The organism is uncultured Limimaricola sp. (genome assembly GCF_964022235.1).
Taxonomy (GTDB): domain Bacteria; phylum Pseudomonadota; class Alphaproteobacteria; order Rhodobacterales; family Rhodobacteraceae; genus Limimaricola.
The window spans coordinates 1-433989 of sequence record NZ_CAXHZL010000003.1; the positions used below are offsets into that span (position 1 = coordinate 1).

At 66.5% G+C, this 433989-nt stretch carries 398 protein-coding genes, 6 tRNA genes and 10 pseudogenes; 176 read left to right on the forward strand and 238 right to left on the reverse strand.

The window, feature by feature from the left end:
- Positions 1–242 (reverse strand): NADH-quinone oxidoreductase subunit A (gene ndhC / locus AADJ02_RS04665; protein ID WP_341211835.1); only part of this gene is annotated, 242 nt, incomplete at its 3' end.
- A 113-nt stretch (positions 243–355) separates the two neighbouring features.
- Positions 356–769, reverse strand: a complete 414-nt coding sequence (locus tag AADJ02_RS04670; RefSeq protein ID WP_341211836.1) for a DUF1622 domain-containing protein — start codon at positions 767–769, stop codon at positions 356–358.
- A 109-nt stretch (positions 770–878) separates the two neighbouring features.
- Between AADJ02_RS04670 and AADJ02_RS04675 the strand changes: the two genes are divergently transcribed.
- On the forward strand, positions 879–1346 hold the full coding sequence (locus AADJ02_RS04675) for a CreA family protein (RefSeq protein WP_341211837.1): 468 nt from the start codon (positions 879–881) through the stop codon (positions 1344–1346).
- 43 nt (positions 1347–1389) lie between these two features.
- Here the strand turns inward: AADJ02_RS04675 and AADJ02_RS04680 are convergent, their stop codons facing one another.
- Positions 1390–2049 (reverse strand): HAD-IA family hydrolase, encoded by a 660-nt coding sequence (locus AADJ02_RS04680; RefSeq protein WP_341211838.1) that lies wholly within the window; start codon positions 2047–2049, stop codon positions 1390–1392.
- A gap of 114 nt (positions 2050–2163) precedes the next feature.
- On the opposite strand from AADJ02_RS04680, the gene glmU reads away from it, so the two are divergent.
- Both glmU and glmS read left to right on the forward strand, forming a co-directional pair.
- Positions 2164–3516, forward strand: coding sequence for a bifunctional UDP-N-acetylglucosamine diphosphorylase/glucosamine-1-phosphate N-acetyltransferase GlmU (gene glmU, locus AADJ02_RS04685; protein ID WP_341211839.1), 1353 nt, complete (start codon positions 2164–2166; stop codon positions 3514–3516).
- Position 3517: 1 nt separating this feature from the next.
- Complete coding sequence (gene glmS, locus AADJ02_RS04690) at positions 3518–5338, forward strand: glutamine--fructose-6-phosphate transaminase (isomerizing) (RefSeq protein ID WP_341211840.1); 1821 nt, start codon at positions 3518–3520, stop codon at positions 5336–5338.
- 68 nt (positions 5339–5406) lie between these two features.
- Here the strand turns inward: glmS and AADJ02_RS04695 are convergent, their stop codons facing one another.
- Entirely contained in the window at positions 5407–5901 is a 495-nt protein-coding gene (locus AADJ02_RS04695; RefSeq protein ID WP_341211841.1) for a D-galactarate dehydratase, read from the reverse strand.
- Between the two features lie 129 nt (positions 5902–6030).
- On the opposite strand from AADJ02_RS04695, the gene moaA reads away from it, so the two are divergent.
- Genes moaA through AADJ02_RS04715 form a run of 4 tightly spaced genes read left to right on the forward strand, consistent with a single transcriptional unit; the run spans position 6031 to position 9927 of the window.
- Positions 6031–7059 (forward strand): GTP 3',8-cyclase MoaA, encoded by a 1029-nt coding sequence (gene moaA / locus AADJ02_RS04700; protein WP_341211842.1) that lies wholly within the window; start codon positions 6031–6033, stop codon positions 7057–7059.
- Entirely contained in the window at positions 7056–8330 is a 1275-nt protein-coding gene (locus AADJ02_RS04705; RefSeq protein ID WP_341211843.1) for a glycosyltransferase N-terminal domain-containing protein, read from the forward strand. The genes moaA and AADJ02_RS04705 overlap by 4 nt, the downstream gene beginning before the upstream one ends.
- Complete coding sequence (locus AADJ02_RS04710) at positions 8327–9316, forward strand: polysaccharide pyruvyl transferase family protein (RefSeq protein ID WP_341211844.1); 990 nt, start codon at positions 8327–8329, stop codon at positions 9314–9316. The genes AADJ02_RS04705 and AADJ02_RS04710 overlap by 4 nt, the downstream gene beginning before the upstream one ends.
- A complete protein-coding gene (locus AADJ02_RS04715; RefSeq protein WP_341211845.1) occupies positions 9313–9927 on the forward strand; it encodes a glycosyltransferase family 29 protein in 615 nt (204 codons plus the stop codon). The genes AADJ02_RS04710 and AADJ02_RS04715 overlap by 4 nt, the downstream gene beginning before the upstream one ends.
- Before the next feature lie 2 nt (positions 9928–9929).
- Here the strand turns inward: AADJ02_RS04715 and AADJ02_RS04720 are convergent, their stop codons facing one another.
- From AADJ02_RS04720 to AADJ02_RS04730, 3 genes are all read right to left on the reverse strand, one after another.
- Positions 9930–11093 (reverse strand): M20 aminoacylase family protein, encoded by a 1164-nt coding sequence (locus AADJ02_RS04720; protein ID WP_341211846.1) that lies wholly within the window; start codon positions 11091–11093, stop codon positions 9930–9932.
- 89 nt (positions 11094–11182) lie between these two features.
- On the reverse strand, positions 11183–11986 hold the full coding sequence (locus AADJ02_RS04725; RefSeq protein ID WP_341211847.1) for a glycosyl transferase: 804 nt from the start codon (positions 11984–11986) through the stop codon (positions 11183–11185).
- Between the two features lie 88 nt (positions 11987–12074).
- The gene (locus AADJ02_RS04730; RefSeq protein ID WP_341211848.1) at positions 12075–13346 is read right to left on the reverse strand and encodes a DUF3422 domain-containing protein; all 1272 of its coding nucleotides are present in this window, start codon (positions 13344–13346) and stop codon (positions 12075–12077) included.
- Between the two features lie 184 nt (positions 13347–13530).
- Here AADJ02_RS04730 and AADJ02_RS04735 point away from each other — a divergent pair, with 184 nt between their 5' ends.
- On the forward strand, positions 13531–14535 hold the full coding sequence (locus AADJ02_RS04735) for an LLM class flavin-dependent oxidoreductase (protein ID WP_341211849.1): 1005 nt from the start codon (positions 13531–13533) through the stop codon (positions 14533–14535).
- A gap of 81 nt (positions 14536–14616) precedes the next feature.
- Here the strand turns inward: AADJ02_RS04735 and AADJ02_RS04740 are convergent, their stop codons facing one another.
- Positions 14617–15786, reverse strand: a complete 1170-nt coding sequence (locus AADJ02_RS04740) for a type III PLP-dependent enzyme (RefSeq protein ID WP_341211850.1) — start codon at positions 15784–15786, stop codon at positions 14617–14619.
- Positions 15787–16071: 285 nt separating this feature from the next.
- Between AADJ02_RS04740 and AADJ02_RS04745 the strand changes: the two genes are divergently transcribed.
- Positions 16072–16620 carry a pseudouridine synthase gene (locus AADJ02_RS04745; RefSeq protein ID WP_341211851.1) on the forward strand — a complete coding sequence of 183 codons (549 nt, stop codon included), beginning with the start codon at positions 16072–16074 and terminating at the stop codon, positions 16618–16620.
- An 8-nt stretch (positions 16621–16628) separates the two neighbouring features.
- Here AADJ02_RS04745 and AADJ02_RS04750 read toward each other — a convergent pair whose 3' ends face one another.
- The 5 genes from AADJ02_RS04750 to AADJ02_RS04770 form a co-directional block, all read right to left on the reverse strand.
- Positions 16629–16985, reverse strand: a complete 357-nt coding sequence (locus AADJ02_RS04750) for a VOC family protein (protein WP_341211852.1) — start codon at positions 16983–16985, stop codon at positions 16629–16631.
- 39 nt (positions 16986–17024) lie between these two features.
- Entirely contained in the window at positions 17025–17921 is an 897-nt protein-coding gene (locus AADJ02_RS04755; protein WP_341211853.1) for a DMT family transporter, read from the reverse strand.
- An 84-nt stretch (positions 17922–18005) separates the two neighbouring features.
- A complete protein-coding gene (locus tag AADJ02_RS04760; RefSeq protein ID WP_341211854.1) occupies positions 18006–19505 on the reverse strand; it encodes an NAD(P)(+) transhydrogenase (Re/Si-specific) subunit beta in 1500 nt (499 codons plus the stop codon).
- 14 nt (positions 19506–19519) lie between these two features.
- Entirely contained in the window at positions 19520–21091 is a 1572-nt protein-coding gene (locus AADJ02_RS04765) for a Re/Si-specific NAD(P)(+) transhydrogenase subunit alpha (protein WP_341211855.1), read from the reverse strand.
- Positions 21092–21195: 104 nt separating this feature from the next.
- Entirely contained in the window at positions 21196–21642 is a 447-nt protein-coding gene (locus AADJ02_RS04770) for an isoprenylcysteine carboxylmethyltransferase family protein (RefSeq protein WP_341211856.1), read from the reverse strand.
- A gap of 101 nt (positions 21643–21743) precedes the next feature.
- Between AADJ02_RS04770 and kynU the strand changes: the two genes are divergently transcribed.
- On the forward strand, positions 21744–22937 hold the full coding sequence (kynU, locus tag AADJ02_RS04775; protein ID WP_341211857.1) for a kynureninase: 1194 nt from the start codon (positions 21744–21746) through the stop codon (positions 22935–22937).
- Between the two features lie 674 nt (positions 22938–23611).
- Here kynU and AADJ02_RS04780 read toward each other — a convergent pair.
- The gene (locus AADJ02_RS04780) at positions 23612–24934 is read right to left on the reverse strand and encodes a cytochrome c peroxidase (RefSeq protein WP_341211858.1); all 1323 of its coding nucleotides are present in this window, start codon (positions 24932–24934) and stop codon (positions 23612–23614) included.
- 262 nt (positions 24935–25196) lie between these two features.
- On the opposite strand from AADJ02_RS04780, the gene AADJ02_RS04785 reads away from it, so the two are divergent.
- From AADJ02_RS04785 to AADJ02_RS04795, 3 genes are all read left to right on the forward strand, one after another.
- Positions 25197–25799 (forward strand): hypothetical protein, encoded by a 603-nt coding sequence (locus AADJ02_RS04785; RefSeq protein ID WP_341211859.1) that lies wholly within the window; start codon positions 25197–25199, stop codon positions 25797–25799.
- Between the two features lie 312 nt (positions 25800–26111).
- Entirely contained in the window at positions 26112–27794 is a 1683-nt protein-coding gene (locus AADJ02_RS04790) for a DNA polymerase Y family protein (protein ID WP_341211860.1), read from the forward strand.
- 10 nt (positions 27795–27804) lie between these two features.
- Positions 27805–31128 carry an error-prone DNA polymerase gene (locus tag AADJ02_RS04795; protein WP_341211861.1) on the forward strand — a complete coding sequence of 1108 codons (3324 nt, stop codon included), beginning with the start codon at positions 27805–27807 and terminating at the stop codon, positions 31126–31128.
- Positions 31129–31190: 62 nt separating this feature from the next.
- On the opposite strand, the gene AADJ02_RS04800 is transcribed toward AADJ02_RS04795, so the two are convergent.
- From AADJ02_RS04800 to AADJ02_RS04815, 4 genes are all read right to left on the reverse strand, one after another.
- Complete coding sequence (locus AADJ02_RS04800) at positions 31191–31973, reverse strand: gamma-glutamyl-gamma-aminobutyrate hydrolase family protein (RefSeq protein WP_341211862.1); 783 nt, start codon at positions 31971–31973, stop codon at positions 31191–31193.
- Positions 31974–32093: 120 nt separating this feature from the next.
- Entirely contained in the window at positions 32094–32522 is a 429-nt protein-coding gene (locus AADJ02_RS04805; RefSeq protein WP_341211863.1) for a heme-binding protein, read from the reverse strand.
- A complete protein-coding gene (locus tag AADJ02_RS04810; RefSeq protein WP_341211864.1) occupies positions 32522–34684 on the reverse strand; it encodes a malate synthase G in 2163 nt (720 codons plus the stop codon). The genes AADJ02_RS04805 and AADJ02_RS04810 overlap by 1 nt, the downstream gene beginning before the upstream one ends.
- A gap of 132 nt (positions 34685–34816) precedes the next feature.
- The gene (locus AADJ02_RS04815) at positions 34817–35077 is read right to left on the reverse strand and encodes a DUF2273 domain-containing protein (RefSeq protein ID WP_341211865.1); all 261 of its coding nucleotides are present in this window, start codon (positions 35075–35077) and stop codon (positions 34817–34819) included.
- A 125-nt stretch (positions 35078–35202) separates the two neighbouring features.
- Here AADJ02_RS04815 and pepN point away from each other — a divergent pair, with 125 nt between their 5' ends.
- The 3 genes from pepN to AADJ02_RS04830 all read left to right on the forward strand — a co-directional run bounded on the left by pepN (position 35203) and on the right by AADJ02_RS04830 (position 39420).
- A complete protein-coding gene (pepN, locus tag AADJ02_RS04820; RefSeq protein ID WP_341211866.1) occupies positions 35203–37755 on the forward strand; it encodes an aminopeptidase N in 2553 nt (850 codons plus the stop codon).
- An 83-nt stretch (positions 37756–37838) separates the two neighbouring features.
- Positions 37839–38399 carry a type 1 glutamine amidotransferase domain-containing protein gene (locus tag AADJ02_RS04825; protein WP_341211867.1) on the forward strand — a complete coding sequence of 187 codons (561 nt, stop codon included), beginning with the start codon at positions 37839–37841 and terminating at the stop codon, positions 38397–38399.
- A gap of 157 nt (positions 38400–38556) precedes the next feature.
- Positions 38557–39420 carry a lysophospholipid acyltransferase family protein gene (locus AADJ02_RS04830; RefSeq protein WP_341211868.1) on the forward strand — a complete coding sequence of 288 codons (864 nt, stop codon included), beginning with the start codon at positions 38557–38559 and terminating at the stop codon, positions 39418–39420.
- Here the strand turns inward: AADJ02_RS04830 and AADJ02_RS04835 are convergent.
- Together AADJ02_RS04835 and AADJ02_RS04840 are read right to left on the reverse strand one after the other, a co-directional pair.
- A complete protein-coding gene (locus tag AADJ02_RS04835; RefSeq protein WP_341211869.1) occupies positions 39410–40282 on the reverse strand; it encodes a transglycosylase SLT domain-containing protein in 873 nt (290 codons plus the stop codon). The two genes, AADJ02_RS04830 and AADJ02_RS04835, sit on opposite strands and share 11 nt — an antisense overlap.
- A gap of 118 nt (positions 40283–40400) precedes the next feature.
- A complete protein-coding gene (locus AADJ02_RS04840; RefSeq protein ID WP_341211870.1) occupies positions 40401–41021 on the reverse strand; it encodes a transglycosylase SLT domain-containing protein in 621 nt (206 codons plus the stop codon).
- A gap of 253 nt (positions 41022–41274) precedes the next feature.
- Here AADJ02_RS04840 and gatB point away from each other — a divergent pair, with 253 nt between their 5' ends.
- From gatB to AADJ02_RS04855, 3 genes are all read left to right on the forward strand, one after another.
- Positions 41275–42798, forward strand: a complete 1524-nt coding sequence (gatB, locus tag AADJ02_RS04845; protein ID WP_341211871.1) for an Asp-tRNA(Asn)/Glu-tRNA(Gln) amidotransferase subunit GatB — start codon at positions 41275–41277, stop codon at positions 42796–42798.
- A 25-nt stretch (positions 42799–42823) separates the two neighbouring features.
- Complete coding sequence (locus AADJ02_RS04850) at positions 42824–43231, forward strand: DUF4177 domain-containing protein (RefSeq protein ID WP_341211872.1); 408 nt, start codon at positions 42824–42826, stop codon at positions 43229–43231.
- A gap of 104 nt (positions 43232–43335) precedes the next feature.
- Entirely contained in the window at positions 43336–43986 is a 651-nt protein-coding gene (locus tag AADJ02_RS04855) for a DnaJ domain-containing protein (protein ID WP_341211873.1), read from the forward strand.
- An 84-nt stretch (positions 43987–44070) separates the two neighbouring features.
- On the opposite strand, the gene AADJ02_RS04860 is transcribed toward AADJ02_RS04855, so the two are convergent.
- Both AADJ02_RS04860 and AADJ02_RS04865 read right to left on the reverse strand, forming a co-directional pair.
- A complete protein-coding gene (locus AADJ02_RS04860) occupies positions 44071–44763 on the reverse strand; it encodes an anti-sigma factor (RefSeq protein WP_341211874.1) in 693 nt (230 codons plus the stop codon).
- Positions 44760–45314 (reverse strand): sigma-70 family RNA polymerase sigma factor, encoded by a 555-nt coding sequence (locus tag AADJ02_RS04865; RefSeq protein WP_341211875.1) that lies wholly within the window; start codon positions 45312–45314, stop codon positions 44760–44762. Before AADJ02_RS04865 ends, AADJ02_RS04860 begins: the two co-directional genes overlap by 4 nt.
- 165 nt (positions 45315–45479) lie before the next feature.
- Between AADJ02_RS04865 and cobS (AADJ02_RS04870) the strand changes: the two genes are divergently transcribed.
- From cobS (AADJ02_RS04870) to AADJ02_RS04885, 4 genes are all read left to right on the forward strand, one after another.
- Positions 45480–46466, forward strand: coding sequence for a cobaltochelatase subunit CobS (gene cobS / locus AADJ02_RS04870; RefSeq protein WP_341211876.1), 987 nt, complete (start codon positions 45480–45482; stop codon positions 46464–46466).
- A gap of 106 nt (positions 46467–46572) precedes the next feature.
- Positions 46573–48444 (forward strand): cobaltochelatase subunit CobT, encoded by a 1872-nt coding sequence (gene cobT / locus AADJ02_RS04875; protein ID WP_341211877.1) that lies wholly within the window; start codon positions 46573–46575, stop codon positions 48442–48444.
- The gene (locus tag AADJ02_RS04880; protein ID WP_341211878.1) at positions 48444–50261 is read left to right on the forward strand and encodes an aminopeptidase P family protein; all 1818 of its coding nucleotides are present in this window, start codon (positions 48444–48446) and stop codon (positions 50259–50261) included. Before cobT (AADJ02_RS04875) ends, AADJ02_RS04880 begins: the two co-directional genes overlap by 1 nt.
- A 33-nt stretch (positions 50262–50294) precedes the next feature.
- Positions 50295–50636 carry a DUF427 domain-containing protein gene (locus AADJ02_RS04885; RefSeq protein ID WP_341211879.1) on the forward strand — a complete coding sequence of 114 codons (342 nt, stop codon included), beginning with the start codon at positions 50295–50297 and terminating at the stop codon, positions 50634–50636.
- Between the two features lie 19 nt (positions 50637–50655).
- Here the strand turns inward: AADJ02_RS04885 and AADJ02_RS04890 are convergent, their stop codons facing one another.
- The 13 genes from AADJ02_RS04890 to ftsW all read right to left on the reverse strand — a co-directional run bounded on the left by AADJ02_RS04890 (position 50656) and on the right by ftsW (position 66596).
- The gene (locus AADJ02_RS04890; RefSeq protein WP_341211880.1) at positions 50656–52353 is read right to left on the reverse strand and encodes a chloride channel protein; all 1698 of its coding nucleotides are present in this window, start codon (positions 52351–52353) and stop codon (positions 50656–50658) included.
- Positions 52354–52754: 401 nt separating this feature from the next.
- A complete protein-coding gene (recN, locus tag AADJ02_RS04895; RefSeq protein WP_341211881.1) occupies positions 52755–54428 on the reverse strand; it encodes a DNA repair protein RecN in 1674 nt (557 codons plus the stop codon).
- A 38-nt stretch (positions 54429–54466) separates the two neighbouring features.
- The gene (locus tag AADJ02_RS04900; protein ID WP_341212219.1) at positions 54467–55309 is read right to left on the reverse strand and encodes an outer membrane protein assembly factor BamD; all 843 of its coding nucleotides are present in this window, start codon (positions 55307–55309) and stop codon (positions 54467–54469) included.
- A gap of 146 nt (positions 55310–55455) precedes the next feature.
- Complete coding sequence (gene lpxC / locus AADJ02_RS04905) at positions 55456–56391, reverse strand: UDP-3-O-acyl-N-acetylglucosamine deacetylase (protein WP_341211882.1); 936 nt, start codon at positions 56389–56391, stop codon at positions 55456–55458.
- 194 nt (positions 56392–56585) lie between these two features.
- Entirely contained in the window at positions 56586–58298 is a 1713-nt protein-coding gene (gene ftsZ, locus AADJ02_RS04910) for a cell division protein FtsZ (RefSeq protein WP_341211883.1), read from the reverse strand.
- A gap of 177 nt (positions 58299–58475) precedes the next feature.
- The gene (gene ftsA, locus AADJ02_RS04915; protein WP_341211884.1) at positions 58476–59804 is read right to left on the reverse strand and encodes a cell division protein FtsA; all 1329 of its coding nucleotides are present in this window, start codon (positions 59802–59804) and stop codon (positions 58476–58478) included.
- Positions 59805–59827: 23 nt separating this feature from the next.
- Complete coding sequence (locus AADJ02_RS04920) at positions 59828–60715, reverse strand: cell division protein FtsQ/DivIB (RefSeq protein WP_341211885.1); 888 nt, start codon at positions 60713–60715, stop codon at positions 59828–59830.
- On the reverse strand, positions 60703–61617 hold the full coding sequence (locus tag AADJ02_RS04925) for a D-alanine--D-alanine ligase (protein WP_341212220.1): 915 nt from the start codon (positions 61615–61617) through the stop codon (positions 60703–60705). Before AADJ02_RS04925 ends, AADJ02_RS04920 begins: the two co-directional genes overlap by 13 nt.
- Before the next feature lie 96 nt (positions 61618–61713).
- A complete protein-coding gene (gene murB, locus AADJ02_RS04930) occupies positions 61714–62640 on the reverse strand; it encodes a UDP-N-acetylmuramate dehydrogenase (RefSeq protein ID WP_341211886.1) in 927 nt (308 codons plus the stop codon).
- Complete coding sequence (locus AADJ02_RS04935) at positions 62640–62903, reverse strand: DUF2484 family protein (RefSeq protein WP_341211887.1); 264 nt, start codon at positions 62901–62903, stop codon at positions 62640–62642. Before AADJ02_RS04935 ends, murB begins: the two co-directional genes overlap by 1 nt.
- Positions 62900–64303, reverse strand: coding sequence for a UDP-N-acetylmuramate--L-alanine ligase (gene murC, locus AADJ02_RS04940; protein ID WP_341211888.1), 1404 nt, complete (start codon positions 64301–64303; stop codon positions 62900–62902). The genes AADJ02_RS04935 and murC overlap by 4 nt, the downstream gene beginning before the upstream one ends.
- Before the next feature lie 17 nt (positions 64304–64320).
- Positions 64321–65430: a UDP-N-acetylglucosamine--N-acetylmuramyl-(pentapeptide) pyrophosphoryl-undecaprenol N-acetylglucosamine transferase gene (locus AADJ02_RS04945; RefSeq protein WP_341211889.1), complete on the reverse strand. Its 1110-nt coding sequence runs from the start codon at positions 65428–65430 to the stop codon at positions 64321–64323.
- A complete protein-coding gene (gene ftsW, locus AADJ02_RS04950) occupies positions 65430–66596 on the reverse strand; it encodes a putative lipid II flippase FtsW (protein WP_341211890.1) in 1167 nt (388 codons plus the stop codon). Before ftsW ends, AADJ02_RS04945 begins: the two co-directional genes overlap by 1 nt.
- 153 nt (positions 66597–66749) lie before the next feature.
- Between ftsW and AADJ02_RS04955 the strand changes: the two genes are divergently transcribed.
- On the forward strand, positions 66750–67940 hold the full coding sequence (locus tag AADJ02_RS04955) for an NAD(P)/FAD-dependent oxidoreductase (RefSeq protein ID WP_341211891.1): 1191 nt from the start codon (positions 66750–66752) through the stop codon (positions 67938–67940).
- A 13-nt stretch (positions 67941–67953) separates the two neighbouring features.
- Here the strand turns inward: AADJ02_RS04955 and murD are convergent, their stop codons facing one another.
- The 9 genes from murD to AADJ02_RS05000 all read right to left on the reverse strand — a co-directional run bounded on the left by murD (position 67954) and on the right by AADJ02_RS05000 (position 78822).
- Positions 67954–69351: a UDP-N-acetylmuramoyl-L-alanine--D-glutamate ligase gene (murD, locus tag AADJ02_RS04960; RefSeq protein ID WP_341211892.1), complete on the reverse strand. Its 1398-nt coding sequence runs from the start codon at positions 69349–69351 to the stop codon at positions 67954–67956.
- 19 nt (positions 69352–69370) lie between these two features.
- A complete protein-coding gene (gene mraY, locus AADJ02_RS04965) occupies positions 69371–70453 on the reverse strand; it encodes a phospho-N-acetylmuramoyl-pentapeptide-transferase (protein ID WP_341211893.1) in 1083 nt (360 codons plus the stop codon).
- Positions 70454–70458: 5 nt separating this feature from the next.
- Positions 70459–71901, reverse strand: coding sequence for a UDP-N-acetylmuramoyl-tripeptide--D-alanyl-D-alanine ligase (gene murF / locus AADJ02_RS04970; protein ID WP_341211894.1), 1443 nt, complete (start codon positions 71899–71901; stop codon positions 70459–70461).
- Entirely contained in the window at positions 71898–73400 is a 1503-nt protein-coding gene (locus AADJ02_RS04975; protein WP_341211895.1) for a UDP-N-acetylmuramoyl-L-alanyl-D-glutamate--2,6-diaminopimelate ligase, read from the reverse strand. The genes murF and AADJ02_RS04975 overlap by 4 nt, the downstream gene beginning before the upstream one ends.
- A gap of 16 nt (positions 73401–73416) precedes the next feature.
- Positions 73417–75201 (reverse strand): penicillin-binding protein 2, encoded by a 1785-nt coding sequence (locus tag AADJ02_RS04980; protein WP_341211896.1) that lies wholly within the window; start codon positions 75199–75201, stop codon positions 73417–73419.
- Complete coding sequence (locus AADJ02_RS04985) at positions 75198–75557, reverse strand: hypothetical protein (RefSeq protein ID WP_021692786.1); 360 nt, start codon at positions 75555–75557, stop codon at positions 75198–75200. The genes AADJ02_RS04980 and AADJ02_RS04985 overlap by 4 nt, the downstream gene beginning before the upstream one ends.
- A complete protein-coding gene (rsmH, locus tag AADJ02_RS04990; protein ID WP_341211897.1) occupies positions 75554–76528 on the reverse strand; it encodes a 16S rRNA (cytosine(1402)-N(4))-methyltransferase RsmH in 975 nt (324 codons plus the stop codon). Before rsmH ends, AADJ02_RS04985 begins: the two co-directional genes overlap by 4 nt.
- A gap of 3 nt (positions 76529–76531) precedes the next feature.
- Positions 76532–77026, reverse strand: coding sequence for a cell division/cell wall cluster transcriptional repressor MraZ (locus AADJ02_RS04995; RefSeq protein WP_341211898.1), 495 nt, complete (start codon positions 77024–77026; stop codon positions 76532–76534).
- Positions 77027–77718: 692 nt separating this feature from the next.
- Positions 77719–78822 carry an Mrp/NBP35 family ATP-binding protein gene (locus AADJ02_RS05000; protein ID WP_341211899.1) on the reverse strand — a complete coding sequence of 368 codons (1104 nt, stop codon included), beginning with the start codon at positions 78820–78822 and terminating at the stop codon, positions 77719–77721.
- Between the two features lie 317 nt (positions 78823–79139).
- Here AADJ02_RS05000 and AADJ02_RS05005 point away from each other — a divergent pair, with 317 nt between their 5' ends.
- The gene (locus AADJ02_RS05005) at positions 79140–79349 is read left to right on the forward strand and encodes a DUF1127 domain-containing protein (RefSeq protein ID WP_341211900.1); all 210 of its coding nucleotides are present in this window, start codon (positions 79140–79142) and stop codon (positions 79347–79349) included.
- Between the two features lie 634 nt (positions 79350–79983).
- Complete coding sequence (locus AADJ02_RS05010; protein WP_341211901.1) at positions 79984–80589, forward strand: LysE family translocator; 606 nt, start codon at positions 79984–79986, stop codon at positions 80587–80589.
- Positions 80590–80657: 68 nt separating this feature from the next.
- Here the strand turns inward: AADJ02_RS05010 and AADJ02_RS05015 are convergent, their stop codons facing one another.
- From AADJ02_RS05015 to mgtE, 5 genes are all read right to left on the reverse strand, one after another.
- Positions 80658–81407 (reverse strand): YebC/PmpR family DNA-binding transcriptional regulator, encoded by a 750-nt coding sequence (locus AADJ02_RS05015; RefSeq protein ID WP_341211902.1) that lies wholly within the window; start codon positions 81405–81407, stop codon positions 80658–80660.
- Positions 81408–81480: 73 nt separating this feature from the next.
- Complete coding sequence (locus AADJ02_RS05020; protein WP_341211903.1) at positions 81481–83259, reverse strand: SLC13 family permease; 1779 nt, start codon at positions 83257–83259, stop codon at positions 81481–81483.
- Positions 83260–83325: 66 nt separating this feature from the next.
- A complete protein-coding gene (locus tag AADJ02_RS05025) occupies positions 83326–84141 on the reverse strand; it encodes a TIGR00282 family metallophosphoesterase (protein ID WP_341211904.1) in 816 nt (271 codons plus the stop codon).
- A 135-nt stretch (positions 84142–84276) separates the two neighbouring features.
- Complete coding sequence (locus AADJ02_RS05030; protein WP_341211905.1) at positions 84277–84843, reverse strand: 5-formyltetrahydrofolate cyclo-ligase; 567 nt, start codon at positions 84841–84843, stop codon at positions 84277–84279.
- Positions 84840–86228: a magnesium transporter gene (gene mgtE, locus AADJ02_RS05035; protein ID WP_341211906.1), complete on the reverse strand. Its 1389-nt coding sequence runs from the start codon at positions 86226–86228 to the stop codon at positions 84840–84842. Before mgtE ends, AADJ02_RS05030 begins: the two co-directional genes overlap by 4 nt.
- 110 nt (positions 86229–86338) lie before the next feature.
- Here mgtE and guaD point away from each other — a divergent pair, with 110 nt between their 5' ends.
- Positions 86339–87628 carry a guanine deaminase gene (gene guaD, locus AADJ02_RS05040; protein WP_341211907.1) on the forward strand — a complete coding sequence of 430 codons (1290 nt, stop codon included), beginning with the start codon at positions 86339–86341 and terminating at the stop codon, positions 87626–87628.
- 12 nt (positions 87629–87640) lie between these two features.
- On the opposite strand, the gene hisN is transcribed toward guaD, so the two are convergent.
- Together hisN and AADJ02_RS05050 are read right to left on the reverse strand one after the other, a co-directional pair.
- Positions 87641–88447: a histidinol-phosphatase gene (gene hisN / locus AADJ02_RS05045; protein ID WP_341211908.1), complete on the reverse strand. Its 807-nt coding sequence runs from the start codon at positions 88445–88447 to the stop codon at positions 87641–87643.
- A 104-nt stretch (positions 88448–88551) separates the two neighbouring features.
- Positions 88552–88920, reverse strand: coding sequence for a helix-turn-helix domain-containing protein (locus tag AADJ02_RS05050; protein ID WP_085894704.1), 369 nt, complete (start codon positions 88918–88920; stop codon positions 88552–88554).
- A gap of 546 nt (positions 88921–89466) precedes the next feature.
- Here AADJ02_RS05050 and AADJ02_RS05055 point away from each other — a divergent pair.
- Positions 89467–90243, forward strand: a complete 777-nt coding sequence (locus tag AADJ02_RS05055; RefSeq protein WP_341211909.1) for a Bax inhibitor-1/YccA family protein — start codon at positions 89467–89469, stop codon at positions 90241–90243.
- 410 nt (positions 90244–90653) lie between these two features.
- Here AADJ02_RS05055 and phaR read toward each other — a convergent pair whose 3' ends face one another.
- The 3 genes from phaR to phaC form a co-directional block, all read right to left on the reverse strand.
- Entirely contained in the window at positions 90654–91193 is a 540-nt protein-coding gene (phaR, locus tag AADJ02_RS05060) for a polyhydroxyalkanoate synthesis repressor PhaR (RefSeq protein WP_341211910.1), read from the reverse strand.
- Between the two features lie 121 nt (positions 91194–91314).
- Complete coding sequence (locus AADJ02_RS05065) at positions 91315–91779, reverse strand: phasin family protein (protein WP_341211911.1); 465 nt, start codon at positions 91777–91779, stop codon at positions 91315–91317.
- 145 nt (positions 91780–91924) lie between these two features.
- Positions 91925–93760 carry a class I poly(R)-hydroxyalkanoic acid synthase gene (gene phaC, locus AADJ02_RS05070; RefSeq protein WP_341211912.1) on the reverse strand — a complete coding sequence of 612 codons (1836 nt, stop codon included), beginning with the start codon at positions 93758–93760 and terminating at the stop codon, positions 91925–91927.
- Between the two features lie 123 nt (positions 93761–93883).
- Here phaC and phaZ point away from each other — a divergent pair.
- A pseudogene (gene phaZ, locus AADJ02_RS05075) lies at positions 93884–95119 on the forward strand (polyhydroxyalkanoate depolymerase); the annotation flags it as partial.
- Between the two features lie 468 nt (positions 95120–95587).
- Here the strand turns inward: phaZ and AADJ02_RS05080 are convergent.
- Both AADJ02_RS05080 and AADJ02_RS05085 read right to left on the reverse strand, forming a co-directional pair.
- Entirely contained in the window at positions 95588–96769 is a 1182-nt protein-coding gene (locus AADJ02_RS05080) for an aminotransferase class V-fold PLP-dependent enzyme (RefSeq protein WP_341211913.1), read from the reverse strand.
- Positions 96770–96848: 79 nt separating this feature from the next.
- A complete protein-coding gene (locus AADJ02_RS05085) occupies positions 96849–97463 on the reverse strand; it encodes a hypothetical protein (RefSeq protein ID WP_341211914.1) in 615 nt (204 codons plus the stop codon).
- A gap of 136 nt (positions 97464–97599) precedes the next feature.
- Between AADJ02_RS05085 and AADJ02_RS05090 the strand changes: the two genes are divergently transcribed.
- The 3 genes from AADJ02_RS05090 to AADJ02_RS05100 are packed head-to-tail and all read left to right on the forward strand — an operon-like array spanning position 97600 to position 100833.
- Positions 97600–98274, forward strand: a complete 675-nt coding sequence (locus AADJ02_RS05090; protein WP_341211915.1) for a tyrosine-protein phosphatase — start codon at positions 97600–97602, stop codon at positions 98272–98274.
- Positions 98271–100064, forward strand: a complete 1794-nt coding sequence (locus AADJ02_RS05095) for an ABC transporter ATP-binding protein (protein WP_341211916.1) — start codon at positions 98271–98273, stop codon at positions 100062–100064. The genes AADJ02_RS05090 and AADJ02_RS05095 overlap by 4 nt, the downstream gene beginning before the upstream one ends.
- 31 nt (positions 100065–100095) lie before the next feature.
- Complete coding sequence (locus AADJ02_RS05100) at positions 100096–100833, forward strand: folate-binding protein (RefSeq protein WP_341211917.1); 738 nt, start codon at positions 100096–100098, stop codon at positions 100831–100833.
- On the opposite strand, the gene AADJ02_RS05105 is transcribed toward AADJ02_RS05100, so the two are convergent.
- On the reverse strand, positions 100830–101657 hold the full coding sequence (locus AADJ02_RS05105; RefSeq protein WP_341211918.1) for an inositol monophosphatase: 828 nt from the start codon (positions 101655–101657) through the stop codon (positions 100830–100832). The two genes, AADJ02_RS05100 and AADJ02_RS05105, sit on opposite strands and share 4 nt — an antisense overlap.
- Before the next feature lie 120 nt (positions 101658–101777).
- Positions 101778–102341, reverse strand: a complete 564-nt coding sequence (efp, locus tag AADJ02_RS05110) for an elongation factor P (protein WP_341211919.1) — start codon at positions 102339–102341, stop codon at positions 101778–101780.
- Positions 102342–102572: 231 nt separating this feature from the next.
- On the opposite strand from efp, the gene AADJ02_RS05115 reads away from it, so the two are divergent.
- The gene (locus tag AADJ02_RS05115) at positions 102573–102896 is read left to right on the forward strand and encodes a DUF6280 family protein (RefSeq protein ID WP_341211920.1); all 324 of its coding nucleotides are present in this window, start codon (positions 102573–102575) and stop codon (positions 102894–102896) included.
- Positions 102897–102994: 98 nt separating this feature from the next.
- Here the strand turns inward: AADJ02_RS05115 and AADJ02_RS05120 are convergent, their stop codons facing one another.
- Positions 102995–103564, reverse strand: coding sequence for a cobalamin biosynthesis protein CobQ (locus AADJ02_RS05120; RefSeq protein ID WP_341211921.1), 570 nt, complete (start codon positions 103562–103564; stop codon positions 102995–102997).
- A gap of 80 nt (positions 103565–103644) precedes the next feature.
- On the opposite strand from AADJ02_RS05120, the gene AADJ02_RS05125 reads away from it, so the two are divergent.
- The gene (locus tag AADJ02_RS05125; protein ID WP_341211922.1) at positions 103645–105093 is read left to right on the forward strand and encodes a cobyric acid synthase; all 1449 of its coding nucleotides are present in this window, start codon (positions 103645–103647) and stop codon (positions 105091–105093) included.
- 4 nt (positions 105094–105097) lie between these two features.
- On the opposite strand, the gene AADJ02_RS05130 is transcribed toward AADJ02_RS05125, so the two are convergent.
- The 3 genes from AADJ02_RS05130 to AADJ02_RS05140 form a co-directional block, all read right to left on the reverse strand.
- Complete coding sequence (locus AADJ02_RS05130) at positions 105098–106048, reverse strand: hypothetical protein (protein WP_341211923.1); 951 nt, start codon at positions 106046–106048, stop codon at positions 105098–105100.
- A 73-nt stretch (positions 106049–106121) separates the two neighbouring features.
- On the reverse strand, positions 106122–107498 hold the full coding sequence (locus tag AADJ02_RS05135; RefSeq protein ID WP_341211924.1) for a TolC family outer membrane protein: 1377 nt from the start codon (positions 107496–107498) through the stop codon (positions 106122–106124).
- Positions 107499–107534: 36 nt separating this feature from the next.
- Positions 107535–108188 carry a protein-L-isoaspartate O-methyltransferase gene (locus tag AADJ02_RS05140; RefSeq protein WP_341211925.1) on the reverse strand — a complete coding sequence of 218 codons (654 nt, stop codon included), beginning with the start codon at positions 108186–108188 and terminating at the stop codon, positions 107535–107537.
- A gap of 450 nt (positions 108189–108638) precedes the next feature.
- Here AADJ02_RS05140 and AADJ02_RS05145 point away from each other — a divergent pair.
- Positions 108639–108712: transfer RNA gene (locus AADJ02_RS05145), tRNA-Cys, on the forward strand.
- Positions 108713–109368: 656 nt separating this feature from the next.
- On the opposite strand, the gene AADJ02_RS05150 is transcribed toward AADJ02_RS05145, so the two are convergent.
- The 6 genes from AADJ02_RS05150 to AADJ02_RS05175 form a co-directional block, all read right to left on the reverse strand.
- Entirely contained in the window at positions 109369–110040 is a 672-nt protein-coding gene (locus tag AADJ02_RS05150; RefSeq protein WP_341211926.1) for a hypothetical protein, read from the reverse strand.
- 157 nt (positions 110041–110197) lie between these two features.
- A complete protein-coding gene (locus AADJ02_RS05155) occupies positions 110198–111709 on the reverse strand; it encodes a multicopper oxidase family protein (RefSeq protein WP_341211927.1) in 1512 nt (503 codons plus the stop codon).
- 72 nt (positions 111710–111781) lie between these two features.
- Positions 111782–112111 carry a hypothetical protein gene (locus tag AADJ02_RS05160; protein ID WP_341211928.1) on the reverse strand — a complete coding sequence of 110 codons (330 nt, stop codon included), beginning with the start codon at positions 112109–112111 and terminating at the stop codon, positions 111782–111784.
- 101 nt (positions 112112–112212) lie between these two features.
- Entirely contained in the window at positions 112213–112353 is a 141-nt protein-coding gene (locus AADJ02_RS05165; protein WP_341211929.1) for a hypothetical protein, read from the reverse strand.
- Positions 112354–112675: 322 nt separating this feature from the next.
- Entirely contained in the window at positions 112676–114574 is a 1899-nt protein-coding gene (locus AADJ02_RS05170; RefSeq protein WP_341211930.1) for an alpha-amylase family protein, read from the reverse strand.
- 93 nt (positions 114575–114667) lie between these two features.
- On the reverse strand, positions 114668–115930 hold the full coding sequence (locus AADJ02_RS05175) for a cation:proton antiporter (protein ID WP_341211931.1): 1263 nt from the start codon (positions 115928–115930) through the stop codon (positions 114668–114670).
- Positions 115931–116170: 240 nt separating this feature from the next.
- Between AADJ02_RS05175 and AADJ02_RS05180 the strand changes: the two genes are divergently transcribed.
- Entirely contained in the window at positions 116171–117409 is a 1239-nt protein-coding gene (locus AADJ02_RS05180) for a lytic murein transglycosylase (RefSeq protein ID WP_341211932.1), read from the forward strand.
- Positions 117410–117471: 62 nt separating this feature from the next.
- Here AADJ02_RS05180 and yghU read toward each other — a convergent pair whose 3' ends face one another.
- Entirely contained in the window at positions 117472–118338 is an 867-nt protein-coding gene (yghU, locus tag AADJ02_RS05185; protein ID WP_341211933.1) for a glutathione-dependent disulfide-bond oxidoreductase, read from the reverse strand.
- A 254-nt stretch (positions 118339–118592) separates the two neighbouring features.
- Here yghU and nhaC point away from each other — a divergent pair, with 254 nt between their 5' ends.
- Together nhaC and AADJ02_RS05195 are read left to right on the forward strand one after the other, a co-directional pair.
- Positions 118593–120101, forward strand: a complete 1509-nt coding sequence (nhaC, locus tag AADJ02_RS05190) for a Na+/H+ antiporter NhaC (RefSeq protein ID WP_341211934.1) — start codon at positions 118593–118595, stop codon at positions 120099–120101.
- A 123-nt stretch (positions 120102–120224) separates the two neighbouring features.
- A complete protein-coding gene (locus tag AADJ02_RS05195) occupies positions 120225–120494 on the forward strand; it encodes a DksA/TraR family C4-type zinc finger protein (protein WP_341211935.1) in 270 nt (89 codons plus the stop codon).
- Between the two features lie 42 nt (positions 120495–120536).
- Here AADJ02_RS05195 and modC read toward each other — a convergent pair whose 3' ends face one another.
- The 4 genes from modC to AADJ02_RS05215 form a co-directional block, all read right to left on the reverse strand.
- Positions 120537–121601 (reverse strand): molybdenum ABC transporter ATP-binding protein, encoded by a 1065-nt coding sequence (gene modC / locus AADJ02_RS05200; protein ID WP_341211936.1) that lies wholly within the window; start codon positions 121599–121601, stop codon positions 120537–120539.
- The gene (modB, locus tag AADJ02_RS05205; RefSeq protein ID WP_341211937.1) at positions 121598–122290 is read right to left on the reverse strand and encodes a molybdate ABC transporter permease subunit; all 693 of its coding nucleotides are present in this window, start codon (positions 122288–122290) and stop codon (positions 121598–121600) included. The genes modC and modB overlap by 4 nt, the downstream gene beginning before the upstream one ends.
- Positions 122287–123066 carry a molybdate ABC transporter substrate-binding protein gene (gene modA / locus AADJ02_RS05210; RefSeq protein WP_341211938.1) on the reverse strand — a complete coding sequence of 260 codons (780 nt, stop codon included), beginning with the start codon at positions 123064–123066 and terminating at the stop codon, positions 122287–122289. Before modA ends, modB begins: the two co-directional genes overlap by 4 nt.
- A gap of 62 nt (positions 123067–123128) precedes the next feature.
- The gene (locus AADJ02_RS05215; protein ID WP_341212221.1) at positions 123129–124253 is read right to left on the reverse strand and encodes an acetoin utilization protein AcuC; all 1125 of its coding nucleotides are present in this window, start codon (positions 124251–124253) and stop codon (positions 123129–123131) included.
- A gap of 137 nt (positions 124254–124390) precedes the next feature.
- Between AADJ02_RS05215 and AADJ02_RS05220 the strand changes: the two genes are divergently transcribed.
- The 5 genes from AADJ02_RS05220 to arsH all read left to right on the forward strand — a co-directional run bounded on the left by AADJ02_RS05220 (position 124391) and on the right by arsH (position 129747).
- Positions 124391–124882 carry an NUDIX hydrolase gene (locus tag AADJ02_RS05220; protein ID WP_341211939.1) on the forward strand — a complete coding sequence of 164 codons (492 nt, stop codon included), beginning with the start codon at positions 124391–124393 and terminating at the stop codon, positions 124880–124882.
- 69 nt (positions 124883–124951) lie between these two features.
- A complete protein-coding gene (locus tag AADJ02_RS05225) occupies positions 124952–125374 on the forward strand; it encodes a DUF1178 family protein (RefSeq protein WP_341211940.1) in 423 nt (140 codons plus the stop codon).
- A 69-nt stretch (positions 125375–125443) separates the two neighbouring features.
- Positions 125444–126682: an aspartate kinase gene (locus tag AADJ02_RS05230; protein WP_341211941.1), complete on the forward strand. Its 1239-nt coding sequence runs from the start codon at positions 125444–125446 to the stop codon at positions 126680–126682.
- A 42-nt stretch (positions 126683–126724) separates the two neighbouring features.
- Positions 126725–128980, forward strand: coding sequence for a putative PEP-binding protein (locus AADJ02_RS05235; RefSeq protein WP_341211942.1), 2256 nt, complete (start codon positions 126725–126727; stop codon positions 128978–128980).
- A gap of 59 nt (positions 128981–129039) precedes the next feature.
- A complete protein-coding gene (arsH, locus tag AADJ02_RS05240) occupies positions 129040–129747 on the forward strand; it encodes an arsenical resistance protein ArsH (protein WP_341211943.1) in 708 nt (235 codons plus the stop codon).
- Here the strand turns inward: arsH and AADJ02_RS05245 are convergent.
- Positions 129744–130559 carry an EcsC family protein gene (locus tag AADJ02_RS05245; protein WP_341211944.1) on the reverse strand — a complete coding sequence of 272 codons (816 nt, stop codon included), beginning with the start codon at positions 130557–130559 and terminating at the stop codon, positions 129744–129746. The two genes, arsH and AADJ02_RS05245, sit on opposite strands and share 4 nt — an antisense overlap.
- A gap of 42 nt (positions 130560–130601) precedes the next feature.
- Complete coding sequence (locus AADJ02_RS05250) at positions 130602–131090, reverse strand: N-acetyltransferase (RefSeq protein ID WP_341211945.1); 489 nt, start codon at positions 131088–131090, stop codon at positions 130602–130604.
- Between the two features lie 134 nt (positions 131091–131224).
- Between AADJ02_RS05250 and AADJ02_RS05255 the strand changes: the two genes are divergently transcribed.
- The gene (locus AADJ02_RS05255) at positions 131225–131830 is read left to right on the forward strand and encodes a flavin reductase family protein (protein ID WP_341211946.1); all 606 of its coding nucleotides are present in this window, start codon (positions 131225–131227) and stop codon (positions 131828–131830) included.
- Positions 131831–131926: 96 nt separating this feature from the next.
- Here AADJ02_RS05255 and AADJ02_RS05260 read toward each other — a convergent pair whose 3' ends face one another.
- Positions 131927–133519 carry a SulP family inorganic anion transporter gene (locus AADJ02_RS05260; RefSeq protein WP_341211947.1) on the reverse strand — a complete coding sequence of 531 codons (1593 nt, stop codon included), beginning with the start codon at positions 133517–133519 and terminating at the stop codon, positions 131927–131929.
- A gap of 201 nt (positions 133520–133720) precedes the next feature.
- Here AADJ02_RS05260 and AADJ02_RS05265 point away from each other — a divergent pair, with 201 nt between their 5' ends.
- Positions 133721–134251, forward strand: a complete 531-nt coding sequence (locus AADJ02_RS05265; protein ID WP_341211948.1) for an adenine phosphoribosyltransferase — start codon at positions 133721–133723, stop codon at positions 134249–134251.
- A 134-nt stretch (positions 134252–134385) separates the two neighbouring features.
- The gene (locus tag AADJ02_RS05270) at positions 134386–134568 is read left to right on the forward strand and encodes a CsbD family protein (protein ID WP_341211949.1); all 183 of its coding nucleotides are present in this window, start codon (positions 134386–134388) and stop codon (positions 134566–134568) included.
- Between the two features lie 74 nt (positions 134569–134642).
- On the opposite strand, the gene AADJ02_RS05275 is transcribed toward AADJ02_RS05270, so the two are convergent.
- The 10 genes from AADJ02_RS05275 to coxB all read right to left on the reverse strand — a co-directional run bounded on the left by AADJ02_RS05275 (position 134643) and on the right by coxB (position 143734).
- Positions 134643–136052: an FAD-binding oxidoreductase gene (locus AADJ02_RS05275; RefSeq protein ID WP_341211950.1), complete on the reverse strand. Its 1410-nt coding sequence runs from the start codon at positions 136050–136052 to the stop codon at positions 134643–134645.
- 27 nt (positions 136053–136079) lie between these two features.
- Positions 136080–136664, reverse strand: coding sequence for a GNAT family protein (locus tag AADJ02_RS05280; RefSeq protein ID WP_341211951.1), 585 nt, complete (start codon positions 136662–136664; stop codon positions 136080–136082).
- Positions 136664–137929 (reverse strand): pitrilysin family protein, encoded by a 1266-nt coding sequence (locus AADJ02_RS05285; RefSeq protein ID WP_341211952.1) that lies wholly within the window; start codon positions 137927–137929, stop codon positions 136664–136666. Before AADJ02_RS05285 ends, AADJ02_RS05280 begins: the two co-directional genes overlap by 1 nt.
- Positions 137926–139314: a threonine synthase gene (gene thrC, locus AADJ02_RS05290; RefSeq protein ID WP_341211953.1), complete on the reverse strand. Its 1389-nt coding sequence runs from the start codon at positions 139312–139314 to the stop codon at positions 137926–137928. The genes AADJ02_RS05285 and thrC overlap by 4 nt, the downstream gene beginning before the upstream one ends.
- Positions 139315–139331: 17 nt before the next feature.
- Positions 139332–140000, reverse strand: a complete 669-nt coding sequence (locus tag AADJ02_RS05295) for an SURF1 family protein (RefSeq protein WP_341211954.1) — start codon at positions 139998–140000, stop codon at positions 139332–139334.
- A gap of 91 nt (positions 140001–140091) precedes the next feature.
- Entirely contained in the window at positions 140092–140892 is an 801-nt protein-coding gene (locus AADJ02_RS05300) for a cytochrome c oxidase subunit 3 (protein ID WP_341211955.1), read from the reverse strand.
- Between the two features lie 25 nt (positions 140893–140917).
- Positions 140918–141532 (reverse strand): cytochrome c oxidase assembly protein, encoded by a 615-nt coding sequence (locus AADJ02_RS05305; RefSeq protein WP_341211956.1) that lies wholly within the window; start codon positions 141530–141532, stop codon positions 140918–140920.
- Positions 141529–141732, reverse strand: a complete 204-nt coding sequence (locus AADJ02_RS05310) for a hypothetical protein (protein ID WP_341211957.1) — start codon at positions 141730–141732, stop codon at positions 141529–141531. Before AADJ02_RS05310 ends, AADJ02_RS05305 begins: the two co-directional genes overlap by 4 nt.
- Before the next feature lie 6 nt (positions 141733–141738).
- Complete coding sequence (gene cyoE / locus AADJ02_RS05315) at positions 141739–142707, reverse strand: heme o synthase (RefSeq protein WP_341211958.1); 969 nt, start codon at positions 142705–142707, stop codon at positions 141739–141741.
- 169 nt (positions 142708–142876) lie between these two features.
- Complete coding sequence (gene coxB / locus AADJ02_RS05320; protein ID WP_341211959.1) at positions 142877–143734, reverse strand: cytochrome c oxidase subunit II; 858 nt, start codon at positions 143732–143734, stop codon at positions 142877–142879.
- Positions 143735–143898: 164 nt separating this feature from the next.
- Here coxB and tldD point away from each other — a divergent pair, with 164 nt between their 5' ends.
- The 6 genes and pseudogenes from tldD (at position 143899) to AADJ02_RS05350 (ending at position 151068) form a co-directional block, all read left to right on the forward strand.
- Positions 143899–145332, forward strand: a complete 1434-nt coding sequence (gene tldD, locus AADJ02_RS05325; protein WP_341211960.1) for a metalloprotease TldD — start codon at positions 143899–143901, stop codon at positions 145330–145332.
- A gap of 80 nt (positions 145333–145412) precedes the next feature.
- Positions 145413–146555: pseudogene (dprA, locus tag AADJ02_RS05330) on the forward strand (DNA-processing protein DprA).
- 101 nt (positions 146556–146656) lie between these two features.
- Positions 146657–149374 carry a type I DNA topoisomerase gene (topA, locus tag AADJ02_RS05335; RefSeq protein WP_341211961.1) on the forward strand — a complete coding sequence of 906 codons (2718 nt, stop codon included), beginning with the start codon at positions 146657–146659 and terminating at the stop codon, positions 149372–149374.
- Between the two features lie 95 nt (positions 149375–149469).
- Positions 149470–150165: a CoA transferase subunit A gene (locus tag AADJ02_RS05340; RefSeq protein WP_341211962.1), complete on the forward strand. Its 696-nt coding sequence runs from the start codon at positions 149470–149472 to the stop codon at positions 150163–150165.
- Between the two features lie 2 nt (positions 150166–150167).
- Entirely contained in the window at positions 150168–150794 is a 627-nt protein-coding gene (locus tag AADJ02_RS05345; RefSeq protein WP_341211963.1) for a 3-oxoacid CoA-transferase subunit B, read from the forward strand.
- Positions 150787–151068: a GNAT family N-acetyltransferase gene (locus tag AADJ02_RS05350; RefSeq protein WP_341211964.1), complete on the forward strand. Its 282-nt coding sequence runs from the start codon at positions 150787–150789 to the stop codon at positions 151066–151068. Before AADJ02_RS05345 ends, AADJ02_RS05350 begins: the two co-directional genes overlap by 8 nt.
- A gap of 1 nt (position 151069) precedes the next feature.
- Here AADJ02_RS05350 and AADJ02_RS05355 read toward each other — a convergent pair whose 3' ends face one another.
- A complete protein-coding gene (locus AADJ02_RS05355; protein WP_341211965.1) occupies positions 151070–151912 on the reverse strand; it encodes a lytic transglycosylase domain-containing protein in 843 nt (280 codons plus the stop codon).
- Positions 151913–152202: 290 nt separating this feature from the next.
- On the opposite strand from AADJ02_RS05355, the gene AADJ02_RS05360 reads away from it, so the two are divergent.
- The 12 genes from AADJ02_RS05360 to AADJ02_RS05415 all read left to right on the forward strand — a co-directional run bounded on the left by AADJ02_RS05360 (position 152203) and on the right by AADJ02_RS05415 (position 163662).
- Positions 152203–152388: a hypothetical protein gene (locus AADJ02_RS05360; protein WP_341212222.1), complete on the forward strand. Its 186-nt coding sequence runs from the start codon at positions 152203–152205 to the stop codon at positions 152386–152388.
- A 187-nt stretch (positions 152389–152575) separates the two neighbouring features.
- Positions 152576–152773: a hypothetical protein gene (locus AADJ02_RS05365; protein WP_341211966.1), complete on the forward strand. Its 198-nt coding sequence runs from the start codon at positions 152576–152578 to the stop codon at positions 152771–152773.
- Positions 152774–152803: 30 nt separating this feature from the next.
- On the forward strand, positions 152804–153667 hold the full coding sequence (gene cpaB / locus AADJ02_RS05370; RefSeq protein WP_341211967.1) for a Flp pilus assembly protein CpaB: 864 nt from the start codon (positions 152804–152806) through the stop codon (positions 153665–153667).
- Between the two features lie 151 nt (positions 153668–153818).
- Positions 153819–155240, forward strand: a complete 1422-nt coding sequence (locus tag AADJ02_RS05375; RefSeq protein WP_341211968.1) for a type II and III secretion system protein family protein — start codon at positions 153819–153821, stop codon at positions 155238–155240.
- 14 nt (positions 155241–155254) lie between these two features.
- Positions 155255–155902 (forward strand): OmpA family protein, encoded by a 648-nt coding sequence (locus AADJ02_RS05380; protein ID WP_341211969.1) that lies wholly within the window; start codon positions 155255–155257, stop codon positions 155900–155902.
- A gap of 188 nt (positions 155903–156090) precedes the next feature.
- Positions 156091–157338: an AAA family ATPase gene (locus AADJ02_RS05385; protein WP_341211970.1), complete on the forward strand. Its 1248-nt coding sequence runs from the start codon at positions 156091–156093 to the stop codon at positions 157336–157338.
- Between the two features lie 20 nt (positions 157339–157358).
- A complete protein-coding gene (locus AADJ02_RS05390) occupies positions 157359–158861 on the forward strand; it encodes a CpaF family protein (RefSeq protein ID WP_341211971.1) in 1503 nt (500 codons plus the stop codon).
- Positions 158862–158865: 4 nt separating this feature from the next.
- On the forward strand, positions 158866–159834 hold the full coding sequence (locus tag AADJ02_RS05395) for a type II secretion system F family protein (protein WP_341211972.1): 969 nt from the start codon (positions 158866–158868) through the stop codon (positions 159832–159834).
- A gap of 3 nt (positions 159835–159837) precedes the next feature.
- Complete coding sequence (locus tag AADJ02_RS05400) at positions 159838–160827, forward strand: type II secretion system F family protein (protein ID WP_341211973.1); 990 nt, start codon at positions 159838–159840, stop codon at positions 160825–160827.
- A gap of 10 nt (positions 160828–160837) precedes the next feature.
- A complete protein-coding gene (locus AADJ02_RS05405; protein WP_341211974.1) occupies positions 160838–161395 on the forward strand; it encodes a tetratricopeptide repeat protein in 558 nt (185 codons plus the stop codon).
- A 29-nt stretch (positions 161396–161424) separates the two neighbouring features.
- Positions 161425–162276 carry a tetratricopeptide repeat protein gene (locus AADJ02_RS05410; RefSeq protein ID WP_341211975.1) on the forward strand — a complete coding sequence of 284 codons (852 nt, stop codon included), beginning with the start codon at positions 161425–161427 and terminating at the stop codon, positions 162274–162276.
- Positions 162277–162348: 72 nt separating this feature from the next.
- Positions 162349–163662, forward strand: coding sequence for an ATPase (locus AADJ02_RS05415; RefSeq protein WP_341211976.1), 1314 nt, complete (start codon positions 162349–162351; stop codon positions 163660–163662).
- On the opposite strand, the gene AADJ02_RS05420 is transcribed toward AADJ02_RS05415, so the two are convergent.
- Complete coding sequence (locus tag AADJ02_RS05420) at positions 163659–165158, reverse strand: MDR family MFS transporter (protein WP_341211977.1); 1500 nt, start codon at positions 165156–165158, stop codon at positions 163659–163661. The genes AADJ02_RS05415 and AADJ02_RS05420 overlap by 4 nt on opposite strands.
- A gap of 140 nt (positions 165159–165298) precedes the next feature.
- On the opposite strand from AADJ02_RS05420, the gene AADJ02_RS05425 reads away from it, so the two are divergent.
- Genes AADJ02_RS05425 through pdeM form a run of 3 tightly spaced genes read left to right on the forward strand, consistent with a single transcriptional unit; the run spans position 165299 to position 169107 of the window.
- Complete coding sequence (locus tag AADJ02_RS05425) at positions 165299–165904, forward strand: MarR family winged helix-turn-helix transcriptional regulator (protein ID WP_341211978.1); 606 nt, start codon at positions 165299–165301, stop codon at positions 165902–165904.
- Between the two features lie 31 nt (positions 165905–165935).
- Positions 165936–168368 carry a ligase-associated DNA damage response DEXH box helicase gene (locus AADJ02_RS05430; RefSeq protein WP_341211979.1) on the forward strand — a complete coding sequence of 811 codons (2433 nt, stop codon included), beginning with the start codon at positions 165936–165938 and terminating at the stop codon, positions 168366–168368.
- 49 nt (positions 168369–168417) lie between these two features.
- Positions 168418–169107: a ligase-associated DNA damage response endonuclease PdeM gene (gene pdeM / locus AADJ02_RS05435; RefSeq protein ID WP_341211980.1), complete on the forward strand. Its 690-nt coding sequence runs from the start codon at positions 168418–168420 to the stop codon at positions 169105–169107.
- Between the two features lie 48 nt (positions 169108–169155).
- Here the strand turns inward: pdeM and folD are convergent, their stop codons facing one another.
- The 20 genes from folD to AADJ02_RS05535 all read right to left on the reverse strand — a co-directional run bounded on the left by folD (position 169156) and on the right by AADJ02_RS05535 (position 190339).
- On the reverse strand, positions 169156–170049 hold the full coding sequence (folD, locus tag AADJ02_RS05440) for a bifunctional methylenetetrahydrofolate dehydrogenase/methenyltetrahydrofolate cyclohydrolase FolD (protein WP_341211981.1): 894 nt from the start codon (positions 170047–170049) through the stop codon (positions 169156–169158).
- Entirely contained in the window at positions 170046–170351 is a 306-nt protein-coding gene (locus tag AADJ02_RS05445; RefSeq protein ID WP_341211982.1) for a chorismate mutase, read from the reverse strand. The genes folD and AADJ02_RS05445 overlap by 4 nt, the downstream gene beginning before the upstream one ends.
- 51 nt (positions 170352–170402) lie before the next feature.
- Positions 170403–172079: a formate--tetrahydrofolate ligase gene (locus AADJ02_RS05450; protein WP_341211983.1), complete on the reverse strand. Its 1677-nt coding sequence runs from the start codon at positions 172077–172079 to the stop codon at positions 170403–170405.
- 78 nt (positions 172080–172157) lie between these two features.
- A complete protein-coding gene (locus AADJ02_RS05455; protein ID WP_341211984.1) occupies positions 172158–172757 on the reverse strand; it encodes an MOSC domain-containing protein in 600 nt (199 codons plus the stop codon).
- Positions 172758–172877: 120 nt separating this feature from the next.
- Positions 172878–174797, reverse strand: a complete 1920-nt coding sequence (ftsH, locus tag AADJ02_RS05460; protein ID WP_341211985.1) for an ATP-dependent zinc metalloprotease FtsH — start codon at positions 174795–174797, stop codon at positions 172878–172880.
- 83 nt (positions 174798–174880) lie between these two features.
- On the reverse strand, positions 174881–176119 hold the full coding sequence (gene tilS / locus AADJ02_RS05465) for a tRNA lysidine(34) synthetase TilS (protein WP_341211986.1): 1239 nt from the start codon (positions 176117–176119) through the stop codon (positions 174881–174883).
- A 24-nt stretch (positions 176120–176143) separates the two neighbouring features.
- Positions 176144–176977 (reverse strand): tol-pal system protein YbgF, encoded by an 834-nt coding sequence (gene ybgF, locus AADJ02_RS05470; protein ID WP_341211987.1) that lies wholly within the window; start codon positions 176975–176977, stop codon positions 176144–176146.
- On the reverse strand, positions 176977–177534 hold the full coding sequence (gene pal / locus AADJ02_RS05475) for a peptidoglycan-associated lipoprotein Pal (protein WP_341211988.1): 558 nt from the start codon (positions 177532–177534) through the stop codon (positions 176977–176979). The genes ybgF and pal overlap by 1 nt, the downstream gene beginning before the upstream one ends.
- A gap of 73 nt (positions 177535–177607) precedes the next feature.
- A complete protein-coding gene (gene tolB / locus AADJ02_RS05480; protein ID WP_341211989.1) occupies positions 177608–178939 on the reverse strand; it encodes a Tol-Pal system beta propeller repeat protein TolB in 1332 nt (443 codons plus the stop codon).
- 122 nt (positions 178940–179061) lie between these two features.
- The gene (locus AADJ02_RS05485; protein ID WP_341211990.1) at positions 179062–180273 is read right to left on the reverse strand and encodes a hypothetical protein; all 1212 of its coding nucleotides are present in this window, start codon (positions 180271–180273) and stop codon (positions 179062–179064) included.
- A 12-nt stretch (positions 180274–180285) separates the two neighbouring features.
- The gene (locus AADJ02_RS05490) at positions 180286–180780 is read right to left on the reverse strand and encodes an ExbD/TolR family protein (RefSeq protein ID WP_341211991.1); all 495 of its coding nucleotides are present in this window, start codon (positions 180778–180780) and stop codon (positions 180286–180288) included.
- Position 180781: 1 nt separating this feature from the next.
- Positions 180782–181456, reverse strand: coding sequence for a protein TolQ (tolQ, locus tag AADJ02_RS05495; protein WP_341211992.1), 675 nt, complete (start codon positions 181454–181456; stop codon positions 180782–180784).
- A 172-nt stretch (positions 181457–181628) separates the two neighbouring features.
- Positions 181629–182024 (reverse strand): tol-pal system-associated acyl-CoA thioesterase, encoded by a 396-nt coding sequence (gene ybgC / locus AADJ02_RS05500; protein ID WP_341211993.1) that lies wholly within the window; start codon positions 182022–182024, stop codon positions 181629–181631.
- Positions 182021–182644 (reverse strand): hypothetical protein, encoded by a 624-nt coding sequence (locus AADJ02_RS05505; protein ID WP_341211994.1) that lies wholly within the window; start codon positions 182642–182644, stop codon positions 182021–182023. The genes ybgC and AADJ02_RS05505 overlap by 4 nt, the downstream gene beginning before the upstream one ends.
- A gap of 63 nt (positions 182645–182707) precedes the next feature.
- Positions 182708–183742: a Holliday junction branch migration DNA helicase RuvB gene (ruvB, locus tag AADJ02_RS05510; protein ID WP_341211995.1), complete on the reverse strand. Its 1035-nt coding sequence runs from the start codon at positions 183740–183742 to the stop codon at positions 182708–182710.
- A gap of 49 nt (positions 183743–183791) precedes the next feature.
- Positions 183792–184481 (reverse strand): Holliday junction branch migration protein RuvA, encoded by a 690-nt coding sequence (gene ruvA, locus AADJ02_RS05515; protein WP_341211996.1) that lies wholly within the window; start codon positions 184479–184481, stop codon positions 183792–183794.
- Positions 184478–184999: a crossover junction endodeoxyribonuclease RuvC gene (ruvC, locus tag AADJ02_RS05520; protein WP_341211997.1), complete on the reverse strand. Its 522-nt coding sequence runs from the start codon at positions 184997–184999 to the stop codon at positions 184478–184480. The genes ruvA and ruvC overlap by 4 nt, the downstream gene beginning before the upstream one ends.
- 102 nt (positions 185000–185101) lie before the next feature.
- Complete coding sequence (locus tag AADJ02_RS05525; protein ID WP_341211998.1) at positions 185102–187153, reverse strand: ATP-binding protein; 2052 nt, start codon at positions 187151–187153, stop codon at positions 185102–185104.
- Positions 187137–188636 carry an ATPase domain-containing protein gene (locus tag AADJ02_RS05530; protein WP_341211999.1) on the reverse strand — a complete coding sequence of 500 codons (1500 nt, stop codon included), beginning with the start codon at positions 188634–188636 and terminating at the stop codon, positions 187137–187139. Before AADJ02_RS05530 ends, AADJ02_RS05525 begins: the two co-directional genes overlap by 17 nt.
- Before the next feature lie 113 nt (positions 188637–188749).
- The gene (locus AADJ02_RS05535; RefSeq protein WP_341212000.1) at positions 188750–190339 is read right to left on the reverse strand and encodes an alpha-amylase family glycosyl hydrolase; all 1590 of its coding nucleotides are present in this window, start codon (positions 190337–190339) and stop codon (positions 188750–188752) included.
- Positions 190340–190436: 97 nt separating this feature from the next.
- Between AADJ02_RS05535 and AADJ02_RS05540 the strand changes: the two genes are divergently transcribed.
- Together AADJ02_RS05540 and AADJ02_RS05545 are read left to right on the forward strand one after the other, a co-directional pair.
- Positions 190437–191462 carry a substrate-binding domain-containing protein gene (locus AADJ02_RS05540; protein WP_341212001.1) on the forward strand — a complete coding sequence of 342 codons (1026 nt, stop codon included), beginning with the start codon at positions 190437–190439 and terminating at the stop codon, positions 191460–191462.
- A gap of 244 nt (positions 191463–191706) precedes the next feature.
- The gene (locus AADJ02_RS05545; RefSeq protein ID WP_341212002.1) at positions 191707–191916 is read left to right on the forward strand and encodes a DUF1127 domain-containing protein; all 210 of its coding nucleotides are present in this window, start codon (positions 191707–191709) and stop codon (positions 191914–191916) included.
- Positions 191917–192048: 132 nt separating this feature from the next.
- Here the strand turns inward: AADJ02_RS05545 and AADJ02_RS05550 are convergent, their stop codons facing one another.
- From AADJ02_RS05550 to AADJ02_RS05575, 6 genes are all read right to left on the reverse strand, one after another.
- Positions 192049–193209: an ATP-binding protein gene (locus AADJ02_RS05550; RefSeq protein ID WP_341212003.1), complete on the reverse strand. Its 1161-nt coding sequence runs from the start codon at positions 193207–193209 to the stop codon at positions 192049–192051.
- Positions 193206–194204 (reverse strand): SpoIIE family protein phosphatase, encoded by a 999-nt coding sequence (locus tag AADJ02_RS05555; protein ID WP_341212004.1) that lies wholly within the window; start codon positions 194202–194204, stop codon positions 193206–193208. The genes AADJ02_RS05550 and AADJ02_RS05555 overlap by 4 nt, the downstream gene beginning before the upstream one ends.
- Positions 194201–194608: an ATP-binding protein gene (locus AADJ02_RS05560; RefSeq protein ID WP_341212005.1), complete on the reverse strand. Its 408-nt coding sequence runs from the start codon at positions 194606–194608 to the stop codon at positions 194201–194203. Before AADJ02_RS05560 ends, AADJ02_RS05555 begins: the two co-directional genes overlap by 4 nt.
- The gene (locus AADJ02_RS05565) at positions 194605–194976 is read right to left on the reverse strand and encodes an STAS domain-containing protein (RefSeq protein ID WP_341212006.1); all 372 of its coding nucleotides are present in this window, start codon (positions 194974–194976) and stop codon (positions 194605–194607) included. Before AADJ02_RS05565 ends, AADJ02_RS05560 begins: the two co-directional genes overlap by 4 nt.
- Positions 194960–195841, reverse strand: coding sequence for an STAS domain-containing protein (locus tag AADJ02_RS05570; protein ID WP_341212007.1), 882 nt, complete (start codon positions 195839–195841; stop codon positions 194960–194962). The genes AADJ02_RS05565 and AADJ02_RS05570 overlap by 17 nt, the downstream gene beginning before the upstream one ends.
- 98 nt (positions 195842–195939) lie before the next feature.
- Positions 195940–197136, reverse strand: coding sequence for a hypothetical protein (locus tag AADJ02_RS05575; RefSeq protein WP_341212008.1), 1197 nt, complete (start codon positions 197134–197136; stop codon positions 195940–195942).
- 441 nt (positions 197137–197577) lie between these two features.
- Here AADJ02_RS05575 and AADJ02_RS05580 point away from each other — a divergent pair, with 441 nt between their 5' ends.
- The 3 genes from AADJ02_RS05580 to AADJ02_RS05590 all read left to right on the forward strand — a co-directional run bounded on the left by AADJ02_RS05580 (position 197578) and on the right by AADJ02_RS05590 (position 200076).
- A complete protein-coding gene (locus AADJ02_RS05580) occupies positions 197578–198651 on the forward strand; it encodes a hypothetical protein (RefSeq protein ID WP_341212009.1) in 1074 nt (357 codons plus the stop codon).
- Positions 198652–199022: 371 nt separating this feature from the next.
- Positions 199023–199175, forward strand: coding sequence for an Arm DNA-binding domain-containing protein (locus AADJ02_RS05585; protein WP_341212010.1), 153 nt, complete (start codon positions 199023–199025; stop codon positions 199173–199175).
- A 64-nt stretch (positions 199176–199239) separates the two neighbouring features.
- Positions 199240–200076 (forward strand): site-specific integrase, encoded by an 837-nt coding sequence (locus AADJ02_RS05590; protein ID WP_341212011.1) that lies wholly within the window; start codon positions 199240–199242, stop codon positions 200074–200076.
- 87 nt (positions 200077–200163) lie between these two features.
- Here AADJ02_RS05590 and AADJ02_RS05595 read toward each other — a convergent pair.
- Positions 200164–200484, reverse strand: a pseudogene (locus AADJ02_RS05595) (DUF1489 domain-containing protein); the annotation flags it as partial.
- A 439-nt stretch (positions 200485–200923) separates the two neighbouring features.
- On the opposite strand from AADJ02_RS05595, the gene AADJ02_RS05600 reads away from it, so the two are divergent.
- The 5 genes from AADJ02_RS05600 (at position 200924) to AADJ02_RS05620 (ending at position 204921) form a co-directional block, all read left to right on the forward strand.
- Entirely contained in the window at positions 200924–201118 is a 195-nt protein-coding gene (locus AADJ02_RS05600; RefSeq protein WP_341212012.1) for an AlpA family phage regulatory protein, read from the forward strand.
- Positions 201119–201634: 516 nt separating this feature from the next.
- Positions 201635–202150, forward strand: a complete 516-nt coding sequence (locus tag AADJ02_RS05605; RefSeq protein WP_341212013.1) for a helix-turn-helix domain-containing protein — start codon at positions 201635–201637, stop codon at positions 202148–202150.
- 30 nt (positions 202151–202180) lie between these two features.
- On the forward strand, positions 202181–202705 hold the full coding sequence (locus AADJ02_RS05610; RefSeq protein WP_341212014.1) for a hypothetical protein: 525 nt from the start codon (positions 202181–202183) through the stop codon (positions 202703–202705).
- Positions 202706–202980: 275 nt separating this feature from the next.
- Positions 202981–203562, forward strand: a complete 582-nt coding sequence (locus tag AADJ02_RS05615; RefSeq protein WP_341212015.1) for a hypothetical protein — start codon at positions 202981–202983, stop codon at positions 203560–203562.
- Between the two features lie 777 nt (positions 203563–204339).
- Positions 204340–204921: a VPLPA-CTERM sorting domain-containing protein gene (locus AADJ02_RS05620; RefSeq protein ID WP_341212016.1), complete on the forward strand. Its 582-nt coding sequence runs from the start codon at positions 204340–204342 to the stop codon at positions 204919–204921.
- A gap of 650 nt (positions 204922–205571) precedes the next feature.
- Here AADJ02_RS05620 and AADJ02_RS05625 read toward each other — a convergent pair.
- A tRNA-Ser gene (locus AADJ02_RS05625) sits at positions 205572–205661 on the reverse strand.
- A gap of 204 nt (positions 205662–205865) precedes the next feature.
- Here AADJ02_RS05625 and AADJ02_RS05630 point away from each other — a divergent pair.
- From AADJ02_RS05630 to AADJ02_RS05660, 7 genes are all read left to right on the forward strand, one after another.
- Positions 205866–206690: an SPOR domain-containing protein gene (locus AADJ02_RS05630; protein ID WP_341212017.1), complete on the forward strand. Its 825-nt coding sequence runs from the start codon at positions 205866–205868 to the stop codon at positions 206688–206690.
- Between the two features lie 87 nt (positions 206691–206777).
- Positions 206778–208043 carry a D-alanyl-D-alanine carboxypeptidase family protein gene (locus tag AADJ02_RS05635; protein WP_341212018.1) on the forward strand — a complete coding sequence of 422 codons (1266 nt, stop codon included), beginning with the start codon at positions 206778–206780 and terminating at the stop codon, positions 208041–208043.
- Positions 208044–208047: 4 nt separating this feature from the next.
- The gene (gene tmk, locus AADJ02_RS05640) at positions 208048–208680 is read left to right on the forward strand and encodes a dTMP kinase (protein ID WP_341212019.1); all 633 of its coding nucleotides are present in this window, start codon (positions 208048–208050) and stop codon (positions 208678–208680) included.
- Complete coding sequence (locus tag AADJ02_RS05645) at positions 208677–209768, forward strand: DNA polymerase III subunit delta' (protein ID WP_341212020.1); 1092 nt, start codon at positions 208677–208679, stop codon at positions 209766–209768. Before tmk ends, AADJ02_RS05645 begins: the two co-directional genes overlap by 4 nt.
- Before the next feature lie 6 nt (positions 209769–209774).
- Positions 209775–210581: a TatD family hydrolase gene (locus AADJ02_RS05650; protein ID WP_341212021.1), complete on the forward strand. Its 807-nt coding sequence runs from the start codon at positions 209775–209777 to the stop codon at positions 210579–210581.
- Complete coding sequence (locus AADJ02_RS05655; protein WP_341212022.1) at positions 210578–211378, forward strand: MBL fold metallo-hydrolase; 801 nt, start codon at positions 210578–210580, stop codon at positions 211376–211378. Before AADJ02_RS05650 ends, AADJ02_RS05655 begins: the two co-directional genes overlap by 4 nt.
- Positions 211379–211451: 73 nt before the next feature.
- Positions 211452–212381: an AEC family transporter gene (locus AADJ02_RS05660; protein ID WP_341212023.1), complete on the forward strand. Its 930-nt coding sequence runs from the start codon at positions 211452–211454 to the stop codon at positions 212379–212381.
- A gap of 75 nt (positions 212382–212456) precedes the next feature.
- On the opposite strand, the gene AADJ02_RS05665 is transcribed toward AADJ02_RS05660, so the two are convergent.
- The 5 genes from AADJ02_RS05665 to AADJ02_RS05685 form a co-directional block, all read right to left on the reverse strand.
- On the reverse strand, positions 212457–213311 hold the full coding sequence (locus AADJ02_RS05665) for an ABC transporter permease (protein ID WP_341212024.1): 855 nt from the start codon (positions 213309–213311) through the stop codon (positions 212457–212459).
- 4 nt (positions 213312–213315) lie between these two features.
- The gene (locus AADJ02_RS05670) at positions 213316–214869 is read right to left on the reverse strand and encodes an ABC transporter permease (RefSeq protein ID WP_341212223.1); all 1554 of its coding nucleotides are present in this window, start codon (positions 214867–214869) and stop codon (positions 213316–213318) included.
- A 107-nt stretch (positions 214870–214976) separates the two neighbouring features.
- Positions 214977–216098: an extracellular solute-binding protein gene (locus AADJ02_RS05675; RefSeq protein ID WP_341212025.1), complete on the reverse strand. Its 1122-nt coding sequence runs from the start codon at positions 216096–216098 to the stop codon at positions 214977–214979.
- A 116-nt stretch (positions 216099–216214) separates the two neighbouring features.
- Positions 216215–217315 carry an ABC transporter ATP-binding protein gene (locus tag AADJ02_RS05680; protein ID WP_341212026.1) on the reverse strand — a complete coding sequence of 367 codons (1101 nt, stop codon included), beginning with the start codon at positions 217313–217315 and terminating at the stop codon, positions 216215–216217.
- Between the two features lie 456 nt (positions 217316–217771).
- Positions 217772–217858: transfer RNA gene (locus AADJ02_RS05685), tRNA-Leu, on the reverse strand.
- Positions 217859–218031: 173 nt separating this feature from the next.
- Here AADJ02_RS05685 and lipB point away from each other — a divergent pair.
- The 4 genes from lipB to AADJ02_RS05705 all read left to right on the forward strand — a co-directional run bounded on the left by lipB (position 218032) and on the right by AADJ02_RS05705 (position 221378).
- Positions 218032–218706: a lipoyl(octanoyl) transferase LipB gene (gene lipB, locus AADJ02_RS05690; RefSeq protein WP_341212027.1), complete on the forward strand. Its 675-nt coding sequence runs from the start codon at positions 218032–218034 to the stop codon at positions 218704–218706.
- A 143-nt stretch (positions 218707–218849) separates the two neighbouring features.
- Complete coding sequence (ctaD, locus tag AADJ02_RS05695; RefSeq protein ID WP_341212028.1) at positions 218850–220553, forward strand: cytochrome c oxidase subunit I; 1704 nt, start codon at positions 218850–218852, stop codon at positions 220551–220553.
- Between the two features lie 84 nt (positions 220554–220637).
- Positions 220638–221141 carry a DUF2244 domain-containing protein gene (locus AADJ02_RS05700; protein WP_341212029.1) on the forward strand — a complete coding sequence of 168 codons (504 nt, stop codon included), beginning with the start codon at positions 220638–220640 and terminating at the stop codon, positions 221139–221141.
- A gap of 84 nt (positions 221142–221225) precedes the next feature.
- Positions 221226–221378, forward strand: coding sequence for a hypothetical protein (locus AADJ02_RS05705; protein ID WP_341212030.1), 153 nt, complete (start codon positions 221226–221228; stop codon positions 221376–221378).
- 90 nt (positions 221379–221468) lie between these two features.
- On the opposite strand, the gene AADJ02_RS05710 is transcribed toward AADJ02_RS05705, so the two are convergent.
- Both AADJ02_RS05710 and AADJ02_RS05715 read right to left on the reverse strand, forming a co-directional pair.
- Complete coding sequence (locus AADJ02_RS05710; protein ID WP_341212031.1) at positions 221469–221651, reverse strand: DUF3008 family protein; 183 nt, start codon at positions 221649–221651, stop codon at positions 221469–221471.
- Positions 221652–221714: 63 nt separating this feature from the next.
- Entirely contained in the window at positions 221715–222173 is a 459-nt protein-coding gene (locus tag AADJ02_RS05715; protein ID WP_341212032.1) for a GatB/YqeY domain-containing protein, read from the reverse strand.
- A gap of 153 nt (positions 222174–222326) precedes the next feature.
- Here AADJ02_RS05715 and carA point away from each other — a divergent pair, with 153 nt between their 5' ends.
- Both carA and AADJ02_RS05725 read left to right on the forward strand, forming a co-directional pair.
- Entirely contained in the window at positions 222327–223487 is a 1161-nt protein-coding gene (carA, locus tag AADJ02_RS05720; RefSeq protein WP_341212033.1) for a glutamine-hydrolyzing carbamoyl-phosphate synthase small subunit, read from the forward strand.
- Positions 223488–223554: 67 nt separating this feature from the next.
- Positions 223555–225294: a glycosyltransferase family 2 protein gene (locus AADJ02_RS05725; protein ID WP_341212034.1), complete on the forward strand. Its 1740-nt coding sequence runs from the start codon at positions 223555–223557 to the stop codon at positions 225292–225294.
- Here the strand turns inward: AADJ02_RS05725 and AADJ02_RS05730 are convergent.
- Complete coding sequence (locus AADJ02_RS05730) at positions 225248–225901, reverse strand: GntR family transcriptional regulator (RefSeq protein WP_341212035.1); 654 nt, start codon at positions 225899–225901, stop codon at positions 225248–225250. The genes AADJ02_RS05725 and AADJ02_RS05730 overlap by 47 nt on opposite strands.
- Before the next feature lie 102 nt (positions 225902–226003).
- Between AADJ02_RS05730 and AADJ02_RS05735 the strand changes: the two genes are divergently transcribed.
- Positions 226004–226675, forward strand: coding sequence for a pyrimidine 5'-nucleotidase (locus AADJ02_RS05735; protein WP_341212036.1), 672 nt, complete (start codon positions 226004–226006; stop codon positions 226673–226675).
- Positions 226676–226712: 37 nt separating this feature from the next.
- On the forward strand, positions 226713–227909 hold the full coding sequence (locus tag AADJ02_RS05740) for an FAD-dependent monooxygenase (RefSeq protein WP_341212037.1): 1197 nt from the start codon (positions 226713–226715) through the stop codon (positions 227907–227909).
- On the opposite strand, the gene AADJ02_RS05745 is transcribed toward AADJ02_RS05740, so the two are convergent.
- Complete coding sequence (locus AADJ02_RS05745; RefSeq protein ID WP_341212038.1) at positions 227906–228361, reverse strand: Lrp/AsnC family transcriptional regulator; 456 nt, start codon at positions 228359–228361, stop codon at positions 227906–227908. The genes AADJ02_RS05740 and AADJ02_RS05745 overlap by 4 nt on opposite strands.
- Positions 228358–228813 carry an Lrp/AsnC family transcriptional regulator gene (locus tag AADJ02_RS05750; RefSeq protein WP_341212039.1) on the reverse strand — a complete coding sequence of 152 codons (456 nt, stop codon included), beginning with the start codon at positions 228811–228813 and terminating at the stop codon, positions 228358–228360. Before AADJ02_RS05750 ends, AADJ02_RS05745 begins: the two co-directional genes overlap by 4 nt.
- Before the next feature lie 142 nt (positions 228814–228955).
- Here AADJ02_RS05750 and ilvC point away from each other — a divergent pair, with 142 nt between their 5' ends.
- Complete coding sequence (ilvC, locus tag AADJ02_RS05755; protein WP_341212040.1) at positions 228956–229978, forward strand: ketol-acid reductoisomerase; 1023 nt, start codon at positions 228956–228958, stop codon at positions 229976–229978.
- A gap of 256 nt (positions 229979–230234) precedes the next feature.
- Here ilvC and AADJ02_RS05760 read toward each other — a convergent pair whose 3' ends face one another.
- The gene (locus AADJ02_RS05760) at positions 230235–230387 is read right to left on the reverse strand and encodes a hypothetical protein (RefSeq protein WP_341212041.1); all 153 of its coding nucleotides are present in this window, start codon (positions 230385–230387) and stop codon (positions 230235–230237) included.
- A gap of 16 nt (positions 230388–230403) precedes the next feature.
- Between AADJ02_RS05760 and AADJ02_RS05765 the strand changes: the two genes are divergently transcribed.
- Positions 230404–230679, forward strand: coding sequence for a hypothetical protein (locus tag AADJ02_RS05765; RefSeq protein WP_341212042.1), 276 nt, complete (start codon positions 230404–230406; stop codon positions 230677–230679).
- 53 nt (positions 230680–230732) lie between these two features.
- Here AADJ02_RS05765 and AADJ02_RS05770 read toward each other — a convergent pair whose 3' ends face one another.
- On the reverse strand, positions 230733–231074 hold the full coding sequence (locus tag AADJ02_RS05770; protein WP_341212043.1) for a hypothetical protein: 342 nt from the start codon (positions 231072–231074) through the stop codon (positions 230733–230735).
- Between the two features lie 407 nt (positions 231075–231481).
- Between AADJ02_RS05770 and AADJ02_RS05775 the strand changes: the two genes are divergently transcribed.
- Positions 231482–232396, forward strand: coding sequence for a DMT family transporter (locus AADJ02_RS05775; RefSeq protein ID WP_341212044.1), 915 nt, complete (start codon positions 231482–231484; stop codon positions 232394–232396).
- A 2-nt stretch (positions 232397–232398) separates the two neighbouring features.
- Here the strand turns inward: AADJ02_RS05775 and glmM are convergent, their stop codons facing one another.
- The 8 genes from glmM to AADJ02_RS05815 form a co-directional block, all read right to left on the reverse strand.
- Positions 232399–233742, reverse strand: coding sequence for a phosphoglucosamine mutase (gene glmM, locus AADJ02_RS05780; protein ID WP_341212045.1), 1344 nt, complete (start codon positions 233740–233742; stop codon positions 232399–232401).
- Positions 233739–234734, reverse strand: coding sequence for a dihydropteroate synthase (gene folP, locus AADJ02_RS05785; RefSeq protein ID WP_341212046.1), 996 nt, complete (start codon positions 234732–234734; stop codon positions 233739–233741). The genes glmM and folP overlap by 4 nt, the downstream gene beginning before the upstream one ends.
- Positions 234731–235618, reverse strand: a complete 888-nt coding sequence (locus tag AADJ02_RS05790; protein WP_341212047.1) for a dihydroneopterin aldolase — start codon at positions 235616–235618, stop codon at positions 234731–234733. The genes folP and AADJ02_RS05790 overlap by 4 nt, the downstream gene beginning before the upstream one ends.
- A 67-nt stretch (positions 235619–235685) precedes the next feature.
- On the reverse strand, positions 235686–236411 hold the full coding sequence (locus tag AADJ02_RS05795) for a cell wall hydrolase (RefSeq protein WP_341212048.1): 726 nt from the start codon (positions 236409–236411) through the stop codon (positions 235686–235688).
- A gap of 179 nt (positions 236412–236590) precedes the next feature.
- Positions 236591–239086, reverse strand: coding sequence for a putative PEP-binding protein (locus AADJ02_RS05800; protein WP_341212224.1), 2496 nt, complete (start codon positions 239084–239086; stop codon positions 236591–236593).
- Between the two features lie 126 nt (positions 239087–239212).
- Positions 239213–241273 carry a glycine--tRNA ligase subunit beta gene (gene glyS, locus AADJ02_RS05805; RefSeq protein ID WP_341212049.1) on the reverse strand — a complete coding sequence of 687 codons (2061 nt, stop codon included), beginning with the start codon at positions 241271–241273 and terminating at the stop codon, positions 239213–239215.
- The gene (locus AADJ02_RS05810; RefSeq protein WP_341212050.1) at positions 241273–241794 is read right to left on the reverse strand and encodes a DUF6446 family protein; all 522 of its coding nucleotides are present in this window, start codon (positions 241792–241794) and stop codon (positions 241273–241275) included. The genes glyS and AADJ02_RS05810 overlap by 1 nt, the downstream gene beginning before the upstream one ends.
- Positions 241791–242711: a glycine--tRNA ligase subunit alpha gene (locus AADJ02_RS05815; protein WP_341212051.1), complete on the reverse strand. Its 921-nt coding sequence runs from the start codon at positions 242709–242711 to the stop codon at positions 241791–241793. The genes AADJ02_RS05810 and AADJ02_RS05815 overlap by 4 nt, the downstream gene beginning before the upstream one ends.
- Before the next feature lie 178 nt (positions 242712–242889).
- Between AADJ02_RS05815 and AADJ02_RS05820 the strand changes: the two genes are divergently transcribed.
- On the forward strand, positions 242890–244680 hold the full coding sequence (locus AADJ02_RS05820; RefSeq protein WP_341212052.1) for a trypsin-like peptidase domain-containing protein: 1791 nt from the start codon (positions 242890–242892) through the stop codon (positions 244678–244680).
- Positions 244681–244683: 3 nt separating this feature from the next.
- Here the strand turns inward: AADJ02_RS05820 and AADJ02_RS05825 are convergent, their stop codons facing one another.
- The 4 genes from AADJ02_RS05825 to metZ all read right to left on the reverse strand — a co-directional run bounded on the left by AADJ02_RS05825 (position 244684) and on the right by metZ (position 250211).
- On the reverse strand, positions 244684–246279 hold the full coding sequence (locus AADJ02_RS05825; RefSeq protein WP_341212053.1) for a 5-guanidino-2-oxopentanoate decarboxylase: 1596 nt from the start codon (positions 246277–246279) through the stop codon (positions 244684–244686).
- Complete coding sequence (locus tag AADJ02_RS05830; protein ID WP_341212054.1) at positions 246279–247727, reverse strand: TrkH family potassium uptake protein; 1449 nt, start codon at positions 247725–247727, stop codon at positions 246279–246281. Before AADJ02_RS05830 ends, AADJ02_RS05825 begins: the two co-directional genes overlap by 1 nt.
- A 93-nt stretch (positions 247728–247820) precedes the next feature.
- Positions 247821–248939, reverse strand: coding sequence for a GTP cyclohydrolase FolE2 (gene folE2 / locus AADJ02_RS05835; protein WP_341212055.1), 1119 nt, complete (start codon positions 248937–248939; stop codon positions 247821–247823).
- Between the two features lie 96 nt (positions 248940–249035).
- Positions 249036–250211 carry an O-succinylhomoserine sulfhydrylase gene (gene metZ / locus AADJ02_RS05840; protein ID WP_341212056.1) on the reverse strand — a complete coding sequence of 392 codons (1176 nt, stop codon included), beginning with the start codon at positions 250209–250211 and terminating at the stop codon, positions 249036–249038.
- A gap of 200 nt (positions 250212–250411) precedes the next feature.
- On the opposite strand from metZ, the gene AADJ02_RS05845 reads away from it, so the two are divergent.
- On the forward strand, positions 250412–251113 hold the full coding sequence (locus AADJ02_RS05845; protein WP_341212057.1) for a glutathione S-transferase N-terminal domain-containing protein: 702 nt from the start codon (positions 250412–250414) through the stop codon (positions 251111–251113).
- Between the two features lie 73 nt (positions 251114–251186).
- Here the strand turns inward: AADJ02_RS05845 and AADJ02_RS05850 are convergent, their stop codons facing one another.
- Positions 251187–251786, reverse strand: coding sequence for an inner membrane-spanning protein YciB (locus AADJ02_RS05850; RefSeq protein ID WP_341212058.1), 600 nt, complete (start codon positions 251784–251786; stop codon positions 251187–251189).
- 156 nt (positions 251787–251942) lie between these two features.
- Between AADJ02_RS05850 and AADJ02_RS05855 the strand changes: the two genes are divergently transcribed.
- On the forward strand, positions 251943–252428 hold the full coding sequence (locus AADJ02_RS05855) for an MgtC/SapB family protein (protein WP_341212059.1): 486 nt from the start codon (positions 251943–251945) through the stop codon (positions 252426–252428).
- On the opposite strand, the gene ftsY is transcribed toward AADJ02_RS05855, so the two are convergent.
- On the reverse strand, positions 252425–253732 hold the full coding sequence (gene ftsY / locus AADJ02_RS05860) for a signal recognition particle-docking protein FtsY (protein WP_341212060.1): 1308 nt from the start codon (positions 253730–253732) through the stop codon (positions 252425–252427). The genes AADJ02_RS05855 and ftsY overlap by 4 nt on opposite strands.
- A gap of 116 nt (positions 253733–253848) precedes the next feature.
- On the opposite strand from ftsY, the gene AADJ02_RS05865 reads away from it, so the two are divergent.
- Both AADJ02_RS05865 and AADJ02_RS05870 read left to right on the forward strand, forming a co-directional pair.
- The gene (locus AADJ02_RS05865) at positions 253849–254886 is read left to right on the forward strand and encodes an alkane 1-monooxygenase (RefSeq protein WP_341212061.1); all 1038 of its coding nucleotides are present in this window, start codon (positions 253849–253851) and stop codon (positions 254884–254886) included.
- Between the two features lie 12 nt (positions 254887–254898).
- Positions 254899–255309, forward strand: a complete 411-nt coding sequence (locus AADJ02_RS05870; protein WP_341212062.1) for a hypothetical protein — start codon at positions 254899–254901, stop codon at positions 255307–255309.
- Here AADJ02_RS05870 and xseA read toward each other — a convergent pair.
- Together xseA and AADJ02_RS05880 are read right to left on the reverse strand one after the other, a co-directional pair.
- On the reverse strand, positions 255306–256853 hold the full coding sequence (xseA, locus tag AADJ02_RS05875; protein WP_341212063.1) for an exodeoxyribonuclease VII large subunit: 1548 nt from the start codon (positions 256851–256853) through the stop codon (positions 255306–255308). The genes AADJ02_RS05870 and xseA overlap by 4 nt on opposite strands.
- Positions 256854–256893: 40 nt before the next feature.
- Complete coding sequence (locus tag AADJ02_RS05880; protein ID WP_341212064.1) at positions 256894–257259, reverse strand: hypothetical protein; 366 nt, start codon at positions 257257–257259, stop codon at positions 256894–256896.
- A gap of 199 nt (positions 257260–257458) precedes the next feature.
- Here AADJ02_RS05880 and purD point away from each other — a divergent pair, with 199 nt between their 5' ends.
- A complete protein-coding gene (gene purD, locus AADJ02_RS05885; protein ID WP_341212065.1) occupies positions 257459–258733 on the forward strand; it encodes a phosphoribosylamine--glycine ligase in 1275 nt (424 codons plus the stop codon).
- A 210-nt stretch (positions 258734–258943) separates the two neighbouring features.
- Here purD and AADJ02_RS05890 read toward each other — a convergent pair whose 3' ends face one another.
- The 5 genes from AADJ02_RS05890 to AADJ02_RS05910 all read right to left on the reverse strand — a co-directional run bounded on the left by AADJ02_RS05890 (position 258944) and on the right by AADJ02_RS05910 (position 264097).
- Positions 258944–259456: a CarD family transcriptional regulator gene (locus tag AADJ02_RS05890; RefSeq protein ID WP_099274372.1), complete on the reverse strand. Its 513-nt coding sequence runs from the start codon at positions 259454–259456 to the stop codon at positions 258944–258946.
- A gap of 233 nt (positions 259457–259689) precedes the next feature.
- Positions 259690–260025, reverse strand: coding sequence for a ferredoxin FdxA (fdxA, locus tag AADJ02_RS05895; protein ID WP_341212066.1), 336 nt, complete (start codon positions 260023–260025; stop codon positions 259690–259692).
- Between the two features lie 49 nt (positions 260026–260074).
- Positions 260075–260425 carry an RNA-binding S4 domain-containing protein gene (locus AADJ02_RS05900; protein WP_341212067.1) on the reverse strand — a complete coding sequence of 117 codons (351 nt, stop codon included), beginning with the start codon at positions 260423–260425 and terminating at the stop codon, positions 260075–260077.
- Positions 260422–263544, reverse strand: coding sequence for a helicase-related protein (locus tag AADJ02_RS05905; RefSeq protein ID WP_341212068.1), 3123 nt, complete (start codon positions 263542–263544; stop codon positions 260422–260424). Before AADJ02_RS05905 ends, AADJ02_RS05900 begins: the two co-directional genes overlap by 4 nt.
- Positions 263545–263581: 37 nt before the next feature.
- Positions 263582–264097, reverse strand: coding sequence for a tetratricopeptide repeat protein (locus AADJ02_RS05910; RefSeq protein ID WP_341212069.1), 516 nt, complete (start codon positions 264095–264097; stop codon positions 263582–263584).
- Between the two features lie 152 nt (positions 264098–264249).
- Here AADJ02_RS05910 and AADJ02_RS05915 point away from each other — a divergent pair, with 152 nt between their 5' ends.
- On the forward strand, positions 264250–264543 hold the full coding sequence (locus AADJ02_RS05915) for an SCP2 sterol-binding domain-containing protein (RefSeq protein WP_341212070.1): 294 nt from the start codon (positions 264250–264252) through the stop codon (positions 264541–264543).
- On the forward strand, positions 264536–265519 hold the full coding sequence (locus tag AADJ02_RS05920) for an alpha/beta hydrolase (RefSeq protein ID WP_341212071.1): 984 nt from the start codon (positions 264536–264538) through the stop codon (positions 265517–265519). Before AADJ02_RS05915 ends, AADJ02_RS05920 begins: the two co-directional genes overlap by 8 nt.
- Here the strand turns inward: AADJ02_RS05920 and AADJ02_RS05925 are convergent.
- Both AADJ02_RS05925 and AADJ02_RS05930 read right to left on the reverse strand, forming a co-directional pair.
- A complete protein-coding gene (locus AADJ02_RS05925) occupies positions 265483–266580 on the reverse strand; it encodes a DUF2235 domain-containing protein (RefSeq protein WP_341212072.1) in 1098 nt (365 codons plus the stop codon). The two genes, AADJ02_RS05920 and AADJ02_RS05925, sit on opposite strands and share 37 nt — an antisense overlap.
- Before the next feature lie 66 nt (positions 266581–266646).
- Positions 266647–267822, reverse strand: a complete 1176-nt coding sequence (locus tag AADJ02_RS05930; protein WP_341212073.1) for an alanine racemase — start codon at positions 267820–267822, stop codon at positions 266647–266649.
- A gap of 105 nt (positions 267823–267927) precedes the next feature.
- Here AADJ02_RS05930 and AADJ02_RS05935 point away from each other — a divergent pair, with 105 nt between their 5' ends.
- Positions 267928–268362: an Lrp/AsnC family transcriptional regulator gene (locus tag AADJ02_RS05935; RefSeq protein ID WP_341212074.1), complete on the forward strand. Its 435-nt coding sequence runs from the start codon at positions 267928–267930 to the stop codon at positions 268360–268362.
- A 63-nt stretch (positions 268363–268425) separates the two neighbouring features.
- Positions 268426–271521 (forward strand): valine--tRNA ligase, encoded by a 3096-nt coding sequence (locus tag AADJ02_RS05940; RefSeq protein ID WP_341212075.1) that lies wholly within the window; start codon positions 268426–268428, stop codon positions 271519–271521.
- Between the two features lie 72 nt (positions 271522–271593).
- Here the strand turns inward: AADJ02_RS05940 and AADJ02_RS05945 are convergent, their stop codons facing one another.
- A complete protein-coding gene (locus tag AADJ02_RS05945; protein ID WP_341212076.1) occupies positions 271594–271761 on the reverse strand; it encodes a hypothetical protein in 168 nt (55 codons plus the stop codon).
- A 93-nt stretch (positions 271762–271854) separates the two neighbouring features.
- Here AADJ02_RS05945 and AADJ02_RS05950 point away from each other — a divergent pair, with 93 nt between their 5' ends.
- Together AADJ02_RS05950 and AADJ02_RS05955 are read left to right on the forward strand one after the other, a co-directional pair.
- A complete protein-coding gene (locus AADJ02_RS05950) occupies positions 271855–272967 on the forward strand; it encodes a pyridoxal phosphate-dependent aminotransferase (protein ID WP_341212077.1) in 1113 nt (370 codons plus the stop codon).
- A gap of 25 nt (positions 272968–272992) precedes the next feature.
- The gene (locus AADJ02_RS05955; protein ID WP_341212078.1) at positions 272993–273163 is read left to right on the forward strand and encodes a hypothetical protein; all 171 of its coding nucleotides are present in this window, start codon (positions 272993–272995) and stop codon (positions 273161–273163) included.
- On the opposite strand, the gene AADJ02_RS05960 is transcribed toward AADJ02_RS05955, so the two are convergent.
- Positions 273160–273897, reverse strand: a complete 738-nt coding sequence (locus AADJ02_RS05960) for an alpha/beta hydrolase (RefSeq protein WP_341212079.1) — start codon at positions 273895–273897, stop codon at positions 273160–273162. The genes AADJ02_RS05955 and AADJ02_RS05960 overlap by 4 nt on opposite strands.
- 158 nt (positions 273898–274055) lie before the next feature.
- On the opposite strand from AADJ02_RS05960, the gene thrS reads away from it, so the two are divergent.
- Entirely contained in the window at positions 274056–276011 is a 1956-nt protein-coding gene (gene thrS / locus AADJ02_RS05965) for a threonine--tRNA ligase (RefSeq protein ID WP_341212080.1), read from the forward strand.
- A 2-nt stretch (positions 276012–276013) separates the two neighbouring features.
- Here the strand turns inward: thrS and AADJ02_RS05970 are convergent, their stop codons facing one another.
- A complete protein-coding gene (locus tag AADJ02_RS05970) occupies positions 276014–276310 on the reverse strand; it encodes an ArsC/Spx/MgsR family protein (RefSeq protein ID WP_341212081.1) in 297 nt (98 codons plus the stop codon).
- A 99-nt stretch (positions 276311–276409) separates the two neighbouring features.
- Between AADJ02_RS05970 and AADJ02_RS05975 the strand changes: the two genes are divergently transcribed.
- The gene (locus AADJ02_RS05975) at positions 276410–276616 is read left to right on the forward strand and encodes a cold-shock protein (RefSeq protein ID WP_021692131.1); all 207 of its coding nucleotides are present in this window, start codon (positions 276410–276412) and stop codon (positions 276614–276616) included.
- A 1-nt stretch (position 276617) separates the two neighbouring features.
- Here AADJ02_RS05975 and AADJ02_RS05980 read toward each other — a convergent pair whose 3' ends face one another.
- Together AADJ02_RS05980 and thyX are read right to left on the reverse strand one after the other, a co-directional pair.
- Positions 276618–277442 (reverse strand): toll/interleukin-1 receptor domain-containing protein, encoded by an 825-nt coding sequence (locus AADJ02_RS05980; protein WP_341212082.1) that lies wholly within the window; start codon positions 277440–277442, stop codon positions 276618–276620.
- Positions 277412–278317: an FAD-dependent thymidylate synthase gene (thyX, locus tag AADJ02_RS05985; protein WP_341212083.1), complete on the reverse strand. Its 906-nt coding sequence runs from the start codon at positions 278315–278317 to the stop codon at positions 277412–277414. Before thyX ends, AADJ02_RS05980 begins: the two co-directional genes overlap by 31 nt.
- 160 nt (positions 278318–278477) lie before the next feature.
- Here thyX and AADJ02_RS05990 point away from each other — a divergent pair, with 160 nt between their 5' ends.
- The 3 genes from AADJ02_RS05990 (at position 278478) to AADJ02_RS06000 (ending at position 281412) form a co-directional block, all read left to right on the forward strand.
- A complete protein-coding gene (locus AADJ02_RS05990) occupies positions 278478–279560 on the forward strand; it encodes a hypothetical protein (protein ID WP_341212084.1) in 1083 nt (360 codons plus the stop codon).
- Complete coding sequence (locus AADJ02_RS05995) at positions 279560–280912, forward strand: hypothetical protein (protein ID WP_341212085.1); 1353 nt, start codon at positions 279560–279562, stop codon at positions 280910–280912. Before AADJ02_RS05990 ends, AADJ02_RS05995 begins: the two co-directional genes overlap by 1 nt.
- 71 nt (positions 280913–280983) lie before the next feature.
- Positions 280984–281412 (forward strand): VOC family protein, encoded by a 429-nt coding sequence (locus tag AADJ02_RS06000; protein ID WP_341212086.1) that lies wholly within the window; start codon positions 280984–280986, stop codon positions 281410–281412.
- 43 nt (positions 281413–281455) lie between these two features.
- Here the strand turns inward: AADJ02_RS06000 and AADJ02_RS06005 are convergent, their stop codons facing one another.
- From AADJ02_RS06005 to AADJ02_RS06015, 3 genes are all read right to left on the reverse strand, one after another.
- The gene (locus AADJ02_RS06005) at positions 281456–281965 is read right to left on the reverse strand and encodes a winged helix DNA-binding protein (protein ID WP_341212087.1); all 510 of its coding nucleotides are present in this window, start codon (positions 281963–281965) and stop codon (positions 281456–281458) included.
- 80 nt (positions 281966–282045) lie between these two features.
- Entirely contained in the window at positions 282046–282351 is a 306-nt protein-coding gene (locus tag AADJ02_RS06010; protein WP_341212088.1) for a succinate dehydrogenase assembly factor 2, read from the reverse strand.
- On the reverse strand, positions 282348–282734 hold the full coding sequence (locus tag AADJ02_RS06015; RefSeq protein ID WP_341212089.1) for a helix-turn-helix domain-containing protein: 387 nt from the start codon (positions 282732–282734) through the stop codon (positions 282348–282350). The genes AADJ02_RS06010 and AADJ02_RS06015 overlap by 4 nt, the downstream gene beginning before the upstream one ends.
- Before the next feature lie 125 nt (positions 282735–282859).
- Here AADJ02_RS06015 and AADJ02_RS06020 point away from each other — a divergent pair, with 125 nt between their 5' ends.
- The gene (locus AADJ02_RS06020) at positions 282860–284062 is read left to right on the forward strand and encodes a pyridoxal phosphate-dependent aminotransferase (RefSeq protein ID WP_341212090.1); all 1203 of its coding nucleotides are present in this window, start codon (positions 282860–282862) and stop codon (positions 284060–284062) included.
- A gap of 13 nt (positions 284063–284075) precedes the next feature.
- Entirely contained in the window at positions 284076–284486 is a 411-nt protein-coding gene (locus AADJ02_RS06025) for a hypothetical protein (RefSeq protein WP_341212091.1), read from the forward strand.
- 3 nt (positions 284487–284489) lie between these two features.
- Here the strand turns inward: AADJ02_RS06025 and AADJ02_RS06030 are convergent, their stop codons facing one another.
- The 3 genes from AADJ02_RS06030 to AADJ02_RS06040 form a co-directional block, all read right to left on the reverse strand.
- Entirely contained in the window at positions 284490–285113 is a 624-nt protein-coding gene (locus AADJ02_RS06030; protein ID WP_341212092.1) for a DedA family protein, read from the reverse strand.
- Positions 285114–285146: 33 nt separating this feature from the next.
- Positions 285147–286535, reverse strand: coding sequence for an MATE family efflux transporter (locus AADJ02_RS06035; RefSeq protein WP_341212093.1), 1389 nt, complete (start codon positions 286533–286535; stop codon positions 285147–285149).
- Between the two features lie 69 nt (positions 286536–286604).
- The gene (locus tag AADJ02_RS06040; protein ID WP_341212094.1) at positions 286605–287495 is read right to left on the reverse strand and encodes an NAD(P)-dependent oxidoreductase; all 891 of its coding nucleotides are present in this window, start codon (positions 287493–287495) and stop codon (positions 286605–286607) included.
- A 72-nt stretch (positions 287496–287567) separates the two neighbouring features.
- Here AADJ02_RS06040 and AADJ02_RS06045 point away from each other — a divergent pair, with 72 nt between their 5' ends.
- Both AADJ02_RS06045 and parE read left to right on the forward strand, forming a co-directional pair.
- Positions 287568–288851 carry a dienelactone hydrolase gene (locus AADJ02_RS06045; RefSeq protein WP_341212095.1) on the forward strand — a complete coding sequence of 428 codons (1284 nt, stop codon included), beginning with the start codon at positions 287568–287570 and terminating at the stop codon, positions 288849–288851.
- 139 nt (positions 288852–288990) lie between these two features.
- Complete coding sequence (gene parE, locus AADJ02_RS06050; RefSeq protein WP_341212096.1) at positions 288991–290946, forward strand: DNA topoisomerase IV subunit B; 1956 nt, start codon at positions 288991–288993, stop codon at positions 290944–290946.
- 684 nt (positions 290947–291630) lie between these two features.
- Here parE and AADJ02_RS06055 read toward each other — a convergent pair.
- The 3 genes from AADJ02_RS06055 to AADJ02_RS06065 form a co-directional block, all read right to left on the reverse strand.
- Positions 291631–292380, reverse strand: a complete 750-nt coding sequence (locus AADJ02_RS06055; protein ID WP_341212097.1) for a hypothetical protein — start codon at positions 292378–292380, stop codon at positions 291631–291633.
- A 144-nt stretch (positions 292381–292524) separates the two neighbouring features.
- Entirely contained in the window at positions 292525–293202 is a 678-nt protein-coding gene (locus tag AADJ02_RS06060) for an ABC transporter ATP-binding protein (protein ID WP_341212098.1), read from the reverse strand.
- Positions 293195–294481 carry a lipoprotein-releasing ABC transporter permease subunit gene (locus AADJ02_RS06065; RefSeq protein ID WP_341212099.1) on the reverse strand — a complete coding sequence of 429 codons (1287 nt, stop codon included), beginning with the start codon at positions 294479–294481 and terminating at the stop codon, positions 293195–293197. Before AADJ02_RS06065 ends, AADJ02_RS06060 begins: the two co-directional genes overlap by 8 nt.
- 185 nt (positions 294482–294666) lie before the next feature.
- Between AADJ02_RS06065 and AADJ02_RS06070 the strand changes: the two genes are divergently transcribed.
- Entirely contained in the window at positions 294667–295644 is a 978-nt protein-coding gene (locus AADJ02_RS06070) for an NAD(P)-dependent alcohol dehydrogenase (protein ID WP_341212100.1), read from the forward strand.
- A 3-nt stretch (positions 295645–295647) separates the two neighbouring features.
- On the opposite strand, the gene proS is transcribed toward AADJ02_RS06070, so the two are convergent.
- Positions 295648–296985, reverse strand: coding sequence for a proline--tRNA ligase (gene proS / locus AADJ02_RS06075; RefSeq protein ID WP_341212101.1), 1338 nt, complete (start codon positions 296983–296985; stop codon positions 295648–295650).
- A 201-nt stretch (positions 296986–297186) separates the two neighbouring features.
- On the opposite strand from proS, the gene AADJ02_RS06080 reads away from it, so the two are divergent.
- The 4 genes from AADJ02_RS06080 to AADJ02_RS06095 all read left to right on the forward strand — a co-directional run bounded on the left by AADJ02_RS06080 (position 297187) and on the right by AADJ02_RS06095 (position 302929).
- Positions 297187–298332 (forward strand): AI-2E family transporter, encoded by a 1146-nt coding sequence (locus AADJ02_RS06080; protein WP_341212102.1) that lies wholly within the window; start codon positions 297187–297189, stop codon positions 298330–298332.
- Positions 298317–298976, forward strand: a complete 660-nt coding sequence (locus tag AADJ02_RS06085) for a DnaA/Hda family protein (protein WP_341212103.1) — start codon at positions 298317–298319, stop codon at positions 298974–298976. The genes AADJ02_RS06080 and AADJ02_RS06085 overlap by 16 nt, the downstream gene beginning before the upstream one ends.
- Positions 298977–299064: 88 nt before the next feature.
- Entirely contained in the window at positions 299065–301233 is a 2169-nt protein-coding gene (locus AADJ02_RS06090; protein WP_341212104.1) for an RNA degradosome polyphosphate kinase, read from the forward strand.
- A gap of 148 nt (positions 301234–301381) precedes the next feature.
- Positions 301382–302929: a Ppx/GppA family phosphatase gene (locus AADJ02_RS06095; RefSeq protein ID WP_341212105.1), complete on the forward strand. Its 1548-nt coding sequence runs from the start codon at positions 301382–301384 to the stop codon at positions 302927–302929.
- Here AADJ02_RS06095 and AADJ02_RS06100 read toward each other — a convergent pair.
- From AADJ02_RS06100 to AADJ02_RS06125, 6 genes and pseudogenes are all read right to left on the reverse strand, one after another.
- Positions 302926–303576: an HAD-IA family hydrolase gene (locus AADJ02_RS06100; RefSeq protein WP_341212106.1), complete on the reverse strand. Its 651-nt coding sequence runs from the start codon at positions 303574–303576 to the stop codon at positions 302926–302928. The genes AADJ02_RS06095 and AADJ02_RS06100 overlap by 4 nt on opposite strands.
- Before the next feature lie 58 nt (positions 303577–303634).
- Complete coding sequence (locus tag AADJ02_RS06105) at positions 303635–304009, reverse strand: hypothetical protein (RefSeq protein WP_341212107.1); 375 nt, start codon at positions 304007–304009, stop codon at positions 303635–303637.
- Between the two features lie 9 nt (positions 304010–304018).
- Positions 304019–305032, reverse strand: a complete 1014-nt coding sequence (locus AADJ02_RS06110; RefSeq protein ID WP_341212108.1) for an endonuclease/exonuclease/phosphatase family protein — start codon at positions 305030–305032, stop codon at positions 304019–304021.
- Entirely contained in the window at positions 305032–305757 is a 726-nt protein-coding gene (locus AADJ02_RS06115; RefSeq protein ID WP_341212109.1) for a molecular chaperone DjiA, read from the reverse strand. The genes AADJ02_RS06110 and AADJ02_RS06115 overlap by 1 nt, the downstream gene beginning before the upstream one ends.
- A 31-nt stretch (positions 305758–305788) precedes the next feature.
- A complete protein-coding gene (locus AADJ02_RS06120) occupies positions 305789–306259 on the reverse strand; it encodes an N-acetyltransferase family protein (protein ID WP_341212110.1) in 471 nt (156 codons plus the stop codon).
- Positions 306260–306330: 71 nt separating this feature from the next.
- Positions 306331–306717, reverse strand: a pseudogene (locus tag AADJ02_RS06125) (cobalamin-dependent protein); the annotation flags it as partial.
- Positions 306718–306869: 152 nt separating this feature from the next.
- On the opposite strand from AADJ02_RS06125, the gene AADJ02_RS06130 reads away from it, so the two are divergent.
- Together AADJ02_RS06130 and AADJ02_RS06135 are read left to right on the forward strand one after the other, a co-directional pair.
- On the forward strand, positions 306870–307373 hold the full coding sequence (locus AADJ02_RS06130) for a DUF4174 domain-containing protein (protein ID WP_341212111.1): 504 nt from the start codon (positions 306870–306872) through the stop codon (positions 307371–307373).
- Between the two features lie 128 nt (positions 307374–307501).
- A pseudogene (locus AADJ02_RS06135) lies at positions 307502–308454 on the forward strand (IS5 family transposase).
- Positions 308455–308734: 280 nt separating this feature from the next.
- Here AADJ02_RS06135 and AADJ02_RS06140 read toward each other — a convergent pair.
- The 3 genes and pseudogenes from AADJ02_RS06140 to AADJ02_RS06150 form a co-directional block, all read right to left on the reverse strand.
- Entirely contained in the window at positions 308735–308944 is a 210-nt protein-coding gene (locus AADJ02_RS06140) for a hypothetical protein (RefSeq protein ID WP_341212112.1), read from the reverse strand.
- A gap of 190 nt (positions 308945–309134) precedes the next feature.
- Positions 309135–309524 (reverse strand): hypothetical protein, encoded by a 390-nt coding sequence (locus AADJ02_RS06145; protein ID WP_341212113.1) that lies wholly within the window; start codon positions 309522–309524, stop codon positions 309135–309137.
- A gap of 152 nt (positions 309525–309676) precedes the next feature.
- Positions 309677–310740, reverse strand: a pseudogene (locus tag AADJ02_RS06150) (carboxyl transferase domain-containing protein); the annotation flags it as partial.
- A gap of 61 nt (positions 310741–310801) precedes the next feature.
- Here AADJ02_RS06150 and AADJ02_RS06155 point away from each other — a divergent pair.
- On the forward strand, positions 310802–311221 hold the full coding sequence (locus tag AADJ02_RS06155; RefSeq protein ID WP_341212114.1) for an ion channel: 420 nt from the start codon (positions 310802–310804) through the stop codon (positions 311219–311221).
- Positions 311222–311226: 5 nt separating this feature from the next.
- Here AADJ02_RS06155 and AADJ02_RS06160 read toward each other — a convergent pair whose 3' ends face one another.
- The 5 genes from AADJ02_RS06160 to betI all read right to left on the reverse strand — a co-directional run bounded on the left by AADJ02_RS06160 (position 311227) and on the right by betI (position 317292).
- A complete protein-coding gene (locus AADJ02_RS06160; protein WP_341212115.1) occupies positions 311227–311901 on the reverse strand; it encodes a thermonuclease family protein in 675 nt (224 codons plus the stop codon).
- 81 nt (positions 311902–311982) lie between these two features.
- Positions 311983–313638: a choline dehydrogenase gene (gene betA / locus AADJ02_RS06165; RefSeq protein WP_341212116.1), complete on the reverse strand. Its 1656-nt coding sequence runs from the start codon at positions 313636–313638 to the stop codon at positions 311983–311985.
- Positions 313639–313717: 79 nt separating this feature from the next.
- Entirely contained in the window at positions 313718–315181 is a 1464-nt protein-coding gene (gene betB / locus AADJ02_RS06170) for a betaine-aldehyde dehydrogenase (protein WP_341212117.1), read from the reverse strand.
- 27 nt (positions 315182–315208) lie between these two features.
- On the reverse strand, positions 315209–316720 hold the full coding sequence (gene betC / locus AADJ02_RS06175) for a choline-sulfatase (protein WP_341212118.1): 1512 nt from the start codon (positions 316718–316720) through the stop codon (positions 315209–315211).
- Positions 316717–317292 (reverse strand): transcriptional regulator BetI, encoded by a 576-nt coding sequence (gene betI / locus AADJ02_RS06180; RefSeq protein ID WP_341212119.1) that lies wholly within the window; start codon positions 317290–317292, stop codon positions 316717–316719. The genes betC and betI overlap by 4 nt, the downstream gene beginning before the upstream one ends.
- Before the next feature lie 113 nt (positions 317293–317405).
- Between betI and choX the strand changes: the two genes are divergently transcribed.
- The 3 genes from choX (at position 317406) to choV (ending at position 320399) form a co-directional block, all read left to right on the forward strand.
- On the forward strand, positions 317406–318344 hold the full coding sequence (gene choX, locus AADJ02_RS06185; protein WP_341212120.1) for a choline ABC transporter substrate-binding protein: 939 nt from the start codon (positions 317406–317408) through the stop codon (positions 318342–318344).
- 174 nt (positions 318345–318518) lie between these two features.
- Entirely contained in the window at positions 318519–319349 is an 831-nt protein-coding gene (gene choW, locus AADJ02_RS06190) for a choline ABC transporter permease subunit (RefSeq protein ID WP_341212121.1), read from the forward strand.
- 3 nt (positions 319350–319352) lie between these two features.
- Complete coding sequence (choV, locus tag AADJ02_RS06195) at positions 319353–320399, forward strand: choline ABC transporter ATP-binding protein (protein ID WP_341212122.1); 1047 nt, start codon at positions 319353–319355, stop codon at positions 320397–320399.
- Here the strand turns inward: choV and AADJ02_RS06200 are convergent.
- From AADJ02_RS06200 to AADJ02_RS06210, 3 genes are all read right to left on the reverse strand, one after another.
- Complete coding sequence (locus tag AADJ02_RS06200; RefSeq protein ID WP_341212123.1) at positions 320350–321312, reverse strand: DMT family transporter; 963 nt, start codon at positions 321310–321312, stop codon at positions 320350–320352. The two genes, choV and AADJ02_RS06200, sit on opposite strands and share 50 nt — an antisense overlap.
- Before the next feature lie 102 nt (positions 321313–321414).
- The gene (locus tag AADJ02_RS06205; protein WP_341212124.1) at positions 321415–322032 is read right to left on the reverse strand and encodes a LysE/ArgO family amino acid transporter; all 618 of its coding nucleotides are present in this window, start codon (positions 322030–322032) and stop codon (positions 321415–321417) included.
- A 38-nt stretch (positions 322033–322070) separates the two neighbouring features.
- On the reverse strand, positions 322071–324470 hold the full coding sequence (locus AADJ02_RS06210; protein WP_341212125.1) for a UvrD-helicase domain-containing protein: 2400 nt from the start codon (positions 324468–324470) through the stop codon (positions 322071–322073).
- A 191-nt stretch (positions 324471–324661) separates the two neighbouring features.
- On the opposite strand from AADJ02_RS06210, the gene AADJ02_RS06215 reads away from it, so the two are divergent.
- From AADJ02_RS06215 to hisH, 6 genes are all read left to right on the forward strand, one after another.
- Complete coding sequence (locus tag AADJ02_RS06215) at positions 324662–326488, forward strand: diguanylate cyclase (protein ID WP_341212126.1); 1827 nt, start codon at positions 324662–324664, stop codon at positions 326486–326488.
- Between the two features lie 113 nt (positions 326489–326601).
- A complete protein-coding gene (locus AADJ02_RS06220) occupies positions 326602–330045 on the forward strand; it encodes a pyruvate carboxylase (RefSeq protein WP_341212127.1) in 3444 nt (1147 codons plus the stop codon).
- Between the two features lie 178 nt (positions 330046–330223).
- Positions 330224–330298, forward strand: a tRNA-Gly gene (locus tag AADJ02_RS06225).
- A 157-nt stretch (positions 330299–330455) separates the two neighbouring features.
- Positions 330456–330530 (forward strand) — tRNA-Gly (locus tag AADJ02_RS06230).
- An 87-nt stretch (positions 330531–330617) separates the two neighbouring features.
- A complete protein-coding gene (gene hisB / locus AADJ02_RS06235) occupies positions 330618–331205 on the forward strand; it encodes an imidazoleglycerol-phosphate dehydratase HisB (RefSeq protein ID WP_341212128.1) in 588 nt (195 codons plus the stop codon).
- Positions 331202–331843: an imidazole glycerol phosphate synthase subunit HisH gene (gene hisH, locus AADJ02_RS06240; protein WP_341212129.1), complete on the forward strand. Its 642-nt coding sequence runs from the start codon at positions 331202–331204 to the stop codon at positions 331841–331843. The genes hisB and hisH overlap by 4 nt, the downstream gene beginning before the upstream one ends.
- A 51-nt stretch (positions 331844–331894) precedes the next feature.
- Here the strand turns inward: hisH and AADJ02_RS06245 are convergent, their stop codons facing one another.
- A complete protein-coding gene (locus AADJ02_RS06245) occupies positions 331895–332701 on the reverse strand; it encodes an alpha/beta hydrolase (RefSeq protein WP_341212130.1) in 807 nt (268 codons plus the stop codon).
- A gap of 106 nt (positions 332702–332807) precedes the next feature.
- Complete coding sequence (locus AADJ02_RS06250) at positions 332808–333197, reverse strand: DUF2147 domain-containing protein (RefSeq protein WP_341212131.1); 390 nt, start codon at positions 333195–333197, stop codon at positions 332808–332810.
- 131 nt (positions 333198–333328) lie between these two features.
- Here AADJ02_RS06250 and hisA point away from each other — a divergent pair, with 131 nt between their 5' ends.
- Positions 333329–334051 (forward strand): 1-(5-phosphoribosyl)-5-[(5-phosphoribosylamino)methylideneamino]imidazole-4-carboxamide isomerase, encoded by a 723-nt coding sequence (gene hisA, locus AADJ02_RS06255; protein ID WP_341212132.1) that lies wholly within the window; start codon positions 333329–333331, stop codon positions 334049–334051.
- A gap of 98 nt (positions 334052–334149) precedes the next feature.
- Here the strand turns inward: hisA and AADJ02_RS06260 are convergent, their stop codons facing one another.
- Positions 334150–334596 (reverse strand): DUF302 domain-containing protein, encoded by a 447-nt coding sequence (locus AADJ02_RS06260; protein WP_341212133.1) that lies wholly within the window; start codon positions 334594–334596, stop codon positions 334150–334152.
- Between the two features lie 114 nt (positions 334597–334710).
- Between AADJ02_RS06260 and hisF the strand changes: the two genes are divergently transcribed.
- Both hisF and AADJ02_RS06270 read left to right on the forward strand, forming a co-directional pair.
- Entirely contained in the window at positions 334711–335472 is a 762-nt protein-coding gene (gene hisF / locus AADJ02_RS06265) for an imidazole glycerol phosphate synthase subunit HisF (protein ID WP_341212134.1), read from the forward strand.
- On the forward strand, positions 335469–335780 hold the full coding sequence (locus AADJ02_RS06270; RefSeq protein ID WP_341212135.1) for a phosphoribosyl-ATP diphosphatase: 312 nt from the start codon (positions 335469–335471) through the stop codon (positions 335778–335780). Before hisF ends, AADJ02_RS06270 begins: the two co-directional genes overlap by 4 nt.
- Before the next feature lie 170 nt (positions 335781–335950).
- Here the strand turns inward: AADJ02_RS06270 and rlmB are convergent, their stop codons facing one another.
- Positions 335951–336736, reverse strand: a complete 786-nt coding sequence (gene rlmB, locus AADJ02_RS06275) for a 23S rRNA (guanosine(2251)-2'-O)-methyltransferase RlmB (RefSeq protein WP_341212136.1) — start codon at positions 336734–336736, stop codon at positions 335951–335953.
- Between the two features lie 165 nt (positions 336737–336901).
- Here rlmB and AADJ02_RS06280 point away from each other — a divergent pair.
- The 3 genes from AADJ02_RS06280 (at position 336902) to AADJ02_RS06290 (ending at position 338622) form a co-directional block, all read left to right on the forward strand.
- Positions 336902–336985, forward strand: a tRNA-Tyr gene (locus AADJ02_RS06280).
- Positions 336986–337076: 91 nt separating this feature from the next.
- Positions 337077–338054, forward strand: coding sequence for a hypothetical protein (locus tag AADJ02_RS06285; RefSeq protein WP_341212137.1), 978 nt, complete (start codon positions 337077–337079; stop codon positions 338052–338054).
- Between the two features lie 37 nt (positions 338055–338091).
- Entirely contained in the window at positions 338092–338622 is a 531-nt protein-coding gene (locus tag AADJ02_RS06290; protein ID WP_341212138.1) for a YetF domain-containing protein, read from the forward strand.
- Positions 338623–338627: 5 nt separating this feature from the next.
- Here AADJ02_RS06290 and AADJ02_RS06295 read toward each other — a convergent pair whose 3' ends face one another.
- On the reverse strand, positions 338628–339332 hold the full coding sequence (locus tag AADJ02_RS06295; protein ID WP_341212139.1) for an SIMPL domain-containing protein: 705 nt from the start codon (positions 339330–339332) through the stop codon (positions 338628–338630).
- Between the two features lie 170 nt (positions 339333–339502).
- On the opposite strand from AADJ02_RS06295, the gene AADJ02_RS06300 reads away from it, so the two are divergent.
- On the forward strand, positions 339503–342433 hold the full coding sequence (locus AADJ02_RS06300; RefSeq protein WP_341212140.1) for a hypothetical protein: 2931 nt from the start codon (positions 339503–339505) through the stop codon (positions 342431–342433).
- A gap of 76 nt (positions 342434–342509) precedes the next feature.
- Positions 342510–344429, forward strand: a complete 1920-nt coding sequence (locus AADJ02_RS06305; RefSeq protein ID WP_341212141.1) for a monovalent cation:proton antiporter-2 (CPA2) family protein — start codon at positions 342510–342512, stop codon at positions 344427–344429.
- A 4-nt stretch (positions 344430–344433) separates the two neighbouring features.
- On the opposite strand, the gene cobT (AADJ02_RS06310) is transcribed toward AADJ02_RS06305, so the two are convergent.
- Positions 344434–345447, reverse strand: a complete 1014-nt coding sequence (cobT, locus tag AADJ02_RS06310; protein ID WP_341212142.1) for a nicotinate-nucleotide--dimethylbenzimidazole phosphoribosyltransferase — start codon at positions 345445–345447, stop codon at positions 344434–344436.
- 69 nt (positions 345448–345516) lie between these two features.
- Here cobT (AADJ02_RS06310) and cobS (AADJ02_RS06315) point away from each other — a divergent pair, with 69 nt between their 5' ends.
- Positions 345517–346227: an adenosylcobinamide-GDP ribazoletransferase gene (gene cobS, locus AADJ02_RS06315; protein ID WP_341212143.1), complete on the forward strand. Its 711-nt coding sequence runs from the start codon at positions 345517–345519 to the stop codon at positions 346225–346227.
- On the opposite strand, the gene AADJ02_RS06320 is transcribed toward cobS (AADJ02_RS06315), so the two are convergent.
- Together AADJ02_RS06320 and AADJ02_RS06325 are read right to left on the reverse strand one after the other, a co-directional pair.
- On the reverse strand, positions 346224–346913 hold the full coding sequence (locus tag AADJ02_RS06320) for a VCBS repeat-containing protein (RefSeq protein WP_341212144.1): 690 nt from the start codon (positions 346911–346913) through the stop codon (positions 346224–346226). The two genes, cobS (AADJ02_RS06315) and AADJ02_RS06320, sit on opposite strands and share 4 nt — an antisense overlap.
- Complete coding sequence (locus AADJ02_RS06325) at positions 346913–347236, reverse strand: 2Fe-2S iron-sulfur cluster-binding protein (protein ID WP_341212145.1); 324 nt, start codon at positions 347234–347236, stop codon at positions 346913–346915. Before AADJ02_RS06325 ends, AADJ02_RS06320 begins: the two co-directional genes overlap by 1 nt.
- Before the next feature lie 187 nt (positions 347237–347423).
- Here AADJ02_RS06325 and AADJ02_RS06330 point away from each other — a divergent pair, with 187 nt between their 5' ends.
- Positions 347424–347909: a peptidoglycan-binding domain-containing protein gene (locus tag AADJ02_RS06330; protein WP_341212146.1), complete on the forward strand. Its 486-nt coding sequence runs from the start codon at positions 347424–347426 to the stop codon at positions 347907–347909.
- A 68-nt stretch (positions 347910–347977) separates the two neighbouring features.
- Here AADJ02_RS06330 and AADJ02_RS06335 read toward each other — a convergent pair whose 3' ends face one another.
- The 6 genes from AADJ02_RS06335 to rpiA all read right to left on the reverse strand — a co-directional run bounded on the left by AADJ02_RS06335 (position 347978) and on the right by rpiA (position 354522).
- Positions 347978–349501 (reverse strand): Do family serine endopeptidase, encoded by a 1524-nt coding sequence (locus AADJ02_RS06335; RefSeq protein WP_341212147.1) that lies wholly within the window; start codon positions 349499–349501, stop codon positions 347978–347980.
- 169 nt (positions 349502–349670) lie between these two features.
- Positions 349671–349865 carry a DUF2065 family protein gene (locus AADJ02_RS06340; RefSeq protein WP_341212148.1) on the reverse strand — a complete coding sequence of 65 codons (195 nt, stop codon included), beginning with the start codon at positions 349863–349865 and terminating at the stop codon, positions 349671–349673.
- On the reverse strand, positions 349862–351004 hold the full coding sequence (locus tag AADJ02_RS06345) for a protease modulator HflC (RefSeq protein WP_341212149.1): 1143 nt from the start codon (positions 351002–351004) through the stop codon (positions 349862–349864). The genes AADJ02_RS06340 and AADJ02_RS06345 overlap by 4 nt, the downstream gene beginning before the upstream one ends.
- A 1-nt stretch (position 351005) precedes the next feature.
- Positions 351006–352199: an FtsH protease activity modulator HflK gene (gene hflK, locus AADJ02_RS06350; RefSeq protein WP_341212150.1), complete on the reverse strand. Its 1194-nt coding sequence runs from the start codon at positions 352197–352199 to the stop codon at positions 351006–351008.
- Positions 352200–352280: 81 nt separating this feature from the next.
- On the reverse strand, positions 352281–353723 hold the full coding sequence (locus AADJ02_RS06355) for an FAD-dependent oxidoreductase (RefSeq protein WP_341212151.1): 1443 nt from the start codon (positions 353721–353723) through the stop codon (positions 352281–352283).
- Positions 353724–353736: 13 nt separating this feature from the next.
- A complete protein-coding gene (gene rpiA, locus AADJ02_RS06360; RefSeq protein ID WP_341212152.1) occupies positions 353737–354522 on the reverse strand; it encodes a ribose-5-phosphate isomerase RpiA in 786 nt (261 codons plus the stop codon).
- Between the two features lie 173 nt (positions 354523–354695).
- On the opposite strand from rpiA, the gene AADJ02_RS06365 reads away from it, so the two are divergent.
- Positions 354696–355397, forward strand: coding sequence for a glutathione S-transferase family protein (locus AADJ02_RS06365; protein WP_341212153.1), 702 nt, complete (start codon positions 354696–354698; stop codon positions 355395–355397).
- Between the two features lie 290 nt (positions 355398–355687).
- Here AADJ02_RS06365 and AADJ02_RS06370 read toward each other — a convergent pair whose 3' ends face one another.
- Positions 355688–356293 (reverse strand): riboflavin synthase, encoded by a 606-nt coding sequence (locus AADJ02_RS06370; RefSeq protein ID WP_341212154.1) that lies wholly within the window; start codon positions 356291–356293, stop codon positions 355688–355690.
- A gap of 148 nt (positions 356294–356441) precedes the next feature.
- Here AADJ02_RS06370 and AADJ02_RS06375 point away from each other — a divergent pair, with 148 nt between their 5' ends.
- The 3 genes from AADJ02_RS06375 (at position 356442) to AADJ02_RS06385 (ending at position 361073) form a co-directional block, all read left to right on the forward strand.
- On the forward strand, positions 356442–357728 hold the full coding sequence (locus AADJ02_RS06375; protein WP_341212155.1) for a capsule biosynthesis protein CapA: 1287 nt from the start codon (positions 356442–356444) through the stop codon (positions 357726–357728).
- 211 nt (positions 357729–357939) lie between these two features.
- Entirely contained in the window at positions 357940–359073 is a 1134-nt protein-coding gene (locus AADJ02_RS06380) for a polysaccharide biosynthesis/export family protein (RefSeq protein ID WP_341212156.1), read from the forward strand.
- 62 nt (positions 359074–359135) lie between these two features.
- The gene (locus tag AADJ02_RS06385; RefSeq protein ID WP_341212225.1) at positions 359136–361073 is read left to right on the forward strand and encodes a capsular polysaccharide biosynthesis protein; all 1938 of its coding nucleotides are present in this window, start codon (positions 359136–359138) and stop codon (positions 361071–361073) included.
- 16 nt (positions 361074–361089) lie between these two features.
- On the opposite strand, the gene ribD is transcribed toward AADJ02_RS06385, so the two are convergent.
- From ribD to AADJ02_RS06430, 9 genes are all read right to left on the reverse strand, one after another.
- A complete protein-coding gene (ribD, locus tag AADJ02_RS06390; RefSeq protein ID WP_341212157.1) occupies positions 361090–362181 on the reverse strand; it encodes a bifunctional diaminohydroxyphosphoribosylaminopyrimidine deaminase/5-amino-6-(5-phosphoribosylamino)uracil reductase RibD in 1092 nt (363 codons plus the stop codon).
- Entirely contained in the window at positions 362178–362642 is a 465-nt protein-coding gene (gene nrdR / locus AADJ02_RS06395) for a transcriptional regulator NrdR (protein ID WP_341212158.1), read from the reverse strand. The genes ribD and nrdR overlap by 4 nt, the downstream gene beginning before the upstream one ends.
- A 132-nt stretch (positions 362643–362774) precedes the next feature.
- Positions 362775–363191: a secondary thiamine-phosphate synthase enzyme YjbQ gene (locus tag AADJ02_RS06400; RefSeq protein ID WP_341212159.1), complete on the reverse strand. Its 417-nt coding sequence runs from the start codon at positions 363189–363191 to the stop codon at positions 362775–362777.
- Between the two features lie 3 nt (positions 363192–363194).
- Complete coding sequence (locus AADJ02_RS06405) at positions 363195–363440, reverse strand: hypothetical protein (RefSeq protein WP_341212160.1); 246 nt, start codon at positions 363438–363440, stop codon at positions 363195–363197.
- A 129-nt stretch (positions 363441–363569) separates the two neighbouring features.
- A complete protein-coding gene (gene rmuC, locus AADJ02_RS06410; RefSeq protein WP_341212161.1) occupies positions 363570–365117 on the reverse strand; it encodes a DNA recombination protein RmuC in 1548 nt (515 codons plus the stop codon).
- Between the two features lie 133 nt (positions 365118–365250).
- On the reverse strand, positions 365251–365640 hold the full coding sequence (locus AADJ02_RS06415; RefSeq protein WP_341212162.1) for a hypothetical protein: 390 nt from the start codon (positions 365638–365640) through the stop codon (positions 365251–365253).
- Positions 365640–367634 (reverse strand): RNA polymerase sigma factor RpoD, encoded by a 1995-nt coding sequence (rpoD, locus tag AADJ02_RS06420; protein WP_341212163.1) that lies wholly within the window; start codon positions 367632–367634, stop codon positions 365640–365642. Before rpoD ends, AADJ02_RS06415 begins: the two co-directional genes overlap by 1 nt.
- A gap of 157 nt (positions 367635–367791) precedes the next feature.
- Positions 367792–369759, reverse strand: a complete 1968-nt coding sequence (dnaG, locus tag AADJ02_RS06425) for a DNA primase (protein ID WP_341212164.1) — start codon at positions 369757–369759, stop codon at positions 367792–367794.
- A 78-nt stretch (positions 369760–369837) separates the two neighbouring features.
- Positions 369838–370293: a nucleoside deaminase gene (locus AADJ02_RS06430; protein ID WP_341212165.1), complete on the reverse strand. Its 456-nt coding sequence runs from the start codon at positions 370291–370293 to the stop codon at positions 369838–369840.
- A gap of 64 nt (positions 370294–370357) precedes the next feature.
- On the opposite strand from AADJ02_RS06430, the gene AADJ02_RS06435 reads away from it, so the two are divergent.
- The 9 genes from AADJ02_RS06435 (at position 370358) to dtd (ending at position 378764) form a co-directional block, all read left to right on the forward strand.
- A complete protein-coding gene (locus tag AADJ02_RS06435) occupies positions 370358–371656 on the forward strand; it encodes a pseudouridine synthase (protein WP_341212166.1) in 1299 nt (432 codons plus the stop codon).
- 67 nt (positions 371657–371723) lie between these two features.
- Positions 371724–371936 carry a hypothetical protein gene (locus tag AADJ02_RS06440; protein ID WP_341212167.1) on the forward strand — a complete coding sequence of 71 codons (213 nt, stop codon included), beginning with the start codon at positions 371724–371726 and terminating at the stop codon, positions 371934–371936.
- A complete protein-coding gene (locus AADJ02_RS06445) occupies positions 371936–372832 on the forward strand; it encodes a 5-bromo-4-chloroindolyl phosphate hydrolysis family protein (RefSeq protein ID WP_341212168.1) in 897 nt (298 codons plus the stop codon). Before AADJ02_RS06440 ends, AADJ02_RS06445 begins: the two co-directional genes overlap by 1 nt.
- A complete protein-coding gene (locus AADJ02_RS06450) occupies positions 372832–374004 on the forward strand; it encodes a toxic anion resistance protein (protein WP_341212169.1) in 1173 nt (390 codons plus the stop codon). Before AADJ02_RS06445 ends, AADJ02_RS06450 begins: the two co-directional genes overlap by 1 nt.
- 53 nt (positions 374005–374057) lie before the next feature.
- Positions 374058–375014 carry a DUF2927 domain-containing protein gene (locus tag AADJ02_RS06455; protein WP_341212226.1) on the forward strand — a complete coding sequence of 319 codons (957 nt, stop codon included), beginning with the start codon at positions 374058–374060 and terminating at the stop codon, positions 375012–375014.
- 21 nt (positions 375015–375035) lie between these two features.
- On the forward strand, positions 375036–376178 hold the full coding sequence (locus AADJ02_RS06460; RefSeq protein ID WP_341212170.1) for an SPFH domain-containing protein: 1143 nt from the start codon (positions 375036–375038) through the stop codon (positions 376176–376178).
- A gap of 31 nt (positions 376179–376209) precedes the next feature.
- Complete coding sequence (locus AADJ02_RS06465; protein WP_341212171.1) at positions 376210–377334, forward strand: primosomal protein N' (replication factor Y) - superfamily II helicase; 1125 nt, start codon at positions 376210–376212, stop codon at positions 377332–377334.
- Positions 377335–377409: 75 nt separating this feature from the next.
- A complete protein-coding gene (locus AADJ02_RS06470; protein WP_341212172.1) occupies positions 377410–378324 on the forward strand; it encodes a carbohydrate kinase in 915 nt (304 codons plus the stop codon).
- On the forward strand, positions 378321–378764 hold the full coding sequence (gene dtd / locus AADJ02_RS06475) for a D-aminoacyl-tRNA deacylase (RefSeq protein WP_341212173.1): 444 nt from the start codon (positions 378321–378323) through the stop codon (positions 378762–378764). Before AADJ02_RS06470 ends, dtd begins: the two co-directional genes overlap by 4 nt.
- Before the next feature lie 4 nt (positions 378765–378768).
- Here the strand turns inward: dtd and AADJ02_RS06480 are convergent, their stop codons facing one another.
- The 4 genes from AADJ02_RS06480 to AADJ02_RS06495 all read right to left on the reverse strand — a co-directional run bounded on the left by AADJ02_RS06480 (position 378769) and on the right by AADJ02_RS06495 (position 381405).
- Entirely contained in the window at positions 378769–379275 is a 507-nt protein-coding gene (locus AADJ02_RS06480; RefSeq protein ID WP_341212174.1) for a CAP domain-containing protein, read from the reverse strand.
- A gap of 87 nt (positions 379276–379362) precedes the next feature.
- Complete coding sequence (locus tag AADJ02_RS06485) at positions 379363–380160, reverse strand: metal ABC transporter permease (RefSeq protein ID WP_341212175.1); 798 nt, start codon at positions 380158–380160, stop codon at positions 379363–379365.
- 1 nt (position 380161) lies between these two features.
- Positions 380162–380938 (reverse strand): metal ABC transporter ATP-binding protein, encoded by a 777-nt coding sequence (locus tag AADJ02_RS06490; RefSeq protein ID WP_341212176.1) that lies wholly within the window; start codon positions 380936–380938, stop codon positions 380162–380164.
- Positions 380935–381405: a Fur family transcriptional regulator gene (locus AADJ02_RS06495; RefSeq protein WP_341212177.1), complete on the reverse strand. Its 471-nt coding sequence runs from the start codon at positions 381403–381405 to the stop codon at positions 380935–380937. Before AADJ02_RS06495 ends, AADJ02_RS06490 begins: the two co-directional genes overlap by 4 nt.
- A 95-nt stretch (positions 381406–381500) precedes the next feature.
- Here AADJ02_RS06495 and AADJ02_RS06500 point away from each other — a divergent pair, with 95 nt between their 5' ends.
- The gene (locus AADJ02_RS06500; protein ID WP_341212178.1) at positions 381501–382424 is read left to right on the forward strand and encodes a zinc ABC transporter substrate-binding protein; all 924 of its coding nucleotides are present in this window, start codon (positions 381501–381503) and stop codon (positions 382422–382424) included.
- Here AADJ02_RS06500 and AADJ02_RS06505 read toward each other — a convergent pair.
- A complete protein-coding gene (locus tag AADJ02_RS06505; protein ID WP_341212179.1) occupies positions 382421–383809 on the reverse strand; it encodes a diguanylate cyclase in 1389 nt (462 codons plus the stop codon). The genes AADJ02_RS06500 and AADJ02_RS06505 overlap by 4 nt on opposite strands.
- 151 nt (positions 383810–383960) lie before the next feature.
- On the opposite strand from AADJ02_RS06505, the gene AADJ02_RS06510 reads away from it, so the two are divergent.
- From AADJ02_RS06510 to AADJ02_RS06530, 5 genes are all read left to right on the forward strand, one after another.
- Positions 383961–384239 carry a DUF3572 domain-containing protein gene (locus tag AADJ02_RS06510; RefSeq protein WP_341212180.1) on the forward strand — a complete coding sequence of 93 codons (279 nt, stop codon included), beginning with the start codon at positions 383961–383963 and terminating at the stop codon, positions 384237–384239.
- Entirely contained in the window at positions 384236–384943 is a 708-nt protein-coding gene (locus AADJ02_RS06515) for an HAD family hydrolase (protein ID WP_341212181.1), read from the forward strand. The genes AADJ02_RS06510 and AADJ02_RS06515 overlap by 4 nt, the downstream gene beginning before the upstream one ends.
- Positions 384944–385036: 93 nt before the next feature.
- Entirely contained in the window at positions 385037–385609 is a 573-nt protein-coding gene (locus AADJ02_RS06520) for a fasciclin domain-containing protein (protein ID WP_341212182.1), read from the forward strand.
- 197 nt (positions 385610–385806) lie between these two features.
- A complete protein-coding gene (locus AADJ02_RS06525) occupies positions 385807–386208 on the forward strand; it encodes a DUF983 domain-containing protein (protein WP_341212183.1) in 402 nt (133 codons plus the stop codon).
- Positions 386208–386855 (forward strand): NUDIX domain-containing protein, encoded by a 648-nt coding sequence (locus tag AADJ02_RS06530; protein WP_341212184.1) that lies wholly within the window; start codon positions 386208–386210, stop codon positions 386853–386855. Before AADJ02_RS06525 ends, AADJ02_RS06530 begins: the two co-directional genes overlap by 1 nt.
- Before the next feature lie 9 nt (positions 386856–386864).
- On the opposite strand, the gene AADJ02_RS06535 is transcribed toward AADJ02_RS06530, so the two are convergent.
- From AADJ02_RS06535 to AADJ02_RS06550, 4 genes are all read right to left on the reverse strand, one after another.
- Complete coding sequence (locus AADJ02_RS06535; RefSeq protein WP_341212185.1) at positions 386865–388367, reverse strand: carnitine 3-dehydrogenase; 1503 nt, start codon at positions 388365–388367, stop codon at positions 386865–386867.
- Positions 388368–388370: 3 nt separating this feature from the next.
- Positions 388371–388913, reverse strand: a complete 543-nt coding sequence (locus tag AADJ02_RS06540) for a lipocalin family protein (RefSeq protein WP_341212186.1) — start codon at positions 388911–388913, stop codon at positions 388371–388373.
- A 94-nt stretch (positions 388914–389007) separates the two neighbouring features.
- On the reverse strand, positions 389008–390048 hold the full coding sequence (locus AADJ02_RS06545) for an aldo/keto reductase (protein WP_341212187.1): 1041 nt from the start codon (positions 390046–390048) through the stop codon (positions 389008–389010).
- A gap of 90 nt (positions 390049–390138) precedes the next feature.
- Complete coding sequence (locus AADJ02_RS06550) at positions 390139–390570, reverse strand: DsrE family protein (RefSeq protein WP_341212188.1); 432 nt, start codon at positions 390568–390570, stop codon at positions 390139–390141.
- Positions 390571–390721: 151 nt separating this feature from the next.
- On the opposite strand from AADJ02_RS06550, the gene metG reads away from it, so the two are divergent.
- Positions 390722–392437 (forward strand): methionine--tRNA ligase, encoded by a 1716-nt coding sequence (gene metG, locus AADJ02_RS06555; protein ID WP_341212189.1) that lies wholly within the window; start codon positions 390722–390724, stop codon positions 392435–392437.
- Positions 392438–392913: 476 nt separating this feature from the next.
- Here the strand turns inward: metG and AADJ02_RS06560 are convergent, their stop codons facing one another.
- Entirely contained in the window at positions 392914–394035 is a 1122-nt protein-coding gene (locus AADJ02_RS06560) for a trypsin-like peptidase domain-containing protein (RefSeq protein WP_341212190.1), read from the reverse strand.
- Between the two features lie 103 nt (positions 394036–394138).
- Here AADJ02_RS06560 and AADJ02_RS06565 point away from each other — a divergent pair, with 103 nt between their 5' ends.
- A complete protein-coding gene (locus AADJ02_RS06565; RefSeq protein ID WP_341212191.1) occupies positions 394139–394933 on the forward strand; it encodes a lytic murein transglycosylase in 795 nt (264 codons plus the stop codon).
- 31 nt (positions 394934–394964) lie between these two features.
- Here the strand turns inward: AADJ02_RS06565 and AADJ02_RS06570 are convergent, their stop codons facing one another.
- Together AADJ02_RS06570 and AADJ02_RS06575 are read right to left on the reverse strand one after the other, a co-directional pair.
- Positions 394965–397535, reverse strand: a complete 2571-nt coding sequence (locus AADJ02_RS06570) for an ATP-binding protein (protein ID WP_341212192.1) — start codon at positions 397533–397535, stop codon at positions 394965–394967.
- A 52-nt stretch (positions 397536–397587) separates the two neighbouring features.
- Complete coding sequence (locus AADJ02_RS06575; RefSeq protein WP_341212193.1) at positions 397588–398163, reverse strand: oxidoreductase; 576 nt, start codon at positions 398161–398163, stop codon at positions 397588–397590.
- Between the two features lie 245 nt (positions 398164–398408).
- Between AADJ02_RS06575 and AADJ02_RS06580 the strand changes: the two genes are divergently transcribed.
- Positions 398409–399017: a response regulator transcription factor gene (locus AADJ02_RS06580; protein ID WP_341212194.1), complete on the forward strand. Its 609-nt coding sequence runs from the start codon at positions 398409–398411 to the stop codon at positions 399015–399017.
- A gap of 89 nt (positions 399018–399106) precedes the next feature.
- Here AADJ02_RS06580 and AADJ02_RS06585 read toward each other — a convergent pair whose 3' ends face one another.
- The 5 genes from AADJ02_RS06585 to AADJ02_RS06605 are packed head-to-tail and all read right to left on the reverse strand — an operon-like array spanning position 399107 to position 404537.
- Positions 399107–400603: an aldehyde dehydrogenase (NADP(+)) gene (locus AADJ02_RS06585; protein WP_341212195.1), complete on the reverse strand. Its 1497-nt coding sequence runs from the start codon at positions 400601–400603 to the stop codon at positions 399107–399109.
- A complete protein-coding gene (locus AADJ02_RS06590; RefSeq protein ID WP_341212196.1) occupies positions 400600–401544 on the reverse strand; it encodes a Gfo/Idh/MocA family oxidoreductase in 945 nt (314 codons plus the stop codon). Before AADJ02_RS06590 ends, AADJ02_RS06585 begins: the two co-directional genes overlap by 4 nt.
- Positions 401544–403286: an L-arabinonate dehydratase gene (araD, locus tag AADJ02_RS06595; protein ID WP_341212197.1), complete on the reverse strand. Its 1743-nt coding sequence runs from the start codon at positions 403284–403286 to the stop codon at positions 401544–401546. The genes AADJ02_RS06590 and araD overlap by 1 nt, the downstream gene beginning before the upstream one ends.
- A 10-nt stretch (positions 403287–403296) precedes the next feature.
- The gene (gene araD1 / locus AADJ02_RS06600; RefSeq protein ID WP_341212198.1) at positions 403297–404280 is read right to left on the reverse strand and encodes an AraD1 family protein; all 984 of its coding nucleotides are present in this window, start codon (positions 404278–404280) and stop codon (positions 403297–403299) included.
- 8 nt (positions 404281–404288) lie between these two features.
- Positions 404289–404537: a hypothetical protein gene (locus tag AADJ02_RS06605; protein ID WP_341212199.1), complete on the reverse strand. Its 249-nt coding sequence runs from the start codon at positions 404535–404537 to the stop codon at positions 404289–404291.
- A 246-nt stretch (positions 404538–404783) separates the two neighbouring features.
- On the opposite strand from AADJ02_RS06605, the gene AADJ02_RS06610 reads away from it, so the two are divergent.
- Positions 404784–405704, forward strand: a complete 921-nt coding sequence (locus AADJ02_RS06610) for a LysR substrate-binding domain-containing protein (protein ID WP_341212200.1) — start codon at positions 404784–404786, stop codon at positions 405702–405704.
- Between the two features lie 93 nt (positions 405705–405797).
- Positions 405798–406322 (forward strand): MarR family winged helix-turn-helix transcriptional regulator, encoded by a 525-nt coding sequence (locus tag AADJ02_RS06615; RefSeq protein WP_341212201.1) that lies wholly within the window; start codon positions 405798–405800, stop codon positions 406320–406322.
- A 25-nt stretch (positions 406323–406347) separates the two neighbouring features.
- On the opposite strand, the gene AADJ02_RS06620 is transcribed toward AADJ02_RS06615, so the two are convergent.
- From AADJ02_RS06620 to AADJ02_RS06635, 4 genes and pseudogenes are all read right to left on the reverse strand, one after another.
- Positions 406348–407247, reverse strand: a complete 900-nt coding sequence (locus AADJ02_RS06620; RefSeq protein ID WP_341212227.1) for an oxygenase MpaB family protein — start codon at positions 407245–407247, stop codon at positions 406348–406350.
- Positions 407248–407336: 89 nt separating this feature from the next.
- Complete coding sequence (locus tag AADJ02_RS06625) at positions 407337–407408, reverse strand: hypothetical protein (RefSeq protein WP_341212228.1); 72 nt, start codon at positions 407406–407408, stop codon at positions 407337–407339.
- Positions 407409–407517: 109 nt separating this feature from the next.
- A pseudogene (locus tag AADJ02_RS06630) lies at positions 407518–407655 on the reverse strand (glycerate kinase); the annotation flags it as partial.
- A 29-nt stretch (positions 407656–407684) separates the two neighbouring features.
- Entirely contained in the window at positions 407685–408602 is a 918-nt protein-coding gene (locus AADJ02_RS06635) for a LysR family transcriptional regulator (RefSeq protein WP_341212202.1), read from the reverse strand.
- A 147-nt stretch (positions 408603–408749) separates the two neighbouring features.
- On the opposite strand from AADJ02_RS06635, the gene AADJ02_RS06640 reads away from it, so the two are divergent.
- Positions 408750–410435 (forward strand): GMC family oxidoreductase N-terminal domain-containing protein, encoded by a 1686-nt coding sequence (locus AADJ02_RS06640; protein ID WP_341212203.1) that lies wholly within the window; start codon positions 408750–408752, stop codon positions 410433–410435.
- Positions 410436–410469: 34 nt separating this feature from the next.
- Positions 410470–412977, forward strand: coding sequence for a CoA transferase (locus AADJ02_RS06645; protein WP_341212204.1), 2508 nt, complete (start codon positions 410470–410472; stop codon positions 412975–412977).
- Between the two features lie 47 nt (positions 412978–413024).
- Here the strand turns inward: AADJ02_RS06645 and AADJ02_RS06650 are convergent, their stop codons facing one another.
- Complete coding sequence (locus AADJ02_RS06650) at positions 413025–414329, reverse strand: O-acetylhomoserine aminocarboxypropyltransferase/cysteine synthase family protein (RefSeq protein ID WP_341212205.1); 1305 nt, start codon at positions 414327–414329, stop codon at positions 413025–413027.
- Between the two features lie 353 nt (positions 414330–414682).
- On the opposite strand from AADJ02_RS06650, the gene AADJ02_RS06655 reads away from it, so the two are divergent.
- On the forward strand, positions 414683–416284 hold the full coding sequence (locus tag AADJ02_RS06655; RefSeq protein ID WP_341212206.1) for a helicase HerA-like domain-containing protein: 1602 nt from the start codon (positions 414683–414685) through the stop codon (positions 416282–416284).
- Between the two features lie 233 nt (positions 416285–416517).
- Here the strand turns inward: AADJ02_RS06655 and AADJ02_RS06660 are convergent, their stop codons facing one another.
- From AADJ02_RS06660 to AADJ02_RS06675, 4 genes are all read right to left on the reverse strand, one after another.
- Positions 416518–419136 (reverse strand): EAL domain-containing protein, encoded by a 2619-nt coding sequence (locus AADJ02_RS06660; RefSeq protein WP_341212207.1) that lies wholly within the window; start codon positions 419134–419136, stop codon positions 416518–416520.
- 41 nt (positions 419137–419177) lie between these two features.
- Positions 419178–419447 (reverse strand): PepSY domain-containing protein, encoded by a 270-nt coding sequence (locus AADJ02_RS06665; RefSeq protein WP_341212208.1) that lies wholly within the window; start codon positions 419445–419447, stop codon positions 419178–419180.
- A gap of 612 nt (positions 419448–420059) precedes the next feature.
- Positions 420060–421169, reverse strand: a complete 1110-nt coding sequence (locus AADJ02_RS06670) for a flagellin (protein ID WP_341212209.1) — start codon at positions 421167–421169, stop codon at positions 420060–420062.
- Positions 421170–421187: 18 nt separating this feature from the next.
- Positions 421188–422141: a flagellin gene (locus AADJ02_RS06675; protein WP_341212210.1), complete on the reverse strand. Its 954-nt coding sequence runs from the start codon at positions 422139–422141 to the stop codon at positions 421188–421190.
- A 793-nt stretch (positions 422142–422934) separates the two neighbouring features.
- Here AADJ02_RS06675 and AADJ02_RS06680 point away from each other — a divergent pair.
- Entirely contained in the window at positions 422935–425250 is a 2316-nt protein-coding gene (locus tag AADJ02_RS06680; protein ID WP_341212211.1) for a PAS domain S-box protein, read from the forward strand.
- Between the two features lie 30 nt (positions 425251–425280).
- On the opposite strand, the pseudogene AADJ02_RS06685 reads toward AADJ02_RS06680, so the two are convergent.
- Positions 425281–426286, reverse strand: a pseudogene (locus AADJ02_RS06685) (IS5 family transposase).
- Positions 426287–426588: 302 nt separating this feature from the next.
- On the opposite strand from AADJ02_RS06685, the gene AADJ02_RS06690 reads away from it, so the two are divergent.
- The 4 genes and pseudogenes from AADJ02_RS06690 to AADJ02_RS06705 all read left to right on the forward strand — a co-directional run.
- Positions 426589–427209, forward strand: coding sequence for a VPLPA-CTERM sorting domain-containing protein (locus AADJ02_RS06690; RefSeq protein ID WP_341212212.1), 621 nt, complete (start codon positions 426589–426591; stop codon positions 427207–427209).
- 63 nt (positions 427210–427272) lie between these two features.
- A complete protein-coding gene (locus tag AADJ02_RS06695; protein ID WP_341212213.1) occupies positions 427273–428082 on the forward strand; it encodes a hypothetical protein in 810 nt (269 codons plus the stop codon).
- Between the two features lie 14 nt (positions 428083–428096).
- Positions 428097–429155, forward strand: a complete 1059-nt coding sequence (locus tag AADJ02_RS06700; protein WP_341212214.1) for an alkaline phosphatase family protein — start codon at positions 428097–428099, stop codon at positions 429153–429155.
- A gap of 463 nt (positions 429156–429618) precedes the next feature.
- Positions 429619–430485 (forward strand): annotated as a pseudogene (locus AADJ02_RS06705) (IS5 family transposase); the annotation flags it as partial.
- Between the two features lie 495 nt (positions 430486–430980).
- Here the strand turns inward: AADJ02_RS06705 and AADJ02_RS06710 are convergent.
- The 3 genes from AADJ02_RS06710 to AADJ02_RS06720 all read right to left on the reverse strand — a co-directional run bounded on the left by AADJ02_RS06710 (position 430981) and on the right by AADJ02_RS06720 (position 432992).
- Positions 430981–431415, reverse strand: a complete 435-nt coding sequence (locus AADJ02_RS06710; protein WP_341212215.1) for a flagellar biosynthesis repressor FlbT — start codon at positions 431413–431415, stop codon at positions 430981–430983.
- A gap of 1 nt (position 431416) precedes the next feature.
- The gene (locus AADJ02_RS06715) at positions 431417–431821 is read right to left on the reverse strand and encodes a flagellar biosynthesis regulator FlaF (protein WP_341212216.1); all 405 of its coding nucleotides are present in this window, start codon (positions 431819–431821) and stop codon (positions 431417–431419) included.
- Positions 431822–431990: 169 nt separating this feature from the next.
- Positions 431991–432992 carry a flagellin gene (locus tag AADJ02_RS06720; protein ID WP_341212217.1) on the reverse strand — a complete coding sequence of 334 codons (1002 nt, stop codon included), beginning with the start codon at positions 432990–432992 and terminating at the stop codon, positions 431991–431993.
- Positions 432993–433256: 264 nt separating this feature from the next.
- On the opposite strand from AADJ02_RS06720, the pseudogene AADJ02_RS06725 reads away from it, so the two are divergent.
- Positions 433257–433529 (forward strand): annotated as a pseudogene (locus tag AADJ02_RS06725) (transposase); the annotation flags it as partial.
- Between the two features lie 184 nt (positions 433530–433713).
- Here AADJ02_RS06725 and AADJ02_RS06730 read toward each other — a convergent pair.
- A partial coding sequence (locus tag AADJ02_RS06730; RefSeq protein WP_341212218.1) for a hypothetical protein occupies positions 433714–433989 on the reverse strand: 276 nt, incomplete at its 5' end.

The following is a 433989-nucleotide window of genomic DNA, read 5'->3' on the forward strand; positions in this document are numbered from 1 at the left end:
AACAGGAAGGCGACCTCGAGGTCGAAGATGATGAACAGGATCGAGACGAGATAGAACCGTACGTCGAACTTCATCCGCGCGTCGTCAAAGGCGTTGAAGCCGCATTCATAGGCCGACACCTTCTCGGGGTCGGGCCTGCGCACGGCGAGCACGACGGCCGCGAGGATCAGGATCGCGCCCAGTGCAATGGCCAGGCCAAGGAAGATCAGGATCGGAAGGTATTCCGCAAGAAGCAGTTCCACGTCGGGTCCTTTCACGCGGGAGCTGTCGGTCGTTGCGCGATCCATAAACCCCGGTCAGGGAAGGGTCAACCGAGCCCGAGGCTTTGCCGATGCGTCCGAAGCGCACAACAGCCTCAATCTCCGACCGGATCCTCGCGCAGTTCGTGCTTCACCTGCTCGAGTTCGCGGTCGAGGAAAAACGAAATCAGCGACCGGATGACCACCAGCAGCCCCAGGAACATCAGATCGGCAAAGGCGAGGCTGAGAGCGGTGTGGATGATGTCCGACACGATGAACAGCTCGAGCCCCGCGAGGATGTAGCGCCCGAGCTCGATCCGCTCGGTGTTGGTGCCGCGCACGCGCGCCTTGGCGTCGCGTCGCGTCTCGGCATGCACAACGCCGGCGATGAATCGCACCGCGCCCACGAGCAGCAACGCGATGGCAAACAGATCGATGATCGCCGAGACCCATTCGAGCCCGCTCACCAGCCAGCCGAGATGCTCATGCAGGACGCCGCTTTCCGCCCCGAACTCCCAGATCGATCCCATCGCTGTCCCCCGCTTTGTCTGGGGCCATCATCTGGGCCACCCCCGCATCGGGTCAACCAACGCGGATCACCCGAGGGGAACCCCTGCTTCGCGGCTGCGTTGGCCGCGCATGACACACACACTCCGCCTTGCCGCACTTGCCCTCGCCCTCCTCCCCGCAGCCCTGCATGCCGATGTTGTCGGCAAGGTCGGGGTCGACTGGGTCGGCAACGACATTATCGTCGAGGCGATTCCCGATCCCAAGGTCGATGGCGTCACCTGCCACATCGCCTATTTCGAGCGATCCGTGATCGACCGTCTTAGCCAGGGCAACTGGTTCGAGGATCCGTCAAATGCGTCGATCGACTGCCGCCAGACCGGCCCGATCACACTTGGCGAGATTGACCGCTCGCGCGATGGCGAATCCGTGTTTCGCGAAAGCCGTTCGATCATCCTGAAATCGCTGCGGATCACCCGCATCTATGACGAAGCGAACCAAGTCCTGATCTATCTCGCGCACGGCAGCGAGTTGACCCAAGGCTCGGCCAAGATGTCGCTTTCGACAATCCCGCTCTATGACACAGGCGCTGTGGAGTAAGGCGCGGCTTTTCTGCGCGCGCCTTTATGGCCCGACACGGCTATCAGCCGAGAGCCTGCACCGCTGCCACCAGCTCGTCATAATGGCCGATCAGTGCCTCGGGGTGCAGATCGGCCGTGCGGTGCCCGTTCGGGCCGAACCGCACGAGAATCGACGGCACGCCCGCGGCACGCGCGGTGGTACGATCGGTTTCGGTGTCTCCGACCAGCACGCAATAGGCCGGATCGCCGCCTGCCCGACGTACTGTCTCACGCAGGCATTCGGGATCGGGCTTGCGCATCTTGAGCGTGTCGGCCCCGATCAGGCAGGCGAAATGCTCGCGCACGCCCAGCTTTGCCAGCAGTTTTTCAGCCAATGCCTCGGGCTTGTTGGTACAGATCGCCACCGGATGACCCAGCCGCTTGAGTTCCGCGATCGCCTCCATCGCACCTGGGAACAGGGTCGAGTGCCGGTCGATCTCGTCGTCATAATAGGCAAGCAGACGTGGATATTGCCGGTCGACTTCGGCTTCCTCGACCTCGCCCACGCGCGACAAACCCAGCCTGAGCATGGCACGCGCGCCGTGCATGGCCGTGGCGGCATCCTCTCGAGGGTCGAGCAATGCCCCGAGGCCAAGATCTGCAAAGCAGCGGTTGGCAGCAGCGATGAGGTCGCCACTGGTCTCGGCGAGGGTGCCGTCGAGGTCGAAGATCACGGCGCGCATGGGCGACTCTCCTGTAACGAAGCGTTGTGGGAATTGATCCAAACAATGGGCGGTCGGGCTTGTGCCTCAAGATGCGGCTAGTAGAAGTCGCATCAAGCAACAAGAGGGGCAGCAATGGCCACGACACTGATCGTCTTGGCCGCGGGCAAAGGCACGCGGATGAACTCGGACCTACCCAAGGTCCTGCACGAGATCGGCCAATCGCCGCTTTTACACCACGCGATGGCAGCGGGCATGACCCTTGAGCCCGAGCGCATGATCGTCGTTGCAGGACATGACGCCGAAGCGGTCGAACGCGCCGCCACGGCGTATGACGAAGGCATCGTGACCGTTCGCCAACAGACGCAGGAGGGCACTGGCCACGCCGTACAACAGGCGCGCACCGCTCTAGAAGGTTTCTCCGGAAATGCCATCGTGCTCTACGGCGACACGCCCTTCATCCGGCCCGAGACGCTCGAAGCGATGCTTGCAGCCCGTGCCCGCGCCGATGTCGTGGTGTTGGGTTTCGAAGCCACCGATCCGGGCCGCTATGGAAGGTTGGTGACGACAGGCGACAGCCTCGACCGCATCGTCGAGTTCAAGGATGCCGACGCGGAGATCCGCGCCATCACCCTGTGCAATTCCGGCGTGATCGCGGCGGATTGCGAAACGCTGTTCAAGCTGCTCGACCAGGTGACCAACGACAATGCTTCGGGCGAGTATTACCTCACCGACATCGTCGGTCTCGCGCGCGAGGCAGGTCTCAAGGCCGAAGTGGTGCGTTGCGAGGAAGCCGAGACGCTTGGCATCAACACCCGCGCCGAGCTGGCCCGTGCCGAGGCCGCGTTCCAGATCCGTGCCCGCGCCGAGGCGGTCGAAGACGGCGTGACCCTGCTCGCCCCCGACACCGTGACCTTCGCACGCGACACGGTGGTCGGACGTGACACGGTGATCGAACCCAATGTCGTGTTCGGCCCCGGTGTGACGGTAGAGAGCGGTGCCAAGATCCGCGCCTTCAGCCACCTCGAAGGCTGCCACGTATCGCGCGGGGCCACCGTCGGCCCCTTCGCCCGGCTGCGTCCCGGCGCGGAACTGGCTGAAGACGTGCACATCGGCAATTTCGTCGAGATCAAGAACGCGCAGATCGGCACCGGGGCCAAGGTCAACCACCTGACCTATCTCGGCGATGCCGACATCGGCGCGGGCACCAACGTCGGCGCGGGCACCATCACCTGCAACTATGACGGCGTATTCAAGCACCGCACCACCGTGGGCCGCGATGTCTTCATCGGCTCCAACACCATGCTGGTGGCCCCTGTCACGCTCGGCGACGGTGCAATGACCGCGACCAGCACCGTGGTCACGCACAACGTGCCTGCGGGCGACATGGCCGTTGGCCGGACCAAACAGAGCAACAAGCCGGGTTTCGCGACCCGGTTCTTTGACAAGCTGCGCGCCGCCAAGGCCGCCAAGACCAAGGACAACTGAGATGTGCGGAATTGTAGGTGTCTTGGGCAATCACGAGGCTGCCCCTCTACTCGTCGAAGCGCTCGGCCGACTCGAGTATCGCGGCTATGACAGCGCCGGCATCGCCACCGTGCACGAAGGCCATCTCGAGCGCCGTCGCGCGGTGGGCAAGCTGGTGAATCTCTCGGACAAGCTGGTGCGCGAACCGCTGCGCGGCCTCGCCGGCATCGGTCACACCCGCTGGGCCACACACGGCGCACCGACCGAGGCCAATGCGCATCCGCACGCGGGCGCACGCGTCGCCGTGGTACACAACGGCATCATCGAGAACTACCGCGAGCTGCGCGCCGAGCTGGCCGCCGAAGGTATCGGAACCCAAACCGATACCGATACCGAGACCGTGGCGCTGCTGTGCCAGTTGTTCCTCGATCGGCAAATGCCTCCCCGTGAGGCGGCCGCCGCCACCATCGCACGGCTGACCGGCGCCTATGCGCTGTGCTTTCTGTTCGAGGAGGAGCCCGACCTGCTCATCGCCGCGCGTAAGGGCAGCCCGCTGGCCATCGGGCATGGAGAGGGGGAAATGTTCGTCGGCTCCGACGCCATCGCGCTGGGCAATCTGACCGACCGGATCACCTATCTCGACGAGGGCGACCGCGCCGAGGTGACGCGCGCGGGTGCGGTGATCTTCGATGCCGAAGGCCGCGAAGTGACGCGCCCCGAAAAGCGTATCGCGCAGGCGTCGGCACAGGTCGACAAGGCCGGACACAAGCACTTCATGGCCAAGGAAATCGCTGAGCAGCCTCGCGTGTTGGCCGAAGCGCTCAAGCACTACCTGACGCCCGAGGGGCAGATCGCCCTACCTGAGCCGGGCATTGATTTCACCGCCATCGACCGGCTGACGTTGGTGGCTTGTGGCACTGCCTTCTATGCCTGCAACGTCGCCAAATATTGGTTCGAACAGGTCGCACGCCTGCCCGTCGAAATCGACGTCGCCTCGGAGTATCGTTACCGTGAGCCGCCGGTTCCGGCGCGCTCCGCCGCGCTGTTCGTCAGCCAATCGGGCGAGACCGCCGACACGCTGGCGGCGCTGCGTTATGCCAAGGGCAAAGCCGACAGCATCCTGTCGGTGGTGAACGTCACCGAAAGCTCGATTGCACGCGACAGCGACCTCGCGCTGCCGATCCTCGCCGGGGCCGAGATAGGCGTCGCTTCGACCAAGGCCTTCACCTGCCAGCTTCTGGTGCTCGGTGCATTGGCGCTCGAGGCTGCTCGGCAACGCGGCATGCTCGATGAGGCTACCTTTGCGGAGCATGTGAGGGGCCTTCGTGAGTTGCCCGGTTTGCTCCATCAGGGCCTGACTATCGAAGCCGAATGCCAGCGGGTCTCGCGCGGTCTTGCCGAAGCCCGCGACATCCTCTTCCTGGGCCGGGGGCGGATGTTCCCCCTTGCTCTTGAAGGTGCGCTGAAACTCAAGGAAATCAGCTACATCCATGCTGAAGCTTATGCATCTGGCGAGCTCAAGCATGGCCCCATCGCGCTCGTGGACGAGCATGTGCCGGTCATCGTCATGGCGCCGCATGACGAGCTATTCGACAAGACCGTATCGAACATGCAGGAGGTGATGGCGCGAGGTGGCAAGGTGCTGCTGATCACCGACGCCAAGGGGGCGCAGATCGCCGGAGAAGGCGCTTGGGAAGTGATCACCCTGCCCGAGATCGACCCGCTCTGGGCCCCGATCCTCTACGCGGTTCCGGCGCAACTGATCGCCTATCACACGGCAGTGGCCAAGGGCACAGATGTGGATCAGCCACGCAATCTCGCCAAATCCGTCACCGTCGAGTGACATGACAAAGGGGGGGCCAAGCCCCCCCTTCCACGCAGTCTCCGACGTCGCCGATCGCAACCTGTTCGTCAGCCGCGATACACTGTCAGCTCAGGCAGATCGGTCAGCGGCACTTCGAGCAGACGCATCGCGGGCAGGCTGATTTCGCTGCCGGACCCCGATGCTCCGCCCGACGGACGCAGTTCCAACTTCACCGATTTTCCGTTCGCCGCCTCGACGCGGCCTTGCGCCACGCTGCTCACCAGCGGCGTTTCGATCCACAACCCCGGATCGGCAGGCGAGCCCAGCGAGGCTACGGTGGTGCCAAGCCTTTGCTCGCCCGCAGGCTCGGGCGCGGCGGTGGCGGCGGCGCGCTGTTCGGGCGTAGTGGTGTCGAGCGCTTCGGCGCTGGCTCCCCCCGACGGCGCCGGCGGTGGCGGTGCAGACTGCGCCACGGGCTGCGGCGCAGGGGTCTGAGCGGCGGGCGCCGGGGCCTCGACCGGTGCGTTGGCAGGTTGCAGCTCGGCGCAAGCGGCCAGAAGACCAAGCGCAGTGAGGGCGGTGGGGATCATGAGGCGTGTCATGACAGGAAGGATAGCGGGTCGCGCCTCGCGGGCAAGAGCGTGCGCGCATGCGCGATCACCGACACGATCACCGACACGATCACCGGCAGTTTGCTTGCCAACACCCTCCCTCGACCCTACCTTGCCGCCATGACAATCGCACCCGTTCCGCCCCCCGCAGCGCCCCTGATCGACCCCTTTGCGCGGGCGATCCGCTACCTGCGGGTTTCGGTCACCGACCGCTGCGATTTCCGCTGCGTGTACTGCATGTCCGAGAAGATGCAGTTTCTGCCCAAGGCGGAACTCCTGACGCTCGAAGAGCTGGATCGGCTTTGCTCGGCTTTCGTGCGGCTCGGGGTCGAAAAGCTGCGCATCACCGGCGGCGAGCCTCTGGTGCGGCGCAATATCATGGAATTCTTCCGCTCGATGACGCGGCATCTGGAGAGCGGCGCGCTCAAGGAGCTGACGCTGACCACCAACGGCAGCCAGCTCGGGAAATACGCGACCGAGCTTCATGCCGCCGGGGTCCGCCGGATCAACGTCTCGCTCGATACCCTCGACGAGGACAAGTTCGCCCGCGTCACCCGCTGGGGTCGCCTGCCGCAGGTGCTGGATGGGATCGATGCTGCGCTTGCTGCCGGGCTGAAGGTCAAGATCAACACCGTGGCCTTGAAGGGTTTCAACGAGGACGAGCTGTTCACGCTGACCGAGTTCTGCGCCGCGCGCGGGATGGACCTGACCTTCATCGAGGTCATGCCAATGGGCGACATCGGCAATGAGGATCGGATCGGCCAGTATTGGAACCTGCGCGAGCTGCGCGAGACGCTGGCAACGCGGTATTCCCTGCATGATCTGCCCGACCGCACCGGTGGTCCTGCGCGCTACGTCATGCTCGGAGAAACGCGGCAGCGCGTCGGCTTCATCACCCCGATGAGCCATAATTTCTGCGAAAGCTGCAACCGCGTGCGCGTCACCTGCACCGGAGAGATCTACACCTGCCTCGGGCAGGAGGGCCATTCCGATCTGCGCGGGCCACTCCGGGCGAGCGAAGGCGACGCGGGGATCGAGCGCGCGATCCGTGCCGCTATCGCCCTCAAGCCCAAGGGTCACGACTTCGACTATGACCGTCAGGAGGTTTCGGGCCGGGTTAGCCGTCACATGAGCCACACCGGCGGATGAGCAGCGCCCCTTGGGCGCTGCGGCTCTGGCTCGGCGGATCGCGGGCACTGCCGCGCTTGGCCGAGATCGCATTGGCGCGCCGCGTGCATCGCGGCCAAAGCTCCGCCCCTGCCCGTCTTGGCGAACGCTTGGGCCGCGCGACGATAAAGCGGCCCGAAGGCTCTGTCGTCTGGATCAATGCGGCTTCGGTCGGAGAAGTAGCCTCGGTGGCCGATCTCGCGCGCGATCTGATGGCCGAGGGGCATCGCGTTCTCATCACCACGACGACGACAACCGGAGGGTCACGGGCGCGACAAATCGACGGCGTGATGCACCAATACCAACCGCTGGATACCGCCCGCGCGACTGGGCGCTTTCTCGATCATTGGCAGCCCGATCTGGCCTGCTTTGTCGAGGGGGATCTCTGGCCGCGTCTTCTGGCCGAGGCCTCGGCGCGAAACGTCCCCCTCGCCCTGCTCAACGCCCGGCCATCGCGCTCGCGCACCCGCGCGCCCAAGCTCAACGCGGCTTTGCTGTCGCATTTTGACCTCGTGACGGCGCAGACCGATGAGGTGCGCGACGAGATAACCCGCCTTGGAATGCCGCTCGATCGCGTGCTCGCACCGGGTGATCTGAAATCCGCTGCAGCCCCTCTCCCCGCCGACCCTGCGCGACTGACGGCGCTCCGCGCTCGGTTCGACGGCGCGCCGCTCTGGGCCGCCGTGTCGACCCATGCCGGAGACGAGGCCCCGGTGATCGCAGCGCATCTGGAGGCAAGGAAGCGGCATCCGGGCCTCCGGCTCATCCTCGCGCCGCGCCATCCCGACCGGGCCGATGTCTTGGCAACGGCCCTGACCGACGCGGGGCTGTCGGTCGCGCGGGGCGACATGCCGGGCCAGGCCGAGGTCTGGCTCGTCGATCGGCTCGGCGAAACCGGGCTGATCTACCGCCTCGCGCCGCTGGTCTTCCTCGGCGGCTCCTTCGGGCCACAGGGCGGGCACAACCCGTGGGAGGTGGCGGCGCTCGGCGCGGCGCTGCTGCATGGGCCGCGCGTATCCAATGCCGCCCATGCCCATGCTGTCTTGGACAAAGCGGGGGCCGCACGAGAGGTGGCGGACGCGGCGGCGCTCGGCGCGGCGGTGGGCGGGCTGATCGGCTCGGGTCAGCTCTCCGACATGCGCGCGGCGGCGGCCCAGGTCATGACCGATCGCGGGCAAACGCGGCCCCGCACGCTGGCCGCGCTGAGAGGACTGCTTGCACCCGACCCCGTATCCACCGAAGTTGCGCCATGACCCTGCGCGCCGTGATCCTCAACGACACCTCGACCCGCTACCATCACGGCTGTTCGCGGGTGATGCGGCTGCTCGTCGCGGGGTTGGAGCGGCACGGGTTGACCATCACCGCCCGCAGCCCGGCGCGCCACGACTGGGCAGAGAATGCGGGATTTCTCGGCGCGATGCGCGAGACCGATGTCATCGTCATCAACGGCGAAGGCACGCTGCATCACGGCCGTCCCGCAGGCGCACGGCTGCTCGCCGTGGCAAAGCATGCCGCACGCGGAGGCACGCCGCTCGCATTGGTCAATGCACTCTGGCAGGACAATCCTGACGACTGGTCCACGCTTCTGTCCCGGTTCGACCTGATCGCCGCGCGTGACAGTGTCAGCGCCGAGACCATGGCGCAGGCCACGGGGCACGACGTCCGCTGGCTGCCGGACCTGTCGCTTTCCGCCCCGGCGGACATCGCGCCCGCGTCACGCCACGGCGTGATCATCGGCGACAGCGTGAAGCCCGGCCCGCGCCGGGTGCTGGGCCGCGCCGCGCGACAGTATGCCGATGCGACGCTGGTGCCGACCAAGACACTGAGCGGCGGGGTCTGGCGGTTCGCCCCGGCCCGTGCCGCGCTGGCAGCGGCGTGGTTCGGTGGGCTGGGTCTGCCGCCGTTGGAAATGCCCCAAGATGAGCCCGCCTATCTGGAGCGCATCGCCCGCGCCCGGCTGCACCTCACGGGTCGATTTCACGCGGTCTGCCTGTCGATGCTCACCGAGACACCGTTTCTGGCTCTCGGTTCCAACGCTTCCAAGATCGAGCGGCTGCTGGGCGATGCGGGCCTCGGTCCATCGCGGCTTGTCCCCCCCGAGACGCTGTCCAAGCCGCCGCAGGACATGCCCTTCAGCGAGGCCGAGCTGACGGCGATCCGTGCCTTCCGCCAGTTGGCGCAAGGCCGGGCCGAAACGCTCTATGCCGACATCGCGGCGCTGGCCCGGAGGGACAGATGAACAGGATCGTCTTCGAGATTGCAAAGCGGCGCGGCGATGAGGCCCGCCTGTCGCGATTGGGTCTGCCCGAGACGGACCTGCTGTCTCGCCTCGCGGGTCGCCGGGTGGCGCTCGTCGGCAACGCGCGTTCGCTGTCGGACAAGACCCAAGGCGCCGAGATCGACGCCGCCGACATCGTGATCCGCCTCAACGCGGCACCAATGCCGGATCCGGCCTCGCACGGTCGGCGGACCGACTGGCTCGCCATGTCGATCCCGGTGCCCGCCTCCGTCATCGCGGCGCGCGGGCCCGATCTGTTGTTGTGGATGACGCCCAAGCGCAAACGCCTGCCGTGGCGTGTCGCCTGCGCGTCGGGGTTTGCCCTATTGCCCGCCGCCTACGCCGCGACTCTCCGCCAAGATCTTGGCGCACGCCCCACCACGGGAATGCTCACCATCGACCTGCTCGCGCGCTCGGATCTCGCGTCGGCGCGGCTCCATGGCTTTGACTTCTTCGCATCGAAATCGCTCTCGGGTGGTCGCGCGGCCGTCGACGTGCCGCATGACTTCGCCGCCGAGCGTGACCGGGTCGCGGCCTTGATGTCCGCCGACCCGCGCTTCACGCTTGCCTGAGATCAGGCCGCTGGCATCCGGCGTTCGACGATGCCCGCCCACCACGAACAGCCCGCCGGAATTGCCTCGTCGGAAAAGTCGTACTCGGGATGGTGCACCGAGGCCGTGTCGCCATTGCCCACGAGGATGTATGCGCCCGGGCGCTCTTCGAGCATATAGGCGAAATCCTCGCCTCCCATGATCAACGGCGCCTCGGCGCAATCGCCCGAGACGTCCCGCGCGACTTCGGCTGCGAACTCGGTTTCGGCACCGTGGTTGATCATCACCGGGTAGCCCTTGATGTAATTGACCTTGGCCACTGCACCGTAGGCTTGGGCCGTGGCCTCGGCGATGGCGGTCAGCCGCGCTTGGCCCAGCGCCCGAAGTTCGGGCGACATGGTACGCACGGTGCCCTTCATCTGCACCCGCTGGGCGATCACGTTGAAGGCCTTGGACGAGGTCTCGAAGGAGGTCACCGAGACCACCATCTGCTCGGTCGGGTCGGCATTGCGGCTGGCGATGGACTGCAGCGCCAGCACGATGTGCGAGGCCACAAGGGTCGAATCGACGGTCTCGTGCGGCTTGGCCGCGTGGCCGCCCTTGCCTTCGACGGTGATCTCGAACTGGTCGGTCGAAGCGAAGAAGGCGCCGGGCCGGATCGCGAACTGGCCCAGCGGGATGCCCGGCCAGTTGTGCATGCCATAGACCTCCTGAATGCCGAAACGCTCCATCAGCCCGTCTTCGCACATCTCGCGGCCACCGCCGCCGCCTTCTTCGGCGGGCTGGAAGATGACGACGACGGTGCCGTCGAAGTTGCGCGTCTCGGAGAGATACTTGGCCGCGCCCAAGAGCATCGCGGTGTGTCCGTCGTGGCCACAAGCGTGCATCGCGCCCGTTGTCTTCGAGGCATAGGGCTTGCCGGTCTGCTCATGGATCGGCAGCGCGTCCATGTCGGCGCGCAGGCCGATCACGCGGCCCGATCCGGCCTGCTTGCCGCGGATCACCCCGACGACGCCGGTGCGGCCCAACCCCTCGACCACGTCATCGCAGCCGAAGGCCCGCAGCTTTTCGGCCACGAGCGCGGAGGTGCGATGCGTCTCATAGAGGATCTCGGGGTTCTCGTGCAGGTCACGCCGCCACGCGGTGATCTCGGGGAGAAGTTCGGCAAAGCGGTTCTTGATCGGCATGGGGCGTCCTTCGGGGCGGAATCTCGGGTGCGGGATGAGACTGCTCTCAAGCGTGGCGGGGTGCAAGCCAGTGCCCGGCTGCCGCGCCGTCAGGGGCGCCAGTGCTCTTCGACCCAAGGGCTGGGGCGGATGTAGTGTCGCAGATAGCGTAGCGGCCTGTCCTGTCGCACGCCCGAGAACAGACCGCGCAGATGCTCGCTCGCACTGCTTGGCGCATAGGGCGGGTAATGCCCCTCGATCGCATGGGTCGGGTGCAGCCCGCCGGGGAAGATCACGATCCGCGCGTCGGACGGCAGTTTGGGCGGGACCAGATAGTTGAGCGGGAACGGCCTTCGGCAATGCATGCGGAAGTGCCGGACCCACGCGGCGGGAAACAGCTTGGCTCCGCCCGGCGCGTTGCGCGTCACGAAGCGCTGCTCGAAGCGGTACTCGTCGGCGATACCCTGCGGGTCGGCGCGGAATCGCTCCTGCAACGACACCAGCTTGCCCACCGGAAATCGGAACACCGAGGTCTGGCCCAGTTTCTCGAGCGGCGTATTGGGGTTACGCGACAGGATCACGTCGTCTGGATCGCCGTGGGTAAAGAAATCGTCGAGCGATCCGGTGACCACAAGGTCGAGATCCATGAACAAAACCGGCCCACTCAGATCGCCGAGCTTCGGCCCCCAGAGCCGCGCCTTGGGCCAGATGCCCTTGCTGTTCCTGGGCATTTCCACGTCGAGAGGCGGCAGGTCCTGACAATTTACCTCCCCTCGGATACCCTCGCGATTGTCGGTAAAGCAGGTGAAGCTGAAGGGCGGCGTGATGTTGCGCGCGACCATTCCGTAGAGGCGGTTGATGAAGGGCGCGCCGTATTTCGTGCCCCAGTTGATGCAGATCACCTGCTTGATCATCGTCCGCCCCTTTCGCATTTGCCGCCTGTCTAACGCGCGGCAGCGCGCGCGACCAGCCGCCAGAGCTCCGCCGCCGGAGCGCTGGACCTCAGTGCAGCCGCTTGCGAATACGCTGCAGCATCAGCCAGACCAGCGCGACCACCGGCAGCACCAGCGCCGCCGTCAGCGCAGTCTTGTCGACCCCGAGCGGATAGGCCAGCGGGGCGAGCAGATAGGTGGCGAGGCTCACGGCATAGTAGCTGATCGCCACGACGCTGAGCCCCTCGACCGTGTGCTGCAGACGAAGCTGCGCATCGGCGCGGCGATCCATCGAGGACAGCAGGTCCTGATTCTGGGCCGAGCGCTCGACGTCGACCCGCGTGCGAAGCAGATCACCCGCCCGCGCCGCGCGCTCCGACATGGCGGCAAGGCGGCGGTCGGTTGATTCGACCGTGCGCATCGCCGGGTCGAAGCGGCGCATCATGAACTCGGCGAAGGTCTGCCGCCCGCCGAACCGCGCCTCGCGCAACACGCCGATGCGCTGGTTCACCAGCGTCTCGTAGGCCCGCGTCGCGCCCGAGCGAAACCCCGACTGCGCGCGCAGCTTCTCGAGCTCCGCCGAAACCTCGAGCAGCACGGCGAGCGTCGCTGCCGGATCGCCCGGCCCCGCCGCCATCTCGGCGACCAGATCTGACAGGCGCTTCTCAAGCGCGCCGATGCGCGGTCCCATGCCGCGGGCCTGCGCGAGGCCCAGCATCGCCATGGTCTTGTAGGTCTCGATCTCGCACAGGCGCTGCACCACGCGGCCGATGCGTCGCTCGCCGGTGCCGGGGCGGGCAAAGACGGCAAAGCGCATGTGCCCCGCCGGATCGATGCGAAAATCGCCCGCGACGATGAGTTGATCGTCGAGAACCCGGCTGACGGCCATGCTCTCGGCCACGAACCACGCCTCGGCTCGCCGTGCGATCTCGTCCTCTCCCGCCGCAAGCTCCACTCGGATCAGCGCGGATGTGAGCTTTTGGCCCGGCGCGGTGGCGAGCCAGTCGGCGGGAAATCCCGCCAGCCCTTCGCGGAAAGGCGGCTCGGAGGGACCGTCGCTCAGGATCATGTAGGTGGAGAACTCGGTGTGGCTCTCCCACTTGAGCCGGTGCCGCCCAATCTGTCCCGACCAATGCGTGGCGCCGGGCTGCGGATGCGGCGCGCCGAACCAATCGAGCAGCGCCAGCAGATGCGCCCGCTCGGTCTCCATGTCACGCGGCACATCCTCGGCCGGGCCGATGGCCAGAAACGCCGCCTGCCCCGGCGCGCCGAGGCTCGGAAAGGGCCGCGCGTGCAGCTCGTTGGCCAATTCCTGGCGCAGCGGGTGATCGGCAAGGGTCATGGCGGCTCCGGTGGCTAACGTCGGGAGAGGATGACCGGCAGCGCCCCCCCTGTAAACTCCTGAAAAGGTCGCAGGCACAAAGCCTTAGCGCATGCGTTCGCATACCGCGTCCGGGTTGTGCGGGAGGGGTGGTTTTCGCTTGGCCCCGCGCGTCCCATATCCCCTATCGACGCAGGAGCATGACATGCAGAACTTTTCCCTACTCGACCTCGCCCCGGTGACCGAAGACGAAACCCCGGCGCAGGCCCTTGCCCATGCCGCCGACCTTGCGCGGCACGCCGAAACCTTGGGCTATCACCGCTACTGGCTGGCCGAGCACCACAACATGCCGGGCATTGCTTCCGCTGCCACCGCCGTGGTGATCGGTCACGTGGCGCAGGCGACATCGACCATCCGCGTGGGCGCAGGCGGCATCATGCTGCCAAACCACGCGCCGCTGGTCGTGGCCGAACAGTTTGGCACGCTCGACGCGCTGTATCCGGGACGCATCGATCTCGGGCTTGGCCGCGCACCGGGCACGGATGGGGCCACGGCGCAGGCGCTGCGTCGCTACAACCAGTCGGCAGATGCCTTTCCGCAGGATGTGGTGGAGCTGATGGGCTATCTCGATGATGAGCATGGCACCGGTCCGGTGCGCGCGGTGCCGGGCATGGGCTCGCGCCTGCCGGTGTGGATCTTGGGGTCTTCAACCTTCGGGGCCCAGCTCGCAGCCTATCTTGGCCTGCCCTATGCCTTTGCCTCGCACTTTGCGCCGCAGATGCTGGAGCCCGCGATCCAAGCCTACAGAGAGGGCTTCCGCCCCTCCGAGCGGCTCGAGAAGCCATATTTCATGATGGCCGCCGGTCTGCATGCTGCCGATACCGACGAGGAGGCGCGGTATCACCGATCCTCGCAGATCCTGTCGTTCGCGCGGCTGCGCACCGGCACGCCGGGCCGCCTGTCGCGCCCGGTCGAAAGCCTGGCCGACCACGTTCCGGCATCGGCCATCGCGGGCGCCGAGGCCGCGCTTTCGGTCTCGGCCATCGGCAGCCCCGACACGGTGCGCCGCCAGCTGCGCGAGATGATCGACCGCTACCAGCCCGACGAACTTCTGCTCACCGGCATGATGTTCGATGTAGAGGCACGCAAGCGCAGCTTCGAGATCGGCGCGCAGATCCTGTCGGACATGAAAACGCCCGCCATGGCCTGAGGGCCGTGGCGGGCGGCGACCAGTGTGGGAATGCAGCCCCGTGGGTCGTCAGCCGGGCGGTACGAGACCGCCCGGTGTCTCTCAGAGGATCACGACGTCCAGCGGCGGGAAGCCATTGAAGCAAACCGAGGAATAGGTCGAGGTGTAGGCCCCGGTGTTGCGGATCAGCACCCGGTCGCCCGACTTGAGGCTCAGCGGCAGGTTCATTGGGCGCTTCTCGTAGAGCACGTCGGCGCTGTCGCAGGACGGACCCGCGAGGATGCACGGACCGGTGGTCTCGCCGTCATGCGGCGTCACGAACTGGTAGCGGATCGCCTCACCCTCGGTTTCGGCCAGCCCCGAAAAGCGGCCGATCGAGAGATAGACCCAGCGATGCATGTCGCGCTCGGACTTGCGCGAGGTGAGCATCACTTCGCAGGCGATGACACCGGCCTCGGCGACCATGCCGCGGCCCGGCTCGGCCATCACGCGCTCGGCACCCGGGAAGCGGGCCTCGACAAGCGCCATCACGGCGGCGGCGTAGTCGGTCGGGGCCTGGATCTCTTCGCCATAGAAGGCCGGGAAGCCGCCACCAATGTTGAGAAGCTGCAGCCGGTGGCCCGCGTCCTGCGCGGCGGTCCAGATGCGCGACAGCTCGTCGAGCACGGGCACCCACATTTCGGCGTGGCGGGTCTGGGAGCCGACGTGGAACGAGAAGCCCAACGGCTCGAGGCCCAGCTCGGTCGCGCGGTCCAGGAGCTGCAGCGCGGTGTCGCGGTCGCAGCCGAACTTGCGGGTCAGCGGCCAGTCGGCCGAGGAGGTCTCGACGATCAGGCGGACATAGACCTGCGCACCGGGGGCGTGCTCGGCGATCTTTTCGAGCTCTTCCTCGGCATCGACCGCGAACATGCGGATGCCGGCGTTGTAGGCAAAGGCGATGTCCGAGACGCGCTTGATGGTGTTGCCGAAGGAGACATGCTCGGGGCGCGCGCCTTGGCTCAGGCACAGCTCGATCTCGCCGCGCGAGGCCGCATCGAAATGCGAGCCGAGCTGCACGAGGCGCTCGATGATCGCGGGATGCGGGTTGGCCTTCACGGCGTAGTGGATGTCGGCACGGCCCAATCCGGCTTTCAGTGCCTCGAACTGGGTTTCCACACGGTCCACGTCGATGACCAGAGTCGGCCGGTCGAACTCGGCCGAAGCGGCATATGCCTCCAGGCGGTTGGCAACAGCGAAGGAAGGGGCGCTGGCGCCCGCGTAATATGCAGTCATGTGCATCTCCGATAGACAGACGGGGGCCCCGTAAGGCCGGCGGTTCCAAGGGAGACGTTACCGTCGCTGCATAAACGCGTGCTGGTCTGTGCGTAGGCCTCCGGATTGGAGACTTGCGTCCAGGCGTGGCCAGAGGCGCGTGCGTTGGCGTCTTGAGGGGGCATTTGGGGCAAAGCCCGAGTCGGATCAAGGGGTAATCTTCAGATAAGCCGAATTTTTTCCCCAGTGGTTTTGCACCTCCCGCCCCCTTGTTCTATAGGGCTTTGGCACTAGTCGGAGGACCCCATGCCGCGTCTCGTCCTGTTCAACAAGCCGATGAACGTGCTGTCGCAGTTCACGGACGCCAAGAGCCCATCGCCGCGCGCGACGCTGTCCGACTTCATCGACCGTCCCGGCGTCTATGCCGCCGGCCGTCTCGACCGCGACAGCGAAGGGCTGATGCTGCTCACCGATGACGGGCGGCTGCAGGCGCGCATCTCCGATCCCCGGCACAAGATGGAAAAGACCTATCTCGTGCAGGTCGAGGGCGCGCCGACCGAGGCCGAGCTCGAGCCGCTGCGCCGAGGCCTGACGCTCAAGGATGGGCCGACACTGCCCGCGCGCGCGCGTCTGGTCGAGGCGCCGGAGCTATGGGAGCGCGACCCTCCGGTGCGGGTGCGCAAGTCGATCCCCGACGCCTGGATCGAGATCGCGATCCGCGAGGGGCGCAACCGGCAGGTCCGGCGCATGACCGCCGCCGCGGGTTTTCCGACGCTGCGGCTGGTGCGCTGGCGCATCGGTGACTGGGCCCTCGACGGGCTGGCCCCGGGGGCATGGCGCGAGATCGACGCCTGAGCTCCTGATCAGCCCGCAGGCTCCCAAAGCTCGACCGGATTGCCCTCGGGGTCGTGGATTCGGGCAAAGCGACCTATCTCGCTGTCCCATTCGTCGCGCCGCTCCACCGCGATGCCCGCCGATTCGAGCTGTGCCACCATCGCGTCGAGATCGGCGACGCGAAAGTTGATCATCCACAGCTGCTCGGCGCGGCCGAAGTAGTCGGTGCCTTGATCAAACGGCATCAGCACGGTCGGCCCCGCCTCCTGCCGCCAGATCGACGGCCCCGGCCCGGCGATGCCAAGGTGGTCGAGATACCATTTGGCGAGCGCCTTCGGGTCGCGCGCCCGAAAAAACATGCCGCCGATGCCCGTGACCTTTTCCATGCCGCCTCCCCCTCTTGCTGTGAGGAGCCTAGCACATCGTCAGCGCGACGGCCTCCGGTTCCGGCCCGGCTGCCACGCGGCAAAGGTCACCATCAGCGCCGCCCCTGTGATCGCCACCACTCCGACGACGCCCAGCCCGTCTGGCATCACCCCGAACAGCACCGCGTCGAACATCAGCGCCCAGATCAGGCCGGTAAAGTCGAACGGCGCCAGCACGGCGACGGGCGCGCGCGCCACCGCCTCGGTCGCCGCGACATGCGCCAACCCGCCGGTGAGCCCCGCCCCGATCAGCCAAGCGAGCATCTCAGTCGACGGCATCTCCCAGCCGAAGGGCCATGTCGCCAGCCCTGCCAGAGCCGAGACGGCGGCAAACCAGAAGGCGATGGTCGAAGGCCGCTCGCTTGCCGTCATCGACTTGATGTGGACCCGCACGAAGGCCATCGTCACCGCATAACCCAGACCCGCCGCGACGCCGATCAGCGCGCCCTGCCCCGGTGCCTCGAGCGCCGACCCCAGCATCGCCAGAACGCCCGCGAAACCCAGTGCCGCGGCCCCCCACACCATTGACCCGATCCGCTCACCCAGCAGGAGGGCTGCCAGCGGCAACGTCAGCACCGGCGCGAGAAAGCCCAGCGCCTGCGCGTTGGCGACCGGCAGGTAGGCCAGCGAGACGAAGGACAGCGCCATCGACAGCGCACCGAACAGGCTGCGCGTCAGGTGCAGGCCGGGGCGGGTCGTGGCGATGGCGGCGGGAAACTCGCGGCATATGGCCATGTAGGCGCAGATCGGGATCAATGCGACGGCGGAGCGCCAGAACACGATCTGCCCCAGCCCGACCTCGCGCGTCGCCACCGCCACCATCGCCGACATCGCGGTGATGAGAAAAGCCGCCAAGAGCCGCAGGCCGATGCCGTTGAGGGAGGTGTTCGCTGTCATGCCGCGACCCTCGCCCGAAGCGTGCACCTCCTACAACGCAAAAGGCCCCGCGCGGGGCGGGGCCTTTCGACGATGTGGGCTTGATCAGGCGATCTTGGTGAGCAACTCGTCGAGCGACTTCTTGGCATCGCCATAGAACATGCGGGTGTTGTCCTTGAAGAAGAGCGGGTTCTCGATGCCGGAGTAGCCGGTGCCTTGACCGCGCTTGGAGACGAAGACCTGCTTGGCTTTCCAGACTTCCAGCACCGGCATGCCGGCGATGGGCGAGTTCGGGTCGTCCTGCGCCGCCGGATTCACGATATCGTTCGAGCCGATGACGATGGCGACGTCCGTCTCGGGGAAGTCGTCGTTGATCTCGTCCATCTCCATGACGATGTCGTAAGGCACCCGCGCCTCGGCCAAGAGCACGTTCATGTGGCCGGGCAGACGCCCCGCCACCGGGTGGATCGCAAAGCGCACGGTCTTGCCTTGCGCGCGCAGGCGGCGGGTGAGTTCCGACACCGACTGCTGCGCCTGTGCCACGGCCATGCCGTAGCCGGGGATGATCACGACGCTGTCGGCATCGTCGAGCGCCTGTGCCACGCCGTCGGCGTCGATCGCGATCTGTTCGCCCTCGACCTCCATCGCCGGACCGGTGGTGCCGCCGAAGCCGCCCAAGATCACCGAGACGAACTTGCGGTTCATCGCCTTGCACATGATGTAGCTCAGGATCGCGCCCGAGGAGCCGACCAGCGCGCCGGTGACGATCAGCAGATCGTTGCCCAGCGTAAAGCCGATCGCCGCCGCCGCCCAACCCGAGTAGGAGTTGAGCATCGACACCACCACCGGCATGTCGGCGCCACCGATGCCCATGATCAGGTGCCAGCCGATGAAGCCCGCGATCAGCGTCACCAGAACCATGGTCCAGATGCCTGCGCCGGTGAGATACAAGAGGCCCAGCGCCAGACACAGCGCCAGCGAGGCGGCGTTGAGCATGTGACCACCGGGCAGCTTCTTGGGCTTGCCGTCGACGCGGCCGGCGAGCTTGCCGAAGGCCACGACCGAACCGGTGAAGGTCACCGCGCCGATGAAGATGCCGAGGAACACCTCGACTTTGAGGATACCGATCTCGGTCGCGTCCTTCAGAGCCAGCTTCTTGCCGAAGCCCGTGAGCTCACCGAAGAAACCGCCGCCCGCCTCCAGAAGCTCGGTCGGGTCGAGAAGTGCCAGCGCCTCGCGCTCCAGCCCGTTGACCGCCAGCAGCGTGTTGATGTCGTGCAGCATGATGTCGGCGTTGAGGCCGATGAACACCGCCGCCAGACCGACGAAGCTGTGCAATGCGGCAACAAGCTGCGGCATTTCGGTCATCTGCACCCGGCCTGCGACCATCCAGCCCGCGAAGCCGCCTGCCGCGATGGCGATCAGGATCAGAAAGAGGTTGTGAACGCCGGGGCCGAACACGGTGACGAAGACCGCCACCGCCATGCCCGCGATGCCGTACCAGACCGCGCGCTTGGCGCTTTCCTGGTTCGACAGTCCCCCGAGGGAGAGAATGAAAAGAATGGCCGCGACGATATAGGCGGCCGAGACGATGCCGATGCTCATGGCTCAGACCCCCCTTACGACTTGCGGAACATGGCAAGCATCCGGCGCGTGACCAGAAAACCGCCGACGATGTTGATCGAAGCGATCAGCACCGCGATGAACGACAAAAACACCACGAGCCAGTTGCCCGAGCCGATCTGTAGCAGCGCACCCAAGATCACGATGCCCGAGATCGCGTTGGTCACCGCCATCAGCGGCGTGTGCAGCGAATGCGCCACGCCCCAGATCACCTGGAAGCCGACGAAGCAGGCCAGCGCGAAGACGATGAAGTGGCTCATGAAGCTTTCGGGCGCGACGGCACCGATTAGCAGCATGACAAGCGCGCCGCCTGCAAGCAGGCCGATCTGGTCCTTGGTCTGCTTCTTAAAGGCCGCGACCTCTCCCGCGCGCTTCTCCTCGATCGTCAGCTCGCGCGCCTTTTCCTTTTTCGGAGCAGCGGCGATGGCGGCGGTCTTGGGCTTGGGGGGCGGGAAGGTAATCTCGCGTCCATGCGTCGCGGTGGCGCCGCGGATCACGTCGTCTTCCATGTTGTGGTTGACGACGCCGTCCTTGGCCGGCGTGAGGTCCGTCATCATGTGACGGATGTTGGTGGCGTAGAGCGTCGAGGCCTGCGCCGCCATGCGGCTCGGAAAGTCGGTGTAGCCGATGATCGTCACGCCATTGTCGGTGACGAACTTCTCCTCGGGCACCGTCAGCTCGCAGTTGCCGCCGCGCTCGGCGGCGAGATCCACGATAACCGAGCCGGGCTTCATCGCCTCGACCATGTCCTTGGTCCACAACACCGGGGCGTCGCGGCCCGGGATGAGGGCGGTGGAGATGACGATGTCGATCTGCGGTGCCAGCTCGCGGAACTTGGCGAGCTGCTTTTCGCGGAACTCAGGCGACGACGGCGCAGCATAGCCGCCGGTGGCAGAGCTGTCCTGGCTGTCCTCGAAATCGAGATAGACGAACTCGGCGCCCATGCTCTCGATCTGCTCGGCCACCTCGGGGCGCACGTCGAAGGCCAGCGTCACGGCCCCCAGCGAAGTCGCGGTGCCGATCGCGGCAAGGCCTGCGACACCGGCGCCGATCACCAGCACGCGGGCGGGCGGCACCTTGCCGGCGGCGGTCACCTGACCGGTGAAGAAGCGGCCGAAGTTGGAGCCCGCTTCGATCACCGCGCGGTAGCCCGCGATGTTGGCCATCGAGGACAGCGCGTCCATCTTCTGCGCGCGGGAGATCCGCGGCACCATGTCCATCGCGATCACCGTGGCGCCCGCGTCCTTGGCCCGGCCCAGCGCTTCGGCGTTCTGGGCCGGATAGAAGAACGAGATCAGCGTCTGTCCCTCGCGCAGCCGTGCCATCTCCTCGTCCATCGGTGGCCGCACCTTGGTGACGATCTCGGCCTCGCGCCACAGCGCCTCGGCATCAGGCAGAACCGTCACGCCCGCCGCCTCGTAGGCCGCGTCGGTAAAGCCCGCGGCCACACCGGCCCCGGCCTCGATCAGGCAGTCATGCCCCAGCTTCTGCAGATCTTTCGCCGAAGCCGGGGTCATCGCGACCCGTGCCTCGCCGTCATGGATTTCCCTCGGTGCCCCGATCCTCACGCCCCGTCCCCTCCGGTCATTCTGCGGTTGCGAGAGGAGTAGCGGGGGAAAGAATGTTGCACAAGGGTGGCGGCAGACTTTGCTGCCGCCGCGTCACAGCGCGCTCACAGCCAACGCCGCGTGCGCGCGGCCCAGGCCTCGAAGGCCGCACCGAAGCTCTTGCGCAGCATCGCCTCCTCGGGCCGGATGAAGCGTCGTTGCAGGATCGTGGCCAACATCGGCACCATGACAAGGCCCGAGGGCGCGTCGAAAAACAGCGCCCCACCCGTAAGCAACAGCAAATCCCCTAGATAGATGGGGTTGCGCGAGAAGCGAAACGGACCGTCGGTAACCAGCGCCGCCGCATCGCGCCGAGGCATGACCTGCGTGCGATGACGCAGCATCGTGGCGCTCGCCCAGAGCATCAGTCCAAGCCCGGCCGCGACGACAACCGCGCCCAGCGCCACATGATGCGGCCCGAAGCCGAGCCAGCCGGGCTCGATGCGCGACAGGCCCCAAGCGGCGAACACGCCGTAGACGGTCCAGGCAGGGGGAAAATCGATCCAGTACATGCACCCTTTCTGCCTTGCCGTCGGGGCGCTGTCACGCGCAGTTGCGCAAGGGCAGCCGTGCTGCCACAACTTTGCGGGCTGACGCGAGGAGGAGCGCCGAGATGACCGATTTCCAAGCCACCAAGGCGCTGTTCGACCTGCCCGACGGTGTCACCTATCTCGATGGCAACTCGCTGGGCCCCCTGCCCAAGTCCGCCCCCGCCCGCATGGCGCGCGCGATGACGGACGAATGGGGCGAGATGCTGATCACCGGCTGGAACAAGGCGGGGTGGATGGACCAGCCCGCTCGCCTCGGGGACCGGATCGGACGGCTGATCGGCGCGCCCGAAGGGACGACGGTTCTGGGCGACACGCTGTCGATCAAGGTGCATCAGGCGCTTGCCGCGGCGCTGGCGCTGCGGCCCGACCGGCGCGTAATCCTCACCGACAGCGGCAATTTCCCTTCGGACATCTATATGGCCCAAGGGCTGATCGAGCAGCTCGGTCGCGGCCATGAGCTGCGCGTCGTGGCGCCCGAGGAGGTCGAGGCGGCGATCGACGAGGATGTCGCGGTGATGATGATCACCGAGGTCGATTACCGCACCGGACGTCGCCACGACATGCCCGCCCTGATTGCCCGCGCCCATGCGGCGGGCGCGCTGGCGATCTGGGATCTCGCGCATTCGGCCGGGGCGGTGGATGTCGATGTGGCCGGGGCGGACACCGATTTCGCGGTAGGCTGCACCTACAAGTTCCTCAACGGCGGCCCCGGTGCTCCGGCCTTCATTCATGTCGCCCCGCGCCTGATCGATCAGGTGCAGCCCGCGCTCTCGGGTTGGCTCGGCCATGCCGATCCCTTTGCCTTCGAGCCGGGCTACCGCCCCGGTGCCGCGATCACGCGGATGCGCGTCGGCACGCCGCCCGTGCTCGCCATGGCGGCGCTGGAGGCGGCGCTCGATATCTGGGACAGGGTCGAGATGGCCGATCTGCGCGCCGCCTCGCTGGTTCTTGGCGATCGGTTCATCGCGGGCGTCGAGGCCGCATGCCCCGGGCTCCAGCTCGCCACCCCGCGCGAACACGACGCGCGCGGCAGCCAAGTCTCGTTCCGTCATCCGCAAGGCTACGCGGTGATGCAGGCGCTGATCGCCCAAGGCGTCATCGGCGACTTCCGTGCCCCCGACATCCTGCGCTTTGGCATCACGCCGCTCTATCTCGATGAGGCCGATATCGACCGGGCAGTCGAGGTGCTGGCACAGATCCTGCGGGACGGATCGTGGGACCGCCCCGAATTCCACGCCCGCGCCGCCGTGACCTGACGTCGGTCTCCGCGACGCTGCGTCAGAGCGGTCGGCACGGGGCCGTTCGCCGCCGCCCTGCCCGAATTCCCAAGCATCTTTATGGGAATACACCCGATTTTGACGGATTATCGTCATGGTCGGTCGGGTGGCTGAACTCGGGTGAATGACGATATGGACCAGCAACACGGCCCCCCGACCCATCGGTCTCTTGCAGGGCTTCTGAGCGGTACGCGGATCGCCACTCTTGGCGGATACCGGCCCGTTGAGGCGTTGCGCCCGGGCGATCTCGTTCTAACGCGGGATCACGGGTTTCAACCGGTGCTGCGTCTCGACCCCTGCCCGCCCGCTCCTGCGGAGGCTTCCGTGCCGCTCCGCTTCACCGCCCCTGCGCTCGACGGTCTCGTCCGGTCGTTGTGCCTGCTGCCCCGGCAGAGGCTCTTGCTGCGCGGCGACGCGGTGAGACGACTTTTCGGCGTCAGCGAAGTGCTGGCCGAGGCCGCGCATCTCGCACCCGGTCCCGGCATCGCGCCGCTGCGCAGTTCGATGCGGCCGGGCTGGCGTCTCGTGTTGCCGCACTCCGAACTGATCCATGCAGAGGGTGTCGTGGTCGAAAGCTTCACCCCCCGCGGCGCGCGCCCGGCGCGGCGCTGCCTCAACTGGGCCGAAACGGCGCGGCTGCGCGGCACGATGGATCAGGGCATGGCAACTGCCGCGCCGCTTGGCACCGTCTCCGGCACACCCAAGCGCCCAGCGGTCGCCACCGGATCGGTCAGCGCCTCCAGAAACGCCACCAGCGCGTCGATCTCGCCCGGCTCTAACGCCACTGCGGACTGCGCCACCGCCGCTCCGATCGCCTCGCGTTCGGCCTCGTCGTCGAGGATGCGCCAGTCCGCAATCTCCATGCGCGGCAGCACCGCTTGTGTCCGGTCATAGCGCCCCAGCGCCGCCACCGGATCGAGATGATCGACCACGAAGCCGCGCAGCGTCGCGTGGCTTCCCGCGTGACCATAAGGTGCCGTCAGCGTCACGTTGCGCAGGCTCGGCGTGCGAAAGGCATAGAGATCCTCGGCCCGGCCCGTCACCCGGAATCGCCCCTCGTCGCGGGCATGGGTCTCGAACCGCGCCCCCTTGCCGGGGCCGATTTGCGGCGCGCCCATCGCGTGAAAGCCGTGATCGCTCTGAAACGGGCCCGCGTGACAGTCGGCACAGCCCGCCGCGCCGTAGAACAACGCCAGCCCCGCCTCGGCTTCTGGCGGCAGCGGCGTGCCCTCGCGCAGCCGCGCGTCGAAGGGGCTGGTGTCGGAGCGAAACTCGAAGGTGATGAAGTCGGCGATGGCGTTCGAGATGTCGGCAAAGCCGATCTCCTCCGGCGCAAGGCCGTAGACCGCCTTGAACCGTGCGGCATAGGCCGGGAGGTCCGCCACCCGCCGCGCGATCAGATCCCACGCGCCGCCCGGGCCGGTCAACATTCCCAGCCGCACCGCGCGCGAGACCTCGTTCTCGCTATAGTGCCCGGCCATCTCGTCGGCGCTCAGCACCGGGAACATGGTCTGCGCCGACAGCATCGAGGCGAACCCTTCGATCATGTCGGCGTCGAGCGGTGTCCGCATGCCCCCCTTGGCCGAAGGGTCGAGTTCGACCCGACCGTCGTGGAACATCGAGACGTACTCCCGCGCTCCGACGTTCCACAGTGCTTGGCTGTTGCGCGGCACCCGCTGCTCTGGCGGGTTCTCGGGATCGATCGCCCGCGCGGGTCCGAGGCCGTGACCGCCGTCGCCAAGAGGCAGCGACAGCCCGTCCGAGGTGCCGAAGGCCGGATGATGACAGGTTGCGCAAGAGACCTCGCGGTTGCCCGACAGGATCGGGTCGTAGAACAGCAGTTGCCCCAGCGCGGCCGCGTCCCGGTCCACCGCAGGCCAAGCCGCCTCGCCCGGCGGCGCGGGCAGATCTTGGGCAAACGCCGCGCCGGGCCAGCACATGGCCGCCAGCACGGCACACCGGATCGTCTGTCTCATGAAGTCTCCCTCTCCCGCAGACGAGGGTGCCGCAGCGCCGCATCCGGCGCAATGGCATCGCGGCGTGTCATGCGGTGTGATGACACCGGCACGCGATACGCGGCGCAATGACGCAGACAGCATTTGACGCAGCCGGGAACGCGCACTAGAACAAAGAAAGAACATTGATTTGTAGAGAGAACCCGTGACGTGGTCGCCCCCCGCTTCATGCCCCGCCCTCCCAAAGACGCCCGCGGAGATTCTGCCGCGCAAGCCCGTAGCATTGCGCCAACCCACCCTGTCGGAGATCTTTCCCGAAACCGCGGTCGATGCCGCGGCCCCCGCCTTTGCATTGGCGCATCTCGACACGGCCAAGGGTCCGGTGCTCTGGATACAGGACCGGTTGTCGCTGCGCGAGGCGGGGCGGCCCTTTCCGCCGGGATTGGGAGGCTGCGAGGTGCTGCATCTTCAGGTCTCGCGCGCGATCGACGTGCTTTGGGCCATGGAGCAGGGTTTGGGCTGCCCTGCCTTGGGTGGGGTGATCGGCGAGGTCTGGGGCACCGCCCCGGCGCTCGATTTCACCGCGACCAAGCGTCTGGCGTTGCGCTCGGAGGCGCATGGCGTGCCCGCATGGCTCATCCGTCGCGCCGCGCCGCCCGAGCTGAGTGCCGCGCGCGAAAGGTGGCGTCTGGGGGCGCTGCCCGCACGCCCCGAACCGGACGATGCCCGCGCGCCCGGCGCGCCCTTGTGGAGCGCCGAGCTGTTTCGCGCGCGCTGGCGCGCACCGGGGCGCTGGGTGGCCGGGCATGACCCGCAGGGCAAGGATCTGGTCTTTGACCACGCCGTCGGCATGGAGGCGGCAGAGGCCGCGCGCGCCATGGCCTGATCCGGGTACCCGGCGACCTGTGCCGCGCCGCGCCTATGTGCGAAGTGGCGAAACGAAGGGCGCGAATGCGACCTTGGCGGTCTCCTGGGGGGAGCCGCCAGTGGCATCGCATCGCGCCGGATGGGAGATAGCCCCTCTCGAACAGAGCGGACGACGACGATGACCGGCGGGGACAAGCTGCCCGTCCTCGCCTTTTCCACGCCCCGAAGCCTCCGTTCCCGGCCCCGCGCCGCCGATCCCCGCCAGCTTGCGCAGGCGGCCGAGGCCTTGCGGCAGGCCACGCAAGGCGAGCCGGCGGCCGCAGGGGCTGGCATGGCATCGCCTGCGGCTGAACAGCCCGCACGGGAAGAGAGCTTTACTCCCATCGGCATCCCCCGCTGGCGGGCGGGTCCCCGCACGCCGCGCGAGCAGGCGAGCAGCGGAGCGACCGAGGCCTCGCCCGAGGGCGGCATCGACACCACGGAGGATGCCTCCATCCCACGGCGCATCCTGTCGCTGCATCTGCCGCGTTTCGCGATCGAGCGCTGGCAGGTGCAGGCCGCGCGCAATGGTGAGGCGCTGCCCGAGGACACGCCGCTGGCGCTGGCGCTTGAAGGGCCGCATGGACCGGTAATCCACGCGGTGAACGATGCCGCGCAGGCCTTGGGCCTCGCCCCCGGCGCGCGTGTCGTCGACATGCGCGCGCTCTGCCCCGAACTGCGCACCCGCTTCGCCGATCCGCGCGCAGACGCCGCCGCCTTGCAGCGGCTCATGCTCTGGGCCCGGCGCTGGTGTCCGTGGACGGCGGTGGACGGCGCGGATGCGCTGATCTTAGACGTCACCGGCTCGGACCATCTCTGGGGCGGCGAAGCGGCGATGCTCGCCGAGATCGAGACGCGCCTCGCCGGCCTCGGCCTCACCGCCCGCGCCGCCATCGCGCCGACTCGCGGCGCGGCTTGGGCGCTGGCGCGCTTCGCCCCGGCGATCTGCGGCCCGGGCGACATGGAGGCGCGCACCGATCCCTTGCCCGCCGCGGCCCTGCGCCTCGGCGCGGCCACGGTGCAGACGCTCGATCGATTGGGCCTGTCGAGCATCGGCGCGCTGCGCGCCGTGCCGCGCCTGTCGCTCGCACGGCGGTTTCGCGCGGGTCCGCCCGACACCGATCCGCTTTTGCGCCTCGATCAGCTGTCGGGCCGCACGCCCGAGCCGGTCGACAGCCCCGACGACCCGCCGCGCTTTGCCGTGCAGGCCAAGCTCTCCGAGCCGGTGATCGACCCGGTACCGCACCTGCCCGCGCTGGGCGAAGAGCTTTGTGCCGGTCTGATCGCGGCGGGCTTTGGCGCGCGTCGCCTCGCGCTGGCGCTGTATCGCACCGATGGCGAAGTGGCGCAGGCGCAGGCCGCGACCTCGCAGCCCTCGCGCGATCCGGCCCATATGGTGCGGCTGTTCGAGGGGCGGCTCGAGGGGCTTGATCCAGGCTTTGGCTTCGACCTGATCACGTTGACCGCGCTGGTGGCCGAGGCTCTGCCCACCCGTCAGCGCCGTCTCGACGGGTCAGCCGAGAACGCCGACGACCTCGCGCGGCTGATCGACCGGCTCTCGGCCCGCTTTGGTGTGCGCGCCCTGACCCGCCCCCTGCCCGCGCCGAGCCATATCCCCGAGCGTCAGACGCTCTGGCTCCCGGCGCTGCACGTGACGCCACACCGCTTCGTGCCACAGCCCGATCGGCCCCTGCGATTGTTCGAGCCGCCAGAAGAAGTGCGCGTGCTCTACGCCGTGCCCGAAGGCCCGCCCGCGCAGTTCGTCTGGCGCAGGCAAAGACTGCGCGTCGCGCGCTTTGCCGGGCCCGAGCGGATCGCACCCGAGTGGTGGCGCGACAGGCCCGGCACGCGTCTGCGCGACTACTTCCGCATCGAGGATCACACCGGACGACGGTTCTGGCTCTACCGCGAAGGGCTATTGGGTGACGGGCGCGGGGCCGAGCCGCGCTGGTTCGTCCACGGCGCCTTTGCGTGAGGGGGGCCGGATGCCGGAAATCGAGAAACACCCCCGCCGCGACGTGGCCCCCGAGGCGGAGTTCCCGCCGAACCCGATGTCTTCTTACGTCGAGCTGGGTCTCGCCTCGTGCTTTTCCTTCCTGCGCGGGGCCTCCGACGCGGTGGATCTTGCCGTCACCGCGTGGGCGGCGGGTTACGACGCGCTGGGCATCGCCGATCTCAACACGCTGGCGGGCGTGGTGCGGATGCATGTCGCGGCAAAACGCGTGAATGTCAGGCCGGTGATCGGCGCGCGTCTCGCGCTGGTCTCCGGTGAGGTGTTCCTTGCCTATCCAGAGGACCGCGCCGCCTATGGCCGTCTTTCGGGGCTGCTCTCCAAGGGCAAGATGCGTGACGCGGAGGGGCGCTGGCAGAAGAAGGGGGTCTGCGACATCACCCTGAGCGACCTCGCGGATCATGCCGAAGGGCTGCGGCTGATCCTCGTGCCGCCCGAGGATACGGCGGAACTGGAGGCGGCTCTACCCCGCCTTCTGCACCGCCTGCCCACGCTGACCCATATCGCTGCCTCGCATCTTTATCGTGGCGATGACCGCGCCCGGATCAACGCGCTCGACCGCCATGCCCGCGCCGCCGGGCTGTCTCTCATGGCCACGAACGACGTGCTCTACCACGCGCCGGACCGCCGGCCGTTACAGGACGTGATGGCCTGCATCCGCGAGGGCGTGACGCTGGCCGAGGCCGCACCGAAGCTTTTGCCCAACGCCGAGCGGCACCTGAAGTCACCCGAAGCGATGGCGCGGCTCTTTGCCGAATGGCCCCACGCGATCCGCGCCACGCGGCTGATCGCAGACGCCTGCCGCTTCGATCTCGAAGAGCTGGCCTATGAATACCCGCGCGAGGTGGTGCCCGAGGGGCGCAGCCCGCAGGACTATCTGGAACGGCTGACATGGGACGGAGCGGCGCTGCGTTGGCCCGAGGGCATCCCTCCTGCCACCCGCGCGACACTTCGAAAGGAACTGGCGATGATCGCCAAGCTCGACATCGCGCGGTATTTCCTGACCATCCACGACATCATCCGTTTCGCGCGCGAAACAGCCCAGCCGCCGATCCTGTGCCAAGGCCGCGGCTCGGCGGCGAACTCGGCCGTGTGCTTCGTGCTGGGTATCACCGCCGTCGACCCGGCGCAGCACCAGCTTCTGTTCGAGCGCTTCATCTCCGAAGAACGGCGGGAGCCGCCCGACATCGACGTCGATTTCGAGCATGAGCGGCGCGAGGAGGTGATCCAGCACATCTATGCCAAGTATGGCCGCGACCGCGCAGGGCTCTGCGCCACGGTGATCCACTACCGCCCCCGAAGCGCGATCCGCGAAGTCGGCAAGGTGATGGGCCTGTCAGAGGATGTGACCGGCGCGCTGGCCAAGACCGTCTGGGGCCAGTGGGGCAGCGGCATCGCCGAGGAGAACGTGCGCGAGGCCGGTCTGGACCCGCATGATCCGCTCTTGCGAAAGGCGCTGCTGCTCGCAGGGCAGATGGTCGGGATGCCGCGCCATCTGAGCCAGCACGTCGGCGGCTTCATCCTGACCGAGCGGCCCCTGACCGAGACCGTGCCCATCGGCAACGGCGCCATGGCCGACCGCAGCTTCATCGAATGGGACAAGGACGACATCGACGCGTTGGGCATTCTCAAGGTCGATATCCTGGCGCTGGGCATGCTGACCTGCATCCGCAAGGGGTTCGATCTGATCGCGGCGCATTGGGGCCGGCGCGAGGATCTCGCCTCGATCCCGCGCGAGGATCCACGCGTCTTCGACATGCTGTGCCGCGCCGACAGCCTCGGCGTGTTTCAGGTCGAGAGCCGGGCGCAGATGAACATGCTGCCCCGGCTGCGCCCGCGCTCCTTCTACGATCTCGTCATACAGGTCGCCATCGTCCGCCCCGGCCCGATCCAAGGCGACATGGTGCACCCCTACCTGCGCCGGAGGGCGGGCGAAGAGGCCGTCGAATACCCCTCGCCCGGTCACCCGCACGATCCTTCGGAGTTGAAATCTATTCTCGGCCGGACGCTGGGCGTGCCAATCTTTCAAGAGCAGGCGATGAAGATCGCCATCGACGCCGCGCGGTTTTCGCCCGCCGAGGCGAACGAGCTTCGCAAGGCCATGGCCACCTTTCGCTCGCGTGGCACCATCGCGCTTTTGCAGGAGAAGATGGTCGGACGCATGGTGGCGCGCGGTTATGACGAGGAGTTCGCGACGCGCTGCTTCGAACAGATCAAGGGTTTTGGCGAATACGGCTTTCCCGAGAGCCACGCGGCGAGTTTCGCGCATCTGGTCTATGTCTCGTCATGGTTGAAGTGCCATTTTCCCGGGGCCTTCGGCGCGGCATTGCTGAACTCCCAACCCATGGGCTTTTACGCCCCCGCCCAAATCGTACGCGACATGCGCGAGCATGGGGTGGAGGTGCGCGGCGTCGACGTGAACCTGTCGGAGTGGGACTGCACCTTGGAGCCGATCTCGACCGGGGGCTTCGCGGTGCGGCTGGGGCTGCGGATGGTGGGGGGGCTGGCGGCGGAGGCGGCGGCGCGGATCGTGGTGGCGCGCGACGCGCCGTTCGAGACTTTGGAGGACCTCAAGACCCGCACCGGCCTCGGGGTGGCGGTGATCCGCAGGCTGGCCTCGGCGGATGCGATGCGCTCGATGTTCCTCGATCGACGGCAGGCGCTGTGGGAGGCGCGCGGCCTGAAGGACGCACCCGACCTGCCGCTGTTTCGCGAGGCGCGCGACGAAGGCGTGGAGGTGGCCGTGCCACTCCCGGTCATGCCGGTCTGCGAGCAGGTGGTGGCCGATTACCAGACGCTGCGCCTGTCGCTGAAGGCCCATCCCATGGCCTTCTTGCGCAAGAGTCTCCGCGCGCAAGGCTATGCCAGCGCCGCCGATCTGAACCGGGCCGGTCAGGGCCAGCGCCTGAAGCTCGCGGGGCTGGTGCTGATCCGCCAGAAGCCCGGCAGTGCCAAGGGCGTGTGCTTTATCACGCTGGAGGATGAAACCGGCGTCGCCAACCTCGTGGTCTGGCCCAAGGTCATGGCGCAGTTCCGCCGCACGGTGATGCAGGCGCGGCTTCTGGTGGTGGAAGGCTATGTGCAGCGTGACGTGGAGATCGTGCATTTCGTGGCACAGCGGCTGGAAGACCGCTCGGATGCGCTGTTGCGCCTCGCACCGGGGGGATTCACGCCGCCGCTGAGCCACGCCGACGCGGTAAAGAACCCGGTCCAAGGCTCGGCCCGCGGCAGCGGCGCACCCGCGAACGGGCATCCGCGCAATGTGCAGATCATACCGAAAAGCCGGGATTTTCATTAGCGTGGAGAACGCTCTCCACGCTCCCCATTTCTCGAAACCCGGACCCGGTGCCGCCGGACAGTTCAGGCGCTGCGTCGTTCCTGCGCCACCGGCAGCTTCTTGTCGGCCCAAGCTTGCGCTGCCGCCCCGAACGCCTCGAACAACGGGCGCGACACCGGATCGCCGCCTGCGTTCCATTCGGGGTGCCACTGAACCGACAAGGTAAAGCCCGGCGCGCCTTCGACATAAAGCGCCTCGGGCGTGCCGTCGGGGGCGTGGCCATCGATGACGATACGGCGGCCGGGCTGGTTCACACCCTGCCCGTGCAGCGTGTTGGTCATCACCTCGCGCGCGCCGAACAGCCGGTGGAACGGGCCGCCTTCGGTCAATGTCACCACGTGGCGCAGCGCGAACTTCTCCTCGAGCGTGCCGTCGGGGGGCATGCGGTGGTTGGTGCGCCCCGGCAGGTCACGGATCTCGGGATACAAGGACCCACCCATCGCCACGTTGACCTCCTGAAAGCCGCGGCAGATGCCCAAAAATGGCTGACCACGCTCCACGCAGGCGCGCACGAGCGGCAGAGTGACCGCATCGCGCGAGCGATCGAAAGCTCCGTGCGCGGGCGTCTCTTCTTCGCCGTATTCATCCGGGTGGACATTGGGTCGCCCGCCGGTGAGCAGAAAGCCGTCGCAGGCCTCGAGCAAATCCGCCACCGAGACGAGCTTGGGGTCGGCGGGGATCACCAGAGGCAGGCCGCCCGCAACCTGCGACACGGCCGAGGAGTTCATCGCGCCGCCGCCATGGGTGACGTAATGGCCGTCGATGACATGGTTGTTGCCGATAATTCCGATGACGGGACGGGTCATGATCGCTCCGGTTGCTGTCCCCTACAGATATACAGCCAAAGCCCTTCTGAAAAGCATCGCGCGGCCCGGAAGACCCGGACCGCGCGCACATCTGCCGTCAATAAAGGCACATGAGAAGGCTCAGGCGTCGCCCTTCAGCCCCGCCGCTTCGATCCCCGCGAGCGCCGCCGCGGCGTCGTTGTCGGAGGTATCACCGGTGACGCCGACGGCGCCCAGAATCGCACCGTCGGCACCGCGCACGATGACGCCGCCGGGGACCGGCACGACCTTGCCGCCGAAGGCGCCGTTGGCCGCCGTCATAAAGTAGTGCTGCGCCTCGGCGCGGGCCATCTGCGCCGAGCCGGGCATGCCCAGCATCACGGCGCCGTAGGCCTTGCCCTCGGCGATGGCATAACGGCCCGGTGCCGCCCCGTCCTCACGCTCGAAGGCGAGCGGGTGGCCGCCCGCGTCCAGCACGATCACCGACATGGGCTTGAGCCCCATCTCGTGCGACTTGGCGAGGGTTTCGCGGATGATGGTGCGGGCGGCGTCGATGTTGAGAGCGGACATCATGCAGTCTCCAGGTTCTTGAGTTCGAGACGACGGCGGTGCAACACCGGCTCGGTGTAGCCCGAGGGCTGCTCCCGGCCCTCGAAGACGAGGTCGCAGGCCGCCTGAAAGGCAAGGCTGTCGAAATGCGGCGCCATCGGCTTGTAGGCGGCGTCGCCTTCGTTCTGACGGTCCACCACTTCGGCCATCTTCTTCATCGCCGCCATCACCTGATCTCGGGTGACAACGCCGTGGTGCAGCCAGTTGGCCAGCGCCTGCGACGAGATCCGGCAGGTCGCGCGGTCTTCCATCAGGCCCACATCATTGATGTCGGGCACCTTGGAACAGCCGACACCCTGATCGATCCAGCGCACCACGTAGCCCAGGATGCCCTGCGCGTTGTTCTCGATCTCGCGCTGGACCTCGGCTTCGTCGAAGTTGCGGCCCGTGGCCAGCGGGATCGTCAGCAGATCCTCGAGCGTGCCGCGCGCGCCGCCCTTGGCGATCTCGTCCTGCCGCGCCAGCACGTCGACATGGTGGTAATGCGTGGCGTGCAGTGTCGCGGCGGTCGGCGACGGCACCCAGGCGCAGGTGGCGCCGGCCTTGGGGTGGCCGATCTTCTGGTCGAGCATGTCGGCCATCCGGTCGGGCATGGCCCACATGCCCTTGCCGATCTGCGCCTTGCCCTTCAGGCCACAAGCCAAGCCGATGTCGACGTTGCGGTCTTCGTAGGACTGGATCCAGGCCGAGGATTTCATCTCGCCCTTGGGGACCATCGGACCCGCTTCCATCGAGGTGTGGATCTCGTCACCGGTGCGATCGAGGAAGCCGGTGTTGATGAAGGCCACGCGGTTCTTCGCGGCCCGGATGCATTCCTTGAGGTTGGCCGAGGTGCGGCGCTCCTCGTCCATGATGCCGAGCTTGACGGTGTATTGCGGCAGGCCGAGCATCTTCTCGACGGCCGAGAACATCTCGTCCGAAAGCTTCACTTCGTCGGGGCCATGCATCTTGGGCTTCACGATGTAGACCGAGCCCGTGGTCGAGTTGCGCGGGCCGTCCTCTTTCTTGAGGTCATGCATGGCGATGAGCACGGTGATCACCGCATCCATCAGTCCCTCGGAGATCTCGTCGTCGCCGTCGAGGATCGCGGGATTGGTCATCAGGTGGCCGACGTTGCGCACCAGCATCAGCGAGCGGCCCTTGACGGTCTTTTCCGACCCGTCGGGCGCGGTGAAATTGCGGTCGCCTTCCATGCGGCGGGTCATCTCCTCACCGCCCTTCTTGAAGCTGGCCGAGAGCGTGCCCTGCATCAGGCCAAGCCAGTTGCGATAGGCCAGAACCTTGTCCTCGGCATCGACGGCGGCGACGGAATCCTCGCAATCCATGATGGTCGAAACGGCGCTTTCGAGCCGGATATCCGAGATGCCGGCACGGTCGGAGCCGCCGATCTGGCTCGACGGGTCGACGACGATCTCGATCAGCAGGCCGTTCTTTTCCAGAAGAACCCGCAGATCGGCGACGCCATCGGTGGTCGAGCCCGCGAACTGCTCGGGCTCCTTCAGGCCATGCTCGGCGTCGCCCTTGCAGGCCACGAGCGTGCCGCCCTTGATCTCGAGCCGGTCGATCTCGGCCCAAGACGAGCCATCGAGTGGCGCGACCTCGTCGAGGTGGCGGCGGCCCCAAGCGATGACATCGGCGCCGCGCGCCTCGTCATAGCCCTTGCCCTGCGGCAGGCTGCCCAGCGCGTCGGTGCCGTAGAGCGCATCGTAAAGGCTGCCCCAACGCGCATTGGCGGCGTTGAGCGCAAAGCGCGCGTTGGTGATCGGCACCACGAGCTGCGGACCGGGGGTATAGGCGATCTCGGGGTCGGTATCCTTGGTGCCGATCTCGAAGTCGTCGCCCTGGGGCACGAGATAGCCGATGCCCTCCAGCATCTGGCGATATTCGGCCGAGTCGAGTTGCTGGCCCTTGCGCGACGAATGCCAAGCGTCGATTTCGGCCTGCAACTTGGAGCGCGTCGAAAGCGCCTCGCGGATGCGCGGGCCAAAATCCTGCGCCAGCGCGGCAAATCCTTTCCAGAAGTCGTCGGCGTCGATCCCCGTCCCCGGAAGCGCCTCATCCTTGACGAAAGCCACCAGTTCGGGGGCCACCATCAATCCGTGCTTGTCGATCCTCTCGGCCATCTGCCTCTCCTCCTCGCATACGGTTGTGCATTGGCTAATCCATCCCGAGGGGACCGGCAACTAGATGCCACCGTCACGCGAAAAGGCGCGGGCCATGCTGCCCGCGCCTTTCGTCTCCCCTTCGGGGCGTCGTTACTGTGGCGGCGGTGCCGGTGTCTCGTCGGCAAGCTGTTCGGGCGCACCGACGGTTTCGGCGTTGTCGTTGATCTCGACCTCACCGCTGCCGACGGCCTCGACGGTTGCTTCGGCCTCCGGCTCGTTGCCTTGGCCAAAGCCGATGAAGACCAGAAACAGGATCAGCAGCACGCCGAAGATGGCGACGATCGCCATGCCAACGAGCGGACCCTTGTGCTGCTTTTCCTGCTTTTCGACGTCTGTGTTTGGGGCGGACATGTCATTTCTCCTCGAAAGGGTGCCGCGCCGGCAGTCGCGGTCACGGTCGGGGGCGCGCTTGAAGACCCCCTGTTGCGGCCCTAACGTCCCGCAGGCCCCGAAGGTTCAGCGAAAGGTTCCCGGACATGACACAGCACGATCCCCGCACCGTCTATCTGAGGGATTACACGCCCCCCGCCTATCTCGTCGACGAGGTGCGGCTGACCTTCAGGCTGGCACCACATGCGACGCGGGTGCTCTCCGAGATCCGGTTTCGCCCCAATCCCGACGCGACGAGCCGCGAGTTCTTCTTGCACGGCGAGGGGCTCAAACTAATCTCGGCCAAGGTCGACGGCGCGCAGGTCACCCCTGAGTTGGTCGAAGGCGGGCTCCGACTCGACGCCCCGGACGCGGCCTTCACCTTCGAGGCCGAAGTGGAGATCGACCCCGAGAACAACACCGCGCTCGAGGGGCTCTACCGCTCGAACGGCATGTATTGCACCCAATGCGAGGCCGAAGGGTTTCGCAAGATCACCTTCTACCCCGACCGTCCCGACGTGATGGCTCCGTTCCACGTGCGCATCGAAAGCGACCAGCCGGTGCTCTTGTCGAACGGCAACCCCGGCGCATCGGGCAAGGGCTTTGCCGAATGGTACGACCCCTGGCCCAAGCCCGCCTATCTCTTTGCCCTCGTCGCGGGCGATCTCGTCGCCCATTCCGACAGCTTCACCACCATGTCGGGCCGCGAGGTCGCGCTGAACCTCTATGTGCGCGAGGCGGACATCGACAAATGCGCCTTCGGCATGGAGGCGCTGAAGAAGTCGATGCGCTGGGACGAGGAAGTCTATGCGCGCGAATACGACCTCGACGTGTTCAACATCGTCGCGGTCGATGATTTCAACATGGGCGCGATGGAGAACAAGGGGCTGAACATCTTCAACTCCTCCGCCGTTCTGGCCTCTCCCGCGACCGCGACCGATGCCGATTTCGAGCGGATCGAGGCGATCATCGCGCATGAATACTTCCACAACTGGACCGGCAACCGCGTCACCTGCCGCGACTGGTTCCAGCTGTGCCTGAAAGAGGGCCTGACCGTGTTCCGCGATCAGCAGTTCACCGGCGACATGCGTAGCCATGCGGTCAAGCGCATCGACGACGCGATGCTGCTGCGAGCGGCGCAGTTTCGCGAGGACAACGGCCCGCTCGCCCACCCGGTGCGGCCCGAGAGCTTCGTCGAGATCAACAATTTCTACACGGTCACCGTCTACGAAAAAGGCGCCGAAATCGTTGGCATGCTCAAGCGGCTGGTGGGGCAAGAGGGCTACGACAAAGCGCTCGACCTCTACTTCGAACGACATGACGGTCAGGCGGTGACCATCGAAGACTGGCTCCGCGCCTTCGAGGACGCCACGGGCCGTGACCTGTCGCAATTCGCTCGCTGGTATTCACAGGCCGGAACGCCCCGCGTCCACGTGGCCGAGGACTGGGCCGACGGGCGCTACACTTTGACGCTGCGACAGGAGACCCCCGCCACGCCGGGACAGTCCGACAAGCAGCCGGTGGTGATCCCGGTCGCGGTGGGTCTGTTGAACCCCAATGGCGACGAGGTGGTGCCGAGCCGCGTGCTGGAGCTGACCGAGGCCGAGCAGAGCTTTGCCTTCGACGGCCTCTCGGCCCGGCCCGTGCCGTCGATCCTGCGCGGCTTTTCCGCCCCGGTGATCCTCAAGCACCAGCAGTCCGATGAGACCCGCGCCTTCCTGCTCGCGCATGACACCGACCCGTTCAACAAATGGGAGGCGGGGCGCGATCTTGCCCGCGCCGGGCTCCTGTCGATGATCCAGACCGATGACGGGCCACATGCGGGCTATATCGATGCGCTGGGCCGAGGCATCGCCGACGAGGGCCTCGATCCGGCCTTCCGAGCGCAGCTTCTGGCGCTCCCGGGCGAAGACGAGTTGGCGCAGGCGATCTTCGAGGCGGGCGAGGCCCCCGATCCGACGGCGATCCATAAGGCCCGCGAAGCGCTGCGACACGCCATCGCCGATCGGCTGGGCGATGTTCTGGCCCGTCTCTACGATACCCATCAGGTCACAGGCCCCTACAGCCCAGAGGCCGAGGACGCGGGCAGCCGGTCGCTCACCAACGCCGCACTGTCGCTGCTGTCGCTCACCCAAGGCGGAGACCGGGCGCGGGCGCAGTACCGCGCCGCCGACAACATGACCCAGCAGATCGCGGCGCTGGGCGTGCTTCTCAAGATCGGCGAGGGCGAGGCCGAGTTGAAGGCCTTCGAGGCCCAATGGAGCCACGAGCGGCTGGTGATGAACAAGTGGTTCGGCCTGCAGGTCGCGGCCGCCGCCCCGCAGAAGGCCGCCGCCACCGCCGAAGCGCTCACCGCGCATCCGGCGTTCGACTGGAAGAACCCCAATCGTTTCCGCGCCGTTTTCGGCGCGCTCTCGGGCAACGCGGCGGGCTTTCACGACCCCTCCGGCGCGGGCTACCGGTTGCTCGCCGACTGGCTGCTGAAACTCGACCCGCTGAACCCGCAGACCACGGCGCGGATGACGCAGGCATTCTCGACCTGGAAACGCTATGGCGAGGACCGCAAGGCGCTGATCCGGGCCGAGTTGCAGCGGATTGCGGACACCGATGGCCTCAGCCGCGACACTTCGGAGATGGTCTGGCGCATGCTTGCCGATTGACACAGGCGTGAGGGGGCGGCGCGGAACGCCCCCTCGCCCCTTGCGGTTTGGGACCCGACACCCTGAACCGCAAGGAGACGGACATGACAGATATCACGGACGCAAAGATCCTTATCATTGCCACCGACGGCTTCGAGAAGGTCGAGTTGGAAGTGCCGCGCGACAAGCTCCGCGAGGCAGGGGCGACCGTCCATGTGGCCAGCCCCGATGGCACGGCGATCAAGAGCTGGGATGAGACCGACTGGGGTCCGGAGGCCGAGGTCGATCTGAAGATTTCGGACGCAAAGGTGAACGACTACCAAGCCATCGTGCTGCCCGGTGGCCAGATCAACCCCGATGTGCTGCGCACCAAGCCCGAGGCGGTGAGTTTGGTAAAGGAGTTCACCAGCGCCGGCAAGATCGTCGCGGCGATCTGCCACGGGCCATGGCTGCTCATCGAGGCCGACGTGGTGCGGGGTCGCGAGATGACCTCCTATCCCTCGATCCGCACCGATCTTCGGAACGCGGGCGCCAAAGTGGTCGATCGCGAGGTCGTCACCGATCAGGGCATCATTACCAGCCGCAACCCCGACGATCTCGACGCCTTCGTGGCGAAGATCATCGAGGAGGTACGCGAAGGTCGCCATGATCGCGACGCCGCCTGAGATATACCTATGCGGTGCGGCGGCCTCCTGCCGCACTGCTCTCGATTGCGGCGCCGTGTCGCCACCGCGCCCTCTCCACGGGCATGTCCATTGCCAAAAGCATGGCAATCCAGCAAATGTCACGGAACTGCTATGTGCCAATGGTTATTAAAGCTTCATGAAAGACCGCATTGACCCGTTGATTGCCGAACGTGCCCCGTGGATGTTCCGGCAATCACCATTGGTGAAACCGTTGCGCGGTCTTCTGCATCTCGCCTTGTCCTACGATCGGACCGTTTCGATCGGCACGAAACTGCGCGACGAGCCCACGGCGCGGATCATGGGCGACATGGGCGACATGCTGGCCAAGCATCTCACCGTCACCGGTCTCGACAACGTACCGCGCCACGGCCCGGCCCTGATCGTGGCGAACCATCCCACCGGCATCGCCGACGGCATCATGCTCTATCACGCCCTCAAGACGGTGCGCCCCGATCTGTTCATCTATGCCAATGGCGACATCCTGCGGGTGCTGCCGCAGATGCAGGATCTGATCCTTCCGGTCGAATGGCGCAAGGACAAGCGCAGCCATGCCAAGACCAAGGTGACGATGGATCTCACCCGGCAAGCGGTTGCCGAGGGGCGGCTCGGGGTAATCTTTCCGTCCGGCCGTCTTGCCAAGCGGCGCGGGCTGCGGCTTCACGAGCGGCCTTGGATGCCCTCGGCGGCCATGCTGGCGCGCAAGTTCGACCTGCCGGTGATCCCGGTGAACATCCGCGCCCGCAATTCGGCGCTGTTCTACCTTTTCGACATGATCCACCCGACGCTGCGCGACATCACCCTGTTCCACGAAATGCTGAACAAGGATCGGCAGCCCTATGTCATCACCGTGGGCGAGGAAATTTCGCCCGCCTCGTTGCCCGTGAAGGCCGAGGGCGGCATCGAGATGCTGCGCAAAGCCACGCTGGGCTTGGGTGGGCGCGACGCGCCGACGGTGAGCCTCCTGCGCTCGACCCGGCCGATCCTGCGCACTAGGGCCTGATCGCGGGCCGTGCCTTGGGACGCGGCACCTTCAGGAGTGCCTCTCGCTTGCAATAGCTCTGCTCGCGCGTCCATGCCGCCATTTCGGCGCGTATCGAGGGCTTGGTCATCGGTCCCCAATCCGCGGCGATCCCGGCGCGTCGTCCATCCTTGAGAGCCACGGCGCGGTCGCGTGTGACGGTGCGTGCCATGATCCGCGCGGCACAGCTGAGGTTACGGACCGGATCGCGCAACATCTCCCCGTCGCGCGCCACGCAGCCATAGCCGCGCGCCGTGCCGGGCAGGATTTGCAACAGCCCGTGGTACAGACCGCCGCCGCCCACCGCATCGGCGCGGTGACGGCTTTCGAACCGGGCCAGCGCCGACATCACGCCGACCCAAAAGGCGCGGCGCAGCCTGGGCGGGTTGTCGGCGTAGGCCGGGCACCATGTCGCGATGTCATTGGGCACCACCTCGGCGAGGTCGGACGCGGGACCGCGCAGCGCCGCCATCAGCCCGCGAGTCCACAGTCCGGTGCCCGCCTTGCCGTCCCAACGGGCCTCGGGCAGAAACGGATCGCGCGCCTGCGGGCGCAACGCCAGACCGGGCGTGGCTGGTGCCGAAGCCAGTGTCGCGGGGCGCGCCATCGGTCTAAGTGTGGCGGGCGGTGGCGGGTCGATCTGGAAATCCGAGGCGCTTGTCTCAAGCTGGTCGAGCAATGGCGCGGCAGGACCGACAGCGGGCGGCTCTGGCGTCGGGTACGACTGAGCGTCGTCGTGCAGGTCCTTGGCAATAATATGCAATTTCGCCGGGTTCGACGGCTCGGCTTGGACCGTCGAACCCGACGACACGGCCATCGATCCCCCCAGGATCGTCAGTGCCACGAGCATGTGGGGATAACTGCACCGTCGCCACGACACGATGCAACGCCAAAGTGGTCCGGTGCGGCGAGCGGCTCCGCGACGGCACGAGGCCTGTGTCGCGGAGGCGACAGCCATGCCCTCAGCCGGCCGTCTTGGCCTTGGCCACCGAGGCCGCCTGGCGCGGCTGGCAATAGCTCTGGCTGCGGGTCCAGTTGGCCATTTCGCTGCGCTTGCGCGAGGAATGGAACGGCCCCCAGTCGGCGGCCAGACCGCGCATGCCTGCCGAAACGACGCCGTCGCGCCGCACCGTGCGGGCCGCGATACGCACCGCGCAGGAGAGGTTGGACACGCCGTCCTTGAGCGCCGAGCCGCTACCAGCGGCGCAGCCATAGCTGCGCGCGGTGGCCGGAGCGATCTGCACGAGGCCGAACCACTTGCCGCCGCCACCCACGGCACCGGGATTCCAAGTGCTTTCGTGCTTTGCCAGCGCCGAAAGCATGCCCGCCCAGAAGGCAGCGCGCTCGTCTTGGCTGGCCTCGGCATAGCCGGGGCACCAGGTCGCGATATCACCGGGAACCTGACTCAGGAGCGGCGCGCCATGCGCCTTGAGGGCCGCAAGCGTGGCGTCGGTCCACTGCGCGCTTTCGGGGCGGTGATCCCAAGCCATGACCGGCAAGGCGGCGGGGGTGGGAGCGACAGGAGCCTCTGGCTCGGGGATCTGGGCGCAGGCGGCGCCAAGACTGAGAAGCGCGATCGGCATGAGACGGCGCAAACGCGCGGAGACACTCGTCGGGAACATTTTCTGATCTTGTCCGTTGTGGCAGCAACTGAGAGCGATCTGTCCCAGACCGCCGCCTTGTGTCGAGCGCGCAGGCAGTCTCTCTGCATTTTCGGCGAGATACCGCCCAGTCGACGCGCCATTCCGCCGATCCTCGACATCCCCTCCCCACCCTTGAAGCGCGGGGCATTCGCGCCTAATCAGGCCCGCGACAACGGTGCAAGGAGAGGCTCCCATGCTGGACCTGACATACGAGGCCCCCGCCCCCAAGGTGATTGCAGGCGCGACCGGGGATTGGGAGCTGGTGATCGGCCTCGAGGTGCACGCGCAGGTCGCGACCCGTGCCAAGCTCTTCTCCGGTGCCTCCACGGCCTTTGGCGCCGAGCCCAATTCCAACGTCTCGTTCATCGACGCGGGCATGCCCGGCATGCTGCCCGTCATCAACGAGGGCTGCGTGGCCCAAGCGGTGCGCACGGGCCTCGGGCTCAAGGCCGAGATCAACCTGCGTTCGGCCTTCGATCGCAAGAACTACTTCTATCCGGACCTGCCGCAGGGCTACCAGATCAGCCAGCTCTACCATCCAATCGTCGGCGAAGGCGAAGTGCTGGTCGAGATGGGCAATGGTCAGGCACGTCTGGTGCGGATCGAACGTATCCATCTCGAACAGGATGCCGGCAAATCGATCCACGACATGGACCCCAACATGTCCTTCGTCGACCTCAACCGCACCGGCGTGGCGCTGATGGAGATCGTCAGCCGCCCCGACATTCGCGGCCCCGAGGAGGCGGCGGCCTATGTGGGCAAGCTGCGCCAGATCCTGCGTTATCTGGGCACCTGCGACGGCAACATGCAAAACGGCAACCTGCGTGCCGACGTGAACGTCTCGGTCTGTCGCCCGGGCGATTACGAAAAGTATCAGGCCACTCAGGACTTTGGGCATCTGGGCACGCGCTGCGAGATCAAGAACATGAACTCGATGCGCTTCATCCAAGCGGCGATCGATTTCGAGGCACGCCGTCAGATCGCAATCCTAGAGGATGGCGGCAGCGTCGTGCAGGAAACCCGGCTTTACGATCCGGACAAGAACGAGACCCGCTCGATGCGCTCCAAGGAAGAGGCGCACGACTACCGCTACTTCCCCGATCCCGACCTGCTGCCGCTGGAGATCGAGCAGGCCTGGGTCGACGACATCGCGGCGCATCTGCCCGAGCTGCCCGACGCCAAGAAGGCGCGCTTCATGGGCGACATGGGCCTGTCGGATTACGATGCGGGCGTGCTGACGGCGGAGCTCGCCAACGCCGTCTACTTCGAGGCGGTCGTTAACCACATCGACAGCGCCAAGGACGGCAAGTTTGCCGCGAACTGGGTCATCAACGAGCTGTTCGGTCGCCTGAAGAAGGACGATCTGGGCATTGAGGCAAGCCCGGTTTCGCCTGCGCAGCTCGGCGACATCGTGGCGCTGATCGCCAAGGGCGACATCTCGGGCAAGATCGCCAAGGACCTGTTCGAGATCGTCTATACCGAGGGCGGCGACCCGGCGCAGATCGTCGAAGCGCGTGGCATGCGCCAAGTCACCGACACCGGCGCCATCGAGGCGGCAGTCGACGAGATCATCGCCGCCAATCCCGCGCAGGTCGAGAAGGCCAAGCAGAACCCAAAGCTCGCGGGCTGGTTCGTGGGCCAGGTGATGAAATCCACCGGCGGCAAGGCCAACCCCGCCGCCGTCAACCAGATCGTCACCGAGAAGCTCGGGCTCTGAGCCCGCGCCCATCCAGGAGAGCGCCATGACCGCCTATGACTACCGCGTCGTCCCCGCGCCCAAGCGCGGCATCAAGGAACGCGGCCTCAAGACCGCCGAAGACCGCTATGCCAACGCGCTGCAGTCCACGATCAACGAGATGGGGGCCAAGGGCTGGGAGTATCAGCGCGCCGAGACCCTGCCTTGCGAAGAGCGGCAGGGCCTGAGGGGTCGCAGCACCGTCTATCATTCGGTGCTGGTGTTCCGCCGCAGCACCGCGCAGCCCGTCCCCGCCACGCCCACGGTCGCGGAGCCGATGGCCGCCCAGTCGCAGGCTCTGAGCGCCAGCCGCACCGAAGCCCCGGCCCCGGCGCGCAACGCCCCCAGCACCAAAGAGGCGCAGGAGATCCCCGACCGTCCCGCGCCCCAGGTGAGCGCGCGCCGCGACGACTGAACCGGCAGGCCTGCGCCGAAGGGGCGGAAAATGCCCTCCGCCCCTTCAATCTCCAGCTCTTTGGACTAAACTGCCGCGTCCGACTCGAAAGGATGAGGCAGAGCATGGCTAAGAACGACCCCTTCGGTTTCGATATGTCGGTATCGGCATCGAAGAAGAAAAACCCGCGCGGCAGACGTGGGATGTCCGGCGCCTTCGAGACCTCGACCCGGGTCTGCGACCACCCCGGTTGTGAGGAATCAGGCAAGTACCGCGCACCGAAATCACCCGATATTCTCGACGACTACTTCTGGTTCTGCAAAGACCACGTGCGCGAGTACAACCTTAAGTGGAATTTTTTTGACGGCACCACCGAGGCCGAGTTCACCGAGCAGGTCGACAACGACCGGGTCTGGGGCCGCTCGACCAAACCATTCGGCAAGCGCAGCGAAGAGCAGCGCGCATGGGCGCGTCTGGGCGTCGACGACCCGCATCAGGTGCTGGGCGAGAACGCGACCCGCAATCCGGGCAAGAATGCGGCCCAGCAGGGCGGGCAGACCCGCCGCCTGCCCGCGACCGAACGTCGCGCGCTCGAGGTGCTTGACGCCAAGGACAGCTGGTCCAAGGCCGAGATCCGCAAATCATACAAGGCGCTGATCAAGGTGCTGCACCCCGACATGAACGGCGGTGACCGCAGCCAGGAAGAGCAGTTGGGCGAGGTGGTCTGGGCCTGGGACCAGATCAAGGAAAGCAAGTCGTTCCGCGACAAGGACTGACCCGGCATCAGGCCTCGCCGCCGCGCCCGGCGGCGGCCGGGTGATCCGCGATTGCCTGCAGTGGATATGGGGTGGCGGGGCGGCTCAAAGGGTCGTGACCGGCCCCGCGCCCAGCACCGCCCCCGTGGGGGCCCCGGTGGGCGAGCCGCCCGCCGGCTCGTCCGAGATGGCAAGCACGGCCTGCGACAGCAGCGGTCGCAGCGCCTCGGGTACCGTCACACGGCCCTCACGGTCATCCGGCAGTACACCGAGCGACACCGGGGCTGCCTCGCCCGCGATCAGCCAAAGCTCCAGCGACCGGCCCGAAGCTGGCGCACCGCTCGGGCGCGACACCTGCAAGGCCTCGGGGTCGGCGGGATCGTAGGCCACCTGAACCACCAGACCGCCATCTTCGGCCGCGATCTCGGCGCGCAGGCTCGGGCCGGCGGGCTCGGGGCGCAGCAGGTCGAGGTTGGTCACCACCAGATAGGTGCCTGCCGCCAAGGCCGCTGCCGTAAGCGCGGGCCACAGCCCCAACCGCCTGAGCAGCCCCTCGCGCCGCATGCCGAAAAGCCGCTTGTCGATGGCGCTCCGGACCCGCGACGGCGGTGCCACGGGTGCGATCTCATCCGTCAGCGAGGCAAAATCCTCAGCCCAGAGCGCATGGAGCGCACGGTAAGCCGCGTCACTCTGCAGCCGCGCTTCGGCGCGAATGAGGTCGTCGCCCTCCAGCAGTCCCAGCACATGCTCGGCGGCCAGGACGGTGTCGTCCTCGTGGTGTTCCCCGGCCCCGGTCATCGCGTCAGGCACTCCTTCAACCGCATCAGGCTGCGGCGCAGCCAGGTTCGCATGGTATTGAGCGGCACGTCGTAGCGCGCCGCAAGCTCGGTATAGCTGTCGCCCGAGAGATAGGCGCCGCGCACCGCTCCGGCGCGTTCGGGTTCGAGTTCGGTCAGGCAACGCTCGATCTGCGCGTTGTCCGACGCGGCGACGGCAAGCGCCTCGGGCCCAGGCGAAGTGTCGGCCATCGCGGCCACCGCCTCCATGTCGCCGCCCCCCCGGCTCTCGGCCTTGCGGCGCATCCGCAGCCGGTCGATGGCGTGGTTGCGCGCGATGGTGATGAGCCAGGTCATCGGGCTCAGCCCGTTCACCTGATAGCGCCCCGCGTTGTGCCACACCTTCACGTAGATCTCCTGAAGCGCATCTTCGGCCTCGGCCCGATTGGTCAAGACACGCAGGCAGATGCCGAAGAGTTTCGCGCTGGTGGCGTCGTAAAGCGCGCCGAAGGCCACGCGGTCACCCAGCGCGATGCGGGCGATCATCGCTTCGATCTCGATCAGGCGCGACATGGAATGGGGATCCTCGGGGCTGCGTACGACGCCAGACAATGACGCAGCCTGCTCAAAAGGCAAGCGGCGGACGCCCGCTGCCGGGGCCTTGAACCCCGCCGCGCGATGCTCCATCACTTGCGCGACCGCAAATGAGGGCCCCTGCCCGCACGCGAAAGGATCATCATGGCCGACGCCCAGACCGACCCCAATGCCCGCCCGACCGAAGAGATCGACATCCGCGAGACCTTCGGCTTCGACAGCGCGATGAAGGTCAAGGGCTTCGCCGAGCGCTCGGACCGGGTGCCGGACATCGACCCGACCTACAAGTTCGACCCCGATACCACCCGCGCCATTCTGGCCGGTTTCGGTAACAACCGCCGGGTCATGGTGCAGGGCTACCACGGCACCGGCAAATCGACCCATATCGAGCAGGTCGCAGCCCGGCTCAACTGGCCCTGCGTGCGCGTAAACCTCGATAGCCACATCAGCCGCATCGACCTGATCGGCAAGGATGCGATCAAGCTGCGCGACGGCAAGCAGGTCACCGAGTTCGCCGAAGGGATCCTGCCTTGGGCGCTGCGTCACCCCTGCGCCATCGTGTTCGACGAATACGATGCGGGCCGCGCCGACGTGATGTTCGTGATCCAGCGGGTGCTCGAGACCGACGGCAAGCTGACGCTGATGGACCAGAACCAGGTGCTGACGCCGAACCCTTATTTCCGCCTCTTCGCCACGGCCAACACCGTGGGTCTGGGCGACACGACGGGCCTCTACCACGGCACCCAGCAGATCAACCAGGCGCAGATGGACCGCTGGTCTCTCGTGGCGACGTTGAACTATCTCAGCCATGACGCCGAGGCCGCGATCGTGCTGTCGAAGGCACCCCATTACAACACCGCCGAGGGCCGCCAGATCATCTCCCAGATGGTCACCGTGGCCGACCTCACCCGCACCGCCTTCATGAATGGCGACCTGTCGACTGTGATGAGCCCGCGGACGGTGATCAACTGGGCCCAGAACGCCGAGATCTTCCGCGACGTAGGCTATGCGTTCCGGCTCTCGTTCCTCAACAAATGCGACGAGCTCGAGCGTCAGACCGTGGCCGAGTTCTACCAGCGCTGCTTTGACGAAGAATTGCCCGAGAGCGCGGTGAGCACCGCCGGGCGCTGAGCCCTTTCGACGCTGTGCAAAGGCCCGGATCGAAAGAACCGGGCCTTTCGTTATCATGGGAGCGCGCCGCCTTGCCGCCCCCTGCCGCCAGTGGGATACATTTGCCATGAGCCCCCAGTCCGACAACCCCGCCGATCCGTTCAAGAAGGCCCTGACCGAGGCCACCAAGGTCATGGCCGACGACCGCGAGCTGACTGTCAGCTTTTCGGTCGACCCGCCGGGTCTCACGCATGACAGCGTGCGCCTGCCGCAGGTCAGCCGCCGCATGACGAAAGACGAGGTGCTGCTCGCGCGTGGCACTGCCGACGCGCTGGCGCTGCGCCACCGCTACCACGATGCAGGCGTCAACGCGCGCTACCAGCCGCAATCGGGGATCGCGCGCGATCTCTATGACGCGATGGAGGGCGCACGGGTCGAGGCGGTGGGGGCAAAACACATGCCCGGTACCGCCGGCAACATCGACGCCAAGATCGGCGCCGAGGCCCGGCGCAAGGGCTACGACCAGATCCGCGACAAGGCCGATGCACCGCTCGCTGTCGCCGCGGGCTACCTGATCCGCCACCTCGCCACGGGCCGCGACCTGCCGCAGGGCGCGGACAACGTGATGGAGCTGTGGCGCGGCTTCATCGAGGATCAGGGCGGCGAGCGGCTCGAGGATCTGGCCGAGGCACTGCACGATCAAAAGAGCTTTGCCCGCTTCGCGCGCGACCTGATCCGCGATCTCGGCTATGGCGACCAGCTTGGCGACGATCCGGACATGGAAGACCCCGATCAGGAGGACGAGGCCTCCGAGGAAGAGGACGACCAGGAACCGGATTCGACCGGTGAGGACGACGAGCAGGACGAAGAGGAGGAGACCTCTCCCGAGCAGTCCCAGGACCAGCAGCAGGACCAATCCCAGGCGCAGGTCTCGATGGACGAGCAGGCCGAGGCCGAGGACGCCGAAGAGCAGGAGATGCCCGAAGGCGAGGCCCCTCAGGACCCGCCGCCCCCCTCCCATTCCGATGCCGATCCGAACTATGCCGTGTTCGAGACAAAGCACGACGAGGAGATCGGCGCCGAGGATCTGGCCGAGGCCGCGGAATTGGAGCGGCTGCGCGCCTACCTCGACCAGCAGCTCGACCCGCTGAAGGGCGCGGTGTCGCGTCTTGCCAACAAGCTGCAGCGCCGCCTGCAGGCGCAGCAGAACCGCTCTTGGGAGTTCGACCGCGAGGAAGGCATCCTCGATGCGGGCCGCCTTGCCCGTGTCATCGCCAACCCGACGACGCCGCTGTCGTTCAAGGTGGAAAAGGATACCGAGTTCCGCGACACGGTGGTGACGCTGCTGATCGACAACTCGGGCTCGATGCGGGGGCGGCCGATCTCGATCGCCGCTATCTGCGCCGACGTTCTGGCCCGGACGCTGGAGCGCTGTCAGGTCAAGGTCGAGATCCTCGGCTTCACCACCCGCGCGTGGAAGGGCGGACAGGCGCGCGAGGCGTGGCTCGCTGCCGGTCGTCCCGCGGGTCCCGGTCGCCTCAACGATCTGCGCCACATCATCTACAAGCGCGCCGACGCCCCGTGGCGGCGCACCCGCGACAATCTCGGGCTGATGATGAAAGAGGGACTTCTGAAGGAGAACATCGACGGCGAGGCGCTCGAATGGGCGCATCGCCGGCTTCTGGCCCGGCGCGAGGCGCGCAAGGTGCTGATGGTGATCTCCGACGGTGCGCCGGTCGATGACAGCACGCTGTCGGTCAACCCCGCCAATTACCTCGAAAAGCACCTGCGCGACGTCATCGCCATGGTCGAAAAGCGCAAGGCCGTGGAGCTGACCGCCATCGGCATCGGCCACGACGTGACGCGCTACTATGACCGCGCGGTGACGATCACCGACGTGGACCAGCTCGCGGGCGCGATGACCGAACAGCTCGCCTCGCTCTTCGACAGCGACCCGCGCAAGCGGGCGCGCGTCCTCGGAATGAACAGGGTCGCCTGATGTATCAGAACTTTGCCACCACCGCCCGCCCCGAGCAGGGCCCGCCCCGGCTCGCCAAGCTGCGCGAGCGCATGACGACCGAACGTCTGGACGGCTGGCTCGTGCCGCGCGGCGACACTTGGCGCGGCGAGAACGTGCGCGCCCGCGACGAGAGGCTCGCCTGGCTCACCGGCTTCACCGGCTCGGCGGGCTTTGCCGCGATCCTTGCCGACAAGGCGGGCGTGTTCATCGACGGGCGATACAAGATCCAGATCAAGACGCAGGTGGCGCCCGAGTTCACACCCGTGGACTGGCCCGCCACCAAGCTCGCCGACTGGCTCATCGCCGAGCTGCCCGAAGGCGGCACCGTGGGCTATGACGCCTGGCTGCATACGCCCGAGGAAATCCGCGAGTTGCACGACAAGCTGCATGCACGCGGTATCGGCCTCAAGCCCTGCGACAACCTTGTGGACGCGATCTGGGATGATCGCCCTGCCCCGCCGCCCGCGCCCTTCATCGCCTGGCCCGAGGCCTTTGCAGGCCGCAGCCATGTCGAGAAGCGCGCCGAGATCGCCGAAGTGCTCAAGCGCGATGGCCAACGCTGCGCCGTGCTGACGCTGCCTGATTCCATAGCTTGGCTGTTGAACATCCGCGGCGACGACGTGCCCTGCACGCCGGTGCCGCTCAGCTTTGCGATCATCGACGACACCGGGCGATGCGAGCTGTTCTGTCCGAAGGGCAAGGCCGACGGCCTGCGCGAGCATCTTGGCGAGGATGTCGACGTGCTCGACATCGACGCCTTTCTGGGTGCGTTGGGCCAGCTTGCCGGTCCGGTGCGCGTCGATCCAAAATCCGCCCCCGCGATCATCGAGACCACGCTCAAGGGGTGGGAGACCCGGATCGCCGAGGCCGAGGATCCCTGCATCCTGCCGAAAGCCCGCAAGAATGCCGCCGAGATCGAAGGCGCGCGTCAGGCGCATCTGCGCGACGGGGCCGCCGTCTGCCGCTTCTTGCACTGGCTCGACGGCGAGGCCGAGCGTCTTGCGGCCGATCCCGCGCACACGCTCACCGAAATCGGCGTCGTCACCGCGCTTGAAGGCTTCCGCCGCGAGACGAACGAGCTGCGTGGCATCAGCTTCGAGACCATCGCGGGGGCTGGCGAGCACGGTGCCATTACCCATTACCGCGTGACCGAAGACACCGATCGCGCGGTGCGCACGGGTGAGCTGCTTTTGGTGGATTCGGGCGGTCAGTATCTCGACGGCACCACCGACATCACCCGCACCATCGCCGTGGGCCAACCGCCCGAGGATGCCGCCGCGTGCTACACCCGCGTGCTGCAGGGCATGATCGCTCTCAGCCGCGCGCGGTTTCCCAAGGGCCTCGTCGGGCGCGATCTCGATGCGCTGGCCCGCTTTCCGCTCTGGACCGCCGGTCTCGACTATGATCACGGCACGGGGCACGGAGTAGGCGCCTTCCTGTCGGTGCACGAGGGGCCGCAGCGGATCTCCAAGGGGTCCGAGACCCCGCTGGAACCGGGGATGATCCTGTCGAACGAGCCGGGGTACTACCGCGAAGGGTCGTTCGGTATCCGCATCGAGAACCTGATCGTGACCCGCGAGGCCCCGGCGCTCGAGGGGGCCGACGACCGCGAGATGTATGATTTCGAGACCCTGACCTTCGTGCCGCTGGAGCGGCGACTGATCGTAGCAGGGATGCTCTCGCCCACCGAGCGGGGCTGGATCGACGCCTACCACGCGACTACACTCGACAAGATAGCCCCGCGCCTCGATGGTGCGGCGCGGGACTGGCTCGAGGCCGCCTGCGCGCCGCTCTGACGGCAGGGCTCAACCCACAGGGAGCAAGACTACATGAGCGATCACATCACGATCCGCCCCGCCGAGGGCACTTGGGTGGTTCGCGCGGGCGGCGCGGTGCTGGGCGAAAGCAGCCGCGCGCTGGAGCTGGTCGAGGGCGATTATCCTTCGGTGATCTATTTCCCGCGCGAGGACATCGCCATGGCCTTCCTCGAGCCGTCCAAGACCCGCTCGCATTGTCCTTGGAAAGGCGACGCGCATTACTTCAACATCATCGCCAAGAGCGGCGCGATCGAGGATGCGGTCTGGTCCTACGAGAACCCCAAGGATGGCATGGAGCAGATCAAGGACTGCCTCGCCTTCTACAAGAACAAGGTCGCGGTCGAGCAGGTCTGACCCCGCCTCGCAGGGCGGCCTAGGAATGCTCCTCGGCCGCCATCCGCGTCAGCGCCCGGTTCACGGCGCGCAGCGCATCGACCTGGAACAGCGCCCCCCACAGTTCAGGCGCCTCATCCTCGGGGCCAAAGCGGACCACCGGCAAGAAGGGCTGTTGCACTGTCTCGAACAGCGGCATCGCCTGCTCCAGCGTCGCACCTGACTGCACGAAGACCCCTTCGGCGATCATCTCTCGGCAGGTCTCCTCGGAGGCCGCGCGCGGCGCGCCCGTGGCCCGCATCACCGTCTCGACCCGGATCGTGCCCAAGAGCCACGCCTGCGGCCCCGCCGCCAGATGCACGCCGCGCCGCGCGAGTTGCGTCAGAAAGAACGAGCGGTGCACCATCCGCGAGGCCAGCGCCGACGACAGCGATACCGCGACCATCACCGCAAGGCCGGTCTGCCAGTCGCCCGTCAATTCGAACACGATCAGCGTGGTCGAGATCGGCGCGCCGAGCACGGCGGCGGCGACCGCGCCCATGCCTGCCAGCGCATAGAGCGTGCCCTCGCCCGAGAACTCGGGCACGAGGGCGGTGGCGACCGTGCCGAAGGCCAGTCCGGTCAGCGCGCCGATCATCAACGACGGCGAGAAGACCCCGCCGCCCATGCGGCCCGCGACCGTGATCGCCACCGCCGCCACCTTGACCACCACGAAGATCACCGCGAGGTCGAAGGCGAGGCTGCCCTGCAGGGCGGCAGAGGTGGTCTCGTAGCCGACACCGATGATGTGCGGAAAGAAGATCGCGATGATGCCGAGGATCAGCCCTGTCGACGCCGGGCGCAGCCAGCGCGGCAGCGCCAGTCGGGCCTGCAGAGTGTTAGCAAGATCGTCGGCCCAGAAGATCGTCCGCATCAGCGCCACGGCGACGAGACCGCACAACAGCCCCAGCAGCAGGAAGGCCGGCAGTTCCACATAGAAGGCCAGCGCGTTCTTGTCGGGCAGCACGAATTCGGTCACGTCGCCCCAGACGAGACGGCCCAGCACCGTGCCCGCGACGCTGGCAATGGCGATGGGGGCAAAGGCGTGCACCGCGAAATGGCGCAACACGACCTCGAGCGCGAAGAGCGTGCCTGCGATCGGCGCGTTGAAGCTGGCCGAGACGGCGGCGGCGACGGCGCAGCCCAAAAGGTCACGCCCGGTGATGCCGTCGGCGCGAATCCAGCTTGATACATAGGTCGCCAGCACCGAGGCGAGATGCACCACCGGCCCCTCGCGTCCCGTGGAGCCGCCAGTGGAGAGCGTGATCATCGACGCCAGCGCCGAGATGAGTCCGCGTTTGCGCTCGACCCGCCCCTCACGCAGCGCGGCACCCTCGATCACCTCGGCCACCGAGCGCACGCGCGCGTCCTCGGTGAAGCGATCGAGCAGCAGACCGACGATCAGACCGCCCATGACCGGCAGGCCCAAGAGCCAGTACCACGGCAGCGAGGCCGCGAAGCTGTGCAGCATCGCCACGTCGTCGGTTCCGTAGAGCGTGGCCTGCAGGATCTCGATACCGGCGCGAAACCCGATCGCGGCGATGCCCGCGGCGCTGCCGAGCACAAGAGCGATGAACCAGAACTGCACCTGGCTCGGCCCGTGACTGCGGATCAGCGACCAGACCTCGCGCCAGCTTGCGCCGATGCGCCCGATCAAAACCCGCAGGCGTCCTTCGGACCGATTTGAGCTGTCTGTCATCGTCTCCCGCCACCATCCGCCCGCCCTCGTTTCTAGAGCGGAACGGAGAGCGGTTGAAGATGTAGCAGCGGCAACCTGCCAAGCCTCGGAGAGAGCAGCGGAAGTTTAGTTTGGAAACTACTGCTAAGGAGGTATGGCGCGTAAGAGAGATATCGCTAATATTGTTTGTATTGAACCGAGATATTTTTCGTCTTTCGGAGGCGCAAGCCGCGAGACACGAACGTATATGTTGTACCGAGGACGGAGGTGAGTGGCCGTCTGAGGAGTGAATCTATTTTACCCTAGGCAGGGTTAAAGCCGGACTATGCGGTGTAAACGTCGGGGCCATGTTGGCATCGAAGTTTACACCGTTTTTTTTTGCTTCTCTGTTTTGCTGCCGACAGGGGTGACCGCCGCACTGATCAGGCCGCGTCGGCATCCCCGAGCAGGACTCGCGCCGCACCGCGTGCGGCCTCGGTCACCGTATCGCCCGCCAGCATGCGCGCGATCTCATCGATCCGGTCAGCCTCGTCGAGCGGCACCACCCGCGATGTCGTCACCTCGCCCGATGGCCCGGTGCTCACCGCCTTTTCGACCCGCCAGTGATGCGCCCCGAGTGCTGCCACCTGCGGCGAATGGGTGACGACCAGCACCTGCGCACCATCCGCCAGCCGCGCCAGCCTGCGGCCCACCGCGTTGGCGGTCGCGCCACCGAGGCCTCGGTCGATCTCGTCGAAGATCAGCGTCTTGCCGACGTTGTCACCGGTCAGGCAGACCTTGAGCGCCAGCAAGAAGCGCGACAGCTCGCCGCCGGAAGCAATGCGCGAGAGCGGCCCCGACGGCGCGCCCGGGTTTGTGGCGACACGAAAGCTCACCTCGTCGCGCCCCTCGGGGCCGGGGTCGGCGGGGGCCAGATCGACGTCGAACACCGCGCGGTCGAGCTTGAGCGGCGCCAGCTCCGCCGCCATCGCCGTCGACAACCGCGCGCCCGCTTCGCGTCGCAGCGTGCTCAATGCGGAGGCGGCGGTGTCATAGGCGGCATCGGCGGCACGTACGGCGGCTTCGAGATCGGCCATGTCGCCCTCAGAGGCATCGAGCGCCGCCAGACGCCGACGCAGCCCGTCGGTGAAATCGGCCAACTCGTCGACCACCACCTCATGTTTGCGCGCCAAGCCACGCAAAGCGAAGAGCCGCTCTTCGGCGGCCTCGAGCACGCGCGGATCGAACTCGAGCGCATCAAGCGCGTCGCGCACGCCCGACTCGGCTTCGCCCAAGGCATCGAGCGCGCGGGTCAGCGCCTCCATAACCGGGTCGAGCCGACCTTCGGCGGCCTCGATCGCGCCGTCGAGCCAGCGCATCGCATCCGAGACCAGCCCCTCGGCCCCCTCGCCCGAAATCACCTGATGCGCGCGCGCCACGTCGCCGCGCACCCGTTCGGCGCCCTGCATCCGGCGGCGCGTCGCATCGAGTTCGGCCTCCTCGCCCGGCTTGGGGTCGATCGCGTCGAGCTCGGCCACGGCGTGGCGCAGATAATCCTCTTCGGCGCGCAGCGCCTCGACCTGGTCGTGCACCGTGGCCAAGGCCCGTCGGGCTTCGCGCCGTGCAGCCCATGTGCGGCGGGTTTCGGCGATTGCGGGTGCGGCTTGCGCAAACTCATCGAGCATCAGCCTGTGACCGCGCGGATCAAGGAGACCGCGATCATCGTGCTGGCCGTGCAGTTCCAGCAGTTGATCGGAGAGCGCGCGCAGCACTTCACCCGATACGCGGCGGTCGTTGACCCAAGCGGTCTTGCGACCGGCCTCGGTGTTGACGCGGCGCAAGATGAGTTCGCCCTCGGCCTCGATACCGGCCTCCGAGAGCACCTGACGCGCCGGGTGATCCGCAGACAGTTCGAACACAGCCGTGACCTCGCCCTGAGCCGCGCCCGCGCGCACCAATTCGGCCCGGCCACGCCAGCCCAGCACAAAGCCCAGACTGTCGAGCAGGATCGATTTGCCTGCCCCGGTTTCCCCGGTCAGCACGTTGAGCCCGGGCTGGAAATCCAGCTCGAGCCTGTCGATGATCAGCATGTCCCGGATGTCGAGCGCGCGCAGCATATCCAGTACCCCCGGAGTGGAACGTCAGCCCGAAACGATCAGATCCATTCGCCGCGCACCAGCTGGCGATAGATGGTGGCCAACCAGTTGTCTCCGCTGGCCTCCATCGACAGACCACGACCGGTAAGCAGGCGGTAGCTGTCTTCGTACCAGTCGGTGCCGCGATAGTTGTAGCCCAAGATCGCTCCGGCGGTCTGCGCCTCTTGGATCAATCCCAGCGAAAGGTAGCTCTCGACCAGCCGGTGCAGCGCTTCGGCAGTGTGGGTCGTGGTCTGGAACTGCTCCACCACCACGCGGAATCGGCGCGCCGCAGCGGCGTAGTGGCCGCGCTTGAGGTAATAGCGCCCGATCTCCATTTCCTTGCCCGCGAGATGATCGAAGGCGAGATCGAACTTCAGCTTCGCTTCGGCGGCATAGCTGCTGTCGGGATATTGCTCGATCACAGCGCGCAGCGCCTGCAGCGCCTGAAAGGTAAGACCTTGGTCGCGACCGATGTCGTCGATCTGATCGTAATAGCTCAGCGCCAGAAGATACTGCGCATAGGCCGCATCCTCGGACGTCGGATAGAAATCGAGATACCGCTGGGCACTGGCGCGGCTGTCGTCATAGGCGCCGTCCTTGTGCAGCGCAAAGGCCTGCATGATCAGCCCGCGCTTGGCCCATTCCGAATAGGGATAAAGCCGCTCGATCTCGCCGAAGTAGAAGGCCGCGTCATCGGCGGAGCCGCCTTCGAGGCTGGTCTCGCCCTGCTGGTAGATCGCGGCAGCGTCGAGCTGTTCGAGCGCACCGCTGCTCAGGCGATCGGAGGTGCTGCCGCAACCGGTGAGAAGCCCCAGAGCCAATATCAGGCCCAAGCTGGCCCGTGTTCCGCTGCCTGCCATCCGCGCGTCCTGCATCCTGTCGGTCATCTGCCCATCCCGGGGTCGGCGCCCCGTTCACGCCCCGTGTCGGGGCCGCTCGGCCTCGGGTCTAGCATGAAAAAATCGGGGGCAAAATGGCTTTTCCCGAACCGGGCGCGGCGCGGCGATCAGGCAACGGCGGCGAAATCGGCGGGCTTCAGCCGGCTGCCCGGCAGGCGGTCTTCGAGCGAGGCGTCGCAAGTCACGATGCGCCAAGCGTCGGGCTGTGCGAACAGTGCGCGTAACAGCCGGTTCGTCATGGCATGACCCGCGCGCAGCCCCTCGTAGACACCGAGAATCGGCAGGCCAGCCGTACCCAGATCGCCCAAGGCATCGAGCATCTTGTGGCGCACCGCCTCGTCGGAATGGCGCAGCCCACCGGGGCTGAGAACCTTCTCACCGTCGACCACCACCGCATTCTCGAAAGTGCCGCCCAGAGCCAAGCCCTGCGCCTGCATCGCCTCGACGTCGGACAGGCGGCAGAAGGTGCGGCTATCGCACAACTCGCGCAGGAAGGCACCGTTGGCCATGTCGAGCACGCGCGACTGATGACCGATGGCCGCGTCGGCAAAGTCGATCTCGAAATCGATCCTGAGGCCGCGCGGCTCTGGGCCACGACGGGGCCGCAGACGCGCCACGGCACGGTCATGGCGCACCTCGACGGTGTCGAGAATCTCGATCGCCTGAAGCGGTGCGTCCTGACGCCGCAACCCGGCGTCGAGGATCGCCCGCGCAAAGCCCGCGGCGCTGCCGTCGAGAATCGGAACCTCGGGGCCGTCGATCTCGATCAACGCGTTGTGCACGCCGCAGCCCGAGAGCGCCGCCATCAGGTGTTCGATGGTCGAAACCGAGACGCCAGCGGCGTTGACGATGCGGGTGTTGAGCGGCGAGATCTCCACCAGATCCCAACGCGCGGGCACCAGACGATCGATGCCAACCACGTCCATGCGGCGAAACACGATGCCATGCCCGACCGGCGCAGGCCGCAGCACAAGCCGAACGGGCCGCCCGCTATGGAGGCCGATGCCGGTAAAGCCGACGTATCTGAACAAGGTGGTCTGCACGTGTTTCTGCCCGGATCCATTTCGGATTTCGCTACCCGAGTGACCTAAGCGCTCGCTTTGATGGTCACAATTCACTCTTTGCGACAGCGTGAAACATGTGGTCTGGGGCACGCAGTCGGTGCGTCAAAACCCTTGAAAACAACAAGGGCCGCCCGGAGGCGGCCCTTTTTGCACAACGAATGTGCGGTAGTGGATCAGTTGGCCTGACGCCGCAGGAAGGCCGGGATCTCGATGCGCTCCTGTTCGGGATCGGTCTCACCATCGTCTTGCCAGTTGGGGGCCTGACGCGGCTGCGCGGGCTGCTGCGGCTGCGCGCGCTGGGCCGGCGGCTGCTGGCGCGCCGGCTGGGCCGAGGCACCGGGCTGCTCGGCATGGCCGGTCATCCGGTTGATCAGCGAGTTGATGCCAAAGCGCGGCTGCCGGTCGACTTCGGCGCTCCGGGCAGGGGCCGCGGGGCTGCGCGGCTCGGCGCGAGGCATCTCGGCGCGCTCGGGCTGCTGCTGACGCGGCTGGTTCTGCGACGCGGCCCGCAGGCGCGCCATGGTTTCGGGCGAGGCACCGCCGGACGCACGCGGCGCGGGGGCCACGAAGCTTTCGGGGGCGGCCTCCGCCTGATGCGGCGCTTCGCGGCGCGGCTCGTAGGCAGGCGCCGGCAGGTCGTCTTCGTGCTGCGGCTGGAACCGCTGCTGCGGCTCCTCGCGCGGGGCGGACCGCCGGGTGTCGAAGCCTTCGGCGTAGTCCTCTTCGTAGGTGGGCTCGGGCTCGCGGCGGGCCTGCGGCTGCGGCTCGCGACGTGGCGCGGGGGCCTGGGCGCGGGGCTGCTGCGGGGCCTCGCGGCGCGGCGCCACCGGGGCGGCGGGCATCTCTTCCTCGGAGGAGACGCGCTCGCGCAGCGGCTCGCTCATCTTGCGACGCGGCACCGGCACGTCTTCGGGCTTGGCCAGCGCGTCGATGCCGGTGGCGACGACGGAGACGCGCATCCGGCCTTCCATGCCGGTGTCGAGCGTCGAGCCGACGATGATGTTGGCCTCGGGGTCGACCTTCTCACGGATCTTGTTCGCAGCTTCGTCGAGTTCGAACAGAGTGAGGTCGTAGCCACCGGTGATGTTGATGAGCACGCCGCGCGCGCCTTCAAGGCTGATCTCGTCGAGCAGCGGGTTCGCAATCGCCTTCTCGGCGGCCTGCACGGCGCGGTCCTCGCCCTCGGCTTCGCCGGTGCCCATCATCGCCTTGCCCATCTCGTCCATCACCGCGCGCACGTCGGCAAAGTCGAGGTTGATCAGGCCGGGGCGCACCATCAGGTCGGTCACGCCCTTGACGCCCTGATAGAGCACATCATCGGCGAGCGCGAAGGCCTCGGTGAAGGTGGTGTTCTCGTTGGCGAGGCGGAACAGGTTCTGGTTCGGAATGATGATCAGCGTGTCGACCACCTTCTGCAGCGCCTCGACACCGGCCTCGGCCTGCTTCATGCGCTTGCCGCCCTCGAACTGGAACGGCTTGGTGACGACGCCGACGGTCAGAACACCGAGCTCGCGCGCGGCCTGGGCGATGATCGGGGCCGCACCGGTGCCGGTACCGCCGCCCATGCCGGCGGTGATGAAGCACATATGCGCACCGGCGAGATGATCGACGATCTCCTCGATCGATTCCTCGGCCGCGGCGGCGCCGACGGTGGCGCGTGCGCCAGCGCCAAGGCCTTCGGTGACCTTCACGCCCATCTGGATTTTGGCCGTGGCGCGCGACTGCTGAAGCGCCTGCGCGTCGGTGTTGGCGACCACGAACTCGACACCGTCGAGTTCCTTCTCGATCATGTTGTTGACCGCGTTGCCACCAGCGCCGCCCACGCCGAAGACGGTGATCCGGGGCTTGAGATCTTCCTGCCCCGGCAGAGAGAGGTTGAGTGCCATCGCTGTCTGCCTGTCCTGAATCTGGCCCGTCCCGCCGGGCGTGTCTGCCATTATTTGGCCAAACTATCCGCGCGCGCTCGTATCGTCACGGGGAAACTCGGGCATTCTTACTTATTTTCTGAGGTTTCTGCAGCGCCGAATATTGGCCCGGACCTCAGATGAGCGACATCTTGCGTATCACCAGTTGTCCTTGAACCATTTAAAGGCCCGCTTGAAGGACCGCGCAGAGTGACGCTCGGCGGGCACTTCGAAATCCCACCATTCGTCCTGCGGGTGCGCCGCAAAGAGACACAGCCCCACCGAGCCCGCAAAGGCGGGCCCCGTGGCCGCCTGCGGCAGGCCTTGGACACGCAGCGGACGACCCAGACGGACCTGCTGACCAAGGATGCGCGTTGCCAACCCGTCGAGGCCGGGGATCTGGCTGCCACCGCCGGTCAGCACGATCTGCTGGGAGGGCAGATGCTCGAAGCCCGCCGCGTCGAGCCTCTGGCGCACCTCTTCTAGGATCTCCTCGACGCGCGGACGCATGATACCGATGAGTTCGGCGCGGCTGACCGTGCGGCGGTCGTGCTCCCAGTCTCCGGTATCGCCGCCGATCTCAATCATCTCGCGGTCGTCCATACCGGTGGCTACGACACCGCCGTAGAAGGTCTTGATCCGCTCGGCGGTGGCCATCGGCACCTGCAGGCCCATCGAGATGTCGGAGGTGACGTGATCGCCGCCCATCCGCACCGAATCCGCATAGATCATGTGCTTGCGGATGAAGACCGAGATCCCGGTAGAGCCGCCGCCCATGTCGATGCACGCCGCCCCAAGCTCCTGTTCGTCCTCGACCAGCGAGGAGACGCCCGAGACATAGGCTGATGAGGCGATCCCCGCGACTTCGAGGTCGCAGCGCTTGATGCAGTAGAGCAGGTTTTCGATCGCGATGGCGTCGACCGTCAGCAGATGCATGTCGGTGGTGAGCCGCTGGCCGATCTGGCCACGCGGATCGGCCAGACCGGAGCGGTGGTCGAGCGCAAAGTTGACGGGCTGCGCGTGCAGCACCTCGCGGCCATCGCCGTAATCGGGCATCTCGCAGGCGGCGAGCACGCGGCCGATGTCACCATCGGTCACCTGCCCTTCTTCGACCTCGACCTCGCCGTCGAGACCGTAGCTGCGCGGCCGCGCGCCCGACAGCGTTGCGATGACGTGATCGACACGCACGCCGGCCATCTTCTGGGCAGCCTGCACCGCGGTGCGGATCGCGCGCTCGGTCTCGGCCATCGCCGCGACCTCGCCAAAGGAAACCCCGCGCGAGCGGGTGGTGGCGGCGCCGATGATGCGGAAATTCGATTGCCCGGCCATCGAGCCCACGCCCTCGAGCGCGGGCGCGTCGCCGTCAAAGCGCAGCACCAGACAGGCGATCTTGGACGTGCCGACGTCGAGAATGGCGATGACGCCTCTCTGCATCGCCGCCTTGCGCATGTGTCGCATCGCCCGCTGCGTCTGGTAGAGCTGCCCCATCTGTTCGTCCCCGCCCGTTTTTTCTAGTTGTTGTCGCTGACGCGGCGAAGCCGCACCAAAGCCTGCTCGGTCAGCCGTATGGTCGGCCGATCCTCGTTTCTTATGTCCACTGCCGCGATGTCGCGTGCCAGCATGTCTTCGGCCCCGTCGAGCGCCATCACCCGCTCCAGCGCCTTGACCGGCGCTTCGGCCGGCAAAAGAATGCGCTGATCGCGGTCAAGCACCAGATCCCAGCGGCGCTCGCCCATGCGCACCAGACCGCGGATGCGCGGGGCCACGGGGGCGGCGGCGGCAAACAGCGCCAGCGCCTCGTCGATTTTCTCCCGCGCGCCGTCGCCCGCGATCAGCGGCAGGTCGGAGCGGTCGGAGCGCGCCGGGATCATCCCGGTCATCACGCCCTCAGCATCGACGAGCCGCAGCCCGTCGACATAGCGCCATACCGCCACCGGGACCCGCTGCGTCACCGCGACCTCGAGCGTGCCGCCGGGACGGACACGCACGGTGGCATCGGCCACCGCCGTCAGCTCGCGGATTCGGGTGCGGATTTCGGGCAGATCGAGGTCGAAGGAGGAGACCGGCATCTTCTCGGGCAGGAACGCCTTGATCGCGGCGGCGAGCGCGGGCTCGGCGCCCTCGATCTCGACGGCGCCGACCATGAATTCGGGGCGCTGCTGCACGGTCGCCTTCAGCCGGTCAATCTGCGCGGCAAAGCTCGCCCGGTTGTCTTCCTGACCGAACCAGATACCGGCGATCGCTGCCACGAGCAGGACCGGCAGGCCAAAGCGCACGCCGATCCGGAAGGTCGGGGTCAGCATCAGCCGCTGGTAGCGATAGCCCCAGCGGGTGGGGGCCGGATCGCGACGCATGCCGTATTGCGGCTCGCGCCGGAAAAGCGATTTCAGCGATCGCACGAGGCATCCTCCACCAACCAGCCGCAAAGCTCGGGGAAGGTAATGCCGACCTTGGCCGCCTGCTCGGGGGCGAGCGAGGTCGGGGTCATGCCGGGCTGCGTGTTGGTCTCCAGCAGCACCAGCCCCTCGAGGCCCTTGCTCTCGTCCCAACGGAAATCGGTGCGCGACAGGCCGCGACAGCCCAAGGCGCGGTGCGCGCGCAGCGCATAATCGAGACAGGCGTCGAAGATATCGCGGGGGATCTCAGCGGGCACCACGTGCTGCGAGCCGCCGGTCTTGTACTTGGCGTCGTAATCGTACCAGCCGTCCGTCACGATGTCGGTCACGGTCAAGGCCCGATCACCCAGCACCGTGGTGGTCAGCTCGCGCCCCGGGAGATAGGCCTCGACCATCACCGTTTCGGGCATGTCCTCCGACAGCTGCGGCGTCTGGTTCGCCCCCTCTGGCACGATGTAGACGCCGACGCTGGAGCCTTCGTTGTAGGGCTTCACCACATAGGGCGGCGGCATGACATGGGCCGCCATCACCTCGGCCTTGGTGGCAAGACGGCTCTCGGCCACCGGCAGCCCTTCGGCGCGGAAGGCGACCTTGGTGGCTTCCTTGTCCATGGCGAGCGCCGAGGCCAGAACGCCCGAATGGGTGTAGGGAATGCGCAGCCATTCCAGAAGGCCCTGAATGCAGCCATCCTCGCCACGCGGGCCGTGCAGAGCATTGAAGACGGTCATGGGGGCGAGGTCGCGCAGGCGCTCGGGCAGGTCGGGGCCGGCATCGACCTCGATCACGTCATATCCTGCCTGCCGCAAGGCTGCCGCGCATTCGCGCCCCGTGGAAAGAGAGACCTCGCGCTCGGCCGAGGGTCCACCCATCACCACGACAACCTTGGGATGTGTCCCGCTCGACATTCCCGCACTGCCCCATTCGCGCACCGCTGAACGGCGCGTCATTGTTATGGCCCTTGTGGACCTCCCCCGCTTGGCGGGGGCCGCATTATTCGTATGTCACGCGATCGGCTGCCCGACCCGCATGATTTCCCATTCTAGCGTCAGGCCCGAATGCTCGTAAACCCTTTTCCGGACCTTCTCGCCCAGAGCTTCAAGTTCGGCCGCCGTTGCATCTCCGGCATTGGTGAGAAAGTTCGGATGCTTGTCGTTCATCACGGCGCCGCCAAGCCGCGCGCCGCGCATCCCTGCCGCCTCGATCACTTTCCAGGCCTTCAACTCATGGCTGTCGTCGGTGCGGCCGGTGGAGGAGAACCCCGCCGGGTTGCGAAAGGTCGAGCCGGCGGTGCGGTCGCGGGTCGGCTGGCTGGCGTCGCGCTTGGCGATCTGCTCCTCCATCCGGGCGTCGAGCATGGCGGCATCGCCTTGGGGTGCGTCGAACACGGCCTCGACGATTACCGCCCCCTCGGGCAGTCGGCTGGAGCGATAGGCGAGGTCGAGCGCCGCCGCAGGGAGCGTTTCCGTTGAGCCGTCGCGGTGGATCACCGTGACCTCGCGCAGCGCGTCGGCGACGTATGCGCCATAGCAGCCCGCGTTCATCCGCACGGCCCCGCCGATGGCGCCGGGGATGGTGCGCAGGAAGGTCAGGTCGCGCCCCGCCTGAGCCGCCTTGCGCGCGACGTGCGAATCGAGCGCCGCCGCCCCGGCGGTGACGCGGCCTTCCGGACCGATCTCAATGCCGTTGAAGCCACGTCCGAGCCGGATCACCACACCGCGCACACCGCCGTCGCGCACGATCAGGTTCGAGCCCACACCCATCGGAAACACCGGCACCGAAGGGTCGAGATCGCGCAAGAAGGCCGCGAGATCGTCGCGGTCGGCCGGCTGGAACAGCCAGTCGGCGGGACCGCCGACGCGCAGCCATGTCAGATCGCCAAGCGAACGGTCAGGGGTCAGGCGACCCCGCACCTCGGGAAGCTCGGTCATCACGTCCACCCAAATCGCCGCTTGAGCCGCCGACCTGCCGCCATCAGCGGCCAGCGCAGCACCGAGGCCCCCGCCGCCATCATCACCACGCCCGCGATCGGGCCCAGCGCATAGGTGGTCCACCCCAAGAGCGGCACGCCAATAACAACGAGAGCGGTGGCACAATTGCGATGGTTGTCACGCGAGGGCAGCATCGCGGCAAGATTGGCCGCGATCACCCACAGGCAGGCGGCCGCCAGTGGCAGGGCCTGCACCGCGCTCATCCGTCCTGTCCCAGCCTTGCGGGCAGCGCGGCGGCCCAAGCGCTGATCGTGCCCGCGCCGAGACAGACCACGATGTCGCCGGGCCGCGCCTGTTCGCGAACCAGCCGTGCCAGATCCTCCTCGGAGGTGACGGCACGGGCGTGGCGATGGCCGTGACGGATCAGACCGGCGACGAGATCGTCGCGCCCTGCCCCCTCGATCGGCTCTTCACCGGCAGCATAGATGTCGGAAATGCCGACCACGTCGGCGTCGTTGAAACAGGTGCAGAAATCGTCGAACAGCGAGGCCAGTCGCGTGTAGCGGTGCGGCTGATGCACCGCTATCACCCGGCCTTCGCTGGCCTGACGCGCCGCGCGCAGCACGGCGGCAATTTCCACGGGGTGATGGCCATAGTCGTCGATGATCGACACGCCGTTCCATTCGCCGACCTTGGTAAAACGCCGGTTGACGCCCCCGAAGGCCGCCAGCGCGGCGCGGATCTCCTCGCGCTTCATTCCGAGGTGGCGCGCCACCGCGACAGCGGCGAGCGCGTTCGAGACATTGTGGTCGCCCGGCATCGGCAGGGTGCAGCCCTCGATCACCGTGCCTTCGGCGCGCAGCACCACGTCGAAATGCGCGATGCCGCCCTTGTAGGTCAGGTTCGCGGCGCGCACGTCTGCCTGCGCGTTGAAGCCGAAGGTGGTGACGCGGCGGTCGGTGACCCGGCCCACCAGCGCCTGCACCTCGGGATGATCGGTGCAGCAGACCGCGAGGCCGTAGAAGGGGATGTTCGACACGAAGTCGAGAAAGCCTTTGCGCAGCCCCTCGATGGAGCCCCAGTGGTCCATGTGCTCGGGGTCGATATTGGTGACAATGGCGATGGTCGCTGGCAGGCGGTTGAAGGTGCCGTCGCTCTCATCGGCCTCGACCACCATCCATTCGCCCTGCCCCATCCGGGCGTTCGAGCCGTAAGCATGGATGATGCCGCCGTTGACCACGGTCGGATCAAAATGGCCTGCGTCGAGCAGCGTCGCCACCATGGTCGTGGTCGTGGTCTTGCCATGGGTGCCACCCACCGCGACGTTGGAGCGCAGCCGCATCAGCTCGGCCAGCATCTCGGCGCGGCGCACCACGGGAAGACCGCGGCGACGCGCCTCGTCAAGCTCGAGATTGCCCGGCTTGATCGCCGAAGAGATGACGACGACTTCGGCGCCGTCGAGGTTCTCGCCCGACTGACCAACAAAGACGCGCGCGCCCAAGCCTTCGAGCCGCTCGGTAATCTTGGACCCCTTCAGGTCCGAACCCTGCACGGTATAGCCTTGGTTCAGCAGCACTTCGGCGATACCGGACATGCCAATGCCACCGATCCCGACAAAGTGAATCGGGCCGACATCGAGCGGCAGTTTCGTCGCGGCGTTCATGGCTTGCGTCCCGTCCATCAAGAATCAGTCCCCTTCTGTCCATCCGCGAGGCGTTCTACAACCCCCGCGAGCCGCTCCGCGGCGTCGGGTACGCCGGTGTCGCGCGCCGCATGGGCCATCCGCATCGCGCCCTCGCTGTCGCCCAACACCAAGGCCATCTGCTCGGCAAGCGGCGTCACGTGAAACTTCGTCTCGGGGAACATGATCGCTGCGCCGGCTTCGACAAGGCCGCGCGCGTTTGCGGTCTGGTGATCGGCGGCGGCGGCAGCAAAGGGCACGAGGATCGAAGGACGACCGATCACGCTCAGATCCGCGATGGTCGAGGCACCGGAGCGGCAGACAACCAGTTGCGCCTCGCTCATCCGCGTCGGCACATCGGCAAAGAAGGTCTGCACGTCGGCGTCGATCCCTTCGTCGGAATAATAGGTCGACACCCGCTGCACGTCCTCTTCGCGGGCCTGATGGCTGACGCGCACGCGGCGGCGCAGCTCGGCGGGCAACTCCGCGATGGCGGGCGGCACCACGTCCGACAAAATGCGCGCGCCCTGGCTGCCGCCGATGACAAGGATCGACATCGGGTAGTCGCCCGGCGGGATATAGGCGGCACCCGACCGGTCGAGCACGGCGCGGCGCACCGGGTTGCCGGTGTGGATCGCCTCGACGCCCTCGGGCAGCGCCGTGGGCCAGGTACCGCAGGCCACCGCATGGACGCGGCGCGCAAAGAGCGCGTTGACCCGGCCCAGCACGCCGTTCTGCTCGTGGATCATGCGCGGCAGCTTGAGGATCGTCGCTGCCGACAGCGCCGGGATCGACGGGTAGCCGCCAAAGCCCACGACGACGGACGGACGGTCGCGCATCATCCGGCTTACCGCCGCCGCGACGCCGCCGCCGATCCGGAACGGCGCGATCGCCTTGGCCGTGAGACCGCCCCGCGCGAAGGTGGCAGCACCGACCTGCTCGATCTCGACCTCACGCGGGAAGTTCTGGGTATACCGCGCGCCACGGGCATCGGTGGAAAGCTTCACCCGCCAGCCGCGGGTCAGCATGAGCTCGGCCAGCGCCTGAGCGGGGAACATGTGGCCGCCGGTCCCACCGGCGGCAATGACGAGAAGCGGCGCCTGCGCCATCAGCGGCCCCGCCGCAGCAGGATGTCACCGATGCCGCCCTGCGGACGGGTGCGGGTAAAGGCCAGCAGCATGCCAAGCGCGATGCCTGACGCAATCACCGAGGAGCCGCCGTAGCTCACGAAGGGCAACGTCATGCCCTTGGCGGGGAGAAGCCGGACCGCGACGCCCATGTTGATCATCGCCTGCACGCCGAAGGCGCAGGCTAGACCGGTGCCCGCGAGGCGGATGAAGGTGTCGCGTTCTTTCATCAGCCGCATCAGCGAACGCACCACGATGATGCCATAGAGCGCGATGATGGCGATCACGCAGATCAGCCCGTATTCCTCGGCCGCCACCGCGATGATGAAGTCGGTGTGCGCGTCGGGCAGCGACCACTTCACCTGCCCCTCGCCGACCCCGACACCGAAGAACCCGCCTTCGCGGATCGCGTTGGTGGCATAGCCGAGCTGGGTGTTGGGATCGACCTCGGCGGCGAGAAAGCCGTCGATGCGCCGAGCGAAGTGCTCGGAGCTGTTGTAGGCCAGCGTCCCGCCCGCGACGACCGCGCCCGCGAGGGTGAACAACAGCACCATCGGTGCGCCGCCCACGAAGTACATGACCCCCCATGAGAACAGCACCAGTGCCGCCTGCCCGAAGTCGGGCTGCAACGCGAGGAACATCACGATGGTGAAGGCCAGAGCGAAGGACCATAGGCGACCCGGAGGGCCCGACGGCTCCATTCCCGCCGCCATGAACCAGGCCGCGACGACGACGAAGCCCGGCTTGAGGAACTCTGAGGGCTGCACCGAGGCGAAGCCGAAGGAGTACCAGCGTACCGCCCCCTTGCCGAAGTCGGTACCGAAGATCGGCAGCAGGATCAGCGCGACGAAGGCGCCCGCGAAACCCACAACTGCGAGGCGACGGACCACCTGTGGCGTCATCATCGACACGCCGAGCATCACGGCGAGCGAGACGATGCCGAAAAAGGCCTGACGGCTGACGTAGTAGAACGGATCGAGACCATTGCGCGAGGCCAGCGGCGGCGAGGCCGCGAGGCCCAGCAGAATGCCGATCGCAAAGAGCAAGAGGATGCAGGACATGGTCCAGACATCAATAGTCCGCCACCAGCGTGGAAGAATCGGATCGACAGTCCGTACGGGGACCGCCCCATGCACCATTTCGGTCATGAATCTGCTGCCTGATTGCCTCTGCCCTGCCCGCTTTTGCGGGTCTGTCGCACAAGACTAGCGCGAATATGCTGGATTGACCATGAAAATAACGTCCAGCCTTCCTGACGTCGAGGCTTGAGCCCGTGGCAGAAAAGCGGCAGGTCGCGGGTCATGGATAACACACGACAGATCAACACGCTGATCCTCGGCGCTGGCGCCGCCGGTCTCTTTGCGGCGATGCACGCGGGTGGCGACACGCTCGTGATCGACCACGCGCGCAACCCGGGCGAGAAGATTCGCATTTCTGGCGGCGGGCGTTGCAACTTCACCAATCTGCGCACCGGCCCCGAGTGCTTCCTCGGTGCCAACATGCACTTTCACAAGTCCGCCCTCGCGCGCTACACGCCGTGGGATTTCCTTGATCTCGTTTACAAGCACGGCATCGCTTGGCACGAAAAGACGCTGGGCCAATTGTTCTGCGACGGCAAGGCGACCCAGATCGTCGCGATGCTGATGACCGAGGCGCGAGCCGCGGGCGCCGAGGTGTCGCTGCAGACATCGCTCGTGGAGATCTCCCGTGACGAAAGCGGCTTTCGCGCCGTGATCGAGCGGGCGGGGCGACGCGAAACGATCCGTGCTGCCCGCGTCGTGGTGGCCACTGGCGGAAAGTCGATCCCCAAGATGGGGGCCACGGGGCTGGCCTACCGCATCGCGGAGCAGTTCGGCCTGCCTCTGACCGAAACCCGCCCCGGCCTCGTGCCTCTGACCTTCCCCGATCGCTTTGCGGGATTGTCCGGCGTGGCACTGCCGGTGCGCGCGCAGGCTGACGGGCCGGGCTTCGACGAGGCGCTTCTCTTCACGCATCGCGGCCTGTCCGGCCCCGCAATTCTGCAGGCCTCGTCCTATTGGCGCGAGGGTGAGGAGGTCCGGATCGACCTCGCACCCGACGGGCAACTGGCCGCGAGCTTGCGCGCGGCGCGGCGCACTGATGGCAAGAAGGCGGTAAAGACGGTGCTGGCGCAGCATCTGCCGGCGCGTCTGGTCGAGGCTTGGGCGGATGAACATCCGATGCCCGGCAACATGGCCGATCAGTCCGACCGCACCATCGACGCGCTTTGCGAGGGGCTGCGCGACTGGCGGCTCATCCCCACGGGCACCGAAGGTTACCGCACGGCGGAGGTGACGTTGGGTGGCGTGTCGACCGATGCGCTGTCGTCCAAGACGATGGAAGCCAAGGCAGTGCCGGGGCTGCATTTCATCGGCGAATGCGTCGATGTCACCGGCTGGCTCGGCGGCTACAACTTTCAATGGGCCTGGGCCTCGGGCTTTGCCGCCGGAACGGCGATCGCACAGGGCGGCTGACCGCCCTCTGCCGTCAGAGCCGTGCCTTGACCTCGGCGGCGAAATCTTCGCCGCGCCTCTCGAAATTGTCGTATTGGTCAAAGCTCGCTGCCGCAGGGGCCAACAGCACCGTGTCACCCGGCTCGGCCTCGGCCATGGCCCGTTCGACCGCGACGGCCATTGTGCCGCAGACCTCCACTTCGACGCCCGAAAGCTTTACCGCGAAGGCCTCGGCTTCTCGGCCGATCACATAGGCCTTGGCGACGTGTGACAGCCCCTCGCCCAAGCCCGCCAGCCCGCCTTCCTTTTCCAGCCCGCCGCAGATCCACCGGATGCGAGGGAAGGCCGAGAGCGCCTTGGCAGCGGCGTCGACATTGGTGGCCTTGCTGTCGTTGACAAAGGCAACGCCGTCCCGTTCGGCAACCCGCTGCGAACGGTGCGGCAGACCGGGATAGGAGCGCAGGGCCGCCTCGATGGCGCGCGGTCCGAGACCCAAGGCACGCGCCACGGCCCAAGCGGCGCAGGCGTTCTGGTGGTTATGCGCCCCCGGCAGGCCGGGGATATCACGCAGGTCCAGCGAGGCGACCTGACGGCCCTTGCGGTATTCGCTCAGAAAACCCTTGCGCGCGAAGACGTTCCAGCCTGGCCCGGTCAGCTTGCGCCCCGAGGAGATCGCGATGACACGGTCGTCGGATTGCCCGGTGGCGAGCTGGTTGGCGAGATACCGCCCCTCGTTCTCGTCGACGCCGACCACGGCCCGGTCCGGTCCGCCTTCGGCAAAGAGTCGACGCTTGGCCGCGAAATAGCCACCCGGCCCCGCGTGCCGGTCGAGATGATCGGGCGACAGGTTGGTCAGCACCGCGATGTCAGGCGTCAGCGCGCGGGCAAGCTCGGTCTGGTAGCTCGACAACTCGAGCACCACGACCTCGCCGTCATGCGGCGGATCGAGATCGAGCACGCCGCGACCGATGTTGCCCGCGAGCTGCGCGGGGCGGCCGTTCTCGGTCAGAATATGATGAATGAGCGCGGAGGTGGTCGACTTGCCGTTCGATCCGGTGACGGCGACGACGCGCGGCAGCGTGTCGAACTGATCGAAATCCTCGGTGGCATAGCTGCGAAAGAACAGGCCGATGTCGTTGTCGACCGGCACCCCCGCCTCCCATGCGGCGGCGATGGCGGCGTGCGGCGCGGGGTAGAGATGCGGGATGCCCGGCGAGGTCACGAGCAGCGAGATGCCCTCATAGGCCGAGGCGCGCGTCAGGTCGCGCAGCTCGATGCCTTCGGCCTCGGCCGCCTCGCGCCCCGAGGGGCCGTCGTCCCAGGCGACGACCTGCGCGCCGCCCTCTTTCAGCGCCGCCGCCGTGGCCCGGCCGGAACGGCCCAAGCCAAGCACGGCGACGGTTTGGCCTTCGTGTCCGCGAACCGGGATCATGTCGGTGTCTCCGTCAGGGTCAGCGCAGCTTGAGCGTGGCGAGGCCGATCATCGCGAGGATCAGCGAGATGATCCAGAAGCGGATCACGATCTGCGGCTCGGACCAGCCCTTCTTTTCGTAATGATGGTGGATCGGCGCCATCAGGAACACCCGGCGGCCGGTGCGCTTGAAGTAGAGCACCTGAACGATCACTGAGAGCGCCTCGACCACGAAGAGGCCGCCAACGACCGACAGCACGATCTCGTGCTTGGTGGCCACCGCGATCGCACCGAGCCCGCCGCCGAGCGCTAGGCTACCGGTGTCGCCCATGAAGACCGCCGCCGGGGGCGCGTTGTACCAAAGAAAGCCGAGGCCGCCGCCGATCAGCCCCATGGTGAAGATCAGGATCTCCCCGGTGTCGGGCACGTAGTGCACGCCGAGGTACTCGGTAAAGTCGGTGCGGCCCACCGCATAGGCAATGATGCCAAAGGCGCCCGCTGCGATCATCACCGGCATGATGGCCAGACCATCGAGACCGTCGGTCAGGTTCACCGCGTTGGCAGCCCCCACGATCACGATCATCGCAAAGGGCACGAAGAGGATGCCGAGGTTGAGCAGCATCTCGTTGTAGACCGGGAAAGCGAGCTGGTTGGTGAGGTTGTCGGGGTGGTACATCGCCGCCCACCAGCCTGCGAGACCGGCAATGGTGAAGCCGATCAGCAGCCGCAGCTTGCCCGACACGCCATCGGTGTTCTGCTTGCGGACCTTGGCGTAGTCGTCGGCAAAGCCGATCATCGCGAAGCCCAGCGTCACGAAGAGCACCATCAGCACATAGGGGTTGTCGAGCCGCGCCCAGAGCAGGGTCGAGGTCATCACCGCGCCCACGATGAGAAGACCGCCCATGGTTGGGGTGCCCGCCTTGGCAAAATGTCCCTCGGGGCCATCGCTGCGGATCGGCTGGCCCTTGCCTTGGGTGCGGCGCAGCACGTTGATCAGCGGCGGCCCAAAGATGAAGCCGAACAGCAGCGACGTGAGAAAGGCCCCGCCCGCGCGGAAGGTGATGTAGCGGAACAGGTTGAAGAAGTCGCCGCCATCCGAGAGCAGCGTCAGCAGGTAGAGCATGGGCCTCAGGCCTCCTTGTCGCCGGAGGGCCTGCGTTGCCCCAGTTTGCGGATCGCGTCAACAAGGCGGCTGACATGGCTGCCCTTGGAGCCCTTGACCAGCACGACATCGCCGGAATCGACGAGCCGCGCCGTCTCGGGGATCAGATCCTCGACCCGCTCGACCCAGCGGCCACGTTGCGCGTCGGGCAGCGCCTCGTGCAGCGCGCGCATCCTCGGCCCCACGCAATGCACCACCCTGAGGGCGGCCATCGAGGGATCGGCGGCCATCTCGGCATGCATCTCGCGCTCGCGCGGTCCAAGCTCCAGCATGTCGCCCAGTATCGCGATACGGCGACCGCGATGCACGCGCCCCACCCCATCGCGGGTCTTCGCCGCCGCCAGCACCGCAAGCGAGGCCGACAGCGAGGTCGGGTTGGCGTTGAAGCTGTCGTCGATCAGCTCAAGCGTTTCGCCATCGCGGGCGGGGTCGATGATCACCGTCTCGCGGGTGCCGCGCCCGGCGGGCGGCGCCCAGACCGAGAGGTTGCAGATCGCCTGCGCCCGGTCCGCGCCCATGGCCTGCGCCATGGCGAGGACGCCAAGCGCGTTGACCACGAAGTGCCTGCCTTCGGTGGCGACCTTGAGCATCACTTCGGTGCGCCACAGCCGTGCCTTGCCCACCGTGGCGCCTTCGCGCACATGCGCCTCGCGCAGCCGGTGGTGGTTGCTGACGCCGTTGCCAAAGCCGATGATCCGGGCTCCCGCCGCGCGGGCCGCGGCACGCAGGATCGGGCTGACGGCGAGATCGCCGTTGATCACCGCGACGCCGTCCGGCTCCAGCCCCTCGAAGATCGCAGCCTTTTCACGCGCGATGCCTTCGACGTCCTCGAAGGCTTCGAGATGCACGGCAGCGACGGTGGTGATCATTGCCACATGCGGGCGCGCCATGCGGGCCAGCGGGCCGATTTCGCCGGGGTGGTTCATGCCGATCTCGATCACCGCAAAATCGGTGTCGGCGGGCATCCGTGCCAGCGTCAGTGGCACGCCCCAGTGGTTGTTGTAGCTGGCCTCGGCGGCGTGGACACGGCCTTGGCCCTCGAGCGCGGCGCGCAGCATCTCCTTGGTCGAGGTCTTGCCGACCGAGCCGGTGATCGCGGCGACGCGGGCGCGGGTGCGCGCGCGCCCCGCGAGGCCGAGCCGCTCAAGCGCCGGAAGCACCTCGTCGACGATCAGCAGCGGCGCGTCGGAGGCCACGCCTTCGGGCACCCTGCTCACGAGGGCGGCGGCGGCCCCCTTTTCGAGCGCCTGCGCAACGAAGTCATGACCGTCGCGTGCCGCCTCCAACGCCACGAAGAGATCGCCCGGCTGGAGCGTGCGGGTGTCGATCGACACACCGGTTGCAGCCCAATCGGTCGTTGCGCGCCCGCCCGTCGCGGCGGCGGCGTCAGCGGCGGTCCAGAGCGTCATGCGTGCCCCTCCAATGCGGCCACGGCGACCGAAGCCTGTTCGGCGTCGTCGAAGGGTAGGACGTCGTCGCCGACAATCTGGCCGGTCTCGTGGCCCTTGCCGCAGATCAGCAACGCGTCGCCCGGCCCAAGCGCGTCGACACCGCGCAGGATCGCCTCGGCGCGGTCACCGGTTTCGGTGACACTTTCCGCGCCACCGATCACGCCGCGGGCGCCGTCGAGCACAGCCGCGCGAATCGAGCCCGGATCTTCGGAGCGGGGGTTGTCATCGGTGACGATGACGGCGTCGGCATGATGCGCGGCGGCCGCCCCCATCAAGGGGCGCTTGCCCCTGTCACGATCGCCGCCCGCGCCGACGATGGCGATGATGCGGCCCATCACATGCGGACGCAGCGCCTTGAGTGCGGTCTCGACGGCGTCGGGGGTATGGGCGTAATCGACGAAGATCGTGGCGCCGTTGCCGCGCTGGGCGGCAAGCTGCATGCGCCCGCGCACGGTCGACAGCTCGGGGAGCGCACGAAACACCTCGTCGGGGTCCTCGCCCGCACCGATCACGAGGGCGGCGGCCAGAAGCACGTTCTCGGCCTGAAAGCCGCCGACGAGGTCGAGACGGCACATGCGCGCCACGCCCTGCCAAGCGAATCGCAGCTCCTGTCCGGTGGAATCGAACCGCTGCGCCAGAAGCCGCAGCCGTGCGCCATCGGCGCGGCCTACGCCGATCACCTCTTGGCCGCGCGCGGCGCAGCGCCGGGCGATCTCGGCACCCTTGGCATCGTCGAGATTGACCGCGACGACGCCCTCTTCGGGGAGAACCCGATCGAACAGCGCCAGCTTGGCCTCGAAATAGGCTTCAAAGCTGTGATGGTAGTCGAGGTGATCTTGGGTGAAATTGGTAAAGCCCGCCGCCGCCGGAACCACCCCGTCGAGCCGGTGCTGATCGAGGCCGTGGCTCGAGGCCTCCATCGCCACATGCGTCACGCCCTCGCGCGCGGCCATGGCCAGTGCGCGGTGCAGGGTGATTGGCTCGGGCGTGGTGTGCTTGAGTGGATGGGTCCAGGCCCCCTCGACCCCGGTGGTCCCAAGGTTGACGGCGTGACGCCCCAGCGCGGTCCAGATCTGGCGCGCGAAGGTCGAGACCGAGGTCTTGCCGTTGGTCCCGGTCACGGCGACGAGGGTGCCGGGGGCGGGGCCGAACCACAGGGCCGCGGCATGCGCCAGCGCCTGACGCGGCTCTTCGGCCACCACCAGCGCCGCCGGAGAGGCCGACAGCGCGGGCGCCGCGATGCGCGCACCCTCCGCATCGGTGAGAATCGCCGTGGCACCCTTGTCGAGCGCCGCCTCGACAAACCCCGCCCCGTGGGACACGGAGCCGGGCAACGCCGCAAAGAGATGGCCCGGCCGCACGTCCCGACTGTCAACCGACAGCCCTGTGAGACGGGCCTCGCGGCCGCCCTGTGCGGTCAAACCCAGTTCGGCCAGCGTGGCCACTTTGCCGTCCATCTCAGCCCCTCGCAGCTCAGTTCGCGGCCAGCGATATACCCTCAATGGGCGCGCCTTCAACCTGCGGCCTCAGACCCAGGAGCGGTGCTGCCCGACGGATCATCTCGGCGGCCACGGGAACGGCGGTCCAGCCGGCGGTGCGGCGGGGGATCGAGCCGGTGGTTTCGACCGGCTCATCGAGGGTGACGATGATCACGTATTTGGGATCGGACGACGGGAACATGCCTGCGAAGGTCGCGATGACCTTGTCCTTGTAATAGCCACCGCCGTTTTCCTTGGGCTTGTCGGCGGTGCCGGTCTTGCCGCCCACCTCGTAGCCCTCGACATCACCGAGACTCGCGGTGCCACGGCTGACCACGGCGCGTAGCATGGCACGCGTGGCTGCCGCGTTCTGCTCGCTCACGATGCGTTCGCCGGGGGCGCGGGCGGCGTTGTGCAGCAGGGTCGGCGTCACCTTGAGCCCGCCGTTGGCGAGCGTCGCGTAGCCTGCCGCCAGATGAAGCGGCGACACCGACAGGCCGTGGCCATAAGAGATCGTCATGGTCGAGATTTCGGACCATTGGGCCGGGAGCAGCGGACGCCCCGTGGGGGCTTCGATCATCTCGACCTCGGTCGGGACCAGCATGCCAAGCTCGCCCAGAAACTGCTTTTGCCGCTCGGCGCCGATCATCATGGCGATGCGCGAGGTGCCGATGTTCGAGGATTCGACGATCACGTCGGTGACCGACAACTGCGGGCCATAATCGTGAAAGTCCCGGATGCGGAACCGGCCCCAAGTCAGCGGGCCCTTGGTCTCGATCATCGTCGAGGGCTGCACCAGCCCCAGCTCGAGCGCTTGGGCCACGGCGAAGATCTTGAACACCGAACCTAGCTCGTAGACGCCCTGCACCATCCGGTTGAACAGCGGGCTGTCGCCGGGAGACCCCTTGAGCAATGGGCGAGGACGGTTGTTGGGGTCGAAATCCGGCAGGCTGGCCATGGCGACGATCTCGCCTGTCTTGGCCTCCATCAGCACCGCCGCAGCGCCGCGGGCGTTGAGCAGGTTCATGCCGCCCAAGAGCACCTCCTCGACCGCTGATTGCACGGTGAGGTCGAGCGACAACTGCAAGGGAGCGCCTTCGTTGGCCGGATCGCGCAGATAGGCGTCGAATCGGCGCTCCACCCCTGCCACGCCGATTACCTCGGCCGAGGAGACGCCTTCGCGGCCATAGCTCGCGCCGCCGAGGATATGCGCGGCCACTGGGCCATTGGGATAGATGCGCATCTCGCGCGGGCCGAACAACAGGCCCGGATCGCCGATGTCATGCACCGCCTGGCGCTGCTCGGGGCTGATCTGCTTGCGGATCCACAGGAATTTGCGCGGTCCGGCGAAATCCTCGAGCAACTCCTGCTCGTCGAGTTCGGGGAAGATGCGCACCAGTTCGGCGGCGGAGCGCGCGGGGTCGATCATTTGCGGCGGCTGCGCATAGAGCGCGTAGGTGTCGAGATTGGTGGCGAGGATGCGCCCCTTGCGGTCGGTGATGTCGGCGCGCTGGGCGATGATGGGGTTGCCGGAATCGGCGGCGCGCGGCTCTTCGGCGGGGGCGCCCGCCATGCCGCCCATCTTCAGCGCGATGGCACCAAAGGCGAGAAAGAAGAAGCCGCCCAGAACCAGCAGGCGGCCTTCGGCGCGCGAGCGGGCGCGGTCGCGGACTTCTTCGTGGCGCAGGCGCAGGTTCTCGCGCTCGATGGCGTCCGGGTTCTCGCCGCGATCACGTGCCTTGAGGATTCGCGCCAGAGGGCGCAGCGGGCGACGTGTCACAGAGGTTCCTCATCGGTGTTCATGAAGGCCGACGACACCTCGACCGGGTTCATGATCGGCGGCAGCATTTCTGGCGGAAAGCCGACCTGCTCGATCTGGCCAAAGGCTTCGGGGCGCAGCGGTAGCAGGCCGAGGCGGTCGAAATTGAGATCGGCGAGGTCGCGCAGACGATCGGGGCGGTTGAGATAGGCCCACTCGGCGTTGAGCATGCCGAGCCGCGCATGCGCGGCGCCGATGCGGGCATAAAGCTGCCGCACATCGCGCAAGGATTGCTGCGTGCTATAGTTTTCCTGATAGGCCCAGAAGCCCAAGGCGACGACGGCCAGCGCCGACAGCACGTAGATCACGCCCCTCATCGACGTTTCTCCCCTTTGTTCAATATAGGCATTCCCAGCGCGGCGGCATCGGCCCGCCCGGCCGGGGCATCGGTGCGCCGCGCGACCCTGAGCCGCGCCGAGCGGGCGCGCGGGTTGGCGGCGAGTTCCTCGTCATCAGGCCCGGCGGCTTTGCGCCCCACCAGCTCGAAGGCGGGCGGCGGCCCCTCGACCTCGGGGGCGAAGCGGTTGGCATTGCCGGTGGCGCCTGCGCGCAGCTGCATGAAGCGCTTGACCATGCGGTCCTCGACCGAGTGAAAGGTCACGACGCCCAAGAGCCCGCCGGGCTTGAGCGCGCGCTCGGCGGCGGCTAGGCCCTCGTAGAGCTCGTCGTATTCCTCGTTCACCGCGATGCGCAGCGCCTGAAAACTGCGGGTCGCGGGGTTGGACTGGCCGGGCTTTTGGCGCGGCAGGCAGCGCGCGACGATCTCGGCCAGCTGCAGTGTCGTGGTGACGGGGCGGGCCGCGACGATAGCGCGAGCGATGCGGCGGCTCTGACGCTCCTCACCATATAGGAACAGGATCCGCGCGAGATGCGCCTCTTCGGCCTCGTTGACGATGTCGGCGGCCGAGGGGCCGGTGTTGCCCATGCGCATGTCGAGCGGGCCGTCCTTCTGGAACGAAAATCCGCGCTCGGCCTGATCGATCTGCATCGAGGAGACGCCAAGATCGAGCACCACGCCGTCGAGCGGCTCACCTGCCAGCGTGTCGAGCTGCGAGAACCGTCCCTCGCGCATCTGCAGACGATCGCCGTATTGCCCGGCCCACGCCTGCGCCATCTTGAAGGTCGAAGGATCGCGGTCGACGGCGAAGACCTTCTCGGCCCCGGCATCGAGCAGCGCACGGGTGTAGCCCCCTGCCCCGAAGGTGCCGTCGAGCCAGACGCCCTCGATCGGGGCCATCGCCGCGATCAGGGGTCGTAGCAGGACGGGAACATGGGGTGCGTCGGTCATGTGTCAGAGGCCTTCCACGAGGCTCAGGGGGTCGAAGCCCTCGGGCTGTTCTTCGAGCCAGTCGGTGACCTCCTGGCCCACTGTGGTCTCGAAGGTATCGGCCTTCCAGATCTCGAAGTAGTCGCCCAAGCCCATGAACAGCACCTCGCCCTGCTCCAGCCCCAGCTTGCGGCGCTGGCGGATCGGCATGACGATGCGACCGTCGCGGTCGATCTCGAGTTTCATCGATTGTCCGAGGTAGAGACGGCTCACCATCTGTCTTTGCTTGGAGCCCGCAGGCATGGCGCGGATCTGCGCCGAGATACGGTCGAATTCCTCGACCGAGTAAACCCGAAGGTTGTCTTTAAGATGGTCGCCGAACTGCAGGTAAAGCTTGGGAGAAAGGCCGTCGGTCCAGTCCGGGTCGCCCGCTTCGAGCACACGGCGGAAATCTGCCGGGATAGACATGCGCCCTTTCCCGTCGATTTTCTGCGGATACTCTCCGGTGAACCCCAGCACGCGTATCGAGACCCTTGCCCATGCCCGCCCAGGTCAGAGACCTCGTGATACGAAAACGGCGGACCGAGCTGCTGCCACTGCTCGATCCGCCGTATCGTCCCGTTACCGGGATGTCCGATCGCGCGCGCCACCTGGGGGGATGTCTGCTCGCTCGCGCGCCGGATCTCTTGTTAGAAAACAGCGGGTTGCCTGTATGAACCTGCTAATTTTTTGCCGATGGGGTCTTAGTGCCCCGTGATCGTTGTCCACCGTTTCCTTGGCCACAGGGATGCCATGGGAATTCATGGGAGGCAACAAATTTCAGGCCCGAAATGAACCGTGCCACAACCGAGGTCGGCGCATCAGGTTCCAAAAATGTGACGACTTGCCATGAAATACACACAATGTGGAGCACTCCCTGCGGAGACACACCATATATTGCATAGCTGCCTAAGCGGCGGAAAATCCCGGTCTTGCGGCATTGTCGCAACTCGCAAAGGATTCCCCGCGACGGGGCTCCATGCCAAACGCACGAATCTCCAAAAGGATCCCCAAGTTGTGGGTAATTATGGGGATAACTCGTTGCGAGACTGTCGAATCGACAGGTTCGATTCGGGGGGAGCTAGATGTTCCATGAGATCCCACGCCCCCGTCCCATGCGTTCCCAGCGGTTTCGGCGCGGGATCACATGGGCGCGAACACGAGAAATGGGGTCAGGCCATCCCGCCCGCCACCAGACCACGGGCGATCCGCAGATAGGCCTCGGCCATGGCACTGTTGCCGGCGGCCACCGGCACGCCCGAGTCTCCCGCCAGCCGGGTGTCGAGATCGATCGGTAAACTGCCCAATAGCGGCGCGCCAAGGCGCTCAGCCTCCAGAGCGACGCCGCCGTGGCCAAAGATATGGGCCTCGTGCCCGCACTCGGGACATATATAGAGAGACATGTTCTCGATCAGACCCAGCACAGGGGTCTTGAGCGTATTGAACATGTCGATCGCCTTGCGCGCATCGAGAAGCGCCACATCCTGAGGCGTCGATACCACGATGGCCCCCGTCAGATGCGTCCGCTGGCACAGGGTCAGCTGGATATCGCCCGTGCCCGGCGGCAGATCGACGATAAGCACATCCAACTCGCCCCAGGCCACCTGACCCAGAAGCTGCTGTAGCGCCCCCATCAGCATCGGCCCGCGCCAGACCACCGCCTTGTCGGGGTCGAGCATCAGCCCGATCGACATCATGGTGACGCCATGCGCGTGCAGCGGCTCGATGGTCTTGCCGTCTGGCGACCCCGGACGCTTGGACACGCCCATCATGCGCGGCTGCGAAGGTCCGTATATATCGGCGTCGAGCAGGCCGACCCGCCGTCCTTCGCGCGCGAGCGCCACGGCAAGGTTCGAGGCGACGGTGGATTTGCCGACGCCGCCCTTGCCCGAACCCACCGCGAGGATCCGGTCGACACCCGCGATCCGCTGCGGTCCAGTCTGGCCCGGCGGTTGCGGCGTCGGGTGACGGCCGATCTTGAGCGATGGAGCCTCGCCCGCCGGGGCGGGGCGCGGCGCGGAGGCCGCCGGGCCGTGCGCCGTGAGCACCACGCTCACCGACTCGACCCCAGGCAAGCCCCGCACCACCGCCTCGGCGGCCTGGCTTACCGGCTCGAAGCCGCGCGCGGTTGCCGCATCGGGGGCTTCGATGACAAATCGAACCTTTCCGCCCTCGACGGCAAGCGCGCGGATCATGTCGCGCGAGACCAGATCGCCGCCATCGGGCAACCCGATGCGGCGCAGTTCTTCGAGGATTTGGTCGCGCGTCAGGGTCATCTGAGATCCGTTTCCTTGTCTGTCGTCAGGCGCTTGCCCGATCATCGGGCAAGACTCGCGTTTTGCCGCGCAAAGCGCAAGCAGCCACGAAAAAGCCACATTTACCCTAAGGAAGCCCATGAATTCATGAAACTTTTACCATGCGTTTGCTGCATAGCAGCATTGCCCATCCGAGGGATTGTGCATCCGCAGCATGCGACTATTTTGAATATCGAAGACGCAATACGGCGCCTTTGACGACCGGTCCCGCAGTCTGGGACCTTCCAGAGAGCAGAGCCGGCCCCAAGATTGGGCCCCGAATGAAAGAGGTATGCGACATGGCATACACGACCGACACCCGCAGCGCCGGCCTTGGCCAGCGCATCTCCGACTTCCGCGCCAGCTTGGCTGACCGGGTTGCGAAGAACAAGACCTATCGCTCGACCTTCAACGAGCTGCAGGCCCTGTCCGACCGCGATCTCGCCGATCTGGGCATCTCCCGCTCGATGATCAAGCGGATCGCCATCGAGGCAAGCGAGACCAAGTAAGTTTTCCCAGTTCCCGACCGGTTCCTCCTCCTCCCTGAACCGGTCGCGAGCCGCGGCCCCGCCCCTCCTCCTCCCTGGGCGGCCCGCAACGAGGCGACGGCATCCTCCTCCTCCCTGATGCCGTCGCCTTGACAGTTACCCGAGATACGGGCCGCTCCCTCCTCCTCCCTGGGGCGCGCACGTAGATCAGACCGGCCGGGCCCTCCTCCTCCCTGGCCTCGCCGGTCGACCGAGACGCGCGACGCCCTTCCTCCTCCCTTGGGTGGCGCGTGCATCAGAGCGACGGGGCCTCCTCCTCCCTGCCCCGTCGCTCGCTGACATTCGAATACGGGCCGTTCCCTCCTCCTCCTCGGGAACGGCGCGCATCAGACCGGCAGGGTCCTCCTCCTCCCTGATCCTGCCGGTCGCACAGAATACGGATGCTCCTCCTCCCAGACAGGCATCCGTTGCATAGACCGGCCGGGCCCTCCTCCTCCCTGGTCCAAGCCGGTCGACCGAGACGGCCACGGGTTCTCCTCCTCCTCCCTGAGGCCCGCGAACCGGAACAGACGGCGGCGCCCCTCCTCCTCCCTGGGCGTCGCCGTTTCTCGTTTTGGGACTTCCCATTTCCGCCGGACGGTGCAGATTGGCGCGCATGACCGCGCTCTCGCTGCTTCCCGCTCTCATGGGCTTTGCCCTCGTCACCCTGTTCACGCCGGGGCCGAACAATCTGATGCTCATGGCCTCGGGTGCCAATTTCGGCCTGCGTCGCTCGGTGCCACACATGGCAGGTGTGGCGCTCGGGTTTGCAGGAATGGCAGGAATGGTCGGGCTCGGGCTGGCGCGGGTGTTCGAGGTCTGGCCGGTGCTGACCGGCGTGCTGCGCGTGGCCTCGATCGGCTTTCTGCTCTGGCTCGCTTGGAAGATCGCCAGCGCCGCACCGAAATCCTCGGCCGCCCCCGAGACCGAAGGCACACCGCTCACCTTTCTTCAGGCGGTGGCGTTTCAATGGGTGAACCCCAAAGCCTGGGCCATGTCCGTCACGGCGACCAGTGCCTATGTCGGCGATGGCGGGCTGTGGGGCGTGGCGCTCGTGGTGACGGTTTTCGCCGTCATGGGCACGGTCTCGGCCGGGCTCTGGACGGTTCTGGGCCAAAGCCTGCGGCGCCTGCTGTCGGACCCGCGCCGCCTGCGAATCTTCAACATCACAATGGCCCTGCTGCTCGTCGCCACGCTCTGGCCGATCCTCGCGGCCCTTTGACGCGAAACGCCGGAGACCCGTGAAGGCCCCCGGCGCCGGGATCACATCGTCAAGGCCGATCAGCGCGATCAGCTTTCCGAATAGGCCTGCATCACTTCGTCCGAGGCCTCGAAGTTCGTCGTGACGTTCTGCACGTCGTCGTCGTCCTCGAGCGTCTCGACGAGCTTCATCAGCTTTTGCACGCCATCGAGGTCGAGCGGGGTGCGGGTCTGCGGCTTCCAGATGAGCTTGGTGGTCTCGCTCTCGCCGAGTTCAGCCTCAAGAGCCGTCGCCACCTCGTTGAGGTCGGTGTCGGCGCAGTAGATCCAGTGACCGTCCTCGTCGCTTTCGACGTCCTCGGCGCCGGCCTCGATCGCGGCCATCATCACCGTGTCGGCGTCGCCGACGCTGGCGGGATACATGATCTCGCCCTTGCGATCGAACATGAACGACACCGAGCCGGTCTCGCCCAGATTGCCGCCGCTCTTGCCGAAGGTGGAGCGGACGTTCGAGGCGGTGCGGTTGCGGTTGTCGGTCATTGCCTCGACGATGACGGCGACGCCGTTGGGGCCATAGCCCTCATAGCGGATCTCGTCATAGCTCTCCGCGTCGCCGCCCTGCGACTTCTTGATGGCGCGGTCGATCACGTCTTTCGGGACGGAGACGGCCTTGGCCTCCTTCACGGCCATGCGCAGGCGCGGGTTCTTGTCGGGATCGGGGTCGCCCATCTTGGCGGCGACGGTGATCTCCTTGGAGAGCTTCGAGAACAGCTTGGAGCGTGCGGCGTCCTGCCGCCCCTTGCGGTGCTGGATGTTGGCCCATTTGGAATGGCCTGCCATGACGGGGCTCCTGTCGTGATGTGCGAAAGTCCGGGTCTCTATATGCCAGCCCCCCTGAAGGGGGCAAGCGGGCTCAAAGCGGGAAGAACAGCGGGATCACGATGGCGGCCGTCAGCGCCGTCAGCACGTTGAGCGGAACGCCAATCCGGAGGAAGTCCGAAAACTTGTAGCCGCCGGGGCCATAGACCAACGTGTTGGTCTGATAGCCGATCGGGGTGGCAAAGCTCGCGGAGGCCCCGAACATCACCGCCACGATCAGCGGGCGCGGATCGACGCCCAATGCCTGCGCCAGACCGATGGCCACGGGGGTAAGGATCACCGCCACGGCGTTGTTCGACACGATCTCGGTCAGAACCGAGGCCAGAAGATAGACCACCAGCACCAGCGCCCAACTCGGCAGATGCGTGAGCCACGGGGTGAGCCATTTGACCAGCAGCGTCACCGCCCCCGAATGATCGAGCCCCGCGCCCACCGCGAGCATCCCGAAGATCAGCGCCAGAAGCCGCCCGTCGATAAAACCGAAGGCCTCGTCGGCGTCGATGCAGCGCGTGAGCAGCACCACCGCCACGCCAAGAAAGCTCATTACCGCGATATTGGCCACGTTAAGCGCCGACAGGCCGACGATGGCCACCAGCACCGCGAGCACGATCGGTGCGTGGCTGCGGCGATAGGCGCGCTCGGTCGGCTCGGCGATGTTGACGAGGTTCATGTCCGTGGCGAGCCGCTGCACATCGGCCATCGAGCCTTCGAGCAGCAGCGTGTCGCCCACACGCACCACCAGATCGTCGATCTGGCGGCCGATGTTCTTGTCGCGGCGGTGTACCGCCAGCGTATAGACACCGTAGCGGCGACGCAGGCGCAGATCGCCCAGCTTGCGGCCCACCATACGGCAGTCGGGCGAAATCAAGACCTCGACCGTGGTGGTCTCCACCGCCGAGACCTGATCGACCCGGCGCAGGCTCTTGTTGGATTGCAGCGACAAAAGCTCGGTCATCGCGGTGCGCAGCACCACGCGGTCGCCCACCTCGAGCGTGACGCCTGCGAGGTTGCGGCGCAGCGAAGCGTCGCCGCGCACCACGTCGATGAGCCGCACGCCGTCGCGCTTGAACAGCTGCACATCGGTGACCTCGCGGCCGATCAGGTTGCTGTCGGGCGGGATCACCGCCTCGGTGAAGAAGCGCATCTTCGATTTGCCGGACAGCAGCCCGGCCATCGAATCGCGGTTTGGCAGCAGCTTGCGGCCGAACAGCCCAAGATAGGCCACGGCAACCGTCGCCATGACGAGACCCGCACCGGTGATCTCGAAGATGCCGAAGGGCTCCATGCCCGAGGCCTGCACGACGCCGTCCACCAGCAGGTTGGTCGAGGTGCCGATCAACGTCAGCATGCCGCCGAAGATCGCGAAGTAGCTCAGCGGGATCAGCAATTTCGAAGGCTGCTGTCCCATCTGCGCCGAGAGCCGCACGAAGATCGGGATCATCACCACCACGATCGGGGTATTGTTGATGAAGGCCGACATGGCGAGAACGGTGAATGTCAGCGTGATCAGCGTCGTCTTGGGATGCCGTTCCACGTGGCGCGCGGCCTGTGCCGAAATCCAGTCGAGCGCCCCGGTGCGCACCAAGGCGCCCACCACGACAAAAAGCGCCGCAATGGTCCACGGAGCGGGGTTGGCGAAAATGCTGATGGCGGTGGCTTCGGGCAGGATGCCCAGCACCAGCATCGTCACCGCCCCGGTGATCGCCACCACCTCGACGGGGTAGGCCTCGCGCAGGAAAGCGAGGAACATCGCCAGCACGATCACCATGGCGGTGATCGCTTCGACTTCGGGCGACAGGGAAATGCCGAACATCGTCAGAACCTTTTCAGGCGACCGTGGATTACGGTCGGTACACTACAACGGCCGGGGGCCGGCCCCTCATGCGGGGCCACATTGCGACAGACGCCCGCCCTGACGCACCATTTCGACCCGGCTCGCAAGTCCGGTCCGGTCGTCGGTCTCGACATAGAGACCCGACAGGGTGACGTCCTGCATCGCTGGGGTGAAGCGTCCGCCCGGCATGCCGGTGATGAAGCGCCGCAGTGGCTCGTCCTTTTCCATGCCGATGACGCTGTCGTAATCGCCGCACATGCCCGCATCCGACTGGAACGCGGTGCCGCGTGGCAGGATCGTTGCATCCGCCGTCGGCACATGGGTGTGCGTGCCCACCACGATCGAGGCACGGCCGTCGCAGAAGTGCCCCACGCCCATCTTCTCGCTCGTCGCCTCGCAATGAATGTCGATCAACGACGCGGCCACCGTTCCACCCGGCGGATGCGCTTTCAGCACCGGTTCGAGCGCCGAGAACGGATCGTCGTAGGGACGGCTCATGAAAACCTGCCCCAGCGCTTGCGCCACCAGCACCTTGCGGCCACGCGTCGCCTCGAACACCCGCGCGCCGGTGCCGGGAGCGGATTTGGAGTAGTTGAGAGGGCGGATGATACGCGGCTCGCTCTCGCAAAAGCGCATCATGTCCTTCTGGTCGAAGGCATGGTCGCCCAGCGTGATGACGTCGGCCCCCGCTTCAAGGATGCCCTTGGCATGTTCCGCCGAGAGCCCGCGCCCGCCGGTCGCGTTCTCGCCATTGACCACCACGAAATCGAGCCGCCAGTCGCGCCGCAGGCCCGGAAGCCGCTCTGCCACGGCCTGCCGGCCACCGCGACCCATCACGTCGCCAAGGAACAATATTCTCATTCGGTCGGTGTTAGGGCGGTGTTTTGCAAAGGGCAAGCGAAGCGTCGCGGCCCGGCCCCGTCACGTGGCGACGCCGCGCGGACCGCCCGATCCGGCGGTGCCATGCGGCCCGGAACACCCGTTCGCGGAGCTTAATCAGGACGGGACGATGATCCCGGATTCGGTGATGATCAGGTCCAGAGGCTGGTCGGTCTCCTCGACCGGAATTTCCTCGGTCTCCTGGGCGGCGAAGGCGAAACCGACGGCAACAACCGGCCCCGCGGCGCGCAGCAACTCCAAGGTGCGGTCGTAGAATCCACCGCCATAGCCTAGCCGGTGTCCGTGTCGGTCGAAGGCCACCAGCGGCAGGATGACGATGCGCGGCACGATCCAGTCGCCCGCGACGGGGATGTCCGCGCCGAAATGTCCTTTTTCGAGTTCGCAGCCTGGCGTCCATTCGCGAAACCTGAGCGGCCTCCCTGCCCCCTCGATCACGGGCACCCCGACCCGGGCGGTCTCGGAGGCCTTGGCCATCGCGGGAGCCGGGTCGATCTCGCTGCGCATGGCCATGTAGCCCGCCACCGGCAGGCCAGGATGCTCGGCAATCCAGCGTGTCAGATGCTCGGCCTGCGAACCCGCGCTTCGATGCGCCATCTCGCGGCGCAGGAACGCCGCCTCGCGCGCCGCCCTCTTGCGCGCCGCGAGGCCCGTGTGCCCGCTCACAGCAGGATCACCGAAGCGAGGCCGAGGAAGGCGAAGAAGCCCACCACGTCGGTCACGGTCGTCACGAAGGTGCCAGAAGCCAGCGCCGGGTCGACTCCAAACCGGTCGAGCACCACCGGCACCACCACCCCCGACAGCCCCGCAACCACGAGGTTGATCACCATCGACACCGCGATCACCGCCCCCAGAAGCGGCGAGCCGAACCAGACGATCCCGACGATGCCCATCACCACCGCGAAGGCGAGCCCATTGATCAGCCCGACGATCACCTCGCGCCGGATCACGCGCCAGACGTTCGATGTCGTTAGGTCGCGCGTGGCGATCGCCCGCACCGCGACGGTGAGCGACTGGGTACCCGCGTTGCCGCCCATCGAGGCCACGATCGGCATCAGCACCGCGAGGGCCACGAGACCTGCAATGGTTTCCTCGAAAATCGAGATCACGAGCGAGGCAATGATCGCGGTGCCAAGGTTCACGGCGAGCCACGGGAGCCGCTGCCGCGTCGTCTCGCGCACCGAATCCGACAGCTCGCTTTCGCCGCCGACACCAGCGAGGCGCAGGATGTCCTCTTCGTGTTCCTCGTCGAGCACGTTCATCGCATCGTCTATCGTGATCACGCCCACGAGCCGGTCGTCATCGTCGACCACCGGAGCCGAGATCAGGTGATACTGGTTGAAGGCATAGGCCACCGCCCCTTCGTCGTCCTCCACGTGAAACGTGCGAAAGCTTTCCTCGGTGATGTCGCGCAGCGGCGTGGCGCGCGACTTGGAAAGAAGCCGCCCGATCTGCACGTAGCCGACCGGCTTCATGCGCGGATCGACGAGCATCACGTGGTAGAACTGGTCAGGCAGCATCTCGGAGCGGCGCAGGAAGTCGATCGCCTCGCCCACGGTCCAATGCTCAGGCGCGCGCACCACTTCGACCTGCATCAGGCGGCCGGCGGATTCCTCTGGGTAGGCCAGCGCCTTTTCGACCGCGATCCGGTCGTTGGCAGCCAGAGCGTCGAGCACGGCGGCCTGCTGGTCCTCGTCGAGGTATTCGACGAGGTCGACCACATCGTCGGATTCCAGCTCGCGCACCGCCTCGGCCAGCTCGGTCGGCGCAAGACTCTGGATGATTTCTTCGCGCAGGTTGTCGTCGAGTTCCGAGAGGATCTCGCCGTCCATCCCGCCCTTCCAGAGCGCCAGAAGCGCGCGCCGGTCGCGCGCGTCGATCTGTTCGAGAAGGTCGGCGATGTCGGCGGCGTGCAGCGGGTCGAAGATCGCATCGAGCCGCGCCGCGTCGCCGGCCTCGACCGCATCGAGCACCTCGTCGAAAAGCCGCGCCGGCAGGCCGAAATCGCCCTCGTCGTCCTGTGCGTCCTGGGGGTCGAGCTGGTCGGTCATGGCGGCTCCCGATGTTTGCGCGGACCATAGTGAATGTTCGCGCGACGGCAACCGGGGCGCATGGCACAGGTTGGATTTACCTCACGCGCAGCCGCTCCTATCGTCACCGCATGACAAAGACATTGCACCTGGGTCAGACCCTGAGCTTCACCGGCGATCCCTTCGTTGAAGGTCCTGCCGCCGCCACCCATTCGAGCCGCGGCGCGGTGCTGGTCGAGGGCGGCCGCGTCATCGCCACCGGCGAGGCCGACAGCCTGCGCGCGCAGAGCGGCGATGCGAAGGTGATCGACCATGGCGACGGTCTGATCCTGCCCGGCTTCGTCGACGCGCATATGCACTACCCCCAGACCGCGATGATCGCGAGTTGGGGCAAGCGGCTGATCGACTGGCTGAACAGCTACACCTTCCCCGAGGAAATGAAATTCGCCGACCGCGCCTATGCGGACGAGATCGCGGGCCGCACGCTCGATCTCGCGCTCGCGCATGGCACCACGACGCTGACCAGTTTCTGTACGATCCACCCCGGCAGCGTCGACGCCTTCTTCGAGGCCTCCGAGGCCCGCGGCATGGCAGGTTTCGCGGGCAAGACCTGCATGGACCGCAACGCCCCCGAGGGGCTGCGCGATACCGCGCAAAGCGCCTATGACGACAGCAAGGCACTGATTGCCCGTTGGCACGGGACGGGCCGCGCCACCTATGTCATCACCCCGCGTTTTTCGCCCACCTCGACGCCGGAGCAGCTTTCGGCTCTGGGCACGCTCTGGGCCGAACATCCCGATTGCCTGATGCAGACGCACCTGTCCGAGCAGGTCGACGAGATCGAATGGGTCAAGGGGCTCTACCCACAGGCGCGCGACTACCTCGACACCTATGAAGAACACGGGCTTCTGGGTGCACGAGGGCTGTATGGCCACGCGATCCATCTTGAACCACGCGAGGCCGACCGCCTGCGCGAAACGGGGGCGGGCCTCGTGCATTGCCCGACCTCGAACACTTTCATCGGCTCCGGGCTGTTCGACATGGCCGCAAGGGTGGCCGAGGGGCAGCGGATCGGACTTGCCTCCGACACCGGCGGCGGCTCGTCGTTTTCGATGCTGCGGGTGATGGGCGCGGCCTATGAGATCGGCCAGCTCAAGCGCAACCCGGTCCATCCGGCACAGCTCTTGTGGCTCGCCACCGAAGGCTCGGCCAAGGTACTCCATGCGGAAGGTGAGATCGGTCGCCTTGCGCCCGGAGCCATGGCCGACATGATCGTGCTCGACCTCGCCTCGACGCCGGGCATTGCGCAGCGCTCGGCGCTGGCCTCGGACATCTGGGAGGCGCTGTTCCCGACCATCATGATGGGAGATGACCGTGCCATCGCGAAGACCTATGTCGCGGGACAGCAGATGAAGGGCTGAGGCCCTTTGGCCCTACCCGCGCAGCAACTCCAGCGCTTCGGCGTGAATCTGGGGGTTGGCGGCGGCGAGCACGCGGCCGCCCTCATGTGCGGGGCCGCCCTCCCAATCGGTGACGACGCCGCCTGCGGCCTCGATCACCGCGATGGGGGCGCAGATGTCATAGCTGTTGAGCCCCGCCTCGATCACCAGATCGACCTGACCCAAAGCGACGAGCGCATAGGCGTAGCAATCCATGCCGTAGCGGGTGAGCCGCGCCGCTTGGCTCACCGCCTCGAAGCCCGCGCGATCCTCGGGCGTGCCCACTTCCGGAAAAGTTGTCATCACTGTCGCCTCGGCAAGCGGACGCGCGGTGCGGCAGCGCAGCGGGGCTTCGCCGCGCGGACCGGTGAGGCGTGCGACACCAAAGCCACCTTCGAAGCGCTCGTCGACATAGGGCTGGTCGATCAGGCCGAACACCGGGCCGTCCGCATCGCGGACCGAGATCAGCACGCCCCACGTCGGCGCACCGCAGATATAGGCGCGTGTGCCGTCGATCGGATCGAGCACCCATGTCAGGCCGCTGGTGCCGGGCGTCTCGCCATATTCCTCGCCCAAGATCGCGTCGTGGGGGCGGCGACGGGCCAGCACCTCGCGCATCGCGCGTTCGGCGGCGCGGTCGGCCTCGGTCACGGGATCGAATCCGGCGCCGTCACCGGTCTTGTCATCGGTGGCGATGGCCTGTCGAAAGTGGCGCAGGGTCTCGGGCCGCGCGGCATCGGCCAGCGCGTGGGCGGTGGCGATGAGATCGCGCGAGAGATCGGTGGGAAACGTGCCGGTCATGAGATGTCCATCCAGATCGGACGGTCAGCTCCCGCCCCGGCAGGGGCGGTAGCGCGCGGACGGCGCTCCGGTCAAGCCGGAGGGCCGTCCGCGAACCGGGACTTTCAGGCGGCGTCGCTCAGCACGCGGGCCAGATCGAACAGACGGCGGCGCTGCTGTTCGGGGATCGCGTAGTAGGACCGCAAAAGCTCCAGAGCCTCGCGATCGGCCATCACGTCTCCGGGCATGTCGCCGGGGCGGGCTTCGGGTTCGGCGGCGTCCATGCCTTCGAAGAAGAAGGAAACCGGCACGCCGAGCGCATGCGCGATGTCCCACAGACGCGAGGCCGACACACGGTTCATGCCGGTCTCGTACTTCTGGATCTGCTGAAACTTGATGCCGACCTTTTCGGCCAGTTGCTGCTGTGTCGTGCCATTCATCCACCGCCTGTGACGGATGCGCTTGCCGACATGAACGTCAACGGGGTGCTTCATGTCTCGTCCCTTTTGCTTTTGCTTTTGCGAATATTGGCGATCGTTCAAGGAATATCGCTACGCACGTGAAATATGTTGCAGACACATTGTGCCCCTCTATATACCCATATAGACACGCATCGGTTGCATCGGTCATCATGACTTTTTGGTCATGAAACGGGGCATTGGGTCACGGAGACCTGTCCGGAAGGACAGGAGTGTGGTGCAAACCGATGTTTTCAAAGGCAGATCCCTCCCGCTTTGCGGGTATGTGATCAATTTCACTCCCGCTCATCCAAAGCAGAACGTGATCTGTACTTCCTTAACTATTGACCGCAGCAGTCGTTCGGCACCCCATCCGCCCCTGCGCGGCCAAAGCTAGTTCAGCGACGAGTAAGCGTCGGTTTTACCCCACCGCCGTGTCCCATCTGCCGTCATTCCTGCGGCATCGCTGCGACGAATGAGCATCTGGGTCGAAACCCGTCGGCAGCCTGGGCACCTGATCTTGAATATTCGCCCCTGATCGCCAATATCGTCAGCAAGACTTGTATTCCAACGGAGGTCTCGATGGCTGACTACAACACGATCCACGCGACGGCCGGGGCCCGTACCGCTCGGATCGATGCGGGGCTTCGCGCCCACATGAACAAGGTCTACGGCACGATGTCCGTGGGCATGCTGATCACCGCCGCCGCGGCATGGGCCATTTCGGGTCTCGCCGTGACGACAGATCCCGGCATGGCCGCGGCACAGATCGGCACCGGCAAGTACCTCACCAGCTTTGGTGCCGCGATTTATACTTCGCCCCTGCGCTGGCTGATCATGTTCGCGCCGCTCCTGTTCGTCTTCGGCTTCTCCGCCGGCATGAACCGCATGTCCGCAGCGACCGCGCAGGTCGTGTTCTACGCCTTTGCGGCTGTCATGGGCCTGTCGCTCAGCTCGATCTTCCTCGTCTTCACCGGCGTGTCGATCATTCAGGTCTTCCTGATCACCGCGATCGCTTTCGCGGGTCTGTCGCTCTACGGCTACACCACCAAGAAGGACCTGTCGGGCTTCGGCACCTTCCTTATCATGGGCGTGATCGGCCTGATCGTCGCCTCGATCGTGAACATCTTCCTCGCCTCCTCGGCGGTGGCTTTCGCGATCTCGGTGCTGGGCGTCCTGATCTTCGCGGGCCTGACGGCCTACGACACGCAGAACATCAAGACGATCTACCTGAGCCACGCCAGCCATGGCGACAGCGAGTGGCTGGGCAAGGCCGCCATCATGGGTGCGCTGCAGCTCTACCTCGACTTCATCAACATGTTCATGTTCCTGCTGCAAATCTTCGGCAATCGCGAATAAGCGAAGCGAGCGGGATACGCCTTCGGGGGCCGGTGGAAACACCGGCCCTTTGTCGTGGCCGCCCCCGTCCTAGCGTCGCTCGAAAGTCGCTATTTTTGATGGTTACGAAAACGCCCTTCATGGGCGTCTATCGGCTAGTGAGCTGGTCGCCAAAGCTTGCACCGATCGAGGGCTGTTATGCCGCCCGCAGGGACAATCGATTGTGCTCTGCGGGCCCTTCATCCTCGCGAAGCACGGATGGTTCTCCAAGCCGGAGACGGCCCTGAACAAGGTTTCTGCCGACGCTGCCAGAGTGAAGCAAAGAGGAGGGCACTTTGCCCCCCTTTTTTTTGCCCTATGACCACGCCTGGGCCGACGCCGGGGGAATGATCTCGGCCTCCGTCATCCCATTGGCATGGGCCCGTCGCGGTTTACTTACCCATGCGGGCCAGCTTGGACTGAAGCTCGGCAAGCTGCTTCTTGATATCTTCGAGATTGTCGTTGCTGCCATCCTGCCCCGGGCCGGTCGATCCCATGACGCCGCCGGTCATCGCCTTGAAGAAGGCCTGTTGCTGTGCACGCATTGCGTCGAAGCCCGGCATTTGCCCCATGGGCGAAACCTTGGTCATGTTCTCCATCAGCTTGGATTGCCCATCGCGCAGCATCTCGAACGAGGCGGCGAGGAACTGCGGGACCACTGAGCTGGCCTGGCTGGTATAGCTGCGCACCAGATCGGTGAGCACGTCCACCGGCAGAACACTCTCGCCCCGGCTCTCGTGCTCGGCGATGATCTGCAACAAATACTGCCGCGTCAGGTCGTCGCCCGATTTCAGATCGACGATCTGCACCTCGCGGCCCGTGCGGATGAAGCCTGCGATGTCCTCGAGTGTGACGTAGTCGCTGGTCTCGGTGTTGTAGAGCCTGCGGCTGGCATAGCGCTTGATCAAAAGCGGTTTTGTGGTCTCGGCCATCTCGGTCCCCCCAAGGCATGATGCGCTGCAGCAAAGCCTAGGGCGATGTTTCCCAAAAAGAAAGGGCGGGCTGCGCGTGGCAGCCCGCCCATACGGCGAGGGAGGATCGCCGCAGTGCGGCTTACTTGGAGGCCGTCTGAGCGGTCTGTGCCGAAGCTTTGCGGGTCGCGGCCTGCGCGTCGGCGCCGGCCTTCTTGGCGGCGGCGGTCATGTCGTCGCTCATGTCCTTGCCAGCCGAGAGCATCAGCTCGAGGGTCTCGGTCTGCAGCTTCTTGGCGATTTCGGCGAAGGCGGCCATGTGCTCGGAGGCGGCTTCGGCGGAGGCCGAGGCGAAATCGCTCATCGACTTGGCGTAGTCGGCAGGCTCGGACTTGGCACGGGTCACTTCACCGAACTTGGCGAGGGTGTCCTGGGCCCACTTGGCCGACAGCTCGGTCGACTTCTGAGCGGCCTCGAGGTTGGCGGCCGACAGCTTCTCGGCGAGAGCGGTCTGGTTGCGGAAGGTCTCTTCCATGTTCTTGGTGTCGACGGGGAAGGAGCCCATCATGTCTTTGAAGATCGCGGTGAAATCTTGAGTGTTGGCCATTTGAGGTCCCTTTCTGGTCGCTGGTGCGGCAGCTCGGCGGCCCAGCTCTATCGAACTCGTGAGCTGAATATGCATGCTGCACCGCAGCATTTCAAGACTTATTTCTGCGGTGCAGCAAAAAATTTCCCTAGGGGCAAGATGCCCCCTATTCGGCCGCGAGTCGCCCCCCCGTCACATAGCGCCCCGGCGCTGGGCCCAGCGCGGGATGCGCCTTGGAGCCGGGCTGACGCGCGGGCACAAGCTCGCCCGAGCGCGGCTCCAGCCATTCGATCCAAGCCGGCCACCACGAGCCTTCGTGTTTGGTCGCGGCCTCCTTCCAAGCCTCTGCGTCCTTGGCGGGCTTGGCGTTGGTCCAGTAGCCGTATTTTTTCTTGGCGGGTGGGTTCACGATGCCCGCGATGTGGCCCGAGCCCGAGAGCACGAAAGTCTTGTCCTTCGACCCCATCTTCTGAACGCCACGCCAGCTCGAATCCCACGCCGCGATGTGATCGCTCTCGCAGCCCACAGCAAAGACCGGCACCGTCACCTCGGCGATCTTCGCCTCGTGACCCGCGATGGTGAAGCCGGTGGTGGCAAAGCGGTCCTCCTGACACAGGCCGCGCAGGTATTCGACCGCCATGCGGGCCGGCAGGTTTGTACCGTCGCCGTTCCAGTAGAGCAGATCGAAGGCGGGCGGTGCCTCGCCCATCATGTAGCTGCGGATCGCGGGCTGATAGATCAGGTCGCGCGCGCGCAGGAAGGAAAACGTGCGCGACATGTAGAACTTGTCGAGCACCCCTGCCGCGCGGGCCTCGGCTTCGATCCCGTCGACGAAATCATTGTCGAGAAACACGCCGACCTCGCCCTGGTCCGAGAAATCTGTGAGCGTGGTGAAGAAGGTGGCCGAGTTGACCGACTTGTCCTTGCGCGATTTCAGCACCGACAGCGTCATCGCCAGCGTCGTCCCGGCAATGCAATAGCCCACGGCGTTGACCTGTTTGACGCCGCAGATATCCTTGGCCGTCTCGATGGCCTGGATATAGCCGTCTTCGACATAGTCGGTCATGCCAATCTCGGCATAGCTCGGGTCGGGGTTGATCCAGCTCACCACGAAGAGCGTGTAACCCTGATCCACGACATGGCGGATCAGGCTGTTCTGCGGCTTGAGATCCAGAATGTAGTACTTGTTGATCCAGGGCGGGAACAACACGATCGGCGTCTCATGCACGTCCTCGGTCGTGGGCGTATACTGGATCAGCTCGAACAGGTGGTTGCGAAACACCACCTCGCCCGGCGTGGTGGCGAGGTTCTCACCTACGCGGAACGCATCGCCATCGGCCAGCGTGACCACGAGGTTGCCCTCGTTGGCCTCGAGATCGCGCACGAGGTTCTCCATGCCGTCGATCAGGCTCTGCCCATCGGTCTCGAGCGCCTTTTGCAGAGCATCCGGATTGGTGGCGAGAAAGTTGGTCGGGCTGAACATGTCGACGATCTGCGTCGCGAAATAGTCGAGACGCTTCTTCTCGCGCGGCTCCAGACCTTCGATCGAATCAATCGCCGTGCGCACGGCCTCGGCATTGGTGAGGTATTGCTGTTTGATGAAGGCGAACCACGGATGCGTGTTCCACAGCGGGTTGGCAAAGCGTCGGTCGCCCGGCGCGTCGCTCGACCCGGGCGCTGCAGCCCCCTGCACCATCTTCTGCTGCGTCTCGACGTAATGCTGCAGCGTTTTGCCCCAGTAGCCGAGCTGATGCTCCATTAGCTTGGCAGGATCTCGCATCATTTCAGACCAGTAGGTCCCCGCCGCCTTGAGGTAGAGATCGTGGTTCGGCCCCTGCAAGGCGGTAGGCACCTTGCGCCCCTGCCCCATCGCCCCGACGAGCCGCTGGGTCAGCGCCTCGATCCGAGCAAGATTGGCTTCGAGCCGTTCCTTGGCTTTCGTGGCCAAAGCGTCACCGCTCGTGGCCTCATCGGTAGCCTTGTCTTGATGGTCAGTTGTCATACGCCCTCCCACGCCCTAGTTTGCAGGTGCAGCATGCGGCCTGCCGGGACGGGCCTGCGCCCCGCGTGCCGCCGAGGCGGGGATGGCCCCGGCGGACCACTGACCCCTGCCTGGAGCAGTCATATGAAGTATATGCCCACCTACGACCTTATGGAAAGCATGCGCAACACCAACCAGTGGTTGGGGGCAACCGCGCGCGCCATGGGGGACCATCCGGCCATGGCGATGACCGCCAACCCGGCGATGCAGATCCTGCGCGCCTGGGGCGACGTGACCGAGCGCAGCTTTGCACGTATGGTGGCCAAGCCCGACTGGGGCATCCCCTCGATCACCGGCCCAGACGGCAAGGACCATATCGTCCGGGTCGAGACGCAGCTGGAGATGCCTTTCGGCGATCTGATCCGCTTCACGACCCCCGGCAGAAAATCGCCTAAGCGGCGCGTTCTTCTGGTTGCGCCGATGTCCGGCCACTATGCGACGCTTCTGCGCAAGACGGTGATCAGCCTGTTGCCCGATTGCGACGTGCACATCACCGATTGGCACAACGCGCGCGACATCCCCGTGAGCGCGGGCAAATTCGACGTCGAGGACTACACCAAATACGTGGCCGAGTTCATGCGCCACCTCGGGCCCGATCTGCACGTGATCGCCGTCTGCCAGCCGGTGCCGCTGACGCTCGCGGCCACCGCGATGCTGGCCGAGGACGACCCTTCGGCGCAGCCGCGCTCGCTGACGCTGATCGGCGGGCCGGTCGACCCGGATGCCGCCGCCACCGACGTCACCGATTTCGGCAGCCGCGTGACGATGGGCCAACTCGAGCATTCGATGATCCAGCGCGTCGGCTTCAAGTACAAGGGCGTGGGCCGCGAGGTCTATCCTGGCCTGCTGCAGCTCGCTTCCTTCATCGCGATGAACGCCTCGACCCATGCACAGGCCTTCACCGACCAGATCTTCCGCGCCGCGCATGGCAAGTCGTCCGATCACGACAAGCACAACCAGTTCTACGACGAGTATCTCGCCGTGATGGACATGACGGCCGAATTCTACCTCTCGACCGTCGAGCGGGTGTTCAAATCGCGCGACATCGCGCGCAACGCCTTCACCGTCGATGGCCGGAAGCTCGATCTGGGCAAGATCACCTCGGTCGCGGTGAAGATCGTCGAGGGCGAGAAGGACGATATCTCGGCGCCGGGCCAGTGCCTCGCGGCGCTCGACCTGCTGACCGGTCTTCCCGACGACAAGAAGGCCGCGCATCTGGAGCCGGGCGCCGGGCATTACGGCATCTTCGCAGGCTCGAGCTGGCGCAAGAACATCCGTCCGCTGGTCCTGCAGTTCATCGACGCAAATTCCGACGCGCCCGCCAAACAAGCGTCCAAAGTCGAAGCGCCAAAGGCGAGCCCGGCCAAGCCCGTCGCTGCCGCCGCCAAGCCCGCGAAGGCGGCCAAGGCCAAAACTGCGTCGAAGCCCGCCAAGACTGCGTCGAAGCCCGCAGCCTCCGTGAAAGCGGACGCCCCCGCGAAGGTCGAGGCTGCAAAGGCCGAAAGCCCCAAGCCGGCTGCCGAACCCGCTCAGGCCAAGGCCGCCAAGCCCGAAGCCAAAGCAACGGAAGCCAAGCCTGCCGAGGCGCCGAAGCCCGCGCCCTCGAAGCCGACGTTGGTCAGCACGAACGATCCCGCGCCGAAACCGGAGGCCGCGAAGGCCGAAGCACCCAAGGCAGAGACGCCAAAGCCGATGGAAGCCAAGGCCGACGCGCAGAAGGCCGTCGAGGCCAAGACTGATGCACCGGCCCCGTCCGAGACGTCGAACCGCGCCTCCAACAGCTAAGCCTCAGGCGGCTGCCAGCGATCTGGCCGCCGCCGCCACGCCCCCCGCGGCATGCGGGATAGACAGCGCCGACAGCCCGGCCTCGATCACCCCCAGCGCCCCCAGCACCATATGCGCGTTCACGTGTCCCATATGGCCGATGCGGAACCATCCCTCGGGCGGCGTCCGCCCCAGCCCGATCCCCAGTGTCACGCCCATCTGGGTTTCGCACCACGCGCGCAGCCGGTCAGCATCCGGCGCGCCCAGATGGATCGAGGTCACGGCATGGCTTCGGGCCTGCGCCTCGCGCACCCCGAGCCGCATCTCGCCCTCGCGTCCCCAAACCTCCACCGCCGCCCAAATCGCGGCGGCAAGGGCGGCGTGGCGTCGCCAGACGTTCTCGACCCCCTCCTCGACGATCAGATCGAGGGCTGCGCGCAGCGCATAGAGGTGATGGGTCGGCGCGGTGCCCGCGAAATGCTGGTAGTAGAGTTCGGGCGCGGCGCGCGGGGTCCAATCCCAATAGGGTGTGACCATGTCGGCCCGTTCTCGCGCCTCGGCGGCGCGTTCATTGAAGAAGGCAAAGCCCAGCCCCGGGGGCGTCATAAGACCCTTCTGGCTTGCCGTGATGGCGACATCGACGCCCCACGCATCCATCTCGAACCGGTCGCAGCCCATCGAGGCGATGCAGTCGGCCATCAGCAGCGCGGGATGGCCGCAGGCCCCCAGAGCGGTGCGGTACTCGGCCATTTCGGCGCGCACCCCGGTGGCAGTGTCGACGTGGCAGGCAATGACGGCGCGGATCTCGTGGCGCGAGTCCTCGCGCAGACGTGCCTCGAGCCGATCCGGCGTTACCGGCCCGGCCCCGTCGCTCTCGATCACCTCGACCTGCGCCCCTAGCGCACGCGCCGTCGCGGCCCAACCCTGTCCGAAATGGCCCGAGACCGGCGCCAGCACCCTGTCGCCGCGCTTGAGCACGTTCAGCAGCGCCGCCTCCCACATGCCATGACCGTTGGCGATGTAGATCGCGGCGTGATGGTCGGTGCCCGCGATGCGGCGCAAGTCGGGAAGCAGCGTCGCGGTCATCTCGTGCAGCGCACCGGTGTAGATGTTGGGCGCGGGTCGTTGCATCGCCGCGAGCACCCGGTCGGGCATGACCGAAGGGCCGGGAATGGCGAGATAGGGGCGGCCGTGGGAAAGCGTCATGCGGGGGCCTCGGAGGCAATGGGCAGGGGGTTGTTCGGCGCGCAGCCTCGCGCCGCCCGGGCCTGTCGTCAACGCCCCTTCAGCGCCCCAGGGCCCGCGCCAGCGCCGCCTCGACCGATGCCACCTCGGCTTCGCCGTCTTCGGGCATCGCGCCGTGCAGGTTATTGAGATCACTGACATAGCCGCGGATCTGCTCGCGCAGCGAGGCGCGGCTGCGATCGGGCAGGATGCCGGCGTCGCGCAACTGCGCTTCGGTGGTCGAAGCCTTCTCCGGATACTTCGTCAGATCGGCGAGCCGCAGCCCGGCCGTGACGCCGCGCCCGCGCGAAAAGAAGCTGCGATAGTCGCGCACCGCTACGAGCCCCATGGGTTCGGGTCCGATCCCCGCTGCGTGCAACCTTTTGAACATGACCCAGTTCTCGGCCACCCGGCGCAAAACCGGAGTGGAGAAGGCGCGCGCCCAATCAGGGGCATTGCTACGGGTGTCAAAGCCTCCCAGCACTTCCTCGCGCTTTGGGGCCTTGTGGTAGATGCAGTGCTGCAGCCCGGCCACGGCATGCATGATCTTGACCTGCGGCCCCGGCAGGTAGACCGCCCAGGCGCCCCACTTCACCCGGCATATCCGCCCGGCGACCACGGCATGGCTCGGCCAAAGCCGTACCCTGTCGATCACCTCGACCCGTTCCTCTTCCATGCCCGTGCCTCCTGTCTGCACCTCTGCCCTAGGCCGCGAAACGGTCACCGTCAAACCCCGCCCTCGAAGCTCCGCCTGCTTGCGAGGGGGGGCCGGGATGCTTATGCAAGGCCGGATGCACGCGATGGGATGGACGATGAAGTTTCTCGACGATCTGAGAGCCTGGGAACGGCGTACCCGCACGCGGCAGCACGATCTCGACGACGCGGCGGGGCGCCGCCGCGCGCTGGCGAGCTACCTGATCCTCGATCATGCGCTGCTGCGCTACTGGTGGACCAACTTCCACCTCGTGACCCCCGGCGTGTTCCGTTCGAACCAACCGACGCATGGCCGGTTCGAACGGATGGCCAAGATCGGCATCCGCACCGTCATCAACCTGCGCGGTGAGGGCGCGCATCCGCGTTACCTCTTCGAAGCCGAGAGCTGCCGCGCCTTGGGGCTGCGGTTGGTTTCGACCCAGCTTTCGGCCCGGCGCGCCGCCCCGCGAGAACAGATTCTGCGGCTGTTCGCGCTCTTGCGCGAGGCCGAGCGTCCTGTCGTGATGCACTGCAAATCCGGGGCCGACCGCGCGGGGTTCGCTTCGGCGCTGCATCTGCTGGCGGAGGGCCATTCGCTAGACGAGGCGCGCCGACAGTTGCACCCGCGTTTCCTGCACTTCCGCCGATCGCGCACCGGTGTCCTCGATCACATCCTCGACATGTATGCCGAGCGGTTGCAGCGCGGCCCGATAGGCATCGAGGAGTGGGTCGCCACCGAATACGACCCGGATATCGCGCAGCGCGGATTTGACGCCACGCGGACCGCGACATGACTGCGGCCCTGCGCTCCCCCGCCGACGCTTCCCCCGGCACGCCCCGCCCCGATCGGCGGGGTCTGTTCTTGTGGCTATGGCGCAACTACCTGCGCCAGCACTGGCGCTGGCTGGTCGTGGCGATGGTGTTGATGGCGATCGAGGGCGGCTCTCTCGGCCTCTTTGCCTCGATGATGAAGCCGATGTTCGACGAGGTCTTCGTCGCCGGCAAGACCGAGGCCCTCTGGGTCGTCGGCGTCGTCGTGATGGGCATCTTCCTCGTGCGCGCCGTGACCTCGCTTGCCCAGCGGGTGATCATGACGATGATCCGTGAACGCAGCGCTGCCGAGCTGCGCTCCGATCTGCTGTCGCATCTCATGCGGCTCGACGGCGGTTGGCATCAGGCGCATCCGCCAGGCTATCTGATCGAACGCGTGCAGGGTGACGTCGCCTCGATCAACCAGGTCTGGGCTGCCCTCGTGACCGGGGCCGGACGCGACCTGACATCGGTGGTCGCGCTGTTCACGGTGGCGCTCTCGGTCGACTGGCGCTGGACGCTTGTGGCTCTGGTCGGCATCCCGATCCTCGTGCTGCCGTCGCTCATCGCGCAGAAATACGTCCGCCGCCGCTCGCGCAGCTCGCGCGAGATCGCGGCGCGCATGTCGACCCGGCTCGATGAGGTGTTCCACGGCATCGCGCCGATCAAGCTCAACGGGCTAGAGGGCTACCAGTCCGAGCGCTATGGCCGGCTGATCGACGCGCGGGTGCGCGCCGAGGTCCGGGCATCTTCGGGTCAGGCCGCGATCCCCTCGATGATCGACATCATGACCGGCCTCGGGTTTCTGGGTGTGCTGTTCTACGGCGGCGCCGAAATCATAGCCGGTGACAAATCGGTGGGCCAGTTCATGGCCTTCTTCACCGCCATGAGCCTCGCCTTCGAACCATTGCGCCGCTTGGGCAACATCTCGGGCCAATGGCAGACGGCGGCGGCGAGTCTCGAGCGGATGCGCGCGATCTTCGACGCGCAGCCTTCGCTCACTTCGCCCGCGGCACCCCGCCCGGCCCCCACCGGCGCGCCCGAGATCCGTCTCGATGACGTGCGTCTCGCCTACGGCGATCTGCCGGTGTTGCGCGGCGCGAGCTTTACCGCGCGTGCCGGGCGCACCACGGCGCTTGTCGGGGCCTCCGGTGCGGGCAAGAGCACGGTGTTCAACCTGCTCGCACGTCTCGTCGACCCGCAGTCGGGCGAGATCAGCATCGGCGGCGTTCCCACGCGTGCGCTGGCGCTCGAGGATCTGCGCGGGCTGATCTCGGTCGTCACGCAGGACGCGTTACTGTTCGACGAGACGATCCGCGACAACATACTTCTGGGCCGCACCGATGTTTCCGAGACGCGGCTGCGTGAGGTGCTCGACGCGGCACATGTCTCGGACTTCCTGCCGCGCCTGTCCAATGGCCTCGACAGCCCCGCCGGCCCGCGCGGCTCGGCCCTCTCGGGCGGGCAACGCCAACGCGTGGCCATCGCGCGTGCGCTGCTGCGCGACACCCCGGTGCTGCTGCTAGACGAAGCGACGAGCGCACTCGACACCAAATCCGAGTCGGTCGTGCAGCAGGCGCTGGAGCGGCTCAGCGAGGGGCGCACGACGTTGGTGATCGCGCACCGTCTCTCGACCGTGCAGGGGGCCGACAGCATCGTGGTGATGGATCACGGCGAAGTCGTCGATCAGGGCAGCCATGCCGAACTTCTGGCGCGAGGCGGCATCTATGCCGATCTGCACGCCTTGCAGTTTCGCGACGCCGAGACGGGCTGACGCCGGACGCGCGCGGGCCTATGTAGGGCGCATGACACAGGATCGCACCATCATCGCCGTCACCGGCACCGACCGCGAGGAGTTCCTTCAGGGGCTCGTCACCAACGACATCGCGCGGGCACGAGGCGGCCTCGCCTATGCCGCGCTGCTGACGCCGCAGGGCAAGCTCATCGCCGACTTCTTCGTGAAGGGCGAAGCGGACCGCCTCTTGGTCGACGTGGCCTCGGACGTGGCGCCGCAGCTCTTTCAAAGATTGTCGATGTACAAGCTGCGCGCCGACGTCGCGTTGGCCGAGGCCGATCTCAAGGTCTCGCGCGGCACCGGCTCCGCGCCTGCGGGCGCGCTGCCCGACCCGCGCCATACGGCTCTGGGCTGGCGGCTCTATGGCGCGAAGGCGGGCGACGACGGCAGCGATTGGACTGCGATCCGGGTCGAACACCTGATCCCCGAATGGGGCCAAGAGCTCGGTCCCGAGACCTATATCCTCGAGGCGCACTTCGAGCGGATGGGCGGCGTCGACTTCAAGAAGGGGTGCTACGTTGGCCAGGAGGTCACGGCGCGGATGAAGCACAAGACCGAGCTGCGCAAGGGTTTTGCCCGCGTCGCGGTGACCGGCGAGGCCGAGCTGGGCGCGCCGATCATGACGGGCGACAAACCGGTTGGCACGCTGCACAGCCGGGCAGGCGACCGCGCCATCGCCTGGCTCCGGTTCGACCGTGCCGGAGAGGAAATGCGCGCCGGTGACGCCCGCGTGCGCCTGATCGACTAGAGCAAGGCCGGACCGAGACGCGCCGCCGCCGCCTCCCATGCGGTCTCATTCGCGGCGGTAAGCAAGTAGCCCGCGTCGCGCGCCAGCCCGAGGTGATAGTCGCCCCCGTCCAGCATCCGCGCCACGCCGCCCGCGCGCTTCACCGCCAGCGCCCCGGCGGCATGGTCCCAAGGGTTCAGCACGGCGGCGAGGGCGACCTCGGCGTGGCCTTGGGCGATCAGCCGGTATTCGTAGCAGGCACAACGCAGCCCGCCGACCCGCCCGAAGTCGGGAAAGGTCGCAGCCAAACCTGCGCGCTTTTCGGGGGCCACCAGCGCCAGTGGCAGGTAGACGGTCATCAGCGCGGGATCGACGATCGCCGAGGTAGCAAGGCGGCGGCGGGTGCCATCCGCCGCCACCATCTCACAAGGGCCGTCCTCATGCGCCTCCACCCGGTCGTCGAGCAGCGGGTCGTAGAGGATGCCATGCGTGACCCTGCCCCGCGCCCCGAGGGCGAGGATCATGCCGAAGAGGGCGAGACCGCGCGCGAAGTTCCATGTGCCGTCCACGGGGTCGATGATCGCCGACAGCTCCGCCGTGCCCAAGCCATCGAGCAGCGTGACATCGGCGGACACCGCCTCCTCGCCCACGATCAGAGCGCCCGGCAGCCGCGCGCGCAGCGCCTCGGTGATGCGGGCTTCAGCGGCAGTGTCGGCCTCGGTGACGAGGTCGTGGGGATTGGATTTGATGGCGATGTCGGCAGCGCCAAGGGTGCGAAAGCGTGGCAGGATCTCGGCCCGGGCCGCGGCTCTCAGGATTGTCGTCAGCTCGTCGTTGTCGATCATCGCCCCATCTCCCGCCAAACGAAAAGGGCGGCCCCGGAGGAGCCGCCCCGTCATGGCGCAGTCTGGCGATCCTTGCCCCGGCCGCAAGGCCGGTGTGACCCGCGGGGGGCCTCGACCGGATCAGGCGCGCTCGGCATATTCCATGGTCTCGGTGTTGACGATGATTTCCTCGTCCTGACCGACGAAGGGCGGCACCATCACGCGGATGCCGTTGTCGAGCAGCGCCGGCTTGAAGCTGTTGGCCGCCGTCTGGCCCTTCACGACCGGCTCGGTCTCGACGATCTTGCAAGTCACCTTCTGCGGCAGGGTGACGTTGAGCGCCTCCTCACCGTAGTATTCGATGTGCACCGTCATGCCGTCCTGCAGGAACGGGCGACGCTCACCCAAAAGCTCTGCGGGCAGCGCGATCTGGTCATAGGTTTCGCTGTCCATGAAGGTCAGCATGCCGTCGGTTTCGAACAGGAACTGCTGGTCCTTCTGATCGAGACGCACACGCTCGACCTTGTCGGCGGAGCGGAAGCGCTCGTTGAGCTTGGAGCCGTTGCGCAGGTTCTTCATCTCGACCTGTGCGAAGGCACCGCCCTTGCCGGGTTTCACATGATCGACCTTCACGGCAGCCCAGAGGCCACCATTGTGCTCGAGAATGTTGCCGGGGCGGATTTCGTTACCGTTGATCTTGGGCATGTCGGTCCATGTGACGGAATTGAGGCGATGGGTTGATCGAGATTGGCCCCCGCCTATATCTCGCGGGTCGACCCAAGGCAAGCTGACCCAGCCCCGCAAGGTTGTCATGTAACGAGCCATGCACTCACGTCATGGCTGCCATTCCGAAAACGGCGGCCCGAATCATGGCAAAAACGGGCTAGTCACCGGGACGCATTGGCGACAAGAGCAAAAAGAACGTAAGGAAGCATGATGAAGGATTTCGTTGACGGCACCGCCTACAACAACGAGCAGGGCAACCGCGCCCGCAAGCTCTTCGCGGCCGTCGTCCTTGCCGCTCTGGATGACGCGATCGCCGACGACAAGAAATACGGCAATGGCCCCGAGCAGATCGCCCGCTGGGCCCGTTCGCGCGATGGCCGCGAAGTGCTGTCCTGTGCGGGGATCGACCCCAATGAGCGTGTCGTTTCGGGCCTGATGGAATTTGTCGGCAAGGGCGTGCGCACCTCGGTCGCGCTGTCGCGCGAAGAGAGCGAGCGCCGTCACGCCGCGGAACTCGAATCCCGCGCCGCCTGATCCGCCACCCTCTCTACCGGTGGCTACGGCCTTGAAAAAACGCGGTCTTCCCAACAGAAAGACCGCGTTTTTCTTTGTCTGCGATGGCAATAGTGGCGCTACATCCAGAAATGCCAGCCGCCCGCCGACACGGCTTCGGCAAGCATCAACGCGACCAGCACCACGCGCAGCCCGATGCCCCGGTGCAGCCAGAGCATCCATCCCGTGAGCACCGCCGAGGTGGCCAGTTCGGCGGGACCGATGATGCCGCCATAGCGCGACTTGTCCCAGTAGCTCAGTGGTGAGGCGAACCTCCAGTCCGTGAGGGGCCAGAGCTGCGGGCGCGCGTCCTCCCCATGCAGCAGAAGGTCGAAGCCCAGATGCAACACTCCGGCTGCAAGAAAGGCCACGAGCACCGGTCGTCGCAGCCACAGCGCGAGGATCAGCGCCAGCGACCAGAGCGGGATCGAGTTGTCGACGGCGAAGACCGCCATCCATGCGTCCGAGAAATAAAGCTGTCCGAAGATCTCGCGCGTGTCGGCCCCCTGCCCCCAGCGCGCCCAAGCCACCATCAGATAGAGCGACAGGTCCGGCACCAGCCCGCCCACCAGCGCCGCTGTCGTGACGCCAACGCGGCCCGGCCGACCGAAGGCCGCCGCGCCGAAGATGAGATGGGCCGGTGTGTTCATGCACTTTTCCTTCCGCGCTCCCGCGCCTAGACAGCTAACTCAGTCGAGGCGGACCGGGAAGCCGGGCAATCGGAGGGCGCATGACACGGGCGATCATGATCCAAGGCGCGGGTTCGAACGTCGGCAAATCGATGATCGTCGCGGGGCTGGCACGCGCGGCCCGCCTCAGGGGCCTCTCGGTGGCCCCATTCAAGCCGCAGAACATGTCCAACAACGCCGCAGTGACAGTGGATGGCGGCGAAATCGGCCGCGCGCAGGCGCTGCAGGCCCGCGCTGCCGGGATCGCGCCTCTCATCGACATGAACCCGGTGCTGCTCAAGCCCGAAAGCGAGACCGGTGCGCAGGTCGTGGTACAGGGCCAGCGCCTTACCACCGCGCGCGCCCGCGACTATGCCGCGCTCAAGCCGCAACTCATGCCGCGGGTACTCGAGAGCTTTCGCAGGCTCGCGGGGCGGCATGACCTGATCCTCGTCGAGGGGGCGGGCAGCCCGGCAGAGGTGAACCTGCGCGCGGGCGACATCGCCAACATGGGTTTTGCGCAGGCCGCCGGCGTGCCCGTCGTGCTCTTGGGCGACATCGACCGGGGCGGCGTGATCGCACAGCTGGTCGGCAGCCATGTCGTGCTCGCACCCGAGGATGCCGCGCTTATCCAAGGCTTTGCGGTGAACAAGTTTCGCGGCGACGCCAGCCTCTTTGCCGATGGCATGGCCTTCATCGCCGCGCGCACCGGATGGGCCCCTCTGGGCATCGTGCCACACTTTGCCGATGCTTGGCGGCTGCCCGCCGAGGACGCGGCCGAGATCGCCTCGCGCCCCGGTGGGCCGATCAAGATCGCAGTGCCACGCCTGAACCGCATCGCCAATTTCGACGATCTCGATCCCCTCTCGGCCGAGCCGGACGTCAGTGTGGTCATGATCGAGCCGGGTCGCCCCCTGCCCGGCGACGCCGATCTGGTGCTGATCCCCGGCACCAAATCGACCATCGCCGACCTTGCCGCGTTTCGCGCCGAAGGCTGGGACATCGATCTTGCGGCGCATCTGCGGCGCGGCGGACGGATCATGGGGATCTGCGGTGGTTACCAGATGCTCGGCCGCAGCATATCCGACCCGCAAGGTATCGAAGGGCCGCCTACGACCGTCGCGGGGCTGGGGCTGCTGGACGTCGAGACGGTGATGCACGCTGAGAAGCGGCTCGGGCTCATCGAGGCGCGACTGTGCCATGACGGCACACCGCTCAGAGGCTACGAGATTCATATAGGGCAGACAGGCGGGGCCGATCATGCCCATGCCTGGATCGAGATCGACGGTCGCCTCGAAGGCGCGGCGAGCGCAGACGGACGCGTGCGCGGCTGCTATCTGCACGGGCTGTTCGCCGACGACCGGTTTCGCGCGCAAATTCTCGCGGAACTGGGCGGCACCGGGCGCGTGGCCTATGACGACGGCGTGGATACGACGCTCGATACGTTGGCCGCACATCTGGAAGAGCATCTCGACATTGATCGTCTTCTGGCGCTTGCGGCTCCGGTCTGATGCCTCAGTCGACCTCGCCGCTCGCCAAGGCGCGGAAGATTTCGCGACGCACGAGTTTGCGCAGGTTGCTGGTGATCCGGTCGCCAAGCGGACCGCGCAGCTCGTCGCGCAGCACTTCGACGATCAATTCCCGTAGCATAGCCTCGTCGATCTGTGGCGTCTCTACGGAGGTTTGCGCGATCGGCTCGACATCGGCATTCGCGGCCGTCTCGGCTATGGGTGCACCCACCACCGGCTGAGGCTCGAAAGCTTCGGCGCCTTCTTCCACCAACGCGGTGACCTCTGGGGAGGGCTCGAAAGGTCTCGCGACCGACGCCGTGGCCTGATCGGAAGCGGGTGTCGTATCGAATGCCGTCTCGTCGGAGAGCCCGTCGTGGAAACCGGCTTCCGGCACGGGCGCGACCTCTGCCGGGCGCTGATCGGTCGGAACCTGCGGTTGGGAATTAGCATGGCGACGGCTGAGGAACGGAGCATCCTCGGCACGGGCCTGCGCCCAGTCCATCACCGGGGCCGGTTCGCTTCCATCGGGCTCCCACTCGTCGACCTGATGGGTGATCGCGGCCTCGAGCTCGGCAATCGTCGCTTCGAGCCGCGAACGCAAAGCCGAATCCTGCGGCTTGCGCGCGGTTGGGAGCGACGGGGCTTGGAAATCGTCGTCCAATGCGTCCGGTTCGGTGGCCAAGGTACGACCAGGGCCTGCCGGAAACGGTGTGGGCGCCGTGACGCCCTGCGGCTCGGGCCGGCCGGCGACACGCAGCGCCGGGGTCAGCACCAATGGCGCATCGGCGCGACGCTCGGCACGTCCGCGCGTCGGAGGCACGGAGGCTTGCAGCGCCGGATCGACCGGGCGCGGGCCGGACTTGGCAGACGTTCCATGCGGGTCGCCGTCCGCAAGCAGCCTGCGGATGGAGGACAGCACATCCTCGATTTCGACGCTCTTGACGGGATCGGACATGTTCTACCCTGCTTGCCTCGGGTGAAGTCTAGCGAAGGCCGCGGCACCCGGCAAGAAACCTGCCGGGCACCAGTTAACGGCCGATGGCTTCGAGGACACGGTCGAGCGCGCGACCCTGAGCCGATGTGCCCGAGGGTGCGTTGCGCACGAGGTTGTAATAGGCGGCCGGGTCGTAAACCTGCACCGCCAAGCCAAGCTGTTGCGCATCGAGAGTCCCGACCGCGGACAAGATGACATAGGTAGCCAGCGTCTCATCGATTTGGGCCGACACGAGCGAGGCGCGCGCGTCGAGCAGATCCTGCTCGGCATTGAGCACGTCGAGCGTGGTGCGCGCGCCGAGTTTGGCCTCTTCACGCAAACCGTCGAAAGCCACCTGCGCGGCCCGCACCTCTCGGCCCGAGGCCTCGATGCTGGCACGCGCGACGGTCAGCTGCGTATAAGCATTGGCCACAGCCTGCTCAACCACACGGCTGACCCGCAACAGTGCCGACCGCGCGGCATCGCGCCGCGCCTTGGCCTGCCGCACTTGGCTCGCAAGCGATCCACCGGTGTAGAGCTGCTGACCGACCGAAAGGCCGATCTGCTCGCTGTCATCGAATTCGTCGTCGATCGAAACGCTGCCTTGCAGCGTCAGCTCGGGACGACGAGAGGCGTCGGCGCGCTGGATGTTCAACTCGGCCACGGTGATCGCGTGCTGCGCCTCCACCAAGGCCGGGTGGTTGCGCCGGGCGAGAGCCTGCGCTTCGGCAAGGGTGCCGGGTATGCGGGCGTCGGGCGCGGCGGCGAGGCTGCCAGGCTTGCGGCCGACGGCGGCGGTAAATTCAGCCTGGGCATCGGCGAGGCTACCCTCTTCGGAGGCCAGCAGGCTCCGCGCTGAGGCAAGTCGGGCCTCGGCCAGCGACACATCCGTGCGGGTAACTTCGCCCACCTCGAACCGGTCCTGCGCGGCACGCAGCTCTGAAGTGATCAGGCGCAGGTTGTTGCGGCGAAGTTCGACGAAGGCACCAGCCCGCTGGACCTCCATGTAGGCTGTGACGACACGCTTCAGCAGGTCCTGTTCGATCTGACGCAACTGCTCGCGGGTCGAAAGCACTAGGGCCTTCTGGGCATCGATAGCATATCGGCTTTGCCCTCCATCGTAGAGCAGCAAAGAGGCCGACAGCGTCGCGGAACTGCTGATTTCGTAGGGGTCGACGCCGACGGCGTCGCGAAGCGGCCCGCTAGTGGAGAAAGACGACTGTGCCGACCAACTGATGATCGGTCGCAGCGTCGCCAAGGACTGCGCGACGTTCTCGTCGGCCGCGCGCAGCAGAGCCCGGTTCTGCTCCAGCAGCCCGCTGTGCTCGTAGCCGTAGGACAGCGCGTCCGCGAGCGTCTCGGCCCGCGTCGCGCCGGCGAGGGCGGCGGCAAGACCGGCGCCCAGAATCAAGCTTCCCCAAAATCGCCGCATATCGCCCCGCCTTGTTTTTTCTTGTTGCCCGAAAGCTTACAACACGAAGTTCCGTGTCGACTCGAAGCCCTTAAGAAGGGGGGCTCCGGCATTGAAGGCGAACCGCCACGAAATCCGCCCATCGATCTTGTAACCGATTCGAACCACGCCGAGCGCGCCTTCTGCAAAGATCGCCGCAACCCGCCCGCCTTCGCGCAGCTGATCGGCCAGCGCATCAGGAAAACGCTCGATGGCGCCTTGCAGGATGATCACGTCGTAAGGTCCGCTCTTGGGTGCTCCGTCGGGCAGCGCGCCACAGATCACGGCGGCGTTGTCGACGCCATTCTCGGACAGGAGCGCCTGTGCTTCGGCTGCCCGCGCTTCATCGTCCTCGACGGCGGCCACGAAACCGGCCAGCCGCGCCAGCAGAGCCGTCGAATAGCCAAGCCCGCAACCCAGATCGAGCACCGCATCCTGCGGGTCGATCTCTAGACCGTCGAGCATCTTGGCCAGCGTGCGCGGCTCAAGCACCACCCGATCGCCGCCGAGGGCAAGGTTCTCGCCAACATACGCAGCTTCGCGCATCGCGGCAGGGACATATGTCTCTCGCGGAACCCCGAGCATCGCGTCGATGATCGGAAATTTCGTCACGTCCGAGGGCCGCACCTGAGTGTCGACCATGAAGACGCGGCGGGTCGCATAATCAACCACGGACCGGACTCTTTCGTTCAGTTTCGCCATGGCCCTGATGCCACAACCCCGGCGGAGCGGCAACTGCGCAAGGCCGCCGGGGCAACTCTGCGCGCCCAAGGAGACCTGCGGGCCACACCCGCGCCCATGCCGCACCTCCGAGCCGGCGGACCCGAATGCATCAGCAAAACATGGAGACAATTGCCTCTTCGGTTTGTTTCCACGCATGACGCATGCCCCTCCCCTTGCGGCCTGAAGCGGCTGGTGTCCGACGGCCGCCTCTCCCCGCTTTCATCCAGCCTGCGTCTCTTCGTGAGGGAATCGCTATGAGATCGGACGACAAACCGCGCTGACCCTGCCCTTTCCACAACGGAGGCCTCACTCCCCCAAAGTCCCGGAACCGCATAGTCGCATGGAAGCTGTCACCCCCTCTTGCGGCTCAGTTCGAACATTTATATAGGAACGGCGGCTGGCGGGTTGGCGGAGAGGTTACGCAGCGGATTGCAAATCCGTGTAGACCGGTTCGATTCCGGTACCCGCCTCCACTAATTTCCCGAGGTCTTGCGCTTAGGCTTGCCACTCGGATGCGGACGGCTTGCACTTCCGTCGGAGGACGCGAACTCCAATAAATCATCCTTTCTGTTCCCTAATCATTAGCTTGGCACTCAACTCGCTGAACGATGAAGGCATACCGGAACATTCTGCGATCCTCGTCGACCAGATCCGTCACGCCGAGGGGCAAGGCAGAGCACCGAGGCCCAACGCTGTTTCGGTCACACGTGAACCATGAGGCCACCTTGGCCGCAGAACGAGTAGGTTATTCGCCTGATGTGATGCCGTGGATAGCCTTTGCACCACCGTCGTGTGCGATGAATTGGATCGTGTCCCACGATATGGTGTCGCTCTTGGTGGCCTGACGAGTTTCGGCGCTACTGCCGAGCTCGATCTGCGATGCGCGCGACGAGACCGTCAAGACACAGGCAGTAGGAAAACGGCTGCTCGGCGCCTGACGCGCAGTGCCCGAAGGCATTAGCCGGTACCTCGCCTCGGGGCCTCCATCTCCTACAAACATGCCACGTGCAGCGCCCCCGACCGGGCCGCGTCATGCAGGCAAACGGCCCTCCGGGAGGGAGGGCCGTCCGATATGCATTCGCCGGTTCTGCCGAGCCGTAGCATCAGAAGGGGGAAAGCCCCCGCCGTGTCAGTGTGCGACGACGGCACCGGGCGTGGCAGGCTCTGCGCCCTCGATCATCTCGCCACCATGGCCACCGGCTGCGTCATGCCCGGACATGGCCGAGGCGCCGTGATGGTCGTTGCCGGCTTCGTCGGCATGGGTCATCGCAGTTGGCCCGCCGTGATGGCCGAGGCTGGCGGGCAGGCTTTCCGCATAGGCGCGCAGGCCAAGGTGGAACACCGCCGCGAAGACGAGGCCTGCCCCGATCATCAGCAGCCAATTCTTACGGTGCAGGACGTAGCCTTGGCGGATCGCGAAGGCGACCGAGGAGATGAAGACGCCGATCGGCGCGCTGTAGCTGGCGAAAATCGGGGTGTCATTGAAGTGCTGCGCCGCGCCGGAGACCATGCCGATGCCGACCGCCAAAAGCAAAGACACCAGCACGTATTTGACAACGTTGTCGCCGAGGATGCCGGTCTTGAACAGCACCTCGTTGAGATAGGAGCCGAAAGCGAACAGCACGGCGCCGATCGCCATGAGGACCAAGGCGTAGACGCGCATATCCGGCTGGGCGGCATGCACGATGGAGCCTGAGATCAGGCCCATGCCCAGGAACATGGTGAGGTAGGAAAAATAGGGTTTGAAGACCTCCCACGGAGAAGTGAAGGTCACGTCGTTGGGTTGGGCGTTTGCCGACATCTGGTCGAATCTTTCGTTGAGTTTGGTGTTATATCCATCGCCTCGGCCGACCTGGTCGAAGCGAGCGGTACAGGCGGCGCCGTAGGGGACCGCATGAACCCCAATAGCTATCGGATCAAAAATGCCGGCTGCCCGGGCGCGGGCAGCTGGGGCGTCCTCAGCCCGCCGAGACCGCGAACTCGGTCATCATGCCGGTAGCGAGGTGGGGCATCTGGTGACAATGCAGCATCCAGCGTGCCGCCTCTGCGGCGTCGAGCGCCACTGTGACGGCGGCCATCGGCGGCACGTAGACCGTGTCGCGCAAGGCTCCTGCGAAGCGCAGCCCGTTGATCTCCACCACTTGGAACACGTGCCCGTGCAGATGCATCGGGTGGCCCATCGAAGACATATTATGGAAGGTCAGCTCGACCCGCTCGCCGCTGATTGCCGGAACGGGTTGGCGCTCCTCCCAGACCTTGCCGTCGATGGTCCAGACATAGGGCTGCATCTGGCCGCCCAGCATCACCATCCGCCGGGCGTCCACCGGGCGCTCGGCGAGCGGCGAGACGGCGCGCAAGAGGCCCTCCTGCTCGAGCTTGAGATCGAAGGCGGGTGCTGCCTGCTGCGCGGTGGCGGCGAGCCTCTCGACCTGCGCCCCCTTGCTCGCCAGCACGATGCCAGTGCGCTCGAGCGCGCCCTCACGCAAGGCCAGCACCGGGAAAGCGCCGCCGCCCGGCAGGTCGATCTCGATATCGAGGCGCTGCGCCATCGCCGCCCCGAAGCGGCGGCCCGGCAGCGGCTGCACCGGGTGACCATCGACGGCGACCAGCCGGGCCCGGGTGGTGCCGGTGTCGATCCAGAAGGTGGTCGCCGCAGCGGCGTTGATCACCCGCAGCAGCACCCGCCCGCCCGGTTCGACCTGCACCACCTCTGGGTCCGACAGGGTGCGGTCATTGGCAAGGTAGGCGTCGAAATCATAATCGTTGAGGTCCGCGCTCATCGGCGTGTCTTGGGACATAGCGCCGTGGTCCATCCCCGGCGTCGCCGCACCGCCGCCCGCCATTGCGCCGTGATCCATTCCGGGCATGGCACTGTCCATGCGCATCCCGCCCATCGCCGACATGGCGCCGTGATCCATGCCCTGCATGGCCATGCCGGAGGTGATCTCCTCCATCACCGCCTCGGGCGACTTGAAGGAAAAGTCGTGCAGGAACATCACAACCTCCTGCCGGTCCGCGGCGAGATCCTCGGCCCGCCGCACGATCAGCGGCGCGGCGAGCATGCCGAGTTCCTGCGTCGGGATGTGGCTGTGCATCCAGTGGGTGCCGGCGAGCGGCGCGAAGTCATAGTCGCGGCTTTCTCCGGGCGCGAGCGGCGGCATCGGCAGGTTCGGAACGCCGTCCTGTGCGTTGGGCGGGATCTGGCCGTGCCAATGGATCAGCGTTTCGAGATCGAGCTGGTTCTCCAGCCGCACCGCGAAGCGCTGGCCCGGATCGAGAGAGAGACCGGGACGGCCGTCGGGGCCGAGCAGTCCCATGACGGTCGCCGCACGCCCGTCGATGTCGAGGGTCCGGCTTGTGGCGCGCAGTGCGAGCGGGGTGCCCTGCCCCCGCGCAAGGCCGGGCATGGAAAGGGTCGCGGCCATGGCCGCGCTGGCGGCGAGAAAGCCGCGGCGTGAAATCTGGGTCATCTGTCTGTCATCCTTGCGGCGAAGCGCGCCGCGCGTGAAAGGTCCCGGCAAGCCGGGGCGGAAACACGGGGTTCAGACGCGCTTGGGTGGCTGCTGGGGTGGTGCCGGTGCGCACCCGCTGAGCAAGAGGCAGGCGGTAGCCGACGGGCCGTCGGCGACGCGCGCCAGCTTGCGGTAACCCTCGGGGCCAGCAAAGACCGGACGTTGCGCAAGGCACATCAGGGCGCAGGCCGCGTCGGTGGAGATGTCGTGAGGAATTGTCGGTTCGTGGCTCTCGACATGATGTGCCGTGACCCGCGACAAACCTGACACATCACCGCCGAGCCCCCAGCCCGCAAGCAGCAGCAGCACTACCCCGATCAGGGCGGGCAAGGCAGAGAGGGGATGGATTCGGCGGGTCATGTCGCCGCCACAAATGGCATGTCCCGCACCCTGCGCAAGTGGTCGCATGCCGGATCGGCATCACATCGGCGCCATACAGTGCGCGCGCCCCCCTGAGACGGTCAGTCGGTGTCGTTTTCGCGTTGCAGCGCTTGCACATATGCGACGCCATTGCGGATATCGACATTGGTCTGCATCTTGATCGCAGGCATGTTGCCGAAGCCCCAACGGTGCAATTTGACGCCGTTACGCACCGCGGCCAAGAAGGCGCCATCGTCGAGACAGCTCGCCCGCTGCTCAACCGCTGGACAGCGCCCTTGCAGTCCAGCCTCCCTCCACCAGTTTCGTCGTCCGGATAAAGGTGGCGGACATCAGCTCCGATCCTGCCTGCGTTACAGACCCGCACCTGCGAAACGAGAGGGCTTGTACGGCGTTCCTCAGCTGCTGCGCTTCTCAGTGGGATGAACCGAGCCAGTGGACCGCGGCCCGCTCTGTAGATGGCATGCGGGGGCCGGGAACTTCGATCAGGATCCAAGTTTGCTTTGTGCTTCGCAGTTGCGCTCGGATCCTTCCGTCCTCAAGTGCCTAGCGGATCCAGACGCGGGCATGTGGCGGCAAGGCAATTGCGCCATGCGCATCGAGAACCGGGGCGTCGGAAAGCACGTCGTGCAGATCGCGCGCGCCGTGCTGAATCATCCAGCTTGCGGGCATGTGCTGCCAAGTGTTGGTGAAATTGAACAGGCAAACGACGCTGCCCGTGGGGGCGCGGCGCGCAAAGGCAAACAGCGCGGTGTTGCCTGTGCGCAGGATCTCGGTGGGGTAGCCCGCGTGAAACTCGGGCGTTGCCGCGCGCCGCGCGAGGATATGGCGCAGCCCGCCGCGTATGCGCCCCGCCGGACTGTCGGTGGTGTGCTGCGCCGACTGGGCCACGTCCCAATCCATCCGCGGCCGATGCAACCAACGGCTATCATGCCCCTGCGCGGGATCGCTCGCATATCCATAATCGTTCAAGAGTCCGATCTCGTCGCCCATGTAGACCAGCGGTATGCCTCCGAAGCTCGCGATCAACGCATGGCCCATGAGGATGCGATCGATGGCATGGGCCACGCCTTGTGCATCCCCGGCATCAAGCGCGGCCTCGAGCCCCGCCAGCGAAGCACAACTGCCGCTGATCCGCTTGTCGCCGGTCTCGGGATTGAACTGGAACAAGGCGCCGCGTGAGAAGGTGCCGGGATACACGCCCTCGTAGAAATCCGACAGAAAGGCACGGTGTCGCGGCCCCTCAAGCCCCACCGCCGCCGCGTCCTCGTCGGTCACGGCCCAGCCGATGTCGTCATGGCACCTCAGGTAGGTCGCATAGGTGGCATTGGTCAGCACGGGTGGGAAATGCGTCGACATGACATGGGTGAGAAGCTGCGTGTCGCGCGCCGCCAATGATGACCAGAACTGCACCATCAGCGAATTGTGGTAGGCGAGGTTGCCCTCCTTGCCGTCATGTTTTCCCCGCCCAAGATAGGGCAGCATCTCGGCCGGGCTGACGATCGCTTCCTCGAGATGGATGACCGCCGGGGCGGCGATCCGGCAGGCCGCGCGCAACGCCTGCAACAACATGTGGCACTCGGGTTCGGACTGGCAGCGCGTGCCCATCCGCTTCCACAGGAAGGCCACCGCGTCGAGCCGCAGCACCTCGACGCCGCGATTGGCGAGAAACAGCATCACCTCGACCATCTCGACAAAGACTTGCGGGTTGGCCCAGTTGAGATCCCACTGATGCTCGTTGAAGGTGGTCCAGACCCATTTCCCCATGTCGTCGTAGTAGGTGAAGCTGCCCGGCGCGTTGTCCGGGAAGATCTCGACCAGCGTCTCTTCATAAGCCTTGGGCAGCGTGTCGTCCGGGAAGGTCAGGTAGTAGTCGAGATAGGCCGGATCGCCCGCGCGGGCCTTTTGCGCCCAATCGTGTTCCTTGGCGGTGTGGTTGAGCACGAAGTCGATGCACAAGCTCATGCCACGCGCGCGGGCCGCCGCCGTGGCGGCTTCGAAGTCGGCCATGTCACCGTAGGCGGGGTTGATGGCACGGTAGTCCTGCACCGAGTAGCCACCATCGCTGTCGCCCTCGCGCGGCTTCAGGCAAGGCATGAAATGCACATAGGTGATGCCCAGCTCGGCAAGATAGTCGAGCTTGTCGATCACGCCCTTCAGATCACCGGCAAAGCGGTCGATGTAGAACACGTAGCCGTTCATACCGGGGCGCTGGAACCAATCGGGTTCAAGATCGCGTACGAGGTCCAGACGCTTGAGATCGGCGGGACGGGCCGCCCAGCCCGCACGCAGCGTCGCATCGAGCCGCTCGCGGAAGGCGTTGAAGCCCGGATGTTCGCCATAGAGGCTGTCGAGCATGCTCCACAGGTCATCGCGGCTGCGGGCATAGCGCAGATCGAAGACCGTCTCGTCGGACAGGGTGGCGGGGCTGGTTGCTGTCGTCATCTGGGCACTCCGGCAAAAATTGTAACGCTCAACGCCCGCACGGTCGCGAGGCCCTCGGGGCGGCATCGTTTCTGACGCCGAGGTCCGCGCGGATCAACTATCCCGCGCAGGTTGCGCCTCGCTCGATCGCTCCATAGCCCAACCGACGCTGAAGCCATGCAGCAATGTGGACCCAAGGATGACCAGCGCCACGAGTGACCACAGCGAAGCCTCGTCGATGAACTCGATGTGGCTGCCCGCGTAGCACAGGTAGTAGATCGAGCCGATGCCGCGCACGCCGTAGACCGCGACGATGGCCCGGTCGCGCCGGTCCATCCCCGCCCCCGTCAGCGCCAGCCAGCCCGCGACCGGCCGGATGATCAGCAACAACACTGCCGCCACCGCCACTTGGGGCCATGTCAGGTCCGAGATCAGCAACGGCAACACCGTGCCCAGCGCCACCAGTAGCCCCGCTGTCAGCGCGTGTTCGATCGACTCGGAAAAATCATGCAGGCGACGGTGGAAATGATGGTCCTCCTCGATTCGCCGCAGCGTCAGCCCAAGGATCGCGACCGAGATGAAGCCGTAACCCTCGATCAGCTCGGTCGAGCCATAGCACAGCAGGATCCCCGCCAGCGCGATCACCCCCGACCCGGTCTCGGCCAAGGCAGCGTCGCGCGGCAGGCGGAACAGCACATAGCCCAGCGCCTTGCCGCCGATCCAGCCCATCGCGACACCCACCGCGATGCGGTAGACGACATCGAGCAGGAACCAGTCCATCGCCCAAGCGCCGGGGTTCAGCCCTTCGGCGGCGATGATCAACCCCAGATAGACAAAGGGAAAGGCCAGCCCGTCGTTGAGCCCGGCCTCGGTGGTCAGGGTAAAGCGCACGGGGTGTTCGGCCCCCTCCTGTGGCGGACCAACCTGCACATCGGCGGCCAGAACCGGGTCGGTCGGCGCCAGCACGGCCCCCAGTAGGATCGCCCCCGCCGCGGTCATGCCGATGAGCCCCGCGCCCAGCACCGCGACGGCAAAGATGGTCAGTGGCATGGCGATGCCCAACATCCGGAACGTCGGCCCCCAGCGGGTCCAGGGGCGCAGTTCGTCGATGCGCATGCCAGAGCCGAACAACGCCACGATGACCGTAAGCTCGCTCACAAGCTCCCATGGCAGCGGCGTCTCGCGCGGGTCGGGCAACGTGGCGAGGTCGGGCAGCAGCAAGGCGATGCCCGCGCCGAACAGGATCATCAGCGGCGCGGCCGCAGGCTCGCGCCGCGACACCAGCCGCGGCAGCCACCGCGCGAGGATGATGATGATCCCCACCACCGCGAGCGCCACGTGATAGCGGTTGAGCCCGAAAAACGCCTCGTCCTGCATCTGCCCCTGCCTTCTCAACGTCGTTTCGTCACAGCGCAAACTGCGTCGCGCCCCTGCCATGGCAAGTGTGATCGTCGCGGCAGCGGCCTGCCCGGCGGCGACAGGGAGACCAAGCGGGATCGCGCCGCCCCGTGCCCGGCGCGGGTGACAGCCTGCCGCAAGGTCCCTAGTCTTCGGCCCGACCGGCGCGTCCGACCAGCATGGTTGACGCCTTACGCCCCAAACCGAACGGACAACCCCATGCTGCGCCTCGTGCTCCTTTTCCTGGCCCTCGCCCTCCTGCCCGCGACCCTCGCCGCACAGGACCGCGGATCGGTCGAGCGGCAGTTCAGGGGCTGGCTCGAACAGGTGATCTGGCCCCGTGCTCGGGCCGATGGTGTGGCGCGCGGCACCTTCGAGGCGGCCTTCACGGGCGTCTCACTCGATTGGGATCTGCCGGATCTTGCCCCGCCCGGCGCCCCCGCGCAGCCGCTAGGTCGCCAGCGGCAGGCCGAGTTCGGCAGTCCCGGCGCCTATTTCGGACGCGGCGCGGTCGATGGCGCGGCTTCGGTGGGGCGGCAGATGGCGGCGCGCCACGCCGGCGTGCTGGCACGAGTCGAGCGGGCGACCGGCGTGCCCGGTCACATCATCCTCGCGATCTGGGGCCGCGAGAGCGCGTACGGGCGCGCCGCAATCCCGCATGACGCCTTTCGTATCCTTGGCACCAAAGGTTTCATGGGCCGCCGCTCGGAGTATTTCACAAACGAACTCATGGCGGCCTTGCGCATCGCGCAGGCCGGTCATGTTCCGGCACGGTCGATGAAGTCGAGCTGGGCCGGGGCCCTCGGTCAGCCGCAGTTCATGCCGTCGAACTTTCTGAAATACGCCGCCGACGGCGACGGTGACGGACGCGCCGACATCTGGCGCTCGGAGGCCGACACCATCGCTTCGATCGGCACCTATCTTGCCCGCCACGGCTGGGTCGCAGGGCGTGACTGGGGCTTTGAGGTCGTGGTGCCGGGCAGCGTCTCCTGCGCGCTCGAAGGCCCCGATCAGGGCCGTGCGATCCGCGACTGGGCCGCGATGGGCGTCAGTCGGGTGTCCGGCAAGCCGTTTCCCGAGCATGAGGCGCGCACCGAAGGATTCTTGATGATGCCAGCCGGGCGGCATGGCCCGGCCTTCATCGTGACGCCCAACTTCTATGTGCTCAAGGACTACAACATGAGCGATCTCTACGCGCTTTTCGTGGGTCATGTGGGCGACCGCATCGCCTATGGCTCCGGCGATTTCGCGGGCCGCTGGGGGTCTGTCGGCGGGCTGATGCGCTCGGACGTGGCGGCGATGCAGCGCGCGCTCGAAGCCAAGGGTCACGACGTCGGCGGGGCGGACGGGCTTGCTGGCTACAAGACCCGCCGCTCGATCGGACGCTGGCAGCAGGCGACGGGGCAAGCCGCCACCTGCTTTCCCGAAAGCCCGATGAAAGCCGCGCTGGCCCGCTGATCCCAATGGAAAAGGCCGGTGCGTCGAAGCACCGACCTTTAAGATCTAGCGGATCGAACGGTTCAGCCACCAATCTTGTCCTGCGTCCGGGTTTCGAAGTCCTGCGCCGAATGCCGCTCGTGCAATTGCAGCGCCGGGTCGCCGAAGCTGCGATTGACCATGCGGCCTCGTTGCACCGCCGGTCGTGCGTCGATGGCGCGGGCCCAGCGCATCACATGGGTATAGCTCTCCACGTCAAGGAACTCGGCCGCGTCATAGAGGCGTCCCAGCACCAACTGGCCGTACCACGCCCATATCGCCATGTCGGCGATGGAGTATTCGCCCGCCATGAAGTCGCGGTCAGCCAAATGTCGATTAAGCACATCGAGCTGGCGCTTGGTCTCCATGGCGAAGCGGTTGATCGGATATTCGTATTTCTCGGGCGCATAGGCATAGAAATGGCCGAAGCCACCTCCGAGATAGGGCGCGCTGCCCATCTGCCAGAACAACCAGCTCAGCGCTTCGGTGCGCTGGCCCGGATCCTTGGGCAGGAAGGCCCCGAATTTCTCCGCGAGGTGCAGCAGGATCGCGCCCGACTCGAAGACGCGCTGCGGCGTATCGCCAGAGCGGTCGAGCAATGCCGGGATCTTGGAGTTCGGGTTGATCTCCACGAAGCCCGAGCCGAACTGGTCACCGTCGCCGATATTGATCAGATAGGCGTCATACTCGGCGCCCCCGTGCCCTGCCTCGAGCAGCTCCTCGAACAGCATCGTGACCTTCACCCCATTGGGCGTCGCCATAGAGTAGAGCTGAAACGGATGCTCGCCCTCGGGCAGCACATTGTCGTGCGTGGCTCCGGCAATGGGACGGTTGGTCTTGGCGAACTGGCCGCCGTTCTCGGCGTCCCAAGTCCAGACCTTGGGCGGGGTGTAGTCGGGGAGATCCTTCATCGCGGCAATCCTGTGGTTGTGGCGTGTTGTTTCGATAGATGTCCCCGGCACCCCTTCCTGTCGAGGGACTTGCCCCGCACAATCCGGTGCGCTTTCCCGCACGACCGCCCGATCCGGCTGCAATCAGGGCCCCGAGCGGTTCCATTTGCCTTCGAATGAGGCGCGTTTCAGCCCGAATTCCCCTACCCCGGTGGCAATTCCCCGCTAATTCCCCCATAAGCCGCCCTTTGAAACAATCAGGAGAATGCTCCCACGTGACCGATAGAAACCTGCCTTCCCTCGGACTGGCCCTGTTGCCGGTCGTGCTGACGCTCGGTCTTCTGGCCCTGCAGCTCTTTTATTTCGGCGACTTCACGCCGCATATTCCGCTGGTGATCGGATTGGCCATCACCGGCCTTCTGGGCGTGCTGCGCGGCCAGAAATGGACCGACATCCGCGAAGGCGTGTTCCACGTCATCCACGTCTCCCTCCCCTCGCTTTCCGTTCTGATCGTGGTCGGCATGATCATCGGCGTCTGGATCGCTTCGGGCACCGTGCCGACGCTGATCTACTATGGTCTGACACTGCTGAACCCCTCGATCTTCCTTGCCGCTGCGATGATCCTCTGTGCGGTCGTGTCGCTGTCGCTGGGCACCTCCTGGGGCACCGTCGGCACCATTGGCGTGGCACTGATGGGCATCGGCGCGGGCTTTGGCATCCCGGTCTACTGGACCGCCGGTGCGATCGTCTCGGGCGCCTTCTTCGGCGACAAAATCTCGCCGCTGTCGGACACTACCAACCTCGCCCCCGCCGTGACCGGCGTGAACATCTTCGACCACATCCAGAACATGCTGCCGACCACCGTGCCGGCGATGCTGATCGCTCTGGGCGTCTACCTCGTCGCGGGCTACGGGCTGATCGAGCCTGCCGAGACCTCGCTCGAATCGATCACCCAGATCACCGCGCGTCTCGAGCAGGACTTCGCCCTCGGGCTGATCCCGCTGACCCCGGCCCTTCTAGTCATCGGCCTCGCGCTGTTCCGCCAGCCGCCTCTGCCCTCGCTCTTCGCGGGCGTGCTTCTGGGCGGCGTGATCGCGATCTTCCAGCAGGGCGTCGGCCTGCATGACGTGTTCACCTATGCGCAGTCGGGCTATTCGATCGAAACCGGCATCGCCGATATCGACGCGCTGCTGAACAAAGGCGGCATCCAGTCGATGATGTGGACGATCTCGCTCATGCTGATCGCGCTGGGCTTTGGCGGCGCGCTCGAGCGCACCGGTTGCCTCGAGTCGATCATCCTGTCGATCGTCAGCAAGGTGAAGAGCTTTGCCGCGGTGCAGTCCTCGGCCATCTTCACGGCCTTTGCGACCAATGTGGTGGCGGGCGATCCCTACATCTCGATCGCGCTGCCGGGCCGGATGTACGCGCCGCTCTATCGCGGCATGGGCTACTCCACGCTCAACCTCAGCCGCGCCGTCGAGGAAGGTGGCACGCTGATGAGCCCGCTGATCCCCTGGAACGCAGGGGGTGCCTTCGTGATCACCGCGCTGGGCCTCGGCATCATGGACGGCAACCTCGAGAACCTGCTCTACATCCCGCTGGCCTTTGCCTGCTGGACCGCGCCGGTGATCGGCGTGTTCTATGCCGTCACGGGGCTGTTCTCGCCCAAGGCCTCCGACAAGGACCGCGCCAATTGGGCCAACGACAACGAGGACATCATGGATCTCACGGAGCATGACCACCTCGGCGACCCCGGCCCTGCCCGCGAAGCCACGCCGATCTGATCGACGGCACATCGCATCATCGAACGCCCCGCCCTCACCGGCGGGGCGTTTGTCGTCTCGGGGCTTGGTTGATCGCCCATCCTGCCTATCTCGAAGGGGGAACCCGAGTGGAAAGGACATCACATGGCCGGAGGTTGGGCCCGCGACGGCGCCGTGGAAGAGCAGATCGAAGCCTCGATCAACGACGAGCTGAGCCGAATGAAGGCGCGGCGCGGACCTGTCGGAGACAGCCGCACGCATTGTGCCGAATGCGACGAGGAGATCCCCGAGAAGCGCCGCGCGGCGATCCCGGGAGTGAAGCTTTGCATCGATTGCCAGCAGGGGCGTGACGCGCGGCCCCAATCGCGCGGCGGCTTCAACCGGCGCGGCTCCAAGGACAGCCAGCTGCGCTGATCGCCAAACTGCGATTCGAAGAGAGGGGCGGTTAGCCGGCTCTCAGACCGCCCCGCCCACGTCCTGCGGTGCGACCGCGCTCGCCTTGACGATGGCCCAGAGCCGCAGTCCCGGCTCCAGTCCAAGCACCCTTGCCGAGCGGCGGGTGACGCGGGCGAGCAGCCGGTCCGTGCCACATTGCAGCCCCACCGCCACGCCCTCGGGGCCCTCGTCCAGCGCCGTGACCTCTGCGGGCAGGATGTTCAGCGCGCTCAGCCCCACGGGGCGGTCCCGGCTCAGGATCACATCCTGCGCAGAGATACGCAGCCGAAGATGCGTGCCAAGGCTCCCCAGCCGGCCCGGCAACACGATTCGCCCACCCGACAGCGCCAGCTCGGTCAGCCCGTCGATCCGGTCGAGCCCGGCGATGCGCGCATGCACCACTGCCCCCGCCTCCTGCGCACCGATCATGCCAACCGCGGCGGGGTCCGACAGCACCTCTGAGACGGCACCGACGCGCTTCACCGCGCCCGCCTCCATCACCACCACAGTGGTGGCAAGGCGCGCCACTTCGGAGGCGGCATGGCTGACATAGAGGATCGGCAGTCCCGCTTCGTCGCGCAGCCGCTCCAGCCACGGCAGGATCTCGGCCTTGCGCTCGGCATCGAGCGCCGAGAGCGGTTCGTCCATCAACAAAAGGCGCGGGTCCGACATCAGCGCCCGACCAATCGCCACCCGCTGCCTCTCGCCCCCCGACAACGCCGCAGGGCGACGGTCGAGCAGTTCCGCGAGGCCGAGCATCTCGATCACCCGGTCGCGGTCATGGGTGCCACCGTAGGCGAGGTTCTTGGCCACGGACATGTGCGGAAACAGCCGCGCATCCTGAAACACATAGCCAATGCGGCGACGATGAACTGGCACGTCGACCCGCGCGGCCTTGTCGAAAAGCAGCGCACCGTCGATCTCGATCCGGCCCGCGTCGGGGCGGAGCAACCCCGCGACCGCGTTGATGACGCTGGTCTTGCCAGAGCCCGATTTGCCAAACAGCGCGATGACACCGGGTGCGGCCTCGAACACGGCGTCGAGATCAAAGGCCCCGAGCCGTTTTTTCACGTGAATCGCGATCATGCCGCGACCCGCCGCGCGATCCGGCGCGACAGCCATTCGGAGATCAGCAGCGCGCCCATGGCGAGCGTTACCGACACCGCGACGAGCCTGAGAGCGGCACTTTCGCCGCCCGGCATCTGCAAGAAGGCATAGATCGCGGTCGGAATGGTGCGGGTTTCGCCGGGGATGTTCGACACGAAGGTGATCGTCGCCCCGAATTCGCCCATCGCCTTGGCAAAGGCGAGGATCGCGCCCGCCACCACGCCGGGCAACGCGAGGGGCAGCGTCACCGTCACGAAAACCCGCAACCTTGAGGCCCCCAGCGTCGCCGCTGCCGCTTCAAGTTCCGGCGACACCGCCTCGAAGGCGAGCCGCATGGGCCGCACCATCAATGGGAACGCCATGATCGCGGCGGCCAGCGCCGCCCCGGTCCAGCGAAAGGTAAAGGAAATGCCAAGAGGCTCCAGCAGCGCGCCCAGCGGCCCTTGCCGTGAGAACCCGATGAGCAGCAGGTAGCCCGTCACGACGGGAGGCAGGATCAGCGGCAAATGCACGAGCCCGTTCAGGAACTGCCGCCCCGGAAATCGCCCCTTGGCCAGCGCCAGCGCGCACAAAAGCCCCAGCGGCAGGCTCGCGGCGACCGCCGTGGCCGAGACCTTGAGCGACAGCTGCACCGCTTGCCATTCCTCGGGGCCGAGCCATTCGGTCACTCGGTGGGCTCCATGTCGGGCAGGCCGGCGTTGGGAAGCGTGAACCCCGCTGCCGCAAAGATGTCCCCCGCCTCGGACCTCGACAGAAAGTCGAGAAACGCCGCCGCCTCTGGGTCCGCGCCACCGACGAGAGCTGCCGGGTAGAGGATCGGGGGATGGCTGTCTTCGGGGAACGCCCCCACCACCGTGACGCGCGGCTCTTCGGCGGCATCTGTGGCATAGACGATCCCATACGGAGCGGCCCCGCTCGCCACCAGCGCCAGCGCCGCACGCACGTTTTCGGCCTGCGCGACCCGAGGCTCCACGCTGTCCCAAAGCCCGAGGCTTTCCAAGGCCGCGCGACCGTATTGTCCGGCGGGCACGGCATCGACGAGCGCCATGGCGAGGCGACCCGAACCCAGCATTGCGGCGAGGTCCAGATCGGGGTCGATCTCGACTGCCTCCGCTTCGGCACCCGAGGCGATCAACACGAGGCTGTTGCCGAGCATGTCACGGCGGCTTTTGGCCTCGATAAGCCCGGCCCCGGCGACGTCGTCCATCCAGTCTTCGCTGGCCGAGATGAACAGATCGGCGGGCGCGCCCGCCGCGATCTGCCGCGCCAGCGCCGAACTTCCGGCATAGGACACGATGACCTCCGAACCGCCCTGCGCCTCCCAAGCCTCGACCACCCGGTCGAGCGGGCCACCGAGGCTTGCCGCCGCGAAGGTCAGGATCTCGGCCTTGGCTGCGGCTGGAAGCGCCAGCAACAGCGCCGCGAAAAGGGGTTTCACCAGCATCGTCCACCTCGTGTCATGCCGCGTCTCTCGCATCCCGCGCCCCTGCCCTGCAAGTCCGCGCCTCAAGACCAGGCCACCAGTCGTGCCTCGAGCGCCGCGACGCGAACGCGCAGGGCGTCGGAGATGTCGCCCGGACGCGGCGCATCGACCAGCGTCGTGAGCCAAGCCTCCGGCGGCAGCTTCACCCGCTTTTGCCCGTGCCACTCAAGCCCACGCAGCACCGCCTGCGCCTGTGCGTTCAACTGCTTGGGTATCTCGCGCCCCGACAGCACGCCCCAAGCGGCGGTCCAGAGCCGTCCCACGCCCCACGGGTTATAGCCGCCGCCGCCCAGCAACAAAAAGCGCGGCGCGAGCGGAAGCAGCCCCCGTAGCACGTCCAGATGCGCGTGCCCCGACATGGCCAGCCGCGATTGCGGATCCTCGAGCAGCGCGTCGGCCCCGCATTGCAGCACGATCGCATCGGGGCGAAACGCCGCCACGGCGGGCAGGATCACCCGGTCGCGTGCCAGCGCCATCGCGTCGTCGCCGGACCCGGAAGGAAGCGGCAGGTTGAACACCTGCCCCGCCCCTTCGTCCGCCACCGCCCCCGTACGCGGCCAGCGGTTTTCTTCATGAGTTGAGACAAGCAGCGTGTCGGGATCCTGTGCGAACCCAGCCTCTACCCCATCGCAGTGATGTGCATCGATGTCGACATAGGCGACGCGCCGCGCGCCATGTGCCTTCAGCGAGAGGATCGCGAAGACCGGGTCGTTGAGATAGCAAAACCCGTTGGCCCGGTCGGGCAGCCCGTGATGCGTGCCGCCACCGGGCAGGTGCAGCCGCCCGCCATGACGCAACAGCTCCCCCGCCAGCAGCGCGCCGCCCACCCCCGTGGCCGGACGGCGGTACATCTCGGGAAACACCGGGTTCGCGGGCGTACCGAGATGATGGCGATCGCGAGTTTCGGGCGCGACCTGCTGGCTGGCCTCGGCAGCGAGCAGCGCATCGATATAATCGGGCGTGTGAAAGGCATGGAGAGCCGCAGGCTTGGCCCGCGGGCTGCGGATATAGACCTCTGGCGGCAACCAGCCCAAGCCCCGCGCGAGGTCCATGACGGTCGACACGCGCGGCACTCTGAGCGGGTGCCAGTCGCCGTAGGAGGAGCCTCGGTAGATTTCAGAGCCGATGAAACGTGCAGGCGGCGTCATGTCACTCCCTTGGCGCAAACCCTGCGCGATCCGTCGCAGCGTCATGGCCACGTTGCCGCAGATAGCGCCCGCGACTCTCTTGCCAGCCCCTGCCCTGTCATGAAACCTCCAGTCACCCCCGCGACCCGAGAGGCCTCATGATCCAGCTTCCGCTCCGCGTCGCCAAGCGGCACCAGCGTCTCGGCCGCACCCAGTTCGCGGCTCTGCCCTGGCGCATAACCGGCGATTCGGTCGAGTTCTGCCTCGTCACCAGCCGCGGGCGTGGCCGCTGGATCCTGCCCAAGGGATGGCCCATGGATGGTGCCACACCGGCCGAGGCCGCGGCCACCGAGGCGCGTGAGGAGGCCGGATTGGTCGGTTTGACCGAGGATCGCTGCCTTGGCGTGTGGTCTTTTGTGAAGGGCGGGGCCAAGACCGGCGCGCCGCATTTCGCGATGGTGTTCCCGGTGCAGGTCACGCAGGTGCTCGCCGATTGGCCCGAACGCGGCCAGAGGCGGCGCAAGTGGTTCACCCGCGAGCGCGCGGCGGCCAAGCTCGACGCGCCCGAGTTGCGCCAGATCGTGCTGGCCTTCGACCCCGCACCGCAGCGGCCCTTGGTGTCGCAGACGACACCGCACGCGGCCCCGTGATCCGGCGCGCTTTGCACCTGATCGCTCGAGCGCCTATCTGAAGCGTATCTGCCACCGGGATGCCCGCCGATGATCCGCTATGACCTCACTTGCAAGAACGGCCACGCCTTCGATAGCTGGTTCGCCTCGGCGGCCGCCTACGACGCGCTGGACAAGGCCGGGCAGCTGTCCTGCGCGGTCTGCGGCGACGCGCGCGTCAGCAAGGCGCTGATGGCGCCTGCGGTGAGCGAGAGCGCCAAGCCGCCGGCGCGGCGGCTCTCCGAGCCAGGCAACCCGCTGGAAAAGGCGATGGCCGAACTTCGGCGCAAGGTCGAGGCGACCTCCGACTATGTGGGCGACTCCTTTGCCCGCGAAGCGCGCGCCATGCACGAAGGCAAATCGCCCGAGCGCGCGATCCACGGCGAAGCCCGCGTCGAGGAGGCCCGCCGCCTGATCGAGGACGGCATCCCCGTGGCCCCGCTGCCCTTCGCCCCGAGGCGCAAGACCAACTAGGTTTCATCGCGCATTGCCCTCGCGTCGCCCCGCCGCTATGGAGGCGCCGAAATCTGCGCGGGGAGAGCCATGTCGGTCCTGGTGATGAAATTCGGCGGCACCTCGGTCGCCACGCTCGACCGGATCCACCGGGCCGCGAAACGCGTGGCCGTCGAGGTGGCCAAGGGGCACGAGGTGATCGTGATCGTCTCGGCCATGGCGGGCAAGACCAACGAGCTAGTCGGTTGGGTGAACGAAACCTCGCCCATGTTCGACGCGCGCGAGTACGACGCCGTCACCTCCTCGGGCGAAAACGTGACCGCAGGGCTGATGGCGCTGCGGCTTCAGGAAATGGATATCCCGGCGCGCAGCTGGCAGGGCTGGCAGGTGCCGGTGCAGACCACCTCCGCGCATAGCGCCGCGCGCATCCTTGACATTCCGCCCGAGAATATCCGCGCGAAGTTCGCCGAAGGCATGAAGGTCGCAGTCGTCGCAGGCTTTCAAGGTGTGAGCCCCGAGGGTCGGATCACCACGCTGGGGCGCGGTGGTTCGGACACCACGGCCGTGGCCTTTGCCGCCGCCTTCGAGGCCGAGCGTTGCGACATCTACACCGACGTGGACGGGATCTACACCACCGACCCGCGGATCTGCGAAAAGGCGCGCAAGCTCGACCGGATCGCCTTTGAGGAAATGCTCGAGCTGGCCTCTCTGGGGGCCAAGGTCCTGCAGACCCGCTCGGTCGAGCTGGCGATGCGTTACAAGGTGAAGCTGCGCGTGCTGTCGAGCTTCGAGGAACAGTCCGACGAGGCCGGAACGCTCGTTTGCGACGAGGAGGAAATCATGGAAAGCAATGTGGTCGCCGGTGTCGCCTATTCGCGCGACGAGGCCAAGATGACGCTCATCTCTGTGGCCGACCGGCCCGGCATCGCCTCGGCGATCTTCGGCGCTCTGGCCGATGCTGGGGTCAACGTGGACATGATCGTCCAGAACATCTCCGAGGAAGGTCGCACCGACATGACCTTCTCCTGCCCCAACGATCAGGTGATGCGCGCCGAAAAGGCGGTCGAGGCGGCGCGCGAGCGCGGCGACATCCGTTTCAACGACCTCGTCACCGACACCGGCGTGGCCAAGGTTTCGGTCGTGGGCATCGGCATGCGCAGCCACACCGGCGTCGCCGCCGACATGTTCAAGGCGCTCTCAGCCGAGGGCATCAACATCAAGGTCATCACAACCTCGGAGATCAAGATTTCCGTGCTGATCGACCGGAAATACATGGAACTCGCCGTGCAGGCCCTCCATGATGCCTTCGGGTTGGACAAGGCTGCCTGACCGGGATCACCTCCCCCCGGACATGGCAGTGAAAGGGCGGCGATGGTCGATCGACTGGTAGAATCCGAGAGCCGCAAGCTTCTGGGTCGCCTCTCTGCGGTGATGGCCGAGGGCGGCGCCGGACAGGCGCGACTTGACAGCATCGTGAGCCTCATCGCCACCTCGATGAAGACCGAGGTCTGCTCGATCTACCTGTTTCGTGACGCCGAGACGCTCGAGCTTTGCGCCACCGAAGGTCTGATGGCCGAATCCGTGCACCAGACGCGGATGCGGTTGGGCGAGGGTCTCGTCGGGCGCACCGCCCGCACGCGGCAGGTGGTCAACACCGCCGACGCCCCCTCCGAGCCGGGATTCCGCTACATGCCCGAGACCGGCGAGGAGCGGTATTCGAGCTTTTGTGGCGTGCCGATCCAGCGGCTGGGTGAACCGCTCGGCGTGTTGGTCGTGCAGTCGAGGGATGCGCGGCAGTTCACCCCGGACGAAATCTACGCCCTTGAAGTGGTCGCCATGGTGCTGGCCGAGATGACCGAACTGGGTGCCTTCGTCGACACCGGAGCGGCTCTGTCGGCGCGGCATCAGCAGGCGGTGATGTTCCGGGGCACCTCGGGACAGGAGGGCGCGGCCGAGGGCCGGGTCTGGCTGCACGAGCCGCGCGTCGTGGTCACCAACCCTTTCGCGGAAGACCCGGCGCTTGAGCTGGTCCGCCTGCGCGCCGCCATCGACGAGTTGCGCGTGACGGTCGACGAAATGCTGTCCGGGGCGACGACCGCCAACGCCGATCAGGTGCAGGTGCTCGAAACCTACCGCATGTTCGCCAATTCGCGCAGCTGGATGCGGCGCATGGAAGAGGACATCGAGAGCGGTCTTTCGGCCGAGGCCGCCGTCGAGAAGGAACAGTCGCTTGCGCGCTCGCGCATGAACCGCTCGGGCGACAACTACATGCGCGAGCGGCTATCGGATCTCGATGACCTGTCGAACCGGCTGCTGCGCATCCTCACCGGGCAGGGCCGCGACACGGGCGCCGAGATGCCGGACGATCCGGTGCTGGTCGCACGCAACATCGGCCCCGGCGAGCTTTTGGAATACGGCAAGAAGCTCAAGGGTATCGTTCTCGAAGAGGGGTCGGTCGGCAGCCATGCCGCGATCGTCGCCCGCGCTTGGGCGATTCCGCTGGTGATCCACGCCAAGAACATCACCCAAGAGGCGCTGAACGGTGACGTGATCCTTGTCGACGGCGATCAGGGTGCCGCGCATCTGCGCCCCGAGGAAACGGTCAAGACCGCGTTTCGCGACAAGATCGCGATGCAGGCGCGCGCCCTCGAACGCTATGCCTCGATCCGCGATCTCAAGGCGACGGCGCTGTGCGGCACCACCATTTCACTGCACATGAACGCCGGTCTCATGGCCGATCTGCCCTCGCTCAAGGGCTCCGGCGCCGAAGGCGTGGGCCTGTTTCGCACCGAGCTTCAGTTCCTGATCCGCAACAAGATGCCCAAGCGTGCCGAGCTCTCGGCGCTCTATTCGCGCGTCATGGACTCGGCCAATGGCAAGCGGGTGGCCTTCCGCACGCTCGACATCGGTTCGGACAAGGTCCTGAGCTACATGAAGCCCAATGACGAGCCGAACCCGGCGATGGGCTGGCGCGCGATCCGCGTCGGGCTCGACAAGCCGGGCGTGCTCCGGATGCAGTTGCAGGCGCTGATTCGCGCTGCTGCCGGGCGCCCGCTCGCGGTGATGTTCCCCTTCGTGGCGCTTCCGGCCGAGTTCCACGCCGCGCGCGCCGAGTTCGACAAGGCGATGGAGCGCGAGCGCATCCTCGGCCACCCGCTGCCCGAAAGTGTCGAGGTCGGCGCGATGCTAGAGACGCCGAGCCTCGCCTATGCGCCCGACGACTTCTTCAACGCCGTCGATTTCCTCTCGGTGGGCGGCAACGACCTCAAGCAGTTCTTCTTTGCCGCCGACCGCGAGAACGAACGCGTGCGCCGCCGCTACGACACGCTCGACGTAAGCTTTCTTGCCTTCCTCGACCATATTCTCGCACGGGCAAAAACCGGCGACACCGCGGTTTCCTTTTGCGGCGAGGACGCGGGCCGCCCGATGGAGGCGCTCTGCCTCGCGGCGCTGGGGTTCAGGATGCTGTCGATGCGCCCGGCCTCTGTCGGACCGGTCAAGCACCTAATCCGGCATTGCAATCTTCAGGCACTGCGCGGCGTCATCCATGAGGCGCGCGACAGCGGCGCGGCCTCGGTTCGACCCGCCGTCACCAAATGGCTGACCTCGCAGGGCTGGTTGATGTAAAGGTTGAACGGCGGGCCATTATTCCATATATCCAGAAATATGGAAGTTAGGAGCCTGCCATGTCCGATCTGCCCAATCTCGACCTTGCCATGCTGCCGCCGATCGACCCGGCCCTCTACGCGGCCCCCGGCGATCCGGGCCATGCGCCGCGCATTCTGATCCTCTATGGCAGCCTGCGCGAGCGCTCCTTCTCGCGCTTCGTCGCCGAAGAATCGGAGCGGCTGTTAACGCATCTCGGCGCCGAGGTGCGGCTTTTCGATCCCTCCGACCTTCCCCTTCCGGACGCCGCGCCCGACACCCACCCAAAGGTGGCCGAGCTGCGCGAGCTGGCGAACTGGTCCGAGGGCATGGTTTGGTCGAGCCCCGAACGCCACGGCGCAATGACCGGTATCCTCAAGGCACAGATCGACTGGATTCCGCTGTCTCTGGGTGGCGTGCGCCCGACCCAAGGCAAGACGCTCGCCCTCACACAGGTCTGCGGCGGCTCGCAAAGCTTCAATGCGCTCAACCAGATGCGGGTTCTGGGCCGTTGGATGCGGATGGTGACTATCCCGAACCAGTCCTCGGTCGCCAAGGCTTGGGACGAGTTCGACGCTGATGGCCGGATGAAGCCTTCGCCCTATTACGACCGGATCATCGACGTGATGGAGGAACTGGTGAAGTTCACGCTGATGACGCGCGGCAGGCCCACGCTCACCGACCGCTACTCCGAGCGGGTGGAGAGCCACGCGGCGCTGTCGAAGCGGGTCAACGCCGGCAAGATCTAGCCGCGCACCGGCATCCGGTGGCGGGCCAATGCTGCGTGGAAAGCTTCGAGCACGCGATCTTCGCCGTGCAATCGCGCCAGCCTGCGCAGGCCGAAATGCACATGCGCCACCTCGACGTAATAGTCGATGAAGGCATAGTTCGTCCCCGCCCCCGCCGCCGCACCGAGGATCGGCACTGCCTGACCCGCGAGTTTCTGACCCAACACAGCGGCAAAGCGTGGAGCGACACGCGAGATGAGCCGGTTCACCGCGACGCCGGACAAGCCAAGCCGCGCGCCGAGAAAGGCAGTGTCGATGCCATCGTCCTCCGCGCTCGGACCGCCCGCGCCAAAGACGCGTAGGCATTCGGCGCGAGTCTCCTCGCTCAGGGGGTCTTCTCCATTGGCCTCGGCCACCCGTTGCACGGCGCGAAAGATCATGGTGGTGGCCACAGGCAGCTCCGCCATCGCCGTGGTGAGACCGCCAAGCCCGCCAATGGCGCCCGAGAGCGTCGCCATGATACGTGCGGCCCCGTCGGTCCCGAAGGCCGCTTCGAGCACCCCGGCGCCATTGCCCGGCCCGCGGGTGCGGCTGGCCACGTCATAGCTGCGCGACAGCGCGGCGCGCGCGGCGGTCTCGATCCGCGCACGGGCCGGTTTCGGCAGCATCCGCATGCCGCCCTCGACCTTGTCACCCGCGAGATTGACGATCCGCATCAGCCCCCGGCCCGCGCGCGCCTGCCGCTCGGCCAGCGCCGCGATCTCGGACTTGACGGTGTCGTCCAGCGGCTGCGGCGGGGTCTCGGGGTTGATCTCGCGGATGGGTGTGCTCATGAGGCGATACTTGGGATGCGCGGGGCGGTTTTCAATCCGCCCTCAACCTTCGGCACGCGTGACTTCGCCCCGAACGCCATCCCAGGCCCCCTCTTCGAGCGCAATGCCCAGTACCCGCTCTGGATTGGTGGGGGGCGGCATGATCACGCCGTCGAGCCTCTCGAAACCGAAACGCCCGTAATAGGGTGCGTCGCCCACCAACATCATCCGGGGATGCCCGCCCGCACGGGCACGCTCCAGCACTTCGAAGATCAACAGAGCTCCGAGCCCTTCGCCCTGCCGCACAGGGTGCACGGCGACGGGGCCGAGCAACAGCGCCCGATGCGTGCCCACCTGCACGGGCCATGTCCGGATCGCGCCTGCCGCCTCGCCCGCGCGACCGCGCGCGACGAGACACAACTCGGCCTGCGGGGCCACGCCCTCGCGCAGGCGGTAGGAGGACAGCGCCTCGCGGCCCGGCGCGAAGCACAGGTCATAGAGCGCCTCGACCTCGTGGTGATCCCCGGCCTCTTCCCGCGCGATTTCGGCCATTGGTCACTCCCGCCCCTGTCGGCGATTCCGCCGCGCGCGCCCTAGCACGGCGGGGGGGCGGTGCAAACCGCTCGCACCGCTGGACCGGGCGCGATCCGGCCGCTACCTCTGGCGCGACCAAGGAGGGATTTTTGATGTTCTACCGCCCCGAGGACGGCCACGGCCTGCCGCACAATCCGTTCAACGCCATCGTGTCGCCGCGCCCCATCGCCTGGGTCTCGACCCGCGGCCCGGACGGGAGCGAAAACCTCGCCCCCTACTCCTTCTTCAACGCCGTGGCCTATGTGCCGCCGCAGGTGATGTTCGCCTCGACCTCGGCCAAGGAGGACCGCCCCTGGTCCAAGGACACGATGTTCAACATTCGCGAGACCGGGCAGTTTTGCGTCAACATCGTCGAATACGCCGCCCGAGATGCGATGAACGCGACCTCGGGCCCATGGCCCAAAGACGAGGACGAGTTCGCCCGCGCGGGCATCGAGCGCGCGGCCTGCGACACCATCACCTGTTCGCGGGTGGCGAACGCCCCCGCCTCTCTCGAATGCCGTCTGGTGCAGATCGTCGAGCTGGAGGGGGACCATAACTTCATGGCTATCGGCGAGGTGACGGGCATCCACATGCGCGACGACTGCGTGGTCGACGGCCGCTTTGACGTCACCACGTTCCAACCGCTGGCCCGTCTCGGCTACCGCGACTACGCGCGGGTGAGCGAGTTGTTCAGCCTGACCCGCCCCGGCGAATAAGCGCGAAGGGCGGCCCCATGGGACCGCCCTCTTGGCAACTTTACTCTTGAAATACTCATGGCGCATGGTCCGGTCCGGGCCCGCCACCGGGGCTTTTCAGTGCCCGCCGCCCAGAGCGCCCGGCTGAACATCGTAATCCACCGCGACGCCGTAGCTCGGATCATCGTCGCTCTCGACCACGAGCTGACCGGCGCGGCGCAGCAGCGCGTGGCAGTCGGGCGAGAGATGCCGCAGCACCAGCCGCTTGCCTGCCGCGGTGTAGCGGTCCGACATGCCTTCGATCGCGGCCAGCGCCGACTGATCGGCGACCCGGCTGTGCTCGAAGTCGACGATGACGTGGTCGGGGTCGCTCTCGACTTGGAACAACTGGGAAAAGCCTTCGGTCGAGCCAAAGAACAACGGACCCTGAACCTTGTAGACCTTGGCGCCATCCTCGGTACGGAAGGTGCGCGCGCCGATGCGGGTGGCGTTCTGCCACGCATAGGCCAATGCCGAGACGATGACGCCCGCGACGACGGCGGTGGCGAGGTCGGTGAACACGGTGATGACGGTCACCAGAACGATGACGACGGCATCAACGCGCGGCACCCGGCGCATCACGCGGAAGGTGTTCCAGGCGAAGGTGCCGATCACCACCATGAACATCACGCCTACGAGGGCGGCGAGCGGGATCTGCTCGATCACCGGCGCCCCGAACAAGATGAAGCTCAGCAGGAACAGAGCCGCCGCGGCAGCGGCGAGGCGGGTGCGCCCACCCGAGGAGACGTTGATCATCGACTGGCCGATCATGGCGCAACCGCCCATGCCGCCGAAGAAGCCGGTGACGACGTTGGCGATGCCTTGGGCCACGCATTCCTGGCTGGCGCCGCCGCGCTTGCCGGTGATCTCGGAGACGAGGTTGAGCGTCAGCAGGCTCTCGATCAGGCCGATAGCGGCGAGGATGAGGGCGTAGGGCAGGATGATGACGAAGGTGTCGAAGTTGAATGGCACGGTCGGCACCGAGAACTCTGGCAGCCCGCCCGAAATCTGCGCCAGATCGCCGACGCGCGGCACCGGCAAGCCAAAGCCGATGACGATCGCCGCGACGATGCCGATGGCGGCAAGAGGAGCGGGGATCGCGCGGGTGAGACGCGGCATGACCCAGATGATGAACATGGTGAGCGCCACGAGGCCCAGCATCAGGATCAGACGCCCTCCCGAGAGAAAGCCGCCCGTCGCCGGATCGTGGAACTGCTCGAGCTGCGACAGGCCGATGACGATGGCGAGGCCGTTGACGAAGCCGAGCATCACCGGGTGCGGCACGAGGCGCATAAACTTGCCCAGCTTGAAGATGCCAGCAAGCACCTGGAAGATGCCCATGAGCACCACGGTGGCAAAGAGATACTCGACACCGTGTTCGGCCACGAGGCTGACCATCACGACCGCGAGCGCGCCGGTGGCGCCCGAGATCATGCCGGGACGCCCGCCGATCAGCGCGGTGATGATGCCGACGAGAAAGGCCGCATAGAGGCCGACAAGCGGGTTCACCCCCGCCACGAAGGCAAAGGCCACGGCTTCGGGCACGAGGGCCAGCGCCACGGTGAGGCCCGACAGGATCTCGGTCTTGTAGTCGGCGGCCGAACTCGGCAACGCCGGGGCGTTCTCGGAGGAAACGGCATTGGCTACCACGGCCAGGGGAGATCGGCTCATCGGCTCACTTTCGCATGCTGGGTGTTCGGGCTGCGGTGCGGGCATAGCCCACGCCGTCCCTCTACGGAACCCGCAAACGCGCCGTTTCCCCGAATCGGGCTTCGCAACGGGGCGCGCGCGCATTATCAACGCGCCGCCTGCTTCGCGGGCATCAGACCTGACGCCGGGCCGCGCGCCTCGGCCCCCCAGCAAGGAGCCGTCATGGCCCATGTGACCGACTACATCCGCACCATCCCCGATTTCCCGCACGAGGGGATCCTGTTTCGGGACGTGACGACGCTATTTGCCGACCGCGATGGGCTGCGCCTCGCCATCGAGGGGCTGGTCAAGGCCTGCGAAGGGCTGGAGATCGACACGGTCGCCGGGCTGGAGGCGCGCGGCTTCATCTTGGGTGGCGCGCTGGCCGACCGCCTTGGCACCGGCTTTGTGCCGATCCGCAAGAAGGGCAAGCTGCCAGGCCGCACCATCGAGCAGGCCTACACGCTGGAATACGGTGAGGCCGTGGTCGAGATGCACGACGATGCGCTGCACGCGGGCCAGAAGGTGCTTTTGGTCGACGACCTGCTCGCCACCGGTGGTACGGCCGAAGCAGGCATTCGGCTGATTGAACGGTTGGGCGCGGATGTCGTGGCCTGCGCTTTCGTGATCGATCTCAAGGATCTGGGTGGCCGCAAACGGCTTGAGGGTCTGGGTCAGCGGGTCGAGGCGCTTTGTGGCTACGAGGGGGCCTGAGGCTCTGGCAATCGCGCGGAGTTGATCGCCCCCCTGTTCCTGCCAAGGCAACCAAGTTCAGCCCTGCTCGTTTGTCATCTATAGAGCGGGGCCAAGACGATCACCGTCAGCCCGCGTAGCGCAAGGATGTGCCTATGGGTGAGTTCATCGACAAGACGAAGGCTGCCGCCAACAAGGCCGCCGGCTCCGCCAAGGATGCCGTCGGTGAGGCGACAGGTGACGAGCAGCTGCGGTCCGAGGGCAAAGCCCAGAAGGCACGCGGCACGGCCCAGAATGTCTCCGGCTCCATCAAGGGCGCTCTGGGCGACGATATCTGAAACCGTTCAATGAAACCCCGGTCACACGCGTGACCCGAATGGCCGCAGCGATGCGGCCATTCGCTTGTCTGGGGTCAACCGCGCAGCACCGCCCCCGGATTGAGTATGCCGTTCGGATCGAGCGCCGATTTGATCGCCCGCATCATCGATAGCTTGACCGGATCGCCATAGCGTTCCAGATCCCCGACCTTGAGCCGCCCGATGCCGTGCTCGGCGCTGACCGAACCGCCGAAGCCATGGGCGAGGTCGTGGACGATTTCCTTCACGCGCCCGCGGATATCCTCGAAGTCCTTCCGATCCCGACCTTTTGGCGGGAACACGTTATAATGCAGGTTGCCGTCGCCGAGATGGCCAAAGCAATTGATCCGCACATCTCCCAAAGTGCGCAGCGCGGCACCGCCCCGTTCGATGAACTCGGGCAGCGCCGAGAGCGGCACCGAGATGTCATGTGAGGAGATCGAGCCGATGCGACGGTTGGCCTCGGGGATCGTCTCGCGGATCGCCCAGAGCGCCTCGGCCTGCGCCTCGGACGAGGCGATAACACCGTCATCTGAGAGCCCCTGGTCAACCGCCGCCTCAAAAATCGCGGTCAGGTTGTCCTCGGGCCGCAGCCCCTCGGGCAGGCCAAGCTCCACCAACACCATCCATTCGGGCAACGGATCGAGCGGCACCCGCGCATCGAGACCCGCCTCGATCAGAAACTCCGGCCCCTGCCGATGCATCAGCTCGAAGGCGGTGACGTTGTCGCCCACCCGGTCGCGGGCGAGCGCCAGCAGATCGAGCGCCGCACGTGGCGAGGCCACCTGAAACAGCGCCGTGCCGGAGGCTGCGGGCACCGGGGCCATCTTCAGCGCGGCGGCGGTGATGATGCCCAGCGTGCCTTCGGCGCCGATCATCAGGTCGCGCAGATCATAACCGGTGTTGTCCTTGAAGAGCCGCGTCAGCCCGTGCCAGACCTCTCCCTGCGCCGTCACCACCTCGAGCCCAAGGCACTGCGCGCGTGCGTTGCCATAGCGCAGCACATTGAGCCCGCCCGCGTTGGTCGAAAGCAGCCCGCCGATCCGGGCCGAGCCTTCGGAGGCGAGTGAGAGCGGGAACATCCGCCCCGCGTCGCGGGCCGCGGCCTGCACGTCGGCGAGGATCGCGCCCGCCTCAGCCACCATGACGTTCTCCGAAGGATAGACTTCTCGGATCGCAGTCATCCGTGCCAGCGACAGGATCACCGGGGCGACGCCGCCCTGCATCACCTGCCCGCCCACAAGACCGGTGCCACCGCTATGCGGCACCAAGCCGATGCGCGCTGCGTGACAGGCCTTGAGGATCGTCGCGACCTCCTCGGTCGAGCCGGGTGCCAGAAGCAGTCCCTGCCCCCGGTAGCGTCCGCGCGGCTCTTCGAGATGCTCGGGCCCCGCTTCGCGGAACGCCTCCCTTGGCAGGCGGTCTCGCAACATGTCGAGGAAGTCGGGTGTGGCGGGGTTGAGCATGGGGGGCCTCCCTTGGCCGATCCGGGCCTAACCGGTTTCGGTGCGGCCGCGCCGGTCGGCGCGCAGATTGGCGTAAAGCACATGGTTACGCCAGCGCCCGTCGATCTGCAGGTAGCTTTGCGCAACGCCTTCGTATTTGTAGCCGCAGCGTTCCAGAAGCCGACGCGACGGAGTGTTCTCGGGCAGACAACCCGCCTCGATGCGGCTGAGGTCCATGGTGGTGAAAGCGTGGTGTACCACAGCCTGCACCGCTTCGCGCATATAGCCCATGCGCGCGAAGGGCGCGCCGACCCAGTAGCCGGTCGTGCCCGCCTGCGCCGGGCCGCGCCGGATATTGTCGAGGGTGATAGCCCCGAGCAGCATATCGTCGGCGCGGCGGATCAAAAACAGCGGCAGTGCGGTGTTCTGGCTGATCGAGCGCTGCGCCCAGTAGACGCGGTTGGTAAAGGCGCGGCGGGTCAGGTGATCCTTGGCCCAGGTCGGCTCCCACCGGGTCAGGAACTCGGCCGAATCCTCGCGCAGCGCCGCCCAGGCGCGAAAATCGCCATGCACAGGCGGTCGCAGCGTCAGCCGTTCCGTCTCGATCTGGACCCGCCGACGCTGGCCGAGCATCAGGCGGCGAGCCTTTCCTTCAGCTCTTCGAGATGCGGCGCGTTCTCGGCCGGACCGTAGAGCGCCAGCGCGCTGCCAGCGCCGCCCGCCGCGTGGGCGGCAAATTCGCGCACGGCCTCGACGGTGACGGCGTCGATCTTCTCGACCGCCTCCTCGACGCCGGGCACCCGGCCCCAGATCGCCAGCATCCGCGCCAGACGCTCGGCCCGGTTCGACGGGCTCTCAAGCCCCATCAGCATCCCGGCCTTCATCTGGGCGCGGGCGCGAGCCACCTCGGCCTCCGACATGTCATGCGCCGCGCGCTTCATCTCATCCATGGTGATCCGCGCCAGATCGCCGATCTCCTCGGCCGAGGTGCCGGCATAGATCGTGGTCATACCGGTGTCCTCATAGGCTCCGGCCTGCGCGAAGATGGTGTAGCACAGGCCCCGATCTTCGCGGATCTTCTGGAACAAACGAGAGGACATGCCGCCGCCCAGAGCGGTGGCATAGATCTGCGCGGTATAGATCGCGGGATCGCGGTAGTCTGGTCCTTCGAGCGCCATCGCGAAATGCACCTGCTCGAGCGGTTTGATTACGCGCTTTTCGCCACCCAGGAACCGCGCGGGCGGCTGGATCGGTGCCGTGACGCGCGGGGCGAGACCCCCAAATAGCCGCTCGGCGGTGCGCACGATCTCGTCGTGGTCCACATCACCCGCCGCCGACAGGATCAGCTGGCCGGGGCCATAATGCGAGCGGGTGAACTCTGCCAGATCGGCACGGCTGAACTTCGAGACACGCTCGGCCGGACCGAGAATGGTGCGGCCCAACGGCTGGTCGGGATAGGCCTCTTCCTGAAGCCAGTCGAAGATGATGTCGTCGGGCGTGTCGAGCGCCTGACCGATCTCTTGCAGGATCACGCCGCGCTCGACCTCGATTTCCTCAGGCGAGAAGACCGGGTTCAGCAGGATGTCCGAGATCACGTCGAGCGCCAGCGGCACGTCCTGACCCAGCACGCGCGCGTAATAAGCGGTCATCTCGCGCGAGGTATAGGCGTTGATGTAGCCCCCCACATCCTCGATCGCCTCGGCGATCTGAAGCGCGGAACGGGTGCTCGTGCCCTTGAACGCCATATGTTCCAGAAAATGCGCGATGCCGTTCTGGTCGGCGGTCTCGTGGCGACCACCGGCCAGCACCCAGATGCCGATCGAGGCGGACTGGAGACCGGGCATACGCTCGGTGGCGATGCGAAAGCCGTTGGAAAGGGTGTGGAGCTGGACACTCACCGTGCGATCTTCTCCCGAATGATGGATTGCAGGGCGGCGAGGTCGTTCTCGACCCGCGTCACCCGCTCGGGCCGGTCATACAGCCCCGCCATGCGGGTGGGAAGGGGCGGCCGGATCGTGGTCGCGGCCTCAACCGCGTCGGGGAACTTGGCCGGATGCGCAGTGGCAAGCGTCACCATCGGGTTGTGACCCATATGCGCCTCGGCCACATGCACGCCGACGGCCGAATGCGGGCAGAGCAGCTCGCCGGTTTCGGCGTGGATGCGGCGGATCGTCTCGCGGGTCTCCTCCTCGGAGGCGCGGCCCGAAGCGAAGCTGTCGCGCAGCCGCCCGATCGCACCTTGGCTCACGTCGAAACCGCCCTGCTCCTTCAACTCGTCCATGAGCTGGGCCACCGCGGCGCCGTCCCGCCCGTAGGCATCCCAAAGCGCGCGCTCGAAGTTCGAGGAGACCTGGATGTCCATCGAGGGGCTGATGGTGGGGGTGACGCCGGCCTTGCGATGCTCGCCGCTTTCGATCGTGCGGTGCAGGATGTCGTTGCGGTTGGTCGCGATCACCAGCCGCCCGATCGTAAGCCCCATGCGGCGCGCGATATCGCCCGCGTAGATGTCGCCGAAGTTGCCGGTCGGCACGGTGAAATCCACTTCGCGATCCGGCGCGCCAAGCGTGGTCGCGGCGGTGAAGTAATACACCACCTGCGCCAGCACCCGGCCCCAATTGATCGAGTTCACGCCCGCGAGCCGCACCTCGTCGCGGAAGGCGAAGTCGTTGAACATATCCTTGAGAGCGGCCTGACAGTCGTCGAAATCGCCTGTCACCGCGAGGGTGTGCACGTTGCTCTCGGCGGGCGTCGTCATCTGACGGCGCTGCACTTCTGAGACCCGCTCGTGCGGGAACAGGATCACCACGTCCACGTTGGCAAGGCCCCGGAACGCCTCGATCGCCGCCGAGCCGGTGTCGCCGGAGGTGGCGCCGACGATGGTGATGCGTTCGCCCGACCGCTCCAGCGAAGCCTGGAACAGCTGGCCGATCAGCTGCATGGCAAAGTCCTTGAAGGCCAGCGTTGGCCCGTGGAACAGCTCCAGCAGGTGATGGTTCGGGCCAAGCTGCTTGAGCGGCGCGCGCGCCGGGTGGGCAAAGCTCGAATAGGCCTTGGCGATCAGGGCGCGAAACTCGTCCTCGGTGAAGGCGTCGCCGATGAAGGGGCGCATCACGCGAAAGGCCACCTCCTCGTAGCGCTGGCCCGCCAGCGCCGCGATCTCGGCGCGGTTGAACATCGGCACCGTCTCGGGGACGTAGAGGCCGCCGTCGCGGGCAAGCCCGGTGAGCATCGCTTCCTCGAAGGAGAGGCTCGGGGCCTGGCCCCGTGTGGAGACGTAGCGCATGGGTCGGTCCTTCGAAGTCAGGGCGTGGCGCGGCGGCCGCGCCACAGGAAAAAGCCGGTCATCGCGGCCCAGACGGCCGCCAGCGAAAACCAGGTGATCGCATAGCCGAGGTGGTCGTTCGGGACGGCGGCGCTGTCAAGCGGCATGGGGGCCGTACCCCGGTCGGGAGTGACCCGCCGGGCCACGATCATCAAGGGCGCGGTACCCAAGGCGGCGGCCATCGGGACCACGTCGCGAGCGTACCAGATGTTGGCGGCCATGTCGGGCGGCGGGGTCCAGTCGTCGACCTCCTGGGGCCAGTGCAGGTTGCCGGTGACCATCACCTCGAGTGCCCCCCGCCCAAGATCCTTGGCCCCCAGCGGCACGAAGCCCAGATCCACCATCACCCGCCGCTGTTCGGTGTCGAGCACGCCGATGACCCGGTAGCCCGGCCCGTCGGCGGCGCTGAGGACGTGCAGTTCCTCGCCTGTCAGGCGACCTTGGGCCACCACCGGTAGATAGCGTTGCGCTTGTGGATCGGCGGTGTCGAGGCCCGAGAGCGGCACGGGCGCGGCGAGGATGCGCGCGTCGAGATCCGCGAGGATCGCCGATTTCCATGACAGGCGCTGAAGCTGCCAGACGCCCAGACCGATCAGGATGGCGCAGCCGATGAGGCCCATGAGCAGCGGAAAGATCGTTCGGCGCATCGTGTCTCCAGAAACGGATAGGACGCGCGAGAGGGCCCGCGCGTCCATATTCGGTGGGCTATGGTCGGTCGGGCGCAAGCGCCCTGCCGGATCAGCTGCCCCAGACGTAGATCGCCAGGAACAGGAACAGCCAGACCACGTCAACGAAGTGCCAGTACCATGCGGCCGCCTCGAAGCCCACGTGCTTCTCGGGGGTGAAATCGCCGCGCTGCAGACGGATCAGGCAGATGGCGAGGAAGATCGTGCCGATGATCACATGGAAGCCATGAAAGCCCGTCGCCATGAAGAACACGCCGCCATAGACGTTGCCGCCGAAGGTGAAGGGCGCTTCCCAGTACTCCAGCGCCTGGAAGGCGGTGAAGATCAGGCCGAGGCCGATCGCGATGGCCAGACCGTTGCGCATGTCTTTGCGGTTGTTCTCGTGAACCAGCGCGTGGTGCGCCCAAGTCGCCGCCGCACCCGAGCACAGCAGGATCAGCGTGTTGATCAGCGGCAGGTGCCACGGGTCGAAGGTCGCGATGCCTTCGGGCGGCCAGACGCCGTCGACCATCGGGCTTTGCGGCCCCATGGGATAGAGCGCGTTCTTGAAGAAGGCCCAGAACCACGCCACGAAGAACATGACTTCGGACATGATGAAAAAGATGAAGCCATAGCGCAGGCCGATCCGCACCACCGGGGTATGATCGCCGACGCGGCTTTCGCCGACGACGTCGGCCCACCAGCCGTACATGGTGTACAAAACGGCCGCGAGACCGATCAGGAACAGCCACGGCCCGGAGCCGTGCATCCAGGTCACGGCGCCGAACAGCATCGCGAAGGCGCCGATTGCGGCAATGAACGGCCAGATGGACGGGGCCAGGATGTGGTAGTCGTGGTTCTTCTCATGCGCCATTGCGTCGATCCCTCGGGCCTTTCGTTCAGTTCGTGTCTATCGCCTGAGCGGCGGTTCGTGTCAAAGACTCGTTGCCCGGCGCGAGTGCGGCCGTCTCCGTGTCCTGAGGCAGGTCGATCTCGTAAAACGTGTAGCTCAGCGTGATCTCGTGCACATACTTCGCCTCGCGGTCCTCGACGATCGCGGGATCGACGAAGAAGCTCACCGGCATCAGCACCGTTTCACCGGGCTGCAACACCTGTTCGGTGAAGCAGAAGCACTCGATCTTTTCGAAGTAGCCACCGGCGGCATAGGGGGCGACGTTGTAGGCCGCCTGCCCCGCCACCGGGTGGTCGGTCGGGTTGTGCGCCTCATAGAAGGCCAGCCCCGTCTCGCCGATCTTCAGCTCCATCTGGCGCTCGACCGGCTTGAAAGTCCACGGCATGCCCCGGTCGAGAGAGGCGTCGAAGCGCACGGTGATGCTCTGGTCGAGCACGGTGTCCGACCCGGCTTCGGCCACCGAGGTGGCCCCGCCAAAGCCGGTGACGCGGCAGAACCAGCTATAGAAGGGCACCGAGGCCCAGGCCAACGCGCCCATCACGACGACCACGCCCGCCGTCTGCAGCGCGGTGCGGCGCAGCTTGCGGTCCTGATCGGTCATTGCGCGGGGGTCTCCTGTGGCACCAGTTGCGGGCGGGCAACGTGGTCGAAGCTTTCCAGCTCGACGATGGAGCCAAGGCTCAGCGTCTTGACCACGGTGAGACCGAAGATCAGGGCGACGAAGCCGACGAGCAGCAGCCCGACGCCGAAGTTGCGGCCCTTCCGACGGTGATGCAGTTCATGTTCGACACGCATGGACATGTCTCCTCAGGCCCCGATGAGCCCTGACAGGATCTGCCAGGAGCCGCCCCAGGGACGCAGCGCCGCCTCGATCAGAAGCGCGCCGAAATGCAGGAAAAGATAGCCGAGCGAGATCTTGAAGACCTTCTTCTCGGCGGCATAACCATCGGCCTCGGCCGAAGCTTCGTCGCGGCGATAGAGTTGCCACGCGCCTGCCAGGAACTGGAGGTTCAGCGCCGCGGCAATGACGAGGTAGATCGGCCCGCCGATCGAGGTGAAACCAAGGCCCAGCGCCACAGGCACCAGCAGCACCGTATAGGCGAGGATGTGGCGGCGGGTGGAGCGGCGACCGTGGGTTTCGGTCAGCATCGGCACGCCCGCATCGCCGTAGTCGGACTTTACGAACAACGCCAGCGCCCAGAAGTGCGGCGGCGTCCACATGAAGGTCAGCGCGAACATCAGTACGGATTCGATTGCGATGTTGCCGGTCGCGGCGGCCCAGCCGATCATCGGGGGGAAGGCTCCGGCGGCACCGCCGATGACGATGTTCTGCGGCGTCGAACGCTTGAGCCACATCGTGTAGACCACGGCGTAAAAGAAAATCGTGAAGGCCAGGAGACCGGCGGCCAGAGGCCCGGCGGCGAGGAAAAGCACTACCACCGAAAAGCCCGAGAGCGTCAGGCCCAGCGCCAGCGCATCGCCGGGGCTTGTCTTGCCCGACGGGATCGGGCGCGACTTGGTGCGGCGCATGATCGCGTCGATGTCGGCGTCCCACCACATGTTGAGGGCACCCGAGGCGCCGCCACCCACGGCGATGCACAGGATCGCCACGAAGCCGAGGAAGGGGTGCACCGGAACCGGGGCCACGAGAAGGCCCACCAGCGCGGTGAAAACCACGAGCGACATCACGCGCGGCTTCAGCAGCGCGAAATAATCGCCCAAGCCCGCTTCGGGGGCACCGTTGTAGCTCACGTCGGTCATGCTGGCATCGGTCATGCGGGCTCCCGTCCGGCGGTCATCATCCGCCGTCGCTGGTGGCGCGGTCGCGGGGGCTTGGCCCGCGGGCGCGGCCGGGGCGTCCCGGCCGGTCGTCATGTCGGCAAGCGGCAAAGCCGCTCCGTCGGGCGGGCGCTCATGCGCCCGGCCCTGTCATTCCCGTCCCGGCTCAGGCCGGGAACTCTTCCTTGGCGCCCGCGAGCCACTGCTCGTAGGCCTCGGGGCTCACCACCTTGACGGTGATCGGCATATAGGCGTGGTCCTTGCCGCACAGCTCGGAGCACTGGCCGAAGTAGACGCCTTCCTGCTCGGCGGCGAACCACAGCTGGGCGATCCGCCCCGGCACCGCGTCCTGCTTCACGCCGAAGGCCGGAATGGTCCAGGAGTGGATCACGTCGGCGCCGGTCACGTCCATCACCACGGTGGCGCCCACGGGGACCACGACGGCGGTGTCGGTCGCCAGCTTGAATTCGTCGCGCGAATAGCCCGCCTCGACCAGTTCGGCTTCGATCTCCGCGTTGAGGTTGCCCATGCCCGCGCCGATCATGAAGCTTTCGAAGGCGACCTCTTCGTCGACATACTCATAGCCCCAGTACCACTGGTAGCCGGTGACCTTGATGTGGACGTCGCCCTCGGGGATCTCCTGCTGGTCGAACAGAACCGGCAGCGAGAAGGCCCCGATGAAGATCAGGATGACGATCGGCACGATGGTCCATGCGATCTCGAGCGGCGAGTTGTGGGTGAACTCGGCGGGCTTCGGGTTGGACTTGCGGTTGTAGCGCAGGATCACAAAGATCAGCAAGCCCGTGACGAAGAGCGTGATGGCGGTGATGATGACGAGCAGCATGCCGTCGAGCCAGTGGATGTCGCGCGCCAGCTTGGTGGCGGCGGGCTGCCAGCCCACGGCCCCGTCGACCGGACGGCCGATGATCGGCAGTTCGGCGATCTGCTCCTGTGCCGAGACCATGCCCGCCATCAGGGTGGCTGTGGCGGTCCCGAGCACGGCGAGGGGCTTTGTGAGGTGCATGTCTCTACCTTGCGTGTGTGGCGTAAGTCGGCGCCCCGAGGCCCCCGCTTGGGCGGAATCCCCTGTCGTCCGCGGGTCTAATCCCATAAACTGCCGCGCAGAACAAGCTGTCGGGTTGCGGCAAACGGACGCCCACCGGCGGCGCGGCATCCAAGGAACATCGCATGTCCTCATCGCAGGCTGAGCCCGCTTTCGACCCTTTTGCAACCCATCTCGACCGCAACGGCGCGCTGCGCCTGCTGCGCGAGGCCGTGGCAGGGGCCGACGATGGCGAACTTTTCATCGAGCGTCGCCGCTCCGAGGTTCTGGGCTTCGACGATGGCCGGCTGCGCCACGCCAACTTCGACGCGGCCGAGGGGTTCGGCCTGCGCGCGGTCCGTGGCGAAACCTCGGGCTACGCCCACTCCACCACCGTCGACGAACACGCGCTGAAGCGGGCCGTGGCCACCGCGCGGCTTGCCGTGGGCGATGGCGGCGGCACGCTCGCCGAGGCGCCCGCGCGCACCAACCGACACCTCTATACCGATGCCGATCCGATCGCGGGGGCGGCCTTTGGCGTGAAAGTGGACCTGTTGCGCGAGATCGACGCCTTTGCCCGCGCGCTCGACCCCAAGGTGGTCCAAGTCACCGCGAGCCTTGCGGCCTCGCATCAGGAGGTGGCGATCCTGCGGCCCGAGGATGCGCTTTATACCGACATCCGCCCGATGGCGCGCATCTCGATCGGCGTCATCGTCGAAAAGGACGGCCGTCGCGAAAGCGGCAACATGGGCGGCGGCGGCCGCTTCGGCCTCGACGGGCTGATGGCCCGCGACCATTGGGAGCCGGTGGTGCGCGAGGCACTCCGCATCGCTCTGGTCAACCTCGACGCCGAAGCCGCTCCTGCGGGCGTCATGGACGTGGTGCTCGGCCCCGGCTGGCCCGGCATCCTGCTACACGAGGCGATCGGTCATGGGCTCGAGGGGGACTTCAATCGCAAGGGCTCTTCGGCCTTTTCGGGGCTGATGGGCAGCCAGATCGCCGCGCGCGGCGTCACCGTGCTCGACGACGGTACTCTGCCCGACCGGCGCGGCTCGCTTACCTTCGACGACGAAGGTACGCCCTCGAATCGCACCACGCTCATCGAGGACGGCAAGCTGGTAGGCTATATGCAGGACCGGCAAAACGCGCGACTGATGGGCGTGACCCCAACCGGCAACGGGCGGCGCGAAAGCTTTGCCCACACGCCGATGCCGCGCATGACCAACACCTACATGCTGGCGGGCAAGGACGACCCAGCAGGGATGGTGGCGGATCTCAAGGACGGGATCTGGGCCGTGGGATTCGGCGGCGGTCAGGTCGACATCACCTCGGGCAAGTTCGTGTTCTCCTGCACCGAGGCCTACCGCGTGAAGAACGGCCGGATCGGCGCGCCGGTCAAGGGCGCGACCCTGATCGGGGATGGGGCAACCGCGCTCAAGCACATCCGCGCCATCGGCAACGATCTGGCGCTCGATCCGGGCATCGGCAATTGTGGCAAGAACGGCCAATGGGTGCCGGTGGGCGTGGGGCAACCCTCGCTGACCATCGGTGGTCTGACGGTCGGCGGATCGGGGAGCTGACTCCGGTCCGACGCCCTTCGTGGTTTACGCGCTGTTAACCAAAGCGCCCTAGACCTGAGCCTGCAACAGGCGAGGCGCGGATGGCCCAGAACCCGACTTCTTCCGCTCACCCCCCACTCCCACCCACCACGGAAGAGGACACGCTGTCCCGCCTCCGCCTGTTGCGCTCGCGCCGTGTCGGCATCGCCACCTACTGGCGTCTGCTGGCCGAACACGGCTCGGCCCACACGGCCCTCGACGCGCTGCCCGACGTGGCGCGCGCCGCGGGGATCGAGGATTACACCGCCTGCACGCCCGAGGCCGCGCGCGCCGAGATGGCCGCCGCTAAGGCCGCGAGCGCGCGGCTTCTCGTGCATGGTGATCCGCTCTATCCCGCCGACCTCGCCGCTCTCTCCGACGCGCCGCCGCTGCTTTGGCTGCGGGGCCGCGCGGCCCTTCTGCGCCGCCCGATGCTGGCCATGGTGGGCGCACGCAACGCCTCTTCGCTGGGGCTTCGCATGGCCCGCAGGCTGGCCGCCGACCTGTCCGAGGCGGGCTGGGTCGTGGTTTCGGGGCTGGCGCGCGGCATTGACGCGCAGGCGCATGAAGCCGCGCTCCGGCGCGGCACGATCGCGGTAACGGCTGGCGGGGTCGATGTGACCTAACCGCCCGACAATGCCGATCTGACCGCCCATATCGGCCGCGAGGGGTTGATCCTCTCGGAGCAGCCCGTGGGACTCGCACCGCAGGGTCGTCATTTTCCCGCGCGCAACCGCATCGTCGCGGGCCTGTCGCGGGCCGTGGTGGTGGTCGAGGCGGCGACCCGCTCGGGAAGCCTGATCACGGCGCGCGCGGCCCTTGAGGCGGGACGCGAGGTGCTGGCGGTGCCCGGCCATCCTTTCGACGCCCGCGCCGGGGGCTGCAACGTGCTGATCCGCGACGGAGCCACGCTGGTGCGCGGGGCGCAGGACGTGCTCGATCTCGTAGGACGCATCACGTCGGAGGAACCTGCCCCCCCCGCCGCGCCGAAAGAGGCGCCGCAGGGGGTCGATGACGATCTTTCGGCGCGCATCCTCGACCGCCTCTGCACCGCCCCGCTGGCCGAGGATCAACTGCTGCGCGATCTTGGCCTTCCCGCGGCGCGGGTGTCGCAGGCGCTGGTCGATCTGGAACTGTCGGGCCGGGTGGGCCGACAGCCCGGCGGGCTGCTGGTGCGCCACGACCTTGAGCGAACGGCGGGATGAGGGCCCGGCAAGGCAAGCGGAACAGGGCGCATTGACAATGCAGCAAGGGCCGCCACATGTTGCCCGCCCAAAGCGTCCCTCCCCTGACCCGAGGATTCTCCATGCCAGTCGTCGTCGTCGAATCTCCGGCCAAGGCCAAGACGATCAACACTTATCTTGGGTCGGACTATACCGTCCTCGCCTCCTACGGGCATGTTCGCGACCTGCCCCCCAAGGACGGGTCGGTCGACACCGACAACGATTTCGACATGCGCTGGGAGATCGGCGCCGACAGCCGCAAGCACGTCAAGGCCATCGCTGACGCGCTGAAGAACGACCCCAACCTCATTCTCGCGACCGACCCCGATCGCGAAGGAGAAGCGATCTCGTGGCACCTGCAGGAGGCGTTGACCGCCCGTAAGGTGCTCAAGAAGGACACGCCGGTCAGCCGCGTCGTCTTCAACGCGATCACCAAGGCCGCGGTCACCGAGGCCATGAAGAACCCGCGTGAGGTCGACGCGCCGCTGGTGCACGCTTATCTGGCGCGCCGCGCGCTCGACTACCTCGTGGGCTTCAATCTCTCGCCGGTGCTGTGGCGCAAGCTGCCGGGCGCGAAATCGGCAGGCCGCGTGCAGTCGGTCTGCCTGCGCCTCATCGTCGAGCGCGAGATGGAGATCGAGGCGTTCAAGCCCTGCGAATACTGGAGCGTGAAGGCGCAACTCGTCACGCCCCGGGGTCAGGAATACGAGGCACGGCTCACCGTGCTGGCGGGCCAGAAGCTCGACCGTTTCGACATCGCCGATTTCACCCAAGCCGAGATGGCGGTGCAGGCCGTGGCCTCGCGCGATCTCACCGTGGCTTCGGTCGAGGCGAAACCGGCCTCCCGCAACCCTTCGGCTCCCTTCATGACCTCGACGCTGCAGCAGGAAGCCAGCCGCAAGTTCGGCATGGGCGCGCGGGCGACGATGTCGGCGGCCCAGCGCCTCTACGAGGCGGGGTACATTACCTACATGCGGACCGATGGCATCGACATGGCGCCCGAGGCGGTGATGGCCGCGCGCGACGAGATCAAGTCGCGCTACGGCGAGGCTTATGTCCCTAAATCCCCGCGCATGTACAAGAACAAGGCCAAGAACGCGCAAGAGGCGCACGAGTGCATCCGCCCCACCGACATGTCGCGTGACGCGGGCAAGCTGGCCCGGCTCGAGCCCGAGCAGCGCAAGCTCTACGACCTGATCTGGAAGCGCACCCTTGCCTGCCAGATGGAAGCGGCGCGGATGGAGCGTACCACCGTCGACATCGGCAGCCGTGACGAGCAGGTGATGCTGCGCGCCACCGGTCAGGTCGTGCTCTTCGACGGCTTCCTCAAGGTTTATGAGGAGGGCCGCGACGACGTCGAGAGCGACGACGACCGCCGCCTGCCGCAGATCCATCAGGGCGAGGCCGCCAAATTCGCCGCCGGCACGCTCAAGGCGGCCTTCGCGAAGGCGACTGAAGAGAACAAGGACGCCGCTGTGCTTGGTGGACCCGACGCCGTGCTGGCGCTTCAGCATCACACCCAGCCGCCGCCGCGCTACACCGAGGCGACGCTGGTCAAGCGCATGGAAGAGCTCGGCATCGGACGCCCCTCGACCTATGCCAGCGTCATCGGCACGATCCAGGACCGCGAATACGTCACCAAGGACAAGAACCGGCTGATTCCGCAGGACAAGGGCCGGATCGTCACGATCTTCCTGCTGAACTTCTTCAAGCGCTACGTGGAGTACGACTTCACCGCCGAGCTCGAAGAACAGCTCGACGATGTCTCCGCCGGCAAGGCCGATTACAAGGAGCTGCTCGCCCGCTTCTGGCGCGACTTCTCGGCGGCCATCGCCGAAACCTCCGAGCTTCGGATCACCGAGGTGCTCGACGTACTCGACGAGGCCCTCGCACCCCAGCTCTACCCGCCCCGCGAGGATGGCACCGATCCGCGACAGTGCCCGCAGTGCGGCACCGGTCAGCTGCACCTGAAGACCTCGCGCACGGGCGGTTTCGTCGGCTGCGGCAACTATCCCGAGTGCCGCTACACCCGCCCCATCGGCGGCGACGGGGTCGACACCGGGGCCGACCGGGTGTTGGGCGAGGATGGCGGCGACGACATCTGGCTCAAGACCGGGCGCTTTGGCCCCTATGTGCAGCGTGGCGAGCCAACTGAAGAGCAGCCCAAGCCCCAGCGCGCCTCGCTGCCCAAGGGCTGGCAGGCGGATGCGATGGATCTCGACAAGGCGCTGACGCTCCTGTCGCTGCCGCGCTTCGTGGGCAACCACCCCGAGGATGGCGAGCCGGTCGAGGCAGGGCTCGGCCGCTTCGGCCCCTTCGTCAAGCACGGCAAGCTTTATGCCAACCTCAAGGAGGTCGACGAGGTCTTCGAGATCGGCATGAACCGCGCGGTCGAGGTGCTGGCGCAGAAGGCCGCGGGCCGCGCCGGGCGCGGAGCCGCCGCCAAGGCACTCAAGGATCTGGGCGAGCATCCCTCGGGCGGCGCGATCTCGGTGATGCCAGGGCGGTATGGGCCTTACGTGAAATGGGAGAAGGTCAACGCGACCCTGCCCAAGGATCTGGAGCCCGAGGTGGTGACGCTGGAGCAGGCGATCGCGCTGGTGGAGGAAAAGGCCGCCAAGGGCGGCAAGAAGAAGGCACCTGCCAAGAAGGCGGCGGCCAAGAAGCCTGCTGCCAAAAAGCCCGCTGCGAAAAAGGCCACGGCCAGCAAGACCACCGCGGCCAAGAAGGCCCCCGCCAAGAAGACGGCGGCAAAGAAGGCCGAAGCTGCCGACAAGGCCCCTGACGAAGCTGCCGAATAAGCAAAGCGCCGCGCCGCCCGCTGCGGCGCGGCATCCGCATTGACTTCGCGCCCGCCCGGCGCAAGTCTCGCCCCCGTGACAACAGGGGGAGACGCATGAAAAAGATATATCCGGATGCCGCCACGGCGCTCGACGGGCTTTTGTCCGACGGGATGCTCATCGCGGCCGGGGGCTTCGGCCTTTGCGGCATTCCCGAGCTGCTCATCGCAGCGATCCGCGACGCAGGCACCAAGGATCTCACCTTTGCCTCGAACAACGCGGGCGTCGATGATTTCGGCATCGGCCAATTGCTGCAGACGCGGCAGGTGAAGAAGATGATCTCCTCCTATGTGGGAGAGAACGCCGAATTCATGCGCCAGTATCTCAGTGGAGAGCTGGAGCTGGAGTTCACGCCGCAGGGCACGCTGGCCGAGCGGATGCGCGCGGGCGGCTCGGGCATCCCCGGCTTCTACACCAAGACCGGCGTCGGCACGAAGGTGGCCGAGGGCAAGGAAGAGAAGGTCTTCGACGGCGAGACCTATATCCTCGAGCGCGGCATCGTTGCCGATCTGTCGATCGTCAAGGCTTGGAAGGCCGACGAAACCGGCAACCTCGTCTTTCGCAAGACCGCCCGCAACTTCAACCCGCCCGCCGCGATGGCTGGACGGATCTGCGTCGCCGAGGTCGAGGAAATCGTGCCCACGGGTAGCCTCGACCCCGACCACATCCACCTGCCCGGTATCTATGTGCACCGCCTGATCCAGGGGCAGCACGAAAAGCGCATCGAACAGCGCACCGTAAGGGAGGCTTGATCATGGCGTGGGATCGCAAGCAGATGGCGGCGCGCGCCGCGCGGGAGCTCGAGGACGGCACCTATGTGAACCTCGGCATCGGTATTCCGACGCTCGTGCCGAACTACATCCCCGAAGGCATCCATGTGACGCTCCAGTCCGAGAACGGCATGCTCGGCATGGGGCCGTTCCCGACCGAGGAGGAGATCGACCCCGATCTGATCAACGCGGGCAAGCAGACCATCACCGAGCTGCCGCACACCGCCTATTTCGACAGCGCCACGAGCTTTGGCATGATCCGCGGCGGCAAGATCGCGATGGCGATTCTGGGCGCGATGGAGGTGGCCGAGAACGGCGATCTGGCGAACTGGATGATCCCCGGCAAGCTGGTCAAGGGCATGGGCGGGGCCATGGATCTCGTCGCGGGCGTTGGTCGCGTCGTGGTGGTGATGGACCACACCTCCAAGCATGGCGAAAGCAAGCTTTTGAAGGAATGCTCGCTGCCGCTCACCGGCAAGGCGGTGGTGAACCGGATCATCACGGGTCTGGGCGTGCTCGACGTGGTCGAGGGCGGGCTCAAGATCGTCGAATGCGCACCCGGTGTCACCGAGGACGAGATCCGTGCGGCCACGGAGGCGACCATTGTCTGAGGTAACGCGCGAAGGCGGCCCCGATCGGGGCCGCTACCTGCTCGATCTCGGGGATGGCGCTCAGGCCGAGTTGACGTGGGTGGCGCGCGGCGAAACACGTGTGGCCACACATACCGGCGTGCCGCGAGAGCACGAGGGGCAAGGCCATGCCGCGGCACTTGTCACGGCGATGGTCGCGGATGCGAAGGCGCAAGGTTTTCGCATCGTGCCCGCCTGCTCCTATGTTGCGATCTGGGCGCGGCGGCATCCCGACGCGGCGCAGCACTTCGCCTAGATCACAGGCGGCCCACGGAAAACACGCAGCCGTCGCTCACCAGCACCGGCGGCGTCAGGCACAACCCCCGCGCCACGGTCCATGCGGCAAGCACCTTGGGCACGTAGGCGCGGGTTTCGGCATAAGGCGGCACGCCAGCATTGTCGCGCACCGACCCCTCGCCCGCGTTGTATCCCGCGAGCACGAGGATCGGGTCGCGGTCGAAATGCCCCATCAGCCAGTCAAGGTAGGCGATGCCGCCTCGAATGTTCTCGGTGGGAATGCGGCGGTCGGTGACGCCGAATCGCGCCGCCGTGGCGGGCATCAGCTGCATCAGCCCCTGCGCGCCCGCCGAGCTTACCGCGTCGGTACGCCCCGCGCTTTCCACCGCGATCACCGACAGCGCCAGCGCAGGCGATACCTTGGTGCCGACGGTCATGCGCATGATGTCCGCGCCGTGCATCCGGGCGATCTCCTGCATATGCTGCAGCCGCGGCGCAGCGGCGGCCCCGGAGGGAGCCGAGCGTAGCGCCGACAGGGCCTGCTCGAGCCGCCCCGGCCCGCTGTCCGACAGGCGTGGCGACACTGCCGTCCAGAACCACTCCGCCGTGGGCTGTTTCGCGGGGGTGGCAGCAGCGGGGGCCGCCCCCCCCGTGCCGCCCTGCCCGGCTGCGGCAGGCGCGGCGGGTTTGAAGGGGGCCACCGGGGCGATCTGCACGGTGATCCGCCGGGCTCCCGCCTTCGGGACCGCGATGCGGCGATAGGTGAAGTCGGTGCCGATCTTTTCGGCTGCCACAGGCCCTGCGGCCCCAAGCAGCAGTCCCGCTGCGATGGCGATCGGCCCGTACAGTTTCGCAGGCGTCATCGGCCGGCCCCATTCATTCCGCGATTCTCTTTTGCACCTTATCGGCCCGTTTCGCGCAACGATGCCCCCGCAGGTCACGGCGTTGGTGCCTGAGGAGAAACCGACACGCTCCATGGGCCGGGATTGGCTGAAAAGGGCGCGAAAATCGCGCGATCACAGACAAACTCCCGCCCCAATCCGATGCGCATATGGGGACATCCAACGCGGTGATCGCAACCGGAGCAGACCCCGGAATGAGACAGCCCGCACGGGTAGAGAACGTCCAACATTACCCCGAGGAGGGTTATACCATGCTCAACTTCATCAAGACTTTCACCCAAGACGAAGCCGGTGCAGTTACGGTCGACTGGGTCGTGCTCACCGCAGCCATCGTCGGTCTCGGCGTTGCGATCCTGGCGCAGGTCACCGGCGGCGCCAAGGAACTGGCCACCGGCATCAGCACCGATCTGACCGCCCAGATCAACAAGACCTACTAAGGTCCGCTTGGATACGGGCATGGCTGTCACCATGTCCGAAGGGGTCGCGCCGAGGCGCGGCCCCTTTGCGCATGCGGCAGCAGGCGGCCTCGGTTCCGGCCCTGAAACCCCATCGCGGCGCCACATTCCCCGGCCACGATCAAGATCACCTATCCGGGCGCATCGCATCAATATCAGGAATCACGCCATGAAGAGACACATCAAAGCCCTCTGGCACCAAGACGAAGGTGCCATCACGGTCGACTGGGTCGTGCTGACCGCGGCGATCGTCGGTCTCACCGTTTCGGTCATGGCACTATTCGTGTCGGCGTCCGGCACACCGGAAGAAGCCTATGGCACCAACATGGACGCGGCGCAGACCTTCGTCGGTTCCCTGCGGAACTGACGAGCGGCCGGTCCGGGAAGGAGACATGAGATGAGAGCGTTATTCGGACTGGTTCTGGTCATGGGCCTCGGGCTCGCGGGCTTTGCGGTCTACATGGTCAAGGGATATTTTGACCAACAGGAGGCCGTGCTCGCGGCCGAGAGGGCGGCGGCATCCGAACGCCTGCCGACCGTGGAAGTGGTCGGCGTGAGGAACCCGATGCCTTATGGCACCGTCATCACCCGTGAGGATCTCAAGCCGATCCAGTATGCCGAGGCGTTCCTGCCGGAAGGCACTTTCGCCGATCTCGAGGCACTGTTCCCCGAAGGCGAGGACGTGCCACGCATCGTGTTGCGGCCGATGGAGCCCAACGAGCCGGTGCTTGCCGCCAAGATCACCGCGCCGGGCGGCGACGCCGGTATCAGCACGCGCCTGGACAGCGGCATGCGCGCCTTCGCGATCAGCGTAAACGCGTCGAGTGGCGTGTCGGGCTTCTTGCGGCCCGGCGACCGGGTCGATGTCTACTGGACCGGCTCCGTCTCGAAAAGCGGCGACGCCCGCGATGTCACCAAGCTGATCGAAACCGGTCTCGAACTGGTCGGCGTCGACCAGACGGCCGATCAGAGCCGCTCCGAGGCAATCATCGCGCGCACCGTGACGGTGCAGGCCACGCCCGAGCAGGTCGCCAAGCTCGCTCAGGCCCAATCCACCGGCACGCTTGCGCTATCTCTCGTGGGTCTGTTCGACGAGGAAGTCGCGGGCGCCGTGGAGGTGGATCAGCGCAGCCTCCTAGGCATCGCGCCCGAAGAAGCCCCACAGATCGCGGCCGCGCCGCCGCCGCCGCCCGAGGTCTGCTCGGTCCGCACCCGGCGCGGAGCCGAGGTGGTCGAGATCGCGATTCCCTGCACCAATTGACCGTGCAGCCGAGGCGCGCAGCCTGTGGCCGCGCGCCCACAAACCCGTTCCAAGCCCCGCCGCGCGTTGCATTAGGTCGCGCCCTCGGGCAGGCTTCGCCTCGACGGGGCAAGACAAGACCCCGATGCACGACCTGCAGCGAGGCGGCCCGATGAGCATCCGACATACCCTCCGGGCCGGCCTGACCGGCCTCGCCCTTGCGATGGCGCTGCCCGCAGCCGGCCATGCCGAGGCGCTCAGGGTTTTGGGTGGCTCCCCGACGCGAGCTCTTCAGGTACCGATGAACCGCGCCGTGGTCGTTGAGAGCGACGTAGCCTTTACCGAGCTTTCGATCGCCAACCCCGGCATCGCCGACATCTCATCGCTCACCGACCGAACCATCTATGTGCTGGGCAAGGCACCGGGGCGCACCACGCTCACCGTGCTGGGTGAAAACGGACGGCTGATCACCAACGTCGAGGTGCACGTCACCCCCGACATCGCGGAGTTCAAGGAACGTCTCGAGCAGATCCTGCCGGGCGAGCCGATCGAGGTGCGTACCGCCAACGACGGCATCGTGCTTTCCGGCGTGGTCAGCTCCATCGGCAAGCTCGACCGTGCGCTGGAGCTGGCCCAGCGCTATGCGCCCGAGCGGGTGTCGAACCTGATGAGCGTCGGCGGCACCCAGCAGGTGATGCTCAAGGTGCGCTTCTCGGAGATGCAGCGTTCGGTCAGCAAGTCGCTCTCGGCCTCTCTGGGCGCGCGCGGCACTGTTCTGGGCGAGAACCTCGGGCTGGCGATCGGCGGCAACACCCTTGCCAACTCAGGCGCGCTGGGCACCGCCTTGGGCGGCAGCCTGCCCAGCGTCAGCACCGGCAACGCGGCGACGCTGTTCGGCTTCAACGCCGGCGGCGTCGAGGTGGGGCTGCTGCTCGAGGCATTGGAAAATCGCGGTGTGGTGCGCACCTTGGCCGAGCCCAACCTCACCGCCCTGTCCGGCCAGGAGGCGAGCTTTCTCGCGGGGGGCGAATACCCGGTCCCGGTCAGCCAGGATGGCGGCTCGATCGCGATCGAGTACAAGCCCTTCGGCGTCGAGCTCAACTTCATTCCGCGCGTGGTCGAAGGCGACCTGATCAACCTCGAACTCAATGCTTCGGTGAGCTCGATCGATCCGACCAACGGCTTTACCGCCAACGGCTTTACCGTCGACGCCTTCCGGCGACGCGAAACCTCGACCACGGTCGAGATGCGCGACGGCGAAAGCTTTGCCATCGCGGGGCTGCTGTCAGACGATTTCAGAGATCTCAAGGGCCAGGTGCCATGGCTGGGCGATATCCCGGTTCTGGGCGCGCTGTTCCGCTCGGCCGAGTACAGCCGCCAGCAGACCGAGCTTGTGATCATCATCACCCCGCATCTGGTCACGCCCACACGGGGTGAGACGCTGGCCATGCCGACCGACCGGGTCCGCCCGCCGACCGAGCGTGACCTGTTCCTGTTTGGACGAATCGCGGCCGATCGCGCGCCGCAGTCCGGCGGCGCGGGCGAGATCGCGCGGCAGGACTTCTCGGGCTCCTACGGCTACGTGCTCGACTGATGGAAGGTACCGCGATGCGCCATGTCCTGACCGCGCTGGGTTGCGCCCTGTCGCTTGCCGCCTGCTCCGCCCCTCCGGGCTTCGATCAGGAGGCGGGAGGCTCCACCGCCGGGTTCGGCAGCTCCACGCTGACCAATACCGCAGCCCAGGGACGGGCCTCCGAGGGGCTCCGGGTCGATCTGGCCCGGCAGTTTGCCGCAGACGTCGACACGGTGATCAACTTCGCCTTCAACTCCGACCAGCTCGACACCGCCGCGCGCGCCACGCTGCAGCAGCAGGCGGGCTGGATTCGCCGCTTCCCCGAACTACGGTTCCGGGTCTATGGTCATACCGATCTCGTGGGCAGCGATGCCTACAACCAGGCGCTCGGCCTGCGCCGCGCCCGTGCCGCCGTTGCCTATCTCGTGTCGCAGGGCCTTGACGCGCGGCGTCTCGAGGCAGTGGCCTCCTTTGGGGAACAACGACCCCTCGTTGCCACCACCCAGCCCGAGCGCGCCAACCGACGCACCGTTACCGAAGTCTCGGGTTTCGTGCAGGGCCATCCCAACCTGCTCAACGGCAAATACGCCGCCGTGGTGTTCGAGGGTTATGTCGAAAGCGCCGCCTCCCCCAGTTCGCTCGGCGACGCAGGCAGCCTTTCGGAGGCGGTCACGGCGCCCTGACCGGCCGGCGACAAACCTCGGATTGTCCGGGGATCGTTGCCCCGCTTCCAACAATTTCAGCTTTTCAGCCCCAATGCAGCCATCATTTCCCGGCATGACTGGTCTTGTGGAGGACACAGGCCGGGTTCGGCAAGGCTCCGAACCATCGCGCAAAGGCGGAGCCACCGCCTGACAAAGGAAACGAAGGAATGAGCAGCACGGCGCCCTTGCAACCCGACCCGCAGCCGATCATGGCCTGCACCATCAGCCGTGATGTGCAGCTGTTCGATCTGCTGATCGAGGACATGGAAGCCGCGATGGGCGAGAACTGGGGTGATCTCGGGTTCGACGACGCCCTCGCCTTTCTGGAGCAACCCGAGGCCGAAGAGCTTGAATTCGTCGCCGTGGCGCTGAGCAAGGAAGACGAAGGTCAGCTCGCGCTCATTGCCGACATCATTTCCCACGCCAAGCGCCGTGACATCAAGGTGGTGCTCATCGCCGACGAGGTCAGCCCCGCGGTGCTGCACCAGCTCTTGCGCGAGGGTGGCGACGAATTCGTGCCCTACCCGCTGCCCGAAGGCGAGCTGGCTCAGGCAATCGACCGGTTGCGCAAGGGCGTGGGCCCGATTCTGCCCGAGGCCCCCAAACCCGAGCCACGCGCCACCGGCGACCGCAGCGGCGTGGTGATTCCGGTGCAGGGACTTGCCGGCGGAAGCGGTGCCACGACGCTTGCGGTGAACCTCGCGTGGGAGTTGGCCAATGTCGATCGCAAGTCGCCGCCACGGGTCTGCCTGATCGACCTCGACCTGCAGTTCGGCACGGTCGCGACATATCTCGACATGCCGCGCCGCGAGGCGGTGCTGGAGCTTTTGAGCGATCTGCCCTCGGCCGACAGCGAAGCCGTGCTCTCGGCGATGCTGGTCCATCAGGAGCGGCTGCATGTGCTGACTTCGCCGTCTGAACTGGTGCCGCTCGATCTGGTCGGCCCCGACGACGTGGCGCACCTGATCGAAATGGCGCGGGTCAACTTCGATTATGTCGTGATCGACATGCCGCCGACCCTCGTCGATTGGTCCGAGACCGTGCTTCAGGCCGCGCATGTCTATTTCGCGACGCTCGAACTCGACATGCGCTCGGCACAGAACACGATGCGGCTCAAGCGGGCGTTGCAGTCCGAAGACCTGCCTTTCGAAAAGTTGCGCTTCGTGCTCAACCGAGCGCCGGGCTTCACCGATCTTTCGGGCAAGAGCCGGGCCCGCAGGCTGGCCGATTCTCTTGGCATCTCGATCGAGATCCAACTTCCCGACGGCGGCCGGGCAGTGACACAGAGCGCCGACCACGGCACGCCGCTTGCCGAAGGGGCCGCGAAGAATTCGCTGCGCCGCGAGATCGCGAAGCTCGCGCGCTCGGTCCACAAGGTCAACGTCGCCGAGGCCAGCGCCGATACGGCGGGCTGAGCGCAGCACAGGAGGACGCCATGTTCTCGAAATTCAGAAAGACCGAACCCGAGGGCCACGCCGCCCAGCCGAGGGCCGCCGGCGTCGCCAGCGCCGTCCCGCGCGCGCAGCCCGCCGCCGCGCCGCAGCCCGCAGCTCAGCCCGGGCCTGCAACGGCCGCATCGGCCGCCGCCACCCGCCGTGCCGGACCCACCACTGAGCCCCAGCGCCGCACCGCCGAAGCTGCCCCCGCCGACAAGGAACGCCGCCGCAAGGAGCGGTTCGCCGAGATCAAGCTCGAGGTGCACAAGGCGCTGCTCGACACGCTGAACCTCGCCGCGCTCGAAAAGGCCAGCGAGCAGGATCTGCGCGCCGAGATCAACGACATCGCAACCGAGACGCTCGAAACCATGGGCGTGTCGCTCAACCGCGAAGAACGCCAGAGCCTTTCCCAAGATCTGTTCTTCGAGGTCACCGGCCTCGGTCCGCTCGAGACGCTCCTGAAGGACGACACGGTCAACGACATCCTCGTCAACGGCCCGCACCAGATTTTTGTGGAGCGCGACGGCAAGCTGCAGCTCACCGACATCACCTTCAAGGATGAGCGGCACCTGCTCAGGATCATCGACAAGATCGTCTCAGCCGTGGGCCGACGCGTTGACGAATCCAACCCCTATGTCGACGCCCGCCTCGCGGATGGCTCGCGCTTCAACGCCATGGTCGGCCCGATCGCAGTTGACGGCTCGCTCGTGTCAATCCGCAAGTTCAAGAAGGACAAGCTCGGCATCGAGGATCTCGTGCGCTTTGGCGCGATGACCGAGGAAATGGCGACCTATCTGCAGGCAGCGGTGGCGACACGGCTCAACATCATCGTCTCGGGCGGCACCGGCTCGGGCAAGACCACCACGCTCAACGCGCTATCGAGCTTCATCGACGACAACGAGCGCATCCTGACGATCGAGGACACGGCCGAGCTTCAGCTGCAGCAAACCCATGTAGGCCGGATGGAAAGCCGCCCCGCCAACGTCGAGGGCCGCGGCGCGGTGAGCCAGCGCGATTGCCTCAAGAACGCGCTCAGGATGCGTCCCGACCGGATCATCGTCGGCGAGACGCGCGGCGAGGAGGTAATCGACATGCTGCAGGCGATGAACACCGGCCACGACGGCTCAATGACCACGATCCACGCCAACTCGGCGCGCGACGGCGTCAGCCGTCTCGAGAACATGATCGCCATGGCGGGCATCGAGATGCCGATCAAGGCCGTCCGCAGCCAGATCGCAAGCGCCGTGAACCTGATCGTGCAGGCCTCTCGACTGCAGGACGGCTCGCGCCGGATGACCTCGATCACCGAGATCACCGGCATGGAGGGCGACGTGATCTCGATGCAGGAGGTGTTCCGCTACCGCCGCGTCGGGCTGACCCCCGACAACAAGATCATCGGCCATTTTACCGCGACCGGCGTGCGCAGCCATTTCTCCGAGCGTTTCCGGCTCTGGGGTTATGACCTGCCGGCGTCGGTGTTCGAGCCCATGGCGGCGGAGTGAGATCATGAACCTCAGCGCAGAACCGATCATCTACGGCCTCGTCTTCATCGCCGTCCTCGTCCTGGTCGAGGGGGTGTATCTTACCGTTTTCGGCCGCTCCATAAGTCTCAACAACCGGGTCAACCGACGGCTGACACTGCTGGAGAAGGGCAGCCGTCGCGAAGAGGTGCTCGAGCAACTGCGCAAGGAGATGTCGCAGCACATGCGCTCGCGTCGCGTGCCGCTCTATTCGCTTTTGGCCAACAAGGCGCAAAAAGCCAACATCGCCTTCACACCGCGCCAGCTGGTGCTGTTGATGTTCGGCCTCGGCGTCGTGGCCTATGGCGGTCTGACCGTGGGCACGGGCGCCGGCCCGGAGATCCGCATTGCGGTGGCCGCGGCGATGGGGGTCGGCGGCGTCTATGTCTGGGTCAGCAACAAGGCCAAGAAGCGCATCGGCCTGATCGAGGCGCAGCTGCCCGAAGCGATCGAGTTGATGGTGCGGTCGCTCCGGGTCGGACACCCGTTCTCTTCCGCCATCGCCGTCGTCGCCAAAGAGGTGCCCGATCCGCTTGGCTCCGAAATGGGGCTGATCGCCGACGAAGCGGCCTATGGGCGCGACATGAGCGACAGCCTCAAGGCCATGGCCGAGCGTCTCGACCTGCAGGATCTGCGCTTTCTTGCCGTCGCGGTAACGATCCAGCGGCAGGCGGGCGGCAACCTCGCCGAGATCCTCGACGGCCTGTCCAAGGTGGTGCGCGCGCGCTTCCGTCTGTTCCGGCGGGTGAAGGCGATCACCGCCGAGGCCAAGTGGTCGGGCATGTTCCTGTCGGGTTTCCCGCTCGCGGCGCTGGCCGGGATCAATCTGATGGAGCCCAACTACTATGACAAGGTAAGCGATACGGCGGTCTTCATCCCGGCCTGCTTCGTCGTCGCGGCATTCCTGATCGTGAACGTCTTCGTCATGCGCGCCCTCGTCAACATCAAGGTCTGACCCATGAACATGCTCCAGCAGATCGAGGCTTTGCTCGTGGCCAACCTCGGGCCGGCGGGCCCGCTCCTCGCGGTCGGGCTTCTCGGTCTTACAATGGTCCTTCTCACGCTGCCGGCGCTGCTGCGCCGCAAGAGCGATCCGCTGGATCGGCTCAAGGCTCAGAACGCGGGTGGCGGCGACGCACCAACGGCCAAGGAGGGTACGGACCGGCTCCGTGCGCCCTCGGCGGCTGACAAGCTCGAACGCTACGCCACCTTTCTCGAGCCCCAGAACGCCGAAGAATATTCCGCCGTTCGCCTGCGGTTGCTGCAGGCGGGCTACCGCAGCCGCAACGCCGTCCGAATTTACCACTTCAGCCAGTTCGCCCTGGGCATCGGCGCGCTGCTCGGCGGTCTCGTCTATGCGCTCAGCCAGGGCGACGCCGATGCTCAGGCCATGATCGTCTCCACACTGGTCCCCGCGGCCATCGGCTACATGACGCCGAAATACTGGGTGACGCGACGCCGCGAATCGCGTCGCCAGAGCATCACCGATGGCTTTCCCGACAGCCTCGACATGATGCTGGTCTGCGTCGAGGCGGGACAGTCGCTCGACCAATCGATCATCCGGGTGAGCCGCGAGTTGCGGGCGGGCTATCCGGACCTTGCCTTCGAATACAGCCAGGTCGCGCATGAGATGAAGGCCGGCAAGGACAAGACGCTGGTGCTGCGCGACCTGTCCGAGCGCTGCGGCGTTGTCGACATCTCTAGCTTTGTCACCGTGCTGGTACAAAGCCAGCAGTTCGGCACCTCGATCGCCGAGGCGCTTCGGGTGTTCTCGGCGGAGATGCGTGACAAACGCGTGATGCGGGCTGAAGAAAAGGCTAATACCCTGCCGACCAAGATGACGCTGGCCACGATGATGTTGACGGTGCCACCGCTGCTGATCATCCTGATCGGGCCGTCGCTCTTCGACATCTACATGACCCTCGGCGGCGGGGCATCCGGGAACTGACGCCCCTTTCATGAGACCACTCGCCCTCCTCGCCGCCTTCGCCCTGCTGGCCGCCTGCTCCGACGCGGGCGGCCTGTCTGCATCTTCGGGGGGCATCTACGCCCCCGGCCCCTCCGGCGCGCCCGACGTCGACGGGCTGATCGTCGGACACCGGCTCATGGCCGCGAACGAGGCCGAGCTGGCGCTTTCGGCCTATGGGCGCGCGGCGGCGGAGCGCGGGCTCGATGTCGACACGCTGTCGGCCATGGGCTCGGCCAACCTGCGGCTCGGACGGCTCGGTCAGGCCGAACGCCTGCTGCGCCGGGCCGTGGCGCTCGACGGGGATTTCGCTCCGGCCTGGAACAACCTCGGCGTGGTGCTGATGGAAACCGGGCGCATCGCCGAGGCCGCTGAGAGCTTTCGCAGGGCCTTCGGCCTCGTGAATGGCAGTGACGACATGGTGCGCGACAACCTGCGCCGGGCCCTCGCCAAGCGCGATGACGCCCTCTATGCTGGCTCGAACGAAACCGAAGAGTTTCAACTGGTGCGGCGCGGATCGAGCGAATACACGATTCTGACCGCCCTGTGAGGATGACGAGCAGCAAAGGACGCCGCCCCATGCGCCTTCCCGTCCGCAACTGCGCCGCGCTTCTGGCGCTGCTTCTGGCTGGCTGCGGCACGCCGGATGGCGAAGTGGACCGCGCGGTGAGCGATCTGCGCGAGGCGCGCGATGCCGATCTCAACGAGATCATGCTTACAGTCGCCGAGCCCGCCGAAAGCGTTGCCTATTTCCAGCGTCTCGCCACCGAAACGCCCGATGCGATCGAGATCCAGCGCGGTCTGGCCACGTCTCTGGTGCGCGCCAAGCGTGGTCCCGAAGGCGTCGCAGCCTGGCGCCGTGTAACGACGCATCCGCAGGCGGGGCCGGCCGACGGGGTCGAGCTTGCCGATGCGCTGATCCGCACCAACGACTGGGACGGTGCCGAAAAGGTGCTCGATGGGGTGCCGCCGACCTTCGAGACCTTCCAGCGCTACCGGCTCGAGGCAATGGTCGCCGACAGCAACGAGGAATGGACCCGCGCCGACAGCTTCTATGAAACCGCCGTGGGGCTGACCACCACGCCTGCGGGGGCGCTCAACAACTGGGGCTTCTCAAAGCTCACGCGGGGCGATTACCGCGGGGCAGAACGGCTGTTCACGGACGCGCTTCGGCAGGAGCCGGGGCTGTTCACCGCCAAGAACAACCTCGTTCTGGCACGCGGCGCGCAGCGCAACTACCAACTTCCCGTGATCCCGCTGAGCCAGACCGAGCGGGCGCAGCTGCTCTATACGCTCGCTCTTACCGCGATCAAGCAGAACGACGTGACCATCGGCAAGGGGCTGTTGCGCGAGGCGGTCGACACGCATCCGCAGCATTTCGAGGAAGCCGCAAGGGCCCTGCGCGCGCTCGAGGGCGGGGCGGCCAACTAGCGCCCTGCGCGCTCCCTCATCACGCCATATTGCCCCTACAGACTGTCCCGACCGATTGGGTTGGGGGTGACCATGAACATGCAGATCGGCACGACCGCGCCACAGATGCCGCGCAGTCTCGACGATGTCGGGCTGCAGGTGGTGATGATGCGCGACATCGCCCTCAAGACGATCTTTCGAATGAATGCGCGGCTGGTCAGCGAGATCGCCAAGTCGATCCGCCTTCCGATCAATGTGACGCAGGATCTCGTCGATCTGATGCGCGGCCAAAAGCTCATCGAGGCGATGGGCACGCTGAATAGTGGTGGTGGTGGCGGCTCGGAGATGCCCTATCAGCTCACCGATACCGGTCGGGCGCGGGCGCTCGACGCGCTGGCCCAGTCCGAGTATTTCGGACCGATGCCGGTGCCCTTGGCGGAGTACCGCGTGCAGGTGGCGCGCCAGTCGGTGCGCAACATGACCATCACGCGCGACCGGCTTCAGGCGGCGATGGGCCATCTGGTGCTGCCGCCTGCGCTGCTCGACCAACTCGGGCCCGCGATCGGGGCCGGGCGATCGATCCTGATGTACGGCCCCCCCGGCAACGGCAAATCCTCGATCTCGAACGGCATTCGCGAAGCCTTTGGCGATCTGGTCTATGTGCCCTGCGCGATCGAATACGGCGGACAGGTCATCACCCTGTACGACCCGGTCATTCACGCCAGCATCGAAGACGCCCCCGAAGATCCGAACGCGCTGCGCCGCTCGTCCACACGGTTCGACGCGCGGTACGTCCGCTGCGAGCGGCCAACCGTCGTCACCGGCGGTGAGCTGTCGCTCGACATGCTGGATCTTGTCTACAACCCGGTCTCGCGCACTTATCAGGCCCCTTTGCAGCTCAAGGCCACGGGCGGGATCTTCATCGTCGACGACCTCGGGCGTCAGGCCGAGCCGCCGCAGAAGCTGGTGAACCGCTGGATCGTGCCGCTCGAAGAAAACCGCGACATCCTTTCGCTGCAATCGGGCGAAAAGTTCGAAGTTCCCTTCGACACGCTGGTGATCTTTTCGACCAACTTCCACCCGCGCGAGATCTTCGACCAAGCGGCGCTGCGGCGGATCTTCTACAAGATCCGCATCGATGGTCCGCGTCAGGAGGAATTTCTCAAGATCTTCGCTCTGGTCGCTCGCAAAAAGCGAATACCGCTCGATCAGACGGCCTTGGTCCATCTGCTCAAGGTCAAGTATCCGACCATAGGCAACGTCTACGCCAACTACCAGCCGGTGTTCCTGATCGATCAGATCATCTCGATCTGTGAATTCGAGGGCCTGCCCTACCAAATGACGCCGGAACTGATCGATCGGGCTTGGGACAACATGTTCGTGCGCGACGGCGACGTCGTGCACTAGGCGTCCGACAGGGGCACTTCCCGCAGTAGCAGCGTGATGGCGAAAGCCAGCGCCGCGATGCCCGCCGCCAGCAGGAAGATCGGATCGAGGGCCGCGGCAAAACCCGCCAGCACGCCCTCGCGCGCCTGCGGCTCGAGTGCCATCACCGCCTCACGGCTGATTGCGCCCAGACCCGCGCCTTCGATCCGTCCCGCAAGGTTCTGCGCCAGCCCCGCGCCGAACACCGCACCAAAGATCGAGGTGCCGAGCGAGCCGCCGATGAGCCGAAACATGTTCGCGCTCGCGGTGCCCACGCCCAGCATGGACCGCGGCACCGCGTTCTGTATCGCGGCAACGCCCACGCTCATCATCGGGCCGATGCCGAGGCCCGTGGCCGCCATCAGCGCCACGACCTGCCACAACGGCGTGTCCGCCCCGAGGCGCGACAGACCCAGCATCGCGACGCTCAAAAGCGCCGTCGAAAGCACCGGCAACAGCTTGTAGCGTCCTGTCTTGCCCATCACCCGACCGGAGGCGACCGACGCGCCGATCAGCCCGGCCATCATCGGCAGAAGGAACATCCCCGACATCACCGGCGACACGCCTTTGACCACCTGAAGATAGAGCGGCAGGAAAGTGATCGTGCCGAACATCGCCATGCCGACAAGCAGACCGGCCGCGTTGACCACCGCCACCGCGTTTAGGCGAAACAGCGACAGCGGCAGGATCGGCTCCTGAGCCCGCGTCTCGGCCACGAGAAAGCCCGCAATGGCCGCGACCGTCGCCGTCATGAGCACCAGCATCGCCGGATCACCCCAACGCAGCGTCGTGCCGCCGAGGCTCGAGGTCAGCACGAGACCCGAAAGCGCGGCGGTCAGAAGCGCCGCCCCCGCCACGTCGATGCGCGGCCGGGCGCGTGAGGTGCTGCTCTCAAGGGCCGATTGCAGCACGATCCAGGCCAGCGCCACCACCGGAAGGTTGGCAAAGAAGATCCAGTGCCAGCCGAGGCTCTGCACGAGGGCCCCACCGACCAGCGGCCCCACCACGGTCGACAGGCCGAATACGCCGCCCAGCGCACCCTGCACACGGCTGCGCTCGCGCGGAGGCAGAAGATCCGCCACCACCGCCATCGACACGACGATCAGCCCGCCGCCGCCCAACCCCTGCACCGCCCGGCCGACGATCAGCACCTCCATCGAAGGGGCGACACCGCAGATGAGCGCGCCCAGCGTGAAGACCCCAAGCCCCCCCTGCAGCACCGCCTTGCGCCCGAACAGATCGCCCAGCTTGCCAAAGATCGGCGCACCCACGGTCGAGGCCAGTAGATAGGCCGTCACCACCCACGTCATCCGGTTCAGCCCGCCGAGATCGGCGGTAATCACCGGCAGCGCGGTCGAAACGATGGTCTGCCCGGTCGAGGCCACGAAGAGCGTCACTGCCACGGCCCAGATCGCGAGGCGAAGTCGCGTATCATGGCCCGCGCCGGTCGCTTCGGTGGTATCGGGTGTGGCGGTCATGCGAAGCTCCGGGCTATCAGGGCGCAAAGGAAACCGGCCCGCCGGACGGGCGGGTGGGGCTTGTGGTAAGGATGCGGTGACGCCAGATATGTGTCACCGGCACATGCATGTCAACGACATGTAAATCGGAAAGGCGAAGAATGGCCGAACGCGACGAGGATCTGATTGGGGAAATGGCGCGGGCCGGGATCGATCCCGAAGTTACGCGCGCGGCGCTGGCCTTCGACGCGGTGCTGCAACGCTGGCGCAGACGCGTGCGCACGCGAGAGTTGGGGCACCGGGCGCTGTCCGAACTTGGCTTGCCGCTCGATCTGGCTCAGCTCGACGTGATGATCGCCATCCACGCCCCCGCCAATGAGTTCGGTGACGATCCCGAAGGCGAGACCATGGTCTCGACCGTGGCGCAGCGTCTCAACATCGATCCCTCGCGCGCCAGCCGCATCGTGTCGGACCTGATCGCGCGCGGCTTTGCCGAGCGCGCGGCGAGCCAGGCGGACGCACGACGCACCATCGTGGCGCTGACCACCTCTGGGCAGGCCATCGTCGAGGCGGTGCGGCGCTACAAGTTCCTGCTGTTGGGCGGGTTTCTCTCAGGCTGGACCCCGGAAGAGACCGAAACGCTGCTTCCGCTGCTCGAGCGATTCTCGCATTGGTCCGAAACCGGAGCCACGGCGACCGAGGCCGGACTCGACGCGCGCATCGCGGGTCTGCGCGACGAACTGGCGCAGAGGCTTTCCGAACTTTGAAAGCGAGGGGGGCGCGCCCTAGATCAGGGGGATGACCGCCCTGCCCCCCTCTTTCGAGCACTGGTTCGCCACGCGCGGCTGGAGCATTCACCCGCACCAGCGCGAAATGCTGGCGCGCGCCGATGCGCCCTCCCTCATGCTCATCGCGCCCACCGGGGGCGGCAAGACGCTTGCGGGTTTCCTGCCAACGCTGGCGGAACTGGCGGACGGCGCGCACAAGGGGCTGCACACGCTCTACATCTCGCCATTGAAGGCGCTGGCGACTGATATACGCCGCAATCTCACCATCCCGATCGAGGAGATGGACCTGCCGATCCGGGTCGAGGATCGCACCGGCGACACCAAGCAGACCGCCAAGAAACGTCAGCGCGCCGACCCGCCGCAGATCCTGCTGACCACACCCGAGAGCCTCGCTCTGCTTATCTCCTACGAGGACGCGCCGCGTATCTTCGCGGGGCTGCAGCGGGTCATCGTCGATGAGATCCACGCCTTGGCCGAGGGTAAGCGCGGCGACCAGCTGATGCTGACACTGGGGCGGCTGGAGACGCTTTCGCCCGGGCTGCGCCGCGTCGGTCTTTCGGCCACGGTGGACGACCCCGACGCCTTGGCCGCCCAGCTCGCCCGCGCGCCGGACCCTTGCGAGATCATCGTGGCCGATCCCGGCCCCGATCCCGACATCTCGATGCTGCATACCGAAGCCCCACCGCCTTGGGCCGGGGCGGGCGGTGCCTATGCGGTGCGCGAGGTGCTGGCGCAGGTAAAGCAGCACAAGACCACGCTGATCTTTCACAACACCCGCGCGCAGGCCGAGATCTTCTTTCACAAGCTCTGGCTCGCCAACGAAGACGACCTGCCTATCGGTATCCACCACGGGAGCCTGTCGCGGCAGGTCCGCGCCAATGTCGAAGCGGCGATGGTGGCCGGAGAGCTGAAGGCCATCGTCTGCACCGGCAGTCTCGATCTCGGCATCGATTGGGGCGACGTCGACCTCGTGATCCAGATCGGCGCGCCCAAGAACGTCAAACGCCTCGTGCAGCGCATCGGCCGGGCCAACCATCAATACAACGCGCCCTCCAAGGCGCTCCTCGTGCCCGCCAATCGCTTCGAGGTGGTCGAATGCATGGCAGCACTCGAGGCGGTGAAGGCGCGCGAACTCGATGGCAACCCCAAGGGCCCCGGTCCGCTCGACGTGCTGTGCCAGCATATCATGATCACCGCCTGCGCCGGACCCTTCGACGAGGACGCGCTGTTCGCGGAGGTTCGAGGCGTCGGCGCCTATGCCGGGATCAGCCGGGCGCAGTTCGACGACTGTCTCGATTTCGTGGCGACGGGCGGCTACGCGCTGCGCGCCTATGACAAGTGGAAGCGCCTGCTGCAGCGCCCTGACGGGCTGTGGCAGCTGCGGGACCCGCGCTCGGCTTTGCGCATTCGCATGAACATCGGCACCATTCAAGACGCCGACATGCTGAAGGTGCGGATGCGCGGACGCGGCGGGCGGCCCTTGGGCGAGGTCGAAGAGGGCTTTGCCTCCTCACTGACGCCGGGCGACACCTTCCTCATTGGCGGTCAGGTCGTGCGCTACGAGACCCTGCGCGAGATGACCGTGGAGGTCACCCGTCGCGCCGACCGCGAGCCGCGCATCGCCACCTATGCGGGGGCCAAAATGCCCACATCGGCGCAGCTTGCGCACCGCATCCTCGACACGCTGCAGCGCCCCGACTGGCCCGAGCTGCCGCGCCACACGCGCGACTGGCTGCACCTGCAGCGCGAGGTGTCGCAGATGCCCCAGCGCGGGCGCATCCTCGTCGAGACGTTTGAGCATGACGGGCGGCACCACGCCTGTTTCCACACCTTTGCGGGCCGCCATGCGCAGCAGACGCTGGGGCTACTGCTCACGCGGCGGATGGAGACGCTGGGGCTGCACCCGCTCGGGTTCGTCGGCACCGACTATGCGACGCTGGTTTGGGGCCTCGACGAACTAGACGACCCCGCGCCGCTGTTCGAGGCGCATGAATTGCGCGAGGGGCTGGAAGGGTGGCTCACTTCGAACGCGGTGATGAAGCGGACCTTTCGGGGCGTCGCCAGCATCGCGGGGCTGATCGAGAAGAACCTGCCGCAGGTCCGCAAGACCGGGCGTCAGGCGACCTTCAGCTCGGACATCCTTTACGACACGCTGGCTAAATACGACCCCGAGCATTTGATCCTTCGGGTCACGCGCCAAGAGGCGATGCGCGGTCTGGTAGACTTTGCCCGTGTCGAGGAGATGCTTGAGCGCACCAAGGGTCGGGTCGATCTGGTGCGCGCCAAGCGCCCCACCCCGCTCGCCGCCGCGATGCTGCTCGAGCGCGATCGTGTGCCAGTGGCGGGCGCGGGTCGCGAGCGTCTGGCCGAGGAGGAGGCGGCGCGGCTGCTCAAGGAATCCGGCCTCGCGGCTTTTGGAGCGGCGACCATCGCGGGGGTGTGAGGGCGGTCTCGCTTGCATGAGCGGTCCGGCGCGGGCATGGGGACGTTCCATGAACGCCATCGAGATTCCATTTCAAGGCGAGACGCTCTGCGCGCTGGCCTCCGGCGCCCTGTTCTGGCGCGCGCGCGACTTGCTGATCGTGTCGGACCTGCACTTGGGCAAGTCCGAGCGCATTGCCCGCAGGCGCGGCACCATGCTGCCGCCCTATGAAACCCGCGCGACGTTGGAACGGCTGGCGGCGGACCTTGCAGCGACACAGGCGGGCGACGTCCTGTGTCTGGGCGACAGCTTCGACGATCTGGATGCCGCGAAAGGGCTGGACCCGGAGGACCGCACGCATCTCGTCTCGCTGATCCAAGGCCGCGCCTGGCACTGGGTCGAAGGCAACCATGACCCCGGCCCTGCGGGGCTGCCGGGGGAACATCACGCCGAACTGACGCTCGGCCCGCTTACCTTCCGCCATATCGCCGAGCCGGGCGCGCAGGGGGAGCTGTCGGGGCATTACCACCCCAAGCTCGGCCTGCCCGGCTGTGGCGGCACGCGCCCGTGCTTTTTGTTCGACACCGATCGGATGATCCTGCCGGCTTACGGCGCCTATACCGGCGGTATGCCCGCCACCGCGCCCGAGCTGCGCACCCTTATCGGCAGCCCGGCCTTCGCGGTACTGACGGGAACAAAGCCCCTGCTCGTCCCCTACCCCGCGCGCGCAGGCACGGGGCGAGGTCGCAGGCGGTTCTAGTCCGAGCGCCCTTCGGGCAGGTTCAGACCATAAGCCCTTCGGGCAAGTTCAGACGGTGAGCCCTTCGGGCTCGGGCAACCCGTTCGCCCGGCAAGCAGCCGTGAGCGTGTTGGCCAACAGGCAAGCGATGGTCATCGGACCGACGCCACCCGGCACCGGGGTGATCGCGCCCGCCACCTCCTTTGCCTCTTCGAAATCGACGTCGCCTACCAGCCGCGTCTTGCCGCCCTCAACCTCGATCCGGTTGATGCCCACGTCGATCACCGTGGCACCGGGTTTGATCCACGAGCCCTTGACCATGCCGGGCCGCCCGACGGCGGCGACGACGATGTCGGCGCGGCGCACCACTTCCTCAATATCCCTGGTGCGGCTATGCGCGATGCTCACCGTGCAGCTTTCGCCCAAGAGCAGATGCGCCATCGGCTTGCCGACGATGTTGGAGCGACCGATCACCACCGCCTCCTTGCCCGACATGTCGCCCAGATGGTCGCGCAGCATCATCAGGCAGCCCAGTGGCGTGCAGGGCACCATTGCCTTCTGCCCGGTCCCCAACAGGCCGACGTTGGAGATGTGAAACCCGTCCACGTCCTTGGCCGGGTCGATGGTGTTGATGACCACGTCGGAGTTCATGTGCTTGGGCAGCGGCAGCTGGACGAGAATGCCGTGCACCTTGGCGTCAGCGTTGAGCTTTTCGACCAGTGCCACCAGATCGGCCTCGGTCGTCTCCTCCGGCAGGCGATGCGTGAAGCTCTCCATCCCAACCTCGACCGTCATCCGGCCCTTGGACTTCACATAGACTTCAGAGGCCGCATCCGCGCCTACCAGTACCACGGCGAGACCCGGGGTTACGCCATGCGCCGCCTTGAGCGACGAGACCTGTTCGGCCACGCGGCCACGGATGTCGGCGGCAAAAGCCTTGCCGTCGATGATGGTCGCGCTCATCCCGCGTCTCCCTTGCCCAGAACCTCTTCCTCGCGCGCGATGAAATGCTCCATCATCTCGCGCCACAGCCGCTCCGCGAGGCTGGTGTCGAGCCCCTCGGCATGAGCGCGAGCAATGACCTTGTCGAGCACGTCCTGCACCCGCGTCTCGATCCGCGCGGGCAATCCCTCGCCCGGCTTCAGCTCGATCGCCCGCTCGATCATCGTGGAGCGGCGCGCCAGAAGTCGCACCAACTCCGCGTCGATCGTGTCGATCTCGCGCCTGAGCGCCGCCATGTCACCGATCTCGGCCGCTGCCGTCATTCGAAATCCTCCGAAAGCTCGTTTGGCGGCCTTTTCCCACAGGATGGCGGTCTAGAACAGACCCTCGACGTGACCGGTCTTGGACAGGCGGATCCGCTCGGCGGCGGGGCGGCTCGGCAGACCGGGCATGGTCATGATCTCTCCGCAGATCGCCACCACGAAACCCGCCCCTGCCGAGAGCCGCACCTCGCGCACCGGAACGTCATGGCCGGTGGGGGCGCCGCGACGCGTCGGGTCGGTGGTAAAGCTGTACTGCGTCTTGGCCATGCAGACAGGAAGGTGGCCATAGCCTTGCGCCTCCCAAGCGTGGAGCTGCTCGCGGATCCTGGCGTCGGCGATGGCCTGATCGGCGTGGTAGATGCGTCGCGCGATGGTGTCGATCTTGTCGAACAGCCCCATCTCGTCCTCGTAGAGCGGCGAGAAGGCCGCGGCGCCGCTTTCGGCCAGTGCCACGACACGCTGGGCCAACGCCTCCGCGCCACGCCCGCCTTCGGCCCAATGGCGGCACAGCACCGCCTCGGAGCCGTGGTGATGCACATAGTCCGTGACGGCGGCGATCTCGGCCTCGCTGTCGCCGTCGAAATGGTTGATCGCCACCACCACCGGCACGCCAAACCCCTTGAGGTTCGACAGGTGCCGCCCGAGGTTGGCGCAGCCGCGCGCCACGGCTTCGGGGTCATGCCGGGCCAAATCTTCCTTGGCGGTGCCGCCGTTCATCTTGAGCGCGCGGATCGTCGCCACGAGCACGGCGGCATCGGGGTGCAGCCCGGCCTTGCGGCACTTGATGTCAAAGAATTTCTCGGCCCCCAGATCTGCGCCGAACCCGGCCTCCGTCACCACGAAATCCGCGAGCTTCAGCGCCGTCGTGGTGGCGATGACCGAGTTGCAGCCATGCGCGATGTTGGCGAAGGGGCCGCCATGCACGAAGGCGGGATTGTTCTCGAGCGTCTGCACGAGGTTGGGCTGCATCGCGTCGCGCAGGAGCACCGTCATCGCACCATCGGCCTTCAGATCGCGCGCGAACACCGGCGTCTTGTCGCGTCGATAGGCCACGATCATGTCGCCTAGGCGCTTTTCGAGATCTTGCAGATCGGTGGCGAGGCACAGGATCGCCATCACCTCGGAAGCGACGGTGATGTCGAAACCCGCCTCACGCGGAAAGCCGTTCGATACCCCACCCAAGGAGGCCGTGATTTGCCGCAGGGCGCGGTCGTTCATGTCCATGACGCGCCGCCAAACGATGCGGCGGGTGTCGATGTCGAGCTCATTGCCCCAGTAGATATGGTTGTCGATCATCGCCGAAAGCAGGTTGTGCGCGGAGGTGATCGCGTGGAAGTCGCCGGTGAAATGGAGGTTCATCTCCTCCATTGGCACGATTTGCGCATAGCCGCCGCCCGCCGCCCCGCCCTTCATGCCAAAGTTCGGTCCGAGCGAGGCCTCGCGGATGCAGACCGCCGCCTTGCGTCCGATGCGGTTGATGGCGTCGCCCAAACCCACAGTGGTGGTGGTCTTGCCCTCGCCCGCAGGCGTTGGATTGATCGCCGTCACGAGGATCAACTTGCCGTCCGGGCGGCCTTTCAGGCTGTCGATGAAGGGCTGGGAGATCTTGGCCTTGTCGTGGCCATAGGGGAGCAGGTCGGCCTCTCCGATGCCAAGCCGTGCGCCGATCTCGCGGATCGGCAGCTTGTCTGCCGCGCGGGCGATCTCGATGTCGGTTTTCTGCGCCATGTCCGGCCTCCCTTTTCCCTGCCTCAGCGTCGCGGCTTGGGGCAGGTTGTCCTGCGTCCCGGCGACCCTTCGACGCGCTTAAGCGTCGCTCATGGCGTCCGGACGCCACGCTCTTTGATCTGGCAGATGCAGACGCAACGCATCGCCACGCCGCAGCGTGCCGGGCCGCTCAACCCATGCGGTGACGCCGCGCAGGCCCTTGGCGGCGGTCTTAAATGCCTTTCCCTGCCCCGGATGCGCCGCTTCTATGGTCATCGCCGGAAATTGGCAGGGCCGATTCTGCATGTCGATCACGAGCGTGCTGCCATCAGGCCCCTGCAGCCGCGCCGAAGGCGGAAGATGGCTGAAGTCGGGCAGGCCCTCTATGACGACCGAAGCACCGAGCCACGCGGGGTCGATCGTCTCCAGCCCCAGCTTCGCGGCGATCTTTGCCATCTCTTCGGCCCCTACAAGGCTGAGCTGACGCGTGTTGCGGATTTCGGTGCCCCGAACGTGCTGCGAGGTGACGCGCGAACACGAGGGCCGGGTCAGGCCGGCATGGATCTCGCCCGCGAGGCCGTCGAACCCAAGCGTCATCTGGTCCAACGCCTCGGTTTCGATCGTCTTGGCGTCGCGGTGCGGCACGCGGCCCAACCAAGTGATGCGACCGTAGAACTCGGTAGGGGCAAGGGCGGGCATGGCGACTCCTGCAAGCTGTGCGTCCCTCTTGCCAGCCTGAGCAGCCACGCTCAAGCGGCCACGCAAAAGCCCCGGCACCTCTCGGAGCCGGGGCTTGATGCTGTTCACGTGGACCGCGAATCAGGCGCTGGGTTCGGGAACGCCGCCATCCGTGGGTTTCGGCTTGCGCGTCTTGGGGATCGCGGTCACCGAGGCGCCGCCGCCGCCAGCTTCGGGCTTGGTGCCGTCGTCGTCATCGCCCCGGTTCAGAGGCTCCCCAGCGATTACGCGGGTGATCTCGTTGCCGGTCAGGGTCTCGTATTCGAGAAGGCCCTGCGCCAGACGCTCCAGATCCTCGCGACGCTCGGTCAGGATCCGCTTGGCAGTCTCGTAGCCCTCGTCGATGATCCGGCGGACCTCCTCGTCGATGACCTTCTGGGTCTCGGCCGAATGGCTCGCCCCGCCCGAGTAGGAGCCCAGATAGCTCTGCTGCTCGTTGGCATAGTCAATGTGGCCGATCTTGTCGGAAAAGCCAAACTGCGTGACCATCGCGCGGGCGATCTTGGTGACCTGCTGAATGTCCGAGGTGGCCCCCGAGGTGACATTCTCACGCCCGAAGATCAGCTCTTCTGCCACCTTGCCACCCATCGCCATGGCAATCTTGGAGGTGTACTTGGTGTAGGTCACCGACAATTGGTCCCGCTCGGGCAGCGACAGCACCAAGCCCAGCGCGCGACCGCGCGGGATGATCGTCGCCTTGTGAATCGGATCGTGCTGCGGGACGTTCAGGCCGACGACAGCGTGGCCAGCCTCGTGGTAGGCGGTCAGCTTCTTTTCGTCCTCGGACATCACCATGGAGCGGCGCTCGGCCCCCATCATGACCTTGTCCTTGGCACTTTCGAAATCGATCATCGTCACGAAGCGGCGGCCGACACGGGCAGCCATGAGCGCCGCCTCGTTGACCAGGTTGGCAAGGTCCGCACCCGAGAAGCCGGGCGTGCCACGGGCGATGATGCGCAAGTCCACATCGGGACCCAGCGGCACCTTGCGAGCATGCACGCCAAGGATCTTTTCGCGGCCCTTGATGTCGGGGTTCGGGACCTGCACCTGACGGTCGAAACGGCCCGGGCGCAGCAGCGCGGGGTCGAGCACGTCAGGACGGTTGGTCGCGGCGACGATGATGATTCCCTCGTTGGCCTCGAAACCGTCCATCTCGACCAGAAGCTGGTTCAGCGTCTGCTCGCGCTCGTCGTTGCCGCCGCCGTAGCCAACGCCACGCGACCGTCCCACGGCATCGATCTCGTCGATGAAGACGATGCAGGGCGCGTTTTTCTTGGCCTGCTCGAACATGTCGCGCACACGGGACGCGCCAACGCCCACGAACATCTCGACGAAGTCGGAGCCCGAGATGGTGAAGAAGGGCACGCCTGCCTCGCCCGCGATGGCGCGTGCGAGCAGCGTCTTACCGGTGCCCGGAGGGCCCACGAGCAGCGCACCCTTGGGGATCTTGCCACCCAAGCGCGAGAACTTCTGCGGGTTGCGCAGGAACTCGACGATCTCTTCGAGCTCGTCCTTAGCCTCGTCGATGCCAGCGACGTCATCGAAGGTGACGCGGCCATGCTTTTCGGTGAGCAGTTTGGCGCGGCTCTTGCCAAAGCCCATCGCGCCGCCTTTGCCGCCGCCCTGCATCCGGTTCATGAAGTAGATCCAGACGCCGATCAGCAGCAGGAACGGCAACAGCGACAGCAGGAAGGTGGTGAAGCCCGACTGTTCCTGGCTACGCGCGCTCACCGGGATCTCGCGCTCGATCAGAAGCTGCGTGACCTCGGCGTCCTCGGGCTTGATAGTGACATAGTCGCGCCCATCGGTGCCACGATAACGCACCTCTTCGCCGTCCAGCGTGACCTGCGAGACATTGCCGGTTTCGACAGCCTCGACAAAGTCGGAATAGTTGCGGGTATTCGACTGGAGCGTGGACTGCCCGCCGCTGAACAGGTTGAACAGCGCCAGGATCAGCAAGAAAAGCACGACCCAGAAGGCGATGTTGCGCGCGTTGCCCAAGAGATTTCCTCCGAAAATTGGTTTGGCCGCGCGAAAGGGAAGGCACGGGCCACGAACTCAAAATAGAGATTGCCGCGCCATCTTCAATGAGGAAGCGTCCGATAAGGGAAATCCGCGACAATCCGCGCCTGATAGGCCGCGTCGGGCATGACGCAAGGGGCTGCCAACAGCGTTCCATTGCGCCAAAGAGCCGGGCTAGACAGCAACGCGGGCCTCGGTACGCCTAAATCGCGCCACTTCGGGCAAAGCGCGAGCCCGGCCTGACCCAGCGCCCCGATCATCGCACTGTCGTCGGCCCCGTCGATCCGCCACCGACCATCCCACGCAGCCTTCGCCATCACGTGGGCCTCAACGCGGCCCGGCTCGCGGCACAGCCAGAGCCGCCCGGCTTTCTGGGCCAAAAGCACGCCTGACAGGCTGCGCCACTGTCCCTGCCCCGCGAAATCGAGCGTTGCGCGCAGGCTGTTCAACCGAGGCCGGTAGTCGCGCCCCCCCACCCAGCGCAGCGCGGCGGAAACAAGCCGCAGCCGGGTTTCCTCGGGGGCGTCTCGGAGCATCGCGGCGTCGATCTCGACCGCGCCCGCCCGCAGCCGCACCGCACGCGTCGAGAGATCCATCGCAAGATGTTCGAGCGCGGCCCGCGCCATCGCCATGCGATCCGCCGTATCGGCCAACCCTTCGGGCGTGATGCCGACCGGTCCGAGCGCGGCAAGCGCGTCTCTCGCGCGTACCCGTTGATAGCGCGGATCGGCGTTCGAGGGGTCCTCATCCCAAGCGATGCCGCGCGCCGTGAGCCAAAGGCGCAGATCGTCGCGCCGCAGTTCAAGCAGCGGTCTGAGCCACATCACTCCGTCGTCCTGCCGCGCGGCCACCATGCCCGCGAGCCCATCGACGCCCGACCCCCGCGCCAGCCGCATCAGCACCGTCTCGGCCTGATCATCGAGCGTATGCCCCAGCGCCACGGCACCAAGCCCGTGCCGCCGTGCCCAGTCGGCAAGCAGGCTCCGCCGCGCCCGCCGGGCCGCGTCCTGAAGATTGCCGCGCCCCTCCCATCCGGTCCAGTCGAGGATCTCGTGCGGCACCTCAAGACCGGCACAGGCGCGCGCCACCCGCTCGGCTTCGGCGCGGGCTTCGGGCCGCAGGCGGTGATCGACGGTCGCCACGCGCACCGCGATGCCGCGCGCCCGCGCCTCGGGCGCCAGCATGTGCAAGAGCGCCATGGAATCGCCGCCCCCCGACACGGCAAGACCGAGCCCCTCGCAGGGCCCGGTCTCGAAGCATCGGGTGGCGATACGGACGAGATCGTCCGGCGCGTCGGTCATCGGGCTGCCGTCACTGGCCCGCCATCACTGGCACGACAGGTTCTGCATGGCGGTCTGCGCCTCGGTGGCCGCCGGATCGCCGGGGAACCGGGTGCCGACCTCGCCCAGTGTCACGCAGGCGTCGGGCACCTGCCCTAGCGCGGCGAGCGATTGGCCCAGTTTGAACAGCGCCTGCGCCGCGACCTTGCCGTCGGGATCGCCCGAAAAGCTGTCGAGATAGGCGCGCGCTGCGCCCGAGCTGTCGCCGAGACCCGACAGGGCCTCGCCGCGCTTGAACAGGGCCTCGGCGCTCAGCGCACCGCCGGGGTAGGTCTGGACATAGGCCGCAAACTGGTCAGCGGCGCCGCGAAAGTCACCTTGGGCGAGCGCCTCCGACGCCCGCTCGAAGTCCGCCTGCTCGCCGATGGCGAGCGCGGGGCCGGACCCGGTCGGAGCCGGGGCCGCAGGGGTGGGCACGTTCGAGGCGCTGTCGACGCCGCCCAAGCTCGGCGTGTCGCCAAGTTGGGAAATGTCGCAATCGGGCTCGATCTCGCAAATGCGGAATTCGAGGTCGCCGACGCGGTTGGTGCCATCGGTGGTGATCCGGTTGATCCGGAACTCCAGCTCCTCGGTCTTCGAGGTCAGACCCTGAAGCTGTGCCTCGATGGCGTTGAGCCGCTCGAGCGCCGAGTTGCCGCCCACCGCCTGCGGGGCGGCTCCGGTGGTGCCAAGCTCGCCGCGAAGCGACTGAATGTCGCCGTAGAGCACCGACAGTTCCTGACGGATGTCGGCGAGGGTCTTGTCCTGCCCCTGCGCAAACCCCGCGGCCGGAGCCGCGAGGGCGCACAGGAGCGCGAGGCTGCGAAGGGGCCCGGTCATCAGCTCAGCGCCCCGGCGGCGATGACGGTGACGGCGCGGCGGTTCTGCGCATAGCAGCTCGGGTCGGAGCAGGTCGCGACCGGGCGCTCCTTGCCGTAGGAGATGGTGCGCAGACGCGACGACGGCACACCGCGCGAGATCAGGAACTCGCGCGCGGCGTTGGCACGGCGCGCGCCCAGAGCCACGTTGTATTCGCGGGTGCCCTGCTCGTCGGCATGACCCTCGATCACGGCGAGGTAGTCGGTGTTGGTCATCAGCCACTGGGCCTGACCGCTCAGAGTGGCCATCGCCTCGGGGGTCAGGGTCGACTGATCGACCTGGAACAGCACCCGGTCGCCGATGCTCTGGGCAAAGTACTCGGGGCTGTTAGGATTGCCCGCGCCACCGAGACCGCCTTGGCCGATCCCGGCCGACTGGTCAAAGCCCGCGCCGGCACCTGCGCCAAGGCCATCGGCCCCCGCACCTGCGCCCGCGCCCGCGCCAAAGCGGTCAGGCCGCGTGCAGGCCGAGAGCGCCAGCGCGCCGATGAGAATGGAAGCGGTGAGATACTTGTTCATGTGTCAGGTCCTGCCCCTCGAGGAGTGTTTGTCGGCATGCCTAGCACGGGGTCGCCCCCGTGCAAACGGCGCGTCATTGCTGCAGCGGGCCCCACGAGGGATCCGAAGAGAAGCCGCCCGTGGGCACGGGCTTGAGATTGCGGCCCGAGATGTCGACCGAATGGACCTGCGGGCCGCCCGAAGCGCCCTGAGTTTCGCGGGTGAACATCAACACGCGGCCGTTGGGCGCCCAGCTCGGGCTCTCGTCGAGGAAGGACGAGGTGAGCAGACGCTCTTCGGAGCCGTCGGTGCGCATTACACCGATGTGGAAGCGGCCGGCGTTCTGCTTGGTGAAGGCGATGAGATCGCCGCGCGGGCTCCAGACCGGGGAGCCGTAGCGCCCCTCGCCAAAGGAGATGCGCTGCGGCTCGCCACCAGAGCCGGACATCACATAGATCTGCTGGGTGCCAGAGCGGTCGCTCTCGAACACGATGCGGCTGCCGTCGGGCGAGAGCGAGGGCGAGGTCTCGATCGAGGGGGCCGACGTCAGGCGGCTGTGCGAGCCCGAGTTCAGATCGGTGCGATAGATATCGGTGTTGCCGCCCGTGGAGACCGAATAGATCACCGAGCCGCCGTCCTTGGAAAAGCGGGGACTGAAGGCCATCTCGCCCTCGACCGTGCTGATCTGGCGACGCCCGACGCTGGCCACGTCGAGAAGGTTGATGCGGGGAAAGCCGCTTTCATAGCTGGTGTAGAGCACGCGGTCGCCATTGGGCGAGAACCGCGGGGCCAGCACGAGGCTGTTGCTGTCGGTCAGGAACTGCCGGTTCTCGCCGTCGTAATCCATGATCCCGAGGCGCCGCGCGCGGCTGTCCTTGGGGCCGGACTCGGAAACAAAGACGACGCGGCTGTCGAAATAGCCGCTCTCGCCCGTGATGCGCGAATAGACCGCGTCGGCCACCTTGTGACCCATGCGGCGCCAGCCGCCCGTGGTGCCCGCGAACTGCAGCCCCTCGCCCAGTTCGGCGCCGGTGAACACGTCATAGAGCCGGAACTTCACGGTGAGCTGGTTGCCGTTGACCGCGACCGCGCCGGTAATCAGCGCCTGCGCGTTGATCGCGCGCCAGTCGGGATAGGCCACGGGGCTGGCAAAGCTCGCCGGGGTGGAAATGAAGGACGAGGACGGGATCTCGCGGAACAGGCCCGTGCCCGACAGGTCCTGCGCCACAACGCGGGTGATGTCGGCGGCCACCTGCTCGGCCCCTGCCGTTTCGGCTTGAAAGCCCGGCACCGCGAAGGGCAGCGGTTCGATCACACCTTCGGAAATGGTGATCCGCAAGGGGCCGCTCTGCGCAAGAGAGGGTGCGGGAAGGGCAGCCGCCGCGACGAGCGGCGCCAGCAGAAGCGCGATGGTTCTGGTCAGCATCATTGTCCTCGTTCCGTCAGGCCGCGGGGGTTCGGATCCCCTTTTTGCGCAGCGGCGTGTGATTGGGCAACGCCCCAAGGGGCGCAGGTGTTCAACGGTTTCGTGAGCGGCGCGCCGTCGCATCAGCGCATCCGCATGCCGGAGGGGTCGAAGGTCATCTCGACCTCCTTCCACTGCTCGTATTTGTCGGCGGGCAGCACATAGCCTTCGCGCTGGCAGCGCAGGATGGCGCGGCGGGCCGACTGGTAGGCCGCCTCGATCGCGCCCTCGGTGCCGCCATCGCCAGACACGCGGCGCACGTCGCCCTGTACCCGGCCCTGCGGGTCAAGGTCGAAGGCAACGGTGAGCGTCACCCGCGCGGCCTCGGAGCCCACGTCGACGTTCCAGCACTGCTGCACCGCGACGCGGAAGGCATCCTGTTCGCCCCCCGTCATCGGCGGGCCGGGGTTGGCGGCGGCCGCGGGGGCCTGCGGGGCGGGCGTGCTCGCCAGAGCGGCGGCCAGCGCGTCGGCCACGGCATCGCTGGTGTCGGTGCTGGGCGCAGGACTGGTGTCGGGCTCGGCGTCCTGCGACTGCGCGGTCTGGGTCTGCGGCGGCGTCTCTGGGGCCGGCTCTGGTGCGGGTGCGGCGCGGGCGGGCCGCGACGGCGGGCGCGGTGCCGAGGGCGGCGCGAGCGCGGCCACCTGCGGCGCGGGCGGCGTTTCGGGGGCGCTCGCCGGTTCCTCGGCCTCGGTCACGATCTCGGTCGTGGCCTCCTCGGGGGCGGTCGCCTGCTCCTCGATCTCGGCCACCTCGGCGCTCTCGGCCTCGGGAGTCGCGGCTTCGCGTACGACGTCGGCCACCTGCGCGTCGGGCGGCGGCGGGGCGACGGCTTCCGGTGCGACGCGCGGCGCGGGGCGCGGCACTGGGCGCTCGGCGACATTGGGCAGCGGCACCGACGGCGGGGCCGCGGCGGGGGGTGGTGGCGGCGGCGCGACGTCCTGTGCGGCCTCGGCGGGCGGCTCTGGCAGCGGTTCGGGCGCGGGCGGTGGCGGAGACTCCTCGGTGGGAGCCTCGGGCGCAGGCGGCGGCGGGGCGGCCTCGGTCGGCGTCTCCTGGGGCACCTCTGGCGCGGGCGGCGTCTCCTCGACCACGGGTGTCTCGGGGGCGGGCGGCACATCGGTCTGCGGCTGCGGCGATGTGGCGGCGACCAGCGCCGCGTATTCCTCGCCCGAAACGACGGACACGGGTGCGATTTCGAAATCCAGCGGTTCGCTGTCGAGACCCCAGCCCATGACGAGCCAGAGCAGCAGGCCGGCGTGGCCGATACCCGAGATGTAGCCCCCCGTGCTCATGACATCAGGGCCTCAGCCGCCCGAAGGCAGCGCGGTCGGCGCGCCTGCGCCGAAATCCGAGCCGCCCACGTCGGTGACGAGGCCGATGTTCGAGAATCCGCCCGCGTTGAGCGCGCCCATGACCTCGGCCACGCGGTTCCACGCGTTGGCCCCGTCGGCCCGCAGGAAGATGCGGTTGCCCGAGCGCTCGGCGGCGATCGCCTGAAGCCGGGTGATCAGCTCGCCCTGCGGCACCTCGGTGGTCTGGATCATCAGGCCGCCTTCGGCCGTCACGGTGACAGTCAGCGGCTCTTCCTCGTCCGAAGGCAGTGCCGAGGCGGCGGTCTGCGGCAGCTCCACGGGGATGCCCACGGTCATCAGCGGTGCCGCGACCATGAAGATGATGAGCAGCACCAGCATCACGTCCACGAAGGGCGTGATGTTGATCTCGGCCATCGGCTGCGCCCGGCCCCGGCGGCGTCCGCGACGATTGCCGCCCCCGCCCGACTTCATGACACCCGCGCCCATCTCAGCTGTCCAGCTGGCGCGACAGGATGGTCGAGAACTCGTCGGCGAAGGCCTCGTAGCCGCCGACCAGACGGTCGGCATCCGCCGAAAGCTTGTTGTAGAAGATCACGGCCGGAATTGCGGCCATCAGGCCCAAACCCGTGGCGAGCAGCGCCTCGGCGATGCCCGGTGCCACGACGGCGAGGTTGGTGTTTTGCGCCTCGGCGATCTCGATGAAGGCATTCATAATGCCGAAAACGGTGCCGAACAGGCCGACGAAGGGCGCGGTCGAACCGGTGGTGGCGAGCACGGGAAGCCCGCGCTGCAGCCGTCCGGCCTCCTTGGCGATGGCCACGTCCATGCCGCGGTCGATGCGCGCCTGCGCGCCTGCGATCAGCCCGCCGTCCTGTCGGTGCGATCGCCGCCATTCGGTCATGCCGGCGGTAAAGATACGCTGCGACGCGCCATGCGGATCGGCACCGATCTCGTCGAAGAGCTGATCGAGAGGCTCGCCGGACCAGAAGGCGCGGTCGAAGCGCGCAGCCTCGGCACGGGCGGCGCGATATTGCACGATCTTGTCGACGATCACGGCCCAGCACCAGATCGACGCCAGGATCAACGCAATCATGACCAATTTGACGGTGATCGTCGCGCGGGCAAAAAGCGCCCACATCGAGAAGTCGGTTACCTGATCCATCTGCCTGCTCTTTGTGTCGCGCGTACGGCCTCTCGCGGGCCGCCTTGGCCGCGCATAACCGATCCGCCGGGCGAAATCCACTTCGCGCTTTGCACGGCGGCGTGAGCTGTTACAGCCCCCCGCCGTCGCACGGCGCAGCTATCGGCGGAACTTCGCGCAGTCCATGACGTCGCTAACCGGCCCCGATCGCGCGGCGCAGCAGGGGCGGAAGCCGCAGGGGCCGCCCTTCGTTCGACAGCGCCACGAGTTGGACGCGGGCGGCAAAGCAAGTCTCGTCGCCACGCCGTACGGTCTGGGCCAGCGTGATCCGCGCGCCGCCCAACTCCTCAACCCGCGTCTCGACCTCCAGCACATCGTCGAATCGGGCCGGCGTCAGGTAATCGGCCTCAACGCGGCGCACCGCGAAGACGAGCCCCTGTTCGGCCTTGAGCCGCGACTGATCGATGCCCAAGCCTCGCACCCACTCGGTGCGGGCGCGCTCAATGAACTTGAGATAATTGGCGTAGTAGACGATGCCCGCGAGGTCCGTGTCCTCATAATAGACCCGGACCTCGAAGCGGTGGCTCAATGGTCCATCCGCGCAGCAAGGCGCAGCGCGGTCGCCGGATCGTCGGAGGCGGCGGGCAGCACCGGATCGTAAGCCGCGCGAATGAGCGCTGCGATCTCGGGCTTGAGCACCACCGTGCCATCCTCGGAGGCGGCCAGCGGCGAGGCGGTGTCAAAGGCGCTCTCGGACCATGTGAGCATCGACAGAACCGCCTGGCTCAGCGCGAGCACATCGGCGGGCGTTTCGAGCGCCTCGCCCTTCATGCGCAGAAACACGATGCCCGCACGGATCGCGCCGTCGGGCTCGAAGCGAAAGGCGCGGTACTGGCTGGCGTCCCCCTCTTCGAGCTTGACCAAAAGCTCGGGCAGGCCCGGCACCAGCTTGTCGAGATCGGGTACCGCCGTCAGCTCGTCCCATTCGCGGCAAAAGAACATCAGCAGGTTCACCCCGAGTTCGGGGTCGGTCTCGGCCATGTCATGATCGGCGAGGTGGCACAGCGCCTGCAGCGCCGACTTGATCACCGAGAGCGTCTCTTCCTCGACGCCGAAGACCACCGGCGCGATGGGGCGGGCCCAACGGGCGCACATGTAGCTGCCGTCGCCACGGGTGAACATCGCCTCTACGGTTTTCGCATCCAGCATGGCCGGTCCTCCTGTTTCCACTGGCAATACGCGGCACCGGGCCGCGCGTCCAGCGTCCGGGGGTCAGTCGAACAGCACGCCCTGCCCCGCGTCGGGCGCGCGCGGCACGGCCAATCCGAGGTGTCGCCACGCGGCGTGGGCCAGCATCCGGCCACGTGGCGTGCGCTGGATCAGACCTTGTTGCAGCAAGAACGGCTCGATCACCTCTTCCAAGGCGTCGCGGCTCTCCGACAGGGCCGCTGAAAGCGTCTCGATCCCAACCGGGCCGCCGCCATAGGCCTCCGCGATCAGCCGCAGGTAGCGCCGGTCGGCGCCATCCAGCCCCAGATCGTCGACGCCAAGCCGGGTCAGGGCGCTGTCGGCCAGCTCTTGCGTGACCCGCCCATCGCCCTCGACCACCGCAAAATCGACGACCCGGCGCAAAAGCCGACCCGCGATGCGCGGCGTGCCCCGCGCCCGTCGTGCGATCTCGCGCGCGCCCGCGTCATCGGCAGGCGTCCCAAGCAGGCGGGCGTTGCGGGTGACGATCTCGTGCAACTCGTCGACGCTGTAGAACTGCAGCCGGGTCGGGATGCCGAAGCGGTCGCGCAGCGGCGTGGTCAGCAGGCCGAGCCGGGTGGTGGCCCCAACCAGCGTGAAGGGCTGCAATTCGATCCGCACCGTGCGCGCCGCAGGCCCTTCGCCGATCACGAGGTCGAGCGCGTAATCCTCAAGCGCCGGGTAGAGCACCTCCTCCACGGCGGGATTCAAGCGGTGAATCTCGTCGATGAAAAGCACGTCGCGCGGCTCGAGATTGGTCAGGATCGCCGCGAGATCGCCTGCCTTGGCCAGCACCGGCCCGGAGGTCATGCGAAACCCCACGCCGAGTTCGCGCGAGATGATCTGCGCCAACGTCGTCTTGCCCAGTCCCGGCGGCCCGTGGAACAGCGTGTGGTCCATCGCCTCGCCGCGAATGCGCGCGCTTTCGATGAAGACACGCAGGTTGGCGCGGGCCTCGGCCTGGCCGATGAACTCGTTGAGGCCCTGCGGCCGCAAGGCGCGGTCGTGGTCCTCTGGCAGCCGCTCGGGACGGAGCGCGGGATCGGGGGCGTCGGTCATGGTTCGGTCCTATGCATCGCGGGGATGCTGCAAAAGAGGGCGCGGCATCTCACCGCTCCTTCGGGGCCAGCTTGCGCAGCGCCGCACGGATGAGCGCCGGCGTGTCGGCCTCTGGCGCCTCATGCGCGGATTCGGCCACGGCCCCGGCGGCTTCAGAGAGGCCATAGCCGAGGTTGCCCAGCGCCGAGAGCGCTTCGGCCTGTGCCGCGGCGCTGCCTGTGTCCTTCTTCGGCGCGGACTTGCGCTTCGCGGCTGGAGCTTCGGCAGGCGCGTCATCGATCACGGCATCGGCGTCGCCCTCGCGCATCGCGGCGGGCTGAGCGCCCATCGCCATGATTGAGGGTGCCTTGTCCTTGAGTTCGTTCACGACCCGCTGCGCCGTCTTGGGACCGACCCCCTTGGCCCGCGCCACCGCCGACCAGTCGGCCAAGGCGATGGCCCGGCCCAGACCGTCGGCGCCCAGCGCGCCCAAGATCGCCAGCGATGCCTTGGCACCGATGCCCTGCACCGTAAGCAGCAGCCGGTGCCATTCCTTTTCGACCAGCGTCGGAAAGCCGAAGAGCTGCAGGATATCTTCGCGAACCAGAAGCTCGGTGTAGAGCGCCACCGCCTCGCCTGGCCCCGGCAGCTGCGCCAGAACCCGGTCGGAGACGTAGACCACATATCCCACGCCGCGCACGTCGATCAGCACGTGATCGGTGGCGCGGTATTCGAGCCGTCCGGCGATGCGCCCGATCACGCCCGGGCCCTCGCGGCGTCGGCGCGTGCCACGGCGGCGGCCAGATGCCCTGCCGATTGCAGGTGATGCGCGTGGCAGATCGCGACGGCGAGCGCGTCGGCGGCGTCGGCGCTGTCGAGCTTCACGCCCGGAAGCTGGAGCTTCACCATGTGCTGCACCTGCGTCTTGGCGGCAGCCCCGTTGCCGACCACCGCCTTCTTGATGGTCGAGGGCATGTATTCGCCCACCGCCAGACCCGCCTCGGCAGGGATCATCAGCGCGATGCCGCGCGCCTGGCCGAGCTTGAGCGTGCCCGCCCCGTCTGAGTTGACGAAGACATGTTCGACCGCCGCAGCCTCGGGGCCGTGTTCGGCGATCACCGCGCGCAGCTGATAGGCCAGCGACAAGAGCCGCTCGGCAAGGTCGTCACCCTCGGAATGGCAGGTGCCGTTGGCGACATGGCGCAGCCGTGCGCCCGTGGCCTCGATCACGCCCCAGCCGAGATTCCGCAGACCCGGATCTATACCGATGACTCGCATGTGCCCCCATCCGCCGATTGCGGCTGCTCTGCGCCCCGGCCTTGTTCTATGTGGTTTTTCCGATCCCTAGCACAAAGAGCGAACGCAGGCCATGGAGAGATCTCAAAGTCCCATCCGGGCAATCTCTTCTTCGAGCTGGCGTTGCATATAGGGCTTGGCCAGTCGCGGCAGGTCGAGCGTGGCCCCCTCCGGCAGTTCGGCATAGCCGGTGGCCAGCAGGATCGGCAGGCTGGGTCGCAGCTCGCGGGCGTGGCGCGACAGCTCGCCCCCGTTCATGCGTGGCATAGAGTAATCAGTGATCATCAGGTCGATCTCAATGTCGCTTTTCAGTACCGCGAGCGCCTGTTCGCCGGACCCTGCCTGGGTGACCTGATGGCCCAGATCCTCCAGCAGATCGACGCTGCTCATCGCGATCAACGCGTCGTCATCGACGAAGAGAATGCGCAAAGACCCGCGTGGGGTCGTCTTTGCGACAAGCGCGGGTGTCGGCATGTCTATGTCCTTGTCCTCGATTTCGGCCACTGGCAGCCACAGCTCGGCCCGCGTGCCCTCGCCGGGGCGGCTCGACAGGCGCAGTGCGCCGTGCAGCTGCTGGGCGAGGCCATGGATCATCGACAGGCCAAGCCCGGTGCCCTTGCCCAATTCCTTTGTCGAAAAGAACGGTTGCGTCGCCTGCGCGAGCGTCGTCGCATCCATGCCGATCCCGGTATCACTGACCGAGAGCCGCAGATACTGACCTGCGGCGAGATCGTCGTCGCCCGATGCCTCGCTCAGGTCGAGGGCGATGGCGAGGCGACCGCCGCCGGGCATCGCGTCGCGGGCGTTGACCGCGAGGTTGAGAAGCGCGAGGTCGAACTGGTTGCCGTCGACCTGCGCGGGCGGCAGCCCTTCGGGCAGGCTGAAGCTCAGCTCGACACCGTCGCCGACCGAGCGGCGCAACAGTTCTTCGGAGCCGCGCACCAGCCCGGCCAGGCCGCGCGGCTCGATCTTGAGCTCCTGACGGCGCGCGAAGGCCAGAAGCCGCTGGGTCAGCGCCGCGCCGCGCTGCGCGCCCTGAATGGCGCCATCAATCAGCCGCTCGGCACGCGGATCGTCGGCGATATGTCGCGACAGCAGGTCGAGGTTGCCCAGCACCGCCATCAGCAGGTTGTTGAAGTCATGCGCCACGCCGCCGGTGAGCTGACCGATCGCTTCCATCTTCTGGCTTTGCAGAAGCTGCCCCTCGGTGCGCTCGCGCTGGCGGATCTCCTCGAGCACACGGCTATGCGCGCTTTCAAGCTCTGCAGTGCGCTGCGCCACCCGCTGCTCCAGATCTTCGGTCTGCAGACGCTGGCTGGTTTCGGCCTGCTTGCGCGCGGTCACATCCGAGGTGACGCCGATCATTCGCGGCGTGCCGTCGGGATCGTATTGGATACGCGCATGGGCCTCGGCCCAATGCAGGCTGCCATCAGGCCAGACCGTGCGGAACTCGACCGCGTAATCCTGCCCCGCCTGCGTCGCCCGCTCGATCGTCGCCATGACGGTGTCGCGGTCGTCCTCATGAATGCAGGCGACGAAATCGCGAAACTCGAAAGGGGCATCTGCGGGCCGACCGAAGATCGTCAGCAATGTCGGCGAACAGATCAGCTCCTCTGTCGCCGCATGGTATTCCCACGCACCAAGCCGCCCGGCCATGAGCGCCGTGCGCAGCGTCTCGTCGCTGCGGCGCAGCTGTGCCACGGCGGCGCGGGTCTCGTACTGTCTCTCGCGACCACGACGGGCCCCGCGCACGACACTGGCGAAGGTCGTCGCGTGGAAGGGGCGTTCGAGGAAGGTGACATTGCCGAGGACCTCCGAAAGCCGCGCGGCCTCGGGGTTGCGCTCGGGCCCGCCGCCGTGCCGGGTCAGCACGATGAAAGGCAGCGCCGACCAGCTTGGCTGCGCGCTCACCGCCGCGGCGAGGGCCGCGAGATCGGCATGGCGCACCGTCTCTTCGGTCAGGATGCCAAAGGCCGTGTCCTCGCCAAGCCAGGCCACGAAGCTGTCGAGATCGTCGCAGACCTGCGATGTCTGCCCGACTTCGGAAAGCAACGCCGCCGCAAGGGCGGAATCGCGCCCATGCGGTGTCAGGATCAGAGCGCGGGCACCGTGCAGGGTGTCACCGGACGGTGTCATTCGCCTCGGCCTTCATCAGGGGATCGGAGGCACCGACAAAGTCGGGCACGCCGCGTAACACGCCTTGGAAGCCATGCAATGGTTCGCCAAGCTCAAGCCCCTTTCGCGAGATCTTGAACTCGCGGATCGTATCCTCATGCGGACCGGTGCGCTTCTTGATGACCGACACCGCCCGGCGGACACGGCCCAACGCTTCGAAATAGCGCAGCAGGATGACCGTATCTGCGATGTAGGTCACATCGAGAGGCGACTGCATGTCGCCGACGAGACCATGCTGCGCCACCGTCAGATAGGTCGTCGCCCCCTGTCGGTTGAGAAATTGCAACAGCTCGTGAATATGCAGAACCAGCGCGTTTTCCTGTGGCATCGCGGCCTGATAGCCGTTCATGCTGTCGATCACGACCGTGCTCATGCCGCCTTTGGTCACGCAGTCGCGCACCCGTTGCGCGAACTCGCCCGGCGACATCTCGGCCGCGTCGATCTGCTCGATGACCAGTGCGCCACTGTCGCACATGGCCCGGATATCGATGCCGATCTTCTCGAACCGGGTCTCCATCAGGCCCAGTTCCTCGTCGAAGGAAAACACCGCCGCCTTCTCGCCACGCGCGATGGCGGCGACGGCAAACTGCACCGCGAAGAGGCTCTTGCCGGTGCCTGCGGGACCAAGGATCAGCGTGCTCGACCCCCGATCGATGCCACCTCCCAGAAGATTGTCGAGCTCCAAGATCCCGCTGGGCTGGGCCGTACGCTCATAGCCCACCCGATGCTCCAGCGCCACGAGACGTGGAAACACCTCGATGCCGCCGGTCTTGATCGCAAAGTCATGATAGCCACCGCGGTAGCGCTGGCCTCGGTACTTGGTGACCCGCAGCCGTCGCCGCTCGGCCCCGTAGTCCGGCGCCAGTTCCTCAAGCTGGATCACCCCGTGCACGACGCTGTGCACGGTGCGGTCATGCGCCTCGGCCGTCAGGTCATCGAGCATCAGGACGGTGGCGTCCTGCCGGGCAAAGTAATGCTTCATGGCAAGGATCTGACGGCGGTAACGCAAGGACCCCTGCGCCAGCAGGCGGATCTCGGACAGGCTGTCGATCACCACGCGCTGTGGGCGGAGCCGCTCGAAGGCGTCGAAGATCTGCCGCGTCGCTTCGCCAAGTTCGAGATCCGAGGAATACAGCAGGCTTTGCTGCTGATCGGCGTCGAGCAGGCTTTCGGCAGGGACCACTTCGAAGACGGAAATCCGCTCATCCAGCGTCCAGCCGTGCGAGGCGGCGCTGTCGCGCAGCTCTTCCTCGGTCTCCGACAGGGTCACGTAGAGACAGGTCTCGCCCTTCTCCGAGCCCTCGAGAAGAAATCGCATGGCGGTGGTGGTCTTGCCGGTGCCGGGCGACCCTTCGATGAGGAAGACATGGCGTCGCGTCAGCCCTCCCGAGAGTACGTCGTCAAGCCCCGGAACGCCTGTGCGAGCAAAATCCTTGGGAGTCATCGGTCCGATCCTTCAAGCCGGTTACGGCCTCCTACCAGCTTTGTCGGGTGGTCAAAAGGTGGCTTGGTGGAAGGGCGGCGCGGGACAAATGGCCGCGCCGCCAGACGATCGCCTTACCCCAGTCGCGCGATCAGCGCGCCGTTGGGGCCAAGCCAGACCTTGCCATCACCGGCCTCGGCCGAGACCGCGAAGAGCGTCTGGGCAATGCCCTCGATCTCGATCTCGCGCGGCTCGTTCGACAGGTTGAAGGCGCAGACCGTCTTTTCGCCGCGATGGAAGGCCAGAACCGGCTCTTCGGTCTCGGCGAACATGGTGCGGCCCTCGCGCAGATCGGGCGTCTCGCGGCGCAGCTTGAGCAGCGCGCGGTAGGTCTCGAGCACCGAGCCCTCGACGCCCTTTTGCGTGTCGACGGCGCGCGCGGCCTGCGGTGCCTTGACCGGCAGCCAAGGGGCCGGGTTGGTCGAGAAACCCGCCTGCGGGGCCGAGGCCTCCCAGACCATCGGCGTGCGGCAGCCATCGCGACCCTTGTCCTCGGGCCAAAAGTTGATGCCCGCGGGATCGGTCAGCTCGTGGTACTCGAGCTCGGTCTCGGTCTGGCCCAGCTCCTCGCCTTGGTAGACGCAGATCGAGCCCTCCATCGACAGCAACATCGCCGCCGAGAGCTTGGCCACCGCGTCTTGGTCGCCGTGGTTGGCCCAGCGCGTCACGTGGCGCGGCACGTCATGGTTCGACAGTGCCCAGCAGGGCCAGCCCTTGGGGGCGAGCTTGAAGAACTGGTCGATCTGGTGGCGGAAATGCTCGGCCGTGAAGTTCGGCCCGAGCATCTCGAAGCTGTAGGCCATGTGCAGCCGGTTGGCCGAGGTGTACTCGCCCATGATCTCGATCGGGTGATGGCTCTCGCCGACCTCGCCCACCAGCGTGCGGTCGCCGTACTCGTCCATCAGACGGCGCATCTTCTCGAGAAAGGCGATGTTCTCGGGCTGGTTCTTCGAGAAGATGTGGTACTGCATGTCATAGGGCTTGACCGCCGCCGTACCGCTCAGACGGAAATCGGCCGGGTCGTCGCGCAGATGACGATCGTGGAAGTAGAAGTTCACCGTGTCGAGACGGAAGCCATCGACGCCGCGATCGAGCCAGAAGCGCATCGTCGAAAGCAGCCAGTCCTGCACCTCGGGGTTGTGGAAGTTGAAGTCGGGCTGCTCTTTCAGGAAGTTGTGGAAGTAGTACTGCCGACGCCGCGGCTCCCACTCCCAAGCCGGGCCGCCGAAGATCGCCTGCCAGTTGTTGGGCGGCGCGCCGTCGTGCTTGGGGTCGGCCCAGACGTACCAATCGGATTTGGCGTTGTCGCGGCTCTTGCGGCTTTCCTCGAAGAACGGGTGCTGGTTCGAGCTGTGCGACAGCACCTGATCGACCATCACCTTGAGGCCCAGTTCGTGGGCACGCGCGACCATCGCGTCGAAATCGGCCAGCGTGCCGAAGGTCGGGTCGATGTCGGTGTAGTCCGACACGTCATAGCCCATGTCGGCCATGGGCGAGGTGAAGATCGGCGAGAGCCAGACCGCATCGGCGCCAAGCTCGGCGATATGCGGCAGCCGCTCGGTGATCCCCTTGAGATCGCCGATGCCATCGTCGTTGCCGTCCTGATACGAGCGCGGATAGACCTGATAGATCACCGCACCCTTCCACCAATTCGCCTTGCTCATCTCGATTCCTTTCGTCCCATGTGCCATCGGGTCGTGGCGAGGGTTGCCCGAAGCGTTTCGGCTTGGCAAGGTGCCGTCGCGTATCAGGGGGACTTTCATGTCGGCGACGCTCAAGGACATCGCGGCTTATACGGGGCTGTCGGTCACGCAGGTGAGCCGCGCCCTCAATGACCATGACGATGTCAGCGCCGAAACCAAGATACGCGCACGCGAAGCGGCCATAGCCCTGAATTACCACCCGAATCTTTCGGCGCGCAAACTCGCCTCGGGGCGCTCGGGCATCGTCGGTCTGGTGTTGCCGCCGCAGGACCGGACGCCAAGAGACAGCATGTTCGTGCAGATGGTGCGCGGCCTGTCGAGCGCCTTTTCGCGCCAAGGACGGCTGTTCGTGCTGAACGCCGCTGAAGAGGGTGAGGACGTGGTGGAGGTGCACCGCAGGCTTATCGACGGTGGCTCTCTCGACGGCTTCGTGCTGATCGAGCCGGAGGACGCCGACCGGCGTGTTGCCTTTCTGCAGGGGCGCGGTGTGCCGCTGGTTATGCACGGGCGCGGTGCGCTCGACCCCGACTACCCCTTCTACGACATCGACAACATCGCCGTCGGCCGCGAACTGACGGAGATGCTGCTGCGCGCCGGGCACCGCCGGATCGGCTTCATCAACGGGGTGCAAAGCATGTGCTACGTGACGCATCGCCGGGTCGGCTGGGAAATGGCGCTACGCGCCGCCGACCTGCCCGCGGATCCGGCGCTGCACGAGCACGGTCAGATGACCGAAAGCGTCGGCGCCCTTGCCACGCTGAGGATGATGAGTGCGCCGGCGGATCGCCCTTCCGCGCTGATTGCGGGCAACATGCTTATCGCCAAGGGCATTTACAGCGCGCTGTCGATGCTCGGTCTCAAGGTGCCGAGCGACGTGTCGGTGGTGGTGCATGACGACATGCTGCCGGGCGAAGATCTGATGGCGATGCCGCCCACCTCCGGCACGCGCTCGGCGCTGGCGCAAAGCTGGGAGCCTCTGGCCCAAGGGCTGATCGGCGCGATCGAGGGGCGCCCGCTCGCCGGGCTGCAACGGGTCGGCGTCTTCGAGATCGTCGATGCAGGCTCGATCGCGCCACCGGTGTGATCGCCGCCCCATCTGCAGCGCAGCAGACCAATGCGCTCGCCCCGACCCGAAGCGGTTCGGGCGCCCCCTTAACGCCCATTTCTGGGCATTTGCTCGTCATGCAGGGGCTGCAAGGCGCTGCGGCGTGGTTGGTGGTGGTCGGCGACCACCAAGAGGCCCAAATGGGGATCAACGGCGCCGATGATGACGCCAGCCAGACACACCGCCCCACAGGCGGCATCACCAGACCCGAGGATCACAGATCATGACCAGCTTCACCACCAACCAGACCGCCCGCCCCGCTTCCTTCTTTGCACGTCTCGCCGCCAGCTTTGCCGAGCGCCGCGCTCAGTCGCGGGCCTACCGGACCACGCAGCGCGAGCTTTCCGCTCTGAGCGACCGCGAGCTTGTCGATCTTGGCATCCACCGTTCGATGATCGGCGATATCGCCCTACAGGCCGCCAAGCGCGCCTGATATCTCTTTCGGCGGCGTGGATCTTTTTCGCGCCGCCGGGGTTTCATCGACAGGACAGCCCTCCTCCCAGGCCCGTCCGGTTCGAAATGGCGGCGGTTCTCCCTCCCTGGAGCCGTCGCCTTTTTCATATGCTCAGCCTTCGGTCAGCCCGAGCTGCGCCTCTCCAAATCCAAGCTCGACGCTGAGTCCGCCGTCGCCATTCGACGTCCGCACGAAGCCCCCGTGCTTTTGCACCATGGTCCGGATCATCCGCCAGCCGAGGGAATCGGACCGCTCGGGGCGCTCCATTCCCGGCGCGAGGCCACAACCATCGTCCGAGACGGTGAGCTTCAGCACCCCTTCCTCACGCTTGAGCGACACGTGCAGCCGCCCGCGATCGCGCCCTGCGAAGGCATGTTTGCAGGCGTTGGTCATCAACTCGCCCGCCGCCAAAGCGAGATCGGTCGCGGCACTGCCCGACAAGAGCAATGCTTCGCCAGTGACCACCACCTTCACCTCCTGATCGGGGGTCGAGAAGGCCTGCCGCGTCTGCTCGGCCACGTCGCGCAGCAAGGGCAACAGGGCCGCGCTGTCGGCTGCGGCGGCGCGCTGCAACTGGTCGTGAATCGCGGTGATCGCCTTCACCCGCAACTCCAGATCGCGCAGAACGCTCTTGGTTTCTTCGGTCTTGGCGGCCGAACGCGACAGCCGCATCAACCCCGTCACCAGCGCCAGATTGTTCTTGGTGCGGTGGTGTACCTCGGCCATCAGAAGGTCGCGCTCTTCCAATGCGTCGAGCAGGTCGCGGTTCTGCTGGGCCAGCATCGCGGCGGGATCGGCACGGCGCAGCGCGGCCAGTGCCTCGCCGATCCCGGCGGCCGTCGGTGAGGCCTCGGACGCGGCAAGGCGGGTGTCGAACCCGGCGAGGATTCGCGTCCCCTCCGCGCCGCTTTCGACCTCGAAGCGATCCGCGATGCGCTGCACCCCGCGCAATCCGAGTCCCAGACCCTGCGCGCGCACCGTTCCGGGCAGCGGGTCCGCGCCCGCAAGTCGCGCGTCGAGGTCGGGGATACCGGGCCCCTGATCGACGGCCTCGACACCCAGCGCCAGCCCGCCCGCCTGCGGTTCAAGCGACAGCGTCATGCGCCCGCCGCCGCCGTGTTGCACGATGTTGCGCCCCAGCTCCAGAAGCGCCGTGACGATGCGGGTTTCGGCAAATTTGGCAAATCCGCAGCGCCGCGCGATCTCCTGACCGACCATGCGCAGCCGCACGATATCCTCGTCGGCCTCGATCTTCAGGGTGGTCAGTCTCATTCGGTGCCCTCCGGGGCAAGCCGCGCCACCAGTGCGCAGCAATCGTCGCGGCCCTTGTTACGGTCGCGGATCAGATGGGCGGCGATTAACGCGCAGCTCATGCCCGCCGTCGCAGGCAGATCGGCATGGCTCCGCAGCGTCGACAGACCGTCGCTATGCAGGATCAGCACGTCCCCCGGCCCCATCGTCGCCGTTTCCACCGGCGGCAGGCGCACGGCGCCGCCCAAACGGCCCTCGCGGCTGATCAGCCGCTTTACCTGACCGTTCGGCTGCACCAGAAGTGCTGCGATATTGCCGATCCCGGCAAGCCGGAGCCGCCCGTCCGCCGCCTCGATCTGCGCCAGCGCCGCGACCGATCCGCGGCTGCCCGCGAGACGGGCCGAAAGCTCTGACAATATCCGTGCCGGATCGTCACCGCGCAGCGAGGCCAACCCGGTGATCGCTTCGCCCGCCGCCTCTTCGGCACGTGCGCCATGTCCCAGACCGTCGACCGCCAGAAGATCGACCCGACCGGCCACATCGCGGGCGAACACGCCGTCGCCGCAGGCACGGTCTCCGGGGTAGTTCATCAAGAAAGCCCCGACTTCGACCCCAGCGATCACCGGCGGCGCGCCGAAACCGCAGACCGCGACGGTCCCGCGCCCCGGCGTCGAGCGGATTTCGAAGCTGTCGGCCATTCGCCGCATCGCCCCTAGCCCGCCCCCCGCACTCGACCCGGTCGAATACCCGTCGGACAGCGCGAGGTCGATGTCGGGAATGCCGGGGCCCGAATCGATCGCGGCCAACGTCACGCGTCGGCCAGCGCCGGGCTGGGCCTGCAACATGAGCTGGCCGCCATTGGCATGGCGCAGTAGGTTGGTGGCCATCTCGGTGGCGATGATCGCCAAAGCCTCGGTGCGGGTCGCATCGAGCCGCGCAGCATCGGCCAGCCCGCGCGCAAGTCGCCGCGATTCCGCCACGGCGCTGGGGTCGGTGATGTCGACGGCGTGTCTCATGGCTTGGCCTCCATTTCGACGGTGGTGCCCGAACCGGGGCGGCTGTCGATGCGAAACGCCTCGACGAGACGACGCGCGCCGCCAAGCCCTTTGCCCATGCTGCGCGCGGTCGAGAACCCGTCGGTCATCGCCTGATCGAGATCGGCGATGCCGGGGCCTTCGTCGCGGCAGCGGATCATGATCCGCAAGGGCCTCTCAAGGCGGTAGACCTCGATCACCCCGCCACCGCCGTGGTCGAGCGCGTTGCGAGCGATCTCGCTTACGGCTGTGACAAAACGGGTCTTGCGCAGGGCTCTCGCCCCCATTGCGTCCATCGCCCGCGACACGGCGATCCGCGCCGCCGCTACATCGCGCTCCTGACGCAGTTCCACCCGCGCCGCCGGCTCCGGCGGCGGCGCGCTCACGCCAGCCCCTTGGCCTTCAGGGACCGCAAGGCATGGCTGAGCGACAGCGCCGTCTTGGACCCCGGCAGATCCATGCCAAGCTCCACCAGCGTCATCGCCACGGCCGGGCGCATGCCGACGATATAGGTTTCGGCCGCGAGCAGCCGCGAGATCGACGAGAGCTGCGCGAGGATCCGCCCCACGAAGGTGTCGACGATCTCGAGCGCCGCGATGTCGATCACGACGCCGCGCGCCGCCTCGTTCACGATCCGCTCGGAGAGATCCTCTTGCAGGTTGATGATGTCGGTGTCGGTGATGTTGTCACGGATCGCCACCAGCAACACCTTGTCGACGCTGTAGATTGACGCCGCCTCAGACACGGGTGTCATCGATGCGGCTGATCTGGAAGCCGACCCGGCGGAACGCCTCGGCGAGGGCGGCGCGGATCGAGGGACGGGTCGTGACCTCGCCCACATCGACGCCCAGCTCGACCATGGTCTGGGCGATCTTGGGCGAGATGCCCGAGATGATCGCCTCGGCCCCCATCAGCCGCACCGCGGCGGCGGTGCGCAACAGGTGCTGGGCCACTTGGGTGTCCACGACGCGTACGCCGGTGATGTCGACGATCACCACCTCGGCGCTGTGCTCGACGATGGAGTTCAGCAGGTTCTCCATCACCTCCTGGGCGCGCATCGAATCGAGCGTGCCGATCAGCGGAATCGTCAGCACCCGCTCCCACAGCTGCACCACCGGGGTCGACAACTCCATCATCTCGGCACGCTGGCGCTCTATGATCTCGTCACGCTCGGCAATGAAGTATTCGTTGATGTGCATCGCAAAGGCATCAACGACGCGACCGAAATCGGAGGCGACCGCGAGCAGCGTGTCCGGCGTGCCGGACAGGTTCTCGCTCAGCTTTTCGAACACCGGCTGCTTGAGCGCCAGCATGAAGGCCGTCATTTCCCAAGGCGCGACGCCACGCTCGGTGCGCACAAGCGTGATCTCGGAGAGCGCGAGGCGCAGCTCGGACCAGACGTCGGCGTCGATGTCGACCGGCTCGGAAATGTCGATGCGATTCAGCGCTTCGGCAAAGGCACGCAGCAGATCCGACAGCTGGCGACGGCTTTCGCGGTCCGAGAACAGGTCAGGACGACGCACGCCCTCGCGCTTCTGGGTCGCGAACCAGGCATCCAGAACGCCGTCGAAATCCTCGCGCAGGAGGCGGCTCAGTTCAGTCGTGGGCGCAACGGTCATAATCGGTCCTAACTGGTCACGGCGGCCCCTCGATAGGGGCTGTCGGCGCGGAAGGAAAGCCTTTCGCACGCCTCACTTGGCGGGAACCGGCCTGCGCCTCAGCTGCTGCCGCGACGCCCCAAAAGCGCGTCGGCCCGGCCCAGCGCCGCATCCAAGTCCGCAAAGGCGCGCGTCATTGCCTCACGTCCGGCCCGCGGATCGGTATCGGCCTCCGGGAAACCGGAGGCCACGGCCGTCGACGCGGCCCCAGGCCCCGGCTTGCGTGGCCGGACGGCAAGCCGTTCGGCCAGACCCGGCACCGACCAGATCCGGGCCGTGCGCCGCCGCGTGATCTCGCGCAGGAGCCCCTGCTCGACCAGCGCGTCGATCAGGTTGGTGGCGCCGCGCGGGGTGACGCCGATGCGGTCGGCCAAGTGCCCCGATGTAAGGCAGGGCGCCGAGGCGAAGGCCTGCGCCGCATCGCCCAGCCGCGAGCGTCCATGCCGCCCCTCACCACAGGCCCGCGCCCGCCTGAGCCATTCGCGTGCCCGACCGATCCGGCCGATCTCCATGCCCAGCACCGCACCCAACCCTTCGATCAGATCCGTCAGCCCGGCAGCACTCCCCGGCGACCAAGGCCGGTAGCGACCCACCGACAACGCCAGCGCCGGGGTCGCCACCCAATCGGCGTCGACCCGCCCCGACAGGCCACGCATCGGGTCCTCCTCGAAGGCCACGGCGCCACCCGGCCCCGGCGTTGCCCGGCGGCGGGCGCCCTCGACCGCCATGAACAGCGCCCGCTCGACCATCGGGTTCGCGCGGCCGCTCGTCCGCCCGTAGGCCGCGCTCACGCGCAGCGCCGCGAGGATCGGCGGATCGTTCGGGCGCAGTGCCGCAAGAGCGGTACCGAACGCGCCTGAAGCGAGACTGTCATCGCCCGCTGCCACCCCCTGCTCTGCTGTGCTGAGCCCGCCTGCCCTGCGCACCAGCCGCGCGATGGTGTCATCGGGTCGCGCGATCGGATCGCCCGGCGCCTTGAGCGCGCGGATCAGCCCGAGCGCCAATTCGCCCGCCACAGGATCGCCTCGCGTGGCAGCACCGCCCGCACCGCCGCCCGCGACTCGCGGCAGCAGGTCGGCCTCGGACACCCGCCGCCCTTCGAGCGCCACGGAAGCCACCGCCTCGGCCACCGCCATCTCGGACCGCCATAGATTACCCGCATCGGGATCGGCCCGGCCAAAGGCCTCGATCCGCGCGGCGAGCACCTCGACCTTCAGCAGATCGAGCGCCCCGACCGCGCTGTTTCTGCCTGCCATGACCACACCCCCGCCCTTGATCGCCCGCGTATCAGACTGACCCGCTGCCCGACGGCTTGTCCACCGGACATCCGTGCCTGGCACGGTGCGGGCCCGACAATAACCGCCAGCCAGCTCAAATGGCCGCACCCGCAGCCTGAAAACACAGCAAGGGATCAGGCTTGCGGGGCGATTTGACGTGGTTCGGCCACTATCCCCACTGCCACGTCGATCCAATATAGGGATAGGTTCTGTCATGGCGGTCTGGGAACGCCGCACCCTGTTGTTCAAACCCAAGAAAATACACCGGAATATAAGGATTGAAGACAGGCCAATCTGGGTCGCATAGAGGACGCGAAGCCAGACTCTCGCGTACCAGCTTCGAGGGCTTGACTGGACAGGATAGTTGCATGCGAGAAACGACGACCGGTGGCTTCGACCTGTCTCGGCTCAAGCAAGAAAATGAAGATGATGCAAAATATTTCACCAACGGCTGCTGAGGCTCCGTCGTCGCGCCCTTCACTGGTGTTCGGGGACAACGGTGATCGCGGCTGGGGGCCAATCGAACATTTTGCCCACCTTGCGGCACGATTGCTGGCCCTCAATCTGCAACGACCGACCTTACAAGGCACATCGCGACTTTCCAATTTGCGGCAGACATTCACCCGCTCACGGCGGGGGCCTTCACCGGGGGTTATTTACTTGGCCAAGTCACCCGGAGAGGTGAAATCTCTGATGGCGTTGGATGACTTCGATCACCCTCGACGCTTCCGAGCACTTTGGATCGTTGACAGTTTCTGGACCGAATGGGCTCCTTCGGCACGGCTGATGCGCCATTTCGATCTGGTTGTTTACATGCAGAAAGGTGAAGCGGACTTCTATGAGCGCCTCGCGCCCGGACGCACGCTGCATCTTGGTTGGGGAGCAGACGTTCTCGATCTCGGCTCAAGCGCAGCCGAGCGACCAGTTGACGTTCTAAGAGTCGGAAGGCAGCCTCCGGAGTGGGACGACGACCCACGCAGTCTGTCGGTCTGCAACGCAGCGGGACTGCAATTTGCTGGACGCCCGCCATTTCTTCCCGAGGATCCGACCGACCCTTCGTTGGGCCATCGCGACCTATGCCGCTATTACGGACAGGCGAAGTTTGTGATAGCGCACTCAAATCTCGCAGCACCCGCACCTTACACCCATCCGCTAAAAGAATACGTGACCGGCCGATGGACCGACGCGCTTGCCGCAGGAGCGGTAATTGCCGGAGTACAGCCGTTCGGGGACCCCTCCGCTGAAGATTTACTCTGGCCCGGCGCGACGTTGGACTTCGATCGCATCGACCTTTCCCATAACGTCGCAGCTCTTCAGGAAGCGGCTGCAAGCTGGTCTCCATTCATCGCGCAATATAATCACCACCAGGCTTTGAGGAAATTGGATTGGCGCTGGAGGATCAAGACACTCGCAGAGTGCCTCGACCTCGGCGGCCCCAAGTTGACATCGGAGCTCGCCCGCCTCGAGACGGCGGCCTCGACCGCGACGGTGTAAAAGCACCGGACCTCGTATGGCAGGTATCAAAGGGAGGCCCACTTGAGGGCTATAAAAGCCCGGATATGCTGCATGCTACTGGCGAAGGAGGTGTCCGCCCCCATTCATTCCAACCCGTTCCGACAGCGCATAAAATACAGGAGTTTGCATCGCATACGGCGCTTATGGGCTCCAGCTACGTCCCCATATTCTAGACAAGAATAGAGGACGCGATGGCGGACGGTCAGGACGGGCGGACGGGTATAAAATCGGGACAGCATCCGGAGAAGGCGCTGTCTGCCGCATTCGTTCGAACTATAAAGACCCTCGGCAAGTAAACCGACGGTCACGGGCCCTTCCTCAGGGTCTACGCCAACGGCGCACGGCGATGGGTGCAGCGCATCGTCACCCGGGGCAAGCGAACAGAAATCGGCCTTGGCTCGGTGTCGCTCGTCAGCCTCGCCCAAGCGCGTGAGACGGCGCAGGAGAACCGCAGGGAGGCTCGGCAGGGGGGCGACCCCCTCAAGGCCAAGCGCGAGGCATAGGCGACGCTCACATTCGAGGAGGTGGCACGAAAGGTGCATTCCATCCATGCCCCGTCATGGCGTAATGCAAAGCAAGGCCGCACAATTCTTCTCCACCTTGGAGACCTATACATTTCCCAACATCGGCGGGCATCGCGTGCCCGACATCACCACCGCCGACGTTCTGGCGGTCCTGCAACCGATATGGCTCGAAAAGCCCGAGACCGCGCGACGGGTGCGCCAACGGATCGGCACCGCAATGAAACGGGCGGTCGCCCAAGGATGGCGGCAGGACAACCCCGCCGAATCCATTTCAAGCGCCCTGCCCCGTCAGAGCCACGCCCAGCGCTATCGCAGGGTCATGCCATACGGCGAGGTCGCGGATTGCCTCAAGGCCGTCCGCGCATCCAAGGCCAACCCCTTCACCAAGCTGGCGTTCGAACTGCTGGTCCTGACGGCCTGCCGCTCGGGTGAGGTCCGGATGGCGGATTGGTCCGAGATGGACCTGAACCGGGCCATCTGGACGATACCGGGTGAGCGGATGAAAGCGGGCCGCGAACATCGCGTGCCGCTCAGCGCGCAAGCCGTCGCAGTGCTACGTCAGGCGCAGGCGCTGGGCACCGGGTCCGGCCTTGTGTTCCCCGGTGCGAAAGCGGGACGCCCCTTGTCGGACATGACCCTTGCCAAGTTGGTCAAAGAACTCGGCTTTGACGTCGACGTCCATGGCTTCCGCACCTCCTTCAAGACATGGGCACAGGAGCAAACCAATGCGCCTCGTGAGGTTTCGGAGGCGGCGCTGGCGCATGTGATTCGAGACAAAGCCGAAGCTGCTTATGCGCGGTCGGATCTGTTCGAGAAGCGACGCGAGTTGATGGAAACGTGGGCGACTTGGCTAGCAGCAAGCTTTTCGTCGTCAAGGTAAAAGGCAGGTGTTGAGGGGCTACGAATCTCGACACGCTCGACGATCACAATGCGCCACGCTCGACGCGCACGAGGACAAGATGAGGATCTAGAGGATGCCGATCTCGGACAGTGCCGCCTGCAGCATGGGAGTCAGCAGCCGTTCGGCTTCGCGTCCCGGCGCGAGGCTGCGCGGTGCGTCCTCGGGCTTAAGATATCTCCAGCCCTGAAACGCCCGCTTGAAATTGGGGTCGCAGACGTTGGCGCAGCGGCGGATGCCATCGCCGCAATCCACCTCCTCAAAGTGGATCACGCGCTGGCGGCACAGGATCACGCCCTTGATCACCCAGTAGACCGAGCCTTCATCCAGCACCTCCTCCGTGCGCTTGGGCCACATGCGAGTGACGTGGCGCGGCAACCCGTCGGAGGTCTGGCCCCGCTGATCGGCCGACCCGAGGCAGGACTACGGCAATCTTCGACTTCGACCGCAAACTCTGATCTCGTGTTCATCCACACTGGGGGCAATTCATCCACAGGGACCTCTACCTAGGCCGCGCGTGGATCGAAATTGACGATGCAAAATTGGGGCTCAGCCGCGATTTCGTGTTGTGGCAAACCCGCAATTTCTTGTGGATAAGGCTGTGTCAAACACAACCTGTAGTTTGAGACGTGCTATGTTACGCGCCATAGTAGTCCATAGGGCGCTTTCACGATCCAGTGCGATACAAGAAAGCCCGCCCTCCGGTTGATCAGAACCGGAACGACGGGCCTTAGGACGGAATTGACGGTATCAATGTCCTAGGCCTGACCTTAAACCCGCCCGGCCAGCACGCAAGTGATTCCGGGGGTCAAGTCGCAAAGGATAGCGCGTGACCCAACGCCACCTCCGACGTCCCGACGTCGAACACATGACTGGCCTAAGTCGGTCCAGCCTCTATGCGATGATGCAAAAGCGGCAATTCCCGCGACCCGTCCGATTGGGCGAACGCGCGGTCGCATGGCCGGAAAATGCCGTGCAGGATTGGCTTGCCAGCCGTCCAATCGCCAACTCTGAAATCGGGTAAAACAACACCCGCTACTCAAACGAGAGTGCGGGCGCTGGGGTAGTCTGTGACTAGGCATCTCATACCCTAACCCGCCTCTCACTGAAAGAGGCTATCTAAATGATAGTGAACGTTCTTCTGCGGGAGGGCGAATGCCTCCGCACGCTCACACTCAAGGGCCGCTTGGGCTGGACCATGCATCATCTCGCGTTGGCTGGGCCGCGTGGTCTCAGCACGCTAGAGGGCCCCGCACCGCGTTGGTCGGGATACGTCCATGACCTGCGCAAGCTGGGCATTCCCATCGAGACGGAGATGGAACCCCACGAGGGGGCCTATAAGGGGCACCACGCACGCTATCGGCTGGCCTGCGCGGTCAAGGTCACATCAATGGGAAGGGAGGCTCAGCGATGACCCTACCGCTCCCCAAGGCCCCGCCTCGCATTGTGCCGCCCAGTGCCCGGCGCATCATGCGCAAGCACGGCCTGCCCGAACCCACGGCCCGGCTTATCGCCTCCCTCGCCTATGGAGGGCCGCACCATGGCTAGAGGCCGCAAAGGCAAGCGACCGGAGGAGGGGCAATATGCCCCCCTCCCCTACGCGCTACTCAAGTCGCCTGCTTGGCGTGCGCTGTCGGGTCCGGCCATCAAGGCCTTTCTCGAACTGCACACCCGCTACAACGGCTGCAACAACGGCAGGCTGTTCCTGTCGCTCAACGAGGCCGCCGACATCCTGGGCATCGGGAAGGCAACCGCCCAGCGCGCTTTGGTCGAGTTACAGGACAAGGGCTTTCTGGTACTGACCAAGCCGGGCAACTGGTATGGCCGCCAAGCCAATGAATGGCGCATCACGATCAAGCCTGAGGACAGGAAACCGCAAAGCACGGCCTCGAACGACTGGCGGTCGCGGCAGCCAAAAACAGAACACGGTTCCGTAGCGGACCCGTCAGCCTGCCCCATGGGTCCGCTTCGAAACCACCTCCCCCGCCATGGGTCCGCTCCGGAACCCGTCAGGCCGGATTCGCCTGCCGCGTCGGGTTCTGAGGTGGGCCGCTAATATATACCACTCCCCTGTAAGGAACGGGTCATGTCACAGCTACCAACCGAAGCACAACGACGCCGCCGGACACCGGTCTTCAGCACCTCCCCCGATGGTGCCGTTAACATCACGACCAATTGCCCCGACCAACTCCGGGAATTGTTCGGGACGCAAACCAGAGAAGCGGCATTCAGCCTCATGCATTCGGCCATCTCGGCGCTGGGCAAGTCAGGCGAGAACGACCGCGACCTACTTGCCGCGATGGCTGTCGAGATCGAACCCCGTGACGGCATCGAGGCTATGCTGGTCGTGCAGATGACGGCCACCCACACGGCGATGACTGAGATGACGCGACGCATGGTGGACACAAGCGGCGGCTATCAGGTGCGGGAAAGCCTAGAGCGCTCCATAACGCGGCTTTCCCGCACTTACCTCGCTCAAATAAAGGCATTGAAGAAGCATCGAGCAAAGGTACAGCAGACTGTTCGAGTGGAGCGCGTCACGGTCAAGAGCGGCGGACAGGCTGTCGTCGGCAACGTGCAGCATGGGGGGAGGTCACAACATGAAGGTTGACGACAACCCCATGAGCAAGGCCCACGCGGCCCCCAGATGCACCGCTACGTCCAAGCGAACGGGCGTCCGGTGCAAAGGACCGGCGGTCAGAGGATGGGCTGTCTGCCGCTTTCACGGCGCAGGCGGCGGGCATTCTACAGGTAAAAACCATCCCTCCTATAGGCACGGAAAACGCGGCCGAGAATGGACCACGGCAAGACGCGAAATTCACGAGTTGGTTCGCATACTGCGGGCCACCTAGGCCGGATGTAGCCCATCCGAGCAGTCGAAATCCAATGGAGCGACTCGCGCGACAGGAGTATGCTTCAGCCAGCAATTCCGAAGTGATTCTTGGCTTTTCCTGCGGCGCCGCCCCCTTGGCGGTTCCCGAGGAGGTTTTCTTGAAGCGTATTGCACTCCGCAGCGGACTGATCGGCGCCGCCCTGCTTTCAACCATCGGCTACGCGGAGGCGAAGCGACGTATGACGCCGCAGCTCGAACCGCCCATTCAGGAGGCGATTATTGAGAGCGACCGGGCTGACGCGAGGGTCGCCCACATGCGGCCCGGCGAATGGCGTAAGGTCCGCAACTGGATATCGTCTTGCCTGGCCGAAACCCCGCTGTCTGGACATGAAGAGACAGCCGTCCCAATCGTGCTCCACATAACGCCGAACCGGCAACTCTCGATCCTACCGCAGTCCGCCTCCGATAGCCGACCGCCGGGCCGTAGCAAGATGATGGCAGCAGATCTGGAGAAGGCGCTGACACTATGCGGCGTGGCCAGCATGTATGAGCCGCCGACCCGCGAGCCGATAGACCTAGTAATGCTAGTGAACCCTTCCACCGGCGAAAGCAGGCCTGTGCAACGATTGAAATAGAGCGACTGGCAGAAGTGGTTCCGTGGCCTGCAACTAGTGATGCAAGGCTAAGACGGGCTTGCAACCTCACAGTTCTCTTAACTTCTCAGGCCAAGAACGTGCGATGCCGTCGGGCAAGGACGCACTATCCTATTCCTAGATACATCGCCACATCCAAATGAACCGGCATCCGGAGCAAAGGACCGGCTGTCAGAGGATGGACCGTCTGTCGCTTCCACGGTGCGCGTGGTGGACACCCCGCGGGCGAGGGCCACCCATCCTACCGCCTTGGCATACGGTCGCAGGAATGGATTGAGACCCGGCGTGCAATCAATGGTCTGTTACGGGAGGTCCGGGCTATCGACCGGGCTATCTGGCAGCTCAACATTTCCAAACATCGGACAGACATGGCCACTTACTCAATCGCCACTTTCAATCGCACAGTCCTAGCGAGCGCTCCAGATAGACTACCGGAGTCTTGCCGTTCCGATTGCAAAGGCTCTGCCTGTAGACATGGCGATACGAGCGCATATGGAAAGCCAACTGGTCGTGGTCACAGGGGTGACTTTGTTCGAAGATGAGGTTGCCGCCTCCCGGGCTGGTGCGTTTGATCTATGGCACGCACGTCCGGGCGCGTTGCAGGGCCTGACAGACCCGGAAGGGAAGCAAACCACCGTTGCCGCTCGGCTTGGCGGTAAAAAGCCATGGCGTGGACGAATCTAGGTGTATGGCCGCATATTTCCTATAGGATGCAAGGCGCTCGCCACCTGGTTGAGTCGAATGACCTGTTTTGTTTGGATGATCTTTATGAAAAAGAACGGCTTTAGAAATCTCGCCATTGCTGCAGCGATTGTCACTACCGCCACTACTGCGCAGGCTGTACCTGTAAGGTGGACTTTTGAAAATGTTGTTTCCTATGGTAATTATGATGAGGCATGGCGCGGATACTTAGTTTTTGATCAAAAGATTGGCAAAATACTAGAATACGACCTGCGTACTGCATTTTCTCACTTTTCTAAAATTCGCCCCATCAGCGTCGACCACCCACTCTCTGAGCTTAACTTCAATAAGCAGTTCAAACATACTTGGTCTGATCGGGTCACCACATTCTATGACCTAGAAATTGATCTTTCCTTCAGCGCACCATTAACAGATCTCGGCGGTATTGTTGTGGTTGATGGATATGAGATGCTCTCTGAATACACACCATCATACAATGATTATGACGTCGATTTCTACGCTACGTATGGGCTTATCGAAGGGACACCGGAACCCGATTGGGTTAGCCCGGTGCCAGTCCCAGCATCCGGCATTCTATTACTCGGCGCTTTCGGCGCGATGGCCGCTGCCTCTCGAAAAAGAAAAACACCTCAGGCTTGATTGGCCGTTCTCCGACGTTGATTGAAGGACCCCCCCTCCCTCTTCTCATTGGGAGTGGGGGCATCCCTGACGCCTCACCTCAGGCACACGCATGAGCTCTACACGGCATTGATGGCATGACCGCCCCTACCCTCCTTGCAGCATCGGTGACCAAGGTGGGGTTGCGACGGTCCACACTGAAGGGCGGTCATGGGCGTCACGCCATTCGCGGACGACGTCGCCGCCCATCAGGGTAGTGCTCCCACTCTATGGTACGTACTTCCGGGCGCGCTGCGGGGGCTGCAGGCGTGGAAGGTAAGCAAGTCAGGTCGCGGCGCGGCTTGGCTGACGCAAGCCATGGCGGGGCCACTCGGCACTCGCTGGCCAGCGTCAATCCGAAACCGCCGAACTGTAGTATTCGAATGGGAGTACAGACCGCCGGGTCCTGCCGCTAATCCCCTTCCGACTTACGATGTCCCGGGGTTTAGCGGCTAAAAATCTTGCTAGGAACCGCTCGCGGATGCCCCCTTTGGTGGGGGCGGATATAAACTTCACCGTCAGGCTCTAGGAACCGATGCCAGCTAGATAACGCGCGCTTCACAAATTGGGAATTGGGGGGGGCACTATCCACCTTGGAAGCCTTTCAAAACAAGGTATTTTCCCCATGCTTCTGGCGGAGGAGGTGGGATTCGAACCCACGGTACGCTCTCACGCACGGCGGTTTTCAAGACCGCTGCAATCGACCACTCTGCCACTCCTCCGGCGGCCCCGGCCTAAGCACTGCGCCGCGATTCGGAAAGAGGTTCGATCACGCGATTTTCCGCGAGCCGACGCGCTACCGGCTTTCAATGCCGCACGCCCCCCGATATGTTCGCCTCGCGTCGCCGATCGCACGACCGCGGGCAGCGACCGATAGACAAGAGCGGACCGGGCAACGGTCCGAGCGGGCAATCGAGGGACGACACATGCCAGCCACCATTCCTGCGCGGCCGGTCTCCATGCTGCTGGGCACGCTGCTCGCGCTCGGCGCTTGCGGCGAGACCGGCTCTGCCACGGGTCCCGGCGACGCCAGCCGCACCGAGATCGTTTCGCGCGACGTGGAGGCTCCGGGCGTGTTTCAGGTCACAGAATCCGGCTTGTGGGACGGGCGTCCCTCGCTCGGCGGTGTCTGGGTCGCCTACCCTGAGGTCGATGTCGAACAGATCGGACAGGTCGTCATCCGCAATGAGGCCAACGGCCGCTTCGTGATCGGCGCGTTGTTCCGGCGCGAGCGCGAGAGCTCCGGCCCCGCATTGCAGGTTAGCTCGGAAGCCGCCGAGGCGCTCGGCATGCTCGCAGGCGCGCCCGCCAAGCTCAACGTCACAGCGCTGCGCCGTGATGAAACCGCCGCCCCCGAAGCACCGGGGGCCACCACGGATTTTGATGATCCCACGCCGATCGCCGCCGTGCCGCTGCCGCCTTCCGAGGGCTCGACCGCAGCCTCCGCCGCGCCTGCTGCCGCAGCCCCGGAGGCGCGCAGCCCTGCCCCGGCCGAAGTGCCCGCATCGGCCAGCGGCCTCGACCGGCCCTACATCCAACTCGGCATTTTTTCGGTCGAGGCCAACGCTCGCAACACGGCCACGGCGATGGAGGTTGAGGGGCTGGCCGCACGCGTCGTCGCCTCCGAGATCCAGGGCGCGGACTACTGGCGCGTCGTCGTCGGCCCCGCCGCGACCACCGATGCGCGTGATGCGGCGTTGGCTCGCGTCAAGGCATTGGGCTTCACGGACGCCTATTTCGTGCGAAACTGACCCGAGACCGGGCCGCTCGATGGCTCGGCTTCGACCATCCTTCCCGGCCGCCACCGTGTGGCCCGACAACCGACCGGAGCGACCTTGATGATCCGTGCCGTCTTCCTCGCCGCCGCGACCCTCGTCGCCCTCACGCCCCTCGCCCATGCGCAGGGCTTCGAGACACCGGCCCGCGCGGCCTATGTTCTCGATCACACCACGGGAACCGAGCTTCTCGCCAAGAACGCCGACGAGGCCCTGCCGCCTGCGTCGATGTCCAAGCTGATGACGCTCTACATGGCCTTCGAGGCGATCGCCTCGGGGCGGCTCTCGATCGAGCAGCGGCTGCCGGTTTCCGAGCACGCCGCCTCCTACGGCGGATCGTCGATGTTTCTCGACACCACCGACCGGGTGCGGGTCGAGGACCTGCTGCGCGGTGTGATCGTGCTGTCGGGCAACGACGCCTCGGCGGTGCTGGCCGAAGCGCTTTCGCCCGATGGGACGGAGGCCGGCTTTGCACGGTTGATGACCGAGCGCGCGCGCGAAATGGGAATGATGAACTCGACCTTCGCCAACTCCAACGGCTGGCCCGACCCGCGTCAGCGCATGTCGATGCGCGATCTCGGCATTCTCGCCAGCCACCTGATCTCCGACTTCCCGACCTTCTACCCGATCTTCGCCGAGCAGGAGTTCGCGTTCGATGGCCGCGTGCCCTCCAACAGCCAGAACCGCAACCCGATCCTGGGCTTGGGCATCGGGGCCGACGGGCTCAAGACCGGTCACACCTCCGAGGCGGGCTATGGCCTCGTTGGTTCGGCCAAGCAGGGCGAGCGGCGGGTGATCTTCGTGGTCACCGGTCTCGACAGCACGGAATCGCGCCGGGTCGAAGCTGAGCGGCTCGTCAACTGGTCGTTCCGCCAGTTTGCGCAGCGCGACGTCGGCGAAGCCGGCACGCGGATCTCGGAGGCCGAGGTATGGATGGGCGAGCGCAACCGTGTCGGACTGGCTCTGGGCGAAGACCTGTCGCTGCTGCTTCCGGCGACCTCGAAGGACGAGGTCGACGCCGAGGTCGTCTATCAAGGCCCGATCGAGGCCCCGATCGAAAAAGGCCAGCAGCTTGCCGAACTGGTGATCGCGCGTGAGGGGCTGCCCGCGACGCGGGTGCCATTGGTCGCCGAGACCGCCGTGGCGCGAGGCGGCTTCGTGCCGCGCGTCAAGGTCGCCGCCTCGGTGCTGTTCGACCGTTTCGGCCCCGAAGGGCTGACCCTGCCGGGCCTCGACCCTCTGGCGGAGGCTCCGGCGCCGGAGCCCGAAACCGAGGTCGCGCCCGAAGCCGATCCCGAGGCGGAGCCTGCCACCGAAGACGAAACCTGATCCGGTGACCTCCGGCCTTTTCATCAGCTTCGAGGGCATCGACGGCTCCGGCAAATCCACGCAGACGCGGCTCTTGGCCGAAGCGCTGCGCGCCTCGGGACGCGAGACGATACTGACCCGCGAGCCGGGCGGCAGCCCCGGCGCCGAGGAAATCCGGCAGCTCGTGCTGACCGGCGATCCGACGCGCTGGTCAGCAGAAACCGAACTCCTGCTCTTTACCGCCGCACGGCGCGACCATCTGGAGCGCACCATCCGCCCGGCCCTCGATGCAGGCCACACCGTCATCACCGACCGCTTTGCCGACAGCACCCGTGTCTATCAGGGAGCCACGCGCGGCGATCTGCGCGACACGGTGGACCGGCTGCACGCATTGATGATCGGCACCGAGCCGGATCTCACCTTTCTCATCGACATGGATCCCGCGACGGCGCTGGCGCGGGGTCTTGCGCGGCGTTCCGGCGAAGATCGGTTCGAGGACATGGGCCTTGGGTTCCAAGAAACCCTGCGCGCGGGGTTTCTCGACCTCGCCGCGCAATCCCCGGACCGGTTCCGCGTGATCGACGGCAACCGCACGCCCGAAGCCGTGGCCGCAGAGATCTCCGCCATTGCCCTGCCCCGCGCCGGGGCCACTGCATGAGCGAGGATCTTCCCGACCCGACGGGCCTGCCCGGCCTGCCGCATCCGCGCGAGACGTCGCGGCTTATCGGACAGGACGCGGCAGTGACCGAATTTCTGGCCACGCAGGCCGGGGGGCGGATGCATTCGGGCTGGCTCATCACCGGGCCGATGGGCGTGGGCAAGGCGACACTCGCCTACCGCATCGCGGCGCATCTGCTTGCGGGGCGCGACGCCTCCGAGGGGCTGGAGATGGCCGCCGATCACCCCGATCTGCGGCGCATCCGGGCCGGATCGCACCCGCGCCTCTTCGTTCTGAGGCGCGGCCCCAACGACAAGGGCGACCGCATTTCGGCGCAGATCCGGGTCGAGGAGATGCGCAAGCTCAAGAGCTTTTTCCATCTCAGCTCTACCGATGGCGGCCACCGCGCGGTGATCGTCGACGCCGCCGACGAGATGAACGTCTCGGCGGCCAACGCGCTTTTGAAAGAGCTGGAAGAACCACCCGCCAACACGACGCTGATGCTGATCTCGCACCAGCCCTCGGCGCTGCTGCCGACGATCCGCTCGCGCTGCCGGGTGCTGCGGCTGCGCCCCTTGGAGCCTGCCCCCTTGGCCGAGGCGCTGGCTCAGGCCGGTGTCGCCAGCGAGGCGCCGGAGGCGCTTTCAGTGCTGGCTGCGGGATCGGTCGGCGGCGCGGCCCGGATCGCGCAGGCCGACGGGCGCGCGCTCTATGCCGATCTCGTGGCGCTGCTTTCGGGGCTGCCTCATATCGACCGCCCCCGCGCCATCGCCATGGCCGATGCCTGCGCCGGCAAGGGGGCTGAAACGCGGTTTCCGCTGATGCTCGACCTGATCGACCTGCTGCTCACCCGCGCCGCCCGCGCGGGGTTGATGGGCGAGCCGGACCTACAGGGGGCAGCGGGCGAGGCGCGGCTGCTCATGACGCTGGCGCCTGATGCGCGGGCGGCGCGGCGCGTGGCGGAGCTCCAGCAAGAGTTGTCGGCGCGGGCGCGGCACGGGCGGGCGGTCAACCTTGACCCTTCGGCGCTGCTTCTAGATATGCTCTTGAGGATCGAAGCGATGGCGACCGATGTCGCCGCAGCCTGAGGCCAAATGACTTCTCCAGATTTCCAACTCGTCGACGCGCATTGCCACCTCGACTTTCCCGACTTCGCCGATGAGCGCGAGGCGGTGATCGCTCGCGCACTCGATGCGGGCGTGACCCGGATGGTCACGATTTGCACCAAGCTCAAGAATGCGGACTCCGTGTGCGCCATCTCGGAGGCGCATGATCCGGTGTTCTGGGCCGTTGGCACCCACCCGATGAGCGCCGCCGACGAGCCGCTGGCCTCGGTCGAGGACCTCGTGGCACTGGCTGAGCACCCCAAAATGGTCGGCATCGGCGAGACCGGACTCGACTACCACTACACCGCGGAGAGCAAGCCGGTGCAGCAGGAGTCCTTGCGCATCCATATCGAGGCCGCGCGTCGAACCGGCCTGCCGCTGATCATCCATGCGCGCGATGCCGATGACGATATGGCCCGTATCTTGGCCGAGGAGCATGCGGCGGGCGAATATCAGTGCATGATGCACTGCTTCTCCTCCTCTGCTGAATTGGGCCGTGCGGCGCTGGACCTAGGGTTCTACCTCTCGATGTCGGGCATCGCTGCCTTCCCGCGCTCCAAAGAGCTGCGCGAGATCTTCAGCAATGCCCCCCTCGACCGCATCCTCGTCGAGACCGACAGTCCCTATCTTGCGCCGCCGCCCCACCGGGGTCGCCGCAACGAACCAGCCTATACCGCGCATACGGCCAAGGTCGGTGCGGAGCTGTTCGGCCTTTCCCTGCCCGAGTTCGCGGCTCGGACCTCGGCCAACTTCGACCGGCTGTTCTCCAAGGCTGCAGGCTGGAGCCCCGCATGAGCGACCGGCTGGAGGCGCGCATTTTAGGCTGCGGCTCCTCCGGGGGCGTGCCGCGCCTTGGCAATCTTTGGGGCGACTGCGACCCGGACGAGCCGCGCAACGCGCGCACCCGTTGCTCGCTGCTGCTGACCCGTCACGGGCCAGATGGCGCAACCCGCGTTCTCATCGATACCTCGCCCGACCTGCGCGCGCAGATGCTTGGCGCCGAAGTGGGCAAGCTCGATGGCGTGGTCTGGACCCATGCCCATGCAGACCACGTGCATGGCATCGACGATCTGCGGATGATCGCCTACAACATGCGCGCACGCCTGCAGTGCTGGGCCGACGCGCCTACGACCGAGGCGCTGATGGCGCGCTTCGGCTATGCCTTCGAGACGCCCGCAGGCTCAGACTATCCGCCGATCTGCGACCTGCATCAGATCGAAGGCGATGTGGTCATCAATGGTGCGGGCGGCGAGATCCGCCTGACACCCTTCGACCTCGTGCATGGCAACATCACGGCGCTCGGCCTGCGCTGCGGCGGTATGGCTTACCTACCCGACGTCAACGAGATCCCCGACGCGGCATGGCGGCAATTGGATGGGCTCGATTGCCTGATCGTCGACGCGCTGCGCCGCAACCCGCATCCGAGCCACGCGCATCTCGCGCTGACGCTGGAGTGGATCGCCCGCGCCGCCCCTCGGCGCGCGGTACTGACCAACATGCATTACGACCTCGATTACGCCACCGTCGCGGCCGAGACGCCCGAGCATGTGAGCCCTGCGTATGACGGGATGACACTGTCGTTCGACATCTAGGCCGAGGGCCCCCTGCCCCTTCATCTTCGCAAACACGCAAAGTCGCGGCCTCGCCCCGCGCGAGGGATGAGAGATGATCCTGCTGCTCACCGTGACCTTGCCGGTGTTTCTGGTGCTGGGCTTTGGCTATCTCGCCTCTTGGCGCGGCTGGATCGGCGAGCCTGCTATCGACGGTCTCATGCGGTTCAGCCAAGGCTTTGCGATCCCCTGCCTGCTGTTTCTCGCCATCGCCCGGCTTGATCTGGCACAGGAGTTCGACCTCGCCCTTTTGGGCAGCTTCTACGCCGGGGCGCTGACGGGGTTCTTCGCGGGCATGCTCGGTGCGCGACTGATCTTCGCACGCTCTTGGGAGGATGCGGTCGCGATCGGTTTTGTCGGCCTGTTCTCCAACTCGCTGCTGCTCGGCTTGCCGATCACCGAGCGCGCCTATGGCCCGGACGCGCTGCAGGCCAATTTCGCGATCATCGCGCTGCATTCGCCGTTCTGCTATGCGGTCGGCATCACCGCGATGGAAATCGTCCGCGCGCAGGGCGGATCGTTGCGGCATCTGCCGGGCAAGGTGCTGCGTGGCATGGGACGCAATGCGCTGATTCTCGGCATCCTTTTGGGAGCTCTGGTGAACCTGTCGGGCCTGCCGCTGCCAGAGGTGCTGGTCGAGGCGCTGGAGTTGATGGCCCGCGCGGCCCTGCCCGCGGCTCTTTTCGGGCTGGGCGGTGTGCTTTATCGCTACCGCCCCGAGGGCGACATGCGGGTGATCCTCTTCGTGGTAGCGGTGTCGCTGGTGCTGCACCCGGCGGTGGTCTGGGGTCTCGGGTCGGTCGCGGGGCTCAAGGTACCGGCGTTCCGCTCGGGCATCATCACGGCGGCCATGGCCCCGGGGGTGAACGCCTATCTCTTTGCCAGCATGTATGGCCACGCCAAGCGGGTCGCGGCCTCGGCGGTGCTGATCGGCACGGCGGCCTCGATCCTGACCGCGACGGTCTGGCTGGCGCTGCTGCCCTGAGACTGTTCAACGTAAAACGCCCCGCAGATGACCTACGGGGCGCTTTCGCCGTTGCATAGGAAGGGTTGCCGCCCCTCAGCCCGGCGTCATGCCGCGCAGCCGCTCGGACCGGCGCCGCAGGAATTCGAGCGTCACCAGCAGCACCACCGAGATCGAGATCAGCACCGTCGCAGCCGCGAGGATCGTGGGCGAGATTTGCTCGCGCAGACCGGTGAACATCTGCCACGGCAGCGTCTTCTGCCCGGCGGAGCCGACAAAGAGCACCACGACCACCTCGTCGAAAGAGGTGATGAAGGCGAACAGGCCGCCCGAGACCACACCTGGCAGGATCAGCGGCATCTGCACCTTGAAGAAGGTGCGCACCGGATCCGCCCCAAGGTTCGCCGCCGCGCGCGTTAGCGATCGGTCGAAGCCCACCAGCGTCGCGGTAACGGTGATGATCACGAAGGGGATGCCAAGGGCGGCGTGCGCCAGAACCACGCCCCAATAGGTCCCCTGCAGGCCGATCCGGCTGTAGAAGAAGTACATGCCGGCCGCCGAAATGATCAGCGGCACGATCATCGGCGAGATCAGGATCGCCATGATCGCGCGGCGGAACGGCACGTGCGGTTGGCTCAGGCCGATCGCCGCGAGGGTGCCGAGCGCCACCGACAGGAAGGTCGCGACGGGCGCGATCTTCAGCGAGTTCCACAAGGGCACCTGCCAGTCGGGATTGGTGAAGAAGTCGCGGTAGTGCTTGGTCGAATAGCCCTCCGGATCCAGGGCCAGCATCTTCGGAGTGAAGGTGAAGAAGTTCTCGGCGTTGAACGACAGCGGGATGATGATGAGGATCGGCGCGATCAGGAAGAAGAAGATCGCCGTGCAGATCACGAGGTAGGAATAGTGCCAGATTCTCTGGCCGGTCGAGGCATATGGGGGAAGTGCAGCCATTCTCTCAGCCTCCCAGCTTGACGTTGTCGATGCCGACGATGCGGTCGTAGACCCAGTAGAGCGTGAGCACGAGCGCCAGCAGGATGGTGCCCAGCGCGGCCGCGAGGCCCCAGTTCAACGACGACGAGATGTGGTAGGCGATCCGGTTCGAGATGAAGACGCCCGTGGTGCCACCGACGATCTCGGGCGTGATGTAGTAGCCGATCGACAGGATGAAGGCGAGGATCGAGCCCGCGCCGATGCCCGGCACCGAAAGCGGGAACCACACCCGCCAGAAGGCGGTCCAGTCGTTGGCCCCCATGGATTTGGCAGCCCTCATGTAGGAGGGCGGGATGGTCTTCATCACCGAATAGAGCGGCAGGATCATGAAAGGCAGCAGGATATGCGTCATCGCGATGATCGTGCCGGTGGCGTTGTTGATGAGCGTCAGGCGGTTGGCGTCCGACACCAGGCCGATCCAGACCAGCGTGTCGTTGATCACGCCCTGCTGTTGCAGCAGCACCTTCCACGCGGAGGTCCGCACCAAGAGCGAGGTCCAGAACGGCAGCAGCACAAGGATCATCAGCACGTTGGCCGAGCGCATCGGCAGTGTCGAAAGCAGATAGGCGATCGGGTAGCCCAGCAGGATGCAGGAGAAGGTGATCGCCAGCGACATCCACATGGTGCGCCAGAACAGCGTCAGATAGATCGTCTCGCTTTCTGGGCGCCACTGTGCTTCGCCGCCAGGGCCGTTCATCATGTCGACGGCGTTGAGGAAATAGCCGTCGGTGTAGTTCGGGCTGTAGGTCTCGATGACCTGCCAGACCTCGGGGTCGAGCCAGTCGTCATCGCTCTCCTCGAACAAGGCCTTGATCGACACGCTCTCGAAGCCCGAGACGTCGACGCTCGGAAAGCCTTCCGGAGCCGCGCCATTCGCGAGGTCGCGGTAAAGTGCGGTGAAGACGTAGTCGGGCACGTCTTCCTCGAGCGGATCGTCCTCGTTGGCTTTGACGGTCAGCTCGACCCAGGACTCCCAAGCGTCGGCCGCAAAGGGAAGTGCCGCGCGGATCTCGTCTCGGGCCATCCAGTCGACCCAGTTCGCGGGATCGGCCAACGCTGGGTCGGCTTCGGTGAACTGGTCGGTGTAAATATCGGTATCAAAGCGGCCCACGTCGCGGCCGGTGCCACGGAAGAGCGAGCTGAGACCGGTAGATTCGTAGTTCAGTCGGCTGCCGAGACGGGTGTGGCTCTTGTACTCGGCGGCAATGAACAGATCGGTGTAAAGCGCCTCGTAGACAGGCTCGCCGGGGGCTTCTTCGGGGAGGTTCTGATCCTTGCGAAGGGCCGCAACGGTGCGCGGCAGCGTCTCGGAGACGATCTGGTTCTCGACCGAACGGAACAGCATGTCGGCGATGGGGGCCACGAAGGCCACGAGGATGAAGATCAGCAGCGGTGAGACCAACAGGAAGGCGCGCAGCTTTTCGCGCCTGAGCGCGCGATTCAGGCTGTGCTTGAGCGGCCGGCCATCGGCGGCCAGCATCGGCCCTTCGGTCACCTCGCCGCCCGGAAGCGCCGCCATCGGCTGCTTTGGGGGTGTCGTCGCGCTGTCGGTCATCATGCCTCCGGAACTGGGGGTGGGACGGGGCCATGGCGGCCCCGTCCCGTCATCGCGTCAGACGCGCGGTCTTACTGCGCGAGCCAGGCCTGGAACTTGGCGTCCAGATCGTCGCGATAGTCGGCCCACCATTCGTAGTTCTGCACGAAGGCACCCTTGGCGTTGTCGGGGTTGGTCGGCATGTGCGGCGCCATGTCGATCCCGAGCTCGGCGTGCTCACCCACGAGCGGCGCGGAGGATTTGCGGGCCGGGCCGTAGGAGATGTACTTGGCCTGATCCGCGAGACGCTGGGTGTCGGTCGCGAAGTAGAGGAAGTCCTTGACGCGCGCGAGCTTGGCGTCGTCGAGGCCCTCGGGGATGATCCAGCCGTCGAGGTCGTAGGACTGGGTGTCCCACATCATGTTGACGGGTTGGTCCTGCTCGACGATCAGGCTGAACAGGCGACCGTTGTAGGTCGAACCGAAGACGACTTCGCCATCGGCGAGCAGCTGCGGCGTGTCGGCACCGGCCGACCACCAGATCGTCTCGTCCTTGATGGTGTCGAGCTTGGCGAAAGCACGGTCCTGGCCTTCCTCGGTCTCGAGCACGTCGTAGACGTCCTCATAGGCGACGCCATCACAGATCAGCGCCCATTCGAGGTTGTTGTGCGGGCGCTTCTCGAGCGACCGCTGACCCGGGAAGGTCTCGAGGTCGAACACGTCGCAGATGCTCTCGGGCTGCTTGCCGTCCCACTCGGCCACGTCGTTGCGGTAGCCGAAGGTGTAGGAGTAAGCGATCTGCGGGATGAAGCAGTCGGAGACCAGCATGTCGCCGAAATCCTCGGAGGCGGGCGTGCCGTCCGGCGCCGGGGCGAGATCCTCGTCGACGTCGATCTCCATCGCGAGACCTTCGTCGCACAGGCGCATCGCGTCGGCGGCGGTGGCGTCGACCAGATCCCAGGTGACGTTGCCGGCTTCGTTCTGGGCGCGCAGCTTGGCGACCGCTTCGGCCGAGCTTTCGTCCCAGGTAACGGTCACCTCGGGGTGCATCTCAAGGTAGGGCTCGACATAGGCCTTGAGCTGGCTCTGCTGATAGGCGCCACCCCAGCTGATGATGGTCATCTCGTTGGCCATCTCGACGTGGCTCTCGGCCCCGGCGACGGTGGCAGCGGCCACAAGTGCGGTGGTCGCAGTCAAAAGACGAGTGGTTTTCATAGAGTTGGAACTCCCGTTGGTTACCCGGTTCTTGGTTTGAAAGGGGACGCGGTCCGGGTGACGACGCCCCGCATAGGCCGCGCCCCCTTTGCGGGGGTCGCGGTGCGCGGTCGATCTCAGGGATCGAGCGCGCGGCAATCCTCGGCGTGCCAGCCGATGCGGATTTCCTGACCCGGCTTCAGCCGCGGCTGATCGGGCGCGTTTCTGGTCTTCATAATGAAGTCATCCTGTCCGGCCACGCGAAGCCGCGTGCGGAAGGTGTCCCCCATGTAGATGAACTCCTGCACGGTCGCGGGGAGCGTGTGCGCCCCTTCGGTGAGGCGTTCGGGGTTCGATTCCACCCGCTCGGGGCGGATCGACACGCGGGTGCGCTGGCCCACTTCGTGCACGTTGACCGGTAGCGCGTCGATCAGCTCGCCGTCGTCGAGCCGCACGAGGCAGGACGACGCGTCGATCTTCTCGATGACGCCTTCGAGCGTGTTGTTCTCGCCGATGAACTGCGCGACGAAGCTGTTCTGAGGCTTTTCATAAAGTTCGTCGGGCGGGGCCAGCTGCTGGATCCGGCCATCGTCGAACACTGCGACTCGGTCCGACATGGTCAGCGCCTCGGTCTGGTCGTGCGTCACATAGACCACGGTGATGCCCAGACGGTGCGCCAGATCGGTGATCTCGAACTGCAGCGTCTCGCGCAGCTGCTTGTCGAGCGCGCCCAGAGGCTCGTCCATCAGCACCAGCTCGGGTTCGAACACCAGCGCCCGCGCCAAGGCGATCCGCTGCTGCTGACCACCAGATAGCTGGGTCGGACGGCGATTCTTGAACTCGCCCATTTGCACCATGTCGAGCGCGCGCACGATCTTCTGCTCGCGCTCGGACTTGCCCATCTTGCGCACTTCGAGCGGGAAGGAGAGGTTCTCTCCCACTGTCATATGCGGGAACAGTGCATAGTTCTGGAACACCATGCCGATGCCGCGCTTGTGCGGTGGGATGTTGTTGATGGACTTGCCGTCGAGGCGGATCTCGCCATGGGTGGCAGTCTCGAAGCCCGCGAGCATCATCAGGCAGGTGGTCTTGCCCGAGCCCGATGGCCCCAGCATGGTCAGGAACTCGCCCTTCGGCAGTGAGAGGTTGAGATCCTTCACGACGAGCTTCTCGCCGTCATAGCTTTTCTGCACGCGTTCGAATTCCACGAACGCCTCTGAACTCGAGCCCTGGGCCAAGCCTTGCTCCCTGTTGTTATGCCGGCGGATTTTTTCCGCGCTTGTCAGCCGAGACTAAAACAAGGTGCTCTGCGCAATGCAACCGAATAGCCGACACGCAGATATTACGCCGGGTCACACCCCGAAAGGCACGACACAGACTGCTTGCACGAAAGGGCGTAGCGGGCTTCAACGCGGCGCGATGCCGCATGCTCAGATCGCTTTTACAGCACAATCCTGGGGGGATTTTTAGATAGATTATTCGCCATTAGCGATTATTCGATGTCGCGCAGAGACATGTCTATGTCGGATTCAGTCTCCAAGCGACCACGCAGACGGGACGAGATTTCAGCCTCGGCGACACTGGCTTCGACCGCATGACACAGGAAAAGGGCCAGCGTTTCCGCGGCCCTGCACTTCGAAGCTCATCTGCTCTGGGAGATCCGGCGGCCCGCCTTGCCGGCGGGCCTGCCTGAATGGTGCGGTCGAGAAGACTCGAACTTCCACGGGTGTTACCCCACAGCGACCTCAACGCTGCGCGTCTACCAATTCCGCCACGACCGCACGTGATCAGGTAGGATGGCGGCCTCATAGCCTCGGGCTTCGGGGGAGCGCAAGAGCGAATTTTGCCGGACCCGGCGTCAAGCGCGAGAATCTTGGCGACGACTCCGGGCTTTGACTTTTCCGCCCCCCCGCGCCACCCCGTCCGAGACGAGGCTTGATACGGAGTGCCGACAATGGTGGACTGGATCGTGAGCGACGGGCTGACCCCCTATGAGGAGGCGGTCTCTGCCATGGAGGCCCGCGCGACGGCGATCGCCGAAGGTTCGGCCGATGAGGCGATCTGGCTGGTCGAGCATGCGCCGCTCTATACGGCTGGCACCTCCGCCAGGATTTCGGATCTCACCGACCCCGACCGCTTTCCGGTGCATCACAGCAAGCGTGGTGGGCAGTATACCTATCACGGCCCCGGCCAGCGCGTGGTCTACGTGATGCTCGACGTGGGAAGTCGCGGCCGCGACGTGCGCGCCTTCGTCAAATCGCTGGAAGGCTGGATCATCGGCACACTGGCCGAGTTCAACGTCACGGGCGAATTGCGCGAGGGACGCGTCGGCGTCTGGGTACAGCGGCCCGACAAGCCGCTGACTGCCACGGGGGCCATGGCCGAGGACAAGATCGCGGCGCTGGGCATACGGCTGCGCAAATGGGTAAGCTACCACGGGCTGTCGATCAACGTGGAGCCGGAGCTGTCGCATTTTGATGGCATCGTGCCCTGCGGCATCTCCGAACACGGGGTCACCAGCCTCGTTGATCTGGGGCTGCCGGTCACCATGGCCGATCTCGACACCGCGCTCGAGCGCAGCTTTGCCGATTACTTCGCCGGAGAGTTGCGCCGCGCCGCCTCTCTCTGAGGCTTGCGCGCGACAGCATCGCGGAGCGCACTCCTGCGGCACCGTGACCGTTGCCCTGCCCGGCTTCTCCTTCTAGAAGGACGCCAATTGCCTGCGCGAGTCTGCGTGCGGGCCCGTCAGGCAACCAAACTCGGGAGAGCCACATGGCAGACGCCGCCATCCACGGCCACGGACACGAGGACAAGCGGGGGTTCTTCACCCGTTGGTTCATGTCCACCAACCACAAGGACATCGGGATCCTGTATCTCTTCGCGGCGGGCTTCGTGGGCCTGCTGTCGGTGATGCTGACCCTGCACATGCGGCTTGAGCTGATGCAGCCGGGCGTGCAGTTCATGTGCACCGAGAACGTGACCGGCAACCCGCTCACCACGATCCTGCGCTCTTGGGTGCCCACGGCCACCGAGGCCTGCACGCCCAACGGCCACATGTGGAACGTCGCGATCACCTACCACGGCGTGCTGATGATGTTCTTCGTGGTCATCCCGGCGCTGTTCGGTGGCTTCGGCAACTACTTCATGCCGCTGCAGATCGGCGCCCCGGACATGGCCTTCCCGCGGCTGAACAACCTCAGCTTCTGGATGTTCATCGCAGGCGTTGGCCTCGGCGTAGCCTCGCTTCTGGCGCCGGGTGGTAACGGTCAGGCGGGCTCTGGCGTGGGCTGGGTGCTTTACCCGCCGCTCTCGACCTCCGAGCCGGGCATGTCGATGGATCTCGCGATCTTCGCGGTGCACGTCTCCGGCGCCTCGTCGATCCTTGGCGCGATCAACATCATCACCACCTTCCTCAACATGCGCGCGCCCGGCATGACGCTGCACAAGGTGCCGCTCTTTGCCTGGTCGATCTTCGTCACCGCCTGGCTGATCCTTCTGGCCCTGCCGGTTCTGGCCGGCGCGATCACCATGCTGCTGACCGACCGTAACTTCGGGACCTCGTTCTTCCAACCCGCTGGCGGCGGCGACCCGATCCTCTACCAGCACATCCTGTGGTTCTTCGGTCACCCCGAGGTCTACATCATCATCATCCCCGCCTTCGGCATCATCAGCCACGTGATCGCGACTTTCTCGCGCAAGCCGATCTTCGGCTACCTGCCGATGGTATACGCGATGGTGGCGATCGGCGTGCTCGGCTTCGTCGTCTGGGCGCACCACATGTACACCGTGGGCATGTCGCTGACGCAGCAGTCCTACTTCATGATGGCTACCATGGTCATCGCGGTGCCAACCGGGGTTAAGATCTTCTCGTGGATCGCGACGATGTGGGGCGGCTCGGTCGAGTTCAAGACGCCGATGCTTTGGGCCTTCGGCTTCCTGTTCCTGTTCACCGTGGGCGGCGTCACCGGCATCGTGCTGTCTCAGGCCGGCATCGACCGCGCCTATCACGACACCTACTACGTGGTGGCGCACTTCCACTACGTGATGAGCCTGGGCGCCATCTTCGGTATTTTCGCGGGGATCTACTTCTACTTCCCGAAGATGACCGGCAAGATGCTCCCCGAACTCGCGGGCAAGATCCACTTCTGGGCGATGTTCATCGGTGCGAACATCACCTTTTTCCCGCAGCACTTCCTCGGCCGTCAGGGCATGCCGCGTCGCTACATCGACTATCCGGAGGCCTTCGCTACCTGGAACATGGTCTCCTCGATCGGCGCCTTCATCGCCTTCGCCTCCTTCGTGTTCTTCATCGTGGTGCTGTTCTACACGCTGCTGAAGGGCAAGAAGCATGGCCTTGCGAACCCGTGGAACGAATATGCCGACACGCTAGAGTGGACACTGCCCTCGCCGCCGCCGGAGCACACCTTCGAGACGCTCCCCAAGCAGAGCGAGTGGGATCACAGCCGCGCCCACTGACGGCACGGCCCGCAAGACGAGATCAGGGCCCGGCGGAAACGCCGGGCCCTTTTTCATCCCGCCCCCCCCCCCCCGAGACAAACGATGCCCGTTGAATGGACGCAACGCCCCGCTGATGACGCCCCCCCGCGGGCCGCGCTGCAGCTCTGGCCCTACCGCTCGCTGCCCAAGCGCGGCTTTGCGGGATTTATCGGCGGGACCGCGGCGCTGATCGCGTTGCCGCTGATCATGGTGCTGGGCACGCCGGTGCTCTGGGCCTTGCTGCCCTTCCTCGTCGCCGCCGTGGCCGGGGTCTGGTGGGCACTGTCACGCAGCTACCGCGACGGCGAGGTCCTCGAATCGTTGGAGATCACCCCCGAGCGGATGCGCCTTGTCCGCCGCGAGAGGGGCCATCCCGACCGGGTCTGGGAGGCCGACCCCTATTGGGTCGAGTTGCAGCTGCACGAGGGCGAGAGACCGGTGCCCGCCTATCTCACGATGCGCGGCGCGGGACGCGAAGTGGAGCTTGGCGCGTTTTTATCGGAGGACGAACGCCGAGCCTTGGCCGAGGATTTGCAACGCATTCTGGCCCGGATTGCCCGGCGCTGAAACGCTTGTTGTGCCCCGCGTCGTTACGTCGCCATGGAACTCCAACCCCAACATGGGCATTTTCATGGCAACGGAGGATTCGTCATGCCCAAGCACACCGCGCCGAAAGAAACGATCCGCAGGCTGGCCGAGACTGGCCGCGCCATTCTCGAAGGACTGGTGGGCGCCCTGCTGCCGCAGCCCCGCCCGCAGCACCGGCCGATCCCGATTCCCGTCTCTCCCCCGCGTCGTCGCTGACGGCAGCCGCAGGCGGCTACGGCCCCAGAACGACAAAGGCGGCCCCGCAAGGGAGCCGCCTTCTTCATGCAAGAGCGTTAGCGCGCGGCCTTAGCCCTTCTTTTCAGGCAGATTATCACGCTTGGTCTGCGCAAGGTCTTCGAGCTGCGCCTCGCTCATGTCGTCGTACATTTCTTTCGAGGCACCCTTGAGATCCTTGACCTTCGTGTCGCCTCGCTTGGCCGAAAGCGCCGCGCCCGCCGCCTTCTGCTGCGCCTTGGATTGTGCCGGCATGTCGGTCCTCCATGACTTGGACGACCGTAAAACGCGAAGGACAACGCCCGCGTTCCCGCAATCTCAGCTCAGGCGATCGCGCACCAGCGGGCCGACGCGGCCGAAGTCCATGCGCCCCATGTAGCGCCCCTTGAGGGCGGCCATGACCTTGCCCATGTCGCGGATCGAAGTGGCTTCGGTCTCGGTAATGGCCTGGGCCACGGCGGCTTCGGTCTCGGCTTCGGTCAGCTGACGCGGCAGGAATTCCTCGATCACCGTGATCTCGGCGCGTTCTTTTTCAGCCAGCTCCAGCCGTCCGCCTTCATCATAGGCGCGCGCGCTTTCCTGACGCTGCTTGACCATCTTTCCCAGAATGGCGAGCACGAGCTCGTCGGAGACCAGCCCCTCTTCGCCTTCCCCCCGCGCGGCGATATCGCGGTCCTTGATTGCGGCATTGATCAGGCGCAGCGTGGAGAGGCGCTCGGCCTCCTTGGCCTTCATCGCGTCCTTGAGGGAAGCGTTGAGCTTGTCGCGCAGGGTCATCTGGTCCCGTTCCGGATTGTTGCAGACACAAGCGGGCAAGCTACCCGGTTCGGCAGGGCCTGACAACAAGCCCCGCCGGGTGCCGCCGCGTCTTGATTCTTTTGCGCCCTGCCCCTAGGTAGCGGCGGGTTTCACTACAGGAGCAATGACGCCATGCCGATTAATGTTTCCGGCAAGCCGACCGCCTGCCTCGCGCTCGCGGACGGGACCGTGTTTTACGGGCAGGGCTTCGGCGCTCCGGGCCGCACCGTGGCCGAGCTGTGTTTCAACACCGCGATGACCGGCTATCAGGAGATCATGACCGATCCCTCCTACGCCGGTCAGGCCGTCACCTTCACCTTTCCCCATATCGGCAACACCGGCACCACCGACGAGGACGACGAGGCCGCCGATCCGGTCGCCGCGGCAATGATCGTCAAGTGGAGCCCGACCGAGCCCTCGAACTGGCGCGCCACCGAGACGCTGTCGAACTGGCTCGCCAAGCGCGGCCGTATCGGCATGGGCGGTGTCGACACGCGGCGTCTGACCCGCGCAATCCGCCAGCAGGGCGCGCCGCATGTCGCAATCGAGCACGACCCCGATGGCGAATTCGACCTTGAGGCCTTGGTTGCCGCCGCGCGCGGTTTCAAAGGTCTCGTCGGTCTCGACCTGGCGAAAGAGGTCAGCTGCGTGCAGTCCTATCGCTGGGACGAGATGCGCTGGGCCTGGCCCGATGGTTTCAAGACGCAGGACAACCCGCGCCACAAGGTCGTCGCCATCGACTACGGCGCCAAGCGCAACATTCTGCGCAGCCTTGCCTCGACCGGCTGCGAAGTCACGGTGCTGCCCGCCACCGCCACCGCGGACGAAATTCTGGCGCTGAACCCCGACGGTCTGTTCCTGTCGAACGGTCCGGGCGATCCGGCGGCAACCGGCGTCTATGCCGTCCCGGCGATCAAGTCGGTGCTGGAACGCTCCGAGATCCCGGTGTTCGGCATCTGCCTCGGGCACCAGATGCTGGCCCGTGCTCTGGGCGCGCAGACGGTCAAGATGAACCACGGCCACCACGGTGCGAACCACCCCGTGAAGGATCGTGAAACCGGCAAGGTTGAGATCACCTCGATGAACCACGGCTTCACCGTGGACAGCCAGTCGCTCCCCGAAGGCGTGATCGAGACGCATGTGTCGCTGTTCGACGGCTCGAACTGCGGCATCCGCATGACCGATCGCCCGGTGTTCTCGGTGCAGTATCACCCCGAAGCAAGCCCCGGCCCTCAGGACAGCTACTACCTGTTCGAACGTTTTGCCGAAGCCATGGAAGCGCGGCGCGCCTGAGGCGTTAACCGCGTCTTAACCCGCAAGGACCGAGCATCGGGCAGCCTTTCGCAAGGAAACCCGCCCGATGACCGTCCTTTCTCCGCCCAGTGCGGCGGAGGTCGTGACTGGCCCCGAGACTGTCGCGCCCGGCCGCTTCGATCCGACCGATTTACCAACGGACCTGCGCCTGCTGCGCCGCTTGGGCGCAACGCGGGCGCTGCACTTCGGAGTGATGCCTTGGCGGCACATCGGCGGATGCACCGTGGTGCTCTGCGCGGCCCCGCCCTCGGCTGAGGCCCGCGCAGCCTTGGAGCGTGCGGGTCTGGGCCAGCTGCGCTTCGCGATCTGCACGCCCGAAGCCCTGCGTGCGGCGCTTCTGCCGCATGTCGAGCCGGTGCTCTTGATGCGGGCCGAAGCCCGCGTGCCGTTCGATCAAAGCTGCCGGGGTGTCGGGCGTAGGCCGCTGTGCCTGCTCGCTGTCACTGTGATGCTCAGCACCGCCCTTGCGGTGGCATGGGCCCCCGGCGCGGCGCTGGCGCTGCTCTGCGCCCTGTGCGCGCTGACCTTGTGCGTCAACACCGCGCTCAAGCTCGCCGCCGCGATTGCCACGCTGGGCCGCGCCCCCGCCAAACCGCCACCTGCCTCCCCCTCGGCCGATATGCTGCCGGTCGTGACGCTGCTGGTGCCGCTGTTTCGCGAGGGGCCGATGGTGGCGGCGCTGTTGGATCGATTGGCGCGTCTCGACTACCCGCACGACCGGCTCGACCTGTGCCTGATCGTCGAGGCCGACGACACAGAGACCCGTGACGCGCTGACCCGGATTCTACTGCCCAGCTGGGCGCAGGTGGTGGTGGTGCCCGAAGGACGCCTCCGCACCAAGCCGCGCGCATTGAACTACGCGCTGTTCTTCACGCGCGGCAGCATCGTCGGCATCTACGACGCCGAGGATGCCCCTGCCCCGGACCAGCTGTTGCGCGTGGTGGCGCGATTTGCAGCCTGCGGGCCACGAACCGGCTGCTTGCAGGGCGTACTCGATTACTACAACGCCCGGTCCAACTGGATCGCCCGCTGCTTTACCCTCGAATACGCAAGCTGGTTCCGGGTGGTCCTGCCGGGGCTCGACCGGCTCGGCCTCGTGGTGCCATTGGGGGGCACGACGCTGTTCCTGCGCCGCCACGCGATCGAGGCGGTGGGCGGTTGGGACGCCCACAACGTCACCGAGGACGCGGATCTGGGCGTGCGGCTGGCGCGGCGCGGCTTTCGCACCGAACTGATCGACAGCGTCACGCTCGAGGAGGCCAACGCCCGTGTCTGGCCGTGGATCAAGCAGCGTTCGCGCTGGCTCAAGGGCTACGCGTTGAGCTGGGGGGTGGCGATGCACGACCCCGAGCGGCTATGGCGCGAGCTTGGGGCCTGGCGGTTCATCGGCGTGCAGGTGCTGTTTCTCGGCACGCTGGCGCAGTTCGCGCTGGCCCCGGTGCTGTGGTCGTTCTGGCTGGTGATCTTCGGGATGCCGCATCCGATGTCGCCATGGCTGCAGCCTCGGAGCCTCACGGGGCTGGCCATGATCTTTTTGCTGTCTGAAGGCGTGACTTATGCTGTCGCGGCATTGGCGGCACGGCGGGCCGGGCAACCGGGACTGGCGCTTTGGGCGCCCTGGCTTCAGGTCTACTTCCCCCTCGCCACCGTCGCGGTCTGGCGCGCGCTATGGCAGGTACTGCGCAGCCCGTTTCACTGGGAAAAGACCCGGCACGGCATCTTTGCCCCAGCGGCGGCGCTCAGGTCGCCGCCTCCACCTTCGCCGCGTCCAGCTTCAACCGAGTGATGAAGGCATGGCTGATGTGATCGCGCAGCGCCCGGTCGGCGGCGTCGCCATCGCCCGCCTCGATCGCAGCGACGATCGTCGCGTGCTCCTCGAGCGCGCCGCGGCCGCGTCCTTCGGCCGCCAGCGAGGTCGAAGCCAGAAGGGCCATGGAACGGTGCACGAGGTCGAGTTGGCGCACCAGAAAGCGATTGTGGCTGGCGAGGTGGATCTGCTTGTGAAACCGCCGGTTGGCGCGCGACAGCGCAGCGGGATCGTTGACCAATGCCTGATCGGCATCGAGCATGTCGCGCAGCACCCGCACCTCCTCGGGGGCGGCGTGACGTGCGGCCAGCCGCGCCGCCAGCCCCTCGAGTTCGCCACGCACCACGTAAAGCTCGGCCAGCTGCGTGTGATCGAGCGAGGCCACGATCAATGAGCGGCCATCGCGGCTCAACATGCCTTGGGTCTCCAACCGCTGCAGCGCCTCGCGCACCGGGGTACGCGACACGCCGAATCGATCTGCCAACTCGCTTTCGACGAGTCGGTCACCGGGGCGGTAGATGCCGCCGTCGATCGATTCGAGGATCAGCCCGTAGGCGTCCTTCTGCGAGGGTCTGGTGTCCTGCATGCGCGGCCTTCCCATGGGTTGGGAGACGATAGCCCCTGCGCAAGCCTGTGTTCAACCCGCGCCCATCTTGCCGCGCTCCGGTTGCGCCCATAGGGTCGCGTCATGACCGACACGCCCCTCTCCGCCATCGCCGCCGACTTCGCCCATGTCCGGGCTTGGGTCTTTGATCTCGACCACACGCTCTATCCGCCCGAAGCGCGGCTTTTCGACCAGATCGAGGTGCGGATGCGGGCTTGGATGATGCGCGAGCTGGGCATCGAGGCTGCCGAGGCCGACCGGCTGCGCGCCGACTACTGGGCGCGCTATGGCACAACGCTTGCCGGGCTGATGGCCGAGCACGGCCTGCCTGCCGATGATTTCCTGATCGACGTGCACGACATCGACATGGGCCATCTCGACGCCGATCCGGTGCTGGCCCGTGCCATCGCCGCTCTGCCCGGCCGCCGCATCGTCTACACGAACGGATCGAACCCCTACGCGCTGCGAGTGCTGGCGGCTCGCGGGCTAGAGGGGGTGTTCGATGCGGTCTACGGCGTTGAGCACGCGGGCCTCGTCCCCAAGCCCGAGCGCGCCGCCTTCGAAGCGGTCTTCGGGCTCGACGGGCTGGCGCCGGAACAGGGGGCGATGTTCGAGGACGACCCGCGCAACCTCGCGGTGCCGCATGCGATGGGTATGCGCACGGTGCTGGTCGGCCCGCCGGGCGCGCTCGGCGCCGATCACATCCATCATCACACCAGCGATCTCGCGGGCTTTGTGTCGCAGCTGGTGCGATAGGCTTTCCCACGCAGGCGTCGCGGCCTATCTCCATTCCATGACACAGAACATCGACATTCTCGTCTCGGGCGGCGGCATCGCAGGCCTTTCAGCCGCGGCCGCCTTTGGCGCGCGGGGCTTTTCGGTGCTCTGCGTCGATCCCGCGCCCCCCGTGCGCGAAATGGCCGAAGCCGGGGCCGACCTGCGCTCCACCGCCTTCCTGCAGCCCGCGCGCGCACTCCTCGACAGCGCCGGGATATGGGAGCGCCTCGCCCCACACGCGACGCCGCTGCAGGTGATGCGGATCGTCGAGGCCGGTCGCGGCACGCCGGTGAGCCGCGATTTTGACGCCGCCGATCTCGGGCCCCTGCCCTTTGGGTGGAACCTCCCGAATTGGCTCTTGCGCCGCGAGATGGCGGCCCGGATCGAAGAAATGGACCGGGTCGAGTTTCGCGCGGGCTGCGGCTTTGCCGGGCTGGTGATGCGCGACGACCGCGCGCTGGTGCGGCTGAGCGACGGCTCACGTATCGCGGCCAAGCTCGTGATCGCCGCCGATGGGCGCAGTAGCCCCGTGCGGGAGGCCTGCGGCATCGGTGTGCGGGTTCGGCGCTATGGGCAAAACGCGCTGGCCTTCGCGGTCACGCACGAAGCCCCGCATGACAATGTTTCCACTGAAATTCATCGCTCCGGCGGGCCCTTCACCTTGGTGCCGCTTCCGGATCTCGATGGCGCCCCCTCCTCGGCGGTGATCTGGATGGAGCCGGGGCGCGAGGCTGAACGGCTGGCCGCCCTGCCGGTGTCGGATTTCGACATCGAGGCCACCTCACGCTCCGAGCGGGTGTTGGGACGGCTGCACCTTGTCACACGGCGGCAGGCCTGGCCGATCATCCTGCAGACGGCGCGCGCGCTGACGGCACAGCGGGTGGCACTTGTGGCCGAGGCCGCGCATGTGATGCCGCCCATTGGCGCGCAGGGCCTCAACACCTCGCTGGCCGACATTGCATGTCTGGTCGATCTTGCAGCCGCGCGGCCCGAAGTGTTGGGCGACGCGGCGATGCTCTCGACCTATGCGCAACGCCGGTCGGGCGACATCGCGCTGCGCGAACATGGGATCGACGCGCTGAATCGTCTCGCCATGGCCGGCGGTCCACTGGCGCAGGCGGTTCGCGGCGCTGGCCTCAGCGTCATGCACGACGTGCCAGCGCTGCGGCGCGGGTTGATGCGGCTGGGGCTTGGCGCGCGCGGCGGCCGTTAGAGCGGGCCGGGCAGCCGCTCCTCGGACAAGAGTACGTTCGCCTCGACCGGGCCGATGCCCGGCAACGTCATGATCCGGCGGCGCAGCACCCGTTCGAAATCCTCCAGATCGCGCGCGACGACCCGAAGGCGGTAGTCGTAGAGCCCCAAAACATGCTCGACCGTCTGCACTTCGCGGATCGCGCAGACCGCTCGCTCGAAATCCTCGAGGCTGGCGCGGCCCCGGCTGGCAAGCTTGATGCCGAGAAACACCGTGACGCCGAAGCCCAAAGCCGCGGCGTCGAGATCGAGGCGACGGCCTTTGAGCGCACCGATTTCGCGCAGTCGCCGGATACGCCGCCACGTCGCAGGTTGCGACAGGCCCAATTCGCGCCCGAGATCGGCGGCGGGTCGGGTGGCGTCACGACTCAGCGCACGCAGCAACTGGCGATCGATGGCATCGAGATCGGTCACAGCGGCAGCGCCTCGTCGGATTTCACCACACTCAACGTCATCAGGCTCTCGATATCTGCGATATGCGGCAGCACGAGGATCTTCTCGCGATAAAGATCGCGGTAATGCCCGAGATCGCGCGCCACGATCTGCAGCCGCACGTCGACACGACCGAGGAAGGTCTGGATCTCGATCACCTCAGGCACCTGCCGGGCACGGGCGAGAAATTCGTCGAAGGCGCGCGGCTGGGTCTTGTCGAGTGTTACCCGCAGGCTGACCGCAACGGCAAAGCCCAAGGCCTTCCAGTCGATCACCCCCCGCACGCCGCGCAGCACGCCGGTCTCCTCGAGCCGCGCCAGACGCCGTGCGCAGCGCATGGCGGTGAGCCCGACGCGATCGGCCAGCTCGGCGGTGGAGAGGTCGGGGGCCTCCTGCAGAAGGCGCAAAAGGCGGCGGTCGGTGTCGTCCTGCATGAAGATCACGATATATCTACAATTTGAGAATGACCATCACGCAAATGATGCGATTTTCATGCGGTTTCCTCCTCGTATCCCCTGCCCCGATCCTTATGGTGCCCCTCAGAACGAGACAACGGGACCTCGAAAGGACCAGATCATGCGCGTTTACTATGACCGCGATTGCGACGTGAACCTCATCAAGGACAAGAAGGTCGCGATCCTCGGCTACGGCTCGCAAGGCCACGCCCACGCGCTCAACCTGCGCGATTCGGGCGCCAAGAACCTCGTCGTGGCGCTGCGCGACGGCTCGCCCTCGCGTGCCAAGGCCGAAGGCGAAGGCCTGCAGGTCATGGGCATCGAAGAGGCCGCCGCTTGGTGCGACGTGATCATGTTCACCATGCCCGACGAGCTGCAGGCCGAGACCTACCGCAAGCACGTGCATGAGCACCTGAAGGAAGGCTCCGCCATAGCCTTCGCGCACGGCCTGAACGTGCACTTCGGCTTGATCGAGCCCAAGGCCGGCGTCGACGTCATCATGATGGCGCCCAAGGGTCCGGGCCACACCGTGCGCGGCGAATACGTCAAGGGCGGCGGCGTGCCCTGCCTCGTGGCCGTGCACCACGACGCGTCGGGCAAGGCCATGGAAATCGGCCTGTCCTATTGCTCCGCCATCGGTGGCGGCCGCTCGGGCATCATCGAGACCAACTTCCGTCAGGAATGCGAAACCGACCTGTTCGGCGAGCAGGCCGTGCTCTGCGGCGGCTTGGTCGAGCTGATCCGCATGGGCTTCGAGACGCTGGTCGAGGCGGGCTATGAGCCCGAGATGGCCTATTTCGAGTGCCTGCACGAGGTGAAGCTGATCGTGGACCTGATCTACGAAGGCGGCATCGCCAACATGAACTACTCGATTTCGAACACCGCCGAATACGGCGAGTACGTGTCCGGCCCGCGCATCCTCCCCTATGAGGAGACCAAGAAGCGCATGAAGGACGTGCTCACCGACATCCAGAACGGCAAGTTCGTGCGCGACTTCATGCAAGAGAACGCGGTGGGTCAGCCCTCGTTCAAAGCGACCCGTCGCCTGAACGACGAGCATCAGATCGAGCAGGTCGGCGAGAAGCTGCGCGCGATGATGCCTTGGATCTCCAAGGGCAAGATGGTCGACAAGGCGCGCAACTGACCATCTTCGTATTTCGGAGTTGCCGGTCGGCAACAACTAGGGGGCGCCTTTGGGCGCCCCTGTCTTTTTGGACATGTACAAAGCAATCCATTCGTATAGAGTCTGCGTAAGGCCATGTTTTGCATGAATTCTTGCCGCAATTCGGCTCGATGTGACTCCTGTATGATTTTACAGGAGTATCAATCATGATTTCCGGCATCACTTCTAGCCTCACTTCAGGCCTTCAGTCGCTCTACTCGAGCTCCACCTCTTCGACTCAGTCCACGACGAGCACCACTTCGGCCACCGAGGCTGCCGAAGCCACTGCTGCGAGCAGCACGTCGAGCAGCGCATCGGCCCCGGTCTCGACCCAAGATACCGTCGTCTCGGCTTCGAGCAGTGCCAGCAAGTCCGACACGACCAGCAGCACGGCTCGCCGGGAAGACGTGACCGCGCGCAGCTCCGTCACCGTGCGTGCGACCGACATCGAAACGGCCGCCGAAGTCTCCGATCTCGCGCGCTCGCGGGCTGAAGCGCAGGCCACGCAGGACCGGCTGCGCCAGACCACTCTGGTCGCCACGATCTCGAGCGGCGAGTCCGCCGCGCCCAAGATCGCCCTCGTCGAGGACAAGCCCGCGTCGAGCCAGGCCGCGGCGACGCGCTATGCCGCCGCCAACACACCGGCCGCACCGGCCAAGGCGATTGCTGAAATGCGCGCCTGACATGCTTGGGGCCGACCTCAGGGTCGGCCCCGCCAGACGAACTCCATACCGGTTCAGCGCTCGATCACGTCAAAACGATGGGTGGCCATCACCTGACCATCGACCCGCAGAACCGCGACGATATCCTGCCGCACCGGCTGATCGACATGGACGCGCACATTGCTGTTGGCCCCGGCGTGCACCGGTTCGGTTCCAAGCAAGATCATCGTTCCATTCGGTCCCATGGTATAAATTTCGACCGTCCCGCTGCTCTGGGAGCGCACGATGCCCAGCTCAACGACCGAGGTCTGTTCCTGTAGACGACTTAGTGACGGAAACGCATTCTCCCCGGTCATCGCCAGCGTGCCCGTGGCCGAGGTGGTAAAGAGTGCCAGAGCTAAGAGTTTCCCATACATGGCTTCGACCCTTCTGTGTCATGGCGGGTCACGAGACCCGTGACATCAGGCTGCGCCTCGATCGGCGATCTGGCGACCATTGAAACATCACGATGGCGATCCTCAATTGTGATTTCGGCCCCCTCTTGAAACTTGCCGTTGATCGACCGGCGGCTTCACTCGCGCCTTGACGAACAGCAAAGAGGTCCCGCCTGCACCGACTTCAACCCTAGGGCAGCATAGAGCGATCACAGCGCTGTGATGGCTACGTGAACTGAGTGCCGGTGCTCACAGATCGTGATCTGCGCTTCGAGCCAGGTTGTGATGGGAAGGCTTCAGAGCAGCGTCGATGGCACCCTTGACCCTGAGTCGTGCGGATCCATGCTTCGATCATGGACTTTCTCGTAGCGTCATGCTGAAGCACCACCATGACGTCACAACCCACATCAGCCAACTGGCTGTCGATCCTCCTGCTCGGCCTGATCTGGGGCGGAACGTTTGCCGTCGTCCGGCTGGCACTCGACGGCTATGGCCCGGTCACGGTGGCCTGCGCGCGAACTGCGCTGGGGGCCATGGCGATGCTCGGGCTGATGCGGGTGATGCAGCGACGCGTGCCGCCGCTCACCCCACGGCTTACCGGCTACTTGATGGCAATCGGTCTGCTGTCGACCGCCTTGCCGTTCCTGCTGCTCTCATGGGGCCAGCAATACGTGCCATCGGCCTTTGCGGGCATCTCGATGGCGGCACTGCCCTTGTTCGTGCTGCCATTGGCGGCGGTGTTCTCGGATGAGCCCTTCCGCTGGCGCGGTGCCGTCGGGGTGGGCGTGGGTTTCCTTGGTGCGTTGGTGCTGATCGGTCCGGGCGTGCTGGCTCCGGGCGCAGGTCTCTCGGCTTGGGGTCAGATGGCCTGCCTCGCGGCGGCCCTCTCCTATGCGGTGGCGTCGATCCTGACCCGCCGCTGCCCGCCGATCGACGGCATCGTGCTCACGGCGCTCAGCCTCACGCTCGGGGCGGTGGTGCTGGTCCCGATGATGCTGCTCACCGAAGGGCTGCCGGGCTGGACCGGCGCGGTGCCGGGTGCGGCACTTGTGTTCCTCGGCCTGTTGCCCACGGCGCTCGCGGCGCTGATCCGTGTGACGGTGATCCGCTCTGCAGGATCGGTGTTCATGACGCTGGTGAATTATCAGGTGCCGGTCTGGTCCATGGCGATCGGCGCTCTGGGCCTGGGCGAAGCGCTGCCTTGGCGCTTTTTCGCGGCGCTGGCGCTGATCCTGACCGGTCTTGGGATCAGCCAAGGCCGGAACCTGCGCGACTTGCTCATGCGCGCGGCTCCGGCCCGCTGAAATCAGGCCACCGCCTTCACTTCTGCAACGATGCCCTCGACCACCTGCGCAAGCAGCGCGTCATCCTCGCATTCGGCCATGACCCGGATCAGCGGCTCGGTGCCCGACTTGCGGATCAGCAACCGCCCCTTGCCGCTCAGCAGCCCCTCGGCCTCGGAGATCGCCGTCTTGACCGATGCGACACTGAGCGGATCCTGGCCCGGCGCGTAGCGCACGTTCTTTAAGAGCTGCGGCACCCGTTCGAACTGACGCACCAGTGCGCTCGCGGGCTTGCCCGTCTCGATCATCGCGGCAAGGAACTGCAGACCGGCGAGGAGGCCGTCGCCGGTGGTGGCATAGTCGGTCATCACGATATGGCCTGACTGCTCACCTCCCAGATTCCAGCCGTTGCGCCGCATCGCCTCGACCACATAGCGGTCGCCGACCTTGGTACGCTCGAGGTTGAGGCCCCGCGCCGTCATGAACCGCTCGAGCCCGAGGTTCGACATCACGGTGGCCACCAGGGTGCCGCCGCGCAGCCGGTCTTCTTCGGCCCAGCGGCCCGCCATCAACGCCATGAGCTGATCGCCATCGGCGATCTGGCCCGTCTCGTCGATGATCATCACCCGGTCGGCGTCGCCGTCGAGACAGATCCCCAGATCCGCCCCTTCCTCGAGCACCCGCGCCGCCGCGTGGCGCGGTGCGGTCGAGCCGCAGTTCTGGTTGATGTTGGTGCCGTCAGGCGTCACCCCCACGGGGATGACCGTGGCGCCCAACTCCCAAAGCACCTCGGGGGCAACCCTGTAGGCCGCACCGTTGGCACAGTCGATCACCACCTTGAGACCATCGAGACGCTTGCCTTGCGGGAACGTCGCTTTGACCCGCTCGGCATAGCGGAAGCGGCCATCATCGACGCGCTTGGCCCGACCGATGTTGGCCGCCTTGGCAGGCTCGATCTGGCCCGCGACGATCGCCTCGATTTCGGCTTCGGCCTCATCCGAGAGCTTGAAACCATCAGGGCCGAAGAACTTGATGCCATTGTCATGGTGCGGGTTGTGGCTGGCCGAAATCATGATGCCGACGTCGGCGCGCATCGAATGGGTCAGCAGGCCCACGGCAGGCGTCGGCACCGGCCCCAGAAGCAGGGCGTTCATGCCTGTCGAGGTGAGGCCAGCGACAAGCGCGTTCTCGAACATGTAGCCCGAGAGCCGCGTGTCCTTGCCGATCACCACCCGGTGGCCGTTGGAGCCGTCATTGCGGAAATAGCGCCCGGCGGCGGCGCCGATCCTGAGTGCGATTTCGGCCGTCATCGGCCAAGTGTTGGCGGTGCCGCGCACCCCGTCGGTGCCGAAGAGCTTGCGTGTCATTCGTCCCATCCCATTACTGCCCTGAGCAGGCTCAGCGCCTGCTTTGTTTCTTCGACGTCGTGGACCCGCAGAACATGCGCTCCCTGCTGCGCCGCGATCAGCGCTACCGCAACCGAACCGGGCATCCGTTCTTTGGGGGCCTTGGCCCCCGAAATCGTGCCGATGAACCGCTTGCGCGAGACCCCGAGCAACAGCGGCAGCCCGAAGTCGTGAAACTGCGGCAACGCGCGCAGCAGGGCAAGGTTGTGCTGCAGATCCTTGCCGAAACCGATGCCCGGATCCACCAGCAGCCGATCGCGCGCGATGCCCATCGACACCGCCGCCTCGATTCGAGCCGACAAAGCGTCGTGGACCTGCGCCACCACGTCATCGTACTGGGGCGCTTGCTGCATGGTCGCAGGGGTGCCCATAGCGTGCATAAGACAGAGTGGCGCATCCGTCTCGGCCACCACGCCCGCGAGTTCGGGGTCGAAGGTCAACGCCGAGACATCGTTGATCATGTCCGCGCCTTCGGCCAAAGCCGCGCGGGCGACGGCGGATTTGCGGGTGTCGATCGAAATCGGCGTCTCCACACCGGCCGCACGCAGCGCCGCCACAACCGGGACCACGCGGGCGATCTCTTGGGCCACAGGCACCTCGGTCGCGCCGGGCCTGGTCGATTCGCCTCCGATGTCGAGGATCTCGGCCCCTTGCGCCACGAGTTCACGCGCCCTCGCCACCGCCGCGTCGCGCGTGGCATGGTCGCCCCCGTCGGAAAAACTGTCGGGCGTGACGTTGAGAATGCCCATGAGCCGGGGACGATCGAGCGTCAGTCCGCACAGCGGCGGTCGAGCCACCGTCAGCCGATCGCGCAACGCGGAATCCAGCGTCGAGACTTCGACTGACGCGCCATCGAGGCTGGCCTGAGCGAACCGTGGGCCCGACTGCCCGGCCAGCGGCAGGCCCGGCTCGAGCGAGGTCGGCCAAAGCGGATGCGGCGTCGCCCAGCTCATGTCGCCTCACCGGGCAAGGCGATCCGTCGCAGGGGTCGTGTCGTTACCGGAGCCGCCATGCCGATCAATACGATCTCGCGCGCGTCGAGCGTTTCGGCCAGCCATGTGGCAAGATCGGCAGCACCTGTGCCCGAAGGTCCATCAAGGGCGCTGACCGCCATGCGCGCCGGAGCCCAGAGCGTCGCCGCTCCCTTGCGCTGCGCCCAGTCGATCTCGGTGCGGTTATCGCGCACCTCGACCTCCGGCAGATCGGCCGACAGACGCCAAGCCGCTTGGTCGAGCGCCAAAAGCTCGATCCGGCCCCGGATCGCGGCATCGGCGACGACTGCAGCGGCGGGCTTGGCCTCGACGCAAAGGATCAGCGGGCCGGGACCGTCGAGCAATGCCCCGCGCCACGGCGCCACATCCGCGGCCGCACCAGCCGAGATCAGCGCCACCACCGGTCGCGGCGCCTTCGATGGCGGCCGCGCGCTGGCCCCGGCGCGCATGATCTCGACACCGAGTGCGCCGGGGCCGCGATCCAGCTTGCGGATGCGCACGAAGACCCGCTCGGCCTGAGGTTCGGCAAGGATGCGTTCGGCGATGCGTTCGGCCAGCGTCTCAAGCAGGTCGAGCCGCTCGGTCGCCAGCGAATCCGCCACCGCTTCGGTCAGTCGGTCATAGGAGAGGATACGGTCGACATCGTCGCCAGCCGGAGGCGCAGGCGCCAGTTCGGCCACGATATCGAAGGCGAGCCGCTGCGTCGCGTCACGCTCGGCGCGAAACGCACCGATCTCGACCTCGATGATGTGATCCTGAAGCAGGATGCGGTCGCGCAGTCCGGATGCCGTGGCCGCGGCGCGGGCTTGCGGATGCTCGAATGCGTGGCGGGTCTCGTCGGTCATCTGGCCACTCCGGGCTTGCGGGCATGGGGCATCTAACCTCCCCCCGCCCTCCCGGCAAGCATGGGCCTCAGTTCGAGGCGGTCCGGGTGGCCTCGCGGTAGAACAGATGCGCGCCGATCGCGGCGGTCTGGGGGATGCGACCAGCCCAGGAGGGGTTCACCGCCGTGGTGTGATAATGGGTAGCGCCGCCGGTCAGCTCGCGTGGGCCGTCGCCGATCATGATCTTGGCGATGCGACCCAGCTTGCTCCACGAGCCGCGATCGCTGACCGTGTCGGCGATGCCGTCACAAGTATAGGAGAACTGGCAGGCATACTTGCGCCCGGTGCCTTGGTTGACGACGCCGCAGATCGTCTTGGGGTAGTCGGGGCTGTCGACACGATTGAGGATCACCTCGGCCACCGCAAATTGACCCTTGAGCGATTCGCCGCGCGCTTCGAAGTAGAGCGCCTCGGTCAGGCATTCCCATTGCGCGTCGCCCTTGGCTGCTGGCAGCGCCGCCATCAACGCATCATAATCCTGCGTGGTCTGGGAGGCGATGCTCAGACCGCGCTCGGCGGCGGCAGGAAGCGTCATGGCATCGGCGGAAGCGGCCACGGGAACAATTTCGCCCGCTTCGCGTTGTTGTCCCAGAAGCAGGGCCAACCGGGCTTCCGCGCCGGGTGTTGCAACTGCGTTGTTCTGCGCCGCAGCGAGACCATCCTCGCTGGCGGTGGCTGGTGCTGCGGCCATCATCGTCGCAAGACAAGCCATCGCGCCAAAGCTGGGCAGGCGCAGAAAGTTCAATCGCTTCATTGCAGTGTCCCCGGTTCCTCGCGGTATGCCCCGCGCTGGCAGGTCGGGGGGTATGGGAACGGGTTCGGGGTGTCTACCTTTGCGTCACCCGACTCGGAGGGAACCGGCGATTCTTTGCCACAGTTGCAAGCAAAAAATCGCTCTTATCCACATCGGACTATACGATAGTGGTGATTTTGTCAGCTTTTGACCCGGTCGAGCAGCGCCAATTGCGCCGCCGCCAATCGTGCCACCGGAACCCGAAAAGGCGAACAGGACACGTAATCAAACCCTTGCTTGCGGCAGAATTCGATCGCGTTACGCGATCCGCCGTGTTCGCCGCAGATCGACAGGGTGACATCCGGTCGCCCCGCCCGACCGCGTTCGGCTCCGATCCGCAACAACTCGCCCACACCTTCGAGATCGAGGCTGTGGAACGGGTCCTCTTCATAGACACCGTGTTTCACATAGATCGACATGAACCGGCCCGCGTCATCGCGCGATAGCCCGTAGGTCATCTGCGTCAGGTCGTTGGTGCCGAACGACAGAAAGGCCGCGTGCTGGGCGATATCGGCGGCGCGCAGCGCGGCACGCGGTGTTTCGACCATCACCCCCAGACGATAGTCGAACTCGACGCCTGAATGCGCGCGCACCTGTGCGGCCACGGCATCGATCCGCGCCTTGACCAGCTCGACCTCCTTCATCGCCGAGACCAGCGGAATCATCACCTCCGGCACCACCGCCTCGCCGTCGCGGCTGGCTTGAATCGTCGCTTCGAAGATGGCGCGCGCCTGCATCTCGTAGATCTCGGGCACGGTGATGCCCAAACGTACGCCGCGCATGCCGAGCATCGGGTTGTACTCGGTCAGCGCCGCAACCCGAGCCTCAACATCCGACAGCGTCACCGCGAGGCCGTCAGCCAGATCGCGCATACCGGCGCGATCAGAGGGTAGGAATTCGTGCAAGGGTGGGTCGAAAAGGCGGATGCAGACCGGCTGACCCTGCATGATCTCGAACAAACGCGCGAAATCGGCGCGCTGCATCGGCAAGAGCCGCTCAAGCACGGCGCGGCGCGCGCCTTCGTCCTTGGCGAAGATCATCTCGCGCATCATGCCGATGCGTCCTTCCTCGAAGAACATATGCTCGGTCCGGCACAGCCCGATCCCCTGCGCCTGGAAATTGCGCGCGGTCTGCGCATCGGCAGGGGTATCGGCGTTGGCACGCACGCCGATGTCGCGGAAATCATCGGCCCAGTCGAGCAGCGTTCGGAACGCCCCGTCGAGTACCGCCTCGAACATCGCGGGCTCGCCTGCCAGCACCTGACCCGAGGTGCCGTCAAGCGTGATGATCTCACCCTCGGCGAGCTTGCGTCCCCCCGGCGCCACCATGTGGCGGCGCTTGGCATCGATGGTCAGTTCGGACGCGCCAACCACGCAAGGCACGCCGAGGCCGCGGCCGATGACAGCGGCATGGCTGGTGATACCGCCACGGATGGTCAGCACGCCTTCGGCGGCGTGCATGCCTCGGATATCCTCGGGCGTGGTCTCGCGGCGCACGAGGATGCAGGCCTCGCCGCGCGCGGCAGAGGCTTGTGCGGCATTTGCCGAGAACACGATCCGCCCGGTGGCGGCCCCCGGCGAGGCGGCGATGCCCGACACGATAAGGTCGCGTGGGGCGGAAGGGTCGACATGGCGATGCAGCAGTTCCGACAGCGCCTGCGGCTCGACCCGAAGCACGGCCTCCTCGCGCGGGATCATCCCGTCCTCGGCCAGCGCAACGGCGATGCGCACGCTCGCGCGCGACGACCGGTTCACCCGCACCGCGTCGAGCACGTGCAGACGGCCCTCCTGCAGCGTGAACTCGATCTGCATCTCCTCGCGCAGTCGCTCGCGACACAAATGGCCCATCCGCAGCAACCGCTCGAAGGCGTCGGGGCAGATCTCCTCGAAGGAGGACCCCCGCTCGTCCCGGGTGAGATAGATCGCCCCGGCCCCGGCCTTGAGCGCATCGCGCCCCTGGCTCTGGCTGAGGTATCGGCCCGTCACTTGCGGCTTGCCGGTCTGGCTGTCGACGAACTGGATCACGCCGGAGCCGCATTCTCCCTGTCCCACGCCGAGCGCCATCTGCTGCACCACGAGGCCCAGCCCCGCATCGGCAGGCGCGCCCTTGCCCTGCCGCAAGAGCCGCGCGGTAGTGCCCTCCCACGCGCGGGCCATGGAGCGCAGCACTTCGCAAAGCTGCACGGAGATGTCCTGCGGGAACGGCTCCTCGGCCTCGGCCTCATAGGCGGCAAGCGCGGCGCGCAGCGCGTCGGGGCCGGGGTTGTCGGGGATGTCGAAGCTGTCGGGATCTAGTCGGGCGACATGCACGGCCCAACTTTGGATGAATCGCAGATAGAGCGAGGTCGCCGCTTCTTCGCCGACCTCGTCGCAGAGCCGCGCATGGCTCAGATCCGTCATGCCGATGTTGAGGATCGCCCCCGGCCCGCCCCAGTCGGGATCCTGACTCGATGGGCGCACCGACAAAAGCGGCGCTTCGTCGAAGTGGCGCATGATCTGCGACAGGTCGGGCATCCGCCCCTGTGCGATGGAATGCACGCAAGAAAACGACAGCGCCACCGTGGTCGGCAACGGCAGCCCCATGCGCACGAGGCGCTGCAGACACTTGGCCCGGCCGCCATGGCGCACGGCCGACATGTCGGCCTCGGGCGTGATCAGCAGGATCTTCGGGTCTCGTGGCAATTGCTGCACTGCGGCACTCCTTGTCGCCGCAAGATAGGCCGTGCGGGGCGATCCGCCAAGCACGGCCTTCGTCTTATGGGTTCAACCTTCGATTTTCGTCAGGTCCGCTACCGCGCCGCAGGTCGTGCGGATGCGCGACAGCAGGTTGAGCCGGTTGCGACGCAGCACCTGATTGTCGGCGTTGACCTGTACCGCCTCGAAGAAGGCGTCGATCGGCGCGCGCAGGCTCGCCATCGCCCCCATCGCCGCGCCGAAATCCTCTGCGGCCATCGCCGTGTCGATCTTCGGCTGCGCACCATCGAGCGCCGCAAAGAGCGCCTTTTCCTCTGCGCTCTCGGCGAACTTCGCATCGGCGCCATAGGAATACTCGACCCCGTCCTTGGCCTCGGCCTGGGTCAGGATGTTGTTGGCGCGCTTGAAGCCCTGCGTCAGGTTGGTGCCGTCCTCGGTCTTGAGGAAGGCCGCGAGCGCCTCGGCGCGGGCGACCAGAAGCGTCAGGTCGTCGTTGCCGGGCATGGCGATGCAGGCGTCGATGACGTCATGCGGGATGCCCTCGGCGCGCAGGTGAACCTTGAGGCGGTCGTGGAAGAAAGAGATGAGGTCGTCGGTGCTGGCGCGCTCGTCGGCCTTGGCGATGAGGTCGCGCAGCTTCAGCCGCAGCCCGTTCGACAGCACCAGCCGGATCACGCCCAGCGCCGCGCGGCGCAGCGCGAAGGGGTCCTTGGAGCCGGTGGGCTTTTCGTCGATGGCCCAGAAGCCCGCCAGCGTGTCGAGCTTGTCTGCCAGCGCCACGGCGACCGAGACCGGCGCGGAGGGCACGGCATCCGAAGGGCCGAGCGGCTGGTAGTGTTCCTGCACGGCAGCAGCGATCTGTGCGCCGAGGCCCTGAGCTTCGGCGTAATAGCGCCCCATCAGGCCCTGAAGCTCAGGAAATTCGCCCACCATCTCGGAGCGCAGGTCGGCCTTGGCCACCTTCGCGGCCCGCTCGGCATCATCGGCGTCGGCCGAGACCTGCGGCGCGATCTCGCGCGCCAATGCCGCGATGCGGGCGATGCGGTCGGATTGGGAGCCGAGCTTGTTGTGGAAGGTGACGTTCGACAGCCCCTCGGCCATGGCTTCGAGACCGCCCGCCTTGACGATGCGCAAATCGTTCTCCCAGAAGAACTTGGCGTCCGACAGCCGCGCCGAGAGCACCTTGCCGTTGCCCGCGAGGATCGTGGCCCCGTGATCCGGCGTCTCGATATTGGCGACGGTGACAAAGCGGGTGATCTTGCCCGACTTCGGATCGCGCACCGAAAAGAACTTCTGGTGCTCCTTCATCGAGGTCTGCAGCACCTCGGGCGGCAGGTCGAGGAAGTCGGCCCCGATCTCGCCCATCAGCACGACGGGCCATTCGACGAGGCCCGAAACCTCGTCGAGCAGCCCACGATCCTCGACCAGAGCGAGGCCCTGCGCGAAGGCTTGGCTCGAGGCTTCGGACCAGATCGTTTCGGCGCGCTCCTCGGCGCGGAGCATCACGCGGGCGCGCTTCAGCTTGGTCTCGTAATCCTCGAAGGAGGACACGGTGAACTCTTCCGGCCCCATGAAGCGGTGACCGCGCGTCGCGGCCCCGGCGTCGATGCCGTCCACCTGCATCGGCACGACCTCTGCCCCCTGCTCATCCGTCAGGATGCACAGGATCGAATGCAGGGGCCGCACCCAGCGCAGGTCGCCTGCGCCCCAGCGCATCGACTTGGGCCAGGGGAAGTTGCGGATCGCGCTCTCCAGCACCTCGGCCGCGATCTGGGCCGCCGGACGGCCCTTGTGGGTGATCTTGGCGAAGTAGAGCTGGCCCTTTTTCTCGTCGCGGATCTCGAGCTGGTCCTTGGTGAGACCGGTCGAGCGCAGAAAGCCTTCCAGCGCTTTTTCGGGGGCGTCGGTGCGCGGGCCCTTGCGCTCTTCGACAGTGTCGCGGCTGGCCTCGGTCAGACCCTCGACCGACAGCGCAAGGCGGCGCGGCGTGTGAAAGGCGCCGGCGGAGGCATAGGTGAGACCGGCCTCGACGAGGCCGTCGGTGACCATGCGCTTGAGGTCGTCGGCGGCGCGCGCCTGCATGCGCGCGGGGATTTCCTCGGAAAACAGTTCGATCAGCAGGTCGGGCATCAATTGGTCCCTTCGGGTGGGGTCGGGCAGCCGGGCGGGGCCGGGTCGCCGTCAAAGACGACTTCGCCGCAGACGTTGATCTGGTTCCAGGCGAGCGCGCGCCCGTCGGGCATCACGGCGAGGATGCGGTCGATGCCGTAGGGCTCGTTGAGCTTCCAGACATAGGCGCGGGCCTGCCCGCTCTCGAGTGCTTCGCCCACGTCGCGCGCGTCATAGCAGTCGAACCAGCCCGGCGCGACCAGCGGCTCGGCGCGCTCGTGGATCACGGCGTTGTCGAAGGCGGTTGCGTCCTCGATGTCCATGCAGGCGCGAAAGCGGATCGGCGAGCTGTTGCTGTCGATGGCGCGCAGGTTCGACACCGCAACCGTGATCGGCGCGGCCCGGTCGTCGAGCACGGTGACCTCGCCCACCTGGGCCGGGGTCAGCTCGTCGTAATAGGCATAGACTTGCAAGTACCACATCAGCACGCCCGACAGGAGCGCGAAGGCCAGCAGCGCCGAGATGACGATGCGGGTGATCATGCGACGGCACCGCCCGCGCGGGTGGTGACGAAGGCGTCGGCGCAGGCCTTGGCCAGCGCGCGAACGCGACCGATATAGGCCTGCCGCTCGGTCACCGAGATGACTCCGCGCGCGTCGAGCAGGTTGAACAGGTGCGAGGCCTTGATCGCCTGATCATAGGCGGGGTGCGCCATGACGATACGCTTACCGGTGCGCGGATCTTCGGCTGGGGCCGACAGGATCGCCGCGCACTCGGCCTCGGCATCCTCGAAATGCCGCAAGAGCATCTCGGTGGTGGCGGTGTCGAAGTTGTGGCGCGAATACTCTTCTTCGGTCTGGCGGAACACATCGCCATACGTCAGCGCGATCGGCGCGTCGGGGTCGTTGAACGGCATGTCCATGACATGATCGACACCCAGCACATACATCGCGAGGCGCTCGAGCCCGTAGGTCAGCTCGCCCGAGACGGGGCGGCAGTCATGCCCGCCGACCTGCTGGAAATAGGTGAACTGCGACACCTCCATGCCGTCGCACCAGACCTCCCAGCCAAGGCCCCAGGCGCCCAAGGTCGGGCTTTCCCAGTCGTCCTCGACGAAGCGGATGTCGTGCAAGCCGGTGTCGATGCCGATGGCGCGCAGCGAGCCGAGGTAGAGGTCCTGCAGATCCGGCGGGCTCGGTTTGATGATGACCTGATACTGGTAGTAATGCTGCAGCCGGTTCGGGTTCTCGCCATAACGCCCGTCGGTCGGGCGGCGGGAGGGCTGGACATAAGCCGCGGCCCATGGGTTCGAGCCCAGCGCACGCAGCGTCGTCGCCGGGTGGAAGGTGCCGGCGCCCACTTCCATGTCGTAGGGCTGCAGCACGGCGCAGCCCTTGGAGGCCCAGTAGGACTGCAGCCGCAGGATGATCTCCTGGAAGGAACGGGGAGCGTCGGTCATCAGGGGGCCTCTCGCGGGTTCACGGATCGCGGGCCTGCTTACGGTGCGGCGCAGATAGGGTCAATCATGGCGCGCCGGCGCAACAGCTACGCCCAGCTGCGGCGCTTTTGCATGGTCCCCGGCCGATGCGGTGCTATGGTCGCAGGCCAGATTCAGCACAACGGGACGCGCGATTCACATGAAACGACTGCTTGCAGCCCTGCTCGCCACCGGCTTTTTCTCTGGCGCAGGATGGGCGCAGGAGGGCGGCGTCTGGCTGCAGGTCGAAGCCCTGCCAACGCTGAGCCGGGCAGAGACCCGGGCGCGCGCCTATGCGGGGCGCTTCGAGGCGGTCTCGGGCTATGCGCTGGGCACCGGCTGGTACGGTATCGCCCTTGGCCCCTACGATCCCGCCGAGGCGCGGCGGCTCTTGGGCGAGTTGAAGGCGGCGGGCGCGATTCCGGGCGATGCCTTCGTGGCCGACGGCGCGCAGTACCGCTCCCGCTTCTGGCCGGTGGGCGCGCGGGGCGATGCCCCGGGCGTCGCAAGGGCACTGACCGCGCCGACGGCGACGTCGACTGAGGCACCTGCCGCAGACACCGCGCCGGACGCCCCTGCCACCGACACCCCCGACGCCACCGATACCCCTGCCGCTGAGGCCCCGCGTGAAACGCTGGCCGAGGCGCGCGCCTCGGAGCGCGCGCTCGACGGCACCGAACGCGAAAGGCTGCAAATCGCGCTGCGCTGGGCCGGGGTCTATGATGCGGGCATCGATGGGGCCTTTGGCGCGGGCACCCGCAGCGCCATGGCCGATTGGCAGCGGCAGAACGGCTACGAGGACACAGGCGTGCTTACCTCGACGCAGCGCGCGGCGCTGCTCGGGGCCTATGACGCGGTGCTCGACGGGCTGGGCCTTGCCGCGGTGACCGACGATCAGGCCGGGATCGAAATCGTGATGCCGACGGCGCTCGTTGCGCGCAGCGAAGCGCAACCGCCCTTCGTGCCCTACGAGGCCAGCGGCGATGAGGCGGTGCGGGTTCTGCTGATCTCCCAGCCCGGCGACACGAAGCGCCTCGCCGGGCTCTACGAGATTCTTCAGACGCTCGAGGTGGTGCCGCCGGAGGGCGCGCGCGGGCTAGATGCGCGCAGCTTCGTGATCGAGGGGGCGGACGACAACCGCGTCACTCATGTCGAGGCGGCGCTGATCGAAGGCGCGATCAAGGGTTTCGCTCTGGTCTGGCCCGCGAATGACGAGAGCCGCCGCACGCGGGTGCTGTCGGAGATGACGGCGAGTTTCAAGGCGCTGCCGGGTGTGCTTGAGCGCGGCCAGGTGCCCGCTGACGAAGAACAGTCCATTGATCTCGTCTCGGGGCTGCAGATCCGCGCGCCGCTGCGCGAACGCGCGGGCGTGTTCGTAGATGCGAGCGGCACCGTCGCCACCGCCGCCGAGGCCGTCGCTGGCTGCGGCGACGTGGCGATCGACGGTCAGCTCGGCGCGACGCTCTTGATGGAGGACGCCGCCTCGGGCCTCGCGCTGCTGCGGCCCGCTACCCCGCTGGCCCCGCGCGGCGTCGCGACGTTCCAGACCGGCGTTCCGCGCATCGGCGACAAGGTGGCCGTGGCGGGCTTTCCCTACGGAGCCGCGCTGTCGGTGGCGGCGACGACCTTCGGTCGTCTGGCCGATATCCGCGGCCTTGGCGGCGAGGAGGATCTCAAGCGGCTCGAGCTGAACGCGCAGCCCGGCGACGCAGGCGGGCCGGTGCTCGACATGGGCGGCGCGGTGCTGGGGCTACTACTGCCCGGCGACCGCGAAGCCGGTCGGGTGCTGCCGTCGGGCGTTGCTCTGGCGCTCGAGAGCGACACGGTGCTCGCCGCTCTCGATGCCGTGGGCGTCGAGGGCAAGCGCACCGAGGCGCGCCTCGACGAGACGGTCCAGACGGTGGCCCGGCGCGCGGGCGAGATGACGGCGCTGGTGAGCTGCTGGGAGTGAGACTCAGACCAGATCCGGCGTGAGCCGGATCAGCGTCGGGCCATTTGCGGCGAAAGCGCGCTCCAGCGCCGGGGCTATCGCGTCGAGGCTATCTGGCGTCTCGGCCTCCGCCCCCCAAGCACGGGCCAGCGCGCAGAAATCGGGGTTGCGTTGATGCACCGCCTGCGGCGCGATCTGCGCCGAGCGCATGCTGGCCTCGATCTCGCCCAGTCGATCATTGTCCCACACGATGAGCGGCAGCGGCAGGCCCAGCTCGACCGCGGTGCCTAGCTCCTGGATCGTGTACTGCACGCCGTAATCCCCAGCGAGCGCCACCACCGGCACATCGGGCCGCCCCACCGCCGCGCCGATCGCTGCGGGCAGCGCATAGCCCAGCGTGCCGAACCCCGACGGATGATGCCACAGCCCCGGGGCGGGCGCGGGCCAAGCCTCGACTGCCGCATAGGCGATCTGGGTCATGTCCGAGAACACCATCGCCTCGGGCGGCAACGCCTCACGCAGCGCGTCGATCACCGCCAGAAGGCCCGGCCTTTCGGCGTCGATCTCGGCGAACCAGCGCCGGCGCGCGGCGTCGATCCGGTCGGGCTGCCAGTCCGAGGCGGCCGACCCCGGCCCCAGCGCCGCGACGATCATCGCCAGTCCCGCCGCCGCATCACCGGCGAGCCGAAGCTCGGATCGGGCGTCGGCGGCGAGAATTGCGGGATCGATGTCGAGCCGGATCACCCGCGCGTGGTCATCGAAACCGGGCATCTCGCGCCAGAAATCCGTCTCGGACAGCGCGCAGCCCGCCACCAGCACCACGTCGGCACGGGCAATTTCACGGGCGCTGTCGGGTCGCGCGAGAAAGCTGCCATAATGCAGCGGGTCCCCCGGCGCGATGACGCCCCGACCAGCGGTGGTCACGAAGCTCGCGGCCCCCAGCCTCGCGGCCAGAGCACGCGCCTCCGGCGCGGCCCCCGTGGTGCCGCCGCCAAGGATCAGCAGCGGTCGACGCGCTTCGGCCAGAAGCCGCGCGGCGCGGGTGACGAGGCCGGGGTTCGGGGCGCTGGGCGGCTGCGGCCGCACCGCAGGCGGTGCCGCGAGGGCCGGAGCCTCGAGCAGCGGGATCGGGACCTGCATATGCGCGGGCCGCGGGCGGCGCTCGGCAAACCCCGCGAAGGCGCGATCGAGCAGCGCGTAGGCATGATCGGCGTCGCGCGCCTCCTCGGACCACGCGGTGACGGTGGCGGCGGCGCCGCGCTGGTCGCGCATCTCGTGCAACCGATGGTCGGGCGGGCCGCCTCCCGGCAGACAGGATGAGATCGCCAGAACCGCGACACTGTCGGACCAGCTCTGGCCCAGCGGCGTCATCAGGTTGCACAATCCTGGTCCCGAGATCACGCAGGCCACGCCGGGCCGCCCGGTCGCGCGCGCGTACCCGTCGGCCATGAAACCCGCGCCCTGCTCGTGCCGTGCCAACACATGCTGCAACCCCGCGTCGTGAAGACCGCGGTAGATCTCCTGATTGTGGACACCGGGGATGCCGAACACCACCTCGACACCGCGCGTAGCCAGCGCTTGGGCCAGCTGCACTCCGAGGGGGCGACGGGGTTCCTGCATCACGATCTCCAGAATTCGCGGGTGACGACCACCAGCACCACCAGCAGCTCGAGCCGCCCGATGAACATGCCGATGATCAGGATCCATTTCGAGACTTCGGGCAGTGGCTGAAAGTTTCCGGCCGGGCCGATGATCGGGCCGAGGCCGGGGCCGATGTTGGCCAGCGCCGTCGCGGCGCCCGAGACACTGGTGATGAAGTCGAGCCCGGTCAGCGACAACAGCACCGAGGTGATGCCGATCGAGACGATGAACACGACGAAGAAGGACATCACCGACGACAGCACGTCGGGCGGCACCGGGCGGCCATCGTAGCGCGGGGTGAAGACCCCGTGCGGCTGGTGGATCTTGCGGATCTGCGCCGCGATCGAGGCGAACAGGATCTGGTAGCGGAAGATCTTGACCGAGCAGGCTGTCGAGCCCGCGCAGCCGCCGATCAAGCCGATGAAGAAGAACATCGCTACTGGGAACGGGCCCCAGGTCATGTAGTCGGCGCTGGCATAGCCCGTGCCCGACATGATCGACACCACGTTGAACAGCGATTCGCGAAACGCGATCTCGGTGAAGCCATGGGTGTAATTGGCCAAGGACAGCGAGATCAGCACCACGCAAACCATGATCGTCAGGAAGAAGTCGCGCACCTGCGTGTCGCGCAGCAGGGGCCGCGCTTGCCCTGCGGCGAGTTGCACGTAGCGCACGAAAGGCAGTGCCGAGAGAAACATGAAGACGGTGCCGACGTAATGCGCGCCTGCGCCATAGGCTCCAAAGGAGGCGTCGGTGGTGGCGAAGCCGCCAGTCGAAATCGTCGTCATCGCGTGCACCACCGCATCGAACGGCTCCATGCCGGTGGTGATGTAGGCGAGAATGCACGCCAACGTCAGACCGACATAAATCACCGAGATACCGCTCGCGATCTCGGCGGCGCGGGGCAGGATCTTGCCCATCGTCTCAAAGGCCTCGGAGCGGAACACCTGCATGCCGCCGACCTTGAGTTCGGGCAGGAACACCATGGCAACGACGATGATGCCGATGCCGCCCAGCCATTGCAGGATGCCGCGCCATAGGAGCAATCCGCGCGGCAGCTCCTCGAGGCCGGTGAGCACGGTGGCCCCGGTGGTGGTGATCCCGGACATCGCCTCGAACACCGCGTCGGTCAGGCCACTGTCGGTGGCGCCAAGGATGAAGGGCAGCGCCCCGAAGGCGGGCAGCGCGATCCAGACGGTCGAGGTGAGCAGGAAGGTCTGGCGCAGCGTCAACTTGGGCTTCACGCCGTTGTGGCACGACAGCGCCATCAAGATCCCGGTGAGCAGCGTCAGCACGGCGCTTTCGAGAAACACCGGCCAATGGCCGTTGCGCGCCCCGAGGTCGGCCAGCATCGGACCCAGCATGGTCAGACCCAGCACCGACAGCAAGAGGCCGTTCACATATCCGACGGGGCGCAGGTCGATCATGTGGGAGCGTTGGCGTAGCCCTCTCGCCCTGTCAAGCGAGCCGGGCACGCGGTCCCCGGGCGTGGCTCTGGAGCCGCGCCCGGGGACCTCTGATCAGCCGGCGTGAAGCAGGCTCGCGAAGAGCTGCGGATCGAGGCTTTCGTTCGCGAAGGTCGACCCTTCGGTGAGCAGGCTCACCGCGTCATGGCTGTGCAGGCTTTCTTGATGGCTCGCCATGATGCGGAAATCGCCGATGCGCGGGTCTGCCATGAGCTGCTCGGCAAAGAGCCGCGCCGCGTCCTCGACGAAGATCGGGTTGGCGGCGTTGAGCTCGGCAAAGGCCTGCTCGTCCTCGCGCTTGACCATCACCTGCGTCTCGGTCGGCACGGCGGCGCGCGCCATCTCGACGAGATCCTCGAACCACAGCACCGGGCCGGGCTCGACCACGACAGAAAGCCGCGCGACCGAGCGCTGCGAATGCGGCGTGGCGAGTTGGCCCCGGAACTGGCGCGCATGCTCGCTGAGTTCGAGCGAACACGGGCAGGTCGAAGAATAGACATAATCGAGGTGGATGATCTTCTTGGCCACACCGGCCTGTTCCACCAATTCGAGCGTGAGGTCGTAATATTGATAGCCCGACAGCCCCGAGCGCAGCGACGGGCGCAGCATCGGGAACCGTACCCGCATCTGGATGCGCGCGTCGAAGCTTTTGAGATCGGCGATGTAGTCGGCGAGCGCCGTCTCGATCACGTCAAAGGAAAACGTCTTGTCGGCATGGCGGTAAAAGGACCGCATGATGCGCGACATGTTGATGCCCTTCTTCTCGGCTTCGAGGCTGACCGTCCCGGTCACCGAAGCCTCGAGCGCGATGTCGCCGCCGTCGCGGGTGTGAAAGCGGATCGGCAGACGGAAGTTCGAGATGCCGACATGCTGGATCGCGCGGGCCGCCCCGCGGATCAGGCTCGAGGGGCCGTTCTGCAAATCGGGCAGCATCGCGCGGTAGCTGTCGTCGACGATGAAATCCTCCGGATAGGCGCGCGCCAGAGCCGGATAGTTCGACAGGGCCTGCCCCGGCACCAGCCGCCCGATCAGCGGATCGAGCGTGGCGACCTCCTCGGGCGTGGCAAGCGCGGCCCAACTGCGCAGCAGGCGCAGCGCCTTGGCCGCATCCTCGCGGTCGGGAACGGGCTGAGACTCGGTGGATCGGTGCAGATCGCGGGTGGCTTGCGTCACGAGGGAAGTCCTCCGGTCGGGTCGACCCCCACCATATAGGAGGTCTGCGAGTGATGTTCAGGCCCGCTGCGATCTGCCCGGTTCGGTTCGCCGAACTCAGATGGCTGCGATGGCGTGTCTCAGATCCTCGATCAGATCCTCGGCATCCTCGAGCCCGACAGACAACCGGATCAGGCCCGGCGTGATTCCAAGTGCCGCTTTTTGAGGCTCCGGCAGTCTTTGATGAGTGGTCGACGCCGGATGCGTCGCGATTGACTTGGCATCCCCAAGGTTGTTCGAAATGATCACGATGTCGAGAGAATTCAGAAGCTTGAACGCAGCTTCTCGCGATCCTGCGTCAAAAACGACGATAGTGCCGCCCGCGCCCATCTGCTTAAGGGCGAGTTCATGCTGCGGATGAGCGGGCAATCCAGGGTAGATTACCTTCGCGAGTTTGCTCTCCTGAGACAGCGCCTGCGCAACGCGCTCGGCGCTCTCGGTCTGTGCCCTCACCCGAAGATCGATGGTTTCCAGACCCTTGAGCATCAGCCAGGCGCTGAATGGCGAAAGCGAACCGCCGGTGTGTTTCATGTAGGGCTCGACCACACCGCGGATATGCTCCTCGGTGCCGAGGATCACGCCGCCCAGTGCCCGGCCTTGTCCGTCGATGTGCTTGGTGGCCGAATAGACCACGATGTCGGCCCCTTGCGCGATCGCATCCGAATAGACCGGCGTGGCAAAGACGTTGTCGCAGACCACCTTGGCGCCAACCGCATGGGCAAGTTCGGACACAGACACGATGTCGACGACTTCGAGCGCGGGGTTCGAGACGCTTTCGAAGAACACCGCCACCGTATCGGGCCGGAGCGCCGCGCGCCACTCGTCGAGGTTCTTGCCATCCACAAAGGTTACCTCGACGCCGTAGCGCGGCAGGATTTCCTCGAGGATATAAAGACACGAGCCGAACAGCGCGCGGCTCGACACCACATGGTCGCCTGCCTTGAGCATTGAGGTCAGCGCGCCGTTGACGGCAGCCATGCCCGAGGCGCAGGCGAATGCGGCTTCGGCCCCTTCGAGCGCGGCCAGCCGGTCCTCGAACATCTTGACGGTCGGGTTGCCGTAGCGGGCATAGATGAACTCGTCGCCCTCGATCTTGACGAAGCGCTGCTCGGCGGCCTCGGCCGTCTCGTAGACGAAGCCCTGCGTCATGAAGATCGCCTCGCTCACCTCGCCATACTGGCTGCGGCGGGTGCCGGCGTGAACCGCGCGGGTGCGCTTGCGATATTCGGTCATGTCATGGCCTCCGGGCCGAGTTGTTCCGAGGCGACACGGGCGGGCACGGCGCGGGGCCGCGCCCTTGGTCCGGGCGCCGCTGTCTGACGTCGCGATAGCCCCCGACCCGACATCGGTCAAGCATACCCGCCGTCCCTTCCAGCTTGCATCCGCCGAACGTCCTGCCAGTCTTGCCGGACCGCAGCACGAGGATCGCCCCCATGCCCACCCCCATCGATCTGTATTACTGGCCCACGCCGAACGGCTGGAAGATCTCCATCGCGCTCGAGGAAATGGAACTGCCCTACGCGGTGCATCTGGTGAACATCGGTGCCGGCGACCAGCGCCGCCCGGAGTTCCTCGCACTGTCGCCCAATGGCCGGATGCCCGCGATCACCGACCCCGACGGCCCCGACGGCGCGCCGATCTCGATCTTCGAAAGCGGTGCGATCCTGCAATACCTCGCCCGCAAGACCGGTCGCTTCTGTGGCGCGACCGAGCGGGCGCGCATAGCGGTGGACCAATGGCTGATGTGGCAGATAGGCGGCCTCGGCCCGATGGCGGGGCAAGCGCATCACTTTCTGCAATATGCCCCCGGCCTGACCCCGCCGCAGGACATCGCCTATGCCAAGGATCGCTACAGAGGCGAGGTCGCACGGCTTTACGGCGTGCTCGACCGGCAATTGGCCAAAAACGAATTCGTGGCCGGGGCGGATTACACCATCGCCGACATGGCCTGTTTCCCATGGGCGCGGCTCTGGGCGCGGCAGGAGCAGCGGATCGAGGAGTTTCCCCACATGACGCGCTGGCTCGACGCTCTGGAGGCACGCCCCGCCACGGCGCGCGGCGTGGCCCTGCATCTCGATCTGCGGCAGGGCACGGCGGATCGCGACCAGCAAAAACACATGTTCGGCCAACGCTGAACGCACGCCGCCGGGGCACCATGTACCCCGACGGCTACTTTAGCTCGAAAATACTTAATCTCCGACCGATCCCCTATTCCTTGGATTCGATCATATAGGGCTGCAGCGCCGCGATCTGCAGCCACAGGAACACGAAGAGCGCCGCCGGAAAGGCAAAGGTCTCGAGCTTGACCCACAGCTCTTCGGACTGGGTGCGCCAGATGAACTCGTTGGCGACCGCCAGGGCCGCAAACATCATCGCGAGGCGACGGGTCAGCAAGAGCCAGCCTTCGTGGCGCATCGGCAGAGCCTCGCCCATCACCCATTCGAGCCAGCTCTTGCGCAGCACCAGCCCGGTCACGAGGATCGCGGCAAAAAGGCCGTAGACGATGGTCGTCTTCATCATGAAGAACCGCTCGTCGTTGAACCACGCGGTCAGCCCACCAAAGAAGATCACCATGAAGGCGGTGAACACCTGCATCCGGCTCAGGCTTCCGGTCAGCGCCCAGAGCGCGGCCATGGCCGCAAGCAGGATGGGGATGAAGATCAGCGTGGCGAGGATGAAGCCCGAATACTCGGTCCCCGCGATCATGAAGCTCTCTTCCTTGAGCTTGAGATAGACGAGGAAGAAGGCCAGCGTCGGCCCCAGTTCCAGTGCCTGTTTGAGCCATGGGCTGATGTTGCGTTGCGCCATTCTCGGTCTCCTCTATGAGCGCGCCGCGCCCGCTGTCGGACCCGACATACGCATTGCGCCCCGGTTGGACCAGTCCTCGGCGCCCCGCCCGGGGGCCGGGAACACGGCGCGGTGATGCACCGTTGTCACGCAAACATCCAAAGGAGGCCACGATTCATGCTCGAAGTGCTGCAAGCCGATCTCGCCACCGGGTTCCGCGCCACCGGGCCGTGGGTCGCGGCGATGCGGCTTCTGGCGGCGATCGTACTGACCGGGATCATCGGCATCGAGCGCGAGTGGCGCGGCAAGCCCGCCGGCCTGCGCACCCATATCCTCGTCGGACTGGCCGCTGCGCTTTTCGTAATGCTGGGACAGGAGGTCACGCAGCTCGACTTCGGCGGCACCGACGACAAACGCATCGACCCGTTGCGCCTGATCGAGGCGGTCACCTCGGGCGTCGCTTTCCTTGCGGCGGGCATCATCTTCACCGCCAAGGGCGAAGTGCGGAACATCACCACCGGCGCGTCGCTCTGGCTCGCGGGGGCCGTGGGGCTGGGCTGCGGCGCGGGGCAGATCCCGCTTGCCGCAATGGCGAGCGTGATGGTGGTCGTAGTGCTGATGCTGTTGCGCGAAGTCGAGCGACTGCTCGGCTGGCACGACTAGGTCAGGTCGCCCTCGGCTCCGGTCAGCGCGCGCGCGAAATCTTCGGGATCGAAAGGCGCCAGATCGTCGATCTGCTCGCCCACGCCGATCGCATGGATCGGCAGGCCGAAGCGGTCGGCCAGCGCCACCAGAACGCCACCGCGCGCCGTACCGTCGAGCTTGGTCATTACCAGCCCCGACACATCTGCGATATTGCGGAAGATCTCGACCTGGCTCAGCGCGTTCTGCCCGGTGGTGGCGTCGAGCACCAAGAGCGTGTTGTGCGGCGCGTCGGGGTCTTTCTTGCGGATCACGCGGACGATCTTCGACAGCTCCTCCATCAGGTCCTGCCGGTTCTGCAGGCGCCCCGCTGTATCGATCAGCAACAGGTCCGCGCCATCGGCCTGCGCGCGGGTCATCGCGTCGAAGGCAAGGCTCGCCGGATCGGTGCCCTGCGGCGCGGTCATCACCGGCACGCCCGCGCGATCGCCCCAGATCTGGAGCTGTTCCACGGCGGCGGCGCGGAAGGTGTCTCCGGCGGCGATCACCACCGACTTCCCGGCGGCGCGAAACTGGCTCGCGAGCTTGCCGATGGTCGTGGTCTTGCCCGAGCCGTTGACGCCGACGACCAGCACGACCTGCGGGCTCTTGGAATAGATCGGCATCGGGCGCGCGACCGGCTCCATGATCCGGGCAATCTCGCCCGCGAGCAGGTCCTTGATCTCGGGGACCGAGAGTTTGCGGCCCATGCGGCCCTCGGCGATGTTGGCGGTGACGCGCAACGCCGTCTCCACGCCCATATCGGACTGGATCAGCAGCTCTTCGAGCCGCTCTAGCATCGCGTCGTCAAGCTCGCGGCGCGGCGCGGCATCGCCTCCCTTGCCGAACAGGCGACCAATCAGCCCGGGCTTCTGGGCAGCAGGTGCGGGGGCGGGTGCGGGTTCTCGCGCGGGTTCCGACACAGGCTCCGGCGCGCGATTTTCATGCACCGGCGGCGCGGGGGGCGTCACCGGGGCGGCAGGCATGCCGGGTGTCACGGGAGGCGACACGGGGGGCATGGCATCGGGCGTTGCCGGGCGCGGCGCTGCAGGGGCGCTGGGCTCCGGGCGCGGCGTGGGCTCAGGCTCGACATCCGGCTCTTGCGCAATATCCGGCTCAAGGGCGGGGTCCAACTGCGTCTCGGGGGCGGCAGGCTCCGGCGCGGGCGCCCGAGCCTCCTGCGTCTCGGCAGTCCCTGCCCCCTCCTCGACGATCTCCTCGAGTCCGCGGTCGAGCTTGGAAGACGAGGTGAAGAGCCGGTCTTTGAGTTTTCCGAAAAAGGACATGCGCCGCCCGGTCCTGCTGTCTTTGATGTTACCTGCTTCACCTAACCCCTGCAGGGGGTCTTGGAAAGGGAGGGGCGTGCGCGCAAGACTGTCCTGCCCGCCCCACCGAGGTCGCCATGCCACTCACTTTCGCAGCCGCCACTCTGCTGCCGCTGCCGCTCATCGCGGCGGCGATGGTCTGGGGTGGGATCTGGACGCTCGTCGCGCCGCTGGCGCTGACGCCCCTTGCGGCGACTCTTGATGAGATCGGCGCGCGGTTGGCCTCGCCGCAGCCGGGGGCGGAATTTCCGGCCTCAAGCGCCCTGACGCTGGTGATCGGGTGCGCGCATTTCGCGGTGCTGGCCGGCGCGGTCTGGGCGCTGGCAGGCGACTGGCTCGGACCCGTGGAGAAGGCCGGGCTTTATGCTGCCACCGGTCTCTGGCTCGGCCAGGTGAGCAACGCCAACGCGCATGAGCTGATCCATCGCTCCATGCGCGGGTCACGCAGGCTGGGCGTCGCGGTCTATGCCTCGCTCTTGTTCGGGCACCACGCCTCGGCGCATCCGCTGGTACACCATGTCCGGGTGGCGACGCGCGACGACCCGGCCACGGCGCGGCGCGGCGAAGGGTTCTGGCGCTATGCGCTACGCGCTTGGCACGGCGGGTTCCGCGAAGGGCTGCGTGCCGAGACAGCGCGGCGGCGCGGGCGCGGACTGCATCCCTACTGGATCTATGCAGGCGGCGCGGTCGTGGCGCTGGCCGCCTCGCTGCTGTTGGCCGGATGGGCCGGGCTCATCGCGCATCTCGCGCTCGCGGGGTTCGCACAGGTGCAACTTCTGCTTTCGGATTACGTGCAGCACTACGGTCTGGAGCGGACACGCCGCGCCGGTGGCCGCCCCGAGCCTGTCGGCGCGCGGCACAGCTGGAACAGCCCGCATCCCGTGTCGTCATGGATGATGCTGAACGCCCCGCGCCATTCGGACCACCATGCACGCCCGGCCCGGAGCTTTCCCGCACTCGACCTGCCACAGGATGCACCGATGCTGCCGCGCAGCCTGCCGGTGATGGCCTGCCTCGCGCTGTGGCCCCGCGCATGGCGACGGGTGATGGACCCGCGCGTGGCAAATTGGCGCGCAGCGGGTACCAAGGGGCTGGCGGCGGAGGCGGGAGAATGAGAGCGTGGGGCCATGACCCATACTCGTCTCGGCCTGCCACTGGCCTTCACCCTTCTGTTCGTTTTGCCCGTCGCCGCGCAGGAACGCATGCCGCTCGGGGCCGACGCTTTCGAAGCTTTGGTCGAAGGGCGCACCCTGACCTACGAAAGCCAAGGCCAGCCCTATGGCAGGGAGCGCTATGGCCCCGACCGACAGGTGACATGGTCATTTCTCAATGGGCGATGCCTCGACGGGGAGTGGTATCCCAACGCCGGTGCGATCTGCTTTGCCTATGAGGACGGCACCGGCCCGGAATGCTGGCGCTTTTATGAGGAAGGCGGACGGCTCAGCGCCGAGTTCGTCAACGACCCGGCGACGCCGCAACTCTATCAAACGGATGAGAGCGACGCACCGCTGTCGTGCCAGCCCGAGGTCGGGGTCTAGAGAAGCGTGCCCTGTTCGGGCGGTGGTGGCACGGGCTTGGCGGCACGCTTGGGCTTGGGGCCCTGCCCGACCTGCATCCGCCCATCGCGGAATTCGATCTCAAGCACCCCGGCTGCCTGCGCCGCCGCGACGTCGGTGACCACAGCACCGTCGCCGCGCACCACGGCATAACCGCGCGCCAGCGTTGATCGGTAGCTCAGCGTATCGAGCAGACGCGCCAAGGCCGCGAGGCGCTCGCGACGATGATCAAGTGGCCGCTGCACGAGATCGGGGCGCAGCCTTGCCGCGATCTGGCCCAGCGTCCGGCGCTCCTGATCGACGGCGCGGCTAAGCGCCGCCGGGCTGAGCCGCAGCCCTTCGAGCCGGAGCCGTTTTTGCGCCAGCCCCGCGCGATGCGCCCCCGGCAGCCGCGCCGAGGCGGCGTTCAGTCGATCGCGGCCCCGTTCGACGGCGTGGGTGACGAGGCCGGGGCGCAGCGGGTGATCCGACAGCTCGATCCGCTTGCGTGCGATGGCTGCGCGTAATGCGCCCGGCAACCGCATGTCGAGCGCGTCGAGCCGCTGCGCAGGCCCCATCAGCAGCGTCTCGGGGCGCGGCAGCGCGCGCGACAGATCGCGCAGCCGCTCGGCCCGACGGTCGAGGCCTGCACGGGACGATTGCCCGAGCCGCGCACCGAATTGTGCCAGCGTGGCCTGAAGCTCGGCCCGGACCGGCACCGCCATCTCGGCGGCGGCGGTGGGTGTCGGCGCGCGGCGGTCGCTGGCGTGATCGATCAAGGTGGTATCGGTCTCGTGACCCACGGCCGAGATAAGGGGGATCTCGCTCTCGGCCGCGGCGCGCACGACGATTTCCTCGTTGAACCCCCACAGATCCTCGATCGAGCCGCCACCCCGCGCCACGATCAACAGGTCGGGACGCGGCAGCGCGCCGCCCGGGCTCATGGCGTTGAAGCCGCGAATGGCGGCGGCCACCTCGGCGGCCGAGGATTTGCCCTGCACCGCTACCGGCCAGACCAGCACCTTGCGCGGAAACCGGTCGCGCAGGCGGTGCAGGATATCGCGGATCACCGCGCCGGTGGGCGAGGTCACGACGCCGATGACCTCCGGCAGATAGGGGATGGGCCGCTTGCGCCCCTCGTCGAACAGCCCCTCGGCGGCGAGCGCCTGCCGCCGCTTTTCCAGCATCGCCATCAGCGCGCCCGCGCCCGCAGGCACCACTTCCTCGACGTTGAGTTGGTAGCGCGACTGCGAGCCGAAGGTGGTCATCCGCCCGGTGGCAATGACCTCCATCCCCTCTTCGGGGCGATGGCTGAGCTTGGAGACCTGCCCCTTCCAGCTGACGCTGGCCAGCACCGAACGGTCATCCTTGAGGTCGAAATACATGTGGCCGGTGCGCGCGATCGTGACGCGGCCCACCTCTCCACGCACCCGGACATGCCCGAATTCGCCTTCGATGGTCTTCTTCACCGCGCCCGAAATCTCGGACACGGTGAACTCATGCGCGTTGTCGCCCGCGTCGGGGCCATCGTCTTCGAACAGGTCCATGCCCCTTACCTGCACCAAGCCACGCAAGGGGGCAACGGGGTCACTGCCCCATATCGTTCTCTTCACCCTCGCCATAGAGCCAGGCGGAATATTCCTTACGCGCCAAGCCGGTCATGAAGGTCTGAACGCCGCGCACGTGGCTCAGATCGGGCTGAACGCGGCCGCGTGAGTTCTGCGGCAGGAATTGCGCGGCCTCGATCACCCCACGCCGCGTGCCCGGACCCCAGGCCGCGTCGAGCGCGCCTTGATAGAAGCCGCCGAAGCTCAACTCCTCCTGCAGGTCACGGCGCGTCTTCGCCGGCAGCTGCATGAAGATCACGCCCAAAGGATCATCCTGAGCCATCGCACCGGTGGCGGCCAGCCCGAGGCCGAACGGAATCATGGCAAGAAAATGGCGTCTTTGCATAGGGTTAATCCTCATTTAAACCAAAGGTTGCATCTCACGGCGCTGTGATCTCCTCCAGCTTCTCGGGCCCCGACGTAGGCTTCCGGAGCGACAGAGTGGCTGATCGGCCACAGCTCTGATGCCAGAGCCGCGCCATTGCCCCGGAATGCCCGCCCGCATAGAAGCGGCCCCGACGGCAAGCTGTGCGGGAGACGCGACCATGAACATCCTCATCCTCGGGTCCGGCGGGCGCGAACACTCCATCGCCTGGGCGGTGCTGCAGAACCCCAAGTGCGACAGGTTAATCGTGGCTCCGGGCAACGCGGGCATCGCACAGATCGCCGAATGCGCCGATCTCGATATCCTCGATGGCGACGCGGTCGCGGGCTTTGCCGCCGAGAACGCGGTGGATCTGATCATCGTCGGCCCGGAGGCACCTCTGGCCCTGGGCGTCGCCGATGCCTGCCGGGCGGCGGGACTGCGCGTGTTCGGCCCCTCGGCCGAAGCGGCGCGGCTCGAAAGCTCCAAGAGCTTTACCAAGGCGATCTGTGACGCGGCGAATGCCCCCACGGCGGGCTACGCGCATTTCACCGATCTCGATGCCGCGCGCGCCTATCTCGAAACGCAATCGATGCCGATCGTCATCAAGGCCGACGGTCTCGCCGCCGGCAAGGGCGTGGTCGTGGCGATGGAACGCGACGAGGCAGTGTCGGCGCTCGAACACATGTTCGGCGGTGAATTCGGTGCCGCGGGTTCCGAGGTGGTGATCGAGGAATTCATGGAAGGCGAGGAGGCGAGCTTCTTCGTGCTCGTGGACGGCGAAACGGTGCTGCCGATCGGCACAGCACAGGACCACAAGCGCGTGGGCGACGGCGATACCGGCCCCAACACAGGCGGCATGGGCGCCTACTCCCCCGCGCCGATCCTCGATGACGCGGTGGCGCAAAAGGCCCTCGACGAGATCGTCCGCCCGACGATGCGCGAGATGGCCAAGCGCGGCACGCCCTATTCCGGCGTGCTCTACGTAGGTCTGATGATCCAGCACGGACAACCGCGCCTCGTGGAGTACAATGTCCGGTTCGGCGACCCCGAGTGCCAGGTGCTGATGATGCGGCTTGGCGGTCAGGCGCTCGACCTGATTCAGGCCTGCGCCGAAGGCAGGCTGGAGAGCGTGAAAGCGCAATGGGCCGACGATCATGCGCTGACCGTGGTGATGGCGGCGAATGGCTATCCGGGCAGCTACGAGAAGGGTTCCCGCATCAGGGGCCTCGACGCGCTGGAAGAGAGCTCCTCGGCCATGGTGTTCCACGCGGGCACGGCGGCCAAGGACGGTGGCATCGTTGCCAATGGCGGTCGGGTTCTGAACGTGACCGCACGGGGTGAAACCCTCGCGCAGGCGCGCGAGGCGGCTTATGCCATGGTCGACGCCATCGACTGGCCCGAAGGCTTCTGCCGGCACGATATCGGTTGGCGGGCGCTCCCCGAAAAGCTCTGAGGCCCGCGCCCTGATCCGCGCTGTGGCTCGGTCCCGCGCCATGAGTATTCGAAGAGTAAAGTCACGGGAGGCGTTTCGCAGGGTATCGGTATCGCGCGGCGCTTCGGCAACTTTACTCTGAAAATACTCAAAATCCGGCACATCAACCAAGCGCCACGCAAAAGGGCCGCACCAAACGGTGCGGCCCTTCTCATTCATCCGGTGGAAGGATCAGGCAGCGGCGGCGCGGCTCACCAGCACACCGTCGATCTCGCGCGCGGCGGCGGTCTCGTCGCTGCCTGACACGGCGGCGATCTCACGGATCAGGCGCTCGAGTGCGGCCTCGTAGAGCTGACGCTCGGAATAGGATTGCTCGCGCTGGTCGTCGGCGCGGTGCAGGTCGCGGACCACCTCGGCGATGGCGATGAGATCGCCCGAGTTGATCTTCTGTTCGTATTCCTGCGCGCGGCGCGACCACATGGCCTTCTTGACCTTGGCCTTGCCCTTGAGGGTCTTCATGGCGTGGGCCACGACATCGGGCGAGGACAGCGAGCGCAGCCCGGCCTCGGTTGCCTTGTGCGTGGGCACGCGCAGGGTCATCTTGTCCTTCTCGAATGAGATCACGAAAAGCTCGAGCGACATGCCCGCAACTTCCTGCTCTTCGATCGAGACGATCTTGCCGACGCCATGCGCCGGATAGACGACGAAATCATCGGGGCGGAATTCGTTCTTCTTCTTGCTCATGACGTCCTTCCTGAAAGACCTCACCGGGAATGTGACGCGCGAAAGGCCCGACAAACCGAATGGTTCGTCGGGGGCGCAGACGGCCGGATGGGATCTAGGTTTGCAGCAGCATTACCGGATCAATATAGCACAAAAATGCCCCCCAAGGAAGCGCCACGCGGCATCGCGGCGAAACGCCTTTGGACAAGGCATTTCGGCTCAGGTCGCGTTACGGCCCGGCGGTTTGGAGCGAATCAGCCGCCTTCGCCGGGCGCTTCGGAGAACAGTTCCATCTTGCCCTCCTTGCCGTCCATCTCTTCCGCGTTCGGCAGGGGATCTTTCTTGGTGACGATCACCGGCCAGATCTCGGAATACTTGCGATTGAACTCGACCCACTTCTCGACATCCGGTTCGGTGTCGGGACGGATCGCATCGGCCGGGCACTCGGGCTCGCAGACGCCGCAGTCGATGCATTCGTCGGGATGGATGACGAGCATGTTCTCGCCCTCGTAGAAGCAGTCGACGGGGCAGACCTCGACGCAATCCGTGTACTTGCAGGCGATGCAGTTGTCCTTGACGACGTAGGTCATTGGCGGGCCCTCGATGCTTGTTGCGGCCTAGCTAGAACAGTCCGCAGGGTCATTCAAGCACCCCCGGCCCCGCGTCGGGCCGCTGATCCTCGGCCGGCACGTCAGGCGGGTCGAGATCGTCGTAAAGGCCACGCGCCTCCGGAGCCGGGCCGCGCCGCTCGCCCAAGGCAAGAATGCGCACGACCCGGATCAGCCCCGCTTGCGGAAATGTAAGCACGTCCCCCGGCCCCACCCCGCGCGATGCGCGCAAGGCCCGCTGGCCGTTGACGCGCACCCGGCCCTTGGTGACCAAGGCGGTGGCAAGGCTCCGGGTCTTGAAGAACCGGGCCTGCCAGAGCCACTTGTCGAGGCGCAGCGTCTCGCGCGGCGCCTCGGCTGGTGTCGCTTCGCCCCGGCTCAATCGCGCTTGAAGCCCGCGAGCGCGGCGGCGAAGGGGTTGTCGGGGTCGATCTTCTTCTCGCGGGACGGCTGCGAGGAGAAGTTGCGCGGGCGCTCGTCACGCTCGGGCTTGGGTCCGCGACGCTTGTCGCCCCGGCCTTCACCGCGACCTTCGCCCTTGCCGTTGGGCTTGCCCTTGGCTGCGCGCGGCGCGTCGCCCCGGTTGCCCTCGGCCTTGTGGCCCTGCCCGCCCTGAGCGCCTTGGCGGCGGCCTTTTTGACCGTCACCGCCCCGGCGCTGTCCGCGCCCGGCCCATGTGAAGGTGTAGAAGGTCTCCATCTCGGTGGACTCGGCGGCCTCGTTCGCGGCCTCGGGCGCGGTCTCGCCCACGGCGATGGTGCCCGGCGGGATCTCGGTCGGATTGCCGGCCGGGATGCCCACGGGCGGATCGCTGTCTGGCATCTCGTCGGGCGCGGGCGCGGGGCCACGATCGGGCGAGCCGCCCGGCACCTCGGAGGGCGGCAGGTCCGGCTCGGTGCCCGGCACGTCGGTCGGGCTGGCGGGCGCATTGTCCGGCTGCTCCGGCGTGTCCGGCGTCTCGTTGGGCAGGTCGGGCTGCTCGGGGGCCGCGGGCGTGGTGTCCGGCACGTCAGGTTGGGCCGGAGCCTCCTGAGGCGAATTGCCCGGAACATCCGGTCCTTCCGGGGCGGCGGGCGTGGTATCGGGCTTGTCCCCCGGCACTTCCTGCGGTGCCGCCGCCTTGGCAGGCTTGGCCTTGGCGCGCTCGCCCTTCTCGGCCTTGTAACCCAGCCCCGACATCAGCTCGGCGAACTGCTCGAGCGTCAGGCCGGTGATCGACAGCATGTCGGGCACCGCCTCGAAGCCGCCCTTGCTGTCGCGGTCGCGCAGCATGTCGGCGAGACGCTCGAGCATGTCGATGCGGATCGCGCGCTCGCCGGCGGCGCGGTAGCCCGCCATCGCATAGTAGCCCGGCGCGGCCCCACGGGTGGCAGGCACGGTGACGAGACCCGGCGGCGGCGTTTCGGGAAACTCCTGCAGGTTCTTCGACAGCGCCCAGAGCACGAGGCGGATACGCGTCGGCGCGGGCTTGAGCAGTGCGGGCATGAACACGGTGAACTGGCCGAAACGGATGCCGTGCTTGCGCAGCGCGCCGCGCGCCTCCTGATCAAGCGCGCGCACCTCGTCGGCGATGTCGCCGCGCGGAATGACGCCGAAATTCTCGACCATGCGGAAGGCAAAGCCCTTGGCCTGACCGGTCAGCGCCTCGTCGGCACCCAGCGCCAAAAGCGGCTCTTGGGTCGCGGCGATCTTGCGATCGATGAAGTGCTGCAAGCGGCGCTTCACCTTCTCGGTGATCTCGGTGCCTGCCTCTTCGTCCACATAGGCCGCAACCTGCGGTTTGAACGGATCAGCCCCTGAGACGAGCTTGCCCACGGCAGAAGACCCCCACATGAGGCCGCCCTGCTCGGTCACGTCGATCTCGGTATCGGGCGCGTTGTAAAAGCGATCCGCGCGCAGGTGGAACTGCGGCGCGAGCGCCTTGTCCGCCGCCTGCCGCAGCGTCTTCGCCTCGTCCGGGCTACCGGCCTTGTCGGCGCGGAACCGGAAACCTTCCAGCCGTCCGACGTATTCGCCCTCGACCGTCACGTCGCCGTTGTCTGTCACTTCGGCCACCATGACCTCCTTCTGCTTGAGCCGCCGGGCCAGAACGCTGGTCCGCCGATCCACGAATCTTTGAGTCAGCGCGCCATGCAGCGCATCCGACAGGCGATCTTCTACTCCGCGCGTCACGTCGCGCCAATGGCTTTCGTCCCCGACCCATCCCTTGCGCTGGGCCACGTAGGTCCAGGTACGGATATAGGCCAGGCGCTTGGACAGCGCATCGATATCGCCGTCGGGGCGATCGATGCGCTCGATGCGCTTGGCAAACCAGTCGTCGGGGATGCGGCCGCGGTCTTGCAGATGCGAGAATATCTGCCCCACCATCTCGGCATGTTCGCCGCGACCGATGCCACGAAAATCCGGCAGACGGCAGACATCCCAGAGCAGCCGCACCGAGGAACCGTCATGCGCCCTCGCCGCGATCACCGGATCGGCAGAGAGCGATTTGAGCGCCGCGAGGTCGTCGCTCTCGCGCACCCGGCCCAGCCATGGGTTATTGGTGCGTTGCTCCAGCGTCTGGATCAACCGCTTGAGCGAACCGAACTGCAGGTCGGAATTGCGCCAGAACAGCCGGGTGACGGGTCGGAACTGATGGTTCTCGATGGCCTCGATCACCTCGTCGTCGAGCGGCGGCGCCTCGCCGGTCACACCAAAGCTGCCATTGGTGCGGTGTCGCCCCGCACGACCGGCGATCTGCGCCAGCTCGTCGGGGGCCAGATGCCGCATCTTGTGCCCGTCGAATTTGACCAGCGACGAGAAGGCGACATGACCGATGTCGAGGTTGAGGCCCATGCCGATGGCGTCGGTCGCCACGAGGTAGTCGACGTCGCCATTCTGATACATCTCGACCTGCGCATTGCGCGTGCGCGGGCTGAGCGCCCCCATGACGACTGCCGCCCCGCCCTTCTGGCGGCGGATCAGCTCGGCTATGGCATAGACGCTGTCGACCGAAAAACCGACGATGGCCGAGCGTTCGGGCATCCGGCTAAGCTTTTTCGAGCCCGAGTAGCTCAGCGTCGAGAGCCGGTCGCGGCGGATCGTCTCGGCTTCGGGCACGAGGCTGCGGATCGCTGGACCCATGGTCTCGGAGCCCAGAAACAACGTCTCGTGGCGGCCGCGCGCGCGCAAGAGCCGGTCGGTGAAGATATGGCCGCGCTCCGGATCGGCGCAGAGCTGGATCTCATCCACGGCGAGGAAATCGGCGTCCATCTCGGGCATCGCCTCGACGGTGCAGACCCAGTAGGCGGCCCGCGGCGGCACAATGCGCTCTTCGCCGGTGACCAGCGCCACCACCGAGGGGCCACGCGCCTTCACGATTCGGTCATAGACCTCGCGCGCCAAGAGCCGCAGCGGCAGGCCGATGATACCGGAGCGGTAGGCCAGCATCCGCTCGATCGCGTAATGCGTCTTGCCGGTATTGGTGGGGCCGAGCACGGCTCCGATGCGCGAGGGGGTCATGGGGGAGGTCCTGTGGTCGCCCTTGGGGCGTGTAAGTTCAGAGCGTGCGGCCGCCCAGCATGATGTCGAGGCGCTGCGCGGCCGCGACGGCCTCGCTGTCGTGCGGTGTCAGGCTCAGCACCCGTCCCCAGACCTCGCGCGCGGCCTCGGGTCTGCCCATCTCCTCAAGCAGCGCGGCAAAGCCTTGCAGCGCCCCGAAGTGGCGTGGCTCGCGTTCGAGCGCCGCGCGCAGATCCTCGATGGCGGGACCGGTGAGACCGGCGACGTAATAGGCGTTGGCGCGCAGCACATGCGCCTCGGCCAGATCGGGGGCATGGTCGAGCGCGGCGGTCAGATGCTCGATCGCGGCCTGCGTGTCGCCTTCGACCAGCGCGGTGCGGCCCCGCTCCAGAAGCAGGTCGATCGCCGCCGAGCCGCTGCGCGACCAGACCTCGCGGATCCCGGCCGCCAGTTCGGGCGTTTGCTCGGGGCTGGCGGTCTGCAAGTCATCGAACAGCCGCTCAACCTCGGAGCTGCTCTGCGCATGCGCAGGTGCCACAAGCGAAAGGCCCAAGGCCAATGCCGCGAGGACAGGTTTGAAGGGGAGAATTCTTGCACCCATAGTCCATAGTGTAGGGGCGCGTCCGGGCCGAGACCAGAGGTCGCCCCATCACAAGGACCAGATCGGTGGCCATCCCGGTTGCCGCGAACGCGAAGGACGACGCTATGAGTGAATTGGTGAGCCAGGCCGTGACGGCGCTCAACGCCAAGATGGATGGGCAAGGTCTCGACGGCGGGCCGGCCAAGTTCGTGATCTCGGACGAAGGCGCGATCATGATCGATGAAACCGGCGCGCGCGCGGGCGACGAGCCTGCCGAGGTGACCCTTACCGCCGATGCCGAGACCTTCCAGTCGATTCTCGAGGGCGATCTCGACGCCACGGCGGCCTTCATGCAGGGCAAGCTCGCGGTCGATGGCGACATGGGCCTCGCGATGAAACTGGCGGCGGTCCTTGGCTGACGGCGCGGGCCGACCGGCCGCCCCGTATTTCGCGGATGTGGCCGACGGCCCGGCGGCGGCGCATTGGATCGCCGCCACGGATGGGGTGCGTCTCAGGGCCGTGCATTGGCATGGCCCTGAGACGAAGCAGGGCACGGTGCTGATCCTGACCGGGCGCACCGAATATGCAGAGAAATATGGCCGCATCGCTCGTGACCTCGCTGCGCGCGGCTTTGGTTGCGCGACGCTCGACTGGCGCGGACAGGGGCTGTCGGACCGTGCGCATGACGACGCGACGCGTGGCCATGTCGAGAGCTTTGCCGAATACCAGGACGATCTCGACGCGCTGATTTCGCATGTCGAGGCGCTGGGCCTGCCCCGGCCCTATCATATGCTGGCGCATTCGATGGGCGGCTGCATCGGGCTGCGCGCGCTCACACGCGGCGTGCCCTTCGCCACGGCCTGTTTCACCGCTCCGATGTGGGGGGTGTTGATGCGTCCCACCTTGCGGGTCGCGGCCTGGGGGCTGAGCAGCGCCTCGCGCCTCGTCGGGCTGTCGCACCTGCCCTCGCCGGGACGCTCGGCCACGCTCGAGGATGCGGCGGAGGCCGCCGAGGCGAACATGCTGACCCGCGATGCCGAAAGCTTCGAGTGGGTGCGCCGTCAGGTCGAGGCCCATCCCGAGCTTGGTCTTGCCGCCCCCTCGCTGCACTGGCTGCACGAGGCGTTGCACGAAACGCGGGCGCTTTCGCGGCTGCCATCGCCCGACTTGCCCTGCCTGACGTTGCTGGGCGACGAGGAATGGGTGGTCGATTCGGCGCGCATCCGCAACAGGATGGCACGCTGGCCCGGATCGGCCTTCGAAATGATCGCAGGCGGACGGCACGAATTGCTGATCGAGGATGACGCGACGCGCGGCGCGCGGCTCGACCGGATCGCGGCGCATTTCACGGGCTCGGACTACTCGGCGGCGCCCCAGCTTCCGACCGAAGGGTGATCCTCTCCCGCCACCGGGAGCCGGGCATGAGCCGGGTGCCCGCCCGCCACGGTTTCGTGCAGCCGCTCTGACGGGTCGCGCCCGACGATGCGCCGCCGTCGCGACAGGAACACCTTGTTCCAGCCGCGCCATGTACTGACCGAAGGCGCCTGCGCATCGCAGGGAAAGCGTTTGCGCCAGTCTTCGGGCAGGGTCAGGCCGCAGGCCTCCAGCCGCTCAAGCATCCAGACCAGTGGGATGTTGGCGAGCGGGCGACTTTCGAGCGTGCCGCCCAGCTGGCCGCCGATGTCGCCATGCGTGCCGCGAAACCAGACCTGCTCCAGATGGCCCGAGAACCCCTCCGGCGTCACCCATAGCACCGGCTCGTAGGCGCGGCGGGTCTCATCGAGCGCCAGCGCGTGGAACCCGTGCAGCACATGACTGCCGAGCCGATGGTCGTGGAACATGTGGTTGGGTTGGGAATAGCGCCACGCCACCGGCAGGCGCAGCCCCAGCGAGGCCACCGTGTCCCACACGGCCACGGCCTCGATCTCCACGTGGTCGTGGCAATGCAGCCGGGCGAAGGCGCGCGCGGCCTCGCTCGGCTCGGGCCCGCGGTGGCGGTAGTGGCGATAGGCATCGCGCACATTGCGTTCGGTCGCCTCCTCGGCGCGCAACAACCCGACCCGGCTGATCACGCCCGCGAGCGAGCGCACCGCATAGGCCCCGCGCGAATAGCCCACGAGGATGATGGTGTCGCCGGGGCGAAAGCGCGAGGCAAGCACGCCGTAGGCGCGCTGGATCAATCGGTTGATGCCGCGACCCATCATCACATCGAGCGTCTCGGCCCAGCTGCCCCACTGGATCCCCGCCTCGTAATGCACGGTCAGGTTGGCGTGCCGCCCGCTCTCGCGCAAAAGCTTGTAGGTCAGCCCGGCATTGGTCTCGAAGCCGCTCTTGAGCGTCGACATGGTGCCATCGAGAATGATGACATGTGTGGCGGCACCACGGGCGCGGGGCTGCCCCTCGGCTTGCCTCGGGCGACGACCGGCAAGCCCGAGCAGCCAGTCACGGATGCCCATCGGGGCCTCTCCTGCGCGCCTGTGCCGTGCCTGCCCGCCGCATCGTGTTCCTTCCGCCGTTACCCTTTACCCTAGGGGTCGGGAGGGCTCTGTCCAGAGCCGCGAAACACGTCCCCTCTCATATGTGCCATATCCGTTGAAACAGGTGGTTACCCCGACGAGATAGGCCCCGGCCGAGCGGAACAGCAGCCAGTCGCCCTCTTGTGCGCAGCCCGGCAGGAGCGTCTCGCCCGGCAGTCGATCGAGGCTGTCGCAGGTCGGGCCGAACAGGGTAAAGGGTGCGAGTCCGGCGCCATCGCGCGCCTCATGCGTCACCAGATCGACCCGCGGCACGCCGATCGACGGGCATTCCGACAATCCGCCATAGATGCCGTCGCTCAGGTAGAGCGCCGCCCCGCGCCGGGCCTTGATCCGCACCGCATAGGCCATGGAATCGGCGACCAGCGCGCGGCCCGGCTCGCAGACCAGCGCCGGTGCGCCATCGAAGGCACGATGCGCGCGGGCGATCGCTTCGAAAATCGGCGCCAGCGTGGGCTCCAATCCGGTCCGCCCCGAAGGAAAGCCACCGCCGACATTGAGCCGCGCCAGACGCACCCCGGCGGCGCGGGCCAGATCGGCGCAAGCGGTGATGTATACGGTCCAAGCGACGGGATCGACGCATTGGGTGCCGACATGGAAAGTCATCGAGACGCGAAAGCCCAAGGCCGCCGCGCGTCGCAACAGCGCCTCGGCCAGATCCGGCGTCGCGCCGAACTTCGAACCGAAGTCGTAGGCCGCCCCCGCCACCGGCAGCTTCAGCCGCACGGCGATCTCGGCCTCGGGGCCCACCCCTTCGGCGACCAGCTTGTCGAGTTCGGCCAGATCATCGACCGACCACGACGCCACCCCCGCTGCGATTCCGGCGCGGATCTCGCCGCGCGAGCGCACCGGGTTGTGGTAGTGCAGCACCGCCTCCGGGACCAATCCACGCACCAGCGCCATCTCGGCAGGCGAGGCCACATCGAAGGCCCGCATCCCCTCGGCCGCCAACTGCGCGATCACCTCCGCGTCGGGGTTGGCCTTCACCGCATAGGTCACCTCACCCGGAAACTCGCGGCGAAAACGCGTGTGCCGCGCCGAGAGCGCGGCGGGGCAGCTTAGAAGCACCGGCGCGTCGCTGCCATGCCGGGCGAGCCAGTCCTGTGGCGTGTCGGCGGCACGCCCGTCGGCGGTTTCGGGAACGAGGATCGGGGTTTGCAGCATATGGGCCTCCTTGCTCCCATGCTGCGCCCCTGCTCTGCCGGACCCTAGCGGCGATGCGCGCGATATGCCTCGACTTGCCGACATATCGGCGGCAGGATCGACGATATGACCGAACCTGATCCGACAGATGCCCGGCTGATCGCGCTTCTGAGCGAAAACGCCCGCGCCCCCGTCGCGCATTTGGCGCAGCGGCTTGGCCTCGCGCGCTCCACCGTGCAAGCCCGGCTCGACCGGCTGGAGCGATCAGGCATGATCGCAGGCTACACGCTGCGGCTGTCGTCGCGTGCGCGCGGAGGGATTTGCGCCACTGTACTGGTGCAGATGCTGCCCGCTCGACAGGCCTCCGTTCTGGCAGGGCTCAAGCGGCTGCCCGAGATCGAGACGGTGCACACCACCTCGGGGCGCTTCGACCTTGCCTGCCGGTTGCGCGCGACCACCACCGAGGCGCTGGATGCCGCGCTCGATCGGATCGGCGCGCTCGACGGGGTGAAGGCCACCGAGGCACTTATCCACCTCTCGACCCGGATCGACCGGGGCTGATCCCTTTTCCTCCCCTGCCCTCCGCGCTAGAGACGAGGCCGATCTCACCGAGGAGCCCGGGACATGGCGATGGAAAAGACGTTCGACGCGGCCGAGGCCGAAGCCCGGCTCTATGCGGCATGGGAGCAGGCGGGCGCGTTCCGCGCCGGTGCGGGCGCGCGCCGCTCCGAGACCTTCTCGATGATGATCCCGCCGCCCAACGTCACCGGTTCGCTGCACATGGGCCACGCCTTCAACAACACGCTGCAGGACATCCTCGCGCGCTGGCATCGGATGCGCGGCTTTGACACGCTGTGGCAGCCCGGGCAGGACCACGCCGGCATCGCCACGCAAATGGTCGTGGAACGCGAGATGGCCAAGGCCGGTAACGAGAGCCGCCGCGAAATGGGCCGCGAGAAGTTTCTGGGCAAGGTCTGGGAATGGAAGGCTCAGTCGGGCGGCACCATCGTCGATCAGTTGAAGCGCCTTGGCGCGTCCTGCGATTGGGAGCGCAACGCCTTTACCATGTCCGGCGCCCCCGGCGCGCCCGAGGGCGAGCAGGGCAACTTCCACGACGCCGTGATCAAGGTCTTTGTCGACATGTACGACAAGGGGCTGATCTACCGTGGCAAGCGGCTGGTGAACTGGGATCCGCATTTCGAGACCGCGATCTCTGACCTCGAGGTCGAGAACATCGAGCAGCCCGGCAACATGTGGCACTTCAAGTACCCGCTGGCCGGTGGCGAGACCTACACCTACGTCGAGCGCGACGAGGACGGCAACGTCCTGTTCGAGGAAGAGCGCGACTACATCGCCATCGCTACCACGCGTCCCGAGACCATGCTCGGCGACGGTGCGGTCGCCGTTCACCCCGATGACGCGCGCTATGCCCCGATCGTCGGCAAGCTGTGCGAGATTCCGGTCGGCCCCAAGGAGCACCGCCGCCTGATCCCGATCATCACCGACGAATACCCCGAGATGGACTTCGGCTCGGGTGCTGTGAAGATCACTGGCGCGCACGACTTCAACGACTACGAGGTTGCCAAGCGCGGCGGCATCCCGATGTACCGGCTAATGGATACCAAGGGCGCGATGCGCGCCGACGGTGCCCCATATGCCGAGGCCGCAGCCCGGGCGCAGGAAGTGGCGCGTGGCGCCGAGATCACGGTCATGGAGGCCGATGCGCTCAACCTTGTGCCGGACGAGTATCGCGGGCTTGATCGGTTCGAGGCGCGCGAGGCGGTGATCGCCGACATCACCGAGCAGGGCCTGGCCGTGATGGTGCCCGAATACGACCCACGCCTCGGACCCAAGGCCGCCAAGCGCGAGGCCGCCGAGGAAGGCGGCAGCGCGCCCGAGACGCGCCTTGTGCCGCTCGTCGAGCACAAACCAATCATGCAGCCCTTCGGCGACCGCTCCAAGGTGGTGATCGAGCCGATGCTGACCGACCAGTGGTTCGTCGACACCTCCAAGATCGTCGGCCCCGCGCTCGACGCGGTGCGGTCTGGCGAGACCAAGATCCTGCCCGAGCGCGACGCCAAGGTCTATTTCCACTGGCTCGAGAACATCGAGCCTTGGTGCATCTCGCGCCAGCTCTGGTGGGGCCACCAGATCCCGGTGTGGTACGGACCGACGCTCACCGATGGCCATGTCGATCTCGAGGCCGACTGGACCCCGTTCTGCGCCGCCAGCCGTGACGAGGCGCTGGAGAAGATGGCCGCCTATTACGGCCATGACGAGATCCGCTTTGTCGAGGACCGTCAGGAGGCGCTGGCGCTGTTCGAGGCCGCGATCGGCAACACCACCGACGAAGGCGCGATCCGCTCAGCCCAAGCTCCGACCGCGATCCCGGTCTGGCGCGACCCCGACGTGCTCGACACGTGGTTCTCGTCGGGCCTCTGGCCGATCGGCACGCTGGGCTGGCCCGAGCAAACGCCTGAGCTGGAGAAGTACTTCCCGACCAACACGCTGGTCACCGGCTTTGACATCATCTTCTTCTGGGTCGCCCGGATGATGATGATGCAATACGCCGTGGTCGGCCAGAAGCCGTTCGACACCGTCTATGTCCATGCTCTCGTGCGCGACGAGAAGGGCAAGAAGATGTCGAAGTCGCTTGGCAACGTCATGGACCCGCTCGATCTGATCGACGAGTACGGGGCGGATGCCGTGCGCTTCACCCTCACCGCCATGGCGGCGATGGGGCGCGACCTGAAGCTCTCGACCCAGCGGATCGCGGGCTATCGCAACTTCTCGACCAAGCTGTGGAACGCCTGCCGCTTTGCCGAGATGAACGGCGCGTTGGCGCCTGAGCGGCACGCCTCGCTGTCGATTCCGCCCAAGGCCACCGCGACGGTCAACCGCTGGATCGTTTCGGAGACCGCGAAGATCCGCGAAGAAACCGACGCGGCGCTCACCGCCTATCGCTTCAACGATGCCGCCAACGGGCTCTATGCCTTCGTCTGGGGCAAGGTCTGCGACTGGTACGTGGAATTCTCCAAGCCGCTCCTGCAGGGCGAGGACGATGCCGCGAAGGCCGAAACGCAGGCGGTCATGGCTTGGGTGCTCGATCAGTGCATGATCCTGCTGCACCCGATCATGCCCTTCATCACCGAAGAGCTGTGGGGCACGACGGCGCAGCGCGACACCATGCTCGTTCATGCCGAATGGCCCGAATACACCAGCGCCGCACTGGCCGATCCCGAGGCCGAGGCGGAAATGTCGCTCGCCATCGCGATGGTCGAGGGCGTGCGCTCGGCGCGCGCGCAGATGAACGTGCCCGCCGGGCTTCAGGTGCCTGTGGTGCTTGTCGGGGCCGACGAGGCCGTGCGCACCGCGTGGGATCGCAACGCCGCGATGATCTCGCGACTGGCGCGGATCGACACGATGGTTGAGGCCGAGGCCGCGCCAAAGGGGGCCATCACCGTGCCGCTGCCCGGCGCGACGCTGGCGCTGCCGCTGGCGGACATCATCGACGTCTCGGCCGAGAAGGCGCGGCTCGAAAAGGTGCTGGGCAAGCTGGAGAAGGAGCTTGGCGGTCTCAGGGGGCGGCTGAACAACCCCAAGTTCGCGCAGAGCGCACCCGAGGAGGTGGTCGAGGAGACCCAGCAGAACCTCGCTGCACGCGAGGCCGAAAAGGCCCAGCTTGCTGCGGCGCTCGATCGTCTGGCCGAAATCATGTGAGATCGCGTCCCGCCTGCGACCTCGAAAGGGGCGCGGGCGGGGTCGCCGGGGCCCGTTCGGACCGGGGTGCCTCTAGCTTGGGAACATCAACTTGTAGGCAAGGGTCACCACGACACCAAAGCCGGTCAGCAGCAGAATTGCCCAGATGTAATCGAACCCCGAACGTTCCTCGACCACGGAGGTCGAAAACGCAGTCCGAACCACACGGACGCCATGGCGCAGATATCGAACCATATTCATCCTCAGGTTGACCTAGGCACGCTAGCCTTCTCATTCGACTGGCGCAAGCTTTTGTCGCTTGTCCCGGTCACGGCGGCGCGGCATCCTCGCCCGATGACCGATCCGCGCCTTACCCCGCTCTCTGCCTCGCTTCCCGATACCGTGCCCTTCGTCGGGCCGGAAACGCAGGAACGCCGTATGGGCCATGCCTTCACGGCGCGGCTCGGCGCGAACGAAAGCGTGTTCGGCCCTTCGCCTCGCGCGGTTGATGCGATGCAAAGGGCGGCGCAGGATGCGTGGATGTACGGCGATCCGGAGGCGCAGGAGCTGCGTCATGCCATCGCGGCGCATCATGGTGTCGATCCGGGCCACATCCGTGTCGGCGAAGGCATCGACGGGCTTCTGGGCCTGCTTGTGCGGCTCACCGTCGGTTCCGGCGACTGGGTCGTGACCTCCGAGGGCGGCTATCCGACGTTCGACTTCCACGTCACGGGCTTTGGCGGCCGCATCGAGCATGTGCCCTATGATGGCGACCGCGTCGACGCGATGGCGCTGGTGGAGCGCGCTGCATGGTCGGGCGCAAAGCTCGTCTACATCGCCAACCCCGACAACCCGATGGGCGGGGTGCACGACGCCGCCACGATCCAGGCGATGGTCGAGGCCCTGCCCGACGGCGCGCTGCTCGTGCTCGACGAAGCCTATGTGGAGTTCGCGCCCGAGGCGGATCTGCCCCGGATCGACCCCGCCGACGGTCGGGTGATCCGGCTGCGCACCTTTTCCAAGGCGCATGGGTTGGCAGGCGCACGCGTCGGCTATGCCATCGGCCCCAAGCCGCTGATCGCGGCGTTCGACCGGGTGCGCAATCATTTCGGCCTGAACCGCATGGCACAGGCCGGGGCGCTGGCGGCACTTTTGGATGCGGACCACCTTGCCCATGTGGTGACGCAAGTTACCCGCGCCCGCGCCCGCATCGCCGCCATTGCGCATGACAACGGCCTCGTGGCCCTGCCCTCGGCCACCAACTTCGTCGCGATCGATTGCGGGTCCGACGGGGCCTTTGCAAAACGGGTGGTGACCGCTTTGGCGGAGCGGGGCGTTTTCGTGCGGATGCCCGGTGTCGCTCCGCTCAACCGATGCATCCGCGTCACCGCCGGGCGCGAGGCCGATCTCGACGTCTTCGCGCAGGCGTTACCGCCCGCGCTGGAAACGGCTCGCACCGCGCCCTAGGTGACACTGGGTCAAGGAGGCCGCCATGCGCCAGCCCGCCCCGAACTTCACCAATGCTTTTCTCGGCACGCTTGGCGTGCTGCTGTTCGTGGGCCTTTTGACCATCGGGGCGGTCTGGGGATGGGCCGGGGTGATCTTTGGCGCGCTGGGCTTTGACGGGGTCGCCCGCCCCATCGCCCGCCGCGCCCGGCGCTAGACGCGGGCCGAGACCTCGGCCACGCTCGCCGCGATCAGGTCGAGGCAATCGGGCGTCGAAAATCGGTGATCCGCTCCATCCACCAAGGTCAGCCGCATGTCCGGCCCCTCGGCATGCTCCAGAAGTCGCAGCGCCGTGGCGACCGAGACGTCCTCATCCGCCGTGCCCTGCAAGAAGCGCACCGGAAAGGGTAGTGCCAGCGGGCTGCGCAGCACGAGGTTGCCGCGCCCCTCCTCGATCAGCCGCCGGGTGATCCGCAGCGGATCACCATACTCGGACGGATGGTCGAGATAGCCCTCGATCTCGAAGCGCGTCCGCATGTCCCTGGTCATCCCGGCCCAGAACCCGTCCTCGGTGAAATCCGGCGCGGCGGCGATGGTGACGAGGCCCGCCACCTTTTCGGGCACCGCGCGCGCCAGCAGCAAGGATATCCAACCGCCCATCGATGAGCCGACAAGGACCTGTGGGCCTTGCGTCAGCGACAGCGCCGCCGCCGCATCCTCGGCCCAATCACCGATCGCCCCCTCCTCGAACACGCCGCCGCTGCTGCCATGTCCGGAATAATCGAAGCGCAAGAAAGCGCGGCCTTGCTTCTTGGCCCACTCCTCCAGAAACACCGCCTTTGTTCCCTCCTTGTCGGAGCGAAAGCCGCCCAGAAACACGATCCCCGGCCCTTCGCCCGGCAGCTGGTCATAGGCGATGCGGCGGCCCTGTGGGCTGGTGAACTCGGGCATGGTCGTCTCCGTTCCTGATCGGCGCGCAGCATCGAAGCCCGCAGCCTCGATGGCAAGCCCCGCGCTTGACACGCCCGCCCTGCCCGATCATCAAGCCCCTCACGCATATAACCCGCAACCGGGCGTTCCGTGGGCGCCAAACCGACGAGGAGGCCGACATGGCCCAGATCTCCCTCACCTTTCCCGATGGCAACAGCCGTGACTATCCAGCCGGCGTGACCGCCGCCGAGGTGGCGCAGTCGATCTCGCCCAGCCTCGCCAAGAAGGCCATTTCCGCGAATGTGAATGGCGACCACTGGGATCTGAGCTGGCCCATCCAGCACAACAGCCAGATCGCGATCCACTCCACCAAGGATGCCGAGCCTTCGCTCGAACTGATCCGCCACGCCTTCGCGCATGTCATGGCCCGCGCTGTGCAGGAGATCTGGCCAGACGTGAAGGTCACCATCGGCCCGGTGACCGAGAACGGTTGGTTCTACGACTTCGACCGCTCCGAGCCCTTCACCCCCGAAGACCTCGGCGCGATCGAAAAGAAGATGAAGGAAATCATCGCCAAGTCCGAGCCGATCCGCACCGAGATCTGGGACCGGGCGCAGGCGCGTGCCTACTACCAGGAGCGCAACGAGCCCTTCAAGATCGAGCTTCTCGACCGCATCCCCGAGGACGCGCCCATTCGCATGTATTGGCATGGCGAGTGGCAGGATCTCTGCCGCGGCCCGCATCTGCAGCACATGGGCCAGCTGCCCGCCGACGCCTTCAAGCTGACGGGCGTCTCGGGCGCCTATTGGTTCGGCGACGTGTCGCGCCCGCAGCTGCAGCGCATCTCGGGCGTCGGTTTCCGCAACCGCGACGAGCTCAAGGCGCATCTGACCATGCTGGAGGAGGCCGCCAAGCGCGACCACCGCAAGCTCGGCCGCGAGATGGACCTGTATCACCTGCAGGAAGAAGCGCCGGGCATGGTGTTCTGGCACCCGAACGGCTGGACCGTCTACCGCGCGCTCGAGGATTACATGCGCCGCCGCCAGAACGCCGCCGGCTACCGCGAGATCCGCACCCCGCAGGTCGTCGACCGGGTGCTGTGGGAGCGGTCTGGCCACTGGGAGGCGTATCGCGAGAACATGTTCATCGTCGAGGTGGACGAGGAAGGTGCCAAGGAAAAGCGCACCAACGCGCTCAAGCCCATGAACTGCCCCTGCCACGTGCAGGTGTATAACCAGGGCCTTAAATCCTACCGCGACCTGCCGCTGCGGCTCGCGGAGTTCGGCTCCTGCCACCGCTACGAATCCTCGGGCTCCATGCACGGGCTGATGCGGGTGCGCGGCTTCGTGCAGGACGATGCGCATATCTTCTGCACCGAGGATCAGCTCGAAGAGGAATGCGCGGATTTCATCGGGCTTCTGGCCTCGGTCTACGAAGACCTCGGCTTCGAGAGCTTTGACATCAAGCTCTCGACCCGGCCCGAGACCCGGGTGGGTTCGGACGAGATCTGGGACAAGGCCGAGACCGCTCTGGAAAAGGCGATCCAGAAGGCCGGGGCCGACTACACCGTCGATCCGGGCGAAGGCGCGTTCTACGGCCCCAAGCTCGACTTCAAGCTCACCGACGCGATCGGGCGCGAGTGGCAGTGCGGCACCTTCCAGGCCGACTTCAACCTGCCCGACCGGCTGGATGCTGAGTTCGTCAACGAAAAGGGCGACAAGGCGCGGCCTGTGATGCTGCACCGCGCGATCCTCGGCTCGTTCGAGCGCTTCCTCGGCATCCTGATCGAGAACCACGCCGGTCGCCTGCCGCTGTGGCTGGCCCCCCGTCAGGTCGTCGTGGCCTCGATCGTCTCGGATGCCGACGACTACGTGCACGAGGTGGTTGCCGCGTTGAAAAAGGCGGGCATCCGCGCCGAGGCCGACATCCGCAACGAGAAGATCAACTACAAGGTGCGCGAGCACTCTGTCGGCAAGGTGCCGGTGATCCTCGCCATCGGCGGCCGCGAGGTCGAGGAGCGCACCGTCAGCCTGCGCCGTCTGGGCGAGAACCGATCCGAGGTGCTGCCGCTCGACGAGGTGCTGGCGAGCCTCAAGGACGAGGCGACGCCCCCGGACCTGCGCCGCGACGCCTGAGGCTAGAGGCCTTGGCGGTATGCCCCGCCCTCTTCGATCACCGGGCGCTTCAACAGCGCCGGGTGATCCTCCAGAAGCCCGGCCACTGGCCGGGCTTTTTCGTCCTCCGAAAGCCCGCGCCACGTGGTCGAGGACCGGTTGATCGCGCGGTCGCCAAAGGCCGCGAGGATCGCCGCGCGCTCCTCGACGCCCAGCGGTTCGGCCCGGATATCGACCAGAACGGGGTCGTGCCCCTGCTCTTTCAGCGCCTTCATTGCGGCGCGCGTCTTGTCACAGTTCTTCAGCCCCAGAACCCGCATTTTTGCCTCCAGTTGTGATTTGCCTTTCAGTGGCGCGCCCTAGTGTCCTTGGCAACCGCAAGACGTGCGGCGTGTGATCAGGATACGGGAGAGCGTGCCATGCCGAAGGGCACCGTGAAATGGTTCAACACCACCAAGGGTTATGGGTTCATCGCGCCGGAGGATGGCGGCAAGGACATCTTCGTCCACATCTCGGCGGTGGAGCGATCGGGGCTTACCGGGCTGGCCGATGACGAACCGGTGGAGTTCGAGTTGATCGAGGGCCGGGATGGCAGGGAGATGGCGGGGAATTTGAGGAAGGTTTAAACTACTGCCGAGGATTGGCTCGCTCAAGCGTATAATGGTATTGGCGGCTTCCATCTGTCCCACCGAAGTGAATCTCCTGGGGGATTCCGCTCAAGAATATATGCATTGGCTTTGCACTAGAGATATCTGCAATGACGCCCGTAGCATGCAAGCCATTAACTTCAATATCCACTGTGTGCACCATGCCAGTTCCCGTAATAATGCTGCGCGAGCCTTGCATTACCATCCCAAGCAGATCCTTTTCCTCAGGCAACACACCTGCGAAGCCTAATGACCATGTTCCAGTCCTTGGCCAAACTTCGAGCACCTGCTTCCCATTGTGAGAGTGGAACTTGTAACCAAACGGGTTAACGTCTTTTTCTTTGGCGGAAAGGGGGGTCTGCTTCACGCCTGAAACAACATCTTCAACCCAGTCATTTGAATTCAGGGCAACGTATTTCCTAGTTGATATAGCAGATGGAATCAAATCTTCGGAAATATGATGAGGGAAAATCCCAATGATTGGAAATTTACTTCCCTTGGAGCGTAAAGTTCGGTTAAGAGCATAGGCGAGCTCTTCTTGGCATGGCTCGCTACGGAGACTGTTCTCGGATACGTAGATGGCCCACGCGTCTAGGTCCGGATTCTTGAGCGCTTCGTCAATCTGCGCCCAAAGTCGTTGCCCCGATACTAAACGCGTTCGATCATATTCAACATAGAGACCAGCCTTCTTTAACTCTTGAATGACAAAATTTACATCGTCATCTTCGTTGTCTTTCCAAGCATACGTTAGCCATAGATAAGCCTGATCGTTTTTCACTTCACTACCCCCATAAACTCCCGCCATTCCCGCGCACTCATCCCGGACGTCTCCTGAGTCACTTCCTCCCCAGCGAGCATCCGACGCAGGCACTCCACACCTGAAGCTGAAAGAGTCACCCCCCCAAGGCGATACTCCTCGAAGGCGCGGTAGGCGGCGGGGACCCAGTCCTTGACCATCTCGCAGATCGCGTCCGCATAGACCCGGATCTCGTATTGCGCGTGGGGGTCGGCACGCAGGCGCAGGAAGTGGAACAGGTTGTGCAGATCCACCTTCCAGTACCACTGCGTGTAGATGTTGGCGGGCAGGTTCATCCGGGCCAGCTCGCGGGCGAGGCCCTGTTGGCCGTCGTCCGAGATCATCGCCTCGTAGTGGTCATAGGCGCGGTGCGCGTCCTCGCGCAGCCAGTCGAGCACGCGGGCCGATTCCTCCGGCCCCAGCACCTCGCCCCGGCCCTGGTTGTTCTGCGCCGATTGGGCGGCGAGGTCTTCGGCGCGGGGAATGTAGAACTCCCGATCGAGGATCGAGTAGCGGGCGGAGTATTCGTTGACGTTGGCGGTGCGGTGGCGGATCCACTGGCGCGCGACGAAGACGGGCAGCTTCACGTGCAGCTTCAGCTCGCACATCTCGAACGGCGTCGAGTGCCAGTGCCGCATCAGGTAGCGGATCAGGCCTTCGTCGTTCTGCACCGACTTGGTGCCGCGCCCGTAGCTCACCCGCGCCGCCTGGCAGATCGCGGCGTCGTCGCCCATGTAGTCGATCATCCGCACGAAGCCGTGATCGAGCACCGGCATCGCCTTGTAGAGATGCGCCTCGGCCCCTTCGGAGACGGCGCGAAGGGTGGTGCGGGGGGTGGCGCGCAGATCGGCGATCTCGGCGTCCTGCTCGGGCGTCAGCGGCATGGGGGGAGTCTCCTGAATCCGGGTCTGCCCCATCCATAGCCGCCGCGTGGCAGGAGGGAAACAACCCCGGACCGTGGTCGGGCACACGGGGCGGCGCGCGTTGACACCCGCCCTCCCCGCCCGGACAGTCGGGGCCAACCGCAGACCCGAGGGCCGCCTGATGATCCGTCTTGTTTCCACCGCCGCGCTGCTGGCGCTTTTGGCCGGCTGCGGCGATGGCCAGCCCTTCGTGTTCGACGAAGAGGCGGAGATCGACACCCCGACCGAAGAAAGCGAGACGCCCACCGACGGCGAAGGGTTTGACGGCGACATCGAGGTGCCGCCCGGCACCACCAACCCCACGCCCGACACCTCCATCATGCGGTTCGAGCCCGAGGGCGACACAGGCGGCGGCTTTGTGCGGTCGGTCTCCTACAACGCCGCGGCCCAGAGCTTCACCGTCGACAACCTCGCCTTCGACGGCGTCGGCCCCTACCAGCGCAACGACAGCCCCGACACGCTCGCCGGTTATGCGGTGTTCAGGAGCGACCAGACCGTCACGGACAAGGTCAACGGCAAGGACGTCCAGCAGCTCGACTACCGCGCGATCTATGGCGTGAGCTCCAACCGCACCACCGTCGACGGCAAGCGCCTGCCGGTGTCGCGCTTTGCCATCGTGCGCAGTGGCGATTTCACGGGCTACGGCTTTGGCGGCTTTCTCTACGAGCGCAACGGCGGCGTGGAGATGCCGACCCGGCGCGACGGTCAGGCGGTCTTCGTGGGCGATTACGCGGGCCTGCGCGTCTTTGACGGGCAAGGCGGTCAGGAACTGACCGAGGCCAAGATGAGCATCGCGGTCGATTTCACTGATTTCAACAGCTCGGATGGTGTCGACGGCGTGCTCTATGACCGCCGCGCCTATACGCGCGATGGCACCGAGATCACGGTCAACCGCAGCGGCTCCCGGCGCGAGGATGCCGAAGGCACCGCCGTGCTCGACCTGCCTGTGGCCCGGTTCACCCTCGCCCCCGGCTCGGTGACCGACGACGGTGAAATCCTAGGCACCGTCAGCAGCCGCGTCACGGTCGATGGCAAGGTCACGGATTACGAGGACGGCACCTATTACGGGATCATCGGCGGCGATCTCGACACCGGCGGCGAGGTGGTCGGCGTGCTGGTCATGACCTCCAGTGATCCGCGCCATGAGGGTGTGACGGCGCAGGAAACCGGCGGCTTCATCCTGTATCGCGATTCCAGCCGCTGATGCGTATCAAAGTCTTACTCGCACCGGCGCTGCTGGCGCTCGGCCTCGCTTGGCCCGTGGCGGCGCAAACCGTGCTCGACGCGGCGGGGCTGCGCGCGCGCGCGGTCTCCGAAATGGCACAAGGCCACGTGGCGCAGGCCGAAACCATGGCCCGCGCGCTGCTGGCGCATGATCCCGATGACGCGACGGCGCTGACGCTGGCCGCCGAAGGGGCCGTGGCGCGCGGCGACTGGGCCGCGGCGCAAGGGTTCGCCCGGCGCGCCCATGCCCGCGTCGAGGGGCCGGCGCGGTTTCGCATGGCCCGTATCGCGGCCTTCGCCTTCGCCAAGGAGGGGCGGTTCACCCGCGCGCAGTTCTGGTTGCGCCGGGCCGAACCCGACGCCCCCGATCCTGAGGCCGCCGCCGGGCTAGCGCGCGACTACCGCATGGTCGCGGCGCGCAACCCATTGTCCTTCAGGCTCGACTTCGGTGTCGCCCCGTCATCGAACGTCAATGGCGGAAGCCGGGTGCGCACCCTGACGCTGCCCGGCCTGCCCTTTGAGTTCGAGCTGTCCGGCGACGCGCGGGCTCTGTCGGGTCTCGCCGTCAGCGGGTCGGTGCAGCTTGGCTATACCCTGCCGCCTCTGGCCACGGGCCCGGTGCAGATCGACCTGCGCGCTACGACCCGGACCTACCGGCTCAGCGACAGCGCCCGAGCACAGGCGCCGGAGGCGCGGGGCAGCGATTTCGCGCAGTCAATGCTGAGCCTCGGGGTGAACCATAGGCTGCTGCGCGGCACGGGTGTCCCGCCAATCGACCTCTCAGTCGATCTGGCCCGAGCCTGGTACGGGGGTGATCCCTATTCGGACAGTCTGCGGTTCGGGGTGGCGAGGGGTGTCACGCTCGATACCGATCGCCGGCTCGACCTGTCGCTCGGGCTTGAAAGGGTGGAGCGGCGCGACATCGTGGCAGGCTGGTGGACACCGTCGGTCGGCGCGGTGCTGCGGCAGCGGATCGGAAACGACCGGCTCGACCTCACGGCCCAGTTGCGCGACCTGCGCAGCGACCGGCCCGACACCGGCCACGACAGTGTCTCATTTGGAGCGGACTACAGCTTCGGGCGGAGCTTTGGCCCGGCCCGGCTCGGGCTGGGCATCGAGGGTGAATGGCGTGACTACGATGCCTCGCGCTACGCCGCCGGTGGGCGCGAGGACCGCTCGCTGCGGCTCAACGCGCGGATCGGCCTGCCCGATCACGGGCGCTATGGGTTCTATCCCGAGGTGGGGCTGAGCGCCGAGCGGGTCTGGTCGCAGGTTGATCTGTTCGACGAAGAGGCCGTGACGCTGGATCTGAGCCTGCGCTCCGCCTTCTGAGGCGCGGCACTGGCGGCGGGCGCATGGCGTGCTACGCTCCGGGCCGCACCACAACGAGGAGGCCGCGCGAAATGGCACTGAAATACCTGCACACCATGGTTCGAGTGAAGGATCTCGACGCGAGCATGGCCTTTTACGAGCTGCTGGGCCTCAGGGAGACCAGCCGCAAGGAGAGCGAGGGTGGGCGCTTCACCCTCGTCTTCATGGCTGCTCCCGGTCAGGAAGAGTGCCCGATCGAGTTGACCTGGAACTGGGATGGAGACGAGGGACTGCCGTCCGACAGCCGTCACTTCGGTCACCTTGCCTATCGGGTGGACGACATCTACGAGACCTGCCGCCATCTTCAGGACAACGGCGTGACGATCAATCGCCCTCCCCGCGACGGGCACATGGCCTTCGTGCGCTCGCCAGACAACATCTCGATCGAGCTTTTGCAGGCAGGCGATGCCCTCCCCGCGCAAGAGCCTTGGTCCAGCATGGAAAACACCGGCCACTGGTAAGGCCCGCGGCCCCGCCGCCGTCATGACCAAAGGAGCGGCGGGGTCAGTAGATATAGCGGATCTGGTCGGTCCAGTAGCGTTCGATCCGGCGCAGCGACATGGTGATGTCGTCAATGCCGGTCTGGTCCAGCACCCCGCGCGACAACATGCCTGACGCGTGATTTTCAAACAGCTTGTCGACAATGTCGCGGATTCGCCGCCCGTTGTCGGTGAGCCGCACGCGCACCGAACGGCGGTCGATCTGGCAGCGCTGATGATGCATGTAACCGGCCTCGACCAGCTTCTTGAGATTGTAGCTGACGTTGCTGCCTTGATAATAGCCGCGCGATTTCAGCTCGCCTGCCGTCACCTCGTTGTCGCCAACGTTGAACAGCAACAAGGCCTGCACGGCGTTGATCTCGATAACGCCGACGCGTTCGAATTCGTCCTTGATCACATCGAGCAACAGCCGGTGCAGCCGTTCCACAAGGGTCAGGCTGTCGAGATAGCTCGTCATGAAGGCGAGGTCCCGCGCACCGCGCAGCGCCGGTTCCAGAGAGGAATGCACACTCATCGTCAATTCTCCGTTCTGCCCGCTCAAAGGCAGGAATGCGGCAGAATGACAAAGAAACGGTTAATTTTTTGAGACTTACTCTAGCGCGGCCGGGTCACGCCCCGTGCGCCCTCGGCAATCTCCGCCACAAGGGCACCGTAGCGCTCGGGCACCGGCTGGGTGCCGGCGACCCAAGCGTAGAGGTCATGGTCGTTCTCGGAAAGCAGCCGGTCATAGAGCACGAGATCCGCATCGCTCATCGCCGCGAGGCGGCGCGTGGCGAAGTCCTGCAGGATCAGGTCCATTTCCTTGATACCGCGCCGCATCGAACGCATTCGTAGCCGCCGCTCGCGGGTGTCGCGCGGCTCGTCCGCGGGGGCCGCGGCCTCGATCGGCAGCCCGCTCACGAAGCCCCCTCCACGCTGCGCTTGAGCCGCTTCTCCAGCGTTGCCATGCGCTCGGCGGCCTGCACCATCTCGGCGCGCAACACACGCATCTCGGAGAGGATCTCCGACAATGCCGCAGGCGGCGTCTCGGCGGAGGGCGCTTCAGGCCCGTCGCCACGCCCGGTCAGAAGCCAGCTCAGCGACACGTTGAGCATGCCCGCGAGCATCTGCAGCCGGTTGGCGCGCGGCTCGTCCATGTCGTCCTCCCACGCCTGAAGCGTCGAGATCTCGACCCCGATCCGCGTCGCCAGCGCCTCTTGGCTGAGCTGCGCGCCCTCACGCGCACCGGCCAGCCTGTCACCGAAGGTGGCGGCCGTCTCGCTGTAGTAGCCCTCGTCCTGCATCGCGCGTCCTTCCCGGCTTGCGCCGCTTGATGGCGGCCTGCCCTCGCCATATGACATGTGCGACGCCGCGTTTCCAGAACAGCGGCGACCTGCCACACCCGCCTTGCGACATCCCGGAGCCCGCCATGCCGTTTCTCTCCGACACCCTTTCGCGGGTGAAGCCCTCGCCCACCATCGCCATGACCAACAAGGCAACCGAGCTGAAGGCCGAAGGCCGCGACATCATCGGCCTTTCGGCAGGCGAGCCCGATTTTGACACCCCCGCCAACATCGCCGAGGCCGGGCGTCGCGCCATCGCCGAGGGGCGCACGCGCTACACCGCCGTCGATGGCATCCCTGAACTGAAGCGCGCGATCTGCGCCAAGTTCAAGCGCGACAATGATCTCGACTATGCACCCGCGCAGGTAAGCGTCGGCACCGGTGGCAAACAGGTGCTCTACAACGCGCTGATGGCAACGCTGAACCCCGGCGACGAGGTGATCATCCCTGCCCCCTACTGGGTGAGCTATCCCGACATGGTTCTGCTCGCGGGCGGCACACCGGTCACCGTGGCCTGCGGCATCGACACCGGCTTCAAGATCACGCCCGAGCAGCTCGAGGCGGCGATTACGCCCGCGACCAAGTGGTTCCTGTTCAACTCGCCCTCGAACCCCACCGGTGCAGGGTATGCGTGGGACGAGTTGCAGGCGCTCACCGAGGTGCTGATGCGCCATCCCCATGTCTGGGTGATGACCGACGACATGTACGAGCACCTGACCTTTGGAGATTTCCGCTTCTGCACGCCAGCGCAGGTCGAGCCGGGGCTCATGGACCGTACGCTGACCGTCAATGGCGTCTCCAAGGCCTATGCGATGACCGGCTGGCGCATCGGCTATGCCGCCGGGCCCGAGCCTCTGATCCGCGCCATGGCCAAGGTGCAGTCGCAATCGACCTCGAACCCCTCGTCGGTGAGCCAATGGGCCGCCGTCGAGGCGCTAGGGGGGCCGCAGGATTTCATCGCCTCGAACAACGCCGTGTTCGAGCGGCGACGCGACCTTGTGGTGGCCGGGCTGAATGCGGCCCCCGGCGTCACCTGCCCGGTCCCCGATGGAGCGTTCTACGTCTATCCCGACATTTCCGGCTGCATCGGCAAGACGAGCGCGGGCGGCACGGTGATCGGTGATGACGAGGCCTTCGCCACGGCGCTGCTGGAGGAAGAGGGCGTCGCGGTCGTGTTCGGCGCGGCCTTCGGCCTTTCGCCGAATTTCCGCGTCAGCTACGCTACTTCGGACGCGGCGCTCGACGACGCCTGCACCCGCATCCGTCGCTTCTGCGAAGGGCTGCGCTGAGCGAGGAATGACGATGTTCGACCTGTCCGGCTATTACTTCCGTGTGAAAGAGACGGGCGGCACCATGTATCGCATCGGCGACGAGACCCGGCACCGCCGGGTCGACCTCGAGCAGATCGCGGTGATCAACACCCGCAACGGCGAGATCCGCGGCCCGGGCAACCGCCCGCTCGCGCCCGAGGATCAGACCGCCGCCGAAGCTTGGCTGGCACAACGGCAGGCCACCCTCGCCGCACGGCAGATCGACGACATCCACCGCGCCATCGACCACATGAACCTCACCGCGCAATGGGTGCAGACCCAAGCCAGCGCCGAGGATCTGGAGGCGGTGACGGAGCCCTTGCTGCTTGCCATGCACGATCTGCGCACGATCCTCGTGCGCAAGAAGGCCGACCGGGTCGAGGCGGCGCGCAAGGAGGCGTGAGGCTCAGCTTTTCTTGCGCTGGCCTTTGTTTCGCCGTCCCTTGCCGCGCAGGACGCGCCACAGATAGAGCAGCACGATCACCCCGAGGACGCCATTGGTCACCGGGTTGAGCCAGCTCTCGACCTTCTCGTACTGCGATTCGAGCAGGTAGCCCGCGCCGAACAGCCCGCCGACCCAGATCAGCGATCCGGCGGTGGTGTAGGCGAGGAACTTCATCAGCCCCATGCCCTGAAGCCCGGCGGGCACCGAGATCAGGGTCCGCACGGTGGGGATCATCCGCCCGAAGAAGATTGCCGCGGCACCGTGCCGCTCGAACCAACCCAGCGCCGTCTCCACGTTGTCTCGCGACAAAGTGAGCCAGCGCCCGTACCGATCCACCCATTCCATGAGCCGCTCGCGCCCGAGCCTGCGGCCGATCTCATACCAGATCCACGCACCTGCGACCGAGCCGATCAGACCCGCGATCAGGGTCAGCACCGGGTTCGCCGCGCCTGTTGCGGCGTTATAGCCGGCAAGCGGCATCACCAGCTCGGAGGGGATCGGGGGAAAGACGTTCTCGAGGAACATGAGCGCCGCGACGGCGAATGCGCCCCCTGCGGCGATCCAGCTTGTGATGAAATCGAACATGGCCCGCCAACCTTTCAGCGCGCCAAGTTGTTCCTAGGCCGCGGCAATCCGTACCGAGCGCGACCAGAACCGCCACAGCAGCATGACGGCCGCCAGCCCCAGCCCGACCACGAGGCCGAGCCAGACCCCCGCAGCACCCAGACCCAGCGGAAAGCCCAGAACATAGCCCACGGGAAGGCCGATCACCCAATAGCTGATCGCGGCGAGCACCATCGGCACGCCGGTGTCCTGCACCCCACGCAACAGGCCCAGCGCCATGACCTGCAACGCGTCGACCACCTGAAACAGCGCCGCGAGCGACAACAGCGTGATGCCGGTCGCGACGACCACGTCGCGCGCCGGGTCATCCGGGTCGACGAAGGCCGAGACGAAAGGCTCTGGCATGGAGATGAACATCAGCCCCACGAGGACCGAGGATACCACCGACAGCAACACGCCGGACTGGCCGATCAGGCGTAGTGCCGTCTCGTCGCGGCGGCCCAGCGCCCGGCCCGCGCGCACCGTCGCGGCCTGGCTGAGACCGACCTGCACCATGAAGGCCACCGATGTCACCTGAAGCGCGATGCCATGCGCCGCCAACGGCACTGCCCCGATCCAGCCGATCATCACACCGGTCGCCACGAACAGCCCGCCTTCGGCGAGGCTGGTGAGGCCGATGGGCGCGCCAAGTCGCAGCACTCGGCCCAGCACGTCGAGATCGGGCCGCCAGATACGGCGAAAGAGATCATATTCGGGCAGGCGACGCAGCGCATAGACCATGAGCAGCGCCGCCTGCAGGATCGCCATGGACAGTGAGGCAATGGCCGCCCCTTGGATGCCCAGTTCCGGCGCGCCCCAGTTCCCGAAGATCAGTGCGTAGTTCAAGAGCGTGTTGCAGACCGCCATGCCGAGCGTGCTCCACAGCAAGACGCCCGTATGCTCCAGCGCCGAGAGGAAGGAGCGCATCACCATCGCCACCAGTCCCGGCACCATCGCCCAAGCCGCGATGCGCAGATACGCCTCGCCCGCCGCCGCGACCCGCGGCTCCTGACCCAGCGCGAGGAAAATCTCCTCGGTCCACATCAACGGGGGGACGAAGACAGCGGCATAGATCATGCCGACCCAGATCCCCATGCGGGTGACGCGCCGCACCATGACCGCGTCGCCCGCCTCGGCCGCCGTCGCCACCACCGGCATCACCGCCCATGCAAAGCCCGACCCGACGATGAAGATCAGAAAATAGAGCGAGGTCGCCAGCGTCGCCGCCGCAAGCGCCGTGACGTCGTACCAACCGAGCATCACGGTGTCGGTAACGTTCATCGCCATCTGCGCGAGGTTGGAGCCGATCAGCGGCAGGGCCAGCATCAGCAATCGACGCCCGTGCTGGCGGCGGGTGACGGCCTCGAAGGGTGGCTCGGGGGGGGCGATGTCTGCGTGCGTCATGCAATCCCCCTACGCCGCCCCCGCCGCCCCCGTCCAGTTCGCGATTGTATGGGTGACGCTGGGGTGGCCTCAGCCCCCCAGCACGTCACGCCACGAATGCTGGGGCGCGAAGCCCAGCAGCCGCTTGGCCTTGTCGTTGGCATAGAAGGTCTCGCGCTCGCCCATCTCGCGGCGAACCTCGACGCCCACGTAGAACCTTGCGCGGACCTCTTCGTTGCTCAGCCCCACAGAGAGATCGTCGTTCGAGACGTTGAACACCTCGTAACCCAACCCGTCTGTCTTCAGGCAGCGATCGACCATCTGACCGAGGTCGCGGGCGTCGATATAAGCAAAGATGTTGCGGCGGCGCAGGTCCGGGTTCTCCAAGTAGGCCGGGAAGTTCTCGGCGTATTCATGCGGTTCGATCACGTTGTTGATCCGAAGGCCGTAGATGTCGAAGCCGGTGCGCGCCTGAAAGCTCTTTGCCGTCGCCTCGTTCACCACCTTGGACATGGCGTAGCTGTCCTGCGGCACGGTCGGGTGCGCCTCGTCGACGGGCAGGTAGTCGGGCTTGACCTCGCCGTCGTGGAAACACACGCCGTAGGTCGTCTCTGACGAGGCGAAGATCACCTTTTCGATGCCAAGCTTGGCCGCCGCATCCAGTACGTTGTAGGTGCTCATCACGTTGACGCGGTAGGTTTCGTTGTCGGGCTTGAGCAGGATGCGCGGCACGGCGGCGAAATGCACGATGGCGTCATAGCACGGCACGCCGGTGCCCGGCTCCAGCTCGTCGAAGCCCGCGTAGGCATGGGCCGCGTTGAACACCTGCCCCGCATCGGTGAGATCGCAGATCAGGTTGTCGACGCCCGGATGATCGAAGGCCACCAGATCGAGATTGGTGACGCGGTGGCCGCGCTCCAACAGGTACGGGATCGCGTGACGACCGGCTTTGCCGGCGCCACCAGTGAACAGAATGCGCATGGTTTCCTCCCTCGCGTCTTGTCCCCTTCGTCATAGTGTGGCCCCATCGCGCCGCAACCCGGAGGATAACGAATGACCAAGTTCCTGCTGGCCGCCGCAGCGACAATGATCGCGGCCCCCGCAATGGCCGAAAACCGCATCGACCGCATCCGCCCTGACGCGCCGGAGCTTGCCGCGCCGGGCGAACATCTGATCGGTGTCACGACCATGTCCTTCACACGCGAGGGCGTGCCGGACGTGGCCCGCGCCACCGAGGACGGGGTTGAGGACTACGACCGCGAGATCACCGTCGAGGTCTGGTACCCGGCAGCCGAGGGCACAACACCGGGTGGCAGCTATACCGCGCTGTTGCGCGACGGCGTGACCGAGGTGCAGCTCGAAGGCCGGGCCGCGCGCGATGCGGTGCCCGTGGCCGAAGGGGCGTTCCCGTTGGTCATCGTGTCGCACGGCTATCCCGGCAACCGCTTCTTGATGAGCCACCTGGCCGAGAACATCGCCACCAAGGGCTATGTCGTGGCCTCGATCGACCACCCGGATTCGACCTACGACGACATGGGCCCTTTCGCCTCGACGCTGGTGAACCGGCCGCATGACCAGGCCTTCGTGCTCGACCGGATGGCGGCATTGGAGGACGGGATCGGCGCGGTCACCGACGGCGACAGGGCGGCGGTCATCGGCTACTCCATGGGGGGCTATGGCGCGCTGCTGTTTTCCGGCGCTGGCCTGACCGAGGACTTCCGCGCCCTGCCCTACGCGCCGCCGCACCAACTCTTGGACATCAACGCCATGGGGAGCGAGACCTTGGCCGAACTGCCCGATGAGCGGGTCAAGGCTGTCGTCGCCATCGGCCCTTGGGGCCGCAACCGCGAAGCCTGGAACGCCGAAGGTCTCTCGGCCGTCGAAAAACCCCTGATGCTGATCGCGGGCGGCGTCGACGACGTGTCGGGCTACGAAGCGATCCGTTCGATCTTCATGGAAACCACACAGACCGAGCGGCACCTACTGACCTTCGACAACGCCAACCACAACGCCGCCGCCCCGATGCCCGCGCCCGAAGAAAGCTGGGCCGTCTCGGAGGCTCTCGGTAACGCACCGTTCGATCACTATGCCGACCCCGTTTGGGATACGGTGCGGATGAACAACATCACCCAGCACTTCGTGACCGCGTTCCTCGATCTGCACCTCAAGGGAGACGCGGCCAAGGCCGAGTATCTCGACCTCGTGCCCGACAGCGCCAAGGCGGTCTGGGACCGGGCCGAGGATGGCACGCCGCACGAGACCGACACCTATTGGGCAGGCTTTGCCAACCGCACCGCCAAGGGCCTGCGCTTTGAGACACGCGCCGTGGGCCAATGATTGCTCGCCGGGGCCGCCCGCGCGGCCCCGGCACAGCTGCGCGGGGCACAAAATAAGAACGAAGCCGTGCCGCCCCGGCGTTGCCCCCGGCCCCGCCTCCGGGTTATATGGCCGGCACCCCAGAACAAGAGCAGTGCCCATGCCCGACGATCTCCTCTCCGGCGCCGAGCCCGCCTACGATGCCTCCTCCATCGAAGTCCTTGAGGGGCTGGAGCCGGTGCGCAAGCGCCCCGGCATGTACATCGGTGGCACGGATGAACGCGCGCTGCATCACCTCGTGGCCGAGGTGCTCGACAACTCCATGGACGAGGCCGTTGCCGGCCACGCCAATCGGATCGAGGTCGAGCTTCTGGCCGATTACTCGGTGGTGATCCGCGACAACGGCCGCGGCATTCCGATCGACCCGCACCCCAAGTTTCCCGGCAAATCCGCGCTGGAGGTCATCCTCTGCACGCTGCACGCGGGCGGCAAGTTCTCGGGCAAGGCCTACCAGACCTCCGGTGGTCTGCACGGCGTTGGCGCGTCGGTCGTGAACGCGCTTTCGGATTCGATGGTCGTGCAGGTCGCGCGCAACCGCGAGCTTTACGAGCAGAGCTTCTCGCGCGGCATCCCCCAAGGCCCCGTGGCCAAGATCGGCGCCGCCCCGAACCGGCGCGGTACCACCGTGACCTTCCACGCCGACGAAGAGATCTTCGGTCACCACCGGTTCAAGCCCGCGCGGCTTCTCAAGATGGTGCGCTCCAAGGCCTATCTCTTCTCAGGCGTCGAGATCCGCTGGAAGACCGAGATCGACGATGGCGAGACCCCGCGCGAGGCCACCTTCCATTTCCCCGGCGGCCTCGCCGACTACCTCGCCGAAACCTTGGGCAAATCCTCGACCTATGCCGACAAGCCCTTTGCCGGCACCGTCGAGTTCCGCGAGAAGTTCAACGTGCCGGGCAAGGTCGAATGGGCCGTGAACTGGACGCCCTCGCGCGATGGCTTCACCCAGTCCTACTGCAACACGGTGCCGACGCCCGAGGGCGGCACGCATGAGGCCGGTTTCTGGGCCGCGATCCTCAAGGGCATCCGTGCTTACGGCGATCTGGTGAACAACAAGAAGGCGGGCCAGATCACCCGCGAGGATCTGATGACCGGCGGCTGCGCTTTGGTGTCGTGCTTCATCGCCGAGCCCGAGTTCGTGGGCCAGACCAAGGATCGGCTCGCCACCACCGAGGCGCAGCGCCTCGTCGAGAACTCGGTGCGCGACCACTTCGACAACTGGCTGGCCTCCGACACCAAGTCGGCCGGAGCCATCCTCGACTTTTTGATCCTGCGCGCCGAAGAACGTCTGCGCCGTCGTCAGGAAAAGGAAACCGCCCGCAAGACCGCGACCAAGAAGCTGCGGCTTCCGGGCAAGCTCGTAGACTGCTCGGCTTCCAACCGCGCCGGCACCGAGTTGTTCATCGTCGAGGGCGACTCTGCCGGCGGCTCCGCCAAGATGGCGCGCGACCGCAAGACGCAGGCGCTTCTGCCGCTCCGGGGCAAGATCCTCAACGTGCTCGGCGCCGCCTCGTCAAAGCTCGGCTCCAACCAGGAGATCAACGATCTGACACAGGCGCTGGGCGTCAGCCTCGGGTCGAAGTTCAACGTCGACGACCTGCGCTATGACAAGATCATCATCATGACCGACGCCGACGTCGACGGCGCGCATATCGCGGCGCTGTTGATGACCTTCTTCTTCAGCCAGATGCGCCCGATGATCGACCACGGCCACCTCTACCTCGCCTGCCCGCCGCTCTACCGCCTGACTCAAGGCGCGCGCCGTCTCTACGTCGCCGACGATGCGGAGAAGGAGCGAATGATGCAGAAGGGCCTTGGCGGCAAGGGCAAGATCGACGTGCAGCGCTTCAAGGGTCTGGGCGAGATGGACGCCAAGGACCTCAAGGAAACCACGATGGACCCGAACTCCCGCAAGCTGATCCGCGTGTCGATCAGCGACGACGAGCCGGGCGAGACGGCGGATCTAGTGGAGCGGCTGATGGGCAAGAAACCGGAACTGCGGTTTCAGTACATTCAGGAGAACGCGCGGTTCGTGGAAGAACTGGATGTGTGAGGATTAATCTCGATTGATACCAGTCGGACCACTCCCGTAGATTGCTAGCGGGAGTGGATTTTTATTCTGAAGAGAACGCCGGAATTTGTCAGGCGTCGGAATAGGCAGGTGCGCTCTCTTTCACCATGAGGGTATAGCTCGTCCCGCAAGTTTTTCAGTTTGCTGTGTATAGTCCTGTTGCCAAGCCAACTGCTGGCTCATGGCGGTGGTTTGAACGCGCAAGGTTGCCATGCGGGGTCCCAACCTTATCACTGCCACCGTACGCAAACGGCGGTCCCCCGACCTGCTGCTCCGCCTACTCCATTCCATGGCGTAGATCGAAACTGCTCTGACTTCTCAACGCATAGGGAAGCGCAGCAATTCTATGAAGCCGCGGGTCCCGGCGATCCTCATGGGTTGGACCGCGATCGCGATGGCATAGCCTGCGAAAGCCTCGGCTGAGCCTGTGATAGGGAGTGGTGGGAGATCAGCGCTACCCTTAGATGACCCATCCCGACCAATCGCTTCCCGCGCGGTCGAACCTTAGTCATGAAATGCGATAGACATCGACATCCTCGATTCGACGAACGCAAAACCGCCCCCGCTTCCGGACGGACCGGGACCGAGGGCGGCGGGGTGCAAACACGGGCGGCGGACGGACCGCCGCGCCGAAGGAAGGGGCATGATCCCCTCTGTCGCCTCGACTTAGAAGCCGAAGTTCATCGCGGTCAGGCTGCGCTGACGGCGCACGCCGACGTCGTTGCCGAACAGGTAGCTGACGCTGAGCGCCGCGGTCGCGTCGCTGGCGCTGTCGATGCCGTCATCCGCGTAAGTGCCGCCGAGCGAGGCGCCCAGTTCGACGCGGGGCGTCGCGTAGAATTCCACGCCGACGCTGTAGCTGAATGCGTTCACGTCGTAGCCGGAAATTTCCAGATAGTTGTAGCCGAGGTCGCCGGTGATGGCGACGCGCTCGCTGACCACCGAGGCGACCGACAGCGACGACAGCAGAACCGTCTCGTCGGAGACATCTTCCAGATCGGCGATCGCGAACACCTGGCTGGTGTGCAGCGTGTCGCCCGACCGGCCGAGCTGAAAGCCGACGCCGTACAGGTTCGCGCCGAGGTCGATGGTGTCGGATTCGGCGTGGCCGAGCAGGACGCCGAAGCGACCGAAACCGAAGTCGCTGTAGCCGTAGGCGAGGATCGCGGTGGCGTCGGCTTCGGCAGCCGAATTCTGGTCTTCGGAATGGCTCGACTGAACGGCCAGCTGTACGCCGTAGTTGCCGCCAAAGCCGAGGTCGACGTTGCCGAACAGGGTGCCGGTGCCGATGTCGCCGCTGTCGCCGCTGGTGCCCTGAGAGGCGAGACCGATTTCGGCGCTACGCAATTCGGCCGAGGCCACACCAGCCGTCATGGCCGCGCCAGCGGCCAGAACGACTGCAAATTTATTGAACATTTTCTTCTCCGTAAGCGGGCACCAGAGGAGGTGGCACCCGTGGCGGCACTGATCATTGCAGCCTATGGAGCGCAATCGCCAGATCGCCTAATACGAGAATAATACTGCAAATATGCAACTATACGAGGTGCCGGACTCGCCTGATCAGGCCACCACCCCATGATCCATCCGGACCACCCTATCCATCCGTGCCGCCAACTCAAGGTTGTGCGTCGCGATCAGCGCCGAAAGCCCTGTGCCACGCACCAGCGCCATCAGCGCGCCGAACACCCGGTCCGACGTGTCGGGGTCGAGGTTGCCCGTGGGCTCGTCGGCCAGCAAAAGTCGCGGCGCATTGGCCAGAGCGCGGCAGAAGGCCACCCGCTGCTGCTCACCGCCAGAAAGTGCCGCCGGGCGGTGATCGGCGCGGGGGCCGACTCCGACCTGCTCCAGCAGACCGCGCGCCCGCGTTTCGGCCTCGCCACGTGATACCCCCGAAGCAAGCTGTGGCAGCACGATGTTCTCGAGCGCCGTGAACTCGGGCAGCAGGTGGTGGAACTGGTAGATGAAGCCGATGTCGGCGCGGCGCGCCTGCGTGCGCCGACGATCCGAAAGCTTGGTCATCTCCTGCCCCGCGATCTCGACCTGCCCCTCGTCGGGCGTGTCGAGTAGCCCCGCGATGTGCAACAGCGTCGACTTGCCCGCGCCAGAGGGCGCGACCAGCGCCACCACTTCGCCCGGCTGTATCACCAGATCCGCGCCGCGCAGCACCTGCACCTGCGAGGGCTTGCCGCGATTGTAAGTCTTGGTGAGACCGCTCAGCTTCAGGATCGCATCACTCATAGCGCAGCGCCTCGACCGGGTTCATCCGCGCCGCGCGGCGGGCGGGAAACAGCGTGATGACCCACGACAGGGTCAGCGACAGGACCACGGCCGACAACACGTCGCCCCACTCCAGCTTGGCGGGCAGCGCATAGATGCCTCGGATCGATGGGTCCCAGACGCCGCCGCCCGAGAGGTAGTTCACCGCCGAGAAGATCGGGTCGATCCAGATCGCGAAGGCGCAGCCCAAGGCCACGCCGAGCAGCGTGCCCAAGGTGCCGATACCCGCGCCGCAGATGAAGAAGATGCGCAGCACCGAGCCCTCGGTCAGGCCCATGGTGCGCAGGATGCCGATGTCGCGCCCCTTGTTCTTCACCAGCATGATCAGGCCCGAAATGATGTTCATCGAGGCGATCAGCACGAGGATCGACAGGATGACGAACATCACGTTGTCCTCAACCGTGAGCGCGCGCAGAAACGCGCCCGCGCTGTCGCGCCAGGTCCACAGGAAGGCGGTCGGCCCGGCGGTCTCCATGATCTCTGGCAGCACGGACTCGAGGTCGTCGGGGTCCTCGACCATCACCTCGATCTCGTCCACGACGCCGTCACGGTTGAAGAAAAGCTGCGCCTCCGACAACGGCAGATAGGCGCGGGTGCGGTCGATGTCATAGCGCCCGGCGGTGAAGATATAGGTGACCTCGAAGGCCGAAACCCGCGGGCTCACCCCCATCGGCGTGCGCGCGCCGTTGGGCGAGATCACCTTGACCTTGTTGCCGATCGCCACGCCCAGCTCGCGCGCTGCGCCAGAGCCCAGCGCGATGCCTTCGTCGAACCGCGCGATGTCGCCCATCCCGGTCGCGGGATCGGCAATGCGCGGCAGCGAGGCGAGGTCTTCGGCGGCGATGCCATAGATCTCGATGCCCGCGTTCTCGTTGCCCGCGTTCAGCATCACCTGCCCGCGCACCACCGGGGCCGCACGGGTCACGCCCTCGACCTGTACGAGGCGCTGCGACAGCTCCTCATAATCGGCGATGACCCGGCGGGTGATGTCGGTGCCCTCGATCACGCTGTCCTGGTAGACGGTGACATGGGCGTTGGCACCGAGGATCGTGTCGATGAACTCCTCACGGAAGCCCGCGCGCACCGACAGGGTGGCAATCAGCGCGAACACCGCCAGCGTGATGCCGACAAGGCTGATCCAGGTCATGACGCTGACGCCGCCTTCGGCGCGGCGGGCGCGAATATAGCGCCAGGCGATCATCCACTCGAAGGCGGAAAACGGGGCGGTGCGGTTGGCCATGGAGGGTCCCTTGAAATGCGCGCGGACCTTGGGGGGACGCGCGGGCGGGGTCAAGCCGCGACGCCGCCGCTTCACGCCACGGTGTCGGCGCGGCTTGACGCAAGCGCCGGGGCCGGGTCAGCTTTGGAGGGGGGATGTCATGCGCGCACAAGCGCGGCCATGGCCACATGATGAGGAGAGCGTGCATGCGCGCCGTGATCTGCCGCGCCTATGGCGGCACGGAACATTTGGAGATCGTCGACCGGCCGCTGCCCGCGCCGGGCCCGGGCGAGATCCGCGTCGGGCTTTGCGCCGGGACCGTGAGCGCCGGGGACTGGCGCGTCCGCTCCCTGAGCGTGCCGCGTGGCTACGGGCTGTTGGTACGGATGGTCTTCGGCTGGTCGGGGCCACGAAATCCGATCCTTGGCACCGCCTTTTCCGGCGTCGTCGAGGCCGTGGGCGGCGACGTGACGCGGTTCGCCGTGGGGGACGAGGTTTTCGGCAGCACCGGCAACAAGATGGCCGCCCATGCCGAGGCGGTGGTTCTGCCCGAAGCGGGCGCCGTGGTGCACAAGCCGCATGCCTTGAGCCACGGCCAGGCCGCCGCCCTGCCCTTTGGCGCGACCACGGCGCTGCAGTTCCTGCGCGACAAGGGGCGACTGAAGCAGGGGCAGCGGCTTTGCGTGGTCGGGGCATCCGGTGCGGTGGGCGTGGCGGCGGTGCAGATAGGCCGAGCCATGCGGGCGCGGGTGACGGCGGTGTGTTCCTCCGCCAACGCCGATCTGGTCCGTGATCTGGGCGCGCATGAGGTGATCGCGCATGACGAGGAAGCGCCGTTCACCCGCGAGGGCTATTACGACGTGATCCTCGACGCCGTGGGCACCGCCCCCTTGGGTCTGCGGATGCGCGCACTGGCGCCCAACGGCCGGTTGCTGCTTGTCTATGCGGGGCTCGGCACCGACATCGCCGCGCGCTTTGCCCTGCGCGGCGGAAAGCGGGCCAAGAGTGGCGTGGCGACCGAGAGCCGCGCCGACATGGAGGAGATCGCCCGGCTGGTGGAGGCGGGCGACCTGCGCGCGGTGATCGACAGCCGTTACCGGCTGTCGGAGATCGCTCAGGCCTATGACCGGGTCGCGACAGGGCGCAAGCGAGGCGCGGTGGTGCTGCTCCCGGACGAGATCTAGGCTTCAGAGATAGGCGTAGATCCGGGCGATCTTTTCGACCGCCTGCTCGGGCGGCAGCTCTTCGCTCTCGCCGGTGCGGCGCGAGACCAGCTCGACCACACCGTTCTTGAGGCCCTTGGGGCCGACGGTGATGCGCCACGGCAGGCCGATCAGGTCCATGGTGGCGAACTTCGCCCCCGCCCGCTCGTCGCGGTCATCATAGAGCGGATCGAGGCCCAGCGTCCGCAGACCGGCATAGATTCCGGCGCAGGCAGCGTCGGTCTCGGCGTCGCCCTGGCGCAGGTTGACGATGCCGACGTGGAACGGCGTCACGCCCTCGGGCCAGATGATGCCCTTGTCGTCGTGGTTGGCCTCGATGATCGCACCCATGAGGCGGCTCACGCCGATCCCGTGACTGCCCATCTCGACCGGCACGCGCTGGCCTTCGGCGTTGGTGACGGTCGCCCCCATCGCTTCGGAATACTTGGTGCCGAAGTAGAAGATCTGGCCCACTTCGATCCCGCGCGAGGAGCGCCGGCGCTCTTCGGGGATCTCGTCGAACAGCGCCGCGTCATGCGTCTCGTCGGTCCGCGCATAGGGCGTGGTCCATTCGGCGACGATCTCCTTGAGCTGATCGGGGTCCTCGTAGTTCACCATCCGGTCGGCCAGCTCCAGATCGAGGATGTTGCTGTCGTAGAACACCTCGCTCTCGCCGGTCTCGGCCAGCACGAGGAACTCGTGCGTGTTCTCGCCGCCGATCGGGCCGCTGTCGGCGCGCATCGGGATCGCCTTGAGGCCCATCCGCTCATAGGTGCGCAGGTAGCTCACCATGTGACGGTCATAGGCCTCGAGCGCCTTCTCGCGGTCGACGTCGAAGGTGTAGCCGTCCTTCATCAGGAACTCGCGGCCGCGCATCACGCCAAAGCGCGGGCGCATCTCGTCGCGGAACTTCCACTGGATATGATACAGCGTCAGCGGCAGGTCACGGTAGGACGACACGTAGGACCGGAAGATGTCGGTGATCATCTCCTCGTTCGTGGGACCATAGAGCAGGTCGCGGCCCTGACGATCCTTGATGCGCAGCATCTCTTCGCCGTAGGCCTCGTAGCGGCCACTTTCGCGCCACAGGTCCGCCGATTGCAGCGTTGGCATCAACAGCGGGATGTGCCCGGCCTTCTGCTGTTCCTCATCAACGATGCGCTCGATGTTGCGCAGCACGCGCAGGCCCAGCGGCAGCCAAGAGTAGATGCCGGCACCGGCCTGTTTGATGAGGCCCGCGCGCAGCATGTAGCGATGGCTGACGATCTGCGCCTCGGCGGGCGTTTCCTTGAGCACGGGAAGGAAATAGCGGGTGAGGCGCATCGAGGAATCCTATGTCAGAAAGGCGGATCGGCAAAGGGGCAGACGAATCCCCCTGTAGGGGAGTGCCGCGCACCTGACAAGCGTCGTCCGGCCCTGCCTTCGCCCCGGTTGTGCCGGACCCTATGCGCCAGACCCAAAAGCCTTGCGCGCCCGCGCCCCGGCGGCGACATAGGTAGGACATCCGCGCAAGGAGCGAATTCCGTGGCACTTCCAATCCAGCATCAGGCGCGCATCTGGGCCGTCATCGCGGCCGTGACTTTCGTTCTGCTCTGGCTCTTGGGCGACGTGATCCTGCCGTTCCTCGTGGGCGGTGCGCTGGCCTACCTGCTCGATCCGGTGGCCGACCGGCTGGAACGGCTCGGCCTGAGCCGGGCGATGTCGGTGGGGGTGATCGCTCTGGGCGTGGTGCTGATCTTCGTGGCCGCGGTGCTGCTGTTGATCCCGACGCTGATCCGGCAGACGACGCAGCTGGTGCAGACCGCGCCCGAGCTCTTCTCGGGCCTGCGCGACTGGCTCGCGGTGCGGTTCCCCGATTTGATGGACGAAAGCTCCACCATCCGTGGCCAGCTCGACGCCATTGGCGCGGCCATTCAGGCCCGCGGCGGTGAGATCCTCAACGGGTTGCTCACTTCGGCGATGGGCGTGATCAACCTGCTGGTGCTCTTCGTGGTCGTTCCCGTCGTCGCAGTCTACCTGCTGGTCGACTGGGACCGGATGGTGGCGCGCATCGACGAGCTTTTGCCGCGCGAACACGCGCCCACGATTCGACAGCTCGCACGCGAGGTCGACCGGACGCTGGCCTCATTCGTGCGCGGACAGGGGCTCGTCTGCCTGATCCTTGGCACCTATTACGCCGTGGCGCTGGCGCTGGTCGGGCTGAACTTCGGCCTCGTGGTCGGCGCGTTGGCGGGGCTCGTCACCTTCATTCCCTATGTCGGCGCCTTGGTGGGCGGCGTGCTGGCGATCGGCCTCGCGCTGTTCCAGTTCTGGGGCGAATGGGTCTGGATCGGCGCCGTGGCAGGGATTTTCGTCGCGGGCCAGATGATCGAGGGCAACATCCTGACGCCGCGCCTTGTCGGCTCCTCGGTCGGGCTGCACCCGGTCTGGCTGTTGTTCGCGCTGGCGGTCTTCGGGGCATTGTTCGGATTCGTCGGCATGCTGGTGGCCGTGCCCTTTGCGGCGATGCTCGGCGTCTTCGCCCGCTTCGGCATTGCCCGCTATCAAGACAGCGCGCTTTACCAGGGGTCGGCCACGGCGATGCCGCCACCCGTCTCACCGCCCGCTTCGCCCCCCGCATCGTCCGCTTCAGACACGACCCTGCCGGAGGGCGCATGGCGTGGCAACTGAGCCTCGATCTGCCGCTCGCGGTGGCTCTGGGGCCGGACGACTTCATCCTTTCGGAGGCGAACCGCCCCGCGCATGAAATGGTCACGGCGATGGGCTGGCCCGAAGGCAAGCTGGCGCTCATCGGCCCGCCCGGATCGGGCAAGAGCCACCTCGCCCGCGTCTGGCAAGCAGGCAGCGAGGCGATGATCCTGCTCGCGCATGACCTCGGCCCCAGCCTGCCACCACCCGCACCGGGGGCGGCCATCGTGGTCGAGGACATCCAACGCCTGCCCCGTGCCGCCGAGGTGACGCTGTTTCACCTGCACAACCGTCTCGCCGCCTCGGGCGGTCGGCTGCTGCTCACCTCCGACCGCCCGCCTGCGCGGCTCGACATCGCGCTGCCCGATCTGGCGAGCCGCCTGCAGGCGACGGCGGTGGCGCGGATCGAGGACCCCGACGACAAGCTCTTGGGCGCGGTGCTGGCCAAGCATTTCGCCGATCGGCAGCTGGTGCCGATGGCCGATGTCATCCCCTATCTCAGCGCCCGGATCGAGCGCAGCTTTGCCAGTGCGGCCGCCGTGGTGGCGCGGCTCGACCGGATGGCTCTGGCCGAGGCGCGCCCCGTTAGCCGCGCGCTGGCGCGCCGAGCGCTGGACAGGCTCTGAGGCGGGCCGCTGGACAATCCCGGCGGGCGGGCGCGATAGTGGGGCGACCCGTCACCTTACCGTTGCAAAGATGCGCCAGACAGCACCCATGACACAGGCCGATTTTCTCGCCGCGAGCTTTCCGGAGCCGACCGCGCTCGACGCTGACCTTTCGGGCCCGGCGCGCTTCGTCAATCGCGAGCTGAGCTGGCTTGGCTTCAACTTTCGGGTGCTGGAGGAGGCCGAGAACCCCCGCGTGCCGCTCTTGGAGCGGCTGCGCTTCCTGTCGATCTCGGCGACCAACCTCGACGAATTCTACACCGTTCGCGTGGCGGGCCTGCGCGAACTGGCGCAGGCGGGAAACACCACTCCCGCCATCGACGGGCTGACCCCGGCCGAACAGCTGCGCCAGATCGACAGCGAAGCGCGCGCGCTGATGGCGCGACAGCAAGAGGTGTTCAAGATCCTGTGCGACGAGATGGCCGCGCAGAATATCACCATCCTGAACCGCACCGACGTGTCGAAAAAGGACATGGCCTACCTGTCGGACGCATTTCTCAACCGCGTCTTCCCGGTTCTGTCGCCGCTGGCCATCGACCCCGCGCACCCCTTTCCCTTCATTCCCAACGAAGGCCTCGCCCTGGCGTTGTCGCTCGAGCGTGCCTCCGACAAGAAACCGCTGCGCGCGCTTTTGCCGGTACCCGCGCAGATCGACCGTTTCGTACAGCTCCCGACCGAGGACGGTCAGCGGTTCCTGCCGCTAGAAGAGCTGTTGCTGCTGAACCTCGATCAGCTGTTTCCGGGCTACAAGGTCAAGGGGCACTGCACCTTCCGGGTGCTGCGCGACAGCGATCTCGAGGTCGAGGAGGAAGCCGAGGATCTGGTGCGCGAGTTCGAGGTCGCGCTCAAGCGTCGCCGTCGGGGCGAAGTGGTGCGCATGAAGCTCTCGGCGGACGCGCCGCCCGCGCTCAAGGCGACGATCATGGAAGAGCTGCACATCCGCGATGCGGAGGTGATGGAGGTTGAAGGGCTGATCGGCATCGGCAACCTCAAGGAGCTTGTCACCGACGCGCGCCCCGACCTGCTCTGGCCGCCCTTCACACCGCGTGTGCCCGAGCGCGTGCAGGACCACGACGGCGACATGTTCGCGGCGATCCGCCAAAAGGACATGCTGCTGCACCACCCCTACGAGACCTTCGACATGGTCAACCGCTTTCTGCAGCAGGCGGCGACCGATCCGGACGTGGTGGCGATCAAGCAGACGCTCTACCGCACCTCGCGCAACTCGCCCATCGTCGAGGCGCTGTGCGAGGCGGCCGAGGACGGCAAGTCCGTCACCGCACTGGTCGAACTCAAGGCCCGGTTCGACGAGGCCGCCAACATCCGCCAATCGCGCCGCCTCGAGCGCGCGGGCGCCCATGTCGTCTATGGCTTCACCCAGTACAAGACCCACGCCAAGATCAGCACGGTGGTTCGGCGCGAGGGCGACAACCTCGTCACCTACACCCATTTCGGCACCGGCAACTATCACCCCATCACCGCGCGGATCTACACCGACCTGTCGTTCTTCACCTGCGACGCGGCGCTGGGGCGCGATGCGACCAAGGTGTTCAACTATATCGGCGGCTCGGTCGAGCCGATGGGGCTCGAGAACCTCGCGATCTCTCCGCTGACACTGAAACCGCGACTGCTCGAGATGATCGCGGCGGAGGCCGAGCACGCGCGCGCGGGCCGCCCGGCCGAGATCTGGGCCAAGATGAACTCGCTGGTCGAGGCCGAGGTGATCGATGCGCTCTACGACGCGAGCCGCGCCGGCGTGAAGATCTCCCTCGTGATCCGAGGTATCTGCGGGCTGCGACCCGGCATCGCGGGGCTCAGCGAGAATATCCGGGTGAAGTCCATCGTGGGGCGGTTTCTGGAGCACAGCCGCATCGTCTGTTTCGGCAACGGTCGGGGCCTTCCTTCGAAGAAGGCGCGCGTGTTCATTTCCTCCGCCGACTGGATGGGCCGCAACCTCAATCGCCGGGTCGAGACGCTGGCCGAGATCACCAACCCAACCGTGAAGGCGCAGATCACCGATCAGATCATGGCCGCGAACCTCGCCGATGTAGCGCAAAGCTGGGTCATGGGACCCGACGGCCGCTTTCGCCGGGCCGACTGGCCCGAGGATGGGCGCGCCTTCTCCTGCCACCGCTTCTTCATGGAAAACCCCTCTCTTTCGGGGCGCGGCACGGCGGGTGCGGGCGATGTGCCACAGCTCACCCATGCGCACGACTGAACGGAAATCCACTCTTTCGTAGTAGTTTCAAGGCTTAGGCCATTTTTCCTTTGCCCTCACCGGGCAGGCCGTTAAGACCGCGCCCGATGCGGGGCGTTGACTCCGCGAGAGGCCGGGCCACATGCTGCGGCAGGATCATGGGGGCTTCATGAACGAACACAGCGACGCGCATAGCGGCGACTGGGGGCCTTTCGGCCGGCCGCTCTTCGACGATCCCGAATCCCGGGCGCTGAGCCGCGTCGGCGTGGTCGACGTGGGCTCGAACTCGGTCCGTCTCGTCGTCTTCGACGGCGCCGCGCGATCTCCGGCCTATTTCTACAACGAAAAGATCATGTGCGCGCTGGGTGAGGGTCTGTCGGAAACCAACCGCCTTTCGGTCAGGGGACGCGAGCGCGCTCTGGCCGCGCTCAAGCGGTTCGCCACGCTGGCCGAGGGCATGGGCATCACGCCGCTGACCGCCGTGGCCACGGCCGCGGTCCGCGAGGCCGAGGATGGGCCGGAGTTCTGTGACGAAGTGCTGCGCGAGACCGGGATCGAGATCCATGTCATCGCGGGCGACGAAGAGGCCCGGCTTTCGGCGCAGGGCGTGCTTCTGGGCTGGCCAGGCTCCTACGGCATGGTCTGCGACATCGGCGGCTCCTCGATGGAATTGGCCGACATCGCCGAGGGCAAGGTCGGGCGCCGCCTCACCTCAGCTTTGGGACCGCTCAAGCTCAAGGAGGTCAAGGGCGGCGAGAAGGGTCTCGACGCCTACATCAAGTCGACCATCGACGAGATTCACGGCGAAATGCAGAACGAGACCGGCATGCGGCTGTTCCTCGTTGGCGGCTCGTGGCGGGCCATCGCGCGCTGCGACATGACCCGGCGCGACTACCCGCTTACCGTGCTGCATGAATACCGCATGACCACCGAAGCCGTGGCCGAGACGCGCAAGTTCATCGAAAAGGAAGACCCCGAAGATCTGCGCGCCCGCGCCGGGGTCTCCTCGGACCGCATGGCGCTGGTGCCGCTGGCGATCCGGGTGCTCGACCGGCTGGTGCAGGTGTTCCAGCCCAAGGACATCACGATTTCCTCCTACGGCATCCGTGAGGGTATGCTCTACGAGCAGATGCCCCCCGCTCTGCGCGACCGCGATCCGTTGATCGAGGCCTGCCGCTTTGCCGAGGCCAAGGACGCGCGGATGCCCGGATTTGGCCCGGTGCTGTTCGATTTCGTGCGCCCGCTGTTTCCGCATGCCGACTGGCAGCGCAAGCGGATCATCAAGGCCGCCTGCCTGCTGCACGACGTGAGCTGGCGCGCACATCCCGACTACCGGCCTCAGGTCTGCTTCGACAATGCGACGCGCGCCAACCTTGGTGGGCTCAAGCACTCCGAGCGGGTGTTCCTCGGGCTGGCTTTGATGCACCGCTATTCCAACAAGCGCGAAGGCGCGCGCTACGAGCAGATGTTCCCACTCGTCTCCGAAGAAGACCAACGCGAGGCCGAGGTACTGGGCCGGGCTATGCGTCTGGGGGCGATGCTCTGGCTCGGGGCCGAAACGGTGCCGGGCAACCTCGCTTGGAATGCGGTGGAAAAGACTTTGACGCTCGACCTTGATCCGCGCGCAAAGTCGCTGTTCAGCGAAGTGGCCGAGCAGCGGTTCAAATCGCTGGCCTCGGCGCTCGATGCCACCGGCGAGGTGCGGCTGCGCGACTAGGCCGCGAGGTCCGACAGGCGGGTCAGCCGCCGGGCCTCGGGCGTCGAAAGCCGCCCCGGCGCGGCCCAGCCGACGGCCCGAAACGGCACATCGGCGGCCTGCGCCGTCGCCTCGTCGACTTCGGTGTCGCCTACGTAGATCGCCGTCGTAACGCCCATCGCCTCGATCACCGCGCGCAGATGGCCGGGATCGGGCTTGCGCGCGGGCACGGCATCCGCGCCGCGCACTGCGTCGAACAGATGATCAAGGCCAAGAGCCACTAGCACCGCAAGCGTCAGCGCCTGCGGTTTGTTGGTGCACAGCCCGAGCCGCCAGCCCGTTGCCCTGAGCACGGCGAGATCCTCGGCCACATGAGGAAAAATCGTCGTCCGCGCCACCGGATTCTCGGCATAGCTCTCCAGGTAGGCATCCGTAAGTGCGTCGATGTCGGAAGGAGCCGCCGGAATGCGTTGACGCCACAGAAGATCCGCCACCAGCCGATGCGCGCCGTTGCCGATCAGTCCGGTTATCACGGCCTCGTCCGTCGGCTCCAAACCATGCGCCACGAAGGTCCGGTTTACCGCATTCGCGATGTCGGGCGCGCTGTCGATCAGCGTGCCATCGAGATCGAAGACCACGGCACGTGGGCCGCTCCGCTTTTGAATCATGAGAGCATGTCCGTTCTGCTACTTGCCGAGTTAGGCATCGCCCACCGGGCGGGACAAGTCAGATGTCGATTTCGGGTGCCTCCAGATCGGGCGTGAATTCAGGGGCTTCGCGCTTGCGACGCAGGATGATGTCGCCGTTCTCGAGGATCTCGGGTGCTTCGTAATTGGCGATGTCGTCGATCCTGTCGAGAACCTGCATCAGCGCGGGCCCCATCTCGGACAGCAGGGCTCGCAGATGTGGCTCCGCGGTCTTGGCGAACTCGCGGAAATCCTCGATGGCGGGCTCCATCTCACCCATGATGCCTTCGAAGAACAGCTCCGCCCCCCGTTGCATGAGGCTGAAACCCTCATCTTCGGGGGCCTCCTCGATTTGGGCGGTGACAGGGGCCGCGAACAGCGCGGCGGCGAGGGCGATGGGCACGATCTGTCTCATGCGTCAAACCTAGGAGGCCGGGACGGATTTTCCAGAAAGGTCGAGGTCGAGCGTGACGGGAAAGTGATCCGAAGCCGCGAGCAGCGCCTCGCGCAAATCGGCATCGGCATAGATCGCGGGGTCGTCGAAGGGATGCCAGATACGCCAGCGCGGGGCATGGGCGCACAGATCCGGCGAGATCATCGCGTAATCCAACAGCGCCGAGAGGATGCGCCAGTCGGGCGGCACGGCAAACCGCGCCGTGGCGGGCTGAGCCGCCATCGGATGCGACAGGGCAAGGGCCGCGTGCGGGTCATGCAGACGCCGATCGGGCGGCCCGTCCTCGCCCAGCACGATCTCCACGCCCGACCGTCCGAACAGCCGTTCTTGCGCGTCGAGGCCGGGGCCGTCGTTGAAGTCGCCCATGACCACGAGGCTGTCGCCCGCATCGAGGTGATCCTCGATCCGCGCGCGCAGCCAGCCACATTGCGCGAGCTGCTTGCGCCGGTTCTCGACCGCGATGCGACGCAGGTCGTCCGCGCCTTGCGCGCCATGTGGGGCCTTGGACTTGGCATGGACGCCGATGAGCCGCAGCGTGACGCCAGCGGCTTCGATGGCCATCTCCAGCGGCGGTTTTGACCATGTGATGCGCGTCTCGCCCCGGCCGGCGTGCAAATCAAACCGCGGGGCCTTGGCGCTCTGACGTGGATCGTGGCGCGCGCTCAGGAGGTCCGGATTGTAGAGAAACGCGATTTCCTGCTGGGTGTGGCTGCGAAAACCGGTCAGCGCCTCTCGTGTTCTGAGACCGACTTGGGCAGCAAAGCTTTCCAGCGCCCGCATTCCGTCACGTTTGCCACCCGTGTCAGGGGCTTCGACCACCACGATCCCGTCCGCATCCAGCGCATGCATCACCCGGGCGATCCCGTCCAGCTGCTGCGCGCGCGTGATCCCGTGGCGGGCCGATGGCGCGTCATCGTGCTGCGGCTGGCCCGCGTCGTCGAACAGCCGGTCGAACCAGGCGACGTTCCACGTCGCCAGCCGCATCAGGCGCGGCCCTCGGCCCCGTTCGTGGCCCCACCGGTCGTGACCGGGCCCTGCCCTTCCGAGATCCGCTCCCACGCCCTGTTGGCCGAGATAAGTCGGCTCTCGGCCAGCTTCATCGCCTCCTCGGGCAGACCGCGCGCGGCGAGCCGGTCGGGATGGGTTTCGCGCACGATAGCGCGCCATGCACTGCGGATATCACCCATGTCGTCGTTGGGTGACACGCCCAGCACATCGTAGGGATCGGGCTCGCAATCGGGGACGAAGCGCGCGCGCAGCCGCGCAAAGCTGCGCTCGTCGATCTCAAAGATCTGCGCCACCTCCTGCAGGAAGGCGTTCTCGGCCGGATGGTAGTCGCCGTCCGCGAGAGCGATATGAAACAACCCCTCCATCAGGTCGAACAAAGGGCCTTTTTCACCGCGAAACATCCGCGCGATGCGGCGGGCGTAATCGTCGAAGCCTGCGACATCGGTGCGCGCCATGTTAAAAACCCGCGCGGCATTGGCCTCTTCCTCGGGCGGAATGGTGAAGATCTCGCGGAAGGCTGCGACCTCGCCGCGCGTCACCAGCCCGTCGGCCTTGGCCATCTTCGCGCCCAGAGCGATCACCGCGATGGCAAAGGCAACCGAGCGTTCGGGCGGCGTGCGCAGACGGTCGAAGATCGAGGCAAGGCTCTCGCCCTGCCTCAGCGCCGCGATGGCTTCGGCTATTCGTGTCCAGATCGACATGGGTTCACCTTAGCGCCGCATTGCGGCATTGTCAGAGTCGTTTCTGCAGGATGGCGAGATCGAGCCAACGGCCGAACTTGCGCCCTACCTGCGGCATGGTGCCGGCGCGCTCAAAGCCCATGCGCTCATGAAAGGCGATGCCAGCCGTGTTCTCGGCGGTCACGCAGGCGACCATCATATGCTTGTCCGCGGCGCGAGCCGTGTCGAACAGCCGCTCCATCATCATCCGCCCCGCGCCGCGCCCGTGCAGGCCGGGGGCGAGCAGGATCGTATGCTCGACCGTGTGGCGGTAGCCGTCCGTGCCGCGAAACGGAAACCAGCGGGCAAAGCCCTGCACGCCCTCCTCGTCCCAGACGAGGAACGGATCGCCGTTGCCGATGATCTCGACGATCTCCGCCTCGCTGCGCTCGGTCGCGTTGAAGATCGAACTGGTCTCGCGGATGACACGGTTCCAGATGGCACCAAGGGCGGGCACGTCCTCGGGGGTTGCGGGGCGGATCATGAGAGGCCTCGGGCACAGATTGTTTTCGGCCCCCGTGATGTCGCGTCCCGCCCCGCGCCGCAAGTCCCCTGTCAGCCGCGCGTGCGGATCATCGACAGGATCTCGGAGGCGGCCTTGGGGATGTTGGTGCCCGGCCCGAAGATGGCCGCGACCCCCGCCTCCTTGAGCATCGCGTGGTCCTGATCGGGGATCACCCCACCGCAGACCACGAGGATCTCGCCCGCGCCCTGATCGCGCAGGGCCTGCACCAGCTTGGGGGCAAGGGTCCGGTGCCCCGCGGCCTGGCTCGAGATGCCGACGACATGCACGTCGTTGTCCAGCGCGTCCTGCGCCGCCTCCGCGGGCGTCTGGAACAGCGGCCCCATGTCGACGTCGAAGCCCAGATCGGCAAAGGCGGTGGCGATGACCTTGGCACCGCGGTCGTGCCCGACCTGCCCCATCTTGACCACCAGCATGCGCGCGCAGCCCAGTCGTCTCGGCGATCTTGGTGGGCCATGGCTTCTCCTACGGTCGAGGCGGAGTGTGCCGCGACAAGAGACGTTGCGCCAGTCCCGCTGCCGAATGTCGCGGCACCCTTCGCGCGGAGGGCATTCGCCCCTATGTTGAAGGCATGAAACATATTCGCCCCCTGCTCGCGCTCATGGCCCTTCTCTGGGCCGCCCCCCTTGTGGCCGCGCAGGAGGCGCCAGATCTACTGACACGCTGGGCCGAAGAGCCTCGCGCGGCTTACCCGGTGGGCGATGCCGAATTGAAGGATTTCGAGTTCCGCGCCCGGCCCATCGTCGTTTTCGCCAACGGGCCAAGCGATCCGCAGTTCGAACGGCAGATGGGTTTTCTCGCAGAGCGGATCGACGAATTGGCAGCGCGCGACGTGATCATTCTGATCGACGTCGATCCCGATGCCCGCAGCCCGATCCGCCGCAGCCTGCGCCCGCGTGGCTTTTCGGTGATCCTGATCGGCAAGGACGGGCGCATCGCACAGCGCAAGCCAGCGCCGTTCTCGGGGCGCGAACTGATCCACGCCATCGACAAGCTGCCATTGCGCCAGCAGGAGATCCGCGACGCCAACCGACCCATCGATGGGGCAGGCGCGCAGGCTCTGCCGACGCGCTAGTCGAATTCCATGATCACGGCGTCGACGGCGAGGCTGTCGCCCGTCTCGCCCCTGAGGCTGACCACGCGGCCCTGACGCTTAGCGGGCGCTGTTGCACATATCGGTGAAGGGAATTCACTGGGCGCGCCCTGAGGGTTAGCTCGAGGGCATGCCGAAGCCTTCCCCCGACCCGCTACCGCACGACGAACTGGTCCGACGACAATGCGGCGCTGCGCAAGCGCGGCGCGCTACCGGTCTGGTTCGACCTTGAGATGGTCTGGAACGCCGGCAAGACCGGGAAGCGTGGGCGGCCCGAGACCTTCTCGGACACTGCGATCCAGATATGCCTGACGCTGAAAGTGCTCTTCGAGCTTCCGCACCGGCAGACGGTCGGGCTGATTGAAAGCATGATCCTGATGGCGGGGCTGGATTGGCCGGTTCCGGACTATTCGACGCTGTGCCCCCGGCAGGCGCGGATCGCGGTGCAGGTCCCGTATCGCGCCTCAGGACAGCCGCTGAACCTGCTCGTCGACAGCACCGGCATCAAGTTCCGGGGTGATGGTGAGTGGCAGGCCCGCAAGCATGGCCCGTCACGTCGCAGGCAATGGAGAAAGGTTCATATTGCCATGGACGCGGGCACCGGGGACGTGCGCGCGGTCGAGTTCACCTCGAGCCGCCAAGGCGACAGCCCGCTGCTGCCGGAGCTGCTGGCGCCGATTCTCCAAGAGGAGATGATCGGCACGGTCACCGCGGACGGCGCTTACGACACGCGCCGCTGCCATGACGCCATCATCGATCGAGGTGCCGACGCTGTCATACCAATCCGTCGCAATGGCCGTGCTTGGAAAAAGACTGCTTCGCTGCCACCGCGCGAAACGAGATCCTGCGGGCAACCAGACGCTTGGGCCGGACGCTCTGGAAGAAGTGGACCGGCTACCACGTCCGAAGTCGGGTCGAAGCTTTGATGAACTGCCTGAAGCTCTTCGGCGAGAGGATCATGTCACGAGACCCCGGCCGCCAAACCGCCGAAATCCAGATCCGCACCGCCATCATGAACCGCTTCTCGGCCCTTGGCAGGGCCGAGATCGAGGCCGTCCGCTAAAAAAGGAGGTAAAGGGAGCAGTCATGCCCCAGACCGCTTTGTGCAACATCGCCGCGTCGCAGTCGGCCTCGGAATGCTCCGCGACGGTGCGGAGGCCCATGGCCCGCGCGCTTTTGATCACCCGGCAGGCGATCTCGCCGCAGTTGCGATCAGGGTCTTGCCGAACATCGTGCCGCTCAACTTCACCTCCCCAGGCCGATCACGAAAAAGGGCCGCCGAGGTCTCCCCCGGCGGCCCGTCATGTCATGCGCGTCCGGCCAAGGCCGGTCGCGTGGTCGGCTCAGTAGCAGCCGTTCGCGTTCGGGTTGGTGACGCAGGGCGCGATGCCGCCGATCGCACCACCGATGAGCGCGCCGTTGACGGCGCTCTCGCCCGCAACCTTGGCGACAGCGGCACCCGTGAGGGCGCCAGTCGCGGCGCGCTCACCGGGAGTCGCGCCACAGGCAGCGAGAGTAGCGGCGACGCCGAGCGCGCCGAAGAGTTTGAACATGGATGCCATTCTTGGTCTCCGAAAATGAATGGTTGTGCCCCAGATGAAGCCGTCACTGCCACTTCGCAGGGGTCTGCGCAAGTGAGAGCGAAGCCGGACCAGGCCGAGTTGGGATCACAGCTAGGGCATGGGCGGCAACCCGCCACTCTCTGTGCGGAAAATTTCGAGATATCCCCGGCCCGATCGGCGATCACCAGCTCTCGTCTTCCGCGTCATCCTCATCTTCGTCCTCTTCGGCACCGAAGACGTCCGGAAAGGCGCGCCGCGCAACATCGACGTCGATGCGCAGCAGCGCGTCGTAATCCTGCGGATTGAAGGGGTCCTCGGCGGGCACGACTTCGCGGCCGAACAGCCAGCTCAGGCGCGCGGCATCGAGATTGCCCCGCACGAAGGGCTCTTCGCCGAACTGGTTCCAAAGCGCGGCCATGAAGCCCTCGTCGGCGCGCCGGTCGGGTGGACGGCGGTCGCGAAACCGCTCGCGGCGGATGATCTTGGTTGGGCCTTCCTTGGCGGCGCGACGGATGGTGAATTGAAAGTCGGTGCCGGGCAGCCGGCCGGGAAATCCGCGGTGCTTTTCCATGTCAGTCGTGTCCTCGGGCTGCGCCGCGCGATCCGCGGCAACCCGCCTGATACCCCGACACGCGCGCCCGCGCCATCCCGTGCGGCCCTTTCACCACGCCCCCGGACACACCGGGGGCGCCGCAGGACCACAGGGGCTGCGCCGCGGCCTATGCCCGGAAGGAAGCCTGGCACGTCGACCAGCGTCAGGATCAGGATCTCGAAGGCGTCGCAAAAGCACACGAAGCGCGCAGCCTTTCGCGAGCTGTCGATGTCCAGACACCCCGCCAACACCATCAGCTGGTTGGCGACGACACCCACCGTCGTGCCTTTGAGACGTATGAAGCAAGTCAGGATATTCTTGGCGAACCCGGCCTAACTTTCAAAGGAATCCTCCTTGTCGGCGAGCTTTCGCACCAGCGCGTGCATGTCGTAGGGCTGGTTAGGGTTGGCGGGGATGAGACTGTCGAGGCTAGGCTCCTCGCGGGCCACATCGTCGAAGAACGGGCGGCGGGGCGGCCTCTGGAGGTTGTTGAGTGGCAAGACGTCGATCCGGTCGGCGGGTCTCGGCGATCGCCTCGACATCGCCCTCGAAGGCGGCGTCGGACACGCTCGATTTGCGGCTGTGGGTCATGCCCCCGCCCAGCTCCTCGGCGGTGACGATCTCGCCGGTCACGGTCCTCATCATGTCGGGGCTGGTGACGAACATATAGGAACTGTCCTCCACCATGAATATGAAGTCGGGCATGGCGGGTGAATAGACTGCGCCACTGGCGCAGGGGCCCATTACGAAACTGATCTGCGGTACGACGCCGGAGGCCAGCACGCTGCGCTGGAACACCTCGGCATAGCCTGCAAGTCTGGCCACGACCTCTTTGATACGTGCGCCACCCGAGTCGTTGATGCCCACGACCAACGCGCCGTTTCGCATCGCCATGTCCATGATCTTGCGAATCTTCTGGGCATGCGTTTCCGACAGCGAGCCGCCGAAGACGGTGAAGTCCTGGCTGAAGACATAAATCATCCGGCCATTCACCGTGCCCCAGCCGGTGACGATGCCGTCGCCCGAGGGGCGGCTCTCTTGCATGCCAAAATCGGTGCAGCGGTGGGGCCACGAACATGTCGAACTCCTCGAAGGAGCCTTCATCGAGCAGAAGTTCGATGCGTTCGTGTGCCGGGAGCTTGCCCTTGGCGCGCTGTGCGGCGAGGCGCTTATCGCCGCCGCCTTGCCGCGCCATGTCCCGGTGACGGCGTGATTTCCTCGCTTGCAAGGGGACACAGGCAGCCTAGCTCAGAGGCATGTTGCTCACAATTGCCATCCTGCTCGTGATCGTGCTCGGCTCGGTACACCACTTCGGCCTCGTGCTGTGCCGGCACGTGCTGCCGCAGGCCACCGGGCGCAATTCGCTGGTGCCACTCGGGGCCTTCATCCTGACGGCCCTGCTGCACATGGTGCATATCGCGATCGGTGCGGCGCTCTACCAGCTCTTGCAGGAGCACGTGTTTCCCGGTGGCTTGGGCACGGGTTTCACCAATTGGGTGGATTACACCTATCTCTCGGCCATCGCCTTCTCGACCGTGGGGTTCGGCGAGCTGACGGTGACGGGGCCGATGCGGTTGGTGGTGGGCGCACAGGCAATGGCGGGGTTCATGATCATCACCTGGTCGGCGACCTTCATCTACGATGTCTCATCGAAGCAACTCGAAAAGCACAGCTGAGCCGGTCAGCTCCCGGCGTGACGCCATCCCGCGCGGCGCGCTTCGGCCTCGTTGCAAAACCAGCGTTCGCCCGAAGAAGTGTCGATCTTGGTGCGCCCGTAATAGGGATCGCCCGGCATGTGGTAGATCCGCCCGCCGCCAGAGACGTTGCCCTTGATCGCGCAGCCGCCCGCCTCGGTCCGCTCGGGCTCGGGCTTGGCCTGCCCCGCGCGCTTGGCGCGCCGCCAATCCCACGGCGCCTCGACTTCGCCGCGCCAGATGCCGCGCCCGGCCTCGCGCGCGGCGGTCTCCATCGGTAGATAGTCCTTGGAATATTCGACATAGGCCAAGGCCAGACCGTCCGAGACCAGCGTCTCACCGACGTCGGCCCCGTCCACGGTGCAGCGCGCGACAATACGCTCGTAGCGGTCGATATCCACGGTCTCACACGCCGCAATGCGCCCGGCAAAGCGCAGCGATGTCTCTTGGGTGACCCAGTCGCCGCAGGCCCATTGCGCGCCCGACCCGGTGCCGCAGCTCTGCGCGTTTTCGGGCGCATCGACACCGTGCAAGCGCACTCGCGCGCCGCCCACGTCGAAGGTATCACCATCGATCACCGCCACCATGCCGGCGGGACCGGCGGCGGGGGCAGGCTCGGGACTGCACAGACCGAAGAAGGCGAGGATCGCAAAGCAGGACATGCGAGAGATGTCGGCGGTTTTCCCCGCCCCGGCAAGGGCTTGGTTAACTCAAAGTTAACGACTTCCTGCCATCGGCGAAATTCAGCGCTGTGCCACCCGCCATGCGGGATGGATCCACGGTGTCTCGTCCGAGGGCGGCAGGCTTCGACCGAGGATATGGTCGGCGGCCTTTTCGCCCACCATGATCGAGGGCGCGTTGAGGTTGCCGTTGGTAATGCGCGGAAAGATCGAACTGTCGGCGACGCGCAGACCTTCGACGCCGATCACCCGGCATTCGGGATCGACCACCGCACCCGCGTCGTCCGCCGCGCCCATCCGGCAGGTGCCGCAGGGGTGATAGGCGCTCTCGACATGTTCCTTGATCGCCTCGTTGAGCTGGTCGTCGCTCTGATACGCCTCTCCCGGCAGGATCTCATGGCCCCGGTAGGGGGCGAAGGCGCGCTGACCGAAGATCTCGCGCGTGAGCCGGATGCAGGTTCGGAAATCGGCCCAGTCCTGCTCGGTCGACATGTAGTTGAACAGGATCTTTGGCGCGTCCTCGGGGTTGGCGGAGGCCAGCGTCACATGCCCGCGCGAGCCCGAGCGCATCGGCCCGACATGCGCCTGAAATCCATGCCCCTCGGCCGCCGCCTGCCCGTCATAGCGCACGGCCATCGGCAGGAAGTGGTACTGGATGTCGGGGTATTCGACGCCCGCGCGCGAGCGGATGAAGCCGGCGCTTTCGAACTGGTTCGAGGCCCCCAAGCCAGTGCGGCTCAGCATCCACTGGGTGCCGACCATGCCCTTGCCCCAGAGGTTCCAGTGGCTGAAGAGCGAAACCGGCTGCGTCGCGGCCATCTGGATGTACATCTCCAGATGGTCCTGCAGGTTCTGCCCCACGCCCGCGCGGTCGGCTTTCACCTCGATGCCGTGCTCGGCCAGGTGCGCGGCAGGGCCGATGCCCGACAGCATCAGCAGCTTGGGCGAGTTGATCGAGGAGGCGGCAATGATCACCTCGGCGCGTGCCCCGATCACTTCGGTCTTGGAGCCGCGCGAGACCTCGACGCCGGTGGCGCGCCCGTCCTCGATCACCACCCGATGCGCAAGCCCGCGCACCAGTGTGCAGTTGTCGCGCTTGAGCGCGGGGCGCAGGTAGGCGTTTGCGGCGGACCAGCGGGTGCCCTGCCAGATCGTCGCCTCCATCGGGCCGAAGCCCTCCTGCTTCTCGCCGTTATAGTCGTCGGTGAGCTGATAGCCCGCCTGCCCGCCTGCCTCGACGAAGGCACGGGTCAGCGGGTTGTCGCGTGGCCCGCGTGTCACATGCATCGGCCCGTCATGGCCGCGCCGCGCCGGGTCGCCGCCGTGACCGCCGTCGTGCCAGTTCTCCATCCGCCTGAAGTAGGGCAGAACGCCCGCGTAGTCCCAGCCCTCGGCGCCCATCTCGGACCATGTGTCGAAATCGCGCGCGTGGCCACGCACATAGACCATGCCGTTGATCGACGACGAGCCGCCGATCACCTTGCCGCGCGGCGTCGCGAGCTGGCGACCACCCAGGTGCGGCTCGGGCTCGGAGCGGTAGCCCCAGTCATAGCGCGACATGTTCATCGGGTAGCTCAAAGCACCCGGCATCTGGATGAACGGCCCCGCGTCTGTGCCGCCATGCTCGATGACGATGACGCTCTTGCCCGCCTCGGACAGGCGGTAGGCCATGGTGCAGCCAGCGCTGCCGGCCCCGATGATGACGTAGTCCGCTTGCATGTCAGACACCCGTGTCCTGCCGAAACGGCCTTTGCGCCGCCGCTCCGTAATCATTGAATTGGACCGACCCTTGGGGCGGTCAGTACGGCGCCTCGACCGGCCCCATTGCCACGTAGACGGTCTTGAGCTGGCTCCAGTGTTCGATCGCCACCTGCCCGTTCTCGCGACCCACGCCCGACATCTTCATGCCGCCGAAGGGTGCCTCGACCGGCGTCAGATTGTAGGTGTTGATCCAGCACGATCCCGCCTGCAGCCCCGCCACCATGCGGTGCGCACGCGTCAGGTCGCGGGTAAAGACCCCCGCCGACAGCCCGTAGATCGTGGCGTTGGCACGCTCCAGCACCTCCTCTTCGGTGGCAAAGCCGAACACCGACATGACGGGGCCGAAGATTTCCTCGCGCGCGATGGTCATTTCGTCGGTGACATCGGCAAAAACCGTGGGTTCGATCCAGAAGCCCGCGCCCTTTCCTTGCGGCCGCCCGCCGCCCGTCACCAGACGCGCACCCTCGGCCTGCCCCTTGGCGACGAACCCCTCGACGATCTCGCGCTGGCGTTCGCTCACCATAGGTCCGAAGGTCGTGGTCTCGTCGAGCGGATCGCCGATCGTCACGGCCTTGAGGCGTTCGGACAGCCGATCGAGAAACGCCTCGCGGATACCGTCCTGCACGAAAACGCGGGTGCCGTTCGAGCAGATCTGCCCCGAGGAATAGAAGTTGGCGTTGATCGCCGCAGACACCGCGTCCTCGAGGCTCGCGTCGTCAAAGATCACCAGCGGCGACTTGCCACCCAGCTCCATCGTTACGGCCTTCATGCCGGAGGCGGCGCTCGCATAGACCTTCCTGCCCGTCGGCACCGAGCCGGTGAGCGAGACCTTGGCCACGCGGTCATCCTCGACCAGCGACGCCCCTACATCGCCATAGCCTTGCACCACGTTGAACACGCCCGGAGGCGCGCCTGCCTCGATCAGGATCTCGGCGACTTTCAGCGCCGAAAGCGGCGTCGTCTCGGAGGGTTTGAACACCATCGTGTTGCCGCAAGCGAGCGCGGGGGCGGCCTTCCAGCAGGCGATCTGCGTGGGGTAGTTCCACGCACCGATCCCCACCGCCACGCCCAGCGCCTCGCGCCGCGTGTAGATGAAATCCTCGCCCATCTGGATATGCTCGCCCGACAGCGTCGCGGCCAGACCGCCGAAATATTCGAGCGCGTCGGCGCCAGAGGTCGCGTCGGCCACCAGCGTTTCCTGCAGCGGTTTGCCGGTGTCCTTGGTCTCGAGTTCCGACAGCTCGCGGTTGCGCGCGCGCATGATGTCGGCGGCGCGTCGTAGGATGCGGCCCCGCTCGGTGCCGGTGAGCGCGGCCCACGCGGGCTGCGCGCGCTTGGCCGCGGCCAAGGCCTGCTCGACCAGCATGGGCGTGGCCGAATGCAGCTTGGCGATGGTCTCGCCGGTGGCCGGGTAGATCACTGGCAAGGCCGCGCCGTTCGCATCTTCGACATATGCGCCGTCGATGAAGTGGCTGGCCTCGGGCTGGGTCGGATAGGTCATGTCATCTGCCTTCGGTATCAGAGAGGATCATTCGCCGCGCGGAAACCGCTGGCTCTCCTCGAGAATGTTCAGGTCCATGTGGTTGCGCATGTACCGCTCGGAGGCCGCGCGCAGCGGCTGGTAATCCCAAGGGTAATACCCGCCCTGCCGCAGCGCCTCGTAGACCACCCAGCGCCGCGCCTGGCTCTGGCGCACTTGCGCGTCGGCGAGATCGAGGGTCCAGCGTTCGGCGGCCAAGGCGCGGAAATGTGCCATGGTCTCGGCATGGGCCGCGTCTGTGGCGAGGTTGCGTCGCTCGGACGGGTCGGCGTCGAGATCGAAGAGCTGCTCGGGATCGACCGGGCAGGCCGTGTACTTGAACCGCCCCTCGCGCAGCGCGACCATCGGCGCGATCGAGCCTTCGGCGGCGTATTCGATCGCTACCGGCGTCACGCGGCGAGCGCCCTGCCCCAGTGGCACGAGGCTTTCGCCGTCGGTCCAAGGCGTCACCTCGGACATGTCCACGCCCGCGAGGTCGCACAGCGTCGGCGTCACGTCGATGGCCGAGACCGGATCGGTCACGAGGCCCGGCGTCATGCCGGGGGCGCTGATCATCAAGGGCACCCGCGCCGAGCCCTCGTAGAAGCTCATCTTGAACCACAGCCCCCGGTCGCCGAGCATGTCGCCGTGATCGGAGACGAAGATCACGATAGCCTCCTGCCGCGTGTCCTCGAGCACGGCGAGGATCTCGCCCAGCTTGTCGTCGATGTAGCTGATATTGGCGAAATACCCCTGACGCGCGCGGCGGATCTGTTCGGGCGTGATGTCGAACTTGTCGGCATCGCAGGCGTCCAACAGCCGCCTCGAATGCGGGTCCTGATCGGCGTAGGGGATCTCGGGAACCTCGGGGTCGAGATGATCGCAATCGTTGTAGAGATCCCAGTACTTCCGGCGCGCCACATAGGGGTCGTGCGGGTGGGTGAAGCTCACCGTTAGGCACCAAGGCCGCGCATCGTGACCACGCGCAAGGTCATAAAGCTTGGTCTTGGCCTGATGTGCTACGTCGTCGTCGTATTCGAGCTGGTTGGTGATCTCGGCCACGCCCGCGCCGGTCACCGAGCCCAAGTTGTGATACCACCAGTCGATCCGCTCGCCCGGCTTGCGCCAGTCCGGGGTCCAGCCGAAATCGGCAGGATAGATGTCGGTGGTCAGCCGTTCCTCGAAACCATGCATCTGGTCGGGGCCGACGAAGTGCATCTTGCCCGAAAGGCAGGTCTGCCAACCCGCGCGGCGCAGATGATGCGCAAAGGTCGGGATGTCGGAGGGAAATTCGGCGGCGTTGTCGTAGACCCCTGTGCGAAACGGCAACTGGCCGGACATGAACGAGGCCCGCCCAGGCGCGCAGAGCGGGCTGCCGGTATAGGCATTGGCGAACCGCGTCGAGCGCGCGGCCAGCGCCTTGAGGTGCGGCGCGTGCAGCCAGTCGACCGGGCCGTCGGGAAACAGCGTTCCGTTGAGCTGATCGGCCATGACGATGAGGATGTTCGGGGTCGAGGTCATTTCAGTTCCAGTTCCAGCGCGGCAAGCAGATGTCTCGTGGCGGAGGCACCATCGGCCGGCCCGCCCGCGAGGCCCTGCTTGAGATACAGCCCGTCGATCAGGGCCGCGAGCCGTTCCGCCGCGTCCGGTGCGCCGGCACCCAGAAGCGGCCGCAGGTCATGCGTGAGATTCGAGCGCAGCCGCCGGTGATAGATCCGCAGGAGCCGGGCGGCGGGCACGGAGGTACGGGCCAGCACGTAGAAGTTCAGCCATGCCGCCACGACCTCGGGGCGAAAGTTCGACGGGCCGAAGTTGGCGCGCAGGAGCGCCGCCGCACGGGCGCGCGGGTCGCTTTGCGCCGCCTGTAGCGCGCCGCGCACCTCGGCCGAATAGAGCGCGAGAAGATGGCGCATTGCGGCAAGGAAGATGTTGTCCTTGTTGCCGAAATAGTGATGCGCCAGCGCCGAGGACATGCCAGCGCGCCGGGCGATCTGGGCCACCGTCACGTCGAGCGAGCCCTGTTCGCCGATCTCCTCGATCGTCGCTTTGACCAAGGCGGCCCGCCGTATAGGTTCCATCCCAAGCTTGGGCATCAGGGATCTCCGATCTGCGCCCGAGCCGAATGACCGGGTTGCAACGGCGACCCTAATCGGGTTTTTATTGACGCGTCAATCAAGAACCAGAAACCACAGAGAGGACGACCCCCATGATGCTTCGCACCACGATCAGCGCCATCGCACTCGCCGCTACCGCCACCGGCGCCTATGCGCAAGACGCCGCGCAGTGCGGCGAGGTCACGCTGTCGGATGTCGGCTGGACCGACATCACCGCGACCACCGCCACCACCGCCATCGTGCTCGAGGGTCTGGGCTACGAGCCGGAGATCAAGGTGCTTTCGGTGCCGGTGACCTTCACCTCGATGGCCGACGGTGACATCGACGTGTTCCTGGGCAACTGGATGCCGACGCAATCCTCGGACATCGCGCCCTACACCGAGGCCGGCACCATCGAGACGGTGCACAAGAACCTCACCGGCGCGAAGTACACGCTGGCCACCAACGCCGCCGGCGCCGCCCTGGGCATCGCCAGCTACGAGGATATCGCCGCCAACGCCGACGCGCTCGACTCCACGATCTACGGCATCGAGCCAGGCAACGACGGCAACAAGCTGATCCTCGAGATGATCGAGAGCGACGCCTTCGGCCTGAGCGATTTCGAGGTCAAGGAAAGCTCCGAGCAGGGCATGCTGGCGCAAGTCGACCGCGCCTCCAAGCGCGACGAGCCGGTGATCTTCCTCGGCTGGGAGCCGCACCCGATGAACGCCAACTACGAGATGACCTATCTCGAGGGCGGCGATGACTGGTTCGGCCCGAATCTGGGCGGCGCCGAGGTCTATACCGTGACTCGCAAGGGCCTTGTCGAGGAGTGCGCCAACCTCGGCGCGTTCCTGAAGAACCTCGAGTTCTCGCTGGAGATGGAGAACGAGATCATGGGCGCGATCCTCAACGATGGCATGGACCCCGAAGCGGCCGCGAAGGCTTGGCTCGCGGCCAACCCCGAGGCCGTGGAGCCTTGGCTCGAAGGCGTGACCACGCTTGACGGCTCCGACGCCCTGACCGCCGTCAAGGGCGCCATCGAGGGCTGATCCCCTCCACTTCGGGGCGCGGCATCACAGCGCCCCCTCCCCCGGCCCCCGCTGCGGGGCCGGGTCTTGGTTTTTCGGCCGTTCGCGGCCCCCGCCCATCCGATCCGCCGCGCAAGACGCCGCATCCCCCGACACGGAGACCCAGATGACCAGACCGATCCGAGGCGCCGCCCCATGGAGCTGAGCATTCCCAAGATCCCCGTGGGCAAGTTGGCCGCCGACGGCTTCGACTGGCTCGAGACCAACCTCGCCATCGTCTTCGACACGCTGTCATGGCTGCTCGAAGGCATGATCGAAGGCATCCTGTGGATCCTCCAGACGCCGCCGGAGCTGGTCGTGATCGCGGTCTTCGTCGGCCTCACCTGGCTGCTGCACCGTCGCTGGCAGCCCGCTCTCCTCGTGGCGCTCGGCTTTCTCTTCGTGCTGAACCAAGGCTACTGGGAAGAGACCACCGAAAGCCTGACGCTGGTGCTCTCGGCCTGTGTGGTCTGCATGGGCGTGGGCGTGCCGATCGGCATCGCCGTGGCACACCGTCCCAAGCTCTATGCCTGGGTCGCCCCCGTGCTCGACCTGATGCAGACGCTGCCGACCTTCGTCTATCTGATCCCGGCCATCGTCTTCTTCGGCATCGGCATGGTGCCGGGCCTCATCGCCACGGTGATCTTCGTGCTGCCCGCGCCGATCCGGCTGACGCAACTCGGCATCTCCAGCACGCCGACCGCTCTGGTTGAGGCCGCGCAGGCCTTTGGCGCGACGCCACGCCAACTGCTGTGGAAGGTAGAGCTGCCCTCGGCCTTTCCGCAGATCATGACCGGCCTGAACCAGACCATCATGCTGTCGCTGTCGATGGTCGTCATCGCGGCCCTCGTCGGAGCCGACGGGCTTGGGGTGCCGGTGGTGCGGGCGCTGAATTCGGTCAACACCGCGCTTGGCTTCGAGAGTGGCTTTGTGATCGTGGTGGTCGCCATCATGCTCGACCGCGCGCTGCGCGTGAAACGGGGATAACGAATGACTGACACGACCAAACGCAACGCCGTCGAGTTCGACGCCGTGAACATCGTCTTCGGCGACAAGCCCGAGACCGCCCTGCCGCTGATGGACGAAGGGCTGGAACGCCCCGAGATCGCCGAGCAGACCGATCAGGTCTTGGGTGTCCACGACTGTACCCTCGACGTGCCCGAGGCCGAGATCCTAGTGCTCATGGGACTGTCGGGGTCGGGTAAGTCCACGCTGCTGCGTGCTGTCAACGGGCTCAACCCGGTGGTGCGCGGCGACGTGCGCGTGCGCATGAACGGCGAGATGGCTTCGGTCACGCAGGCCAGCAAGAAGACCCTGCGCGAGATCCGCCTGCACCATGTCGCCATGGTGTTCCAGCAGTTCGGCCTGCTGCCGTGGCGCACGGTGCGCGACAACGTGGGCCTCGGGCTGGAGCTCGGCGGCATGAGCCGCACCGAGCGCCGCGACCGGGTCGAGACCGAGCTAGAAATGGTCGGTCTCGCCGACCGTGCCGACGCGCTGGTCGGCGAGCTTTCGGGCGGCATGCAGCAGCGGGTGGGCCTTGCGCGCGCCTTTGCCACCGATGCGCCGATCCTCTTGATGGACGAGCCGTTCTCGGCGCTCGACCCGCTGATCCGATCGCGGCTTCAGGACGAGCTTCTGGACCTGCAGGCGCGCAAGCAGCGCACCATCATCTTCGTCAGCCACGACCTCGACGAGGCGTTCAAGCTCGGCAACCGCATCGCCATCATGGAGGGCGGGCGGATCGTGCAGGCGGGCACTCCGCGGCAGATCTTCACCAAGCCCGCCAACGGCTATGTGAAGGACTTCGTGGCGCATATGAACCCGCTTGGCGTGCTTTGCGCCCGCGACGTGATGGATCCGGATGTGAAGCTTTCGGCCGAAGGCCGGGTCGACGCCTCGACCCCGATCCTCGAAGTCATGGCAATCATCCACACCACACCGGCCCCGCTCGACGTGACCGAGAACGGTCGCGTCATCGGTCAGGTCAGCCCCGGCTCGATCCTCGAGCGTCTGGGTCAGATGCCTGCTGGCTGAGGGCCACCGCGTCGGGAGTGGCGGCGGTTGCCGCCCGCCGCGCCCGCGCCTCGCGCCAGGTGATGAACAGCACCGACCCCATGATGATGCCGCCGCCCAGAACCGTGTAGGGATCGACCGGCTCGCCGAACACCAGCGCGCCGATCAGCACCGCCCAGACAAGTTGCAGGAAGGTCACCGGCTGCGTCGCCGTGAGCGGAGCCGCGGTGAAGGCCCGTGTCATCGCGTAATGCCCGGCGGTGCCAAGCCCTGCAGAGAGAAACAGCAGCCCGAGCACGCCCCCATCCGGCGTCTGCCACACCGGTAGCGCGAAAGGCACCAGCGCCAGCGGCACCATCAGCGACAGCATCGCCACGATCACCTCGGCCGGCAGCTCCCGCGAGAGCCGCTTGACCACGAGGTAGCCCGAAGCGATCAGCACCGCCGTTCCAAGCATGGCGATATGGCCGGGATCGATTTCACGCAGGCCCGGGCGCAGCACGATCAACGCCCCGAGAAAGGCCACAACCACCGCGGCGATTCGGCGTGACGGCAGCGGCTCGCCCATCAACAGGGCCGCCCCCAGTGTCACCCAGATCGGGTTGAGGTAGTTGATCGCCGTCACGTCGCCCAAGGGGATGCGGGTGATCGCATAGAACCACAGGCCCACCCCGGCGCTGTGAAACACCGCTCGCAATCCCAGCAACCGCCAGTGCCGCGGTGCCAACCGGGCCCGGCGCAGCGCCGGTAGCATCGGCAGCAGGAACGGCAGGCCCAGTGCAAAGCGCAGCAGCGCCGTCTGTGCCGTGGGCAGGGCCGAGCCCACGGCCTTGATCAGCACGGTCATGCTGACAAAGCACAGCCCCGCCGCCACCATCCAGCCGATACCGACGACAGGCGACCCCTCGGAGCGCGAAATGGATGCTATGGTCATGCAAATCTCCCGCCGCCACAGGAGGGGAAACCGGGCGGGGATGCAAGACCGGACAAGGTGGTGGGGAGTCCGGGGATGAGTATTTGAAGAGTAAAGTTGCCGTCAGCCGCTCCACACCAACCCGGCGGCAATGCTCCACATCACCAGCGCGATGAGCGCGTCGAGCACCCGCCACGCGGTAGGTCTGGCAAAAACGGGGCGCAGAAGTCGCGCACCATAGCCAAGGGCGAAGAAGAACACGAAGGAGGCCGTGACCGCGCCGATTCCGAAGGCCCATGTCCGGCCCTCGAAGCGCGAGGCGACCGAACCCAGAAGCACCAGCGTATCGAGATAGACATGCGGGTTGAGCCAAGTGAGCGCCAGACAGGTCAGCACCGCACGGCGCAGTCCCGCCGTGCCATCATCTGCGGCCTTCAAGGCTTCGCCGCCGCGCCATGCAGCCAGCGCCGCGCGGGCGCCGTAGACCACGAGGAATGCCGCGCCGCCCCAGCGTAGCAGCGGCGTGATCCATGGCGCGGCCTCGGCCAGCGCCGTGAACCCCGACACTCCGGCCGCGATCAGCACCGCGTCGGACAGCGCACAGGTCAGTACCACGGCCAAGACATGATCGCCGCGCAGCCCTTGGCGCAGCACGAAGGCGTTCTGTGCCCCGATGGCGAGGATCAGCGACAGTCCGAGAGCGAGCCCGGCGGCAAAGGCGGAGAGAAAACCGGCATCCATGCGAGGGCCTTAGCTGCAGCTCATGGATGCCGCAATCCTCAGAACGGCACGTCGTCCGCCGCATCGGCGGCGACGATGAACCGCGCCACTACCTTCTTCTGCCCGGCCTTGTCGAAGGCGATGTCGAGCTTGTCCCCCTCAACGCCCACCACCTCGCCATAGCCGAATTTCTGGTGGAACACACGGTCGCCCGCGGTGAAGGACGACACCGCCGTCATGTCGATCGTGATGTTCTTGGCCTCGGCAGGCTGGCGCATCTGCCGGGCCTGCCCGCGCGCCTGAAGCCGCTTCCAACCTGGCGAGTTGTAGACGTCGGCCTTGGCGGCGTTGTCGTGCAGCCGCGAGCCTTGCGCCTCCGTGATCGCAGGCGAGGCCTGAGACGACATGCCCGCCGCACCATAGGTGCCGCCGTAAAGACCCGGCGGCGTCAGCACGTCGACATGCGCCTCGGGCAACTCGTCGATGAAGCGCGAGGGCAGCTGGCTTTGCCATTGGCCATAGACGCGGCGATTGGCGGCAAAGGAGATCGTGCAGACGGCCTCGGCGCGGGTGATGCCGACATAGGCGAGCCTGCGCTCCTCTTCCAATCCGCGCAGCCCGCTTTCGTCCATCGAGCGCTGGGACGGAAACAGCCCGTCCTCCCAGCCCGGCAGGAACACCATCGGAAATTCGAGACCCTTGGCGGCGTGCAGCGTCATGATCGACACCTTCTCGCCCTCATCCGACTGCGCGTGGTCCATGATCAGCGCCACATGCTCAAGGAATCCCTGCAGGCTGTCGAAACCCTCAAGCGCCTTCACCAGCTCCTTGAGGTTCTCGAGCCGCCCCGGCGCCTCGGGCGTCTTGTCGTTCTGCCACATGCCGGTGTAGCCGCTCTCGTCGAGGATCATCTCGGCCAGCTCGACATGGGTGTCGCTCTCGTTCACCACCTGTCCGTGCCAGCGATCCAGCGCCTCGACGAGAATGGTCAACTCCTTGAGGCCCTTGCCGCCCAGAAGCTTGGTCTGCACGACGATCCGTGCGCCCTCGATAAGGTTCACGCCGTTGGAGCGCGCCGCGCGCTGGATCGTCTGCACCGCCTTGTTGCCAAGGCCGCGTTTCGGCGTGTTGACGATCCGCTCGAAGGCGAGGTCGTCGTCGGGGCTGACCGCGAGGCGGAAGTAGGCCATCGCGTCGCGGATCTCCAAACGCTCGTAAAAACGCGGGCCGCCGATCACCCGGTACGGCAGGCCGATGGTCAGGAACCGGTCCTCGAAGGCGCGCATCTGGTGCGAGGCCCGCACGAGGATCGCCATGGAATCGAGCCCCACGGGCGCCATGCCGCGAGTGCCGCGCTGCGCCGCCTCGATCTCCTCGCCGATCCAGCGCGCTTCTTCGTCGCCGTCCCAATGGCCTATCAGACGAACCTTCTCGCCCTCCTGCTCCTCGGTCCAGAGGGTCTTACCCAGACGCCCCTTGTTGGCGGTGATGAGCCCGGAGGCGGCGGCGAGGATATGCGGCGTGGAGCGGTAGTTCTGCTCGAGCCGGATTACTTCGGCGCCGGGGAAATCCTTCTCGAAGCGCAGGATGTTGCCCACCTCGGCGCCACGCCAGCCATAGATCGACTGATCGTCGTCGCCGACGCAGCAGATGTTCTTGTGCCCGCCCGCCAAGAGCCGCAGCCACAGATACTGCGCCGCGTTAGTGTCTTGATACTCGTCCACCAGGATGTAGCGGAACCAGCGGCGATACTGGTCTAGCACGTCGTCGCGGGTCTGGAAGATCGTGACCATATGCAGCAGCAGGTCACCGAAATCGACGGCGTTCAACTCCTTGAGCCGGAGCTGGTAGGCGGCGTAGAGCTTGACGCCCTTGCCGTCATAGGCCGAGGCATCGGCGGCGGGCACCTTGTCAGGCGTCAGCGCACGGTTCTTCCAATCGTCGATGATGCCTGCGAGCATCCGCGCGGGCCAGCGCTTGTCATCGATGTTTTCGGCCGCGACGAGCTGTTTCAGCAGGCGGATCTGGTCGTCGGTGTCGAGAATTGTGAAATTGGACTTGAGCCCCACCAACTCGGCATGGCGGCGCAAGAGCTTGACGCAGATCGCGTGGAAGGTGCCGAGCCAAGGCAGCCCCTCGACCGCCTCGCCCAGCATCTTGCCGATGCGCTCCTTCATCTCGCGCGCGGCCTTGTTGGTGAAGGTCACAGCGAGGATCTCGTTGGGCCGCGCCCGCGTCGTGCGCATCAGGTGCACGATCCGCGCGGTGAGCGCACGGGTCTTGCCAGTGCCCGCCCCCGCCAGCATCAGGACAGGCCCATCCATCGTCTCGACCGCGAGTTTCTGCGCGGGGTTGAGACCGTCGAGATAGGGGGCGGCACCGCCCGGCTGCGCCATGGCGCGCCGCGACAGGGGCTGGGAAGCGGCCTCGAAGGCCTCGTCGTCGGAAAAGCTGCTCATGGCGCCAATCTAGCGCCCGGCGCCCGCGATGAAAAGCAGCGTTCCACATATGTTCGCAATGTGGCCCGGATCGGGCAACTCGTCTGAAACCATTGTATTTTCCGATCCCGTACCGGCACGGGGCCAAGATCGGTTAACATCTCGGCAGCGCGTTTCTGCCAGTCTGAGCAGGCCCAAGCAGGATACTCGCCATGACCGTTGTGCTCGACCGCCGCCGCCCCGCCAAGCCGTTCTTCAATAAACTTCTGATGCCGTTCCTCGGTTTCATCACCGTCGCCATGTGCTTGTCTGTGATCTACCTGCCAACGCCGATCGTCGATCGGATGCTGCGCGACGACGTGCACCGCGAGGCGCAGGAATGGCGGATGCGGGTGCTCGATTCGCTCGAAAGCGGCAGCGAAACCTTTGCCCGGGGTGCCACTACCGCCGGAGACGAGCGCTGGCTCTCGCAGGTCACGACCCTCTCCGAGATCTACCGCTTCAAGCTGTTTGACATGAAGGGCCGCGTGTTCTGGTCGACCCGTCCCGACGACATCGGCGTGATCAACGAGAAGCCCTATTTCATGGGGGTCGTCGCGACTGGCGCACCCTATTACAAGGCCGAGCTCAAGCCGATGGAAGACGTCGACGGCCATATCCATCAGCTTGCCACCCAAGGCCACGCGGCGCATGACGATGCCGATACGGAGATGCTGCTGCAGGTTGCCGAGATCTACACGCCCATCCTGCAGGACGGTCGCTTTGTCGGTGCGATCGAGTTCTATACCGATCTGACCGAACTGCGCGCGATCTTCGTCGACCGGCTGGAGACGATCTTCGTCGCCCTGTCGATCATTTCGCTGATGATGCTGGCGGCGACCAGCACGGTGATCCGCCGCTCGGGCCGGGCGCAGCTGCGCACCATCAACCAGCGCGCAGAACAGGAACGGCAGATGATGGCCGAGCAGATGCGGCTCGCGCGTAACGTGCGGCTCTTGGGCGAGTTGAACGAATGGCTGCAATCCTCGCGTTCGCTCGACGAACTGTTCGAGATGGTCGGCCGTTTCATGAGCCACATCCTGCCGGGCAGCGAGGGAAGCGTCTATGTCTACTCCAACTCGCGCGACGTGCTCGTCGGCTCGGCGAGCTGGAACGGCGGACATCACTGCGACCACATCCGCGCCGAGGATTGCTGGGGCCTGCGCCGGGGCCGCACCTATGCCTTTGGCAGCGCCGAGGTCGACTTTCCCTGCGGCCATTCCGAAAGCCAGGACGACCGCCCGTCCTTCTGCTTTCCGGTGCTGGCGCATGGCGAGACGGTGGGCCTCTTGCACCTCAAGGCCAAGGACGGCGTCTCGCTGGAGGAGTTCCGCACCAGCCAGAAGCTCGCTCAGATGTGCGCCGAGCAGATCAGCCTCGCCATCGCCAATGTGCAGATGCGCGACCAGTTGCACGACCGCTCGATCCGCGATCCGCTCACTGGGCTCTACAACCGCCGCCACCTGACCGAAACGCTGCGCCGACAGCTCGACCGCGCGCAGCGCGAGGATCGGTCGCTGTCGATCCTGTCGATCGACGTGGATCACTTCAAGCGGTTCAACGACACCCATGGGCATGATGCGGGCGATATGGTGCTGCGCGCCGTGGGCTCTGTGCTCGAACAGGTCTGCGACGGCGACGAGACGGCCTGCCGCATGGGGGGTGAGGAGTTCATGCTGCTCCTGCCCGACCTCAGCATGCCGGCGGCGGCCCTGCGCGCCGAGGCGCTGCGCAGCGCGATCGAGCGGATCTCCGTGCGCTACGGCGAAAAGAACCTGCCGCGCATCACCATTTCGGTCGGCGTCGCGGTCTATCCCGAGGATGGCGCCATGCCGCAACAGCTGATGAAGGCCGCCGACGACGCGCTCTACGACGCCAAGGGACGTGGCCGCAATCAGGTGGCGATCGCCGGAGAAGAGGATCCCGATCTGTCCGAGATCGCGGCGCTTCATCCAGGCCCCCATCCTGCCCCGACGCCAGTGGAAGACGAGGTCGCCTGATCGTCCGTTAGCGCTATCAGTAGAGTGATCCCATGGCAGCACCACAGCATCTCGGGGCTATACTGCACCGCAGAAAGTCCTAGACTGCGCCCGACCAAACGGAAGGGGTGGACATGGCCGAGTTCGAAAAGATCCTTATCGCCAACCGCGGCGAGATCGCGATCCGTGTGATGCGCGCGGCAAACGAGATGGGCAAGAAGACCGTCGCGGTCTATGCCGAGGAGGACAAGCTCAGCCTGCACCGCTTCAAAGCGGATGAGGCGTACCGCATCGGCGAAGGCATGGGCCCGGTGCAGGCTTATCTGTCGATCGAGGAGATCATCCGCGTCGCCAAGATGGCCGGTGCCGACGCGATCCACCCCGGATACGGCCTGCTCTCCGAGAACCCTGATTTCGTCGACGCCTGCACCGCCGCCGGCATCACCTTCATCGGCCCCAAGGCGCAGACCATGCGCGAGCTGGGCGACAAGGCCTCGGCCCGGCGCGTCGCCGTTCAGGCGGGTGTGCCGGTTATTCCGGCGACCGAGGTGCTGGGCGATGATATGGATGCGATCCGCCGCGAGGCCGCCGAGGTCGGCTACCCGCTGATGCTCAAAGCCAGCTGGGGCGGCGGCGGGCGCGGCATGCGGCCGATCATGAACGAGGGCGAGCTTGAGGAGAAGGTCCGCGAGGGCCGGCGCGAGGCCGAGGCCGCCTTTGGCAACGGCGAGGGCTACCTCGAAAAGATGATCATCCGCGCGCGCCATGTCGAGGTGCAGATCCTCGGCGACCAGCACGGCCAGATCTACCACCTGTGGGAGCGCGACTGCTCGGTGCAGCGCCGCAATCAGAAGGTCGTCGAGCGCGCGCCTGCCCCCTACCTCTCCGAAACCCAGCGCGAGAAGATCTGCAACCTCGGCAAGCAGATCTGCCAGCATGTGAACTATGAATGCGCCGGCACGGTCGAGTTCCTGATGGATATGGATTCGGGCGAATTCTACTTCATCGAAGTGAACCCCCGCGTGCAGGTCGAGCACACGGTGACCGAGGAGGTCACCGGCATCGACATCGTGCGCGCGCAGATCCTGATCGCCGAGGGCAAGTCGATTGTCGAGGCCACCGGCTGCGCCTCGCAATACGACGTGCAGCTCGACGGCCATGCGCTGCAGTGCCGGGTGACGACGGAAGACCCGCACAACAGCTTCATCCCCGACTATGGCCGGATCCAGACCTACCGCTCGGCCACCGGCCCCGGCATCCGCCTCGACGGCGGAACCGCCTATTCGGGTGCGGTGATCACCCGCTTTTACGACTCGCTGCTGACCAAGGTGACGGCGCGCGCCCAGACGCCCGAGATGGCGATCGCGCGGATGGACCGCGCGCTGCGCGAGTTCCGCATCCGGGGCGTCTCCACGAACATTGATTTCGTGATCAACCTGCTCAAGCACCCGACCTTCCTGTCGAACCAGTACACCACCAAGTTCATCGACACGACGCCGGACCTGTTCAAATTCGACACGCGCCGTGACCGGGCCACCCGGCTCTTGACCTATGTCGCCGACATCACCGTCAACGGTCATCCCGAGACCGAGGGCCGCGTGCTGCCCGCGCGCGATGCCAAGCCGCCGCGTGCGCCCGCCCCGCGCGGTCAGGAAATCAAGCCCGGCACGCGGCAGATCCTCGACGAGCAGGGCCCACAGGCCGTGGCCGATTGGATGAAGGCGCAAAAGCAGCTCCTGATCACCGACACCACGATGCGCGACGGCCATCAGTCGCTGCTGGCGACCCGGATGCGGTCGATCGACATGATCCGCGTCGCGCCGAGCTACGCGGCCAACCTGTCGGGGCTGTTCTCGGTCGAATGCTGGGGCGGGGCCACCTTCGACGTGGCCTACCGTTTCTTGCAGGAGTGCCCGTGGCAGCGGCTGCGCGACATTCGCGCCGCGATGCCCAACATCATGACGCAGATGCTGCTGCGCGCCTCGAACGGCGTGGGCTACACCAACTATCCCGACAACGTGGTACAGGGCTTCGTGAAACAGGCCGCGACCTCGGGCGTCGACGTGTTCCGCGTGTTCGACAGTCTGAACTGGGTCGAGAACATGCGCGTCGCGATGGATGCGGTGATCGAGGCCGAGAAGGTCTGCGAAGGCACGATCTGCTACACCGGCAACATGCTCGATACCTCGCGCGACAAGTACGACCTGAAATACTACGTCGCCATGGCCAAGGATCTCGAGAAGGCGGGCGCGCATGTGCTTGGCCTGAAGGATATGGCGGGCCTGCTGAAGGCCCCTGCCGCAACCAAGCTCTTCACCGCGCTGAAGGAGGAGGTCGGTCTGCCGATCCACTTCCACACGCACGACACCTCAGGTGCCGCGATCTCGACCGTGCTGGCGGCCTCGGCGGCCGGTGTCGATGCGATCGACGCGGCGATGGACAGCTTCTCGGGCAACACCTCGCAGCCGACGCTGGGCTCGATCGTCGAGGCCCTCGATCAGACCGACCGCGATACCGGGCTCGATGTCGAGGCGATCCGCGAGATCTCGAACTACTTCGAGCAGGTCCGCGCGCATTATGCCGCCTTCGAGAGCGGCCTTCAGGCCCCGGCCTCCGAGGTCTACCTGCACGAGATGCCCGGCGGCCAGTTCACCAACCTCAAGGCACAGGCCCGCAGCCTCGGCCTCGAAGAGCGTTGGCATCAGGTCGCCAAGACCTATGCCGAGGTGAACATGATGTTCGGCGACATCGTGAAGGTGACCCCCTCCTCCAAGGTCGTGGGTGACATGGCGTTGATGATGGTGAGCCAGGGGCTCACCCGCGAGCAGGTCGAGGACCCGAACCACGACGTGTCCTTCCCCGACAGCGTCATCGACATGATGAAGGGCAACCTCGGCCAGCCGCCGGGCGGATGGCCGACCGCGCTGCAGCAAAAGGTGCTCAAGGGTGAAAAGCCGCTCACGGATCGTCCGGGCAAGCACCTAAAGCCCGTGGACTTCGAAGCCGCGCGCGCCGAGGCGATGGAGGCCACCGGCGAGGCCACGATCGACGACGAGGATCTCAACGCCTACCTGATGTACCCCAAGGTCTTTACCGACTACGCCAAGCGTCATCAGCAATACGGCCCCGTCCGTACCCTGCCGACGCGGACTTTCTTCTACGGCATGGAGCAGGGTGAGGAGATCTCGGCCGAGATCGATCCGGGCAAGACGCTGGAAATCCGACTGCAGGCGGTGGGCGAAACCACCGACGAGGGCGAGGTCCGGGTGTTCTTCGAGCTCAACGGCCAGCCGCGCACGATCCGCGTTCCCAACCGCAAGGTCGCGGCCAAGACCGCCAAGCGGCCCAAGGCCGAGCCGGGCAACCCCGCCCATGTCGGTGCGCCGATGCCCGGCGTGGTCTCGACCGTCGCGGCGCAGGCCGGAATGAAGGTCAAGCAGGGCGACATGCTGCTGACCATCGAGGCGATGAAGATGGAGACCGGCCTGCACGCCGAGCATGACGGTGTCATTAAGGCGGTCCACGTCACCCCCGGCGCCCAGATCGACGCCAAGGACCTGCTTGTCGAGATCGAATGACGGCGGGCCCTGTCGGTTAGGTCGAAACAGCCCCCACGGCCCGGTCCCTGCGATCGGGCTGTGTCGTATCGGGTGACAGCCCCGCCTGCCCCGCCCCGCCGGAGAAATCCGCGCGGGGCGTCGTTTTTGTGCTTGCGGCCCCCCGCTGCCTTGGCTACATCCGCCACACGAAACGGAAGCGGGTGTAGCTCAGGGGTAGAGCATTACCTTGCCAAGGTAAGGGTCGAGAGTTCGAATCTCTTCACCCGCTCCAGTTTCGATCCCCCCAAGATCAGCCGACAGTCACGCCGCAAGCGTGGCTTTTCGTTTGCGACATCCTCTTTTCGGCTTCCGCGAGGTCCGGCGAATTTTCCGCTTTGCCCCCTTGCACCGCTCCGCCAGCTTGGCTAAATCCGCCCCACGAAACGGATGCGGGTGTAGCTCAGGGGTAGAGCATTACCTTGCCAAGGTAAGGGTCGAGAGTTCGAATCTCTTCACCCGCTCCAGTTTCGGTCTCCTCCACATCGTCCACGCGGTCTTGGCCCCGGCTCCCTCGCCGCCTATAGGTGCGTCGAAACCAGCTGAGGGATGACATGCGGACCGCCAAGATCACCCGCACCACCGCCGAGACGTCGATTGAGGTCGAGATCGATCTCGACGGCACCGGCGCCTATGACAACCAGACCGGCGTCGGCTTCTTCGACCATATGCTCGACCAGCTGTCGCGCCATGCGCTGATCGACATGACCGTGCGGGCCAAGGGCGATCTGCACATCGACGATCACCACACGGTCGAGGACACGGGCATCGCGCTGGGTCAGGCATTGGCCAAGGCGCTGGGCGACAAGCGCGGCATCCGCCGCTACGGCGCGTGCCTTCTCGCCATGGACGACGCGCAGGTGCGCTGCGCACTCGATCTTTCGGCGCGGCCCTTCCTGATCTGCAACCTTGACTTCCGCGCTTCCAAGATCGGCAGCTTCGACACCGAACTGGTGCAGGAATTTTTTCAGGCGCTGTCGACGCATGGCGGCATCACGCTCCACATCGACCGCATCCACGGCCACAACGCGCATCACGTCGCCGAGGCCGCCTTCAAGGCCGTCGCCCGCGCGCTGCGCGAAGCGGTGGAGCCCGATCCGCGCCGCTCGGATGCCATTCCCTCGACCAAGGGGGCACTATGAGCCTCACCGCGCTGATCGACTACGAGAGCGGCAATCTGCACTCCGCCCAAAAGGCCTTCGAGCGGATGGCACGCGAAGGCGATGCAGGCGAGGTCATCGTCACCTCGCGCCCCGAAGACGTGGCCCGCGCCGACCGGATCGTGCTGCCGGGCGACGGGGCCTTTCCGCACTGCCGGAACGCGCTCTCGGCCCAACCCGGCCTCTTTGAGGCACTGGTCGAGGCGGTCGAGGTCAAGGGGCGCCCGTTCTTGGGCATCTGCGTAGGCATGCAGCTTCTGGCCGAAATCGGTCATGAGTACGAGCGTACCGAGGGTCTGGGCTGGATTGCGGGCGAGATCGTGAAGATCGAGCCTTCGGATCGCAGCCTCAAGGTACCGCACATGGGTTGGAACGATCTGGTCATCGACCGGCCACACCCGGTGCTGGAAGGCATCTCGACCGGCGATCATGCCTATTTCGTGCACAGCTGGCAGTTTCGCCCCACCGACCCCGATACGCTGCTCGCGCATGTCGACTATGGCGGACCGGTGACGGCGGTGGTGGGCCGCGGCAACGTGGTGGGTGCGCAATTCCACCCCGAGAAAAGCCAGACGGCGGGGCTGCGGCTCATCGCCAACTTCCTGAACTGGACACCCTGACGACAAAAGGCCCGCGCCGAGCGCGGGCCTTTCTCGTTTCACGTGAAGAGTTCACTTCAAGAAAGCGGCGAGATCCTCATAGAGCTTGTCGGCGTGGGTCGCGGTGAGGCCATGCGGCGCATCAGCGTATTCCTTGAGCGTGGCGTTCGAGCCGATCAACTTGGCGGCGCGGCGGCCCGAAGGGTCGATCGGCACCGTCTCGTCCTTGCCCCCGTGCACCACCAGCGTCGGCACCTTGAAGGCGGACATGTCACCGGTGAAGTCGGTCTTGCCGAAGGCATCCACGCAATCGAGCGTGGCCTTGGGGCTCGCCTGCATCGCCATCATCAGCGACCAGTGCAACGCACCCTCGCTGACCTTGTTGCCATAGAAGGTCTTGAAGAACGTCTTCAGAAACTCGGGCCGGTCCTTGCGCAGGCCGTCCTTGATGCCTTCGAACACGTCGGCGGTGACGCCATCGGGGTTCTTGTCGGATTTGAGCATCCCCGGCGCCACCGAGGAGATCAGCCCGGCGGCGCGAAGATTGCGCCCGTCGTGGCGCGACATGTAGCGGGCGACCTCGCCGCCGCCCATCGAGAAGCCGATGATGGCGGCGTCCTTGAGGTCCAGCTCGCGCATAACCGTGTCGAGGTCATCGGCCATGGTGTCATAGTCGTAACCCGCAAAGGGCTGGCCGGACCGGCCAAAGCCGCGTCGATCATAGGCGACGACCCGGTGGCCGGCCTCGGCGAGCCGGACCGCCTGGTACTCCCAACTGTCGGAGTTGAGCGGCCAGCCGTGGATCAGCACCACGGGGCGGCCTTCACCCCAATCCTTCACGTAGAGCTGCGTCTGGTCCTTGGTGGTCACGAGGGGCATGCGGTGTCCTTCCTTGGTCATTCTGACCTTGCTCGTCCTAGCCTAGTTCGTTCTGGCCTCGGTCATTCTGACAGGAAACCAGCACGCCCCCTTCGCTGTTCCGGCGCTACTGCACCTTCTGCCAGATGCCACCCTCGCGGCAAAAGCCCAGCACGCAGCCCGAAACCGACAGGCGATTGCCCGCGAGCACGAGCTTGGAGTTGTAGGTCTTGCCATTGTCCGGGGCAAAAACCTTTCCGCGGTACTCGCCACCGCCCTTGGCCACCGTCTCGGAGATGATGTTGCGCCCAAGGTTGGGCGAGACGATCTCGACACCGCCCGGACCATAGGCCTTGACCAGCTGGCCGCAGAGTTGCGCGCCGCAGGGCGTGACCTGCACGAGGCCGCTATTTCCGTTGTCGTCCGGCGCGGTGCGCCAGATCCCCTCCAGCGGGTCGGCCATGGCCGCCCCTGCCATCCCGATCAGCGCGCAGACCGCGATCGCCAGTCTCTTCATGGTTGTCTCCTCCCTAGAGATGGAGGGAGCAGACGACGACGCCCGCAATCTGGCAAGGCTGACGCGGCGTTGCATCCGAAGCCCCCGCATGCCACAGCGCGGGCGCAACATCTGCCTTCGGAGACCTTGCCATGATCCTCTACCCCGCCATCGACCTCAAGGACGGCCAAGCCGTGCGCCTGCTGCGCGGCGAGATGGACAAGGCGACCGTGTTCAACGACGACCCCACGGCCCAGGCACGCGCCTTCGTCGAAGCCGGGACCGAATGGCTGCACCTCGTGGACCTGAACGGCGCCTTCGCGGGCGCGCCGGTGAACGGCGATGCAGTCGAAGCGATTCTCAAGGCCTGCCCCGGCGTACCCGCACAGCTTGGCGGCGGCATCCGCGACATGGCGACGATCGAGACGTGGATCGAAAAGGGCCTCGCGCGGGTCATCCTCGGCACCGTAGCGGTCGAGAACCCCGAACTCGTACGCGAAGCCGCACGCGCCTTTCCGGGACAGGTTGCCGTCGGCCTCGACGCCCGCGAGGGGCGCGTCGCGACGCGCGGCTGGGCAGAGGAGACCGACGTGATGGTCACGGATCTCGCAAAGAGCTTCGAGGATGCGGGCGTAGCGGCGATCATCTACACCGACATCGCCCGTGACGGCGCGATGGCCGGGCCGAACGTGGCGGCGACCGAGGCTCTGGCGCGCGCCGTGTCGATCCCGGTGATCGCCTCCGGCGGCGTCTCGTCGCTGGACGACCTCAAGGCGCTCAAACAGACCGGCGTGATCGCGGGCGCGATCTCGGGCCGCGCGCTCTACGATGGTGCGATCGACCTCGCCGAGGCGCTGACCCTGCTCAAAGGCTGACATAAAGAGGCGCCGCGCGATCTCTTGCGCGACGCCTGCGTCTTTACTCTCGAAATACTCACGGCGACTGCTCGATCAGGGGCGCGCCGGTTCGGGGTTCACTCTCCCGCCGCGGCCTTGGCGAACTTCTCCAAAGCGCCTTCCATCTTCTCGATGGCTTCGAGATCGTCGTCCACTTCGAGGTCGTCGAAGGTTTCCTCCGGTTCCTCATAGGCGACCATCACCTGCCCCGATCCGTCGTCATAGGCGAGGATCTTGAGCGGCAGATAAAGCCCGGCGAGCGGATCCTCCTGCATCACAGGGGTGCCAAGCTGCGGGTTGCCGAAGATGAGGAGCTGGCTGTCGGCCAGCGTCATGCCGACCTCCTTGGCCCCTGCCCCGTGATCGACGCGCGCAAACACGGTCGCCCCGGCTTCGGTCACGGCAGCCTCGAGTCGGTCCATCACTTCCGCGACGGTGCCGGTGGCTTGCATGGTTTCGGTTTCGGCCATGGCGGGGGCCGCGAGGGTGGCGGCCGCGAGGCCTGCGATCATCGTGCGTTTCATGTGAAATGCTCCTGTCATTCTGCCTCTTCAACGGGTTGCGCCCCATTCCGTTCCGGGCACTGGCCCCTGTGTCGCATCGGCGCTAGAAGGGCCGCGACCGCAGGAGGGCCGCCCATGCTCAAGACCCGCATCATCCCCTGTCTCGACGTGGCCGATGGCCGCGTGGTGAAGGGGGTCAACTTTGTGGACCTGCGCGATGCGGGCGATCCGGTGGATGCCGCGCGCGCCTATGACGCGGCAGGCGCCGACGAGCTGTGCTTTCTCGACATCCACGCCACGCACGAGAATCGCGGAACGATGTTCGATCTGGTGCGACGGACGGCAGAGAGCTGCTACATCCCGCTCACCGTGGGTGGCGGCGTGCGCAGCCATCACGACGTGCGCGCCCTGCTGCTTGCAGGGGCCGACAAGGTGAGCTTCAATTCGGCGGCGGTGGCCGATCGTACGGTCGTCACCGAGGCCGCGCAGCGCTTTGGCGCGCAATGCATTGTCGTGGCGATCGACGCCAAGACGGTGGAGCCGGGCCGTTGGGAAATTTTCACCCACGGCGGACGCCGCCCCACCGGCATCGACGCGGTCGAATTCGCGCGCGACATGGAGGCGCGCGGCGCAGGCGAGATCCTTCTCACCTCCATGGACCGCGATGGCACGCGGGCTGGGTTCAACCTGCCCCTGACGCGCGCGGTCTCGGATGCAGTCGACATCCCCGTGATCGCATCGGGCGGCGTCGGCACGCTCGACCACCTCGTCGAGGGCGTGACCGAAGGCGGGGCCAGCGCGGTGCTGGCGGCATCGATCTTCCACTTCGGCACCCACACCATCGCCGAGGCCAAGGCACATATGCAGGCCGCCGGCATTCCGATGAGGATCGCATGAGCCTGCATGATCTCGCCGCCACGATTCTCGCACGCCGCGGCGCCGATCCCGCCTCTAGCTGGACCGCCAAGCTGCTGGCCAAAGGCCCCGAGAAATGCGCTGAGAAGTTCGGCGAGGAGGCCGTCGAGGCGATCATCGAGGCGGTGAAGGGCGACCGCGAAAAGCTCGCCTCGGAGGCCGCTGACGCGCTCTACCACCTGCTTGTGATGTGCGCTTCGCGCGACGTGACGCTGGACGACATCGAGGCGGAACTGGCGCGTCGCGAGGGGCAGTCTGGCCTCGCCGAGAAGGCCTCTCGCAAGACATAAAAAAAGCCCGGGCAGTGCCCGGGCCTGAAGGTGTGGAACGAGGGACAGTGAAATGAAACGCATATGTTCCAGATACGCGCTTCCTATGAAACGATCTTACCACAGTTTGGTTCCACGAGAAGTGGTGCTCCCAGACTCGTGAAAGCCCCGTCAACCGTTCCGCGCCAGCCTCAGGACTGTCCCCGCGCCGCGTAAAGTGCCACGGCAGCGGCGTTCGAGACGTTGAGCGAGCCAAAGCCCCCCGCCGCATCGATTCGCACCAGCGCATCGCAGGTCTCGCGCGTCCGCTCGCGCAGCCCCGGCCCCTCGGCCCCGAGCACGAGCGCCACTGGCCGATCCCGCTTGCCCTCGAGAGCCTCTTCGATGGAGGTTTCTGCCTCACCGGCCAGACCCAGCACCAGATAGCCCATCTCCTTGAGCCGCCCCATGGTGTCGGCGAGGTTGCGCACCCGCAGGTAGGGCTGGCGTTCCAGCGCGCCGGAGGCGGTCTTGGCCAGCGCCCCGGTCTCCGGGGCCGAATGGCGCTGCACGCCGATCACGGCAAGCGCGCCGAAAACCTCCGAAGAGCGCAGGATCGCGCCGACATTGTGCGGATCGGTTACCCGGTCGAGCAGGAGCAGGCGCGGCGGGCCGTTCCGCTCACCGCCCAGCGCCACGTCGTCGAGCGAGCCCCAATCAAGCGGCTTGACCTCAAGGGCCGCGCCCTGGTGCACCGAATCCGGATCGATCGGTGCCGCGAACTTGCGCGGGTCCGAAATCTCCGGCTCCATGCCGCTCGCCGCGATGGCGTCTTCGAGCTTGCCTTGCGCGTTCAGCGTCACCACGAGACGCAGCCGCTCGCGGCGCGGGTTCAAAAGCGCATCGCGCACCGCGTGCAAGCCAAAGAGCCAGACCGTCTCGGCGGCCGAGGCGCGCTTGGACTGTTCCTTCTCGATCACCCATTTCGGCTTTTTCATCACGCTCTCCGCTTGGCTCAGGCCCCGCCTGATTGCGCGCTTGAGGCCGCGAAGTCCAGCCGAAGCGGCAGGAGGGACGCGCCGTCGGGGAAGCCGGTTTTTGAGGTTGACGCCCTGAGGCACAGCGCCTATTCCCGCTCTCGCACCGGGTCGAGGCCCGGCTGCGGGCGACGAGCTGCAAGGTGCGGCAGCGGACTGTAACTCCGCCGGGGAGACCCACGCCTGGTTCGATTCCAGGGTCGCCCACCACCCCCCCTTTTTGCGAGATGGTGGTTTGACCGCCCCACCGAACCCTGCCTAGGGTCGCTTTCGGACGTGCGAGGCGCGGGCGGGGGCACGCATGGGACAATTCAACATCGTCATCATCGGCCAATCGGGCCGGATCGAAGCCGAGGCGCTTTTGCTCGCGGCCTCACTGCGCGCCAATGCCCCGGGATTTGCGGGCAAACTTCTGGTGGCCGAGCCGCAGCCCGGACCGCTCTGGCCAGAGGATCCGAGGATGAGCGCCGAGGGCCGGGCCATGCTGGGCGAGTTGGGCGCAGAAATCCTGCCCTTCGAGAACCAGCATTTCGGCGCCGCCTATCCGTATGGCAACAAGATCGAGGCACTGGGCCGGATGCCCGCCGCTCCGTTCCTGTTTCTCGACAGCGACACGCTGGTGCTGGGCGAGATCGACGCGTTGCCAATCGACACGGTGCCCCCCGCCGCCTCGATGCGGCGCGAGGGGACGTGGCCGGTCGAGGACGTCTACTGGCCCGGCTACACCGCGAGTTGGCGGTCGCTCTACGATCGATTTGGCCTCGATTTCGAAAGCTCGCTCGACCCCTCATGGCCGGACGAGTTCTGGAAGCGCTACCTCTATTTCAACGCGGGCTGGTTCTGCGGGCCGGACGCACGGGCCTTTGGCGCGCGTTTTGCCGAATTCGCGGTGGCGATCCGCGATGCTCCCCCGCGCGAGGTGGCGCTTCAGCCCTTCGATCCTTGGCTCGATCAGGTGGCGCTGCCTCTGGTGATCCACAGCATTGGTGGCGGTCGCCCCGGTCCGGAGCTCTCCGGCCTCGATGGCGCGATCACCTGCCATTACCGCACCTTCCCGCTGCTCTATGCGCGAGAGGATGACCGGGTGGTCGAGGTACTGGAGCGCGTTGCCGCGCCGAACCGGCTCAAGAAGCTGCTCAAGCGTCACGAGCCGATCCGACGCATGGTCTATCAAGGCCGCGGCACCAAGGCCCGCGCCCTGTTCGACCGCGCGGCCCTGCCCGCCGAGGAAAAGGAAATCCGAACCATCCTGCGCGCCCACGGGTTCTGGATAAGGTGACACTGCGATAGCCACCCCGGTACCAAAGGAGGCCATGATGACCCAAGACATGCTGTTTCAGGGATGGGGTGGCCTGGTTCGGACCCTGATCGTCGGCACTCTGGCCTATGTCGGGCTCGTGACGTTCCTGCGTATCTCGGGCAAGCGGACGCTGGCCAAGCTCAATGCCTTCGACCTTGTGGTGACCGTGGCGCTCGGCTCTACACTGGCGACGATCCTGCTGTCGAAAAGCGTGGCCTTGGCCGAGGGCTTCACCGCCTTCGCCCTGCTGATCGGGCTGCAATACCTCGTGGCGAAGGGGTCGGTCCTGTGGCCCGGCTTTGCCAAGACCATGCGGTCCGAGCCGAGGCTGCTCATGCACCGGGGCCAGATCCTGCACGCGGCGCTACGCCACGAGCGGGTGACCGAGGAAGAGCTGCTTTCGGTGATCCGCACCAACACCGGCGCGGCCCTTGGCGACATCGCGTCGGTGGTGCTCGAGAGCGACGGCTCGTTCAGCGTGATCCCCAAGCCCGGCGAGGGCGACGTGGCGCAGTTCGCCGATGCCGACCTGCCGGACCGGGGTTGATGCGATCACTCGATTGCGTAGACGAGGCTGACGCCTGCCGAGACCTCCACCTCGCCCTGTGCGATGGGCACACCCGAATCGGCAGCCATGCGCATCTGCATCATTGGCTGCGGGCCGTAGTTCGCCCCTGTTTCCGACAGCGACAGGATCTCGCCCAATTCCACACCGGCAGCCTCGGCATAGAGCGCGGCCCGGGCCTTGGCGTCGGCCACGGCGGCGCGACGGGCCTCGTCATGCGCGGCGGCCTGGTCGGCCAACGCGAACTCGATGCCTTCGAGGCGGTTCGCCCCCTCGCCCACCGCCGCGTCGAGCACAGCGCCCAGACCATCGAGATCGGTCACGCGCAGCTCGACCATCGTGGTCGCGACAAAGCCCACTGGCTCGGGCTGGTCATCGCGCATCCGCGAATAATCGCGATCAAGGCTGAGCTGGCCGGTCTGGACGTTCTCGGGTGTGATGCCTGCTTCCGTCAGCCGCTCCAGCACCTTGCCCATCGAGGCGTTCATCGCATCGAGCGCCGCTCGCGCGGTTTCGGCGGTCTCGCTGACCCCGAGGCGGACGCGCGCCATCTCGGGGGCCGCGCGCACGTGACCCTCGCCCGAGACGGCGATGCTGCGCGGCGATGTCAAAGGCGTTTGCGGCGACTGGGCCATTGCGGGGGCGGCAAGCCCGGCTGCGAGGACGAGGGCTGTGAGGCGAGCGTGTTTCATGGAATCCTCCTGCTTTGGCGCGCATCGAACGCCCCGTCGCCGCAGGACGCAAGTGGCACGCGATCACAACCGCAGGGCAGCGGGTTGCGCGCGCGGAAAGCTGCCTGCAAAATACAGCCGGACTGGCGCGTCTGTTCCCGGACCCCGCCAGTGATGCTAAGGCCTGCCGCATGATACCCAACTTCGCCCTGCTGCTCTCTCTCGAGGGCCTGAGACTTTTGCACCGCGGTCCCGATGGCTGGAGCCGCGTGGGCGAAGTGCCGCTCGATAGCGCCGATCTGGCGGGCGATCTGGCGCGGCTGCGCGGACGTGCCCGCGACCTCGCGCCCGAGGGGATGCGCACCAAGCTGCTCATTCCCAACGACCAGATTCGTTACCTCGCGCTCGATGGAGCCCGCGACGCGGGCGAGGTCGCCACCGCGCTCGAAGGGGCGACCCCCTACCCGGTGAGCGATCTGGTGATCGACTATGTGATCCGCGACGGGCGCACCCATGTCGCGGCGGTCGCGCGTGAGACGCTAGACGAGGCCGAGACCTTCGCGCGCGAACACGCGCTCGACCCCGTAAGCTTTGCCGCCGTGCCCATGGCGGACGGGTTTCCCGCCGAACCGGTGTTCGGCGCCGTCTCCGGCCTCGACGCGCCGATCGAGCGGGACGATACGCCCGTTCATGAGCGTCCGGCACGGCCGGAGGTCGATGGCCCACAAGCCGTTCCGACTCCTGAGGAGCAAGCGACACCGTTCGAGGCCCCGGCTCCGGTCGAAAATGCCCTCCCCGATGAAGGGGGCGCGTCGATCGAAACATTGGATCAGGAAGGGGACACCCCTGATCCTTTCCCTGTAGAAGCTCCCGAACCGGAGGCCTCGCCCGCGGTCGACATGACTGACACACCGGCAAGGCCTGCCGTCACGGAGGAGACCGATGCGATCCCGGCGCCCGAGGCACCGGTCAAGCCCGACCTGCCCGATGATGCGGATGAGGATCTCTTCGCCACGCCTGCGGCCCCGGAGCGCACCGCGCCCCTGCCGCAAGCCAATGCCCCCGTGATGCCCGACTTGCCGAAGCCTGCCGCCGAGGCCAAGGACGCGCCCGAACCTCTCCCGCAGCCCGAGGCAGCGCAGGCTGCTCCGCGTCCCGCCCCGCCACCGGCCAGCCCCGTGCTGCCGCCGCACGGAGCCGAAACCGCCGCCTTGGATACCGAGGCCGAGATCGACCCGGCCCTGGCCACCCGCCGGATCATGCCGCCTGCAATGCCACGACCGGGCGCCCCGCCCGCGGCGATGCCCGCCGTGCCCCCAGCCGACACCGACGCACCGGGTGATGCCGAAGCAACGGCTCTCGCCGCCGGTGCGGCGCTGGTCGCGCCTGCCGAAACCGCAGCGCCCGCCCGCCCCGCGCCCGTCCCTTCGCCCGTGCGCACGGCCCCCAACCGCTCCGACCGGGCCAGCGAACGCGAGCGCATGACCGTCTTTGGGGCGCGCCGCCCCGAGCCTGCCGCCCGGACCAATCGTCTTGCCCTGATCGGTGCCGCGATCGCGTTGGTGCTGCTCGTGGTGCTGGCCGGGATGTGGGTGCGCGCCGACGATCCCGACCCGCAGGCCGGGCTTCTGCGCGATACCGCCGCCGACACCCCAGCCGCCACTGAGGCTCCGATCGCGCCCGAAGCGGCCACTGAGCGGGAAGACACCCCGACCGAGTTGGCCGCCGTTGCAGCACCGCTGCCCGATTATGACGACTTCCCTGCCCCCGCCATGACGCCGGGCACGACCGCCAGCCCGGCCGAGGCCGAGCGCATCTATGCCGCAACCGGGGTCTGGCTGCGTGCGCCGCGCCTGCCGCTGACGCCGCGCGCCGAGGCTCTGGGCAGCCCCATCGCCGCCGAGACCGAACCGACGCCGGTGGCCGCCATCGCGGCTGCACCACGGCTCGCAGCGGCCGCGCCTGATGGAGGTCTGGCCGCGCAGGCCGACCCGCCCCCGCCCGGCACCGTTTTCGAGCGCGATGCACGCGGCTTCATCGAGGCGACGGCTGAGGGCACGGTGACGCCGCAGGGGCTCGTCGTTTACGCGGGCCCGCCTCCCATTATCCCTCCTGCGCGCCCGGGCACGCAGGCGCCGCAGACGCCTGCCGAAACGAAGCCTGCCGAAACCTCTTCCGAGACGCCTGCCGCCGCCGAGTCCCTCGCAGGCGAGGACGTCACGATCCTGATCCCCGAGGTCCCCGCGCGCCCCGAGCAGCCGGAGGCGGCCCAAGGGCTGGACCTCCGGGACGGCCCACCGCCGGTCGTACCGCCGACCCGTCCCGGTACCGTTGCGCCACAGGAAGCCGCGCGGGACGACACCGAAACCGAGACGGAGAACGGGACACAGTCCGCCTCGCTAATCCCGCCGGGGGGCGTCGCGCTTGATGCGCTGCGCCCCGAATCTCGCCCGCAGGATGGCATTGGTCAGGACACCGACCCCCAAAAGGCGCAGGAGCCCCTCGTAGCCTTTGCCGGCCCCCGGCCGCCCTTGCGTCCCGAAGGCATCGCCCCCGACGCCCAAGGTCAGGTCGACGAGGCCGCCGAGGCGCAGGCCAACGCGCTGGCCGAGGCCGTGGGCGAAGCGCCAGAGGCCCCGCCCGTGCGCGCGACCGTGGCCGATGCGCTCGCCTCTCTGATGGCCGGAGCGCCCGATCCGCTGGCCAATGCCACGGCCTCCGCCGTACCGACGGCGCGCCGACCGGATGTGCGTCCCCGCAACTTCGACCGCGTCGTGGCCCAGACCCGTGCCCGTGCCGCTCCGGCGGCCCCCGTGGCCTCGGCCCCCGCCAGCGCGCCGCAGCCCGTCTCCGGTGCCACGGTCGCCCCAGATGGTCCGGTGCCCGGTAGCGTCGCCCGCGCCGCGACGCTCGACGGTGTCATCAACCTGCGCGACATCAACCTCATCGGCGTCTATGGCAAACCGGGGGCACGTCGTGCGCTGGTGCGGCTCGACAACGGGCGCTACCTGCGCGTCGGCATCGGCGACACCCTCGATGGTGGTCGCGTCTCGGCGATCGGCGATGACGTGCTGAACTACGTCAAACGCGGTCGCACGCTGGTCCTGCAAATCCCCGACTGACCGATCCTGCGGCGGAAACGCCATTCCTGCAGGCCTCCGCGTTGCCTTTGGCGCGCCTAGAGGCGATAGCAGGAAGATGCAGGGATTTCTTCTTCAAGCCACGATCTACCTCGGCGCGGCCGTGCTTGCCGTGCCGCTCGCCGCCCGTCTCGGCCTCGGCTCGGTGTTGGGCTATCTTGCCGCCGGGATCATCATCGGTCCCGCCACCGGGCTCGTGGGTGCCGAGACCGAGGATCTTCAGCACTTTGCTGAGTTCGGCGTGGTGATGATGCTGTTCCTGATCGGTCTGGAGCTTGAGCCGCGCGCGCTGTGGAACATGCGCCAGAGGCTGATAGGCTTGGGCGGGGTGCAGGTGGTGCTGACCACGGGCGCACTGTTCGGGGCGGGCACGCTGTTCGGGCTCGACCCGCGCGTGGCGCTGGCCACTGGGCTGATCTTCGCGCTGTCTTCGACCGCGATCGTGCTGCAGACCCTGTCGGAAAAGGGGCTGATGCAGACCCAAGGCGGGCGTTCGGTGTTTTCGGTGCTATTGACGCAGGACATCGCGGTGATCCCGATGCTGGCTCTGCTGCCGCTTCTGGCGATCTCAGGACACGGCGGCGGCGGCGGGGCGCATGAGACACCGGTCAACCCCGATGCGCCGGGCGCCAAGGAGGTCGAGGCTGCCCGCACCCTGATCGAGAACCTGCCCGGCTGGGCGGTGACGCTGGTCACTCTGGGCGCCGTGGCCGTTGTTGTGCTGGCGGGCATCTATCTTACGCGTCCGGTGTTTCGCTATATCCACCACGCCCGGCTGCGCGAGCTCTACACCGCGCTGGGCCTGCTGATGGTGGTCTCGATCGCGGTGCTGATGGAGCTTGTGGGCCTGTCCCCGGCGCTGGGCACCTTTCTGGCGGGCGTCGTGCTCGCCAACTCCGAGTTTCGCCACGAACTCGAGAGCGATCTCGAACCCTTCAAGGGGCTGCTGCTGGGGCTGTTCTTCATCACCGTGGGGGCAGGCATCGATTTCGGGGTGCTGCTGGGCAACCCGCTCAAGATAGCGGCGCTGACGCTCGGGGTGATCGTCATCAAGGGCAGCGTGCTCTACCTGCTAGCCCGGATGGCGAGAATGCACACGCGTGACCGCTGGCTGTTCACTCTGGCGCTGGCGCAGGCGGGCGAGTTCGGCTTCGTGCTGTCCTCCTTCTCGCTGCAGCAAGGCGTACTCGCCTCGGACGAGGCCGAGATCATCCGGCTGGTGATCGCGCTGTCGATGCTGGTCACGCCCCTGCTCTTCATCCTCTACGAACAGCTGTCCTCGCGTACCGCCAAGGCGCCCGACCCCGACCCCGACGAGATCGACCGCGAAGCACCGATCATCATCGCCGGCATCGGCCGCTTCGGTCAGGTGGTGAGCCGACTGGTGCAGGGGGCAGGCTTCGAGACGGTGGTGCTCGATCATGACATGGACATGGTCGACACGATGCGCCGTTTCGGATTTTCGGGGTTCTTCGGCGACCCGACGAGGCCCGACATCCTGCACGCGGCAGGGCTGGAAACGGCGAAAGTGCTGGTGGTAGCGCTCGACGACCGGCAGGCAGCGCTCAAGCTGGTGCGCCATGCCCGTGCGACGCGGCCCGACCTGCACATCGTGGCCCGTGCCTATGACCGCGAGCATGTCTACCAGCTCTACCAGGCTGGGGCGAACGACATCGTGCGCGAGCTGTTCGATTCGAGCCTGCGCGCAGGGCGCTACGTGCTCGAACATATCGGGCTGTCACGATTCGAGGCTTCGGAGCTGGAGATGGCCTACTACCATCAGGACCGCGCCGGTGTGCGTGAGCTGGCGCAGCTTTGGAAACCCGGCATCCCGGTGTCTCAGAACCCCGAATACGTGAAGCGGGCGAAGGCACTGAACAAGGATCTCGAAACCACGATTCTCGGACGGCTTCAGCCACAAAGCGAGACGCCCGAAACCGACGAGACCGTCGGCTATCGCAGCAAGGATCGAAGCTGAGCACTCAGCCGTCGCTCACACCCGCTTCGGCAAAGCTCGCCATGCCCGAGTGGCAAGCCAGCGCCCCCTTCAGCACGCCGATCGCCAGCGCGCCCCCAGACCCTTCACCCAGCCGCAGCCCCAGCGACAACAGCGGCGCCTTGCCGAGCGCTTCGAGCAGCCGCGCATGGGCGCTCTCGGCGCTCTGGTGTCCGGCGACCGCGTGATCCAGTATACCAGGCGCCGCGCGGTGCAGCACCAGCGCTGCGGTGCTGCAGATGAAACCATCGAGGATCACCGGGATGCGGTGGTGGCGTGCGGCGAGGATCGCGCCCGCCATCGCCGCGATCTCGCGACCGCCAAGCTGGCGCAGCACTTCGAGCGGGTCGGTTTCGCCGTTGAGGCGGGCCACGCCTTGCGCCACAGCCTCAACCTTGCGCGCAAGACCCGGGTCATCGACCCCGGTGCCACGACCGGTCCAATCCTGCGCTATCCCACCCTCGAGCGCCATCGCGATGGCCGAGGCCGAGCAGGTGTTGCCGATGCCCATCTCGCCCGCCACCAGCAGGTCGGCCTCGGGGTCCACCGCCGCCCAGCCAACGCCCATGGCGGCGACCAGATCCGCCTCGGACATCGCCGGGCCTTCGACGAAATCCCCGGTTGGTCGATCGAGATCGATCGGATGGACCGTCATCGTCGCGCCGAAGGCTTGGGCCAGTTGGTTCACGGCGGCACCGCCCGCCTCGAAATTGCCGACCATCTGCGCCGTCACCGCCGCCGGAAAGGCCGAGACGCCGCGTTCCACCACGCCATGGTTGCCCGCGAACACCACCACCTGCGGCCGCGCCAGCCGTGGTCGCGCCGTGCCGCGCCAGCCCGCGTACCAGATCGCCAGATCCTCGAGCCGGCCCAAGGCGCCCGCGGGCTTGGTCAATTGGGCGTTGCGGGCCTGTGCAGCTTGGGTGGCGGCCGCATCTGCATCGGGCAGATCGCGCAGCCGGGCGCGCAGCCCAGCGAGATCGGAGAAGGGGGAAGTCATGCGTGTCCTCGTTGCATCGCGGCTCCCGCCTGCCTAACCCTAGGGGACAGGTTTTGAAAAGAGGTCCCCATGCTTCAGCCAATCCGCGCAGCTTTTGGACTTCTGACGCGTCTGCCGGTCCGCCCGGCTCCGGTGCAACCCGAGGGCGTCTGGGCCTTTCCCTTGGCCGGTCTCGCCGTGGGGGCGGTGGCGGGGATCGGATACTGGGCTGCGCTGGCGATCGGCCTGCCCCCCGGCCCGGCAGCGGCACTGGCCCTGACGGCGCTGATCCTGCTCACCGGCGGGCTGCACGAGGACGGGCTCGCCGATTGCGCAGACGGGCTCTGGGGTGGGTTCGAACGGGCCGGACGGCTCGAGATCATGCGCGACAGCCGGGTTGGCAGCTATGGCGTGCTGGCCGTCGGAACGTCGCTGCTGATTCGCTGGTCCGCCTTGGTGGTGGTCGGGCCTTGGGGCTTGGTCATCGCGGCGGTGCTGAGCCGGGCCGGAATGCTCTGGCCGATGATGCGGCTACCGCATGCCCGCGAAGACGGGCTGGCTCGGCTTTCGGGGCGACCTTCGGGGCGGGCGCTGGGGCTGGCTTGCGCCGTGGCCGCCCTGCTCGTGTTGCCGCTGGCAGGATGGAGCCTCCTCTGGCTTGCCCCGGCCGTGGCGCTGGCCGCACATTGCGCCACGACCTTGGCGCGCGCCAAGATCGGCGGTCAGACCGGCGACGTCCTCGGCGCGACCCAGCAACTGTCGGAGATGGCCGCCCTGTTGGTGCTTGCGGCGCTGGTCTAATCGTCGCAGTCGAGCGCGGCGCCAAAGCCTTCGGCGCCAAGCGCACCGATGTCGCGCGCCGAGAGGGCGTCGTCCGCAAGCCGCACCGCCATCACGCGCCGCCAACCTGCATCCGCAAGCACGAGCTCCAGACCCGATCCGCAGTCGCGTACCCCGCCCGAGATCTCCGCCTCGCCGAACCGATGGTTCGTCAGCCCCTCCAGCTCTGCCACCTGCTCGAGCGCGCCGTCCCGCATCCGCCAGACCCGCAGCACGCGGGCAAGGTGCGGCCGGTCGACATAAGCCAGTTCGATGCCGCCATCGCCGTCGAGATCTGCGGGCGGCAGCGGGGCGAGCCAGCGATGCGGGGTCCCGATGAATGGCGTCGCGGCCACGAGGCCCTCGGCCCCGTAGACCGAAAGCCGCGCGCCCTGCGCCGCGTCGGTTTCGACCACCACGGCCTTGAGGCTCCCGTCGCCCGTCACATCGGCAAGGCGCGGGGCGGTATCCTCGAAGACGCGGGTCTCCGGCAGGCGAATGAGACGGGTCTCACCGCCTTGCGTCACCATCTCCAGAGCGCCCCATTCCTCGGTCTCGCCAAAGACGCCATGCGCATAGCGCGAAGTCGGCTCGACGAACCGCGCCTCGGCGAGCCCTTCGGCCGCAGCGGGTGCGGCCATGAGAGTGAGGATCAGGGCGGTCCGCATCAGATCTGCCGCTCGGGCATCTTGACCTTGAGGCCGTCGAGCGCGTCGGACACCTTGAGCTGGCAGGTCAGCCGCGAACGGGTCTCGTCGGGCTCATAGGCGAATTCGAGCATGTCCTCTTCCATCGGGTCCTTGGCGGGAAGCTTCTCGACCCAAGCCTCATCGACATAGACATGGCAGGTCGAACAGGCGCAGGCACCGCCGCAATCGGCTTCGATGCCGGGAATGCCATTGTCGCGCGCGCCTTCCATGACGGTCAGCCCGTTGGCCACGTCGACGACATGCTCGGTGCCGTTGTGTTCGATATAGGTGATCTTCGCCATGTCGGACTCCTTCATTCGCGGTTCCGCTCTGTCTAGGCGAGGCATTCGCGGCGTGCCAGAGCCAAGGCGCGTCGCTCAGGCAGTTGTGTTGCGTCTTGCAAGACACGCCATGGCACAGCGGCAACCGGGTGCTTTCGGTGGGTCAGCGGGCAGTCTAGTCTTTGTCGGCAACCACCACCGGTGACCGATGTTCCGCCTCCTGCTTGCCTTGCCGCTCGTGGCCTGTACGGCCGCGGTGCCCGAGCTGCCCGCCTTTATGGAGGCCGAGATCCAAACCGACGCCCAGGGGCGCTGCTTTGGCCGCGACATCACCCCGGCGGTGATCGAAACCGTGCGCGAACAGATCCGCGAGCCGGGCGACGGCCCCGCGCGCTACCGCACCGTCGCGCGACAGCAGATCCTGTACGAGCGGCGCGAGGTGCTGTTCGAGACGCTCTGCCCGCCAGAGTTCACCCCCGCCTTCGTCGAGACACTGCAGCGCGCTCTGGTGACGCGCGGGTTTCACCCCGGACCGGTGACCGGACGGCTCGACCGGGTCACCCTCGACGCGGTACAGGCGTTCCAGCGTGGCAGTGGCGGACCCGACAGCCCGGTGCTGTCGCTCGCCTCGGCGCAGCGTCTGGGTATCCGGGCACTGAGCCAAGACCAGCTCGACATCATGAACCGCCGCTAAGGCCCTGACACCGCAGCCATGAAAAAGGGCGCCCGAAGGCGCCCTTTTGCGTTTCATCGATCAAGGCTTCACTCGGCTGCGTCGTCGAGCCCCAGCGCCACGAAGCGCGGATCGCCGCCCCGGCGGACCAGCAGCAGCAGCGACTTGCGCCCCGCCTCTCGGGCTTCTTCGACGCGTGCATCGAAGTCGGCCACGGTAGCAACGGGCTGCTGCCCGGCCTCGGTGATGACGTCGCCCGCGACGACGCCCTTTTCGGCGGCGTCGGAGGCCGGGTCCACGTCGGTCACGACGAGGCCCTCGGCGCCTTCGGGCAGTTCGAGCTGCTGGCGCAGCTCCGGCGTCAGCTCCGACAAGGTAAGGCCGAACATCTCGGTCTCGGCCGCATCCCCGGAGCCTTCGGCCGAGGCGGGCACGGCGGCATCGGCCTCTTCGCGACGGCCCAGCGTCACGGTCAGCTCGACGGTCTCGCCGCCGCGCAGCACCGTGACCGGCACCGCCTCGCCCACCGGGGCACGACCGACCATGCGCACGAGGTCACGCGTGTCGGGGACCTCCTTGCCGTCAAAGCTGGTGATCACGTCACCCGCCTCCATGCCGGCCTCCATCGCCGGACCTTCCGGCACGTCAGTGACAAGCGCGCCCGCCGCGGATTCAAGTCCTTCGATCGCGTCGACCATGTCGGGCGTCACGTCCTGGATGCGCACACCAAGCCAGCCGCGACGCGTCTCGCCGAACTCGCGAAGCTGATCGACCACCTCGGTCACCACCTCCGACGACATGGCAAAGCCGATACCGATCGAGCCGCCATTGGGCGACAGGATCGCGGTGTTCACACCGATCACTTCACCCGACATGTTGAACAGCGGGCCGCCCGAGTTGCCGCGGTTGATGGCAGCGTCGGTCTGGATATAGTCGTCATAGGTGCCCGACAGCGCCCGGCCACGGGCCGAGACGATGCCCGCGGAGACCGAAAAGCCCTGCCCAAGCGGGTTGCCCATCGCCATGACCCAGTCGCCCACACGCGCGCCTTCGCCGGTGCTGTCGCCGAACTCGACATAGGGCAGCTCGTCGGAGGACACCTTCAAAAGCGCGATGTCGGTGCTGGCATCCGTGCCGACAACCTCGGCGTCGAGCGTCTTGCCCGAAAAGAATTCGATCGAGATTTCGTCGGCACCCTCGATCACGTGATTGTTGGTAACGACGTAGCCATCGGCCGAGATCACAAAGCCCGAACCCAGCGCCGAAGAACGGCGCGGTGCGCTATCGCCACGTTCCTGAAAATCGCGGAAGAACTCTTCGAAGGGCGAGCCTTCGGGCACCATGCCCTGCGGTCCGGCGGGGGCCGAGACCATGGTCGAGGTGGTGATGTTGACCACCGCCGGGCTCACCTGCTCGGCCAGATCAGCGAAGGTCAGCGGACGGGCGGCATCTGGCGTGTCGGCCGTGCTCTGCGCCTCGGCATCCGGGGTCACGGCGGTATCTTGGGCGGCGAGAGGGGCCACCTGGCTCAGCCCCAATGCCGCGCCCAGCGCCAGCACCGAAACGGCGCGGACGGGGGTAACGAGGGACTTGATGGGGGTCTTGGCGTTCACGGGCACACTCCTGTTTCGTCCTGAGCGTCGGAGCGCGAGGCGAATGGCGGCTCCGGTCGGCGCAGACCATCAACCTAAGGAGCCGCTGGCGCAACTCAAGCCCCCGTCGCGATGCGTCAAAGCGGTGTGACAGGCTGTAACACGCGGCCGAACGGCGGCCGGGGCCCATTCAGAGTGTGGTTAGGCGGGCCATCCACAGCAGCGCCACGCCCAGAGCGAGCGTGACCAGCCCCGCCAGCCGTCGCTGCTCGGGTGTCATGTCGCGCAGGGTTTCGAGCATCTTTACAAGCAGCGAAGGGGCCAGCGCCCAGGCCAGCCCCTCCACCACGAGAACCAGGCCGAGGCCCAGCAGAATCGGCGTCACTGCGTCGCGACCCCAGCTTCGTCCTCAGGCAGGATGACCTGCGGCGTCAGCGCCTCGGCTTGACCTTCAGCCGCAGCATCGGCATCGGCCTGTGCGTCGATCTCGCCCTCTTCGGTCGAGAAGGTCACGGTGCCGTCCTCGCCCTGGCGGACCTGCAGGCTGTCGAGCCGGATCACCCCGGCATCGGCCTCGCCGGAGGCCGGCTCTTCTTCGAGACCGCCGTCAAGCGGGCCACGTTCGCGGGGCGGGGCTGGGGACACCCCTTCGGGCAGGTCGTCGTCGTAGAGGTAGTCGAAGAAGGCGCTGTCGGGGGTCAGCACCATAGTCGAGTTCGAACCCTTCAACGCGCGCTCATAGGCCTGCAGCGAGCGGTAGAAGTCAAAGAACTCGGCATCGGCACTGTAGGCCCCTGCGAAGATCGAGTTGGCCTCGGCATCGGCCTCGCCTCGGGTCACCTGCGCCTCGCGCTCGGCCTCGGACATGGTCTCGATCACGGTCCGGTCGGCCAGTGCGCGCACGCGTTGCGCCGCCTCGTTACCACGGGCGATCTCGTCGGCAGCCTCGCGCTCGCGCTCGGCCCGCATCCGGGCAAAGGTCGCATCGAGGTTCTGGCTCGGCAGGTTGGTCTGCTTGAGCCGCACGTCGACCACGTCGATGCCAAGGCCCTGCGCCGAGCGCTGCGCCTGTTCGCGGATCCGGTTCATCAGGGTCCGGCGGTCCGACGACAGGATCGTGTCCGAGGTCACCTGATCGGCACCGAGCACTTCGCGGATCTGCGCGTTGAGGATCGAGCTAAGCCGATCCTCGGCAGCGCGCACGCCGCCCACGCCGACAGCCTGACGGAACTGCACCACGTCCGAGATGCGGTAGCGCGCGAAGGCATCGACCACGAGACGGCGGTCGTCCGAGGGCGTCACTTCGATGGTGTCGGTGTCGAGCGACAGGATCCGATCGTCATAGGTGACGACTTCCTGGATCAGCGGAATCTTGAGCCCGAGGCCGGGCTCTTCCTTGACCTGGCGGATCTGGCCGAACTGCAGCACCAGCGCCTTTTCGCGTTCGTCCACGACGTAGATCGAGGACAGGATCACCGCGACGGCGATGACGAGGGCGGGAAGCAGGAATGCGGTCTTCTTCATCTCAGTTCCCCTGCCCGGTGGTGTTGGAGGACGCGGCTGCGCCCTGCTGGTTTTCGCCCGACCGGCGGCCCAGCTCGTTCAACGGCAGGAACGGCACGATGCCGGTACCGCCGCCCTGCCCGCCATTGGCGATCGAGGGGTCAAGCACCATCTTGTCGACGTCGCCCAGCACCCGCTCCATCGACTCGAGATAGAGCCTGCGGCGCGTGACCTCCGGCGCCTGCGCGTATTCGTCCTGCACCGCCGAAAAGCGGCTTGCCTGACCCAGCGCGTCGTTGATGGTCTGGGCGCGGTAGCCTTCGGCCTGCTCGACGGTCTGGGCGGCCTGACCACGGGCTTCGGCGAGCACGCGGTTGGCATAGGCATCGGCCTGACGCTGCAGGCGGTCGCGCTCCTGTTCGGCGGCCTGCACGTCGCGGAAGGCGTCGATCACCTCGGAGGGCGGGTCGGCGCGGTCGAGGTTGACCCGGACCACGCTGATGCCGCTCTCGTAGGCGTCGAGCGTCGCCTGGATCGATTCCATCGCCGTGTCGGCGATCAGGCCCCGGTCGCGGTTGAGGATCGGCGCGAGGTTCGAGGCGGCGATGATCTCGCGCATTACGGATTCAGACACCGCCTGCACGGTGAGCTGCGGGTCGCGGATGTTGAACAGGAACTTGGCCGGGTCCGACACGTTCCAGACGACCTGAAAGCCGATGTCGACGATATTGGCATCGGTGGTCAGCATCAGCCCGTCGTTGTCGCGCCCGATGCCGATATTCTCGGTCCGCTCGGAGGTGACGTTGACGACCTCATGCGTGACCAACGGCCAAGGCGCGAAGTTCAGACCCGGGCTGCCGGTGGAGGAATACGAGCCGAGGAACAGTTCGACCGACTGTTCTTCGGGCCGCACGGTGTAGAACGACATCACGCCCCACAGTACCAGCGCGCCCGCGGCGATGAGGCCGATGGTACCGCGCGACATGCGAAAGCCCGGGCCGCCGTCGCCGCCCGAGCCGGTGCCGCGATTGCCGCCGCCGCCCATGAGCACGCGAAGCTGCTCGCGGCCCTTGTTCATCAGCTCGTCGATCTGCGGGCTTTCGCCGGGCCGGCGCGGCCGCTGAGGGCCGCCGGGCCGCCTGTCGTCATCCCCGCCGCCGGTGGGACCGCGCCCGCCGCCGCCGCCGCCCCAGGGGCCGCCATTGTTTCCAGCCATGAAGCCACTGTTCCCTTTTTGGTTTTCCCCCGCGCCGGTTTCACCCGACACGCTTTGCATGTGTGCCCTAACGGGCCGTATTCAAGAACGACGCACCGGCTCGCGCATGGTAACGAGCTCTTCGGCCATGGTCGGATGCACGGCCACGGTGCGGTCGAAATCCTCCTTGGTCGCGCCCATCTTGACCGCGATGCCCGCCAGCTGGATCAGTTCGCCCGCCTCGGGTGCGACGATGTGACAGCCCAGGATCTTGCGCGTTTCGATCGACACCACGAGCTTCATCAGCACCCGATCGCTCGACCCGGCAAAGGACGTCTGCATCGGTTTGAACGACGAACAATAGACCTCGACCGGCTCGATCTCGCGCGCCGCCTCCTCGGTCAGGCCGATGGTGCCGAGCTCGGGCTGGGTGAACACCGCCGAGGGGATCAGCGCGTGATCCACCGGGGTCGGGTTGCCTTTGAACACCGTCTCGACGAACTGCATTCCCTCACGGATTGCCACCGGAGTGAGGTTCACCCGGTCGGTCACGTCGCCGATCGCATAGACCGAAGGGCAGCCGGTCTGGCTGTATTCGTCGACCTCGATGGCGCCACCACGCTTGAGCGTCACACCCGCCTCCTCCAGCCCGAGGCCTTCGGTGTTGGGCGTGCGACCGGTGGCGAAAAGCACCGCGTCATAGACCCGCTCGTCGCCATTCGTGGCCTTGACCCAGATCGGGCCTTCGGTGCCTTGCGCGGCCTCGGCCGTGCCGTTGCCACCTGCAGCGTCGGAGGCGGTGCCGCCGTGGCGCGCAGGATCGCCCGCCTCGCTCTCCGGGCACATCTCGACGACGTTGGTGCCGAGGTGCAGGTCGATGCCCCGCTCGCGCATCGAATCCGCGATCAGGCCGCGCGCCTCGTCGTCAAAGCCGCGCAGGATCTGCGCGCCGCGATAGAACTGCGTCACCTTCACGCCGAGCCCATGCAGGATGCAGGCGAATTCACAAGCGATGTATCCGCCGCCGACGATCAGGATCGATTTCGGCAGCGTCTCGAGATCGAAGATGTCGTCCGAGACCATACCCAGATGCGCGTTCGTCATGTCGGGCCGCACCGGCCGCCCGCCGGTCGCCACGAGGATGTGCTTGGCGGTCTTGCGGGTGCCGTCGGCCAGCTCGACCGTATGCGGATCGGCGAGCTTGGCACGAGCGTCGAACATCTCTACGCCCGAGCCGTCGAGCAGGCGACGGTAGACGCCTTCGAGCCGGTCCAGCTCGGCATGCAGCTTTTCGCGGAACGGGCGCCAGTCGAAGCGGCCCTCGCCGATCTCCCAGCCATAAGCCCGCGCCTCGTCGAGCATGTCGCCATAGCCTGAGGCATAGACCATAAGCTTCTTCGGCACGCAGCCGCGGATCACGCAGGTGCCGCCCATGCGGCTCTCCTCGGCCAGCGCCACGGTTGCGCCGGTAGCGGCGGCGGTGCGCGCGGCGCGTACCCCGCCCGAGCCGCCGCCGATCACGAAGAGATCATAGTCGAATGCCATAAGTCGGTCTGTCCTAGTCGGAAATATCGGTGAAGATGTTGTCGGAAGCGAGGAAATCGAACTGCGTCTCTTCCACCTCGCCATGCAGATCGTAGTTTTCAACCCGACCGTCGCCATGACCTATGATCAGCGCGTCGCAGATATCGACGAAGAGACCGTTTTCGACCACACCCGCGATCTGGTTGAGCGCGAGGCCGAGCTGGCGCGAGTTGCCGATACGGTTGAGGTGCAGATCGAGGATGTGGTTGCCCTCGTCGGTGCGCACCGGCGCACCGTCCTTCATGCGCAAGGCCACCTCGCGGCCCAACACGTCGAGCCCCACCAGCGTCTCCTCGACCAACACCTTGGTCGCCTGCCAGCCGAAGGGGATCACTTCGACAGGAAGCGGAAACGCCCCCAGCGTCCCGACCCGCTTGGTCGCGTCGGCAATCACGACCATGCGGTCGGAGGCCGTCGCCACGATCTTCTCGTGCAACAGCGCGGCACCACCGCCCTTGATCAGGTTCAGCTCGCCGTCCACCTCATCGGCCCCGTCGATGGTCAGATCGAGCCAGCCCGCCTGTTCGAGCGTCACGACCTCGATCCCGAGCTCGCGCGCCAGATCGGCGGTGCGGTGCGAGGTCGGCACGGCGCGGATGCGCAGCCCCTCGTCGCGCACCATTTCGCCGATGCAGCGCACCAGCCACTCGGCGGTCGAGCCGGTGCCGAGACCGACACGCATGCCGTCCTCCACAAGGCGGCTCGCCTGCTTGGCCGCAACGAACTTCGCCTTTTCAACGGGTGACAGGGTCTTGGCCATGCTGCGCCTCCTCGCGGGTCTTCCCCCAGTTATGGGCCCGGTTATAGGAAAGATGCCGCCGGGCCGCGAGGGGCAATCGACCCTTGGGTCCCCGCGTTCCCCCTTGCGCGGGTCGTGCAAGGATGGTCGCATCGATGCCAGCGGCCCCTGATTACGCCCCGAAGGATGTCCACATGACGCTACGGCTGCATTACGCGCCCGACAATGCCTCGCTTTGCGTCCGGCTGGCGCTCGAAGAGCTGCGGCTCGACTACGACACGGTGCTGGTGGATCGGCGCGCAAATGCGCAACGGGCCCCGGCCTATCTCGCGCTCAACCCGCATGGCATGATCCCGGTGCTGGAAACCGATGAGGGCCCGATCTTCGAGACGGCGGCGATCCTGCTGTGGCTGGCGGACCGGCACCGCGACCGCGCAGCGCTGATGCCCGCGCCCGATGCGCCCGAGCGCGGCCGGACGCTGGCTTGGCTGTTCTGGCTGTCGAACACGCTGCATCCGGCGCTGCGGATGCTGTTCTACGGCGGCGAGCACATCGCGCCTGAAATGGTCTTCGCGCTGCATGAACGGACGGCGCAGCGTACGCTGGACATGCTTGATCGACTGGAGACGGCGGCCCCCGCTCTTGGCGGCTGGCTCGGGGCCGAGCAGCCCTCCGCGCTCGATTGCTACCTTGCGCCGATGCTGCGCTGGTGTGCGCTCTACCCCGAAAGCGGCACCGGCTGGTTCGACCTGTCGCGCTGGCCCCAGCTGCGCGATGGGTTGGAGCGGTTCGAGGCGCGGCCTTCGGCCCGGGCAGCGATCCGTGCAGAAGGGCTCGGGGCGCACCCGTTCACCGCGCCGCGCCCGCCGCAGCCCCCGGAAGGGTCCGCCACCTGACCAACGCGACCGGACGCGACGTTGACGGCACAAGGGCCGCGGGCCTTTGGTGGCGCATTATGCGTGACAGGCCATCGGGACCAGTCGCGGTTCATGGAGACCGAAGGCGACATGAACTGAGCCGCCCGGACTTGCAAAGACCGTGACGGGAGGCATGCGGGATTTGAGTATTTCAGGAGCAAAGTAGCCCGAAGCGCACCATGCCACTTTACTCTCTCAAATACTCATGTCGCGACCGCGGCCATACGCGTGACGCTCGGGCTGAACCGCCTCGATCAAGGGCTCCGGAATCACGCATCCCAATCGCGCAGGCGGGCGACATAGCGTGCCATGGTGTCGATCTCGAGATTGATGAACTGCCCTTGGGCGATCTCGCCCCAGTTCGTCACCTCGCGGGTATGCGGGATCAGGTTCACACCGAACTCCATTCCCTCGACCTCGTTCACGGTGAGCGAGGTGCCGTTGAGTGCCACCGATCCCTTCGGGGCGATGAACCTTGCCAGCGCCTCTGGCGCGCGGAACCGCACCCGCAGGCTGTCGCCCTCGTCGCGGGTCGAGACCACCTCGGCCACGCCGTCGACATGCCCCGACACGATGTGCCCGCCCAACTCGTCGCCGACCTTGAGCGCGCGTTCGAGGTTGAGCCGCTTGCCCGGATGCCAGCCGTTGCGCCCGATGTTGGTGAGGCTCACCGTTTCGGCCGAGATCTGCACGTCGAACCAGTTGCGGGGCTCGCGGCCCAGCGCCACGACGGTGAGGCAGACGCCATCGCAAGCGATCGAGGCCCCGATGTCGATGCCTTCGGGGTCATAGGCGGTGGCGATGCGGGCGCGCAGGTCGCCTTCCTGCTCCACGGTGAGGACTTCTCCGACGTCGGTGATGATGCCTGTGAACATGGGCGCGCTCCTGTCTTGTCCGCCAAGACCTAGAGACGCGAGGCGGGCCGCACAATACCGCGCCCTTCCTCATGCCACCCGACCGCCATAAAAGGGTCCGACGTCTTTGCGAAACAAAAGGGATCGTCCCGTCAGAATGGCCCGCATCATGACCGATCCCGTGAACAGACGCTTCCTGTTCCTGCAAGGTCCGCACGGGCCCTTCTTTCACAGGCTGGCCCGGATGCTGCGCGCCGCCGGAGCGCAGACCTGGCGCGTCGGTTTCAACGCGGGCGACGCGGCCTTCTGGCACGACCGGTCGAGCTATATCCCCTATCGCGGCAGCGCCGATGACTGGACCGCGGCCCTCGAGGGGCTGTTCGACGAGCACGGCATCACCGACATCGTGCTCTATGGCGACACCCGACCCGTGCACGCCCGGGCGGTCGCGGCGGCGCAAGCGCGCGGGGTCTGCGTACATGTCTTCGAGGAAGGCTATCTGCGCCCTTGGTGGATCACCTACGAGCGTGGCGGCACCAATGGCCACTCACGGCTCATGGATATCGGCATCGACGAGATGCGGGTGGCGCTGGAGCGGTCGGACCCCGAGATCACCGAAGCCCCAGCGCATTGGGGCGACATGCGTCAACACGTGTTCTACGGCGCGCTCTACCACTGGTTCGTGCTGTTTCGAAACCACGCCTACAGCGGCTTTCGGGCGCATCGCGCATTGCCGCTCTCGACCGAAGCGCGGCTCTATACGACGCGGCTCTTGCTCATGCCCTTCCTCGCTCTCGATCGGATCGTGGCCACGGCCCGCATCCGCCACGGTGGCTATCCCTATCATCTGGCACTCCTGCAGCTCGAACACGACGCCAGTTTTCAGGCCCATTCGCCCTTTACCCGGATGTCGGAGTTCCTCGATCTGGTGATCGACGGCTTTGCCAAGGGCGCGCCGCGCCACCACCACCTCGTGTTCAAGGCACACCCGCTCGAAAACGGACAGGCGCCGCTGAAACGGATCATCCGCGACCTCGCCCGCGCGCATGGCGTCGAGGGGCGCGTGCATTACCTGCGCGGCGGCAAGCTGGCGCGGCTTCTCGACGCGGCGCGCACCGCTGTCACCGTCAATTCCACCGCGGCCCAGCAGGTGCTGTGGCGCGGCATCCCCCTCAAGGCCTTTGGCCGCGCGGTCTATTCCAAGCCCGACCTCGCCTCGACCCAGCCGCTGCCCGAATTCTTTGCCGAGCCGGTGCGCCCGGACAGGCGGGCCTATCGCGATTACCGTCGCTTCCTGCTCGAGACGAGCCAAGTGTCGGGGGGGTTCTATTCCTCGGCAGGCCGCAGGCGGCTGCTTCGACAGGTCGCCGACATGATGCTTGCGGCCGAAGACCCCTATGATGCGCTGCGCGCGGGCCGGGTCGCGCCGCGACAGCCCTTGCGCGCCCTACCCTGACGGGCGCGTCTCGCAAGCCACACCGCGGCGACCGACGCCGCGGCTTTGGCGCGCGGCAACTGGTCACCCCACACCCGGCGCGCTAGCCTTGCCCACAACGGGCAGACTCTGTCCAAGACCAACAAAGGCCGGCTCGATCCCACGGGCCGCAGGCAGACCGGCCCCGCACCGGGGCCACAGGCAGACAGGAACAGGTCGAGGAGACCGCGCAGTGACACCCCTCTCCAACCGCCTCGCACGCGGCGCGGCTCTCGTGGCCGCGGTCGCTCTCGTCGCCGGCTGCGGGCTCACCCCGCGTTCAGGCCCCAACAAGCGCGAGATCTTCGCGGGCTCGGTACTGCGGCAGGGCGACGCCTTTGTCGTGGCGGTAGATGACCGGGTGAACCGCATCGCGGGCGTCACCCCGGCGCTGGGCTTTGCCGCCGCCTTCGAGAACGCGGGCGTACTCGGCTCGGATACGATCCAGCCCGGCGATGTGCTGGGCCTGACGATCTGGGAGAACGTCGACGACGGGCTTCTGGTGCCGACGGGGCAGAACGCCACCGTGCTCGAAGAGGTGCAGGTCGACGGATCGGGCTTCGTTTTCGTGCCCTACGCGGGCCGGATCCGCGCCGCGGGCAACTCGCCCGAAACGATTCGCCGGATCATTAGCGAGAAGCTCGAGGCCCAAACCCCCGACCCGCAGGTGCAGGTGCGCCGTCTCGCGGGCGACGGCTCGACCGTGTCGGTGGTGGGTGACGTCGGCGCGCAGGGCGTCTATCCGATCGAGCGTCCGACCCGCACGCTCTCGGCGATGCTCGCCGCGGCCGGCGGCGTTACCGTGCGCCCGGAATTGGCTCAGGTCACCCTGACCCGTGGCGGCACCACGGGCGAGGTCTGGTTCCAGGACCTCTTCGAGCAGCCGCGCGCCGACGTGGCGCTGCGCGCGGGCGACCGCATCCTCGTCGAGGCCGACACCCGCGACTTTACCGCGCTGGGCGCCACCGGCACGCAGGATCTCGTGGCCTTCGAGAGCCGCAACATTTCGGCCATCGAGGCCATTGCCCGCGTCGGCGGCCTGAACCCGACGCTGGCCGATCCGACCGGTGTCTTCGTGTTCCGTAACGAACCCGCCGTCATCGCCAGCCAGATCACCGGCGTCGCCGATCTCGTCGGCACGCAGCGGGTGGTCTACGTTCTCGACCTCACCCGTCCCAACGGTATGTTCATGGCCCGCGATTTCGCGATCCGCGACGACGACACGGTCTATGTGACCGAAGCCCCGATCGTCGAGTTCGGGCGCGTGATCGGCGGTCTCACCGGGACGCTGACCACGACGCGCAGCGCCACGGACGCCGTGCGCTGAGCTTGGCCGACCGCGCCCCGCGTCGCCTTTACGTCTACAACGGCGGCCTGCTCGCGCGGCCCATGCGGGCGCGGCTGCGCGGAGCGGGATATGCGGTGCGCAGCGGCCTGCCTGGGCCGGACGAGTTCGTCGGTGTCTGGGGGGCCAGCCCCACGGCATGGCGCGGCACCTCCATCGCGGAACGGCGCGGCGCGCGAATCGTGCGGATCGAAGACGCGTTCCTGCGCTCGGTGCTGCCCGGTCGCGCCGGGGCACCCCCCTTGGGCCTTTTGATCGATCACGCGGGCGCGCATTTCGACCCCGCGCGGGCCAGCGATCTCGAGATCCTGCTTGCCACGCATCCGCTCGATGACACCGCCCTTCTCGACCGGGCGCGCGACGGCATGGCGCGGATACGCGCGGCCGAGCTTTCGAAATACTCCGGCTTCGATCCGGAGGGCCCGGTGCCCGAGCCGGGCTATGTGCTGGTAATCGACCAGACTGCCGGAGACGCGGCGGTGCGGGCGAGCCGGGGCGATCGCAACAGCTTTCTGGAGATGCTGTTCGAGGCGCGCGAGGCGCATCCCGGCGCGCGGATCCTCATCAAGACCCATCCCGAAACCCAGCAGGGTTTTCGCGCGGGTCACTTCCGCGAGGCCGATCTCGGCCCCGAAATAAGCTTTTGCGACGCGCCCGTGTCGCCGTGGCGGCTCTTGGAGGGGGCCATCGCGGTGCATGCCTTTTCCTCGCAGATGGGCTTCGAGGCGATCCTCGCGGGGCATCGCCCGGTGATCCACGGACAGCCCTTCTATGCCGGATGGGGCCTCACGGAGGACCGCGCGCCGGTGGATCGGCGGCAACGGCGGCTGACCCGCGCGCAAATCTTTACCGCCGCGATGATCCTTTATCCGCATTGGCACGATCCGCACATGGACCGTGCCTGCAGCTTTGAGCGCGCGCTCGACAGCTTTGAGGCCGAAACCCGCGCCTGGCGCGAAGACCGCATGGGCTGGGTCGCCAGCGGCATGCGGCTGTGGAAGCGGCGGCACCTGCAGCAGGGCTTTGGCACGCAGCGAGCGGTCCGCTTTGTCGATCCGCCGGATCGCGCCGCAATGGTCGCAGAGCGACAGGGCCGCCGCCTCATGGTTTGGGGCGACCGCGCAGGCCCGGAGGGCGCGGTGCGGATCGAGGACGGTTTTTTGCGCTCGCGCGGGCTGGGGGCTGCGCTGGTGCCGCCTGCCAGTCTCGGGCTCGACGACTTGGGCCTGCATTACGATCCCTCTCACGAGAGCCGGATGGAGCGACTGATCGCGGCCTCCGAAGCCCTGCCTGAGGCCGACCGGCGGCGCGCAGAACGGTTGGTAGCGCGGCTGCGCGCAGCGGGGGTGTCGAAATACAATCTCGCCGGTACGGCCCCGCCGGACCTGCCTGCCGGGCACCGGATTCTCGTACCGGGGCAGGTCGAAGATGACGCCGCGATCCGGCTTGGCGCGGGCGCGGTGCGCAGCAATCTCGGCCTGCTCGAGACAGTGCGCGCGGCCAATCCCGACGCGGTGATCCTCTACAAGCCGCACCCCGATATCGAGGCCGGTCTGCGGCCCGGCGCGGTGCCCGAGCCGCTGCGCTACGCCGATGCGATCCTTATCCGGGTGGACGCGCTCGAAGCACTCGAAGCGGTGGACGAGGTCTGGACCATGACCTCCGGCATCGGCTTCGAGGCGCTGCTGCGCGGCCTGCCCGTCACCTGTCTCGGCACGCCGTTCTACGCGGGCTGGGGGCTGACCCGTGACCTCGGGCCACCCTGCCCGCGTCGCCGGGCGCGCCCGGACCTCTTGGGCCTCGCGCATGCGGCGCTCATCGCCTGGCCGCGCTACTTCGATCCGGTGACCGGACGCCCCTGCCCGCCGGAACTGGCGCTGGACCGGCTTGCCGCTGGAGCGACCTCGCGCCGAGCGGGGCTGCGCACTCTGGCCAAGCTACAGGGTGCGCTCGCTTCGTTCGCTCCGCTTTGGCGACGCTGATGGCGCGATCTTCGGGTCAGCCGGGTCTACGCCAAACGCTCATCAGATCCGCCCCGACCCGTTCCTGCATGACCAATTCCAGACGTGGTGCATCGTGCAGCCGGTCGATCCCCATGGCAGCGAGCGCGGGCGTGCCTTCGGCGCCGATCGCGCAACCGGCACTGAACAGGACAAGCTCGTCCACCAGCCCGGCCACGAGCAATGAGGCCGCAAGCGCAGCACCGCCCTCGCAAAACACCCGCGTCAAACCTGCCGCTCCCAACGTCTCAAGAGCCGTCGCAACATCGACCTGACCATTCGATAGCGTGCAAGGCAGGCTCACCGCGCCCTGTGCCGTCCAAGGTGCGGGATCGACCGACGCCTCGTGACACAGCCAGAGAGGGATGGCCGCAGCACTGCGCGCAAGAGCGCCGTCCAGCGGCAGATCGAGCCTGCGCGACACCACCACCCGCACCGGTTGGCGGTCGATGCCAAGCCCACGCACCGTGAGCATCGGATCATCCGCCCGCACCGTGCCGCCCCCCACCATCACCGCGTCATGCCGCGCGCGCATCATGTGCACCCGTGCCCGTGCCTGCGGCCCGGTGATCCAGCGGCTTTCGCCAGTGCCGGTGGCGATGCGCCCATCGAGGCTGGTGGCGAGCTTGAGAGTGACGAAGGGCCGACCGCATTCGATCCGGCTCAGAAACCCCACCAGATCGCGCCGGGCCTCGGCCTCCATCAACCCCGTCTCGACCGCAATCCCCGCAGCGCGCAGACGCGCGATGCCGCGACCGGCGACACGCGGATCGGGGTCCGACGCGGCCACGACCATGCGTGCCACGCCAGCGGCTACAAGCGCGTCGGCGCAGGGCGGCGTCTGGCCGTGATGCGCGCACGGCTCCAGCGTGACATAGGCCGTAGCACCGCGCGCCAGTGGTCCCGCCTGCGCCAGCGCCTGCGTCTCGGCATGGGGTCTTCCGCCATCGGCGGTGCGGCCGCGCCCGACGATCCGGCCCTCGGCCACGATCACGCACCCGACGTTGGGGTTGGGCCAGACCCGACCCAGCCCGCGCCGCCCAAGCGACAGCGCCAGCGCCATGAAGCGCCGATCAAGCGCCGCGGTCACTTTCCGGCCGAGTTGGGACGAAGCTGGGACATGAAGCGATCGAAGTCGCCCACGGCCTGGAAGTTCATGTAGACGCTGGCGAACCGCACATAGGCCACGGTGTCGATCCGGGCGAGCGACTCCATGACGATCTCGCCGATCTTCGACGACGGAATGTCGGTGTCGCCCATGCTTTCGAGCCGCCGCACGATGCCCGAGATCATCTGGTCCATACGCTCGGGCTCCACGGGGCGTTTCTGCAGCGCGATGCGGATCGAGCGTTCGAGCTTGTCGCGGTCGAACTCCTCGCGCCGCCCGTTGGTCTTGATCACCACGAGATCGCGCAACTGCACCCGTTCATAGGTGGTGAACCGTCCACTGCACGAAGGACAAAAACGCCTGCGGCGAATGGCGGCGTGATCCTCGGCCGGGCGCGAGTCCTTGACCTGCGTGTCGACATTTCCACAAAACGGGCAGCGCATCCGGGTCCTCGTCACGTCTCTTGGGGGCCTGTGCCCACATTCCACCGTCAGTATAGGGGGATGCCCAAGAATTGGGTAGGGGTCGTGACCAGCACACCAGATAGCGCAGTACCCCTGTCGGAGGACGATACCTCAGCGCATAACACCGATCACCTCGCGCCGATGCGGGCGTGTCCGATGCTCGAACAGATAGATCCCCTGCCACGTGCCCAGCATCATACGCCCATCGATCACCGGGATCTGCAGGGAGGTCGGCAGCAGGGCCGCCTTGATATGGCCCGGCATATCGTCCGGTCCTTCATAGGTGTGAGTCAGGTAAGCCATGGAGGGATCATCCGTCGGCGGCACCAGCCTGTGAAAATACGCCAAGAGGTCGCTTTGCACCTCCGCGTCGGCGTTTTCCTGAATGAGCAGCGAACACGAGGTGTGTCGAACGAAGAGGGTCAGAAGCGCCTCATCTGGCGCTTCCCGTTGGATCCACTGCGCGACCTTGGCGGTGAATTCGATCAGGCCCGGGCCGCGCGTGTCGATCTCAAAGCGCGCGTGCAAAGCTCAGCCAGCGACGACGCAGCGCACGGAGGGGTTGTCGGCGGAACCGACAAAGACCTGCTCCAGCGTGGCGCGGCACTCGTCGAGTTCGGCAGCCGAAACTGGGATCTCGATCGCGCCGTCGAGGTCATATCGAGCGGCAGGTTCAGTCACGTCCGCAAAGCCTGCGGCCGAGGACAGGATCGGGGCAATGCCCATGAGCGGCATGGTCAGGGCAGCTGCGAGGGCGATGGCAATCGGCGTCTTCATGGCGGTGTCTCCCGTCTCGATCCTGCATGACCAACACGGGAACACGGAGAAGGTTTCGAATTAGTTTTCAAACGCCGAAAGACCAGTGGCACCACGGCAACACTCAGCCCTTGCGTGTGCCACCATGGCTTACTCGGCAGGCTCATGCCTGTCGAAGGCCAACTGTTCAGGCGCCTCGTCCTCGGCCTCGTCGAACTCCACACCGAGGCTCTTCTGGGTACGTGCCCCCATCGACTTGAGCTTCTCGATCTGGCCCAGCACGTTGCCCCGTCCGGACGACAGCTGCCCCATCGCGTCTTCATGCGCGCGACTGGCCGTGGCCAGCGCCCGGCCCACCTGATCCATGTTCCCGACAAAGCCCGCGACCTTGTCATAGAGCTTGCCTGCGCGATCCGCGATCGCCTCGGCGTTGCTCTCGCGCCGCTCGACGGTCCAGATGTGATCGACGGTCCGCAGCGTCACCATCAGCGTCGTGGGTGTCATGACGCCCACGCCCTTCGAGACCGCATAGGCCGTAAGGTCGCCCGTTTCCGACAACGCCGCCGAAAGCGCGCCCTCGATCGGCATGAACATCAGCACGTAATCGACCGAGCCGTCCTGCATCGCGTGGTAGCCCTTGGCGGCGAGCTGATCGATATGGCGGCGCACCGAGGCCACGTGCTCGCGCAGGTGACGCTTCCGCTCCTCTTCGGTCTCGGCGTTCACGGCGGCCTCATAGGCCACGAGGCTCACCTTGCTGTCGACCACGAGGTTCTTGCCACGCGGCATCTTGACCACCACGTCGGGCCGCCAACGCGCACCGGCCTCGTCGGTGCGGCTTTCCTGCACGGTGTAATGCGTGTCGCGCTCCAGCCCGGAGGATTCAAGAATACGCTCGAGGATCATCTCGCCCCAGGCGCCCTGTTTTTGCTTGTCGCCCTTAAGCGCGCGGGTCAGGGCCGCGGCCTCGGAGCGGATCGTCTCGGACTGCACGGTCAGCATCTCGATCTGCTTGCCCAGCCGTGCGCGTTCCTCGTCGGCCTTGCCGTGCACCTGCCGCAGCTCGGTCTCGAAGCGCGAAACATGGTCGCGAAACGGAGTCAGAAGTTCGGTGAGCTTCTGGGTGTTGGCCTTGGAGAAGTCCTCGCCCGTCTGGCGCAAGGTCTTCGCGGCCAGTTCCTCAAAACGGCGCGACATCTCCTCGCGCAGCTCCTTCAGCTCGATGATGCGCTTTTCGGCGGCCTCGATTTCACCCGTGCTGCGCGCCTGAAGGGTGGCGTGATCGGATTGCAGCTGCGCATGCCGCTCCTGCAGTTCCCGCATTTCGGCGGTGATGCCGGAAAGCTGCCCCTTGAGATCGTCGCGCGCCTGCTCCAGCCCGCGCTTGGCCTCCTCGAGCGCAGCCTTGGCCGAGCGCGTCTCGCCATGCGCCGCGTCGCTCTCGAACTGCGCCTTGCGAGCCGCCGTCAGCTCCTCCTTGAGCGCCGAAAGCTGGCGCTCGCGCTCCTCGAGCCGCGTGCGCTCTGCCCCGGCATTGCCACGCAGATCCTCAACCTCGCGGCGCCCGGCGTCCAGATCGGCGCGCAGCGCCGCAAGAATCGCACGCGCCCCCCGAAGACCGGTGAGGGCCGCGACGAGGGCGAGGAGCAAGACAAGGGCTGCGCCAAAGGAGACGAGCACGAGGGGATCGGAGGGCATGGGAACATCCTGGCTGGAACTGCACCGATGTTCACGGTTCGACCTTGATCCGTCAACCCGGCGTTGAAGCGCCCGACCGATCGGGAGCGACGGCGCGCCACCGGTCCGTCAGGACCCGGGCGCGTCGGTGCAGTCAGTCATCGAGATCGAGAGTTGGCAGGGACCGCCAGTCGTACTGGCGCACCCGCTCCTGCTCGGCGGGCACATCCTCGCGCGTCAGGCCCGAGGCGGCGTAATGGTCGTCGCTGAACGAGCCCTCGGAGGGCATCGGCGCGCCGCGCTCAAGGCTGTCCTTGCTGACCACGACGCAAGAGACGTTGGGCAGATTGTGCTCGGCGCAAATCGCCGCCGCCTCGTTGAGATAGCTGGCGAGGCCCTGACCGTTGACCTTGGACATGCCGAGCCGGTTGGCCAGCTCGGAATAGGTGATCGCGGTTTCGCCATCCTGCATGGCCTTCGCGACGACCTTGATCGTCGCGAAGGCGCGTTGGCGGGTGAGCGGCGTGATCCTGCGATGCGCCATCACTGGTCGAGGAAGCTGCGAAGCTTCCGGCTGCGAGAGGGATGCTTGAGCTTGCGCAGGGCCTTGGCCTCGATCTGGCGGATCCGCTCGCGCGTCACCGAGAACTGCTGACCGACCTCTTCGAGCGTGTGGTCGGTGTTCATGCCGATACCGAAACGCATCCGCAGAACCCGCTCCTCGCGCGGAGTGAGGGAGGCCAGAACGCGGGTCGTGGTTTCCTTCAGGTTTTCCTGAATAGCGGAATCCAACGGCAGGATCGCGTTCTTGTCCTCGATGAAGTCGCCAAGCTGGCTGTCTTCCTCGTCGCCGATCGGCGTCTCAAGGCTGATCGGCTCCTTGGCGATCTTCATCACCTTGCGAACCTTTTCGAGCGGCATCTGCAGCTTTTCGGCCAGCTCTTCGGGCGTCGGCTCGCGGCCGATCTCGTGCAGCATCTGGCGGCCGGTGCGGACCAGCTTGTTGATCGTCTCGATCATGTGCACTGGGATACGGATGGTGCGCGCCTGATCGGCGATCGAGCGGGTGATCGCCTGACGGATCCACCAGGTCGCGTAGGTCGAGAACTTGTAACCGCGACGATACTCGAACTTGTCCACGGCCTTCATCAGGCCGATGTTGCCTTCCTGAATGAGATCGAGGAACTGCAGGCCACGGTTCGTATATTTCTTGGCGATCGAGATCACGAGACGCAGGTTGGCCTCGACCATCTCCTTCTTGGCCTGACGAGCTTCCTTCTCACCCTTCTGGACCTGCTGGACGATGCGGCGGAATTCGCCGATGTCGACGCCGACATACTGGCCGACCTGCGCCATCTCGGAGCGCAGCTCCTCGATCTTGCCGGCCGAACGCTCGAACAGCGCCTGCCAGCCGCGGCCCGGCTTTTCTGCCATCCGCTCCATCCAGGTCGGATCGAGCTCGGCGCCGCGATATTCGTCGATGAACTCGCGGCGGTTGATTCGGGCCTGATCGGCGAGCTTCACCATCGAGCTGTCGATCGACATGATCCGGCGGTTGATGCCGTAGAGCTGGTCGATCAGCGCGTCGATGCGGTTGTTGTGCAGGTGCAGCGAGTTCACCAGCACCACCAGCTCCGAACGCAGCGTCTGGTACTCGGTCTCGTTGGCCTTAGAGAAGGTCGAATCCTCGTTCAGCGTCGCCGACATGCGCGCGTCCTGCATGTCGGACAGGCGCGAGAAGTTCTCGGCGATGGTGTCGAGCGTCTCGAGCACGCGCGGTTTGAGCGCGGCCTCCATCGCGGCGAGCGACATGTTGTGCTGCTCGTCGTCCTCGTCATCGTCGTCGTTGTTGCTGATCGGGTTGCCGTCAGCATCGAGCTCAGAGCGGCCTTCGGTGCTGCGCTCGCCCCCGGCGGCAGGCTGCGCGGCACCGGGTGCGACCACGGACTCGTCGCCTTCTTCCTCGCCCAACTGGCCCGAGAAGGTGGTTTCGAGGTCGATCACGTCGCGCAGAAGGATGTCTTCGGACAGCAATTCGTCGCGCCAGATCGTGATCGCTTGGAAGGTCAGCGGGCTCTCGCAGAGGCCCGCGATCATCGTGTTGCGACCGGCCTCGATGCGCTTGGCGATGGCGATCTCGCCCTCGCGGGACAAAAGCTCGACCGAGCCCATTTCGCGCAGATACATGCGCACCGGGTCGTCGGTACGATCGAGCTTTTCGGCCTCGGCACCCGCCAGCGTGACGTCGCGGTTGCCGCCCACCGTGGCGACTTCGCGCGAACTGCCGTCGTCGGACTCCTCGCTCTCCTCGGCCTCGGTCACCTGGATGCCCATCTCCGAGAGCATCGACATGACGTCCTCGATCTGGTCGGACGAGACCTGATCGGGCGGCAGCACCTGGTTGAGCTGGTCATAGGTAATGTAGCCGCGCTCACGCGCTTCGGAGATCATCTTCTTGACCGCCGCCTGGCTCATGTCGAGCGTCATCGCCCCGTCCTGGTCGTCGTCCTTGCGGTCGTCGGTGTCTTTCGCGGCCATGAAGGGCTCCTCGTTCGGTGAACGTCCTGTCCAGCGCCGGGCAGTGATTCGGACTGTCCGAATCAACCCGCAAGGGCGGCGATTCGCAACCTCCCAACGCCCGATTCTTTCATGCATTCGCAACATCCGCCGCCGAATCGGTGCGACGGGCTGCGTCTCAGCCGCTCTTGGACCCGCCCTTGCCAAAGGCGATGGTCCCCAGAAGGGCGTCGAATTCGGATCTTTCGTCGCGCCGCATCGGTGCGCCGTTGGTCCCGTATTCGTATTCGGTCGTGTCTTCTCCGTCGCCGCGCCCCGCCTTGTCGAGCGCCTCGGCGGCGCGCGACAGACGCCACGTCAGCCCCTCGTCGCTCAGCCCCGACAGATCCTCCACCGCCTCGGCCAACTCGCGGGCATGGCCCCGGCGCGCATCGAGCTTGGCCAGTTCCTCGGCCAGGCACATGCGGGCGAGATCGGCGTCGCCGGGTTTGCGAACCGCCGGGCTGATCGCCACATGGCGTTGTGAGAACAGGGTTTCAAGGGCGTCCTGCCCAAGCCGTGCCTCAAGTGCGCCGCGCAGATCGGCGGCGTGATGACACGCGAGGATGCCATGCGCCAGTGCCGCGTGATCGCGATCGCGGCAGTCCATCCGCTCCAGCGCCGGCTCGAACTCGTGCAGCACCTCGGGCGTGGCGATCAGCGTCGCAAGGATTACCGCCTCGCGCAGGTGATCCTCGACCACCCCGCCGGTGGCAAGCATCGAAGCGCGCGCCGAAGAGCTGGGGGCGAGAGGCAGCTGGTTCGGCTTGAAGAAGCCACCGCGCCCGCCCCGGTCGATCCGGGTCGGACCGCTCTGGCGCCGCGGGTTGAACAACTCCCACTTCAGGCGCTTCAGCTCGGCCTCGTAATGCCCGCGCAGGTTTGGCTCGCGAATCAATGCCGTCGCGTCGCGCAGCCGCTTGTCGAGGGCCGCGCGCCGCTCGGGGCTGTCGAAGTCGTGCCCGTCTGTCTCGCGCTGCCACAGCAGCTGCACCATGGGCTGCGCCTGCGCCACCACTTCGCGCATCGCCGCCGCCCCCTTGGCGCGGATCAGGTCGTCCGGGTCGAGGCCCTCGGGCAAGAGTGCAAAGCGCAGCCCCTGCCCCGCGCCGATCAGCGGCAGAGCCAGATCGATGACCCGGCGCGCGGCGCGCAGGCCCGCCGCATCCCCGTCGAGCGCGATCACCGGCTCGGGGTGGACGCGCCACATCAGCTGTAGCTGGCTTTCGGTCACGGCGGTGCCCAAGGGGGCCACGGCAGCCTGCAGGCCGGCCTCCGACAGCGCGATCACATCCATGTAGCCCTCGGCCACGACGAGCGGCGCGCCCTTGCCCGCCGCTTCGCGGGCGGGAGCAAGGTTGTAGAGGCTGCGCCCCTTGTCGAAGAGCTCGGTCTCGGGGGAGTTGAGATACTTGGCCCGCGCATTGGGGTCCATCGCCCGGCCGCCAAGGGCGATCGCGCGGCCCCGCCCGTCGCGGATCGGAAAGATGATGCGTCCGCGAAACCGGTCATAGACCGCGGCGCCGCCCTCGGGCCGCGCGGCGAGACCGGCCGCGAGGATCATTTCCTCGGGGATGCCCTTGGCCTTGAGCGCGCGGCTCAGCGCCGCGCGGTCGTCGGGGGCAAAGCCCAGCTCCCAGCGGGCCTGCGCCTCCTCGTCGAGGCCGCGCCCCGCGAGGTAGTCGCGCGCCGCGCTCGCGGCGTTGGTGCGAAGCTGCATGCGGAACCACTGCACCGCCTGCTCCATCACCTCGATCAGCTCGCCGCGCCGGTCGGCCTTCTTTTGCGCCTGCGGGTCGCGCTCGGGCATCGGCATCCCGGCTTCGGCGGCGAGGATCTTCACAGCGTCGATGAAATCGACGTTTTCGGTCTCACGTACGAAGGAGATGGCATCGCCCTTCGCGTGGCAGCCAAAGCAGTAATAGAAGCCCTTGCGATCATCGACGTGGAAGCTCGCCGATTTCTCCTGATGGAAGGGGCACGGGGCCCAGAAGTCGCCCTTGCCCTGGTTCGACTTCTTCATGTCCCACGCGACCTTGCGCCCGACCACTTGGCCGAGGCTGAGGCGCGTGCGCAATTCTTCGAGGAAACCGGGGGGCAGACTCATGCGCACAATATCGGGCCCTCGCGGCCCCAAGTCCAGAACCCCGCCCCGGTGCGACCGATCAATTCTTATGCGCGGCGCCTAGGGCTGTCGAAGCCCCGCGAAGAAGCGGCGCAAGAGCGCCTCGGAGGCCCCCGCCGCGATGCCGTCGAAGACCTCGGGCCGATGGTGGCACTGCGGGTGCGAGAACACCCGCGGGCCCTGTTCGACGCCGCCGGACTTGGGGTCGGCCGCCCCGTAATGCAGCCGCGCGATGCGGGCGAAGGAGATGGCGGCGGCGCACATCGGGCACGGCTCCAACGTCACCCAGAGCGCGCAGCCGGTCAGCCGCTCGGAGCCCAAGGCTGCGCAGGCCGCACGGATCGCCAGCGCCTCGGCATGCGCCGTGGGGTCATGCAGCTCGCGCGTGCGGTTGCCCGCCTGCGCGATCACCGCGCCCGAGGCATCGGCCACTACCGCGCCCACGGGTACCTCGCCGCGCAAGGCGGCGGCGCGCGCCTCGGTCAGCGCGAGGTCCATGTGGGAATGAAACCGCATGATCCCTGATGCCCCGTGTCGCGCGGCGCTGGCAAGGGCGCGCGCAAGCGGTTATGGCGGGAAGATGGACAAGAACGACACCCCCGACGGCGACCGGATCGCCAAGGTTCTCTCGCGCTCTGGCGTGGCCTCGCGCCGCGAGGCAGAGCGCATGATCGAAGATGGCCGCGTCAAGGTGAACGGCACGCGGATCTTCAGCCCGGCGCTGAACGTCACGGCGAAGGACCGCATCACCGTCGACGGCGCGCCACTGGCCGCGCCCGAACCGGCACGGCTGTGGCTCTATCACAAGCCCGCGGGCCTCGTGACCAGCGCCTCGGACGAAAAAGGCCGCAAGACCGTCTTCGACGAGTTGCCCGAGGAAATGCCGCGCGTGATGAGCGTCGGCCGTCTCGACCTCAATTCCGAAGGCCTGTTGCTGCTCACCAACGATGGCGAGCTGAAGCGGCGGCTGGAGCTGCCCTCGACCGGCTGGCTGCGCCGCTACCGGGTGCGGATCAACGGCTCGGTGAGCGAGGACAAGCTCGACCGTCTGCGCAAGGGCATCTCGGTCGAAGGCGTGGACTACCAGCCGATGCAGGTGGTGTTCGACCGCCAGCAGGGGGCGAACGCCTGGCTGACCATCGGTCTGCGCGAAGGCAAGAATCGCGAGATTCGTCGCGCCATGGCCGAGCTCGAGGTGACGGTGAACCGCCTGATCCGCGTCAGCTACGGCCCGTTCCAGATCGGCAACCTCGAGCCGGGCGAGGTCGAGGAAATCCGGCCCAAGGTGCTGCGCGAGCAGCTGGGTGAGAGCGACGGCCCCAAGGTGCAGCGTCGCCGCCCCGACGGCACCCCCGGCGCCAAGCCCGGCGTGCGCGGCGCGGGCACCGGCCCCAAGGGACCGGGCGGCGCGCGCAAGCAGGCTAGCGAGACCAGGCGCTCGTCGCCTGACAAAATGGGCGCGTCCGAAGGGGCCAAGCGGCCCGGCGGCACGGGGCGCGTCTTTGGCGCGAAGACGACCAGCGGCGGCACCGGCCGCGTGTTCGGCGCCAAGGTCGCGAGCGATGGCGAGCGGCCCGGATACAAACCCGACCGCTCCAGCTCGAAAAGCGAGAAGCCCGGATACAAGCCCGACCGCTCAGGCCCGAAGAGCGAGAAACCCGGCTTCAAATCCGACCGCTCCGGCGCAAAGGGGGAGAGGTCCGGCTTCAAATCCGATCGCTCCGGCCCGGCCGGCGAGCGGCCCGGACCAAGGGGTGACCGTCCCGGCCCGAAGGGCGAGCGGCCCGGCTTCAAACCCGACCGCTCAGGCCCCAAGGGCGACCGGCCCACGCGTGGCGGCCCCGCGGCCGGTCGCGGGTCGAAACCTCCGAAACGCTGAGCGCCCCTCGAAAAGCCGGGCGGCGCCCCCTATTATCTGAAGGGCCTAGCCAAGGGACCGCCCGGCCATGACGCGATTGATTCTGCTGCTGCTTGTCGCCTCCGCGCTGGTCTTTGCCGGGGCGCAGTTCCTCGCGGCGATCCGCGGGGGTTCGCGGCGGCGCGACGCGCTGCCGGCCACTCAGGAGGACGCCATGCCCGCGCCATTCCGCACCATTGCCTATCTTGTGCTGCTGGCCCTCATGGCCGGCACCGCGACCGGCCTTCTGGGGGCCGGCTGATGGCCCGGCGCTTCGGCGGGCGCTACAGCCCCGATCCGCAGTCCGGCAGCCCCGCCCCCGATCCGCGCGGCACGCCTCGCGTCGATCCGGCGGGCGCACGGGTGAACCTGCTGTTCGTCCCCCCCGCCATTCTGGCGCTGTTCTCGCTCGGTGCGGGGCCTGCCGGTCTCGTCGCGGGGCTCGTCGGCGCGGGCGTTCTGACCGCCGCTGCCTTCCTGTTGCGCGATGGCTTGCGGGCCGAGGCCGAATGGCGCGCGCGTCCCGTGGCGCGCCGTCCCGCTTGGCCGCGCAAGATGATGGGCTCGGGGCTGACGGGTATTGGCGTGGCTCTGGCCGCATGGTCAGGCGATGGCGGTCTCATCGGCCCGCTGCTCTATGGCATCGCTGCTGCCGGTTTGCATGTCGCGGCCTTCGGGATCGACCCGATGACCGACAAGCGACTCGACGGCGTCGACGATCACCAGCAGGACCGCGTGGCCAAGGTTGTCGACGAGGCCGAGAGCTATCTCGCGCAGATGCGCACGGCGATCTCCGGCCTGCGCGACCGCGCGCTCGACGAGCGTGTCGCCGCGTTTCAGGCCCGAGCGCGCGAGATGATCCGCACCGTAGAGCGTGATCCGCGCGACCTGACGCAGGCACGGCGTTATCTGGGTGTGTATCTGATGGGCGCGCGCGACGCTTCGGTGAAATTCGCGGATCTGTGGTCGCGGGGCCGCGACAGCGCCGCGCGGGCAGAGTATGAATCGCTTTTGACGGATCTCGACCGCAACTTCGCGGCCCGCACCGAGACGATGCTGCTCTCGGATCGGACCGACATGGACATCGAGATTCGCGTGTTGCGGGACCGTCTGGCGCGCGAAGGCGTTGTGGCCCAGTCTGAAAGAGGGAACGAGTGATGTCCGACAAGACCCGCGATGCCGCGGCCGCCCGCGTGGCCGAAATCGAGACCCTGAACCAGATCCGCCTGCCCGATCCCGTCGGGGAGCTGACGCTTGAGGCTGCCAAACCCGAACAGTCCGCCGAGATCCGCCGTCGCATGGGCGAGATCGACCTCGGCGACACCAATTCCATCGTGCGCTTTGGTTCGGGTGCGCAGGCCGAGCTGCAGCAGATCAGCCAGTCGATGCTGCAGGGCGTGCAGAACAAGGACGTGGGCCCGGCGGGCGAGAGCTTGCGCGACATCGTCGCGACGATCCGCGGCTTTGACGTGGCCGAGCTCGACCCCAACCGCAAGCGCAGCCTGTGGGACAGGCTGACCGGCCGCGCCAAACCGCTGGCCAAGTTCACCGAGCGGTTCCGAGACGTGCAGGGCCAGATCGACCGCATCACAGACGAGCTTCTGCGCCATGAGCACGCGTTGATGAAGGACATCGAGAGCCTCGACGTGCTCTATGACAAGACGCTCGCCTTCTACGACGAGCTGGCGCTCTATATCGCGGCCGGCGAGGCGCGGCTGGCGGAAATCGACGCTACCGAGATCCCGGCGCAGCAGGCCAAGATGGAGGCCGCCCCCGAGGAGGCGCAGGTCATGGCCGCGCAGGAGCTGCGCGACATGCGTGCCGCGCGCGACGATCTGGAGCGCCGGGTGCACGACCTCAAGCTCACCCGGCAGGTGACGATGCAGTCGCTGCCCTCGATTCGGCTGGTGCAGGAGAACGACAAGTCTCTCGTCACCAAGATCAACTCCACCCTCGTGAACACCGTGCCCCTGTGGGAGACCCAGCTGGCGCAGGCGGTGACGATCCAGCGCGGGGCGGCGGCGGCGGGGGCCGTGCGCGAGGCCAACGATTTGACCAACGATCTCTTGCGCTCGAACGCCGAAAACCTGCGCACCGCCAACAAGGCGATCCGCACCGAGATGGAACGCGGCGTGTTCGACATCGAGGCGGTGAAGGCCGCGAATGCCGAGCTGATCGCCACCATCGACGAGAGCCTCGACATCGCCGACGAGGGCAAGCGCCGTCGTGCCGAAGCCGAAGCCGAGCTGCGCCGCATGGAGGGCGAGCTGAAATCGGCGCTGAGTTCGGCGCGCGGCCGCGCCGCGACCGGCACGCCCGCGCGCGGGTAAGACACGACATGGGGGTGCGGTCTGTCAGGCTGATCTGCGGGGCCTTGTCCCTGATGCTCGCGGCGGGCTGCGCCTCGGAGGCCGAACTCGTGCCGGTGTCGCCGCCGCGTGATCAGCCCGTGGCCAAGGCGCCGGAGGCTGCCGCCCGCGCCGCCACACCGGCCCCTCCCGTCCGCCCCGCCGTGACGCCCGAGCCAACCCGCTCTGCCGCGAGCCAGGCGCTGTCGCAGCACTACGCCCGGCTGCAGGCCGATCTGGTGACGCAAGGGCTGTTGCGCGGCGACGGCGGCGGGCCGGATACGCCCTTCACCGACACGATGCTGGCGCGTAACTTCATCCGCATCGCGCTTTTTGACGAATACGTGGCCGACGGCGAAAACCTGCGCGCCGAGGCGACGATGAGCCGACTGCGCCGCTGGGAGACCCCGATCCGCATGGATGTGCAGTTCGGCGACAGCGTGCCCGCGAAGCAGCGTGTGCGCGACCGCAACGCGGTGGCCGCCTACGGCGCGCGGCTGTCGCGGCTGACCGGCGTGCCGATCAGCCAGACCGCCGCGGAAGGCAACTTCTCGGTGCTGATTTTGAACGAGGACGACCGCGCGGGCTACGAGGACCGGCTCCGGCAGATGGTGCCGGGCATCGCCGAAAGCTCGGTGCGGGCGTTTTTGAACCCGCCGCGCTCGACGCTGTGCCTCGTCATCGCCTTTTCGGGCGACGGCGGCAACACCTACTCCCGCGCCGTGGCGCTGATCCGGGGCGAGCATCCCGACATGCTGCGCCTTGCCTGCATTCACGAGGAGCTGGCGCAGGGCATGGGGCTTGCCAACGACAGCCCGCAGGCGCGGCCCTCGATCTTCAACGACGACGAAGAATTCGGCCTGCTGACGCGGCATGACGAACTGCTTTTGAAAATGCTCTACGACCGGCGGCTCCGCCCGGGCATGAGCGCCGTCGAGGCTGCGCCGATCGCGCGCGAGATCGCGGCGGAACTGTTGGGCGGCAACGCCTGACCGCAACACGGGAGACGACACATGGGCATTCTCGATTTTCTGTCCGGCCAGTTCATCGATGTCATCCACTGGACCGACGACACCCGCGACACCATGGTCTGGCGCTTCGAGCGCGAGGGCCACGAGATCAAGTACGGCGCCAAGCTGACGGTGCGCGAGGGTCAGGCGGCGGTCTTCGTGCATGAAGGCCAGCTCGCGGATGTGTTCAAGCCCGGTCTCTACATGCTCGAGACCAACAACATGCCGATCATGACCTCGCTGCAGCACTGGGACCACGGGTTCCGGTCGCCGTTCAAGTCCGAGGTCTATTTCGTCAACACCACCCGCATCACCAACCAGAAATGGGGCACCAAGAACCCGGTCATGTGCCGCGATCCGGAGTTCGGGCCGGTGCGGCTGCGGGCTTTCGGCTCCTACGCGATGCGCATCAAGGATCCGGCCCTGTTCCTGCGCGAGATCGTCGGTACGGATGGCGAGTTCACCACCTCCGAGATCTCCTACCAGATCCGCAACATCGTGGTGCAGGAGGCAAGCCGCGTGCTCGCGGGCTCGGGCATCCCGGTGCTCGACATGGCGGCCAACACCGGCGATCTGGGCAAGGTCGTACGCGAGGCCATCGCGCCGGTGATCGCCCAATACGGGCTGGAGCTGCCGGAGTTCTACGTCGAGAACGTCTCGCTCCCCGAGGCGGTCGAGCGGGCGCTCGACAAACGCACCTCGATGGGGATCGTCGGCGACCTGCACCGCTTTGGCCAGTATTCCGCCGCCGAGGCGATGACCACCGCCGCCGCTAACCCGTCGGGCACCATGGGCGCGGGCATGGGCTTTGGCATGGGTATGGTCGCGGGTCAGGGGCCGTGGGGGCCGATGCCGGGCCAGCAGGCGCAGCAGCAGCACCAACCGCAGGCCGCCCCGCCGCCGCCACCGCCGCCGCCGCCGCCGCCGGCCGAGCATGTCTGGCATCTCGCGGTGAACGGCCAGACCTCGGGGCCGTTCTCCAAGGCGCGCCTGGGCCGAATGGTGACCGAAGGCGGTTTTGGCCGTGACACCCTCGTCTGGACCGCCGGTCAGGATGGCTGGAAGCGGGCCGAGGACGTGGACGAACTGGCGCAGCTCTTCACCGTGATGCCGCCACCGCCGCCCCCGGCGCCGCCCGCCCCGTGACGCTTTTCGTGACGCCATCCGAGAGACCTGCATGACTGGCATTCCCAGCGTTGGCCGCACCGCCTCCGGCGGCGTGGTCGAGGAGCACCGCTTTCCCTGCCCGGTCTGCGGCAGCGACATGCATTTCGCGCCCGGCACCGACGCGCTGGCTTGCTCACACTGCGGTCATAGCGAGGCGATCAAGCCGCTGCGCGATCCGGATGCCACGCGCGAAATCGACTTCGAGAGCGCGCGGCGCGGTGATGTGCCGGTGTCGCAGATCGAGGAAACGCGCACCGCGTCCTGCCCCAACTGCGGCGCGCAGGTCGAGTTCGCGCCCGGCACCCATGCCACCCGTTGCCCCTATTGCGACACCGCCGTCGTTGCCGACACCGGCACGCACCGCCACATCAAGCCACGCGCGCTGCTGCCCTTCGAGATCGACGAGACCCGCGCGCACGAGGCTCTGAGCGCATGGCTCGGCAGTTTGTGGTTCGCGCCGAACGGCCTCAAGGAATACGCGCGCAAGGGACGGCGGATGAACGGCGTCTACGTGCCGTTCTGGACCTTCGACGCGCAGACCGAGACCGACTACCGCGGCCAGCGCGGCGATACCTATTACGTCACCCGCACCGTGATGCGCGATGGCAAACAGGTACAGGTGCAAGAGCCGCGCATCCGCTGGCGGCGCGTGCGCGGCCGGGTGGCGCGGTTCTTTGACGACGTGCTGGTGCTGGGATCGAAATCGCTGCCCAAGGCGCATACCGATGCGATTGGCCCTTGGGAGCTGCCGGCCCTGCTGCCCTACCGGCCAGAATACGTCGCGGGCTTCATGGCCGAGGGCTACCAGATCGAGCTCGACGACGCCTATACCGAGGCGCGCGCGGTGATGGAGCAGGTGATCCAAGGCGATGTGCGCCGCGATATCGGCGGTGATCAGCAGCGGATCGAAGCGATGGACACCCGAGTGTCGAACGTGACCTTCAAGCACGTGCTGCTGCCGGTCTGGACCGCCGCCTACCGCTACAGAGGCGACAGTTACGCCTTCGTGGTCAACGCACGGTCGGGCAAGGTGCAGGGCGCGCGGCCCTATTCCAAGTGGAAGATCACCCTCGCGGTGATCGCGGGCCTGATCGTGGCTGCAATTATCGGCTATTTCGGCTATCTCAACCAGTAAGCTTGCTTGCACGACCCGGCGTCAGGCGGCATTGTCCGCGCCGATCCGACAGCCTCTACTCCGGAAGGAAATCCGATGATCCTCGCCTGCGGCGAAGCCCTGATCGACATGCTGCCCCGTCGCACCGAAGCGGGCGAAATGGCCTTCGCGCCCTATGCGGGCGGCGCGGTGTTCAACACCGCCATCGCCATGGGCCGCCTCGGCGCCCCGGCCGGTTTCTTCTCGGGTATCTCGTCCGATATGTTCGGCGATCTCCTGCGCGAGACATTGGAGGCTTCGAAGGTCGACACCTTTCCGGCGCATATCTCCGACCGGCCCACGACGCTGGCCTTTGTGAAGCTTGTCGACGGCCATGCCACCTACAGCTTTTACGACGAGAACACCGCCGGGCGGATGCTATCGGAGGACGACCTGCCCGAGCCGGGTGCCGACGCACTGTTCTTTGGCGGCATCTCCCTCGTGGTCGAGCCCTGCGGTGCCGCCTATGAGGCGCTGCAGGCGCGCGAGAGCGAGACCCGTGTCACCATGATCGACCCCAACATCCGCCCCAGCTTCATCCGCGACGAGGCCAGCTACCGCGCCCGGCTCGACCGGATGATCGCGCGCGCCGACATCGTGAAGGTCTCGGACGAGGATCTGCGCTGGCTCGAAGGCGAAGGCGAGACCGCCGATCTGGCGCGGCAGATGCTCGCCAAGGGCCCGGCCCTTGTCTGCATCACCGAAGGCTCCAAGGGGGCAACCGGCTACACCGACGATCACACCGTCAGCGTCGCCTCCACCAAGGTCGAGGTCGCCGACACCGTCGGCGCGGGCGACACCTTCAACGCCGGTGTGCTGGTGAGCCTGCATCGCGCGGGGCTGCTCACCAAGGAGGCGATCGACACGCTGAGCGAAGAGCAGATCCGCGGCGCGCTGGCGCTGGGTGCCAAGGCCGCCGCCATCACCGTCAGCCGCGCGGGCGCGAACCCGCCTTGGGCCGAAGAGCTTTGAGGGCACTGGTCCAGCGCGTTTCGGAGGCCAGCGTCAGCGTCGACGGCGCAGTCATCGGACGCGCCGGGCCGGGCGTTCTGGTGCTGGTCTGCGCGATGCAGGGCGACACCGACGCCCTGCCCGCCCGGATGGCGGCCAAGATCGCCAAATTGCGGATCTTTCGTGATGAGGAAGGGCGGATGAACCGCTCGCTCCTCGACACGGGCGGGGCCGCGCTAGTGATCAGCCAGTTCACGCTGGCTGCCGATACGCGCACCGGCAACCGCCCCGGCTTTTCCGCCGCAGCCGCGCCTGAGATCGGCGCTCGGCTCTACGAGGCGCTGGCGGCGGAGCTGTCAGGCTTGGGCGTGCCGGTGGAGACCGGGCGCTTCGGAGCCGACATGAAGGTGGCGCTTGTCAATGATGGGCCGGTGACCATCCCGCTGGAGATCACCGGCTGAGGCGTCAGCAGGGCTGCGCCATCACCAGCACCCAGACCGGGCCTTTGGCCCCTTGGGCGATACCGACGCCGAACTCGCGCGCGCGGTCCAACTCCATCACCTTGCGGTGGCCGGGCGAGCCCTGCCAGCCGGTGATGATCTGGTTGGTCTGCGGATAGCCCCATGCGAGGTTCTCGGCGCTGACACCGGCGCAGTAGCCGGTGCGCTCCAGCCGCACGCGATGATTCGAGCCGTCACTGCCGCGATGTCCGAACTGGCCGGTTCGCGCGAGGTCACAGGCCTGCACCTGTGCCGCTTGCGACAATTCGCGGTCATGCGACACGCGGGCCAACCCCTGCGAGGCGCGAAAGGCGTTGAGGCCGGCCGCGATCTCGGTGGCCTTGGCGTTGGCCGCCTCCGGCAGAGCACACCCTCCGGTCGTGGCGGCGGTGGCGGTTGTGGCGGTGAAGGCGGGCGTGAGTCCAGCAATGGGCAGCGCGGCAAGCGCCACGGCCATCAGGTATCGTTTCATCTGCTTCCCTCGAACGGTTTGCGCCAGATCGCAGATCGAATGAGGCAAGAGCAAGGCAAGGCGCTTTTTATCGAGCGGATTGGGCAATCATCCGCGCGCGGCGCCAAGGAGCCTGAGCGGCAAACTGCCCGCGAACAGCACCGCCGCGACGCAAACGATGGAGGGACCGACGGGGGTGTCGAACCACAGCGCCGCCTGCAGCCCTAGCAGCACCGAAATCGCTGCAGCGCCCAAGGACAGCGCCGCCATGGCCTCCGGCGTGCGCGCGGCACCTCGGGCCGCCGCCGCTGGGATCACGAGAAGCGCGGTGATCAGCAACGCCCCCACCACCTTGATCGCCACGGCCACCACGGCGGCGAGCAGCAGCGTCAGCACCAGCGCCTCTCGGCGTGGCGCGATGCCCGAGGCATGGGCAAGGTCTGGCGACAGCGTCGCCGTCAGCAACCTGCGCCAGCGCCAGCACAGCACGCCCACCACTAGCGCCGCGCCACCCCAGATCCACGCAAGATCGCCGCGCGTCACGGTCAGCACATCGCCGAACAGGTACAGTTCGAGATTTACCCGCGCCCCGCCCATGAGCGCCACCGCCACCAGCCCCGCCGCCAGCGCGCCGTGCGACATCACGCCCAGCACCGTGTCATGCGCGAGCCCGCGCCCCGACAGCGCATGCACTGCCAGCGCCATCGCCAGCGCCGTAGCGAGAACGCCCGGAAACACCGCCATCCCCTGCCCCAGCGCCAGCGCAACGCCCAAGATCGCGGCGTGGCTGGTCGCATCCCCGAAATAGGCCATGCGACGCCAGACGACGAAGCAGCCGAGCGGACCGGCGGCCAACGCCGTGCCCAGCGCGGCGAGGGCCGCGCGGATCATGAAATCGTCGAGCATGTCAGCCCTCGGCGTGGTGATGTTGATGGTGATGATGCGCCGCCCCGCCGCCCTCGTGGGCGTGGTCGTGCTCGTGGCGGTAGAGCGCCAGTTGCCCGCCTGTGCCGGTGCCGAACAACTCGCGGTAGGCCGGTGCGGCCGAGACGACCTCCGGCGTGCCCTCGCAGCAGATGTGACCGTTGAGGCAGACCACCCGGTCCGAGGCCGACATCACCACATGCAGCTCATGGCTGACCATCAGCACGCCGCAGCCGATGTCGCGTCTCAGCGCTTCGATCCGCCGGTAGAAGGCGGCCTGACCGGGTTGGTCGAGGCCCTGCGTCGGCTCGTCGAGGATGAGAAGCTGCGGCCGATTGAGCACCGCCCGCGCCAGAAGCACCCGCTGGAACTGCCCGCCCGAAAGCGCGGCCATCTGCCGCCCCCCCAGACCGCCAGCGCCCGATTGATCGAGCGCCGCCTCGGCCTCGGCATCCGTGACGCGCAGCGGCAGGTCGAGAAAGCGGCGTACGGTGATCGGCAGGGAGGCATCGAGCACGAGGCTTTGGGGCACGTAGCCGATGCGCAGCCCGCGCGCGCGTTGCACCGTGCCGCGTCGGGGCGCCAGCGCGCCGATCATCAGACGCAGGAGCGTGCTTTTGCCCGACCCGTTCGGCCCCACGAGGGTGACGATCTCGCCCGCGTCCACATGCAGCGACACGTCGCGCAGCACCGGCGCGCCCTTGGGGCCGAACTCGAGCCCGCGCGCTTCGATCAATGCGCTCCCGATTCCTGCGCTCATGCCTCGCGCCTCTGACAGGCGGGGCACAGCCCCTCGGCCTCGATCACCGTCTGTTCGATCACGAATCCAGCCTCGGCCGCCGGGCGCGACAGCCCTTCGGCGCCTTGGGTTTCGGCCACCGCACCGCAGCCGCGACAGATCAGAAATCCCGGCGCATGCGCGGCACCCGGTCGGGCGCAGGCGACATAGGCCGAGAGCCGTTCGATCCGGTGCGCGAGCCCGTGATCCACGAGAAAACCCAGAGCGCGGTAGGCGACGGGCGGCTTTGAGCCCAGACCTTCGGCGTCGAGCCGCGCCAGCACGTCATAGGCCCCCATCGCCGCGTGACCTTCGAGCAATATCTCGAGCACGCGCCGACGCAGCGGCGTCAACCGCGCGCCAGACGTGGCGCAGCGTGCCTCGGCGGCATCGATCGCGCCACGAATGCATGCGGCATGGTCGCCGCAGGCAAAACCGGGGTCTGACATGGCGGCCTCTCAGAGATGCGCGGTCGGGTCTTGACCGCGTGTTACGTTATAACATAGCCCCTAGCTTCTGATCCAAGGATGCTCAAGAGGTCTCCATGCGCTCCGCCTTGCCCGTCGCCGCCTACCTTACGTTTCTCGCGACACCTGCCCTCGCGGAATCGCCCCGCGTCGTCGTCGACACCGCGCCGCTGCACAGCCTCGTGGCGCGGGTGATGGAGGGTGCGGGCACGCCCGATCTGCTGTTGCCACCGGGCGGCTCGCCGCACGACGCGGCGTTGCGACCGTCGGACGCACGGCGGTTGTCGCAGGCGGATCTCGTGATCTGGACGGGGCCCGCTTTTCTGCCTTGGCTCTCCGACAGCCTCGCGGCGCTGGCACCAGAGGCCGAAACGCTCGCGATGCTGGAGGTGAGCGGTTGGGAACGGCTGCCACTGCGCCATGATCCGGCGTTCGAGACCGAACACGAGGGGCATGAGGAGCATGAGGACGACACGAGAGGCGAGGACGGAACCGACCCCCACGCCTGGCTCGACCCGAAGGTCGCGGCGGTGTGGATGGAGCGGCTCGCTGCGACGCTGGCCGAGGCCGACCCCGAGAACGCGGATCTCTACCGCGACAATGCCTCGACCGCGATCGAGGCCGATGCGGCACTGTCGGACCGGATCGCCGAACGGCTCGGGCCGCTCTCGGGGCGGCCCTATCTGGTGCCACACGACGCCTATCAGTATTTCGAGCGCCGCTTTGCGTTGCCTGCGGCGGGCGCGCTGGCGCTGTCGGATGCTTCCGCCCCCGGACCTGCCCGGATCTCCAGCTTGCGCGACACGGTGGAGGCCGGTGGCATCGTCTGCGTGCTCAGCGACCCCGAAACGCCCGCCGATCTGGTGGCGCTGCTGCGCGAGGGTACATCCGCCGCGACCGCGCCGACCGACCCCGACGGGCTGTTGCTGACGCCTGGCCCCGATCTCTACCCGGCACTGATCGAAGGACTGGCCGATGCCTTGCAGGACTGTCTTGGCTAGGCCGCGCTCAGGCTGATCGTGACGCGGTTGCGGCCGGTTTCCTTGGCCGCATAGAGTGCCTCGTCGGCCCGGCGCATCAGCGCCTCGGCCTCCTTTTCGGGGCCGGGCCGCCCCGGCCCCAGCGCCACGCCCACCGACACGGTGATCCGGCACGACACCTCCGGGGCCACGGAGAATGGCGCATCGCGGATTCGGCGCCGCAACCGATCCGCCGCCACGCGCGCCTGCTCAAGGCTGGTGTCGGGCATCGCCACGAGAAACTCCTCTCCGCCGATCCGCGCCAGAAGATCGGCCGGGCGCAACCCGTCGCGCAACCGCCGTGCGACCTGTGCCAGAACCTCGTCACCGGCGGCATGGCCATGGCGGTCGTTGACCGCCTTGAACAGGTCGATGTCGAGAAGCATCACCGCGATGGGCCGCGACCGCGACCGCGCCTCGGTGATCAGCCGGATCAGGTGCGGTCGCGCGTAGCGGCGGTTCCACAGCCCCGTCAGCGGATCGGTCAAGGCCGCTTCGAGACCGTGCCGCTCGGTCGCGCGCAGCCGGTCGGCCAAAGATTTGCGACGCAGCAGGCGACGCGCGCGATAGGCGATCTCGTCGCTCTGGACCGAGGCGGGCACGATGTCGTCGGCCCCCAGATCGAGCAGCATCGCCGCCTCGCGGCTCGCGTCGGGAAGCAGCACCAGCTGCGCGGCGCGCCGCGTGGCCGATCGGCTGCGCAACTCGGCCACGATGCGGTACAGCTCGCGCGAGGGGTGGCCCGCATCGCACAACGCGGCCCCGTCGATCACGAAGAGATCCTGCTCGAGCCCGGTCTCTGCAAAACTGGCTTGTGGCGCCACCCGGCGCAGCGGCCCCGGCAGGCCTCGATACGCCGCCTCCCCCTCTTCCGCTTGCGGCGAGATCACGGCGATGCGCTGACGCGGCGCGAAGGTTGCCGCCGTTTCGGAAAAGCCGAGGGCGAGATGCGTGGCCTCACGGCGTGCCAGCTCGTCTTCGGTGTCGCGCGCCCGCAGGAGATTGCGCATCCGGGCCTGCAGCAGGGTCGTCGAGACAGGGGCCACCACCACCTCATCCGCCCCCCCGAGCAAAAGAGCGAGCCGCTCACCCTCCTCGTGCCAGTGCCCTGCGACCACGACCGGCAGGTGCCTTCCATCGGGGCGGGCGCGCAGTCTTTTCAAGAAGGCCAGCGTCGCGTCCAGACCCTCTCGGCAGCTTGACACGGTCGGAACGAAGAGCAGGTCGACCGAGGGGTCGGGAAGCCGCGTCAAGACCTCCTCGAAGCCGCGACAGTGCAGACAGTCGAACCCCACGGCAACAAGCGCGCTCTCCTTCAGGACCCTTTCCGTTGCGATTCGATCGACGATCAGGATACGACCCGACATGCATCTGTCCTTGTTCGGGCTTGTTGCCCGGTCAGGCCGACGATCCGCCTATCGGACCGCCACCCCATCTGCGGGGCTACGCCCACTCCCGGTTCTCAGGGTCGTCAAGAATAGTTAACAAATGCTTTCGTAGGCCTTTCGGGAGAAGACGATGAAGCGAGAACGTGCCGAAGTGATCGCGCTTGGGGCGCTGGGGTGGCTGGCGGCGGATGACGAGCTGTGGCCGGTGTTCCTCGGGGCGACCGGGGCCGCCGCCGAAGATCTGCGCGACCGCGCGCCCGAGCCGGGATTTCAGGCCTCCGTGCTTGAGTTTCTCACCAATGACGACGCTTGGGTCACCGCCTTTTGCGATACCGCAGGCTACGGCTATGACGAGCCGCACACCGCCATGCTCGTGCTTGCCGGTCCGGCGCGGATGAACTGGACGTGACACCGGCCGCGCTGATCTTCGACAAGGATGGCACGCTGTTCGACTTTCACGCCACTTGGGGCGGCTGGTCGCGCGGGTTGATCGAAGCCGAAGCCGGGGGCGATTCGGCGCTCGCCCGGAGGATCGCGGTGGCGTTGGGCTATGACATGGAGGCCGGGCGGTTTGCGCCCGACAGCATCGTCATAGCCGCGACCGCGGGCGACATCGCGGACAGGATGCTGCCGTTCCTGCCGGGCACAGACCGCGCAACATTGATCGCGCGGATGAACGAGCGCGCGGCCCAGGCGCCGCAGGTGCCCGCCGTGCCCTTGGGCCCCTTGTTCGCGGATCTCGCGGCACGCGGGCTGGCGCTCGGCCTCGTGACCAACGATTCCGAAGGTCCGGCGCGCGTGCATCTGGAGGTCTCGGGGCTCGCCTCGACCTTCGGCTTCGTCGCGGGAGCCGACAGCGGTCATGGCGCCAAGCCGGGGCCGGGCCAATTGATTGCCTGTGCCAAGGCATTCGGCCTCGCCCCCGAGGCCTGCGCGATGATCGGCGACAGCCTGCACGACCTCCATGCCGCCCGCGCCGCCGGGATGACCGCGATCGCCGTGCTGACCGGTCTTGCGCCATATGCAACGCTGGCCCCGCATGCCGATCTGGTGCTGGAAGATATCGGCGCGCTGCCCAAATGGCTGGACGATCTCGCCATCACGAAAGCGTGATACCCTAGTCTGCAACTGGTGTGTTTGTCCCGCCGTGTCTGCTGGCGTCACGAGGGGCATGGAGCCCCCCGATCACGTCAGGGAGACGACACCATGAACTTCAAAGCCCTCCTCGCCGGCACCGCCATTGCCCTTACCTCCACCATGGCGCTGGCCGACACCCACGCCGAAACAGGCAACCCGATGGTCGGTGGCGCCGCCATGTTCCCCGAGAAGAACATCGTCGAGAACGCCGTGAACTCGGCCGACCACACCACGCTCGTCGCTGCCGTGCAGGCTGCGGGCCTCGTCGAGACGCTGGCGGGCGAAGGCCCCTTCACCGTCTTCGCGCCGACCAACGACGCTTTTGCTGCCCTGCCCGAGGGTGCGGTTGACGACCTGCTCAAGCCCGAGAACAAGGACCGTCTGGTCGAAGTTCTGACCTGCCACGTCGTCGCAGCCGATGCGATGTCGGACGCGATCTCCGGCATGATCAAGGACGATGGCGGCATGCATGAAGTCCAGACCGTCGGCGGCTGCAAGTTCATGGTCTCCGAAGGCGAAGACGGCACCATCATGATCACCGATGGTCAGGACCGTACCGCCAAGGTCACCATCGCCGATGTGAAGCAGTCGAACGGCGTGATCCACGTGATCGACACCGTGCTGCTGCCCGCCGTCGAGTAACCCCTTGCCGGGACGGCCGGAACCACCACTCAGGATCCGGTCACAGGCCCGTCGCGCGTTGCGCGGCGGGCCGTTCTGCATGTACCGCCTCGGTTCACGAACGCGCGGCATCGCGCCGCAACCCGACCGCCCGGTCTTTCAAATTGGTCCCGGAGCGCGCATGTGGAAGGCAGACGCCACCTCCCGAGGAGACCCGGATGAGCGAGCCTGCCCACCAGCCTGACGCCGAGACCGAGGACCGCCCGACGCGGCCCGCGATACTGCGTGGCTTTCGCAGGCGGTGCCCGAACTGCGGTGAGGGCGGGCTGTTTCAGGGCTATCTCAAGGTGGTCGACCGCTGCCCGGTCTGCCGCGAGGAGCTGCGCCATCACCGCGCCGACGATGGCCCGGCCTATCTCACCATCCTGATCGTGGGGCACCTGCTGGCCCCGGTGATTCATGTGGGCTTCACCCGTTTTCGCCCTGATCCGCTGGTCATGGCGACGGTGCTGACCGTGGCCGCCGTGGCGCTGTCGCTCTACCTGCTGCCGCGGCTCAAGGGTGTGGTGGTCGGCATCCAATGGGCGCGGCGCATGCACGGCTTTGGCAAGGCGCATTGATGCCCAGCCCGGTGCCAATCCGTGACGCGGCGACGGTGGTGCTGCTGCGCGAGATGCAAGACGGCCCCTCGGTTCTGATGGGCAGGCGCGGTGCGCGCGCGGCCTTCATGCCGTCGAAATACGTGTTCCCCGGCGGCGCGCTCGATCCGGTGGATGCCACCGTGGATTTTGCGGCTCCGCTCGATGCGGCCCATGCCGAAACGCTCGGAGAAATGGCGGCGCCGCTTGCCGCCTGCGCGATCCGCGAGCTTTGGGAAGAGACCGGCCAGATCCTCGGGCGGCCCGCCGACTGGCCTGAGGCGCCGACAGGGTGGCGCGGTTTTGCCCGCACCGGGCACCGCCCTGATGCCGCGGCCCTCGTGCCGGTATTGCGCGCCATCACCCCGCCGGGCCAATCGCGCCGCTTCGACGCGCGGTTCTTTCTCGCGCGCGCCGAACACCTCGCCAGCGACCCCGATGATTTCGATCGGGCCGAGGACGAGCTGGCGCATCTGCATTGGGTGCCGCTGGCGCAGACCGATGCGCTCGATCTGCCACGGATCACGCAGTTGGCGCTGCACGAGGTCCGCGCGCGTCTGAACGACCCCGATCCCACTCGTCCGATGCCCTTCTTTCACGGCACCATGGAGGCCGACATCCGACCCTGACAGTCGGCCCTACTCCGCCTCGTCGGCGCCCTTGCGCTCGACCGGGCGTCCAACCGCCGCCCCCGCCCCTTCGGGTAGCGGCAGGTGCGAATGCGCCTTGGCGACACGGGCCAGCCGGTCCTGCAGGTCGGGGGGCGGCGCGGCGGCACGACGGCTCTCGAGATCGACATGCACCAGCATGTGCTCGGCGCTCGCCACCAGCCGCGAGTTCTCCCACATTCGATGGAAAATCCGCACCCGGCGCCCCTCGGCCAGCAAGAGCTGCGTGTCGAGGGTGATCCGTGCCCCGGCGTGCACCTCCGAAAGATGCCGGATATGCGTCTCGGCGGTAAAGAAGCTCTGGCCGCAGGCGATGTAGTCGGCATCGCAACCGATCAATTCCAGAAACCGGTCGGTCGCATCGCCAAAGGCCTGCAGGTAGCGGTGCTCGGTCATGTGGCCGTTGTGATCGCTCCAGTCGAGCGGCACGGCGCGTGCGCCCGTGGGCAAAGGCCCCGTGAGCGACATCGCATCAAGACCTTGAGGCGCGCCGCCCACACGGCGGTCGGCGGCATTGAGCAGCCGCCCCGCACCCCAGTCGCGCGCCTTGAGCCCGCGCAGGATCGCCACGAGGTTGGCATCGCGAATGCGCTCGAGCTCGGCGATGGAATGCGTGCCCGACTGGGCCTCGGACTGGCTGGCGATGGTCTCGACCAGCTCGTCGGTGAGATCGGGCACATCCGTGAGCTTGCTCCACGGCCATTTCAACGCCGGGCCGAACTGCGTCAGGAACTGCCGCATGCCCGCCTCGCCACCGGCGATGCGGTAGGTTTCGAACAGTCCCATCTGCGCCCAGCGCAGGCCAAAGCCATAGCGGATCGCGTCATCTATCTCGGCGGTGTCGGCGATGCCGTCGGAGACGAGCCACAGCGCCTCGCGCCAGACCGCCTCGAGCAGCCGGTCGGCGATATGCGCGTCGATCTCGCGGCGCAGGAAAAGCGGATGGCTGCCGATGTCGCGCAGTGTGGTGCGAATCCGCTCGATCCGCGCATCGCCGGTGCCGGGGCCGGTCACGATCTCGACGAGCGGCAGCAGATAAACTGGGTTGAACGGGTGGGCCACGACGATCTGACCGGGCCGGGCCGCTCCTTCGGACAGTTCCGAGGGGCGAAAGCCCGAGGTCGAGGAGCCGATGATCGCGGTTTCGGTGCAGGCCGCCTGAATCTCGGTATAGACCTTGTGCTTAAGATCGAGCCGCTCCGGCACGCTCTCCTGGATCCACTCCGCCCCTGTCACCGTCTCGGCGAGATCATCGTGAAAACTCACCGCGCCCTCGTCGGGAAGGGCCACGTCCCACAGGCCCGGCATCGCGGCGCGGGCCCGCTCGAGGATGTCGCCGATCTTGCGCGCGGCATCCGGATCGGTGTCGTGGATGCGCACGTTCCACCCCATCAGCGCGAACCGCGCGGCCCAACCGCCGCCGATCACCCCGCCGCCGATGATGGCCGCCGTCCGCGCCCCCGTGACCGCCATGACCTAGCCCCCTGGCGCGGTGGTAAGCGCGCCCGTGTCGTAGCCGTTGAAATCGAGCATCTCGCGTGCGGCGCGGTTGCGGTCGGCCCCGGCCTGACCGGGCCGGTTCATGATCCAGCCATAAGCCCCATCCGGCGCGCCGATCACCGCGGTGCGGAAATCGTCGTCGGTCCAAAGGAGCCACCACGGCTGGCCGCCGACCTCGAAGCGGCCCCGCCCCTTGGAGGTCACCGCGACAAGGCGCGCCTCGGCCTTGCCCGCGATCCGCGCCACGCCGCCGCCCGAAGCGTCGAGCTTGAGCGTCACCCGGTCGCCGGGGGCCACGGGGCCGCCGGGATAGGCCGATGCGACGAGCCAGTCGCCATTGAGATCCGACGCGCTGCCGCGCAGGCTCGACGCGATCGGCGCCGCTGAGGTGCGGAACACCGGGGCCTCGATTGTCGTCGAGGCGGGCGGCTCGGCCGCGCCGCAGGCCGCGAGCAGCACAAGCGCCGCGAGCGCACGCTTGGGCGCGAGGCGGAGCCGCGATGGTAGGGTGAGGATCACGACGTTCTCCTGATGGCGCGCGGGGTCCGCCGAACCCGCAGGGCGGGTCGGGCGGAGGTCGGAGCCCGAGCCTTGCACGGGCCCCGTTATGGGCTCAATAGGGCATCGGGTGCTGCTTATGCGCGGCGTCGATCTCGGCCACCACCTCGTCCGACACCACCACCGCGCGCCCCGCGAGGATGCGCTCGAGCTGGTTCACGTTGGTCGCGCCGAAGATCGGGCAGACCGCGAAAGGCCGGGTGCGGTGCCATGCCAGCGCCATGTGCACCGGGTCGAGGCCGTGGCGCTCGGCGATGTCGAGATAGGCCTGCGTCGCTGCGATAACCCGGTCGGTCTTGCGCCCGCCCAGATCGCCATTGATCGCAAGGCGCGACCCCTCGGGGATGCCGTTCTGATACTTGCCGGTGAGGTAGCCGCAGGCAAGCGGCGAGTAAGACAGCAGCAGCACGTCCTCGTTCACCGCCATCTCAGCCATGTCGGTGTCGTAGAGCCGCGACAGCAAGGAGTATTCGTTTTGGATCGAGGCGACGCGCGGGCCGCCCATGGCCTCGGCGCGGTCGATCCAACGCGTGGTGCCCCAAGCGCTTTCGTTCGACAGGCCAAAGGCGCGGATCTTGCCCTCGGCCACCAGATCCTTGAGCGTAGCCAACACGCCGTCCATGTGGTCGCGGGTGCGCTCGGGGTCCTGACCCGAAGGATCGAAGCTCCAGTACTGGCGGAAGTGATACGAGCCGCGCTCGGGCCAGTGCAGCTGGTAGAGGTCGATCACATCGGTCTTGAGCCGCGTGAGCGAGCCTTCGACGATCTCGCGGATATTGCCGCCGTCATAGCCCTTGCCGTCGCGTGCCCAGCCGGGGTTGGGACCGGCGGCCTTGGTGGCGATCTTGTAGGCGTCGCGCTTGCCGGACTTTTCGATCCAGTTGCCGATGAACTCCTCAGTGCGACCCACGGTCTCGGCCTTGACCGGGTTAACCGGATACATTTCGGCGGCGTCGAGGAAATCGATCCCGGCGTCGAGCGCCATGTCGAGCTGACGATGCGCGTCGTCCTCGGGCGTCTGGCTGCCATAGGTCATCGTGCCAAGGCACCATTCGCTGACCTCGAGGCCGCTGCGGCCAAGGGGGATCTTCTTCATAGCTCTCGCCTCCTGTTGCGAAGGCGAGAGCTAGCGCAGGGACCGGGTCCGAACAAGGCGGGCGATCGAAAGAGCCGCCCGCCGGTAGGCTCAGGGGCGCACGTAGGCGTAGCCCTCTTCCTGCAATTCGATCAGACGCACCACGCCCGAGGGCACGACCTTGGCCTCCTCCAGAAGCGGCACATCATGCCCAGCCTTGGCCTCCATCGCGTCGAGCGTGTTGCCGCAGGCCGCAAAGCTCAGCTGCGGCATCTCCAGCGACATCTGCGCGATGCGGTCGGCCACGGGGCTGTTCTCGACGCTCAGCATGTTGAGCCCCGGCCCGTAGGTGACGATCTCGATCACCACCTCGTCGCCCTGCTCCGCATAGTAGCTCGCGACGTTGCTGGCGTTGTTGAGCGCCATGTTCATCACCTGCGGGTCGTTTTCGTCCACGTGGATCGCCACGCGGTGGGTTTCGCCCTCGGCCAAAGCGGCGAAAGGTGCGGCGGCGAGCGCCAGCGCGAGTATCAGCGGCTTCATCATGTTCTCCCCGATCATGAATGTCCGAGGCATCGTATTCCAAAATGCGTATTTGTATATAGCCGCGCCATGAGACCCTGTCCGCAGCGCTCTGGCCCTTGGCCGCGCGCGGCGCTACACGGGGCGCGCATCAGCGAAGGACACCAGCAGCATGGCACGGCATCTCATCACCTCGGCCATCCCCTACATCAACGGGATCAAGCATCTGGGCAACCTGGTCGGCAGCCAGCTTCCCGCCGACCTCTTCGCGCGCTACCAGCGAGGTCGCGGCCATGAGGTGCTGTTTCTCTGCGCCACCGACGAGCATGGCACCCCCGCCGAGCTTGCCGCTGCCAAGGCGGGAAAACCGGTGGCCGAATATTGCGCCGAGATGCACGAGACGCAGGCCGAGATTGCCCGCGGCTTCCGGCTGTCCTTCGACCACTTCGGCCGCTCGTCCAGCGCACAGAACCACAAGCTGACGCAACACTTCGCCGCACGGCTCGACGAGGCGGGGCTGATCGAGGAGCGGGTCGAGACGCAGATCTACTCGAAGGCCGACGGCCGCTACCTGCCCGACCGCTACATCGAGGGCACCTGCCCCAACTGCGGCTTCGAGAGCGCGCGCGGCGACCAGTGCGACAATTGCACCAAGCAGCTCGATCCGGTGGATCTCATCAACCCACGCTCGGTGATCTCTGGCTCAACGGACCTCGAGCCGCGCGAGACCAAGCATCTCTACCTCAAGCAAAGCGGCATGCGCGGCCAGTTGCAGGAGTGGATCGACTCCAAACACGACTGGCCGATCCTGACCACCTCGATCGCCAAGAAGTGGCTCAACGACGGCGACGGGCTTCAGGACCGTGGCATCACCCGCGACCTCGACTGGGGCATTCCGGTCAAGAAGGGCGAGGCCGACTGGCTCGGCATGGAGGGCAAGGTCTTCTATGTCTGGTTCGACGCGCCGATCGAATACATCGCCTGCGCGCAGGAATGGGTCGATGCGGGCAAGGGCGACGACTGGGAGCGCTGGTGGCGCACCGACCGCGGCGCCGACGACGTGCGCTACACGCAGTTCATGGGCAAGGACAACGTGCCGTTCCACACCCTGTCCTTCCCGGCCACCATCCTCGGGTCGGGCGAGCCGTGGAAGCTCGTCGATTATATCAAGTCGTTCAACTACCTGAACTATGACGGCGGCCAGTTCTCGACCTCGCGCGGTCGCGGCGTCTTCATGGATCAGGCGCTCGAGGTGCTGCCTTCGGATTACTGGCGCTGGTGGCTTCTGAGCCATGCGCCCGAAAGCTCGGATTCCGAGTTCACTTGGGAGAATTTCCAGCAGTCGGTGAACAAGGACCTCGCCGACGTGCTCGGCAACTTCGTCAGCCGCGTCACCAAGTTCTGCCGCTCCAAGTTCGGCGAGGAGGTGCCGGCGGGCGCCACCTACGGTGAGCGCGAGGACAAGCTCATCGCCGACCTCGAACGACGGGTGCGCGCCTACGAGGGCCACATGGACGCGATGGAGGTGCGCAAGTCGGCGGGCGAGCTGCGCGCGATCTGGGTCGCGGGAAACGAGTACCTGCAGGACGCGGCCCCGTGGGCCAGCTTCAAGACCGACCCCGAGGCGGCGGCGATGCAGATCCGCCTCGCGCTCAACCTGATCCGGCTCTACGCGGTGCTGTCCTCGCCCTTCATCCCCGACGCCAGCGCACAGCTGCTGGAAGCGATGAAGACCGAGGACGACGCTTGGCCCGGTGACGTGGCGCAGGCGCTGTCGACCCTGCCCGCGGGCCATGGCTTTGCGGTGCCCGAGGTGACCTTCCGCAAGATCACCGACGAGGAGCGCGAGGACTGGCAGGCGCGTTTTGCAGGCACGCGAGGCGCGTAGAGCGAAAAATCGACGGCTCCCGCCAAAAAGGGCTGGATCGGACCGACAGGGGTTGCGCTAGTGTGAGCCGCGGCACAGGCACGCAGTGCTGACTGGCAGGTCGATCGGCCTAGCGCTGATGGTGCCGCTGGTGCTGCTCTGGTGTGGTTTGGCCCGTGTCTTGCCCGCCCCGGGCGACCCATGGCATGCGCTGCCGGCGCTGATCGGGGCGGGGTAGATCGCCGCCACCCTGTCGGGGTCACTGCGCCGCCGCACCGCGGCGCTGAACGGCATCAGTGTCTGGGCGCTCTTGCTCGTGCCCGGCACCGATGCCGCCATCTTCGCGCCCAAGCTTTGCAGCAGTCGGTGCCAAGACTTGCCGGGGCCGCCCCGGCGGAAATCACGGATCTGGTGCTGGGCACCTTGGCGCTGGCCGGACTGTTCGCGGCGGCGCTGGGCGGCATCCGGGGCCGACCACGATAGAACCACTGACGCGATCACCGACCGGGGCGCAGTCTCAGGGCCACTTCGCGGCGCACGCCGTCGCGCTCGAGCGTGAGCGTGACCTCTTCGCCTGCACGGTGGCGATCCAGGAGCGCCAGCAGATCGTCGAGACCCTGCACCGCTGCACCATCGAGCGCGACGATCACGTCGCCCGGCAGCAAGGTGCCGCGCGACAGCCGCGCCGGGACGATCCCGGCGGCTTCGGCCTGCGATCCCGGCGCGACCTCCAGCACCAAGACCCCCGCCAGACCCTGCCGGTTCACGGCGGCGTTGATCCGCGCGTCGAAGCCCAGCCCCAGGCTTGGCGGGGCGTAGCGCCCGGTCTCGATGAGCTGCGGCACCACCCTTGCCGCCACGGCTACCGGCACCGCGAAACCGATCCCCGCGCTTGCCCCAGAAGGCGAATAAATCGCTGTGTTCATCCCGACCAACCGTCCGCGCGCATCGAGCAGCGGGCCGCCGGAGTTGCCCGGGTTGATCGCGGCATCCGTCTGGATCAGGCCGCGGATCGTCCGCCCTGCCGTGCCCGGCAGGTCGCGCTCGAGCGCCGAGACGATCCCGGTGGTCAGTGTCCAGTCCAAGCCAAAGGGGTTGCCGATCGCCAGCACAGATTGCCCGACTTGCAGCGCCCCCTCGCCCGCACCGGGGCGCTGCAGCGGGGCGGGCAGATCGCGTCCTTCGATGCGCAACACCGCAAGATCATGGCCCGGGTCGCGGCCCACCACGCGGGCGGGCAGCGACCGACCGTCGGCAAGCTGCACCGTGGCGCGGCTTGCCTCGCGGATCACGTGATCGTTGGTGACGACATGGCCCGCGTCGTCCCACAAGAACCCCGAGCCCGAGCCCAGCGGCGTCTCGCCCGTGCGACGGGTGAAGGGATCGACGAACCGCGCCGATGTGGTGATGGCCACGACGCTATCGCGGGCGGCCTGAAACACGGCGATGGTACGGCTTTCGGCCGATGAAATGTCGAGCGGGTCGGGTGGAAATGGGGTCTGAGTCGCAGTCCGGGGCGCGGTCGGGGGCACGGCCTGAGGCGCGGAGTAGTGACGCCCGGCAAGAAAGGCCGCGATGAGCATCAGGGCAAGCACCGCCCCTGCGAGACTGGCACGCATGATCCCTCCTACCATCGGCGTTGTCGCTGCACGGGCCCGTGCTAGTTTTATCGACAAAGCGGCCCCGTCCGATGGCCGCCATCCATGTCACGGGAGTTATCCATTGCGACACGTGCTTTCTACCCTCCTCGCGCTCGGTCTCGGCGCAAGCTCCGCCGCCGCCGCGACCTGCGGCAACGACGCCTCCGGCTTTGAGCGCTGGAAACAGGATTTTGCCGCAGAAGCCGCGGCCCAAGGCGTGGGCCAGGCCGGGCTGAACGCGCTGGCCCAAACCAGCTATGCCCAGCGCACCATCAATGCCGACCGCAATCAAAAGAGCTTCAACTACTCGCTCGAGAAGTTCCTGCAGGTGCGCGGCGCCGATACCATCGTGGCACAGGGCCGCAAGAAGCTCGCCGCCAACCCCGGTTTCTGGCAGGGCCTCGAAAGCCAGTACGGCGTGCCTGCGGGCGTGCTGATCGCGATCCATGGCATGGAGACCGGCTTTGGCGGCTTCATGGGCGATTCCAACGTGCTCTCGGCGATCTCGACGCTGGCCTATGACTGCCGCCGGTCCGAATTCTTCTCGCAGCACGCGCTGGCCGCGTTGATGCTTGTGGATCGCGGAGGGGTGTCGCCCGGTTCGACCGGTGCCATGCATGGCGAGCTTGGCCACACTCAGTTCCTGCCGGGCAACATCCTGCGCTACGGCGTGGATGGCGATGGCAATGGCCGGGTCGATCTGACCAACCTGACGGACGCCATGGCCTCGACCGCCAACTATCTGCGTCAAAAGGGCTGGCAGCCAGGTGCGGGCTATCAGGAAGGGCAGCCCAACTTTGCGGTGATCCAGGAATGGAACGCGGCGGGCGTCTATCAGAAGGCCATCGCGCTGATGGCGGCGCGTATTCAGGGCTGACCTGATCGGCAGGGGTCCGGGCGGGCAGAGTTCAGATCTCTGCCCCGCTCGGCTCCAGCATGTCTAGGCGGTGCCGCGCGGCGGCGAGAGAGCGTTCAATCTGGATACCCAGTGCCGCCACCTCGTCTTGCGAGAACACCAGTGGGGCGCATTGCTCCATCTTGCCCAGCGTATCGACCGGCCCGACAAGGCCGAGCATCGCCGCCCCGCCGCGCAGCTTGTGCGCGAGAGCAACCATCCCCTCCTCGGACGGGGCTTCCCCGGTCAGGCGCGGCGCGCAGTCGCGCCACTCCGCTTCGAAGCTGCGCAATGCGCGCTCCAGATGTTCGGTCCCGAGCATGTCGACCATCTCATCGAAATCATCGATATCGATCAGGCCCGCTTCCACCTGCCCCCTCGATGGCGCGGTCTCTGCCGCGATCTCGGAATGGGGCAAGGCCACGGTCTCGGTCGCGGCGACAGTACCTGACGCTTCGAACGTGCCGAGCAGACGGCGCAGCACCGGCAGCCTGATCGGCTTGGCGTAGACCTCGTTCATACCTGCCTCGATCCCGGCAATTCGCGCCTCGGCCGATCCATGCGCGGTCAGACCGACGATCGGTGGCTGTCGGTCGGCAGGCAGGGTGTCGCGGATCAGACGCGCCGCGTCGATGCCGCCCATCACCGGCATCTCGAAATCCATCAAGACGAGATCGAAATGCTGCGCCCGCAATCGATCAACCCCCTTGGCGCCGTTCTGCGCCTCGGTGACCTCGTGGCCGAACTGCTGCAACATGCCACGCAGCACCATGCGGTTGACGGCGTTGTCCTCGATCACAAGCACCGACAGCCGCGGCGCGCCGGGAGCCGGGGCGATCGCCTCGGGCTGCGGCATCTCGAGCGGAGGCGGTACCCGGTGCAGCGGTAGCGTGAGGCGAAAGGTGCTGCCTTGGCCCGGCGTGCTGCGCACGGTGATATCGCCTGACATCAGCCGCGCCAAACGGCGCGAAATGGCGAGGCCAAGCCCGTCGCTGCGGCCTTGGCGGCCCTCGGGACGGGCACGCGTCACGAACTCGGCGAAAACCTTTTCCAGATCCTCGGGCGCGATGCCGATGCCGGTGTCGCGCACGGCGATCTCGATGCGTTCGGGCTCGAGGCTTATCGCCACCTCGATCGCGCCATGCTCGGTGAACTTGATGGCGTTGCCAATGAGGTTGGTGATGACCTGCGCGACGCGGTTCGGATCGCCCTCGTACCACAGGCCGAGATCCGTATCTTCGGCGTGCAAATCAAGCGGCAGGTCCTTTTCGGCGGCAAGCGGGCGCAGCACCGACAAAAGCCGCTGCAGCATCGGCCCCGGTGCGAAGGGCATGGCCTCGATCGTTTCCTCGCCGGTTTCGATGCGGGTGATGTCGAGCGATTCATTGACCAGTTGCAGCAGGATTTCGGCCGAGGCCAGCGCAACGCCGACCTGACGCCGTTGCTCTGGTGCCAGCTGCGAGGTTTCGAGCAGGTCGAGCACGCCCATGATGCCATTGAGCGGGGTGCGCATCTCGTGGCTCATCACCGACAGGAACCGGGATTTGGCCCGGTCGGCCCGCTCGGCGGTGTCGCGCGCGGCGATCAGCCGGGCCTGCGCGGCTTTGAGATCGGTGATGTCGCGCAGGTAGCCGATGAAAACCGGCCCCTTGGGACCCTCGACGCTGGTCAGCACGGCCTCGATGGGAAACACCTCGCCGTCGCGACGGCGGGCGGCAAGCTCGACCCGCCCCGCCCCGATCAACACGCCCTGACCGGTGCTCAGGAAATGCCGGATGCGCTCGGCGAAACTCTCGCGCCGCGTCTCCGGCACGATGGTGTCGATCACCGAACTGCCCAAGATCTCATCCTTGCGCCAGCCGAAGATCTCCTCGGCCGCCGGGTTGAAGTCGGTGATGATGCCCTGATGATCGGCCAGCACGATCGCATCGAGCGAGGAGCCGATCACCGAGTTCAGGCGCTCGGCAGTGCGCGACAGCACCCGGTCGCGCTCCAGCACCCGGCGGCGCTGCACGTCGATCAGCCGCAGCAATGCGCCCAGCAGGATCAGAAGCAGCCCACCCGCCAGCGCCGTCAGTTCGGCCTGACGGCGCACCTGATGGCGGTAGGCCTCGGCCTCCTCGGCGAGGATGTCGAGCCCGTCGAGAGACAACTCGCGCATCCTCGGCTGCACGTCGAGCGTGGCCTGAAAGACCTGCACCAGATCGGCCTCGTCCACCTCGCCGGCAAAGAGCGCGTCGACACGCGCGACGTAATCGTCGATTTGCGCCAGAATCTCCGGCACGCCAGGATAGTTGACGAGAGATCGACCGATCTTGCCGCTGCGCACCAGCCCGAGGCGGCTCAACAGGATCTCGAAGCGCAGCCGCAACCGATCGGCGTTGCTCTGGGCCTCCTGCGCCACGCCGATCACGTCGCGGGCGAAGATCGCGGTTTCAAGCTCGAGCTGCGCGAGGGTCCACTGCGTGTTGTCGATGCCCGCGCTCTCAAGCTCGCGGATCTGTCGTCCCAGCATCCAGCCCAGCGACAACACCGCCGTCAGAACGACCGCCGCGGCCAGGCCAAGCCCGGTACGCACATTCATTCGCCAACGCTCGCGTCGGAATGACCCCGGACCGTTCACCCGCCTTGTCCGTTCACTCGATCACGATCATCTGGGCAAGCTGCCAGATGCTGCGTGCATAGATGTCCTCGGTTCGGAACTGCGGATCTGCGTCGTACGGGTAGACCAGCCAGTAAGGTCCCTTGTCACGGATCGGCACGGTCTTGCCGTCGATCCGCGTCGCGATGATCGGCAGTTCCGGCCCGATCTCTCCCATGGGGATGCGGACCCGGTAATCGTTGAGCGCGACCAGCTCCAGCATCGCTTCCGGCTGCGCCACCTTCTCCCCCAGCCCCGCCTCCTCGAGCAGGACCGCCACCGGCACACCAGAGAAGGTCGACACTCCATCGGTCCAGATCGTGCTGGTTTCGAACACCAGCTGCGGCAAAGCGTCGAAGTCCTGAATATCGAATTTCATCGCGTTCCCGGCAGAGCGGCCGACCCGGAGCACGCCAGGCTCGGTCGTCGCCGCCCCCACCGACACGGGGCGCTGCACCTCGGTCACCGCGGCGTCGGTTTCCGCCCCCGAGAACATCGGCATGTTTAACCCAACGAGAGCCAGCCCCGTGAAGGTCAGCCCGACGATGGCACCTGCATAGACCATCTGCATGTCGGTTCCTTTCCAGATCCGCTACGACGCGCGCAGGATGCGCGATCGCCGTCCATTTTACGAATCCTTGTGGTGTCGGAATGGCGCGAACGTGGCGACAATTAACCAGATAAGGCGGGAGTAGACGCGGAATTATGTAGGATGGCCTCGGAATCGCCCGTTTCGTAGCTTATCTGTTCTACTAACCTGCGCTGAGACCACTCCCGCGCGGTGTGCGAAACAAAACGACATCGAGAGGACGGATCATGCGTATCCTGATCGCAGACGACCACGACCTGGTGCGCGAGATGATGGCCGCCTATCTCGAGCGCGACTGTGGCATGAAGGCCACGCAAAGCGCCAGCTTCGACGAAGCGATGACGCAGATCACCAGCAACGGCCCGTTCGAGCTGGTGCTGCTTGATTACCGGATGCCGGGAATGAAGGGGCTCGAGGGTCTGCGCGCCGCGCTTGAGGCCAGCGGCGGCAACCCGGTTGCCCTGATCTCCGGCAGCGCCGACAAGAGCGTCGCCGAGGAGGCGCTGGCCGCCGGGGCCGCAGGGTTCCTGCCCAAGACCATGTCCGCCCGCTCGATGACCAATGCAGTGAAATTCATGGTGATGGGCGAAACCTATGTGCCGGTCGACTTCATGACCGCCAAGGAGGCCGACAATCCGGCGGTGTCGCATCTGACCCCACGCGAGCGGCAGGTGCTCGAAGGCATTTCCAAAGGCAAGTCCAACAAGGAGATCGCGCTCGACCACGACATTCAGGAGGTGACGGTCAAGCTGCACGTCAAGACCCTGTGTCGCAAGATGGGGGCCAAGAACCGCACCCAGGCGGCGATGATGGCACGCGATCAGGAAATGGTCTGAGTACTACCTACGAGACTTCGAAAAAAGGCCCGGTCGCACGATGCGACCGGGCCTTTTTTCTTACCCTGCGTTGAGGCCGTGCGCCGAGGTCAGCGCAGGTCTTCGGGCAGCAGCGCCTCGGGCATGTTCTGATAGCTCACCGGGCGCAGCCAGCGCCGGATCGCCAGCGTTCCGACCGACGTCGCGCCGAAGTTGGTCGAGGCCGGGTACGGCCCGCCGTGCACCATGGCCTCGGCCACCTCGACCCCGGTGGGATAACCGTTGACGAGGATGCGCCCTGCCTTGCGCTCCAGATGCGGCACCAGCGCTTGGGCAAGTTCGGTGTCGCTTTCCTCCATCTGCAACGTCGCGGTGAGTTGGCCATGCAGGCCGGCCGCCGCACGGACCATGTCGGAGGCTTCGGGCACGCGCACGACCACGCCGAGCGGGCCGAACACCTCGTCGGTCAGATCCTCGTTCGCCTCCCATGCGGCCAGATCGGTCTCGATCAGCCACGGCGTCGCGTTGCGGCCCTCGCAGGCCTGACCAAAGCTCGCTTTCGCGGCCTTGGCCATGCGTTCGGCGCCTTCGTGAAAGGCGCGCGCGATGCCGTCGGTCAGCATCACCTGCGGCGCGCCCGCGCCCATCGCTTCGGTCGCCGCGACAACCATCGCTTCGGCCTGCGCGCCTTCGGTGACGAAGACCACGCCGGGATTGGTGCAGAACTGCCCCGCGCCCATCGACAGGGACGCCGCCCAGTCGCGTCCCATCGCCTCGGCGCGGGACTCCATCGCGCCCGGCAGGCAGAACACCGGGTTGATTGAGCCCAACTCGCCGAAGAAGGGGATCGGCTCGGGCCGCGCGGCGCATAGATCAAAGAGCGCGCGACCGCCCTTGAGAGAGCCGGTGAAGCCCACCGCTTTGATCAGCGGATGCTCGACCAAGGCCTTGCCCACCGCGAGGCCGCCGTCATGCACCATCGAGAACACGCCGCCCGGCAGCCCTTGGGCCGCCACCGCCGCCGCGATGGCCTCGGCGACGATCGCGCTCGTGCCAGGGTGGCCCGGATGGCCCTTCACCACCACCGGGCAACCGGCGGCGAGCGCCGAGGCCGTGTCGCCCCCCGCCACCGAAAAGGCGAGCGGGAAGTTCGAGGCACCGAACACGCCCACCGGGCCGATGGGCTGCTGGATCATCCGCAGGTCGGGGCGCGGCAGCGGCGCGCGATCGGGCAGCGCGGTGTCGTGGCGCCGGTCGAGATAGGCGCCGTCGCGGATATGACCCGCGAAGAGCCGCAGCTGGCCGCAGGTGCGACCCCGCTCCCCGGTCAGCCGGGCCTCGGGCAAGCCTGTCTCGGCGGTGCCGATGGCGGTGATCTCGTCGCCGCGCGCCTCGATTTCCTCGGCGATCCGCTCGAGCAGCGCCGCGCGCTCCTCGCGCGTGGTGGCGGCAAAACGCGCGAAGGCGTCCTCAGCGGCGCGCACCGCGCGGTCGATCAGCTCGGGCGTGCCCTTGGGATAGTTGCGCGCCGCTCCCGTGGCAGGCGAAGAGGCGAAGCTCTCGCCTCCGGTGACGGTCTCGCCCGCGATGATGTGGGATCCGGTCATGTCGTCTCCTTGTCGAATTCGAACGGGGCGACGGTGACCCGCCGCCCAAGCGTCAGCGCATCGGCCACATGCACCATCGGGGCGAGGTCGACCTCGCTCTCCCTTGCCGCGACCAGCTGCGCCATGCGCGCGTAAAGCGACGGGTATTCGCCCGGATGGTCAAGCAGCTTCTGCTCGGTGCCGTCGACTTCGATCCGCGCGCCACCGTCGCGCAGGGCGATCGCCCCCTTGTTGGTCTCGATCTCGATGTCCCATGTCTGCGGGCCTTCCTGCCGCCAGTCGAACACGGCACTGACATGGCCGGTGAACTCCAGCGTGGCGGCAATCGGCGTGTCGCGGTTTTCGGGGAATTCCAGCGTGGCAGAGGTGAGATGCACCGGCGCGGGCAGGATCTCGGTCAGGATCGACAGCGCGTTGATACCGGGATCGAACACCCCCATGCCGCCGGGGGCAAAGACCCAATCCTGACCGGGGTGCCATTTGCGCACGTCCTCCTTCCAGGTGATGCGCACGTCCCGCACCACCCGCTCCACCAGCCGCGACTTGGCCGCCGCGACGCCCGCCGCCATGCGGCTGTGCCAGGTTGTGTAGAGCGTGACGCCCTGCCGGGCCGCCAGTCGCTCCAGCTCATGCACCTCGGCCAGCGTCTGGCCGGGGGGCTTTTCGAGCATCACGTGCCGCCGTGCCAAAAGCGCCTTTCTCGCATAGTCGAATCGCGGCTGCGGTGGCAGGCAGAGCGAGACCACCTCGACATCGGGGCGCGCGGCAAGGAAGGCGTCGAAATCGTCATGCGCCTCGACGCCCTCAATCGAGCCGGATCGGCTTACCGTCGCGGCGAGATCCCAGTCTTCGCTGGCCGCAAGCGCGGGGACGTGCTGATCGCGGGCAATCTTGCCGATGCCAACGAGGGCGATCTTGCGGGGTGTGGTACCGTAAGCCATCAGTGGCTCTCCTTTCCGACCGCGTTGCCGCGACAGCCGACGAGAAAATCGAAATCGGCCCCCGTCTCCGGCCCCATCACCCGCTCGTGGTAGAGGCTGGCATAGCCCGAGGCCGGGGCTTGGCTGTGCGGGGTCCAATCCGCGAGACGGGCCGCCAGTTCCTCGTCAGAGATGTCGAGATGCAGGCGACGCGCGGCCACGTCCAGCTCGATCATGTCGCCCGAGCGCACCACCGCCAGCGGCCCGCCGCGCGCGGCTTCGGGCGAGGTGTGCAGCACGACCGTGCCATAGGCCGTGCCCGACATCCGCGCGTCCGAAATGCGGACCATATCGGTGATCCCGCGGCGCAGGATTTTAGGCGGCAGCCCCATGTTGCCGACCTCGGCCATGCCCGGATAGCCGCGCGGGCCACAGTTCTTGAGCACCATCACGCAGCTTTCGTCGATGTCGAGATCCTCGTCATCGATGCGTGCCTTGTAATCGTCGATGTCCTCGAACACGACCGCCCGGCCCCGGTGCTGCATGAGCGATGGCGTCGCGGCCGAGGGCTTCAGCACCGCGCCCAGCGGCGCGAGGTTGCCTTTCAGCACCGCGATACCGCCGGATTTTGCGAGGGCCTTCTCGACGGGCAGGATCACATCCTCGTTCCAGTTGCGGACGTCCCGCACCTCGTCCCAGACGGTGCCGCCCGATACGGTCCGTGCTTCGCGGTGTAACAGCCCGGCCTCACCGAGCCGCTTGATCACTACCGGCAGGCCGCCAGCGTAGAAGAACTCCTCCATCAGGTGCTTGCCCGATGGCATCAGGTTCACCACCGTCGGCACGTCGCGGCCGCAGCGGTCCCAGTCCTCGAGCGTGAGGTCGATGCCGACCCGGCCCGCGACGGCGAGCAGGTGGATCACCGCGTTGGTCGAGCCGCCGATCGCGGCGTTGGTACGGATCGCGTTCTCGAAGGCGGGCTTGGTCATGATGTCCGAGGGCTTCAGATCGTCCTTGACCATGTCGACGATACGCCGCCCCGTCAGGTGCGCCATAACGCGGCGGCGGCTGTCCACCGCCGGAATCGCGGCGTTGCCCGACAGCGCCATGCCGAGCGCCTCGGCCATCGACGCCATGGTCGAGGCGGTGCCCATGGTGTTGCACGAGCCGGGCGAGCGCGACATCGAGGCCTCGGCCTCGACGAACTCCTCGGCCGTCATCTCGCCCGCCTTCACCGCCTCGGAGAACCGCCACAAATGCGTGCCCGAGCCGACCTTTTCGCCCCGGAAATGCCCGTTGAGCATCGGTCCGCCCGAGACGAGGATCGCCGGCAGATCGACGCTCGCCGCGCCCATCAGCAGCGCGGGCGTGGTCTTGTCGCAGCCCGCCAGCAGCACCACGCCGTCCATGCATTTGCCGCGGATCGCCTCTTCGACATCCATCGCGCAGAGGTTGCGATACATCATCGCCGTCGGGCGCAAGGTGGACTCCGATGGGCTGAACACCGGGAACTCGACCGGCAGGCCGCCCGCCTCGTAGACGCCGAACTTCACCCGTTCGGCCAGATCGCGCAGATGCGCGTTGCAGGGCGTCAGCTCGGACCATGTGTTGCAGATGCCGATCACGGGCCGCCCGTCGAAGAGATCGGCGGGCAGGCCTTGGTTCTTCATCCAGCTGCGGTGGTAGATCGCGTCCTTGGACGTGCCGCCGAACCATTCCTGCGAACGCAGCTTGCGGGGCCAGGGGGCGGGGGTGAAGCTCATGGAGGGCCTTTCAAAGGGAGGTGACGCGCGCCATGCCCCGGTCGGGAGATTGGGCGAGCGGATTGGTCAGCGGCAGCCCGAAAGGCGCAGCCTCGATCTCGAAGACGTCGCCGGGCTGGGCGCGGATGCCGTCGCCGAAGCTCAGCGTCGCGGTGCCGAACATGTGGATGTGCAGATCGCCGGGCTGGCGGAAGATCTCGTATTTGAAGTGGTGGTGCTCGAGGTTGGCAAAGCTGTGCGACATGTTTGCCTCGCCCGCGAGGAAGGGCTTTTCCCAGATCACCGCGCCGTCTCGGCGGATGCGGCTGGTGCCTTGGATGTCGCTTGGCAAATCGCCCACGAGGATCTCGGGGCCGAAGCTCGCCGGGCGCAGCTTGGAATGCGCGAGCCAGAGGTAGTTCACCCGCTCGGTCACGTGATCCGAGAACTCGTTGGCCAGCGCCCAGCCGACGCGCGCGGGCTGGCCATCGGGCCCGACGAGGTAGATCCCGGCGATCTCCGGCTCCTCACCGCCATCCTCGGCAAAGCCGGGCGAGGTCAGCGGCGCGCCGGGGGCCACGGCGGAGTGGCCGGTGCCCTTGTAGAACCATTCGGGCTGCGCGCCGACGCCGCCCCCCTCGGGCTTGCCGCCCTCGAGCCCCATGCGGAACATCTTCATGCTGTCGGTCAGGGTTTCGGCATCCCCGCCCGCATGCATCGCGTCGCGGGTGGCGGCCGACCCCAGATGCGTGAGGCCGGTGCCGGTCAGGTGCATATGGCCCGGATCGGGATGGTGGATCGGCAGCAACAGCCGCCCCTCGGCGGCGAGACTCGCGAGGTCGACCGCCCGGTCCAATCCGCGCGCGCCGATCGCCTCGGCAAGGTTCGTGCCCGCCTGCAACGCCTCTTGCGCCAGCGCGTAGGTCGAGGTCGCGCCCTTGACGATGGCCGCCTCCGACCCCTCGCGCGCCACCACGGCGATGCCCGTATCCGTTCTGATCTGCGACAGCAGCATATTTGGCCTCACTTGTTCTTGTTATAGAACCGCACGTCCTCGGTCGGTGTCTCGGCGAGCCGCGCATCGCTGCGCTGGAAGGTCTCGCAGACCTGCCGGTCCCGGGCGATCACGGGGATCGCCAACGCATCAACGCCTTTGATAATCGTGGTCTCGGTCTGCGCGAGTTGGCTTGAAATGTCGTCTCCGACGCATTGCAGGTCTGTCTCATAGCCTGCCGCCTCGCATTGCTCGCCTTGGAGCACGCCCTCCGACATTCAGCGGCCCAAGGATTTCGTGGGCATCGGCATGCTGATCGTACCCTTGTCTTTCGCGGGCGCTCCGAGCCTTGCTGCCCGCGCCATGGCGCTGAGTGCCGCAACCTTGATCTTCATGGTGATCCCCCAACCCCCCGCAGGATTTGCGGCAAGCGCCCTTCCCCGATGACACAACTGCAGCTTGGCAAACCTGGAGATACCATTCAAATAATGAGAGATGATGTTTCCATAACCAGATTGGCATGTATGTCTGACGCTTTGCTGCGCCGGGGTCTGAAGCTGACGCATCTGCGGCTGCTGGCCCTGCTCGATCACGGAGAGGGTCTGGGCTCTGCGGCCGGGACGCTGGGCATGGCGCAGCCCGCCGCCTCGCGCCTGTTGTCCGAGGCCGAGCGGATAGCGGGCTGCGCGCTGCGCCGGCGCGACGGGCGCGGCATCAGCCTCACGCCGGAGGGCCGGGCGCTGTCGCGGCGTGCGCGGCGGATCCTGAGCGAGCTGTCGGATACCGAGCATGAACTGCGCGAGATCAGCGCCGGGCTGTCCGGCGACCTGCGGATCGGTGCGGTCACGGGGGCGGCGATGGACCGGGTGTTGCCCGCCCTGCGCCGCGCGCGGCTGGAGATGCCCAAACTGCGCATCCATGTCGAGGTCGGCAACTCGGAGGTGCTGGGCGAGGCTCTGGCCGAGGGGCGCATCGATCTCGCTCTGGCGCGCCTGCCGCAGGGCCACCCGGCCGAGCTGTTCGATCTGAAACCGCTCGGGCCCGAGCCCGTCGCGCTCGTGGTGCGGCACGGCCACCGTCTGCTCTCGACCCCATCGCCCGAACCCGAGATGCTGCTCGAGTATGACTGGGTGCTGCCGGAGGCAGGCACGATCCTGTACGACACGGTGATCGACCAGCTGGCGCGGCGCGGTCTGCCGGCGCCCAAGCGTCGCATCACCACCTCGTCGTTCCTGCTGACGCTGGCACTGGTCCAGCGCAGCAACGCCATCGCCCCGCTGGCCCGCGCCGTGGCCGACCAATTCGCCACCGAGACCTGTGCTGTCCTGCCGCTGGACCTCGGGCTGTCGGTCGCGCCTTATGCGCTGATGACACGCGCGGGCGCCGAGTTGCTCGTCGCGGCACGTCGGTTCGGCGCCCTGCTGACCGGCGCGCCGCCCGGCTGACCAAAGAGGCCGCCGATGGACGGGCCTGCAGGGGCTTGGTAGGGTCGCACGCGGGACTTCGACGGCCCGGAACGACGGGAGCGGAACGACAGCATGGCGATGATGAACGACCCCCGGCGCATGGCCGACCGGCTTCGGGCTCTGACCGAACTGGAACAGCGCCTGTCGTTTCGCATCAGTCGCCTGTCGAAGTTGCTCGACACCCATGCCGCGCGCCAGCTCGCGGTGCATGACACCAGCCTGACCTCCTACCGCATTCTCATGGTGCTGGGCATCTTCAAGGAAACCACGGCGGCGGATCTGAGCCGACTGATGGTCATCGACCGTGCGCAGATCAGCCGGGCCGTGTCGGACCTGCTGGCACAGGGGTTGCTGGAGCAGCAACCCGACCCCGCGAACCGCCGCAAGAGGCTGCTGCGCCTGTCGCCCGAGGGCCAGGCCGCGCTCGCCACATTCGAGCCGGGGCTGCTCGATCGCCAGAAGATATTCACCGAGCTTCTCGACGATGCGGAACTCGAAGGTCTCACCCGCGCCGTCGACAAGATCACCCGCTATCTCGCGGAGACGCTCGAAACCCCGGACGCCGCCCCCGCCACCGCAGGGCGACCCGACCTCTAGCGGTGCCTCAGCCCCAAGACGCCTCCTAAGACCGGGGTTCGCTCGCCTGCCCCATCGGACAGGACCGGGTCCCTCGCCGCTCTGATGGCCAAACCCCGAGATCCGATATCTCGTAGCCCGAAGGGTAGCTCGCCCGTCGCCGCGCCGTGACCAGTCGGGGGCGGCGCCGTCGTGGCATCCAGCGCAAGATCCGGGCACGCAGCCGCATCGCCTCCGGCACGGCGCGGCGCAGCCAAGGGGCGGGTTCGGGCAGACCCATCGCCTCGAGCAGCGGCGCGTCCATCAGCGCCAGCGCCACCGGTCGCCCGAGGCCGAACAGCCGTCGCGGCAGGTAGAAGCCGAGCAGCAGGTCGAGCGTGGCTTGGCCGACCGCACGGTTGCTCGTGGCAAACCGGACCTTGGCACGCTCGACTTCGGCGTTGAACGCGGCAAAGCCCGCGAGATCGACCGGTATGTCGCGGATGCCCATGCGCGCGCCCAGCGCGCGGTAGTAGTTGGTCCAGGCCCGCTGCTCATGCGGCGTCATGGCGCGGCGGCCAAAGCGGTCGAGCCAGCGGATCGGTTCGAGCACGAAGGTGCCAAGGACATAGATCATGTCGTCATTTGTGATGCGGTAGCAGCTGTGCATGTCGTTGATGTGCGCGATCGCGGCCCGGCCGCGCGGGCTGTCGAGCCCGTTCTCCAAGGGCTCCGACAATAACAGCTCGGTGTCGTCATAGCGCTTGGCGGGCCGTTCCGCGAATTCGCCGGTCCGCGCCAGAAGCGCCGAGATCGACGGTACGGCATAAGTGCGAAACAGCGCGAATTCGAGCGCCCGCTCGATGTCCCATGAAAAAGCGCAAGTGGTCAGCAGGCGGGCGATCTCCTCGTGATCGTCGTCTGCCGACAGCAGCGGGATCCGGTCCTCGGGGCAGATGAACGTCATGCGGCTGGCCCTTTCGGAAATGGCCGGGCGCCGGGATTGCGCATCATGGCCTGTGAAAAGGAGTGGTGAATATCGCCCATGCTTTTGCCTTAGCACCGCAAAGGACGCACGCACAGCCGCCCGCCCTTGACCCGGTGGAGCTGCTTGCGCACCACGTTCATCGCCGAGTTCTGCGCGCCGGAGGCCAGAAGCGCGGCATTGCTGGCTGTTTGTCCTTTGGAGTGTCAGCAACTCGACTTGCGCGCACAAGAGCGCCGAGCCGCCGCCCGAGATAAGCGCCAGCACGTGATCCTCCGGCCCACGCCCCGACCGCAGGTCGAGAAGCCATGCCGTGGCGACGAGACCTGCACGGTCCGGCACTGGAATCGCCGCATCGGCGATCTCGATGCCGACGCAGGGCACTTGCATGTGGCCAAGCGCATCGCCCGGCGGTCGTGTCAAACCGCCCAGACGCGCTTGAGGATGTCGACGGCGAGGCCGATCGCAGCCTCGTCCCGGCGGGTCTTCAGCAGCATGTAGCCGAGCGTCGTCGCGATCTGCGCGCTTTCGATCACCACCAGCCCGTTTGATTGCTTCTCGTGCAGCGCGATCGACTCGCGGCATAGGCTGAGCCCGACGCCAGAACGCACCATTGCAAGCATCGAAGGCTCCTGATCCACCAGCGCCACGCGGTTCTGCACCACCCTCGCTTTGGCAAAGCGACGCTCGAGCAGATGGTGGTGCGCGGAGGCGGGCGGCGTGCCGATCCACGGCAGCGTCGCCAACCCGGCCCAGTCGAGGCCTGCGACGCGACGCTCCCACCCCGCGGGGGCAACCACGAAGTAGCGAAAATGCGTCAGCGTATGCCGCTCGAAAAGCGTCTCCTCGCTGGTTTCCTCGCCTGTCTCATCCCCCGCTTCACCCAACACAAAGCCCATGTCGATCTCGCCGCGCTGCAGCCGCACGGGCACGTCGCCGCTCATGCCATGCACGAGTTGCGCCTGCAGATCGGGGGCCGCCTCGATCAGCCCCGCGAGGAACCGCCCCAACCGGATGAAGTCCGGATCGACGATGGTGCCTATGCGCAACGTGCCGCGCAGCGTGCCGGTCATGTGCCGCGCTGTCTGGCCGAACTCGGCCACGGCCTCGAGCACCTGCTCGGCCTTCTTCAACAGCACCTCGCCGTCGCGCGTGAGATCGAGCCCCTTGGCGGTGCGCTGGAACAGCACCAGCCCGGTGTCTTCGGAAAGCCGTTTGAGCTGCAGGCTCACAGCGGGCTGTGTGAGGTGCAATATCTCCGCCGCGCGCGAGACATTGCCCGCGCGGGCCACGGTGACGAAGGACTGCAGGGTCCGAAGGTCAGCGGGGTGCTTCATAAGTCCGACTTATAATGCGGCGCTTTATTAGTCATTGGATTTTGCGTCCTGGCTCCCGCATCGCTTTGGAGGAGGAGACGGGAGGGCGACTGGTGTCAACGCGCGTGACGCGAAACACGGTGTTCTTCGAACCGGGGGAGAGACAGGATGTCGTGCGATCCGTTCGACTACATCATCGTGGGGGCTGGCTCGGCTGGCTGCCTGCTGGCCAACCGCCTGAGCCGCGATCCGGCAAAACGTGTCCTGCTGCTCGAAGCGGGCAAGCGTGACAATCACCCGTGGATCCACATTCCCGTGGGCTATCTCTACTGCATCGGCAACCCGCGGACCGACTGGCTCTACCAGACCGCCCCCGAGGCCGGGCTGAACGGGCGCTCCCTGCGCTACCCGCGCGGCAAGGGGTTGGGTGGCTGCTCCTCGATCAACGGCATGATCTACATGCGCGGTCAGGCACGCGACTACGACAACTGGGCGCGGATCACCGGCGATGACGACTGGAGTTGGGAGAACGCCCTGCCCGACTTTATGGCGCACGAAGATCATCACAGGCGCGACGGCGGCGCCGATCCCGAGTGCGGTCACAACGGGCGGTTTTCCGACCTGCATGGGCACGGTGGCGAATGGCGGGTGGAAAAGCAGCGGCTGCGCTGGGACGTGCTCGAAGATTTCGCCGCCGCCGCCGTGCAGGCGGGCATTCCGCACACCGAGGATTTCAACACCGGTGACAACGCGGGCGTCGGCTATTTCGACGTGAACCAGAAGAAAGGCTGGCGCTGGAACGCGGCCAAGGCCTTTCTTCGGCCCATCAAGTCGCGCGCCAACCTCGAGGTCTGGACAGAAGCTCAAGTCGAGCGGCTGGTTTTCGAGTCCACCGTCCCTGGTGCCACCCGCTGCACCGGAGCCGTGGTCCGGCGCAGCGGCAACGCGATGACGGTACGCGCGCGCGGCGAGGTAATCCTCTCGGCGGGGGCCGTCGGCTCGCCGCAGATCCTGCAGCTGTCGGGCATCGGCCCGGCCGAGCAGGCCCGCGCGCATGGCATCGAGGTGCTGCGCGATCTGCCCGGCGTGGGCGAAAACCTGCAGGACCATCTGCAGATCCGCGCGGTGTTCAAGGTGAAGGGCGCCAAGACGCTCAACACGCTGGCGGGCAACCTCTTCGGCAAGGCGCGCATCGGTCTTGAATACGCGCTCAGGCGCACCGGTCCGATGAGCATGTCGCCGAGCCAGCTCGGTGCCTTCACCCGCTCGGACCCGCAGCGCCCGCATGCCAATCTCGAATACCACGTGCAGCCCCTGAGCCTCGACGCATTCGGCGAACCGCTGCATGGCTTTCCGGCGATCACCGCGAGTGTGTGCAACCTCAACCCCACCAGCCGGGGCCGCGTGAGCCTCACTTCGAACCGTTTCGACGACGCGCCGCGCATCGCGCCGAATTATCTTGCCACGGACGAAGACCGTCACATCGCGGCACAAAGCCTGCGTCAGGTGCGCGAGATCGTGGCGCAACCCGCGATGGCGAAATACGCGCCCGAGGAATGGAAGCCGGGTATCCAGTTTCAGACCGACGAGGAGCTGGCGCGTCTTGCGGGTGACATCGCCAACACGTTCTTCCATCCTGTCGGCACCGCCAAGATGGGCCGCGCGGACGATCCGATGGCGGTGGTCGACCCCCGTCTCAGGGTGCGCGGCGTCGCAGGGCTGCGGGTGGTGGATGCCAGCGTCATGCCCGAGATCACCAGCGGCAACACCAGTGCCCCAGTGATGATGATCGCCGAAAAAGCCGCGCGCTGGATCCTCGAAGAGGCACGCGCGCCAGCCCCTGAACCAGCCTGACCCACGTCCCACAGTCCCCCACAGGAGGCCAGTGATGCGCGATCCCAACTCCAAGCTGCCCCTCGTAGGCGTCAAGGTGGTCGATTTTGGCCAGTACATCGCAGGCCCCGCCGTCGCGATGATCCTCGGGGACCTCGGCGCGACCGTGGTGCATGTCGACCCGCCCGACGGCCCGCTGTGGGACAGCCCGGCCAACGCCACGCTGGGCCGGGGCAAGCTGACCCTGAGGCTGGATCTGAAAACCGACGAGGGCCTCGCGCGCGCCCGTGCGCTGGTGGCCAAGGCCGACATCCTCGTCGAAAGCTTCCGCCCTGGCACCATGGCGCGGCTCGGGCTCGACCCCGAAGAGCTGTGCCGTGAGCATCCGACCCTGATCGCCGTCTCGATCCCGGGCTTTGCCTCGAACGACGCGCTGCGCCGCGACTGGCGCGCCTATGAGAGCGTCATTGCCGCGACCTCGGGCGTGTTTACCGACATGGGGCTGAACCGCGTGCTGATGGGCATCAACCCGTCGTTTTCGCCCCTGCCGCTGTCCTCGGCCTATGGCACGATGCTGGCGGCCTCGGCGGCCGTTCTGGCGCTTCAGGCGCGCGAGCGGACGGGGCTGGGCGACCGGATCGAGGTGCCGCTCGCGGCGGCGGTGATGGAGGGGCTGACCTACAACTCGATCCGCATCGAGAACCTGCCCGAACGCTACAAGACCCAGCGCGAGCAGGAGATCGAGCGGCGGCGGATCGAGGGCCTGCCGATGAACCTGAGCTATGACGAGCTGCAGGAACTGCTCGACCCGTTCTATCGCAGCTATCGCTGCAAGGACGGGCGCATGTTCTACGTCGTCTGCCCGAGCCACAAGAACCATGCCAAGCGCTGCCTGCAGACCTTGGGCATTTACGACGATCTGGTGACCGAGGGGTTGAGCGAGGAATCCGACACCTACCTGCCGGCCTCCGAATGGGCATCAAACGTCTCCTTGGGCGTCTACCCCCTGCCCAAGGCTTGGGCCGACCACATCGCCGCGCGCATGAAGGAGGTCTTCATGACGCGCACCTCCAAGGAGTGGGAACGGATCTTCGGCAAGCGTCGCTTTCCGGGCGCGCCGCAGCGCTGGCTGCAGGAGTGGATCAACGACGATCACGCCGAAACGGCGGGCCTGATGATCGAGGTCGAGGACCCGGCTTACGGCACGATGATCCAGCCCGGCCCGATGGTCTGGCTCGAGGAAAGCGCGGAGGAGATGCTGACGCCTGAGCCGCGCCGCGAGGTGGATTTCGACGAGGCCCTCTCGGCGCTGACCGCCCTGCCCACCACCCTGCCGACCCCCGCCGATCCGGGCGATCGCAGCGGCTGGCTCGACGGCGTGCGGGTGCTCGATCTGTGCAACGTCATCGCCGGGCCGCATTCGGCCTCCTACCTCGCCCGCTTCGGCGCGGAGGTGGTCAAGCTCGACCCCGCCCAGCCCTTCTACGATTGCTGGAACACGGTGATCTTCGGCATGTCGCACATGCGCGGCAAACGCTCGGTGCTCACCGACATCCGCAGCCCGCGCGGGCGCGAGGTGCTTGAGCGGCTGGTGAGGTCGGTCGACGTGGTGGTCTGGAACGCGCCCGACAGCCAAGTGAAGGCGATGGGCCTCGACCTCGATGGGTTGCGCGCGATGAACCCCGATGCGGTGTTCTGCCAGCTCGACTGTTTCGGCGGGCCGAGGCGTGGGCCGCGCACTGACTACGTGGGCTATGACGATCTCGTGCAGGCCGCGACAGGCATCATGCTGCGCTTTGGAGGTGCGATGGAAACGCCGGAGGAGCATGCGCATGTCGGCACGATCGACGTGATGTGCGGCTTTGGCGGCTCGCTCGGCATCGCGACGGCGCTGTATCAAAAGGCCCGGACCGGCCGCGCGGGCCGCGCGCGCACTTCGCTCTCGGCGCTCAGCGGTCTGGCGCAGATTCCGTTCTGCTACGACTACCTCAAGCGCGGGCTGTTCAATGAGCCCTCGGGCCGCGAGGCGCTGGGCTACGATGCGCTGTCGCGCTTTTTCTACACCGCCGACGGGTTCTTGTTGCTGAGCGCCTACGAGGCCGACGCGGCGCGGCTCGACACAGTCGAGGGCCTCAAGGGGTTCTCGAAGATGCCCGAGGACAAGCGGTCGATGTTCCTCGCGGGGGCCTTTTTGCAGGCCACCGCCGCCGATTGGGTCGAGAGGCTGCAGCAGGCCGACATCGGCGCCGCCGTCTGCGAGAACATCGAAGGCATCCGCTCCTACAACAGCCGCCCCGCCGACGGCACACCGGGGCTGGACCGGGGCAGCTATTCCTTTTCGACCTATGCCGATCATCCCAGCGGCCACGAGGTCACGCAGCTCGACCCCTATGCGGTGCGCCCCGCGCGCAGTGCGGTGCGCGCCCTGCCCTGCGCCGAGAAATACGGAGCCTCGACGCGCGCGGTCTTGGCCGAATTGGGGTTCGCAGAGGAGGAAATCGCCGAGATGTTCGACACAGGCGCGATTAGCGACAGCTGGAGCCGGGAGTATCTTCCGAGCTGATACAGCCCCCCGCCAATCATTCCGCGAAGGGCCGCCGTATCAGCGGCTCATACGGCCTGCTGCCCCGTCGCGATATCGAGCGCGCGGTCGAGATCGGCGATCAGATCCTCGGGGTCCTCGATGCCGATCGACAGCCGCACCAGATCGGCATCCGCCCCCGCCGCCATCTGCTGATCCGCCGTCAGCTGGCGGTGCGTGGTCGAGGCCGGGTGAATGATCAGCGAGCGCGTGTCGCCGAGGTTGGCCACGTGGCTGAACAGCTCGAGGCTGTCGACGAGCTTCACGCAGGCGTCGTAGCCGCCCTTCACGCCGACGGTGAACAGCGCGCCCGCACCCTTGGGCGTCACCTTGGCCACCCGGTGATGCCAAGGCGAGGACGCCAGCCCGGCCCAGGTTACCCGGTCGATGCGCGGGTCGGCCTCGAGCCAGTTCGCCACCTTTTCGGTGTTCGACACGTGCCGCGCCATGCGCAGGCTCAGCGTCTCGATACCCAAGAGCGTGTAATGCGCACCTTGCGGGTTCATGGTCATGCCCAGATCCCGCAGGCCCACCGCGATCGAATGGAAGGTGAAGGCCATCGGGCCCAGCGCCCCGTGGAAATTCAGACCATGGTAGGCAGGCTCGGGCGCCGAGAGCGAAGGGAACTTGTCGCTGGCGGACCAGTCGAACCTACCGCTGTCGACCACGATGCCGCCCGTGACCGTGCCGTTGCCGGTCAGGTATTTGGTCGCCGAATGCACCACCAGCGTCGCGCCTTGGGCGATTGGGTTGCACAGGTAGGGCGTCGCCAGCGTGTTGTCGACGATGAGCGGCAGCCCGACCTTGTCGGCGAGCTTGGCCACCTCGGGGATATCGGTGATGTAGCCGCCGGGGTTGGAGATCGACTCGCAGAAGATGGCGCGGGTGTCGGTATCCACCGCCGCCTCGATGGCCTCCAGATCGTCGAAGTCGACGAAGCGCGCCGACCAGCCGAAGCGTTTGATGGTCTGGCTGAACTGGGTGACCGAACCGCCGTAGAGACGGGTCGAGACCACGACATTAAGCCCCGGCCCCATCAGCGGGAACAAAGCCATGATCTGCGCCGCGTGCCCCGAGGAGCAGCACACCGCCCCCGCGCCGCCCTCGAGCGCGCAGACCCTATCGGCCAGCGCCGAGACGGTGGGATTGGTCAGGCGCGAATAGATGTAGCCGACCTCCTCGAGCCCGAACAGGCGCGCGGCGTGGTCGGCATCCTTGAAGACATAGGAGGTCGATTGGTAGATCGGCACCTGCCGCGCCCCCGTCGCCGGATCGGGATTGGCCCCGGCATGGATCTGCAGCGTATCGAAGCCGAGCGGACGCTGACGGGTCATGTGCTTTCCTTCCCTTGTGTATGGGAGGGACGCTAGCCAGTCGAAAGCCGTCGCACAATGTCTTTGGAAACAGCTGTGCAAAGGCCCGTCCGGGCGACCCTGGGAGCGCAGATCAGGCGTGGCCGGATCAAGTCCCGGTCCGGGCACGCCTTGTCCGATCAGGGCACCAAGCGCCGGGGGGCACAGGGTGATGCCCATGGCTGCCGGGGCCAGGGGCCCGATAGCCGCACGGCACCGTTCGCAAGCTTCGGCGATGAATGGGGCTTTGTCGATGCCCGGGATAGCCGCCGCAGGGCGTACATCCCGCGCAAATCCAGCAAGTCTGCCCTCTCTATGGTGCCAGCCCTCTCTGCATGTATGGTCCTGAGCAGGCAACCGGTGCGGGGGCAGGCATGGACTGGCGGGACGACGCGATTTTTCTAGGCGGCGGAGGTGACGGGCGCGCGCTTCCGCAGTGGCTCTTGCTCGAATACGCCAACGGCCACGGTCTGATTGCGGGAGCCACCGGCACCGGCAAGACCGTGACACTGCAGATCATGGCCGAGGCTTTTTCGGACCACGGCGTGCCGGTGTTCCTTTCGGACGTGAAGGGCGATCTCGCAGGGCTGTCGCGGGCCGGAGACCCGACCAACCGGCTGCACGCGCCCTTCACCGAACGGGCCACGCAGATCGGCTACGAGCGCTTTTCCTACAAATCCTATCCGACGCTGCTGTGGGATGTCTTTAGCACCAGCGGCCACCCGGTGCGCACCACGCTGGCCGAAATGGGACCGCTGCTGCTCAGCCGTCTTCTCGACCTCACCGAGGCGCAGGAGGGCGTGATCAACATCGTCTTTCGGGTCGCCGACGAAGAGGGTCTGGCGCTGCTCGACCTAAGCGATCTGCGCGCGATGCTGATCTGGCTCGGCGAGAACGCGCGGGAGATGTCGAGGCGTTATGGCAACGTCTCATCGGCCTCGATCGGAGCGATCCAGCGGCGGCTTCTGGTGCTCGAAACCCAAGGCGGCGCGCAGCTTTTCGGCGAGCCCGCGCTCGAGCTGTCGGACATGATGCGCTGCGACGAGACCGGTCGGGGCCTGATCTCGATCCTCGATGCGCGGCAGCTGATGATGGCGCCCCGGCTCTATGCGACCTTCCTGCTGTGGCTGCTCTCAGAGCTGTTCGAGGAGCTGCCCGAGATCGGCGATCCCGAAAAGCCCAAGCTGGTGCTGTTCTTCGACGAGGCGCATCTGCTGTTTGACGATGCCCCCCGTGCGCTGGTCGAAAAGATCGAACAGGTGGCGCGGCTGATCCGCTCGAAGGGGGTCGGCGTCTACTTCGTGTCGCAAAGCCCCGCCGACCTGCCCGCCGATGTCCTGCGCCAGCTCGGCAACCGGGTGCAGCACGCGCTGCGCGCCTTCACCGCGCGCGACCAGAAGGCGCTTCGGCTGGCGGCCCAGACCTACCGCGACAACCCGGACTTCGAGACCGAAGCCGCGATCCGCGAGGTGGGCGTCGGCGAGGCGGTGACCTCGATGTTGGAGAAGAAGGGCGTGCCGGGGATAGTCGAAAGGACGCTGATCCGCCCGCCCGCCTCGCGACTTGGACCGATCGAGGACGCCGAGCGCGCCGAGATGCTCGCTGCCTCGCCGATCCGCGGCAAATACGAGGCCAGCGTTGATCGCGACAGCGCCTTCGAGGCGCTCGCCCGGCGCGCAGAGGCCGCAGCCCAGGCGTCGGAGGCGGGATCGAAAGACGCGTCGGAGCCGGAGGCGCGGCGGCCCGGACGCGGCCGGCGCTATGCGCCCGATGGTCCGGCCCGCACCACTCGGGGCATCGGCTCGACCCGTCGAGAGGACAGCCTTGGTCAGAGCATCGGGGATGCGATGACCGGCGCGCTATTGAAGGAGCTGAAAGGCACTTCGGGTCGTCGGTTGGTGCGTGGCATCCTCGGCACGCTCTTCAAGGGACGCTAGGGCCTGCCGCAACAGCACGTTGGAAGCCGACTGAAGAGGCATTTGGTTCTGCGGGGCGGCGTGAAACGTTCACACCGCCCCGCTTGTCTTTGGATCGGCCCGCCTGCACCGAGACCGGCTAAGGTCGTATCCACAGGGCCGACTGTTGAAACAGCGCCGTCGAGGCCGATGTCGGGAAACCGAACAAGCCATCCCTGCCCTTCCGCCCTCACCCCGAAGGCAGTGCTGTGAGACTATTGCAGCGCGCGGTACACGACTGGTCGTGGCTGGTCGTCAAAGTTGTTGACGATGACCGGGGCCTGAGCCGAGACCGCGGTGGCGGCAAGAGCCGCCGGGCTGGCGATGGCTCCGGGCGCCTCGCCGGGAGGAGTGGCCCTCGTGAGAGCCGCGATCGAACAGGCAGGTTTGGATGTCGCATCGATCCTACCGAGCAAGGCCTGCACCTCGCCGAAACGCACCGCCGGGCTGAAGTAGAACCCCTGCACTTCGGTGCAGCCTTCGGATCGAAGCTTTTCGAGCTGGTCGATCGTTTCGACCCCTTCGGCGGTCGTCGCCATCCCGAGGCTCGTGCCCATGCTGGAAATGGCGCGCACGATGGCCTGGGCATCGCCGTGATGCACCACGTCCTTGATGAAGGACCGGTCGATCTTGATCTTGTCGAAGGGGAAGGTGCGCAGGTAGCTCAGCGAGCTGTAGCCGGTGCCAAAATCATCCATCGAGATCCGCACCCCGAGCTTGCGCAGCCGCTGGAGGATCGACAGCGTCATCTCCGTATGGCGCAGCAACACGGTTTCGGTGATCTCGAGTTCGAGCCGGTCCGGCGCGAGACCGGAGTCCTCGAGCGCGGCCTCGACCTCGGAGATGAGCGCCAGAGAGCGAAATTGCACAGGCGACAGGTTCACCGCGATACGCACGTCGTCGGGCCACTGCGCCGCCGTCCGGCAGGCTTCTTTCAGCACCCAGCTGCCAAGTTGCGTGATCAGGCCGATCTCTTCGGCCAGCGGCACGAACTCGGCCGGCGACACCGCGCCGCGGGTCTCGTGGGTCCAGCGCAGCAGCGCTTCGAAGCAGCTGACGCGGCCGGTCTGCAGGTTGACGATGGGCTGGTAGTACAGCTCCAGTTCGTTCTTGGCGAACGCTGCGCGCAGGTCCAGCTCCAGCGCGCGCCGGTCCTGCATCCGCGCATCCATTGCCTGCTCGAAGAAGCGGTAGGTGCCGCGGCCTTCGGACTTGGCACGGTAGAGCGCGAGATCGGCCGCCTTGACCAGCGCCTCGGGGTCGCTGCCGTCGGCGGGCGCGATGGCGATGCCGATGCAGCTGCCGATGACGATGTGATGGCCGCAGATCTCGTAGGGCTCGCTCAACCGGTTCACGATGCGCTCGGCCAGTTGGCCGACCTCCTCGACCGAAGAGACGTTGTTCTCGACGATGGCAAACTCGTCACCGCTCAGCCGCGCCACGACCTTGGACTGGCGCAGACAGCCCTGAAGCCGCTGTCCAACCTGCTTGAGCAGCGCGTCGCCGATCGGGTGGCCCAGCGTGTCGTTGACCGCCTTGAAGTGATCGAGATCGAGGCACATGACCGCCAGCTGCTGGCCGCGTGCGGTGGTGTTCAGTGCCCGGTCGAGTTGCTGGCGAAAGCTGATCCGGTTCGGAAGACCGGTCAGCGCGTCATGCATCGCCATGTGCTCGATCTTGGCTTCGGTGCGCTTGCGCTCGGTGACATCCTCGAAGGTGGCGACCCAGCCGCCTTCGGGCATCGGCACGCGCAGCACCGAGATGGACCGCCCTCCGGAGATGATTTCGAGATAGGGCAGCGCGCGCTGCGACCGGGCGGGCTTGCACAGGGTCTGCTCGATTTCGAGGATACGCGCGTCGCTGTAATTCCCGGCGTCGCGGCACGCCTTGAGCACGTCGCGGATGTGCATGCCGGGATGAAGCGTGCCCTTCGCCAGACCGTAGATCTCCTCGACCCGACGGTTGCTCATGACCAGCCGATGCGTGCCGTCGAACAGGCACAACCCCTGCGCCATGCTCTCGAGCGCGGTGTCGAGCTGCTGGCGACGTGTGAGGATCTGCGCGTTCGACTGCGCCAGCAGCGCCTGAAATCGGGCCGCCAGGCTGCCGATCTCATCTTGCCGTTCAACCACCTCGGGGGGCATGGTCGCGAGATCGCCGCTCTCCTGAATTCGCGAGACGGCCCCGGCAAGCGCGCTGATCGGGTACAGCACGAGGCGCTGCATCACCATGCCGATGGCAAGCAGCACCGCCACTGCGGCGGCAAAGCCGATGAAGGCCGACCGCATGGTCGATTGCACCACGCCCGCGCGCAGAGGGCCTTGGTCCCAAGCGATGCTGATCGCACCGATCACCTCGCGCTCCATGTCGCTGAAGACCGGCGCGGAGATGACGTAGAGATCGCCCTGCCGGCTCTCCTGCGCGGTCTGGCTGGCCACGGCCTGGTCCGCCTGCGCATCGAGCACGCTCGGGTCGACCTGCGGCCCATCGAGCGTCTCGTAGCTCTTCAGCCCGTCGCCTTGTGCATCCGAGACGCGCAACATCTGGATGATCGGCTTTTCAAATGCCTCGTCCTCCTGTCCGAAGACGAGGTCGAAATAGATGTTCTCGAGATAGGTCTTGTCCCGACGTTCGATGCCGGCGCGCGCCTGACCCGCCGCCAGCAGGGTCTGGTTGCGGCTCGCCGCCTCCCCAAGATCCATCAGCGCTTCCAGCTTCGACGAGCTAAGATGCACGATCAACAAAGTGACCGACAGGCCCAGCCCGAGCATCAGGGCGGCCATCACCCTGAATTGCAGGGATTTGAACATACGGGATTTGAGATCAAACGCCATCGGGCAGGCACTCCTTCGCTCGGGACAAAAGCCGGTTCGGCTCAGTCGGTCTTGACCTGCACCAGTTCTCCGGTGATCGGCTCGAGGTAGATTTCGATGCGCTGGCCCTCGTGGATCAGCTTGGCTTCGAGACAGCCGTCCTCGATCATGAGCATGTACTCGTCGGTGCCGTAGCCCATCTCGGTGACGATCTCGGCAACCTCGTCCTTGCTGAGCCACTGGTCACGAGGACCGCCGACGCAGAGTTCGGTCGCGGCCGCGGGCTGAGCTGACGCGAGCGCCACGAGGCAAAGGGGAAATAGATGTCGCATGGGCATTCCAGTCTTCGATTGATTGCACGGTGCCGGCCCGATCCGGCGGCACCGCCCCCTTCGGCACGGGGCTGCCGCTCTCGGGGTGTCATTCACAATTTCGTAAAACTGGGGCGGAATGTTGACAGAAGCGGAACAACGCCGTGCCCTCGCAAGGCTGTGGCAAAAGTGCTCTGGTACCGTCGGCTGACCCAACCCAGAACGCAGGCACGAGTTTAAAAATACTGCTCGAGATCAATGCGCTTGCGTCTCAATCAGAATCTCCGGCTGAGGGGGCTCGGTCCTGGCTGAGTGGTGATGAGCCTGTGCCTGATCTCGCGCAAGCGTCGCATCACGAAAGCTCTTGGCAGACAGATGCGGTTGGAAGGCGAAATCGCAGCACCGTGGCCATGGACCAAGTGATTTGGCCGCGCAGGCCCCCTCATATGGAGAACAAGCAATATTCAAGACGCAGAGATGTCAGGTCTGCAGGTTCACTTAATTGCTTGCAGCCTATCACCTTGGCTGGGACGGTGAAGGCCGGGCGCGGACACAGCCCCAAGGTCGCTCAGACGCAACTGCCGGTCAAAAACCACCTAAGGCCAGCCCACCTCCAGCCCAGGTGAGGGTGTCCTAGCGGAACAGGCTCAGGATATTCTGCGGCGCTTGATTGGCGATCGAAAGCGACTGCGATGCCAGCTGCTGCTGAACCTGAAGTGCCTGAAGCCGGGCCGCTTCCTCTTCCATATCCGCGTCGACCAGTTTGCCGACCCCGGCATCCTGAATATCCGTCAGTTCGGTCAAGAAGCTTTGCTGCCGCTCGATGCTCTTTTCGGCTTGGCCCAGCGCTGTCGCGTCGCCAATCAGCATCGCCCGTGTCCGTTCGACCAGATCCACATAAAATGCGATACGATCATCGCCGGCGTTGAAAACTGGGCCGTCCTTGATGGCTTCGTAGCCAGCTGGGAAATCCTGTGTCACGTCGAGCATTCGCAGACGCTCATCAATCGATAGCAGGTCGATCTTCTTAATAGGCAGATCATTTGCTTCGAAGACGTTGCCGTTGCGACTGACCCCGATAGCAACCCGGACGACGTCGGGATCAAGCGCCGGGTCGTAGGCCGGGTCATTCATATCGGCCCGAACATCATAATCACGGTCACTGTTACGCACTGTGGTGCTGGAACTGATACCGGTCACGAGTCCGTCGTTGCTCAACTGGTGCTGGTTGCCATGTCCGTCGACAAACGAGCTTCCATTGAAGCTGGCTTGGGCCACCGTGCCAGTAATGCGTTTGAGGATCGCATTGATGTCGGCCTGGATCGTCGCGCCGTCAAAGTCAGGATTCATGTCGTACTGGGCTTGGGCCAGCATCAGTTTTTCGCTGAGTTCTTCGGTCATCTCAAGCACGCTTTCGGTCGCCAGGCGGCCGACCGAAATGGCATTGCGCGTCAAAGTCAGGCTTTCGTTCATAGCCTTGTTCATGCCGCTATCGCCCTTCACCGTCTCGGAGATCGAGAAGTAGGCAGCGTTGTCCTTGCCCGAGGCAACTTTGAGGCCCGTCGTGATGCGCGTCTGGTTTCGGTCCAATGCGGTCTCGATCCCCCGGAGCGACTGCAAGGCAGAGCGCGCGGCAGGGTTTGTAAGTATGGAAGACATGAGAAATTTCTTATTGTTCTTTTGGGGCCCTCGTCGTCCTGACGAGCCGTCTGATTTCGGAACAAGCGAGGGCAGCTTGTTCAAGCCGCCCTCGATCCTGCTTTAGCGGAACAGGCTCAGGATGTTCTGCGGTGCCTGGTTGGCGATCGAAAGAGACTGCGACGCCAGCTGCTGCTGGACCTGCAGGGCCTGCAGACGCGCCGCTTCCTCTTCCATGTTGGCATCGACCATAGCGCCGACGCCCGAGTCGAGGTTGTCGGAGAGCTTGGTCAGAAACTCCTGCTGACGCTCGATCGACTTCTCGGACTGACCCAGCGAGGTGGCCGCGTCGACCGTGGCCTTGGTCGCGCCGTCGGCCTCGGTCAGCACCCCGGCAAGAAAGGCATCACCAGTGGTGGCATTGCTCGCGTTCGTTTTGAAGTTGGTGGCGATAAGGGCGAACTTCTCGCGCTGCGCGTTCAGGTCGACCGGCGCCACGGTGATCTTCGTGGTCTGCAGCGTGCCGGCGGTATTTCGGCTGATGCCGGTGATGACTTCGCGCGGCGCAGCAGCACCACTCCCGGTTGGAGAGGTCGCTGCCGTGATGGCACCGGTGGTGGCCGAGATGGTTGCCGCTGCTGGAGCGCCGCCATCCGTCCGCTTACCACCGGCGTTGACCAGGTCATCGCCGTTGAAGGTGGACTGTGACAGGATCGCGGCCATGTCGGCCACGAGGCGGGTCAGGTCGGATTCGATTTCATCGAGGCCGCCCTTGTTTTCCTGAGCGAAGGCGACCTTGTCGCGGAACTCCATGGCCAGATCCGAGAACTGCTCGGCGCCGAGACGCGCGGTCGCGACCGAGTTCTTGGTCAGGGTCAGGCTTTCGTTGACCGCCTTGGTCATGCCGCTGTCGCCCTTCATCGTCTCGGAGATGGCGAAGTAGGCGGCGTTGTCCTTGCCGGAAGACACCTTCAGGCCCGACGAGATGCGGTCTTGGGTGCTGTTCAGGCTGGTGTTGATGTTCCGCAGGGTCGAGAGGGCGGACATTGCGGAGTTGTTGGTGAGGATCGACGACATATTTGCTCTAGCTTCTTACTAACCAATCGTCTTTCTGACGAAGTCGGCATCCGCCGCGGTATCTACGGATAATCCGTGAATTAAGGCGCGATTGTGGCGGCCGGAAAATTTTCGCATGGGAGCAATTGGCAGTGTGTCACTCGCGCTACGATTGTTTGCGGCTCATGGATACCAGCGGGGCGCCAAGGCCAGCTGGCCGGGGGCCACCCCCGGACTTTCCATACCCATCATCTCGTTTCTCTGAGGGCTCGCAGGAAGCACTGAAGCCGCGCCAGAATGCTCCTTCTGGTTCATCCGCGAAGACACTGGAGGTTGTGATTCTGGCAATAAGCGGACCTCCAAGGGCTATGTCGGCTGTGGCGTCTGCCCTGATCGGGCCGCGACGTCGTCACGGCCGCCATCATGTTGCAGTGACACACGATCCGATCGCATGAGCGCCTTCTGCGCCAGTACCGCCAGAGCCCCGCCAACGGCTGGCTGCGGCTACGATTGCTGCGGCATCGCAGTCATCCAGACTGTCGTCCAAAGAACAAGGCTCTGAGCTTTCGGTTGGCTTCGGACAACGCCCCCCCGAAACTGATTCCTCGTTCGCCTGCGATCGACGGGTCGCGCCCTCAGTCCGAAGTCCCCTTCCCCCGCGGCCCTTCCTGTTCGGGAGATTGAACTGCGTTCTTCGGAAAGCTAGAAGGCAGTGCTGATGTGCGCGCACTCGGATCGGTGTCTCGCTAGAGCCAAGGGGCCATCGAAAAGCCCGACATCCCGTATTCCAAGCGGTAGAACCAGAGCTGGACTCATGACGAACACTGACTTCTTAGACGGGCTCGGCTTGGGAGCCCCCTCGCAGATCGATTGGCCGGGGGTCTTCGACCGGCTTCATGAAGGATTGGTCATCGCAGAGGTTTTTCGGGAGGCGAATGGCCAGATCAACTGGCGCTACCTTCATGTCAACGAGGCTTGGTCGAACCTGACGGGGCTGAGTGCGGTCGGCATCGTCGGCAAGAACGTCAGCGAAGTGATCCCGAACGTCGAGCAGCACTGGATCGATGACTTCGCCCGCGTCGCGCTCGATCAGCAGTCGCGCAATTTCGTGGGACCGGTGTCGCAGCTTGGTCGGACATACGATATCCGAGCCTTCCCGGTCGCCGCTGACCGGTTCGGCCTGCTGTTTCTCGATGTCACCGAAAGAGAAGAAAGCGAGGCGAGGCTCAAAAGGCGCACGGAAGAACTGGAGATCCAGATCCGCGCGGAATTCGGTGCCCGCGCCCGCACATGGGACGTTTCGCCTGACATTCAGGTGGTCGCGAACCGTGACGGTCATTTCGAACAGGCCAACCCGGCGATGTTGTCGACCCTTGGATACGACATGATCGAACTGACACAGATCCCGTTCATCGATCTGGTCCATCCAGACGATCGAGACAGTACGATCGCCGCCTTCGAGAAAGTTAGGCAGGACCAGCCCATCCTGCGCTTTGAGAACCGTTACCGGCATGCCGACGGCAGCTATCGATGGCTTTCATGGGTGGCGGTGCCCCACGGCGGCAAGGTCTATTCCACGGCGCGCGACGTGACCGAAGAAAAACAGCAGGCCGCCGAACTCGAGATGCGCCGCGCCGAGCGCAGCAACCTGTGGTCGGCCTCGCGCGATCTGCATGCGATTGTGGCGCTCGATGGCCGCTTCATCGAGCTGAGCGATGCTTGGAACGGCCAGCTTGGCTTCGACCCCGAAGACCTTCCGGGCACGAGGTTCGAGGCACTGGCCTTTGAAGACGATAGAACCGTCATTGAGGAGCTGCTCCAACAGCTCGCCACCACCGGCTCGGCCGACCATGTCGAGATGCGCATGCGCGACAGGAGCGGTGCGCTTCGCTGGTTCGGCTGGAGCGCCGTGGTCCGGGGCGACGTCATTTTCGCGACAGGGCGAAACCTCGACGAGCGGCGGCGGCAGGAGGAACAATTGCGTCTGGCCGAAGAGGCCCTGACCCAGTCTCGCAAGCTTGAAACCCTAGGCCAGCTGACCGGGGGCGTTGCGCATGACTTCAACAATCTTCTGGCGGCTATCCAGAGCAGCCTGAGCATGCTGCGCCAGCATATCGACGCCGACAACGCGAAAGCGGTCGCGCTTCTCGGCAACGCTCAATCGGGTGCGGATCGAGGCGCGAAACTGGTGCAGCACATGCTTGCCTTCGCCAGACGCCAGGATCTCGCCCCGACCTGCATCGACGCCTGTACTCTGATCGGTGAAATGGATCAGCTGCTGCGCAGCTCGCTCGGGCCGGGCATCGAGATCAGGCGCCATTTCGAAGAGAACGTGCCTGCTGCGCTGGTGGACGCGAACCAACTCGAGATGGCCGTTCTCAACCTTGCCGTGAACGCGCGCGATGCGATGGATGGTCAGGGAACCTTGACCATATCATGCGCGATGCTCGAACACCCCGGAGACCCGGACCTCGCCCCGGGCCGGTATGTCCAATTGGCCGTGGCAGATGACGGGCCGGGCATGGATGCGACGACGCTTGCCCGGGCCACGGAACCCTTTTTCACGACGAAAGGTGTCGGAAAGGGAACGGGGCTTGGCTTGAGCATGGTTCATGGCCTCGCCCGTCAGTCCGGAGGGGCGTTCCGTCTGGAAAGCACGCCCGGCTTTGGCGTGACAGCAGAGATCCTCCTGCCGGTGGCAACGCCGAGCCGTCAGGACAAGCCGGTGGAACTCCCCACAAAGGAAACCTCGACCACCACATTGGACCGCCCCTTGAAAATCCTCGCGGTAGACGACGACTTTCTCGTGATGATGGGTACGGTTGGAATGCTGGAGGATCTGGGGCACGAAGTCTTGGAAGCCGGGCGCGGCGAAGAGGCGCTCGCCATCTTCGAGGCGCACCCCGACATCGACCTCGTACTGACTGATCAGGCCATGCCGGGCATGACCGGGGCGCAGCTCGCGGAAATCCTTCGCCATCGGCGACCGGACTTGCCGATCCTTTTGTGTACGGGCTATGGCGAACTGCCCGCAGGGAGCGAGCATTTTATGACTGGGCGTCTCGGCAAGCCATTCTCCGAGCGCCAGCTCGCGGAAGCCATTAGAGGCTCGGTTGCGCAAAACGGGTAATGGCCGAGGTGCCCCTTTCCCCGGACGGACTTATCCTACGGCCTCTGTGACGGGTATGCCGGACGCCGTGAAGCCGTTGAGTACGGCGATGCGGATCTGGAGTTCGGCGACCTGACGATCAAAGTCCCGGGCCGTGAGGCTTTGGCCCAGCAGCTTCACACGGTGCATCTTCGTCTCGCGTGGCTTCGGCGGTGATACCCACTCCAATGGCACCATGGGGATCGGCCCAGATACTTTGCCGCTCCGAGGGCTTCGTCGCGGGGCGAGCCTTGTCCGCCATCGGTTCAAGAGCAATGGCAAGCGCCCCAGCGGTGCCGGGCTTCCAAGGCTTCGCGTTCTTGCGCGGCAGGAGGACCGCATGCGCCCCCCGATCAGCGACGGCATCATGGCGCTTGCGCGTATCGTAGGCGCCGTCTGCCGTGACCGGGCGGATGTCGTAGTTGCCGGGGATCTGGTCCAGCAGTTCCGGAAGCATTGGGGGCATTACCGGTCTGACTCCCCGTGATCTCGACAGCCCCAACCTTCAGCGTGTCCTCGTCGATCCCGAGGTGGATCTTGCGGCACAAACATCGATTTGGACCGCCGTACTTACGCACGTGCCATTCGCCTTCCCCTCGGCCTTGATCCCATTCGGCATCGTCCTCGGAACGATGGCGGACAATTCCTCATTGTCGACCAGCAGATGCAGCGGGCCCGGTGAGCCGCGAGAGGGGATGTCCATGGCCAACGCCTTCTGGCGTCGGCACAGCGTGTTGAAGTCCGGCACCCCCTGGTCCAGACTGATCAGCTGCAAAAGGCTCTCAACGAAGCCGGATGTCTGGCGGAGCGCTAGGCCGAACAGTGATTTCATCGTCAGGCAGACCTGAATGGCGGCATCGCTGTAGCTCTGTTGGCGGCCCCTTTTGTCGCTCGGCGGCGGCGTCCAGACCATGTCGGGATCGAACCAGATCGTGAGGGAGCCACGCTTCTTCAGCGCCGCGCTATAATCAGACCAATTCCTGGTCTCGTAGCTCGGCGGCTTGGGTCTGCTGCTCATTCGCCCCAGCTAGCACGCTGGATTCCGGAGATGAAACCTGTCAGTCCGGTTGCTTAACAGAGCCTGTTTGAACCGCCAGGTGGAGAGTTCTGCAATAACGCCGATCATCAATGTCGGCAGGTACCAATCTTCAGCCCTCATTCCCGCAATAATGTGGTCCGTGCCTCGCAGATTGTCTCCGCATCGGGGCCATGCCAGCACTCACAGCCTCGAAATTGTGTGGATAATTCGGATGATAGTTGACTTTGTGACGAAATGAAGGCCAATCCTTGACGATCTTAAATCCTTACCGAGTATCGTCCATGCATGCCTTTAACAGCCTACTGCTAGCCCTCCCCGCAACTATCCTCGCAGGTGGCGCAGGAGCTGCCGTCATATATGATGATATCCCCGATGTTTCCATTAAGCTTGGAAGTAAAGCTTCGTACAACTTGGATATCGATGGGAATTCGTCAAACGATTTTACGTTCCGGGACGCATCTTTTTTAGATTTTACTTCCCCCCTCGATTCCATCGACATTGAGGGGGAAAGCACTAACCTCTTGAGCAGCTTTTTGGCTCTAGGCGATGTAATAGATGATACGGTTGTATTTAACGGGACACAGGTTGTTGCAACCAACAAGGCGTATTCTCACCCTTTTCAGGCTGAGGTTGCACCGAAGAGCAGTTTCGTAGGCCTCCAGTTCGCCAGCGGCTCCGACAAATTGTTTGGTTGGGCACGTTTCAGCCGGAACTCGGATGCGAATGACGTTACAGCAACGCTGTTTGATATTGCCTACGAGGATAGCGGCGCCTCCCTCAGGGCAGGTGACGGTCTCTCGGTGCCCGCTCCCGTGCCGCTGCCAGCCTCGGCCCTTCTGCTAGCTTGCGGGCTAGGTGCCTTGGGTTTCGCGCGTCGACGCCGCGTCCAAGTTGCACGATAAACTTGGGGGGCATAGATGAGGGTCGTCGACGCCTCCTGCACGCATAGTGCGCTTCTGCCACGCTTGTTCGCCACCCTCCTCTTTACCCGGCATCGCCCTGCACTCTACTTGGCGCTTGAGGGGGATCGACTATTGGGGGCAGCCTATCTGGGCAAAGCAACGAGTCTCGACGACGTCTACCTCACTGACTTTTATCTAGTACCCGGTGCGGACCCGGCCGGGGTGATCGGTGCATTGATGGCGCGTGTTGTGACCGAGAGCGAGCGATTGGTCATTCCGCGCGTCAAGATGGCCCGCGAATTGGAGGACTATGAGGTCGCGGAGGCCCTGCTTGCCGCAGGGTTCAAGCCGGAGACGAAGCTGGTCCGGACACGGGTGGATGTAGACAAGGCGCTCGTGGCCTGCGCGGGCCTACGCCGCAGGCTCGGGCGCGTCGTGCCCCATCGAGACAGGCTGGCCACCCTGCCCTATAGGGCGCCTCAGCTACAGCAGGTCGACGCGCTTTGCGCGGCACGTTTCGGAGCGCCTCTGCGCGGCCACCTCGTTGCGGTCGACGCGGCAAAAGACGGTCGGGTGGAGGCTTCGGCCTCGGCGATCTTCACCGAGGACGGCCGTGTCATCGCGTCCGCTGCAATCCTGATGCACGGCGACTATGGCCTGCTTGAACCCTGGCTGGTGGTCGACGAGCGAAATTGGCTCGGCCATGCCGTTGCGAGCGCGGAGCTGATGTTCGAGAACGCTAAACGCCATGGCGCCAAGTCGTTGGGAGGAGTCACGCCTGACGCCTTCACAGCTATGCACCGTCTGCACCGGATGTTTTCAGCCGAAATTGTCGGCCATCCTGTCACCTTTGGTAGGACACGCCTCGAATGAGTACCGAGCGTTTCATGTTGATCTGGATCGACGGTCTGGACTGGATTTTGGCACGTGCCGCCGCACACGACGGCCGCGCGCCGACGTTGGCTCGCTTGCTTCTTGAGGGAGCGCAGGCGGTGCGGGCGGACGGAACCGGCATCATGCGCGACGCGACCTTCGCCTCGGGTCAGCCTCCGCTAGTGCACGGACTGATGTCGGTTGCCGTCCCGCGCCCCGACGGGATGGGATTAGATTACCCGTGTCGGGACGCGTGGGCCGCTCCGCCGATCTGGGACAGGGCGGCATCGAGCGGGCATGAGGTGGCGGTCCTGAACTTCCCTGCGACGCGGTTCTCGGCACCACCCGGCGGAAGCGTTGTCGCCGATATCGCATTCTCCGACTATGCGCGGCGCTCGCCGGTCGAGGGCCTACCACCGGGCAGCGTCTTCCCCCCAGAAACTGGACCCGATGTAGCTGCGCATTTTCTGGCGCCCGACATGATCGCCGAGGATGCAGTTAGGGCCATGTTGCCCCAAGATACCACGCGCGCGCCGCAAGTAGAGATGCGGAGATGGCTGGCGGAAATCGCTTCGCTGCAGACCCTTGCGCTTCGGGCTTGGACACAGCGGCAGCCACGGCTCCTCTGTTTGAGATTTCACTCACCCTACTCGCGAACCAACACAGGGCATGCTTACCAAAGCTCCGAGACGAGCACGCCGCTGCCTCTGACAGATGGAGCGGTGCAAATGATCGATGCCTGCTTGGCCAACCTTTTGAGCCAAGGCGCCGGGGCATCGGTTTTCGTAGCCGGCGCGAGGACCGGCACGTGCTGGATCTCCGGTACATCGGCAGCGCGCCCGCTCCTCGGCCTTGGCGACCCAGCAGCCGTGATCCACGAAAGCCTCGGCCTTGGTCGCGTCTCGGAGGCCGAGATCGAAGCCAGGCTGCCTGGCTTGGAGGAGATCGGGGCGCAGATCATTGATACGCCAGATCGACAGTCCCGTCCCTTGCGGTCTCATGAGCTAGAGGTGCAGCGGCACCGAGATCGCATGTCCCTCCTGCAGGCGAAAGCGCTCCGCCACGCGTTCTAGAACCTGTCTTGCAGATCGGCGTTGATACTGTAGCCGCCCCTGAGAAGCGACTACCGGCTGACATATAAAGCGGCCTGTTTGCAGAAGCCCGAAACAGCATGCAATCGGGTCGCCCTTGCAAATCGCCTATACTTCACACCTGACTTGGCGGCGTCGCAAAAAGGCGATTGATGCAGCCCGTAAGCCATTCGGACATCAGGCCGACCAGCGACATGATAAGTACGGTTACAGACGGTCACGCCCCATACTTGCCATGAGATGCGTTGAGCAAGTTTTAGAAAGCCCCCCGGCTTAGCCACTGACATTCTCGTGGGCAATAAGTTGAGACAGTGCAACGCACGGGCCTTGTTGCGCGCTTTCTGCCCGGGATTCACATTACGAGGCCTACGGCGCAGCTGGGTGGCATGTCCAACCCGCACTCACCCGCTACCGCACGCTAGACTGGTCCGCCGACAACGCGGCGTTGCGTGAGCGTGGATCACTGACCGTCCGGTTCGACCCGTCGACGCCTTGGCACGCGATGCCATCGGGCAAGCGTGGAGGCCAGCCGGTCTACAGCGACGCCGCGGTGCAAGCCTGTCTGACGATCAAGGTCCTGTTCGGCCTGCCGCTTCGCCAGACGTCTGGCTTCGTGGCAAGCCTGCTGAAGCTCGCAGAACTCGATTGACCGGTCCCGGACGTCTCAACGCTCTGTCGGCGGCAGAAGACGCTGGCTGTGCCATTGCCCTGCCGTAGCAGCACCGGTCCGCTGCATCTGCTCATCGACAGCACGGGCCTCAAAGTCCGCGGCGCGGGCGAATGGCCTGCGCGCAAGCACGGTGGTTCGCGCAGGCGGGTTTGGCGCAAGGTCCATCTGACCATGGACGAGGCGACCGTAAAGGTGCCTGCTCTCGAGCTCACCGGCAGCTGCGTGGGCGATGCGCCGGTGTTGCCTGAACTACTCGCCCAGATCCCCGAGGGCGAAGCGATCGCCTCGGTCACGGGTGACGGCGCCTACGACACGCGCGGCTGCCGCGACGCCGTCGCGCACCGGGGCGCGGACGCGCTCATACCGCCCGGGCACAACGCCAAGCTGTGGAGGAAGGACGGCCCCGGAGCGGCAGACGGGAACGAGGCCGTGCGCGCCATCAAGCATCTCGGCAGGGCTATTTGGCGGCACTGGACCGGTTATCACCGTCAAAGCCGCGCCGAGACCAAGATGAACGGTATGAAGCTGCTCGGTCAGAAACCGATGGCGCGAGACGTCGATCGCCAGACCGCCGAGCTTCAGCTCCGCATCGCGATCTTGAACCGCTTCACCGCCCTCGGCATTCCCGTCACAGAACCGGTCGTCCGAGCCGCTCGGGGTAAGGGAACGCTCAGCCTTCAGGCGGTCCGTGCAACAGAGCCCCGGTGGCCTGTCCGAGATGCGCGACCCCTGGCTACCCGCTGCCGATACTGGCAGGCAATAGCCTGGGCAGCACGCTAGTCTTCATTCTGATCGCATAGGAATAGGTGCTCGCTAGCCGTTCGGGCTCACCGTGCTCCGCATGCGGTCGCGCTCGTTTCCGAACAATGCCTCTCGTCCATGCACGCGAGAAGGCCGCGCTCCATGTAGAAGGCATTGCTCGCGACCGACCATTGCTCAGTCCAAAATATGGTCGAGAGCGCACCGCTGGACAGCATTCCGGTGTTGTCCCTCCAACTACACAGGAAGTCCCAGTTCGCGCTATGTGCCGGTGGGATGCTACCGGCCTAGCCCACATGAAGCTAAGCAAAGAAATGATAAAGTTCGGATCTGCGACCATATCCGCAACCAACCTGTTGCTCTGCCCCAACAGCGAGATCACTCGGCGGCAAACGAAGCGCCCGCAGATGTGTGCGCTCTCGACGAGATATGGTCGAACAGTTTCGCCTCATGCTCAAGGACATGGCGCAGGGCGCGCATCGCCTTGTAGTAGTCACCGATGCTGACGAAGTTCGCTGCTTCGAATATGTGGCCGAGGCTCGGATGCTCAAAGGTGTTGGCAAGGTTCGCCATTTCCCGCTGGATGATCGGCACGAGATCCTCGCGCAGCTTGGAATGGATCAGTGCGTTCTGTACGAGGTAGTAGACTCGCGACACAGGCGTCACCGGCGCGTCCTCGTCTAGGAGGTCATGGCCGCGCACCACATCGGCGTAGCTCTCGACGCTCAATACGAGGCGGCGCGCCGAGTTACGCATCATGCAGCCGTTGATGACGACGCGCTCGTTGGGTTTGAGGACAAGCTTGAGTGCCATGTTAGGCCACCTCCGCCACGGTGAATCCCTGCCCTGCGAGACCGGCGACGATCGAGCGGTTGATGTCGACGAGCGCGCCGACACCGGCGCTGCCGCCCATCACGCTGCTGGTCTGTCGATCGACCCACATGGCGAGAGAGATGAGCCCGGCGCGCAGATCGGTCGGCAGCGCGTTCTTGGGCTGCGACAGATCGAACTTCAGCTCGTTCCAGAATTTCTGATTGGTCGCGAGATCGTCGCGCAGCCCTTCGGCCAGAAGCGTGCCACGGTCGCGCATGCTCTCGGCGCGGTCATAGGCTTCGGCGCGGGCGGCCAGCTGTCCGGTGACGCGGCTCAGCACGCGGCGCTCGATCTGGCGGGGGGTTTCGCTTTCGCGGATGGTGGTCTTGTAGGCGGCGATGCTCATGCGTTCTGCTCTCGCTCAGGGCCCCGCGCTTCTGGCGGGGGCGGTGAAGGCCGGTGCTGCGGCAACCCGAGGATCGCACAGGCGCGTCAGCCGGTCGAAAACTGTCAGGGGACCGAACCTCGGCCCGGCAAGGGGGCGGCCCGCCTCTAGGGGCGAGCCGCGTCAGGCTTTAGCGGAACAGGCTCAGGATGTTCTGCGGTGCCTGGTTGGCGATCGACAGCGACTGCGACGCCAGCTGCTGCTGGACCTGCAGGGACTGCAGACGCGCCGCCTCTTCTTCCATGTTGGCGTCGACCATCGCGCCGACGCCCGAGTCGAGGTTGTCGGAGAGCTTGGTCAGGAACTCCTGCTGGCGCTCGATCGACTTCTCGGACTGGCCAAGAGTGGTTGCCGCAGAAACCGCCCTGCCTTTGGCCGCATCTGCAATTGAGAGAACGCCTTTCAGGAAGGCTTCACCATTCGTAGCGTCTTTGGCTTTGGTAGCGAAACCGTTAGAAATTGCTTCGAACTCTTTCTTCATGGTGAAGAGGTCGACTGTCTCGACATTGATTGTCGTGGTGTTGAGGCCGCCGGCGCGAGAAATACCAGACACGACACTCCGGGTTGAAGTCTTTCCTTCCGCGTTGAACTGTGTAGCTGTGGTGCCCTCTGCGATGGCGGTGCCAGTTCCGTCAGCGTTGGGAGCGTATGTCATTGTTCCGGTGGCATTCACGACCATGTAGACGTCGGTGGTGCCATCGTTGGTCGTGAGCTTGGTGGCACTCGCGTTCACGAGATCGTCGCCATTGAAGGTCGACTGGGAAACGATCGCCCCCATATCAGCCACGAGACGCTTCAGGTCGGCTTCGATCTTGTCGAGACCGCCCTTGTTCTCTTGGGCGAAGGCGATCTTGTCGCGAAATTCGGTCGCCAGATTCGAGAACTGCTCGGCGCCGAGACGTGCGGTCGCGACCGAGTTCTTGGTCAGGGTCAGGCTTTCGTTGACCGCCTTGGTCATGCCGCTGTCGCCCTTCATCGTCTCGGAGATGGCGAAGTAGGCAGCGTTGTCTTTGCCCGAGGATACCTTAAGGCCCGACGAAATGCGGTCCTGAGTGCTGTTCAGGTTGGAGTTGATGTTCCGCAGGGTCGAAAGCGCGGACATTGCGGAGTTGTTGGTGATGATCGAAGACATTGTCGTTCTCCAGCTTCTTACTGTTTGGTCGTCTTTCTGACGAAATCGGCGATTGCCGCAGCAGGCATGGATAAGCCAATGGATTGAGGCGCGATTGTGGCACCTCGCAGATCAATCTATGGAGGAGTTGTGTAGCGTGTTACTCGCGCCACATATGACCTTGCGTCAGGTGTGTCATTCGAACCGTGAGCAGGGCTGGCAACGTTGTTGCACATCTCGATGAAGGGAATTCACTAGGCGAATTCTGACAGTTAGCTCAGTGGCATGCCAAAGCCTTCCCGGACCCGCAATCGCACGACGAACTGGTCCGACGACAATGCAGCGCTGCGCAAGCGCGGCTCGCTGTCGATCTCGTTCGATCCCGAGATCGTCTGGCGGGTGCCCAAGAGCGGCAAGCGAAGTCATCAGGAGAAGACCTACTCCGATGCCGCGATCCAAGTATGCCTGACGCTAAAGGTGCTCTCCGGCCTTCCGCTTCGGCAGACCGCCGGACCGGTCGAGAGTCCGATCCAGATGGCGGGGCTCGACTGGCTGGTGCTCTGCCCCCTAGAAACGCGACCTTTTGAAACTGGAGCTTTCGGCTAAGTGGACTTGCCCCGAACGCTGGACCGCTGCCATGAGGTCTTTCCCGTCTTCTAAGCCATTAACGCGCAGGCGTTGTACCGTGTCACGCAGCCCCTGCAGGACGCGTGCCAGCGAGGGGATGTCGATATCGCCCCCGTCACGCAGCGCTTAAATATCGACCTGCGCCAGCGCCGTCTGCACCCGAGCCAGTGAGCCGAAGACCTGCCGGTGGCAGGTGTCGCCGGTGCACGGCCGCGTCGAGCGCATGGCGCACGCGTAGCATGTTGGCCCGACGACGCAGCAGCGACAGAATGGCACCGACCTCGGCGATGCTGCGCGAAATCGTGAGGCCGTCGCACAGGGAAATGGTCTTATTGGTCATAGCCGAGGCGTTGTTGCGGAACTCCCCGCCTAACGGTTCACATAGCGGATC

Coding starts and splice junctions, on each gene's coding strand:
- AADJ02_RS04670 (WP_341211836.1), bottom strand. CDS start 769: ATGGGATCGATCTGGGAGTTCGGGGCGGAAAGCGGCGTCCTGCATGAG.
- AADJ02_RS04675 (WP_341211837.1), top strand. CDS start 879: ATGACACACACACTCCGCCTTGCCGCACTTGCCCTCGCCCTCCTCCCC.
- AADJ02_RS04680 (WP_341211838.1), bottom strand. CDS start 2,049: ATGCGCGCCGTGATCTTCGACCTCGACGGCACCCTCGCCGAGACCAGT.
- glmU (WP_341211839.1), top strand. CDS start 2,164: ATGGCCACGACACTGATCGTCTTGGCCGCGGGCAAAGGCACGCGGATG.
- glmS (WP_341211840.1), top strand. CDS start 3,518: ATGTGCGGAATTGTAGGTGTCTTGGGCAATCACGAGGCTGCCCCTCTA.
- AADJ02_RS04695 (WP_341211841.1), bottom strand. CDS start 5,901: ATGACACGCCTCATGATCCCCACCGCCCTCACTGCGCTTGGTCTTCTG.
- moaA (WP_341211842.1), top strand. CDS start 6,031: ATGACAATCGCACCCGTTCCGCCCCCCGCAGCGCCCCTGATCGACCCC.
- AADJ02_RS04705 (WP_341211843.1), top strand. CDS start 7,056: ATGAGCAGCGCCCCTTGGGCGCTGCGGCTCTGGCTCGGCGGATCGCGG.
- AADJ02_RS04710 (WP_341211844.1), top strand. CDS start 8,327: ATGACCCTGCGCGCCGTGATCCTCAACGACACCTCGACCCGCTACCAT.
- AADJ02_RS04715 (WP_341211845.1), top strand. CDS start 9,313: ATGAACAGGATCGTCTTCGAGATTGCAAAGCGGCGCGGCGATGAGGCC.
- AADJ02_RS04720 (WP_341211846.1), bottom strand. CDS start 11,093: ATGCCGATCAAGAACCGCTTTGCCGAACTTCTCCCCGAGATCACCGCG.
- AADJ02_RS04725 (WP_341211847.1), bottom strand. CDS start 11,986: ATGATCAAGCAGGTGATCTGCATCAACTGGGGCACGAAATACGGCGCG.
- AADJ02_RS04730 (WP_341211848.1), bottom strand. CDS start 13,346: ATGACCCTTGCCGATCACCCGCTGCGCCAGGAATTGGCCAACGAGCTG.
- AADJ02_RS04735 (WP_341211849.1), top strand. CDS start 13,531: ATGCAGAACTTTTCCCTACTCGACCTCGCCCCGGTGACCGAAGACGAA.
- AADJ02_RS04740 (WP_341211850.1), bottom strand. CDS start 15,786: ATGACTGCATATTACGCGGGCGCCAGCGCCCCTTCCTTCGCTGTTGCC.
- AADJ02_RS04745 (WP_341211851.1), top strand. CDS start 16,072: ATGCCGCGTCTCGTCCTGTTCAACAAGCCGATGAACGTGCTGTCGCAG.
- AADJ02_RS04750 (WP_341211852.1), bottom strand. CDS start 16,985: ATGGAAAAGGTCACGGGCATCGGCGGCATGTTTTTTCGGGCGCGCGAC.
- AADJ02_RS04755 (WP_341211853.1), bottom strand. CDS start 17,921: ATGACAGCGAACACCTCCCTCAACGGCATCGGCCTGCGGCTCTTGGCG.
- AADJ02_RS04760 (WP_341211854.1), bottom strand. CDS start 19,505: ATGAGCATCGGCATCGTCTCGGCCGCCTATATCGTCGCGGCCATTCTT.
- AADJ02_RS04770 (WP_341211856.1), bottom strand. CDS start 21,642: ATGTACTGGATCGATTTTCCCCCTGCCTGGACCGTCTACGGCGTGTTC.
- kynU (WP_341211857.1), top strand. CDS start 21,744: ATGACCGATTTCCAAGCCACCAAGGCGCTGTTCGACCTGCCCGACGGT.
- AADJ02_RS04780 (WP_341211858.1), bottom strand. CDS start 24,934: ATGAGACAGACGATCCGGTGTGCCGTGCTGGCGGCCATGTGCTGGCCC.
- AADJ02_RS04790 (WP_341211860.1), top strand. CDS start 26,112: ATGGCATCGCCTGCGGCTGAACAGCCCGCACGGGAAGAGAGCTTTACT.
- AADJ02_RS04795 (WP_341211861.1), top strand. CDS start 27,805: ATGCCGGAAATCGAGAAACACCCCCGCCGCGACGTGGCCCCCGAGGCG.
- AADJ02_RS04800 (WP_341211862.1), bottom strand. CDS start 31,973: ATGACCCGTCCCGTCATCGGAATTATCGGCAACAACCATGTCATCGAC.
- AADJ02_RS04805 (WP_341211863.1), bottom strand. CDS start 32,522: ATGTCCGCTCTCAACATCGACGCCGCCCGCACCATCATCCGCGAAACC.
- AADJ02_RS04810 (WP_341211864.1), bottom strand. CDS start 34,684: ATGGCCGAGAGGATCGACAAGCACGGATTGATGGTGGCCCCCGAACTG.
- AADJ02_RS04815 (WP_341211865.1), bottom strand. CDS start 35,077: ATGTCCGCCCCAAACACAGACGTCGAAAAGCAGGAAAAGCAGCACAAG.
- pepN (WP_341211866.1), top strand. CDS start 35,203: ATGACACAGCACGATCCCCGCACCGTCTATCTGAGGGATTACACGCCC.
- AADJ02_RS04825 (WP_341211867.1), top strand. CDS start 37,839: ATGACAGATATCACGGACGCAAAGATCCTTATCATTGCCACCGACGGC.
- AADJ02_RS04830 (WP_341211868.1), top strand. CDS start 38,557: ATGAAAGACCGCATTGACCCGTTGATTGCCGAACGTGCCCCGTGGATG.
- AADJ02_RS04840 (WP_341211870.1), bottom strand. CDS start 41,021: ATGCCGATCGCGCTTCTCAGTCTTGGCGCCGCCTGCGCCCAGATCCCC.
- gatB (WP_341211871.1), top strand. CDS start 41,275: ATGCTGGACCTGACATACGAGGCCCCCGCCCCCAAGGTGATTGCAGGC.
- AADJ02_RS04850 (WP_341211872.1), top strand. CDS start 42,824: ATGACCGCCTATGACTACCGCGTCGTCCCCGCGCCCAAGCGCGGCATC.
- AADJ02_RS04855 (WP_341211873.1), top strand. CDS start 43,336: ATGGCTAAGAACGACCCCTTCGGTTTCGATATGTCGGTATCGGCATCG.
- AADJ02_RS04860 (WP_341211874.1), bottom strand. CDS start 44,763: ATGACCGGGGCCGGGGAACACCACGAGGACGACACCGTCCTGGCCGCC.
- AADJ02_RS04865 (WP_341211875.1), bottom strand. CDS start 45,314: ATGTCGCGCCTGATCGAGATCGAAGCGATGATCGCCCGCATCGCGCTG.
- cobS (WP_341211876.1), top strand. CDS start 45,480: ATGGCCGACGCCCAGACCGACCCCAATGCCCGCCCGACCGAAGAGATC.
- cobT (WP_341211877.1), top strand. CDS start 46,573: ATGAGCCCCCAGTCCGACAACCCCGCCGATCCGTTCAAGAAGGCCCTG.
- AADJ02_RS04880 (WP_341211878.1), top strand. CDS start 48,444: ATGTATCAGAACTTTGCCACCACCGCCCGCCCCGAGCAGGGCCCGCCC.
- AADJ02_RS04885 (WP_341211879.1), top strand. CDS start 50,295: ATGAGCGATCACATCACGATCCGCCCCGCCGAGGGCACTTGGGTGGTT.
- AADJ02_RS04890 (WP_341211880.1), bottom strand. CDS start 52,353: ATGACAGACAGCTCAAATCGGTCCGAAGGACGCCTGCGGGTTTTGATC.
- recN (WP_341211881.1), bottom strand. CDS start 54,428: ATGCTGCGCGCGCTCGACATCCGGGACATGCTGATCATCGACAGGCTC.
- AADJ02_RS04900 (WP_341212219.1), bottom strand. CDS start 55,309: ATGGCAGGCAGCGGAACACGGGCCAGCTTGGGCCTGATATTGGCTCTG.
- ftsZ (WP_341211883.1), bottom strand. CDS start 58,298: ATGGCACTCAACCTCTCTCTGCCGGGGCAGGAAGATCTCAAGCCCCGG.
- ftsA (WP_341211884.1), bottom strand. CDS start 59,804: ATGGGGCAGCTCTACCAGACGCAGCGGGCGATGCGACACATGCGCAAG.
- AADJ02_RS04925 (WP_341212220.1), bottom strand. CDS start 61,617: ATGTCGAGCGGGACACATCCCAAGGTTGTCGTGGTGATGGGTGGACCC.
- murB (WP_341211886.1), bottom strand. CDS start 62,640: ATGACCGAGCTTCCCGAGGTGCGGGGTCGCCTGACCCCTGACCGTTCG.
- AADJ02_RS04935 (WP_341211887.1), bottom strand. CDS start 62,903: ATGAGCGCGGTGCAGGCCCTGCCACTGGCGGCCGCCTGCCTGTGGGTG.
- murC (WP_341211888.1), bottom strand. CDS start 64,303: ATGAACGCCGCGACGAAACTGCCGCTCGATGTCGGCCCGATTCACTTT.
- AADJ02_RS04945 (WP_341211889.1), bottom strand. CDS start 65,430: ATGGCGCAGGCGCCGCTTCTCGTCATTGCCGCCGGTGGGACCGGCGGC.
- ftsW (WP_341211890.1), bottom strand. CDS start 66,596: ATGACCGAAATGGTGCATGGGGCGGTCCCCGTACGGACTGTCGATCCG.
- AADJ02_RS04955 (WP_341211891.1), top strand. CDS start 66,750: ATGGATAACACACGACAGATCAACACGCTGATCCTCGGCGCTGGCGCC.
- murD (WP_341211892.1), bottom strand. CDS start 69,351: ATGATCCCGGTTCGCGGACACGAAGGCCAAACCGTCGCCGTGCTTGGC.
- mraY (WP_341211893.1), bottom strand. CDS start 70,453: ATGCTCTACCTGCTGACGCTGCTCTCGGATGGCGGCGACTTCTTCAAC.
- murF (WP_341211894.1), bottom strand. CDS start 71,901: ATGACGCTCTGGACCGCCGCTGACGCCGCCGCCGCGACGGGCGGGCGC.
- AADJ02_RS04975 (WP_341211895.1), bottom strand. CDS start 73,400: ATGGACGGCAAAGTGGCCACGCTGGCCGAACTGGGTTTGACCGCACAG.
- AADJ02_RS04985 (WP_021692786.1), bottom strand. CDS start 75,557: ATGAGGGGCGTGATCTACGTGCTGTCGGCGCTGGCCGTCGTCGCCTTG.
- rsmH (WP_341211897.1), bottom strand. CDS start 76,528: ATGACCGACGCACCCCATGTTCCCGTCCTGCTACGACCCCTGATCGCG.
- AADJ02_RS05000 (WP_341211899.1), bottom strand. CDS start 78,822: ATGACCCTGACGCGCGACCAAATCCTCGAAGAACTGCGCCGCATCGGG.
- AADJ02_RS05005 (WP_341211900.1), top strand. CDS start 79,140: ATGGCATACACGACCGACACCCGCAGCGCCGGCCTTGGCCAGCGCATC.
- AADJ02_RS05010 (WP_341211901.1), top strand. CDS start 79,984: ATGACCGCGCTCTCGCTGCTTCCCGCTCTCATGGGCTTTGCCCTCGTC.
- AADJ02_RS05015 (WP_341211902.1), bottom strand. CDS start 81,407: ATGGCAGGCCATTCCAAATGGGCCAACATCCAGCACCGCAAGGGGCGG.
- AADJ02_RS05020 (WP_341211903.1), bottom strand. CDS start 83,259: ATGTTCGGCATTTCCCTGTCGCCCGAAGTCGAAGCGATCACCGCCATG.
- AADJ02_RS05025 (WP_341211904.1), bottom strand. CDS start 84,141: ATGAGAATATTGTTCCTTGGCGACGTGATGGGTCGCGGTGGCCGGCAG.
- mgtE (WP_341211906.1), bottom strand. CDS start 86,228: ATGACCGACCAGCTCGACCCCCAGGACGCACAGGACGACGAGGGCGAT.
- guaD (WP_341211907.1), top strand. CDS start 86,339: ATGACAAAGACATTGCACCTGGGTCAGACCCTGAGCTTCACCGGCGAT.
- hisN (WP_341211908.1), bottom strand. CDS start 88,447: ATGACCGGCACGTTTCCCACCGATCTCTCGCGCGATCTCATCGCCACC.
- AADJ02_RS05050 (WP_085894704.1), bottom strand. CDS start 88,920: ATGAAGCACCCCGTTGACGTTCATGTCGGCAAGCGCATCCGTCACAGG.
- AADJ02_RS05055 (WP_341211909.1), top strand. CDS start 89,467: ATGGCTGACTACAACACGATCCACGCGACGGCCGGGGCCCGTACCGCT.
- phaR (WP_341211910.1), bottom strand. CDS start 91,193: ATGGCCGAGACCACAAAACCGCTTTTGATCAAGCGCTATGCCAGCCGC.
- AADJ02_RS05065 (WP_341211911.1), bottom strand. CDS start 91,779: ATGGCCAACACTCAAGATTTCACCGCGATCTTCAAAGACATGATGGGC.
- phaC (WP_341211912.1), bottom strand. CDS start 93,760: ATGACAACTGACCATCAAGACAAGGCTACCGATGAGGCCACGAGCGGT.
- AADJ02_RS05080 (WP_341211913.1), bottom strand. CDS start 96,769: ATGACGCTTTCCCACGGCCGCCCCTATCTCGCCATTCCCGGCCCTTCG.
- AADJ02_RS05085 (WP_341211914.1), bottom strand. CDS start 97,463: ATGGAAGAGGAACGGGTCGAGGTGATCGACAGGGTACGGCTTTGGCCG.
- AADJ02_RS05090 (WP_341211915.1), top strand. CDS start 97,600: ATGAAGTTTCTCGACGATCTGAGAGCCTGGGAACGGCGTACCCGCACG.
- AADJ02_RS05095 (WP_341211916.1), top strand. CDS start 98,271: ATGACTGCGGCCCTGCGCTCCCCCGCCGACGCTTCCCCCGGCACGCCC.
- AADJ02_RS05100 (WP_341211917.1), top strand. CDS start 100,096: ATGACACAGGATCGCACCATCATCGCCGTCACCGGCACCGACCGCGAG.
- AADJ02_RS05105 (WP_341211918.1), bottom strand. CDS start 101,657: ATGATCGACAACGACGAGCTGACGACAATCCTGAGAGCCGCGGCCCGG.
- efp (WP_341211919.1), bottom strand. CDS start 102,341: ATGCCCAAGATCAACGGTAACGAAATCCGCCCCGGCAACATTCTCGAG.
- AADJ02_RS05115 (WP_341211920.1), top strand. CDS start 102,573: ATGAAGGATTTCGTTGACGGCACCGCCTACAACAACGAGCAGGGCAAC.
- AADJ02_RS05120 (WP_341211921.1), bottom strand. CDS start 103,564: ATGAACACACCGGCCCATCTCATCTTCGGCGCGGCGGCCTTCGGTCGG.
- AADJ02_RS05125 (WP_341211922.1), top strand. CDS start 103,645: ATGACACGGGCGATCATGATCCAAGGCGCGGGTTCGAACGTCGGCAAA.
- AADJ02_RS05130 (WP_341211923.1), bottom strand. CDS start 106,048: ATGTCCGATCCCGTCAAGAGCGTCGAAATCGAGGATGTGCTGTCCTCC.
- AADJ02_RS05135 (WP_341211924.1), bottom strand. CDS start 107,498: ATGCGGCGATTTTGGGGAAGCTTGATTCTGGGCGCCGGTCTTGCCGCC.
- AADJ02_RS05150 (WP_341211926.1), bottom strand. CDS start 110,040: ATGTCGGCAAACGCCCAACCCAACGACGTGACCTTCACTTCTCCGTGG.
- AADJ02_RS05155 (WP_341211927.1), bottom strand. CDS start 111,709: ATGACCCAGATTTCACGCCGCGGCTTTCTCGCCGCCAGCGCGGCCATG.
- AADJ02_RS05160 (WP_341211928.1), bottom strand. CDS start 112,111: ATGACCCGCCGAATCCATCCCCTCTCTGCCTTGCCCGCCCTGATCGGG.
- AADJ02_RS05170 (WP_341211930.1), bottom strand. CDS start 114,574: ATGACGACAGCAACCAGCCCCGCCACCCTGTCCGACGAGACGGTCTTC.
- AADJ02_RS05175 (WP_341211931.1), bottom strand. CDS start 115,930: ATGCAGGACGAGGCGTTTTTCGGGCTCAACCGCTATCACGTGGCGCTC.
- AADJ02_RS05180 (WP_341211932.1), top strand. CDS start 116,171: ATGCTGCGCCTCGTGCTCCTTTTCCTGGCCCTCGCCCTCCTGCCCGCG.
- yghU (WP_341211933.1), bottom strand. CDS start 118,338: ATGAAGGATCTCCCCGACTACACCCCGCCCAAGGTCTGGACTTGGGAC.
- AADJ02_RS05195 (WP_341211935.1), top strand. CDS start 120,225: ATGGCCGGAGGTTGGGCCCGCGACGGCGCCGTGGAAGAGCAGATCGAA.
- modC (WP_341211936.1), bottom strand. CDS start 121,601: ATGATCGCGATTCACGTGAAAAAACGGCTCGGGGCCTTTGATCTCGAC.
- modA (WP_341211938.1), bottom strand. CDS start 123,066: ATGCTGGTGAAACCCCTTTTCGCGGCGCTGTTGCTGGCGCTTCCAGCC.
- AADJ02_RS05215 (WP_341212221.1), bottom strand. CDS start 124,253: ATGACGCCGCCTGCACGTTTCATCGGCTCTGAAATCTACCGAGGCTCC.
- AADJ02_RS05220 (WP_341211939.1), top strand. CDS start 124,391: ATGATCCAGCTTCCGCTCCGCGTCGCCAAGCGGCACCAGCGTCTCGGC.
- AADJ02_RS05225 (WP_341211940.1), top strand. CDS start 124,952: ATGATCCGCTATGACCTCACTTGCAAGAACGGCCACGCCTTCGATAGC.
- AADJ02_RS05230 (WP_341211941.1), top strand. CDS start 125,444: ATGTCGGTCCTGGTGATGAAATTCGGCGGCACCTCGGTCGCCACGCTC.
- AADJ02_RS05235 (WP_341211942.1), top strand. CDS start 126,725: ATGGTCGATCGACTGGTAGAATCCGAGAGCCGCAAGCTTCTGGGTCGC.
- arsH (WP_341211943.1), top strand. CDS start 129,040: ATGTCCGATCTGCCCAATCTCGACCTTGCCATGCTGCCGCCGATCGAC.
- AADJ02_RS05245 (WP_341211944.1), bottom strand. CDS start 130,559: ATGAGCACACCCATCCGCGAGATCAACCCCGAGACCCCGCCGCAGCCG.
- AADJ02_RS05250 (WP_341211945.1), bottom strand. CDS start 131,090: ATGGCCGAAATCGCGCGGGAAGAGGCCGGGGATCACCACGAGGTCGAG.
- AADJ02_RS05255 (WP_341211946.1), top strand. CDS start 131,225: ATGTTCTACCGCCCCGAGGACGGCCACGGCCTGCCGCACAATCCGTTC.
- AADJ02_RS05260 (WP_341211947.1), bottom strand. CDS start 133,519: ATGAGCCGATCTCCCCTGGCCGTGGTAGCCAATGCCGTTTCCTCCGAG.
- AADJ02_RS05265 (WP_341211948.1), top strand. CDS start 133,721: ATGGCCCATGTGACCGACTACATCCGCACCATCCCCGATTTCCCGCAC.
- AADJ02_RS05270 (WP_341211949.1), top strand. CDS start 134,386: ATGGGTGAGTTCATCGACAAGACGAAGGCTGCCGCCAACAAGGCCGCC.
- AADJ02_RS05275 (WP_341211950.1), bottom strand. CDS start 136,052: ATGCTCAACCCCGCCACACCCGACTTCCTCGACATGTTGCGAGACCGC.
- AADJ02_RS05280 (WP_341211951.1), bottom strand. CDS start 136,664: ATGCTCGGCCAGCGTCGGCGGGTCCAGATCGAGACGGAACGGCTGACG.
- thrC (WP_341211953.1), bottom strand. CDS start 139,314: ATGCGCTACGTCTCCACACGGGGCCAGGCCCCGAGCCTCTCCTTCGAG.
- AADJ02_RS05295 (WP_341211954.1), bottom strand. CDS start 140,000: ATGCGCCGAACGATCTTTCCGCTGCTCATGGGCCTCATCGGCTGCGCC.
- AADJ02_RS05300 (WP_341211955.1), bottom strand. CDS start 140,892: ATGGCGCATGAGAAGAACCACGACTACCACATCCTGGCCCCGTCCATC.
- AADJ02_RS05305 (WP_341211956.1), bottom strand. CDS start 141,532: ATGACCGATCAGGACCGCAAGCTGCGCCGCACCGCGCTGCAGACGGCG.
- AADJ02_RS05310 (WP_341211957.1), bottom strand. CDS start 141,732: ATGTCCATGCGTGTCGAACATGAACTGCATCACCGTCGGAAGGGCCGC.
- cyoE (WP_341211958.1), bottom strand. CDS start 142,707: ATGACCGATGCCAGCATGACCGACGTGAGCTACAACGGTGCCCCCGAA.
- coxB (WP_341211959.1), bottom strand. CDS start 143,734: ATGCACCTCACAAAGCCCCTCGCCGTGCTCGGGACCGCCACAGCCACC.
- tldD (WP_341211960.1), top strand. CDS start 143,899: ATGTCCTCATCGCAGGCTGAGCCCGCTTTCGACCCTTTTGCAACCCAT.
- topA (WP_341211961.1), top strand. CDS start 146,657: ATGCCAGTCGTCGTCGTCGAATCTCCGGCCAAGGCCAAGACGATCAAC.
- AADJ02_RS05340 (WP_341211962.1), top strand. CDS start 149,470: ATGAAAAAGATATATCCGGATGCCGCCACGGCGCTCGACGGGCTTTTG.
- AADJ02_RS05345 (WP_341211963.1), top strand. CDS start 150,168: ATGGCGTGGGATCGCAAGCAGATGGCGGCGCGCGCCGCGCGGGAGCTC.
- AADJ02_RS05355 (WP_341211965.1), bottom strand. CDS start 151,912: ATGACGCCTGCGAAACTGTACGGGCCGATCGCCATCGCAGCGGGACTG.
- AADJ02_RS05360 (WP_341212222.1), top strand. CDS start 152,203: ATGCTCAACTTCATCAAGACTTTCACCCAAGACGAAGCCGGTGCAGTT.
- AADJ02_RS05365 (WP_341211966.1), top strand. CDS start 152,576: ATGAAGAGACACATCAAAGCCCTCTGGCACCAAGACGAAGGTGCCATC.
- cpaB (WP_341211967.1), top strand. CDS start 152,804: ATGAGAGCGTTATTCGGACTGGTTCTGGTCATGGGCCTCGGGCTCGCG.
- AADJ02_RS05375 (WP_341211968.1), top strand. CDS start 153,819: ATGAGCATCCGACATACCCTCCGGGCCGGCCTGACCGGCCTCGCCCTT.
- AADJ02_RS05380 (WP_341211969.1), top strand. CDS start 155,255: ATGCGCCATGTCCTGACCGCGCTGGGTTGCGCCCTGTCGCTTGCCGCC.
- AADJ02_RS05385 (WP_341211970.1), top strand. CDS start 156,091: ATGAGCAGCACGGCGCCCTTGCAACCCGACCCGCAGCCGATCATGGCC.
- AADJ02_RS05390 (WP_341211971.1), top strand. CDS start 157,359: ATGTTCTCGAAATTCAGAAAGACCGAACCCGAGGGCCACGCCGCCCAG.
- AADJ02_RS05395 (WP_341211972.1), top strand. CDS start 158,866: ATGAACCTCAGCGCAGAACCGATCATCTACGGCCTCGTCTTCATCGCC.
- AADJ02_RS05400 (WP_341211973.1), top strand. CDS start 159,838: ATGAACATGCTCCAGCAGATCGAGGCTTTGCTCGTGGCCAACCTCGGG.
- AADJ02_RS05405 (WP_341211974.1), top strand. CDS start 160,838: ATGAGACCACTCGCCCTCCTCGCCGCCTTCGCCCTGCTGGCCGCCTGC.
- AADJ02_RS05410 (WP_341211975.1), top strand. CDS start 161,425: ATGCGCCTTCCCGTCCGCAACTGCGCCGCGCTTCTGGCGCTGCTTCTG.
- AADJ02_RS05415 (WP_341211976.1), top strand. CDS start 162,349: ATGAACATGCAGATCGGCACGACCGCGCCACAGATGCCGCGCAGTCTC.
- AADJ02_RS05420 (WP_341211977.1), bottom strand. CDS start 165,158: ATGACCGCCACACCCGATACCACCGAAGCGACCGGCGCGGGCCATGAT.
- AADJ02_RS05425 (WP_341211978.1), top strand. CDS start 165,299: ATGGCCGAACGCGACGAGGATCTGATTGGGGAAATGGCGCGGGCCGGG.
- AADJ02_RS05430 (WP_341211979.1), top strand. CDS start 165,936: ATGACCGCCCTGCCCCCCTCTTTCGAGCACTGGTTCGCCACGCGCGGC.
- pdeM (WP_341211980.1), top strand. CDS start 168,418: ATGAACGCCATCGAGATTCCATTTCAAGGCGAGACGCTCTGCGCGCTG.
- folD (WP_341211981.1), bottom strand. CDS start 170,049: ATGAGCGCGACCATCATCGACGGCAAGGCTTTTGCCGCCGACATCCGT.
- AADJ02_RS05445 (WP_341211982.1), bottom strand. CDS start 170,351: ATGACGGCAGCGGCCGAGATCGGTGACATGGCGGCGCTCAGGCGCGAG.
- AADJ02_RS05450 (WP_341211983.1), bottom strand. CDS start 172,079: ATGGCGCAGAAAACCGACATCGAGATCGCCCGCGCGGCAGACAAGCTG.
- AADJ02_RS05455 (WP_341211984.1), bottom strand. CDS start 172,757: ATGCCCGCCCTTGCCCCTACCGAGTTCTACGGTCGCATCACTTGGTTG.
- tilS (WP_341211986.1), bottom strand. CDS start 176,119: ATGACCGACGCGCCGGACGATCTCGTCCGTATCGCCACCCGATGCTTC.
- ybgF (WP_341211987.1), bottom strand. CDS start 176,977: ATGACCGGGCCCCTTCGCAGCCTCGCGCTCCTGTGCGCCCTCGCGGCT.
- pal (WP_341211988.1), bottom strand. CDS start 177,534: ATGAACAAGTATCTCACCGCTTCCATTCTCATCGGCGCGCTGGCGCTC.
- tolB (WP_341211989.1), bottom strand. CDS start 178,939: ATGCTGACCAGAACCATCGCGCTTCTGCTGGCGCCGCTCGTCGCGGCG.
- AADJ02_RS05485 (WP_341211990.1), bottom strand. CDS start 180,273: ATGAGCACGGGGGGCTACATCTCGGGTATCGGCCACGCCGGCCTGCTG.
- AADJ02_RS05490 (WP_341211991.1), bottom strand. CDS start 180,780: ATGGGCGCGGGTGTCATGAAGTCGGGCGGGGGCGGCAATCGTCGCGGA.
- tolQ (WP_341211992.1), bottom strand. CDS start 181,456: ATGGATCAGGTAACCGACTTCTCGATGTGGGCGCTTTTTGCCCGCGCG.
- AADJ02_RS05505 (WP_341211994.1), bottom strand. CDS start 182,644: ATGCTGGATGCGAAAACCGTAGAGGCGATGTTCACCCGTGGCGACGGC.
- ruvB (WP_341211995.1), bottom strand. CDS start 183,742: ATGACCGACGCCCCCGATCCCGCGCTCCGTCCCGAGCGGCTGCCAGAG.
- ruvC (WP_341211997.1), bottom strand. CDS start 184,999: ATGCGAGTCATCGGTATAGATCCGGGTCTGCGGAATCTCGGCTGGGGC.
- AADJ02_RS05525 (WP_341211998.1), bottom strand. CDS start 187,153: ATGACACCGTCCGGTGACACCCTGCACGGTGCCCGCGCTCTGATCCTG.
- AADJ02_RS05530 (WP_341211999.1), bottom strand. CDS start 188,636: ATGACTCCCAAGGATTTTGCTCGCACAGGCGTTCCGGGGCTTGACGAC.
- AADJ02_RS05535 (WP_341212000.1), bottom strand. CDS start 190,339: ATGAGCAAGGCGAATTGGTGGAAGGGTGCGGTGATCTATCAGGTCTAT.
- AADJ02_RS05540 (WP_341212001.1), top strand. CDS start 190,437: ATGTCGGCGACGCTCAAGGACATCGCGGCTTATACGGGGCTGTCGGTC.
- AADJ02_RS05545 (WP_341212002.1), top strand. CDS start 191,707: ATGACCAGCTTCACCACCAACCAGACCGCCCGCCCCGCTTCCTTCTTT.
- AADJ02_RS05550 (WP_341212003.1), bottom strand. CDS start 193,209: ATGAGACTGACCACCCTGAAGATCGAGGCCGACGAGGATATCGTGCGG.
- AADJ02_RS05555 (WP_341212004.1), bottom strand. CDS start 194,204: ATGAGACACGCCGTCGACATCACCGACCCCAGCGCCGTGGCGGAATCG.
- AADJ02_RS05565 (WP_341212006.1), bottom strand. CDS start 194,976: ATGACACCCGTGTCTGAGGCGGCGTCAATCTACAGCGTCGACAAGGTG.
- AADJ02_RS05570 (WP_341212007.1), bottom strand. CDS start 195,841: ATGACCGTTGCGCCCACGACTGAACTGAGCCGCCTCCTGCGCGAGGAT.
- AADJ02_RS05575 (WP_341212008.1), bottom strand. CDS start 197,136: ATGGCAGGCAGAAACAGCGCGGTCGGGGCGCTCGATCTGCTGAAGGTC.
- AADJ02_RS05580 (WP_341212009.1), top strand. CDS start 197,578: ATGAAGATGATGCAAAATATTTCACCAACGGCTGCTGAGGCTCCGTCG.
- AADJ02_RS05590 (WP_341212011.1), top strand. CDS start 199,240: ATGCAAAGCAAGGCCGCACAATTCTTCTCCACCTTGGAGACCTATACA.
- AADJ02_RS05605 (WP_341212013.1), top strand. CDS start 201,635: ATGGCTAGAGGCCGCAAAGGCAAGCGACCGGAGGAGGGGCAATATGCC.
- AADJ02_RS05610 (WP_341212014.1), top strand. CDS start 202,181: ATGTCACAGCTACCAACCGAAGCACAACGACGCCGCCGGACACCGGTC.
- AADJ02_RS05615 (WP_341212015.1), top strand. CDS start 202,981: ATGGAGCGACTCGCGCGACAGGAGTATGCTTCAGCCAGCAATTCCGAA.
- AADJ02_RS05620 (WP_341212016.1), top strand. CDS start 204,340: ATGATCTTTATGAAAAAGAACGGCTTTAGAAATCTCGCCATTGCTGCA.
- AADJ02_RS05630 (WP_341212017.1), top strand. CDS start 205,866: ATGCCAGCCACCATTCCTGCGCGGCCGGTCTCCATGCTGCTGGGCACG.
- AADJ02_RS05635 (WP_341212018.1), top strand. CDS start 206,778: ATGATCCGTGCCGTCTTCCTCGCCGCCGCGACCCTCGTCGCCCTCACG.
- AADJ02_RS05645 (WP_341212020.1), top strand. CDS start 208,677: ATGAGCGAGGATCTTCCCGACCCGACGGGCCTGCCCGGCCTGCCGCAT.
- AADJ02_RS05650 (WP_341212021.1), top strand. CDS start 209,775: ATGACTTCTCCAGATTTCCAACTCGTCGACGCGCATTGCCACCTCGAC.
- AADJ02_RS05655 (WP_341212022.1), top strand. CDS start 210,578: ATGAGCGACCGGCTGGAGGCGCGCATTTTAGGCTGCGGCTCCTCCGGG.
- AADJ02_RS05660 (WP_341212023.1), top strand. CDS start 211,452: ATGATCCTGCTGCTCACCGTGACCTTGCCGGTGTTTCTGGTGCTGGGC.
- AADJ02_RS05665 (WP_341212024.1), bottom strand. CDS start 213,311: ATGGCTGCACTTCCCCCATATGCCTCGACCGGCCAGAGAATCTGGCAC.
- AADJ02_RS05670 (WP_341212223.1), bottom strand. CDS start 214,869: ATGGCGGCGCTTCCGGGCGGCGAGGTGACCGAAGGGCCGATGCTGGCC.
- AADJ02_RS05675 (WP_341212025.1), bottom strand. CDS start 216,098: ATGAAAACCACTCGTCTTTTGACTGCGACCACCGCACTTGTGGCCGCT.
- lipB (WP_341212027.1), top strand. CDS start 218,032: ATGGTGGACTGGATCGTGAGCGACGGGCTGACCCCCTATGAGGAGGCG.
- ctaD (WP_341212028.1), top strand. CDS start 218,850: ATGGCAGACGCCGCCATCCACGGCCACGGACACGAGGACAAGCGGGGG.
- AADJ02_RS05700 (WP_341212029.1), top strand. CDS start 220,638: ATGCCCGTTGAATGGACGCAACGCCCCGCTGATGACGCCCCCCCGCGG.
- AADJ02_RS05705 (WP_341212030.1), top strand. CDS start 221,226: ATGCCCAAGCACACCGCGCCGAAAGAAACGATCCGCAGGCTGGCCGAG.
- AADJ02_RS05710 (WP_341212031.1), bottom strand. CDS start 221,651: ATGCCGGCACAATCCAAGGCGCAGCAGAAGGCGGCGGGCGCGGCGCTT.
- AADJ02_RS05715 (WP_341212032.1), bottom strand. CDS start 222,173: ATGACCCTGCGCGACAAGCTCAACGCTTCCCTCAAGGACGCGATGAAG.
- carA (WP_341212033.1), top strand. CDS start 222,327: ATGCCGATTAATGTTTCCGGCAAGCCGACCGCCTGCCTCGCGCTCGCG.
- AADJ02_RS05725 (WP_341212034.1), top strand. CDS start 223,555: ATGACCGTCCTTTCTCCGCCCAGTGCGGCGGAGGTCGTGACTGGCCCC.
- AADJ02_RS05730 (WP_341212035.1), bottom strand. CDS start 225,901: ATGCAGGACACCAGACCCTCGCAGAAGGACGCCTACGGGCTGATCCTC.
- AADJ02_RS05735 (WP_341212036.1), top strand. CDS start 226,004: ATGACCGACACGCCCCTCTCCGCCATCGCCGCCGACTTCGCCCATGTC.
- AADJ02_RS05740 (WP_341212037.1), top strand. CDS start 226,713: ATGACACAGAACATCGACATTCTCGTCTCGGGCGGCGGCATCGCAGGC.
- AADJ02_RS05750 (WP_341212039.1), bottom strand. CDS start 228,813: ATGCAGGACGACACCGACCGCCGCCTTTTGCGCCTTCTGCAGGAGGCC.
- ilvC (WP_341212040.1), top strand. CDS start 228,956: ATGCGCGTTTACTATGACCGCGATTGCGACGTGAACCTCATCAAGGAC.
- AADJ02_RS05770 (WP_341212043.1), bottom strand. CDS start 231,074: ATGTATGGGAAACTCTTAGCTCTGGCACTCTTTACCACCTCGGCCACG.
- AADJ02_RS05775 (WP_341212044.1), top strand. CDS start 231,482: ATGACGTCACAACCCACATCAGCCAACTGGCTGTCGATCCTCCTGCTC.
- glmM (WP_341212045.1), bottom strand. CDS start 233,742: ATGACACGCAAGCTCTTCGGCACCGACGGGGTGCGCGGCACCGCCAAC.
- folP (WP_341212046.1), bottom strand. CDS start 234,734: ATGAGCTGGGCGACGCCGCATCCGCTTTGGCCGACCTCGCTCGAGCCG.
- AADJ02_RS05790 (WP_341212047.1), bottom strand. CDS start 235,618: ATGACCGACGAGACCCGCCACGCATTCGAGCATCCGCAAGCCCGCGCC.
- AADJ02_RS05795 (WP_341212048.1), bottom strand. CDS start 236,411: ATGAAGCGATTGAACTTTCTGCGCCTGCCCAGCTTTGGCGCGATGGCT.
- AADJ02_RS05800 (WP_341212224.1), bottom strand. CDS start 239,086: ATGTCGGCCGTGCGCCATGGCGGCCGGGCCAAGTGTCTGCAGCGCCTC.
- glyS (WP_341212049.1), bottom strand. CDS start 241,273: ATGCCCGACCTGCTGATCGAACTGTTTTCCGAGGAAATCCCCGCGCGC.
- AADJ02_RS05810 (WP_341212050.1), bottom strand. CDS start 241,794: ATGATCACCCGCATCGTCATCTCGGCGCTGCTGGCCTTCGCGCTCCTG.
- AADJ02_RS05815 (WP_341212051.1), bottom strand. CDS start 242,711: ATGACCGACGCTCCCCGTTCCTTCCAGGAGATCATCCTGCGGCTGCAG.
- AADJ02_RS05820 (WP_341212052.1), top strand. CDS start 242,890: ATGAAACGACTGCTTGCAGCCCTGCTCGCCACCGGCTTTTTCTCTGGC.
- AADJ02_RS05825 (WP_341212053.1), bottom strand. CDS start 246,279: ATGCAGGAACCCCGTCGCCCCCTCGGAGTGCAGCTGGCCCAAGCGCTG.
- AADJ02_RS05830 (WP_341212054.1), bottom strand. CDS start 247,727: ATGATCGACCTGCGCCCCGTCGGATATGTGAACGGCCTCTTGCTGTCG.
- metZ (WP_341212056.1), bottom strand. CDS start 250,211: ATGACCGAATATCGCAAGCGCACCCGCGCGGTTCACGCCGGCACCCGC.
- AADJ02_RS05845 (WP_341212057.1), top strand. CDS start 250,412: ATGCCCACCCCCATCGATCTGTATTACTGGCCCACGCCGAACGGCTGG.
- AADJ02_RS05850 (WP_341212058.1), bottom strand. CDS start 251,786: ATGGCGCAACGCAACATCAGCCCATGGCTCAAACAGGCACTGGAACTG.
- AADJ02_RS05855 (WP_341212059.1), top strand. CDS start 251,943: ATGCTCGAAGTGCTGCAAGCCGATCTCGCCACCGGGTTCCGCGCCACC.
- ftsY (WP_341212060.1), bottom strand. CDS start 253,732: ATGTCCTTTTTCGGAAAACTCAAAGACCGGCTCTTCACCTCGTCTTCC.
- AADJ02_RS05865 (WP_341212061.1), top strand. CDS start 253,849: ATGCCACTCACTTTCGCAGCCGCCACTCTGCTGCCGCTGCCGCTCATC.
- AADJ02_RS05870 (WP_341212062.1), top strand. CDS start 254,899: ATGACCCATACTCGTCTCGGCCTGCCACTGGCCTTCACCCTTCTGTTC.
- xseA (WP_341212063.1), bottom strand. CDS start 256,853: ATGGACCTGTTCGAAGACGATGGCCCCGACGCGGGCGACAACGCGCAT.
- AADJ02_RS05880 (WP_341212064.1), bottom strand. CDS start 257,259: ATGCAAAGACGCCATTTTCTTGCCATGATTCCGTTCGGCCTCGGGCTG.
- purD (WP_341212065.1), top strand. CDS start 257,459: ATGAACATCCTCATCCTCGGGTCCGGCGGGCGCGAACACTCCATCGCC.
- AADJ02_RS05890 (WP_099274372.1), bottom strand. CDS start 259,456: ATGAGCAAGAAGAAGAACGAATTCCGCCCCGATGATTTCGTCGTCTAT.
- fdxA (WP_341212066.1), bottom strand. CDS start 260,025: ATGACCTACGTCGTCAAGGACAACTGCATCGCCTGCAAGTACACGGAT.
- AADJ02_RS05905 (WP_341212068.1), bottom strand. CDS start 263,544: ATGACCCCCTCGCGCATCGGAGCCGTGCTCGGCCCCACCAATACCGGC.
- AADJ02_RS05915 (WP_341212070.1), top strand. CDS start 264,250: ATGAGTGAATTGGTGAGCCAGGCCGTGACGGCGCTCAACGCCAAGATG.
- AADJ02_RS05925 (WP_341212072.1), bottom strand. CDS start 266,580: ATGGGCATCCGTGACTGGCTGCTCGGGCTTGCCGGTCGTCGCCCGAGG.
- AADJ02_RS05930 (WP_341212073.1), bottom strand. CDS start 267,822: ATGCTGCAAACCCCGATCCTCGTTCCCGAAACCGCCGACGGGCGTGCC.
- AADJ02_RS05935 (WP_341212074.1), top strand. CDS start 267,928: ATGACCGAACCTGATCCGACAGATGCCCGGCTGATCGCGCTTCTGAGC.
- AADJ02_RS05940 (WP_341212075.1), top strand. CDS start 268,426: ATGGCGATGGAAAAGACGTTCGACGCGGCCGAGGCCGAAGCCCGGCTC.
- AADJ02_RS05945 (WP_341212076.1), bottom strand. CDS start 271,761: ATGAATATGGTTCGATATCTGCGCCATGGCGTCCGTGTGGTTCGGACT.
- AADJ02_RS05950 (WP_341212077.1), top strand. CDS start 271,855: ATGACCGATCCGCGCCTTACCCCGCTCTCTGCCTCGCTTCCCGATACC.
- AADJ02_RS05955 (WP_341212078.1), top strand. CDS start 272,993: ATGCGCCAGCCCGCCCCGAACTTCACCAATGCTTTTCTCGGCACGCTT.
- AADJ02_RS05960 (WP_341212079.1), bottom strand. CDS start 273,897: ATGCCCGAGTTCACCAGCCCACAGGGCCGCCGCATCGCCTATGACCAG.
- thrS (WP_341212080.1), top strand. CDS start 274,056: ATGGCCCAGATCTCCCTCACCTTTCCCGATGGCAACAGCCGTGACTAT.
- AADJ02_RS05970 (WP_341212081.1), bottom strand. CDS start 276,310: ATGCGGGTTCTGGGGCTGAAGAACTGTGACAAGACGCGCGCCGCAATG.
- AADJ02_RS05975 (WP_021692131.1), top strand. CDS start 276,410: ATGCCGAAGGGCACCGTGAAATGGTTCAACACCACCAAGGGTTATGGG.
- AADJ02_RS05980 (WP_341212082.1), bottom strand. CDS start 277,442: ATGGCGGGAGTTTATGGGGGTAGTGAAGTGAAAAACGATCAGGCTTAT.
- thyX (WP_341212083.1), bottom strand. CDS start 278,317: ATGCCGCTGACGCCCGAGCAGGACGCCGAGATCGCCGATCTGCGCGCC.
- AADJ02_RS05990 (WP_341212084.1), top strand. CDS start 278,478: ATGATCCGTCTTGTTTCCACCGCCGCGCTGCTGGCGCTTTTGGCCGGC.
- AADJ02_RS05995 (WP_341212085.1), top strand. CDS start 279,560: ATGCGTATCAAAGTCTTACTCGCACCGGCGCTGCTGGCGCTCGGCCTC.
- AADJ02_RS06000 (WP_341212086.1), top strand. CDS start 280,984: ATGGCACTGAAATACCTGCACACCATGGTTCGAGTGAAGGATCTCGAC.
- AADJ02_RS06005 (WP_341212087.1), bottom strand. CDS start 281,965: ATGAGTGTGCATTCCTCTCTGGAACCGGCGCTGCGCGGTGCGCGGGAC.
- AADJ02_RS06015 (WP_341212089.1), bottom strand. CDS start 282,734: ATGCAGGACGAGGGCTACTACAGCGAGACGGCCGCCACCTTCGGTGAC.
- AADJ02_RS06020 (WP_341212090.1), top strand. CDS start 282,860: ATGCCGTTTCTCTCCGACACCCTTTCGCGGGTGAAGCCCTCGCCCACC.
- AADJ02_RS06025 (WP_341212091.1), top strand. CDS start 284,076: ATGTTCGACCTGTCCGGCTATTACTTCCGTGTGAAAGAGACGGGCGGC.
- AADJ02_RS06030 (WP_341212092.1), bottom strand. CDS start 285,113: ATGTTCGATTTCATCACAAGCTGGATCGCCGCAGGGGGCGCATTCGCC.
- AADJ02_RS06035 (WP_341212093.1), bottom strand. CDS start 286,535: ATGACGCACGCAGACATCGCCCCCCCCGAGCCACCCTTCGAGGCCGTC.
- AADJ02_RS06040 (WP_341212094.1), bottom strand. CDS start 287,495: ATGCGCATTCTGTTCACTGGTGGCGCCGGCAAAGCCGGTCGTCACGCG.
- AADJ02_RS06045 (WP_341212095.1), top strand. CDS start 287,568: ATGACCAAGTTCCTGCTGGCCGCCGCAGCGACAATGATCGCGGCCCCC.
- parE (WP_341212096.1), top strand. CDS start 288,991: ATGCCCGACGATCTCCTCTCCGGCGCCGAGCCCGCCTACGATGCCTCC.
- AADJ02_RS06055 (WP_341212097.1), bottom strand. CDS start 292,380: ATGTTCAATAAATTTGCAGTCGTTCTGGCCGCTGGCGCGGCCATGACG.
- AADJ02_RS06060 (WP_341212098.1), bottom strand. CDS start 293,202: ATGAGTGATGCGATCCTGAAGCTGAGCGGTCTCACCAAGACTTACAAT.
- AADJ02_RS06065 (WP_341212099.1), bottom strand. CDS start 294,481: ATGGCCAACCGCACCGCCCCGTTTTCCGCCTTCGAGTGGATGATCGCC.
- AADJ02_RS06070 (WP_341212100.1), top strand. CDS start 294,667: ATGCGCGCCGTGATCTGCCGCGCCTATGGCGGCACGGAACATTTGGAG.
- proS (WP_341212101.1), bottom strand. CDS start 296,985: ATGCGCCTCACCCGCTATTTCCTTCCCGTGCTCAAGGAAACGCCCGCC.
- AADJ02_RS06085 (WP_341212103.1), top strand. CDS start 298,317: ATGGCGTGGCAACTGAGCCTCGATCTGCCGCTCGCGGTGGCTCTGGGG.
- AADJ02_RS06090 (WP_341212104.1), top strand. CDS start 299,065: ATGACACAGGCCGATTTTCTCGCCGCGAGCTTTCCGGAGCCGACCGCG.
- AADJ02_RS06095 (WP_341212105.1), top strand. CDS start 301,382: ATGAACGAACACAGCGACGCGCATAGCGGCGACTGGGGGCCTTTCGGC.
- AADJ02_RS06100 (WP_341212106.1), bottom strand. CDS start 303,576: ATGATTCAAAAGCGGAGCGGCCCACGTGCCGTGGTCTTCGATCTCGAT.
- AADJ02_RS06105 (WP_341212107.1), bottom strand. CDS start 304,009: ATGAGACAGATCGTGCCCATCGCCCTCGCCGCCGCGCTGTTCGCGGCC.
- AADJ02_RS06110 (WP_341212108.1), bottom strand. CDS start 305,032: ATGCGGCTGGCGACGTGGAACGTCGCCTGGTTCGACCGGCTGTTCGAC.
- AADJ02_RS06115 (WP_341212109.1), bottom strand. CDS start 305,757: ATGTCGATCTGGACACGAATAGCCGAAGCCATCGCGGCGCTGAGGCAG.
- AADJ02_RS06120 (WP_341212110.1), bottom strand. CDS start 306,259: ATGATCCGCCCCGCAACCCCCGAGGACGTGCCCGCCCTTGGTGCCATC.
- AADJ02_RS06130 (WP_341212111.1), top strand. CDS start 306,870: ATGAAACATATTCGCCCCCTGCTCGCGCTCATGGCCCTTCTCTGGGCC.
- AADJ02_RS06140 (WP_341212112.1), bottom strand. CDS start 308,944: ATGTTCAAACTCTTCGGCGCGCTCGGCGTCGCCGCTACTCTCGCTGCC.
- AADJ02_RS06145 (WP_341212113.1), bottom strand. CDS start 309,524: ATGGAAAAGCACCGCGGATTTCCCGGCCGGCTGCCCGGCACCGACTTT.
- AADJ02_RS06155 (WP_341212114.1), top strand. CDS start 310,802: ATGTTGCTCACAATTGCCATCCTGCTCGTGATCGTGCTCGGCTCGGTA.
- AADJ02_RS06160 (WP_341212115.1), bottom strand. CDS start 311,901: ATGTCCTGCTTTGCGATCCTCGCCTTCTTCGGTCTGTGCAGTCCCGAG.
- betA (WP_341212116.1), bottom strand. CDS start 313,638: ATGCAAGCGGACTACGTCATCATCGGGGCCGGCAGCGCTGGCTGCACC.
- betB (WP_341212117.1), bottom strand. CDS start 315,181: ATGACCTATCCGACCCAGCCCGAGGCCAGCCACTTCATCGACGGCGCA.
- betC (WP_341212118.1), bottom strand. CDS start 316,720: ATGACCTCGACCCCGAACATCCTCATCGTCATGGCCGATCAGCTCAAC.
- betI (WP_341212119.1), bottom strand. CDS start 317,292: ATGCCCAAGCTTGGGATGGAACCTATACGGCGGGCCGCCTTGGTCAAA.
- choX (WP_341212120.1), top strand. CDS start 317,406: ATGATGCTTCGCACCACGATCAGCGCCATCGCACTCGCCGCTACCGCC.
- choW (WP_341212121.1), top strand. CDS start 318,519: ATGGAGCTGAGCATTCCCAAGATCCCCGTGGGCAAGTTGGCCGCCGAC.
- choV (WP_341212122.1), top strand. CDS start 319,353: ATGACTGACACGACCAAACGCAACGCCGTCGAGTTCGACGCCGTGAAC.
- AADJ02_RS06200 (WP_341212123.1), bottom strand. CDS start 321,312: ATGACCATAGCATCCATTTCGCGCTCCGAGGGGTCGCCTGTCGTCGGT.
- AADJ02_RS06205 (WP_341212124.1), bottom strand. CDS start 322,032: ATGGATGCCGGTTTTCTCTCCGCCTTTGCCGCCGGGCTCGCTCTCGGA.
- AADJ02_RS06210 (WP_341212125.1), bottom strand. CDS start 324,470: ATGAGCAGCTTTTCCGACGACGAGGCCTTCGAGGCCGCTTCCCAGCCC.
- AADJ02_RS06215 (WP_341212126.1), top strand. CDS start 324,662: ATGACCGTTGTGCTCGACCGCCGCCGCCCCGCCAAGCCGTTCTTCAAT.
- AADJ02_RS06220 (WP_341212127.1), top strand. CDS start 326,602: ATGGCCGAGTTCGAAAAGATCCTTATCGCCAACCGCGGCGAGATCGCG.
- hisB (WP_341212128.1), top strand. CDS start 330,618: ATGCGGACCGCCAAGATCACCCGCACCACCGCCGAGACGTCGATTGAG.
- hisH (WP_341212129.1), top strand. CDS start 331,202: ATGAGCCTCACCGCGCTGATCGACTACGAGAGCGGCAATCTGCACTCC.
- AADJ02_RS06245 (WP_341212130.1), bottom strand. CDS start 332,701: ATGCCCCTCGTGACCACCAAGGACCAGACGCAGCTCTACGTGAAGGAT.
- AADJ02_RS06250 (WP_341212131.1), bottom strand. CDS start 333,197: ATGAAGAGACTGGCGATCGCGGTCTGCGCGCTGATCGGGATGGCAGGG.
- hisA (WP_341212132.1), top strand. CDS start 333,329: ATGATCCTCTACCCCGCCATCGACCTCAAGGACGGCCAAGCCGTGCGC.
- AADJ02_RS06260 (WP_341212133.1), bottom strand. CDS start 334,596: ATGAAACGCACGATGATCGCAGGCCTCGCGGCCGCCACCCTCGCGGCC.
- hisF (WP_341212134.1), top strand. CDS start 334,711: ATGCTCAAGACCCGCATCATCCCCTGTCTCGACGTGGCCGATGGCCGC.
- AADJ02_RS06270 (WP_341212135.1), top strand. CDS start 335,469: ATGAGCCTGCATGATCTCGCCGCCACGATTCTCGCACGCCGCGGCGCC.
- rlmB (WP_341212136.1), bottom strand. CDS start 336,736: ATGAAAAAGCCGAAATGGGTGATCGAGAAGGAACAGTCCAAGCGCGCC.
- AADJ02_RS06285 (WP_341212137.1), top strand. CDS start 337,077: ATGGGACAATTCAACATCGTCATCATCGGCCAATCGGGCCGGATCGAA.
- AADJ02_RS06290 (WP_341212138.1), top strand. CDS start 338,092: ATGACCCAAGACATGCTGTTTCAGGGATGGGGTGGCCTGGTTCGGACC.
- AADJ02_RS06295 (WP_341212139.1), bottom strand. CDS start 339,332: ATGAAACACGCTCGCCTCACAGCCCTCGTCCTCGCAGCCGGGCTTGCC.
- AADJ02_RS06300 (WP_341212140.1), top strand. CDS start 339,503: ATGATACCCAACTTCGCCCTGCTGCTCTCTCTCGAGGGCCTGAGACTT.
- AADJ02_RS06305 (WP_341212141.1), top strand. CDS start 342,510: ATGCAGGGATTTCTTCTTCAAGCCACGATCTACCTCGGCGCGGCCGTG.
- cobT (WP_341212142.1), bottom strand. CDS start 345,447: ATGACTTCCCCCTTCTCCGATCTCGCTGGGCTGCGCGCCCGGCTGCGC.
- cobS (WP_341212143.1), top strand. CDS start 345,517: ATGCTTCAGCCAATCCGCGCAGCTTTTGGACTTCTGACGCGTCTGCCG.
- AADJ02_RS06320 (WP_341212144.1), bottom strand. CDS start 346,913: ATGCGGACCGCCCTGATCCTCACTCTCATGGCCGCACCCGCTGCGGCC.
- AADJ02_RS06325 (WP_341212145.1), bottom strand. CDS start 347,236: ATGGCGAAGATCACCTATATCGAACACAACGGCACCGAGCATGTCGTC.
- AADJ02_RS06330 (WP_341212146.1), top strand. CDS start 347,424: ATGTTCCGCCTCCTGCTTGCCTTGCCGCTCGTGGCCTGTACGGCCGCG.
- AADJ02_RS06345 (WP_341212149.1), bottom strand. CDS start 351,004: ATGAAGAAGACCGCATTCCTGCTTCCCGCCCTCGTCATCGCCGTCGCG.
- hflK (WP_341212150.1), bottom strand. CDS start 352,199: ATGGCTGGAAACAATGGCGGCCCCTGGGGCGGCGGCGGCGGCGGGCGC.
- AADJ02_RS06355 (WP_341212151.1), bottom strand. CDS start 353,723: ATGGCATTCGACTATGATCTCTTCGTGATCGGCGGCGGCTCGGGCGGG.
- rpiA (WP_341212152.1), bottom strand. CDS start 354,522: ATGGCCAAGACCCTGTCACCCGTTGAAAAGGCGAAGTTCGTTGCGGCC.
- AADJ02_RS06365 (WP_341212153.1), top strand. CDS start 354,696: ATGACGCTACGGCTGCATTACGCGCCCGACAATGCCTCGCTTTGCGTC.
- AADJ02_RS06370 (WP_341212154.1), bottom strand. CDS start 356,293: ATGTTCACAGGCATCATCACCGACGTCGGAGAAGTCCTCACCGTGGAG.
- AADJ02_RS06375 (WP_341212155.1), top strand. CDS start 356,442: ATGACCGATCCCGTGAACAGACGCTTCCTGTTCCTGCAAGGTCCGCAC.
- AADJ02_RS06385 (WP_341212225.1), top strand. CDS start 359,136: ATGCGGGCGCGGCTGCGCGGAGCGGGATATGCGGTGCGCAGCGGCCTG.
- nrdR (WP_341212158.1), bottom strand. CDS start 362,642: ATGCGCTGCCCGTTTTGTGGAAATGTCGACACGCAGGTCAAGGACTCG.
- AADJ02_RS06405 (WP_341212160.1), bottom strand. CDS start 363,440: ATGAAGACGCCGATTGCCATCGCCCTCGCAGCTGCCCTGACCATGCCG.
- rmuC (WP_341212161.1), bottom strand. CDS start 365,117: ATGCCCTCCGATCCCCTCGTGCTCGTCTCCTTTGGCGCAGCCCTTGTC.
- AADJ02_RS06415 (WP_341212162.1), bottom strand. CDS start 365,640: ATGGCGCATCGCAGGATCACGCCGCTCACCCGCCAACGCGCCTTCGCG.
- rpoD (WP_341212163.1), bottom strand. CDS start 367,634: ATGGCCGCGAAAGACACCGACGACCGCAAGGACGACGACCAGGACGGG.
- dnaG (WP_341212164.1), bottom strand. CDS start 369,759: ATGAGTCTGCCCCCCGGTTTCCTCGAAGAATTGCGCACGCGCCTCAGC.
- AADJ02_RS06430 (WP_341212165.1), bottom strand. CDS start 370,293: ATGCGGTTTCATTCCCACATGGACCTCGCGCTGACCGAGGCGCGCGCC.
- AADJ02_RS06435 (WP_341212166.1), top strand. CDS start 370,358: ATGGACAAGAACGACACCCCCGACGGCGACCGGATCGCCAAGGTTCTC.
- AADJ02_RS06440 (WP_341212167.1), top strand. CDS start 371,724: ATGACGCGATTGATTCTGCTGCTGCTTGTCGCCTCCGCGCTGGTCTTT.
- AADJ02_RS06445 (WP_341212168.1), top strand. CDS start 371,936: ATGGCCCGGCGCTTCGGCGGGCGCTACAGCCCCGATCCGCAGTCCGGC.
- AADJ02_RS06450 (WP_341212169.1), top strand. CDS start 372,832: ATGTCCGACAAGACCCGCGATGCCGCGGCCGCCCGCGTGGCCGAAATC.
- AADJ02_RS06455 (WP_341212226.1), top strand. CDS start 374,058: ATGCTCGCGGCGGGCTGCGCCTCGGAGGCCGAACTCGTGCCGGTGTCG.
- AADJ02_RS06460 (WP_341212170.1), top strand. CDS start 375,036: ATGGGCATTCTCGATTTTCTGTCCGGCCAGTTCATCGATGTCATCCAC.
- AADJ02_RS06465 (WP_341212171.1), top strand. CDS start 376,210: ATGACTGGCATTCCCAGCGTTGGCCGCACCGCCTCCGGCGGCGTGGTC.
- AADJ02_RS06470 (WP_341212172.1), top strand. CDS start 377,410: ATGATCCTCGCCTGCGGCGAAGCCCTGATCGACATGCTGCCCCGTCGC.
- AADJ02_RS06480 (WP_341212174.1), bottom strand. CDS start 379,275: ATGAAACGATACCTGATGGCCGTGGCGCTTGCCGCGCTGCCCATTGCT.
- AADJ02_RS06485 (WP_341212175.1), bottom strand. CDS start 380,160: ATGCTCGACGATTTCATGATCCGCGCGGCCCTCGCCGCGCTGGGCACG.
- AADJ02_RS06490 (WP_341212176.1), bottom strand. CDS start 380,938: ATGAGCGCAGGAATCGGGAGCGCATTGATCGAAGCGCGCGGGCTCGAG.
- AADJ02_RS06495 (WP_341212177.1), bottom strand. CDS start 381,405: ATGTCAGACCCCGGTTTTGCCTGCGGCGACCATGCCGCATGCATTCGT.
- AADJ02_RS06500 (WP_341212178.1), top strand. CDS start 381,501: ATGCGCTCCGCCTTGCCCGTCGCCGCCTACCTTACGTTTCTCGCGACA.
- AADJ02_RS06505 (WP_341212179.1), bottom strand. CDS start 383,809: ATGTCGGGTCGTATCCTGATCGTCGATCGAATCGCAACGGAAAGGGTC.
- AADJ02_RS06510 (WP_341212180.1), top strand. CDS start 383,961: ATGAAGCGAGAACGTGCCGAAGTGATCGCGCTTGGGGCGCTGGGGTGG.
- AADJ02_RS06520 (WP_341212182.1), top strand. CDS start 385,037: ATGAACTTCAAAGCCCTCCTCGCCGGCACCGCCATTGCCCTTACCTCC.
- AADJ02_RS06525 (WP_341212183.1), top strand. CDS start 385,807: ATGAGCGAGCCTGCCCACCAGCCTGACGCCGAGACCGAGGACCGCCCG.
- AADJ02_RS06530 (WP_341212184.1), top strand. CDS start 386,208: ATGCCCAGCCCGGTGCCAATCCGTGACGCGGCGACGGTGGTGCTGCTG.
- AADJ02_RS06535 (WP_341212185.1), bottom strand. CDS start 388,367: ATGGCGGTCACGGGGGCGCGGACGGCGGCCATCATCGGCGGCGGGGTG.
- AADJ02_RS06545 (WP_341212187.1), bottom strand. CDS start 390,048: ATGAAGAAGATCCCCCTTGGCCGCAGCGGCCTCGAGGTCAGCGAATGG.
- AADJ02_RS06550 (WP_341212188.1), bottom strand. CDS start 390,570: ATGAAGCCGCTGATACTCGCGCTGGCGCTCGCCGCCGCACCTTTCGCC.
- metG (WP_341212189.1), top strand. CDS start 390,722: ATGGCACGGCATCTCATCACCTCGGCCATCCCCTACATCAACGGGATC.
- AADJ02_RS06560 (WP_341212190.1), bottom strand. CDS start 394,035: ATGCGTGCCAGTCTCGCAGGGGCGGTGCTTGCCCTGATGCTCATCGCG.
- AADJ02_RS06570 (WP_341212192.1), bottom strand. CDS start 397,535: ATGAATGTGCGTACCGGGCTTGGCCTGGCCGCGGCGGTCGTTCTGACG.
- AADJ02_RS06575 (WP_341212193.1), bottom strand. CDS start 398,163: ATGCAGATGGTCTATGCAGGTGCCATCGTCGGGCTGACCTTCACGGGG.
- AADJ02_RS06580 (WP_341212194.1), top strand. CDS start 398,409: ATGCGTATCCTGATCGCAGACGACCACGACCTGGTGCGCGAGATGATG.
- AADJ02_RS06585 (WP_341212195.1), bottom strand. CDS start 400,603: ATGACCGGATCCCACATCATCGCGGGCGAGACCGTCACCGGAGGCGAG.
- AADJ02_RS06590 (WP_341212196.1), bottom strand. CDS start 401,544: ATGGCTTACGGTACCACACCCCGCAAGATCGCCCTCGTTGGCATCGGC.
- araD (WP_341212197.1), bottom strand. CDS start 403,286: ATGAGCTTCACCCCCGCCCCCTGGCCCCGCAAGCTGCGTTCGCAGGAA.
- araD1 (WP_341212198.1), bottom strand. CDS start 404,280: ATGCTGCTGTCGCAGATCAGAACGGATACGGGCATCGCCGTGGTGGCG.
- AADJ02_RS06605 (WP_341212199.1), bottom strand. CDS start 404,537: ATGTCGGAGGGCGTGCTCCAAGGCGAGCAATGCGAGGCGGCAGGCTAT.
- AADJ02_RS06610 (WP_341212200.1), top strand. CDS start 404,784: ATGTCTGACGCTTTGCTGCGCCGGGGTCTGAAGCTGACGCATCTGCGG.
- AADJ02_RS06615 (WP_341212201.1), top strand. CDS start 405,798: ATGGCGATGATGAACGACCCCCGGCGCATGGCCGACCGGCTTCGGGCT.
- AADJ02_RS06620 (WP_341212227.1), bottom strand. CDS start 407,247: ATGACGTTCATCTGCCCCGAGGACCGGATCCCGCTGCTGTCGGCAGAC.
- AADJ02_RS06635 (WP_341212202.1), bottom strand. CDS start 408,602: ATGAAGCACCCCGCTGACCTTCGGACCCTGCAGTCCTTCGTCACCGTG.
- AADJ02_RS06640 (WP_341212203.1), top strand. CDS start 408,750: ATGTCGTGCGATCCGTTCGACTACATCATCGTGGGGGCTGGCTCGGCT.
- AADJ02_RS06645 (WP_341212204.1), top strand. CDS start 410,470: ATGCGCGATCCCAACTCCAAGCTGCCCCTCGTAGGCGTCAAGGTGGTC.
- AADJ02_RS06650 (WP_341212205.1), bottom strand. CDS start 414,329: ATGACCCGTCAGCGTCCGCTCGGCTTCGATACGCTGCAGATCCATGCC.
- AADJ02_RS06655 (WP_341212206.1), top strand. CDS start 414,683: ATGTATGGTCCTGAGCAGGCAACCGGTGCGGGGGCAGGCATGGACTGG.
- AADJ02_RS06660 (WP_341212207.1), bottom strand. CDS start 419,136: ATGGCGTTTGATCTCAAATCCCGTATGTTCAAATCCCTGCAATTCAGG.
- AADJ02_RS06665 (WP_341212208.1), bottom strand. CDS start 419,447: ATGCGACATCTATTTCCCCTTTGCCTCGTGGCGCTCGCGTCAGCTCAG.
- AADJ02_RS06675 (WP_341212210.1), bottom strand. CDS start 422,141: ATGTCGTCGATCCTCACCAACAACTCCGCAATGTCCGCCCTCTCGACC.
- AADJ02_RS06680 (WP_341212211.1), top strand. CDS start 422,935: ATGACGAACACTGACTTCTTAGACGGGCTCGGCTTGGGAGCCCCCTCG.
- AADJ02_RS06690 (WP_341212212.1), top strand. CDS start 426,589: ATGCATGCCTTTAACAGCCTACTGCTAGCCCTCCCCGCAACTATCCTC.
- AADJ02_RS06700 (WP_341212214.1), top strand. CDS start 428,097: ATGTTGATCTGGATCGACGGTCTGGACTGGATTTTGGCACGTGCCGCC.
- AADJ02_RS06710 (WP_341212215.1), bottom strand. CDS start 431,415: ATGGCACTCAAGCTTGTCCTCAAACCCAACGAGCGCGTCGTCATCAAC.
- AADJ02_RS06715 (WP_341212216.1), bottom strand. CDS start 431,821: ATGAGCATCGCCGCCTACAAGACCACCATCCGCGAAAGCGAAACCCCC.
- AADJ02_RS06720 (WP_341212217.1), bottom strand. CDS start 432,992: ATGTCTTCGATCATCACCAACAACTCCGCAATGTCCGCGCTTTCGACC.